Origin of the sequence: Asticcacaulis excentricus CB 48, from assembly GCF_000175215.2 — a bacterium.
Lineage (GTDB): Bacteria > Pseudomonadota > Alphaproteobacteria > Caulobacterales > Caulobacteraceae > Asticcacaulis > Asticcacaulis excentricus.
Window position 1 is genome coordinate 1 of record NC_014816.1, and the last position, 460,097, is coordinate 460,097.

The following is a 460,097-nucleotide window of genomic DNA, read 5'->3' on the forward strand; positions in this document are numbered from 1 at the left end:
AATTTCTCCTTACCGGGGAAGACGTTATCAGAGTCAACAGAAATATCAGCGCTGGTCAGCAAATATCCTCGTTGACCTGACCGCCGGGAAAGCTAAGGTGAACCCATCTCGCCTTTCCATCCCAATACGGATGAAACGGTGGCGCAGGGCAGGGCCTTGCGCCAGACGAGAGTCTGTTGCCAAAATTTCACAAAACCAATGACTTAGGTTTTGCCGGAACGCGGATCAGATCGGGGGTGGACACAGCCTGACACTGGTTAAGGTGTGAACGCCAAGGGTTTTTGTAACCGGAGGCGGCTCTCCCTCTTCGGGTGTCAGGGGCTCTCTCAGAGCCTGTGTCAACCCGTCTGAAGCCGCCACCGCATTGCGTAAGAGTTGGGGAAAAATGATCGGGGCTTTGATAACATGCCAGGCGTAAACAACTGGTCGCCGATCCAGCCTGAAATGGTATGGACTAAAGTCGCATCCGCGCTTCGTCATGAACTGGGTGAGGGGCCTTACAATTCCTATGTCGCGCCGTCGGCGCTGCGACAGAATCCCCTGGGCGACCCGGTGCTGGTGACGCCGACACTTTATGCCCGCGACTGGTTCGCTCGCAATGCCCTGCGCCGTGCCAACGAGCTGTGGGCGCAGCACGATCCGGACCACCGTTCGCTGGAACTGAAATCGCGGGCTGAATTCGACGATCAGTCGAAGAGCGCCCCCATGACACCGGTGACCCGCACAGATAGCGCCGAAAACGCACCGGCGGCTCCTGTCGTCAGTTTTCAGGACGCGGTGGCCCGTGTGGCCGGGCTCCAGGAACGCCTGACGTTTGAGACCTTTGTGCCTGGTCGCGGCAATGAATTCGCCTACACCATGTCGCGTCAGGTGGCCACCTGGGCGGATGGGCACTTTAACCCGGTCTTCTTCCACGGCCCTTACGGCTATGGAAAAACACACCTTCTGAACGCCATCGCCTGGGAAGCGAAGGCCCGTCGTCAGGACGCAAAAGTCGTCTATCTGACCGCGGAAAAGTTCACCTCGACCTTTGTGAAATCGCTTCAGGACCGCTCGACTGCGGCCTTTAAGGATGAACTGCGCAGTGCCGATTTGCTTCTGATCGACGATGTGCATTTTATCGGCGGCAAGACCTCGTCGCAGGAGGAGTTGTTTCACACCTTGACCGCGCTGTTGGAAAACAATAAGCGCGTGGTGTTCACGGCGGACCGTCCGCCGTCGCACCTCAACGAAATCGAAGCGCGTCTCAGATCGCACCTGTCTTCCGGACTGGTCTGCGCTCTGGATGTCGCCGATCAAAGCCTGAGAATGGGCATTATCGAGCGTAAGCTCGATCAACTCGCTAAGCGTCTGGGCGTCGCCCAGAAGCCGCAACATGATGTACTGCAATTTTTAGCAGACCGCGTACCGGGTTCTATCCGAGAGCTGGAAGGGGCCGTTAATACCCTGGCCGCTTCGGCCGGTGCGCGTCTGGGGAGTTTGACTTTGGACGAAGCTATGGCCTTGCTGCAACCCAACCTGAAGGTATCGGCTGAGCGCCGCGTGACGGTCGATGAAATCCAGAAGCTGACGGCGGATCACTTCGCCCTGAAGCAGGCGGATCTTCTGTCGGAGCGCCGGACGCGCTCGGTTGCCCGCCCGCGTCAGGTGGCGATGTGGCTGTGCAAGCAGCACACGACGCGTTCTTATCCGGATATCGGCCGCCGTTTCGGCGGGCGTGACCACACCACGGTTCTGCATGCCGTGAAGAAGGTCGAGGAGCTGCTGCAAAGCGATGAACAGATCGCCAAAGACGTGGAAGCCCTGACCCGCAAACTGCGCGGCTGATTAGCCGGTTTAACCGGTTGACGCCGCTTAATAAACATTTAAGGTCTTACGAAGCGCCGGGGCAACTGCCCCGGCCTTTTGCTCTCTACCTACACGGCCGCAAAGGCTGGTCAAAACTTCTGGCCAAAAATTCCGGCCAAAAATTCTGGGATGCCAAGATGCAGCTAATCATTGAACGTGGCGCACTCCTGAAGGCACTGGGCCACGTCCAGAACGTGGTGGAACGCCGCAACACCATCCCCATACTGTCGAACGTGCTTCTGTCGGCTGAAGGCTCACAGGTGTCCTTCTCAGCGACCGATCTCGATATGGAGATCGTCGATTCCGCAGAAGCCATCGTCGCCGTGCCGGGTCAGATCACTGCGCCGGCCCATACCCTCTACGAAATCGTCCGCAAACTTCCCGACGGAGCGGATGTCGAACTGCGCTATCAGGCCGGTGACGATCCGCGCCTCACCGTACAGGCCGGGCGCTCGCGCTTTGCCCTGCCCGTGCTGCCCGCCGGTGATTTCCCGGTCATGTCAGGCGACCATGACGGCACGACCTATGCGCTGCTGAAAGAAGACTTAAAGCGCCTGATCGACAAAACGCGCTTTGCCGTCTCGACCGAAGAGACGCGCTACTATCTCAACGGCCTTTTCCTTCACACCCTGACTGAGGACGGATCAGGCTATCTGCGTGCCGTGGCTACCGACGGCCACCGCCTGGCCCTTGCCGAAATGCCGGCTCCGGACGGTTCGATGGGCAGCGCCGGGGTTATCATCCCGCGCAAGACCATTGATCAGGCCCGCCGCCTGCTGGACGACGGCACGGGTTATGTCGAACTGACCGTTTCACCCGCCAAGATCCGCTTCAACTTCGGCACTGCGGCCCTGACGTCGAAAATCATCGATGGCTCCTTCCCGGATTATGGTCGCGTGATCCCGAAGAACAACGACAAGCTGATGCGTATCGACACGGGCATCCTGTCGCGCGCCGTCGATCGCGTTTCGACCATCTCAGCGGAAAAGAGCCGCTCGGTGAAGATGGCGATCGAGCCGGGGCGTCTGACGCTCACCGTGCGCAATATCGAAGCCGGTCAGGCCGTCGAAGAAGCGGAAATCGACTACGATTCCGACTCGCTCGAAATCGGCTTCAACGCCCGCTACATCCTCGATGTGATGGGGCAGATCGCCGGTGAACAGGTCGAACTGCGCCTCAATGATGCGGCCTCTCCGACCCTCGTGCTCGATACCGCAGATCAGGGCGTACAGTACGTGCTGATGCCGCTGCGGGTGTAGGCTCAATTTTTCGCCCTGCTCCACATTTTGGCAATGAGACAAATGGTCAGATCGAAACCCGGGGTTACCGTGTGTTTCGATCTGACTTTTTCGTTTAAAGGGCGCGCATGAAAACCCGCATTCACGCCCTGAGCCTGACCGATTTTCGCAGCTATGACCGGCTTGATGTCGATTTGTCCGGGCGGTCGCTATATCTGTTCGGCCCCAACGGCGCAGGTAAGACCAACTTTCTTGAAGCGATCAGCGTCCTCAATCCCGGTCGGGGTCTGCGCGGGGCGGCCGTCAGCGATCTGGGGCGTCGCCTTCCGCAGGAGGCCAAGGGTCGCGCCTGGGGCGTGTCGGTCGAGCTGAAAAGCGCCGAGGACGATATCCGCATCGGCACGGGGTCCGACCCGCGCAGCCTTGAAAAGCGTCTTGTGCGCATCGACCAGCAAACCGTCCCGGCGGGGCGTCTGCTCGATCATATTCGCCTGGTTTGGCTGACCCCGGCGCAGGACCGTATCTTCCTTGAGGCGCGCGCCGAGCGGCTGCGCTTTTTCGACCGCTTGGTCTTCGCCGCCACACCTTCACACGCCACGACAGTTAGCGCCTATGAAAAGGCCCTGCGTGAGCGGCTAAAACTGCTGGTGCAGGGTCCCGCCGACGCCGTCTGGCTCGACGCGCTGGAGGAGAGGCTCGCTGAGGCCGGAAGTGAGATGATTGGGGCCCGCCGCGCCGCCCTGAGCGATCTTCAGGCGGAAATCGAAGCGCACGAAAGCGCCTTCCCAAAGGCGGATCTGGGACTGATCAACGAAGCGTCAGACGCCCGGGAACGCGAGACCCTGAATACCGCCTTGCGCGAGGGATTTGCCCGGGCCCGTGCCCGTGATTCGGCGGCGGGGCGCTCGCTTTTCGGGCCCCATCGCACGGATCTCAGCGTCTTTCACCGCGAAAAAGATCGTCCGGCCGCGGACTGTTCCACGGGGGAGCAAAAAGCCCTCGTTCTGAACCTGATTTTGGCGCAGGGGTCGAGACTTTCGCGTGTCAAAAGCGCACCGAATCCTGTAGTATTACTTGACGAAGTCGCAGCGCACCTCGACCCGATTCGCCGGGCGGCGCTGTTTGATGAAACCGATCGTCTGGGCCTGCAAACCTTGTTTACAGGCACGGACGAAAGCCTCTTCGACGGATTGGCCGGGCGTGCGCTTGGGGTTCGTGTCGAAGGGGGCCAATGGGTAGAATTTAGGGACTAGGCATGGCCGAAAACGAAGAGCATCCGGAAGTCGTCGAAAACGCTTATGGCGCGGATTCGATCAAGGTTCTCAAAGGGCTGGATGCGGTGCGCAAGCGCCCTGGCATGTATATCGGCGACACGGATGACGGGTCGGGCCTGCACCACATGGTCTATGAAGTCGTCGATAACGCCATCGACGAAGCGCTGGCCGGTCACGCCACCCGGGTGGAAGTGATCCTCAATGCCGATGGGTCCTGTTCAGTCTCCGACGACGGGCGCGGGATGCCGGTCGATATCCACGCCGAAGAAGGCGTGTCGGCAGCCGAAGTCATCATGACGCAGCTCCATGCCGGCGGCAAGTTTGACCAGAACAGCTACAAGGTCTCCGGCGGCCTGCACGGCGTCGGCGTCTCGGTCGTCAATGCCCTCTCCGACTATGTTGAGCTGAAAATCTTCCGCAATGGCAAGACGCACGAGGCACGCTTTGAGCTTGGCGAAACCGTGCGTTCGGTCGAGGTTACCGGCGACGCGCCCCTGCGCGAAAATGGCAACCCCCTGACCGGTACCATCGTCACCTTCCTGCCGTCACTGAAGACCGGCCCGGACCAAGGCACCTTCACCTTCATCGATTTTGACCGCAAGACGCTTGAACACCGCCTGCGTGAACTGGCCTTCCTCAACTCAGGCGTCCACATCCGCTTCGCAGACCTGCGTGAGGCCGAGCCCTACGACATCATCCTGCATTACGAAGGCGGCATCGTCGAATTCGTCAAGCATCTGGACAAGTCAAAATCACCGATCATCAAGGAGCCGATCGACGCGCGGGGCCTGCGTGACAAGGTCGAGGTTGATCTCGCCCTGCAATGGAACGACAGCTATCACGAGACGATGCTGTGCTTTACCAACAACATCCCGCAACGCGACGGCGGCACCCACCTGGCGGCCTTCCGTGGCGCCCTCACGCGGGTGATGTCGGCCTATATGGAGTCTTCAGGCCTCGCCAAGAAGGAAAAGGTCTCGGTATCGGGTGAAGACGCGCGCGAAGGCCTGACCTGCGTTCTGTCGGTCAAGGTGCCGGACCCCAAATTCTCGTCGCAGACCAAGGACAAGCTGGTCTCCTCCGAAGTGCGTCCGGCCGTCGAAGGCATCGTCTTCGAAAAGCTGTCGCAGTGGTTTGAAGAAAACCCGGTCGAAGCCAAACAGATCGTCTCCAAGATCATCGAAGCTGCTGCCGCCCGTGAAGCGGCCCGCAAGGCCCGCGAACTGACCCGCCGCAAATCGGCGCTCGACATCAACTCGCTGCCAGGCAAGCTGGCCGACTGTCAGGAACGCGACCCGGCCAAGTCCGAACTCTTTATCGTCGAGGGTGACTCGGCCGGTGGCTCGGCCAAGCAGGGCCGTAACCGTGAAAATCAGGCCATCCTGCCCCTGCGCGGCAAGATCCTGAACGTCGAACGCGCACGTTTTGACAAAATGCTGTCGTCGGAAATGATCGGCACGCTGATCACGGCGCTAGGTACCGGTATTGGGCGAGATGATTTCAATATCGAGAAGCTGCGCTACCATAAGATCATCATCATGACCGATGCTGACGTGGACGGCGCGCACATCCGTACCCTGCTTCTGACCTTCTTCTACCGTCAGATGCCGCAGATCATCGAAAACGGCTATCTCTATATCGCTCAGCCGCCTCTGTATAAGGTCGCCAAAGGCAAGTCGTCGCGCTACCTGAAGGACAACACCGAAATGGACGCCTTCCTAATCGAGGAAGGCACGTCTGAGGCGGTTCTGGAACTGCGCTCAGGTGAGCGTATCACCGCTCAGGACCTTGAGGCTCAGGTACGTATCGCCAAGACCTTCAAGGGCAGCGTGGACCGTCTGGCCAGCCGCGCCCCGGCCTTTGCGATCGAACAGGCGGCACTGGGGGGCCTGTTCGGCGACAAGCCCGATCTGGCACTGGTCGCCAAGCGTCTTGATCGTCTCAAGGAAGACGGTGACGGTGACTGGAGCGTCGAAGCCAATACGACCAGCCACGGCGGCTATGTCTTTACCCGCGTGCGTCGTGGCGTATCGGAAAAGATCGTGCTGGATGACGGCCTGATCCATTCGCAGGACGCCCGCCGCCTCAATGAGCGGACGCTGGAACTGGGAGACCTGTTCAACGAAGTCTCGACCTTCCGTCGCAAGGACAAGGCCGCAGACATCCGCGGGCCTCTGGACCTCGTCGCCGCCGTTCTTGATGCCGGACGCAAAGGCCTGAGCATCCAGCGCTATAAGGGCCTGGGTGAAATGAACCCGGATCAGCTGTGGGAAACCACGCTGGATAAGGACGCCCGCACCCTGCTTCAGGTAAAGGTCAATCTGACCGACGAAGCCGACGACCTGTTTGTCAAACTGATGGGTGATCTGGTCGAACCACGCCGCGAGTTCATTCAGGACAATGCGCTCGATGCTGAAGTGGACGCCTAACGCCACCTACCACCCTCTTTTAAAACCGCCGGGTCAACACTCCGGCGGTTTTTTCTGCGGCAAGTGTCGATTTGCGATTCTTTATATAACGTCACGCGCCCCGCATCCCATCGGTGATGCATCCCCCTCAGCCCCACTTCTCACCTCCACGGTTAGCTAGAGCGTTTGCGCGGAGGCCCTCATTGCGCCTCGCGGCAATTGATGCTGGGGATGCATGACTTCCGACTTGCACGCGCTCATCGCTCTAAAGTGGCAAAAAGGGCGCCGCCTATCTCGGAAAACTTATGGCCTTGACCACCGATAGCCTAATTAAAGCGTGGCGCCGATGGCCCCAGGTAAAGGTCAACAGGGACCGCTCTGGCGGATAGTTGGAATTCGTAGGCTGGAAATTTGAAAATCAGTGCCTGCAAAACAAGCGGGACTGGAGAATGTTTAATGTTTCGAATCGAAAAGGTGATCGTAGGCGCGGGCGAGTAGCTTTCATGCATCAAGGGTAGGAGCACGGAACTCTGTTCAACCGAGCTTTATGATGCCGCTCCGCTGCTATGATCCGGTACCATCAAGGTCGATACGGACTGGGTATCGGTAGATTAGGCGATCAGATCACATTCCTGAACCAGGCGGTCGGCCGGAATATGCCAGGCCTTGTTTATTTTACGGATCATAGCGAGTGTCAGGGGGCGTTTGCGGCGAAGTATTTCTGTCGCGCGGTTTTTGCCGATCAGATTGGCTAGATCGGACTGGGTCCTGCCCTGCGCTTCCATGGCTGCCTGAATGGCTTGAACCGGATCGAGGTTCTTTGCGATAGGCCAGCGGCGCTCCTCGTAGTCATGAACGAGAGTGATCATGATGGCGAGCTGGTCATGTTCCGGCGTGCCTTCGGCTGCGCTCCAAAGGCCTTTCATTTCTTCCAGTGCGGAAGCGTGATCGTCATCGTTCTTGATAGGGCGAATGTCCATGATCAATACTTTCAGAATTGGTCGACGGTCGTTGCGTCGATCCGATCATATTCGGCATGAGTGCCAATATACAACCCTGGGAGATTTCTGCCCACGAAGTAGATTTATGACCATCCTGTCGGGTAGTTTTTTCAAATCCATTTCGACCTCAGCCAGAAAGGCGTGCCTAGAGGCTCTATTCTTCTGGCTTCTGATGCTATCCAGCCCGGTCATCGAAACGCCCGATGCCGAGCTGGACTAAAAATGGCTAACGGCGTTTCTTGACCGGCTTTAGGGGTGTAATCTGAATAACCCCACCGCCCGAGTTGGCCAATCGCAGTGTGAGACTTTGCTGGGCATCGACATCAATTTCGCTCTTCTTCACGCTCGAAGGGTGATCGCCATCTTCCCAGACAACCGCTTTATAGGCGCCTCTGCCAAGGAAGTTCAACGGCACGCTAATCGTCTTTGCACCGTCAGTCATCGCCCCCACATACCAGCTATCGCCTGAACGGCGTGCGATAACCACACATTCGTCAATGTCCCCAAGGATGAAGCGGGTCTCGTCCCAGGAGGCGGGAACGCGCTTTAAAAAGTCAACACCGTCCTCTGGACTTCCGTCCGGCTTCTTGTAGGCGGGCGGACTGTCAGAAACCATCTGAAAAGGGCTCTCGTAAACAACATACATCGCCAGTGCGGCCGCTCTGGTGGTCATGACATAAGGGTTCACGAAGCTTTGCTTTGCGGGAAAATCTGCCGGCGTCGTGTGTCTGAAACCACCCGGCGTATAGTCCATCGGCCCGAGCAGCCCACGGGTAAAGGCCAAGGTCACGTTGTGCTTGGCAGTTATGCGCTGGCTCCATTTGTTGTTTTCTGCGCCCAGCACCCCTTCTTGGGTCATGTAGTTTGGCCAGGTCCGGGTTAAACCTGCAGGCGGAAAGGCCCCATGGAGGTTGACCATGAGCTTGTGATCAGCGGCCTTCGACAGAAGTCGCCGATAAAACGCCATGATCTCCTGATCGTTGCGGTTCAGAAAATCGACCTTCACCCCCTTAACGCCCCACCGTTCATAGGTTGCCAGCGCCTCTTCAAGTTGGGCATCCAGTTGCTGCCATTGCAGCCAGACCCATACGCCGACACCCTTCGCTTTAGCGTAGCGTACGATCTCGGCAATATCGATTTCCGGCTTGGGTCGGGTCACATCGGCGTTCGCAGTGGGCTCAACGGACGATCCAACAGACCAGCCTTCGTCGATGAGAAGATATTCAAACCCCATTTCGGACGCGAAATCCGCATAAGCCTTATAGGTGGCCGTGTTCATGCCTGAGGTCTGACCATTGGCATTATGGGGGGACGGCAGAGGAAAGGCGTTGCCATTCCACCAGTCCCAGGCTGACAACCCGGGCTTAATCCAGCTTGTGTCTGCAATCATCGAGGCGGAAGCGAGTGTATTGATCAACTGGGACTCGATCAGCTGGCCATTCGTATCTCCCATCATCACGACGCGCCACGGCGTTTTAAAGTCGGTCGAAACGTCTAGCTGAGCCGCTCTGGTGCGGAACCGTGCGCCGGGGTCATTGTCTTTGCGAGGGGTCAAGACCACGCGTAAACCCGGTGTGCCGTCGTTAAGCCCCGTATAGTAGGCCCCCGGATAGTCTTGTGGATCCGATTCCGCGATAGCAAATGCGGCGGAACCCGTGCGGCAGACGACCGGCGCCTGGAACAGATGGAAGGGGCGAAACTGCGAGGCCTTAATCGCATCATGCTCGCCTTCAAAACTGTTCTCAAACCGTCCCTGGTTCAGACCGTGACAATCAAAGTCGTCGCTAAAGCGAAATGAAGTCGCCTCGTCTTGGATGTTTAGCGCCGAACGACCGGGCTGTTTAGGAACGACATAGCGAAACGCAATCCCGTCATTATAGGCCCGAACGATCAGATCCAGTCTCGCCAATTCAGACTGCCCGGTTTCAATACTTATATGACTTTCCTCGTACGAGGCGCGGACGTCTTTCGACTTCCCTACAGGCAAGGTGTAACGGTCTTCGCCCGTCACTGTTTTGGAGGCTGAAAGCTTTGCGCCCCTCTCCCCCAGTGTTGTGCCAAACGGGGAGCTGTTTTGCAAAATGAGCCCAAGCGGTGAGGCTTCAATCAGAGCCCTTTGATGCCGGCTTACACTGAAAGTAAGTGCCCCCTTATCGCTCACCACAACGTCCACACGATTACGCTTATCCGGAGACGTTGTTGAAACGGTTTGCGCCGCCGATGATGTCGCCGCAACCGCAAAAACGGTGATGGAAACGCATTTCAAACAAGACCGAAAATCGAACACCATGAAGTCCTCCCTATTTGTATGATATTGGGAGCTATCACGTGACCAAGGTCAAGATCTGAAAACGCGGCCTTTACGGTGAAGGGCCACTTTAAGGCAATGGCGTCACCTTTAGTGGCGGACAGCCAACTTTCCTAAGGACAGGAAACGGCATCGCCCTGCCCTTACAGGCCAAGGGCTGCCTTGCGGTAAAGGCGGATCTTTCACGAAGCGGCAATCCCAGGGCCACAAGGAATGGGCCCTGGAACATGTCCCGCTTCGAAAGCTTCACAGTTCGCAGTGTCTTACCAGATAGGACGCAAGAGCGCCTCGAAGACACTCAAATGCGGCGCGAGCTAGCCGCGAAGGTCGCGCTTTGCCGCGACCCGCAGACGCAAGGCGTTGAGCTTGATGAAGCCCGCCGCATCGCGGTGGTCATAAGCCACCTTGCCCTCTTCGAAGGTCACCAGATCCTGATCATAGAGGCTGTAGGGGCTTTCGCGGCCAATGACCGTGACATTGCCCTTATAGAGCTTCACCGTCACGCGACCGGTGACCTTGGCCTGCGAATAGTCGATCGCAGCCTGAAGCATTTCGCGCTCCGGCGAGAACCAGAAGCCGTTATAGACCAGCGAGGCGTATTTCGGCATCAGCTCGTCTTTCAGGTGCATGGCGCCGCGGTCGAGCGTGATCGACTCGATGCCGCGGTGCGCCGCCAGCAGGATGGTGCCGCCGGGGGTCTCATAAACGCCGCGCGACTTCATGCCGACGAAGCGGTTTTCGACGAGGTCCAGACGACCGACGCCGTTGTCGTGACCGAGCTGGTTCAGCTTGGTCAGAAGGGCTGCCGGCGACAGGGCTTCGCCATTGATAGCCACCGGATCGCCCTTTTCAAAGTCGATGGTGAAGACCTCGGCCTTGTCCGGCGCGGCTTCCGGGGCGATGGTGCGCTGATAGACGAACTCCGGGGCTTCGACCGCCGGGTCCTCCAGCACCTTGCCCTCGGACGAGGAGTGCAGCAGGTTGGCATCGACCGAGAAGGGCGCGTCGCCGCGCTTGTCCTTGGCAATGGGGATCTGGTGCTGTTCGGCAAAGGCCAGCAGAGATTCACGCGACGCGAAGTCCCACTCACGCCATGGCGCGATGACCCTGATATCGGGCTCAAGGCCGTAATAGCCCAGCTCGAAACGCACCTGATCGTTACCCTTACCCGTCGCACCATGACAGACGGCATCGGCGCCGACCTTGCGAGCGATTTCGATCTGCTTCTTGGCGATCAGCGGACGCGCGATCGAGGTGCCAAGCAGGTACTGGCCTTCATAGACGGTGTTGGCACGGAACATCGGGAAGACAAAGTCGCGCACGAACTCTTCGCGCAGGTCTTCAATATAGATGTTTTCCGGCTTGATGCCGAGAAGCTCGGCCTTCTTACGCGCAGGCTCCAGCTCCTCACCCTGACCAAGATCCGCGGTGAAGGTCACCACCTCGGCATTATACTCAGTCTGAAGCCACTTCAGGATGATCGAGGTGTCGAGGCCGCCCGAATAGGCGAGGACGACTTTCTTGACGGGCTTTTCAGTAGGGGAGGTCATGAGGCAACCACTCCGGTCAGGGGGTAAAACAGTTGCTCGCGCGTTTAAGACCCCTCCCCTCAAGATGCAAGGATTAATGCAGAAGCGAGAGGGCCATCTTATGCCATTGGGCTATGGTAATGCCGTTACTCTGGTCGATGGCCAGAGGGTGGTCTTTTTGTGTGACTGTAAATATCGGAACCAACCCAGGTTCACGGCATTGTACAGATAAAGGTAATTCAATAACCGAGCCGTAAGACCTTATCGGGCTACATAGCCAACCGAAATATGGAGTATCGTCTGCACGGTCCAAGGCATCCCAACGATCGCTCATGTGGCAAAAGCTGTCTTCGCTTAGTGAAGACCACACTGAAAATTCCAAATAATCCTGCTTTTTCAGTATGGGTATCCGAATATGCCCACGAATGAAAAAATGCCTATCATCGACAACGCATTGATCTTTATTCAAAAACACCCGGCGTTCAAATTCATCGTCAGCGGCAAAAGCACGCCAAGGGGCATCAATGCCGAAACACAGGGGCATATCATCATGCGCCTCGCCGCAATGACGGCACTTCCATGATGCCGAACAAATGATCCCCCTAAACGCAAACCCCGTCCGGTAAGCCGAACGGGGTTGAGTATCTATACACTGACCTGTGTCCCAAGCTCCACAACGCGCCCCGGCGGGATATGGAAGAATTCCGTCGGGTTGGTGGCGTTGCGCATCAGGAAGATGAACAGGCGATCCTGCCACAGCGGCATACCGGACGTCGCCGAGGCCACAACGCTGCGGCGACCGAGGAAGAAGCTGGTGGCCATGATGTCGAACTTCAGGCCCTGCTTGCGGCAGATACCCATGGCTTTGGGCAGGTTCGGGCTTTCCATGAAGCCATAGTGAACCGTGACACGCTTGAAGTCCTCATCGAGCTTCTCGATGGTGATGCGCTCAGATTCGTGGACACGCGGGATGTTGCGCGTATCGACCGTCAGGATGATGTTCTTCTCATGCAAAATCTTGTTGTGCTTGAGATTGTGCATCAGGGCGACGGGTGCGACTTCGGAATCGGAGGTGAGGAAGATGGCCGTGCCAGGTACGCGGTGCGGGGGGCGGGCCTTCAACATGTCGATCAGGTCCGTCAGAAGGACGCTGTCGCGGCGGGACTTTTCAAACAGGATGCCCGATCCGCGCACCCATGTCGCCATGATGGTGAACAGGCACGCCCCGATGAGCACGGGCAGCCAGCCACCGGAGAAAAAGCGCAGCATGTTGGCGCTGAGGAAGGACAGGTCGAGAATCATGAAGGGGACGATGAAGGCGAGAACACGCGGCCAGCCCCACTTCCACATCTGACGCATGACAATAGCCGCCATCATGGTTGTAACCACCATGGTCCCCGTCACAGCCAGACCGTAGGCGTGGGCCAGAGCCGATGAGGTCTGGAAGGTAACCATCACCACCAACACGCCGACCAGCAGCATGGTGTTGAGTTGCGGGACGAAAATCTGACCTTCCTGCGTTTCCGACGTACGCTTCACGTTCAGACGCGGCAGGAGGCCCAGTTGGATGGCCTGCTGTGTCAGGGAGAAGGCGCCGGTAATAACCGCCTGAGATGCCACGACCGTAGCCATACCGGCCAGCAGCACCAGAGGCAGACGCAGGGCCAGCGGGGCCATTTCAAAGAACCAGTTCATTTCCTCAAACGGACGCCCCGCCGCCTGAGACGCATCGAGAACCGTCAGCGCCAGTGCCCCCTGCCCCAGATAGTTGAGTGTCAGGCACGGCAGCACAAAGAACAACCAGGCCGCCTGAATGGGCCAGCGACCGAAATGGCCCATATCCGCCGTCAGGGCTTCAGCTCCGGTCACAGTCAGAAAGACCGCGCCCAGCACAATGAAGCCGGCCATCCCGTGTTCAGACAGGAATTTTACGGCGTAGTAGGGATTAATAGACGCCAGTATTTGCGGGTTGGCGATAAACTGACCAATGCCCAGCGCCGCCATCGAAGCAAACCAGACCGCACAGATGGGGCCAAACAGCAGACCGACCTTGGCCGTTCCGTGGCTTTGAAAGGCAAACAGGCCGATCAGCATGACGCCTGCAATCATCAGAACCAGTTCATTGGAGATGCTGTTTTCCAGCGCCGGAATGGTGCGCAGGCCCTCGACGGCCGACAGAACTGACATGGCCGGCGTAATCACCGCGTCACCATAAAACAGCGCTGCGCCTATGATGCCGAGCGTAAAGACGACCGCCGTGCGCTTGCCAATGGCTTGCTGTGCCAGCGCCATCAGCGACAAAACGCCGCCTTCGCCCTTGTTGTCGGCGCGCATGATGAAGCCGACATATTTGACCGTGACCACAAGGATCATCGCCCACAGGGCCAGCGATACGACGCCCAGAATTTCCGGACGCGTCACGCCGTCGCCTGCGGCCGCGTGCAAGGCTTCCTTGAACGCGTAGAGCGGCGAGGTGCCGATGTCACCAAAGACCACACCAATAGAACCCAGAGCCAGCGCCCAGAAACCCGCGTGCTTGGCGTGGCTTTCTGTGGACTGCGGTTGTGAGGGTTTGTGCGCGGACGCGACGTCCGCTCCGGTCTTTTCGCCGGTGGAGACCGAAGCGTCCGGGGAGGGACTGGCTTCGGGAGGGGTATCCCCGATCATGCAATATCTCCTGAGAGACCACACAATCGGGTCCTCGCTTGAACGGCGGGCCTCTTACGCCCATTTCTAGCCAGATTCAATCCACATTGCATCAGGCCTCCGCTTGGTCACGCGATTCCACTAGGAATGGCAGTCAAATTATCGTAATTACGGAGAGATCATGTCCGACAGTCAGAGATTTCCCGTCGCCGCACATACCCTGGCCTATCTGGCCCACAAAGGGGCCTATTCGCGTGAACAGGCGGTTTCTTCGTCGGTGCTGGCGGCCTCCATCCCGACCAACCCGGTGGTTATCCGTCGCATGACCACGCAACTGGCCAAGGCCGGCCTGGTCGATACCTGCTCGGGCGTCTCCGGCGGCACGTGGCTGCTCAAACCCGCTGAAACCATCCCGCTGGATCAGGTGCTGCATGCCGTGCACGGCTGCGCCCATCTGGGCTCGGCCCCACCCGGAGCCGATGGCTGCCCCGTCGGCCAGGCTATCCCTAAGGCGGTATCGGGCGCCATGAAAGCGGCCAATGCCGCCGCGACCGAAACCCTTTCGAAAATCACTGTCGCCGACCTCATCCGGAATATCTGATGCGCAGACTGGCCCTCATTACCGGCGCAACTTCGGGCATTGGCCTCGCCTTTGCCCGCGTCTATGCCAGCCACGGCTGGGACGTGGTGGTCACGGGCCGCCGTCAGGAGCGTTTGGAAAAGCTGGTTGAAGAAATTCGCCTGCGCTTCGGCGTCGAAGCCTCGTTCGTCGTGGCCGACCTGTCCGAAGTGGGCGCGCCGCAAAGGCTGATCGACTATGTAACGTCGCTTGGGCGCAAGGTCGATGGGCTGGTCAACAATGCCGGCTATGGCCTGCCAGAAGGCTTTATCGGCAATGCCTTTTCGTCGCATGAAGCGTTTCTGCGGGTGATGATGCACACCCCGACCGAACTGGCCTATCTGGTCCTGCCCGGCATGATCGAGCAGAAGTTCGGACGCATCGTGAATGTGTCGTCTCTGGCCTCTTATCTGCCCGCTTCACCGGGCGACACCCTCTATGCACCCGTCAAGGCGTATCTGACGCGCTTTTCACAAGGCCTGCACCTTGAGGCGCGTGACCACGGCGTTCATGTCAGTGCCCTTTGCCCTGGCTACACCTATTCAGAATTCCACGACGTCACCGGCTCGCGTGAGCGCATCAGTCAGACGACGCCGGAATGGATGTGGATGGGCGCTGATGAGGTGGCCCGCGAAGGCTATCAGGCCGCCGAAGCCAATCGCGCTATTTGCGTGCCGGGTGCCCCCAACAAGTTCCTGTCGGCGCTGCTGAAGATCATCCCCGACGACTGGGCGCTGGAGCTGATCTCCAACCATCTGCGCAAGATGGTGCGCTAGATCATTGTGATTTCTGGTAGAAACATAATGATCTAGATTGTGTTTGGCCCCTCGCCGGCTCCGGGCTCCGCCACCTTGGTCCTCGCCTCAATGGTGGCTTGAGCGGAAGGGTTCCATTAGAAATCAGTCTGCTCTTGAACTAGGACCCGCTGTAGGGGTGAGCTGCCGCCGGAACGATGATATCGTGCGTGACGGTCGAAATGGCCGAAATGATGATCTGCACGGACAGGGCACAGAGAATGAGCCCGAGCACGCGGATGACCACCACCATGCCGACGCGGCCCAGCATCTTGGAAATATGGCCCGTAAACAGGAAGGTCAGAAGGACTGCCAGCGAGGTGGTAACGATGGCTCCAAGGCCTACTGCCATACCCGTAATGCCGTATTTCTGAGCCTCACCCGCCTGAATGATGACGGTCGAAATCGCACCCGGCCCGATCAAAAGCGGGATGGCAAAAGGCACGACGAACTTTTCAAAAGTCTTCTTGGCGCGATCGCGGCCACGGATGGGCGCGCCGTGGGCATCGACGGTATCTTCGGTCAGGGATTCGGTCTCTTCAAACATGGCCAGAAAATCGCCACGCGTCATATCGAGCCCCAGTAGGAACAAGAGGATGCCGCCAGCAATACGGAAGGCGTCCATCGAAATGCCAAAGAACTGGAGTAGGGCCAGACCGGTGAAGAAGAAGAAGCTGAGGAACAGGGCGGCGAAGGCGGAAATATAGACCACCAGCCAGCGCCGCGCCGATTCCGACTGGGTGCGCGTGGCCGCCGCAAAGATCGGCACATTACCAATGGGATCGAGCAGGGCGAACAGTGTGATGAAGAAGTTCACATAAAGCTCAACCAGACCCAATGAGCCACCCGACATCACTTGCCCTCCTGCAACCGATTCATTTTGTAACAGACCCGCCTATCCGGTTACAGGAAAAACTTTCGCCGGAACTGAGGCCAAAGGGTGCGCTTTTTCCCCATTGTGCCCCGCAAAATCCAGTGTATGTGAAACCGACTGTTACCGGAGCGCCGTTATGACCCTGCCCGCCGACCCCCGCATTATCGTCGCCCTCGATGAGCCTGATCTCGCCTCTGCCCGCCATCTGGTTGAGGTGCTGGGTGATCACGTCAGCTATTACAAGATAGGCCTGACGCTTTTAGGACAGGGCGGTCTGTCTTTGACCGAGGAACTGGGCGCGCGTGGCAAAAAAGTGTTTCAGGACTGGAAGCTGCACGACATCGGCGCGCAGGTCGAAGGGGCCGCTGAGGCCATTTCACGCGGGGCTTGCGATATGCTGACCGTCCATGCAGAGCCGCAGGTGATGAAGGCCGCTGTGCGCGGCCGTCAGGGCCACACAAAACTTTTGGGCGTCACGGTTATGACGACGTTGAAGCAGGATGATCTCGATGAGATGGGCTATGGCATGGCGCTGGAAGATCTGGTCAAACGCCGGGTCGATCAGGCGGTTGAAGCCGGCATGGACGGCGTCGTCGCCAGCCCGCACGAAGCGGCCATGATCCGTGCCCGCGTTCCGGCAGACTTCCTGATTGTCACCCCCGGCGTTCGCCCCGCCTGGGCCGATGCCAATGACCAAAAGCGCATCGCCACGCCGGCCGATGCGATACATAATGGCGCCACGCATATGGTCATCGGTCGCCCGATCACCCGCGCCCCCGACCCCGTGGTCGCGGTGCAGGCAATATTGGCGGAGTTGCAGGGGTAAGCCCGTTATCAGGGGCGGACATTAAAAATCGCTGACGATGCCCTTACGTTCCCAGTCGCCAAAGCGTGTGGGTTCCAGCCCCGCCGGCCCGCCCTCTTCAAACGGACGCTCATCTGCGTTTTTTTCGGCCTCTGCGCGACGTTGAGCGGCTTCGGCCAGAGCGCGTTGCGCCGCCGGAGTCAAAACACGCTCAGGCATCTCCACTTTTTCAGCATCATCAATCGATTGCGAAGTCGTTTCGTCGTTTTTTTCAGATGACATTTTTGTAAGTGCCTTAAATTTGTCTGCGCTATCCTTATATGTATTTCCCAAGGGACGCTATCGCAACCCTAATACTTAACATTCAGGAGAGCTTCTTAACCATGAACCCGTTCAAGACCTTCATGCTTCTGGCGGGTATGACCGCACTGTTTGGCGCGATCGGTCTGGCGATTGGCGGGCCTACGGGCATGCTGATCGCGCTGGGCCTGGCCTTGGCCATGAACGCGTTTGCCTACTGGAACTCAGACAAGATGGTGTTGAAGGCCTACCGGGCCGAACCCGTCGATCCTGCCGCCGCTAGCGGCCTGATCCGCACCTATTACGACGATATCGCCGAAATGAGTCACCGCGCCGGCCTGCCAATGCCGGCCGTCTACATCATACATAATGATCAGCCCAATGCCTTTGCCACAGGGCGCAATCCGCAAAACGCTGCCGTGGCCGCCACGACCGGCCTTCTGCGCATGCTGGACCGTAGCGAAATCCGTGGCGTGATGGCGCACGAACTGGCGCACGTGAAAAACCGCGACACCCTGATCATGACGGTGACAGCAACCCTGGCCGGTGCCATTTCGTCGATCGCCAATTTCGCCATGTTCTTTGGCGGGAATAGCGAGGATGAAGATGGGATCAACCCGATTGCCGCCATCTTAATGGCCATTGTCGCACCTTTAGCCGCCATGCTGGTCCAAATGGCTATTTCGCGGGTCCGTGAGTACGAGGCCGACCGCGTGGGGGCCGAACTGTGCGGCGATCCGGAAAGCCTTGCGCGCGCCCTGCGCAAGATCGAACAATACGCCCACGGCATCCCCAACCACGAAGCCGAGCGCAATCCGGCATCGGCGCACATGTTCATCATCAACCCTTTGTCGGGCAAGCGGATGGATAACCTCTTCTCGACCCACCCGGCGACTGACAACCGTGTACGCGCCCTGATGGAGCTGGGCGTGCGCATGGGCAATCGGCGCGGCGGCATGACCAGCGTGCCGACGACATAAGCGGGTTGGGGCGCGGGACGATTGCTGATATAGCGGCGCCTCATCTGGTCTTTCAGGCCACTGTCTCCCCCTCAAAAAGGAAGACAGTCGTAACGCACAGCATCTTTTGAGAGTTTGCATGTCCCAAAATTCCGGTCGCCCCTCTGGTAAGCCTCCCCGCGCACCCGCGGCAAAGCCCCGTCCTTCCGCCCGCCAAAGCCGCCCGAAGACAGACGCTTCTGACGGCATGGAGAGCGATATCGGCATCGCGGCGCGCGTAGCCGCCATAACCCTCGTCGAAGCGGCGCTTGAAAAGCGCAGCGGTTTTGATGAAGCCGCGGCCAGCGCCGATTTCCTCAAGCTGTCAGAAACCGAACGGGCCTTCGCCGGTGCGCTCGCCCTGCTTGTTCTGCGTCGTTTGGGACAGCTTGATCACGTCATTCACAAAAAGACACAGAAGATGCCCCCCGAAGCGGTGCGTCAGCTTCTGCGTATTGGCATGGCGCAAATCTTTTTTATGCAGGTGCCCGACTTCGCCGCCGTTTCGACCACGGTGAAGATCGCCGAGCGTGAAAACAAGACCCGCCCGTTCAAGGGGCTGATCAATGCCATCCTGCGCGGCCTGATCCGCGACGGCAAGCTATCCGACGTCAATCCAAAGCGCCTTGTGCCCGACTGGTTGTGGCAAAGATGGGTTCAGACTTACGGCGAAGAGAATGCGGCGGGCATGGCCAGCGTCCTGACCGAAGAACCGGCAACCGACTTAAGCTTCCGAAATCCAACTGACCGCGACGGACTGGCCGAGGCCCTTCAGGGCGAAGCCGTCGGTCCGGTGAATCTGCGCTCAAGCCTGCGCGGTGATTTGCGTCAATGGGCAGATTATGACGCCGGTAAGTGGTGGGTGCAGGACATTGCCGCGGCCACCCCGGTCAATCTGCTGGGTGATCTTAACGGCAAGACCGCCCTTGATGTCTGTGCCGCGCCGGGCGGCAAGACGCTGCAACTGATTGCCAAAGGGGCGCAGACCGTTGCAATCGACCGCTCCAAAAACCGCCTCAAGCGCGTTGAGGACAACCTGAAACGCATAGGCATGAGCGCCGAAATCCACAATGCCGACGCCTCGACCTTTGATGATCCGCGCGCCTTCGACGTGGTACTGGTCGATGCGCCCTGTTCGGCCACCGGCACCTATCGGCGTCAGCCGGACGTGCTGTGGGCCACTCGCCCCGCCGATGTCGCCAAGCTGGCCGATGTTCAGCACCGCCTGCTCGATGCGCTGGCGCCGCGCGTCAAGCCCGGCGGCGACTTCCTCTACTGCACCTGCTCGCTGGAACGCGAGGAAGGCGAAACCCAGATTCTGGCCTTCCTGCGCCGGAACAAGGACTTCACTCTGGTCAAGCACACAGCCGATCAGCACCCGGACATACCCGCCGCCTCATTTGCGCCCGAAGGCTGGTTGAGATTGCTGCCGCATCAGCGTAAGGGAGGGCAGGACGGGTTCTTCGTCGCGCACCTGAAACGCAACCCCGCTTAAGAGTTCTGCATGACCACGCCGCTGATTTGCCCCTCGATTCTGGCCTCCGATTTTTCCAAACTTGGGGAGGAGGTGCGCGCCATCGACGCTGCCGGGGCCGACTGGATACATATTGATGTGATGGACGGGCATTTCGTGCCCAACCTGACCATCGGGCCGGATGTGGTGAAAAGCCTGCGCCCGCACACACAAAAGACCTTCGACGTGCATCTGATGGTGACGCCGGTCGATCCCTACCTTGAGGCCTTCCGCGCCGCCGGGGCTGACTATATGAGCGTCCATCCGGAATCGGGCCCGCACCTGCACCGCACACTGAAGCAGATCCGCCATCTGGGGGCCAAGGCCGGGGTGGTTCTCAACCCGGCCACGCCGCTCGACGGTCTGGAATGGATTATGGACGATCTCGACCTGATCTTGTTGATGAGCGTCAATCCGGGCTTTGGCGGCCAGAGCTTTATAGAAAGCCAGCTGCGCAAAATCGAAGCCGTACGCAAAAAGCTGGATGCACTGGGCCATCCCGCTGTGCTTCAGGTCGATGGAGGCGTGAACCTGCAAAACGCCGCCGCCTGCGTGGCTGCCGGGGCGACGGCTCTGGTCGCCGGCACCGCGGTCTTCAAGGGCGGGCCGGACGCCTACGCGGCCAATATCAAGTCGCTCAAGGGTCTCTGACCCGATGCAGGTCTATGAGCAACCCATTGCCATAGCCGGTCATGCCGCGGTGCGCACCCCGTGGGCCAAGGTCGTGCGGGCGTGGGCGCGACGTCAGGCCGCCGCCGAAATCTTCGGGATGCCGGGCTATCGCCTGACCTTACGCGGCCCCGCCATCGACGGCTTTATCGCCGCCCCCCACGAAATCCGCCCGCCCAATCCGCATCTGGGCAAGGCCATGATGTCTGGTCGCTATAGCCTCGGGGGCGCGCGTATGAGCGTGCAGGGCACAGGCGACCCGTGGAACCGTCCCTCGCCCACCCGTGCCTTTGCCATCGAACTGCACCGCTTCTGCTGGCTGCGCCATCTGTTCACCCAGGGCGAGGATGGTGTGAAGGAGGGCTTGCGCCTGTTCCTTCTGTGGGAAAAGACCTTCCGCAAGTGGACGCCGTTTGCTTGGGATCAGGGGGTGCTGGCGCGCCGCCTGATCAACTTAAGCATCGTTGCGCGTCGCCTGTCGGCCTATACCTCCGAAGCCGAAGCCCACTGTCTGGCGCAATCCATGGCCGAACAGGCGCGCCATCTGTGGCGGCTGCCGAACAATCCCGCCTGGTACGCACAAAAGGCGACTGCGCTGGTACTGGTCGGCTGCGTCCTGTCAGGACCTGCGGGCGACAAGCTGCGAGGCAAGGGGTTGCATATCCTGCCCAAGGCGCTGAAACGCACCATACTGCACGATGGCTCTCACGCCTCGCGCAGTGTGCAGGCCGGGCTGGAACTGCTCTACGACCTGCTGCTGATTGAAGACGCGCTGAACCAGCGCGGTCTGGCCATTCCGGAATATCTCGAAACCGCCATCGAACGCCTCAGCCGATTTGTGCGCACCCTGTCGCATCCGGACGGTTCTCTGTGCGCCTTTCAGGGATCGGAGGCCCTTCTGGCCGAACAGGTCGCCCCCGCCCTGCTGCACGAAGAAAAGCGCCCTCTGGCCCCGGCTTCGCTGCCCGTATCTTTAGAGCACGGCCGCTATCAGCGGCTGGTCGGGCGCTCTCTGACCGTCTTTGTCGATACAGGCGAACCGCGCTTTGGGGCGCTGGGTTACGCGGCTTGCGACCACCCGATGAATTTCGAAGTGTCGGGTGGACGCGACAAACTGTTTGTCACGCCGGGCTGGGCACCGGGACATTCCGACCACCACGAATTCCGCATTATCAATGCCGCCAACACCCTGACACTGGGCGATCTGCCCATCCTCAGCCCGATCACAGGCCGCTTTGGGGAACTGCTGCATTTCGCCCTTGAGGGGCTGCGATATCGCATCCGCAGCCGGCGCATCGAATCCGAAGACGCCGGCTCGCTGATTGAGATGGAACATGAAGGCTGGCGCCCCGTCTTCGGCATCAAGCATGAGCGCCGTCTCTATGTCGATCCGCGGCGCGACGAACTGCGCGGTGAGGAAAAGCTGATACCGGTAGAGCCAAAGAAGGAGCTGCCGGAACAGACCCCCTACGCCCTGCGCTTCGTTCTGCATCCCGAGGTTCAGGCCTCTCTGGCGCGCGACAAGCGCTCGATCCTGCTGCGCGGACCGGGTGGACGTGGCTGGTGGCTCAGGCACGACGCGCGCGAGGTCAGCATCGAAGACTCGAGCGTCTTTGAACGTGGCCAGCCGCGCAAGTCGACGACGCTTGTGCTGCGCGGCACGCTCCGGCTGGCCACGCCGCTACGCATTCGCTGGAAGCTGTCACCCGCAGAGGCCTAAGGTCTCGACTGACACAGAAACGGCTTAAACGTTTCATCTCGACACCTCACATTTTCCGTTACAAATGAAGGGGGATTGTGGGTTTTCTTTTGTGGCCCCCTTGTGTAAACCGCGCGCATCTTTCCCCTTCTTCTGTACGGATGCGCCCATGCCCGCCGCCCCTGATTTTCCGCCTGCCCCTGATCTGGTTACACCCAAACGCGCGCTTATCTCCTTGTCTGACAAGACCGGTCTGATCGAAGTGGCGCAGGCTCTGGTGGCAGCGGGTGTCGAAATCATCTCGACCGGCGGGACGCGCGCCGCCATCGATAAGGCCGGAATTACCGTCAAAGACGTGTCAGACCTTACCCAATTTCCGGAAATGATGGATGGCCGCGTCAAGACCCTGCACCCTAAGGTGCATGGCGGGCTTCTGGCCTATCGCGACGCGCCGGATCACGCCAAGGCGCTGAGCGATCATGATATCGCCCCTATCGACATCGTGTGGATCGACCTCTATCCCTTTGAAAACACAGTGGCTTCGGGCGGCGGTTTCGAAGCGGCCATTGAAAACATCGACATTGGCGGGCCGGCCATGATCCGGTCATCGGCTAAAAACCACCCCTATGTCGCCGTCTGCGTCGATAAGGCCGGGATAGACGAGGTGATCGCTGCTCTGCAGGACGCGGGTCAGACCTCTCTGTCTCTGCGTAAATCACTTGCCGCGCGAGCCTTTGCCCGCACCGCCGCATACGACAGCGCCGTCTCGACCTGGTTTGCCGCACAGTTGGGCGACAGCTATCCCCTGCGCAAGACCATTGCCGCAACGCGTCTGCAAACCATGCGTTATGGCGAAAACCCGCATCAGTCGGCCGCCTTCTACAAGACCGGCGAGGACCGTCCGGGCGTGGCCACCGCCAAACAGCTTCAGGGTAAAGAACTCAGCTACAATAACGTCGCCGACACCGATGCAGCGATCGAACTGGTGGCTGAGTTTGAGCAACCCGCCTGCGTCATCGTCAAGCACGCCAATCCCTGCGGCGTGGCCGTCGGGCCGGACCTGCTTACCGCCTATAAGCGCGCGCTGGAATGCGATGATGTCTCGGCCTTTGGCGGTATTGTGGCGCTCAACCGCAAGCTGGACGCCGCCACGGCGGAAAAGATCGTCGAGATCTTCACCGAGGTCATCGTCGCCCCCGAAGCCGACGACGAGGCCCTGGAGATTGTGAAGGCCAAGAAGAATCTGCGCCTGCTGGTTACCGGTTCCCTGCCCGATCCTCTGTCGGGTGGTCAGGTGTTCCGCAGCGTGGCGGGCGGGCTTCTGGTGCAGTCGCGCGACACAGCGCGCATCACCGCCGCCGACCTTAAGATCGTCACGAAGCGTCAGCCGACCCCGACCGAGATCCAGGACATGTTGTTTGCCTTCACTGTCGCCAAGCACGTCAAGTCGAACGCCATCGTCTATGCCAAGGACGGCCGCACGGCGGGCATCGGGGCCGGCCAGATGAACCGCCGCGACTCCGCGCGCATCGCGGCCCTACGCGCGCAGGAAGCGGCCGAGAAAATAGGTCTGAGCGAGTCTCTGGCTAAGGGCTCAGCCTGTGCGTCGGAAGCCTTCTTCCCCTTCCCGGACGGCCTGCTTGAAGCGGCTGCCGCCGGGGCAACAGCGGTGATCCAGCCGGGCGGTTCGATCAAGGATGCCGACGTCATTGCCGCCGCCGACGAGGCGGGCCTGACCATGGCGTTTACCGGTGTCCGCGTCTTCCGGCACTAGGAGGCGCTTCCTCCCCTCTCCGCAGGGGAGGATGTACAAAGTCATAACGCGTGGTATCTATCCCTCGGGGACGCATTTCCGAGGGATATTTCATGCCTGAGACCCTGGCTGAGCGATGGGCACGCCTGTCGCCGTGTACCGAGGCGTTTGGACCAGCCGATGCCTTACCACGCCCGGCCCTGATCCTGTTCCACGGCTGCGGCGGCGTGCGCCCGCACATCTATCACTATGCCGAAGCCGCTGCCGCCATCGGTGTGCGGGCCTATGTCGTCGATTCCCTCAAGGCGCGCGGCTGGGGGCGGTCGCACGGCGTGTCACTGGTATGTACAGGTCTGGCCCTGCAAGGCTATGAGCGTTCCGGCGACGTATTGGCCGCAATCAAGGGCATTTCGGCCCTGCCTGAAGTTATTTCGGATCACATCGTACTGTCGGGCTGGAGCCATGGTGGCTGGTCGATCATGGACCTGATGACGCAACCGCTCACAAGGCCCGGTGAAGCCAGGCTGGCCGATCCCGACCCCGCCCTGATCGAGCATGTGCGCGGCCTTTTCCTCGTCTATCCCTATATCAGCTTCCCGGCGCGCAGCCTGCGTCATCCGTGGCTCTACCGTCCCCGCACTCGCGTTGCGCTGGCGCGCAAGGACCATCTGACCCCCTATGCCCGCGCTGTTTCGGTGCTGGATCGGCTAAAGGCTGATGGCCTGCCGGTTGATGTTCTCAGCTTTGACGCCACCCACGCCTATGATGAGGAAAGCTTCGGCGGTCTAAACCCTATGCATCACGATCAAACGGCGGTGGACGGCACCACCGAAGGCCTGCTTGCCTTCCTGCGCGAGGTGTTTGAGATGGAGGTCCCCGCTCCGGCTCAGGCCGCTGCGGTTGGCTGATGGACAGCCTGCAACAGCGGTTTGAGCGCTTATGGCCGCACGTTACGGTGCACGGCGCGCCCGATTCTGTGCCGCGCCTGACCGTCGTGCTGTTTCATGGCTGCGGCGGCGTTGGGAGAAATATCACCCTGTTTGCCGACTACGCCGTCTCACTGGGCCTGAGAGCCGTGATCGTTGATTCCTACGCTCCGCGCGGCATGAAGCGGCGCCTGGCGGCCTTTCTGGCCTGCAATGGGCTGTGGCTGAGAGGCTATACACGCTCCGGCGACGTGCTGGCCATGCTATGGGGCCTGTCGCAACGGCCTGAGGTGAACGGCATTCTGCTCTGCGGCTGGAGTCACGGCGCATGGGCGATCATGGACCTGATGACCCAGTCCCTAAACCGCGCCGGTGAAGCGCGGCTCAGCGACCCCAGTGGGGAACCTCTGACACAGGTGCGCGGCTTGTTTCTGATGTACCCCTATGTCAACTTTCTGGCGCGCTCAAAGAGCCAGGCGTGGCGGCGGCAAATCCCGACCCTGATGGTCATTGCCCTCAAGGATCATCTGGCGCGCTTCAGTCTATCTTTGAAGGCCGTGCGTCGCCTGCGGTCTCAAGGCGTGCCGCTGGAGACAGTCGTCGTCGATTCCACCCACGCTTTTGATGAGTTGGGGGCCGACCGCTTCGGTTTCATGAAATACGACCCGCAATCGGTGTCCACCGTGCGGGCCGCTTTTGCCGAGTTTGTCTCTAAATTTAAATCTTAGTGCCCGCTGTGTTCCGTCGCCCCCGATAGAGGCGCGTTCGACACAGGGGCCTCGATCTTCACCGCCCCGGCCTTGGCGAAGTTGAGCGTCAGGCTGAGCGTTTCGCCATCGGCGGGACGGGTTTTAAGCCCCATCAGCATGATGTGATTGCCGCCAGGTTTCAACTCCAGCGTCTGACCCGCCTTGACCTCAAAGCCTTCCGGCACGGGCGACATCATCATCTTGTCGCCGTCCATCTTCATGGTGTGCAACTCGACCTTTTCGGCGCAGTCACAGGCCACCGAGACCAGACGGTCGTCGTCCTTGCCGATATTCTTAACGGTGACATAGCCGCCCGTATTGGGGTTTTGCCCGAGCGCCGCGCGCACCGCATAGTGCGACAGCTCAAGCCCACTTTCGGTCTTAACACCATCGACATCGGACTTGGTCTTTACCGTGGTGACGCCGTGGGATTCCGTTTCGGTCTTGACCTCCGCGGTCGAATGACCACCGTCACAGCCCGCCAGAGCGCCCAGAGACAGCGCCGCTAAAGACAGAATGAAAAACTTACGCATGATATCCTCCCGGTTTAGCCCCACAATCCCACGATCTTCTTGACGTCCCGGACGACCGGTTCCGCCGCCGCCTCGGCCGCTTCGGCCCCCAGTTTGAGCACGCGGTCGACCTCTGCCGGATCATTCAATAACCCACGAAGGCGCTCGGAGATAGGCGACATCTTGTCCACCACCACCTCCGCCAGCGCCGGCTTGAACGCGCCAAAGCCCTTGCCACCGAAGTCGTTGAGCACGTCCTGCACCGATACCCCAGCCAGAGCGGCATAGATACCGACCAGGTTCTTAGCTTCAGGGCGTTCCGCCAGACCGGCCTCCTCGGTTGGTAACACCTCGGCGTCAGACTTGGCCTTCTTGATCTTCGAAGCGATTGTGTCGGCGTCGTCAGTCAGATTGATGCGCGAATTGTCCGAGGGGTCGGACTTAGACATCTTGGCCAGTCCGTCACGCAAAGACATGATGCGCGCACCTGGGCCCTGATACAGCGTGTCCGGTAGCGGGAAGTACTCCACCTTATAGTCGTGGTTGAACTTCTTGGCCACATCGCGGGTCAGCTCAAGGTGCTGACGCTGATCCTCGCCCACCGGTACATGGGTCGCTTTATAGAGCAGAATGTCAGCGGCCTGAAGCACCGGATAGGTGTAAAGGCCGATCGAGGCGCGTTCCTTATCCTTGCCTGCCTTGTCCTTAAACTGCGTCATGCGGTCGAGCCAGCCCAGACGCGCGACGCAGTTGAAAATCCAAGCGAGCTCCGTATGCGCGCGCACCGCCGATTGCGGAAAGATAGCCGACTTTACCGGGTCCACACCCGCCGCCAGATAACAGGCGGCGATTTCGCGCGTCTGCGACAGCAGCTTTTCGGGGTCCTGCCAGACGGTGATCGCGTGCAGATCGGCAATCATGTAGAAGCGCGTGGCCTCAAGGGACTGCATATCGGCAAACTTTTTAAGCGCGCCGAGATAGTTGCCGAGATGAAGCGAACCGGATGCCTGAATACCGGACAAAATACGCATGTGTGGACCTTCTTACCCCTTACGCAGGGCTTTCTTGATGTCGGACGGGCGGACGGCCCGTGTTGCGAACAGAAGGGCGATATAAACGAAAAGTCCGACGAGACAAACGCCCACAATGGCGATTTCCTTGGTCAGATGATGCGTCAGGGGGTGCAGAACCCCTTCAATCAGGCCGCGGTAATGCGAGGCGAGCGCACAGAAGCCCCCCATCAGTACCCCCGCCATAATGACCTTAAGGAGGCCTGCCGCCGCCTTTGGGCCCAGCGACCACGTCTTGCGGCGGTTCAGCGTCCACCACATCAGGCCGACATTGACCCAAGACGCCGCCGAGGTACCGATGGCAAGACCCGCTACGCCGATCAGCGGGAACAGGGTCAGGCCACAGGCCAGATTGACCACAACCGACACCATGGCGAACTTCATCGGCCCATAGGTGTCTTTGCGCGCAAAAAAGGCCGGGGTGAGCACGCGCGCCAGCACGAAAGCCGGCACACCCCAGCCATAATGGAGCAAAGCACGAGCGGTTTCCTGCGCGTCGTGCAGAAGGAACTCACCGCGCGTATAGAGGCCATCGATCAGGAAGAAGGGCATGGCGATCAGCGCGGCCGCCGCGGGCAGGGTCAGGGCCATGGCAAACAAAACGGCATCATCCATCACGGTTTGCGAGCGCTCCGTATCGCCGGATTGCACCGCCCGTGACAGAGTAGGCAAAAGCGCGACACCGATGGCCACCCCAACCAGCCCCAGCGGCAACTGATAGAGCCGGTCGGCGACGCTCAGCCAGGTGCGCGCCCCGTTAACGCCCGAGGCCAGGAGCGAGGAGACGAAGACGTTAATCTGCGTGGCTGCAGCAGCCAGAGCACCGGGCACTGCCAGCAAAAGCAGACCGCGCATTTGCGGCGTCAGCTTCGGCCATACAAACCCGATGCGCGCACCCGTCTTGTGGCAGCCCCAGACAAGCAGCGCCGCCTGCGCCACACCGGCGGCCAAAACCCCGATGGCCGCCAGATAAGAGGCCTGCACCGGGTTTTTGCCAAACCAAACGAAGACCAGCATGAACAGATTGAGCAGGGTCGGCACAAAGGCCGATAGGGCAAAGCGCCCGCGTGCATTAAGGACCCCGGATAAAAGCGCTACCATGGTCATGCACGGCAGATAGGGCATGGTGATCTGTGTCAGGATGATAGTCAGGCGCATCTTCGCCGGATCGTCAGCATAACCATGCGAAAATACGGCCATCACCTGTGGCATGAAGATCATCGCAAGCGCGCTCAGCACAATCGCAATCATGGTCATTGTGGCCATGGCGTCACGCGCCAGCCGGTCAGCGGCTTCGGGGCCTTCCTTTTCCAGCGCCGCCGAATAGGCCGGAACAAAGGCGGCGGTAAAGGCGCCTTCGGCAAAAATGCGACGAAACAGGTTGGGGAAGGTCAGCGCCGTGGCATAGGCATCAGCGGCGATATTGCCGGAGGCCCCCATGACGGCGGTAATGACCAGGTCGCGGGCAAAGCCCATAACGCGACTGACCAGGGTCATACCGCCGAAGACAAGCGAGGAACGCACAACGCTGGTGGGTTTCGACCCGGTTTCCTGAGACACGCGGCATAGCCTTAAAGGAGAGCAATCGGTTTCGCTCTTACCCTAGCCGCAGGAATTAGCAAGCGTGGAGGGGTTAACAGGAGAAGAGGACCGGTTTTGACCCTGGAGGACGGCTTACAGACGGCTTGCCATCCCGTCGCTGGCGTCCAGTACTGTGCCCTGATCGCACCCGAGCGCAGTGCCTAATATGCCGGTCAAGGTGGAGTGTCCTCGCGTGCAAAAGTGTTGTGCTAAATTTAAATGGAGAAACTGCGCTTTGTTCATTCTGTGCGACGTTGCCCCCCAAACTAGTCCGGCGATTAGAAGTTAAAAGCCAAGCCCAGATGTCCGGTTTCGAGCGTTCCTTGCCATCAGCGCCCCAATGTCGCCTTTGGGCGCCTTGAGGCCCGTATTGTAAATTGCAGTACAACTTGATAAACTGCCTGAAAAGGAGCGAGCCATGACACGTGTGAATGAACGCAAAGACCAGCCGGTTTCAATGCGATTGCCGGAGGCAGACATTGCCATGATCGACCGCGCTGCGCTGCTGCGGGGTCGATCGCGAACGGATTTCGTTCGCGATGCAGCCGTTCGTGCCGCGGAAGAGACGTTGATGGACGTCATGCCTATTCGGATGAGTGCTGCTGGCTTTGAGGCCTTCACGGACGCTCTCTCCAGCCCTGCTGTGCCCGTCCAAGAGATGGTTGAGGTGTTTCGCCGCCCCGCACCTTGGGAAGCTGCCGCCAGTAAGGGCGAGGACTGAAGTTGGCATTGTCTAGCCCGGTGCTCTTAAACGCGTCGCACGATGTCTCACGATTTTCGTGCGGAAAGCCTGCTCTCGATAGATGGCTTAAAACCCGAGCGCTTTCAAATCAGGCCAAGGGCTTCACGGCTGTATTAATTGTTCACGACGCCGGCCGGGTTGTCGGGTTTTATGGTCTGGCGCCAACAGCCATCGTTCCGTCACGTCTACCCCGTGCTATCCGTACGGGTCAGCCCCCGGATCCCGTTCCGTGTTTGTTGCTTGGCCAGCTTGCGACAGATGAGAGCTGGTCGGGTCAAGGCATTGGTACGGGGCTTCTAAAACATGCCTTGGAGAGGTGTGTAGCTGCCGCAAACCTTATAGGGGGACGCGCGCTTATCGTGAACGCAATTGACAATGAGGCGGCCAGCTTCTGGGCTCGCCGTGGCTTTGTGCCCTCTTATGACGATCCGCTGACGTTATTCCGATCTATCGCTGACATCGCTACATCACTTCGAGCGGCTGGATCTTGAGATTTGGATTGTCGTTCGCGACGGAATGGGAGGTTAGGCAATTGAACTTTTCGCGACGTCGCCGATGGGAGATGATGGCCGAACCGTTGTGATATGACTGCATTGGGCCCATTGGAGCCTCAACAGGGGCAGTCCCGCTCACAACCGAGATCGTCGCTGATTTCATTGATTTCAATGAATGCGCTGTGGTATGGTCCTTGTAAGGAGATCCGAAATGGCGAGCATCACCGTCCGCAATATTGATGACACGCTGAAAGAACGCCTTCGCGTTCGCGCAGCAACGCACGGCCATTCTATGGAAGAGGAAGTCCGACAAATACTGAGCCAGGCGGTTGGTGGGCTCACGGGTGCTGGCTTACTTTCTCTGTCGAGGGATTTGTTCAGCGGCAATAGCGGCGTAGATCTCGATCTGCCTTCCCGACCGCAAGATCGGGCAGCGCCTGAATTTGGCGCTTAATACTGCCGTTGCAACGTGATCATTCTCGACACCAATGTTGTATCAGAGCTGATGAGACCGGAGCCGCATGAGCATGTCCGAGATTGGCTGCGACGATCGGGTGACGTAAGGCTTACGACAACGGCTATAACGGTTGCGGAAATAACTCATGGGTTGGAGCGGTTGCCGGATGGCAGGCGCAAGAGTGATTTGCAGGCTGCCTTCGTAAAGTTATTGGACGCCCTCGGCGCATTACCATTGGACGACGCGGCTGGATTCAAGGCTGGGAAGTTTCGAGCTTTGCGTGAAGCTGGAGGACACCCGTCTAGTCCATCGGATATGATGATTGCGGGGATCGCCGTTGCGTCGGGAGCCTCTCTTGCAACGCGCAACACTAAGGACTTCGAGGCGCTACCCTTAGCGCTGATAGATCCGTGGGCCGCCAATTGATCCTTTTGGCCGCGGGTGTTGGGATCCAAAGCTCTTGTTAATGTTCCGGCGTGTGAAAGTGACTTCATTCAATGTGCAACGTCGGCTATGGCCTCCGGTTGCTGAGCCATCGTCGGCGCCTGGTCGGTTTATGAGGCGGACTTTATCGCGACGCTGAGCGCAGAGGACCGGACCTGTGGTGCACGAGCGCGGTTCAAACCTATCTCGATCTTTGGATTTCGGGCGAGCGCGGTCACGAGGCAGCTGACTCTTTACGTAAGGAGTGCCTGTCATGGTGACGCAGGGCCCACAAGTGGACTTGTCCATCTCATCCGTGCTGTGAAGCTTGATGCGGTGCCCCGCGACCATTCAGGACATGATCGAGTTCGGCCGTGCGGCGATCGGAGAGCCCAGCCTGCGCGGCGAACTCCGGCCATTGGGCGATGGCGGCGCGGACGGCCTCCACGGCCTCTTCGGCATTGAGGCGCTTAATGCTTGAGGCCTTGGCTTCATCGAAGAGGTGGCCCAGGCCGGGGCTTCGGCCTTCGCCGGCGATGGTGAGATTGTGCTCGCCGCCAGGACCACTGGAATAGGTGATGTCGTATGCGGGTGTCGGGTGCCAGCTGCCGTCAGGGTCCATTCTGAAGGCGTGATTTTTCGCATGGTCGTCGCGATTGTGGGCGAGAACATTGAAGGCCATTCGACGAAACATCTGATTGACGTCTCGCTCATCGCGCGTGAGGAGACGGGTGACCTTGAGCAGATCGCCATAGGTCACGGACGGTACACGGTGATCGGCATCGAGAAGGCCACTCAGCGTGAGAACGTGGTGGCGGCCGCTCAGATTTCGATCGAAACGTTCGGCCGCGAAATAACCCAGTCCGCGATGACCTCTTATAAGCCGCGTCTCCGGCATAATGACGCCGGCGGCCCGAGCCATCAGCGAATAGGCATATTCCTCAGGTCCGATTTCGTCCGGGTCGGCATCCGCTTTGAATTTGACGATGTGCGGGATGTAGGCCGGATCGGCACCCGCGCCATTGTCCGTCACAAGCAGGCCCGTTTCGGGATTAAAGCCGACGACGACCTTTGGTCGGACGCCGCCCGAGCCCCCCTGGTTTGCCTGCAGACGATCAATATCGGCCTCCGGTGCCTCCTGCTGTACCAGATCAGCCTGATCAGCCAGCCAGTCCAGATCTAAGGTGGTCTCCTCAAGCGCATCTAACTGGCCTTGCGGTTTGTAGATCAGGGCGCCCATGCCCCTGTCGCCGACATAGCAGAGGCGATCAAGGGGGCTCAGGGTCTGGTGATCATAGCCGAGGCGCTGCAGACGCCGGTCGAGGAGCTTGCGGCCCCACTCGTCGGGCAGGCTGTCGTTAAAGAGGCCGTGCAGCCCCTCGAAGGGCGCATGCCCGGCCGCGACGGCCCCGGGCGATGCTGCCAGCTTAAAGGGGGAGAGCGGGAGGCTGTTACTGAGGAAATCACCGGCAAATTCGAAATAGCTGCGCCGTTCGCTGCGCTTCCACGCCAGATGGCCGATCAGACGCGGTTTTCTATTGAAGTCGAGAGACACCTCCACCCATTCGATGTTCTTGACGTCCCTGGCCATGCCCTTAGCTTCGCCTCCCGCGCTGTCGCGTCGGCTTTTCCAGTACATCCGCGACACTTAAAATGGGAGACGGTGGGAAGAGCTGATCGAACTCCGATGCCGCATCCAGAGCAAAGCCGATGCGCAGAACGGTTTCAAACGAAGCTTTGCCTGACTTTTCAAACTGCTTGAGAGTGCCCAAGCTTACATTGGCACGGACTGCCAGGCCCTCCTGAGTCAGGTTCAGCGCCAGACGCCGAGCGCGCGCCCTATGCGCCACATCCCGCAGGACGTCAGAGGGCGACTTAAGGTTAAGGGATATCATGACATCTGCAATGTACGAAAAATCGGGATAAAAGTCAATATTATATCCACTGTATAAATCGCAAAGCGCAATGGGAGTGGCCCGTGTCGAACCGAGTATGGCCAGACGGAACATATGGCCATAGCGCGCACATTCAGTACGGTGCCTTTCTCACTCTATCCGCGGGAATGCTATTCTACGGCGCCGGTGACGACAATGGGCGTCCAGTTCACTTCGGCACGAATAGGCGAGGTATCTGATAGCGACGTCTGTTTATCTGGATGAAAGTTTGCGGCGCAGATGGTGCAAAACGGCCGCTATATCAATACCAGCGGATTGGTGCGCGGAGGGCTGCGGATTATCGAGGCCTGTGAACGTCGTCTCGCTGGACTGGATCGGGCGTTGCACTCCGGCCGGTCCGAAGAGGCGGCCGGGGCGTTAACTCCTTACGACACTCTGATGAATAAATTAAAACAGCGCTACACCCGCATGGCGGCTGAGCGAGGCGAAGATTGAAGATACACGACACGCCCTTCGCGCAGGCTCAGCCTTCTGGCCGAGCCGCGCTTATCCCGAAATCTCAGGCGGCGCGGACGATGTTTTCGGCTTCTGACGAGGCGATCTGCATGTTGCGCGCCATGTCCTGCGAGGTGGCGCTTTGTTCTTCTACGGCGCCCGCCGTGAACAGGACCTGCTCCTGCACGTTGGAAACAGTCGTGCGAATGGCATCGAGCGCAGTGACCACGGCGGCAGAACTGGCGCGCACGCCGGCGATTTCCCCTACAATCTGTTCGGTGGCCCTGCGGGCCTGTGTGGCCAGATTTTTGACCTCGGTCGCCACCACAGCGAAACCGCGCCCGGCCTCGCCTGCGCGGGCAGATTCTATCGTGGCGTTCAGCGCCAGAAGATTGATCTGGCTAGTGATATTGCTGATCATCTCGACGATGCCGTCCATCTGCGCCGCCGCGACGGCCAGTTGCCGGGCGCTGTCGTCGGCTTCGTTGACGGACTGATTGGCCTGGTCCGCCGCTGCCTTCGTCTGTGACATGGTATCGGAAATCGATCGGCCCGTGGCCGCCATTTCCTCAACCGCCGCCGACAGGTCTTGTAGCGAGTGGGAAAGCTCCGTCGTCCGGTTGAGCGCTATGCGTCTGGCGGTAACGTCGGTGGCGTATTTCATGACCTTATAAGGCTTGCCATTGACATCGAGAATGGCGTTGTACGAGGCTTGAATATAGACGGTTTGCCCGCCCTTGGCCTGACGCTGAAACTCTGCAGAGACGAATTCGCCGTGCGCCAGTCTGGCCCAGAACTCGCTATAGGAGTCGCTGTTGGCGGTCGCCTCATCCACGAACATTCTGTGATGCTTACCGCGGATTTCGTCCAGCCCATAGCCCATGACCTTCAGGAAGTTGTCATTGGCGTTGAGGATGGTGCCGTCCAGATCAAATTCAATGACCGCCTGCGCACGCGAAATGGCTTCCACCTGGCTCAAAAGATCGGCGTCCTTCTGAGCCTGCCGGGTGATGTCAGAGGCGAACTTGACGACCTTCAGGGGCCGGCCGTCTATGCCCAGTACGGGGTTATAGGTCGCCTGGAGGATAACGTCACGTCCGTCCTTGTTGACGCGATTGAACTGCGAAGAGACGAACTCGCCCGCCAGTAGTCGCCGCCAGAAATCCGTATAGGCGGGACTTTTGGCGTCGCTATCGGTGACAAACATCCGGTGATGCCGCCCGACAATTTCATCCAGACGATAGCCCATCACCTTCAGGAAGGCGTCGTTGGCTGTAATCACCGTGCCATCAAGGGCAAACTCAATAACGGCCTGAGAGCGTGAAATGGCCGCGACCTTGCCTTCCAGATCGAGGTCGCGCAGCTTGCGAGCGGTCACGTCGGAGGCAATTTTGACAATCTTATAGGGCTGACCCGAACGGTCGAGAATGGGGTTATAAACCGCTTCCAGATACACGTTGCGGCCGTCTTTCGTCTGACGCCGGAACTCACCCTTTTGCGCGATCCCGTGTTTCAGGTCGGCCCAGAATTGCCGATAGGCTGGCTTTTGAACCTCGCCTGCATCGACGAAGGCCGAATGGTGCTTACCTACCAGTTCAGAAGCCGAGTAACCCATCAGGTTCAAAAAATTGGCGTTGGCGGAAAGCACGTGCCCGTCAAGGTCAAACTCTATAAGCCCATGACTGCGATCAATCGCCGTCAGCAGGTCCTGATTGAGGCCGTCCGCCTTACGTGACTTTTTTCCACCAAACACTGACCACATGGACAGTACTCCGCAACACAACAGATGACATTGTTACGGAAGGTTCTCAATAAGAGGTTAAGTGCGCTGGTTACCGCGCCATTGACGCCCTCGCCCGCGTAGGTGAGGCGCGGTTCGGGGCCGAGGGGGGGTCGAGCACCTCGGTCAGGGCCCGATGGACCTTGTCGCGCTGGGCTTTTGTCAGTTGCTTGCGCGTAAAGTGATCAACGACATAAAAGGCATCGACCGCGCGTTCGCCGTAACAGTCGATGTGGGCCGAGGCCGTATCGAGACGCGCACGCGCCAGCACGCTGGCCACATCGGCCAGAAGTCCCGGACGGTCTCGGCCGGACACCTCGATAATCGTCATTTGGGGGTTGGATTCATCGTCGAAGACCACGGTCGGTGCGATGGCAAAAGCCGCCGTGCGGTGGGCATTGATCGCCTTATGGATCAGGGGCGCCGCCGCTTCACCACCGACGGCCTTTTCCAACGCCTTTTCCATCTGGCGGATGCGGCCCGGATCGTCGTGGCCAAACGGCTTGCCCTGCGTGTCCTGCACGTAGAAGACGTCGAGCGCCTGAGCCGTGGTGGAGGTGAAGACCTGCGCCCCCACAACGTTGGCGCCCAGATTGGTAAAGCAGCGCGCCAGATCGGCAAACAGGCCCGGACGGTCCGGCCCCGTTATACAGAAGCAGGCAGCGTTGCGGGTCGTGTCGATAAAAGCCTGAGCCGAGGCCTTCCCTTCGGAAGCGCTCCACACCTGACGGGCGTGCTGGCGGATTTCGTCGGCGGAAAAGGCAAACAGATACGACTCTTCCATGGTCCCGAGCCAGGCGCGCATCTGGTCATCCCCAGTGCTCAAAGACTCGCGCAAGGCCGCGGCGCGCGCCTGAATCTCTTCGCGCACCTGGGTCACCGCGTCGCCTTCGCTGCCGCGACCACCACGGAAAGCGGCTTCGGTTGCGGCCTGAAGCTCACGCATCAACTGGCCTTTCCAACCGTTCCATACACCCGGCCCAACGGCGCGGATATCGGCGACGGTGAGTACCAGAAGCTGACGCAGACGTTCGGGCGTTTCGACGATGCGCGCAAAAGACGCCACAGTTTCCGGGTCCGACACATCGCGCTTTTGCGCGTAGTCGGACAAGACAAGGTGATGGCGCACCAGCCACGCCACCTGATCAATCTGCCACTTTTCAAGTCCCAGTCGCGCACAGGCGCGGCGCGCGGCAATTTCGCCCTCAATTTCCTGCCCCAGCTCGCCCCCCTTGCCCACATCGTGCAGCAGCATAGCGAGATAGAGGGTTTCCTTATTGGCCAGATTGGGGATCAGCGAGGTCGCCAGCGGGTGATCCTCACGGTGCTGCCCCAGTTCGATATCACGGATTATCCCAATGGCGCGCAGCGTGTGCTCATCAACTGTGTAGGTGTGGTACATGTTGAACTGGGTCTGGGCCACAATGTGCCCGAACTCAGGGATATAGCGTCCCAGAAGCCCCGTCTCGGTCATCAGAGACAAGGTGCGATAGGGGTTTTTACCGCGCACCAATATATCCAGAAAGACCTCGGCCACCGCCTTGTCGCGGCGAAGGGCGGCGTTGACCAGCTTGAGGTTACGCGCAACCGCCGTAAAGGCGTCCGGATGCAGGTCCATTTCCAGCCGGTCCGCCATGCGAAACAGCTTGAACATGGCGACCGGGGCCTTTTTGAAGACATCCGGGTTTTGCACACTCAGACGGCCTGAGTCGATAATCAAGCCCGGGTGTTCCGGCTTACTCAGCGACAAGAGCCCTGATTGAAAAAAGTGCGTCAGGCGTTGCAACGGCTTGGTCTGCTGCGCCTCCAGCTTGGTGCAGAAGATGCGGGTCAGCGCCCCAACCTCCTTGGCCACCAGGAAATAACGTCGCATGAAGCGCTCGACCGCCGGTTCACCATCGGCTTCCACATAGCCCATACGGCGGGCGATTTCCGGCTGAAGGTCAAAGCTCAGACGTTCTTCGGCCCGGCCCGCCGTCATGTGGATCAGAATGCGCACCTTCCACAGGAAGTCAAAGGCCTGCACAAACGCCGTGCGCTCTTTTTCAGTCAGCAGCGGGTCGAGGACGCCCCAGCCCCCCGCCGCCTGCGGTTTCTGGCTTTCGCGCAGCACCGGTGCGGGCGTGGCGCCCGCCAGGTATTTGGCGATCCAAAACAGCGTATGCAGGTCGCGTAAGCCGCCCTTACCCTCTTTGAGATTGGGCTCGACCACGTACCGCGTCGTTCCGGCCTTGGCGTGACGGAAATCGCGCTCCTCCAGCTTCGCCGTGACGAAATCAGACGCGCCGTGGCGCATGACATCGAGCGCCAGCTTTTCCTTCAGATACTGCACCAGCCCGCTATCACCGGCCAGCGGACGGTACTCGAGAAGCGCCGTCATGACCGTGTGGTCTTCGCGCGCCATCTTGAGGCTTTCATCGACCGTTCGCGAGGCGTGGCCAACCTTCAGGCCCAGATCCCACAGTGAATAGAGAATAAATTCGATAACGCTTTCGGAGTGCGGGGTTTCCTTCCACGCCCGCAAAAACAACAGGTCGAGATCCGAGTAGGGGGCCAGTTCGCCGCGGCCATAACCACCCACCGCCACCAGCGCCAGACGCTCACCTTCGGTCGGGTTGCGCGCGCGGTAAACGTGGGTCAGGGTGAAGTCCCAAAGGGCCGTGATGATTTCGTCGGCCAGTTTCGACAACTCACGCGCCGTCGATAGCCCCCCCCGGTGGTCCTCAACGCGTGACAACAGGCTTTCACGGGCCATATCCCACTCGCGCCTGAGGATGGCCACCGCCTTACGTCGCAGATCGGCCACGTCACCCGTCGAGTTCTCATAGGCCTCGGTCAGTTTGCGACGCAAAAGCGCGCCGTCAATGCTGTGGCTCAGCAGGGCGGGACTTGTCTTGGTCAGCATGAGAGCGGGTTCACCTGCGGGCGGCATTGACGTATCCCTGTATTACACCAGACCCCTTAAACGATAGATAACTTCAAGCGCCTCTCGGGGGCTGAGGTCATCCGGATTGATGCCTTTGACGGCCTTTTCCAATTCGGTTTCAGCAGGCTTTTGCACCGCAGCAACCGCGACCTGCGCCTGAACCGTGGCAAAGAGCGGCAGATCATCGAGTTTGAGCTGATGCGCCTTATCGGTCTCCAACCGCTCCAGTATGTCCTTGGCGCGAGCAACCACCACCGGCGGCATTCCGGCCAGGCGCGCCACCTGCACCCCGTAGGAGCGATCCGCCGCACCCCGTTTGGCCTCGTGCAGGAAGATCAGCTCACCGTTCCACTCACGCGCCGTCATGGAGATATTGTGGGTATGGGCGAGTAAGGATTCAAGCTGTGCCAACTCATGATAGTGGGTGGCGAAAAGCGCGCGCGCCTTGACCACCTCATGCAGGTTTTCGGCGCAGGCCCACGCAATAGCCAGACCGTCGAAGGTCGCCGTTCCACGCCCGATCTCATCCAGAATAACGAAGGAACGCTGTGTCGCCTGAGTGAGGATGGCGGCGGTCTCAACCATCTCCATCATGAAGGTCGAACGCCCCTGCGCCAGGTCATCACCGGCCCCGACGCGCGAGAAGAGGCGATCGACGACGCCCAGCCGGAACGAGGCCGCCGGAACGAACAGACCGGCCTGTGCCGTGATCACCAGCAGGGCATTCTGGCGCAGGAAGGTCGATTTACCGGCCATGTTCGGCCCCGTGACGAGGTCGAGCCGTGGCCCGCTCTGACCCGACGCGTCCAGACAGCAATCGTTGGGCGTGAACGGCTTGCCTTCGGTGCGCAAGGCCGCCACGACGACGGGGTGACGCGCGCCTTTGGCATCGAAGACGAGGCTGTCATCCACCACGGGGCGGGTCGCTTCAAGATCTTCCGCCCACTCGGCGGCCGCGGCAGCGACATCCAGCGCGCAGAAGGCATCGAACATATCCTGCAACGGATGCGCGTTGCGGCGAACCTCTTCGCGCAGATCCTCGAAAATGGCCAGTTCGAGATTTAGCGCATCGGACCCGGCGCGGGCGATGCGGGCATCAAGGTCGATCAGGTCCGGCGTTGAAAAACGCATCTGATTGGCGAGCGTCTGACGATGGATAAAGCGCTGACGGTGCGTGTCGCTCAAGGCCTCGGCCTGTTTGGCCGTCAGTTCGATGAAATAGCCCAGAACCGCATTGTACTTGATCTTCAGCGGCAGGCCGGTTTCCTGCTGAAGATCAGACTCCATACGCAGGATGATCTGACGTGAATCGTTGCGCAGGCTGATGGCGTCCTGAAGATTTGTGTCGTAGCCGGGCTTTATGAAGCCGCCATCGCGCGTCGAAAGGGGCGGTTCATCGACCAGCGCCGTGTCGAGCTTGAACAGAAGATCCAGCACGTTTTGTGACGCGGTCAGGGCCTCGACATGGGCATGAATTTCAGCAGGCCAGTCAGGGTCGAGCCGGGTTTCCGGATCATTGGGTTGTAACAGGCCAACTAAATCTTTGGCCAGATCGAGACAATCGCGGATAACTTTCAGATCACGCGGCCCCCCGCGCCCCAGACCCAGCCGTGACAGGGCGCGTGCCATATCGCTCATACCGCGCAAACGGCCGCGCACCTCTTGGCGCAGCGTCCGCTGCGCCAGAAACCACTGCACGCCATCCAGTCGGCGATTGATCTCGACCGGGTTGTTCAGCGGGCGCGACAGACGCGCCGCCAGGAGGCGCGAGCCGCCTGAGGTAATCGTGCGGTCAATGGCCGACATCAGCGAACCTTCGCGGCTGCCCTTTTGCGTGCGCTCGATCTCCAGACTGAGGCGGGTGGACGGATCAATGGCCAGATAGGCCAGAGAGGCGACCTTTCGGGGGGCCTTGAGTAGCGGGGCCTTACCCGCCTGAGTGAGGTCGATATAAGCCGCCAGCATCCCCAGCGCCGACAGTTCGGCCGGGCTGAAGGCCCCGAACCCATCCAGCGTTTCCACGCCATAGAGCCGCTTCAGCCGCGCCTCGCCCGCCGCCGGATCGGACAAAGACGCCGGTTGCGGCTGGATCGCGCCGCCGCAATATTTCAGCAGGGCATAAAGGTTTTCATCCTGAAGGATACGATCAGAAACAAGGCTCTCGGAGGGCCGCAGCGCCGACAGATGCGTGCCGAGCGTCTCTGGCGTCAGTTCCAGACATTCCACCTCCCCTGTGGACAGCTCCAGCGACGCCAGCGCCATCACCCCCGCCCGCTGGGACAAGGCCACCAGACGGTTGGCGCCGCGTTCCTCCAGGAGGCTCTCTTCGGTCAGGGTGCCCGGCGTGACGATGCGCGTAATCCCCCGCTTCACTACAGCCTTATAGCCTCGCTTTTTGGCTTCGGACGGGTCCTCGAGCTGGTCGCAGATGGCGACGCGAAACCCCATGCGGATCAGCTTGGCAATATAGGCTTCAGCGGCGTGGGCGGGCACGCCGGCCATGGGGATGTCTTCGCCTTGATGCTTGCCGCGTTTGGTGAGCGCCAGAGACAGGGCCCCAGCCGCCTGTTCGGCATCCTCAAAGAACAGCTCGTAAAAATCGCCCATGCGAAAGAACAGGAGCGAGCCTGGATTGGCGGCCTTCACCTCCAGATACTGGGCCATAACGGGTGTGGCACCGTCGAGTTGCGCTTTAAGGTCTTTTTCGGGGGAAGGGGTCGCGTTCATGGGATTGGTTTAGAGCGCATCCCCAAAAGTGTGAAGCGGTTTTCGGACAAGATGGGCGTTCATAAATCAGTGTTAACAAGGCTGACTTCGCCAAATGCGCGGTTGCGGGGATTTCCTTGGCCGTCCGCCTCCCCCAGTGCAACTTATGTGCGGAATTCCGCCCTCAGTTTCAGATATTGAAACGAAATAAAACCTTTTTTGACGGTTTTGACGGGAATAGGGTGTTTATCCCAGGGCTATACTGCCATACTAACACCCTAGGTAAACCTATAATTGTCAGACAAATAACCGCGAGACGGAACGCCGGAATGCCCATCGACAAGACCAAGGTCAGCGACGAAGAAGCCCTGAATTTCCACCAGTATCCCACCCCGGGGAAGATCGGACTTCAGCCGACCAAGCCTATGGCGACGCAGCGTGATCTGGCGCTGGCCTATTCACCGGGTGTCGCCGTTCCGGTGCGCAAGATCGCCGAAAATCCGGATGCCGCCTACGACTATACATCGAAGGGCAATACGGTCGCGGTGATTTCAAACGGCACCGCTATTCTCGGTCTCGGCAATCTGGGCGCGCTGGCCTCAAAGCCGGTCATGGAAGGTAAGGCCGTCCTGTTTAAGCGGTTTGCCGATATCGACTCCTTCGATATCGAAGTGGCGACGCAAGATCCGGACGAGTTTATCACCGTGGTCAAGAACATCACGGCGTCTTTTGGCGGCATCAATCTCGAAGACATCAAGTCGCCGGAATGCTTCATCATTGAATCGGCGCTTCAGGACCTCGCTGACATTCCTGTCTTCCATGACGACCAGCACGGCACCGCCATTATCGCCGCCGCCGGCCTGATCAACGCTCTGGAGATCACCGGTCGCCGGATCGAAGACACCAAGGTCGTGCTATGCGGCGCGGGCGCGGCGGGTCTGTCCTCCATCGGCCTGATCAAAGCCATGGGCGTGAAGCCGGAAAACACCACCGTCGTCGATATTCATGGGGTGGTCTACAAGGGCCGCACGGTAGAAATGGACCAGTGGAAGTCGGTCCACGCCACCGATACAGACAAGCGCACGCTTGCTGAGGCGATGGTTGGGGCCGATGTGGTGCTGGGTCTGTCGGCCAAGGGCGTTATCACGCCCGAAATGGTCGCCACCATGGCCCCCCAGCCGATCATCTTTGCCATGGCCAATCCTGATCCGGAAATCACCCCCGAGGACGTGGCCAAGGTGCGCGATGACGCCATCGTCGCTACGGGCCGTTCGGACTATCCCAATCAGGTCAACAATGTTCTGGGCTTCCCCTACATCTTCCGCGGTGCGCTCGACGTGCGCGCGCGCCGCGTTAATCACGAGATGAAGCTGGCCGCCGCAATGGCACTGGCGCAGCTGGCCCGTGAAGACGTGCCGGACGAGGTGGCCGCTGCCTATCAGGGCCGTCACCTGAAGTTTGGCAAGGACTACATCATCCCGACGCCGTTTGACCCGCGCCTGATCTGGTACATTCCGCCCTTCGTAGCGCAGGCCGCCATGGATACCGGCGTGGCGCGCAAGCCGATCGAGGATATGGATTCCTATCGCAAGACGCTGGAAAAACGCCTCGATCCCTCGGCAGGCTTCCTGCAAAACATCACCGCAACCGTGCGGTCTCGCCCCTCCAAGCGCATCGTCTTTGCCGAAGGCGAAGACATCTCGGTCATCCGCGCCGCCCACGCGTTCAAGGCGCAGGGTCTGGGCACGCCCATCCTTTGTGGCCGCGAAAACCTCGTCACCGCCAATATGCGCGCGGCAGGCCTCGACCCGGCGGAAGAGGATATCGAAATCGTCAATGCCCGCCTGAGCCACCGCAATTCGGCCTATTCGCAGCTTCTTTATAGCCGCCTGCAACGCAAAGGCTTCCTAAAGCGCGACGTGGACCGCCTGATCAATCAGGATCGCAACTCGTTTGCTGCCGCCATGGTGCTGTCCGGCCACGCCGACGGCATGGTCACTGGCGTAACCCGCTCCTTCGATCAGGCCTTTGAAGAGGTTCTGCGCGTCGTCGATCCGGCCCCCGGTGGGCGCGTGATGGGTATGTCTATTGTGCTGGCCCGCGGCAAGACCGTGTTTATCGCCGACACCACGGTGGCCGAGCTGCCCGATCCCGAGGAACTGGTCGAAATCGCGGTCGAAGCGGCCATGGCGGTGCGCGGCATGGGCCACACGCCGCGCGTGGCCTTCATGTCCTATTCGACCTTTGGCAATCCGGCTGGCGAGCGCTCCGACCGCGTGGCCAAGGCAGTTGAACTTCTCGAACAACGCGGCGTCGATTTCGAGTTCGAAGGCGAAATGCCGCCTGACGTGGCGCTTGACCCCACCTTGTGGGCCAACTACCCGTTCCAGCGCCTCACCGCTCCTGCCAATATTCTGGTCATGCCGGCCATCCACTCCGCGTCGATCTCGACCAAGCTGGTACAGGCTCTGGGCGGCGCCACCGTCGTGGGCCCGCTTCTGCTCGGCCTGTCTAAGCCCGTGCAGATCTGTCAGCTGTCGGACTCGGTCACAAAGATCCTGACCATGGCCACTTTTGCGGCCTACGATATCCGGGCAAATATCAATAACTGAACGTGAAAACGTAACGAGAGGTATCAGGGCGCAGCCGTCAGGCTTCGCCCTGTTCTTTTATGGCGCCCGCGCGTATCAGCCAGAAGGCCAGCCCCACCGCTACCAGGCCGACCAGAGCGGTAAAGGTGAAAAACAACATATAGCCGGCTCCCAGCGCTTCACGCGAGACGCCCAGGGCCGCCGCCGGTTTGGAAAAGCTGACGGCTGGCAGGGTGTTGAGATAGCTCATAAACGGCGTCGCCAGGTTGCCGCTGTCTGCACCCCGCGCGGCCCCTTCGACGATGCGGCCCGACTGTGAGGCGAGAAGTTTACCCGGCAAGGCGTAGACTGAGGACAGAAGCGCATATTGCGGGGCGGCGAAGCGTTCGGAAATCAGGGACGACATGAAAGCAATCAGCACGACGCCGGCATAGCCACCGGAGATGTTGTCGATAGCCAGAGCAATGGAAAAGGCCGGAATGCTGTTTCCCTGCGTCGCGAGCCACGCATAGGCGAGATTTGACAGGGCGCAGGCAAAGGCCCCGATCATCAGGCTCTTTTTCATGCCCAGTCGAGTCATCGAAAGTCCACCCGCCGTGACACCGATAATGGTCATGATGACGCCGAACACTTTACGCACTTCACCGATAACCGCCTTGTCGAAGCCCATATCAAGATAGAAGGCCCCGTTGATATTGAGCAGGAAGTCCGACAAACGGTAAACGCAAATGCCCGCCAGAATGAGCCAGGCCAGATTTTCGTAACGCGCCAGGAAGTCCGCCATCGGCTCGACAAACGTCTGGCGCAGATAAGCCCCAGGACGGGTCGGCATCTGCGGCAGTGGGAGGCAGGCGACGATCAACAGCCCGAGGCCGGCGATCACCGCCGGAAACTGCAAAAATATGCCGGTTTCGCGGCTCGTCCAGATAGCTTTGGCCGCCTCATAGGCCTCTGTGGTCGGGAACAGGAACTGAAACAAAGTGATATTGGCGGTCAGACCCGCTCCCATCAGTGAGGCGGCAATCAGCATAATTAGCACCCGCACCCCCCATTCCAGCGCTTCGGTGCCCGGGTGCGGCGGCAGACCGCGATAGTCTATGGGACGAATAATGTGTTCGCCTTCACGCGCCAGAAGCGTACCTGTAATGCCAATCAGCATCATGGCCGCCATCATCGCATAGGCGGGTCGCCAACCGTAATATTGGGCAATCACAAGCGGCAGAATACCCGCTACGAAGGTCGAAACCCGCGCCCCCCAGGTATAGGCGGTGGTGAGCACGGCCTGCCCGCCTGTACCCAGACTGTTGGCATTTTCGATCCGCCAGGCGTCCACTACGATGTCCTGCGTCGCGCCCATAAAGCCAAGCAGCACGGCGATCAGCGCCATCAGCATCAGGTGATCCTGAGGGTTCAGGCTCGAAATGGTCCATAACCCAATGAGGATCACCGCCTGCATGATCAGCATCCAGCTACGCCGATGCCCCAAAAGGGCCGTAAGGCCGGGCAAGCGCACCCTGTCAACCAGCGGGGCCCACATGAATTTCAGGCTGTAGGCAAAGGTGGCCAGCGAGAAGAAGGCGATAACCTCAAGCGACAACCCCTCTTCACGCAACCAGATGGACAAGGTGTCGAAAATCAAGGTCAGCGTCAGTCCGGACGAGAACCCCAGACAGATCATGGCCAGGGTCCGCCGCGTAAAAAAGGGCTTCACGGCCTGCCACAGTGTCTTGGTCTGAGGCTGCACGGGCGGCGTAGTGGTCATGAGTATCCCCGATAAGAATCCTGACGAGGATCATCGGGGGAAGCCATTGATTTGGCAAGCGTGCAAAAGGCGTCTTATAGCGCGGTGCGTTCAGGCCGCGTTGGCGCGCCCGCACCATTGGTTCAGACGGTGACGCAATGCCGGCAGCTCTATGGGCTTGGTCAGGAAGTCGTCCATACCCGCCGTCAAACAGGCGCGGCGATCTTCTTCATAGGCGTTTGCGGTCAGGGCGATGATCGGTAGCTTGACGCCGTTGGCCCGCATGGCCCTGGTAGTGCCTATACCGTCCAGGCCCGGCAAACCCAGGTCCATGAACACAATGTCGTAGGGCTTTCCCGCTTCGATAAGCTTTAGCGCCTCTTCACCGCTGGCGGCGCGCTCCACACGACAGCCCTCACGTTGCAGAAGAATTTGAGCCAGAAGCGCGTTGACGGGATTGTCTTCGACGAGCAGCACCTGCACGCCAGGCGCAACCACCGGCACGATACGATCATCTTCGGTCGCAACCACCCTTTCATCGTTGGGCAGCGGTTTGAGCGACAGGGCCTCAATGCGCTCCCTCAACGAACTGCGGCGCAAGGGCTTAATCAGATAACCGGCCCAGCCCTTATCACGCCACGCCGAAATTTCCTCACGTTCTTCGGGCGCCAGCAGGATCAGACTTCGGTTGTTGGGCGCGGGCACAGGTTCAGGCAAAAGCCGGCGATCCGCCAGCACTACGGCGCGTGACCGACGGCCAATACCTTTGAGTTGTGTCCCCTGACGTACCCGGATACCGCAACTTTGAAGATGCGATTGTGCCGCCTCGGCCAGCACGGGATTAGCCGTCAGGCAGATGACATCGGGGGTCGCACGCGGTTCAGGGGCGGTGCGCAAGGTACAGGGAACGGGGAAGGTGGCGGTGAATAGTGACCCCCTGCCCGGCTCTGACTGAAGGTCGAGTTCGGCGTTCATCGCCTCGATCAGCTTTTTGACGACCACCAGCCCCAGGCCGGCACCGCCGTATTGCGCCCCCGCGTGCGAGGGATCGACCTGCCCAAAAGCCTCAAAAATGCGCACCCGCGCCTCTTCGGGGATCCCGGCGCCTGTATCACGAACGCCGAAACGGATCGCCCCGCCTTCGGTCAGCGTCACCCCAATGAGAACGCCCCCGCTTTTCGTAAACTTAAGCGCATTACCGGCCAGATTAAACAGAATCTGACGCAGACGCCCTTCATCTATTTCGATGGCTTCAAGCCGTGGATCAAGTGACCACGCGATTTCGATTCCCCCCGCATAGGCGCGCGGTGACAACAGCTCCGCCACGCTTTGCAGAAGGGGTTCGAGTTCGATGAGATGGCTTTCAAGATGGATATGCCCGGCTTCAATGCGCGCATAGTCGAGCAGATCGTTGACCAGAGTGAGCAGATGTTCACCCGACTCACGCGCGGTTTGAAGGTAGGACTGCTGTTCAGCTGTCAAAGAGGTACGGTTAAGAAGTGACAGCATGCCCAGCACACCATTGAGCGGCGTGCGGATTTCATGGCTCATCAGCTTAAAGAAATCCTCACGCGCCTTAAGCTTCTGCGCCGCCTCCCGGGCTTCAGCTTCGGTCATCAGACGGCTGTCAGTTTGTTCCGGCGCGAGGGACATCTGGCGTCTGGACATGGGATTCGCGTGTCTCCGTACCTCGTTTTGAAGTCCCCTTCAGCCTAGCGGCAAATCCTTAACATCGGCTCAAGCCGTCGGTGTTTTACCCCATGAATATCCGATTTTCTGGTGTTCAGATGCCGCCCGACCCCAGATTGGCGCATCCGGGGATCCCGCGCGCAGTGGAGGTCTTTTCAATACGACCTCTCACGGCGATCCAAGTTTGATCATCGCGGATAGGTTTCGTCCTGTCGTAAAGTTGAAGACCTCAAGCCCTCTGCGAAATCCTCTGACGAGCAACCCGCGACACCTCACCCCGTTTTGCTTTTGGCGAGGCCGCGAGCCACGCGATAGGCTCATATGGGTCTGCAGGCTCGGATGCGGAGCGCGATGATGCCATCGCTGGCGTAAGGACTTGATAGCTCCCCTGCCGTCTGTGGCTACCGTTTCGCCGCCGTTCGATCAGCCAGGGACGTAGCTATAGGCCTCCCCCGTCCCTATGAGAGTCATGCGTGTGCCGGAGGTGGGGGGCAGGTCTCCGCACCGCGTTCGCTGCACAGAGAATACTGACAAAATGGCGAATACTCTCCATAAACAATATATTCGCTGCGCAAAGAATATCAGATGAATCGCACCTCTCAATTTGAGGCGGCTGTAATCGCCGATTTTACCGACGCTCTGGAGGCCATTCCAGGCGTGCGGAAGGTCGAGATGCGCCTCAATGGTCGTGATGGTGAAACCGAATATGACGGGCTGGCGGATGTGCGGGTACGACAAAAATCCTATACCCTACGACCATGGAACTCCAGTTTCAGGCGGCGGTCAAAACCCAGTCGCAAATCGGCTATCTGACCTTCACCCGCCGCTGCTTCCATCTCAGCCCACCCAAGAAGACCACATACCATTGATTCTATTATTAAATATCAACCAAAAGTCACGAGAAACGATGGCTATCTGAGAAATGTGGGCTCAGAAAGGTTAGGGCGCGGCATTGCACCCACGTTTCAAAAAGGCCTGGGACACTGGTATAGGTGGCTGTCGCGAGCCTTTTGCTTATGGTGCTTACCCACACCCTGTTTCCAGTCGTCATTAAAGGCGTTGGTGGGTTTACCGCTGGATCAAGGTGCATAGACCATTCGGCTTTGGCATCTGAAACAAACTCTGTCCGAGCAACGACCAGATAGCTCGAAATGGGTCATTCACCGATATGATCAGGTGATTACCGGTATAGGCATCGTACTGACTGCGATTGTGGCAGCCGTTGATTGCGCCCGTCTTTAAATGGCGGCAACTATATCTCGACGAAATGCGAAAACCGCCGCACTTAAGTGCTCTTAATTGACACATCGCGCCTCTAACGCACTTGGAGATGGCGTATCCGCATTGAGGTGAGCCAGCATATGGTCGGGTTCTTCAGCCACCTGGCGGGCGAAACCCATGACTGTGCGCAGGCCCCGGGCGGCAAGCCTGGAGAGGACGAAAAGACGGGTGCAGCTCCGGCCGAACCTGCACTCAAGGAAGTGGGAGCTTAAATCAAATCCCCACCTTCCGATTCGAAAAGAAGTGAGACGACCTAAAGCAATCTCAGGCGCCACCCAAGGCCTGATAGAGGGTCAGGCGGTTTTTGAACTGCGCCAGCCGAACATTATCGTAGCTCAGTTGAGCTGCGCGGGCAGATTGCCGGGCGTCAAGCCAAACCCGCAACGCCACTGCGCCTGTCTTATATTGCACGGCGTATAAAGCCTCCGCCCGTTGTGCGGCTTTTAGCGCTTGCGCCTCGGCCGCGGCCTTTTGTGCGAGCTGTGTATGGTTGGACAAAGCATTGTCCACATCCGCAAGGGCCTGAAGCCATGTCGTCTTAAACCTGGCAACGGCAATCTCGTAGCTCGTCTGAGACACCCTCACATTGGTGTGGATACGGGCGTAATCGAGAAAAGGCAGGGACAAGGTTGCAGCCACACTGCCTGAGGGATTTTTGAGAACCTCGGCAAGTTCGGAACTAATGCCACCTTCTGAACCGCTCAGAGTGAAGGTCGGATAAAAAGACTTCCGAGTGGCATCCACCGTCGCCAGAGCCTCCCGCAGCCGCATTTCTGCCGCGCGTAAATCTGGACGCTGACCAAGAAGGTCGGCCGGCAGGCCGGCCTGTACTTCGGGCAAAGGCGTCTGCGGTAGGATCTGTGGCTCGCGAGTGACGTCCCAACGGATTCCACCCAGCAATACGGCCAAAGACGCCCGGTATTCGACGAGGTTCTGCTGAAGCGCCGCGAGACTGGCCTCCTGCGCGCTGACGTTTTGCTGGGCCTCAGCGACGTCCACACCCGAGGCGGCCCCTGCATCATGCTGGGTCGTTACAAGATCAAGGACTTTCCGGGCGTGGGCCAGATCCTCCTGCCCCACGCTGATCTGACGATGCGTATAGCCAATCGTCCAATAAAGTTCGGCGGTCGTTCCAACCAGGGCAAGGCGCGTTGCCGCAAGATCTTCGGCCGTCGCCTGCGCTTCCCAGTTTGCGGCACGAAGCGTATCATTCAAACGGCCATAAAGATCAGCTTCGTAGGAGACGCTAAGACTGGCGCTGTAGCTTGTGTCACCCGCGTGGCTGGCCGATACACTTCCCGACAGGGAAGGCCATTTGTCCAGTCGGCTGAGACCAGCCGTCAGTCTCGCCTTTTTAAGGGTCAGGCCCGCGGCCGCCAGATCGTTGTTATGGGTCAGGACCGTGCTGACCAGGGCGTTGAGCTGCGCGTCGCCAAAGGATGTCCACCACGCCGACGGCGGCTTGTCTATTAGGGTTGCCGCCGTCTGGTGGAGGTAGGTCTCAGCGACAGGCACCTGTGGCGTCACATAGGGGGTCGATGTGCACGCCGTCAGGCCGATGGCCGATAGACAGGTCCCCAGTAAGCCGAACAAAGCTATGCGCATCAATCCCTCGCAAGTGCGGTGACCGGATCGAGACGCGCAGCGTTACGCGCAGGCAAGAAGCCGAAAACAACCCCGATAAGGGTCGAGCAGACGACCGCTGCGACAATCGAAACCGGTGAATAAACCAGAGTAAAGTCGGTGCTGAATAGCGAGAAAATCACGCCAAAGCCGAGAGCGGTGGAGATCCCCAGAACCCCCCCGAGCAAGCAGACCAGAATGGCCTCGATCAGGAATTGCTGAAGAATGTCTCGTTGCCTCGCGCCAACGGCCATGCGGACCCCGATCTCTGAGGTACGCTCGGTGACGGATACGAGCATGATGTTCATGACGCCAATCCCTCCGACAATGAGGGAAATGACCGCAATAGCCGAGATCAGAAGTGTCATGGTCGTCGTTGTGGCCGTGATCGTCTGCCGTATTTCATCTGTGTTGATGATAAAAAAGTCTTTTGTCCCGTGTCTCTCCTGAAGCAAGGTCGTTACCGCATCTTCTGCCGCTTTGCTGTCTGCGGTGTCTTTTACTCGTACCGTCACGCTGCGCAGCGTTTGGGTGCCAAGCATGCGCGCGTTAACAGCCGTATAGGGCATGTAGATGTTGAGACTGTCCGTGTTGCCGCCAAAGCTCGAACCGCTTTTTGCGGTTATACCAATTATGCGCGCAGGAACATCACCAAGGAGCAGCACTTCGCCAACGGCTTGGCCGTTTGGAAAGAAAGTTTTCAAGGAGTTCTGATCTATAACAATGACCTGATCCAGACGACTGACATCACCAGCGTCAAACAGCCGCCCTTGCGCGAGACTCAGGCCCTTGACCCTGAAATAATGATCACCCACGCCATTGACGGTAGCGGTTGCTGCGGTCGCACCGGCGCGTGCGGTAACCGAGGAAGACACGGTCGGCGTCACGCTATCCACATAGCTTTCTTTGGCCAAAGCCTCGGCATCGCCAACCACGAGGGTTCGGACCCGACCCGACCGGAGGTCGCCGAAGCCGCTACCGGGCATAATCTCAAGCGTGTTGGTGCCTATGGCCGAAATATTGGCCAGAACCTTCTGACGCGATCCCTCACCCAGCGCCACGACGCACACGACGGATGCGATGCCGATAATAATACCGAGCATGGTCAGGAAGGTGCGCAGACGATGGGACTTCATAGCCAGAATGGCCATGGTGAACGCCTCGCCCAGACTGTCCAGCACTGCCGCCATACCGCTTTGCCGCACGATTCTAGGCGACGGTAACGGGTCGTTCATGGTTTCACCACGACCGGCACCCGCACGGTCGTTGACTATGACACCGTCACGAATTTCGATAACGCGGTCACAGTGCTCGGCAACGTCAGGATCGTGGGTAACGATGATGACTGTGTGACCGGCGGCGTGCAGACCCTTCAGTATCCGCATGACCTCTGCGCCGGATGTGGTGTCGAGGGCGCCTGTGGGTTCATCGGCCAGAACAATCTCCCCACCATTCATAAGCGCACGGGCGATCGACACGCGCTGCTGCTGACCGCCTGACAATTGTCCGGGCCGGTGACCCGTGCGCAGCCCTAGGCCTAAACGATCCAGAAGATCTTGGGACCTTTTCCGCCGCTCATACGGCTTTAGGCCGGCATAGACCGCCGGCACTTCAACATTTGCGGCCGCCGAAAGATCGCCCAGCAGATGGTATCGCTGGAAGATGAAACCGAAATGCTCGCGACGCAGCTCAGCCAGTTCATCAGGGCCGAGTTCTGAGGTTTCCCTACCCCCGACACTATAAACTCCTGAGGTGGGCCGATCGAGACAACCAAGTATGTTCATCAGCGTCGATTTGCCCGAACCGGACTGCCCGACGATGGCGACCATTTCACCGGACCGGATCGTCAGATCGACGTCCTTTAGCGCGTGAATGGTTCCCTCACCCGCCGGAAACTCCCGGCACAGTTTGCGAACCTCTAGTACAGGAGGTGAGATCATGAGTTTAGCCCGGAGGCCCTCCGCCACCGGGAGGTCCGCCCATGCCCCCCAGCCCTCCGCCCGGAGGTCCCTGCCGGGAAGTGGCTGAGGACGAGGCCGCGTCGGTCTTGCCGCTTGCACCGGCCTGTCCCGTGACGATCTTGTCGCCCGCCTTAAGACCGGAAAGTATCTGAACCCTGGCCCCATCCGTGACACCGACCGTGATCGTTCGCGGCTCCGGGCGGTCCGAATTTTCCTTCACGACCATGACCATATAGCTACCATCGGGGTTCTTGGGACCGAGTGCTGTTGCGGGAATGGTCAGGACATTCTGCGCGCTTTCGAGAATGACATACACCTGTGCCGTCATTGACGTGCGAAGGGTTCCCTCGGGGTTATCCACGTCGAACAGTCCGTAGTAGTAGACGGCCGAAGAGGTCGAGGTGGTTGTGGTGCTGGCATCGGGTTCAAAAGCCGTATTTGCCGGCTCAATTGTGCGGAGCGTGGCGTAGTACTTTCGGGCGGGGTCTCCCAGTATGGTAAAGTACACTTTCATACCGGCCTTGACCTTGATCACGTCCGCCTCAGAGATTTCGGCCTTCACGGTCATCTTGTTGAGAGCCCCGAGCACGACGATCGTAGGGGCGGACTGGTTAGCGTTGACGGTCTGACCCTGCTTCGTGACGATGGAAATCACGGTGCCGTCCATGGGGGCCGTGATACGCGTGTACCCCAGATTAACGTTCGCCGTATTGACCGACACCTTAGCTGAAGCCACCTGCGCTTTGATGGCGCTTACGCTGCTTTGCGCACTGCGGTACTCCGCCAGAGCCGCGTCATAATCCGCCTTCGAGCCTGCATCCGCCATAAATAGCGTCTTTTGCCGCTCATACGCGGCCTGCTTCTGAATGAGTGTCGCTTCGGCGGAAGCCTGCTGGGCCGTTACATTATTAAGGTTGGCTTGTGCCGTGAGAAGATTGTTTTTTTGGCTGGCCGAATCGATCTCCGCTATGAGGTCGCCCTGTTTGACCTGTTGCCCCAGTTCGACATGAAGCTTGACGACCTGACCCGAAACCTGCGCACCTACGCTCACCTGACGAAAAGGCTCGAGCGTGCCGGACGCGAGGACTGTCTTCTCGACATTTCCGATCGCGACGGGCTCGGCCAGAAATTGCGGGGGTTTTTCCTTTTGCAGAAAAATGATCCAGATCAGGCTAAGCACAATCAACCCGACTGTGACACTACCTATGACGAGGGTGGCTTTGGAGTGCAGCTTCATATCTTCTGGCTTAGCCGACAATATGTACCTTTTTAGTTCAAAGATGACATATTCCTCATCGCACGCGGAAAATCAGGACAAGGCTTGCAACGGTCCTACGCCCTGACACCTATTATCCGCTCGCTTAACCTTTCGGATGGCGTCCGCCTGAAAGTAACCTGCTGGCCGCTCTGGATACCCCTCCAGCCACCTACCTTTTAAACTTTCCAACTGATGCATAGACAAGTACCGGCATCTTTCAACGCGGACCTGGTCCGCCTGGATGATCAAAAGGCCGGGTCGCTCAAAGCCCTCTGGATGATGGCATTTCGGCTTCACGCTGGCGCAAGGTGGTTACTCGACGTGTCTTGCAAACCCATCACCCTAGAGCCTGATTGTCGGGTGATTGCCCCTCCTCGCGACGCAACCCGCCTTCACCCCGCTGACGCGGTGATTGTCCTAGGCTTAGGCATCATGTCTTTCAAGTCGCAGTAAGGAAACGCCAAAGCCGTCACCTTACGCAAATCTTATCCACACCCCACGGAATGAATTTAGACAAATCATGAACAAAGATAGAACAGAATGGCACAAATGCACATAACTGTAATATAAGACCTGGCGTAACCACGAAATCTCGGATATTTTCCTTTAAATTCTACACCTTGGCTGTGGACAGCTTACGTTCCACCACGCTCCATAAAGCGTCCCCGGCATCGATGCCGTCAAAGGCTTTAAGCTGCACCGCACCCGTGGGCGAGGTCACGTTGATTTCGGTAAGATAATCGCCAATGACGTCAAGCCCCACAAAGATCAGACCCCGTTCACGCAGAGCCGGTCCCACCGCCGCACAGATTTCCAGATCACGGGGCGTCAGCGTCGTGGGGGCCGCCGTGCCGCCAACGCGCAGGTTGGAACGCACGGCATCCTTTTGAGGTACGCGATTGATGGCCCCGACCACCTCACCATCGACCAGAATGATACGCTTGTCGCCCGCCGAGACTGCCGGGATGAACTTTTGCAGCACCAGAGGCTCACGGCCAATCGCCGCATGCAGTTCGATCAGGGCGTCAAGATTGCGGTCATCCGCCTTGAGCTTGATGATGCCGCCACCGGCCGCCCCATGCAGGGGTTTCAGGATCACATCGCCGTGGCGTTGCTGAAAATCCCGCAGGGCCTCAGGATCGGCGCTGATCAAGGTCGGCGGTTGGAGGCCCTGAAAATGCTGAGCGAACAGCTTTTCCGGACAATCCCGCACGCTGCGTGGATCATTGACGACCAGGGTCTTCGGATGGATCATTTCCAAAAGATAGGTGGCGGTAATATAGGCCACGTCGAATGGCGGGTCCTGACGCATCAGCACCACATCGACATCGCTACCCAGATTAAGTTTCTGATGCGTCCCCGCCGTAACGTGGTCGCCCTTGACCGGCCTAAGCGTTACCTTACGCGCACGGGCAAAAATTTTGCCATCTTCCAACGAGAGGTGTTGCGGCTCGTAGACCCACAGTTCGTGTCCGCGCGCCTGCGCCGCCATCATCAGCAGGAAGGTCGTATCCCCGGCGATATTGATGTTTTCGATGGGGTCCATCTGGACGGCAACGCGCAGGGTCATAGGGCTATCTCTCGCTTCTTGCCCCCTATGTATAGAGCCTGAGCGGCAGCACAAGGGGACCGCAGTGAGATTCCATCGGCAAAAGCCTCGCGCAGCTGGCGCACTTGGCGTGGCGCCACGAAATAGAGATCACCCTATATAGGGAGTTGGGCCGGTCAGGGGCTTGCGCAACGGGGTAGCGCTGTTTGGCGTCAATGACGTCAAGGCGTTGGCCGCGCAAGCTAGAAGGGCGGTTTTCACCTTCCTAGGTTTAGACCAAACTCTAAAATGCAGTGGCCGGCCAAAAAGGAGATGGAGGGGCGCGCCATTGGCTCAGATGCCCGCGTTTGTGTAGCCTAGGGGCGGTGGTCAACCTCCTGGGCGCGGCGCTATGTCATTTCAAATCCAGCGCCCGCTTGTAGATAACCTTGCGCGGCAGGTCGAACTTCTGCGCCAGCAAAGCCGCAGCTTCGGACGGCGGCAGGGTTTTCAACGCGTCAATTATGGCCGCATCCAGATCGTCGGCAGAGGTTGCCTCGGCCTGACCCGGCCCGATCAGCACCACAATCTCGCCCTTCGGTTCTTGAAGTTCGCGACAGTCGATCAGTTCACCGAGCGTGCCGCGCACGCAGGTTTCATAAAGCTTAGTCAGTTCGCGGCACACGGCAGCCGGACGCTCGCCCAGAACGGCGCGCATATCGCTCAGAGACTCGTGAAGGCGGGGACCGGTTTCAAAGAAAACGACTGTCGATTCAAGGGCCTTAAAATCGGACAGAAAGGTCTTCCTAGCTGATGATTTGTTGGGCACAAACCCTGCAAACATAAAGCGGTCTGTCGGCAATCCGGCCAGACACAGAGCCGCCATCACCGCCGAGGGACCCGGGATAGGATGGACCCGTGCGCCCGCTTCCAACGCTATGTTGACCAGTCGGAACCCCGGATCAGACACCAGAGGCGTCCCGGCATCGGAGACCTGGGCCACGATCTCACCGGCGTGCAGGCGGGTCAGGATTTCCGGAATAACTTGCGGCCCCGAATGGTCATCGTAGCGGATCAGCTTTTTCTTGAGGTCATAGGCCGATAGCAGCTTGCCCGTCACCCGTGTGTCCTCGCACAACACCACGTCGGCAGCGCGCAGCACGTCAAGCGCGCGCAAGGTGATGTCGCGCAGATTACCGATCGGCGTGGCAATGATATAGAGCCCCCCTTCGACAGGGCGGGGCTGTGGGGCAAAGAAATCGCTCATGCCCCTATCTGGCGCATGGGCCGCCGTTTGGAAAGCCTAAATAATGCCCGCGCAGGTACGCGCCAGTGCCTTGCGCCGCGCCACACTCAGCTCCAGGCCCGTGACCTTCCAGTCGAGGCCGTTGCGCGACACCACCAGATAGTCGTCACCGCTGATACGGTACTGGCGCGCCGCAAAGCTGCCGTAACGGATGCGCGGATCGGGTTTCCAGTTAAGTTTGGCCGGTTGCGGTTTTAGGTATTTGAGCAGGGTAACAAACCCCTGCGCCTCGCCGGCCGTCTGGGCACACAGGTGCAGGTCGATGGTCTTTTCGGGTTCCGGCTCAGGGGCGGGTTTTTGTTTGCCACCAAGTAGCGACGCGCCCTTGTCCCACATCCGTTGCAGCAAGCCTCCCTTTTGTTCGGCAGGCTTTGGTGCCGCAACGGGGACCACCTCATAAGGGGCGATGTCGCTGTAGAGGCGGTTGGTGATAGACGTGCCGTCGATAAGGGGTTCGACACGGGACACCTTACCGGAACTCGCATAGGTCAGAGTGTCGATGGCCACGACCTGCGCCCGATAGACATCCCAACACACAAGACCGCCGATGACGACCACCAAAACCGTCAAAACGATCAGAATTCTGCGCCATTTGTGCATGGGAAGCCCCCTATCTACCTCTTGTTTACGCGGCAAAACGGCAAAAATTATGACAAAAGCTCCAGGAGCAGCCGGTCGAGTACAACCCGGCCCTTCGGCGTAGCGCGTAGACGCTCCCGCGTCGCTTCGAGAAAGCCCCCGGCAATCAGCTCATCGCTTTTGTTCAGCGGCAGCCCGGCAATGCGTTCAAGCCGCACACCTTCAATCAGACGCAACCCCAGCATCAGCGCCTCTTCGCTGGCCTCTTCGGGTGATAAGGGTTCGCGCGTCACGCTGTGGCCGGTTTCGCGGACACGCGCGATATAGGCTTTGAGATCAGGCTCAGCGACCGTGGCGTGACGCGCCTTGTCAAACGTCAGGCGACCATGCGCGCCTGGTCCTATGCCCACATAGTCCACGCCTTCCCAGACGTTTATATTGTGCTTCGAACGCGCCTCTTTACCACGTGCATGGTTGGACACCTCATAGGCCTCATAGCCCAGTTCGGTCAGAACAGACTGGGTTTGATCATAGAAGGCTTCACCCCGTTCCGGGTCGGGAATGCGTAACTGCCCTCGCCGGGCTGCCCGCCCGAAGGCGGTCTCGGATTCGATAGTCAGTTGATAGGGCGAGATATGTTCGACACCCAGATGGGCCGCCCGCCGCAGCTCATCTTCCCAGTTTTCAAGACTTTGGTCTGGCAGGGCGTAGATCAGGTCCAGCGACACCCGGTCAAACACAGACAGGGCTGTCTCTAATCCCATGAGCGCTTCGCGTGCCGAATGATTGCGCCCCAGAAAACGCAGCGCCGCGTCATTCAGCGACTGGATCCCGATCGACAGGCGGTTAATGCCCGCCGCCTGAAAGGCGCGATAACGGGCGATTTCGGCATCCGTCGGATTAGCCTCCAGCGTGATTTCGATATCATTAGTAACCGGAAACAGGGTTTTAGCCTCGTTGATCACAGCCGCCACCCAGTCGGGCTTCATCAGCGAAGGCGTACCACCGCCAAAAAAAACCGAGACCAGACGACGCGGCCCCAGCCACGACGCCTGCATCCTCAGATCGGCACGGATCGCCTCAAAGAGGGCATTTTGTGTGTCGGCCTGACCACGATCGCGCGTTACATTGAAATCACAATAGGGACAGATGCGCGAACAGTACGGCCAGTGGATATAGAGAGCGACGGGGGCGGATGTCAGAACAGCCATGCCTTCAACTGTTCGAAGGCCAGATGGCGGTGGCTGAGGCTGTCTTTCAGCACGTCATCCATCTCGGCATAGGTGATCTCATAGCCATCCGGCTGAAAGATGGGGTCGTAACCGAATCCCTTGTCGCCGCGCGGGGCGACAATATTGCCATGCACCACGCCTTCGAAGACGACCGCGTGGCCTTCGGGCCAGGCGACGGCCAGAGCCGAAGTAAACCACGCCCGCGTGGAATAGGTCTCGGGATTATGGACCTCCGCCTGAATCATCTTGTGGTGGATGATTTCCATGGCGCGCGGAAAATCCTTCTGCGGCCCGGCCCAGCGGGCGCTGTAAATACCCGGATCACCATTTAAGGCGGCGATGCTCAGGCCTGAATCGTCGGCCAGAGCCGGCAGACCCGCCGCCATTGCCGCATGGCGCGCCTTGAGGATGGCATTGCCGATAAAGCTGTTTTCCGTCTCATCCGGCTCCGGAAGACCCAGACTGCCCGCCGAGACAACCTCAAACCGGCCATTGAGTAGGCTGTCGATTTCGCGCGCCTTGCCCGGATTGTGGGTAGCGGCAATCAGCTTCTGACCGGCAACAAGCGAAATCGACATGAGAAGTCTCCGTTTGCGGACTGTGTAGCCTATGCTGCGCGCAATGAAAAAGCCGTAATTTGGCGATGACCATTTTTTGTGGCAGAGATCGTTTTCATTCCTCGGCATAGGATAGCTCATGCGTTTTCTGGGCCCGCGTTCGATTTCCAGCCTGCTCAAGACGGCCCTCGATGTCGTCTATTACGGCCTGTTCGCTATGATCGTAGCCGTGGGGATCGCCGCCTTGTGTTTGTTGTCAGTGCCAACGCTTGCCGCCGAAGTGATGGCGCGCATGAAGATGGTGGCGCAGATCAACGGCACGCAGCAGGCGATCCTTATGCTGGCCTTCGCGGTGTCACTCTCAGGCTATCTGCTGATCATGCGTTGGACACGACAGGTTTTTCGCACCCTGGCCGAAGGTGATGTCTTCCACCCGGACAATACGCTGCGCCTTCGCTGGATCGGCTTCGGACTGGCCGGAGTAGAGCTTTATTCCTATGCGTCGCGCGCTCTGGCTGAGGCCATACTTAAAATGCCGGTGGAGCCCGTCTATGGGATGCGGGCTGTGACGGCATGGTTTTCGGTGCTGGTCGTCTTCGTTTTGGCCGAAGTGTTCAAGGAAGGGGCGCGGCTGAGGGCCGAAGCCAATCTGACCATATGAGTGTAACCATCTGTCTGAGCGAGCAACTGGCGCGGCGGCGTTTGTCTCTGGTCGAACTGTCCGACCGGACAGGGATCGCTGTGCGGCATCTGGAATTGCTGCGCGATCAGAAGGCCGTGGCCGTACGGCTGCGCACTCTGGAATCGCTGTGCCGGGCGCTCAACTGCACGCCCGGCGATCTCTTGGTCATAAAGGACGAAGAATAGGTTTTACTTGCCCGCCGCCTCGCGTTGCAGGGCAAACAGTTCCGTCGCCCCTTGGGTCGCCAGGTCGAACAGGGTGTTGAACTCGTCGCGTGAGAAGCCGCGCTTTTCGCCGGTAGCCTGAATTTCAACGATGTGCCCTGAACCGGTCAGCACAAAGTTCGAATCCGTCTCTGCAGTCGAATCCTCGTCGTAGTCGAGGTCGAGCACCGGCACATTTTCAAAGACGCCGCAGGACACGGCCGCGACCTGATCAATAATCGGGCTTGCGGAAATCAGCTTCTGCTCCAAAAGCTTGTCGCACGCCAAAGATAAGGCCACCCAGGCCGCGGTGATTGAGGCGCAGCGTGTCCCACCATCGGCCTGAATCACATCGCAATCGAGCGTAATCTGGCGCTCACCCAGCGCCTTGAGATCGACGACAGCGCGTAACGAGCGCCCGATCAGGCGCTGGATTTCCTGCGTGCGGCCCGACTGCTTGCCGGCAGCGGCTTCTCGGCGCGAACGGGTGTGGGTCGAACGCGGCAACATGCCGTATTCCGCCGTCACCCAACCCTGCCCCTTGCCCTTCAGGAAGGGCGGTACGCCCTGTTCCACCGACGCCGTGGCCAGCACCTTGGTATGGCCCACCGTGATCAGACACGAGCCTTCGGCATAACGCGTCACACCGGTTTCCAGCGTCACCTTGCGTAACTGATCCGCCTGACGGTTGGACGGGCGAAAGGTTTTCAAGGCGTTCAGGGCGTCGAATTGCGACATGGCGTGGACCTCCATTAGATGCGGACGTGCCTACCAGCATAGGTTCGCTTCGGCAAAGGTTTTTGTCTCAGGCCCCCTAAACACGAATATAAACACAAGAGGCCGACTTAAATCCGCCCTCCAATGTCGCCAAACCCTATCGTTGACTCGTCGCTTGCCACAGCTATTGTGACAAAAAAAGGAGGGGTCATGTCGGGGGATATTGTCTCTTTAACCGTCGTACAGACTGACTATACGCCGTTCTTACTGAGCCTGTTTGCAGGCTGGATCGTTTTGTTTGTCGGGGTCTTAATCCGAGGTCGGCGCTTTGCGTTTTTTGCCCTTCCGCTGGGGATTGCAATCCCACTGGCCCACCTTGCTCTGGCAGGCTTATGGAAAAGTCTCCTCGTTTTCGAAATCGTGGCTTGGAATGCGACCTATTGGCTTATTCCCGGCCTGATGGTGAGCGGCCTTGGCCTGTTAATCCGACGGGTATCCGCGAACACCTAAAGCGCACTGCAGCCGTTATCTAATCCCGCTTTTCGTCGACCTTGCGCGAGACCTTGCAGTCTTTATCAACGCAGGCATAGGTGTTGCCGTCCTCATCGACCGGCTCCTTGCCCTTGTCTTTCAGCGACTTGGTGACGCGCCAAGGTCCTCTGAGGGGCTCAAAATCACTGGTTTTAGCTTTTGGTTTCGGCTTGTACGCACTGGGGATTTCGCTCGTCGCAGTGTCGGTACGCGTTTTGAACACGGGGGGCTTGGTCAGGGTCACTACGTCATTGGCCTGAGCGATACCGGCGCCCATCAGCGCCACCACCGCGACCGTCATAAAGACTTTTTTTTGCATCAAAACCTCCCCGTTCAGGTGTCCCTATGCAGCCCTGCAATCGTGGCAATTTGGCGGCAAATGCGACGCCTCATGCGAAGCCTCTTCACAAGCGCGCAAAGGCTTCTATATCCTTATGTCATGAAGACATCGCTCTCGACCCTGATGAGTGGCACGGCCTCGCTGACCGAACTGGACACGCGGGCGCGTGAGGTATTTCGTCAAGTCGTCGAGTCTTATCTAGAAACCGGGGAGCCGGTGGGGTCGCGCACCCTGTCGAAGGGTGGAATTGCCCTGTCCCCGGCGTCGATCCGCAACACCCTGTCCGATCTCGCCGAACTGGGCCTGCTCAGTGCGCCACATATTTCCGCCGGGCGTATGCCAACGCATCAGGGTCTGCGCCTGTTCGTAGATGGCCTGCTGGAGGTCGGCGACGTGGCCCAGGACGCCAAGCGCGAGATCGAAGCACGCCTGACAGCCAGAGGCATGACCTTTGACAGCGCCCTGCGCGAAGCCTCGAACCTGCTGTCGGGGCTGGCGGGTGGGGCGGGTGTGGTCATGACGCCTTCGTTTGAGGCCGGGGTGCGTTATGTCGAATTCATCAAGCTGGCCCCTGATCAGGCGCTGGCGGTGCTGGTTTTCGATGACGGGCGGGTCGAAAATCGACTGATGACGCTTGATCCGGGGGTAACGCCTGCCGACCTGATCGAAGCCTCCAACTATCTCAGTACGCGCCTTAGGGGGCGCACGCTCAGCGAGGCCGGGCACGACCTGCGCGCCGAGCTTGAGGCCGAGCGTCAACTCCTCAATGAGGCGGCAACCGGTCTTATCGCACGCGGACTGGCCGCCTGGGCGGGCGGCGAGACGGATAAGCGTGCCTTGATCGTGCGGGGGCAGGCCAATCTGCTGGAGGCTTCGGCACTTGAAGACCTGGAGCGGGTGCGCGCCCTGTTCGAGGACCTGGAAGAAAAGGAAGAGCTTATCAACCTGCTCGACAATGTGCGTTCGGCACAGGGGGTAAGAATTTTTATCGGATCAGAATCGAAACTGTTTTCTTTGTCCGGTTCGGCTGTTATTGCAGCGCCCTATATGATGGGCGGTCAGACCCAGAAGGTCGTCGGCGCCATCGGCGTCATCGGGCCCGCCCGGTTGAATTATGCGCGCATCATCCCACTTGTGGATTACACCGCGAAAATCCTCGGCCGCCTGCTGGAGCAGGAACGGCCCTAACCCACAGAGTCTAAAGAGTAATGAGCGAAGAACATACTGAACAAGACGCCCCGTTCGCCAATGACGCCATCGACACGCTGAACGCGGCGCTGGAGCAGCTTCAGGCCGAAAACGCCGCACTCAAGGAGCAGGCGCTGCGATATGCTGCCGAGGCCGAAAACGTCAAACGCCGCGCCGAGCGCGAAATGAATGACGCGCGCGCCTATGCCATCCAGCGCTTTTCGCGCGACCTTCTGGGCGTGGCCGACGTGCTGCAACGCGCGCTTCAGGCTGTCCCGGGGCAGGTCGAAGACCCGGCGTTCAAAAACTTCGTCTCCGGTATCGAGATGACGGAAAAGGAACTGGCCGGGGCCTTTGAAAAGAACGGTGTCAAGAAAATTGCACCGCTCAAGGGCGACAAGTTCGATCCCAACTTCCATCAAGCCGTGATGGAGCAACCTTCCACTGAGGTTGAGGGTGGCAGCGTCCTGATGGTCATGCAGGCGGGCTATGAACTGTTCGGCCGCACGATCCGCCCTGCCATGGTCGTGACAGCGGCCAAAACGGCCAGCGCCGCCAACGGGGCTTATAATGGCAGCGATACCGCCTCTGGCGGCACAGTCAATACGCAGGCGTAACAGACGAAATACCTCCCCGCTTGCGGGGAGGTAAACTGACCTGTCTGACGGGAATTTGGCTTACAAATATGTCCCGAACCACTTGAGCAATTCGGCCCAGCCTTCCTTTGCGGCTGTCTCGTTATAAAGGGCGCGGTAGTCGGCATGGAAGCCGTGCTTGGCGTCCTTATAGACCTTGATATAGCTGGGGGTCTTACCAGACGCTTTGAGCGCTGCGTTCATGCGCTCAACACTTTCCAATGAAATACCGCCGTCCTGACCGGCATAGAGACCCAGAACCGGGCGACGCAGCCCGGAGGCGCGGTCGATCGGCCACTGACGGTCTTCCTTGCCGAGGAAATCGGTCGCCGCCGGACGCTCCAGACGCCCGTACCATGCCACGCCCGCCTTGATGTCAGGGATGGAAGACGCCGCCATCCAAGTTACCGCGCCGCCCCAACAGAAACCGGTAATGCCGATGCGCGAGGTGTCGGCGAACTTTGTCTTGCCGAACACGCCCTTTGACTGTCCCACATCGGGGTTGGTTTTCAACCAGGCGATCAGGGTTTTCAGATCGCCCATCACCTGCTCATTGGTCGCGGTTTCGACCAGCTTGCGGATTTCGGCCGTGTCTTTCAAAGCTGCCGCATTGCCCTTGCGCGCGAAAGGATCAAACGTCAGGGCCACATAACCTTGATATGCCAGGCGGCGACAGACATCGCGCAGGTAGTCGTGCAGTCCGAAGATCTCCGGGACGACCAGCACCACTGGACGTCGCTTGGCGTCCTGGGGCAAGGCGATATAGGCGGGGATAGCGTAGTCGCTATCGGTCGGCACTGTCAGGTCTTTAGCGATCAGACCGGTCGAAGGCGTGGACACGGGTGATTGGGCCGCGGCGGTCCCGGCGCCCAGTGCATAGCCCGCAAAGAACAACCCGGCTATGCCGCGGCGACTGACGTGGAAATCCTGCGGTTCGCTCCCTTCGGGGCGCGTAAGGGGCAGAGTGTTCATGGTCATCGGCAAGTCTCCCGGCATCTGTCTTTGTATGGCCTACCTAACAACAGGAGTAGGGCCACTGCAATACGGACCGTTTTTATGACCGCGTTTTGAAAAACCCTAAAAATATTGCCAGCATTGCCGGGGCCCCTCTTGCAGGCCGCCATGCGCCCCTTATATCGGTTGCAGATTTGGGGGCGCCGAAATCAACGGTGGCTTCCAAAATTGGTAAAATTCATCTCACCGGGGATGGACAAGCGGGGTGCTTATCTTCAAAAGGCCTCAAAAGCCCATTGCCTTAAACGGAGTAAATCTGGACTCATGGCTAAAATCATCGGTATCGACCTTGGTACGACCAATTCGTGCGTCGCCGTTATGGACGGCAAGAACCCGAAGGTCATTGAAAACGCCGAAGGCGTTCGCACCACGCCGTCGGTGGTCGCCATCGTGGACGACTCGGAGCGCCTGATCGGGCAGCCCGCAAAGCGTCAGGCGGTCACTAACCCTTCCAATACCTTCTTCGCTATCAAGCGCCTGATCGGTCGTACCTATAACGATCCGATGGTCCAGAAGGACAAGGGCATGGTGCCCTATGAAATCTCCAAAGGCCCGAACGGCGACGCCTGGGTCAAGGCCCACGGCAAGGACTATTCGCCGCAACAGATCTCGGCTTTCATTCTGCAAAAGCTGAAGGAAGACGCCGAAGCCTATCTGGGCGAAACCGTCACCCAAGCCGTCATCACGGTTCCGGCCTACTTCAACGACGCTCAGCGTCAGGCCACCAAGGATGCCGGCAAGATCGCCGGCCTCGAAGTTCTGCGCATCATCAACGAGCCGACCGCCGCCGCTCTGGCCTATGGCCTCGACAAGAACGACGGTAAGAAGATCGCCGTCTATGACCTCGGTGGCGGTACGTTCGACGTCTCGGTCCTCGAAATCGGTGACGGCGTCTTCGAAGTGAAGTCGACCAATGGCGACACCTTCCTCGGTGGTGAAGACTTCGACATGCGCGTCGTCGATTACCTCGCTGACGAGTTCAAGAAGGAAAACGGCGTCGATCTGCGTTCCGACAAGCTGGCCCTGCAGCGCCTCAAGGAAGAGGCCGAAAAGGCCAAGAAGGAGCTTTCGACGGTCGCGCAATACGACCTGAACCTGCCCTTTATCTCGATGAACGCGTCCGGCCCGCTGCACCTGAACCTCAAGCTGACCCGCGCGAAGCTCGAAAGCCTCGTTGAGGACCTGATCCAGAAGACCATCGCTCCCTGCCAGCAGGCGCTGAAAGATGCCGGTCTGAAGGCTTCGGACATTGACGAAGTCGTCCTCGTCGGCGGCATGACGCGTATGCCCAAGGTCGTTGAAGCCGTGAAGGCCTTCTTTGGTCGCGAACCGCACAAGGGTGTGAACCCGGACGAAGTGGTGGCGCTCGGTGCCGCTATTCAGGCCGGCGTGTTGCAAGGCGACGTCAAGGACGTTCTGCTTCTCGACGTGACCCCGCTGACGCTGGGGATCGAAACGCTGGGTGGCGTGTTCACCCCGCTGATCGAGCGCAACACCACAATCCCGACCAAGAAGTCGCAGACCTTCTCAACCGCCGACGACAATCAGTCGGCCGTGACCATCCGCGTCTTCCAGGGCGAGCGTCCGATGGCTTCGGATAACAAGCTTCTGGGTCAGTTCGACCTCGTCGGTATTCCGCCCGCACCGCGTGGCGTGCCGCAGATCGAAGTCACGTTCGACATCGACGCCAACGGCATCGTCAACGTCAATGCCAAGGACAAGGCGACCAACAAGGAGCACTCGATCCGTATTCAGGCCAATGGTGGCCTGAGCGACTCGGATATCGAGGAGATGATCAAGCAGGCCGAGGCCAACAAGGCCGAAGACGAAAAGCGCAAGGCGCTGATCGAAGCCCGCAACCAGGCCGACGCTCTGGTTCACTCGACGGAAAAGGCCCTGAAGGACTTTGGTTCGAAGGTCGGCGCCGAAGACAAGACCGCCATCGAAACCGCCATCGCCGATCTTAAGACGGCCAAGGACGGCGAAGACGTCGAAGACATCAAGGCCAAGCATCAGGCGCTTCTGACCGCTTCGATGAAGCTCGGTGAAGCCATGTACGCCGCTCAAGGCGCGGGCGAAGCCGGTGACGAGGCTCAGGCCGATGACGGCGTCGTCGATGCCGAGTTCGAAGAAGTCGACGGCGACGGCAAGAAGAGCGCGTAAGCCAGCGCTTTGACAAGACAAAAGGGGGGAGTCTGATTTCGGTTGGGCTCCCCTTTTTTTGAGTTTTTTATAACATCGGATATGTTGCCGGTGTGAATGTTGCAGGCATCCCAGGCGGGGGCTTGGGTTATGTTTATCGCGCATCTGAGTCCGAAACCTGCAAGGCGGCTTTTCGGAATGCGCTTAAAGGACTGCTGAGTACAATGGCGCGTGATTATTACGAAATTCTGGGCGTGGCCCGCGATGCGGATGATGCGACGCTGAAATCGGCCTTCCGCAAGAAGGCGATGGAGCACCACCCTGACCGCAATCAGGGTGATGATCAGGCCGAGGCACGTTTCAAGGAAGTCAATGAAGCCTATTCGGTCCTGTCCGACGCCAACAAGCGCGCGGCCTATGACCGTTTCGGACACGCCGGCGTCAATGGTCAGGGCGGCGGCGGCTTCGGCGGTCAAGGTGGCTTTGGCGGACAGGGCTTCGGCAATGTCGAAGACATCTTCTCGGAGATGTTTGGCGACATTTTCGGTGGCGGGGGCGGTGGCCGCCGCTCGGGCCCGCAACGTGGCCCCGATGTACGCTATGATTACGAAATTACGCTGGAACAGGCCTATAAGGGTGCAGATGTCGAACTGAACGTGCCGACGACCCTGACCTGCGAAGTCTGTAAGGGCTCAGGGGCGAAGGCCGGAACCAAACCCGTCACCTGCCATACCTGCGGTGGCGCAGGCCGTGTGCGGACCTCCAACGGCTTCTTCGCCGTGGAACGCACCTGCCCGACCTGTAACGGTCAGGGTCAGGTGATCAAGGAGCCCTGCACCAACTGTCACGGCCATGGTCAGGTACGCGCCAATCGCAAGCTGAATGTGCGTATCCCTGCCGGCGTTGATGACGGCGCACGCATTCGCCTGTCCGGCGAAGGTCAGGCCGGCGCGGGTGGCGGGCCGCGTGGCGACCTTTACATCTTCCTGTCGGTGGCCGAGCACGAAATATTCGAGCGCGATGGCGCAGACCTGCACTGTCAGATCCCGGTTCCCATGCCGACTGCCGTTCTGGGCGGCGAGGTCGAGGTGCCATGCCTGATGGGCGGCGAAGGCTGCGACGGCACCTGCAAGCTCGAGGTCGCCATCCCCGAAGGCGCGCAGACCGGACACAAGGTCAAGATCAAGGGCAAGGGCATGCCGGTGCTCAATTCGAAACAGCGAGGTGACTTGCTGGTCGAACTGTTCGTCGAAACACCAAAGCACCTGAGCGCCCGTCAGAAGGAACTGATGAAGGAATTTGCCGAGATCGCCGAGGCACAGTCCTACGCGCAGTCACAGGGCTTCATGCATAAGGCCAAGCGGTTCTGGGACGACATCACCGGAACCGCATAAGGCCTCATGAAACGTCTTGCGCTGACCCGCAATACGTTTTTCAAGGATTTAAGTGGACAAATCCGGCGCGGGAACACCCGTCGCCGGATTTGACTTATTCGCGCCCGCTCCCTAGAGGAGCGGGCAGCTTATCAACGCCCGGAGTTATCATGACCCAGATTCGTTTTGCCGTTGCCGGGGCCAGGGGCCGCATGGGTCAGGCCGTCATCCGTGTACTCAATGAGCGCGAATTGATCGTCGCTACCACCTTCGACAAGGGCGACGCTATCGACCTGTCGCAGGCCGATGCGGTGATCGATTTCACCACTCCCGCAGCGACTCTGGCTCTGGCCGAAGCCTGCGCCGAGGAAGGGCAGAGGCGCGCCAAGCCCTTAGCGCACATCATCGGTTCGACCGGCTTCATGCCTGAACAGATTGCCGCCCTTGAAGCCTATGGTAGCCGCAATATCTTACTGCGTTCGGGGAACTTCTCTCTGGGTGTCAATATGCTGATGGGGCTGGTGAGGCAGGCGGCGGCAAAGCTCGGTCCGGACGCCTGGGACATCGAAGTCTTGGAGGCCCACCATAAGCGCAAGGTCGATGCGCCGTCAGGAACAGCCCTGATGCTGGGAGACGCCGCTGCCGACGGGCGTGGGGTAAATCTTAATGAGGTACGTGTGGCGGCGCGCGATGGCCTGACGGGACAGCGTGAACCCGGGACGATCGGTTTTTCGGTCATTCGCGGCGGCGGCATTATCGGCGAACACAGCGTGCTGTTTGCCGCCGAAGACGAAGTCATCACCCTGTCGCATTCGGCACGCGATCGCACCTTGTTCGCGCGGGGGGCTGTCGAGGCGGCGTTGTGGGCTGCGGCGCAATCGCCCGGCCTTTACGATATGCAGGACGTTCTGGGCTTTCGCTGAGTTAATCGCCTTAGACCCAGCACTTCAGTCAGCCAGACAGGCCCAATGGCCACCAGCGCCATAAGCGCAAACTGGATGCTGTATTCTGGTTCACCGAAGTCCGGTGCAAGGGCTGGCAGGCCGTGCAACAAGGGCCAGAGACTACTGAAAACGAGGGTCAGACACAGGGCGATCAGCGTGCGTGCCGCCACCGGGAACCAGATCAGGAGAGCTGAGATCAGGCCAGCCAGCAGCGCCGGCCACAGATTGAGGCCGTTCAGCGCCGCTTCGACCAGATCGCTCAGCAATCCGTACAGTTCGAGGGTTTCCGTCATGGCTCATCACTCAGATTCGCGTATGGAGCGAGTCTGCGATGCTTCGCTTGTCGGGTAAACCCAGCGACCCTGCACAATTTCGTGAAATAAAAGGATCAGCCTCGCCCTGTCGAGCCGAAGCCGCCCGCCCCGCGCGCTGTATCGTCAAGGCTTTCGACCACTTCCCATTCGATACGGGCGTGACGTGCCACCACCATCTGAGCGATACGGTCGCCACGACGAATTTCGAAATCTTCGGTCCCTAAATTGACCAGAATGACCCCAACCTCGCCACGATAATCGGAATCCACCGTCCCCGGCGAGTTGAGGCAGGTTATGCCAAACTTCAGTGCCAGCCCTGAACGCGGGCGCACCTGCACCTCAAACCCCAGCGGCACCGCGACCTTTAGCCCGGTAGGAACCAGCGCCCGCCCCAGCGGCTTGAGCGTCAGCACCTCACCGTCCGAAATGGCGGCACGCAGGTCGAGACCGGCCGAGCCCTCCGTTTCATAGGCGGGCAGTGCCAGACCAGCCGCGTGCGGCAACTGGATGATATGGGCGGTTGGGGTGTAGGTCATTTTAGCCTTGTCGTCAGATACTGGATGAGATCGGCGGCCACTTCGGCCTTGGTCAGGTGCTTGCCAGCCGTCGGGCCCGAAGCGTCTATAAGGATCATATTGGTGGTGTCACGGTCAAAGACGTCCTTCGAGACATCATTGGCCAGAATAGCGTCGGCCCCCTTAGTGCGCAGCTTGGTCTGGCCATACACTTCAACATTGCGCGTTTCCGCCGCAAAGCCGATGACGAGCGGCGGGCGCTGTGTCGGGTGGTGGCCGATACTGGCCAGAATGTCCGGATTTTTAACCAGTGTCACCGTCAACTCGCCGTCCACACCCTTCTTCTGCTTGTCGCGAGCGATTTCCTTAGCGCGCCAGTCGCCCACAGCCGCAACACCGACAAAGACGTCAGCAGGCAAGGCGGCGTGCACGGCATCGTGCATCTCAGCCGCCGTTTCCACGTCGATACGGGTGACCCCCGCAGGCGTCGGCAGGCTGACCGGGCCGGAGACCAGAGTGACGCGCGCGCCGGCATCAGCCGCCGCCGCCGCAATGGCATAGCCCTGCTTGCCGGAGGAGCGGTTGGTGATACCGCGCACGGGGTCGAGAGGCTCAAAGGTCGGCCCCGCTGTTATCAGCACGTGACGACCGTTCAGGGGTCGGGCCTTCGGCTTCAGGGCGGCCTGAATAGCCCCAAAAATAGCCTCGGGTTCGCTCATACGGCCCAGACCATGCTCGCCGCAGGCCATATCACCTTCGTCAGGCCCCGTGAACAGCACGCCATCGGCGCGCAAGGTCGCCAGATTGCGCTGGGTCGCCGGGTGATGCCACATACGGACATTCATGGCTGGCGCCATCAGAACGCGCTTGTCGGTGGCGAGCAAAAGCGTGGTTGCAAGATCATCGGCTTGCCCATTGGCCACAGAGGCCATCAGATTGGCCGTCGCCGGAGCCACCACCACCAGTTCGGCCTGACGCGACAGGCTGATGTGGCCCATTTCGGTCTCATCGGTGAGGTCAAAAAGGTCCGTATAGACCTTGTCTCCCGACAGGGCGGCGGCACTCAAGGGCGTGACGAACTGCTGGGCCGCCTTCGTCAGGACGACGCTTACCGCCAGTCCCGCCTTTTTGATGAGGCGGATCAGCTCCAAAGACTTATAGGCGGCAATGCCGCCGCCGACGATCAGGAGGATACGAGGTGGGCTTGCAACAGTCATGACAAGGTCTTTAATGGCCTTTGCGAGGGTCTGGCAAGACATATGGGGGACGTATGAGGATCGCACAACGCCTTCTGGTGGCATTGGGGCTTTTGTGGCTTGCGGCTTGCGATGCCGGGCCGTCGACCGTCCTGTCGGATGAAAAGGGCGAGGCACAGGCCGCACAGGTGGCCCCGGTCGAGGCCCCTGCGCGCCGCACCCGCCCGTCTGAGGCACCACCGCCGGTTCAGGCCGACGCCCCGGCAAAGCGCGAAGACAGCGACGCCATGCGTCTGCCCGTCGGCCCGAAGGTGGAAATTACCTCCACCCGCTATGGTGACTGGCCCCTGTGGTCATCAAACCGCAAATACAGCGCCTATCAAAACGCCACCCATCACTATGAAAAGCATGGAGCCGAGGTGGGGGCGCGGTCCTATGAGGAATGGCTCAGCATGGTCCACGGTTTTATCCATGCACCGCCTGAGGGTGTTGAAACCCTCACCCGTAACAATGGAGACACTTTGTTTTACGACTCCAGACGCAATGTCTTTGCCGTAATGACCAGAAACGGAGCGCCGCGCACCCTGTTCCGGCCCTCAGACGGGGCCCGCTACTGGCGCAAGCAGAAGCAGATCGAGGCGGAGCGCCGTACAATCAGACGTGATAATTTTGACCCCAGCGTCGATTAAATTCTTTTTAGATAAAATGATTTAAGGTGATCGCAAATAGCAACCTTCCGGTCAAAGCTGTGCGATCCTTAAGTAAAACCGTGCGTGCCCTTTTCAGCGTCTCTGCCAATGATCCCGAATTGGCGGTGGCGCAGTTTCGCGCCTTGTCACGCCAGGTGCCGCTGCTCTATTTCCTGCTGATCGTCAGCTCTCTGGCCGTCAGCTATACCTTTTCTCACCTCGCGCCCCTGTGGCTGTCGGTATGGCTGCCGGGCACCTTGTGCCTGATCGCGGCTGTGCGTGGGATTCACTGGTGGCGCAAGCGTCACCAGAACGTGACGCCTGACTTTGCCGTCGCTCAGCTTCGCCGCACTACCAAGATGGCGGCGTTTCTGGCTATTGGCTTTATGAGCTGGGGCTTGAGCCTGCACCCCTATGGGGATGCGCACGCGCAGGGCCATGTTATCTTCTACATGGGGATCACGGTCGTTGGCTGCATTTTCTGCCTTATGCACCTGAGATCGGCCGCCATCATGGTGACATTGATCGTCAATGTGCCGTTTATCCTGTTTTTCGGTCTGTGGGGTGATCAGACCGAACAAGCCATTGCCGTGAATATCGTGCTGGTCAGCATCGCCATTCTGACCATTCTGATGACGCATTATCGCGATTTTGCTGATCTGGTGCGTTCGCGTCGCGACCTGATGACTAAGCAGGCCGAAACGCAAGCCCTATCGGACGAAAACTTTCGCATAGCCAATCTCGACGCTCTGACCGAACTGCCCAACCGCCGCCGCTTCTTTCACGACCTGGAAAAAGCCTTTGCCGAGGCGCAGGCCGGACGATTGGCCCTGTCTGTTGGCGTGCTGGATCTCGATGGCTTCAAACCGATCAATGACACCTATGGACATGCCACCGGTGACCGGGTGTTGAGCGAAACCGCGCGTCGGCTTGAGAAGGCCTGCCTCGGCTTCATAGACGCCAAGGCGGACATCTACCGCCTGGGGGGCGATGAGTTCGGGCTGATCGTACGCGATGCGGCTTGCGAGGAAGCGTTAAGTGAGGTGGGCCGCCACCTGACGGATGTTGTACGCCTGCCCTTCTCCATCGGCAGCACACACGCCCACATGGCCTGTTCCATTGGCATGGCGACGTGGAGTAAGACCATACAGTCCGCGGAAATCCTGTTCGAAAATGCCGACTATGCGCTCTATTACGCCAAGCGCAATCTGCGTGGTCAGACCGTCCTGTTCAGCGACAAACACGCTGCGGAAATCCGTACCCAGACCCAGATAGAGCGCCATCTTCTGTCTGCAGATCTCGAACACGAGCTGATCCAGCTGTTCCAGCCCATCGTCGATCTGAAAACCGGTCGCGTGCTGTCTTTCGAGGCTCTGGCTCGCTGGTACAGCCCGCAGTTAGGGCTCGTCGCACCGGATGTGTTTATCCCTGTGGCCGAACGTGCCGGCCTGATTGGCGGCGTCACCCGAGTGCTTCTGGAAAAGGCACTGCGTGAGATGCGTAACTGGCCTGAAGAAATCGGTCTGTCGTTCAACCTGTCGGCCCATGACATCTGCGCGGCCGAAGGGGTGGTGCGACTTGTAGCCATCGTCAATGCGTCCGGTATTGACCCCCGACGCATCGACTTTGAAATCACTGAAACGGCGATGGCACACGATTTCGTCAAGGCCCGCCAGTCCATGCAGATGCTGAAAACCCTTGGCTGCCACCTGTCGCTGGACGATTTCGGCACCGGCTATTCGTCCCTGAGCTATGTCCACCGCCTGCCGCTTGACCGCATTAAGGTCGATCGCAGCTTCGTTACCGATATCGAAAACGACTGCGCCAGCAAGGTGGTGCGCTCCATGACGGGGCTGTGCAGCGATATGGGGCTGAAATCGATCATCGAAGGCGTCGAAACTCCGGAACAGCTGGGACGTTTGCGCGAAATGGGCTGCGACATGGCGCAAGGCTATCTATTCGCTAAGCCGATGCATCCCAGCATGATCGCCGGTTATCTGGCCGACACCAACCGACTTAAAGCCAACCACGCCGTTTAAACACCCAGTAGGGCACGAGCACGGCCACGCCCATCAGACCCAGCGCCAGTGGGTAGCCCAAGGCCCAGTGCAGTTCCGGCATGTGGTCGAAATTCATGCCGTAAATGCCAGCGACCAGCGCCGGCGGCAGAAAGAAGACCGCCGTGGTCGAAAAGATCTTGCCGATCTGGTTCTGTTCGACATTGATCATTCCAAGCGCGGCATCAAGCTGAAAGCTGATCTTGTTCGACAGGAAGGTCGTCTGCTCGGCTATGGACTGCGTATCCTTGAGCAGGGTGCCCAATGCGCGGCTATGATCAGACTGACCAGCGGGCGTATGGGTACGCAGAAAGCCCGCCACGCGCTGAAGGCTTGATATGCTTTCGTGGATGCGTGAGTTGAGGTCGGCCAGCAAGCCCAATGACTGCAGCACACCGTGCATGATGTCCGAGGGCGTCCCCTTCTCGCCTTCAAATCCGCGCGGCGAAAAAATGCGCCGCGACAGGCCGTCCAGACCGGAAATCACCTCATCGGAATGGACCACGGTACGCAGCACAATGGCTTCCAGCAATCCCGTCAGGACGTCTACACTCTCCGGAAAGGCCTTTGGCGTCAAAAGCAAGCGTTCCTGAAGCGCCAGAAAGGGCGGCGGATCGATATCACGCAGCGTAATCAGGAAGTCCGGCGTCAGGATGAAGGTCACCGTTCCGCAGGCGCGCGCATAGCGGTCGTCGCTGATGACGGCAGCGGTCATATAGGCGGTACCATCGCGCGTGTACATGCGGTTGAGCGCGTGATTGCGCCAGGTTTCTTCACGCGTCGGCAGGGCGATATTGAGGTTTTGCGGGAGATGCCGCAGTTCCTCCTCGGTGGGATTGAAAAGGTCGATCCACACCGGTTCGTCCGGGACGTTCTGGTCGGCCTTCTGCTGGGTTTCCGCGATACGTTCGCCAAGGCGGTGAAATATGGTGATCATGGAATACCCCTGTACTGTCGGCAGCTGCCTCAGGCGGCCCGGATTCCCGAAATGAACTCATGGACGTCTTTGCGTAGACTGTCGGCCTGACGCGACAATTCTCCTGAGGCACCCAGCACCTGTGTGGCGGCCGCCGTGGTTTCTTCGGTCGCTCGCGAAATGCCCGACATGTTTTGAGCCACCTCGACTGTACTTTGCGACGCCTGCTGCACATTGCGGGCAATCTCCTGTGTCGTGGCGTGCTGCTCATCGACCGCCGCTGAAATCGCCATAGAGGCTTCGGACATCTGATCCACCGTGCGGCGGATATGATCAATGGCCGCCACCGCCTCGCCGACGACGGACTGGATCTCCTGCACCTGGGCTTCGATATCCGCCGATGCTTTAGAGGTCTGCTGAGCCAGGGTCTTGACTTCACTGGCGACCACGGCAAAGCCCCGGCCCGCCTCGCCAGCACGCGCCGCCTCAATGGTGGCGTTCAGCGCCAGAAGATTGGTCTGGGACGCAACCTGCGTAATCAGGCTGACGAAGTCACCGATGCGCTGCGCTCCGTCTGACAACTTGTGAATAACCTCTGAGGAGCGCTGCGCTTCAGCGATAGCGCTTTGAGCAATATGCACCGATCCCTGAACCTGCCTGGCGATCTCCTGCACGGTCGCGGCCATTTCTTCGGTCGCTGCGGCAACGGTCTGCACGTTCATTGAAGCTTCTTCCGAGGCCGATGAGACGACGGTGCTCTGACGCGTCGTCTCCTCTGCACCGGACGTCAGGCTTTCAGCCGAGGCCTCCAGTTCCGTGGCAGCCACCGAGACAAACTGAATGCTTTCGCGGGTATGGGCATCAAAGCGCTGGACCAGGTCCTCGATCAGGCGCGCTCGTGCTTCGCGTTGCGCCAAACTGGCTTTTTCTGCCGCTTCAAGCCTTTGCCGCTCAAGACCATTGGATTTGAACACCTCAACCGCGCGGGCCATTTCCCCGATTTCGTTGCGCGCCTCACGGGCGGGCACTTCGGTCTGGTATTCGCCCCTGGCCAGACGAGTCATCACCGCCGTCAGGCTATTGATCGGCGCGATGACGCGATGACGCACGATCCAGATACCGGCGACACCCAGCGCAAAATTGACCAGAAACGCCGCCCCTAACGCCCATAGAAGAGTATTTTGTTTTTGCGAGGCCGCATCAAACGATTTTTTGGCCTCGGCAACCTGTAGCTTTACCAGAACATCAAAAGCCGCTGTGACCGGGTCGATGGAGGGATAAAGCTCGCTCGACACATAGGTTTCGAGCGCCGCCTGATCCTTGCGAAGCATAATATCCCGTAAGCGCGCAATGGAGGCCTTAGCCTTCTCTTTCTGAGCCTTTGCCGCCTGCGCGAGGGTTTTTTCGTTCGCGTCCATCCATGTCAGCATATAGGCGTCAAAAAGCTGATCCGAACGCGTCAGAGCTTCGTCCATATTGCGCACGCCGTCATCAAAGCTGACCGTTCCGGCGCGGACCTTGTGCGCATTATCGACAATGAGGACGGCGTAGTTGTCGCTGATACCCTTAAGCTGTTCCAGCGGGATAACCCGGTCAGCATAGACGGTCTGAAGCCCCTGCCGCCCGGCCTGAGCGATCAGAAACGCCAGTCCACAGCTCAATAGCGCGCCGATAATCAGCACAGAGATGACGCCCTGCAGGCGCGCACGAAGAGTACGCATGGTTTATTCTACCCCAAACACAACCCGCTCTATGGCGGATCATCCCTTGTAATGGATTTCAGCTATCCAAAGGTGGGGTAAGTTAGTTAATGGATCCCTAAGGCCAACCCTTTACGAGAGCGGCGTTATGGACTGAAACTCTTCGGCGAAAAAAGGAAGTAGAGGCCGTCTCAGGACTGCAAGACCGTGATCCACACCATAACACCCAGTGCCAGCACGGAGGCAATCAGGGCCAAGGTCGAGACGGTTCGGCTCTGACGCAGTTCGGATTGCAGGGAAATGAGCGCCCGCCGTTCACGTTCGCGGTCTGCCGTGTCGTCGTCATCCAGCTTCAGCTTATGTACCAGCTTGTCGATCAGACGTCGCGCTTCGGCCACGGGCGACAGTTCCGACTGGATAAAGTCACGCACCACCGGCCGAGCCGCTTCCCAGATGTCATGTTCCGGATAGATGCGCCGCGCCACGCCTTCGACACTGACCATGGTCTTTTGCAGCAGGACCAGTTCCGGTCGCAGGTGCATGTCGAACTGCGCCGTGATCTCAAACAGTTGCGTAAGAAGCCGTCCCATTGAGACCTCCGTCGCCGCCCGGCCCAGCACCGGCTCCCCTACGGCGCGCAGGGCCTGCGCGAAGGCCTGAACATCGTGGTGTTTTGGGACGTAGCCTGCCTCAAAGTGGACCTCGGCCACGCGCTTATAGTTACGGCGCAGGAAGCCCCACAGCATTTCAGCAAGATAGAGCCGTTCCTTGGGCTTCAATCGCCCGACAATGCCGAAATCGATCGCAGTAAGTTTATCGGGCGCCTGCGCAAACAAATTGCCCTCGTGCAGGTCGGCGTGGAACATGCCGTGGTTTAGGGCCTGAGACAGGAAGGCGCGGATCAGGTTATCGGCCATGGCCTGGGGCTGTAGTCCCGGCTGGGTCAGGGCTTCGGGACGGCTGAGCGGTATGCCTTTGGCCCATTCGATGACCAGAACACGCCTGGCAACGTGGTGCCAGACCACTTTGGGGGCCGACATGTAGGGTTCGGCATTGATAATCTGGCCCAGTTCGTCCGCCGCCGAGGCCTCAAGCCGCAGGTCCAGCTCAAGCAGGAGCGACTGCGCGACCGTGGCGACAAAGGCTTCGGGCTCCAGGCGGCGCGAGGCAGGTGACAGAAAGGCGATAATTTTGGCCGCCAGCGTCATCATGGCGATGTCATCGGCAATGATCTGCTCGATTCCAGGTCGCAGAATCTTGACCGCCACCTGCCGGCCATCTTTCAGTATGGCGCGATGGGCCTGCGCGATGGAGGCAGCCCCAATCACTTCGCCGAATTCAAAGAAGATATCATCGACCGGTTTTTCCAAGGCCTCTTCGACCAGACGCCGCGCCGTAGCCTTATCAAACGGCGGCAACTGATCCTTCAGGTGACTGAGGTCGCGGATAAAGGCGTCGCCGAAGATATCGCCGCGCGTGGAGAGCACCTGTCCCAACTTAATGAAGGCCGGGCCCAGCTTTTCAAAGGCACGGGCATAGCGCAGCCCCACGCGGTCTTGCGGTCCACGACGCGCAAAGAAGAAACGCAAGGCATTGGAAAAGAAACGCGACGGCGGATTGAGCTGATAGCTCAGCTCACGCGGGATCAGCACGTCCTCGCGCATCAGGACGAACCCGGCCTTGATCAGGCGGAAAAAAGAACCGAACACCGACGCCAAGGCTTACGCCCAGCCGTAATGCAGGGCGCACACCCCGCCGGTGAAGTTGGTGTAGCCTGTGCGACGGAAGCCCGCCTTATCCATCATGCCGCGGAAAGTCTCCTGATCGGGAAAGCGTTTGATGCTTTCGACCAGATATTGATAGGAGTCGCGGTCATTGGCGATCATTTGCCCCATGAAGGGGATGATTTTGAAAGCGTAAAACTCGTAGCTGCTTTCAACAACGCCGGTCGTCGGATGTGAAAACTCCAGACAGAAGAAGCGACCGCCGGGCTTTAGCACGCGTTTGGCCTCATTGAGTGCTACCTGCACATCAGCGACGTTACGGATACCAAACGAGATGATGTAGGCATCAACGCTGTTGTCGGGGATGGCGAGATTCATCGCATCGCCAACCGACCAGGTGATTTCCGGCTCAGAACCCTTCTGGATGCCTGCCTCTATCATCGCCTGATTATAATCGATGATGCGAATCTCCGCGTCCTTGCCGCCCCGGCGGGCCTTGGCAGCGCGCGCCAGCTTAGCCAGACGCCGCGCAATATCGCCCGTACCGCCGGCACAGTCGATGATCACTTCCCCCGGCTGCGGATTGAGCTTGGCACAGGCCGCATCCTTCCACAGGTGGTGGACGCCCACGGACATGACATCGTTCATGAGGTCATACTTAGCGGCGACGTTTTTGAAAACGCCGTGGACCAGATTGACCTTTTCCTTAGCCTCCACATCGCGGAAGCCGAAGGTGGACATTTTGGGGGATTCGGAGGGGGCCGTCTGTTCGCTCATGCAAGGGTTTTTAGACCAGCCGCGCCGCTTTGGCGATAAGGAAAGTCCTTATTTGGATGCCTGCGTCGTTTTTTCTCGGCCAATGAGAGCCAGAGCGGCCTTGGCACGGTATTCGTCGAACGACACCTTATGATCTTCATTGTCATCATAGAGCGAGATGAAGAACTTCGCATCGGCCTTTACCGCCTCGGGGTCATTGCCCGTATGCGGCAGACGTGGGGCCTCATCTTCGGTGATGGAGCCGTCGCGATTGCGGTCAAATTCGGCAAAGATGCGCTTGATTTCCGCCTCACGCTGCGCAGGCGTCATCTTGTCCGTGCGCTCGGTAAAGTTGGGCTTGTGGTTCGGGTCGATGACGTCCTGCGCGATCACCGCACCCGGCGCAGAAAGCAGCACCAGCGAAATCAGGGTCGCGCGCATGAAGGGTCTCCCGGATGGCGTCTCAGCAAACATATGAGTATTTATGCTGCCCGTTCAATGGGGCTTCAATACGGCAGGATGACGCCGAAGCGGGTTTCCTTCAAGACGAAGCAAATTTTCACTCACGACCCAAGGACCGCAACCACTAATGGGCCGGGAATAGACCTCGCATACAACGTGCTGCCAGACGCGCGGGAAAACCGCCGATGGATCTCCGACACGCTCAAAGCGCTAAGAGATGCCTGGCAACCCGCCCCGATCAACCCACATCTGAACAGCGATGGGCGCTTCGCCTTCCATATGCAGATCACCCTTATGGCTATTCGCACGGTAGCCCGGACGACGCGCGCGTTCGATATCTGCGTGATGTGTGTTGTGGCCTCCGCTCAGGCCGTTGTCATAAGTTTATCGAGCGAATAAGATTGGCGAGAGACGCCGCAATTTCGGGCAGCAAATCATGTCGGAAAGCCGCCGATTTTTGCACTAAGCCAGCGCCAGATCGGTCAGTTCAACCCTAGCTCGGACCTCAATGCCGGAGGTTATCGGCGCTATAAACCCCGCATGCTGGTCCCGATCCATGTCCGCCTCTATGTCCATTATTTATTTTCTATTTTCTGTCTAATATCATATATTTAATTCCAGAGATAAGAACATTCGTTACGCTCAATGTCCGATAAAAAGTCCGCTGCTTTCGCCATCTTTCGCGCCCCTTTGTAAAATCCGGACAACTTGGCATGTCTAAGTGAGGTGCGCTGAATTCAGCGACTCTTCGACAAAGATTCAACTACTACTGCTGCTGTCAGGCCCATTGGCTTTTTAGAAAAGAAGGCGGTAGTCAAAGTTGGCCCTCTTCGGGTTCCGCGAGAGCGCAAATAACCCTGTTTTTTCCGCCGCAGCCATCCCTAAGGTCGTGTCCCACCGGGTGGTGTAATTGGGTAAGAGCGAAGCGCTAGGCTCGCGGCCCCATTCAAGGGCCAGGCGAGCCTGAAGCGTCGCGGGTTGGCCATCAGTGATTTTCGGATATGGTTTGGGTTCCTACACTCATTCCAGAGACGAAAGAACCACCGATGACCAAAGAGATGATGGCCCTGAAAGGGCTTGTTGAAAAGACCTCCGACAGCGATTTGTTGCGTGAGATGATAGGTTTTGCCGCCGAGCGCCTGATGGCAATGGAGGTCGGCGCTGTGACCGGCGCGGCTTACCACGAGAAGAGCGGCGAACGTATGGTCCAGCGCAACGGCTATCGCGATCGGGATTGGGAAACACGCGCCGGCACGGTCGAACTGCGTATTCCGAAACTTCGCAAAGGCAGTTATTTCCCGAGCTTTCTGGAGCCACGGCGCATGGCCGAGAAGGCACTGACTGCCGTTATCCAGGAAGCTTACGTTCAGGGCATCTCGACGCGGTCTATCGACGACCTGGTCAAGGCCATGGGCATGAGCGGCATCTCGAAAAGCCAGGTCAGCCGCCTTTGTGAGGAAATCGATGAGCGCGTGAAGGCGTTTCTCGATCGTCCGATCGAGGGGGAATGGCCTTATATCTGGATCGATGCCACCTACCTGAAAGTTCGCCGTGGGGCCCGGACTGTCTCCGTCGCCGTCATCATCGCTGTGGGCGTCAATACCGACGGCCGCCGGGAGGTTCTTGGCATGGAGGTCGGCACGTCAGAAGCTGAACCGATCTGGGCAGAGTTCTTACGCAACCTGACCCGTCGTGGTCTGCGCGGCGTCAAGCTGGTCGTCTCCGATGCACATATCGGGATCAAAGGCGCGGTATCGAAGGTTTTGAACGCCACCTGGCAGCGGTGCCGCGTACACTTCATGCGCAATGTCTGCGCCCATGCAGGCAAGAGTGGCCGCCGGGTCGTCTCGGCCTTCATCGGTACCGCCTTCGCTCAGGAAACGCCTGAAGCCGCCAGCGCACAATGGCGAAACGTCGCCGATCAGCTCAGGCCCAAAATGCCAAAGCTGGCAACGATCATGGACGAGGCTGAGCATGACGTCCTGGCCTACATGACCTTCCCAAAGGAGCACCGCATCAAGCTTCACAGCACAAACCCGATTGAGCGTCTCAATGGCGAAATCAAGCGCCGTTGCGATGTCGTGGGCATCTTCCCGAACGATGATGCCATTATACGCCTCGTTGGGGCTATCCTGCTGGAGCAGAACGACGAGTGGACGGTTCAACGCGGCCGCTACATCACCCTTGAAACCATCGCACAACTCAGCGATGATCCCGTTCTCAGCATGCCAGCCGTGGCAAGCTGACGAAAATCCGGACCCGTCCGGAAACCACTGATGCCTAGCGCTCAGTTACACCACGTCACGGGACACGATCATCCCTAATGATCGTTTCGCACGCCTTCTCATGTATTTTCCGCACGAATTATATTGAGGTCGCACATTTCAATGAACCCTCTTAACCAACTTTGCATCGCTGATGCGGGTCAACTGGCCGGGCCAGCGACAATTGGCGCCGCGCTCGGAATGAACGGTGGGCCGCGCCTCGCCATCGACCACGGCAGGCTGCCCCACCCCCGACTTCGAGCTATCTCTTACTGGCTACGGTTGGCGGGCTAGGGGAAGGCTCAAAGACCTTAAATCTTGGACTTCAGTGCGGCCGTTTGCGCCCGAACGGCCGCGCGATCTTCCGCCGACAGCTCCGCCATCAGTTCATCGAGTCCGCGTCCCGCTTTTCCAACATTTGCGCCGCCATTTTGCTCTTCCGATATCTGCTTTTTCATGGGCCTGTAGTATTTACCGCGGGTCGCTTTTGACCAGTCTAGGGCCTCAGGTACGTCACTAAAGTCGATCGCGCTATCAGGCATGGCTTCGAGAGCCTGCACCTGCTCTAGCATCTCTGGAGGGATCGTATCCCCGTTGTGGAGTTTCATCACATTCCCCTTCATGTGAGAGCTTGGCTCGCCAATTGCTCTCCAGCCGTCACCGTCGCAAGGAGCGTACACGACAGAAGCAGATCACCGATGGATGCCAAGCACTTAAACTCAATTGAATAGCGTACCTTGAAGAAACAGATCCGAAACTGCGTCCGCTGGACCATTCAAATGACTTTGCTATCGCGAAATAAGATTCGTTAGACGTTGAACTAAAGACCTAAAACGCTCTAAAAATCTTTTTCTTCCCGCAGATCCCCTTGATACGGGCGGTTCTCAAGGCAAGTTCTGGCAAAAGGCAGGCGCGATCGAATTGGCGCATGGTTGTCTTGTCGATGCTACCCATCTCGTACAACCCGTGCATCATTTCGTGTAGGGCGGCATAGGCCTCGCTTTTGTACGCCTTAACCATGGCAATTCGCCTTCGCCCAATGCTTCAGTTGGGCAGACGTGCCACCTGCTTACGATAAAAGCTCAACTGAACGCGCCCATAGGAAATCAAGAACCAGTTGATGGAGTTCAAACCTTAGCCTAAACACCAAAGTTTCGGCGAAGCCATCCAATTAGAAATCCGTATCGCCGCATTTAACTTAAGGTTGTATATTTGTCAATAATACCTTTGACGAAAGATGCAAGACCCCATTAGTATTAGTCCATGACGATTGGAAGTCTCGACCATCTCCCCATTACGAAGCAGCGCGAGCTTCAATTCGCGCTGAAAGTTCTATTCGATACCTTCGACGACGCCGTGCGCACAAAGCTCTCTGCCAGGCGCAAGTCCGGTCAGATTCTGAAGGTCATCCTGTTCGGTTCCATGGCGCGCGGCGACTGGGTGGACGACAAGCACTCCGGCTATAAATCGGACTTCGATCTGCTCGTCATCGTTAACGGCCAAAGCTTCACCGACCTGCATGAGTACTGGTCCGCCGCCGACGAACGGTTCGTCCGTGACTTCACTATCACCCACAACATCGACACGCCGGTCAACTTCATCGTCCACGATCTGGCCGATGTGAACGACCAACTCGCCCGCGGCCGACCCTTCTTTACGGACATCGTCCGCGACGGCATTGTCCTCTACGAAGCCTCCGGCCATCCACTGGCCAAACCCAAGGCCCTGACCCCGGACGAGGTCATGGCCGAAGCTCAGGGCTACTATAAACAGTGGTTCAAGCGGGGCTCGGACTTCATCGCAGGCGCAGGGTTCCATCGAAGCCAAGACAGCTTGCCACTGGCAGCGTTCAACCTGCATCAGGCCGTGGAGGCGCTCTATCACTGCGTCCTGCTGGTGCTGACCCTGTACAGCCCCAAGAGCCACCGCATTACCATGCTGCGCTCCCAAGCCGAAGCACTGGACGACCGCCTCAAGGGCATCTGGCCCGCTGAGACCAAACTGCACCGTCAGGCCTTCGACCGCCTGCGCCGCGCCTATGTCGAGGCCCGATACTCGGCCGACTACACCGTCACCGACGAAGAACTCGACTGGCTCACAGACCGCGTAAAGCTCTTGCAGGACACTGTCGCCGCCCTCGCCACAGAGCGCTTAAATCCGGCAAACCTCACAAATTAGCGATAGATTACAGGCAGGTAGCGGCCTCACACCTCAACGGGAGCACCGCGCACCTCTCGCGCAACCCGCATAACACTCTGTAAAATATAGACTATCGCACAGGATTACGCCCCAGAGCCTCTCCGCCTTTTTATCCTGCCTGTGTAATCGGCGTGGTTGAGTCAATACAAAGATGTTGTTTTGGTCTTCGTTTTCGCATGTTGATCTCCTGGACATAAACGGGGCAAGTTCATTTCGACGATGCGAGAAGGTCGCCTGAGGGGGTTGATACGGGATGCGCCGTGCATGTGTCCGCGCTCGTTGACGGTTATGAGGGCCCCGGCCTCGGCGTTTATGGGGGCGGGGATGCGTCCGTCACGGCGCACCTTTAGGTCGGGTTCACGGGGTATCATTACGAGCATAAGAGCGTGGTCCGGGGATCTTACGATCGGGTTGGCCACAGGCAAGATAGCGTACGTTCCGTGTCCAGGGTCTGCATCCGTATCCTCCGCCAGGGCGGCGGATTTCTATGTCGAAAAGGGCTCCATAGGTAAGTGCGGTGGGAGTGAGTTGAGTTAAGCTAGGTTTCCAAGCAGGCGTTTACGTTTTCCGGAGGCTTTCGCGGCGCGATCGCTTTCGCTGGCGCTGGAATCTCCGACATAGCAGGTGCCATCGGTCCACATGGCATGCATGATGACAGCCAGCTTGCGGGCCACGGCGACGGCGGCTTTGTTGTGGCAACCGCGTTTGGCGATCTCCTGCCCCCAGGATTTGACTTTGTCCTTGCCTTTGAAGCGCGTGAGCATGGCGGAGGCGGCTTCGTAGAGGGCGCGCCGGACATCCGCGTCCCCGGCCTTGGAGATACGTCCCTGGATATCGATGGAGGAGCCGGATTGCCAGCGTTTCGAGGTCAGTCCGAAGTAGGCGGCGACATCGCGCGAGCGTTTGAAGCGCGAGGGATCGTCGATCGCGGTCATGAAGGTCATGGCGGCGACGGGGCCGACGCCGGGGATTTCCATGAAGCGTGAGCAGACTTCGTTCTGAGCGACGAAGCGCACGACCAGGGCATGGAGTTTGGTATATTGCAGCCACAGCGCGGCACGGGCCGTCAGCATGGCGTCCATCAGCGTGGCGGTCAGCTCATCATCGGCAACGGCGCGGCGCACGGCATTGTCGAAACCGGCCCGGCCAACGGCGCCGAGACGGATACCGAAGGCCTTGAGCGAGTGCCGAATGGTGTTTTCGATATCGAGGAACTTGCGTTTGAGGTTACGGCGCTGGGTCAGCAGTAACTTCAGACGATAGCCGTTTTCTGACTTGATGTGTGCGGACCTGTACCACCCGGTCCGGACGATATGGGCCAGACCCAGGGCATCGGTGGCGTCGGTTTTGTTGCGCTGCGCCTTCAGGGCGTTGCGCACATGATGCGTCTCCAGACACACCGCCGGCAGTCCCCTGGCCAGCAACTCCGGATGCAGCCAGGGTGACAACGATCCGGCTTCGTGCCCCACGCGTTTGAGTTTACGCAGGTAGGGTTTGAGGCACCGGTAAATGGCCTCAGGGTCTGTGGCTATCGAGGCCTGACAGATAACTGTACCTTCGGTGTCCACGACGCACAAAGCCGTCGTTTCCGTCGCGATATCCAGTCCGCAGAAATAGTCCATGGCGCGTCTCCTTCCGGGGTTGACGCTCCCTACCTTACTCGATTTCGCCATCTCGGGCTCCCGCGCGGTTCTCACCGCCGATTACCCCAGCACAATATTCAATCTAACAGTCACCCGATATAAAGCCTCCCAAACAATTCAAAAATTGTTCCAATAATAATTCATTCTACTTATAATACCGCACATAGTGCGGTGGTGCGTCAAATCCGAATACAACAATTGACGCAATTTAATATAAAATATACAATAATATTGTTATTTATTTAAATTGTCTTGAATTTTAATAAGAAAATACCTAAGCAGGCCGCCAATAATGACAAATAAAGGAACGGCGAAAAAAGGGTTAACCACATTATCAATTTGTGAATTATTGAACCTATAAACCATGTAGGAAAAAACTATCACAATAAGAAAGGCGTCGCCAATTTTTACTATATTCATAACTCATTTCTTTCTGAGGGCATCATCAAACATCTTCTTCAAATTATTAAACTGTTCGGTGATCATTTTTTTACCAGATACCGTTCCCCTAACTTCTAATGAGCCAGACAATCCTAATCCCACTTTAGGACCTCCCAGAACATTAAACTTCCCTGCAGCTTTGGCTTGCATTGTCTCATTAACAGCACTTTTTATGGCACCTGACAATTGGTCGGACCTACTCGGGACCCTCGACTTATCAGTTGATCCAATTAGCTTTGACGCTTGAACGCCCACGGGGCCGGCAGACCCTGAAACGGCCACTGAATTGTCGACCGCAGTCGGAATTCCGCCCTCTTGCATTCCCGCCGAAATGCCAACATCACCTTTAGCCCCAGCCGTTGCTCCGACGTTTACTGTGTAGCCCACATCATAATTGTTGGGATCACTCCAACTCTCGCCATTACTAGGCAATTGCAGAAGCCAACCTGCTGAACCCTTTATTCCAATTCCTGGGGTCAACTCGAAGCCAAGCTCTGCGGAAAAGGTGTTCGCTAGGCCCGTCGGATCACTTTTATTAACTGGGTCACCGCCTGTGTAGGCATACAGGTTGAGGTCATCTTTTGAGCCGATGGGGTCGGTTTGTAAAAACCTTCCATGTCATCGGTCATAAAACCGTGCGAGAACCTACCGGCTATCTGGTCCGTAATTGCCGGTGGCGCTGGCGCTATCGCTGGCCACTGTTTCAGCCGCGGCGGTGGCCTGGGCCTCGATTTTCAGGGCCGGAGCCTGTGCTCCTTCGAGCTTCGACGGCGCGTGTAGGTCGTCGCGCACATAGTGGTACATGCGTTCGTCCGAACAGGCGCAGACGCGGATGTGTTGCGTGCCATCGCGCCATATGATCAGCGGATAGCGAATCGGCACACCATTATCACCAAGGAGCGGCTCTAGCTTTGCAATGAAGTCACGGCTGGCTTGGACCACCGCCGAGCGCGCCAGATCACCGTCGGCAGCGCGGAAACCCGGTTGCCACGTCTCTTCATTCGCGGCACGCCACTGTTTATAGAGCGGATAGGAACGGTTGAGCCAGATCTCAGCAATGGTCGAACGTTCTGACGCAGTCGTCGTCACCTTGCCTTCGACGTCCATTGGGGCGAAGGGGACCATCCGAATGTCAGCAGCAATGGCTTCAAACTTCGGCAGTTCCTGATCTTCCCATACCTTGCACGTCGCGCAGTTGCGATAGGTAATGACCCAGATTTCAGGCCCCTCCTTGCCCGATGCTGCGTAGCCCGATGCATCAAGAAGCTCCTGAATATCCTTCTGCTTTTGGGTAATCGTCACCGGCTGCCAGCGGACGAAGTTGTCCCAGTATAGCCAGTAGCCGACGCTACCGAGTACAGCGGCCCCGATCAGGAACATTATCGCGTAAAGTATGTGCTTTCTGGTCATCCGGCGCTCAGCCCCTCTCGAACAGAGCGACTATACGCGCGTTATGCGGCATCTGTTAAGGGTTTGGTTAACAGATTCAGCCCCATGACAAGGCTACAAAGCCGAATATGATACCAGTGAGGGCCGCAAACCACAGCCAGAGATAAGGGCCCCTGGCCTTCAGGCGACGGGAATCCTGGCTTTTGGGGGCTGGGTTCGGCGTGTGCGAAGCAGGCATAGGATAGTCTTAGCAAGATTAACGGGCTAACGAAACCCGCAGAGATTGGGGAGGGGCAGGATGTCTTTACCGACGCCGCGTAACATTGTCGAAGAACTGATTATCGAACGTGCGCCGCGTCTGGCCTCATCCATCGTGTGGCCGGTGGCGCGACCACTGCTCTACAGCCTTCTAGGCTACGGTCGGGCTGTGCGCATGGCGCAAGCGATTGAGGACCTGTCCGGAGACGCGGCGCTTGAGTATATCTCACGCCTTCTGTCGCTTGAGGTCGTCCCGCGCGGGGTCGAGCGTCTCCCGGCCACAGGGCGCTGCGTCGTCATCTGCAATCACCCGACCGGCATAGCCGATGGTATAGCGGTCTATGATTGTCTGCGTCGGGTGCGATCCGACATCACGTTTTTTGCGAATGCCGACGCCTTGCGGGTCAATCCCCGCTTCGCAGACGTACTGATCCCGGTTGAATGGGTCGAGGCCAAGCGCACCCGCGAAAAGACCCGCACCACACTGAATGCGGCACGCGCGGCATTCGAAAGCGAAAAATGTGTGGTGTTGTTTCCAGCCGGGCGGCTGGCACGGCGCGGCGCAAACGGGCAACTCAGTGATCCGCCGTGGCAAACGACGGCCTTGTCGCTGGCGCAGAAATACAACGCGCCTTTGGTGCCTATGCACCTGTCTGGTCCCAATTCGGTATGGTTTCATGCCTTCAACCGCGTGTCGCAGGAGTTGCGCGACATCACCCTGTTCCATGAGTTTCTAAACAAAGCTGGCAAGCGGTTTGACCTGACCGTGGGACCGGTCATGGCGTCCCAACAGCTCGATGATGAGGCGGCCCTGTTGTGCGAGCGGTTGAAGACCTATATCGAACGGGAATTGCCGCTCGATCCGGACCGCCCTGCCCTATGACCTTTTCCGAATCCGACGATTGCTTTCTGGCTGACGATGGTGCCACGGCCGAGTGGGGTGCGTGGCTGGCGACCCAGCTTAAGGCCGGGGACGTGGTCTATCTGTTGGGCGATCTGGGAGCCGGAAAATCGACCCTGGCGCGCGGCCTGATTCGGGCACTGACGACGCCAGACGAAGACGTGCCGTCGCCGACCTTCACCATCGTCCAGACCTATGAAGGCCGTGATTTCGATATCGCGCATTTTGACCTCTATCGCCTGACCGACCCGGAGGAGGTGCACGAGATCGGCCTGTTTGAACTGGCCGACACGCATCTCTGCCTGATCGAGTGGCCACAAAGACTGGGTCATTTCGCCTTTGACGCCCCGTGGATCGTGCGCCTAAAAGAGGAGGCTGCGGGCCGTCGCGTGACGCTTGAGCGGCCCGTCGCATAAGAGTGCCAGATGACCGATCGTGAAGACCTCCGCGTCCGTTTTCTGCAAAATGCGGGCCTTGCCGAAGTACGGCGTGACCCTCTACCCGGTGATGCCTCAACGCGGCGCTACGAGCGCCTGACGCGCACGGATGGCTCGACCCTGATGCTCATGGATCAGCCGCCGACCGGGGCGCAGCCTTGCCCGCCGGATGCCAGCACCCAAGATCGCCAACACCTTGGCTATTTTGCACAGACTCGACTGTCTGCTGGTGATCTCAAAGCCTTTGTCGGGGCCGCCACGTATCTCAGCGGGCGGGGCTTTTCCGCGCCGACCATCTATGAGAGCGATCTGGACAACGGCCTGATCCTGCACGAAGACCTCGGCAGTGCCCTGTTTGCTCGCCTGATTGAAGAGGGCGAGCATGAAGCGCCGCTGTACCTTTCGGCCGTGTCCGTACTGGCCAAGCTGCACGAGGTGCCACCGCCAACCACAGTGGGCGACTGGCCGCTCCTGAGCTATGACGCGCTGGCGCTGAAAACCGGTGCGGACCTTTTCCTGGAATGGCTGCCCCAGTACGATCCCGCGCTAAGCGTCTCTGAGCAGGCGCGCGCCGATTGGGACGGCCTGTGGGCCCCCTTGTGCGGCGAGGCAGAAGCGCAAGCCAGCGTCTTCATCCACAGAGACTACCACGCCGAAAATCTCTTGTGGCTTGGAGGGCGCGAAGGCGTAGCGCGCGTCGGCCTGATCGATTTTCAGGACTGCCTGAAGGCGCATCCGGCCTGGGACCTGCATTCCCTTTTGCAGGACGCGCGGCGCGACGTATCGCCTGAGGTCGAGGCACTTTGTCTCGACCACTATTTCAGCCTGCGCCCCGAACAGGACCGCGAGGCCTTTATGCGGCTCTACACAGCCCTGGCAGCGCTTAATCAGGCGCGTATTCTGGGCGTCTTCGCCCGGTTGATCACCCGCGACCACAAACCGCGCTATGCAGCCTTCATGCCCCGCATGTGGCGGCATCTGGGGCGTAATCTAAATGCGCCGGCACTGGCCGGGGTGCGAAGCTGGTTTATGTCCAATGGTCTGGGGGACCTCATCAAATGACACAGATTAGAACGGCTATGGTGCTGGCGGCGGGGTTGGGAACGCGAATGCGACCACTGACCGATGACCGGCCGAAGGCTCTGGTCGAAGTCGGCGGGCGCACCCTAATCGACCATATGATCGACCGACTGAAAGGTGCAGGCGTCGAGCGCTTTGTGGTCAATGTCCACTATTTCGCCGACCGGCTGGAGGCGCACCTCAAAAGCCGTAACGACGTCGAGATTGTGATTTCGGATGAGCGCGAAAAGCTATTGGAAACCGGTGGCGGCCTGAAGAAAGCCCGGCCCCTTCTAGGCGATGATCCAATTTTCGTTGCCAATATCGACAGCGTATGGATCGAAGACGGCGGTGATGAGTGCGCCATTGCCGATATGCTCAGGCAGTGGCAGCCCGACCACATGGACGCCCTGTTGCTGCTGGCCGATATGACGCGCTCCAGCGGTTTTGATGGGGCGGGCGACTTCTTCCTGAATGAGGATCAGCGCCTCACCTTCCGAGGTCAGGCGGGGTCTGCGCCGTTCAACTATATGGGCGTGCACGTTACTCAACCGTCCATAGTGGCAGACGTGGCCGAAGACGCCTTTTCGCTGACGCCGATCTGGCGGCAAAAGGCGGCCGAAGGACGTTTGTTCGGGGCGCGCTTGCACGGCGACTGGATGCATGTTGGTGACCCCGCCGCGCGCGATGCCGCTGAGGCGCGGTTGCAACGGGCATGAAAAGCCGCGATCTCTTCGTCACGCCGGCCCCGCGCTGGTACTCTATTCCCTCCGGGCGGCCCTTCCTTGACGATCTGGCGCGCGGTCTGTGTGAGGCGCTGGGTGACGACCTGCCGCACGCCCTGATCCTTACCCCCACACGGCGTGGCGCGCGTCAGATGGCGCATGCCTTTACAGATCAGTGCCGGGCAAAGGCGCTGCTTTTGCCGCAGGTGCGCGCCCTGGGGGATCTCGAAGAAGGTGAACCGCCATTTGATCTTGAGCATCTGGGTCTAGACCTACCACCCGCCCTATCCTCGACGCGGCGGCGTTTCGAGCTGGCGAAGCTGATCAAGGCACATTACGAAAGCGATGTGCCGCTTAATGCGCGAACGGCGCTGGAACTGGCTGATTCTCTTGCCAAATTTTTCGATTCCTTAGCTCTGGAAGAAGTCGAAGCCTCGGATAGACTGGACCGTCTTGTCCACGACCCCGACCTTCTGCACGACGATATGGGCGCTATGGCCGAACACTGGCAGGTATCGGCACGTTTTCTGGCCATCGCCGTGGATCTGTGGCCAAAGCGGCTGGCCGAACTCGACCTGATGGACCCCAGCCAGAGGCTGGTGACGCTCATCCATCGCCTCGGAAAGCAGTGGGAAAAGACCCCGCCCACCCATCCGGTCATTATAGCCGGGACCACCGGCACCACACCCGCTACAGCACGACTGATGGGGCTGGCCTCGCGTTTTGAGCAAGGGGCCGTCGTCCTGCCCGGTCTTGACCTGTCGCTGGCTGAAGACGTCTGGGCGCAGGTCGGCGATTCGCACCCGCAAGGGGCCATGAAGGCCCTTCTTGATCGCCACCGCGTCAGCCGCGAGGTCGTTAACACCTGGCCCGTCTCCATCGAGGCGGATCGCGCGCGTCACGCCCGCCGGCGCGTCCTCAACGAAGCCCTGCGCCCCGCCGAAGCCACCAAGGACTGGCGAACCCAGATTGCGGCGCTGAAGGCCGGATCGGAAGCCGCTATAAAGGACGGCTTAAGCGGCCTCACCCATATCGAAGGCCGAAATGACGAGGAAGTCGCCGCCGTCATCGCTCTTTTGATGCGCGAAGCGCTGGAAACGCCGGGCAAGACGGCCGCCCTGGTTACGCCGGACATCACCCTGTCGCGACGCGTAACGGCCCGTCTGTCGCGCTGGGGCGTGCGCCCCGACTCGTCAGCAGGTGACGCCCTGATCCACAGCTTGGTCGGGCGCTTCCTGCATAGCCTTCTGGATCTGATTCTGGAGCCGTTCGATGCGGTGAAGCTTCTGGCTTTGCTGAAACATCCTCTGTCTCGCTTCGCTGACGATCGCCATGTAAATATATTAGAAATCATAGGCTTACGAGGTGCAAAGCCCCGCAATGCGGAGGAGGTTCTGAGCCGCCTGACGCAGAAAGAGGCCTTTGAAGCCGCTGACCTGTGGCAGGACTATATGGACACCTGCTTGATTTGGCAGAGGCAAAAGACAGACCTGTCCGATTACGTGCGTACCCTGACGGTCTGGGCCGAATCCGTGGCCGCACGTGACGGGCAGGCCCTGTGGAGCGGCGCGGCGGGAGCGACGGCTTCGGCGCTTCTGGCCGATCTAATCGCCGAAGGCCGGGATTTCCTCGTCGAGGACGATCAGGTGTTTGTCGATATTCTGCGTCGGGCGCTGCGCACGGCAACTGTGCGCACCGGCGGGCACACCCATCCGCGTCTGACCATATTGGGAGCTATCGAAGCACGCATGTTTTCGGCTGACCGTCTGATACTGGCCGGTCTGGAAGAAGGGGTGTGGCCGCAGGCTGCCGAAATCGACCCCTTCTTGTCGCGCCCTATGCGCAAGGTGCTGGGCCTGCCTTCGCCCGAACGCCGCACCGGTCTGTCGGCACACGATTTTGTGCAAGGCGCCAGTCAGCCGGAGGTGTGGATGGTGACGCGCCAGCGCCGCGAAGGCGAGCCTCAGGTGCAGTCGCGCTGGCTGTGGCGCCTTCAAACCCTGACCACCGGGGCAGGCGAACACCTGCCTACGAAAGCCCAATGGCTTGATTGGGCGCGGCGCATGGACGGCCCCTTGAGCGTCGTGCCTGACGCCCTTAAGCCCGCCTCAAGGCCCCAGCCTGCGCCTCCCGTCGAGGCGCGACCGCTACAACTACCGGTCACGCAGATCGAAACGCTGGAGCGCGATCCCTATGCCGTCTATGGGCGCTATGTGCTGGGCCTAAAACCCCTTGACCGGCCGAACGAGCCCTTCGAGGCCCTGCGTCGCGGGACGGCCATACATGCCGTCGCGGAAAAATTTGCGGCGGACGATATGCCAATGGGCGAGGCCGGGGTACGGGTCTTCTGCGATATGCTGGAGGCGCAGTTGCGTGCTGAAAACCTCAGCGAGGCGCAACTGGCCCTGCAACGCCCCCTGTTTCCACTGCTGGCGCGTGAATATGTAGCGTTTGAGGCCGAGCGTCGCGCTGACCACCCGCGCCTGCTGATCGAACAGTCCGGCAAGCTGACTATCGACCTGCCGCGCGGCACCTTCACTGTGACCGCCAAGGCGGATCGTGTGGAAATTCATGAGCGCGGCGTCGATGTGATCGACTTCAAGACCGGTCAGCCACCCTCGCCCAAGGCCGTGATCGCCGGCTTCTACCCGCAGCTCACGCTGACCGCTGCCATCCTCAAATACGGCAGCTTCAACGGGTTTGAGGACTTCCACCGCGCCAAAGGGCTTCATGAGCTGGTCTATGTGCGCCTGGGACAGGATGTCGTCAAACCGCGCGTGGTTTACGACAAAAAGAACCCGTTGAGCGCCGATGAGATGGCTGATCGCGCGCTGAGCCGCCTTAAAACACGCCTGATGCAGTACGAAAATCCCAAACAGGGCTACCTGTCCTGGCGCGCGCCGCAATACCGGATGGAGCGCGGTGGTGACTACGATCAGCTGGCGCGGCTTTATGAATGGCACGTTCTGGGTGACCGCGAGGCGGAAGCCGCAACGGAGGAGGGCGAATGAATCCGCAAAACGCCGCCGCCGATCCGGAGGTGTCATGCTTCCTGACCGCCAATGCCGGTTCGGGCAAGACCTCCACCCTGGTTAACCGCGTGGCCCGCCTGCTGCTGCGTGGGGCAAAGCCGGAGCACATTTTGTGCGTCACCTATACCAAGGCCGCCGCCGCCGAAATGCAGGGCCGTCTCTATGAGCGGCTGGGCGGCTGGGCCGTGGCCGAAGACGCCGCCCTGGCCGAAGAGTTACGTAAGATCGACGAAAACCCCGATGATCTGGCCACCGCCCGCGCCCTGTTTGCTAAGGCGCTGGAAACCCCGGGCGGCCTTAAGATTCAAACCATCCACGCCTTTTGCGAAAAGCTTCTGCGGCGGTTTCCGCTGGAAGCCGGTTTAAGCCCGTCCTTTCAGGTGCTGGACGATCTGGTTGCGCGTGATCTGGCGCAGAAGGCACTGGAAGGTCTGTTGACCCTGCCAGAAGGCGCTCACCGCGACCACCTGATCCGCACACTGAAAGCCCAGAAGTTTGAACAGCTTCTGACGCAGTTCATCTATCAGCACGACCGTATCCGCGAGGCACTGGACCACCTTCTGGCTGATGCCAAACGAAACGATCTGTCTTTTAGTGGCTATCTGTTCAAACGCCTTGATCTCGACCCGCCGATGACGCCGGAACAGGTTGTCGATGCCTTTGCCGAACAGTTGAACTGGGACATGATGCCGGAATTGGCCAGGTCTCTGGCCACCGTTAACACCAAAGGCAATCAAGGCCTGTCGGAAACCCTGCTGCGCCTTTCTGAAGCGCACAAAGGCGGCGAACCGTTTGATTTCGAAGCCCTCTACGCGGTGTTCTACACCGCCAAAGGCGAGCCGCGCAAAGAGCTGTGCTCGACCAAAAGCACTCAGGCTGACCGCGATACCCTGGAACGCTGGCGCGAACCGCTGGCCGAGGCGATTGAAAAGCGCAAGGCCGCCGAAACCGCCCTCAATACCCTCTATACGCTGCAACTGTTTGAAGATTTCAGCGCCATCTATCAGGACCTGAAACGCCGCACCGGCGCGCTCGATTTTCAGGACCTGATCAGCCGGGCCAAACGTCTCCTGTCCGGTGCCTCCATGTCGCAATGGGTGCTGTTTAAGATGGATGGCGGGCTTGAGCATGTGCTGGTCGATGAGGGACAAGACACGTCCGGCGATCAGTGGGATATCGTCAAGGCCCTGACCGGTGACTTCTTCGCAGGGGCAAGCGCCCCGGTGTTTCAGGCCCGGATTGAGCGCACCGTCTTTGCCGTGGGCGATGAAAAGCAGTCCATCTATGGCTTTCAGGGAGCCAAGCCTGACCTGTTTTTGGGAATGCGCACCTACTATCAGACCCTGGCCAAACAGGCTAAAAAGCCGTTCGTCGTACCCCAACTGGTGCAAAGCTGGCGCTCCCTGCCGCAGGTGCTGGGCTTTGTCGATAAAGCCTTTGACGGCCCGGACCTTTCCGAAGCGCTCAACTTCACCGCTGACCCCATCATCCACGATGCGGGCCGTTCTGAGCGCTCGGCCACGGTCGAGCTTTGGCCACCCATCTATCCGCTAGCGGTGCCTGATCTGGACGATAGCGATGACGAGAACGTCGCGCCCGTAGATGCCTCTGGCGTCGCACCGGCCAAGCGGCTGGCGCAACAACTGGCCTTTCATATCGCACAGGACATCAGGCAGGGCCGCAGCGTTATCTGCAAGAGTTCACGAAAAGCGCGTCCTATGCATGCCGGCGATGTCCTCATTCTGGTGCGCAAGCGTGACGCCCTGTTTGAACATATTATCCGTGAGCTGAAGCAGGCGGGCGTGCCCGTTTCCGGGGCCGACCGCCTCAAACTATCGGACCATATTGCCTTTCAGGACCTGCGCGCCCTGATGCGCGTTTGCCTGCAAGCGGGCGACAGCCTGTCTCTGGCCGCCGTCCTTCGCAGCCCCCTGTGCGACCTCAGCGAAGACGACCTCTTCACCCTGACGCGCGTTGAAAAGGCCAGCCTGTGGCAGGCGCTGAACCGTCTGGCTGAAGACAATCCGCGCTTTTCCGAAGCGCAAAACTTCATTGGCTGGGCCCTGTCCGAAGCGCCGCAGCGCACAGCGTTCGATTTTCTGGGACTGGTCCTTAATCGCCGAGACGGCGCGGGCCGCACCCAACGTCAGCGCTTCGTCACACGGTTAGGCGTCGAATGCGAGGACGTGCTGGATGAGACGCTAAACCTGGCGCTAAAAGGCGAAGGGGTGGGGGCGATCGGCCTGATCGACTTCCTGAACCTGTGTGAATTCAATGCCTCGGAGATCAAGCGTGAACAGGAAGAGGGTGGCGACCGCGTGCGGGTGATGACCGTGCACGGCTCCAAGGGCCTCGAAGCGCCGTGGGTGGTCCTGCCCATGGCCCCCGGGTTTAAATCGACGCGCAATGACGACCTGCTGCTGACGTCCGATGACGGCGATCTGCTATTGTCGGCGCGCGGCAGGGACGGCGACCCGCAAGCCGTCAGCGCGCTCAAAGCCGTCCGAAGTTTACGCGAAGCCAAGGAGGGCTTGCGGCTGTTCTATGTGGCCCTGACGCGGGCGCGCGACCGGCTGACCCTGTGCGGTTATCGCGGCAGCCGCGCGGCCAACGGCCCCTTCCCTGACTGGTACGATCTGGCGCAGGATGGCTTCGACCGCCTGCCGCGTGAGGCGGTCACGGCAGTTGAACTGGACACGGTGGTTGAATTTGGAGCCCCGAAAGATCAGGAGTCTTCTGAAAAAGCGGAACTGCTCTTGTTCGGCGAACGCGCGCCTTTAATGTCCGCCGAGGCGCAGGCCGCACAGACACAGACCGGTCTGCCTGCCTTTGTGACCGCTGCGCCCACCCCTGATCCGGAAGCTGATGTCGTCTGGCGCGCCGTGTCGCAGCTCAGTGACGAAGATCGCGCCGACGAAGACCGGGCGCCGTCGCCCCTGGCGGAACAAAGGGGACAGGGACGTTTCGGGCGTGGCCTGAAAATCCATAAGCTGTTTGAAATCCTGCCCGCCCTGCCCGTGGCCGACCGCGACAACGTGGCCGCACGCTGGCTCAAGCGGCAACCCGATCTGGACGACGCCCAGCGCGAGGAAATCCGTCAGGCGGTAATGGGGGTGCTGACCGATGCGCGCTTTGCCGACGCTTTTGGGCCCAACTCGCGCCCGGAAGTGGCTCTGGCCGGACAGGTTGGCGTCAATGCGCGCGGCGAAGCGGTTTTTATGTCCGGGCGTATCGACCGACTGGTGATCGGGCCTGAGCGCGTGTTGGTCATTGACTATAAATCGAACCGCCCCGCTCCGGACACTGCCGAAGAGGCCGCGGCTGACTACCAGCGGCAAATGGCCGGTTACGTCGCCCTATTACGTCAGATCTATCCGGACAAAAGCGTCGAAGCCGCGCTTTTGTGGACCGATGGACCGAAGCTAACGCCCTTAAGCGAGGCTTTAGTAAATCTCAGGCTCAGCGAAATCAGGGGCCATTGATTTCTGATGCAGGCTTACTTACCTTTGTGACAAGTTTGAATCTGTGCCCATTTCGGGCGAGATAGGAAGTGCACCCATGTCCACCGCCACCGTCAAGGTTACCGACGAGACCTTTGAAAACGACGTCCTCAAATCCGACAAGCCGGTTCTGGTCGATTTCTGGGCCGAATGGTGCGGCCCGTGTAAGCAAATCGCCCCGATCCTTGACGAAGTGGCCGAAGCCTACGGCGACAAGCTGACAGTCTCGAAGATCAATATCGACGACTCGCCCCTGACGCCGTCGAAGTTCGGCGTGCGCGGCATCCCGACCATGATGCTATTCAAAGACGGCAAGATGACCTCAATGAAGGTCGGCGCCATGCCGAAGTCAAAGCTGGTCGAATGGCTGACCGAAGCCGGTATCGCTTAGTCTTAAAGCGAAAAGCTGATAGGATGCGGGCGTGGAGCGCGAGCTTCACGCCCGCATTGTTTTTTTGCACTCCTCCCGGCACATCAACGACATGGCGGCTAAAGCGTACAATATTCTGATCAATGGCAAGGCGGGCACCGTCTTGAACCTGGGGCACGACTCCATAACGGCCGCCATTGAAGCCAGCGGCATGGCAGTGAATGAACTTTTGTTCGCCGAACCCGAAGAGATGGAAGCCGCCCTCAACCGCTTCGCTCAGTCCTCCGACCCCCTGCTGGTGGGTGGCGGGGACGGCACCTTGCGCTCGTGCGCTGAAACCCTGAGCCGCAAAAACAAGGCTTTTGGCATCCTGCCGTTCGGCACCATGAACCTGCTGGCGCATGATCTGGGGATGAACACGCTGGATGAAGCGCTGAAAGCCTATGCCAAAGGCGCGCTAGAAACCCGGGTCGACGCTGGTGAAATTAATGAAGAGCTGTTTTTATGCTGCGCCTCGATCGGGGTCATGCCCGAAGCGTCGGTGTTTCGCGAAGAGCACCGCACAAATAACTTCCTGCTGATGGTGCCCTACCTGTTCTGGTTTGTGGCCGATTATTTCGAACGGCGCAAAAATGCGCGCATTGTGCTTCAGAATGGCAAGCGGCTGCATCGCTTCCGTTCGCCTGCGGTCGTTATCTCCGCTAATCGCTACGCCGATACGACGCGTATCGACGAGAGCAATTTCAAACGCAATGACCTTCAGGGCGGCGAACTGGCCGCCTATATCGCCTCGACGCGCACCCGCGTTTCACATCTGCGCTTTCTGACAAGGCTTCTGGTCGGCAACTGGAAGTCGGACCCTGACCTGACCGAACTGACCGGCACGCAAATGACGCTGTGGACGCGTCATCGCAAGGAGAAGGTTTCCGTCGATGGTGAGGTGACAGACCTCAAGACACCGTTGGTGATCAAGCTCAAGGCACGCTATGTGCCCCTTCTGATCCCATTGCGCGAGGCCTGAATGCGCATAGCCCACATTTCCGACCTGCATTTCGGGGCACACGACCGGCGCGTGACCGAGACCCTGATCAGCACACTGATCGAGCTGGAGCCCGACCTCGTTGTGGCCAGCGGCGATATCACGCAGGATGCGACTGTAGCCGAATTTGTCGAAGCCTCTGAGTTTTTTAAGCTTTTGCCCATGCCAGCGTTTGTGATACCGGGCAATCACGACCTGCCTGGCCTTGACCTGCGCCGCTTCATCCAGCCGTGGAAGCGATACCGCGACCATATCGCCAGAGAGCTTGAGCCTGAACTGCAGGCAGATCTGGTCGATATCAAGGGCATCAATTCCGCGCGCATGATCCTGCCCTCGCTCAACTGGGCCTATGGTTCGATCAGCGCACGCCAAAGGCACGATATTGCCGACTTCTTTGCAGCCTCAACGACGCCCTGGCGTGTGCTGACCGTGCACCATCCCCCCCTTAATCCGCCAGAATTTCCGTTGGATGTGACTCTGTTCAACAAGGGGAAGTTTCTGGAGACATTGGGCGAACAGAAGGTCGATATCGTGCTGTCGGGGCATCAGCATCACGCCTATGTCGAAACACGCATCATGAACGGCCACACCACCTTGTTCGTGTGCGCCTCGACCGCCATGTCGGTGCGTATCCGTAAACAGCCGCAGGGCTTTAACCTCTTGGATTTCAAGGACAAAAGTGTGCGTATCGAGCTTCGCCAGCTCAGCGGCGACCGCTTTATGACCCAGTCGGCGGTGACCCACACCAAGGTGTAGCACCTCTGGACAAGTTGCGGCATTTGTCGTGGGTCCTAAGGGCTGATGAGGCTGACCGTATCGGGACGTTGAAGACACGAGGCGGTCTCATCTGCGTCCACCGCAAAAGACAGCCTCGGGCGCAATACCAAGTTTCATTTTCAATGACCCTTGATATAACGGCGCCATGTTGTCCGCACTTCCCGTAGATCCGTCCAAATACACTGCCTTCCTGGGGGCGATGTTCCTGATGGCCATTACCCCGGGACCAGCCAATCTGTTTTGCATCTCAACTGGACTGGGGCGTTCCGCGCCTAAGGTTTTGATGGGGGTGTTCGGTATCAATACGGCCACACTGATCTGGTTTGTGGCCGCCGCCTTTGGCCTGCACATTCTCATCACCACCCTGCCCATCGTCTTTCACGCGATGACGCTCGCGGGTGCCGTCTATCTTTTGTGGATTGCGGTTAAGACCATCCGGGCGCGCAAATCCCACAGCGCGCATGAGCTGGACCTGCCTGAAAATGCGCAGACCCTGGCCCGCGAAGGCCTTTGGGCAACGTGGAAGGACGGTTTTATGGTGCAGTTCCTAAACCCCAAGGTCACCCTCTTCTTCACCGCGGTCCTGCCGCCGTTTCTGGCGCTCGACCGACCTATGGTGACGCAGATGCCGGTCTTTGCCGCCACGGCGATCGGCATGGACGTCATCACCATGACCACCTATGGCCTCAGTGGGCTGGCCCTGACCCGCTTCCTCAGCCAAGGTCGCAACCGCGAATATTTCGAGGTTTGTGTCGGCGGGCTTCTGGGCCTGATTGCTGTGGTCATACTGTTGCATAGCGCCGCTGATCTTCTGGGCCAATAAGCCCAACTCCGCCACCCGGCCTAGGCCAGCAACAGTGCCACATGGCGTCTACTGTCTGGCTAACCGGCTGATTAGGTTTGGACTGACCGGAAAAGTGCCCCTCGAAGCGCTTGGAGCGTCAACCACAATCAGCAAAAAGGTGACGAGATGAAAAACAAAAACACACTGGCCATAGGCGGTCTTGGACTGGCTCTGGCCATGGGTTTGACGACCACAGCGTCCGCTCAGGATTTCAAACCTAAGGCCAAGGGACAGTTTATCGTCACAAGTCGTGTAACCAGCGTCGCTCCGGATGAAACGGGCGACATTCGAACCGCCGCCGGAGCCGATAGCGGTCTGGACGTTAAGGTGGGTGACGACACCATCCCCAGCCTCGGCTTCACCTATTTTCTTACGGACAATATCGCCGTTGAGGCCATTTTGGGGACATCAAGGCATGAGGTGCGTGCCGTAGGCGGCAACACCAATGTGCAGGTTCATTCGACCTGGGTTTTGCCGCCGGTTATTGCTGCCCAATACCACTTCAATCCCAAAGGCCGCGTCAGTCCCTACGTGGGGGCCGGGGTCAATGGCATGATCTTTTACAACAGCAAGGACTATAATGGCTTCAAGGTCGAGCTCGATAACGGTCTTGGCTATGCCCTCCAAGGCGGCGTCGATATCGCCCTGAAAGGTAACTGGTCGCTGAACGCCGACGTGAAAAAAGTGTGGTTTAGCACGGATGCCAAGATCAATAATGGCGCTTTGAAATCAGAGGTCGATCTCAATCCGGTCGTAGCCTCGGTGGGTCTGGCGTACCGGTTTTAGAGCGAAGTTCGCAAAAGTGTGATCGGTTTTCCGCAAAACACCGCGACAAACAAAGACTGAGGCCATGCCTTTTCGCTTGATTTCTATGCGGCCTGTGCGACCCTCGTAATCAGGTTTAACAGCGAAGGGAGGTGATCCGATGTCTAATCGTCATAGGCCGAAGATGGCAGATAAGGGGATCACGATCCAGCTTATGGGTTCGGATCGCCTTTGAGGCCATTACGGCTAAAGACAGGAGAGAGGACTGCGTGGCGACACGCAGTCCTCTTTTCATATTGAGACTTTCCCCCCCCCCTTTCGGGATTACATCCCCGTCGTCTTCTCGATGGTTTCGCTGACATCGTATTCGCGGTCATCATCCTGACCGCTCAGGGCATCGGCATCAAGATCGGCACCGGTATCCTTATCGAGCGGCGTGAGGTCGTCTTCATCTTCCTCAAGACCTTCCTCATCACTTTCTTCCCCTTCTGCGGGATCGTCTTCTGCGTCGATATCCGCCTCACCAGGCGTGATCTGCGCGGTTTCGCTAATGGCATTGGCCGGATCGGTATCCGCCGGGATTTGGGACTCTTCGGTCATAGTCAGGCTCCTTTGAAAAGCAGAGCCTGATCGTTTTGTCCTCAAGGAACGAGCCGGAGGATAGGGCTTCCTCATAAGGATTGGCCGCGTCACCGAGGCGATGACTTTTTTAGGTCTTCGTAAACAGGTCTTAACCCTTTGCATGCGATTAACCGGGCTTAACCATAAGCCTAGAGACTGCCCCGCATGAGCACGGTTACCGCCCTCGTCTGGAATCATCTGGAGTCCCGTTTCATCTTTGTCTGGCGTTCGGTGCCGATGGCGCGCTTGCGCGGGGCGCTGGTGTGCCTTCTGGGTCTGGCGTCGCTGATGGCCTATGCGTCCTATCGGGCGACCGACGCGAGCTGGAATACGGCCAGTGCGGAGCCCGTGCACAATTTTCTCGGCGGCTTTGGGGCGATTATTGCCGATATTGGCCTGCAGTCCCTTGGGCTGGCGGCGTGGCCAATGGCGGCGCTTATGACGTGGTTCGGTCTGGCGCGTCTGATGCAGCTTGATCCGGACGAGGGCCGGCGCACCCTGCGTATACATAGCCTTTATGGTGCCCTGTTCGTGCTGATGCTGGCGGCGGCGCTCGCGCCCTTGCATATGGCCGACGCCAATTCGCCCTCGATCGGCGGCTTCTGGGGTACAGGCACGCACCATCTGCTCAAAAGCCTGTTCGACTTCATGCGCCTGCCCGGCGGTGAGGTGATCGCCAGCCTGATCTTTGGCGCGGCCGCCTTGTGGGCGTTTAATCAGGCCCTGCGCCTGACGTCTGAGAGCTATGTCCGCGCCGCGGGTTTCGTTCTGGGCGGTTTCAAGGGTGCGCTGACCGCTTCCGGCCTGCCGGAAAAGGTCAATGCCGCCGTGATGCGCGAGCCCAAAGCGCCCAAGGCCAAACGCGGCCAAAAGGCTCCGCAGCCATTCATCGATGAGACCGATTACACGCCAGACGCCATGCCCGAACCGGTGGTCAACAGCCGCGTGCCCGCGACGCCGGTCTATGATGAAGACGCGCCGCCTTTCGATATAGACGACCTCGACCCAGACTCCGAACTGTCGGCCCCTGTTCCGCGTCAGACCGCTGCGGAACCGAAAATCCGCATGGAGGCCCCGCGCCCTAAGCCCTCAGCGCGCGAGCAGGATGAACGTCAGTCGAGCTTTGAGTTCCTCAAGCCGGGCAATTTCCGGCTGCCCGAGCTTTCCATTCTCGCCAAACCCAAACCTCGCGCGGCTGGCTATGACGAGGCGGCCCTGCGCCAAAACGCCCGTATGCTGGAAAGCGTGCTGGCCGAATTCGGCGTTAAGGGTGTCATCGACCAGATTCGCCCTGGCCCGGTCGTCACCCTCTATGAACTGGCCCCGGCGGCCGGGGTGAAAGGCGCACGCGTCGTGGCGCTGGCTGATGATATTGCCCGCAACATGTCGGCGCGCTCCTGCCGTGTCTCCATCGTGCAGGGCCGCAACGCCATAGGGATCGAACTGCCCAATGCCGTTCGCGAAACGGTTTACCTGCGTGATATGCTCGCTTCGGCCGAGTTCGAAAAATCGAGCCACATCCTGCCGATGGTACTGGGGGAAAATATCGGCGGTGAACCCTACGTCACCGACCTCGCCAAGATGCCGCACCTTTTGATCGCCGGGACCACGGGCTCGGGTAAGTCGGTCGGCGTCAACGCCATGATCCTGTCGATCCTCTACCGGCTTGACCCGGAACAGTGCAAGTTCATCATGATCGACCCTAAGATGCTGGAACTGTCGGTCTATGACGGCATCCCGCACCTGATCGCTCCTGTTGTGACCGACCCCAAAAAGGCCGTCGTCGCGCTGAAATGGGTCGTCAAGGAGATGGAAGACCGATATCGTCGCATGTCGAAGATCGGCGTGCGCAATGTGGCTTCTTTCAACGAACGCGCCAAGGCTACTGCCGCCGAAGGTAAGAACTTTATCCGCAAGGTCCAGACCGGCTTTGACGAAATGGGTCAGCCCATCTTCGAGATCGAGGAAATGGTGCCGGAGCCCATGCCCTATATCGTCGTGATCATCGACGAGGTCGCCGACCTGATGATGGTGGCGGGCAAGGACATCGAAGGCGCGGTTCAGCGTCTGGCGCAGATGGCGCGCGCGGCGGGTATCCACCTGATCATGGCCACGCAGCGCCCGTCGGTCGATGTCATCACCGGCACAATTAAGGCTAACTTCCCGACGCGCATCTCCTTCCAGGTGACGTCCAAGATCGACTCGCGCACCATCCTAGGCGAGCAAGGCGCCGAGCAACTGCTCGGTCAAGGCGACATGCTATACATGGCGGGCGGCGGGCGCATCACCCGCCTGCACGGGCCGTTCGTCGCCGACTCCGAGGTCGAGGCCGTGGCCGAATATCTGCGCTCGCAAGGCTCGCCCAACTACCTCGAAGACATCACCGCCGGTGGCGACGATGACGGCGACAGCGAGTCTGGCGGCTTTGGGGGTGAAGGCGGCGGCTCGGGCGACGATCTCTACGACAAGGCCGTCTATTACGTTACCATCGACCGTAAGGCGTCGACCTCCTACATCCAGCGGAAACTGCAAATCGGCTATAACCGTGCCGCTTCTCTGATGGAAAAGATGGAACAGGAGGGCGTCGTAGGCCCCGCTAACCACGTCGGCAAACGCGACATTCTGGTCGGCCCACCGCCGGGGATTTGATGGACTTCGCAGGGCAGAGGCAATGCCCCTGCACCTGCACGTCAAAACGAAGTCTTATCCTGAGATCGCGTCGATGATCTGATCGACCACGGTGCGGACCTGGGCGGCATCGTCGCCTTCGGCCATGACGCGGATCAGAGGTTCAGTGCCCGACGGCCGCACCAGCACACGGCCGGTGCCTTTCAGAGTCGCTTCACCATCGGCAATGGCCTGCTTGACGTCCGCACGGTTCAACGGGCTTTCGCCGGTAAAGCGTACATTCTTCAGCAATTGCGGCACTGGCTCAAACTGGCGCGCCAGCTCGCTCATCGGGCGACCGCCTTCGACCAGAACGGCCAGCACCTGAAGCGCAGCGATCAGACCATCACCCGTCGTCGCGTGGTCGAGCATAATGACGTGCCCTGACTGTTCGCCGCCCAGATTGAAGCCGCCTTCGCGCATTTTTTCCATCACATAGCGATCGCCGACCTTGGTGCGCTCAAGCTTCAGGCCCTTTGAGGTCATCAGACGCTCAAGCCCCAGATTCGACATCACCGTGGCCACCAGACCACCGCCCTTCAGCTGACCCTTGGCGGCCAGACTGGTAGCGATAATGGCCATTATCTGATCACCATCGACAAGGGTGCCCTTTTCATCGCAGATGACCAAACGGTCTGCGTCACCATCCAGCGCAATACCGATATCAGCACGCAGCTCCTTGACCTTTTCGGCCATGGCCTGCGGCTGGGTCGAGCCGCACTTCTCATTGATGTTCATGCCGTCAGGCGATACACCCAGGCAGAAGATTTCTGCACCCAGCTCATAAAGCGTGGTCGGGGCCACTTTGTAGGCCGCGCCGTTGGCGCAGTCGATAACGATGCGCAGCCCTTTGAGCAGCAGGTTCTTGGGGAAGGTCGCCTTGGCGATTTCCACATAGCGATACTGCGCATCATCGACGCGCTGCACACGACCGAGATGTTGTGGATCGGCAATGCCGTCGAGAATATTGCCGTCCATGCGCGCTTCGATGGCCAGCTCCACCTCGTCCGACAGCTTGTAGCCATCCGGCCCGAACAGCTTGATGCCGTTATCGTAGTAGGGGTTATGCGAGGCCGAGATCATCACACCCAGATCGGCGCGCATTGAGCGCGTCATCATGGCCACGCCCGGGGTTGGCAGCGGGCCGAACAGGCGCACATCCATACCGACCGAAGTAAAACCTGCCACCAGCGCCGGCTCGATCATATAGCCCGACAGACGCGTATCCTTGCCAATCACCGCCAGATGCCGGCGATTGTCCGAAGACATAAACATTTTGCCCGCAGCCATACCGACGCGATAGGCGACTTCGGCAGTCATGGGGAAGCTGTTGACACGGCCCCGGATGCCATCGGTGCCGAAATATTTGCGCGTACGGTTCAGTGTGCTCATGTGCGAAGCCATCAGGTCGTTAGGGTTTTTGATCGGGTTAAAGCCATAGAGGGCCAAAGTGTCACGAAAACTGGCCATGCGAGCGGTCGTCAGGGCGACAAACGCCGCCTCAAGCTTATCAACGGTTTCGGCGCGAGGGGCCTTCGTCTGACCACTCAGCGCGCGAAACAGCGAAGACGGCGCAATGCCCGCTGCCTCGGCTACATCCTTAATGGAAATGCCCGTCGCCCCCAGCGCCGCCTGTAGCTTTTCCCACTTGTTTTCACTCATTGGCGAGACTCTGTATCCGGATAGACGTTCGGTTACAGACCGAAACGCAATGTGTTAATAGCAAATTTACCGCATATTGGACGCGAATGTCTTGAAATACGGTTTTCGTGACCCTTTTAAGGCCAAGGGTTTAATGCCTTGTGAAATAATTTCATAGCATTTTAAAAATCTCTCTGCTACTCAAAACGCGCAAATAGCCCCTCCCCTTGTTATGGAGCCTTGTCCATGTGCGGCATTATCGGTGTTATCGGCCTGTCCGAAGCGGCCCCGCGCCTGATCGAAAGCCTGCGTCGCCTAGAGTATCGCGGCTATGATTCCGCTGGTATCGCCGTCGTTACTGAGACAGGGACGCAACGCCGACGCGCGGCAGGAAAGATCCGTCAGCTGGAGAGCGTGGTTGAAGAGGCTCCGCTGTCGGGTCGCGTCGGTATCGGCCATACGCGCTGGGCCACGCACGGTGCGCCGACGGTTGACAACGCGCACCCGCACACATCGGGTCCGGTTACCGTCGTCCACAATGGCATTATCGAGAATTTTGCTGAGCTGAAGGCCGAACTGATCGCCGGCGGGCACCTATTCAGCTCGGACACCGACACCGAAGTGATCGCGCACCTGTTCGATGCGACGTTGAAATCCGGCCTCAAGGCCAAAGACGCGTTCAAAGCCGTTCTTGATCGCCTGAACGGAGCCTATGCGCTGGCCATCATCGTAGAGGGCGAAAGCAACACCTTGTTCGGCGCACGTCGCGGCTCGCCTTTGGTCGTCGGCTGGGGCGAAGGCGAAATGTTCCTGGGCTCCGATGCGCTGGCGGTCGGCCCGTTCACCAACCGCGTCACTTATCTGGAAGAGGGCGACTGGGTCGTCCTCACCCAGGACGCCGCCGACATCCATGACGCCAAAGGTTTTCGCGTCAACCGCCCCATTACCACCGTCTCGGCTTCGGCAGCACTGGTGGAAAAAGGCGCCTACCGTCACTTCATGGAAAAGGAAGTGCACGAGCAGCCTGAAAGCGTGCAGCGCACCCTCTCCGCCTATCTCGATCCGGTGGCCAAGTCAGCGCGTGCCGACATCAAGGCCGCCATAGACTTCAACAGCGTCGCACGCATCCAGATCATCGCCTGCGGCACCGCCTATTATGCCGGCTGCATCGCCAAATACGCCTTTGAAAAGGTCGCAGGCCTGCCCGTAGATGTCGAAGTGGCCTCTGAATTCCGCTACCGCACACCCGCTATGACGCCCGGCACGCTGGGTCTGGCCGTGTCGCAATCGGGGGAAACCGCCGACACGCTGGCAGCGCTGCGTTGGTGCAAAGGCGAGGGTCTGAAAACCGCCGCTCTCGTCAATGTGCACACCTCGACCATGGCGCGAGAAGCGGATCTGATGTGGCCCACCCACGCCGGGCCGGAAATCGGCGTGGCTTCGACCAAGGCCTTCACCGCGCAACTGGCCGCCCTTCTGTCTCTGGCGGTCGCCGCCGCCGCGCAACGTGGTCGCATCGACGCCACCGAAGAGGCACGTCTGGTGCAATGCCTGCTGGAAACCTCCGGCCTGATCGCCGAGGCCCTTCTTATGGACCCGGATGTGCAGCGCATCACCTACGAACTGTCGAAGGCGCGCGACGTCATCTATCTGGGCCGCGGGGCCATGTATCCGCTGGCGCTGGAAGGCGCGCTAAAGCTCAAGGAAATCTCGTATATTCACGCCGAAGGCTACGCGGCGGGCGAACTCAAGCACGGCCCCATCGCCCTGATCGACGAGAACACGCCCGTAGTGGTGATTGCGCCGGACGATGAACTGTTTGAAAAGACGGCCTCCAACGTACAGGAAGTCGCCGCGCGCGGCGGCCGCGTGGTGATGATCACCGACGCCCCACAAAAGGTCCCGTCCCTGTCCGGCGACGCCGCCAAAACGCTGAAAATCGTCAAGGGCCCGACCTGCGATCCGTTTGTGGCGCCCCTGGTCTATGCGGTGCCGATCCAGCTTCTGGCCTACCATACCGCCGTGCATAAGGGCACAGACGTGGACCAGCCGCGTAACCTCGCTAAGTCCGTGACGGTGGAATAAGGCGGTAGTCTGTTGAGTTTCAACAGAAAATGACCCTATGAACGTTGAGATTTCGTTTCAGGTTGACCCTCATTTTGGTGATAAAGTCTTTACATGACCTGGGATGGTTGGGGTCAGTCAGCGGCAAGCCTGCAGGGTCAAGTTTTGGCGAAAATCAACAAGAGTACGTCAGGGATTAAATTAATGCCGCGCCACGAGCTAATCTATTCTCGATCGATGTGATTGGACTAAATTGGTTTTGAAGGGTAGGGTGAGGCGTTCGCAAGGATGGGTTCAATCAATGCCGCAGGAAAAACGTGTCGCCGAAGCAATGGAAGCTATGAACTGGTATTCTGAGAAGAAGCAAACCAGTCAAACCTCTGTGCGCGAAGCCCTTCGAGCAACCGGTGCGTACACAGCTAAAGGCACTGTTAAGCAGGCACCGAGCGCGAACTCGTAATTAAAGTGCGATCAACTTGAGTCGGCACGCTACTTCCTTTGTCCTCGGTTACCACGGCTGTCGGCGAGAAGTCGCCGCACGGATCATAGCTGGCGGCTTAGACCTTGATCATAGTGATAAAGATTACGATTGGTTGGGCTCAGGAGCCTATTTCTGGGAATCTGACTTCCACCGCGCCAGCGAGTGGGCGGAGTTTAAATTCAAAAGTGAAGCCGCCGTCATCGGTGCTGTAATTGATTTAGGCAATTGCCTAGACCTCGTGAACCGCCATGACCTGGAAGTGGTGAGGGCTGCGCATGGCAAATTTCTTGATTTTTGCACCAGCACCCAATCTCCTGTGCCCCAGAATTTGGATCTGCGGGCGGATCCTCATGGCGATAAACTTCTCAGGAAGCTGGATTGCGCGGTAATCAATTTCCTCAACAATTCTCTCGATGCCTACGATAAAACAACAGCCTATGACACGGTGCGAGGCATGTTTGTCGAAGGCGGCGCATTGTACGACGGGAGTGGATTTCGAGAGAAAAGCCATGTTCAAATCGCCGTTCGGAACAACAACGTCATTAAAGGCTATTTCGTACCGCGTATTGCTTGATTCATCGGCTAGTGTGTTCACTCACTGAGGAAAGCCTGTTGAGTTTCACCAGAAAATGACCCTTTGAAGTTTGAAATTTTCGTTTCAGATTGACCCTCATCTTGGTGATAAAGTCTTCACAGGACTTGGGATGGTTTGGGTCAGTCAGCGGCAAACCTGCAGTGTCAAGTTTTGGCGAAAATCAACAGTTTGCACCATCAGAAGGCCTCCCCGTTGTCATCACATGATGCAGTGGCCGATGGAACATCCGGCTTTGCCGCTTTCTTGGTAGCCAACCTTACCCGTTGTGGCAGGTTCTGGGTGTCGAGCATCAGGCCCACTTCATCCTTCGCCCCATCGAGTAGGCCCCCGAGGCGGGACGGCTCACCAAGCACAACCAGAACCATGGCAAGTACACCGAGCGAAATGCCATGGTCGCCGGACTCAAGCCTGCGAACCGTGGAAACATTGATCCCGGCGCCTTCGGCAAGCCGAGCCTGAGTGATGCTGCGACGCTTTCGGGCCGCGGCAATATCAGCGCCCAGCTTCTTGAGTTCGTTTTGAGCCCTGATCGACGGGAGATTTGTCTTTTTCATAATGATGCTTAAATACACGATTAAATCCAATAAAGCTATATTTATGCACTATTATTACCTCCACCCTTAGGCTTTTGGGGCCTTAGGCTGACGAAGCAGCTCAAAACGCGCCGCCATTCCGTTGAGAATGTCTCGGGAGTGCCACCCTGTAAATTCGCGCGCAATTCTGGCCCTCTAGAGGTGGATTTTCGCATCCAACTCGGCCCCGTAGACTACGCAATTCCGTTGTAAAGTCTGTGTCTTAGAAGATTAAACTGGACACGAAAAAGGTGTGTTTTGAATGCGATTTGACACGTTCCATCAAACCATCCAAATGTCTACCTGAACAACAAAATGTACCCTGTACAAAAAAAACAAACAAAATTTATCGCGACCGAAATAAAAAACATCAAACTACTTCCCTCAAGCTCACCGTAAAACCAAGGGGGTAACGTATATCTTTTTTTTAAATACTGCCGTATATGTATTGTAAATTGTTAAAAAAAAACAAGAACACAACAACGAATTTATTGGTAAAAAAATCGGAAATGCTCACTTGCATTCTCCTTCATCTCCGGAGGCAGAGTCGATTGCATACGAATATACGATTTTTAATATACCGCGGGTGCCTGAAGTATGAGGCAGAACTCCACCTACGAGTTTCGACGTAATTACACACGTCCCTGGCAGAATGGCTACGCGAGGCTGAAGTTTCCGTCGACGAGTCTGCGGATGGCGGCATAGGGGGTTTCGCCGCTCAGGCGCGCGGTTCCTGTGATGGACCTGTAGCCGGCATGGATGTCGGCTCCCCATTGGGATCGGAAGCCGTTGGTCACTTTGCGGAAGACGACGGAGGGTCTGATCTCGCGTTCCGAGATATTGTTGGTCGGCGGCACATTTCTATTGGTCATGAAGACGAAGAACTTTGTCCGCCAACCCTTGATCTGCTTTTTCAAATACGCGCCCGCGGGATGGGCCGCCGGCAATGCCAAAAGCTGATCAAGTTTGTCATCGGCCCTGGCGGCGTAAGCCCGCAGAGTGTTGTCTTTCAGATCCGGACGACGTTTGCCAACCCGGATGCACCATCGCAGGTGATCCCGGATCTTTGGAGCGAAGACACTGTCACCACTGTCGATGGCATATTGGATATCGCGCAAAACATGGGCGAGGCAGACCTGGTGGTCTTTCGCCAACTCTTGCTGGCCACCATACCGATCGCTCACCCAAACGTCCGGATAATGACCGGCCATGACGTCCTGCGGGACCGACTTCGCCCGGCTGGGGGCGATTTTATGTAAAACCGCCTTTTCCGAAGAGAAGCTCCATTGCCATTGGGTGACGCCGCTGACGCGGGTGGTGGTTTCGTCGGACGCGACGATGGAGGCGGTGCGCAGCCTGGCCGTGATCGCTTCACAGGCCGTTGCCATCTTGCCTTTGAGGCTTTTGAAAATATTGCCGATACCGCCTTCGGATATCTTCAGGCCGAACAATTCACTCATAATCCGCGAAAGTCGTTCGAAGCTGACGTGATGGGAATGATGCAGATACATGACCAGCGAACGGATGCCCGGGCCGAACGGCGAACCTGTTGGCATGGATTGCGGCGCAGGGGCTCGAAAGCGTTTCCCGCACCGGCAACGACCACCCATCAACTCGACCCGCGTCACCACGGGCTGGATGGGCGGCAGATCAATATGGTCGTAGCGACAACGGACATGTTGGGAAAGCCCGGAGACATCGGCGTGGCAGTGCCGACACTCCGACGCAAAAACCCGCTCCGTTCGGTTCGGTGTCTCGGCCAAGCGGCGCGAAACGCCCGGGCGCGACGGCCGCGGCTTCTTCCCGCCTCCACCAGAGCGGTTCCCTTTGCCGGGGCCGTCGCTCGATGGCGGTTGATGTGAATTTTTCGACGTCTTGCGCGGCTTGCCGCCACGTTGTTCAAGGTCTTTCAGGCGCCTGACCAAATCCTCGATCATCGCCCCTTGCTGGCGCAGAAGTTCGGCCTGTTCCGCAATTAGCGCGTCTTTTTCTTTATCTGAAAGAGGGCGAAGCGGAGGTCGAATCATGCCCCCATGGATTCAGAACTCGAGTCACCGCGCAAGCCCCATTCCGCCAACCACGTGTGCAGTTACGTTTCGACATGTAAGCCAAACTCAGTTCTTTTGCCACAGCGTTTATTGCCGAGTCTTTTCCGCCTTGTCCGTAGGCGCTCATAACATTACCCACTGACTCTGCGGCGCCACCAATTTCATGGCTATGCCGATATACTTCTCATCTCTTCAGTCGATCAAGATTAGATCCGTTTTACCTAGCTGGCCAAGGAGTCAATTGTCCCCCCCCTGTAATCGGAATGCTAACCCTTTTGTGTCAGGCTTAACGGACAAGGATGCAAAGCGTGGTGCGGGAGACGACATGAACGGGCTGAGCGTAGAGATAACGAGCCCCTCGCAGCTATCCGACTTGGAACGTCAACTGTGGGCCGATGCCGTCTCTAGCCATCCGGCCCTCGACAGCCCCTATTGCACGCTGGCCTATGTCGAGGCCCTGTTCCCGGTTGTGCCTCAGGCGCGCCTAATCCGCATCCGGCGAAACGACCGCACCGTGGGCTTCCTGGCGCTACAGATGCGCGGGCGGGTGGCGCAGCCGCTGGGCGCGCCTCTGACCGATTTCCATAGCCTGATCACATTGCCCAATGTTGACATTGACCTGCGCGCTGTCCTGCGAGCGCTGGACTTACACCGGTTCGAAGTCAGCGGCTGGTTAGGTGCTGACAGCGCCTTCACCGCAGGCGACGTACGTGAGCGGCTTTATGTCGATCTGACGGGCGGGTTTGAGACCTATTATACTGAACAACGCCACCAGCAGAAAAAGTTCTTTCGTAACGCGGAACGCTGCCGCCGTAATCTGGACGCCGCCTATCCGGAACTGGGGTTTTCGTGGGAAGCCGCGTCCGAGGCCATTATCGATTGGGTGATTGCCCGCAAACGCGATCAGTATGCCCGTACCGGCCTGCACGATGTGTTTGCCTGCGGCTGGACTCGTGAGGTGCTGTACGCCCTGGCTCAGAATAAGAACAGCGCCCTGCGGCTGATGGCGGGCGTTTATCGGAATGGCACGGAGGTTATCGCCGCCGAGATCGGCCTTTGCACCCCCGACGACCTGCACCTGTGGTTCCCGGCCTATGACCGCAGCGCCGCGCGCCACAGCCCCGGCATCCTCTTGTCGCTTGATATACTGAAGGCCGCCGCGTCGGAGGGTATCAAGCGCGTGGATTTCGGCTGTGCGGATGAACCCTACAAGCTGTCCATGACCACGCACAAAACGCCCTGCTATGCCGGCTATGTGGTTAGCAAAAAGTCCATCGAGCTTCCTGCGCGTTTTGACCCGTTCCTCAAACCGCGACTAATGATCATGCGCGCCTGCGAAGTTCACCTCGCAGGACAGGTCCGAGCCGGGTGGCAACTGGGCCGTCGCCTCGTGGCCCGGACGCGTGTGGGGTTTGTGACCTTCCTGAGCCTTCTGGGAGCCATGGCCGCAGCCATGCTCGTCGCTGAAGCCTGGTAATTTGTCGATTAAAGACTCCATTCACGACGCTCAGCGTCTAAAATAACAGTCGCGACTAACGTAGGTTTAGCGGATCTGAAGGCCGAAGGCGTCACGGCATAACGGCGAAATCATAGTCTCCCGGTCCGGCCTCGATAACCATTCGGCCGTTAACAATGCCCAACGACTGTAACGTTAGAGGCTTTGCGTTTTCGCGGATATCCGTCCGGTTCGTCGCAGGTAAATGAACTTCGGCGCGAGTGTTTGAGGGGACGCTGAGCTTAAGTTTGAATTGACCATCCGCCTTCAGGGTCCAGTCGGTTGAAATACGCCCGGACACGGCGTCATACTGCGCACCACCAGAACCTATGCGGCGATCGAGGATCGGATTGAACCGGAACCGGCGAAAGCCCGGTTCGATCGGATCAATTCCAGCTATGCGGCGATACACAAAGCCAATAACGGCCCCAAGTGCATAGTGGTTGAAAGAGTTCATTGAGATGTCGCCAGCGTCTCCATTCCAGCGCTCCCAGGTCGTCGTCGCCCCCTTCATAACCATATAGCCCCAAGATGGATATTCTGTGCGTAGCAAGAGGTCATACACCAGTGCCGCATAGCCATTGTCGGCCAGCACATCGAGGCTATGGGGTGTGCCGAGGAAGCCTGTAGTGAGTAACCGGCCCCGGTTTACAATACTATCATGCAGTTTTCTGGCCACCTCGGCACGCAATTGAGGCGGCACGAGATTGTAGCGCAGCGCCAGGATGTAACCCGTCTGAGAGCCATTGCCGACGGTCGCGTCGGGATGAATAAAGGCTTTGGCGAAGGCAGTGTCGATCTTTTCCGCCAGACGCGTATAGTCCTCGACAGCCTTTTGACGTTTTGTTGCCTTCGCCATATCCAACATGGCAAGTGTCGAGTGCTTCCACATAGCCGTCCCGACCAAGTCGGGTGGCGTCGTATGATCGCCGGGCCAGCGAGAATCTAGCGCCAGCCAGTCTCCGAAATCCCAGCCGTGCCCCTTACTCCAGATGCCATCCTCGCTAAGGGCAGCGACATAGCCAATATAGGCGGACATAGCCTCCCAGTTCTGGTTGATAACGTCTGTGTCCCCGTACCGTTGCCACGTGGTCCAAGGCAGGATGACACCGGCATCCGCCCACCCAGGCGAGGCCTGGTTAGGGGCCGTATCGCGCATGCTGTTAGGCGCGATAAATGCAAAAGCCCCGTTCGGCCACTGGGCATCACGTACGTCAGCCATCCACCGCTGCGTAAAGGCGCTGACATCCATATTGAAAGCCGCCGCATCCCAAAAGACGTGTGCATCCCCCATCCATCCCAAGCGTTCGTCGCGTTGAGGACAGTCCGTCGGAATGCCCATAAAATTAGATTTCTGACTCCAAAGGCTATTTTGCCATAGGGTCTGAATAATCGGATGGCCAATGCGCAAATGCCCGGTTCTTGATGTGTCGCTGTGGATGACGACGCCCATAACGTCATCAGGTGCCGGCGCGTTTGATAGGCCTGAGATTTCGACATATCGAAAGCCATGATAAGTGAAGCGCGGCTCCCAGACTTCACCCGCCGGATCGCCCTTCAGCACATAGGTATCTGTGGCAAGTGCGCCTCTCAGATTTGCCTGATCAATACTCCCATCGGGTTTCAGTATTTCGGCAAACTTCAAAGTTACCTTTTGCCCGGCGATGCCCTTGACCCTGATTTTCGCGAAGCCCGCAAAGTTTTGGCCAAAATCAACAATCCAGCTCCCGTTGATAAATTTAAGGGATTTAGCCTTCAATAGGCCCAAGCGTCGTATTGGCGGGCTTAAGGTCGCCTGAAGTTTTCCGGTCACCGGCGGGGCAATCGCCGCATGCGACCACCTCGCGTCCGCCTGAAACCGCGGCGTGGCCCAGCCAGGCTGCTCACGACGTGCGTCATAGTCTTCGCCGTCATATATGTCCGAACTGAGGACAGGAGAGGCGCTGATCATCCAGCTCTGATCTGTGACAACGCGCTCAACCCTACCGCCTGTGTAGGTTAGTTCCAGCTGAGCCATAAAGCGCAGGGGCGGATTGCCAAAAGCAAAGCGACCCTGTGGTGATGTATAGCTGCCATACCAGCCATCGGCGACCATGGCCCCGATAACATTTTCCCCGCGTCCGACCATCTTCGTCACGTCAAATACGCGGTAAAGAATGCGTTTGGAGAAATCCATGGATTCGGGGGCCAGCAGGGCATCGCCGACCCGCTTGCCATTGATATAGGCCTCGTAGGCGCCCAAGGCCGTCACATATAAACGCGCCTTCGCTACCGTTTCCGTGGCTGTAAAATCGCGGCGCATCAAAAAAGCGCCTTTACCGGGAAAGGGTTGATCTTCTCGCTCCGAACGTTTCACCATTGGCCATGCCGACGCATCAAAATCCGGCCGGGTCCAGCCTTCAGGTTTTTCGGAGGATGCACGGGCGTTAAGATCGTCAAAACGGACAACCCGACCGTCGCGCAATCGGGCACGCACCAACATGGCGCACTGGGGTTTTTCCCCTTTCAGACTTAGGGTCAAAGCATGAGTTCCAGCTTTAAGCGTGCATACCGTTTCGACCACACCTCGCGGCCCCCAGGCATTGGCAGGCCGAGGCGGTAGGTCAATAAGGCTGCCGTCAATTCTGACCTCGTAAGAGGTAGTGGATATCGTCAACACGGTGGTTTCGGCATCCGCCTCAAGATCAAAGACCAGCCTCACCTGACAGGACTTGTCTTTTGAAGGCGCATCAGCCGTAACCCAGAACAGACCGGCTTCGCGATCTCCCAGCATATCGGCATCTTCCGCGGCCAGCCACTCTGCCTGCCAATCATCCGGTGAAAGCAGTGCCATCTCCCAGAAGGCGGGTTTGCTTGTTGTGACCCGTCCGTGACAGTCCCACGCCGTAACCCGCCAGACCGCCTTCTCGCGCGAGGTGAGTGGCTTTCCCGAATAGATGACATCAAAGGTCTGATCGCTTTCAACACGGCCGCTGTCCCAGAGATCGGCAAGGCCGGCCCTCAGTTTTGCGTCACTTGACGCGACCTCAACCCGCCAAGCGGTCTGCATCGTTCCCCGCCGCGCAGAATCGCACTGCCACGAGAGGCGAACATCCTGATTTTCCACACCCAACGGGTTGTCACAGAGATTGGCCTTCAACCCCCTCAGGCGTAAACCATCTCGCTTTTCAGCCGCAGATGCCGGAACAGCGAGTGCAGCGGTGGCCAGACCCGCGCCCTTCACGGCACCTGAAAGTGCCCCCCTCCGAGTCAACATGGCGCGTTTCCTTTATTTTTCTATGTTCTTTTGTTTGAATACTGGGTTCTGTTGTCGTCAGGCAAGGTCCATTCACTCTGGAGCGGACGACTCGATCCTGTTCCAAAGTCCCCATAGGGTCTATGAACTTACCCCTGCGGAAGCAGATTGCAAAACACAGGCAACGCCGCCGCCCCGATGGCGGTTTGAAACGCACCCAGACGCGAGGCTTCGACCACCGGCGCGCCCTCGCCCAGTTGCATCGCCTCGGCCAGCGCTTTCAGGATTGAGGGACTGAGACGGCCAGTCAGGATGATGGCGTCGGGGCCGAGAAAGGGGCTGAGTTTGGCCAAACCCACAGACAGACGCGCTGCCGCGCTTTCCGTCCAACCGTCAATCACACTTTGCGCCGCTTCGGGCAGAACATCGAGATCACTAAGGTCACCTACCCCGAAGCCCGCGGTGGTCAGAGTTTTCATCAGGTCACAACCATCCGGAGACTGCGCATCGCTGAAGAACTGCCCGATCTGACCCGCCCCTGAGATACCCTGCCCTCCCCGGAACGGACGCCCTTCGATAAACAGCGCGCCTCCGATCTCAAGTCCGATATGCACGATCAGATAGGTTTGATAGCGTGCACCAATGCCAAAGACACGCTCGCCAATGCCGCAGGCCAAAGGTTCGGCTTCGATAAAGGCCGGGCCCTCCAGATTGTTGGCGAAATAACTGATCAGTTCCTCACGACGATAGGCCAGATTCCATGCCTGAGCCTGTTCGGGCGGCAGGTCAGAAGGAACCCCAATTCCGAAGCCCAGTTGCCGCCAGCGCACCACATGGCTCTTGCCATAGGCGCTTTCCAGTTGCTGCTGCACGGTCTTGAGCACAGCGCTCGGCGTCGGTTCAACCAGCGGCGTGCGCGTGCGGCCGGCCACACGGCCGCCTAAATCCATCGCCACCAGATCGAGTGCTCCCGCCGTAAAGCCGATACCAAAGGCATAGGCCGCCCCTGAACGCAGCGACACCGGCTTTTGCGGCTGGCCTCGACGCCCGGTGTGCACATAGGCCCCGTTATCTTCCTCGACCAGCCCCCAGTCCATCAGGTCGCGTACCAGATTGGTCACCGCCGGGCGCGTGTAGCCCGACGCCTCAGCCAGCTCGGCACGCGCCGCCGTCCCGTGGCGGACCAGCGCCTCAAGCACCTTGCGATGGCCGTGGGTCAGGTGGGGAAACATCTACACGTCCGAAAAGTCTATAACCCGGTAGTCGCGACGCAGCTTGTCCAGAAAGAGCCGGAAATCGCCCTGATCGAGCGCTGTGGTCGCCGTATTGATCAGCGGGTGGAAGTTGACAATCTCAGCTTCATAAAGCCGCTGATCAAGGATAAATTTGACGTTATGCTCAGGGTCGTTGATCAGGGCCAGCGCGGTCACCGAACCCGGTCGCACGCCGAGCGCCTGATACAAGCGCTCCTCAGACCCAAAACTCAGACGCCCGGAGCCGATGACTTTCGGCAGGGCTTTCAGATTGATCTGTGTCTGCTGTTCGGCGCTGATGAGCCACAATTGCCCCTTATCGTCCTTCAGGAACAGATTTTTGGTGTGGGCACCAGGGAGACTATCCTTAATCCCTTCGCCCTCACCGACGCGAAACACCGCCTCATGCTCAGTGGTCCGCGGCAACAGGCCCCAGCCGTTTAGGGCTTGAAGCAAGGTGCTTTGCGTATAAAAGCTGTTTTCGGTCATTCGTCGCGTTTACAGGAGCCCGAAGCGTAATGGAATTGGAATGTTTTGTCGTTCAGGCCGGCCCGCGTGAAATCATCCCCGGCCGCACCGACCGCGACTGGATGGATGCGTTTTCCAACCGCTTCCCCTATCGTTGCCTGCCGCTCACCATGGCCAATTCGACGGGGTGGGAGCTGCTGGTACCCGAAGATATCACCATCGAATGGAACGGCGGTAAGCTGGCCAGCGACATTATCATCACCGCCGACCGTCCCGGCGTACACGTCGAACACTTTGTGCAGAGCCATTTCAGCCAGGGCATCGTCACCTTCCATACGGGTTATCTCTTCCGCACGCCTCCGGGCTTTGCCCTGTGGGCTACAGGGGCACCCAACCACGTTAAGGACGGTATCGCGCCCCTTACCGGCCTGATCGAAACCGACTGGCTGCCGTTTCCATTCACGATGAACTGGCGATTTACGCGGCCGGGCATCGTGCATTTCCAGAAGGGCGAACCTTTTTGCTTCATCAATGTCATCGAGCATCGCAAGACCGATGAGGTCCAGCCGGTGGTCAAGTCGATCGAGGCGGATCCGGACCTCCTGGAACAGTTCAAGGCGTGGTCGGAAAGCCGCGCCAAGTTTAATGAGAGCCTCGTCAACCGCGACCCGGCGGCTATCAAACAGGCCTGGCAGAAATTTTATCACAAGGGTGAGTTGCCGGATCAGTCCGAAGCCCCGCTGGAGCATATGAACCGCCGCCGGGTGAACCCGGTACGCTACGAGGGCATCGAAGAACCGAAATGAAAAAGGGAGCCTTTCGGCTCCCTTTTTTAACGACGTTCCGTACCCGGACGAACGATGCGCGGGTCGAGATTCTGTTTCACCTCTCGCGCGTCATAAGCATTGGGATCGTTCGGTTTTTCACCCTTCCCGAAGATGACCTCGGCCGAGGTTTCATAGCGGTAGAAGGTCGTCTGATCCTCTTCCCAGGCACCCCACGAGCCCCACGCGCCGCGATAATAGCGGTAGTAGAAACCACCATAAAGTCGCGGGAACGGGTCGCGATAGGTGGTGCTGGTCGTGCGATCTTCCTTGGTGTTGCGGCCGACCAGGCTGAACCAATCATAACCGTTCTCCAGCGCCAGCTCCGCCGCTCGATAGAGCATATAGTCTTCGACCGTCTCACGCGAGGTCGAGGAATTGCCGGAAAATTTCAGTCGGTAGCGATTGGCTTCGATCCGCTGGTCGGAATAGCCACGCGCCAGAGACGAAGACGGGTCACCGGTCACGGGCTGATAAGGGGTGGGGGTCGCACACGCGGCCAGCGTTACCAGAGAGACGCCAAGCGCGGCCCCAATCATCATCTTACGCATGGTCTTAACACTCAACTCCCTGTGAAAAAGCCCCGATTGGCAAGGGAGTATTGAGCCTCCACTATCAAACGTCAATGTGGCTTTAATACGCCACACAGACCGTTGCAGATCGGCATGACACTCAATTGGTGTAGGTTTTCATCAGCGTAGCGACCCAGTCGATAAAAACCCGCACGCGTCGTGCCAGGTGTCGTCGCTGCGGGTAGATCAGCGATACAGGCAAGGCGTCGGCCACATAGGCGGGCAGTATTTCGATCAGTCGGCCCTGCGCCACATGCTCGGTCATGCCTACACGTGGCGCCTGAACGATACCCAGACCCGCCAGTGCCGCGTGACGATAGGCCTCAGAATTGTTGACCGTCACCACACCCTCCATAGCCATGGTTTGCCATTGGGTGCCGTCGGAATAATCAAAGCCGTCAGGGCGCGCACCCATCTGGGTCACATAATGGATCAGCCGGTGACCTTTCAGATCCTCAAGCGTTCGCGGCGTACCCCACCGCGCCAGATATTCCGGGCTGGCGAAGTTGCCCATGGACAGCTTGCCCAAAGCGCGGACGGTCAGGCCGGTATCGCTGAGGGTGCCCACTCTTATCACGCAGTCAAAGCCTTCGCGCACAATATCGACGATGCGATCCGTCGAAGAGAGTTCAACACGCAGGTCCGGATGACGCTCAAGCAGTAGCGGCAGATTGGGGATCACTAGGGATTGCGCCACCGGTATCGGCATATCGACCCGAATACGTCCGCTCACGCTACGCGTCTGAAAGAGACCGGACAGGTCATCTGCGTCGGCCAGAAGGTCTTTAGCCCGTTCGTAAAAAAGCTGACCATCGTGGGTGAGTTGCACACGTCGTGTGGTGCGATAGAGGAGCTGTGTCCCCAGATGCGCCTCTAACGTTTGCACCGCGGTTGATACCGTGGCCTTAGGCAAGCCAAGCGTTTCCGACGCCTGAGAGAAGGACGACAGTTCCGCTACGCGGGTGAAGATCCGCAGGGCATCTAATCGCAGCATAAGCCCTCTATTGTTCATTCAATTGAACAGCGTGGTCAGATTTCTCTGATTTATTCAACATCAACGTTCACCTAAGTGTCAGTCATTCGCTTTCACATAGGAGAGATTGTCATGACCATCGCACTCATCACCGGCGGCAGCCGGGGCCTCGGCCGCAACGCCGCCCTGCATCTGGCCCGCGACGGGGTGGACGTCATCTTCACCTTTCGCTCGAACCTCACAGAGGCTCAGAGCCTCGTGGCCGAAGTCGAAGCCTTGGGCCGCCGTGCCGTGGGCTTGCCTCTGGATGTCGGAGATACGTTAGGATTCGCCCCCTTCATGACACGGGTTCAGGAAACCCTGACCGCCTGGGGCGAAGACCGTTTCGATTATCTGGTCAACAATGCCGGCACTGGCGTTCATGCCAGCTTTGCCGATACCACCGAAGCGCAATTCGACGAATTGGTGAATGTGCACTTCAAGGGCCCGTTCTTCCTTACGCAGGCTCTGCTGCCCCTGATACGCGACGGTGGGCGCATCCTCAATGTCTCTTCCGGTCTGGCGCGCTTCGCCCTGCCGGGTTACGCCGCCTACGCGTCGATGAAGGGAGCGATGGAGGTGCTGACGCGTTACCAGGCTAAGGAATTGGGCGCCCGCGGCATTGCCGTCAATATCCTCGCTCCGGGGGCGATAGAAACGGATTTCGGCGGCGGGGCTGTGCGTGACAATGCGGGACTGAATGCCTTTGTGGCGGCAAATACGGCATTGGGTCGTGTGGGTCTGCCCGACGATATTGGAGGTGTCGTCGCGGCCATTCTGTCGCCCGGCAGCCGTTGGATCAATGCGCAGCGGATCGAGGCATCGGGCGGCATGTTCCTTTAATCAAGAGCCTGATGCGCACCCGGTTCGCCCTTAAGCCAGTAACCAGAGGCCTTGATCCCCTTCGGATTGAGGCCTTTGTCATGCAGATGGGACCGCACCATTTTGGCCCAATGCGCCTCTCCGGCGACCCAAACCAGAGCGTCTTCGGGCAGGGTCAGGGCGTTAATTGCAATGAGTACATCATCGGCTTGCGCGCGATAAAGCCAGCGAATGTCCGCCTTGGCCTGGGTGATCCAGGTCTGACGCTCAGCCGCATTTTCGACCACGGCCAGAACGGTTATAGGCTGACCCGCCGGGGCGGTTTCCAGGCGTCGCCCAATAGCGGGCAGGGCCGTTTCATCGCCGATCAGGAGATAGTGAGCGAACGCATCCGGCCACACCTGCGAGCCGCGCGGGCCGCCAATGTGGAGGATTTCGCCGATCTGCGCTTGTAACGCCCATTGGGTGGCCGGACCCGCCGGTTCATGCAGAGCAAAATCGAGGGTCAGAAGGCCCTTGCTCACATCAAAGGCGCGCGGCGTATAGTCGCGCATAACCGGCGTGTCCCCGCCTTGCGGGTCAGGGAACAAAAGCTTCACATGGTCATCAAAACCTAGCGACTGAAACCCCTCCAGATCGCCACTCAGAACCAGACGCAGCATATGCGGCGTCAGCCGGATGCGCTCAGCCACGCGCAGTTCGCGGCGGCGCAGGTCGAAGCGAACGCGCAAAGGTGTGCGGTTGTCTTCGGCCATCTCACGACCTCTCGATACGGCGGGCCAGATCGTCGATACCATCGACAATAGCGTGCAGTTCATCCTGCGTTAGCGGGCGGGCCGCTCGATTGCGCAGAGCCGCCTTGAGATTGTCCATCGCGCGAAAGATGGGCGCGAAGTCCGGACCCTCCGGGGCGCTTTGCGGGGCCTCGGTAAACAGACGCTCTACCTCTTCGGCGCGTTCAGCCAAAAAGGCCGTACCCGCTTCGGTAATGGTTGCGACCTTGCGGCCTTCGGTGTCGGGGGTGATGGTGATAAAGCCGCCGTCTTCCAGCCAGCTCAGAGCCGGATAGACAATGCCTGGCGACGGCGCATACTGACCGTTGAACCGGTCGTCGATGGCACGGATCAATTCATAGCCGTGACTGGGCTTCTCGCTGATCAGGCTGAGCAACACCAGCCGCAAGCCGCCATGCCCGAAACCGCGACCACCACGCCCGCCCCGGCCATGCCGACCGGGTCCGCGCTCACCAAACGGGCCGCCGCGGCCCTCTTCGGGCCAGCCGCGATGATGACCACCGCCTCGCCCGCGTCCAAAGGGAAAGTCCCTCATGATTCAGATACCTTTCTGAGTTTGCATACCTATCAGGATCACGATGAAGTTCGGGTGTCTCTGATACAATTTAGATATATCTGAATTATGTTTGAAATAAGGCTGATATTCTTCCTCCCTACACCGCCTGCGGCTTTAGGCTGTTCGTTATAGAAGAGCGTTCTGGATGATGAGTTTCAAGGTCACGCCGCAAGGGGCTTTCGCGGTATTTATTCTGACCAAGGAAACCATGGCCCACATGAGGGGCAAAAACGGCGACATCATCTCTCTGACGCAAACACCAAATGGCGGCTTGAGACTGACGCCCTATGATCCGGATTTTGAGCGCCAGATGCCGCTGACTTAGCTGCCGCCTATGAATTGGGCATCGCCAAAAATCGCGGCTTTAGCGATGGCAACCGGCGCACAGCATGGATGGTGGCACGTCTATTCTGGCCGACAATGGCTATCGGCTGAGCTTCGATAAAAGGGACGCTATCCGCACCGTCAAAGATGTAGCCGGCGGCAAAGTTTCGGAAACCGAACCGGCGAAGCGGTTTCGCGCGCGCTTGGCTTAATCCAATGCGTCTTGATCTGTCTCCAGCGGCTCATTTACCACCACCTCTTGCGGCGGGGAAATCACCACATAGCCCGCGCCGATATTCACCTCCGGCACGTTTTCGCGGGTGAACATCAGGTAGTAGCTGGCGCCGCCTTTGGGCTGGATGTCGAGCAGATCGCCGGCGCCGAAATCCTCAACGCCTTTAAGCCGTCCGATCACCGACCCGTCAGTGCTACGCACCTCAAGGCCGATCAGGTCGGTGATATAGAAATCGTCTTCGTCCTCGACTTCGGGCAGGTCTTCACGGCGCACATAGAGTTTCAGCCCCTTGAGCGCGTCGGCCTTATCCTTATCGCTGATGCCTTCGGCTTTAACGACCAGAGCGCCCTTATGGACACGCGCCGCCGTAATAACCAGCGCGGGTTCGCCGCGCGGGTTATACAGGGGATTATACTCCAGAACGCTTAGCGGATCATCCATATGACTGATCAGCTTGAATTCGCCACGCACGCCAAAGCTGGCGGCGACCTGGGCCACGAACACCAGTTCCGTCATCAGAGAATGCTTTGACCCGTGCTGGCCCAGTCGGCGAGGAAGGTTTCCAGACCCTTATCGGTCAGGTCATGCTGGAACATGGCCTTGATGACCGCCGGCGGCAGGGTGGCGCAATCGGCTCCGGCAATGGCGGCCTGAGCGACGTGAGTGGTGTTGCGCAAAGACGCTGCCAAAATGGCCGTTTCGAACTCATAATTGTCGAACACGGTGCGAATGTCGCGGATGAGCTGCATGCCGTCTTCGCCACGATCATCGAGGCGTCCGACGAAGGGCGACACGAAGGTGGCCCCGGCTTTTGCCGCCAAAAGCGCCTGCGTCACCGAGAAACACAAGGTGACATTGGTCATGAGACCCTGATCAGAAAAGACGCGCGTGGCTTTCAGGCCATCGACGGTCAGCGGCACCTTGATCACCACATTGTCGGCGATCTTGGCGAGCTTTTCGCCTTCAGCGACCATCTGATCGAATTCTGTGGCCGCGACCTCGGCCGAGACCGGGCCATCGATCATGGCGCAGATTTCCTTGGTGACCTCAAGGATATTGCGGCCCGATTTGGCGATGAGGGTCGGATTGGTGGTCACGCCGTCGATCAGGCCCGTATCATTGAGTTCGGCCAGAAGCGCGGTGTCGGCGGTGTCGGCAAAGATCAGCATGGTTTTTCCTTGGGCGTCTTTGTGTTTGGAGGCATTTGCGTGTATGAGGCCGCATTAATCCGTATAACAGAGCAAGTTCAAGTTTTTTTGCATGAGTAACGCCCCCGCCGCTTCTGACGCCCCCAAGGTTGGTTTTGTCTCGCTTGGCTGCCCCAAGGCGCTGGTCGATTCCGAACGCATACTGACGCGCCTAAAAGGCGAAGGCTATGCCACGGCCGCCGAATATGCCGGAGCCGATGTGGTGGTGGTGAATACCTGCGGCTTTCTGGATTCGGCACGCGACGAAAGTCTGAACGCCATCGGTGAAGCTCTGGCCGAAAACGGCAAGGTCGTGGTGACCGGCTGTCTGGGGGCCGAGGCTGACCTGATCCGCGAACGCTTTCCCAATGTCGCCGCCGTCACCGGGGCGCATCAGTACGAAGAGGTGATGGAGGCGGTGCGCCGCATCGTCCCGGCCAAACCCGACCCCTTCCGCCCGCTGGTGCCGGAGAATGATCCGGGCGTGCGACTGACACCAAAACATTATGCCTATCTGAAGATTTCCGAGGGCTGCGACCACCGCTGTTCTTTCTGTATCATTCCGTCTCTGCGTGGTGATCTGGCTTCGCGCCCGGTCGACGAGGTCTTACGCGAAGCGGAGGTTCTGGCGGCCAACGGCGTTAAGGAACTGTTGGTCGTGTCGCAGGACACCTCCGCCTATGGGCTCGATATCCGCTATGCCGAGGGCCGCTGGCGCAACGACTATTACAAGGCTTCGTTTGAAGACCTGTCGCGGGGTCTGGGTGAGCTGGGCATTTGGGTGCGGATGCACTATGTCTATCCCTACCCGCACGTGAACAGCGTCATCCCGCTGATGGCCGAAGGCAAGATCCTGCCCTATCTGGACATTCCCTTCCAGCACGCCAGCCCAAAAGTGCTGAAGGCCATGCGCCGCCCAGGTAATCAGGATAAGACGCTGGACCGCATCCTGAGCTGGCGCGAAATCTGCCCCGACCTGACCCTGCGTTCGACCTTCGTGGTCGGCTTCCCCGGTGAGACCGAAGCCGATTTCAATCTGTTGCTCGACTGGCTGGAAGCGGCGCAGATTGACCGCGTCGGGGCCTTTGCCTACGAAAACGTCGAGGGGGCCGCCGCGCGCGACTTGCCCGACCACGTGCCGGAAGAGGTCAAGCAGGACCGTCTGGCGCGTTTCATGGCGGTTGCCTCGCGCATCTCGGCGCAAAAGCTCCAAAATAAGGTCGGTCAGGTGGTCGATGTTCTGGTGGACGAAATCCGCTCAGACGGCGTCGCTGTGGCCCGCACAAAGGGCGACGCCCCGGAAATCGACGGCCATATTTACCTGAAAGGCTTTACCGGCTTGAGCGCCGGGGACTATGCGAAAGCTAAGGTGACGCGCGCCGATGCCTACGACCTGTGGGGTGAGCCGGAGGGGCTGATCAAGCTCAACCGCGTGCCGACCGCGCGTCCAGCAGGCCGCACGCACCGCCTGATTTCGCGAATTTAAACCCGAACGGCCCTAAGCGCATCTATGTCTGCACCCTCAATTGCTGGCAGATGTGCTTCGATTACCTCGACAGGCCAGTCCCACCACCGGATGGCCAGAAGGTCGCCGATCACCTCTTCGCTGAAACGCTTGCGCACTGTTTTTGCTGGATTCCCAGCGGCGATCGTGTAGGGCGGTACGTCTGAGCTCACCACAGCACCCGTGGCGATGATGGCACCGTCGCCGATGGTCACGCCAGGCATAATGATCGCCCCATAACCTATCCAGACGTCGTTACCGACAGTGGTGTCTCTTGCCGGCAGCTCACCATAGTCAGCCATGCGTTCAGGATTGAAGACGCGGAAGGGATAGGTCGAAAAGCCGCTCATCGGATGATTGGCTGACGAAGTAATGAAGGTGGTGCCGTGGGCGAACTGACAGAATTTCCCGATGGTCAGTCGTTCTTTGGAAAATGGAAACAGATAGGGCGCCAGCACGCTCAGCGGATCGTCAGGCATCTGAAAATGGCTGAAATAGCTGTAATCCCCGGCGCTGAATTGCGGGTGAGACACAGCCACGTTGAGATGTACGGTGTTGGTTACCGACTGACCATCGGGCAAGGTGATGGGGTTGCGCTTCGTCGCGTCCAAACCGATGAAACGAGCCATGGAACACCTCTTTGAGAGCTATGCCCGAAAACCGTCTCCAGCGTCAGGGCACCAGCCAGAAACCAAACCGCGAAATCGGATGCGCTATGTCCTTAAGCGGCCAGCCCTGCTGTGACGCCAGCGCCTTCAGCGTGCGACGCGGTGCCAGCACCCAGCAGCGTTGCGACAGGTGCCAGCCGTCCTGGCTATGAGACTTCGGGATGAAGTAAAGGTCGTGGGCGTCCATTTCGATGCTTTCGATCTGATCGAGCCGTAAAACCTTGCCGTCAGGCGCGGAAAACTCGCGGCGTTCGGGGTCGTAACTGAACAAGGGCTTATTCAGCACACTCAGACTGATCATCCCAAACAACAAAAGGCCCAGCAGGACCAGACCTATCTCCTTGCCCTGCGTCACCATCAGCGCCGCCCAGAAGGGCGCTATCAGCATCAGGGCGATGGTATAGGTGTTGAGCAGGGTAGCGCTCCAGCGCACCTCTATCACCGAGGTTTCAGGCGTGTCTTCAGAAGTCATGCACATGCCATATCCCGAAGTGACGCCGCATTCCACCCGCATTTTACGGTCGGTACTTGCAGGGGCGCGAACAAGCACGCATATCGGAGGCACGGAGAAAGCGATGTCCCGGTTTATAGTGTTCGACAGCCCGTTCTTGCTGGGGTTTGATGAGACCCGCAGCCTGATTGAACGCGTGAGCCGCGCCTCTGACAACTATCCGCCCTATAATGTCGAAGCGCTTTCGGTCAATCACCTGCGCCTGACCGTAGCCGTGGCAGGCTTTACCCCCGACACGCTGCGTCTGAGCCTGCAGGGGCCGCAACTGACGCTTCAGGCGTTTAAGGAACCGGGCAAGGAGCCCACAGAGACCAATCCGCGTGAATTTATCCATCGCGGCATCGCCCAGCGCGGCTTTACGCGAAGCTTCGTCGTCGGCGAAGGATTCGAGGTCGAAGGCGCGGTAATGGAATACGGCTTGTTGCATATCGACCTCAAACGACCCCAAGCGCCCGAGGACGTGCGCATCATTCCCATTAAAGCAAGATAATTTCACCTATGCGCATATAGTCGCACCAGCGAAAAACGCCTTGCACGGGTTAGAGCCACGGAGTCATTACTCCCGCACAACCCGGAGTGTGCGTTGATGACCAGCCCGACTGCCAGCCCAGCCCTCGCGCTGGATAGCGAAATCCTTGCGCGTATTCGTTGCCCAGACCTGCTGACACGCATCGCCACACCGGATCAGGCCGCCAGCTTGATCCACGACGGCATGACCATTGGTCTGAGCGGTTTCACCCGTGCCGGTGATGCCAAGGCCGTGCCTTTGGCCTTAGCCGAGCGCGCCAAAAGACACCCTATGAAGCTGACGGTCATTACCGGGGCCTCTCTGGGGCACAATACCGATAAACTCCTCTATGAGGCCGGGCTGCTCGCGCGGCGAATGCCGTTTCAAGTGGATGACACCCTGCGCGCCGCCATCAATCGCGGCGAAGTGATGTTCATTGATCAGCACCTGTCCGAGACCGTCGAGGCCCTTCGTTCGCGACAGGTCGGCCCTGTCGATATGGCAGTGATCGAGGCTGTGGCCATTACAGAAGATGGCGGCATAGTGCCGTCCACCTCGGTTGGCAACAGTGCCTCCTTCGCCATATTGGCCCCCAAGGTGATCATCGAACTGAACCTCACCTATTCGGCAGCCATGGAAGGCATGCACGACATCTACATACCGGCCAAACGCCCGTCGCGCACGCCCGTACCGGTCGTAACCTGTGACAGCCGCGTCGGCACGCCATATATCCCCATCGACCCGGCAAAGATCGCCGCAATTGTCATCACCCGTGAGGCCGACAGCCCGGCGCGCGTTGCGACGCCCGATCCGGCGACCACCGCCATCAGTGCGCATCTGGTCGATTTTCTGCAAAACGAAGTCAAGAAGGGCCGTTTGCCGCCGTCGCTTAACCCCATTCAGGCCGGCATCGGCGTTATCGCCAATGCGGTCTTAAGCGAGCTGAACCGGTCGGACTTTCAGAATTTGCGTATGTATTCCGAAGTCTTGCAGGACTCAACCTTTGAGCTGATCGATTCCGGCAAGCTGCTCTATGCTTCCGGCTGCTCGGTGACGCTCAGCGCGCCTTGGGCGGAGCGCGTGTTCAATAACATCGAGGCCTATCGCGACCGCATCATCCTGCGACCCCAAGAAATTTCCAACCACCCGGAAGTCATCCGTAGACTTGGTATAATCGCCATCAACACGGCTTTGGAATTCGACCTCTACGGCAATGTTAACTCGACACATGTGGGCGGTACACACATGATGAACGGCATCGGCGGTTCCGGCGACTTTGCCCGCAATGCCTATCTGTCGATCTTTGTCGCTAAGTCGCAGGCCAAGAGTGGCGCCATCTCCGCCGTCGTGCCGATGGCCAGCCATGTCGACCATACGGAACACGATGTCGATATACTGATAACAGATAATGGACTTGCCGACCTGCGCGGTCTGGCCCCGCGCGAACGGGCGCGTCAGGTCATCGCCCACTGCGCCCATGCCGATTACCGCGACCTCTTGAGCGACTATTTCGAGCGAGCCTGCCGCGAGCGCGGCGGGCAGACCCCGCACCTGTTGTCTGAGGCCTTTAGCTGGCACGAACGCTACACCCGCACCGGTCAGATGAAACCCTAAGTGCTTGTTGCGCCCCTCTATTTCGGCCCTATCCTGGCTAAATGTATCTCGGCCAACACGACGTCGCGATCCGGGCAGGGGCTGGGGCGCGTTTTTGTCCTGCGTCCTGTTCGGATTCACGCACACCTTTGACCCTTCGCACGGCCATTACTCTTTTGATGCCATCATGATGGCTTTAACGAAGATCCCTTCGTTTCTTGCTGCGTGGATTCGTTTGAGGGCACGCAACCTTCTCTTGCCGGCGTTGTTTCACAACTTCGGCAATTCTATCTCGCCGTTGATTTAGATCAGGCCGCGTGGCTGGCTTCGGTGCGGTTGAGCAGAGCATAAAGCGCATCCGCCGTATCGACCTGACGCAGTTGCTCGCGCAGTTCCTTCTGACGCAGGATGCGCGACACCTTGGCCAAAGCCCGCAGGTGTTCAGAACCTGCCTCCTGGGGCGCAAACAGGGCGAAAATCAGATCGACGGGCACATCGTCGATGGCCTCATAGCTGACCGGTGTTTCCAGACGGATAAAGACGCCGTGCATACGGGTCAGACCTGGCAAGGCCGCATGGGGCACGGCCACGCCCTGACCCACGCCGGTCGAGCTGAGTTTTTCGCGCTCCAGCAGGCCCTGAAGGATGGAATCGGCCTCGAGGCCATAGGTCCCAAGCGTCCGCTCCGCCACGTCGGCGACAATCTGCAAGGCATTGCGCTTGGAATTGGCGCTTACCGGTCCGGCGACGCTGTTCCGGTCAAGCACTTCAGTGAGGAACATACCATATCCATCAGGTTTGCGGGCACAGGACCGATAGGGTCATGCGCGGCCATCCGCCGCTCAAACAGCGGTACGCGACCGCGCCAGCCCTTACAGACAGCGCCCACTCAAGTCAACTTCGGCTCTTTGACCTGTTTATGAAATTTTAGTGGCGACACACCGCTTTAGGACAGGCTCTCGATCTAATCGAGCGAGAGCCTACTCTAACCCTTCCGCTTTGACGCGACCTTTATCCTAAAAGGGCGTGCGCCGTTTCGGAATGCGCCTTAATGCGCCTTTCCGTTGAGTTTCGGCTTAGTACGTTCCGGGTCGATCCAGCCGATATTACCATCGGGGCGACGGTAAAGCACCGACAGACCCCCATGGCCCGCATTGCGGAACATGATGACCGGGTAGTTCGAAAGCTCCAGTTCGGCCACCGCCTGCGAGACACTCAGCGTGCGAATGGCGGCTTCGGTTTCGGCAATGATCATCGGTTGGGGCGGGCTGTCGTGGTCCATACCGTCGTCCAGCTCAGGCTCATCGTCGATCAGGTCGCTGCCCTGAATGACAGTCAGCGGGGCCATTTCGTGCTTGGTCGGCGTATTGGTCGGATAATGATCCTTCAGACGGCGCTTATAGCGGCGGATACGCTTTTCCATGTGGTCAAGTGTACCATCAAAGGCCGCGTGGGCGTCGCCGCCAAAGGCATGGGCGACAAGAGTTTGACCGGAGGCAAGGCGCACCCAGCAGTCGGCCTTGAACTGATGGCCCTGCTTTGAAATCGTCACTTCGGCAGACGCGCCGCCGCGATCGAAGTATTTGGTAATCCCCGCATTGAGTTCGGTTTCAATGCGCTCCTGAAGCGCAGCACCCAATTCAACTTTTTTCCCGGTAACCTGTATTTGCATGGCGATAACTCGCTCCTTTAATCTGCAAAGACGTCGCCACACTGGAGGGCGGGCGACCTTGAGCCCCAGCCGTGTTTACGGACCGTGGGTCCGTCTTCGACTGTACGCTTCTGGGTTCAGATGAAAAATCAAGAAATTGTGTAGGGACTGCGACCGTAAATCGCAGCCTTCGCCTTGAATTTTAACGGTTAATTACCCACAACCTGCGCCAACGATTGCGCAGTAGAACCGGACTTAACGGATCATCCGCTTGCGCTCGACCGAAGACGGTATGCGCAGGGCTTCGCGGTACTTGGCCACGGTGCGGCGGGCAATATCGACGCCGGCCTCTTTGAGAATTTCGACAATGCGGTCGTCAGACAGCACTTCGCCAGAGGACTTTTCACCCTCAATCAGGTGCTTGATCTTGTGACGCACCGACTCCGCCGAATGGGCCTCAGAGCCATCGGCCGCGGCAATGGCCGAGGTGAAAAAGAATTTCAGTTCGAAAACGCCGCGCGGCGTCGAGATATACTTATTGGTTGTGACGCGAGAAATGGTGGATTCGTGCATCCCCACAGCCTCCGCCACCGTCTTCAGGTTCAACGGACGCAGATGTTCGATACCATAGACGAAGAAGCCGTCCTGCTGACGCACGATTTCCGCCGACACCTTGAGGATAGTGCGAGCACGCTGGTCAAGGCTCTTGATCAGCCAGTTGGCCTGGGACAGGCATTCGCTGAGATAGGTCTTTTCCTGATCCGAGCGCGCGGAGGTCACGACCTTGGCGTGGTAGGTTTGATCGACCAGGACACGCGGCAGAGTGTCGCTGTTAAGATCGACGCGCCAGCCGCCCGAAGGATCTTGACGCACGAACACATCCGGTACCACACCCGCCTGGGGTTCCGCCCCGAAGGCGGCGCCCGGACGCGGTGTCAGAGCCTTCAGTTCACGGATCATCTCAGCCAGGTCTTCGTCGTCGACGCCACAGGCTCCGCGAAGCGCACTCAAGTCACGGCGCGCGAGAAGCTCCAGATTGTCGATCAGCGCCGCCATGGCCGGGTCGAAGCGATTGCGTTCGATCAGTTGCAGTTTCAGGCATTCCGGCACCGAGCGCGCCATGACGCCCGTCGGTTCAAAGCCCTGACAGACAGTCAGAACCTTTTCGATCAGATCCATAGCGCAGCCGAGGCGTTCAGCGATTTCCGTCAGATCCGCGCGAAGGTAACCGCCCTCGTCTACAGCATCGATCAGGATTTGCGCCACTGCCATTTCAGGTGCGCTAAAGCCCGCGATCAGGGCCTGATCCATCAGGTGTTCAGCCAGCGTCTTCTCGCGGCTCATGGCTCGGTCGAGCGTATCGCCGTCACCATCGAACCCGCCGCCCTTACCGGCACGGGTCCAGTCAATCATAGGCCCGTCGCCTATGTCGGAAGACGCCACAGGTTCGCGCACCGTCGGCTCATCGTCGCCATACACATCGCCTTCAGAGGCGTCGAGATCAGAATTGGCCTGCTGCGTATCGCGGTCAGAAAGTTCCAGCTCACCCCGTTCGTCGCGAGGCAGGTCTGACTCGGTGTCAGGGCTATCGGGTTCGTTATCTTCGCGCAGCAGTAGCGGGTTACGCTCCAGCTCGGCCTCGACCACAGCCTCGAGTTCAAGGTTGGACAATTGCAGAAGCTTGATCGCTTGCTGCAACTGGGGCGTGATGACCAGCCCCTGCCCTTGTCTAATTTCCAGCCTTTGCCCTAATGACATAAGCCGGAGCTTAGACGTGAAGACCTTAAATAAGGTTAACCCCTCTTCTCAGGCCGAAATAACCCGTGGACAGCCTCTAAGAGTGGGTTAGCCGTCGAAATTTTCGCCCAGATAGACGCGGCGTACTTCCGGGTTATGACGAATCTCGTCCGGCGTCCCTTCGAATAGCACTTCACCGGAGTGGATGATCGACGCGCGGTCGATAATGTCGAGCGTTTCGCGCACATTGTGGTCGGTGATCAGGATGCCGATACCACGGTGTTTGAGATAACCCACCACATCCCGGATATCCGAAATCGCGAGCGGGTCGATACCCGCAAAGGGCTCATCCAGCAGGATAAAGGACGGATTTCCGGCCAGGGCGCGGGCGATCTCGACACGTCGACGTTCGCCCCCTGACAGAGCGGTCGCCGGCGATTTGCGAATATGGGCGATGTGCAGTTCTTCGAGCAGACGCGTGACTTCGGCGTCAATCTGCGAACGATTGGTCAGGCGCAGTTCCAGCACGGACTCAAGGTTCTGTTCAACAGACAGCCCACGGAAGATAGAAGATTCCTGCGGCAGATAACCAAGGCCCATGCGTGCGCGCTGGTACATGGGTTGGGAGGTGATATCGTGTCCATCAAGACTGATAGTGCCATAGTCAGGCTGCACGAGGCCCGTGATCATATAGAAACACGTCGTCTTACCAGCACCGTTGGGGCCAAGCAGACCCACGGCCTCTCCGCGCCGCAGGGACAGCGACACGGTTTTAACCACCGCGCGCTCCTTGTATGACTTGCCTATGCCTTCGACGCGTAGCCCGTTGGTTGCATCGGGTATCTCGGCGCTTCGCACATCCGCGGCGTTGCGCACATCGAGTAAAGGGGCTGTGGTCATGTCACTGGGGCTTCTTTTGGGTCGAACCCTGATCCGGGTAGAAGACACCGCGCACGCGGCTCTTGCTGCCTGACGTAGGCACCCCGTCCATGCTCGATTTTTTGGCGCCGACATTATAGACAAGACGGCTGCCTTCCATGACGTTCTGTCCCTGCTTAAGGACCACGTTGCCCGTCATGACTAAAGTGTCTGTACTCTTGGTATAGACCGCGCGGCTACCGGTCATCACCTGGTCGTCAACGACGTAATAGACATTACCCGTGGCTTCGGCCGTGGACAAGACGTCCCACTTACCGGTTGCCTGGTTCTGCCCATAGGTGACGGTCACCTTATCCGCCCGCAGACGCGACGTCTCCTGGAGGAATTCAACGCTGCCGGTAAAGGTGGCTGTGTGGTTGCCTTCGTCGGCTTCGAATGTATCCGCGGCGTAGCCGATGGGGCTTTCCTTGGTCGGCACAAACTGCGCCCAAGCTACCGGTGCCGTGAGGCACAAAGCGACCCCCATCACCCATACTTTTGTTCTGATCGTCATAGCCGGATAAATCCTTCAAAAATTCAGTCTTCGCCGCCGGAAAGCGTGCCGGTGACCTGCTTGCCCGGCTTACCGTAGAACGCAACCTTGCGCCCGTTCTGCTCCACACGAAACGCCTGCGCATTTACCGTACCGGTCTGCCAACGACCCTCAACCGGCTTATCACCTGTGATTACGGCATTCTGGAGATCAACTTCAGCGGCGTGTGTGCGCAGCGATAATCCATTTCCGGAACTCAGCGTCACATCCTTGTTCACCGTGAACCGACGTTTGGTGTCGTCATAAATCCCGGCTGCGCCTTCCAGAGCCGACGGGCGACTGTTCTCCGATCGGATTTCCAGACGCGGTGCCGTCAGGCTAACCACCGACGCGTTACGACCCTTACGCACAGCCTCCAGGCCCCGCATCTCATAGCGCTCACCATTGCGGCTGCGATCGGTGTAAAACGGATTGGTCATGCGGATGTCTTCACCCGTTGCCGAGTAAACGTTCATCGAATTGATGACGCTCTGCACAATGATCCACACGATCATAACGACGATCAGTCCGATGATCAGGCCTGGGAAGATAATGCGCAGACGAGAGATCTTGCGCGAACGCTTTTTCCAAGCCAGCGCTTGAGTAGTCAGGCGCTGGCGGGCATCAGCAAGGTCGTGCGTCGCGGTTTCAATGGCCGGCATGACGGCAGAAATCCTCGTCTGCGAAGCGTTTTCAGCTCCATGAGTGGGCGAATATATCCGTATCTTCCCAACCTGCCAAATCCAGTTTGACGCGGTGCGGTAAAAAATCGAAACACCCCTGCGCCAGTTCGGTGCGGCCTTCGCGGGCCAGCATGGTATCGAGTTTTTCACGCAAGGTATGTAGATGCAGCACATCCGACGCGGCATAGGCCAGTTGTTCCGGCGTCAGGGTCTGAGCCCCCCAGTCCGAGCTCTGCTGCGCCTTGGAGATATCGACGGACAAAAGCTCACGCACTAGGTCTTTTAGACCATGGCGATCGGTATAGGTGCGCGCCAGCTTTGAAGCGATTTTGGTGCAGTAGACGGGTGCCGTCACCACGCCCAGATGCAGAAGGAACATGCCGATATCAAAACGCCCGAAATGGAACAGCTTTAACACCTTCTCATCGGTGAGGAGGGCCTTCAGATTGGGGCAGTCGTAGGCCGGGCGGTTGAGCCGCACCACGTGAGCGTCACCATCGCCCGCCGACAACTGCACAACGCACAGGTCGTCACGCCCAAAGCGCAGGCCCATGGTTTCGGAGTCGATAGCGACGACGGCGCCCAGATTAAGGCCGTTGGGCAGATCGCCTTCATGATAATGGATGGTCACGCTTAGAAAACCTCTGACTTTGTATTTGGTTCTGGCCTAAGCCATAGGTGTTGCGCCGTCAATTCCTGTCGGCAAAGGCGTGGCGAAACCGATTGTTTGCTGTTCTTTGCGTAACACCCCCCTTGTCAGGCCGCGCGGCTTCGATCAAATGCGCAGTCGATCGCATAACAGAGTTAATCATAACAGGGTCAATCCATGTCATCACACCCGCAGGCAGACAGCGTGCAGAAGGAAGGCGGTCTGCGTACCATTGTGGCAGCCTCCGCCGCCGGTACGACCTTTGAGTGGTACGACTTCTTCATATTCGGGGCCCTGACCTCGATCATCACGAAGAACTTCTTTACCGGTCTTGATGACACCACCGGCATGATCCTGGCGTTGCTGACCTTCGCGCTGGGCTTCCTCTCACGGCCCTTCGGCGCGTTGTTGTTTGGTCATATCGGTGATCGAAAAGGTCGCAAGGGCACCTTTCTCTACACCATACTCTTAATGGGGGTGGCCACAGTGCTGATCGGCTTTCTGCCCACCTATGAACAGGCAGGGATATGGTCGCCCTTGCTGCTTGTGGGTTTGCGCATCCTTCAGGGCATCGCGATGGGCGGTGAATATGGCGGGGCTGTGATTTACGTTGCGGAACATGCCCCAGCGGATAAGCGCGGGGCCTATACGGCGTGGATTCAGGCCTCGGCATCGCTGGGACTGGTGATCGCCTTGCTGGTCGTCTTTCTGACCCGCACCATCGTTAAGGAAGAGGCCTTTGGTGACTGGGGCTGGCGCATTCCATTCATCGTCTCCGCCGTACTTCTGGCGATTTCAGTTTATATCCGCGCCAAAACCGCTGAAAGCCCCGCCTTCCGCGCTCTGCACGACAGCGGCAATATCTCCAAGGCCCCGTTCAAGGAAGCCTTTGGCCAGTGGTCGAACTTGCGTCAGGTGCTGATCGCCCTGTTCGGTTTCATGACCGCGCAGGGCGTGGTGTGGTACACCACCTTCTTCTACACGCAAGTGTTTCTCGAAAGGAGCGTCAAGCTGGCGCCCACCACCGTCAACCTGCTTGTAATGAGCATTTCGATCGTCAGCGCGGTACTTTACGTCGTCTGGGGTCAGTTGTCGGACCGCGTGGGACGCAAGCCGGTGATGATCCTTGGCATCGCCATTGCGGTGCTGAGCTTCGTGCCGGGCTTCCACCTGATGGCGCGCTTTGCCAATCCGGCGCTGGATGATGCCGTCAACCGCACGCCGGTCGTCATCTTTGCAGACCCGCGCAAGTGTTCGGTACAGTTCGACCCGGTGGGAAAAGCGCAGTTCACCTCGTCCTGCGACCTCGCCAAGTCGCTGGTAACGGGGCTCGGTGTGCCCTATATCAACAAGCCGACTGAGCCTGGCGCGACGTTTGCTACCGTACAAATCGGAGATCGCACCATTGCCGTGCAGTCGGGCGACAAACTGTCGAAGGCCGAACTGGCGACGCTAAAGACCAATGCTGTAACCGATCTCAAGGCGGCGCTGAAGGCCGCTGGCTATCCCGAAGCCGCCGATCCGAAGCGCGTCAACGTACTGGGCATCTTTGGCGTGCTGTTTGTCTTCACGGTAGGGGCCACAGCGCTCTATGGCCCGATGGCGTCAGCCCTTGTTGAAATGTTCCCGACGCGCATTCGCTATACGGCCCTATCTCTGCCCTATAACATCGGCACCGGCTGGTTCGGCGGCCTTTTGCCCGCCATCTCCTTCGCCATGGTCGCCGGCTCAGGTAACCTATTCTTCGGTCTGTGGTATCCGGTAATTGTCGGGGCTACCGCCATCGCAGTCGCCCTCATCTTCATGAAGGAAACGCGCGGCCGTGACCTGCACACTATGGAGGATCAGCCCGGCGTGTAACGGCGGGATTAATTCGCCTGAAAAACGAAAAAACACGGAAATGTGCATTGAGTTTTTCCACAACCGTGTCATTATTCCCACAGCTCCCGACGGAGTGTATGTGGCGGCTTTGACGTCCCGTGAGTGCGTTTTTCCCTTTGTCTCTTCGTGTTATGTGCCAAACATCTGACCCGGTCAGTCTCACTGACCGGGTTTTTTATGCGTCAGGAAGCCGTTATGCGTTTGTCGATTGCCTCATGGAACATCAACTCGGTGCGGCTGAGGATTGATCAGGTCATACGTTTTCTCGATATGGCGCGCCCGGACATCCTGTGCCTTCAGGAAATCAAGTGCCAGAACGGTGAGTTCCCACGCAAGGCCTTCGAAGACGCCGGCTATCCGCATATCCTCGTCACCGGGCAAAAGGGTTGGCACGGCGTGGCGCTGGTGTCGAAGCTGCCATTTGAAATCAACGAGATTTTGCCCTTTTGTCGCCGCGGCGAAGCGCGCGTTCAGGGCATACAGGTCGCGGGCATCGACCTTTGGAACTTCTATATACCGGCAGGCGGTGACGTTCCCGACCGCCAAGCCAATGACAAGTTTGATCACAAGCTGGAATTCTATGAGCGCCTGACCGCGCACCTGAAAACGCGCAATCCCGATGCCCCCCTTCTGATTGCCGGTGACCTCAATATCGCGCCCGGCGAAAACGACGTGTGGAGCCATCGTCAGATGCTGAAAGTCGTAAGCCATACCCCGCCGGAGCTGGAGGCGTTTGCTGACCTGATGGCGGCCGGCGGCTTTCATGACGCCTTCCGCGAACTATGGCCCGAACCGCAGAAGCTGTTTACGTGGTGGAGCTATCGCGCCGCCGATTTTCGCAAGTCCAACCGCGGGCTGAGGCTCGATCACCTGCTGATCAATCCCGCCTTGAAGGCGCGCATCACCTCGCCTATAGCCGCCGTCATCCACGACTCCGTTCGCGAATGGGACCGGCCGTCGGATCACGCCCCTATTCAGATCGAGTTCGACCTATGACCGAAGACACCTTGCCCGCAGAAGCTGGGCTACCCGCCGACATTCTGGCCAAGGCCGATTTTCGCTTCAATGAATATGCGTGGAGGATCAGGGATATCCCCGAGGTAATCCGCGCCGCCACGAAGGCCGGATTTATGAGCCTCGGCGGCCAGCTTCAGATCCGTATCCCTGATGCCATCGGCGAATGTCACTGGGTCGAAACCGACCCGGCGGGCCTCGCCCCCACTGACCTGCCGTGGGACGTGCGCATCCGCATGATCGAACAGGTGGCCCTCGAAGACTGGGAAGACCTCAAAAAGCACTTCGACTTCGCCGAGCAGGTCAAGCTCGCCTTTCCGGCCGTGCTGGAACCCTATCTGGCCAAGGGCGGCAAGCTGGACGATGCCCTGTGGTTCACCTGGTACGTCATCGACGAGGACAGCGAGCGCCAGCACCGCGAAGCGGAGGGGGCGGAGGGTTAGCGCAGCTCTTTACGCACCACCAGCTTCAAACCCGACCAAACGTTGCTGACGGCGCAGACCTTCACATCGACAAAGCCCAGCGGCAGGCAGACCTCGCGGATAACGTCTTCGGTAATATCGGTCGGCACTTTTGAGGCCTTCTTGGGCCACGATACCCAGACCATGCCGTCCGATCTCAAGGCCCCGCGCCAGTGCGTCATCGCCGTTTCCAGCACCGCACGCTCGGTGGCAAAAATGTGCACCAGCTCCGGATCATCGACGCCGAATTCCACGCCGTCGGGCAAGGGTTCAAGCCAATTTTTATAGTCGTTGGGTGCGCCGAGCACAGCCGCCCGCATCGCCGGTTTGTAACCGAGCTTCTTGGCCAATGGTGTGCCGGAATAGCCGGACGTCATTAATAAATCTCTTCTAAATATAGAACGACCTTAAAAGTCCCTTCGCATGTGTTCAATATATTCAATGTCTCATTAAAAATTTCAAACATTTTGAGAATTTTTTGAGTTGGTTTAAGTTCTAAGGTTTCATTTTCATAAGTTGGATATGTAATACCAAAATCTATGTGGGGTTGCTCAATATCTCCTATAATTTCATACGTCTCCAAAATTACGGGAGCGCAATTCTTGCTCTTAGCGTAATTAATGACTTGTTGAGCTAGTTCTATAGACATGAGCGGGGTTCCAATCGCCGTCAGTCCAGCTTCATATAATTTGTCAAAAACATCGCTCATCACTACATCCAAAGAAAAAGCCGAAGTTCCAAGAACTCCGGCTCACTCCAACTAACGGGTGCAGGGTCGAGAGCCTGCTAAAATTGCAACCTGTACCCACCGGCATCGGTCATCAGCAGACGGGCATTGGCCGGATCGGGCTCTATCTTCTGGCGCAGGCGATAGACGTGGGTTTCCAGCGTGTGTGTGGTCACCCCGGCATTGTATCCCCATACCTCGGTCAAAAGTTCTTCGCGTGAAATCGGCTTACCGCCAGCGCGATATAGGTATTTGAGGATGTTGGTTTCTTTTTCGGTCAGGCGAATCTTCTTTTGAACCTGATCAATCAGCAGCTTGAGCGCTGGTTTGAATTCATAAGGCCCGATGCGGAAGGTCGCGTCTTCGGAGGTTTCGTGGCTGCGGACCTGAGCACGGATACGCGCCAGCAGGACGGCAAAGCGAAACGGCTTGGTGACATAGTCATTGGCACCCGCATCCAGCCCCAGAATCTGATCAGAGTCAGAGGCGGCCCCGGTCAGCATGATCACCGGCGTGGTCAGGCCGGATTTGCGCAACAGGCGGCAGGCTTCGCGCCCGTCCATATCCGGCAAATCGACATCCAGCAGGATCAGATCGGCATTAATGGTCTTCCCAAGGCGGATGCCTTCGGTGCCATTCGATGCCTGAGTGACCTTGAACTCTTCGTGCAGTTCAAGTTGTTCGGCCAGCGCCTCGCGCAGTTCGTCATCGTCATCAACGATCAGCAGGGTTTTTTGTTGCACCTTAATCCTGTAGCGTTGTGGGTGTTTTTATCAGTTCAGGGTGTAAACCGGCCTATGGTCAAGATTTTTACCGCATACGCCGAAGGTTTTCTAGTCTTAAACTCAGATAGGGTGCGTTGCGCTCTGGGTAAAGGGGGCGTTATATCCGCCGCCGATAAAAGGGAAGGCGATCTGCGCTCGCCGCTGGGCCTGTGGCCGGTGCGTTATGTCTGGTATCGCCCCGATCGTTTGCCGGTGCCGCAGACCGTCCTGCCCGTGAAGGCCTTGTCACCCGATGACGGGTGGTGCGATGATATAGACAGTGATCTTTATAACCTGCCCGTCAAACTGCCCTTTGGGAAGTCGCATGAAAAACTGTGGCGCGACGACCATGTCTATGACCTGATCGTGGTGCTGGGGCACAATGACGACCCGCCGGTCAAGGGGCTGGGATCGGCCATCTTCCTCCATCTTGCGCGTGAGGACTATTCCGGCACCGAAGGCTGCGTAGCGCTCAGTCTGGAGCACTTGCGTGAGTTACTGAAAACCGCCGACGCCGAAACCTATGTGGAGATAAGCCATTAGCGCGAGCCGAAAATGGCCGTGCCGACACGGATTTCGTTCGATCCGAAACGCAGCGCCGTTTCGAAATCGTCGCTCATGCCCATGCTGAGATGTCCGATGCCATTGCGCTCGGCCATCTTGCGCAACAGGGCGAAATAGGGACCGCGCGGGCCTTCGACCGGTGGAATACACATCAGACCGCACGGCTCCAGCCCATAGCCTCGCACCGTCGCGATAAACCTATCTGTCTCAGCGGGCAAAATCCCGGCCTTTTGCGGCTCTTCGCCAATATTAACCTGTACATAGACGCGTGGAGCGCGGCCCTGCTTTTGTGCCTCATCGGCAATGGCGCGGGCGATTTTTTCCCGATCAACGCTTTCGACAACATCGAAAAAAGCCACGGCATCAGCGGCCTTATTGCTCTGAAGCGGGCCGATCAGGCACAGAGTCAGGTCGGGATATTGATCTTTTACCGGCCCCCAGCGTTCCATGGCCTCCTGCACGCGGTTCTCACCAAATCGTCGGTGGCCAGCCTCCAGCACCGGGCGTATAACCTCCCAGGGCTGATTTTTGGATACAGCGGTCAAACAGGCGGAACCGTCCGCTCGCCCGGTCAGTTTCAGCGTTTTGTGCAGGCCTTTGACAATACGCGCATAATTTTCCGCCGAAGGTGAAGATGACATACCGAACTCGCTACGCCTTTCTGATGAACCGGGCCAGAGACATAGCCCGCCACGCGCATATGTCCAGCGCAAACGGACGTGAACTGCCCGCCCTGTTTTACGTCACCGATCCCAAACGCACACCGCATCCGGAAGAGATTGTCGCGCACCTGCCGGCGGGGGCAGGTGTCATCTACCGCCACTTCGGCGATCCCCATGCCACGGCACATGCCCGCGTCTTGCGCACCCTGTGCGATGATAATGGGTTGAAGCTATTGATCGGGCAGGATGTGGCATTGGCTGAAGACGTGGCCGCCGATGGCGTGCATCTGCCCGAACGCGCGCTGTCAAATGCACCAGATGTGCGCGAAAGGCATCGCGAATGGCTGATTACCGGGGCCTGTCACGGTTGCGAGACGCTCGATCTGGCGGAGGTGACGGCGCTTGATGGTCTCTTCATCTCACCGGTTTTCGCCAGCCACAGTCCCTCAGCAAAGGGTGTCGCACCTCTGGGCCTCAAAGGTATTCAGATGTTTTGCGATCTGAGCCCCGTGCCGGTTCTGGGGTTGGGCGGTATTGGGGCTGACAATGCCGAACAGCTGACACACTCCGGCCTGGCCGGATTTGGCGCGGTCGAGGCGTTTCAGCTTAACTGATTAAAACTTAAAGGTGGTTTCCAGACGCACGCGCGGCTGGTCCTTTTCGGCCGCCGGATCACGCGGCTGCAGCGACTTGGTCTTTTCACCGAAACCGACCGTACCGCCCACACGTACCGAGGGCGAGATCTTGTAAAACGCACCGGCATCGACGTCGTTCCAACCAGACGGGCGAGCCTCGTCCTGATTGAGGTCCAGCTTCAAACCCCAGCGGCCCTTGACCGACCACTGATAGATTTTCGACTGCTGGCGCGTAGCGGCATTGCTTTCGGTAGAAACGGTGCTGAGGCTTAGCGGTGCAGTGGCTTCGCTGGTTTTGGCCTTGGCGGTCTGGTTATTGAGCGCATAGGCCGGCGCAGACGCGATAAGCGCCACGGCCATAACCGATACCCCTGCTGCCATAACCCGCTTCATAACTCTACCACTTCCGATAACCAGCCCGTGGACCGGTCACGTTCAAATCTCACTTGGGCATCGCCATATATGGGAAGTGTGACGGATTTATGTAACCGTCTGACATACCCGCAATCGCTTGCCCTGCCCTATCCCTCACCCTGATTAAGGCGTGGATACGTTACAAATCGCTTAAAAGCCCCCACGAGTGAAATCAATAGTGATCGTCGTTATTTGGCTAAGTCGTCAAATTCGCTCAGAAGATGTGATCAAATAGACACGCCCTTACCGCCCGCAGATTTCCAGCGTTACGCGCCTTTGCCGCACAACTGCCGCGATTGGGTGCCAGCTTGGCTTGGATTTTGGCCGTAAATGCCCCTCAACGGGTCTGACGGCCCAGAAACGGCCGGGGCCGGGGGACAAGGAAAGGCTTGTCATACCCCCGTTTGCTCATGCTATAGAGCGGTTAACAGGACAGATGCCCCTCTCCTCATTTGGGGATGGCGCTTCGGGACAGAATGCGGAGTGGACGACACACTATGAAGACGATCAAGAAGGCGGCTCTGATTACGCTGGCCGCAGCCCTGTCTCTGAGCCTGACGGGCTGCCTGAGCTTAGGCAAAAAAGAAGAGACCACCATTGACGCCAAGGCCGAGAAGCGTGGCTTCCTGGGTCTGGGAGGTGCTAAGCCGACCAGCGAGCAGGCCAATGCAACGATTGGCGTCAATGCCTATCTTTGGCGCGCGTCGCTCGACACCATCTCCTTCATGCCTTTGGCTTCGGCCGATCCGTGGGGCGGCATCATCGTCACCGACTGGTACGCCAACCCGGAGAAGCCCGACGAGCGTTTCAAGGCTACGGTCTATATTCTTGATACCCGTCTGCGCGCCGATGCCCTGAACGTCTCGCTCTACAAGCAGGTCAATACGGGCGGTCAGTGGGTGGACGCCAGTGTCTCGGCGCAAACCCAGATCGACATAGAAAACGCCATCCTGACGCGCGCGCGTCAGCTGCGTCTGTCGAACGTGAAATAAGCTGCTTCTTCGGCTGCAAAATTAAGGGCGTTCGGGCTTTGACCCGGACGCTCTTTTTGTTTATGCCGAACGCCTGTTTTTCGCGTCGTTTGCGCTAAAGGTCCGTTGATGTCCCGCTACAATCCCAAAGAATCCGAACCGAAACAACGCGCCCGCTGGGACGCCTCCCAGACCTTCCTGACAAAGTCGAAGGATCAGGCCGGCGACAAGCCGAAATACTATGTCCTTGAGATGTTCCCCTACCCGTCCGGTCGCATCCATATGGGCCATGTGCGCAACTACGCCATGGGTGATCTGGTGGCGCGGTTCAAGCGAGCGCGCGGCTTCAACGTGCTGCACCCGATGGGCTGGGACGCCTTCGGTATGCCGGCGGAAAACGCCGCCATGGAACGCGGCATCCACCCCAAAGGCTGGACGTACGACAATATCGCCAGCATGAAGGCGCAGCTTCAGCGTCTGGGTCTGTCGATCGACTGGACGCGCGAATTCGCCACCTGCGATCCCAGCTATTACGGCAAGCAGCAGAAGTGGTTCCTCGATCTCTTGAAGCACGGCCTCGTCTATCGCAAGGAGTCTCAGGTTAACTGGGATCCGGTGGACAATACGGTTCTGGCCAATGAACAGGTCATCGACGGCAAAGGCTGGCGATCAGGCGCCGTGGTCGAAAAGCGCAACCTGACCCAGTGGTTCCTCAAGATCACCCAGTATGCCGATGAACTGGTCGAAGGTCTCTCGACGCTTGACCGCTGGCCCGACAAGGTGCGCCTGATGCAGGCTAACTGGATCGGCCGCTCCAAGGGTCTGAAGTTCAAATTCAACTTCGCTGGCGAAGTCGCGCACGAACCTCTGGAAGTCTACACCACCCGTCCGGACACCCTGTTCGGTGCGGGCTTCGTCGCGGTGGCCGCTGATCACCCGCTGGTCAAGGCTTTGCCCGTGACCCCGGAACTGGAGGCTTTCCTTGATCAGGTAAAGAAGGGCGGCACGACGCAGGAAGAGATCGACACCGGTGAAAAGCTCGGTTTCAACACCGGCTTGAAGGTTCTGCATCCGTTCAAGCCCGGTGAGACACTGGACGTTTGGATCGCCAACTTCGTACTTATGGGCTACGGCACCGGGGCCATTTTCGGCTGCCCCGCCCATGACCAGCGCGACCTCGACTTTGCCCGCAAATACGATTTGCCGGTACGCGAGGTGGTTCTGCCAACCGATGCCGATGCGGCCAGCTTTAAGGTCGATACCGAGGCCTATACGGGGCCCGGCACGATCTTCAATTCCGAATTCCTCGACGGTTTGGATATCGAAACCGCCAAGGCAACGGCGATTGAAAAGATCGAGTCCTTAGGTCTTGGCGAAGGCGCCATCATCTATCGGCTGCGTGACTGGGGCGTGTCGCGTCAGCGCTACTGGGGTTGCCCCATCCCGGTCATCCATTGCAACGACTGCGGCGTGGTGCCAGTGCCCGAGGACCAACTGCCGGTTACCCTGCCCGAGGACGTCACCTTCGACGTGCCGGGCAACCCGCTGGACCGCCACCCGACCTGGAAGCACGTCAACTGTCCACACTGTGGCAAGGCGGCACGCCGCGAAACCGATACGCTCGACACCTTCGTGGATTCGTCGTGGTATTTTGCACGCTTTACGGCCCCCGATGCGTCTGAGGCCATTCGCAAAGCCGATGCCGACTACTGGCTGCCGGTCGATCAGTATATCGGCGGCATCGAGCACGCCATCTTACACCTGCTCTATTCGCGCTTCATCACCCGTGCGCTCAACACCTGCGGCTATCTGGATGTGAAGGAGCCGTTCGCTGGCCTGTTCACGCAAGGCATGCTGACGCATGAAACCTATAAGACCGCAGCCGGAGAATGGGTCGATCCCTCCGACGTCGAAGTCACGAGCGAAGGCAGTAAGCGCAGCGCTATCAAGCTGTCCACTGGCGAAGCGCTGAAAATCGGCGACGTCGAAAAGATGTCGAAGTCGAAAAAGAACGTCGTGGCCCCCGAAGACATTTTCGACACCTACGGCGTCGATGCGGCGCGCCTGTTCGTGCTGTCTGACTCCCCGCCGGAGCGCGACGTGCAGTGGACGGCATCGGGCGTTGAAGGCTCCTGGCGCTTTACGTCGCGCGTGTGGGCCGAATTCGACAGCCTGCCCGACGATGATGTTGCAGCTACCGATGACGCTTCAGCGCTGGAGCTGCGCAAGGTGGCGCACAAGGCCGCCAAGGCCGTTACCGAAGGCTTCGAAGGCTTCCGCTTTAACGGCGCGATTGCCAAGCTTTATGAATTCGTCAACGCGCTTCGCGCCTCCGATGTGCAAAAAACCGGTACAGCGGCACGCCGTGAGGCCCTGACCATCCTCGCCGGGCTGATCGCCCCGGTGACGCCGCATCTGGCCGAAGAAGGCTGGGCACGTCTGGGGCATAAAGGCCTGATCGCCGATGCCGCCTGGCCGCAATACGACCCGGCTCTGGCAACCGATGACGTCTATACCCTGCCCGTTCAGGTCAATGGCAAGAAGCGCGGTGAGCTTCAGGTGCCCCTGAACGCCTCAGAGGCGGAAATCCGCGAAATGGCGCTTGCCGACGAGGGCGTGAAGCGTCATCTTGAAGGCGTAACGGTGCGCAAGGTGATCGTCGTTCCCAACCGCATTCTCAACTTTGTCGTAGGCTGATCATGATCCGCAGAGCCCTTCTGGCCTTCGCCTTGCTGAGTGCGCCTCTGACCTTGAGTGGTTGCGGGTTCACACCAGTCTATGCGCAGAAGGGCTTGCCCGGTGAACTGGCCAATATTGACGTCATCACTACGGATTCGCGCACCGGCTACTTCCTGCGGCAAAACCTGGTGTCGGGCTTCAATACCCTTGAAGGCCAGAAGCGTTACCGTCTGAGCGTCAAACTTGAAGAAAAGCGTTACGATGTGGGTGTCGGCATCAATGATATCGCCGTGCGCACGGAAATTTCGACGAAGGTGCAATATAGCCTGATCGAAGCGGCGACGCGCAAGGTTCTCATCACGGGAACTTTCGTAGATTCAACTACTTACGATGCAAATGCCCAGTCACCGTACGCAGGCGTCGCCGCCCAGAAAGACGGTCAGCAACGCGCCGCCACCGCCATCGGCGAACGCATCCGCAGTGAGCTGGTGTTGTTCTTCCACGACAAGAAAGCGGCTCCGGCCAGCTAAAGCCCATGAAGCTGGTTAAACGCCCCGAAATCGAGGGCTTCCTCAAAGCGCCGCCGCGCGACGTCATCGCCTGTCTAATCTATGGCAAGGACCGCGGGCAGGTGCTGGAGCGTGGGCAAGCGCTGGCCCAGAAAATCGTTCCGGACATCAAGGACCCGTTCAACGTCTCGCTGCTTACCGATACCGATATCGACGCCGATCCTGCGCGTCTTGAGGATGAGCTTCAGGCGCAGTCTCTGATGGGCGGCCGACGCTTGGTGCGGCTCAAATTCTTTTCAGAAAAGGCGGCTCTCGACAAACAGGTGGCCGCTGCGCTCAAGGCCCATGTCGCTGGTGATCTGAACCGCGACGCCTTCTTCCTGATCGAAGCCGGTGGTCTAGGGGGCGACTCCGCCGTGCGCAAGCTGGCCGATGCCGACAAGGCCATCGCTTCCATCGCCTGCTATGAAGACGAAACCGGCGACGTTGTGCGCATGGCACGTGAGACCCTGGCGCAGAACGAGGTCGCCCTGACGCCCGACGCCATGGACATCTTCGCTGCCCGCCTGCCCAAGGAACGCGGCGTGGCGCGTCAGGAGATCGAGCGGCTATGCCTGTTTATCGGGCCGGGATCGCGCCGAACCATCGACGACAAGGAACTACAGGAGTTCTTGGGCGTCGAGCCCGATGCCTCACTGTTCGATGCCGCGCTACAGGCCTTTGGCGCCAAGATGGCCCTGGCCCAGGCGGGTTTGCGCCGGGCCTTTGCCGAGGGCGAAGACGGCTCTGCGGCCTTGCGCGCCCTAAATGGCCATCTGGTCAAGCTGCGGCTCATTCAGGCACAGATTGCCAAAGGCATCGACGCCAAACAGGCCGCCCGTGCAGCAGGTGTCTTCTGGAAGCAGGAAGCGGAGTTTCTGCGTCAGGCGCGCGCCTGGTCAGACTTTTATCTCGACCCGCTGTCCAAAGAACTGATCGAGACGGACAAGCAGTGCAAATCCACCGGTATGCCGGACCTGCTGCTGGCCGAACGCCTCTATATGAGCATTGCCGGACGGGCCAGACGGCTGGGATTATAAGCCGCTCGCGCGCCTAAGGCTTAGCGAATTACCTCAGCGAGGAGAACCCGCCATCAGGCGCCGGCACACATCATCCAACTGTTCAAGACTGGCATAGGCGATACGCACCTCACCCTTGCCGCCCTTGTCGTCCAGCTTAACGTTGAGGCCCAGCAGTTCCTGAAGGTCTTGTTCCAGCGACAGTACATCGGCATTGGTTTGCGCCTTGGGACGCGCCGGTTTGGTCTCGCCGCTGAGCGCGGTGCGCGCCAGCATTTCCGCCTGACGAACAGACAGACCTTTCTGAATAATCACCTCAGCCAGCGCTTCGGGGTTGCTCGCCGTCGCAATGGCTCGGGCATGGCCGGCGCTCAGGCGGCCGTGAATGACGTGATCCTGAATACCCTCCGGCAGGCCCAGCAGGCGCATCATATTGGCGATATGGCTGCGTGACTTCGAGACGACCTGCGCCACAGCATCCTGTGTGCGGCCAAAGCGCTCCATCAGCACCTTATAGGCGCGCGCCTCCTCGATGGGGTTGAGGTCTTCGCGCTGCACGTTTTCGATGATGCCGATTTCCAGGACCTCAAGATCGTCCAGTTCGCGCACGATCACCGGAACGGTCTTCAGACCCGCCTTTTGCGCGGCGCGCCAGCGGCGTTCACCGGCGATGATCTGAAACTGCCCGGCTTGACCAGGTAACGGCCGCACCAGAATGGGCGACAGGACGCCCTTCTCTTTGATAGAGGCGCTGAGGTCGTCGATCTCCGCTTCTGAGAAGAACCGCCGCGGCTGATCCGGGTTGGGTTGCAAAAGCTCAATCGGCTTTTCCAGCGTCGCGGCAGGCTTACCATCATTGGTGGCGATAGGCACGGACCCCTGGTTGTCACTCAGCAGCGCCGACAGACCGCGACCCAGACCTCTTTGTTTCTCAGACATGTGTATCCTTCAGTCTTAGTCAGGCAGCCGCGCGGCGCACTTTTTCACGTTGAACGACTTCACGGGCCAGTTTCAGATAGGCCTGTGAGCCGGTGCATTTCAGATCGTAGATCAAAGCCGGCTTGCCAAAAGACGGGGCCTCCGACACCCGCACATTGCGCGGAATGACCGTGTCATAGACCTTCTCGCCAAAGTGCGAGCGCACGTCCTTGGCGACATGGCCGGACAAGGCGTTGCGGCGGTCGAACATGGTCAGTACAATCCCCTGAAGCTCCAGCTTCGGGTTCAGCGAGCCCTTGACCAGGTCGATGGTCCGCATCAGTTGCGATAGACCTTCCAGAGCAAAAAACTCACATTGCAGCGGCACTAGCACCGCATCGGCAGCACTCATGGCGTTGATGGTCAGCAGATTCAGCGACGGCGGGCAGTCGATCAGTACATACGAATAGGCCAGTTCACCGACCTGTGCTTGATGCTCCAAAGCGTCGCGCAGGCGATAGGAACGCCGGTCGGCCTGACCCAGCTCGATCTCAACGCCCGACAGATCAGGGTCCGACGGGATGATATAAAGGCCAGGCACTGAGGTTCTGACCGCGCATTCGCCAATCGGCTGCTGATCGACAATCACATCATAGATGGTGGTGGTACGCGCCGAGCGCGGCACGCCCAGACCGGTAGAGGCATTGCCCTGCGGATCCATGTCAATAATCAGCACCGTCTCCCCGACGGCGGCAAGAGCGGTTCCGAGATTGATCGCCGTCGTCGTCTTACCCACCCCACCCTTCTGGTTAGACACCGCCAGAACGCGGGGCATGGGGTGCGGGGGGAAACTATCTGGCACGGCGAACGCTCCGAATATGCAGGACGCGACCGCGAGGGTCGCTCAAGGACGTAAACAGTTCAGACTGAAAAGCCCAGTTTTTGCGCGCCTCGACGATTTCCGCCTCGACGTTTTCGCCTTTCAGCAACCAGCCCTCGGCCCCTTTGCGGAAGAAGCTTTCGGCAAACCCAATAAGCTTCGGCAAAGGCGCCATGGCGCGGGCGGTGACCACATCAACCTTCAGCGAGACATTCTCCGCCCGGTCGTTAATCACCGTCGCCGGCAGATCCAAGTCTCGCACAACTTCGCCTAAAAAGCGACAGCGCTTGGCCAGGGAGTCGATGAGAAACACGCGCCGGTCTGTGGGTGTTTCGCCTGAATCTGTGGACAGGTGCTTAAGGAGTATGGCCAGTACGACCCCGGGGAAACCCGCCCCCGCGCCCAGGTCTGCCCAGGTTCTGGCGTCCGGCGCATGGTTCAGCAGTTGCGCGGAATCGAGCACGTGCCGCGACCAGTAATGCGGAAGGGTCGCAGGCCCGACGAGGTTCATCACCTCATTGCGCTCAGCCAACACCTTTGCGAAACGCGTGAGGTCATCAAGGGCCGCCTGTTTCACGTGAAACACCAGATGCGCTGCCATTTCCTCTGGCGTCATAAACAACTCTGTCATGCGATTATGCCGCGCCCTTTTTCAGGTTGCGCACATGGAACAACAGGGCCGTCAATGCGCCTGGAGTCATGCCTTCGATGCGACGCGCCTGACCAAGCGTCAGCGGTCTGACGCGGCCCAGCTTTTCCCTGGCTTCGTTAGACAGGCCACCCACTCGCGCATAGTCAAGGTCTTCGGGCAGGGCCAGGTTCTCGTCCTTGCGGAAGGCGTCGATCTCCGCCGCCTGACGCCCGAGATAGCCCGAATAGAGGGCGTCAATTTCGACCTGCTCAAACACGCTGTCGGACCAGTCTTTAAGCTCTGGCCATACCGTTTCCAGCTTATCCCGCGAGCAGGTGTCGTAGGACAGGAGTTGCAGCAGGTTGCGCTTTTGACCATCGGCATTGACGCGGATACCCAGCGCATTGGCCTCGTTCGGGGTCAGCTTGAGGTCTTCGGCGCGTTGGCGTGCCTCGGCCAGAGCCTGCTTCTTCTCCAGCCAGTGGGTTTTGCGCCGTTCGCCCATCAGGCCCGTTTTCAGCGCGATATCCGACAGGCGCTGATCGGCATTGTCGGCGCGCAGCTTCAGACGGAATTCGGCGCGGCTGGTGAACATGCGATAAGGTTCGGTAACCCCCTTGGTCACCAGATCGTCTATCATCACGCCGATATAGGCTTCGTCACGCCCCAGCACCAGCGGGCTCAGACCGCCGGCACGCGCCGCAGCGTTCAGTCCCGCCATCAGGCCCTGCGCCCCCGCCTCTTCATAACCCGTCGTGCCATTGATCTGCCCCGCTAGGAACAGGCCCGGCAGGCGCTTCAGTTCCAGCGTCGGATAAAGCTCGCGCGGATCGACATAGTCGTATTCAATGGCGTAGGCGTAGCGCTTGATGACCACATTCTCGAGGCCGCGAATGGTGCGTAGAAAGGCCTCCTGCGTCGCCTCGGAAACGCTGGTCGAGATGCCGTTCGGATAGACGGTGTCATCGTCATAGCCTTCGGGTTCCAGAAACACCTGATGGCTGTCCTTGTCCGAAAAGCGCACCACCTTGTCCTCGATGGAGGGACAATAGCGCGGACCACGCCCGGACAGATGGCCACCATAGACCGCCGATTCCGTGATCCGCTCCTGAATGATGCGGTGGGTGTCGGCATTGGTATAGGTGATGCCGCAGGTGATCTGCGGCCGGTTGATGGCAGCGTTCAGGGTCGAAAACGGCGTCGGGATCGCGTCGCCTTCCTGCTTTTCCAGAACATCCCAGTTGATCGTCTTGCCATCCAGCCGCGCCGGCGTCCCGGTCTTAAGGCGGCCCATATCGAGCTTGAGATCGTAAAGACGCTGCCCCAGACCATTGGCCGGCTCATCGCCAAACCGCCCGGCGGCCATGCGCTTCTCGCCGATATGGATGATGCCACGCAAAAAAGTGCCGGTTGTCAGGACCACGGCTTTCGAGCGGTATTCGACGCCTTGCGCATCCACCGTTCCAACGACCGTATCGCCCTCAAGGATGAGGTCTTCGACAGCGGCAGCGATAATCGTCAGATTTTCCGTGCTTTGCAGTTCGGCCTGCATCGCTTCCCGATAGAGTTTACGGTCGATCTGAGCGCGTGGGCCGCGCACGGCCGGGCCCTTAGAGCGATTTAGCATCTTGAACTGGATGCCGCCAATATCAGCCATGCGACCCATTACGCCATCCAGGGCGTCGATTTCGCGCACCAGATGACCCTTACCCAGGCCGCCAATAGCAGGGTTGCACGACATCTCGCCCAGGGTTTCGATCTTGTGTGTCAAAAGGAGGGTCTTAGCACCCATGCGTGCCGCAGCCGTCGCGGCTTCAGCGCCCGCATGTCCTCCACCGACGACAATGACGTCCCAAAACTGGGTCATAAAGCTCCAACCTGTCAGGAAAACGAAAGAGGGCTCGCTATAGCAGATCAGGCGGGAGGGGTCGAATCGAGAAGTGTTAATTTCGGCGTTTTGCGTGTTTCACGTGAAACACTGCCTTTGCCCTCCATCAGCTCCCCTGATACCCAGCAAGGCGATCAGTAAATGAGAAGATTACTTTCCAATGCAAAAGCTGGAGAAGATATGATCCAGCACTTGCTCGACATCTGTGCGGCCAAATAAAGCGTCAAAGGCTGACAGCGCCTGGCGGATATCTTCAGCCATCAATTCAGGTGTCGCGAACCCGATACCCAGGGCTCGATCCAGAGCCGCATCCACCTCGCGCAAACGCTCGCTATGCCGTTCCCGCGTGGCTGCTGGGAAGGTGCTAAGAGACAAGGCCGCTTCAAGATCAACCTCAAGGGCGCGTCGAACGGCGTCAATGCCCTCACCCTTGGTCAGGCTCGTCTCAAAAAGACGGACCTTTTTGTCCTCATACTGAGAACGAAGCGCTGCCAGGGCTTGGGAAGATACCTGATCTGACTTATTGAGAATTAGATAGTCGCCAGACTGCATCGCGGATAGGTCTTCCGGAGCATCCGACGCATCCAGGACCCACAAGCGTAAATCCGCCGATTGCCCCCGCGCTTTCGCTCGGCGGATACCTTCGGATTCCACCACATCCTCAGTTTCGCGCAGACCCGCCGTGTCATAGATCAATGCCGCATAAGGTCCGATGCGAATGGGAGATTCGATCACATCCCGCGTTGTTCCAGCAATAGGAGTGACGATGGCCGCATCGGTTTGCAGAAGCGCGTTAAACAGGCTCGACTTACCCGCATTGGGTTTGCCCATAATGGCGATGCGATAGCCCTCGCGGATTTGCTGGCCACGCCGCGCGTCCGATATCGCCGCGCCGACTTCCGTTTTCAGCGTAATGATATCCGCAACAATGCGTTCACTGAGGTGCTCCGGAATATCCTCATCCGGGAAATCGACGATGGCTTCGATGTGCGCCAGAATACGGATCAGTGCGTCACGCCATTGGGCATAGCGATCGCGAAACCCGCCTTCAAGCTGCATAAGCGCTTGGCGCCGCTGCGCCTCGGACTCGGCCTCTACCAGGTCGGAAATGGCCTCAGCCTGGGTCAGGTCAAGCTTGCCATTTTCAAAGGCTCTGCGTGAAAACTCCCCCGGCTCCGCGTGACGAAGTCCTAGAGCGCGAAACACGCCGTAGAGCCGCTCCAGCACGGCGCGTGAGCCATGGATATGGAACTCAGCGCAGTCTTCGCCGGTAAAACTGCTCGGCCCCTTGAACCACAAGACCAGAGCCTGATCTATCAGCTCGCCGTCATAGCGCAGATGACCGAGTGTCGCGTAGCGCGGACGCGGCAAACGCCCCAGTAAAGCCTCAACCACCTGCGCAGCCTGAGGCCCACTGATGCGGATAACCGAGACCCCTGCCCGGCCTTGCGCCGAGGCCAAAGCAAAAATCGTCTGTTTCACGTGAAACACGAGAGCCTACTTACCGCCCTTAAAGCCGCCCATGCTCGCTGTGGCAGCTGACTGCATCATTTTGAGGAAATGATCCTGCGCCTGCACGCCGAAGCTCGACCAGGTCTTGATGATCTCCTCGGGTTGCATCGACTGGATGTTCTGCTCAACACGGGCCTTCATCTGCTCGACCATATAGTCGTTCAACGTCTCGACATTGGGCAGGCCCAAAAACGCGCGAGCTTCCTGCGGTGTGCATTCGATATCGAAGGTGACTTTCATAGCGGGTCTCCGCAAGCTCGCATCAACAAATGAGAGCGGATAAAGAAAGGGCCGGATTGCTCCGGCCCGGATAGATTAACAATGATCCCGTGTCGCCTGATTTGGCAAGGATCAGGTATTCATGCTTTGGAAGAATTCGCCATTGTTTTTGGTCTGGCGCAGCTTGTCGATTAGGAACTCGATCGCATCTTGTGCACCCATCGGGTTGAGGATACGGCGCAGCACATAGGTCTTTTGCAGATCCGACTTGTCGACCAGCAGGTCTTCCTTACGCGTGCCGGACTTAAGAATGTCCATGGCCGGGAAGACGCGCTTGTCAGCGACCTTACGGTCGAGGACGATTTCTGAGTTGCCCGTGCCCTTGAACTCTTCGAAAATCACTTCGTCCATACGCGAACCGGTGTCGATCAGCGCGGTGGCAATAATGGTCAGAGAGCCACCCTCTTCGATATTACGTGCCGCACCGAAGAAGCGCTTGGGGCGTTGCAGGGCGTTGGCATCGACGCCGCCGGTCAATACCTTACCCGATGACGGCACAACCGTGTTGTAGGCGCGACCAAGACGCGTGATCGAGTCAAGCAGGATGACCACATCGCGCTTGTGTTCCACCAGACGCTTGGCCTTTTCGATGACCATTTCGGCCACCTGCACGTGGCGCGTCGCCGGCTCATCAAAGGTAGAGGAAATAACTTCGCCGCGCACGGTGCGCTGCATGTCCGTCACTTCTTCCGGGCGCTCATCGATCAGCAGCACCATCAGGTAGCATTCCGGATGGTTGGCCGCGATCGACTTGGCGATGTTTTGCAGCATCACCGTCTTACCGACACGCGGCGGAGCAACAATCAGGCAACGCTGACCCTTACCCAGAGGGGCGACGATGTCGATGATGCGGCCCGAACGGTCCTTGATCGTCGGGTCTTCGATTTCCATTTTCAGGCGCTCTTCGGGATAGAGCGGCGTCAGGTTATCGAAATGCACCTTGTGGCGGATAGCCTCAGGGTCTTCAAAATTGATCGTCTTGATCTTTGACAGGGCGAAGTAACGCTCGCCTTCACGCGGGCTGCGGATCGGTCCTTCGACCGTGTCGCCGGTGCGCAGCGCGTGGCGACGGATCTGCTGGGGCGATACATAGATGTCGTCAGGACCGGGCAGATAGTTGGCTTCAGGTGAACGCAGGAAGCCAAACCCGTCCTGGAGCACTTCGATAACGCCGGAGCCGGTGATTTCGACGCCTTCTTCGGCCAGCGTTTTCAGAACCGCAAACATCAGGTCCTGCATCCGCATGGAGGCGGCGTTCTCCACGCCGATCTGTTCGGCAAACGCCAGAAGATCCGCCGGCGACTTATCCTTCAGTTCCTGAAGCGACAGTTTTTCCTGATTGGGGTTTTCCGACTCGTCATCGCCATTGTCGCTGCCGTTTTCGTCTTCGGCGGCGTCTTCCAGCGTGGTGTCGTATTCGATTTCGTTGTCTTCGGACATGGGAGGGGTCTCTGATACGGCACGCGGTCACGTGGACTTTATAAACAAAGTCAACGTCTTAGGCTGTGCCTGTCTGATAAGCCAGCGCGTGAACGCTGTATGGAAACTGGGGAAGGCCTTTAGACCACGAGAACCGTGGGGCCGTGAAATGCGCGACTTAGAAACCGTCCGGCGCGCGCAATAGTTTGAGCAATACACCCAAACGCCGAAAGGTCAAGGGCGGACCTCTCCCGACCTTCCCGGCCAAGAGAGGTGATTTCAGATCGTGAACATTTCGCTCGTCACGGCAATGACCATGACAATGGCAATCACAGCCGGAATCTCATTGGCGATGCGCCAGAACTTTTCCGAACCAATGTCTTCGCCGCGCTGCAGTTTCTTGAAACGCACGGCCAGAAAATGGTGATACCCGGTAATCAGCACAATACCGATCATCTTCACCACAAACCAAGGTTCGTAAAAGAACTTCCAGCCAAAGCGATCGTGCACATTGCTGTAGATGAGCCCCACCCCGAACAGCCAGGCGGCGATCATGGCCGGGTTCATGATAAAGCGCAGCAGCCGCCGCTCCATACCACTTAAAACCTCCACGACCTGCGGCTTGTCGCGATTAGCGATATGATTGATGAACAGACGCGGCAGATAGAGCAGCCCCGCCATCCACGCAATTATGGCCAGTATGTGCAGGCCACGCAGCAGGTCGTAATGGTTCATGCTCAAAAGCCCTTTCGTTTGGGGCATTGCCCGTGACAGGCTTCACAGGCGTAATCCGCCATAATGGTGGCCTCTGACCCGATGGCCCGCAGCACTTCATCGCCCAGCGCTCGGATAAACAACGGTTCGATACCGACCACCGGCACACGGACATAGTCCTTCGCCCCGTGCTCGTCGGCCAGATGTTTATACTCCAAATCGAGCTCGACAAGCGTTTCGATATGTTCGGAAACAAAGGCCACCGGCACAACCACGGGCGATTTACCGCTTTTGACCGTGTCGATAATCGTCTGATCGGTAGACGGTCCGATCCATTTCAGCGGCCCCACCCGACTCTGATAACAGACGACATGGTCAATTTGCATCCCCACCTGTTCCATAATGGCGGCGACACTGGCTTCGACCTGCGCCTGATACGGGTCACCTTTTTTGATGATCTTTTCAGGCAGACCATGCGCCGAAAAGAGCAGACGATAATCCTTGAGGTTTGCCAGGCCCGATAACTTCTGGCGGATCAGATCAGCATAGGATTTGGCGAAGGCCGGATTTTGCGGATAGCAGCACAGATACTTGACCGGGGCCGTCCCCTTATAGGCTTTTTTGAAGGTCACAAACGACGACAAGGTGGTCGTGGTCGAAAACTGCGGATAGAGCGGCAGGGCCACCACCTGATCCGGCGCCCACGCCTCAACGGCTTTTACCGTATCTTCGATAAACGGGTGCCAATAGCGCATGCCGATAAAGACCTTGAATTCCAGATCCTTTACGGTTTTGGACAGATGGCCGCTTAAGGCGGCCGCCTGGGCCTCGGTTTCTTTGACGATGGGGGACCCGCCACCCATAAGGCGGTAATTGGCCTGAGCGGAAGTTTCGCGCCGTGACGAAATCAGGCGCGCCACCATCTGCCGTAAAGGGGACGGCAGGCCAATGATGTATTTGTCGCTGAACAGGTTATAGAGAAACGGTTTGACGTCGGCCTGGGTCAGGGGCCCGCCGAGATTGAACAAAACAACAGCGACTTTTTTCATCAGCTTCTTATGAGATGCAAGGTACGCTCGACATGAGCGATAGGGGTGTCGGGGAAGATGCCATGCCCGAGATTAAAAATATACGGCCCCTGCCCCCAGGCGGATTTCATTTTCAGCACCATATCGTCGAGCGCCGCACCACCTGAGCGCAGGACGACCGGATCGAGCGCGCCCTGTATCGGCCGTTTTTTCTGGATCGCCTGCCCCAGTTTCAAAGGTGTAGCGGTCCCCAACGCCATGCCCTGTACGTCGACCTGTTCCACATAGTCCAGACAGCGCGCCTCGGCCCCCCGCGGAAAGCCTATAATTGGAAGCGTGACACCGAGCTCGCGCACACGCTGCACCAGCCGTTGATGTGGCTCTATAACCAGTTGATCAAATAGAGGATCGGGGAAGCCTTCGGCCCAGCTTTCGAAGATTTTGAGGACCTGCGCACCGCAATCGGCTTGCATCTTGAGGTACTGCGCCGAAGCCTCGATGACGACGTCCATCACCTGCGCCACCAGTTGCGGCTTCTCATAAACAAAGGCACGGATCAGTGAACGGTCATGGGCTTTGCGTCCATTGAGCATGTAGGTCATCACTGTCCAGGGCCCGCCGCAAAACCCCAGAAGCGTTACCTCCCGGGGCAGTTCCGAACGCAGGATTTTCAGGGTCTCACCGACCGCCTTCAAGGCTTCCCCCGCAGAGCCAGCCAGATCAGCCATCTGCGCGACAAGCGGTAATTCCCCGAGAACTGGCCCCTCGCCCGCCTCAAAGCGAACATCCTGGCCCAAGGCCATGGGAATGACCAGAATATCGGAAAACAGGATGGCCCCGTCCATGCCATAACGGCGTACCGGTTGCAGCGTCGCTTCGGCGGCTTTTTCGGGGTTTAGGCAAAAGCTCAGAAAATCTGGCGTCGTTGCGCGAAGCTCACGGTACTCCGGGAGATGGCGACCAGCCTGACGCATGAACCAGACAGGTGGGGTTTTCAGCGTTTGTCCCTGAAGGACCGAGACTATGGATGGCGTGTGCGAGGTCATGAGTCAATCCATAGGCTTGAGACGGTATTCCCTCAATCCCTCTAAAAGATTTTTAGAAAGATAGAAGGGGTAGTTAGGCCGTGGATCCTGCGCAAAAATGTCGCATTTGGGGAAAGTGAAGGTCGTTTTCCCGGCCTTTGCACAGATCATCGTTAATGAATTTTTAATTTTTCACAGCCTGTGGGAATCCGGGATAATTAACCAAATCCTAACACTGATTAAGAAAATCCTAACGTCTGCCTACCGCGTCCATACACGGTTAATTTTTTGTTAAGATTTACACACAAAGCCGTCGCAAAAGAGTCACCGATGCCCGCGATTGGGGAAAACCGGTGACCGAATCCGCCCGGTTTTTCACCTTTTCCCCGCTTTGGCAGCTTGGCACAACGAAGGTGAAGGTTTATCCCGATACAGACACAAAACATCCCCCGTTTTTCCCCAGAAAGCGTACACAGATAAATTTCATGACCACATCCGGCGCGAAAATCGGTATCCACTTTCACGTTCATCTGGTGTCCGACTCCACCGGTGAAACCCTCAATGCTCTGGCAAAGGCGGCTGCGGCGCGCTTCGAAGGCATTTTCCCCATCGAACACATCTACGTGCTGATCCGCTCGGACAAGCAGATGGATCGCGCCCTGACCGAAATCGAATCCTATCCGGGCATTGTTCTGCACACGCTCGTCGATGCCGAACTGCGCCAAAAGCTCGAAACCTTCTGCCGCGAGCGCGACATCCCCACCATCGGCGTACTCGATTCGGCTGTTTTGGCCTATTCGCGCTATCTGGGGGCCGCCGAGTTCTCCAAAAAGTCTGGCGCGCAGCACAATCTCGACAGCGACTACTTCGACCGCATTGAAGCGCTCAACTACGCCATTGCCCACGATGACGGCGCTCTGGCCGACAAGCTGCGTCAGGCGGAAATCATCCTGATCGGTGTCTCGCGCACCTCGAAGACGCCCACCTGCATTTATCTGGCTCACCGTGGCTATAAGGCCGCCAATATCCCACTCGTCCCCGGTCGAGACCTGCCACCGGAACTGGACGAACTGAACGAGCCGCTGATCGTCGGCCTGATCGCCTCACCCGATCGCCTGATTCAGATCCGCAAGGCCCGTGTTCTGGCCTATACCACCGCCGGCGATGAGCGCCCTAGCGCCTATACCGACGCCGAAGCCGTGCGCGAGGAAATCATTGCCGCCCGTCGTCTGTTTGAGCGCAAGGGCTGGCCCGTGATCGACGTCACGCGCCGTTCTGTCGAAGAAACCTCGGCTTCGATCATCAGCCTGCTCAATGAAAAACGCACCGGCCGCCTCGGTGGGATTTAAGGTTTAAGACGCAAGCGTCGCAGACCCTTGCATTTCGGAAAAACATCAACCCGATGCCGCAGCGCCTGGGAGGTGCGTTGCGGCAAGTCGCTCATTCAACTGCATATACTCAAGACAGAATTTTGAGAATTTTCCCGTAACCCACAATCTTACAACCCTCTTGGATACGCCACTCTCGACCGGGAAAAGGCTCAGGCAATAGTCTTGGCCATAAGAAGAAAATCATTTCAGTCTCAGGAGACTGGCCCAAACGAAGGCTCGTCTTCGGCTTGAGGTTTATAATCCCTGCAGCCATTTCTTGGTGCATCTCATCTGGCCAGAAATTATGTAGGGGTTTCTAACGGCTACCAGGTGGAACTGGATTTAAGCGGCTTGCCTCAGATGCAGGGATGAGGCGGGTTTCAGCTCAAGCCGTAAGTTCCTTTGGCTCCATCTATAGCCCTCTCCAATGCCGGACTTGACATTATCGGGTCAAAAGCAAAAGAAAAGCACATGACAACCCCTCCCCTGATCCTGGCCTCCGGCTCCAAGATTCGCGCCACCCTGCTCACCAATTGCGGTTTGAGTTTCACGAAAATTCCCGCCGATATCGATGAAGACGTTATCAAGGACGATTGCCTGTTTCGCGGCTTTACACCGAAAGCGGTCGCTCTGAAATTGGCGCAGGAAAAAGCCCTGCATGTGTCGCGCGCGCAGGCCGGTCTGGTTATTGGGGCAGACTCGGTGCTGCAACTCGACAAAGACCTCATTTCCAAGCAGAAAACATTGGCCGACGCAGCCGACCTATTGCGTCGGTTTTCGGGTAAAACCCATTACCTGCACTCTGCCGTCGCGGTGGCGCAAAACGGTCAGCTTCTGTGGTCGCACGCCGATACGGCCGACTTGACCGTGCGCCGCCTTAGCGAGGATTTTATCGCCCACTATATAAAGACGGCGGGTGAGGAAATCCTGTCCAGCGTCGGCTGCTACATGCTCGAAGCGCATGGCGTCCATTTGTTTGACTCGATCAAGGGCGACTACTTCACCGTTCTGGGCCTGCCCTTGCTGCCCCTACTGGCGCAACTCAGACATTACGAGATTATACCGGCATGAAACACCTCCCCACAGGCGCGGCCCTGGTCGCCGGCGTTGTCGGTCAGCCGATCCGCCAGTCCCTTTCTCCCTTTCTGCACACGGCCTGGCTAAGGCATATGGGCCTCAACGGCGTCTATGCGCCCTTCGCGCCTGCCGATGATCATGCGTTTGAACGTCTTATTTTGTCGTGCCGCACCAATGGCATCAAAGGCTTGAACATCACCGCTCCGTTCAAGGAACTGGCGTTGAAGCTCGCTGACACATCGACCGATCTGGCCCGTCGCTGCGGCTCGGCCAATCTTCTGACCTTTGACGAAGACGGCAGCGTACACGCCCACTCCACCGACGGTCACGGGCTTATTCAGGCCTTTCATCTACAGGCGCCCGAGTGTGACCTAACGGCAGGCGCCGTGACGCTTCTTGGTGCCGGTGGGGCGTCGCGCGCCGTGGTGGCCGCCCTTCTGGATAAGGGCTGCCGCGATGTGCGCATCGTCAACCGCACAGTGGCCCGCGCCGAAGAGATCGTCTTTGCCTTCAAAGAGGGCGTCAGTGCCTATGCGCTGAGCGATATCGACCGCGCCTTTGCCGGTTCGGTGGCGGTGATCAATGCCGCGTCGGGCGGTCCCCTGCCCTTGTTTGACGCGCTCGATGCGTCAGCAACGGCTATGGACATGACCTACAGGCCGTTGAAAACCAACTGGTTGCAGGCGGCTGAAGCGCGCGGTCTCACAACGGTCGATGGCCTGATGATGCTGATTGAACAGGCGCGCCCGTCCTTTGCCGCCTTCTATGGTCAGGCCCCGGATGCGGATTTCGACGTGCGCGGTCTGGCGCTGGAATTTCTGGGTGAGACGAAGTGATCCGTCTGGGTCTCACCGGCTCCATAGGTATGGGCAAATCGACCATAGCGCGCATGTTCGCCGACGAAGGCTTGCCGGTCTGGGATGCCGACGAGACGGTTCATCGGCTATACGCGACCTCCGAACCGCTGAAAGCTGCCCTGGTCGAAGCCTTTGGTGAGGTTTTGACAGACGGCTCAGTTGATCGCGCGAAGCTATCTCTCAACCTGAAGGCAAAACCGGACGGTTTTGCACGGCTGAATGCTCTGGTCCATCCGGCGACGGTCGCCGATCGTGAGGCGTTTCTGGTCCACCATGCCGCCGCAGGCACGCGCCTCACCTTATGCGATATTCCGCTATTGTTTGAAACCGGCGCGCAAACAAGCTTCGACAAGGTGGTCGTCGTATCCGCCCCACCGGAGGTTCAGGCCGCCCGCGTCCTAGCCCGCCCCGGCATGACAGCGGAAAAGTTTGCGGACATATTGGCGCGTCAGATGCCAGACGCGGAAAAGCGCCGCCGTGCGGATTTCGTTATCGACACGTCGCAAACGCTTCAGGCCAATCGTCAACAGGTGCGTGAGATTATCCGCGATCTGCACGAAGCCTGACTCTGGACAAGCCCGACAAACGGAAGTCAAATCACCTTCATGCGTCAGATCGTCCTCGATACCGAAACCACCGGCATTGACCCGAAAAAAGGCCACCGCCTGATCGAAGTCGGCTGCATCGAAATCGAAGATCTGCTGCCGACGGGCAAGACCTTTCACCATTATTTCAACCCCGAACGGCTGATAGAGCCGGACGCCATCCGCGTTCATGGCATCACCGATGAGATGGTGGCGGACAAGCCGAAATTTGCGGATCTGGCTCAGGCCTTTATCGACTTCGTCGGCGATGCGCCGATTATCGCGCACAATGCCTCGTTTGACCGGGGCTTTATCAATATGGAGCTAGAGCGACTGGGTCTGGATCCCACCGACCCGGACCGTTGGGTCGATACACTGGAACTGGCACGCTACAAGTTTCCGGGCATGGCCAATTCGCTTGATGCCCTGTGTAAGCGCTATAATATCTCACTGGCCGAACGCGACAAACACGGGGCCTTGCTCGATGCGCGTCTGCTGGCCGGCGTTTATCTGGAGCTGTCTGGCGGTAAGGAACGCGGCCTTGACCTCAAGATGCACGGAATGGTGTCCGAAGACGGCACGGAGATCCGCGTGATGAACCACGGCCAGCGTCCCCGCCCTCTGCCCTCGCACATCCATCCGGAAGAAGCCGAAGCGCATAAGGCCTTCTGCCTCAAATATCTTAAAGACCAGAATATGTGGGGCTACACGGCCTCATAGAAATGAAAAGACCCGCAGCCACAGACTGCGGGTCTTTTTTCGCAAAACAGATTTTGGCTTATGCCTGGCCAGCGGTTTCGCCGATCTGACCCTTTTGCTGCATATAGAGCGCGGCAAAGTCGATGGGTTCGACGAAGAAGGGCGGGAAGAAGCCGCCGTCGGAGGTCGCATCGGCGATGATGCGGCGGGCGAATGGGAAGAGGTAACGCGGGCATTCGACCAAAAGGGTCGGCTCGATCGCCGCTTGCGGCACGTTGGCCAGCTGGAACAGGCCGCCATAGACCAGTTCGATCGCAAACATCGGACCTTCGGGGTTTGATGCCTTGACCGACAGCTTCAGATCGACTTCGAACAGGCCGTCCGGACGGCCCTTGGCGTTCATTTCTACGCCCATATCGATTTCCGGACGCTGATCCATGCGCAGCGAGTTGGGCGCGCGCGGGTTTTCAAACGAGAAATCGCGAATAAACTGGGCCAGAACCTGCATATTGGCAGGCAGAGGGCCGCCCTGGGCGTCGGTGGCCGGGGCGGTGCCGTTTTCGGCGGGGATCGAATCGTCAGCCATTAAACTCAAAAACTCCGTTGGGCGTATAAAGCGCATTCCGAAAGGGCTTAGCGGTTTTCGGAATCAAATGCGCGACCAAACAAAAAATTAGAGCCGGGTTTTGTCCAGGTTTGAACGAAATCCGATCTAATATCCGGTTGAAAACGGCCCTAGCACGCACAAAATCGATTGGCAATCAAACGAATGGTTCCGTTTACCTCAACTTTGCCTATATAGGGAAGATTAGACCTTGCTGTACCCCTGTTCGGAGACGTCTTGATGCCCTGGGACCTGCTGATTCTGGCCTTGATCGCCGTGGTCGTGCTGTTTCAGCTCTACAACGTGTTGGGCCGCCGCGTCGGATTCAAGGCCGAAGACAAACCCGTTGTCCCCAAGACCGAGGACTCGGAGGGCCCATTCAACAGGCCGGGTCAGGAGCCAAAGGCGCAGCCCGAACGCCTGCGTATGCCCAATCTGGACGCCTTAAAGTCGCGCGATGCCCATTTCAACGAGATCAATTTCGTTGAAAAGGCGCGTGAAGCCTATGAACAGATCGTGTTGGCTTTCAATCGCGGGGAAATCGAGGGTCTCAAGGATCGTTTGTCGGAAAGCGTTTATGGCGTCTTCGCCAAGGCCATCGAGGCGCGCGGTGAACAGAAGGCTATGACTGTGTCATTTGTCGAATCGCCGAAGACAGATCTCGATCAGATCGACCTGAAAGATGACCGGGCCTCGGTGCGTGTGCGCTTCCTGTCGGAACTCCTTTATGAGATGGCCGACCCGGACGGTGGCGAACCGAAAAAGGCGCATCGCCGCACGGCTGAATTCTGGACCTTCCAGAAAAACCTGAAATCGCCGACCAATCCGTGGATTCTGTCCCGTGTCGAGGCCGCCAAGGCATGAGCCTGAGGGGGAGGGCAGGGGTGCTGACCGTCGCACGGCGTCTGCTCGCCTATGGATGCGTGTCCATGGCGGCGCTGAGTCTGGTGGCGTGCGTCGAAACACCCAAGCCTCCGGTGGGCCCGTCACCCCTACCGTCACCGCCCGTCCCCGAGACAGACCCACAGCCGGTGCCGACGCCTCCTCCGTCTGAGCCTCTCGCGTCGCGGCCGTCACAAAGTCTTTCGGCTTTGCCAGGCTGGGGGGAGACGGACCCCTTTATTGCCCTTGAAGCCGTGCGCGGGGCCTGTGCCTATCGTCAGGGGCGCCAATACGCCCGGGCCTGCGATGCGCTTAAGACACAGGCGTTTGAACAGCCGGAAGAAATCAAGCAATGGCTTGAGGCCCGCTTTCGTGTCGAACGCATCGAAGGCGAGGGGCTTTTAACGGCCTATTTCGTGCCGGAATACCCGGCGACCACCACCCCTTCGCGCGAGTTTTCGCAACCCGTCCGTACCAAACCCGCCGACCTGGTATTGGTCGATGGGGCGCAAATGACCCCTCCACAGCCGGCAGGCAAACGCTTTGCGGCGCGCCGGGCCGGCGAGCTTTATGTGCCTTATTACACGCGCGCTGAAATCGAGGCCCAACCGGTCACGGGCCAGGCCTATTATATGCGGCCCGAAGACTATTTCTTTATGCAGATTCAGGGCTCTGGCTATCTGACGCTCGAAGACGGGACGCGCTTCATGGCGGCCTATGCCGCTGATAATGGCCTGCCGTTTGTAGGGATTGCCAAGACCCTGACCGAACGCGGTCTGATGAAGAAGGAACAAACTTCCGGCGAGGCTATTCGCCAATGGCTGGCCGATAATCGCGGCCCGGTGGCGCAGGAGGTCATGAACCAGAACCCGCGCTATGCCTTCTTTTCAATGGATATGACTAAGATGGAGCCGTTGGGCGCCGCGGCGATCCCGCTGCCCGCTGGCGCGGCCATTGCCATTGATCCGTCTTTCCACCCTTATGGTGATCTGTACTGGGTCGATGCGGATGCGGGTTCGCTCAGCGGCGCCTTCCCCGCCTACCGCCGCCTGGTGGCGGCCCTCGACACGGGTGGGGCCATTCGCGGAAAGATTCGCGCCGACCTCTATATGGGTCACGGCGACCGCGCGGGCCGCGAAGCCGGGCGCGTCAAGCACAAGCTGCGCCTGTGGCGTATCGTTCCGGCGGAATGATCTGCTATTTTTCTGAACGCTTCTGCTTATGCCTTCGGTACATGTCGCGCCAGTTATCGAAGCTGATGAATATGACAATCGCTACAATTGGTGCAGCAAAAAACACATAGATGCTTTGGATCAACGCGCCCGCAATGCTTAACCCAAAGAACGCGAGATACATGTAAAATATGCGGCCGCGTTTCATTGGACCCCTTTAAAAGTCAAACACCAGCCGGATGGCGCGCAGCGTCATATAGGCCAGTATGCCGGTGCTGGCGGCAAACACGCAAAAGCGCAGGATGACGTGGTTGCCGATGCCCTGCACCAGACTGTGGACAATGCGCAAAAGCACGTAGATCCACGCCAGAACCACGAACAACTGATCGGCTAAACCGGACACCTGAATCCCCAGACTGAGGGCGTAAAACAGCGTCGGCTGTTCGGTAAGGTGGGTATAGTTGTCCGCCACGGCGCGTACATCGGCGGGCAGGCGGAACAGGTGGCGCTTATCGGCAAACAACTGAAAGTCCTGCCCCAGTTGCAGCATGGCGGGTATGCGCCGGACATAGAGCCAGACGAGGACAATCAGTGACCAGGCAATAAGGGCAAGGAGCGGGGCAACCATGACCCCACTCTTGACGCGGCAACCGGTAAAAAAGCGTTAACCATATCCTCTTCCCTGAAAGACAAGCGATGCGGCGGGAGGCGGCGGCCGGCACTCAGAGCAGACGTAAGGGGTGTTTGCTTACATCTTCTGCCAGAGATCTATCTGCGTCGCGTGGTGCGCGTGGGCTTTTTCATCGACCCCAGAAGCCCGCGAACCAGTTCACGACCCAGCGTCACGCCGATGGTGCGGATAACGGAGACGGCGACCGAGGTGACGGCTTTTTCCGTGGCTGAAGGTTTATGCACTTCCGGCTTTTCGGTCTTTTCGGCGCGGGTAGTTTCGACCTCAACCGCTTCGCTCTCTTCGGTCTTGGCACGTGCCGTCAACAGCTCAAACGCGGATTCACGATCGCGCAAAGTGTCGTACATGCCCGATACCGGTGATTTGGCGATGATAGAGGCACGCTCAGCTTCGGTAGCGGGCCCCAGACGCGACGCCGGCGGGCGGATTTTTGATCTGGCCGTGACCGTGGGCGAGGCCTTTTCGTCGAGCACCGAGATCAGCGCCTCTCCGACACCCAGACCCTGAATGGCCTCGATGGTGTCAAAGGCCGGGTTGGGACGGAAGGACTGTGCCGCGGCTTTCAGCCCTTTTTGTTCGGCAGGCGTATAGGCACGCAGGGCGTGCTGGATGCGGTTACCGAGTTGCGCCAATACCGAATCCGGCACGTCCGCCGGGTTTTGCGTGACGAAATAGATGCCGACACCCTTGGACCGGATCAGGCGCACCACCTGCTCGATCTTTTCCAGCAACGGCTTGGGCGCTTCATCAAACAGAAGATGCGCCTCGTCAAAGAAGAAGACCATGCGCGGCTTTTCGGGGTCGCCGACTTCGGGCATCACCTCGAACAGTTCGGACAGCAGCCATAAAAGAAAGGTCGAATAGAGGCGGGGGCTGCCGATCAGCTTGTCGGCGGCCAGCACATTGACATAGCCCTTGCCGGAAATATCGGTACGCATAAGGTCTTCCAGACGCAGGGCCGGTTCACCAAAAAACTGCTCGCCGCCCTGACTTTCGAGCGCCAGTACCTGACGCTGAATGGCACCGATAGAGGCGGGGGACACCTGACCGTACTGGGCGCTGATCGCCTTGGCATTATCGGCCACGTGGTTGAGCATGGCGCGCAGGTCCTTAAGGTCAAGCAGCAGCAGCCCTTCCTTGTCGGCGACATGGAAGACGATGTTCAGCACGCCCTCTTGCACCTCATTGAGCTGGAACAGGCGCGCCAAAAGCAGCGGACCCATATCCGAAATCGTGGTGCGTATCGGGTGGCCCTTTTGGCCGAACAGGTCCCAGAAGACGACGGGGGCTGCGGCGGGCTTAAGCTCGATCCCCATTTCCTGTGCGCGCGCCAGAAGCTTTTCATTTGGATTGCCCGGCAAGCTGATCCCCGACAAGTCACCCTTCACATCGGCGGCAAAGACGGGCACGCCAGCGTCAGAAAAAGCCTGCGCCAGCACCTGAAGCGTCACCGTTTTACCCGTACCCGTCGCGCCAGCCACTATGCCGTGACGGTTGGCGCGGTTGAGCAGAAGCGTCTGATGGCTGTCGGCGGAAAAGCCGATATCGATTCCCTGGGTCATGTCGTTATCCTGTGTCGTAAACCCATGAATAAAGCGTCGCGAACGCCTTTGGCAAAAGGTATTTCAATTGCGCCGCACCAACACCAAAGAACACAGTTCTCTCACACAGAAGTGATAACCGCGCGATCAGGCCTGATTAGTGTCATCGGGCCTGCGTGCTACTATCGAGACAGCTCAGCGATGAGTCGTGGTTTGCGCCGCTTCCCCCCATAGGCCGCGCAGCCATTCCCGGGGTGGCCCTTCCCCCCATAAAGGGTGGCTCCGAAGAAGCCGCTCACCCGCCAGACCGGGTGAGCGGCTTATCCTTTCAGGCGGACGATGAACGCATGACCCCATTCCGTTTCGTCAGAAACTTTATTTTCCCCAAGCCGTTGTCTTCGCCTGTGCTTTTGGCGGATAATTCACCTATTATATAGGTGTGACGCTTAGCCTCGCGCCATAAAGCGCATTCCGAAAGTGTGAAACGGTATTCGGGTCCAAATGCGCAACGAACAAGGGTTAGAGCGGTGTTTGGCTTCAATCTGAGCCAAGCCACGCCCTAAAGTGCAGTGGATGGAATTCATGGACGACCTCAGCCTTTCGACCGAACTTGACGCCCTTGTCGCGGATGCGCGGGCAGGCATAGAGGCGGCCTTCACCGCAGCGCTCACGGGTCCGGCGGATGATGCGGCGCGCAGCTTTCTCGCCCAGTGCCTGGAAGACTATGATCCGGAAGAGATGCCCGAACTGAGCCTCGAAGAGGTGGGCCGCCTGTTTGCCCAATCCTGGGGCCGCGCCGCGGTGCGCGACGGGGCCGGGGCCCTGAAGACCATTACCCCTGTCAACAGCGCCCTTGACGTCGTTGAGATTGTTCAGCCCGACGCGCCGTTCATCGTTGAAAGCGTCATGGGCGAACTGATTGACCAGGGCCTGATCATCCGCTCCATGTTCCACCCGGTCGTCACCGTTAACCGCGACGACAAGGGCCAGCGCGGCAGTGGCAAGGCGGTCACCGAATCCCTGATGCTGGTCTTTGTCGGTCGCCAGCCCGCTGAAAAACACGCCGCTATCTTGTCGGGCGTGGAGAGGACGCTGAATGACCTGCGCGCCGCCGTGCACGACTTCCCCCGCATGCAGGCCTTGCTGGCTGAGGAGATGACGGCGCTGGAAGCCCTGAGCCTGCACCCGGTGGTGCAGATCGATCCGGCCGTGCTGCAGGAAGAACTGGCCTTCCTGCGCTGGGTGTCAGAAAACCACTTCGTCCTTCTGGGGGCGCGCACCTATGTCTATCCGCGCAGCCCCGACGGCAATTACGTCGCCGAAGAGCCGCTGAACCTGTTACAGGAAGAATACGGCGTCCTGCGCGACAAACGTGCCATCCTGCGTCGCGGGTCGGAACCGGCCATCCTCAGCCGTGAGCTTCTCAGCCATCTGGCCAGCTCCGAGCCCGTCACCGTGGCCAAGGGCAATCTGAAGTCGCGCGTGCATCGCCGCGTCTATATGGACTATATATCTATCAAGCATTATGGCGCCGATGGCAAACCGTCGGGCGAAACGCGCTTTGTCGGTCTGTTCACCTCGGACGCCTATGACCGTCCCGCCTTCGAAGTCCCCCTGATCCGCAAGAAGTGCGATCACGTCTTAAACGAATCGCGCCGGTTGGGCTTCAACAACGGTGGCTATGCCGAAAAGCGCCTGAAGAATATCCTTGAAACCTATCCGCGCGATGAGCTGTTCCAGATTCAGGAAAGCGACCTCTTACGCATCACGCGCGGCGTACTGCACATTTCCGACCGACCGCGCGTGCGTCTGTTTGCGCGGCGTGATCCGTTTGACCGCTTCATTTCGGTGCTCCTCTATCTGCCGCGCGATACCTATAGCGTTTCGGTGCAGGAACGCGCAGGGCAACTGCTTGCCGAAGGCTTCGGTGGCCGCGTCAGCGCCCTTTATCCGTTTGTTACGGGCGGTGCGCTCTCGAGCATCCACTACATTATCGGTGTGACGCCGGGCGGCCATCCCGACCCCAATCTCGCCGATATCGAAGACCGAGTGACCGATCTGACGCTCGACTGGGCGCAGCGTGTTGAGGACGCCGCTCTGGAGGCCGGCCAGACGCAGACCGATTATGTGAAATGGGCGCGCGCCATCCCCGTTGCCTATCAGGAACGCTATGGCATTGCTGAGGCCGTCACCGATATCGCCATTCTGGCAGGCCTGGATGAGGCGCACCCGCTCACCGTGCGCGCCTGGCAGCCGCAGGGGGCGAGCGACCGCTTCTCCCTGAAACTGTATGACCGCGCCGAAACCGCTATTCCGCTGTCCGACATCTTGCCGGTGCTGGAGCGCATGGGTTTGAAAACGCTGGAAGAGTTCGGTCACCGCATCGAATCCACCGACGTACCGCGCCACTTTATCCACGAATTTATCGTGCAGTTACCTGCCGCGCACCCGACAGCCTTTGCCGATTTCCGCGAGGATTTCGAAGGGGCATTGATGGCGCTGTGGCGTGGCGAAACAGAGATTGACGGCTTCAATGCCCTGACGCTTCTGGGCCTGAGCTGGCGCGAGGCCGCCCTTTTGCGCGCTCTGTGTAAATATCGCGGTCAGTCCGGCTTAGACCCCAGCGCCATTGTGCAACAGCAGGCTCTTCGCGCGTATCCGGATGTGGCGGCGGCGCTGGTCTATCTGTTTGATCTGAAATTCGCCGTCAATGACACGCCCATCGATACGCGCAAGGTCGAGGTCGAGGCGGCGCTTAACCGCATCAACACCCTGCTTCAGGGTGTGACGTCTCTGGAGCACGACCGCGTCCTGCGGCGTCTTGCGGCCCTGATCGGGGCCATCCAGCGCACCAACTATTACCAGAACAGGGGCTACATCTCGTTCAAGATCGCCTCGCGCGAACTGGCCGACCTGCCTGATCCCAAGCCCTATCGCGAAATTTTCGTCTGGTCGCCGGTGGTCGAAGGCGTGCACCTGCGCTTTGGGCCCGTGGCGCGCGGGGGTCTGCGCTGGTCCGACCGTAAGGAGGATTTCCGCACCGAGGTGCTGGGCCTCGTCAAGGCGCAGCAGGTGAAGAACGCCGTCATCGTGCCCGTCGGATCCAAGGGCGGCTTCTATCCCAAGCAGCTCCCGGCCGGGGGCGCGCCGGACGCGATCCGCGCCGAGGCGGTGCGGGCGTACAAAATGTATTTGTCGGGTCTGCTTGATATCACTGACAATCTCGATGCCCAGGGCGGCATTATCGCGCCAAAGAACGTGGTGTGCTGGGACGCGCCAGACCCTTATCTGGTCGTCGCGGCGGACAAGGGCACGGCAACCTTCTCCGACATCGCCAATGGCGTCGCGCGCGATTACGGCTTCTGGCTGGACGACGCCTTCGCGTCGGGCGGCAGCGTTGGCTACGACCACAAGGTCATGGGAATAACGGCGCGCGGCGCGTGGGAAGCGGTCAAGCGCCACTTCCGCGAACGCGGCAAGGACATCCAGAGCGAGACCTTCACCACGGTCGGCGTCGGTGACATGTCGGGCGATGTCTTCGGCAACGGCATGTTGCTGTCAAAGCAGACAAAGCTGATCGCGGCCTTTGATCACCGTGACATCTTCATCGACCCGAACCCCGATCCGGCCGTGTCCTTTGCCGAGCGTGAGCGTCTGTTCGCCCTGCCGCGCTCAAGCTGGCAGGACTATGACAAGGCGAAGATTTCGGCGGGCGGCGGCGTCTTTTCGCGCGGCCTGAAGTCGATTGAGCTGACGCCGGAAATCCGCGCGGCGCTCGATATTCAGGCCACGAGCCTGACGCCGTTTGAGCTGATGCAGGCCATTTTGCGTGCCCCGGCGGAGTTGCTCTATTTCGGGGGCATCGGCACCTATATCAAGGCGGCGTCGCAGTCGCACCTTGAGGTCGGCGACAAGGCCAATGACGCCATCCGCGTCGATGCCGGCGATATCCGTGCCGCCGTAATCGGGGAGGGGGCCAATCTCGGTATCACTCAGGCCGGTCGGATCGCGCTGGCGGCGCAGGGCGTGAAGCTCAATACCGACGCCATCGACAATTCGGCGGGCGTCGATTGTTCGGACCACGAGGTCAATATCAAGATCCTGCTGGGGCGCCTCGTGCAGTCCGGTCGCATGACACTTGAAGCGCGCGATGTTCTGCTGGCCGAAATGACCGATGAGGTCGGGCATCTGGTCTTGAAGGATAACTATGCCCAGACACTGGCCCTGACCCTTCTGGAATCGACGGCCCTCAGCGACAATGCCTCGATGCAGGCTTTCATGACGGCGCTCGAAAAGCGCGGCAAGCTCGACCGCAAGGTCGAAGGGCTGCCCACCAATGCGCAACTGGAGGCGCGTAAGGCGCAAAATGCCGGGCTCTATCGTCCGGAACTGGCGGTCGTACTGGCCTATGGCAAGATCGTGCTGTTCGACGATCTCATTGAGACGACCGCTATCGACGATCCGGTCTTCGAAGAGGCCCTGATCGACTATTTCCCCAAGCCACTGCACGGCTTTATTGACGACATCCGCGCCCACCGTCTGCACCGCGAAATCGTGGCCACGGTTCTGTGCAATGAGATGATCAATATTCTGGGCCCCAGCTTCCCGCTGCGTTTGCAAAAGGCGGCGGCGGTGGACGCCGGGGCGCTGGCCCTGTCGTTTGAAGGCGCGCGGCGTCTGTTCGAGACCGATGCTCTGTGGGCTGAGGTGTCGGCGCTGGATGCACAGATTCCCGCAGCGGCTCAGACGGCGCTTTATAACGCCATCGCCACGTTCCTTCGCCGTCAGGTCTATTTCATTGCCCGTCGTTTCGCCGGTCGCCCGGAGACCCTGACTGAAGTGATCAACGCCTATCAGACGGGCATTGCCACTTTGATGTCCGCACAAGGCGTGCTCAGTCCAAACGAAGCGGCGCGCGTTGAGGCACGGGCGCAAAAACTGATTAGCGCCGGTGCGCCTGAAGACCTGTCGCGCCGGGTGTCGGCTCTGTTGTCGTGGACAAGCGCCATCGATATGGTGGACCTGGCCGACGGGGGGGATGTCGTCGACGCGGCGCGCCTCTATTTAGCGACGGGGGAACGCTTTGGCTTTGACCGTCTGCGCGCCGGAGCGGGAGAGCTTTATTCGGCTGATCCGTGGGACCGCATGGCCATCCGCCGGCTTATTGAAGACATCTACGCCGAACAGAAGTCGGTCGTGGCCGCTGTGCGTCGTGACGCTCAGGGTCTTAAGGCCTGGGCTGAGGCACAGGCCGCACAGGTGGCACCGTTGCAGTCTCTTCTGAGTGAAATCGAAAGTACGGGTGCCGGCTGGAGCTTCGCCAAGTTGAGCATTGTCAATGCCGCCTTGCGTCAGTGGGTACAGAAACTATGAGAAAGTTTCTGGTCATCGCCGATGACAGCGCCGAATTCCGGGCAGCGCTCAGCTATGCTTCGGTGCGCGCACGCGTGACGCAGGGCATGGTCACCCTGCTGCGCGTGCTACCGCCCACCGACTATAGCCAGTGGGCGGGGGTGCGTGATGAAATCGAGCGCGAACAGCGCGAAGAGGCGGAGACGCTTTTGTCCACCCTTTCCGACGAAGCGGCGGTCAAGTCCGGGCGTCCGGCGGAAATCATCATCAAGACGGGGCAGATGAAGGATGCCATCCGCGAAGTCCTGATCGCCGACCGTGATATCAAGATCATCGTCATCGGTGCGTCGGGCGGCAATCCTGGTCCGCTGGTTAATCTGCTGGTCCGCGAAGGGGTAGGGACGCTGGGTGGCACGCGGCCTGTGCCGGTAACCGTGGTGCCGGGTGACATCAGCGACGAAGCGATCGAAGAGTTGATGTAGGCGCAAGCCCTTCCATTCAAATCAGGGGAGGGGCTCATTCAAAGCCCTCTTGCCATCGTCTGCGTTTACCCCCATTTGAGCGTGAGATTTACCCGGAAAGTCGCTCATGTTTATCCAGACCGAAGCCACGCCTAATCCCGATGTCCTGAAATTCATCCCCGGCCGCGAGGTTCTGGGCAAAGGGTCTATGGAATTTCGTACCGAGACCGATGCAGAGAAATCTCCGCTGGCCCTGTCGCTGTTTCAGATTGACGGCGTTTCGGGCGTCTATTTCGGCTCTGACTTTCTCACGGTGAAGCGCGACGCAGAAGCGGGTCTGATCTGGGCGCAGATCAAGGCACCCATTTTAGCCGCCATTATGGACTTCTATGCATCCGGTCGCGCTATCCTTAATGAGGAGGGCGCCGTCAATGAGCGCACCTATGAGGGGGAGGTTGCGCAAATCGTTCTGGAGATCAAAGACTTACTCGATACGCGCGTGCGTCCCGCCGTGGCGCAGGATGGCGGCGATATCGAATTTGAACATTTCGACATCGAGTCCGGAACGCTTTATCTGCACATGCGCGGGGCCTGCTCGGGCTGCCCGTCCTCATCGGCCACGCTGCGCCAGGGTGTGGAATCTCTGATGAAGCACTACGTACCGGAAGTTAAAACCATCGAACAGGTCCTGTAAGTTGGCACTCGCCTTTGTCATTGATACGGCTATTAACGCCTGTCAGGTGGGTCTTTTCGCGTATAAAGACGGGTCCGTCTCTGACGTGGCAACGCTCTCGGAGCGCATGACGCGTGGACATCAGGAATTTATCGGTTCCGCTGCTCTAAAATGTTTCGAAAAAGCTGGAATAAATCCGCGTGATGTCGATATTCTGGGTGTTACATTAGGGCCCGGGTCGTTTACCGGCTTGCGTGTCGGGCTGTCTTTTGCCAAAGGGATGGCGTCCGGACTAGGCATCGGTCTACGCGGGTTTTCGACCCTGGAGTTGATGGGACGGGCGGCGGATTTTGACCATCAACGCAGACTGATCGCACACGATGCCGGGCGCGGGCAGGTCTATTGCCAGTGCCTTGAGGCCGATAACTCGGTTTCATCGATTAAATCGTATGATATTGTAAAATTAGATGAAATCGACGCGGGTGGCGACTGGAACTGGCTGATTGGTTCGGCGGCGCCTCTCTTAGCAGAACGCTACCCGCAGGCACAGATCGCCGCGGATGTCTTGCCGGACTTAAAGGCTATGGCGAGACTGTGCTTTGCGCCAACGACCGCCTATGACGATCTGACACCGCTCTATATGCGCGACGCGGATGCCAAGGTTTCGGACAAGTCGGTGGTCAATTTCGGCTGAGAAAAGAAACTTCCGGAAAGCATGAACAAAATTCTCCATATCGAAGAATTCGACCCGCGACTGGTACAAATCCACGCGCAGACCTTCGATTTCGGCTGGAAAGATTCCGATTTTTCAGAATATTTAAAGCGTGCAGATCATACCTGCTTTGGCCTCTATGACGGCGACGCACTTCAGGCTTTTGTGCTGATTTCGGCCGTCGTGGATGAGGCAGAGATCCTGACCATAGCCACCGATCCGCGGGTCCAAAGACGCGGCCATGCGCGTGCCCTATTGCAGCACCTGATAGCGCATCTGGCGCATAAACAGATCCGAAGTCTGTTTCTAGAAGTGGCCGTCGACAACCCCGCTGCCATCGCCCTTTATGAGGGTCTGGGCTTTCGCCAGGTCGGCCGTCGCCCTCTCTATTACAGCCGCCGCGGCGGTGCGCTGGTGGACGCCCTTATTCTCAGTCTTGCGGTTTGAGACGATTGCCCTTAATTCCATAGGGGTGCGGCGCAACGCCGCAATGTGTAAACAATAAATCCGGGAGGGCCGCATGGACCGTATCGAACAGCAATGCGTCGAAAAAGGTATGCGCATGACCGATCAGCGCCGGGTGGTTGCCCGTGTGCTATCTCAGGCCACCGACCATCCGGATGTTGAAGAACTATACCGCCGCGCGGCTGCGGTTGATCCGCATATTTCGCTCGCCACCGTCTACCGCACTGTGCGCTTGTTCGAAGAGGCGGGCGTCGTCGAACGCCACGATTTTGGTGATGGCCGTTCGCGCTATGAACAGGCGGGTGAAGACCATCATGACCACCTGATCAATATCAAATCGGGCGAAGTGATCGAATTTTTCGACGAAGAGATCGAGAAGCTGAAAACCGCGCTCGCCGAAAAGTTAGGCTACAAGCTGGTTGGTCATAAGCTGGAACTGTACGGCGTGCCGCTCGACGACAAGTGATCAGGCGCGGTTGACCAGCCCCTGAACATTCTGCGTCTTGATCGCCGTGTCTGTCAGGGTGTTAGCGCGTAGCCGACGCAGGGACACGGTTTTTACCGGCATGTCGGTTTCGGCCTTAATCAGGCAAAGGTGTTTCGCCTCTTCCACGCGCACGTCAGACAGATAAAGTCCCTCGATAGGCGTGAGTTTACGCACATAGGTCGGCAGCAAGGTGCGCCATTGATAAAGCACATCGGTTTCCACGGCTAAAAGACTGCCCTGAATCTTCGTTGCACTTACATTGCGCATGTGGATGTTTTTGACGTAACCCCCACGACGTTCGTTGGTTTTGACATAGAGCAGGTTGTTGATGGGTACTGCCCAGCCGTCGTCGCCTTTGCCATCACCCACAAAGTGGCAGTTATCGACAAAGATGTTTTCAATGCCGCCGGATAGTTCGCTGCCGACGGCCATTAGCTGATGGCCGTTCTTGATGCGGCAATTGCGCATCACGACATTCTTTGTCGGTGTGTTCAGTCGCCAAGCGTCCATGTCGCGGCCAGACTTGACGGATACGGCGTCGTCACCCTGGTCGAACACGCAGTCCTCAATAAGCACGTTCTGGCTCATTTCCGGATCAACGCCATCATTATTATGGCCGTGCGCGCGAACCTTAACGCGGCGGATTACCACGTCACGGCATAGCAGGGGGTGAATCGTCCAGAAGGGACTGTCTTCGATCGAAATGTCTTCGATAAGCACATGGCGGCAGCGGTTAAACTGCACAAAATGCGGCCGCAAATGGTTTTCACCTTCAACCATCTGACGCGCTTCGACAGGCACACCCTTATAGGCCAGATCGTAAAGCCTCACGAGCGCATCCATATGTGGCTTCGGGCGCTTGTACCAAACCTGCCAGACATCGAGCTTTGCCTTCAGCTTACCTTCGCCACTAAGCCCTACATTTTCGCAGTCAAACGCATAGACCAGTGGTGAGTAGTTGAAACACTCAATCCCTTCCCATGAGGTCTGGACCGGCGGTAGGTAATCTTCCGGCTTTTCGGAAAAGAGCAGCGTTGCGCCCTTAGATAGATGCAGGTTGACATGGCTCTTCAGGTTTATCTTGCCGGTGGGCCATATACCTTGCGGAACGATGACATTCCCTGAACCGGCCCTATGGGCGGCATCAATGGCCTTTGCGATGGCGGCTGTTGTGGCCGCCTGATCGTCAGTAGAGGCACCAAAATCGGTGATGGGGAAACGTTGGGCTCGCGAAAAATCGGGTACGCGAAGAGACGGCATATCAAAAGGTGCGCTGACCGACAGATGTTTGTGGCTCAGGCCCGATGCGGCCTGGGCGGCGCCGGTGACTAGGGGCACAGCGAAACCTGCGTATAGAACCGACCGGCGTGAAAGGCTCATCTCTCTCTCCCGTAGGGGTCCGCTGACGGTTGGAGCGCGCGACTTGCAAAGCTCCGCACGTGGCGATCTTCTGCTTTTTATTCGATCAAATTATCATATAAATCGATCAATAACAATCAAAAAGCGTCATTGTCAGAGTTTGGATCGTGCGACACCATGTGGATAAAATCCGGTGTTTGGCCTTGAAAAAGGACGCCTGAAACCTCATAAGCACCGCATGAGTGAAACCGCATCCGCCGCATCCAAAAAGCTGCACATCAAAACCTACGGCTGTCAGATGAACGTCTATGACAGTGAGCGCATGGCTGATCTTTTGCGTCCACTGGGCTATGCCGTGTCCGATCAGGCCGAAGGCGCTGATCTCGTGCTGCTGAACACCTGCCACATCCGCGAAAAGGCGGCCGAGAAGGTCTATTCCGAGATCGGTCGTCTGAAGGTGATGCGTCAGGAAAAGGAAGCGCGCGGCGAAGGACGCATGACGATTGCGGTCGCAGGCTGCGTGGCGCAGGCTGAGGGCGAAGAGATCATGAACCGCGCGCCGGCCGTCGATCTGGTCGTGGGTCCGCAGGCCTATCACCAGTTGCCTGAGCTGATTGCCCGCACCACCCGCGCCAAGGGTGAGCGCCTGAAAGCCGACTTCGCACCGGAAGACAAGTTTGATGCCCTTTCGACTGAGCGTCAGGCGAGCGGCCCGACGGCCTTTCTGACCGTTCAGGAGGGTTGCGACAAGTTCTGCACCTTCTGCGTGGTGCCCTATACCCGCGGGGCCGAATGGTCGCGCCCGGTCGCCTCGATCCTTGAAGAAGCGCGTTCGCTGGCCTCGAAAGGCGTACGCGAAATCACGCTTCTGGGGCAAAACGTCAATGCCTACAACGGCCGTGAGGCGGATGGTGAGGAATCCACCCTGCCGCGCCTGATGCAGGCTCTGTCGGAGATTGAGGGGCTGGACCGTATCCGCTACACCACCTCGCACCCCAACGATATGACCGATGAGCTGATCCGCGCCCATGCGGAAAACCCCGCGGTCATGCCTTATCTGCACCTGCCTGTGCAGTCGGGATCGGACAAAATTCTGCGAGCCATGAACCGCAAGCACGGGCGTCAGGCCTATATCGACCTGATTGCGCGCCTGAAAGCCGCTGTGCCAAACATCGCCCTGTCCGGCGACTTCATCGTCGGCTTCCCCGGCGAGACGGAAAAAGATTTCGAAGACACGATGGACCTGATCCGCACCGTCGGTTACGCCTCGGCCTTCTCGTTCAAATACTCGAAGCGTCCAGGCACCCCAGCCGCCGCCATGCCAGGGCAGGTCGATGAGGCGGTGGCCGATGGCCGTCTTCAGGCGCTTCAGGCCCTGATCAATGAGCAGGCGCAGGCCTTTAAGGCTTCGCTTGTTGGGCAAACCATCGACGTGCTGTTTGAAAAGCCGGGTCGCTATGGTCAACAGGCCGTCGGGCGTTCGCCCTGGCTGCACGCGGTGTTTGCCGAAGACGCGGCGCACCTGATCGGTCAGATCGTGCCGGTGAAGATAGTGGGCGTGGGGAATAATTCTCTGATCGGGGAATTGGAAAAGGTACACGCTTGACCCTTGCCACCGAAGATTTCATCGAACTGAGCGAAGACAAGGTCCTGGCCCTGTCTGGACCGGCGCAGCGCTATCTGGCTTTGATCGAAGGCGCCTATCATGTGCTGATCGAAACGCCTGGCGGCGGGTTTCAGGTGACGGGGAAGGTGCGCGATCGTCAACGCGCCCACGTCATCCTCAACGCCCTGTCCGAGCTTTATGACGAAGGGGTAGAGATCAGCGAAGTCGATGTCCGCACCCTGATTCAGAATCCGACGGGTAAGTCACCGGTCTGGGCCGACCACCATGGTCAGTCGCATGTGATCGTGATGGGCCGCAAAGGCGCCATTGCGCCCAAGACGGAGGGACAGGCGAAATACTATCAGCAACTGCTGCGCAACGACCTGACTTTCGGGTTGGGGCCGGCAGGGTCTGGCAAGACCTTTATGGCCGTGGCGCACGGCACGTCACTGCTGCTTAAGGGGGCGGTGGATCGTCTGGTCATCACCCGTCCGGCGGTTGAAGCTGGCGAAAAGCTGGGTTTCCTGCCAGGTGATCTTAATGAGAAGGTCGATCCCTACCTGATGCCGATCTGGCAGGCGCTCGACGACATCCTGGGCGCGGAAGGCCTGCGTCGCCGCCGCGAGCGTAACGAGATCGAGGTTGCACCACTGGCCTATATGCGCGGACGCACCCTGTCCAATGCCTATGTGATCGTCGATGAGGCGCAGAACACCACCAAACAGCAGATGAAGATGGTGCTGACGCGTCTGGGCGAAGGCTCGAAAATGGTCGTCACCGGCGATCCGTCGCAGGTTGATCTGCCGCGCACTTCGGATTCTGGACTGGTGCACGCGGTGGGCCTTCTGAACGACGTGAAGGGGGTAGGGGTATCGCGCCTCACCGCCGAAGACGTCGTGCGCCACGAACTCGTCGCGCGCATCGTGCGTGCCTATGACAGCGAAAAGCATGACTGAATTTGCCCCTCTGATCGACATTGAGGTCGAACACGACAACTGGACTGAAGCCCTGCCGGAGGTGTCGGCGGTGGTGACGGGCGCTATCGAGGCGACCTTTGCCTATCTGGGTGCGAAGGAACAGCTTGACCTGGTGGTGCTGTTGACCGACGACGCCGAAATGAAGGCGCTCAACAAAGAATTCCGTCAGAAGAACGCCCCTACCAATGTGCTGTCCTTTCCCGCGCCCGATATGATGCACCCGCATCTCGGCGATATCGCTTTCGGGTTCGAAACCTGCGTGCGCGAGGCCAAAGAGCAGAAAAAAACGCTAAAGGCCCATGTGGCCCACCTCAGCGTCCATGGCGCTTTGCATCTTTTGGGGTATGATCACATCAATGATCCCGAAGCCGAGGAGATGGAAGACCTTGAGCGCAAGATCCTGCACGGGCTCGGCATTGCCGATCCTTACTTAGAGAAATAGGCCACTCACCATGCCGGAGCCTGACAGTCGTAGCGCCCAGCGCCCGACCGGACCCAGAAAGACCCTGTTGAACCTCTTTGGCCTTCTGGGGCCGGATGAGGCGGAAAAGCCGCTCAGGCTGAGCGACCGTCCCGAGGCTACCAACGACCTGATCGAACACGCCCGCGCCTTTCAGAACCTGCGCGTATCCGACGTGATGACGCCGCGGGTCGATATTATCGGCATCGAAGACACCGCTACCCTGTCCGAACTGGTGCGGGTCTGCGTTGAAAGCGAACATTCGCGTCTGCCGGTCTATAGCGACAATCTCGATCATCCAGTGGGCGTCATCCATGTAAAAGACGTGTTCAAGCTTTTGGCCCCCTCCGACGACCGACGCATTCCTGACTGGGACGCCCTCGTGACTGATCGGCTGAAGCGTGAGCTGATCTATGTACCGGGGGCGATGTCGGCGACGGACCTGCTGCTTAAGATGCAGACCGAGCGCTCGCACATGGCGCTGGTCATCGACGAACACGGCGGCACGGACGGACTGGTGACGCTCGAAGACCTGCTCGAAGCTGTGGTGGGTGACATTGCTGACGAATATGACGATGACGAAGTGGACGAACTGGTCGAAACCGCCGAGGGGCAGATCGAGGTCAGCGGCCGCGTTGAGCTGGAAACACTAGAGGAGCGGCTGGGTCTGCGCCTGTTCCCTGAAAACAGTGAGGAAGAGGTCGATACACTTGGTGGGCTGGTCGCTGTTCTGGCCGGGCGCGTGCCGCAGCCGGGCGAAATCATCCCTTACGCGGCGGCGGGGATAGATATAGAAGTGCTGGACGCCGATCAGCGCCGCATCAAACGCCTGCGTCTGCATCGTCACGAACGCAAACCCGACCTCATTCCGGAAGACGTATGACCCTGACCGATCTCGGTGCCCATCTCGCGCCCGCCTTCGCCCTGTACCGTCGCTATGTGGGGCCAAAGCGGCAGGCAGCGCTGATGGGGGTGCTGCTGGGGCTGGCGCAGCCGCCGTTCGGGTTTCTGCCGGGGCTTTTGGCCTACGCGGTCCTTCTGTGGAGCCTTGATCAAAACCTCGGCCCCAAACCGTTACGCAAGGCCTTTGCCATTGGCTGGTGGGCCGGGTTTCTCTATTTCCTCATCAGCTGTTTCTGGGTGGCGGAGGCCTTTCTGGTCGACGCCAGCAATCAGGGCTGGATGGCTCCGTTCGCCGTCTGCCTGCTGCCGGGGGGCATTGCCCTGTTCTGGGGAGCAGCGTTTGCAGTCTATTGCAAACTGGCGAGTGGGCGACTTGCGGGACACTGGTCACGATGGCTGGTTTTTGCCGGTCTGTTCTGTCTGTTTGAGTGGCTCCGCGGCACGATCTTAACCGGATTTCCGTGGAATCCCGCTGGCGCGACGTGGAAGGCGGGCTCGGCGATGTCGCAACTGGCGGCGTTGTTTGGTGTCTATGGCCTCAGTCTATTTACCGTAACCCTGTTCTCAAGCCCGGCGATCTGTCGTCGCCGACCAGGCCTTAAAGGGCTGTGGCCGGTGGCCGTGTCGGCGGCCACGCTGGTCGCAGCCTTCACTTTCGGGGCTGTGCGTCTGTCTACGACCGAGGTTGCGACCACGGGCACATGGATACGCCTTGTACAGCCGAACATCGGTCAGCGCGCAAAGTGGACAGAAGGGGCGCTGCTTAAGGTCATGCGCGGCTATGTTACCTACAGTCAGGCACACGCGAAGCGAGAATTTTTACAGCCTGTTACAAAACGTGATAATAAAGGTTATCCCGACGTTATCCTGTGGCCGGAAGGGGCGCTTCCAGACGCCGCTGAGAACCTGCTCGATCCACAATCGGAGACTGCAAACCTGTTTGCGGCGCTCCTCAAGCCCGATCAGGTTTTACTGTGGGGCGCCTATCACCGTGCGGTAGATGCCGATAACGCTCTTGTCTGGCGTAACTCCATGCTGGCGCTATACCGCGATGAGAGCGGTACGAACTATCAGGTGGTCTATTCCAAGTTCAAACTGGTGCCGTTTGGTGAGTTTCTGCCCTTCGAAAGCGTGCTGGAAAGCCTTGGTGTAAAGGAGCTGGCGCATGTCGGTGACGGTTTCAGTCCCGGTCCGCGCACGCATCCCGTCGAGGTCGCGGGATTGCCATCGTTTCTGCCGCTGATCTGTTATGAAGGCTTGTTCCCCGCCTTGGCCACGGGTGAAGCCAAATCGCCGCCCGCCCGATCAGGGCCATCATGGATTGTTAATATTTCCAACGATGCTTGGTTTGGCCCGACAACCGGACCTGTCCAGCACCTCAATCTTTCGAGCTATCGCGCTATCGAGGAAGGTATGCCCATGGTCCGGTCAACCCCTACGGGTGTGTCTGCGGTGATCGACCCTCTGGGGCGCATCGTGCCGGGCTCGGAAATCGGCATCGGTCAATCAGGCTTTCGTGATGTGATGTTACCTTCTGCGGTATCATTTGCCCCCTACACGCGGTGGCGGCACCTGCACCTCATGCTTGTGGCGCTTTTTTGCTTGATTCCATTGGTATTTGTGACTTTTGTAAACGTTAGCAAAAACAACCAAGAAAGTTGACCGCCTCCCAAATCCGGATGGGAGGGGGTGTTACGACAAAAAGCGGCTCGGCGAAAACGCCGGCTATATAAAGTAAAGAGGCAAAGTTGGACGAAAATTCTAAGACGGACCGCAGTCCGAATCCGGTTGATTTGCATGTCGGTGCGCGCGTGCGTATGCGTCGCAAGTTTTTGGGAATGTCGCAGGAGGCGTTGGCAGAAACCATCTCCCTGACCTTCCAGCAGGTGCAGAAGTATGAGCGCGGTTCCAACCGCATCAGCGCGTCGAAGCTGCACGAAATATCGCGGGCGCTTAAGGCCCCGGTAGCCTATTTCTTTGAAGGCTATGGTGAGTCAGAAGCCGTCGAGGGCTTTTCGGAGTCACAGTCCGAGCAGTTCGTGCACGGCTTCCTCATGACGACCGAAGGCATCGAATTGGCTGAAGCGTTCCCGCGCATTAAAAATGCCAAACACCGTCGCCGTATTCTGGAGCTGGTGCGCGCACTGGCTGAAGACAGCGAAGATTAAAAATTAAAGGTAGACCGACCTCCCCGCAAACCCCGCCTAACCGGCGGGGTTTTTATCGTTTGGGCACTCATAACAGCGGCCCTCCCACAAACGACTTGATCATATAAAGATATGTTTATATGAGTGTGCAACCACTTAGTTGAACAGCGGAGTTCCGCCATGCGCCCGTCCTACATCTTCACTTCCGAAAGCGTCTCCGAAGGCCATCCGGACAAGGTCGCCGACCGGATTTCCGATGTCGTAGTCGATGCCTTCTTGCGCGAAGACCCCGAAGCCCGGGTGGCGTGCGAGACTCTGGTGACGACCGAACGTGTCATTCTGGCCGGTGAAGTACGTGCCGCGGACGACAAGATGCGCGAAATCGTCGCGGGCCTGGAAGACAAGGTGCGCGCCGCCATCAAGGATATCGGCTACGCGCAAAAGGGCTTCCATTGGGCCACGGCACACTATGCCTGTCACCTGCACGCCCAGTCGGCCGACATCGCCATGGGTGTCGATTCCAGTGAGAACAAGGACGAAGGTGCCGGCGATCAGGGCATCATGTTTGGGTATGCCTCGGACGAAACGGCCGAACTGACCTCGGCCCCGCTGCAATGGTCGCACAACATTCTGCGTCGTCTCGCCGAAGCGCGTCACGGTGGTGATCACCGCCTTGAGCCGGACGCTAAGTCGCAGGTCACGGTTCAGTACGAAGACGGCGTACCCTCGCGCATCCTCAAGGTGCTGATCTCGCACCAGCATAAGGAAGGCCTGACGCCGAAAGACGTTGAAGCCATCGTCAAGCCCTATGCACTCGAAGTCCTGCCGCAGGGCATGGTGACCGCGGATACCGAATGGCTGGTCAATCCGACCGGTAACTTCGTCATTGGCGGCCCGGATGGCGACGCGGGTCTAACTGGCCGTAAGATCATCGTCGATACCTATGGCGGTGCCGCACCGCACGGTGGCGGGGCCTTCTCGGGTAAAGACCCGACCAAAGTGGACCGCTCGGCCGCCTACGCCCTGCGTTACCTGGCCAAAAACGTGGTAGCGGCGGGTCTGGCCAAGCGCTGCACGCTCCAGGTCTCCTATGCCATCGGCGTGTCACGTCCTTTAAGCTTCTACGTCAACACCCATGGTACGGGTCAGGTGGACGAGGCGAAGCTCGAAGCCTTGCTGCCGGAACTGATCGGCGGTTTGACGCCGCGTGGCATCCGCCTGCATCTGGGTCTGAACAAGCCGATCTATGAGCGCACGGCGGCCTATGGTCACTTCGGCCGCACGCCGGAAGACGACGGAGGCTTCTCGTGGGAGCGCACCGATCTGGTTGACGCGCTCAAGCGCGAGTTTTAAGAGAGCGGCTTTCCCGGCACCTCCTCTGATATCAGGGGAGGTGCTTTTGCAAAAGGCGCTCTATGTCAGACGAAACACCGCCCGCTATTTCGCCGTCGTGGGGACCCATGCGCTCATTCGGGCGCATCAAGTCGCGCACGTTGAAGCCGCGTCAGGCGGATCTGTTCGACACGCTGTTGCCGACCATCGAAGTCAATGACGCCCTGATCGCACAACTCACTTCCGGCGACATTGGCGGTTACAGCGAACTGTGGCTTGAGATCGGCTTCGGCGGCGGTGAGCATCTGGCGGCGCAGGCCGAGCGTAATCCTCAGGCGCTCATTCTGGGCTTCGAGCCCTTCCTAAACGGCGTTGGCTCGCTGTTGCGCCATGTCGATGAGCGCGGTCTGAAGAATGTGCGCATCATGCCCGGCGATGCGCGCCCGGTGATCGACCGCCTGAACGCGGCCTCGATCGATAAGGTGTTCATCCTCTTTCCTGATCCGTGGCCGAAAGCCCGCCACCACAAGCGCCGCCTCATCCAGAGCGAGACGCTTGACGCTCTGGCACGCGTTATGAAAGACGGGGCGCGACTGCGCTTTGCCACCGACTGGGCCGACTATGCCGATTGGACGCTGGAGCGCGCTGTGGCGCACGCGGCATTTGACTGGCCTGCACAGTCGCAAACCGAATGGAACACGCCGCCCGCAGATCACGTCACGACACGCTATGAAGAGAAGAAACTGGGTGATTGCGCGCCGGTCTTCCTCGACTTTTATCGTCACGCGCGAAATTGACGCCAAAAGGCCGCATTTCACCCCGGTTTGACGCAAAACTGTAGCCATGCGTTCCGTTTTGCTCTGTATTAACTATGGTTAATATTTGGGTGACGGGGTTGTTCATGGAAAGCCTGCATAAGGTTTCGGCGGGTTTTGTATTTGCCTTTCTGTGCCTGCACATGGCCAACCATTTCGTCGGATTGCAGGGGCTCGATACCCACATCGCCTTTATGGCCGTGGCGCGCATGGTTTATCGCCACCCGGTGGTCGAGATGGTCGTGCTGCTGGCCTTTCTGTTGCAGATGCTGACGGGCTGGGCGCTGGCGCGGGAAATCTGGATGAAGAAGAAGGATTTCGTGCATCAGCTTCAGGCGGCTTCGGGCGCCTACATAGCCGTTTTCGCCATCACCCACGTCGCCTTTATCTTCTATGTGCGTCAGTTGGTGGCTGTGGACAGCAATATCTATGTCATCGTCGCAGGCCTGATGCAGAGTGGCTGGATGTACGCACTTATCCCCTACTACGGGTTGGCAATCTTTGCCCTGTTTGTGCATATGGGCTGCATATTGTTCGACATTTTCAAGAAGAGCTTGCGGCCGGTGTCATGGGGGCTTCTGGTCACAACGGTCGGCATTGGCGGATACGCCACGTGGTTGCTGATGATGTTCTATACTGGCCATACGGCGGCCCTTCACGTGCCGCAGGATTATTTTGACCTCTATCCATTAATCCGTATGAAGTGAGGACGGCGGCCGCCCGTTTATTGGGCTTGGCAAACCGGCGGCAAGGGTCTATAAGCACCTCAACATCGTCCGAACGGCCTTGCGGCCCCGGCGGCGGCCCTTAAGAAGGCCGGCCGCTTTTTTGTTGCCCGAAACGTTGCTGACGACACATCTGAGGATTTATTTTTGCGCGCCAAGACCACCGAAGACCGCAAGCTGATCGAAGCCTTTGACCCAATTGCTGAAGCGTTGGGGCTAGACATTGTGCGCGTGCGCCTGATGGGCTCGAATAAGCCGGGCGGACCGCGCCGTTTGCAAATCATGGCTGAGCGCAAGACCGACGGTGACATCACCGTCAATCAGTGCGCCCGCCTGTCGCGTGCCTTGTCGGCGTGGCTGGAAGAGTCTGATCCGATCGTCGGCGAATACATTCTCGAAGTCTCTTCGCCCGGTATCGACCGTCCGCTGACCCGACTAAAGGATTTCGACACCTATTCGGGGCTGGAGGCGCGTCTGGAACTGGATCGTCTGGCCGAAGGGCGCAAGCGCTTTCGCGGTATCCTGACGGGCACCGAAGACGGCGAATACGTCGCTATCGACCTCGAAGGCGAGGAAGACACCGCCATGATCCCGTTTGACTGGATCATCGACGCCAAGTTGGTGCTCAATGATGAGTTGCTCAAGATCGGGGCCGAAAAGGCTGCCCTTCGCCGCGAACAGGGCGAGGATGATGAGGAAGAGGACGAGGACCTCGATTTCGGCGATGATGCGGACGCCGAATTTGACGACGAAGATTTCGACGACGCCGATGACGATTTCGGCGATGACGACGACGATAAACTGACAAAAAATTAAACTGGGAACAGTGACATGAGCTTTACCGGAATCAGCGCCAACCGTCAGGAACTGCTGCAAATCGCCGACGCTGTGGCGCGCGAAAAGCAGATCGACAAGTCGGTCGTGCTCGCCTCCATCGAAGAAGCGGTACAAAAGGCCGCCCGTTCGCGCTATGGGGCCGACCACGACATCCGCGTGCGCGTCGATCCGCGCACCGGCGAAATGACCATCACCCGTTACGTGACGGTGGTGCCGGACGAAGAGCTTGAGAACGAATACGCGCAGCGCGGCCTGACCGAGGCTTTGCGCGAGGACAAGGACGCCTTTGTCGGCAAGACCTACGACGAAGTCCTGCCGCCGTTCGAACTCGGCCGCGTGCAATCGCAGATGGCGCGTCAGGTCGTGACGCACAAGGTGCGCGAAGCCGAGCGTGAGCGCCAGTATGATGAGTTCAAGGACCGTGTCGGCGAAATCGTCAACGGGACGGTCAAGCGCGTCGAATACGGCAATGTCATTGTCGATCTGGGCCGTGGCGAAGGCATCATGCGCCGCGATCAGTCGATCCCGCGCGAGGCGTTTCAGGTCAATGACCGGATCCGCGCCTATATCTATGACGTGCGCCGCGAAACCAAGGGCCCGCAGATCATGCTGTCGCGCGCCCACGGCGGCTTTATGGCTAAGCTGTTCGCGCAGGAAGTGCCGGAAGTCTATGACGGCGTGATCGAAATCAAGTCGGTCGCCCGTGACCCGGGTTCGCGCGCCAAGATGGCCGTTTTGTCCAACGACAACTCGATCGATCCGGTCGGGGCCTGCGTTGGTATGCGTGGGTCACGCGTGCAGGCCGTGGTCGGTGAACTGCAAGGCGAAAAGATCGACATCATCCAGTGGTCGCCGGACGAAGCCACCTTCATCGTTAACGCGCTGGCGCCCGCCGAAGTGTCGAAGGTCGTTCTGGACGAAGAAGAAGATCGCGTCGAGGTCGTGGTGCCGGATGAGCAACTGTCGCTCGCCATCGGTCGTCGCGGGCAGAATGTGCGTCTGGCCTCGCAACTGACGGGCTGGCAGGTCGATATCATCACTGAGTCGCAGGATTCTGAGCGTCGCCAAAAGGAATTTGCCGAGCGTACCGCCCTGTTCCAGGAAGCGCTGGATGCCGATGAGGTTATCGCGCAGCTTCTGGTTACCGAAGGCTTCTCGACGGTCGAAGACCTCGCCTATGTCGATCAAATGGAAATCGCCGCCATCGAAGGCTTCGATGAAGACACGGCGGCCGAGCTTCAGGCCCGCGCCCGTGACTATCTGGAGCGTTTCGAGGCCGAGCAGAACGCCAAGCGCGTTGAGCTGGGCGTCGAGGACGAGGTGCTGAACGTGCCAGGTATCACCCTGGCCATGGCCGTCGCTCTCGGCGAAGCCGGTGTGAAGACAGTCGAAGATCTGGCTGATCTGGCCACCGACGAAGTGCGCGGCGGCTTTGAGCAGCGTGGCGCTGAAAAGGTTCGTGTGCCGGGCGCTCTGGAAAGCTTCTCCCTGTCCGTGGCCGATGCCGAGGCCCTGATCCTCAATGCCCGTATTGCTGCGGGCTGGATCGAAGCGCCGGAGCCGGAAGAGGCTTATGAAGAATCCGAAGAGTCTTATGAAGAGGAGGGCGCGAATGACGCCATCCCTGAACAATGAGACTCTTATCGATCTGAATGACGATCTGGCTGAGGCGGGGGAAATCTCGTCTCAGACCGTTTCCGTGCGCGTGGCAAACCGCAGGGACGTCGCTTCACACCAGTCGGTTTCCCGTGACGGCCTGATCCGCTTTGTGGTCGGGCCCGACGGCTTTGTGGTGCCCGATCTGAAGGAAACTCTGCCTGGACGTGGGCTGTGGCTGAAGGCCGATGCCGACAGTCTGGCTCTGGCCATCAAAAAGAATCTGTTCTCGCGTGCGGCCAAACGTGCGGTCAAAACCCCGGAAGGCCTTGATACCCTTGTGCCGGCCCTGATCCGCAGACGTCTGCTGGAGCAACTGGGGCTGGCGCGACGCGAAGGAAATCTGGTGACGGGGTTTGAAAAAGTCGCCACAGCGCTTAAATTAGGCAAAACGGCGCCTCATGCGGCCGGACGTGCCGCGTGGCTGATCGAAGCCTCAGACGGGGCCGAAGATGGTCGCAGCAAGCTACTGAACCTTAGTAATGGCCAGACGCCGTCCGTTGGACTGTGCGGCCTGTTTTCCAATGATGAGCTGAGCCTCGCCCTGGGGCTCGAAAATGTGATCCATGCCGCCCTGATCGAAGGTCGGCGGGCGGCGGCGTTTTCGCGTGAAGCGGAACGCCTTTGCGGGTTTGAGGCGTTGTTTCCTGCCCAATGGCGCGAAAGGCCCTTTAACTCAAACTGAAAAGCGACTATCAGGGCGTGATCTTTTCACGGTCTGATCGTGGCCAGAGCGATGTGCCGAGACTGTATGTGGCGTTTTTGACGGCCCCATCGCTTAAACCGAATAACGATTGTCCGAAACGAAGCCGGAATGCCGGTTTCATCATGTGTATGTTGCGAGCTGAATGAGCGATCCGAAAGACGATAAACCCGAAGCCCCCAAAGGCGATAATACCCGCGCTCCTTTGAGCCTGAAGCCGCGCGTCGGTGGCAATGTGTCCACCGGCACCGTGAAGCAGAGCTTCAGCCATGGGCGTTCCAAGACGGTGGTGGTCGAAACCAAGCGCCGCATCGGCACGCCTCCGCAAGGCGCGCCTTCGGGTGGGGCTCAGGGCGCCGGTGGCGCGCCTCGCTCCGGTGGTGAAAATCTGGCGCGTCCGCGTCCGGCTGCCCCGCAGGGGGCACCGTCTGCGCCCCGTCCGGCACCATCGGGTGGAAATTCGGGTGGTCTGCGTCAGGATGAGCTGGAGCGTCGCGCTCGGGTGCTTGAGCAGGCGCGCATTGATCAGGAACGCCGCGAAGCCGAAGCGCGCCGTCAGGCCGAGCAACGCGCCCGCGAAGAGGCGGCCCGCCGTGCGGCGGCTGCCGAAGCGGCACCGAAGTCCGAAGCACCCGCCCCCGCACCCGCGCCGTCCGAACCCGCGCCACAAGCGCCTGCTCCGGTTCAGGCCGAAGCTCCGCGTCGCAGCCCCATCGAAGAGGCTCTGTCGCGACCGGCCCAGCGTGCGCCGCGTGAAGACCGCCGTGATGGCTTCCGCGATGATCGCGCGCCTCGCTCCGATCGTCCGCAAGGCGATCGTCCGCAGGGTCAGTATGGTGACCGTCCCCGCGGTGACCGGCCGCAAGGTGACCGTCCTCAGGGAGATCGCCCGCCGTTCAACCGTGATGGTAACCGTCCGCAGGGCGACCGCCCGCAAGGGCAGTATGGCGATCGCCCGCGCGGTGACCGTCCGCAAGGTGACCGGCCTCAGGGTCAGTACGGAGATCGTCCGCGCGGTGACCGCCCGCAAGGGGATCGTCCGCCGTTTAACCGTGATGGCAACCGTCCGCAGGGCGATCGTCCCAACTATGGCGAACGCACGCCGCGTGGTGACCGTCCGCAAGGGGATCGCCCGCCGTTTAACCGCGATGGCAATCGTCCGCAGGGCGATCGTGGCCCCAGAGATCCGAACCGTCCGCAGGGCGACCGAGGTCCGCGTCCGGCCGGTGAAACCGTCCGCTATTCGGCCAATTCGCCGCGTCCGCCGCGTGGTCCGGCCGGTGTGGCCCCGAACGCTCCGGCTGTGTCGGAAGTCGATCGTATCCGTTCGTCGCGCGGTTCGCCGGTCGGCAAGCCAGGTGATGTGCGTGCGCGTACCGGAGACGACGATGATCGTGGCCGTCGCGGCGGCAAGGCCGGTGCACCGACCAAGGCCGTCTCGCAGACCCGTGGTGAGCCTAAGCGTCGCGAAGGCCGCCTGACCCTGCAAGCCGTTGTGGGTGACGACGAAGGTGCCGCCGACCGTATGCGTTCGCTGGCTTCGGTACGCCGGGCCCGTGAGCGTGAACGCGAAAAGCGCAAGGGTGTCACCACCGAACAGGCGCGTGTGTCGCGTGACGTGGTCATCCCTGACGTTATCACGGTTCAGGAACTGTCGAACCGTATGGCTGTGCGTGCCGTGGACATCATCAAGATGCTGATGAAGCAAGGGATGATGCTTAAGATCAACGACGTGATTGACTCCGATACGGCTGAACTGGTGGCCACGGAATTTGGTCACAACGTGAAGCGCGTCTCCGAAGCTGACGTTCTCGAAGGCTTTATCGACGCCGCCGACCATGACGACGATACCATTGTGCGTCCGCCGGTCGTGGCTGTCATGGGTCACGTTGACCACGGCAAGACCTCGCTGCTCGATGCACTTCGTAAGGAAGATGTGGCGGCCGGTGAAGCCGGTGGCATCACCCAGCACATCGGTGCCTATCAGATTAAGGTGCCGTCGGGTGAACGTATCACCTTCCTCGACACGCCGGGCCACGCCGCCTTCTCGGCCATGCGTGCGCGCGGGGCCAATGTGACGGATATTGTGGTGCTGGTCGTGGCGGCGGATGACGGTGTCATGCCGCAGACCATCGAAGCCATCAACCACGCCCGCGCGGCCAAGACGCCGATCATCGTGGCCGTCAACAAGATGGACAAGCACGAAGCCAATCCGCAGCGCGTCATCAACGAACTTCTGCAACACGAAGTCGTCGTCGAAGCGCTGGGCGGTGAAACCCAGATCGTCGAAGTGTCGGCCAAAACCGGCCTGGGCCTCGATAATCTGGTCGAAGCCATCCTGCTTCAGGCCGAAGTGCTGGACCTGCGGGCCAATCCGGACCGTACCGCCGAAGGCGTGGTGATTGAGGCCAAGCTCGACAAGGGTCGCGGTCCTGTGGCCACGGTTCTGGTCAAGCGCGGTACGCTGAAGCGCGGTGACATCATCGTGGCCGGGGGTGCTTGGGGCCGCGTACGTGCGCTCATCGACGAACGCAATGCGCAACTGCCCGAAGCGGGTCCGTCGCAGCCGGTGGAAATCCTCGGCCTCGATCAGGCCCCCGATCCCGGCGAAGCCTTCGCCGTGGTGGAAAACGACGCCCGTGCCCGCGAAATCACCGAGTACCGTCAGCGCGTGAAGCGTGAAAAGATGGTGGCTCCGGTGGGCGTGTCGCTGTCGGACATGATGTCGAAGCTCAAGGACAACAAGGTCAAGGAGCTTCAGCTTATCGTAAAGGCGGACGTGCAGGGTTCTGCCGAAGCCATTATCGGATCGCTGGAAAAGGTCGGCAACGAAGAGGTCCGCGCGCGGATCATCCATTCGGGTGCCGGCGGTATCACCGAGTCCGATGTGCAGCTGGCCAAGGGGTCCAACTCGCCCATCATCGGCTTCAACGTCCGTGCCTCCAAGCAGGCGCGTGATCTGGCCGAACGCGAAGGCGTCGAGATCCGCTATTACGCGATCATTTACGACCTGATCGACGACATTAAGGGCGTGCTGTCGGGCATGCTGGCCCCGATCCAGCGCGAAACCTTCCTCGGCAACGCGGAAGTGCTCGAAGTGTTCGACATCACCAAGGTCGGTAAGGTCGCGGGTTGTCGCGTCACCGAAGGCCGCGTCGAAAAAGGGGCGCGTGTGCGTATCCTTCGCGACGACGTCGTCATTCAGGAAATGGGCGTGCTCACCACGCTCAAGCGCTTCAAGGACGAGGTCAACTCGGTCGTGGTCGGTCAGGAATGCGGTATGTCCTTCGGTCCGTTCCAGGACATCAAGAAAGGCGACTTCATCGAATGCTTCACGGTCGAAGAGATCAAGCGAACCTTGTAATCGTCTTTCAGAATTGAGCGAGCGCGGGGCGAAAGCCCCGCGTTTTTTTGTGGCTGAAATTGTACGACTTGTAAAAGCGGCTATACTACAACCATACAAAGAGATGTATTGCCATGCCTAACATTGAAATCGCTAAGCGCAAGAAGTCGCAAGCTCGACCCAAGACGGTAGGCGTTAAAACAATTACCACCGATCAGGGTGAAAAAAGCCGCGTCTACACCGTTAGCAATAACAGCCTCAATTTAGGACAGGATTTGCTGTACGCGTTCCGTAAGAGCGTTGAAAAAGCGCGGGACGAAAATCTAAAACTGTTTGGAACGCGCTCTGGAAAATAAGCCGACAGCACCAAGGTTAAATAAACCCGTTCTGTGGATAATTGCTGGGCCAAACGGTTCTGGCAAAGTTCAGCCTACGGAATGTTGGCTGTAGAGTTGCCCAAAGATTCAGTATGGATCATAAACCCTGATCTTTTTGCGAAACGTATCCATGAACATGAGGGGTGCGTGCTAACAGAAACCAATTTACAGGCCCTCAAACTATCGAGACCTGGCTTTATGCTTCTGTTGATGCCTATCAAACAGTGGGCGTTGAAACTGTTCTTTCGAGTCCGAAATATCAGAAGCTCGTCACTCAGGCGAAATCTAAAGGATTTGAAATTAATCTCATTTTTGTCTATTTGGGCTCTGTTGAACTGAACATCGAACGTGTAAGGCTAAGGGTCAAGAGGGGTGGTCATGATGTGCCCGAAGACAAGATCAGAGAGCGACGTGTCCGCTCTTTCGATCAGTTGTCCTGGTTCTTTAAGGCCTCTGACCGAGCTTTTATCTTTGACAATTCGGATGCAGAGCCCAAACTTATATTTGGCAAGGAAGCTGAGGACAGGATGGTTTCGTACGGTTCGGCTTCATTCGAAATTAAGCAAAGCCTGACAAGGGCTTATCCTGAACTGTCTTCCTTCTGGAAACCCGCCCGCTAAAATGCCCGACACGACCTTTTTCGACCCGTCCCATTACGTTCTGATCATCAAATGCCCGGACACGCGCGGTATCGTCGCGGCGGTCTCCGGCTATTTGAACGACAATGATATCTCCATCGTCGAGTCGAACCAGTTCAACGACAGTCAGGGCGACATGTTCTACGTGCGCGTGGTCTTCAAACAGGCCGGTGCGCGGATGCCGCCTATGTCGATCCTGCGCGAAGGGTTCAAGCCGATTGCTCACCGATTCAGCATGGAATGGGACATCCATAATCTGAGCGTTCGCCCACGCGTTGTTATCGCGGTGTCGAAGTTTGGTCACTGCCTGTACGAATTGCTGCACCGCTGGCGCTCAGGCTTGTTGCCCGTGGAAATTGCTGCCGTTGTATCAAACCACGAAGACATGCGCTCGTTTGTCGAATGGAACGGCCTGCCCTATGTGCATCTGCCGATCACTAAGGACACGAAGGCCGAGCAGGAGGCGCAGTTCCTTAGCCTGATCGAGACGCATCAGGCTGATCTGGTCGTGCTGGCGCGTTACATGCAGATTCTCTCGGATGAGTTTTCGCGCCGGCTGGAAGGCCGCTGCATCAATATTCACCACTCCTTCCTGCCGTCGTTCAAGGGCGCCAAGCCCTATCATCAGGCACATCAGCGCGGGGTGAAGATCATCGGAGCGACGGCGCACTATGTGACGTCTGATCTGGATGAAGGGCCGATCATCGAGCAGGACGTGCAGCGCGTGCACCACGGCCTGACGCCGGAGCAACTGGTGGCCATCGGTCAGGATATCGAGGCCCGCGTGCTGGCGCGCGCCGTAACCTGGCACGCCGAACGCCGCGTCATCATCAATGGCGGCAAGACGATCGTATTTAGCTGATTTCGCACTTGCGAAACCCCTGACGCCGTTGCACAGTCAGACAACGGATTGGGGAAAACATTATGTCAGCGGCCAAGCGGAAACGGACGAAAGCGCCGGTTTCGAACCTTTATATCGTGCAATATGCCGAAGTAACGGGCGTCGGTATGGGCCGACTGAGCAACGGCGCACTGTACCTGACTCAACGCGGGCTGGCGCGCCTGTGCGGCGTGCAAAATGCCCATATCGGCACGATTAGCCGCGACTGGGACAGCGACAAACCGCGCATCCGGGCGATCAAGGCCCGCCTGTCCGAGATGAACGAAGAACGCGCCGCTGCGCATTCGGTCCTGACCTATCAGGGGCGGCGTCAATATTGCTATGATGTGGCGGTGTGTCAGGCCATCCTCAGCTATTACGCCCACTATGCCGGACGCCATGTACAGGACGAGGCGGCGGCGCATGTCTATGACGGGGCGGGGCTGAACGCCTATATCGCCCACGCTCTCGACGGGTTTGTCGCGCCGGTAGAAACGCCGCCGATCCGCTTTCAGCCGGTCGCTGAGACCCCCGCAGACGAGGCCGATATCGTCGTCGGCTATGAGGTCAATGACGCGATTTCGCGCATGGTCATGGCCTATTACCAGTTGTCATTTGCCATGGCGCAGGCCTATGTCAACTGGCTGCGCACCCTGATGCAGGCGGCATCCTGGAACCGTCTGGGCCTCTATGTGCCCCTGAACGCCTTTATTTCGCGCGGCTGAACGGGACCTTAAGCGTTAAATAGGTTGCCGCCCGCCACAGCCATTCCAGCGGGCCATAGTGGAAATGGCGGAACCACAGATGCGCCAGACCCAACTGCGCCGCAAAGGCAACGAGGCCGAGCATGACCGCCTCCGACTGGCTCATAGTGGCGTGCAGCCCCAGACCGAAGCTGTAGAAGACCGGCACGAAGACCAGAGACTGACCCACATAGAGGCTGAGCGTCATACGGCCGGGGGCGGCAAAGGCGTTCAGCCCGCGATGCAATGGGCCGTAATAGAGGCTCACGAACCCGAACATCAGGGTCAGCATGATGCTGAGATCGGTCAGGCTGGACCAGATACCTGACCACAGGGCATTGGGCATGCGCGATGCCTCAGTCGCCGGGATCAGGCCGCTGATCAGGCCCTGACTATGCCACAGGATAAGGGCGGCGATCAGCGACAGGACAAGACCGATCAGGCGCGCCCGCCCGAAGCGTTCCGGCTGACTGAAAAAGCCGATACGTCCCAGACAAAGCCCGATGAGCGACAGGCCCAGTATCTGGCTCAGGCGGCCGGACTCGTACATGAACATCCATTTCAGCGGGTGCCCGACCACCCAGTTCATGCGAATGGTCTCGATCAGACTCTTGCCCGTCAGATGCGCCTCGGGGACCGTGCCGCTCCAGTACCCGAACGGACGATTGGCCCAGTCAGCCCCGTTCAGGGCGGCCCCCAGTTGAATCCACATCAAGGGCTGAAGCAGAAAGAAGACGCCGATGGTGGCGATCAGGGTGGTGGATTTCAGGCGATAGAAGGGCAGCAGAAAAACGCCCATGACCGCCAGCACCTCCAGTATCTCGCCGCGATACCACAGGCCGTGCAGCAGGCCGATGATCAGCAGCACCGTCAGCCGCCATAGAAAGCGTCCGGTGAAATCGACGCCCTTACGCGCCGAATTGTCCATGATGATGAAGAAGGAGACGCCAAAGCACAAGGCCATCAGCGCAAAGGCCTTGCCACCAAAAAGGGTGAAGATGACGTTGTGCCATAAAAGCTGGGCCGGGTCAGTGACCGGATGCGCCCAGTACAGCTCAAACAATTCCGGCATGTGCACCATGAACAGGCCAAACAGAGCAAAACCGCGCAGGGCATCCAACCCCTCCAGACGCTGCGGCGTCGAAGGGACACTTTTGGGGGTGGCCATACTATCTCTCCCTGACTGGCCCGCTCTCTGATCAGGCCTTATCGCTCGACTATAGACAACGTTATCAGGGGCTGGCAAGCGCGCTATGGACGTGCAGAATCTCGTGGAAAATCTGTCAAAAAGGCTTATAGGGGGCGGATGAAAAGACACTCTGATAAAACCCGAGGTCATAAGGCCGAGGCTCAGGGACCAAGCCAGCGCCAGTTGCGTGCCGGCGAACTGGTCCGTCACGCGCTGGTCGAAATCCTGCGTGAAGAAGAACTGCATGACGAAGCCCTGCAGGGGGTTTCGATCACCATTACCGAAGTCCGCTGTTCGCCGGACCTGCGCCACGCCACTGTGTTTGTGGAGCCGCTGGGGGCTGGCCTAGGGGGCGTGACCATCTCAAAGGACAAAATCGCCCCGGCGATTGAGGCGCTCAATCGTCACGCCAAGTTCCTGCGCGGGATACTGGGGCGCATGATCGATATGAAGTTCACGCCGGACCTGCGATTTCTTCACGATGAAAGCTTCAATGAGGCGGCGCGAATTGACGCCCTGTTTATGCGTCCGGACGTGGCCAGAGACCTCAGAAATGATCCTCGTGATGAGGAAGATGGCGAGGACTAGGCCTTGGCACGTAAGAAAAAAGGTGATCTGGTCAATGGCTGGGTCTGTCTGGACAAGCCCGTAGGGCTGGGCTCGACGCAGGCCGTGAGCTTAGTGCGGCGTCTGTTCAACGCGCAAAAGGCCGGACACGCCGGTACGCTGGACCCGATGGCGTCGGGTATCTTGCCCATCGCGCTGGGTGAGGCGACCAAGACCGTCCCTTATCTGATGGAAGCGGACAAGGTCTATCGCTTCACCATCCGCTGGGGGCAGCGCACGGCTAGCTACGACCTCGAGGGCGAGATCCTCGAACAGGATGGTCTGCGCCCAAGCGAAGCGGAAATCCGCGAAGTCCTGCCGCAGTTCATAGGTGAGATCGAACAGGCTCCGCCCGCCTTTTCGGCGATCAAGGTCGATGGGCAACGCGCCTATGATCTGGCACGCGAAGGCGTTGAAATTGAGCTGGAAGCGCGACCGGTGGTCGTGCATGGCTTGACGCTGGAGCGTATTCTCTCCGCCGATGAAGCCGAGTTCCTACTCCACTGTGGCAAGGGCACTTACGTGCGGGCCATTGCACGCGACATCGCACTGGAGTTGGGCGTGCTGGGCGTCGTTAGCGCGCTGCGCCGTGAGCGCGTCGGCGGCTTCGACATTAATTTGTCCGCAGGGGTGGAAAAGTTAGAGGATTTGAGGCATAGAGACGCCGCTTTGGACGCTTTGCTTCCCGTAGAGACGGCGCTGGACGACATCCCGGCCCTGCCTGTGACGGAAGACGAGGCCACAAGGCTCAAACAGGGTCGCGAAATCCCCCTGTCCTTCTCCCGCACACAAACGGCGGAAGACGCTCTGAAAATCCGGTCAACATCGGGAAAATCGGAGCACGGGCGTACCCTTTGGGCGCACCGGGACGGAGACATCGTTGCCTTGGGCGAATTGCGTCTGGGGCAATTTTACCCCACACGCCTTATCAACCTGTAACCCTGCGGACCTTGTCCGTGAAAGGAGACCCCGATGTCGATCACGCTTGAGCGTAAAGCTGAACTGATCAAGACCCACGCCCGTTCGGAAAACGATACGGGTGGGTCCGAAGTGCAAATCGCTATCCTGTCGGAGCGCATTGCCAACCTGACCGAGCACTTCAAGACGCACAAGAAGGACAACCACTCCCGTCGTGGCCTTCTGAAGCTGGTGTCGCAACGCCGCCGCCTGCTGGACTATCTCAAGGCCACCGACACCGCCCGTTACACGGCGATCGTCGAGACCCTGGGTCTGCGTCGCTAAGACTATCTCTCAGGGCCTGACACTCCGTCAGGCCCTGATTACATTCAAGCGCGTGCCGAAAAATGTGGAGCGGTTTTCCGATTCCAATGCGCGACACGCTAAAAGCTTGGAGCCGGGTTTTGCTTCAATCCAACTGAACCGGCTCTATGGATACCCGGGACGCGATCCGGGCATACAATTCGCGTGACGGTCCCATCAAATCGGGACAGACATAGGTTTGCCGGATGATACGGCAGACGTTTTCGGGAAGGGATTCGCCCTTCCTTACACCGGGTCGCCGCCCAGTCAGGCCGCCACCCTTCAGCCACCCCGTCAGGAATGGGCCTGCCGGGTGACAGAAAGACACACATGTTTGACATCAAAAGAAAAACCATCGAGTGGGCCGGGCGCAAACTGACGCTCGAAACCGGCCGTATCGCCCGTCAGGCGGACGCCGCCGTGCTGGCCACCTACGGTGAAACCACCGTGCTGGCGACCGTGGTTTATGCCCGCGCACCGAAGCCGGGTCAGGACTTCTTCCCCCTGACGGTCAACTATCAGGAAAAGACCTTCGCCGCCGGCAAGATCCCGGGCGGCTACTTCAAGCGTGAAGGTCGCCCCAGTGAAAAAGAAACGCTCGTTTCGCGCCTGATCGACCGTCCGATCCGCCCCCTGTTCGTCAAGGGTTTCAAGAACGAGGTTCAGGTCGTCGTTACGGTGTTGTCGCATGACATGGAAAACGATCCGGACATCCTCGGCATGGTCGCCGCCTCTGCGGCCCTGACCCTGTCGGGCGTGCCGTTCATGGGCCCCATCGGCGGCGCCCGCGTCGGTGTCATCAATGACGAATATGTCCTGAACCCTTCACTGGATCAGATGAAGGAAAGCGCGCTCGATCTCGTGGTCGCTGGTACGCAGGACGCCCTGATGATGGTCGAGTCCGAAGCGCAGGAACTGTCCGAAGACAAGATGCTGGGCGCGCTGATGTTCGCCCATGCCGGTATGCAACCGGTCATCGACGCCATCATTGAGCTGGCTGAACACGCCGCCAAGGAGCCCTTCGAATTCGAAGCCGAAGATTTCTCGGACGTCGTGGCCAAGATCAAGGACCTCGTCGGCCCGGACATCATCGCGGCCTATGCCCATAAGGGCAAGCACGAGCGTCACGCCGCCGTTGGCGAAGCCAAGAAGAAGGCCGCGGCTGTTCTGGTGAAGTCTGAAGAGAACCCGGAAGGCTATGAGCCTGCCATCTTCGGTTCGGCCTTCAAGGAATGCGAAGCCGACGTCCTGCGTCGTGACATCATCGACCACGGCAAGCGCGTTGACGGTCGTGCCGTTGATAAGGTTCGTCAGATCGTGTCGGAAGTCGGCGTTCTGCCGCGCACCCACGGTTCGGCCCTGTTTACCCGCGGTGAAACTCAGGCTCTGGTCGTGGCCACGCTGGGCACCGGCGAAGACGAGCAGTTCATCGACGCGCTCGAAGGCACCTATAAGGAGCGCTTCCTGCTGCACTACAACTTCCCTCCGTACTCGGTGGGTGAAGCGGGCCGCATGGGTTCGCCGGGCCGCCGCGAAATCGGCCACGGCAAGCTGGCGTGGCGCGCCATCCGTCCGATGCTGCCGTCGGCGGAAGAATTCCCGTACACCCTGCGCGTTGTCTCCGAGATCACGGAGTCGAACGGCTCGTCCTCGATGGCCACGGTTTGCGGGACCTCGCTGTCGCTGATGGACGCCGGCGTGCCGCTGAAGCGTCCGGTGTCGGGTATCGCCATGGGCCTGATCCTCGAAAAGGACGGCTACGCGGTTCTGTCGGACATTCTGGGTGATGAAGATCACCTGGGCGACATGGACTTCAAGGTGGCCGGTACAGAGCTCGGTATCACCTCGCTGCAAATGGACATCAAAGTTCCGGGCATCACCGAAGAGATCATGACCAAGGCGTTGCGTCAGGCCAATGAAGGTCGTCTGCATATCCTTGGCGAGATGAACAAGGCCATTTCGGGTGCCCGCGAAGAGCTGGGTGAATTTGCGCCGAAGATCGAGACGATCAAGATCGCGACCGACAAGATCCGCGAAGTCATCGGGTCGGGCGGCAAGGTCATCCGCGAAATCGTGGAAAAGACCGGTGCCAAGATCGACATCGGCGAAGACGGCACCATCAAGATCGCCGCTTCCGAACAGTCGAAGATCGACGCGGCCCGCGACTGGATCAAGTCCATCGCTTCAGAGCCTGAAATCGGTGCCATATATAAGGGCAAGGTCGTGAAGGTTGTCGATTTCGGTGCCTTCGTGAACTTCTTCGGTGCCAAGGACGGCCTTGTCCACATCTCGCAGATCAAGAACGAAAAGGTCGCCAAGACCTCGGACGTCCTCAGCGAAGGCGACGAAGTGAAGGTGAAGTTCCTTGGCTTTGACGATCGCGGCAAGACCAAGCTGTCGATGAAGGTCGTTGATCAGGAAACCGGCGAAGACCTCACCGAAAAGCTGGCCGCCGAAAAGGCCGCCCGTGACGAGGCCCGTGCGGCTTCGGGCGAAGCACCGGAAGCCGACGGTGATGAAGGTGGCGAGGAACGTTCGGGCGGTGACCGTCCGCGCCGCTCGCGTCGCCCGCGTCGTGACTAACGCTTGTGTTCTTGGATGAAGGGGTCCATGACCTCTTCATCTTTAGGCCTATAAAGAAGGCGGTCCCTTTTGGGGTCGCCTTTTTTATTTGCGCGATGTGAGGGGCCCTCGACCCCACCACCGCAAAGCATTAAAGCTATCCTATGCAAACACTCACCGACCAGATCCTTGACCGCGGCGCGATCCTGCTTCTGGCCAACAGGGGTGAGCCTGTGCGGTTGGTCGGCTGTGAGGCCGAGGGGCTTGACCTCAGTGATTTTATTCTGAACGGCTGGGTGTTCGAAGACTGTATCCTGCGCAAGACGAAGTTTCGGGGCACAAAGCTGGAGCAGGCGCAATTTGTTTCCTGCAAGGGTGGGCAGGCCGATTTTACGTCCGCCGATCTGACCGAGGCGCAGTTCACGGCTTGCGATTTCAATAACACCCCGTTCAAGGGGTCGGGTCTCGCGCAGGTGCGCTTTTTGCGCTGCAAGCTGACCGGTGCCGATTTCAGCCATAGCCGCAATATGGACGTCAGCTTTGAGGACTGCCGACTTAATGATGCGCGACTGAAGAATTTTGCCTTTGTCAAACAAACGCTGAAATCGCTCGATCTGACCAATGCCGACCTTCAGGGCTGCGATTTCCGGCAGGCGGTGTTCGAAGAATGCAGCCTGCGCGATGCCCTGCTAGATCACGCCCGTTTTGAGGGGGCGGACCTGCGCGGAACCGATATCGGCGGGGTCCGTCTTGAGGATGCGCGCCGTTTCAAAGGGGCGACCATTTCGCGCTCTCAAGCCGCAGAACTCCTTTCAGAACTGGGACTTAAGGTGCGATAACATTTCGCACGCGCAACAAAGGCCGCAAAATTACCCAAAATTACAAACGTTTAACGGGTCATATCTGCAAAATAATGTATGGAGAAGGCAACGGGGGTGCGCCATCGCGTCGTATAAGGACGGCGGACCTGCCCGCCCATACATTTTTCAGAGCACCCACATGTCCTCTTCCAAACGCCTCGCCGGCACCAGCCTGTCCGTCCTAGCCTCACTTTTGCTGGTGTCCGCCGCGGCGGCACAGACCGCTGCCCCTGCTGAAAAGCCTGCCGAACCGAAGACCACGGAAAAGACGACGGAAAAGGCTGACGAGCCGACCACCATCACCGTCACTGGCGCCAAATCGCAGAACCGTATCGACCGTCAGGTCTATGACAATAGCAAGAATGCTGACGCGGCCATCGGTACGGCAGCAGATACCCTGAACAAGGTTCCAGGCGTCACGGTCGATGCCAACGGCAATGTCGCCCTGCGCGGCAATACGAATGTTCAGGTCTATATCGATGGTAAACCGTCGGCCATGATGCAGGGTGACAATCGTGCCGGGGCCATTCAGGCTATGTCAGGCGGCGATATTTCTTCTGTCGAAGTGATGAACAATCCCGGTGCACAGTTTTCTTCAGAAGGCACAGGGGGCATCATCAACCTCGTCATGCGTAAAAACCGCCGTCCGGGAGGCTTCGGCTCGGCGAACGTTGCTGTGGGGGATGGCCGATACAATGGCGGCGTCAATGGTAGCTATACGGTCGGCAAGATTTCGCTGAATGGCGGCATCAACTACCGCGATGAAAGCGGTACCGGCCGCACGACGCGCCGCCTGATCAATCGCGATGCCAATGGCAATGTCGTTTCGCGCACCGACACCAATGGTGAAGGCACCGGTGGTTTCACCAACTTCGCCCTCAATGGCGGCATCGACTATAATCTCGACGACGCCAATACGCTGAGCGCTCAGGTCACCTATAACAAGCGTGAGTTCACGAGCGAAGGTACAAGCCTTTCGGCGACGTATGATGCGCTTGGGGCCACTACGCAGCGTTACACCAACCAGTCGCGCTCTAAGAACCCGGGCTCGGATCAGAGCTTGGCTCTGACCTGGAGCCATACGGGTAATCTGCCAGGTGAAACCCTTAAGGCCGATTTGCGCATAAGCCGTTCGACCGGCGGCAGCGAGTTCGTCAATATCAACAATTTCACTCTGCCGACCGTATCGACCACCAGCGATACAAAGGTTTCGTCGCGCGCGCTCAGCAATGCGGTTTTCAGCATCGACTATAACCGTCCCGTAGGTACCGATCAGCTCACCACCGGTATTCAGATCACGCGTGATGACAATACGGTTCGCAATGAATCGACCGGTATCGGTGCGGATGGCCTGAACAATGCACTCCTGTCCAGCAGCTTCCAGTACAAGCAAACCATCAGCGCAGCCTATGCGACCTATCAGAAGCCGTTCGGCGAAAAATGGGTGGTTTTGGGCGGCCTGCGCGTCGAAAACCTTGATCTCGACACCTTGCTGGTCAACACGGGTACGCGCACCAGCATCAACTACACCAAGGTTAGCCCCAGCGTCTTTGCCACCTATCTGCTATCGGACACGGCCAAGCTGCGCTTCTCCTATGCGCGCCGTCTGCAACGTCCGAACCCGCAAGCGCTCAACGCGGCGATCACCTATGTCGATGCGCAAAACGTAAGTCAGGGGAACCCGGACCTAAAGCCGCAGGAAACAGACTCGTTCGAAGTCGGCTATGAGGTCACAAAGCCCAAGATCAACTACCAGATCCGGGGTTACTACCGTGAAAACAACGACGTTATCACACAGACGAGCCGCTTCCTGACGGGCAATGTCTTGTTGACGACCCAAGAAAATGGCGGGTCGAGCACCGCTGGCGGTGTCGAAGTCAACGTCAATGGTCAGGTGACGCCGAAGCTGAATCTGTCTTTGGGGGGCGATGTTGCGCGCACCGAACTGACCACACCCGCCAATGGCACGCAGGAAGCAGACTCGGTCAATGGCCGCATGAACTTCACCTATACCCTGACACCGAAGGACACGCTTCAAGCCTTCTTCTTCGCGCGCGGCAAAACCCTGACCGGGCAAGGCTATACCGAGCCTTTCGGTATGGGGAACATTACCTATGCGCGTAAGCTGACGCCGAAGGCGACGCTGACGGTAACGGTCCGCGATCCGCTCAATACCGGCAAGTCAGTAACCTATACCGACACCAAGACCGTCTATTCGGAATCAAGCCGCAGCCAGCAGGCTAGCGTGTTCTATGTCGGTCTGCGTTACACCTTTGGCGGTCCGGCTCCGGCCAATGCCCAGCAAAACCAGATGCGCATGATGGGTGGCCCCGGCATGGGCCCGCGTCCGGGTGGGATGTAATTCGAAGGGTTTTGGGATGAAGGGGTCTATGCCCTTTCATCTTTCAGGACAAAAAGAAAGGGCGCCGCGATAACGGGGCGCCCTTTCTTGTTCTTAAGGCGAGGGGCCTTGCAGCCCTTTCCATGGCTTCGGGCGTTCGGTGCGAAAATCGAGACATTCAGTCGCGATTTCATCCGATTTGTGCACGCACAAATCTGCGCTTCTCACGCCTCGACCCCATAAGTCTCGGTGTTACTTCGGCACCACGCGCACAATTCGGCCTTCCGCATTGTCAAACGCCGCATAAAGCGCGCCGTCCGGCCCCTGCACCACGTCGCGGATACGTTCCTTGAAGTTGGTGAGAAGCTTTTCCTCCTTGACCACCTTGCCATTTTCCAGCGTAACCATACCGAGGTATTTGAACTTCAAAGATGCGACGAACACCTTCCCCTGCCACTGTTTATAAGGCCCGTTGTAGAAGACCATATTGCCGGGGGCCATCGAGGGCACCCAGTAATAGAGCGGCTGTTCCAGCCCCTCCTTTGCCGTCTGACCAATCTTGCCGCCGCCATATTCTTCGCCATAGGTGATCAGCGGCCAGCCGTAATTCTTGCCCGGCTTGACGATGTTAATTTCGTCCCCGCCCTGCGGACCATGCTCATTGGTCCACAGATCACCCGTTTCCGGGTGCACAAAGGCCCCCTGCTGATTACGATGCCCGAGGCTCCAGATTTCCGGTTTAGCTCCGGCGACGTTTACAAACGGATTGTCGTCGGGGATAGAACCGTCCGGGCGGATGCGCAGTGTCTTGCCGATCGTGGTATCGAGCCGCTGCACCAGGGGCCGCTGATTGGCGCGGTCACCGACGGTGATAAACAGGTACTGCCCGTCCTTCGAAAAGACGATGCGGGAGCCCCAGTGGTTTGGGCTTTCGACCTTGGGCGCCTGTCGCCAGATAACCTGAAGACCCGTAATAGCAGAGCCGTCGAGCTTGCCGCGCGCAACGGCCGTTCCTGCCGTATCGTTTTCACCCTCCTCGGAGAAACTGAAATAGACGAGGCCGTTTTCGCTGAATTTCGGATCGACCGCGACGCCCAGAAGACCGCCCTGACCATAATCGACCACGGTGGGGCCACCGGAAATCGACTGAAGCGTCTTGCCATCGCGGCTGATCAGCTTGATCCCACCCGCCTTTTCCGTAACCAGCAAACGTCCGTCGGGCAGGAAGGCCATGCCCCACGGCTGTTCAATCCCTTCGGCGAACACCCGGGCTGCAAAGGCGTCCGATTCAGGCGCAGGGCTGCTGGCTGTCTGGGCACAGGCAGAGGTGGTCAGGAGCAGGCTCAGGCTCAGACCGGTAAGCAACAGATCGCGGCGTTTCATCAGGGCCTCTTTTCGCAAGGGTTTGCGCCAGAGTAGCACTCCCTCATACGGCCGCCACTTAAAAACCGATTGCACAATAGCCTGATAGCGCAAGAAAAAACCCCGCCGGACGAACCAGCGGGGTTTTCAATTTCGAAAAGCGGTAGACGCTTAACCCTCGGTGGACTCGCTGGCCGCCATCTGGGCGCGCAGTTCGTCGCCCTTCGAGCCGCGAGTCGAGTTCTGCGAACGCTCGACGATACGGGCCGACTTGCCGCGACGGTCACGCAGATAGTACAGCTTGGCGCGACGCACGACGCCGCGGCGCTTGACTTCGATCGAGTCGATGTTCGGCGACAGCAGCGGGAACTTACGCTCCACGCCTTCGCCGAAGGAAATTTTGCGGACGGTGAAGGTTTCGTTGATGCCCGTGCCGGCGCGGGCGATCACGACGCCCTCATAGGCCTGAACGCGCTCACGGTCGCCTTCCTTGATCTTCACGTTGACGCGGACGGTGTCGCCCGGTTGGAAAGCCGGAACGGTCTTGCCAGCCTTCAGCTTGGCCACTTCTTCGGCTTCGATCTTTTGAAGCAGGTTCATAATGTAACTCCAATTTTGGGCTTACTCCGCTTTGGGAGCGCCTTTTGCCTGTGATTTGGAAAGATACGCCGCCCAGAGGTCTGGTCTGCGTTCCTTCGTGGTTGCCTCTCTTTGTTTCTGCTTCCACGCGGCCATCTTCTTGTGATCGCCGGACAAAAGCACTTCGGGGATGTCGAGGCCTTCAAACGTCCGCGGTCGCGTGTACTGCGGGTGTTCGAGGAGACCATCCTCAAAACTCTCGGTATCGAGGCTTTCGGCGGCCCCCAGAACACCGGGGATGAGCCGCACGACCGCCTCTATGGTGACCATCGCCGCGGACTCTCCGCCCGCAAGGACGGCGTCGCCGACGCTGATCTCTTCAAAGCCGCGTGCATCCAGCACGCGCTGATCGACGCCTTCGAAACGACCGCACAGCACGATCAGACCCGAAGCCTTCGACCATTCCCTGACCTTGTCCTGAGTAAGCCGCCGTCCACGGGCGCTCATATAGACTTTCGGCCGGTCATCGGCCCCCAGACTGTCCAGCGCCTTGGCAATGACATCTGCCTTCAGCACCTGTCCTGGACCGCCCCCGGCAGGGGTGTCGTCAAGAAAGCCGCGCTTATCGCTCGAAAAAGTCCGAATGTCCACAGGCTCAAGCGTCCAAAGACCAGATTCTTTTTGGGCATTCCCTAGAACCGATACGCCTAGCGGGCCGGGAAAGGCTTCGGGGAACATGGTCAGCACAGATACACGGTAGGGTGCGGCCACGGTCTCAGGGGGATGTTGAGGCAGGTCAGTCATTGGGTTGGCTCGGCAAGTCCCCAAATCTCAAGCCGGAAAAGGATGAGGCGGGACGATTTCAAACTTCCCCGGCGTGCCGGAGGAAGTGGCAGTCTGCCTTAGCACACTGACGGAGGGGGCTTACCACAGAAGTCCTGAAATACAAATCTTACTGCCGCAAACGCAGCGTCAGGCCAATGGTGCGCGGTTGGCCCACAAAGGCGTTGAAGGTCCCCGACTGCAGAGGCGCACCGAAGACCACCTGATAATAGGTCTCATTGGTCAGATTCGTCCCCCACAGGTCGAGCGCCACCGTCTCAGCGCGGTTCGCCACACTCAGTCGACCATTCATCAACGTATAGGCACCCTGAATCTTGATGGGAGCGAGATCAGAACCGGTATTGTAGTCGGCATTATAGCGCGCATCGAGCGCCGCCCCCCAGTTCAGTCCGCGCCATTCGCGGTGGTAATCGGCCTGAAGCGTCGCGGACCATTTGGGGGCAAACGAGGCGCGGGCATTGGTCAGGCGCGGCAGGCCAGGTACGGGCTGCGATCCGAACTGGCTCTCAGACCAGGTAACGCCGCTGACCAGACGCAGACCGTTTTTAAGCGTCACGCGCGTTTCCGTTTCAATGCCGTGCGACGTCAGTTCCGGCACCGAAGTGACGAGGAAGGTCGCCCCCAGAAAAGTGTTGAGCTGAAAATCGCGGAACTCCTGACGGAAGGCGGCGGCATCGAAGGCCAAACGCCCGCGCCACCAGCGGCCTTTTAGCCCGACCTCATAGGCGGTGACGGTTTCCGCACGGAAGGACGTGTCGCGATCGGCCGCATAGGTCGTCGTCTGTTCGCGGTCAAGATTGAAACCGCCACCCTTCCAGCCGCGTGCGACTGACGCATAGCTCATGAGAGAAGGCGTGGTCCGCCAGCTCAGCTTGAAAGTGCCGGTTAAGGCATCGTCTGACATCTTTTGGGTCAGGTCGAGACGGTTGAAGGCCGGGTTGGAAAAGGACTGACACAGCGTACCGAGGCCTGACGAACCCAAACTCTGTGCCGCCGCGCAGCCAACGCCGCCATCCGTATTGCGATAGGCGGAGTTCAGCGTCTTAGTCTGACGGTTGAGGCGCAGACCCAGTACCGCTGACACATCTGTCGTCAGGGCCCAGTCGAGATTGGCGAACAGAGCGGCATTATGTTCCGTCTGGCGGTGAATGTCGCGAGCGCCACCACCGATGGGATAGGCGCTGCCTGCTGTCAGACCCGTCAGGCTGGCGACGCGGTTGGTCGAAGCGCCGCTGGACAGCAGCAGACTGAGATAGGGCTCATAGTCTTCGCCATAGACGTAGGAGTCGCGTCTCGTCACCTTTTCCGACGACAGATAGACGCCGGTCAGCCAGTCGAGCGGGCCGTTTTTCCCGGACAGCCGCCATTCCTGACTGAGTGTATCAAAGCGCGTGCCGAAATCATCCGGGACGCGGTAATATATGTCGGCTCCGGAAAAGTCGGCATCATAGCCCTGTCGGTGATCAAAGCGACGTGATGCTGTGAGACTGGTCAGGGTCGGGCCGCTGTCGAGCCGCCAGTTGACCTCCGCCGACAAGCCGCCATCCTTGATATGCTGAGCGGTTGAGCGGTTGCTGAAGGCGCGGCGGCCTTCGACATCGGCGGTGGTGGGCACGCCGTTGCCCGATGCCAGACTGTTGATCCACGGCGCGGTTGCCCCAACCTGAACCACCGTGCCGGTGCAGCAGTTTTCGTCGCGCGCCGTGTAATCGGCAATCAGCCGCACTCTGAGGCGGTCGGAATCCATGTATAGGAGTTGACCACGCAATGAGTCATAGTTCTGATCGCCGTCTCGGGTTTCGCTTCGCGGCCCCTGACCCGCATTGATCCGGTACTGGCCGTCGCGTTGCCGGTGAACCAAAGACAGCGAACCCGCCCATTTGTCGGCCAAGGGTCCCGACACATAGGCGGTAGCCGCCAAGGTGCCGCGTTCGCCCGCCGTCACCTCATAGACCTGTTCCGGCGTAAAGCGCGGTGCCTCGGTAACGGCCTGAATAATGCCTGCCGACGCGCCCTTGCCGAACAGGCTGGTCTGGGGCCCTTTGAGGATTTCGATGCGCTCAACAACCCCCAGATCGCTCATGGCTGTAGCGGTGCGGGCGCGCACCACGCCGTCAATGACCACGCTGACGGATGACTCCAGTCCCGGATTGTCGCCAACCGTGCCGACGCCGCGCAAACGCGCTGTGGTCTGTGCCTCGTTGGCCGTGGAGGTGATCAGAAGCGACGGCGTTAACACCTGCGCATCGCGCAAATCATAGGCGCCACCTCTGCGCAATTGTTCGCCGGTAATCACGGCCACAGATATCGGCGCGCGCGCCAGCGACTCAGGCTTTTTGCGCGCTGTCACCACCACTTCGGTCACCTCCTGTGCCCACACAGGTCCCGCCGCAACGCTGACCAAAGCGCTGGCGCTCAGCAGACGGACGGCGAGGGGGAGTGCGTGACAGCGGGAGGACAAACGCATGCGGGAACCTTTGAGACACTCTGCTTTTTTGAACGTGACCCAATAAAACGTTCAAAAAATATGCGCAAGGTCAAAATGCCATCTGAGGGTTCTTAGGACTTTTGTAAGAAGGGCTAACTGTTTTCAGCCTTGTCTGAGGCCCGACGGAACGGACCCCGGTAATCCGGGCTTTTGCGGCGGCGGCGGTCGGGGCCGGTATAGCTGGCCGATTTAACCCACGCCCGTTCGTTATCGATCACGCTTTTCATGCGGTCGATCAGGGCGCGCGCCGTTAGCGGCTTGGCCACAAACTCATTTACCCCCGCATCGCGCGCTGCCAGCACATGCGAGCGGTCCGTGTGGCCGGTCATCATTATGATGGGTACGTAAGGGTGGGGGCTGTCGGAACCGGTACGGATCAGGCGCGTCATTTCTATGCCATCCAACGTTTCCATAACGAGGTCGCAAATAATGACGTCGGGCCGCCAGTCACGCACAATTTCCAGTGCTTCGGCGCCATCGGACGCTTCGCGGATATGTGTGATCCCCATGGCGCGCAACATAGTGCAGACAATAACCCGCATGTAGTGGTTATCGTCAACGACCAGCGCCAGAACACGCGAAAAGCTACTCACTCAGTCCTCACAGTCCAAAATTAGACCGGTTGTGACTCCGGGGGCACTCACCCTTTACGAAATCAGTAATCTTAGCGATAGGTTAATAGACGCTTTCAATTGGCGCCACCGCCAAAAAAAATTCATGCCCTACCGAAGACAGGGGTTTTGACGTCTCCGCGGAACCGGCCCATACTCCGGCCCAAATAGATGGGGGTCCCCAATGATCGACTGGCGTAACCGTACCGTCCTCAGCGCCGCCGCAGCGGTCCTGATTTCCGGATTTTGTGTAGGGTTTCTGACGGCCAAGGCGACCGAGGGTGGTTTTCGCAAGGCGGCCCCAGAAGGTCAGATCCCTATAACCGAAACCATGGGTAAGCTGTTCGGCAAGGTGCGTGACAAAAACGCCCCGCGCTCTGGCGGCATGAAGCCAACCGGTTTTGCCGTCTGGAAACAGAGGCTCGATACATCGGGGTCATCGCCGCAGGCCTGTATCGAATTCTCTAAACCGTTGGATGCCTCCAAATCCTATGGCGACTATGTGCTAGTGTCGCCTGAACTGCCATCGGCTCCGGCGGTGACGGTGAAGGGTTCGGAGCTGTGCGTCGGAGGCTTCGGCTTTACCGACCGCCGGGTGACCCTGCTTAAAGGTTTGCCCTCGGCCGGCAAGGACACTTTGAAACAGAATGCCGATGTCGATTTCGCCTTCGGGGAAAAGCCGCCCTATGTCGGTTTCGCCGGCAATGGTGTCATTTTGCCACGTGAGGAATCCGACGGGGTAGCGGTTGAAAGCCTGAACGTCTCGACCCTGGCCTTTGAGGTCTGGCGTGTCGGTGACCGCAATTTGGTGCGCAAGACGATCAGCGCGCCAGACGCTACTGCCGAAGGCGATTACGACTACGAATGGGGTGAGGACAGCCCTAAGGGCGAAGGCTACAAGATTTGGTCCGGCAAGGTGGCGGTGAAGGGCGGCGCGGGAGAGCGCGTCACTACCGTCTTCCCGCTGGGGGCGGTGTTGAAAGACCTTAAGGCCGGGGCCTATGTGGTTAAGGTGCGCGACGCTTCGGGCGGCCGTGATAAGACGGAAGGCGATCAGCCGGCGCAGGCCCGTCGCTGGATATTGTTCACCGATATGGCGCTGACCACCTATACTGGCACAACCGGGGTGGATGTGGTGGTGCGCTCGCTCAAAACGGCCCGCCCGATGGGGTCGGTGCGCGTGGCGTTGGTGGCCCAGAATGGCGAAGAACTGGCCTCGGCCAATTCAACTAGCGATGGTCGCGTGCATTTTGACAAGGCCCTGCTGAAGGGCGAAGACGCCCTGTCGCCCAAGATGATCATGGCCTATGGCCCGGCGGAAGACTTCACCGCCATGGACATCCACGCCTCGCCGATGGACTTCTCGTCGCAGGGCGTGGGTGGGCGTTCGGATGAGAAGCTGACCGATGGCCGCACGGCCAATGCGCTGGTGGACGGTTATCTCTATACTGACCGTGGCATCTATCGTCCCGGTGAAATGGTGCGTCTGGTGGCGCTGGTGCGTGATCCGGACGGCAAGGCGATCAAGGATCGCAAGGGCGCGCTCGTCGTCTATCGCCCGTCTGGCGTCGAAGCCTTCCGCTTTCCGTTCGCCCAGACACCGCAAGGCTTTGCCTATGCCAATATCGCCCTGCCGAAGTCGGCCCCGCGCGGGCAATGGCGCGCCAAATTGCTGATCGAGGGCATTGACGAAGAACAGGGTAGCGCCGGGTTCGCCGTAGAAGACTTTGCGCCGCAACGCCTTGGCGTCGATATGAAAGCCGATGTTGAGCGGCCGCTGACCGCTGTCAGTGAGACGCGTGCTGTGCAGGTGGCTGCCCGCTTCCTTTATGGCGCTTCGGGGTCTGGCCTGACGGTTTCGGGTTCGGCGCGTATACGTGTCGATCGCAACCCGTTCCCAAAGTATAAAGATTACCGCTTCGGCAATGAGCAAGCGCCCTTTGATGAGCAGTACGCCGATCTGCCTCAAACGGCGACCGATGCCGAGGGCAAGGCGGTGCTGCCCTTTGCCTCCAACTACGACACGGATCAACCTTTGACAGCGCTGGTTACAGCGTCGGTGTTTGAGCCCGGTGGCCGACCGGTCAGCGAGGTTGAGACGCTGCGCATCCGCACCAAGCCCGTCTATGTCGGGGTCAGGCTCGACACCAAGGATGCCAAGGGCGGTGAAAACCCGGTGACGGCTTTTAGCCTGATCGCGCTGAATGCGCAGGGCGCCCCGGTGACGGCGCGCGGCGTGAAGGTCAAGCTGATTTCAGAAAACTGGAACTACGACTGGTATCAGCAGGATGGGCGCTGGCAGTGGCGGCGGACTTCCAAGGATGTGGTCATTTCCGATAAGGATTATGAGATCGGGGCGGCATCGCCGCTGAATTTCGAAAACCGTCTGGGTTGGGGCGATTATCGTCTGGAGATCACCCAGGCATCGACGGGCGCCAGGACGGTGATCCGCTTCGCCGCCGGTTGGGGTGCGCCCTCCGATGGCACTGAGGCCCCGGATTTTGTGCGCCTGACCGCCGGGTCGCAGAGCTATGCCCAGGGCGATACCATCTCGCTGACGCTGAAATCACCGTATAAGGGCGAGGCACAGGTCGCGGTGGCCAATGACCGCCTGATCGACCTGAAAACCGTCAGTGTGGGCGATAATGGCACCACGGTGCGCCTCAAGACCGATGCGCGCTGGGGCGGAGGGGCCTATGTGATGGTCAGCGTGGTGCAGCCGCGCGACCCGGTCGATGCCTCCAAGCCGCGCCGGGCCATGGGCCTGATTTATGTGCCGCTTGACCCCAAGAACCGCAAACTGAACGTCACACTGGACCTTAAAGATAAGGTGTTCCGTCCCGACTTTTCCAAGTCCGGTCAGGCCCTTATCGACGTGCCGGTCAAGGTCGAAGGTGCGGGCCTCGGCAAGACGGCGCGCGTATCGCTTGCGGTCGTGGATCAGGGCATTATCAACCTGACCAAGTTCAAGACCCCTGATCCCGCCGGATTCTATTTCGGTAAGCGGGCGCTGGGGCTCGAATATCGTGACGACTACGGCCGACTGCTCGATCCCAATATGGGCGCGGCAGCCGACGTCTTCGGTGGCGATCAAATCGGTGGCGATGGACTGACCACCACGCCGATCAAGACGGTCGCCCTGTGGTCGGGGGTCGTCAATACGGGCATTGATGGCAAAGCACATATCAAATTGCCGGTTGGCAAGTTCAATGGCGAGCTAAAAATCATGGCCGTGGCCTGGACCGACGATGCAGTCGGTTCGGCCGAGGACAAGCTCACTGTGCGTCAGCCGGTGGTCGCCGAACTGGCCCTCCCGCGCTTCCTCGCTCCGGGCGATAAGGCCTATGCCACGCTGGAACTGAATAATGTCGAAGGCAAGCCGGGCCTCTATGAGAGCCTCGTGAAGGGCTTCAACGGTATCGTCACGGCCTTCAAAAAGGCCTTTAATATCGGTCAGGGGCAAAGGGTGCAGGAGGGCATCCTCATTCAGGCTCCCTCAACGGTGGGTGTGTCGAAGATTAATCTGGCGCTGTCGGGTCAGGGCTATGGCTTCGACGAGGATTATCAGATCCAGACCCGCATGGGCTGGGGCGCACAGACACGCACGATGATTGATCAGCAGGCACCGGGGGCAGTCTTCACCTTACCGCCGGATCTGCTCAGTGGCTTGCAGCCGGGGTCGGCGACGGTTCAGGTTTCTTATTCACCCTTCCGCGGCATTGATCCGGGGCCGCTGGCGGCGGCGCTCAACCGCTATCCCTATGGCTGTACCGAACAGATCATCTCGGCGGCCTATCCGTGGCTATATGTGAGTGGCGCGGATGCGGCGCGGGCCCAGACCATCCTCAAGGGGGCGGTCAACCGCCTGCTGGATCGTCAGTCGGCGGATGGAGCCTTTGGTCTGTGGCGCGCAGGTGACGGTGAAGCCGAAGGCTGGATTGGGGCCTATGCCACCGACTTCCTCCTCGAGGCGCGCAAACGTGGCGTCTATGTGCCGCAGGAGGTCATCGACAAGGCGATGAATGCCATGCGCGACATGTCTAAGCCGGAAGGTTTCACCTCGGTGTCTTATCGCCTCAAGATCGAGGAAGGTCCGTGGTGGAACGCCATGGCCGCCAAGACTGTCTCTGAAGAGATGCGTTCGCGCGCCTCAGCCTACGCTCTTTACGTGATGGCCAAGGCGGGTTCGGGCGATCTGGCGCGCCTGCGCTGGTATCACGATGTGCAGTTCAAGGCCGAGAGGTCACCGGTGTCGAAAGCGCAGGTCGGTGCGGCTCTGGCCCTGATGGGTGATAAGGCGCGGGCCAGATCGGCCTTCCGTCAGGCGGCGCAGGGTATGGGCTATAAAGCGACCTATGACTGGTATCAATCGCCTCTGCGGGACGTGGCTGCGGTAATCGCCCTGGCCTATGAGGCCGGGGAGCTGGATACGGCGAAAACGCTCATCCCGCTTCTGGAACGCCATGTCAAAGGCCCGGACGAGATGAATACGCAGGAGCAGGCGCAGGTGCTGAAAGCCGCGTCCTTGATGCTGGCTCAGGCCGGACCCCTCAGCATTAAGGGCGAGAATGTCAAGGCGCTGGACGGCAAGTCGAGCTTGCAACGCTTCCAGATCGCTGCGGTCAAGGACGCGAAGTTCACCAATCAGGGCAAGGGCGCGGTCTGGCGCACCATCACCGTCACGGGTGTGCCTGTGGCCCCGCCGCCGGCGCAAGCCAAGGGCTATACTATCGACAAGGCCTACTACACGCTTCAGGGTCAGCGTATCGACCCATCGCAAGTTGTGCAGGGTCAGAAGGTGCTGGTGGTTATCAGTGGACGGACGAACTATGCTGAAACCCGGCCGGTTGTGGTCGATGACGCTCTGCCCGCGGGCTTCGAAATCGAGATGACCCTGTCGCGCGATGACGCGCAGAATGGCCCTTTCCGTTTTGTCGGCGACCTTAGCCAGACCGATGTGCAGGAAGCTCGCGACGACCGCTATGTGGCAGCGCTGGACGTGTCGGCCAACAGTGGTTTTGCCATGGCCTATGTGGCGCGCGCCGTAACGCCTGGTGATTACTACCTGCCGGGCGTCGAGGTGAAGGACCTCTATCGGCACGACCTCTTTGCGCGCACAGCGGGCGGGCGACTGACGGTGGCCCCGCGATGAGAAAGAAGCCCCTCCCCTGATGTTCAGGGGAGGGGCCGGCTTAAGGCCGGGGGGTTAATGACGCTTTTGACCCCCCTCCGTTGTGAACAGCGCTGCCCCCCTTCAATCAGGGGGATGCTTTGTAGGTAATCCATGCGCTTTAAGCCCGACGCTTATGTCCCCCGCCTCATCAAACCCCTGATCGGCTTTGTGGCCTTTCAGGTGGCGGTGTGTGTGGCCGATCTGGTCCTGCCGCCCGACCTAACGCGTGCCGAAGCCGCCTCGGCCGTGGCGCTTGATCACAACGGTGCATGGCTGCGGGCACTGCCCGTCCAAGGAGGGACGTGGCGTATCCGTGCCGACCTCGACCGCACCGACCCCGGCTTTATCAAACACCTCCTCAAGGTCGAGGACGAACGTTTCTGGTGGCATCAGGGGGTCGATGCTGTGGCGATTGCGCGCGCGTTTGGCTCCAACCTGAGCGCGGGTGGCATAGTTTCCGGCGGCTCGACTTTGTCCATGCAGACGGCGCGACTGCTGGAGCCCAAACCCCGTAACTACCTCTCGAAGCTGATTGAGGTCTTTCGGGCATGGCAACTGGAGGCGCGGTTCTCCAAGCGTGATATCCTGTCGCTCTATCTGACACTGGCTCCCTATGGTGGCAATCTGGAAGGGGTCCGCGCGGCTTCGCTGTCTTACTTCGGACATGAGCCGGAAAGCCTTACCTTGGGCGAACAAGCCTTGCTGATCGCCTTGCCGCAGGCCCCTGAAGCGCGCCGTCCGGACCGCCACCCCGAACGCGCCTTGCGGGCGCGCAATCTTGTGCTGGAGCGTATGGCGGCCAAAGGCGTGCTAAGTGCCACGCAGGCTGGCGAAGCCAAGACCGAGCCTATGGTCGTTAAGCGCTTTGCCTTCCCTGCGCTGGGCTGGCATGCGGCGGGCCGGCTGGCATCGGAGGCCAGAGGCCTCCAGGCAACCGTGGTGACGACGCTTGACGCGCAATTGCAGGCGCGGCTGGAAGCTTTGGCGCGGCAAACGGCGGTAGCGCAGGGGCCAAACTCATCGACGGCCATCCTCGTCATCGAAATCCGTTCGCGGGCCGTGAGGGCCAGCGTCGGTTCGGCGGGCCTTGACCGCACGGGCGGGTGGATCGATATGGTGCAAGCCATCCGCTCGCCCGGCTCGACGCTCAAACCGTTTATCTACGGCTTTGGGTTTGAAGAGGGGATCGTGGCTCCCGAGACGCGTCTTATGGACGCGCCAACGCGCTTTGGTGACTACCAGCCGGAAAACTTCGACAAGGTGTTTCATGGGGAGGTGTCGGCCAAGGAAGCCCTGACGCACTCGCTCAATGTGCCCGCCGTGGCGGTGCTCAATCGTATCGGGGCCGGGGCTTTTGAGTCGCGTTTGCAAGGGGTGGGGGTGCACCTGATCCGCCCCAAGACCGGCCTGCGCGATGCCGGTTTGGCGCTGGCACTGGGTGGGGCGGGCATCGAGTTGCAGGATCTGGGGGCGCTCTATGCAGCTTTGGGTGATAAGGGCCTGATGAAGCCGCTGGCTTGGACGGAAGCCGAGGCTAAGGCCAATCTCAGCCGTCCCGGTCAGCGACTGATGGCTGCTGACGCGGCTTCGCGCGTCATTAGTATCTTACGTGAAACCCCGCCGCCCGCCGGCCGCCTGCCTGCGCATCTCATGAAAACGGCTAACCGTCCAGCCTATAAGACCGGTACCTCCTACGGTTTCCGCGATGCGCTGGCGGTCGGGGTCGCGGGCGGATATGCGGTATTGGTGTGGACGGGTCGCCCCGATGGCGGTTCGCGCGCCGATCAGACGGGCCGTGAAGCCTCTGCACCCTTGCTGTTCGACGTCTTCGATCAGATCAATGCCCCGTCTCAGGCCCCGCAAAGCCTGACCCCGGCGGCGGCTCCTGAAGCGTTGAAGGCGCTCAAACCCGCTGCGCGCGGGCCGTCCATCCTCTTCCCACCGGATCAGGCGACCGTGTATGTTGAGGGTCAGGTGACGGGGGGCAAGTTGAGCGTTACGCGCGGGCTAAAACCGTCGGCGCGGGGCAAGGCGCCGCTGAATTGGTACGTCAATGGTCAGCCTATGATGGCCGATACGGAAGGTCGCGTGGAATGGCGGCCTGACGCCGAAGGGTTTTACGAGGTCAGCGTCGTCGATGCCGATGGCGTCACCAACCGCTCCCGCGTACGGGTCAAGGCGATTGCTCAGCGAAAGCCTTAATTCGCGCCCTTTGGCTTTTTCAGCACAAACAAGTCCGGTCGCACGGCTGTGTTTCGGTCAAAGGTGACAAGCCTGACGCGCGTGCCCTTACCCTGCTGATCCGTCACTGTCCATTCGCCCAGTTGCAGGGCATTGCCACGCTCGATGAAGGTCATCAGAATCGAGCCTTCGACGTCGCGACGGCGATCGCGCGCCTTCAGGCGGAAGCCGTCCGTGGTCGGTGTGACCTCTGTGACGATGACGCCCTGATCAAGACGAATTTGTTTCGAAAGGAACAGCGACAGCGGTGTGGCGTTGAGGGGGTACTGGTTAAAGGCCTTCAGGCGCGGGTCCCAGGTATTCACCGTTTTGCCGTCCGATACGACCAGCAGCGAATAGGGGGCATCGTATTCAAAGCGGATCTTGCCGGGCCGTTGCAGCCACCACTTACCAGCGGTGGTGCGCCCCTTGTAATCCGTCTGTTCAAAGCGACCACCCCCTGTGCCTAAAGACTGCAGATAGGCGACGGCGCGGTCGATGCGGCCTTGATCCTGCGCGCTGAACTTGGGCGGAGTGACGAATTGCTGGATAGTGTTACGCCCCTGCGCCCACGCAGGCGCGGTGGTCAGCAGGCTGGCGGCGGTCAGGCCCGTGAGCAGGGCGCGTTTGGTAAGCTCGGTCATGATCTCTCTCATACGTTGATACGATCCGTTGAGAAAGACCTTAACCGGCTATGATGACGGGTTGAGGGCGTCAAAATGACATAAGGACCGCACAAGATGGCGGTAAACTAAATCGCGGGTGAATGGGGTCTACAGCCGCGCGACACACTCAATCTCAATCGCCGCATTCAGCGCCAATTGCGTCACGCCAAAGGCTGAGCAGACGGGCAGCGGCTTGTCGCTAAAACAGGCCGCAAAAAGTCTATTGAAACACTCAAGCTGCCCCATATCAGTGAGCATGACCCGCACTGAGATCAGCGCGTCCAGCCCCAGATCAAAGCGGGCCAGCGACGCCGCCACGTTGGCTATCATCTGCGCCACCTCGGCCTCAAAACCATCGGCAAGATTGCCGTTGTCATCATCTCCGATATGACCCGACAGGTAGAGGGTGTTGCCGATACGCACGGCCTCGGAAAAGGCCGCATCGAAAGGGTACGCATAGAAGGTGGGTTCGGGGCTCATAGGCCATATATGCGGCTTCGGCGCGGTGCCTGTCCAGTGTATGTCGAAACAAAAAAGCCGGAGCGTAGGGCCCCGGCTTTTCCAATTGCATCGCTCAGAAAGCGATTAGCCTTCAGAAGCTTCCTCAGCAGGGGCTTCTTCAGCGGCCGGAGCGGCAGCAGCCGCTTCGGCTTCGGCCTTGGCAGCGGCTTCGGCGTCCAGACGGTCCTGCTCGCGTTGAGCGCGTTCGGCTGCGCGTTCCTGAGCCTTCTTGCCCGGCGTACCCTTTTGCGGGTTGTTGCCGTGTTCCCACTTCACAAGGCCTTCCTTCGACAGGAAGCGCGCGACGCGGTCGGTCGGCTGAGCGCCTTTCTTGAGCCAGTCGGCGATGACTTCGGTCTTCAGGGTGACGCGGTTGGCGTCGTCCTTTGACAGCATCGGGTTATACGAGCCCACCTTGGCGATGAACTTACCGTCGCGCGGAGCGGCGGCATCAGCGATAACGATATGGTAGTACGGGCGCTTCTTGGAGCCACCGCGGGCCAGACGAATTTTCAGCATGATAAGATCCTTTGATAGGCTGAGTTTCGAGTGAGGGGGTTATTTCTTTTTGGGGTCGAACGGGTTAGCCCCGCCTAGCCCCGGAAGGGAGTTGCCGAGCCCCGGCAAACCGGAAAGCCCGCCAGGTATATTGGGCAGTTTGCCGGCGCCGAGCTGTTTCAGGCGCTCGAAATCGGCGCCCATATTGTCGCCAATGGCGGGGTTGTTTTCGAGCTTTTTGCCCATCTGCTGCATCTGGGCCATGTTGGGCATGTTCCCCAGGCCCAGCATCTTGGCCATATTGCCCATGCCCTTACCACCATTACGGGCCATCATCTTGAAGACGTCGGCCATCTGACGGTGCTGTTTCAGAAGGCGATTGATTTCCGCGACATCGACGCCGGCCCCGGCAGCGATGCGGCGCTTGCGTGAAGCGTTGAGCAGATCGGGCTTTTTGCGCTCGGCCTTGGTCATAGAGGAGATGATAGCGATCTGACGGTCAAACATCTTGTCCGAGATGTTCATCTCGTCCATCTGCTTCTTGACCTTCTGCACACCCGGGAGCAGACCCATAATGCCGCCCATGCCGCCCATGCGCTTCATCTGACCCAGCTGATCGGCAAGGTCATTGAGGTCGAACTGCCCCTTGGACAGCTTCTTGGCCATCTGCTCGGCCTTGGCCGCGTCCAGCTCCTGCGCCGCCTTTTCGACCAGCGCCACCACGTCGCCCTGGCCCAGAATACGGCCGGCGATACGGCGGGCATCAAAGACATCCAGCGCATCGACCTTCTCACCCGAACCGGTGAACTTGATCGGCAAGCCGGTGACAGCGCGCATGCTAAGCATGGCCCCGCCGCGACCGTCGCCGTCCACGCGGGTGAGGATCAGTCCGGTTAGCGGCAGGCGGGCATGGAAGGCTTCGGCGGTGCGCACCGCGTCCTGACCTGTCAGCGAGTCGGCTACCAGGAAGGTCTCGACCGGCTTCGAGAGGCTGGCGATCTCAGCCGCCTCAGCCATCAGGGCCTCGTCCAGCGTCGTGCGACCGGCGGTGTCGAGGATCAGAACGTCGTAGCCCTGAAGTTTGGCCGATTGCAGAGCACGGCGGGTGATTTCCACCGCGCTCTGACCCGCGATGATCGGCAGCACATCGACACCCACCTGTTCGCCGAGCAGTTTTAACTGCTCCATAGCGGCGGGACGGCGTGTATCGAGCGAGGCCATCATGACCTTCTTGCGCTCGAACTTCGACAGGCGCAGCGCCAGCTTCGCCGAGGTGGTGGTCTTACCCGACCCTTGGAGACCAGCCATCAGGATGACGGCGGGCGGCACGGCCGCGAGGTCGATCGGGGTCGGCTCCTCGCCCCCCAGCATGTCGATCAGGCCGTCATAGACGATTTTCACCACCTGATCGGCGGGCTTGACCGCCTTGATGATGGCTTCCCCGGCGGCCAGCTCGCGCGCCTTGGTCATGAACTGACGCACGACCGGCAGAGCGACGTCGGCGTCGAGCAGGGCGACGCGGACCTCGCGCAGGGCTTCGTCAACGTCCTTTTCCGAAAGGACGCCGCGGCCACCCAGACGGTCGAAAAGACCGGATAAGCGCTCGTTCAGCGAGTCGAACATGCTTCTAATGCCTTATGTGTCGGTATCGGAACCGTACCTTTCGCAAAACAAAAAGACCCCGAGAACGCAACGCGTCGTCGGGGAGCCTCCGGTCCCCGTCCGATAGCTGTGATCGGGGTTGTGACCTGAGAGGTTTGGTGTGCAAAAGGCGTGGGTCGCCTGAATGTTGCGTTCCTATGACGGCTCAGCCCCTAAGAGTCAAGCCACCTGTTGAAATCATAGGCTTTCAGCGCCTCTGCGGACCACCGGGCGTTCAGCCGTGCAGGCGTGGCGCGAGCGGCCGCCATTTTTGAAGCGCGGGCGACGGGGTCGGACACCAGACGGCGTAGACTGTCCGCCGCCGCATGGATATCGGGTTCGGCCCACACCTGCGCCGGGTTATGCGGCAAGGCGCTGTAGGGACCGTCCGGATCCTGCAGCGGTACCGGACTAGCCGGAACCGGGTAACCGTTGTCTGCGGTGAGAAAATCATTGCCTGTGCCCTCGGTGGCGACGACGACAACCCCAGCATTCATGGCCTCCAGCAGGCCAAGTCCGAACCCTTCGGCCCGATGCAGGGACAGAAAGATATCGACCGAGGCCATCAACCGGTCCATGTCTTCGTTGCTCAGGTGTTCGGATAACAGTCTAATATCCGGGCGACTAGCGATCTGTTCGGCCAGTCTGGTTTGTGTGATGGTATCCAGAGACGATGCTTTCAGCGTCAGGGCCGCATGAGGGGTTGGTTCAGGAAACGCCGTCAACCACGCTTCAATCGACGCCCAAGGATTTTTGCGCGCAGGCGACGAGTTGACGTCGAACAGACTTAAGACCTTGCAATGGTCGGGGCAAAGGCCAAAGCGGGCGGGATCAGGTTGCGGCGGGGCTGAGATAAGCGGGTGCGGCATGACGCGTAGTCGCCCGCATAGATCATCGAGCCCCTCAACGCGCAGAGCCTCCGCCAGCGCGTTGGCGACATAGGCACTGGGCGTCCATACCTCGTGCAGCCAGCGCACCATTCGCGCCCATTGTGGCGGGGCCAGCGGTGTCTCCCACGCCCAGTAGCCGATCCGGTAGCGGTCACGCCATTGATCGGGTCTGTGCGCCATCAGCGCGACCATAGCTTCGGGGGCATTCGCATGGATGAGCCACACGCCGCCCCTACCGGGCAAAACCGCCTTCCCATCCAGAATATGACGGAAGCAGGGGCGCAGATCATGGCGCACGACTGCGTATCCGGCGGCTTCAAGTGCCTCGGCACTCAGTCTGCCTGCACGACCTATACCCTGATTTTCATTGAAAAAGCCGGAAATAATCAGAGGGCCTGGTGACAGCCTGTCTGCCCGCGGCCATTGGCCCATGCGCGTGAAAGCGATGGCTTCAAGGACGCCGTGGATCAGGGGAAGACGGTATTTGAGAGGTAGGCGGCGCAACAGGGACATGCGCTGTGCTTAAACCAAGGCGGCTAAACCTTAAAGCCCCAGCCAGCGGCGGCGTTGTTGCCAGTACGTTTCGAACTGATCCGCAAGGCCTTGGTCGGCAAAGTTCACCACTTTGACCATACCGGTTTCTTTGGTGTCGGAATGGATAGAGATGGAGTCGGCATCTTGCAGTGAGGCGGCTTCGACAAACTTGAAGAACGCACCGAAAAAGGCGTCTTGCTCAGAAGCATTGGCGATGTCGAATTGCAAGCTGACCACGACTAAACCCTCTTTCGCAAACCATATGTAAAAGCTCAGGCCTTGTCCCCGACCCGTATAAAATATGTGCGGTGCACAATACGTAAATAAAAACCTAAATCGATGGGGGAGTCAAATAAGGCTGCGGTAAAAACCCTACGTGTGGCGTCAGGGTGTCATGTGCCTGAAAATTGTGCCGATATGGCCCACAAGGGGAAGCCGTAACCCGCTTCCCCAAGGAGACGAAAACTCACATCTGCGTGAACGGACAGCCTACGGCAATTACTCTGCCGCCTGAACTCGTGTCCCCGGTTGCAGCAGCTTTTTAATATTGCGCGCGGCTTGACGAATGCGATGTTCGTTTTCGACCAGTCCGATGCGGACATAGCCTTCGCCATATTCCCCGAAGCCGAGGCCCGGAGCGACGGCGACGTGGGCTTCTTCGATCAGCAGCTTGGCGAATTCGATCGAGCCCAGATGTTTGAACTTATCGGGAATTTCGGCCCAGGCGAACATCGACGCCGGGGGCGGCGGGATATCCCACCCGGCGCGCTTCATGGATTCGACCAGCACGTCGCGGCGCGACTTATAGATGTTGCGGATTTCCTCAACATTGTCCTGTGGGCCGTTGAGCGCGGCGGCAGCCGCCACCTGCATCGGCGTGAAGCCGCCGTAATCGAGATAGGACTTCACGCGGGCCAGTGCGGCGCAGATGTCCGAATTCCCGACGACCATGCCGACGCGCCAGCCGGCCATGGCATAGGTCTTCGACAGCGAATTGATCTCCACGGAGCGTTTGATGGCGCCTTCGACCTGAAGGATGGAGGGCGGAGGGTTGTTCTCGAAATAGATTTCCGAATAGGCGATGTCGGACAGCACGATCAGGTCATGCTTTTCGGCAATTCGGATGACTTCCTTGTAGAAATCCAGATCGACCCACTGTGCCGTCGGGTTGGACGGATAGGAGACGATCAGCACCGACGGCGTCGGCACGGAGTGCTTTACCGCGCGCTCGATGCCCGACAGATACTGTTCCGGCGACAGGGCTGGGACGTGGCGTATGACACCACCAGCCATCAGGAAGCCGAAGGCGTGGATCGGGTAGGCCGGATTGGGGCAGATGACCGTATCGCCGGGTCCGGTAATAGCCATGGCGAGGTTGGCAAAGCCTTCCTTGGAGCCGAGCGTCGCCACGACTTCGGTATCGGGATTGAGCTTCACGCCGTAGCGGCGCTCATAGTAGCCCGCCATGGCCTTGCGCAGGCCCTGCACGCCCTTGGATACCGAATATCCGTGTGTTTTGGGCTTTTTGACCGTCTCAACCAGCTTATCCACAATATGCGGGGCTGTATCCATGTCGGGATTGCCCATCCCAAAGTCGATCACATCGGTGCCTGCTGCGCGCAGACGGGCCTTCACCTTGTTGACTTCTTCGAAGACATAAGGCGGCAGACGCCGGATACGGTAAAAATCGCGCATTATTGCACCTGAGAAAAGAACGTGACCGGATGCGGTCTGAGAGGGGTTGATCGGGAGTGAAAGACAAAAAGCCCGCAAGGTCGCAACGGACCTGCGGGCCAGACCATATGACTCATCAAACGTCGATTGTCATCCCATGAGAGGCGCTTTTTTCGGAAATTTTTGCGTTATATGAAAAATAATCTTCTAAATCGCCATCCGTCAACCGCATGAACATCAAGCAGGTAGCTGGAACCGCTTGCGGTTTTCGGCCCATTCCGCGGGGGTCTGCCCCCAGATATCGACCGCCACATCAACATATGGGGGTGGCAGGCGCCCCGGTCCGCGGTCGGACGACCCCAGAGCCTGTGCCACGCGCTGAGAGCCGATATTGTTGGGCGCTATGGTATGGATCACGTCGTCCCAGCCCAGAACGTCAAACACATAGTCGATGCAGGCGGCCGCCGCTTCGGTGGCGTAGCCCTTGCCCTGCGCCGAAGACAACAGGCCCCAGCCGACTTCGCGGGCGGGCCACTGATAGGGATAGAGCGGCCCGATGCGGCCTACCCAGGCGCCGGTCGCCTTTTCCAGCACGCTGAACATATGAAAGCCGTCGAGTGCCCATGCCCCGGCTATGGCCCGCGTCACGCGCCAGGTTACGGCGTCCGGCGTTACCCCGCCCAAATGCGTCATGACCTTTTCATCGGACTGAAAACGACAGAAGGCCGGAAAATCTTCGGTCACCGGCGGGCGCAGTATCAGACGCGGCGTCTCAAGAGTGGGACCAAGGGGCGAGGTCGTGGGCAAACGAGTCATGGTGCCGGCTTAGCCTCAGCGTCCGGCCCTTGCCAGTGACAAATCGGTTATCCGAAAGGCAGGTAACAAAAAAGAGCCTCCGAAGAGGCCCTTTCTGCATCTGGCAACCCTTTGATTATCCGGCTTTGCGCCGAACCCTTGCGGGCGGGGGAAACTGTCTCAGCCAGTCTGTTTTCCGTGGATTAGGCCAGAGACGGGTCGATCGCCTTACAGGCTTCGATCAGGCCCTGAACGCTTTCGACCGACTTGGCGAACATGGCCTTTTCTTCGTCGTTCGTGGTGAACTCGATGACCTTTTCCGCGCCGTCCTTACCGATCAGAACCGGCACGCCGACATAGAGGTCGTTGAGGCCGTACTGACCCGTCAGATAGGCGGCGCACGGCAGGACGCGCTTCTTGTCCTTCAGGTAGGAGGTGGCCATGGCGATGGCCGATTCCGCCGGGGCGTAGAAGGCCGAACCGGTCTTCAGCAAGGCGACGATTTCGCCGCCACCGCCACGGGTGCGCTTTACGATAGCGTCCAGTTCGTCCTGCGACAGGAAGCCGGCCTTCACAGCGTCCGGCAGAGGCAGGCCGCCAACGGTCGAGTGACGCACCATCGGCACCATGTCGTCACCGTGGCCGCCAAGCGTCCAGGCGTGGATGTCTTCGACCGAGATGCCGGTCTTTTCGGCCAGGAAATAGGCAAAGCGCGCCGAGTCGAGCACGCCGGCCATGCCGATGACCTTCGAGGTCGGCAGGCCCGAGAACTTTTGCAGCGCCCACACCATGGCGTCGAGCGGGTTGGTGATACAGATGACAAAGGCGTTCGGTGCGTATTGCTTGATACCTTCGCCAACGGCCTTCATGACTTTCAGGTTGATACCCAGTAGGTCGTCGCGGCTCATGCCCGGCTTGCGCGGCACGCCAGCGGTGACGATACACACGTCGGCACCGGCAATATCGGCATAGTCGTTGGCGCCCTTAAGTGCGACGTCCTTGCCGAAGACGGCCGAGGCTTCGGCGATGTCCAGGGCCTTACCCTGCGGCACACCTTCGGTGATATCGAACAGGACGACATCGCCCAGTTCCTCACGCGCGGCGATATGGGCCAGCGTGCCCCCGATCATACCCGAACCGATCAAAGCAATTTTGGCGCGTGCCATAAGCATTCCCTTTTCCATCTGAACCCGCAAGGGGTGACAAAGATTAACGGCCCTCTAAACCCGTTAACGAGGCTTCGCAAGACCGTGCGCTGCAACATTATGAAATGTGATGCGCAAATCCCGCAGGGGCTATACACAGGAGGCCTTAATATTTTGCCTTATTTCCCTGCGAAAGACCGACCAATGGCTGAGTTTACCGTTGATCCGCGCATCGAAGCTGCCTCCGTCTGGATTGGCGAACTGAGCTTGTGTCAGGTGCGCCTGCAAAAGGACGCGCGCTTCCCGTGGCTGGTGCTTCTGCCACGGCGGGCAGGCCTGACGGAGCTTACCGAACTCAGTGAGGCCGAACACGCCGAACTGCGCCGCGATCTGCATGTGGCCGAACAGATGGCGCGGCGCGCAGCGGAGGTGATGGGGCAGCCTGTCACTAAGCTCAATATCGCCAATCTTGGCAACATCGTCGCGCAACTGCATATCCACGTGATCGCCCGCCACCCGCAGGATGCGGCCTGGCCCGGCCCGGTCTGGGGCCACGGCACACCTGAAGCCTTTGCTTCAGCTCAGAAGACAGAGGTGGTAGGAGCGCTCAAATCCCTTATTGCGCCTGCATGACCACCGGGGTGGCTGTTCCGGCGGGGTCGATCATCTGACCGCGCCAGAGACCGTCGGGCTCGCGGCGCAGATCGAGGCGATAGCGCCCTCTGGAGGAGCCCGACTGATAGTCGAGCGTCAGGCGGTCATCGGTTTGCATGGCGCTTTCGATCAGGCCGGAGCGATTAAGGCCTACGCCGCCTTGCAGGGAGCGCCATGCCCCGTCCACCTGCGCGCCGCCACCACGCAGGGCCAGCGACACCAGCTTGTCGCCTGTGAGCGAAGACACCAGCCAGTTGCCTTCCAGATTACCCGACCGGCTCTGGCGCGCCAGCAGCCCCGAACGGATACTGGAATCATAGCGCATCTCAGCACCGGTCTTCTGGCCTTCGTAATCGCGCGCATAGGCATCGACCGTCACCGCGGCCAGATTGCGCGGCGCGGCGGGCGTATCGACGGGTTTTAGCGCCACTTCGGGCACGCTCAGTGTCGGGACATCGGTGGGGGTTGGCGGGGGCGTGACCGGCAGTGTCGCCACCACGTCTGCCGCCTTGTCCGGCGTCGGCGGGCTGACTGTGACGGGTTCGACATTTTGCGCTGTCAGGGCCGCGGTGAGATCCGCCTTGGGGGCGGGCGCGGTTTCTGGCCTTACAGCCGCCTGATAGGGGATGGGGGACGTCGGAAGGTCCAGCTTTTCTTCGGGCTTCGGCGCAGGCTTAACGGTTTCCGATGAAGCCAGAGGCGTTGGCGTGGGGTTATGGGGAACGGGTTGACCGTCCACCTTGATCTTGGCGCCAAACAGATCATCGACCGCTTTCCCCGCGTCGGTGCTGAGGGTGCCAAGCGTCCCCGAAGTTGGGGTCCCTGAAGTTGGGGTCCCCGAAGTTGGGAGCTCGGAATTGGGGGTCGCGGGTTTGAGCTTCGGGGCCTGCGTCGTCTGCGCCACTGCCTTATCCGCCGGCTTGGGAGCGGGGGTCTTGGCAGCCGTTTTCACAGGAGCGCTCAGGGTGCCACTCTTACGGCTGGCGTACTTATCGCCTCTGTCTGGTATGACATAGGGCGTGCCTTTGGCTGAAGCTGTAGCGGTAACCTTTTCCTCGTCTTTGATCTTGTCCGGCTTTTTGGCGGCTTTCGAAGTCGCCGATTTTTTCGTTTCGGCGTCGGCAGTCTCTTTTGACTTCGATTTGCTACTCTGCTTTCCGCTTTTGGCCGCGTTTCCCTTTTTCGATTCCGTCTCGTCTTTTTCAGCGGTCTTTGTTTTCGCCGAGGCCTTCGACTTTGCCAACGGCTTCTCGTTCTCGCTGGACTTGGCAGTACCCGTCTTGTTCTTGGCGCTGGCCTGATTCTTGGCGCTCGCCTGAGTTTTGGACGCATCCGCGGATTTGGCCGATTTCGGCGTTGCCTTCGCCTCGGTCTTTGTCTTCGTCTCCCCCTTGGCGGCAGCGGCGGCCTCATCGGCGCGAGCCGTGACGCGCGCGGCGGCGGCGGCCGTACCGGCCTGAGCGGACGCCACCGGCAGAGTCAGGGCCGAAGACAGGAGCAGAACCTTGAGAAGGGGATGGTGCATAGGTAAAAGGGTCACGCTGAAAAACACCTGAACTACACTCTCTAACGCAGGGGAGGCGGAAGTCTGTTCGCCCAAAAGGCGAAATCACCCTCACTTACCGAATTCTAAGCGACCAACCGAGGCCGAAATGCGGCAATATGTCACGATGGCGCGTTTGTGAACCCGCCCCGATATCGCTAACGCACGATCTGTTTTTCTGTTTTCCGGGTAACATACGTGTCTGAAAAGCCTTCGCGGACGCAAAAAACACCCCCCTGACCATGCGCTATGTTGACACAGGGACGTCAGGGTCTAAAAAGCCCCCAAAGACGCGGAAACTTAACCTTTTCCGTGCATCCAGAAGCGGGGCCTGCGCGTACAAGCCTCGCATTGCACACACCGGGTATTTCAGGGCCACGCAAGCACATGTCAAAGCCTCCGTCTACAGAAGCGGCCTATCGTCCGCTCTCTCCGCACCTTCAGGTGTGGAAATTCCACATCACCATGTTCACCTCGATCCTGCACCGGGCAACCGGTATCGCCTCGGTCGTGGGCGCGGTCATGGTCGCGGCTTGGCTTCTGGCTATTGGCCTGACGGCATCGGGCCACTGTCCTGAGGCCTACACATTGTTCTTGTCGTTTGCGGCGTCGCCCTTTGGCCTGTTCGTGTGGTTCGGGCTGACGCTGGCGGGCTTTATCCACCTGACGGGCGGTTTGCGCCACCTGATCTGGGACATGGGTCTGGGGTTCAAGATTTCCTCGGCCAATGCACTGGCCTGGTGGTCGCTGTTGGGCGGTATCGCCCTGACGCTGGCCTTCTGGGCCGTTCTGTTCGCTACTGGCAAGGTGGTGCTGTAATGGTTGACTCCTATCTGAAACAACGCTCGGCGAAGGACTGGAAAAAGTCCGAAAAGCACGGGGCTGGTGAGTGGCTGGCCGAACGCTGGACCTCAGTCGCCCTGTTTTTCCTGACCCTTTGGGCCGCCTGGAGCGCTTTCGGTCTGGCCAATCAGGGCTATGAAGCCGCGCTGTCTTTCGTAAAGGTGCCGCTTAATGCCGGGCTTCTGGCTGCGACCTTCGTGATCACCATGTGGCATACCTATATGGGCCTGAACGCCAATGTTCTGGACTACTTCCCGAACTCACGCGCGCTGCGCCTTCTCAACCTCCTCTTTTGTCTGGCCGTTCTCGCTGTGGCGCTGGGCGGCATCTATCTGGCTTTCAAGGCGTAACCCATGACCTACAAGATCATTGAACACGAATATGACGTGGTGGTCGTAGGGGCCGGTGGCGCAGGCCTTCGCGCCGCTCTGGGCTGCGGTCAGTCGGGTCTCAAGACGGCCTGTATCACCAAGGTTTTCCCGACCCGCTCGCACACAGTTGCCGCGCAAGGGGGTGTGGCCGCTTCGCTTGGCAATATGGGCGAGGACAAATGGCAGTGGCACATGTACGACACCGTGAAGGGGTCGGACTGGCTGGGCGATCAGGACGCCATCGAATACCTCGTTCGCAATGCGCCTGACGCGGTCTATGAACTTGAACACTGGGGTGTGCCCTTCTCGCGCACCGAGGACGGCAAGATCTATCAGCGTCCGTTCGGCGGGATGACCAAGAACTTCGGCGAGGGCCCGGTACAGCGCACCTGCGCCGCCGCCGACCGTACCGGTCACGCCATGCTGCACACGCTCTATGGTCAGTCGCTGAAGGAAGATGTTGAATTCTTCATCGAGTATTTCGCGCTCGACCTGATCATGGATGACGGCGTTTGCCGCGGCGTCACCTGCTGGAAGCTGGACGATGGCACCATCCATGTTTTCCGCGCCCACCTCGTCATCCTCGCCACCGGCGGTTATGGCCGCGCCTATTTTTCGGCCACCTCGGCCCATACCTGCACCGGCGACGGTGGTGGCATGGTGCTGCGCGCTGGCCTGCCGCTGCAAGACCTGGAATTCGTGCAGTTCCACCCGACAGGCATCTACGGTTCAGGCTGCCTGATCACCGAAGGCGCGCGCGGCGAAGGCGGTTACCTAACCAATTCGGCCGGCGAACGCTTCATGGAACGCTACGCTCCCTCGGCCAAGGATCTTGCTTCGCGCGACGTTGTCTCGCGCTCCATGACCATGGAAATTCGCGAAGGTCGCGGCGTCGGTCCGCATAAGGATCACATTTTCCTGCACCTTGACCACCTGCCACCCGACCTGCTGCACAAGCGCCTTCCGGGTATCTCGGAGTCGGCGAAAATCTTTGCCGGTGTCGATGTGACCAAGGAGCCGATCCCGGTCATCCCGACCGTCCACTACAATATGGGCGGCATTCCAACCAACTATCACGGCGAAGTCGTGACGCTGAAGGACGGCAATCCGGATGCCGTGGTGCCCGGCCTGATGGCCGTCGGCGAAGCGGCTTGCGTCTCGGTGCATGGTGCTAACCGTCTAGGCTCCAACTCTCTGATCGACCTTGTGGTGTTTGGCCGCGCAGCGGGCAAGCGCGCACCGGAGCTGGTCAAGGCTGGGACGCCTCACAAGGACATCGGCAAATCGGCGGTCGAAGCGCATCTGTCGCGCCTTGACAAGTTCCGCAATGCCAACGGTCAGGCCCCGACCGCCGATCTGCGCCTTAAGATGCAGCGCGCCATGCAAGAAGACGCTGCCGTCTTCCGCACCGGTGAAACGCTGGAACAGGGCGTGCGCCGTCTGGACGAAATCTTCAAGGCATCCAAGGACATCGGCATCAAGGATCGCGGCATGATCTGGAACACGGATCTGCTTGAAGCGCTTGAGTATGATAACCTGATCGCTCAGGCCGTCATCACGGTCAATTCGGCGCTGAACCGTAAGGAATCGCGCGGTGCCCACGCCCGTGAGGACTATCCAAACCGTGACGACGAAAACTGGATGAAGCACACCCTGATGTGGCTCGACACCGAAACGGGTCAGGTCACGACGGATTATCGTCCGGTCCACACCTACACGATGACCAACGAAATCGCCTATATCGCGCCTAAGGCGCGGGTCTACTAAGGGGAGAATGGAACATGGTTGAACTGGCTCTCCCCAAGCGCTCTCAGATCAAGAACGGCAAGCGCTACAAGGCACCGTCGGGGTCGAAGAATGTGCGCGTGTATAAGATCTATCGCTACGATCCGGATTCGGGCGAAAACCCGCGCTGGGACAAGTACGAGGTTGATGCCAAGGCCCACGGGCCGATGGTGCTCGATGCGCTGATCCACATCAAAAACAATGTCGATTCGACGCTGAGCTTCCGCCGCTCGTGCCGCGAAGGTATCTGCGGGTCGTGCGCCATGAATATCGGCGGCCGTAACACTCTGGCCTGCACCAAGGGTCATGAGGAATATAACGGCGAAATCACCATTTCGCCGCTGCCGCACATGCCGGTGGTCAAAGACCTCGTTCCGGACCTGTCGGGCTTCTATGCGCAATACGCCTCGATCGAGCCGTATCTGCAATCGACGACGCCTGATCCGGACAAGGAGCGACTGCAAAGCCCGGCCAACCGCGACAAGCTGGATGGGCTTTACGAATGTATCCTGTGCGCCTGTTGTTCGACGTCCTGCCCCAGCTACTGGTGGAACCAGGACAAGTACCTTGGCCCGGCGGCTCTGCTTCAGGCCTATCGCTGGATCGCTGACTCGCGCGACGACCACACCAAGAAGCGTCTGGAATCGCTTGAAGACCCCTTCAAGCTGTACCGTTGCCACACCATCATGAACTGTGCGCAGGTCTGCCCCAAGGGGCTCAATCCGGCCAAGGCTATTGCTGAAATCAAGAAGATGATGCCTGCGAAGGGCTAATCTCCTCATGGGGGAAACAGCGTTTCCCCCATGAGCCCCCTTCCTATATCGAAAAAATTTGCTAGAGACGGCTCGTCGCAAATTTTTGCTTTCTATTCGAGAGCCGGAGCTTTTGCTTCGGCTCTGTGCATTTGAAATGGCCCCCTATGCCCAAGATCACCTACATCGAATCCAATGGTAAAACCCACGAGATCGAGGTCAAGACTGGCAACTCGGTCATGGAGGGGGCGATCAAGCACAATATCCCCGGCATCGACGCCGACTGCGGTGGGGCCTGTGCCTGTGCCACTTGCCACGTCTATGTCGACGCGGAGTGGTTTGACAAAACCGGCGGCCCGTCGGTGATGGAAGAATCCATGCTCGACTTCGCTCAAGATGTTGAGCCGACCTCGCGCCTGTCGTGCCAGATCCGTGTCACCGAGGCGCTGGATGGCCTGATCGTACGCCTGCCCGAAAGCCAGCACTAGTTTGCCTCACCCGCTGTGATCCGCTATGCGTGAGAAAAAAGCAGGCGGAACAGATGGCTATTTCCATAGAACCCTGGCTTAACGCCCTTAAGCCCAAGCCACTGCCGGTGTCGGGGCTGGAGCGGATGCGCAGCGGTCTGGGGGCGTGTCTTGGCATCGGTTTCACCGCCCTGATCAGTCTTCTGATCGCCAGGCCGCTCGGCCTGTCCCCGTGGCTGGTGGCCCCACTGGGGGCTTCGGCGGTGCTGGTCTTTGCGGTGCCGGCCTCCCCTCTGGCGCAGCCGTGGTCGGTGATTGGCGGCAACACGGTGTCGGCGATCATAGGTCTGATCTGCGCCCATATGATACCCGATCCGGTGATTGCGGCCTCATTGGCTGTGTCTTTGGCCATTCTCGCCATGTTTGCCACGCGCAGCCTGCACCCGCCCGGCGGGGCCATGGCCTTGCTGGTCGTACTCACCCATACGACCAACCCGTGGTTCGCGCTGTTCCCGGCCTTCAGCAATTCGCTGCTGCTGGTCAGTGCCGGGATTGTCTTCAACACCATCACCCGCCGCAACTATCCGCACATCGCCACACCCGCTGCGACGACCGAGGACAACAGCCTCAAGCGCGTCAGCGCCGAAGACATCGCTGCCGCCCTAAGCCAGATGGAAACGCTTATCGACATCGCGCCCGATGATCTGGAAAAGCTGCTGACCCTGGCCGAACGCCATGCCTATCAGCGACTGATGGACCATATCCGGGCCAGAGACATCATGACACCGAATCCCACTCATGTGGAATTTGGCACGCCGCTGGCCGACACCTGGGCCCTGATTCAGAAACACAGGCTAAAACTGCTGCCGGTGACGGACAAGGCGGGGCGGGTCATCGGTGTCATCACCGCGGAGGATATGCTGCGTCAGGCAGGTGGCGCACCTGCCGACATGCGTGAAAATCTCAAGGCCCTCGTCAAACGCACCCCGTCGCCCTATTCCTCAAAACCGGAGGTGGCCGGGCAACTGATGTCCGTCGATTTCAAGAGCGCCGACCACGGGGCGGACGTCGCCACTCTGGTGCCTCTGTTTGCCGATACGGGCCTGCATCATCTGCTGGTGCTGGATGACACCCGGCGGCTGTGCGGCATCATCAGTGCGTCAGACCTGATGCGCGCCGTTTATCACGTCCAGAAAGACGCCGCCTGAAAAACGCCGTAATTTCCGCAGATATGAACATTGTTCAAGTTTGACGGAGCGCCATTATGGACGACTTTCCCACCCCGCCCCCCCGGCTGCAGAAGGGCCGATCGAAAGGCACAAAATTCCTTGTCGTCTGCGCGCTAGCGGTGCTGATGGCTATTCCGGCCCTGCTGGTCTTTGCTCTGTTGATGGAGCGTACCAATCGCGCCGAAGGTGTGGCGCGCGAAATCGGCGACCAGATGGGCGGCGAACAGGTCTTTCTGGGCCCGGTGATCCAGGTTCCCTATGTCATCCCGACGCGCACCTCTACCGATGAGAAAGGCAATCGCGTTGTGCTGGCGCAGGAAAGCGGCAACCTGATCGTCTTTCCGCAGACGGGTAAGGCCAGCGCCGCTACCAAGAGCGACGTGCGTTCGCGCTCCATTTTCCGTGTGCCGGTCTATACGGCAGACCTGAACTTCGACGCGGCTTTCGACCTGAAAGACGTGCAGGCTTCAAGACCCGGCGCGGTGCTGATGTGGGATAAGGCGCAACTGGTCACCGGGGCCACGGATTCCCGAGGCGCGCGCAAGGACATCGTGGCGCAGATCAACGGCGCATCGGTCATGATGGCCCCCTCCGGACCCGGTGTGACGGGGTTCAGCCCCGACGGCACCGATTTCGATCTGTTTGCCGCCCCCCTGGCCCTGAGCGATACCGCAACACCGCTCGAGATCAAGGTGGGCATGACCTTCACCGGCACGCGCAAGCTGGGCGTCCTCGCCTATGGCAAGTCGTCTGAAGCCACCATTACCGGCGACTGGAAATACCCCTCCTTTGGCGGCGGCTTTCTGCCCGCGACGCGCCAAACCGATGAGACGGCGCGCAAGGGTGGTTTCAGCGCCCAATGGTCGGTGCCGTTTATCGCGCGAGGCCTGCCCGCGGTCATTGACCAGAACCAGATGATGACGCTTGGCAAATCGGAACTGTCGGTGACCTTTGTTGAGCCAACCAACCCGTATCAGAGCGTCGGCCGCTCGCTGAAATACGCCTTGCTGTTCGTGGGCCTCGTCTTCCTGACCTACTTCCTGTTTGAGAGCACCTCGAAGAAGGAACTGCACCCGGCGCAGTATATTCTCGTTGGGTTGGCGCAGATAACCTTCTACCTGTTGCTGCTGTCCTTTGCTGAGCGCATCGGCTTTGATGCGGCCTTTGTGGTGGCAGCCGGAGCGACCGTGACGCTGATTGCCGGCTATGCGGGGCTGATATTCCACTCACGCTGGCGCTTTATGGCGGCGTTTGCCGTGTTCGGCGCGCTTTATGCTCTGATCTACGTGCTGATGCGCATGGAAGACTATGCGCTTTTGGTCGGGGCCTGCTCGGCCTTCCTCGTCATCGCCGCAGTGATGGTGCTCACTCGCAATATCAACTGGTACGGCAACCGGATTGAGGAGGCGTAAGATTCATGGTGCCTCCCTGATTTAAGGGGAGGCACTTTTCAATCACGCCATGCCCAAGATGCGACGGGCCTGTGCCAACGTCTCAGCCGTTAGGTTCAAAGGATTTGGCTCTTCGACTGGGGTCTCCGGCGCAATTTCCGGCTCCGCGTCTACCGCAGTAATGACCGGGGTCGCAGGGATTTCAGACAAGGGTGCTGGGGTGGCCACAGCCACCGGGGCGATGTCAGAGGCAGGTGAGGGCGTCTGTATTATCGGTGCCTTCAGCTCGCTGCTCTCAAAACCGACGCCCATCTGGTGTGGCAGGTGCAGGGCGAAGGTGGCACCGCTTTGTGGCTCGGACTCCAGCGTGATCCAGCCGTCGTGCAGCTCGACCAACGCCTTGACCAGCGCCAGCCCCAGACCCGGCCCGCCGCGTTCGCGCCCGACAAAGCGGTCGAAGATGTGCGCCTGCGTATGGTAGGGGATGCCGCGGCCCGTGTAGCCGATCTCCAGCGTGAGCGTGTCGCCTTCCTTTCGGCTGCGAATGGTGATCTGGCCTTCCTGTGCGGCGTTGCGCAGAGCGTAGTCCAGCAGATGATCCAGCACCTGCCCCAGACGTTGCTGATCGGCGCGGATCAGGGCGCGGGTGTCGAGCCCCACATAGTCGAAGCGGATGCCCTTGGCGCTGAGCGTGTCGGCCTGACGGCCCAGTGCGGCGGCCACGGTCCGCGACAGATTGAAATCCGACGGCGACAACGACATTTCACCGGCGTCGATCTGTGCCATGTCAAGCACGTCGTCGATGGAGCGCGCCAGTTCCTGCGACGCGGCCTGAATGGCATTGAGGAAGCCCCGGCGCCGGATTTCGGCGGGGTCGGCCTCGGCGGCATTGGCCTGCCGTTGCAAAAGGTCAGCATAGCCGACAATGGTGGTCAGGGGCGTGCGCAGCTCATAGGAGACATTGGCGACGAAATCGCGCTTCAGGCGCACCGACTCGGTCAGGGCCACATCGCGTTGTTCGATGGCTTCTTCCAACGCGCGGCGGTCGGTAATGTCGCTGAATGCCACCAAAGTCGCCCCGTCGGGCAGGGGCTGGGTCCGCCATTGCGCCAGACGCCCGTCGGAGGTGCGCACTTCACCCAGCTGCGGCGCACGGGCCAAGGGATCGATATCGGTGACGCGCGCTTTCAGTTCGGCCCAGAAGCCGCGATCGTGCACCAGCGGCAGGCACAGGGCCGTCAACTGCCCGAAGTCGGAATTGACCGCCAAGTCGTCGGGCGACAGGTTCCAGAAAGCATCAAACGCAGCATTGCGCAGCCGCAGGCGACCATCGGAGCCAAACACCGACACGGCATCGGTGAGCTGATCGAGAGTGGCACGCTGCACCTGAATCAACGAATTGAATTGCGCCTTGAGCGTCAGTTCGCCGGTCTTGTCCGAGAACAGCAGCAACAATCCGCCCAACGGGTGCGGCTGACGCACGACACGCAGAGATCGACCATTAGGCAGCGACCACATCTCGTCCGGCGCGGCCTCGCTCAGGCCATAGAATTCAAGCTCCTGTGCCTTCCACGTCACAAAGTCCGAGGTCTCGGGCAGCTTGCGCTTTTGCCGCAGACGGTCGAGCAGTTCGCCGTGCGTTGGGCGCTCGGCCAGCCAGGCCGGCTCCAGATCCCACAGGATTTCAAAAGCGCGGTTATGGAAGGTCAGACGCTTTTCCGGGCCGAATATGGCCACCGCGTCTTCGAGGTGATCCAGCGTATCGTCGTGCGCCTTGGCGTGGCGTTTGAGCGCCTCACGGCTTTCCTCGGATTCGGTGACATCCAACGCGTAGGCGCAGACATAGGCGTCGCCCAGAGGCTCGGCCACCACCTGAAAAGCACGGCGCTGGCCGTGGATAGTCAGCCAGCGGAAACCCTCGCGTCGCACGTGCTGCTCGGCGGCTTCGACTACCAGCGCCTCGGCAGAACGGTCGAGCCCCAGCTGTTCGCTTCGCGCCTGCTCGACATTTTGGGCATCGACCGCCTTCAGCCAGGCGGCATTGGCCCACACCAGTTGCCCGTCACGCACCACCCAACAGGGGGCGGGGATCAGGTCGGCCATGCGGGCGAACGGGCCGGACGACAAGGAGGTGTGCTCGCTGGCAATCGCCAGTCGCACCCACGCCGTCGCGCCTGTGGCCCGCCCTTCGACCAGCAGGGTCAGCCCGGACGTCTTGCTCCCCATCAGGCTGCGCGGGGCTTCGGTAAACACTTCAAACCGGCAGGGCTGACCTTCGGCGATCAGACGTTTCAACGCCTCGGCGGCTTCCTTGGATGACCCGGCCAGTCCTTCGATGACGCGCGGCGCGACCTCTTCGGAAAAGGGAATCCGGAAAGCGTCGGCGATGGTTTTCAGCGTTTCATCGCCCCATACAAGGCGCACTGTCTCGCCTTCGATGGCGACAAAGGCTTCATCAAAGGCCAGCGTGGCGGCGTCCAGTTCCCCTAGAACCGTATGCTGTACGTCAAGGCGGGATTTGTAGCCTTCGCTGAGCTTCGTCAGCCGTGCTCGAAGGCGCCAGGCCAGAACCGTGGTCGAAAAGGCCAGCGCAGTCGCGCCGGCAGCGGCGGCAAAGGCAATGGTGGCAACGGTCATGCGGCGGCCCGGATCGAATCACTTAAAGGCCCATACTAATGCAAAGCGATTCGCCTCCCAAATGAATATGGCAACTCGGAGTCAAGTAAGGTTTAGAGTCCGCGCATAGATATAGGAGGCAATGACCACGATCAGAGCCGAGCCGATCCCAGCGCTCAGAAACACCCAATGCAGATAAAGGGTTGGCACCATCAGCGCCGCGCCCAGCATGATCACGCCTGCCATCATCATCACCGGTCCGGCCAGTCGATGCGTCTTGTGCCACACCCGCTCGTCTGAAAGGGTCCACGGCGTGCGCACCCCCACCAGATAGTTATGCTGCGCCTTCGGCATGAAATTGCCAATCAGGATGAACAGCAGGCCCGGTCCCAGCAGCAGGGGTTGCACGGACAAGGCCCAGCCGAGCGCGTGGCCGACGACGAACAGATGTCCAAACGCCAGAAACACCACGGTGCCGATCCAGCTTACGGCATAGACCGAAGCCGATCGTTCCAGCTTGCCCGTTTTGGGCTGCATATAGGGCAAAGCCCACATGAGCAGCGTAATAGCGGCCAGTATCAGGGGCATGACCATCAGAGCCTGATCGCGCGGCATAAAACCGTTAGCGGTCCCCGAAAGGTCGAAATGTGTGCCCACTAGACCCTCCGGAATCTGCGGCCGCGCCCACAGGCTCAGGCCCGTTGTGACGGCGATCATCAGCAGGCTGAACAGTTTGGAAACCGGCCATTTTGCGTCTTTTGTCATGCCCTGTCTTCCGCGGCGCGCGGGCGAGGCGCCGGCGCGTCTTGCCCTATGCGAAAGGCGCTCATCAGCGACATCACCGCCTCTTCGAGCACCGACAGGTTGAGACGGTAGATCAGGGTCGTGCCTTGCCGTGTTACATCGACCAGCCCCGCGGCTTTCAGCGTTGCCAGATGCCCCGACAGGGTGGGTTTGGACACGCTTACCCGCTCGGCAATCTCGCCGGCGCTCATCTCGCGTTCGCGCAGCATTTCAAGAATGTGCCGCCGCGTCGGGTCGCTCAGGGATTTATAGACTTCCGACATAGACGCCTCTTGTTTGGCTATTTTGTTAAATGCCAAATTACAAGGGCGCTGTCAAATACACCCTAATCTCATCGCTGTGTATTCTTTTTGTTCCGGTCAGGCTTTTGTTAAGGGGCGCGAACCTATAGAATGGCCTCATGCCCGCTACTGCCTATCCCATCGCGCACAACGCGCTCGACGTCGTCCTCAACTGGAGTGGGGGCGGGCTGGCTTTCGCCGAGCGCGAACGGGCGGCGAGGGAGGGCTGCGGCAAAGACGTGACCTTTGTGCGCGAAACGCTCGATCCGGGCTTTCCCAGCGAGGAGGCGGCTAGGGCGCAGTATGAAACCCTGCTGACGCAGCCGTTTGCGACCCTGATCTGCACCTTTGAACGGGTACAAAAGCCGCGCCGGGTTGAGCCACTGATGCGCGATGGCCGTCGCTGGCCCAAGCCCGAAGCGGCTCCCGTGGCGCAATGGAAGCTGTGCGTCAGCTACTGGAAAATCGGGACGGTGCGCCCTGCGCCCAAACCCTCATCGGCCATTACCCCGCACCTTCAGGCGCGCGCGGTGCGCAAAAAGGCGCTGGATGTGCCGCTGACGCCGGAAGAGGTTCAGGCTCTGGCCCATGCGCCGCTGATGGCCTATCGCCCGCAAAAGGCGCTGGACATGGGCCTGTTCGAATTCGTGCTGCCGGAAAACCCCGATATCATTATCGCGGACGAGTAGCCCAACCCCGAGGCGGTAGTCTTTGCCCCTCCGTGCGCCTCGTCTACTTCGGCGCCTTTTTGGCCAGAATGCGCTGTAACGTCCGCCGGTGCATGTTCAGGCGGCGCGCCGTTTCCGAGACATTCTGATTACATAGCGCATAGACGCGCTGAATATGCTCCCAGCGCACGCGGTCGGCCGACATGGGGTTTTCGGGCGGGGCCGGGGCGTGGTCTTCGACCGCCAGCAGCGCTTTGACAACGTCATCGGCATCGGCGGGTTTCGACAGGTAATCCACCGCGCCAGACTTCACCGCGGCGACCGCAGTGGCGATATTGCCGTAACCGGTCAGCATAATGGCGCGGGCATCGGGGCGTTTGGCGTGAAGCGCTTCAACGGCCTTAAGTCCATTGCCGTCTTCCAGGCGCATATCCATCACGCCGAAAGCCGGCGGACTGGCCTCAATAACTTTCAAGGCTTCGGCCACGCTTTCGACCGCGGTGACGCTGAAGCCTCGCGACTCCAGGGCGCGCGCCAGACGCTGACGAAACGGCGCATCGTCGTCAAGCAGCAGCAGGGTGCGGTCGGTCAGTGTGGCAATCTTCTGCTCGATGGCGGTTTTCACATCATCCATGACAAGCTCCTTATTCTACGGGTTAATCTCTGGATAGCGGTGCGATGTCACCGCCAAAATCTCTGGATACGATCACATCTATCTGTTCGCGCCGCCAAAGGGCGCGCACATAAGCGCCGCCGGTATCGCGATTGCCGTAGGTGACGCTGGCCCCCGTATGCTCCAGCAGGGTCTTGGCAATAAAGAAGCCCAGACCCATGCCGCCGTGCATAGATGTCTCCGGCCGCGCGTCGTGGCCGCGCGTCGAAATATAGGGGTCACCGACGCGCGACAGGATTTCCGGCGCAAAGCCAGGCCCATCATCTTCGATCGACAGGGTGACATAGGCCTTGCGGATACGCACACGGACCCAGACAGCGGTGCGCGCAAAATCCACGGCGTTCTCGACAAAGGCCCCCAAAGCGTGCAGCCATTCCGGGCGGCGCTTGATCGACACATACTGGCCGGGGTCTTCGCCATCGGGCACTTCGTCCATACTGATTTCGATATGGATGGCCTTGCCCTCGTTGCGGAAGGGCTGCACCGCCTCTTCGAAAAACACACGCAGCGGCATCTGGTCGTGGACCTGATCGCGGGTTTCCGGCCGGCGGGCGAGGTTTTTGAGGATGTCACGGCAGCGCTGGCTTTGTGAGACCAGCAGTTCAGCGTCTTCGTAGAGCGCCGTGCCGGGTTTCAGGCTGCGCAGCATTTCGCGCGCCACCACCTGAATGGTGCCTAACGGTGTGCCCAGTTCATGCGCCGCCGCCGCCGCCAGTCCGCCCAACGCCGACAGGCGATGTTCCTTTTCCAGAACGGCCTGCGTGGCCGCCAGGGCCTGCGCCATGCGTTTAGACTCCAGCGCCGCCTGCCACGTATAGCCCGCCGTGAAGACGATACCGATGATAACGGCCGCCAGAAAGCCCAGACGGTAGATTTGCGGCAGGTGAAACGCCTGTCCTTCGGGCCACGGCAGGGGCAGCGACCAAAAAGCCATGGCGCAGGTGGCCAGCACGGCCACCGCCACTACGCCGAAGCCGTAGCGTGTCGGTAGGTTGGCCGCGGCCACGGTCGCCGGGGCAATCAGCATCAGGCAGAAGGGGTTCTCGAGCCCGCCCGTTACGGCCAGAAGCGCTGCCAGTTGCACGCAGTCAAAGCTCAGTTGCAGGGCCGCGTCCCAGTCGTCGAGACGCTGCCGACGGTCATTGAACGTCAAAAGCAGGTTGAGCCATAGGCTGGCGGCGATCATGGCCAGACAGGGCCACAGGTTCAGTTCATGACCAAAGCCCAGCGACACCACGCCAATCATCACGCTCTGGCCCAATATGGCCAGCCAGCGCAGACCGACCAGCGTGCGCAGCCTCAAGCCATCGGCCCCGTGCGACAAGGGTACAGGTGAAAAGTCGGCCCAGGAAAAGGGCGTGCGATCTTTTGCCGCAGCCGGGGGCGCGGTGAAGGACGACAGGAAGCTGATAATCCGTTGGCGCACGTTGCGGGTTCGCCTATAGAACTTGCGGGTGTGGCCCCTTTATGCGCCTTTGTGCCGCATGACCATGTGACACATTTGCGCATCTGAGACTAAGGATAGGCATAGGATGAATCGCACACGTCTGACAATCATTGCGGTATTGGTGATCGGCCTCGGCGCGCTGGCGGTCGCCATGTGGAGTTCGATGCTGGGGCAAAAGCCGGTGGCGAGCCGCAGTATCGACTCGGCCTACAGCATCGGCGGGCCGTTCGCTCTGACGGATCAGTATGGCAAGCCGCAGACGGAAGCGATTTTGAAAGGCAAATGGACGGCGGTCTTTTTTGGCTTCACCTACTGCCCCGACATCTGCCCGCTGACCCTGCAATCACTCGATCAGACGCGCAAACAGCTGGGTAAGGACGGTGACAACCTGCAATTCGTCTTCATCACGGTCGATCCGGAACGCGACACCCCCGGCGTGATGAAGGCCTATCTGGACTCCGGCGGCTTCCCCAAAGGCGTCATAGGTCTGACCGGCACGCCGGAACAGATTGCGGCGGCCGCCCGCGCTTATCGTGCCACCTACAAAAAGGAGGGTGAAGGCAAGGACTACACGATGAGCCATACCTCGGTGGTCTATCTGATGAATCCGCGCGGTGAATTCGCCGAGCCTCTGGCGCATGGCCTGCCGCCCGAAAAGGCCGCCGAGGTGGTCCGTCAGGCGATGAAGGCATACTGAAAAGCCTTTAGTCATCCAGACCCAGACCATCCATTATCTGCGGGAGGCACTTTTCGATGCGCGCTTCCCGCGTTTTCGACTGCTTGGCTGAGGAAAAATGCAGCAGATAAGCGCGCTGACGTCCCGGCGTCAGGCGCACGAACGCCTCTTTGAGTGCTCTATCGCCGTCAAGACGCGCGCGAAACTCGTCTGGCATCGCAAAGGCCTCGGTCTTTTTAAAATCGACCTTCAATCCGGCCCGTTCCACCGTAATTGCGGCATCGATATAGGCCTTCAACGTCGCCGCCTTGTCCGTGATCTGATCAAGGCAGGTAAAGCGAATCTGGCGCGCCGACTGCACATTCTCGGTCTGCTGGATCAAAAGACCTTGTGGATCGGGCATCAGCGCGCCCTTCATAAATAACAGGGCGCAATAGTCCTTAAAGCCGTGCATCAGCACCACATTGGCCTTGCCCAGCGTATAGCAGGGCTGCCCCCATTTCAGGTCTTCGTCTAACGGGGCCTGACGCAGGAGGGCGCGCAAGGCGTCAAACTCAGCGCGCCAGCGCTCGGCGCGCTGCATAAAGGCGTCCACGTTGGGGTTGGGTGCGTTGTCCATCCTGTTGCCTCCCGGTTTCAATACAGATAGCATCACCGCAAATCGGGCCCAAGGGTGGACCTCTGTGCACTTTCACGGCTTTTTGTTTCGCATCTGCGAAGAGAAGACTCGTAACCTCTTGGCAGCATCCTTATGTTAGCCTTGTCATCACGACAGACGACACGAGTTTTTTGCAATGCTGTACCTGCTGCATGAGATGGCCTACTACTCCGCCGGTCCCTGGCGCGCCGTGGCGCAGGCCAGCCGCGACTTCTGGGGTAATAAGGCCAACCCGATTTCCGATACTGAATTCGGGCGCAAGATGTACGCGTCGGCGGAGCTGTTTAGCACGGTGACCCGTCGCTATGGCAAACCCGACTGGCGTCTCGACAATGTCGAAATCAACGGCACGTCGGTGCGGGTTCAGGTGGTTGAGGACTGGGCCTCGCCGTGGTGCAAGCTGATCCGTTTTCAGCGCGACCCCACTGATCTGCGGCGTGCCGGGGTCAAAAAGCCCGCCCCCGCCGTGCTGGTCGTGGCCCCCCTGTCGGGCCACTACGCCACCTTGCTGCGAGGTACGGTGCAGGAATTCCTGCTGGATCACGACGTCTATGTCACCGATTGGGTCAATGCACGCCAGGTGCCGGTGCTGGAAGGGCGTTTCGACTTCTATAGCTTCATAGACCATGTGCGCGACATGTTGCGGGCCATCGGCGCGCGGGCGCACGTCGTGGCCGTCTGTCAGCCGGGGCCCCCAGTGCTGGCCGCCGCCTGCCTGATGTCAGAAGACAAGGACCCGCTGCGTCCAGCCTCCATGACCTTTATGGGCTCGCCGATTGACGCCCGCTACAATCCGACCGTGACCAATGATCTGGCGCAGGAAAAGCCGTTCACCTGGTTCAAATCGAACATGGTCCACACCGTGCCGCCACCCTATCCGGGCGTAGGCCGTCGCGTCTATCCGGGCTTTGTGCAGCTCTATTCTTTCATGAGCATGAACGAAGAACGGCATAAGGACGCCCACTGGGCCTATTTCAACTCGCTGGTCGATGATGATGGCGACGGCATCGAAAAGCACCTCGAATTCTACGATGAGTACCTGTCGGTGCTAGACCTGACTGAGGAATTCTATCTTCAAACCATCGATCTGGTGTTTCAGAAGTTCGCCCTGCCCAAGGGGGAGCTGATCCATCATGGCCGCCCGGTCCGCCTTGAGGCCGTGACGGATATCGCCCTGATGACCGTCGAAGGTGAGAAGGATGACATTTCGGGTGTGGGTCAGACTCAGGCCGCCCATGAGATGTGCAAGAACATCCCGCAGGAGATGCGCGAGCTTTATGTGCAGCCCGGCGCCGGCCACTATGGCGTGTTCAATGGTCGCCGTTTCCGTCAGGAAATCTATCCCCGTATCCGCGACTTCATCGCCCGCAGCGAGGCCGCACTTTAAGTGCTGGGACTGAAAAGGGCAAAACCAGCCTATGAGGCGGGTCAGGTCATTGACTGCGGTGACTTCCGCCTGCGCCTGAAAGTCAATGCCCGCGCCCGCCGTATCTCTTTGCGCATAGACAATAAGACGGGTGAGGCGGTGGTGACCGCGCCACGTGCGCGGGATCTGGCGCAGGCCGTCGACTTCGCCCTTAGCCGCGCTCAGTGGATTAGCGAGCATCAGGCGGCGCGGCCCGACAGGCTGTTATTCACCCCCGACAGTGATATTCCCTATCTTGGGGCGCAGCTGCGTCTGGTCCACTCAGGCAATGCGGCCGCCGCGCGCATGGTAGGCGGGGTCCTGACCGCAGGTGGTGAGGGCGAGGCATTCCACCGCCGTATTGAGCGCTTTTTGCGCAAAGAGGCGCTGGAATTTGCCCAGACCCATACGGAGATCTATGCGCAAAGGCTCGGCTATGCGGATGTGAAGGTGTCGCTGTTCGACGCCAAGGGCCGGTGGGGCTCCTGCACGCCTGGCCGCAAGGCCATCCGCCTGAGCTGGCGGCTTATCCTCGCGCCGGAGCCTGTCTTTGCCTATGTCTGCGCCCATGAAGCGGCGCATTTGCGTCATCCCGACCATTCCGACCGCTTCTGGGCTGAGGTCGTAGGGCTTTATGGCGATTATCGCACCGCCCGACGCTGGCTTAAGACCGAGGGCGTTCAGCTCTTCGCCTATGGGGCTTGACTTCGGATTATAACACGCGTACTTAACCAACAAGTTATTTAACAGTTCGGTTAAGTTTATGCACGCGTCTCCCGACCACCTGTCTGTGACCCTCAATGCCCTGGCCGATCCGACGCGCCGGGCTATTCTGGCGCGGCTGTCACTGGGCGAAACGACGGTCAATGATCTGGCGGAACCTTTCGACATGAGCCTGCCGGCGGTGTCCAAGCATCTGAAAGTGCTGGAAAAGGCCGGGCTGATCAGCCGGGGCCGTGAAAAACAATGGCGGCCGTGCCGACTAGAACCGGAACCGCTAAAGGAGGTCGATATGTGGCTCGCCAAGTATCGCGCCATGTGGGAGGCGCGGCTTGACCGGCTGGAGGCCTATCTGACCCAGCTTCAGGCCGCCGTCGATACGCCTGCGCCGCCGGTGGCCCAAGACAAACCCGATGATACCCAGAAGGATGACCGCACATGATCACCCTGGCCCCCCGCCGCTCGGCCATGCTTTCGGATTTCGAGGTGACCTTCCCCAGCGAAATCGACATCGTGATGTTTCGCACGTTCAAGGCCCCTCGCGCTCTGGTCTGGGAGATGTGGACGAATCCGGAGCACGTGCGCCAATGGTGGGGCCCGCACGGTTTCCACAACGACACCTGTGAGATGGATGTGCGTCCCGGTGGCCGGTTTCGCCTTGGCATGGCGGCCCCGGATGGCACGCCCTGCCCCTGCGAAGGCACCTTTGTCGAAGTCGTTGCGCCGGAACGGCTGGTCTATGAGGGGATGCCGCACGTGCATCCATGCGGTTCCGGCCTGCCGCCGGAATCGCGCGTCACCCTAACCTTCAAGGAAGAGGGGGAGGGGACACGCCTGACCCTGCACGCGCGCCTTCTGTCGCCGGAACGCAAGGACGCGGCCATTGAACAGGGTTTTGCCATCGGCTGGGCCGATGCCTTTGAACGCATGGAGACTTTGATGTCGGAACAACCCGCCGGGTTTGAGATCGTCACTTCGCACCGTTATGCCGCGTCCCCTGAAGCCCTGTTTGCGTTGTTTGCCGATCCGCAGCACCTTAAGCAGTGGTGGGGACCGGACGGCTTTACCAACTCCATCCCGGTGTTTGAATTCCGCGAAGGCGGCGAATTCCGCATCATCATGCACGGCCCGGACGGTCGCGATCACGACAATCACAAGCGCTTTGTCGAAATTGTCGAGAATGAACGCATCGTCTTCGACCACCTTCAGCCGACCCATCAGTTTCGTATGTCGGTCGAATTCATCCCACACGGCGAACATACTGACATGATCTGGCGCATGGATTTTGCACCCTCCGAACAGGAGGAGCTGCTCAAGACCTTCATTCCGCAGGCCAATGAACAGAACTTCGTGCGTCTGGATACCTATCTGAAAACCGGGACACTCTGAGGGGGCCTATGCTAACGTTTATTCTGGGTATGGTCGGCCTTGCTATTGCCGGGGTGTTGCTGGTCGCAGCCTTGCGGCCCAACCACTTCCGAATTCAGCGCACGACGACTATCGCGGCGTCGCCGGAGGCTATCCATGCCGAACTGGAGGATCTGCGTCGCTGGCAGACGTGGTCGCCGTGGGAAGATATCGACCCGGCGTTGCGTCGTACCTATAGCGGTCCTGCCACCGGCACGGGGTCTGTCTATGAATGGGCGTCGGATAATGCCAAGGCTGGTGAAGGCCGCATGACGATCATCGAAGCCCGTATGCCGAGCAAGCTGGTCATCCAGCTTGACTTTATCAAACCCATCCGCGCCACCAACACCGCCGAATTCACCTTGCATGCGCAAGAGGGCGCTACTGTTGTGACCTGGGCCATGTATGGGCCATCCCCCTTTGTCTCGCGTCTGTTCGGCCTGATCTTCAACATGGACAAGATGATCGGGGCCGATTTCGAAAAAGGCCTGTCACGCCTCAAAGCCATGACAGAAAACCGATAAACCCCACAGAGGAGAACGTGCCGTGCGTATTGATGTCTATCTGAGTTTCAATGGCCAATGCGCCGAAGCCTTCGCCTTTTATCAGTCCGTGCTGGGCGGTGAACTGATGACCTTCCCGTTTGCGGCGGCACCCGACATGCCCGTTGATCCGGCTTTAAAGGATTGGGTCATGCACGCCACGCTGAACACGGGTGACGGGATCATTCAGGGCGCGGACTGCCCGCCGGAATACGGGCCAGCCAACCCGTCCGGCTTCTGCGTGTCCATTCAGCCGCCGACCGTCGAAGAGACGCAGCGCATCTGGGACGGCCTGACGCAGGATGCCAGGGCGGTCAATATGCCGCTTGCGCCCACCTTCTGGTCGCCCCTGTTCGGCATGTTTATCGACAAATATGGCCAGCCGTGGATGATCAATACGGTGGCCGATGAAGCCTTCGTGGCGGCCAACACCCCACAATAAGAACACTCACAAAACAAGAATCCCTGCCGCCCTTCCCTGACCCGGAAGGGAAGGGCGGCGCTGTGCCTGAATCTCAAAGGAAACGAATAATGACCCCGCAACCCGCTGCCCCGATGGCCGAACGTGAACTGGTGCTTGAGCGCCTGTTGAAGGCCCCCCGCGAGCTTGTCTGGCGCTGCTGGACCGACCCGCAGCTGCTGGCCGAATGGTTCTGCCCCAAGCCATGGTATATTGATCAGGTCGAACTGGACGTGCGCACCGGTGGCAGCAATGCCTTCGTCATGCATGGACCCAATGGCGAGATCGTCCCCAATCGCGGCGTCTATCTCGAAGTGATCGAAAACGAAAAGTTGGTCCTAACCGACGCCTATGTGAAAGCTTGGGAGCCTTCGGAAGCCCCCTTCATGACCGCTGTCATCACGCTGGAAGACACACCCGAAGGTCACACACGCTATCTCGCTAAGGCCCTGCACTGGTCAGTCGAAACGCGCAAACAGCACGAACAGATGGGCTTTCATGAAGGTTGGGGCATCGCCACTGATCAGCTCGAAGCCCTCGCCCAGTCCTTAAATTCATAGGTGACCCATGCGCCTTTTGCCCTTTACCTTCGGCCTTCTGGTGATGAGCGCCGGACTGGCGGCCTGTTCGCAGCCGCCGGCGGAGACAACGCACGACGCTTCGGCTCCCAAACCCGCCCCCGCTACGCCAGTGTCCAAGGATTTTCCAGCTGGCACCTATACACTCGATGCCTCGCACGCCAGCCTGACCTTCACGGTCAGCCATCTCGGCTTTTCGACATATACGGCGGGCTTCGACCGTTTCGATGCGACGCTGGAGATCGACCCGGCTCACCCGGAGGCGGCCAAACTCCACGCCACGGTTGATGTCAAGTCTCTCGATCTACCCACCCCGCCCAAGGGCTTCCACGACAGCCTGATGTCGGCGCAGTGGTTCGATGCGGCGGCGCATCCGCAAATGACCTTTGTGTCTACGAAGATCGAAAAAACCGGCGACTTTTCGGCCAAGATTTACGGTGACCTGACCCTGCGCGGTGTCACCAAGCCCGTGGTGCTCGATGCCGTACTCAATGGTGGCTATCCAGGGTTTGCCCCCTATGACCCCAATGCCCGTATCGGTTTTTCGGTCAAGGGCGAGATCAAGCGTTCGGACTTCGGCATGGCCTTTGGCATTCCGGAACCCGGCAGCAACATGGGCGTAGGCGACACGGTGGGCGTCGTCATTGACGCCGAATTTTCCGGCCCGCCGCTCAAGGCCAAATAGGAGGACGCACCATGACCCGTTCAATGACGCCGCACACCATGTACCTGAAGCGCGACCTGGCCTTTCCCGTCGAGACCGTCTTCAAGGCGTGGTCGGACCCGGTGGCCAAGGCCCAGTGGTTTACGGGTCCGCCCGACTGGGAAAGCGACCCGCATGAACTTGATTTCCGCGTCGGTGGGTTTGAGCGCAGTAGTGGCGGGCCCAAGGGCCAGCCGCGTCACATCATGTCGGCCGTTTTTCATGATATTGTGCCGCCCGAAGACGGGTCTCAAGGCAAGGCAGCGCGCATCATCTCCAGCTTCACCATGCATGTGGGGGACACCCTGCTCACGGCTTCATTGCTGACGCTGGAATTCTGCACTACCGCGACCGGTTCACGGCTCAGCCTGACCGAGCAGTTGGCCTTCCTCGACGGCTGCGACCACATTGCGGGTCGCGAGGCCGGAACCAATGCCCTGCTCGATATGCTGGAAGCGTGGCTGAACAGACAATAACAGCCTAAATCCACCCGTCGGCCTTTAGCACCTTCTGATAGGAGCGGCTGACCGGGGCTTCGATATCGCCGCGCAGGGTGAGGCTGACGCGCCCATCCTGCCGGCGGATATCTTCGATGGCGTCGCGGGCCACCCACCATGAACGGTGCGTCTGCGAGCCTTCGATCCCTTCGAGTTCGCGGATTGCGTCGTAAAGCCTCATCAGGATCAGCGTGCTTCCCGCGCTGGTATGCACGCGCAGATAATGGTCCTCGGCCGATAGGGCATAGATCTCGGCCTTCTGATGCTTAAACGGTAAGCGCTCACGAAAGGCGACGCGCGCCGGGTCAGCCTGGCTTACGGACTCGGTGGGCGGGGGTGCCGCAAAGGCATGGCTTTGCTGCGGTTCACGGTTGCTCAGCACATTCAGCGTCGTCATGGCGGCAGAGATCACGCCAACCGGAACGAAGAAGCGCGGGTAGAGCGCGATGTCCCAGCGCATATGGCCGAACAGGGGGGTGATGGCCCACACAGCCAGCGAGATGGACGGCGTCAGGAGTACGGTCAGCACGATGCCGTACAGCCACGGGCGCCCTTCCAGGTGCAGACGGTGGCGGATGACCTGCATCCCGAAGCGATCAACGCCTACCGCCACCAGTGACCCGGCCAGCATCAATGCGGACCAATAGACGAAGCGCATGACGAAGGGAATCTGGCCTGTGTTGAAGGCGTTAATCAGGCTGAGGAACAGCGCCATGCCCAGTGAAGCGATCAGGATGCGCCCGACGCCTGACATCGTTTCCGACCAGCCGGGTTTTGCATTTGGCGAAGCGTGAACGGTCGATCCCGTCCTTTCGCGCAGTAACGCCTTCTGTTCGCGCATCCGTCTCCCCATAGCCGATAAGCGCTATCTAATTGCCGTGAAGCGGTCACCCCGCACAAGTCAATTTTCACGGAAACCCCCGATGTCTGCCCCTCAAGCCGCCTCAAAGCCGCGTTCGGCCTATTCTTTTGTTTGGAAATTCATCAGCGCCCTGATTCTGACGGGTGGACTCATCCTGATAAGCACCCTTGCTTCCGGCGGTGATTTCACCGCCTTTGTCCAGGTTATCGAGGGGGCCCATCTGCATGCTCCGAACCTGCGCGCCATTGCCGAGTCGTCATTGGCGACGCAAATCCATCTGAGCGCGGCGTTTACGGCCTTTGTTATTGGTCTTTATCAGCTTCTGGGACCTAAAGGGCGCACGCCGCACCGTTTGCTGGGCTATATCTGGCTGGCGCTCATGCTGACGGCGGCCATATCGAGCTTCTGGCTGCGCGGGCTCAACCATGGCATGTTCAGTTTTATCCATATCCTGTCGGGTTGGACGGTGGTGGTCGCGCCGATGATCCTCTATGCGGCGCGCACCAAGAACATCATACGGCACCGCAATATGGCTTCAGGCCTGTTCATGGGTGGACTGGTTGTTGCGGGCCTGTTTGCCTTCATGCCCGGCCGCCTGCTTTGGCACGTCTTTTTCGGATAACCGGAAAAACCCGCCATAAGCGTTTGGATTTTCAAAACGGCGTGCTAGGTTTGGTTTCGTAATTTGGCGGGACCCACACTATGACCGATCAGACCCAACCGGCCCATCCGGGATGGAAAACCCACATCTGTCTGGTTCTACTGCTGATCGTTTATGTTTTTAATTTTGTCGACCGCCAGATCCTCTCCATCCTCGCTCAGCCGATCAAGGCCGAACTGAATCTGAGTGATGCGCAACTGGGCTGGCTGGGCGGTTTTGCCTTTGCTTTTGTCTATACCCTTCTCGGTATTCCGGCGGCAATGATCGCGCAGAGGGTCGGGCGGGTGCGGCTGATCACGGCGGCCCTGATTGTGTGGAGTGCAGCAACGGCGGCCTGTGGTCTGGCCAATTCCTGGATTACGCTGGCGCTGGGACGGTTCGGCGTCGGCGTCGGCGAAGCGGGCGGCGTCGCCCCGTCGCAAAGTTTAATCAGCGATCTCTATCCGCCTGCCCAACGCGCCAGAGCCATGGCCGTCTTTTCTCTGGGCGTGCCACTGGGGTCAGGTCTGGGCATCATGTTTGGCGGGCTTTTGGCGGCGACCTTCGACTGGCGGCACGCCTTCGTCACCATTGGATTGGCGGGTGTCGTGTTTGCGCCGCTGTTTTTCTTCGGCACGCGCCGTCATGATGGTCAGACGCAAACAGATACCGTCCCGGCGGTGGACCGACTGCGCCGCCTGATACGCAATCGCTCGCTATGGCTGATTTCACTTGGCGCTTCGCTGTCCTCCGTGATTGGCTATGGCCTGATGTTTTGGCTGCCCTCGGTGTTTATGCGCTCGTTCAAGGCGACCTTGATGTCCGCCTCTTTCAGCTTTGGCCTGATCGTGCTGATTGGGGGCGCGGTGGGTATTCTGGGCGGCGGCTTTGTCGCGGATCGTTTAGGCGCAAAGTCGCCGCGTGCTTTCGCGCTGGTGCCCGCAGTAGCCTATCTTCTGTGCATCCCGGCCTACGGCTTGGTTCTGCTGATGCCGGGCCTCGCCTTCGATACGGCGGCAGGGTTTGCTTTGCTGATCCTGGCTCAGGCGCTGGGTCTGGTGTGGATGGGGCCGGTGATCGCCAGCCTGCACCACGTGGTCGAACCACAGGACCGCGCCTTGGCTTCGGCTCTATTTCTGTTCGTCACCAATATCATCGGCCTTGGCTTCGGCTCGTGGACTATGGGCGCGATTTCGGATTATTTATCATATAATTATGCGGCAAATGCGTTGAAAATGGCTGTGACCGGCGGCCTTGTTTTTTACGCGCTGGGGGCCGGGTGCTTTCTTATGACAGCGCTTACCCTTAAGCGAGACTGGAAAACGGCCCCGATTTCCGTCTGAGCCGGTCCCGACCACGGCAAAAATCAGCGATCTTGCGGTTGCACAACGCCGGACGGGTCTTTATAACCCCACCCCGTCGGCGCGGGCAAAGACGTCCGTGCCCCCAAGGTCGCCGAGCTGTGCGCCGCACGGCTTGTATTTCCTCGCTGGTACCGCTAACACGGGCCGGCATCCCATTTGATAAGACCGGTTCCATGAACATTCACGAGCATCAAGCCAAGGCCGTACTCAAGGAGTTCGGCGTCGCCGTTCCGCGCGGCTATCCCGCCTTTTCGCCCAAGGAAGCCCTTGAGGCCGCCAAGAACCTGAAGGACGATTCCACCAAGGTGTGGGTCGTTAAGTCGCAAATCCACGCCGGTGGCCGTGGTAAAGGCCGTTTCGAAGGCCTGGGGCCGGACGCCAAGGGCGGCGTGCGCGTCGTCAAGTCGCCGGCTGACGTCGAAGCCAATGCCGACGAAATGCTGGGCCGCGTGCTCGTGACCCATCAAACGGGTCCGGCGGGCAAGCAGGTCAATCGCCTGTACATCGAAGAAGGTGCGGACATCAAAAAGGAGCTGTATCTGTCGCTCCTCGTTGACCGCGTCTCGTCACGTATCTCGGTCGTCGCCTCGACCGAAGGCGGTATGGACATCGAAGAAGTCGCCCATTCGACTCCGGAAAAGATCCACTCCTTCACCATCGATCCGGCCACCGGTGTCTTCCCCGTGCACGGCCGTACTCTGGCGCATGCTCTGGGTCTGAAGGGTGATCTGGCCAAGCAGGGCTTCAAGCTGCTTCAGCAACTGTATGCGGCGTTCAATGCCAAAGACATGGACATGCTGGAAATCAACCCGCTGATCATCACGGGCGACGACCAGCTTCTGGTGCTCGACGCCAAGGTGTCGTTCGATTCCAACTCGCTGTTCCGTCATCCGGATATTCAGGCCCTGCGCGACCTGAGCGAAGAAGACGCCAAGGAAATTGAAGCCTCGAAGTTCGACCTCTCCTATATCGCCCTTGACGGCGAAATCGGCTGCATGGTCAACGGCGCGGGTCTGGCCATGGCCACGCTCGACATCATCAAGCTCTATGGTTCAGAGCCCGCCAACTTCCTCGACGTTGGCGGCGGCGCGACCACTGAAAAGGTGACGGCGGCCTTCAAGATCATCACCTCGGACCCCAAGGTGAAGGGCATTCTGGTCAACATCTTCGGTGGCATCATGAAGTGCGACATCATCGCCACGGGCGTTATCGCCGCGGTGAAGGAAGTCGGCCTGAAGGTGCCTCTGGTGGTGCGCCTCGAAGGCACCAATGTCGAACTCGGCAAGAAAATCATCAACGAAAGCGGCCTGAACGTGATCGCCGCCGACGATCTGGCCGATGCGGCCGCCAAGATCGTCAAGGCTGTGAAGGGCTAAGGTTAGAGCAATGTCTGTACTGATCAATTCGCAAACCAAGGTCATCACGCAGGGCTTCACCGGCGCGCAGGGCACCTTCCATTCCGAACAGGCTATCGCCTACGGCACCAAGGTCGTTGGCGGCGTGACCCCCGGCAAGGGCGGCACCACCCATATCGGCCTGCCGGTGTTCGATTCCGTGGCTGAAGCCAAGGAGCGCACGGGTGCCGACGCCTCGGCCATCTACGTGCCGCCGCCCTTCGCGGCTGACGCCATCCTGGAAGCCATCGAAGCCGAAATCCCGCTGATCGTCTGCATCACCGAGGGCATTCCGGTTCTGGACATGGTGAAGGTGAAGCGCGCCCTGTCGGGTTCCAAGTCGCGCCTGATCGGGCCGAACTGCCCCGGCGTCCTGACCCCGAACGAGTGCAAGATCGGCATCATGCCGGGCAACATCTTCTCCAAGGGTTCGGTCGGCGTGGTCTCGCGTTCGGGCACGCTCACCTATGAGGCCGTGTTCCAGACGACCAATGCCGGTCTGGGCCAAACGACTGCCGTCGGTATCGGTGGTGACCCGGTCAAGGGCACCGAGTTCATCGACGTGCTGGAAATGTTCCTGGCGGATGACGAAACCAAGTCGATCATCATGATCGGTGAAATCGGCGGCTCTGCGGAAGAAGACGCTGCTCAGTTCCTGATCGACGAAGCCAAGCGCGGCCGTAAAAAGCCAATGGCCGGCTTCATCGCTGGCCGCACGGCACCTCCGGGCCGCCGGATGGGCCACGCCGGTGCCATCATCTCCGGCGGCAAAGGCGGCGCGGAAGACAAGATCGCGGCCATGGAAGCGGCGGGCATCAAGGTGTCGCCGTCTCCGGCGGCGCTCGGCGAAACCCTGCTCAGCGTTCTGAAGGGTTAATCGTCTAATCCTCTTCCTGAAATTAGGAGGAGGGCTGACCGCCATATACTCGTCACGAAAAGCGCGTAGCCTCCAGGCTGCGCGCTTTTTTGTTGCCGCCGAGGCGTGACGGACGCATAATGTGAGCGCTAACATTTTGTCTGATAAATCGTATACGATTTTTCCGGCTTAAGAGGTTCTCAATACCTCTCAAAGAGAGTATAGACCTTCCTGTCAGGCGGTGTCGTTATTGGCCGCCTCAACCCAAGTACGAAAGGGAGACGGTGTCGTAGTTGGCCGTCTCGCAAGGTATAGAATGGCGGACGATTCCGGTCGGCTGAACCAGGTTTTCGCGGAAACCTCGTTCCTTTATGGCGGCAACGCCCTGTTCATCGAACAGATTCAGGAGCAGTGGGCAAAGGACCCGAGCTCTGTCACTCCGGCCTGGCGGGCCTTCTTCGATCAGCTTATGGACAACCCGACCAACGTGGCGCAGAACGCCTCGGTGGGCGGCTGGGCGCGCCCCGTCGTGGAGAAGCGCGATGAGCTGACCTCGGCGCTGGACGGGTTCTGGCCTGCCGTCGAAGCCAAGGCTGCCAAGGGTATCGCCGAAAAGAACGCCAAGGATAGTGCCGCCGGTAAGGCCGCACCTGCCTCTGCCGCAGATCTGCAAAACGCGGCGCGTGATTCCGTACGCGCCCTGATGCTTATCCGTGCCTACCGCATCCGTGGTCACCTTCAGGCCAATCTCGACCCGCTGGGTCTGGAGCCGAAGGGTGAGAATCCGGAACTGCTGCCGGAACACTGGGGCTTTAGCGCCGCCGACATGGACCGCCCGATCTTCATCGACGGCGTTCTGGGTCTCGAAACCGCGACGCTGAAAGAAATCATCCAGATCCTGCGCCGCACCTACTGCGCCAATGTCGGCGTGCAGTACATGCACATCTACGACACAGCGGAAAAGGCGTGGATTCAGGAGCGCATCGAAGGCCGCGACAAGGAAATCACCTTCACCAAGGAAGGCAAGATCGCCATCCTCAAGAAGCTGATCGAGACCGAAGGCCTCGAACGCTTCCTGCACCGTCGCTTCCCCGGCACCAAGCGCTTCGGCCTCGACGGCGGTGAAGCCCTGATCCCGGCCATGGAGCAGATCATCAAGCGCGGCGGCAACCTGGGCGTGAAGGACCTCATTCTGGGGATGCCGCACCGCGGCCGCCTCAATGTGCTGACGGCCGTGATGGGCAAGCCCTATCGCGCCTTGTTCCACGAATTCCAGGGCGGTTCGACCGTGCCGCTCGACATCGACTCGACCGGCGACGTGAAATACCACATGGGGGCGTCTTCTGACCGCGCCTTTGACGGCAACAATGTTCACCTGTCTTTGACGGCCAACCCGTCGCACCTTGAAATCGTCAACCCGGTGGTCCTGGGCAAGGCCCGCGCCAAGCAGGCGGCGCACATCAAGGCCAAGGGCGACGGTCAGCTCGACCGCAGTCAGACCATCCCGCTTATCCTGCACGGCGATGCCGCCTTTGCGGGTCAGGGCGTGGTGGCCGAATGCTTCGCCCTGATGGGGCTGAAGGGGTACAAGACCGGCGGCACGTTGCACATCATCGTCAACAACCAAATCGGCTTCACGACGGCGCCCAGATTCTCGCGCTCCTCGCCCTATCCGTCGGATCAGGCGCTGGGCGCGCAGGCCCCGATCCTGCACTGTAACGGCGACGATCCCGAAGCCGTGGTCTATTGCGCCAAGGTTGCCACCGAGTTCCGGCAGAAGTTTGCCAAGGACGTGGTGATTGACATGTTCTGTTATCGCCGCTTCGGTCACAACGAAGGCGATGATCCGACGTTCACGCAGCCGATCATGTACGCCAAGATCAAGGACCATCCGTCCACGCGCGAACTGTACGGTCAGCGGCTGATCGCCGAAGGCGTGGCCACGCAGGCCGAAATCGACGGCTGGATCGCCGAATTTGACGCTTTCCTAAACGCTGAGTTTGAGGCGGGCAAGGAATACAAGGCGACCAAGGCGGACTGGCTCGACGGCAAGTGGTCGGGCCTCGGCCTGCCTGAAGATGATGAGCGCCGCGGTTTCACCTCGGTGCCGCGCGCCAAGCTGGAAGAAATCGGTCGCAAGATCACCACCATCCCCAACGCGATCGAGGCGCACAAGACGCTGCGCCGCGTCATCGAAGGTCGCCGTCAGGCGATCGACAGTGGCGAAAATATCGACTGGGCGCTGGCTGAGCATCTGGCCTTCGGCTCTTTGCTCGACGAAGGTTTTGACGTGCGCCTGTCGGGTCAGGATTCAATCCGCGGTACTTTCTCGCAACGGCACTCAGCCTTTATCGATCAGCGCACGGAAGAGCGTTACTTCCCGCTCAACCATCTGCGCGAAGGTCAGGCTCATTACGAAGTGATCGACTCGGCCCTGTCGGAAGAAGCGGTGCTGGGCTTCGAATACGGCTATTCGCTGGCCGATCCCAACACGCTTGTCATGTGGGAAGGTCAGTTCGGCGACTTCGTCAACGGGGCTCAGGTCGTTATTGACCAGTTCATCTCGTCGGGCGAACGCAAGTGGCTGCGTATGTCGGGCCTCGTCATGCTGCTGCCGCACGGTTACGAAGGTCAGGGCCCCGAACACTCCTCGGCGCGTCTCGAACGCTTCCTGCAACTGTGTGCCGAAGACAATATGCAGGTCGCCAACTGCACGACGCCGGCCAACTACTTCCACATCCTGCGCCGTCAGATCCACCGTCCGTTCCGCAAACCGCTGATCATCATGACGCCGAAGTCGCTTCTGCGTCACAAGAAAGCGGTTTCGACCCTGACCGACATCTCGGAAGGCTCGTCCTTCCACCGCGTGCTGCACGACGACGCCGAGCGCCGTCCAGATGTGGCCGGCGTCAAGCTGGTGGCCGATGACAAGATCCGTCGTGTCGTGCTCTGCTCCGGTAAGGTCTATTACGACCTGCTGGATGAGCGCGAAAAGAAGGGCATCAAGGACGTCTATCTGATGCGTCTGGAGCAGTTCTATCCGTGGCCGATGAAGTCCCTGCTCACCGAACTGGGTCGCTTCAAAAACGCCGAACTGGTGTGGTGTCAGGAAGAACCGAAGAATATGGGCGGCTGGTCGTTCGTCGATCCGTGGCTTGAACTGACGCTCGACAAGCTGAAGATCAAGGCTAAGCGCGCCCGCTATGTCGGTCGCCCGGCCTCGGCCTCGACCGCTGCCGGTGTCATGAGCCGCCACTTGAAAGAGCTGGAAACCTTCCTGAACGAGGCCTTCGCGTAACCGCGCAGGCCGTCTGAACGAAGTTTCCTTAAACCCGTCCCAATGAAGGGCGCTGCCATTGAACGCTGAGCGCGCCCTTCACCCCCTGAATTAAAGATAAAATCGGAGCCTATATCCATGGCCGACATCCTTACCCCCGTCCTCGGCGAGTCCGTTTCCGAGGCCACCATTGCCAAGTGGACCAAGAAGCCCGGCGACGCCGTGAAGAAGGACGAAATCCTCGTCGAGTTGGAAACCGATAAGGTCTCGCTCGAAGTGGCCGCCCCCGCTGACGGCACCCTGACCGAAATACTCGCCGGTGAAGGCGATACCGTCACCCCCGGTGCCGTGCTGGGCCGTATCGGCGCTGCCGGTGCTGCGGTCGCTTCCGCCCCGGCGGCTGCGCCTGCCGCGACCCCGGCGCCCGCAGCTACTCCGGCTGCCGCTCCGGCTGCGGCGGGTGGTGCCCTGCTCGACGTCAAGACCCCGGTGATGGGCGAGTCGGTGGCCGAAGGCGCCATCTCGCGCTGGGCCAAAAAGGTCGGCGAAGTGGTGAAGAAGGACGAAATTCTCGTCGAAATCGAAACCGATAAGGTTGCTGTCGAAGTGGCCTCGCCGGCCGATGGCGTGATCGCCGAAATCGTCGCCGCAGACGGCGCGACTGTCACGCCGGGTCAGGTCATTGCCCGTATCGCCGCCGGCGCTTCGGCGGGTTCGGTGGCCGCTGCCCCCGCCGCCGCTCCGGCTCCGGTGGCTGCTCCCGCTTCGGCCCCGCAAAAGGCCTCTGAGCACCTGTCGCCTGCCGTTCAGCGTATCGTTTCCGAAACCGGCCTGAGCACTGCCGGTATCGCCGGCACCGGCAAAGACGGCCGCATCACCAAGGGCGACGCCCTCGCCGCCTTGTCCACGCCCTCGGCGGTCGCTGTCGCCCCGGTGGCCGCTGCGCCTTCGGCTCCGGTCGCCCCGCGCGAAGTCGGCCCGCGTGAAGAGCGCGTGAAGATGACCCGCCTGCGTCAGACCATTGCCCGCCGCCTGAAGGAGTCGCAAAACACCGCGGCTCAGCTCACCACCTTCAACGAAGTGGACATGTCCACCGTGATGAGCCTGCGCAACGCCTATAAGGACGTCTTTGAAAAGCGTCACGGTGTGAAGCTGGGCTTTATGTCCTTCTTCGCCAAGGCCGTCGTCGCCGCCCTGAAGGACATTCCGGCGCTCAACGCCGAAATCGAAGGCACGGACATCATCTATAAGAACCACTACGACCTCGGCGTCGCCGTGGGCACGGAAAAGGGTCTGGTCGTGCCGGTCTTGCGTAATGTCGATGACCTGTCGCTGGCGGGTATCGAAAAGGGCATCGCCGCGCTGGGCAAGCAGGCACGTGACGGCACCCTGTCGCTGGATCAGCTTCAAGGCGGCACCTTCACCATCACCAATGGCGGCATCTATGGCTCGCTGATGTCTACGCCTATCCTCAACATGCCGCAGGTCGGTATTCTTGGAATGCACGCCATCAAGGAACGCCCGATGGTCGTCAACGGTCAGATCGTCGCCCGTCCGATGATGTACCTGGCCCTGTCTTACGATCACCGCATCGTGGACGGCAAGGAAGCCGTGACCTTCCTCGTCCGCGTCAAGGAAGGTTTGGAAGACCCGCAACGTTTCGTCCTCGATGTGTAATTTCGCATCGTGACCTGACCTATTGGAAAGCCGTTCCGTTCCACGGGACGGCTTTTTTTTACTTAGAGCCGCGATTTATCCACAGGGAAGTCCCATGCTGAAACGTCTTGTCCTGATCGTTATGGCCTTTAGCCTGAGCGGCTGTCTGACGCTCCAGCGCACCGAGACGGAGTACCCGCGCGCCGCGGACTATCAGCCGGTGGGGTTTCGCAATGTGCGCTTTTCGGCTACCGATCCCAATATTCCCGCTCGTCTCGAAGCCGATGCCCGCAAGGACATGCAACTGAATGGGATGCAGCGCTTCGACGTGCTGGCCCTGTCCGGCGGCGGCGCAGACGGTGCCTTCGGGGCCGGAGTTCTGGCCGGATGGAGCAAGCGCGGCGACCGCCCGCAGTTTCGCATGGTCACCGGGGTTTCAACGGGGGCTCTGATCGCGCCCTTCGCCTATCTGGGTCCCGCCTATGACGAGAAGCTGAAAGACGCTTATACCAGCGGCGTGGCCGACAGTCTGACCAAATCGCGTGGCCTGTTGTCGCTGTTCACGCCGGGCGTGCTGGATTCCAAAGCCCTGTACGCGCTGGTCAGCACCTATGTAGATGAGACTATGGTGCGCGATATTGCCCGCGAACACCTCAAAGGGCGGCGCTTGCTGGTCGGCACGACCAATCTAGATGCCCAAACGGGCGTGCTGTGGGATCTGGGGGAAATCTCGGCCATTGCCGCTCGCGACGGCTCAGCCGGCAAGATGCGCGAGGCCATCGACCTGATCCGTCAGGTGCTGGTCGCCTCGTCTTCGGTACCGGCCGCCTTCGCACCGGTGATGATCACGGTCGAACCGGTGTCAGGCGGGCACGGCGTGCCCACCGGTCCGCGCCCGTTTCAGGAAATGCACGTCGATGGCGGCGTGACCTTGCCCTTCTTTATCCTGCCCGAGTCGATGATGAACTGGACCGTACCCAAAGGTCTGATCAGCGGCGGCCACATCTACGTCATCATTAATGGCAAGATTACGCCGCAGCCCGACATCACTCCTTACAACGCGCTGGAAATCATGGGCCGCTCGCTCGACACCCTGACCAAGGCGCAGGCGCGCGGCACCCTGATCAGCCTCTATGCCTTCGCCCAACGCAGCCAGATGGAGGTGTCCGAAGTGTCCCTGCCGGACGAGTTTATCGAAGGGGGACTTCTGGCCTTTGAAAAGGACTCTATGCGCCGCGTCTTCTATTACGGCTATCAGTTGGGGGCGTCGGAGAAGCTGTGGAAGTCAGACGCACCAGCGAATTGAACCGGGCATGCAATCTTGTTTTAGAGCGGATTTCGTTCAGGTCGAATCGAAATCCAGCTCTGGTATTTTGTTGTGGCGCGCATTTAATTCCGAAAACCGTTGCACACTTTCCAGAATGCGCTTTAATAAAAACAAATATAATTATTCCTGTCAGGGGGAGTCTTCATGTCTGTACTGTTCCGCGCGGCTGTGACCGCAACTGCCGCTTTTTGTCTGCTGTTGTCCCCGGTCGCGCAGGCCGCCACCAACAGCAAGTCGGGGACCTTTAACTCCGCCGCGTCGCGCAAGGCCTGGCCGCACATTCAGCGCGCCATGACCGGAGATATGGCCGACATGGCCGATAAGGCGACGGAGCTGAAAGCGGAATACGTGCTGTCTTACGGGCTGGCGCTGGAGATGGGGCGCGAACCGGTCAGCCTCACCAGCTTGCAAAAATCGCGCATCCAGAATGTGTTTCAGGACTTCCTGAACATGTACATCCGTAAGTCCGACAACATCAAGCTGGATGGCCGTGAAGAGGTCCTTCTGGGGCAGCCGGATTTCTGGATCATGGTGGCGCGTGAGCTGGGACGGCCGCAAACCCTGGCCATGATGCGTGAAATCCCGCTGCCGGGAATGGATGGTATGTCGGGCAGCGGGGGCTCAGCCTTCTTCACCGGCGGCGGCGGCGTGGATAACCAGTTCAGCAAGGAAGATTATACGCTGAAAGGTGACAAGGTGCTGAACCGCTACATGGTCTATGCGTCGCAGTCCTGCGTCATCTATGCCCGCACGGCGCAACGCATGAAGCGCGTTCTCGCCATTCCAGCCTCGGAGACACCGCACCTGACGGCCGCGGCCTATAAGCAAACCTATGATACGGCGCTGATGCTCTACAAGGACGCCAACCGTCAGGGACCGCAGGCCTGTGGCTCGCGCGATTTCTATAACCAAGTCCTGACCTACGCCGATCGTAATATGGGGGGGCTGGAAAAGCTGAAGGCGGATTCGACATTGGCCGCCGCGGCGATCGGCGAAGAGGACACCCCCTCTCCGGCGAATAAGCCGTAGGCAAGACCCGCCACATGGGTTAAAACAGCGTTAACCCTGTTATGCGGAGCGCCTGTCTATGAAGTACGTGCGTTGGTTTATCGCCCTGATTGTCGTTGCCTATGTTGGCTGGATCGCTTTTCCGGTCATCAAATCGGCTTTGAGCCCCAGCTATGAACCGCAGGTCTCTATGAGGCAGGCTGATGCCGAAACGCATGTCGGCGGCGCTAGTATTCTGAACGCCGATGACTCCTACGGAGCCGATGTGACGGCCGTGCCTGCTGACTCTATTCAAGGCGAAACCGCCGTGGCGGCCATCGAGACGGATAACAAACCTGTCATCTGGCTGTGGGGCGGGGTGATCGTCTTTTATCTGATCGCGGCGTTTCTATTTGCCAAGGGCAATGTGCGTGCGGCCCTTGCCTATGGAGCGGCTTTTGTCGCCGATGTGGTGCTAACCTTTCTGACCAAAGGCGAGGCGGGATCGGGCCTGTTTGACCGTATCCTCGAAATCCTCTCTGGCTGGGACCCGCGCTATACGCTGACTCTGGTCGCCATGGTGCTGGGCTTCATTATCCTGATGGCGCGCGGCCGTCCGTTGCCAAAGCGCCATCTCGCTTACGAAAACTAGCGTTTCACCTCAAAATACCCACATAGGGCTTGACCCCCGCCGCGTGGAATTTTACGGCAGGGCAGGAAGTCTTATGCGCTAAATTAAGGGCCATCGCCATGTCTCAGGACCAAAGCTTCGACGTCGTCATCATTGGGGGCGGCCCCGGCGGCTACAATGCCGCTATCCGCGCCGGTCAACTGGGTCTTAAGACCGCCATCGTTGAATCGCGCGGCGTTCTAGGCGGGACCTGCCTGAACGTCGGCTGTATGCCCTCTAAGGCTTTGCTGCACGCTTCTGAACTCTTCGAAGCCGCTCAGCACGAATTCAAGACCATAGGTATCGAAGTCCCTGCGCCGACGCTCAACCTCGTTCAGATGATGAAGGCAAAGCAGGACAGCGTGACCGCCCTGACCAAGGGCATCGAATTCCTGATGAAGAAGAACAAGGTCACCTACTTCGTCGGCTTCGGCAAGATCGAAGGTCAGGGCAAGGTGTCGGTCACGGCGCAGGACGGTTCAGTCCAGCAGCTGACGACCAAAAACATCGTCATCGCCACGGGCTCTGAGCCGACTCCGCTGCCGGGTGTTAGCGTTGATCAAAAGCAGATTGTAGACTCGACCGGTGCACTGTCGCTGCCGGCAGTGCCGAAGCACCTCGTCGTTGTAGGTGCAGGCATAATCGGCCTCGAACTCGGTTCGGTGTGGCGTCGCCTCGGTGCCAAGGTGACGGTGGTGGAATTCCTCGACCGCATCACGCCGGGCATGGATACCGAAGTCGCCACCGGCTTCCAGAAAATTCTTAGCAAGCAGGGCTTTACCTTCAAGCTGGGCACCAAGGTCACCGCCGCCAAGACGGGCGCGAACGGCGTCACCCTGTCGCTGGAAGCCGCCAAGGGGGGTAATCCTGAAACCCTCGAAGCCGATGTGGTGCTGGTCGCCATTGGTCGCCGTCCGTTCACGCAGGGCCTGGGCCTCGAAAGCGTGGGCATCACTACCGACCAGCGCGGCTTCATCCCGACCAACCATTTCAAGACTGCGGCACCGGGCGTATGGGCTATCGGTGACGTGATCACCGGCCCGATGCTGGCGCACAAGGCCGAAGAAGACGCTGTGGCGGCCATCGAGCTGATCGCCGGTAAGGCCGGTCACGTCGATTACGATCTGGTCCCCTCGGTCGTCTATACTTTCCCGGAAGTGGCCTGGGTCGGCAAAACCGAAGATCAGCTCAAGGCGGCCGGGGTGCAGTACAAGGTCGGCAAGTTCCCGTTCATGGCCAACAGCCGCGCCAAGATCAATCATGAGACCGATGGTTTCGTGAAGTTCCTGGCGGATGCCAAGACCGACCGCGTCTATGGCGTGCACATCATGGGTCCGCAAGCTGGTGAAATGATTGGCGAAGCCTGTGTATTGATGGCTTTCGGTGGCGCTTCGGAAGACCTCGCGCGCATCTGTCACCCGCACCCGACCCGTTCGGAAGCGGTGCGTCAGGCGGCGATGGGCGTCGAAGGCTGGACGATGCAGGCGTAAACGCTCAGCGGGATCCGGGTCAGTAATCCCAGAAAAGCGCTCTTAAAAGGAAAACCCTTTCGGCATGGCTGAAGGGGTTTTTCTTTGAAAGAGACGACTTCGGCGAGCGTGCCTGTCTATTTCTAGAGGCTGCTGTCAATGAAGCCCAGCATAGGCCCCGCGATGAAAAAGGCATCGACGAAGGTTCTGATGGTTTTTCTCGCATCTCGTCGCGATGGTTTGAAATTTTCGAGTGTTAGGTAGAAATTTTCGACGAGGCGGCATGGTTTTTAGAGCTCCTCATCATAGAGGCATTGCTGTTTCCGGCTTGATTTGGAGCGATAGCGGCCTTGATCCCATTGCTGTGAAGTGCCTTCAAGACGCAGTCGCTGGCATCGTGTATCAGCTGGCTGCTTCCTCGAAAAACTCCGGCAAGGCCGTTTCATGTGAAGGCATAGATAGGATCTGTCGGAAGAACCGAATGGTTTTTTCAAGACCCTGCGACAAAGGCGTTGTGGGCTCCCAACCTGTAAGAGCGGTGGCCCTTTTGATATCGGGCCGGCGTCGACCAGGGTCATCCACTGGTGCAGGCAGCATAACAACCTGGCTGTCTGAACCCGTAAGTCGTTTTACCTCTTGTGCGAGCTCACGCATGGAAAACTCCTGCGGATTGCCGAAGTTCACAGGCTCAGTGACGGTGCCTTTGATGTCCATGAATGAAATCATGGCGCTGATTAAGTCGTCGACAAAGCAAAAGCTGCGGGTTTGTTCGCCCGTGCCATAGAGGGTCAGGGGCTCCCCTCTCAGGGCCTGCACAATAAAATTCGATACAACTCGCCCATCGTTCGGGTGCATGCGGGGGCCATAGGTATTGAAAATCCGCATAACGCGGACATCCACTCCATGCTGACGTTGATAGTCAAAAAATAGGGTCTCCGCGCATCGCTTGCCTTCGTCGTAACATGCGCGTGGACCGGCAGGATTGACACGCCCGAAATAGGACTCTGCTTGTGGATGGACCTCGGGATCACCATAAACTTCGCTGGTCGATGCCTGTAGGATTTTGGCGCGGGTGCGCTTTGCCAGGCCCAGCAGGTTGATGGCGCCGATGACCGAAGTCTTGGTCGTCTGCACGGGATCCATTTGATAATGGATGGGAGACGCTGGACAGGCCAAGTTATAGATTTCATCTACCTCCAGATATAGCGGAAACGTCACGTCATGGCGTATGAACTCGAACCGCTTGAGGTCCGTAAGGTGGTGAATGTTGCGCTTTTGTCCGGTGTGTATGTTGTCAACGCATAGCACTTCGTCGCCACGTGCAATGAGGCGTTCGCAAAGGTGGGAGCCAAGAAATCCGGCGCCGCCGGCTACGAGAATGCGTTTCATAAAGGTGCCCTCCACACGCGCTGGTCGAAAGGTAGTGGGCGGTGCGAATCATAGAGGGCGAAACGTTCGCGCCAGATCGCTTCGTAATCATCATCATAGGCTGTGTCGGTCATCTCTTGATCAAGGGACGAAACCATGTCGAGACACGCTTCCAGATTGGTGAGGTCCGGACGGGGTAATTGGCCGTCAAGATAAGCGCCCCACATGCGGGCAAAAAGCGTCTCGAGGCCTTTTACAAGCCCTTCCATGTTGAACAGCGTGCACCTGTCGCGCTCCTCGGTCAGTCTTTGGCGCAAGGAAATCAGCCTGTCGCTGTCGCGGCCCAAAGAGACGGCCATGTCGACAAAATCCTCCGGCCGCGTCGTTACGAGTTCTGGCAGACCCGCCGCCCGTAGTAGTGAACCGCACACTCTTGAGGCAAAAGAGCGGCCGCTCAGGGTCAGGACCGGCACCCCCATCCATAGGGCGTCCGAGCAGGTGGTATGTGCGCCATAGGGGCTGGTGTCGAGGAACAGATCGGCCAGAGGATAGCGTGCCAGATGGGCTGGGTTGGCCAGTTTTTCGGCAAAGATCAGCCGGGACGGATCAATGCCTCGGGCCTGCGCGTAGGCTTTGAGGCGCAGATGTGATGAGTTTGATCCACTCAGAAGCCACAATACGCTCCCCGCAACCCGGTCAAGTACCGCAAGCCAGCGATCAAACGTCCGACGTGTGATCTTATGCGTGCCGTTGAAGCAGCAAAAGACGAAGGCCTTGTCGGGTAGGCCTGCTTCGGCGCGGGTCGGAGGGGGCTCGGCGACGAGGCGTAGGCGATTGTTCGGCTGGTAGCAGGGCAGACGCTGCACAGTCTCAGAGTAATAGAGCTCGTGATCGTCGGGGATGATCCACTCATCGGCAATGATGTAGTGGTGATAGGGGCTGCCCATGGAACCGGGGAAGCCTAGCCAGTTGACGATGACCGGTGCAGGGCGCATGGCCAAAAGCTTCAGTCGAGCATCGCGTGTGTATCCATTGACGTCTATCAGGATCTGAATGCCGTCATCGCTTATGCGCTGAGCTGCCGCAGCGTCATCCAGGTCACTTATGTTGGTGAAGTGGTCAAACTTCGCCCGGTAATGCTGGTGTACGGGGTCGGATTCGGCTGGAATGCCGCAGTAATAGGCGAAGACTTCGACCTTGGTGCGGTCATGCAGGCCTGGTACCTCGAAAAGCAAGTGACCTATGGCGTGCTCGCGGAAGTCTGATGAGAGATAGCCTATGCGCAGCCGTCCGTCTCGGCGAGGCTGACGCGCCATGAAATGCCGGGTTAGGGGGCCATGTTCAGGTCGACCAACATCGAGTCGGTTATAATGACAATTGAGCGCCAACTGCAGCAGGGGGTCATCGACGAAAGCGGTCATAGAGAGGGGGGACATGCCCTTTAGAAGCCCCTCGCGGCTCATGCGCTCAAAGGGTTCAACGATTGGCCAGGCGCATTGTCGTTGACGTGCGGCAATCAGGTGCTGGGTGGCTTCACGCTGGGTGGGATCAAGCTCAAGACTCTGCCGCAGGCTCGATTCGCAGGCCTCGTCCTGGTGGGCAGCCTCCAGAACACGCGCAGTCTGGTTTAGCGCCATTACCTTGTGGCTAAGATTTTGCCCGGTAACACTGGCAAGCCGTCCGGTTAAATCCGCCCAGTTGCCTACCGCCAGGTCGGCGCGGCCCAGCCGTTCATTGACGCGGCCCAGATTGATGTAACTCGGCATGAAGTCAGGGTTGAAGGCTATGGCCTGGAGAAAGACGTCACGCGCTCGATCAAAAGCCCCTGTATCAGTCAGGAGCACTCCCAGGTTGAACAGAACGGCATATAGCAATGACTCGCCACAGCTATGGCTGATGAAATCCTCGTAAAGGGCGATGGCACCATTGAGGTCGCCGCGGATTTTCAGATTCTCAGATCTGTTTATCAGCTCGATCACGCTGAGCTTATTCGTCGAGGCGGCAGCGGATGAATCGCCGCAGATCGAAGGGGAGGTATCTGGCATCGGGAACTCGTCGATACAGGTCAGGGTCAGGTGAGGGCAGTGCGGATGGCAGACAGTTGGACCGCCGAAAGGCTGGCGAGCTGCGTATCTGTCAAATAGCTAATTTGCGTGGGGCTAAGGGCTTCAAGCTGATAGGTATTGAGCGACGACAGGAAGGTCGTTCCCAGGACGCTCATTGTGGTGGTGGTTAACTGACTGAGCTGGACCGGGCTTAAGGCTGCAAATTCGCTGGCGCTGAGATTGTCCAGTTGGGTGACCGTGAAGGCTGCCATCTGGGTGGGGGTTATGGCGGCGAACTGCGTGGCCGAGAACGCCGCGATCTCAGTAGTGGTCAAGTTGCTGATCTGCGTCGGGGTGAGCGACCCGATCTGCGTTGTGGACAGGGCAGAAATCTGGGCCGCAGACAGGCCGCGCAGTTGCATGCGTACGAGCGAGGTCAGTTGTTCGGTCGTCAGATTCGCGATCTGTGTGGTAGTCAGTGAGGCGACGTCTTCTGCAGCCCATGCGCCGATCTGATCGGTGGTCAGGCCTGAAATCTGAGTAAGGGTCAGGGTCTCGATTTGGGTTTCGGTCAGGCCGGAGATCGCCACCGTCGACAAGGCCCCCATTTGCGTTGAGCTGAGGGCCGACAACTGGGTAAGGGTCAGTGCCGATACCTCGGTTGGGGTCAGGCCATTGATGCCGCTGACCGACAGGGCAGCCAGTTGCGTCGTGGTGATGGAACTGATGTGCGCTTCCAAAAGATTGGACACGCCCGTGGCCGACAGAGAGCCAAACTGCACCATGCTGAGAGCTGAAATCTGGGTGTCGGTCAGGGCATTGATTGAGGTGGCGCTTAAGACCCCCATCTGGGTTTGGGTTAGCCCGGCGATCTGCGTTGTCGACAAGGCGGACGTCTGCTCGGCAGTCAGGCCTATGATGGCCGAAGTTGATAGGCCGCTGACCTGAGTCGAACTGAGGACGGACAATTGGGTAAGATTGAGAGCGCTAATTGCCGTTATCGCCAATTCCGTCATCTGGGTTGCGGTTAGGCTGGCAATCTGGGTGGTGTTGAGGCTCTGAAGCTCTGTTGAGGTTAGAGCCCCCATCTGAGCGGCAGTCAATCCGCGCAACTGAGTCGTGGAGAGCGCAGTCATCTGAGTTGCGCTCAGCCCGTTAATGGCGCCTGTCGAAAGGCCCGATAATTGTGTTGAACTCAAACCGCGCAACTGGGTGGTCGTCAGGCTCGCAAGCTGCGCGTCGGTAAGTCCAGAGAGGCCGGTGGCGCTGAGGCCAGACAATTGGGTAGAGGTAAGGCCCGAGAGCTGGGTCAGGCTCAGAGCAAGAACGCTGCTAGAGGTGAGGCCCACCAACTGCGTCGATGTTAGAACGCCCAACTGAGTTGAGGTCAGGACAGCCACATCGTCGGCGGTCAGCGCGCCTAACTGAGTGGCACTAAACGCTCGGGTCTGGGTTGTGGTGAGTGAGGCGACCTGAGTGGCGGTGAGCCCTTTCATGCCTGTGGTGGAAAGGGACGCAATCTGTGTTGAGGTGAGAGTTTGGATCTGGGCCGTTGTCAGCGTGGCAAGGCCAGTAGAACTGAAGGCGGCGACCTGAGTGGTGGACAGGGCGGCAATCTGGGCGGTCGAAAGGCCTAAAAGCTGGGTCGTTGTCAGCACACCCACCTGCGTCGACTTCAGCGCTTTGATCTGGGTGGTGGTGAGCGCCGTGATCTGAGTGGCGGACAGGTCTTCCACATCCTCGGTGCTTAGAGCCGTGATCTGAGTTGTGGTCAGGGCCGCAAGCTGCGAGCCGCTGAGGCCCTGCAGCTGTGTTTCGCTCAGGCCTGAAATCGCTGCGGCGGCGATAGCGGAGAACTGCGTCGTCGTCAGAGCCGCCAACTGCGTATGGGTCAGCGCCTCGATCTCTGTATAGGTTAGTCCCTGAATCTGGGTGGTGTAGAGGCTGGCAAGCACAGTTGATGTGAGGCCTGCAATCTCGTCCGGATTGATGGCGGCGATTTGGGTGGCGCTAAGGCCGCGCATCTGGGTCAGGGTTAGTCTGGCCAATTGCGTCGACGACAGAGCAGCGAGCTGGGTTTCTGTGAAGCCAGATAATTGGGTCGACGTGAGGGCCGCCAACTGCGTTTGAGTCAAGCCGGTCAGTTGATCGTCACTAAGGCCTGCAAGGCCGGTGGTGGACAGAGCCGCCAGTTGTGTGTTCGATAAGGCCGCGAGTTGGGTCTGACTGAGGCTTTCAACCTCCGTCGCCGTCAGACTCTTGATCTGAGTGGTGCTCAATGCGGCAATCTGAGTATCACTCAAACCCTTGATGGCGGTTTCGCCTAGCGACCCTAACTGGGTGGCACTCAAGCCTTTAACCTGCGTGGTGGTAAGGGCGGCTGCGAGGGTGGAGGTTAGACCAGAAAGAGCCGTACCCGTCAGGCTGTTGAGCTGGGTTGTGCTCAGGGCCTGAAGCTGACTGGAATTTAAGACTTCCATCTGGGCTGAGGTTAGGCCCTTGACCTGAGTGGTTGTCAGGGCCGCCAAGGCGGTGAGGCTCATGGCCATCAACTGGGCGGTTGTCAGCGCGGCAATTTGGGTGCTGCCGACCCCCTTCATCTGGGTGAGGCTGAGACTGGTGATATCGCTGGCCGATAGACCGCTGAAGCCGCTGGCCGACAGGCTGGCGATCTGAGTTGAAGTCAGGGCTGAAATCTGGGCGTCACTAAGGTCACTGATCTGGGTAGCGCTCAACCCCGCGAGTGCTGTGGCGCTAAAGGCGGCCAGTTGGGTTGTTGAAAAGGCGGACAGTTGTGTAGCGTTCAGCGCCGAAAGACTTGTGGCAGTCAGTCCGGAAATCTGGGTAGTGGTCAGACCCGTCAGGGCGCTGGTGCTCAGGGACTCAAGCTGGGTCGTGGTGAGCGCGCCGACCTGCGTCGCGCTTAGGCTGGCCAACCCCGTGCTGGACAATGTCGCGATCTGGGTTTGGCTCAGGCCGCTAAGACTTGTGGCGGTGAGGGCCGAAATCTGGGTGGTACTCAGCGCCTCGATCTGGGACGTCGTGAGGGCTCCTACACCTGCGCTACTCAAAGCCTTAAGCTGTGTTGTAGTCAGGCTGGCGATCTGGGTAACGGTTAGACCGGCAATCTGGGTTGTGTCCAGGGCGGCTATTTGTGTGGCCGTCAGAGCGCGGACTTGGGTGGTTGCCAGGATTGTCAGGTCTTCTGTCGATAGACCTGACAAGGCGGTGGATGTCAGTGCCGCGATCTGAGTGGTAGCCAAGGCGCCCAATTGCGCAGCGCTGAGGTTGCCGGCCTGAGCTTCGGTCATTCCCGACAAGGCCGTGGCGGTCAAACTCTGCAACTGCGTTGTGGTAAGTGCCGCTATCTGGGTTTCCGACAGTGCCGCCAGACCGGTAACGCTCAGGGCGCGCACTTGGGTTGTCGTCAGGCCTGCTAGGGTCGTGGCATTCAGTTGAGACACTTCGTCTTCGGTCAGGGCGGCGATTTGAACTGTGGCCAGACCGTTCATCTGGGTCGTTGTGAGCGCGGCCATCTGATCTGCACTTAGTCCCCGAAAGGCAGTAACGGTTAGGGCGGCCAGTTGAGAGGTGGACAGCGCCCTAAGCTGGGCTGAGGTCAGTGCCCCGGCTTCCGTACCCGTGAGGACACCAAACTGGGTTGTCGTCAGATCAGCAATTGTCGTCCCTAGACTGGCGATCTGGCTTTCATTCAGGCTGGCAATCTGGGTTGTAGTGAGCGCACGCGCCTGGGTCGAACTCAGGCTCAACAACTGCACACCCGACAGGCTAGAAATGCCGGAGGTCGTGAGGGCGGCGACCTGCTTTGTGCTCAGGACGCCAATCTGAGTGATGGTGAGGGCTGCGGTCTGAGTTTCAGTCAGGCCGCTGATACCGGTCACCGAAAAAGCCGAGATCTGGGTGGTGGTCAGACCTGCGATCTGGGTGGCCGTGAGCGCCGTCATTTGTGTTGCGGTGAGCGCCCCTAGTTGTGTCGTCGAAAGGGCCGACAGCGAGGTGGCGCTCAGGCCTGACACCTGCGTCGCGGTCAGTCCGGCAATCTGAGTTGTGCTCAAGGTGCCGAGCTGCGTCGCGGTTAGTCCGGCGATTTGCGTAGCGCTAAGCCCGGTCAGGCCGGTCTTGGAAAGGGCGGCCATCTGAGTGTCGCTCAAAGCCGCAATCTGGGTGGCGTTAAGGGCAGCTACGGCAGTCGAGGACAGGGCTGCGATCTGCGTGGTGTAAAGGCCGGCCAAAATCGTCCCGCTCAGGGCTGCGATCTGAGTTTCAGTGACGGCTCCTATTTCGGCGGCGGTTAAGCTGCGTAACTGTGTGGAAGATAAGGAGACAAGATCATCTGTCCTCAGTTCAGCCACCTGTGTGAGCGTAAGGCTTCGCAACTGGGTCGTCGTCAGGGACTGGAAGGCGGTTGTGTCCAGTGCATCGAGGTGTGACGCGCTGAGGCCTGTAATCGCGGTCGCCGAAAGACTACGTAACTGCGTGGTGGAAAGGGTTGTAAGTTGTTCCGTTGTCAGGGCGGCGACGCCAGTAGCCGAGAGAGCTTTAATCTGCGTGTCGTTGAGGACACCGACCTGAGTGACGCTTAGACCGGTTAGAGTCGTTGCGCTGAGACCTGACACAGAGGCAGCAGACAGGCTAGCCACCTGGGTTACTGAAAGGGTCGCGACCCGGTCCCCCCCCAGACTGTTGAGCTGGGTCGCGCTCATGACTGCAATCTGCGTGGCACTGAGGCTCTGAAGCTGCGTCTCGGTTAGGGCACCGGTCTGCGTGGCGGACAGGGCTTTGATCTGGGTGGCGCTAAGCGCACTGGCCTGAAGCGTGGTGAGGCTTGCCACCTGATCCGTGGTGAGCGCAGCAATCTGGGTCACGCTCAGAGCCTTGAGCAGTGAAGTGGATAGGCTTGCCACCTGTTCGTCGCTCATGCCGGCGACGGCGGTGGCCGACAGGGCGGACACCTGACGGGTGCCCAGCACATTGAGCTGGGTCGAAGTGAGCGCTGCAACCTGAGTGTCGGTCAGACCGTTCGCCCCAGTGGTCGATAGAGCGGCAATTTGGGTTGAGGTCAAGCCTGCGACCTGATCGACGGTCAGGGCCTTGATCTGGATGGCTGTCAGGTTGTTGAGCTGTGTGGTTGACAGGCGCCCCAATTCAGTCGGCGACAGGGCGGAAATCTGATCGGCGGTCAGGGCCTTGATCTGGGTAGCCGTGAGGCTGTTGATTTGGGTCGAGGTCAGCGCCGATAACTGCGACATGGCCAGACCGGCGATTTGGGTTGCTGCCAGGTTCGAGATCTGCCGCTCGCTGAGACCGGTCAGTTGCGTCGCGGTCAGTTCGCTCAGATCCGTTATCGTCAGGCCTTGAATTTGGGTGGTGCTGAGGTTGCGCAGCTGGGTTGTGCTCAGCGACTGCATCTGTCTCTCGCTCAGGGCACTAACCTGGGTGGCCGTCAAGGCGCCCCACTGGCTGCTTTGCAGGGCATTGATCTGCGAAGTGGACAGGCTGGTGATTTCTGTGGCCGTCAGAGCGGCAATCAGCGTTTGCGGCAAGGCACGCAACTGTGTGGTGTCCAGAGAGGCAATCTGCCCTTCATTGAACCCTTTGATGGCGGTGGCTGTCAGTCCCGATAACTGCGTAGAGGTCAACACGGAGATCTGCGTGTTGGACAAGGCGGAGATATCTGATGCGGCCAGCCCCTTCATCTGTGTTGCCGTCAGGTAGCTGAGTTGAGCCAAGTCTAGCGAGGCCACCTGATCCTCAGACAGGTAGCCGATTTGCGTTAGGGTCAGGGCGCGAAGTTGCGTTACTCTCAAGGCGTTGAGTTGGGTCGCCGAGAGGCCTGAGATCGCACTTAAGCTCAAGGCGGCGATTTGCGTGGCGCTGAGGCTCGTCAGTTGTGTGTCGTTGAGCGCAGACGCCAGGTCGGTACCAAGGCTCCCGATCTGCGATAGGCTGAACATTCCTATCTGGGTGGCAGACAGCGCCGAAAGCTGAGCGGTCGAAAGGGCATTGACGGCTGTGGCGGTGAGCCCCTTGACCTGCGTGGTGGTCAGGGCGGACATCAGGGTGGGGCTGATTGATCCGATCTGAACCGTGCTGAGCGCTGCGATCTGTGTCGAGGTCAGCGCCGAAAGCTGGCTGGTGTTAAGCACCGTCAGGTCGTCCTGTGTCAGGGCGCGGACTTGAGTTACCGTCAAGGCTCTCAGCTGACTGCTCTCTAGGGCGGAAAACTGCGTGGTGTTGAGCGCTGCGATTGCCGTCGCACTGAGACCTGAAATCTGATCGGTCCGCAGATAGTTGAGGCTGGTGGCGCTGAGGCTGTAAATTTGCACCTCGCCCAGTGCGCTGAGCTGGGTGGAGGTGAGTGCGCTGAGTTGTGTGGCGGTAAGCCCGGTGAGAGCGGTGGAGGTCAGACCGCGGACCTGTGTCGTCGTCAGCGCCGCAATTTGGGTCTCCGTTAGAGCCGCCATCTGCGTCGCAGTCAGTGTGTTGAGTTGGGTGTCTGCGAGCCCTTTGATCTGCGTTGAACTGATTGCCGCGACCCGGGTACTGCTCAGGCTTCGCAAATGCTCGGTATTGAGACCGCCGACAGCTGTCACCGTCAGTCCCAGAAATTGCGTGTCGTTCAGGGTGTTGAGAAAGTTCGCACTGACGGCATTGATCTGAGTGGAAGTCAGGTAGCTGAGCTGAGTCGCGGTATAGCCGGAAAGCTGGGTGGCGGTCAGTGCACTTAGTTCGTCGGCGGTCAGCGCACGCATCTGTGTCGCTGTGAGGGCGGCAAGCTGGGTAGGGGTTAGTGCTGACAGCTGGGTCGCGCTCAGCCCCTGAAGCTCGGTCGTGGTTAGGCCGGTAATCTGGCTAGGGCTGAGGCTTGCAAGATCGGATTCGGACAGGGCCGCCAGCGCCGAAATCCCCATACCACCGATCTGGGCGGCGGTCAGCCCAGCCAGTTGAGTCGTTGAGAGCGCGTCTATAAGTGTGGTGCTGAGGCCTTGCAACTGAGTTGGCGTCAAAGCACCAATCTGAGTTGAGTTAAAGACGGCCAGTTGCGTCTGACTCAGAATATCAAGTTGGTCGCTGTCGATACCCTTCATCTGGGTGGTGGTCAGAACCGATAACTGAGCCGGGGACAGAACCGAGAACTGTTCCGGCGTCAATTCACCTATATCGGTCGCCGTCAGGCCCAGTATCTGTTGGGTGGTTAGCGCCGCAATTTCATCGACGCCAAAGGCCTCCATTTGGGCCTCTATTAGCGCCGACAACTGCCTGCCGGTGAAGACCATCTGCTCGACGCTGAATGCGGCGATCTGCTCGGTCGAAAGCGCGCGCATCAGCGTTGTGGACAGGCCGGTTATTCCGGTGGTCGACAGAGCGCCGATCTGAGAGGTCGTGAACGCTGCGACCTGCGTAGTGGTCAGGGCGTTGACTTCGGTGGCGGTCAGACTGCGCACCGTCGTTGTTGACAGGGACGCGATCTGGCTGACCGAGTAGCTGGTGTAGATTGATGAGACCACGGCTTTGATGTTTTTCGTTTCGGGCGGGCAAATCCCTCAGGCGTCCCGAATCGGAAAAGAACATTCAGAGTGTGTTTTACACGGGCCGAATTTGCGGGCTCACCTGTCGACTTAGTCTCGCAGGAATGGGACAAAATCGTGACGTATTTGTGTATTCAATTATGCAATTCGACAATACGTGTGATTATATGTATGCTCAGACTAAATATGTACAGAATGAAATATAATCATTACATGTATTTCCACCTTGAAACAATATAAACACTTTTATGAGCTTGTTGTTATATTTTAAAATTAATTAATGATTAACCAGATTGGGTTCAGGTTTTAAAGTATTGGCGAACAACGGTTTGCTTTTTAACTTGTGATGTTTGGCCCGACAGAATGAGGGCCCGCGTGATGTCTATCCTGAATCGCATCCGCTTTACGGCGCTACCTTAAACCTTCCGGGTACCTGGAGTGGCTGTTTACCGGCGCATGCGACCTGTTGGAGGTGTTATGTCCATATCGAGCGCCATGTTGTCCGGGGTGTCTGCGCTGAGTGCCAATTCGACGGCGCTAGCGGCCATTTCTAACAATATCGCCAATGTCAATACGACAGCCTATAAGTCCGTCTCAACAAGCTTTGCAGCCAACGTAAGCAGTTCGGGGAGCAGTACCTATTCGAGCGGCGGGGTGAGCGCTTCGACCGCTTTATCCATCACGGAGGCCGGGGCTTTGCAGACGACGACCTCATCGCTGGATCTGGCTATCGACGGATCCGGGTTTTTTGTAGTCAGTGAAGGGGCAGACGGATCGGGCGGTAGTTATTACACCCGCGATGGATCCTTCTCGGTCAATGACGAAGGGTACCTTGTCAATAGTTCCGGTTATTACCTCCAAGGCTGGCAGGCTGACAGTTCAGGAAACGTGACCGCCGCCTCTTCGGTGAGCGACCTGTCTGCCATCAAAATCCCGACCAGCAGCGACACGCCAACGGCGACCACCAGCATCAGCCTGGCGGCGAATCTCAATAGTGCAACCGAGGCCTATGCGGGCGAATATGATATTTCCACCGGGCTTTCGATGGCCAACTATGATGAGGATGAAGAGACGGGCGTTGAGCCAGACTTTGAGATCGGCATATCCGTCTCGGATAGCCTAGGCAAGGAACATACCCTCACCTTGTCCGTTCTCAAAAGCGAAACCACGAATGAATGGACGGCCGAGTTGTGGTCAGACGATGTCACCGGAGGTTACGGTTCCGAGGGAAACATCATTAAGAGCGGGACGATCACCTTTAACGAAGACGGCACCCTCAATGAAGACAGTCTGGCGGCTTTTTTTGGTGCAGAAGACCTGTCGCAGATCAAGATAGACATTGCCGCCTCGAGTGATGAAACGGGCGCTCTACGCTGGACATCGGAAACCGGCGCGGCCGCCCAAAGCCTAAGCCTCTCATTTGACGATACCCAGGGCGGTCTGACCCAGTACGCCACGACGTCGGAAGTAAAAAGCATTAAGGCCGACGGCACAGTTTTCAGCGACCTTAGCGACGTGACAATTGCAGACGACGGAACGGTCAATGCCATCTACGAAGACGGCACATCCCGCGTTCTGGCTCAAATTCCGGTTGCGACTTTCGTCAACGCCAATGGCCTGACGGCAAAGTCGGGGAATGTCTATGCCTTATCCAGTGAGTCCGGCAGCTATACGTTACGCACGCCCGGTTCAGGTGGCGCCGGTCTTCTGGCGTCTTCGTCTCTGGAAGCCTCGACAGTCGATTTGTCGTCTGAATTCACCAGTCTGATCACTATTCAACGCGCCTATTCGGCGGCTTCAAAAATCATAACAACGTCTGACGAAATGATGCAGACTGTTATCGAGTCAAAGAGATAGTAAATTTTATTTCTAATAAGAAAGATTATATAAAAAACTTTTCAAATAAGAATTAAAATCGCCAAAAGTGGAACAAGTAATTCATTTATAATTCAAAGAAAGGAGATTATAAATGGATTACAATGAGGTTGTATACAAAATTCAAAATGCTTTGCCCGGCCCGGAAGGAAAATTTCAGTCCGAAGTCAAAGAAATAGTTAAAATTCTGTCTACGGATAACGTACAGTGTCTGATGGCATTCCCTCCGAAAGTGGCGGGCACTTTCCTAAGAACTGTCGTGACAAATTTATTATCCATAAACTATAATAGTTTTCTCAGCCGCGGAGCGTTTGCCAACGAATGCTTGCTGCACGATTTATATTTCCCGTCTATTTTGAAGCAGCATATCGTACGTGAAGAGCGGCCGCTGGCTGCGGTAATGCATCTGCACCTCTACCCGAGCAGCCACACTGTCGAAATCGCTGAAATGTTCGAGATTCCGATCGTGATCGGTACACGGAACATTTACGACACCCTCTTAAGTGCCAAAAACATGTGTGATGCAAGGCATCCGGATGAAGTTGATGGCGCAAGTGAGCTGGGTACGCCCTGGCACGAACTTTCCGAAGAGACGCGTCGTTACATGCTGGTCCACGTCATGCCTGCGCGTTACGCGCGCTTTTACGGAGCGTGGTTGCGTTATGCGCATAGCTGCGTCGAACGGGGCGCGCCCGCACCTTTGTGGCTCCGCTATCGGGATCTCATTGATCAGCCCGTGTCGTTGATTTCGGAGCTCATGCGTCATATTGATCCAGGCCACACCTACCCGGAGGCCCTTATTTCTGAGGTTAACGAAAGGGTAAAGGCCCTCAAATCATCCGTCCGTATCAATGTGGGTATTGAAGGGCGCGGTGAGGCCTTTTTTACGTCTGAGGAAAAGCGGGTCATATACAGCGTAATGAAGACCGCCGGCGAGGAGACGCTCCTGTCGCTTGGCGTGCTAAGCCCGCTCAATCGAAATCTACAACCCGTTTATTCTGACAGGGAAGAACCTTGTCAGGCTGTGAGTTGCTGAGGACATCATGGTCACTTCAGTCAGTAGCTCAACCGCCTCAACCACCAGCTCCGCTTCATCCGCAGCGACAAGTTCACTTGGCACGACCTATGAAACCTTTCTCAGTCTTCTGACGGCGCAGTTAAAGAATCAGGACCCGTTAAGCCCAATGGACTCCACCGAATGGACGAGCCAGTTGGTGCAGTACTCGAGCGTAGAGCAACAGATAAAAACCAACGACTATCTGTCCACTCTGGTCGCCCAGTCAGGGGGAAGCCTGTCGAGTGCCGTAAACTATATCGGAAAATCCATTACGGCCGACACTAACACAACCACGCTTTCCGGCGGAGTTGCCACTTGGGACTACACACTTGGCTCGGACGCTTCGTCAGTCACTGTTACGGTGACTGACTCAGATGGCAATATTGTGTACAAGGACTCGTCGGCCGGGACGTCTGCTGGCAAGCACGAGTTTGGATGGGATGGCACGACATCGACGGGTGCCACAGCGGATGAAGGGCTGTATAATCTCACCATCGAGGCACTCGACGGTTCTGGCAACGCCATTAGCCACTCCGTCACGGTGACTGGGACAGTCACCTCTGTTTCGGAAGAAGAGGGGGAGGTTGTTCTTGGGGTTGGAACCAATAAGGTCGCTTTGTCCGATGTGACGTCGGTCGCGAGTTGACTGTGTGCAGATCCTGGCCAGTATATTGCGAAACAGCCGCGAAATGATGTGAGTGAAGCGACGTTCTGGGCACTTATGCGGTGGCGCGCCTTGAGGCCGTCGCGCGTGTTTCGACGACTTGCGCGTATTGAACGAAAAGCAAGCCATCACCGCCGCGTCGTCAGAGGTGGGCAGCCACATCTGTCGGCATAGACCGCGCCCAGCGTCGTCTCCAGAAACGACCACCCCATTTTCGTGGCCAGGTTCACCAGCGCATGCGCAGGTTTAACGATCTGATCAAGAGTAAGCGTTCGGCGAACTGATTTTACGGCTTCTCTTGGCTTTGGGCTTCGATTCGCGCCTGCTCTTTGGCCATTATGCGCTCGATAGCCTCTGGCTCTGAGTGATTTGCCACGAGGAAGCCGCGTAGCCCGCCGTCCCAGTTTCGGGCCTCCTCAAGCATTTCTTCGATGCACTGGATGCCTCGGTCCGTAAAGCCGGTCGCACCATGTTCGGACCCGTCGTAAATATGGAGCATCTCGCCGTAGTCGATGTTGTCGGGATTGCACGCGATCTCTTCAATGAGTTCGATGTCCTCGTCGAGGAGGTCCGCGACGGCTTTGGTCGTAAAGACGCGAGTCGCGCGCGCCATTAAGCGGCCACCCCTGATGCTGGTTTTGCCGGTGCCATGACCCACGGCAGCAGTTCATGCAGCCGCTCTTCCGGATAGTTTCGGATCACCGTCAGAACGTGGGTGAAGTAGGTCTCGGGATTGTGGCCGTGCATTTTGGCGGTCTCGATCAACGTCAGCACATTGGCGATACGCTCGCCCCCCTTGTCGGAGCCGGCGAAGAGCCAGTTCTTTTTTCCGATTCCAATCGGGCGGATGGCCCTCTCAGCTATATTGTTATCGATCTCGACACGCCCATCGTCGATGTAGACACTCAACGCCTCCCATCGCGATAAGGCATAGCGCATGGCCTCCGCCAGCTTCTGCTTCTGCGGGACGGTCGGCAGCATCGCCCTCGATCCAGGCCTTGAGACTATCCAGCAACGGCCGGGCATGCTGCTGGCGTAAGGCGCGCCGTTCGTCGGCTGTCATGCCATGGATGCGCGCCTCGACTGTCCGTAAAGCGCGCCGATACGGCTCAGGGCTTCCTCGGGCCACAGGCGAGGCTTTGAGCTTGATGACGTCATGGAACTTGCGCCGCACGTGCGCCATACACGCTGCCTCGGTAATCTTGTTGCCATAGAGCTTTTTATAGCCGCCATAGCCGTCGGCATGCATCACGCCGCTGAAGTCGGCCAGATGCGCCTCAGGGTGGATACCCTTGCGATCGGCACTGTAATAGTAGGCAACAGCCTTTGGCCGGTCGTCCTTGTAGCCGCTGCCGTCGAAGACATAGGCCCAGAGCCTCCCGGTTGCTGTCGTTCCTCGCCCAGGATCAAGAACATCCACTGGGGTGTCGTCTGTGTGGATCCGGTCGGTTCCGACGACATAGGCTTTTACCAACATCACTAACGGCTCGATCAGAAGCGATACTCGCCCCACCCAGTCGGCCATGACGGATCGGGATATATCAATACCCATCCGCTCGTACATTTCCGACAGGCGGTAGAGCGGGATATGATCATCGAACTTCGCGACCATGATGTGGGCCAGCAGGCTTGGACCGGGCTTACCCCTGGTGATCGGAAGCTTAGGCATCTCGCCCGCCACCGTGGTGTCGCAGTCCTTGCAGATCAGGCGCTTTTCGATATGACGCACGACCTTCACCGAGGCCGGAACATGCTCCATGACCTCGACGACCTTATCCGCCGCCTTAAGGAATGACGTGCTGCCACGAGGTCGGACAGTCGCACGGCGCCTCATAGACCTTGTCTTCACGCGGAAGATTGTCGGGCAACGGTTTGCGCTTCGGGTGCGCCTTTTCATCTTCCGCCTCCGGCAACGCGTCCTTGCCCGAACGCGCCTCAGCCTCGGCACGCGTCGCCTCGATCTCCTCGAGCATCAGCTCGTATTGCTCGATTTTACGCTCGACCTTTTCGGACGATGCCCCGTGATCGCGATGACGCAGCAGCTCTAATTGTCCGCGAAGCAGGGTGATGATGGCGTCCGCTTGGCAACCTCGGCTTCGAGCGCAATGCGATTTTTGTCCAGTTGCAGGGCCTGCTCAGCCACGAGCGCGCGCAGGGCGGCAAGCTCATCAGAGGCGTTGGCAGACATGATTTCCATGCCCGTAACACTAGCCGATTTACGAGCTAAACGCTAATGATTTCCGGCCAAACTCCCTTATAAAATAAGCGTTTCAGCCGCTTCGCAAAGGCGCTGACGTCCACGCTGGGCGACGCCAGTCTATGGCCTCAACGAGCATCGCCAACTGACCCGCCGTCAGATGCGCAACACCGTCCTTCGCCGTCGGCCAGGGAAAATATCCGCGCTCCAGGACCTTGTAATAAAGGCAAAAGCCCTGGGTATCCCACCACAGCAATTTAATCCGGTCAGCCCGCTTTCCCCGGAAGCCAAAGATCGCGCCCGATCCCGGATCCTGTTTGATCACGTCACGCGCCAACGTCGCCAAGCCGTCGATCCCGCGGCGCATATCCGTCACCCCACAAGCCAGGTAGACCTTCACATTCCCCGACGGCCCGATCATGACGCTTCCACGCACGCGATCAATGACGACAAAAGCCCTCGATCCAGATCCGCCGGCACCTTCAGGCTGCGACCGCCGCGCACCAAGATCTCAACGATCACCGCAAATCCAGAACCAGGACCTTCAGCCCCAGGTAACGACGCGCTAACAGACACCGGCACAAACACCGGCCCCTCTGCCGCCTGCAGCTGGCGACGCCACTGATAGATCTGCTGGGGACGCACATCGTGGCGACGTGCAACGTGCGAGACTATCGCTCCCGGCACTGACGCCTCTCGCAAAATCAACGCTTTCTCTTCGCGAGACCGGCGCCGATAGCGCTCAACCCCGCTGATAACCTCATACCGACCCATGCCGAATGTTCCGTCACAAATGAATAACTTCTGACGGAAGTTTCGCTCACTCAGCCCCTTCAGCAAAACGCGGTGCCCGGACGCTTACGATCAAGACGAGACTGAAAGCTGGCCTTTTGTCACGTCTGACGACGTTTCCCAGGTGCAAAAGCCACTCTCCAGAGCGGTTGCAAAGACGAGGGACTCGCGTCTGAAGATTCGCGTCAATTGTAAGAATTCCAGATAAATGACCGCCCCTTCTAACAGAGGCCTTCACTAAACTCCTGGAAGTACAGCCCCAGTATCAATCACTTTGGCGGGTTTCGCGGTCGACGAATTGGGCATCCACTGACTGAGGAGGCCATTTGCTGTGAAAGCCATAACCCGATGGCTTCGCAATTGCGCTTCTCTGCAGAGAAGAACGTGCATTTTGTGTATAGAAAGATGTATCAATTTGAAATAAATTGAATATAAATGCGCCATAAAATTAGTGGCGTGTATATAAAAATGTCTTTATTTGTAATTTTCATTTCATCAATTACGCAAACCGTAGCAATTTTAACTCAGGAACTTTGGTAAAAAAGTTCAGAAGTCTATTTATTGTATCAAATAGAATGATGGCGCGCTTATAGTTCGGAACAAAGACGACCTGTTCTCATCGCCGCCGCCAGCAGTCCGAGTTTACTCGCATCCCTGATCAATGTGGCCGACCTGAGAACGAACATCGGCTTGGACGCAAGACAGTGCCACGCGTTTGCGTAGCGAGAAAAAAGAAATGGGAGTTAAGATGAAAGCTTTTCAACACAGAGCCCCTCTGTATCTGAAATCGGCCGTATCTACGGTAGCGCTCGCCAGCTTGGTCTGGGGGACTTGCCATTCCGCAATGGCTCAAGAAGCCGCAACGGGCTCGGACACCGGTGCGAGCAGCGAAGCCAAGGAGATTGTTGTTGTTGGTGTCAGAAAATCGCTTCAGTCTGCCCAACAGATCAAAAAAAATGCGGATACGGTTGTCGATTCAATTACCGCCAATGATATCGGTTCTTTTCCTGATAAATCCGTCGCTGAGGCGTTGCAGCGTGTGGCCGGAATTACTGTAAATCGGTTTGCGGCTACAGGTGATACCGCTCACTTTTCGGCGGAACCCTCGGGCGTCATAGTCCGTGGCCTCCAACAGGTTCGCTCAGAATTCAACGGTCGCGATATCTTCTCTGCAGACTCAAACCGCGGCCTGAGTTGGTCGGACGTCTCCCCAGAGCTTATGGGGGGCATTGATGTCTATAAGAACCAGACCGCTGATCTGATCGAGGGGGGTATCGCAGGTACAGTTTCGCTGCGTACCCGGCTGCCCTTTGATCAGAAGGGGCGCCTCCTCGCGGCTACGGCCGAGTACACCTACGGCGATCTGGCGAAGACGGGCACTGAGGGAGTTTCCGGTATTTTCTCTGACCGCTGGGATGTTGGTTCAGGTGAATTCGGCATTATGCTGAATGTCGCCCATTCAGAGGTGGTCACAAACTCCCAAGGCATCAAATACGGTCGGATTGGCAAGGTGTCTAATGCCTCAAATTGGGGCAGCTCTGATACCTTGTATATCCCCTCATCGATTGCCGTTAGCGACAATACATATAATCGGGTGCGCGATGGAGGTTCATTTGCTGTTCAATGGCAGAACAATGAACACACAATGCTGGCCACCTTCCAGTATAATCTTTCGCGAAAGCACGAGACCTGGGAAGAGTATGTGATGACCGCCTCGTCGGGCGTCAGCACGTATGGTAAAGACTACGACTACGTCTCGACGGATGCCAGTGAGGTTCAGTGTCTGCAAGGAACCACCTGCACGTTTGACGACAGCGGATTTCTGTCGTCTGGAACTCTTGTCTCAGGGACGGTCTGGAAGGGCTCCGTGTCCAAAGCGGACGGTAGCGACCTTTTTAGCTACGACTGGAGCGGCGCTGGACAACTTGGCACCGACTTCACCACAACCTCGCGGTATAGTGATAGTGTCAACGAGACGCAGGATGCATCGTTCAACTTCAAATGGGAACCCACAAGTCAGTTAAAGCTCAATTTTGACCTCCAGTACATCAAGGCTACGCAGACCAATTACGACATTACGGCAGACCTGGCGACCTATGCCAACGCAACCTGGGACCTGACGGGGGATATTCCGCACTTTAATGTAAGCAGTCCCACAAACATCAACGTAACCTCAGGGGGTATAACCGATCCATCCAACTATCGTCTCAACGATCTGATGGACCACATCACAGACAGTGACGGTAAAGAATTAGCCGTGCGCGCCGATGCGGAATACGTTTTTGACTCGCCCTGGCTGCGTAGCCTGAAATTCGGCGCCCGCTACGCGGATCGTGAGCAAACCGTCCGGTGGACCACCTACAACTGGAAAAGCGTTGTGAATTCCTGGAGCAGCTACAGCGCGGATGACTATTTCATCACGGGTAGCACCTTCCCGGATTCCAAGGCCTACGCGACCAAGGCCTTTGATAGCGAGTTTTTTGGCGGCGGTATCACGAACGCGTCCTCTGCGGTTTTCTTCAACATGGATTATCTGAAGAACCAATCGCTTATGGCGGAGATGTTCGGCAAGGACAGTTATAACCCAGGGGGATCAAATGCCTGGGAATCGGTATGTGATCGGGATGATCTGGTAGAGGGCTGCTTTAAAGCTGCAGAAATCGCCCGTGTCTCGGAGACGACGAAAGCCCTTTACGCCGTCGTGAAGTTTGGCGGAAATGATGCGACCATTTTCAACGGCATCACCGTCAGTGGCAATCTGGGCTTGCGCTACGTTGAGACCCATAACCGCAGTTCGGGTGGCGTAAACTATAGCAGTGGTGTGTCATATTCCACTTCGGCGACCGAAACACTGGCAGATGGCACAGTGATACCGAGCGTGACCTATTATATCAGTTCGGACGACCGGCTGTTTATGACTTCAAGTGATGAGATTTACACCGCCTCTACAACTCATCACAATCTCCTTCCAAGCTTCAATGTTCGTTTTGGCCTGACAGATGAATGGTTTGTGCGCTTTGCGGCCTCTAAGGCTTTGTCGCGCCCGGATATCGGCAACCTAAAATACTACAAAACCGTCAGTGTAACGACTCCCACGTCGAGCGAGCTTAGCTGTGGATCGGGTTTCACCTGCGACGCCAACGGTCAAATTGTCAGTACGAATCTTACCTACACAGCTCAGGCAAACAATCCATTCCTGAAACCGATGACAGCGGATCAGTTAGATTTGACAATGGAGAATTATTTTTCAAGCACAGGATCGTTTACATTTAATCTATTCTATAAGAAATTTAATGATTACATACAGTATGGAAAGTGGTATCAAAACTTCACAAATAATGGCGTTACGCGATCGGTGGAGGTAAGCGGCCCTGTCAACGGCGATGGTGCCTCGATTAAAGGTTTCGAAGTCGCTTACCAGCGCTTCTTTGACTTCCTTCCGGCGCCCTTCAATGGCCTTGGCATCCAGGCCAACTACACGCACATCAAGAATTCCGGAATAACCAGCACGGGCGTTGCTGTAAACTCCGGCGACGGGTCGTCGGGCCAGTCTGGTGGTGGCACGACAAAAAGCGCCAATACCTTCAATGACCTCCCTCTTGAGGGCATGTCTGATGACACCGTCAATCTTGTCGGTATGTACGAAAGGGGAAAATGGTCGGCCCGTGTCGCCTATAACTGGCGCTCGAAATACCTTGTGACGGCGCAAGACTGCTGCGTTGCCTATCCGGTCTGGCAGCGCGCAGCAGGTTACCTCGATGCGAGATTGGCCTACCGCATCAATGCGAATGTCGAACTGTCAGTTGAGGGCACAAACCTGCTCAATACCCGAACCGAACTTATGCAACAGGTCGAAGGCGCCACCGATTCCAACCCAGACACGGAACGCAAACTGGTTGATTATGCCTGGTACCAAAATGACCGGCGACTGCAAGCGACCATTCGTATGAAGTTCTAGATGGAGTAAGAATTGGTTCGCCACTGGGCGGCGAATGTGAGAGCGTTCAGACGCGATCAGGAAACCAGTAAGTGCCACCTATCTCGATGGCACTTACTGGGTTTTTTGCTTCAGGAGGCGCATTCAGTTTGCTGAAACCGCCTTAAGTCGTCATCGAGGTGCTCCTGAAGGTCTGATCAGAAATTTGTGCCAACTTCAAATCGATCCAGTGCACAGTCGCGGAAAATCGCTGCGGTATTCCGCACGAAGAAACGGCCCATTTTGGTATCACTTCAGGGAAGGATTAAGATTCGCCTGTTGCAAAACCCTTTCAAAGCGACGGGGGCCAAGGGCATCGCCTAAAAACTTTTGCCTTGGAGCGATGCCATCGGTTCCGGAGACTTTATTGATCCCCCAGAACAGGTTTCAGCCCTTTGGATGCGCCGCCGCATAGGCACTGAGCAGGCGTTCGGCATCGACCTGCGTATATTTTTGCGTCGTCGATAGAGACGCATGGCCCAGCAGTTCCTGAATCGAGCGCAGGTCCGCGCCTGATCCCAAGAGGTGTGTGGCAAACGAATGTCTGAGGGCGTGTGGTGTCGCGCGATCGGATAAGCCCAGCCGAGAGCGCAGATGCTGTACGCTCAGTTGCACATGACGCGGGCTGAGCGGTCCGCCGCGCGGCGCTCGAAACAGCGCGTCTTCCTCCGTAAGCGTAAAGGGCTGGAGGCGTCTATAGGTATCCACGGCCTCGCGCACGGCCTCAAGCACGGGCACCAGCCGGGTCTTGTTGCCCTTACCCACAATGCGCAGCGTCTCGGCCAGGGGCGTGTCCTTTGCCGTCAGCGACAGGGCTTCGGAAATGCGCAGACCGCAGCCATAGAGCAGCAGTAGCACGGCCCGGTCGCGCGCGGCCTCCCATTCGGACTTGTCGCCATCCAGCTCAATCTCGGTCAGCAGACCCTGCGCCTGATCTTCATTCAGCGGGCGGGGGAGACTGGTCTTCAGGCGCGGCCCCTGAGTGAGCACCACCTGCGCATTGGCATAGCCCATATGCAGATCAAGATAGCTGTGAAACGACTTAATGGCCGACAGGTGCTGCGCCAGAGACCGCGCCGACAGGGGCTCATCCTTACCGCGCAAATACGCCATCCAGCCGCGAATATCGGCTGAAGTCAGATGCGAGAGATCGTTGAGGTCGATATCAGCGCCCAAGGCCTTGCGCAGATGGCCGATGTAGAGGGAAAAGGCGTGGCCATAGGCTTCTAGCGTGCGCGGCGACACGCGCTTTTGCGCCTTGAGATACTGGAGCCATTGCAAACGGGCATCGTCGATGGTCATGCCCGTGAGTTTAGGGTTAATCTCTGACCAAGGGCTTAAGACAACACGGGCCAGCGTTCGGCGACGCGCTCAACCACACGGGTGATAAAGGCGACCAGTTCGGCCCCCATGTCTGGGCTGAAACCTTCCCAGTCGGCTGAGCCGAAAGCAACCGCGCCGGGGCGGCCTTCGCGCCACATGGCGGTGCGGATGACAGCAGCGGATTTGATGCGGCGAACCTCATCCCCGAACAGGGCGCGACACACCCCATCTGGCCCTAGAAGGGACAGGCTGGTTTCGCCAATAATGTAGTCGACGCCGCCGTAATCGAGCGTCATCCATCCCAACGGAATGGGGGCCGTGTCTTCTAGCGCGATGGTAGCGCAAACGAGGCCGAAACGGTTGCGCACTTCTTCATTGAGACGGCGGGCCAGATCGGAATGGTTGCGCGCCTCCAGCAGCGACAGGGCCATGGCGTGCGCCTGCCCCTGAGCATCGAAATTGGCGCGGGCCGTCGCCTCGATCTGGCGGCGGATGTCGAAATCGCGTATGGCCTTGGCCTCCAGTCGCGACAGGGCGGCCGGGCCGAAATCGATCAGGTTGCGCGTCTTGGGCTGAAGCCCCAGCTTGTCCAGCAGTTCACGATCCTGCTTCAGTTCCTGCACAAACTCCGGCAGGAGACCGCGCAGGGTCTGGTAATCCATCAGGGCGGCGAGGCGCTCGGTCGTCGTCGGGTCGCGGAAATCTGAGGACATGTGGGCTATCGGGTGTGGTAAACGGCCGGTTAAACTTGGCGTTGACACAAGTGATGGCATAAAAAAGGCCTGGGGATGAGTCAAATCTATGGTTAACGCTTAAAATCTTATGGACAGTCCCGCCGACAGCCTCATCGAAGCCCCCGCCGTGGCGACCCGGCGGGCAAAGGTCGTGGTGCTCGCTCCCATGGAAACGGCGCTCGACTACCTGGTTCCCAACGATCTTGACCTCAGTGCGGGTGATCACGTTTGGGTGCCGTTAGGGCACGCAAAAGTGCGCGGCTTGGTAGTCGAGCTATACGACAGCGCTGAAACCGTGAAGCTGAAACCCGTTGCGGCGCGCATCGACGACCCGCGCGTGCCGGAGGCGAGTTTGCGCTTCTGGCTGTGGGCAGCAGGGTGGACCCTGACGGCGCCGGGCACCTTCCTCAAAGGCTGCCTGCAGGCACTTAAGACCCCGAGGGCGCAGGCGCGTCACGGCTATGTGCGGCATGAGGTCGAAGCGCTCAAACCGACCGCCAAACAAGCGCGCGTACTGGAACTGGCCGTCCTGCCGTTGACGGCGGCGGAACTGGCGCAGGCGGCGGGGGTGACGCCGGGCGTTGTGCAGACGCTTGAAAAGAAGGGCTGGCTCGAAAAGGTCGAACTGAGCCGCGAAGGCTTCGCCGCACCAGATCCCGATTTTAAGATGCCGAGCCTCAATGGCGATCAGGCCGCCGCCGATCAACTGCTGCGCAACGAATGGGCCCGTCAGGGCTTTGCGCCGGTCTTGCTCGATGGGGTTACTGGTTCGGGCAAGACCGAGGTCTATCTCGAAACTGTGGCGCGGGCCCTGCGCGATGATCCTACCGCTCAGGTGCTGGTGCTTTTGCCCGAAATCGCCCTGACCACGGCGGTGATGGGGCGGCTCCAGAGTCGCTTTGGCGTGCCGCCGGTGCAGTGGCATTCGGCGGTTTCGGCCTCGCAGCGTCGGCGCATCTGGGACGGCGTGGCGACAGGGGAGGCGCGTCTGATCGTCGGGGCGCGCTCGGCCTTGTTCCTGCCCTATACCAATCTCAAACTCATCGTCATCGATGAAGAACACGACGGCTCATACAAACAGGAAGAGGGTGTACGCTATCAGGCCCGTGACCTGGCGGTGATGCGTGCGCATCGTGACGGCTTTATGGTGGTGCTGGCCTCCGCCACCCCGTCTCTGGAAACCCTGACTAATGCCCAGAAGGGCCGCTATCAGTGGGTGCGGCTGGAAAACCGCCACGGCACGGCGCAACTGCCGGACATTGCGCTGATCGACATGAAGGCCCACCCCCCGGAAAAGGGCTTCTGGCTGTCCGACCCATTGGTGGGTGAGATACTGGCCACCCTGCAACGGCGTGAACAGGTCCTGTTGTTCCTCAACCGCCGTGGTTACGCGCCGCTGGTCCTGTGCCGGGCGTGCGGAGAGCGCATGACCTCACCCAAGACCGATTCGTGGTTGGTCGAACATCGCGCCACGGGACGGCTGGTTTGCCACCTGACCGGTTTTTCGATGAAAAAGCCCGACCGCTGCCCGCATTGCGGCGCGCTCGACGGCCTGACCTCTATCGGGCCGGGGGTGGAGCGCATCCTTGAGGAGGTGCAGGAACGCTTCCCGCAGGCGCGCGCTGAAATCTTCTCCTCGGACACCACGCCCGATGCCGACTCGTCGGCGGCCCTGATCAGGCGGGTGGAAAATCATGAGATCGACATTCTGATCGCCACGCAGGCCGCCGCCAAGGGGCACAACTTCCTTAACCTCACCCTGGTCGGCATTGTGGATGCCGATTTAGGCCTCAAGGGCGGTGATCTGCGCGCGGCGGAACGGACGTTTCAGCTTTTGGCGCAGGCTACCGGTCGTGCGGGTCGCGCCACCAAGCCGGGCCGTGCCCTGCTGCAAACCTACACACCGGAGCACCCGGTGATGCAGGCCTTACAGGCGCAGGACCGCGAGGCCTTCTATGCCTATGAGCAGATGAGCCGCGACATCGCGCAGTTTCCGCCCTTTGGGCGGCTTGGGGCGGTGATCCTGTCGGCAAAGGACAATGGCCTGCTCAATCGCTATGTGCGCGAACTGGCGCTGGCCATACCCAATACCGAGGGCATCGATGTCTATGGTCCTGCAGATGCGCCCTTAAGCCTTGTGCGCGGCATGTGGCGCAAACGCTTCCTCGTCCGGGCCGACCGCAACCGCGACCTTCAGGGCTTTATGAGCGCCTGGCTGAAAAGTCTGAAAGCGCCCAATGCCGTTCGCGTGGTGACGGATATCGAGCCGTACAGCTTCCTCTGATCACGCATATATAGCGGCGCGAGGGCCATAGACGACGCGTTCGTCGTCCAGACCCTTGTTGAGGTCCTGAAGCACCTTGTCGATCTCTTCCATATCCTTACCAGAGGATTTGAAGGCTTCGACCGTGTCCTTGTCCACCTTCTGAAAGGCCAGCTTAATTTTTGCTGTTTCAAACAAGTCCTTCACCACCTTCACCAGGCCGCGCACCTGTTTCATGAAATCATTGACCTCCATCAGCTCGCCCTCGGCGCGCTGACGTTCGGTTTTCACGTAGGCTTCGGCAGCGCTCTTTATATCAGCGGGGGTTGGGATGTAGGTGACGGTCGCTTCGCTTGGGGCGTCCGTCTCAGCGGAGGGTGTAGCTTCCGCAGCTCTATCCTCCACCACAAAGGCTTCGTCGTCGCTGACGGCGGTCTCTTCGGCAGCTTCTGTCGCTTGTGTTTCTGCGTCTGAGTCGGGTACGGGCTGGCTGGCCGCGCTCTGGGCAGCGCTGAAGCCGCTCATGTCCATGTCGTTGCCGCCGGCCTTGGCATAGTCTTTCACCGCAGCCTTTAGCTCCTTCATCAGATTGGCCAGCATCTTGGCCATGATCTTCGGATCGCTCTTACCCAATTCCTTGATGATCTTCAGCCGTTCGACCAATTGCATCACCTTGGCCTTGGCGCGGGCGCGCGCATCGTCGCGCGTCTTTTTGGGCATCTCACTCAGGGTTTCGGCCGCGGTTTTCTGTGCCTCAGTCTTCTGTGCCCTGGCCAGTTTCAGCCGGTCGTTCAGGTCGCTCACTGTCGCGGTGGCGGAGTTCTGACCGCTGATGCCGGAGGTGCCGATATTCATCTGTTGAGCCTTCTGCTAACGCGGTTAGCTTAACGGAACAGGCTTAACCGAGTGTTGAAGACGCAAAACGCCCCCGGCGGCGGGCCGGGGGCGTCATTCGCTCTGCTTGCTTTGGCAATCAGATCTGCGGGTCGGGAGATTGCGCGGCTTTTTTCTTGTGCGCGTTGCGCGACAGCATGTTGAGGCCTTCGACCATAGCTGAGAAGGCCATGGCGGCATAGATATAGCCTTTCGGCACATGGACGCCGAAGCCTTCGGCGATAAGCACGGTCCCAATCATCAGCAGGAAGCCGAGCGCCAGCATGACTACGGTCGGATTCTTCTCAATAAAGTGGGCCAACGGGTCCGAGGCCAGCAGCATGACCATAACCGCGACCACAACCGCAATCATCATCACAGGTACATGCTCGGTCATGCCGACGGCGGTGAGGATGGAATCGACCGAGAAGACCAGATCGAGCAGGATGATCTGCACGATCGCGGCACCGGCATTGTTGATGGTGGCGTTTTTGGCGTCCATTACGTCGTGGGTGGGGGCCGGATCTACCGTGTGGTGGATTTCCTTAGTTGCCTTCCACACTAGGAACAGGCCCCCGGCGATCAGGATCATGTCCTTCCACGAGAAGGACGTCTCAAACATGGGCTCACCGTGTTCACCCACGGGCCCGACCAGCCCCAGATTGAACACCTCAGCCTTCAGGCCGATGATCCAGCCGATGGTCAAAAGCAGACCCAGGCGCATGATGAGCGCCAGCCCGATACCGAGCCGGCGGGTTTTCTGACGGTCCTGCTCCGGCAGCTTGTTGGACAGGATGGAGATAAAGACGAGGTTGTCGATGCCGAGCACGACCTCCATCACGATGAGGGTGACAAGGGCCGCCCAGACGGCTGGGTCAGAAAAAAGGGCCATAAGGTCCATGAGAGCTTTCTCGGTATAGGCTGAAAAACGATTGCTCTTGATAAACGCTGCGACGTAAAGCGGCAATGTTTCGCATAACCGGGAAATCGATTGCGAACGATAGTAACCGTATCTTTTTGTGCTCCGCAGGCTTGTGGCTGAAAAAAGGCGACACGACCTGTGAACGGCGCATGGTCACAGAAAAGTGAAAAATGCTTTTTGGTTGGTTGCGGTGGGTCATACCCCATGCTAAGAGGCGCGCGGCTTGAAAGGCCGGTTGTTTTTGCGCGCCTGTTGTTTTTAGTGCGCCCCGCCGGCTCCCGGAAAAGCCCATTCCACTTATTTCTTTGGCTGGAAGTTATCGTGAGCGATATTTTTAGAGAAACAGAGGTCGGTGAGCGTTACGCCAAGGCCGTGTTCGAACTGGCGGATGCCGCCGGTCAACTCGATGCGGTGCAAGCGGACCTCAAGACCCTGAAGGCGCTGCTGATCGAAAGCAAGGATCTGCGCCGTCTCGTTACCTCCCATGCCTTCAAGTCCGAAGACAAGCTGAAGGGCCTGACCGCCGTTCTTAACACGGCCGCGCCGAACGCCCTGACGCTGAAGGCGCTGGGTCTGATGGCGCACAATGGTCGTCTGGATCAAGTCTTTGGCCTCATCACTGCCTTCACCCGCCTCTACGATGCCAAGAAGGGTATCGTCTCGGCAGTGGTCACCTCCGCCACGGCCCTGACCGACGAGCAGGTGACCGGTCTTCAGGCCGCGCTGCGCACCGCGCTCGGTCAGGATCCTGTCCTCAGCCAGACGGTCGATCCGTCGCTGCTGGGCGGCCTCAAGGTTCGCGTCGGCTCGCGCCTGTTCGACGCTTCGCTTAAAACCAAACTCGACTCCCTTAAATTTGCCCTCAAGCGGGCGTAAGACGCCAAAAAGAGCATGCCAATGGACATTCGTGCTGCCGAGATTTCGGCCATCCTCAAAGCTCAGATTGCCGGTTTCGGCGAAGAAGCCGACGTATCAGACGTCGGTTCGGTTCTGTCGGTCGGTGACGGTATCGCCCGTGTGCACGGCCTAGATCAGGTTCAGGCCGGTGAAATGGTCTCCTTCCCCAAGGCGGGTGTGAAGGGCATGGCCCTGAACCTCGAAAAGGACAATGTCGGCGTCGTTATCTTCGGCGAAGACCGCGAAGTGCGCGAAGGCGACGAAGTCCGCCGCCTCGGCGAAATCGTGCAGGTGCCGGTCGGCAAGGGCCTTCTCGGCCGCGTCGTCAACCCGCTGGGTGAGCCGATCGACGGTAAGGGCCCGATCGAAGCGACCGAATTCCGCCGCGTGGACGTCAAGGCCCCCGGCATCATCCCGCGCAAGTCGGTGCACGAACCTGTGCAGACCGGCATCAAGGCCATCGACACCCTGATCCCCGTCGGCCGTGGCCAGCGCGAGCTGATCATCGGTGACCGTCAGACCGGTAAGACCGCTGTCGCCATCGACGCGATCCTGAACCAGAAGGCCGCCAACGCCGGCACCGACGAGTCGGCTAAGCTGTACTGCATCTACGTCGTTATCGGCCAGAAGCGCTCGACTGTCGCCCAGATCGTCAAGTCGCTGGAAGAAAACGGCGCGCTCGACTACACGATCATCGTCGCCGCTACGGCGTCGGAACCCGCCCCGCTGCAATATCTCGCGCCGTTCGCCGGTTGCGCCATGGGCGAGTTCTTCCGCGACAACGGCATGCATGGCCTGATCATCTATGACGATCTGTCGAAGCAGGCCGTTGCCTATCGTCAGATGTCGCTGCTGCTGCGCCGTCCGCCGGGCCGCGAAGCCTATCCGGGCGACGTCTTCTATCTGCACTCGCGCCTGCTGGAACGCGCCGCGAAGCTGAACGACGAAAACGGCGCCGGTTCACTGACCGCTCTGCCGATCATCGAAACCCAGGCCAACGACGTGTCGGCCTACATCCCGACCAACGTGATCTCGATCACCGACGGTCAGATCTTCCTCGAAACCGACCTCTTCTATCAGGGCATCCGTCCGGCCGTGAACGTCGGTCTGTCGGTGTCGCGCGTTGGTTCGGCCGCTCAGATCAAGGCGATGAAGCAGGTTGCCGGCTCGATCAAGGGCGATCTGGCCCAGTATCGCGAAATGGCCGCCTTCGCTAAGTTCGGTTCGGACCTCGACGCCGCCACGCAGCGTCTGCTGGCTCGCGGCGCGCGCCTGACCGAGCTTCTGAAGCAGCCGCAATATTCGCCGCTGAAAGTCGAAGAGCAGGTGGCGGTGATCTATGCCGGTACCCGCGGTTACCTCGACAAAGTCGCGGTGAGCGATGTCGGTCGCTTTGAGCGTGAGTTCCTGTCGCTTCTGCGCGGCAAGCATGTCGACCTTCTGACCGCCATCCGCGAGAAGAAGGCCCTGACGCCGGAGCTGGAAGAGCAGCTGAAGGCCATCGTGGCCGACTACGCCGCTAACTTCGCATAATAAACCTCCTCCCCTGCGTGAGCGGGGGAGCGGGGCGGCTCGTGCTGTGGCCAGCTTATCTGGCCGCAGGGGCTCCCCCCGAAAGATAGGGACTTTTCATGGCAAGTCTTAAGGACATGCGCAATCAGATCGGCAGCGTGAAAGCCACGCAGAAGATCACCAAGGCCATGCAAATGGTCGCCGCCGCCAAGCTCAAGCGGGCTCAGGACGCGGCGGAAAACGCGCGCCCCTATGCCAAACGCATGGCCTCGGTCATCGCCAACCTGGCCAAGGGTGTGTCGGGCGATGCCGCGCCGCTGCTGCTGGCCGGTACGGGCTCGACGCAAAAGCACCTCGTGGTCGTAGCCACCGCTGACCGCGGTCTGGCCGGTGGCTTCAACTCCGCCATCGCCCGCGCCGCGCGTGACCACATCCGTGCGCTGCTGGCCGAAGGCAAGACGGTGCGCGTGATCACCGTGGGCCGTAAGGGCCGTGATCAGCTGAAGCGTCTGTTCGGCGAGCTGTTTGTCGAAAGCTTTGAGCTGGGCAAGGCACTCGACCTCACGACGGTTCAGCCCATCGCCGAAGCTATCTTTAAGGAATTCGACGAAGGTCGTGCCGATGTCGTGACCCTTTTCTACAGCCAGTTCAAGTCGGTGATCTCTCAGGTCCCGGCGGCGAAGCAACTGATCCCGGCTCAGATCGAAGCCTCTGCCGAAGATGCTTCCGGTGGAGCGGTCTATAGCTATGAGCCGTCGGAAGAAGAGATCCTCGAAACCCTCCTGCCGCGCAATCTGACGGTTCAGATCCTGTCGTCGCTTCTGGAAAACAATGCGGGCTTCTATGCCTCCCAGATGAGCGCCATGGACAATGCGACGCGCAATGCGGGCGAGATGATCAACGCGCTCAATCTTCAATACAACCGTAAACGTCAGGCCCAGATCACGACCGAACTGATCGAGATCATCGCCGGTGCCGAAGCTCTCTAAGGACACTCCCATGACCGCTCATCAGCAAATTACGGCCGGTAAGGGCCGCATCTCTCAGGTCATCGGCGCCGTCGTCGATGTCGAGTTCGACGGCAACCTGCCGGCCATCCTGAACGCGCTTGAAACCACCAACACCGCCTCTGGCGCGCGTCTGGTGCTTGAAGTTGCCCAGCACCTCGGCGAAAACGCCGTGCGCACCATCGCCATGGACGCCACCGAAGGTCTGGTCCGCGGTCAGGAAGTCACCGACCTCGGTGCCCCGATCACCGTGCCGGTCGGCCCGGCAACGCTTGGCCGTATCATGAACGTCATCGGTGAGCCGATCGACGAAGCCGGTCCGATCGAAACCACCTATTTCAACCCGATCCACGCCGACGCCCCGGCCTTCGAAGATCAGGCCACTTCGGCGGAAATCCTCGTCACCGGTATCAAGGTCATCGACCTGATCTGCCCGTACGCCAAGGGCGGCAAGATCGGCCTGTTCGGCGGTGCCGGCGTCGGCAAGACCGTGACTATTCAGGAACTGATCAACAACATCGCCAAGGCCTACGGTGGTTATTCGGTGTTCGCCGGCGTCGGTGAGCGTACCCGCGAAGGCAACGACCTCTATCACGAAATGATCGAGTCGAAGGTGAACGAACACGGCGGTGGCGGCAACTCGCGCTGCACCCTCGTCTATGGTCAGATGAACGAGCCTCCCGGCGCGCGTGCCCGCGTCGCCCTGACCGGTCTGGCTCAGGCCGAATACTTCCGCGATCAAGAAGGCAAGGATGTGTTGTTCTTTGTGGACAACATCTTCCGCTTCACCCAGGCCGGTTCGGAAGTGTCGGCTCTGCTGGGTCGTATTCCGTCGGCCGTGGGTTATCAGCCGACGCTGGCCACCGAAATGGGCAAGCTGCAAGAGCGCATCACCTCGACCAAGAAGGGCTCGATCACCTCGGTTCAGGCCGTCTACGTGCCCGCCGACGACCTGACCGACCCGGCGCCCGCCACCTCGTTCGCCCACCTCGACGCCACGACCGTTCTGTCGCGTTCGATTGCCGAACAGGGCATCTATCCGGCCGTTGACCCGCTCGACTCGACCTCGCGTATCCTCGATCCGCGCATCGTCGGCGAAGAGCACTATCAGGTTGCCACGCGCGTTCAGGAAATCCTGCAACAGTACAAGGCCCTGAAGGATATCATCGCCATCCTCGGCATGGACGAACTGTCGGAAGAAGACAAGCTGATCGTCGCCCGCGCCCGTAAGATCCAGCGCTTCCTGTCGCAGCCCTTCCACGTGGCTGAAATCTTCACCGGCACGCCGGGCGTGCTCATGAAGATCGAAGACACCATCAAGGGCTTCAAGGGGCTGTGCAATGGTGACTACGACCACCTGCCGGAAGCGGCCTTCTACATGGTCGGCGGCATCGAAGAAGCCATCGCCAAGGCCGAACGTCTGGCGGCGGAAGCTTAATTTAAACACCTGCCTGGGCGCCGCAGGGCGCTTGGGCAGGGTAGTGTGAAAGGCAGCGATTATGGCTGACAAACTTCACGTTTCGCTGGTGACCCCGGAAAAGGAACTCTTTGCCGGTGACGTCGATCAGGTCATCGCGCCGGGCTCCGAAGGTGAATTCGGCGTCCTGGCTGGCCACGCGCCGCTGATGACGACCCTGACCGAGGGCACGGTGACCATCCTCAACGGTGACCAGAAACGCATGTTTCAGGTCATCGGCGGCTTCGCGGATGTCAATGCCGAAGGCATCACCATCCTGGCCGAGCGCGCCGAGGAATACGTCGAAACGGTCCACTAAACCGTTCTGACAAGCCACTCTAAAAAACCCCGTCGGATCACTCCGGCGGGGTTTTGGTTTCTCACGCTCTGGCGCGCTGATCGAGATTGCGCAGGAAGTCGATGGAGCGGCTGACCTCGGACATGCCTTCGTGGTGTTCCTCAACCACGTGGTTGAGCCCGCCTAGGGTGCGTTCGATATGGCCGCTCTGGGCGAAGATGTCCTCGATATGGGCGACTGTATCGCGATAGCGCTGGCTTTCCTCGCCAAACTGCGTGCGCGTCGCTTCGATGATGCCGCCCAGTTGCTGAAGCGAAGCCTCGATACCGCCGATGGCCGACTGGGTGTGGGTCAGGGCCGACTTGGTATCGCTGGCCAGTTTTTTCACCTCACCCGCCACCACCGAAAAGCCGCGTCCGGCCTCTCCGGCGCGCGCCGCCTCGATCGTGGCGTTAAGTGCCAGCAGATTGGTTTGCGAGGTGATGGAATCGATGACCGACAGGACCTGCCGCAGGTTCGACAGGGCGGTATTCAGCGTACTGAACTCCTGCGACAACTGTTCGGTGTGGTTGTCCTGACCGGCCACGGCGCGGCGGTCGCTGTCCATAGCGTGCTTGATGCCGTCCATCACCTTGCCCACGTCCCCGATCTCGGTCAGGGCGGACTCGATCTTGCCGGTTAGCCCGACGTGCTGGGCGATGGTGTCGATAACCCCGGTGCGCAACTGATTGAGGATTTCGGCGCGATTGAGCTTGCAGCGGGCGAAATAGTTGACGAAACGCGCATAGTGAATCGGGAAGTTGTCGATAAACTCATCCTGATAGGCGCCTTGCCCCACATCGAAAAAGACGATGGCGCTGAGGGTCTGGTTGATATTGATCCCGAACAGCTCGCCAAAGGTCGAGAATCCGGCCACGGGTGCAGGCCAGATGCCGCCCGTCTGGCTAAGGCGGTTGTCATTGGTCACACGACGCAAGATGCAGTCATTGAGAAGGGCTCCGACGGGCTTGGGCTTGTCGCGCAGAAACTGCGCTACATCCTTGCGCGTTTGCTCCACAAAATCCGTGGTCTCGAGCAGGATCAGCTCGTCGCCCGATCCGACGTCGCAGTAGAAGGTCACGCTGCCGCTGTCGAAGTCGATCTGCGCCACCGAGCGCACGAACAGCTCGCCGTCGATTTCAATTCCAAAGGCGCGGCCTTCCAACGCCTTTTGCAATTCTGACGGCTTGATGCGCAGAGATTGGCACAGGGCCTCGACAAAGGGCACCACCTGATTGCGCTGCGAATCATAGATTGCGCTGACCGTACGCTTGTTGGGGTCGGCATCGACCACCACGAAAGCTGGTCCGATCTTGCGGAAATTCTGGCTTTTTAGCACGCCATAGCGCTTGCCCGGGGCCATGCGGACCAAAGCGAAGACCGCATGGTTTTCCAGCACGCGTTGTCCGTCAAACAGGCATGTCTTCTGAAAGTCCATGTTACCGCCGGCGGACCCGCCGACAAACAGGCACGGGAAGCGCCCGCTCTTATAGACGGCTTCCATGAAATAGCTTTCGGACAGTGAGGCGCCGTCAACAAAGGTCAGGGCGAAGGTTTCCTGCGCACTGATCGGTGCGGCGGATGGCAAACGGTTCAGGGCCTCGGCAATCTTGTCCACCCGTTCGGTTCGCGACAGTGTGGCGTGCCCTTTGCGTATGTCGTCGCAGTATAACGGCACGCTGTGGAGGCTGACCCCGGCAATCAGGTCCGGTGAAAAGGCCTGAATCACCACATTGTCCCAGCCGTTGCCCGCCGGGCAGTAGGGGGCTTCTCCGTTCTGGGCGCACAGTTCACCGGCGGAGGTGGAAACGATCAGTGGGGCGTCACCGGCAAGGCTTTTGAGGCGCCGGCAGACCTCATCGAAGGCGATATGGGGCGATACAAAGGCCAGCACCAGTGCCGCTGGTCGTGCCCCGAAGCGCATCTGCTCGGGCGTGATCTGGCTAAGACGGCTGTCGCTGCGCAGGATGCGGAGGGCTTCGGAGGGCAGGTTGGGCAGGGGTGGCGGGGCCGTCTCAAGGATTGGCTCCGGCGCGCGCTGCGCCGCGGTGACATTTTTTTTGAAAAACATGAGGCACTTCCCCGGTTAGAACGCTTTTGGGCGTATCCTGTGCCTCAGATTATAAACAAAAGTTAACGGCGTTATGCGCAGCGGTACGCCCACACCTGTTTGCAGGGTTGGTGGACCGCCGTACATACAAATCATTGATTTTAAGAGACTATTTATCGTGTCGCATTTTGCGACAGAGCGTCGCAGAGGGTCTACTCCACGCCCTCGACCACAACCATATTGAATTCGGCCGCGTTCAGGCGGTGTTCGCGGGCGGCCTGATATTCCGGCGAGTTATAATAGCCGAGTGCCGCCTCATAGGAGGGAAATTCCAGCACCACGACGCGGGGAAAGCCTTCGCCTTCCAGCACCTGCGAGCGGCCCCCGCGGGCCAGCGGCGTCATGTGGAATTTTTCAGCCGCTGGCTTGGTGCCAGCACCGTATTTGGCGTAGGATTCCGGGTCGGTGACCTTGGCCTGAGCGATGATGTAGGCTTTGGGCATGGGGAGGCTCCTCGATTTTTGGGTTGGATGCGTCCCGGTTAGCAAGAATTTCCACAAAAGCCTACATTTTAACGGGCTTTGGGACTATATAGCCCGTTATGACGCGCCCCTTCCTCAAGATGAATGGTCTCGGCAACGATTTCGTGGTCGTCGATGCCCGCCAGACTCCTTTTCGCCCCTCCGCCGCTCAGGTGAAGGCGTGGGGCGATCGTGCGTCCGGCATTGGCTTCGATCAGCTCATTGCAATTGAGGGCGCTGCGTCGGGTGACGCGTTCATGCGCGTGTGGAATTCAGACGGCGGCCCGGTGGAAACCTGCGGCAATGCTCTGCGCTGCGTCGGTTGGTACCTCGACCGCGACGCCCCCGGCAACGACCTTCACATCGACACACTGGGTGGAGCGACTGCGGCAAAGGTGCTGGAACGCGACGCTAAAACCGGCATGGTCAGCGTCGATATGGGCGCACCACGCCTTGCTTGGACGCAAATCCCCTTGTCCGAAGAGATGAATACCGAGCGGCTAGAGCTTCAGGTCGGGCCGATCGACGCGCCGCTCTATCACACGCCGTGCGCCGTCTCGATGGGCAATCCGCACGTGGTCTTTTTCGTTGAGGACGTCGCCGCGGTCGATGTCGAACGCACGGGCAGCCTGATTGAAAACCATCCGTTGTTTCCGGAAGGGGTGAATGTTGAATTTGCACAGGTCATCGACCGCAACACCATCCGTATGCGGGTGTGGGAACGCGGGGCCGGTATCACCAAGGCCTGCGGTACCGGTGCGTGCGCTACACTCGTCGCCTGTGCGCGACGCGGCCTGAGCGACCGCCACGCCACCGTTATCATGGATGGCGGCCCGCTGCACATCCTGTGGCGGCAAGCGGACGACCACGTCATTATGACCGGACCAGTCGAGGTCGAATTCGAAGGCCAGCTCAATGGCTGACGGTCACGCACATCCCCACGAAGAGGTTCCCGCCGAACCGCCTGCCACGCCCACCGGCGTGACATCGGGAGTCGAAGTGGTGACCTTTGGGTGCCGCCTCAATTCCTATGAGTCCGAGCAGATTCGCAAGGTCGCCGCCGAAGACGGGCTTGATGGGGCAATCATTTTCAATACCTGCGCCGTGACCGGTGAGGCTGTGCGTCAGGCGCGGCAGGCTATCCGTCGTGCGCGCAAGGAAAACCCGGACGCGCGCCTGATCGTTACGGGCTGCGCGGCGCAGACCGATCCTGACACCTTCGCCACTATGGGCGAGGTCGATTTCATCATCGGCAATGGCGATAAGGCTAAGGCCGGAGCCTATGCGTTGACGCCCGACTCGGCGCGCATTGCCGTCAACGACATCTTTTCGGTGCGCGAAACCGCTGGTCACTTGATTGACGGCCTGAAGGATCGTGCCCGCGCCTATGTCGAGGTGCAAAACGGTTGCGATCACCGCTGCACCTTCTGCATCATCCCCTATGGGCGCGGCAACTCGCGCTCTGCGGCGGCCGGTGATGTAGTGGGGCAGATTTCACGACTGGTAGCCGAAGGCTATAATGAGGTGGTGCTAACGGGCGTGGATCTGACCTCCTGGGGCAATGATTTGCCGGGTCAGCCGCAACTGGGGCATTTGGTGGCGCGTATCCTTAAGCACGTGCCAAACCTTAAGCGTCTGCGTTTGTCATCCATAGATGCGGCGGAAATCGACGACACCCTGCTGCGCCTGTTTGCCGAAGAGGAGCGGCTGGCCCCTTATCTGCACCTGTCCTTGCAACACGGCGACGACCTGATCCTCAAGCGGATGAAGCGCCGGCATCTGCGAGCTGATGCCATCCGTCTGGTTCAGAAGGTGCGCGTATTGCGCCCGGATGTGGCCTTCGGTGCCGACATGATTGCGGGGTTCCCTACCGAGACCGAAGAGCATTTCGCCAATTCGCTAGCGCTGGTCGATGAGTGCGATCTGGCGTTCCTTCACGTCTTCCCCTACAGCCCCCGTCCGCAGACCCCGGCGGCGAAAATTCCGCAGTTGCCGCGCGCTCTGATCAAGGACCGCGCTGCCCGCCTTCGTGGCAAGGCGGTTGAGGCCCTGACGCGACACCTCGATAAGCAGGTCGGGCGCGATGTGTCTGCGGTCGTCGAAAAGCCCGGCTTTGCCCGCGCGGCGGACTTCACCGAGGTGCTCTTTGAGGGGGGCGCGGCCCCCGAAAAAGTAAACGTTGGGGGTATTGCCTCTTTGCAGATTACCGGCCATGACGGAAAACGCGCACGGGCTGTGCTGATATAGCCCCTCACCCCGACCCTTTCCCGTTATCGGGCGAGGGGGAGATACTGATGACCGAGAAAAAACCCGGCTGGTTTTCGCGCCTGACGCAGGGCCTGTCGAAAACCTCTCAGCAACTGACCGAGCAGGTGACGAGCGTCTTCGTCGCCAACAAGACGCTGGACGCCGCCGCCGTTGAGGCCTTGGAGGACATGCTGATCGAAAGCGATTTCGGCCCGCATATCGCCGCGTCTATCGCCGGGAAGATGGCCGCCAAAAAATTCGCTTCGACCGATGATTACGCAGTCAAGGAGGCTTTGGCCGAAGCCATTGCCGAGGAACTGAAAGGCCGCGAAGACCGCTTCGATCCGTTGTCCGGCCCCAAGCCCTATATCGTGCTGTTTGTCGGGGTGAACGGGTCTGGTAAGACGACAACCTTGGGCAAGATCGCCGCCGCTCTGACGACGAAGGGCGCTAAGGTCCTGATCGTGGCGGGGGACACCTTCCGCGCGGCTGCGGTTGAGCAGCTGAAGGTCTGGGCCGAACGCGCCAAAGCCGACTTCATGGGCCGCAAGACCGGGGCCGATGCGGCCGGTCTGGCCTATGATGCCACCGTGCGCGCCAAGGAAGAGGGCTACGATGTCGTGCTGATCGACACCGCGGGCCGCCTTCAAAACAAGCAGCAACTGATGGACGAGCTTTTGAAGATCGTCCGCGTCATCAAGAAGGTCGATCCGGATGCCCCGCACGAGACGCTTCTGGTCCTCGATGCTACGGTGGGACGCAATGCGCTTAGTCAGGAACAGATTTTCGGGCGTCAGGCCTTTGTGTCGGGCCTCGTCATGACCAAGCTGGACGGCACGGCGCGCGGCGGCATACTGGTCCCCATTGCCAAGGCTTCGGATGCGCCCATCAAGCTGATCGGGGTGGGTGAAGATATAGATGACCTTCAACCCTTCCGCGCCAGTGCCTTCGCCCGCTCCATGGTCGGGCTTGAACCCCTCGGAGACTAGAGCCGAAAATTCCATAAGGAATGAGTCCGCTCTAAACTCTGGTTTAACGCACTTTTTATCCGAAAGGTGCGTCACATTTTTCGGAAAGCCCATCGAAGATGACCGCCCCCAAAGAAGACCCGCGCATCGAGATTACCGAGGCTCAGGCAGAAGCCCTGCCCGAAGCGATCGTGCCCGACGCCCCGGAACCGGCGGCCACCAACTGGACCAAGACGGCGATCGACTTCGGGCCTGTGATCGGGTTCGGCATCAGTTTCTTTATCTTCCGTGCACTCAAGGTTGGTGGCACGGACGCCACGGCGCCGATGATCTGGGCGACGGGGGTGTTGATCGTCATTTCCATCGTCGCTCTGATCGCGGCCTATATTATCGAAAAGCGGGTGGCGTGGATTCCGCTGGTGGCGACCTTGTTCGCCATTCCAATGGGTCTGATGACGATTTTCTTCCACGATCCCGTCTTCATCAAGGTCAAGGTAACGGTGATCAACCTGCTGATTGGCGGGATTTTGGCCATCGCAGCGCTTATGAAAAAGTACCCGCTTAAGAGCTTGATCAGCGAAACGCTCAAGCTCAAGGAAGAGGCGTGGCCCAAGCTGACCTGGCTCTATGTAGGCTTTTATGCCGTCATGGCCGTGGCGAATGAGATCGTCTGGCGCACCCAGTCCGATAGTGTATGGGTGACCTGGAAGATGGCGTCGCTGTTTGGCGGGCCGATTGTCTTTACACTGATCCTGACCCCCTTCCTGATGAAGAACATGCTTCCGGAAACGAACTCCTCCGCCTCCTGACGACACTCCATCAGTATGCGGATGGATTTGTCGTAATTCTGTTGTATAGTAATGCTTAGATAGCGTCGTTCAGCATGGGGACGGCGCATGAAGAAGCACAAGCGTAATCATTTCGAGGGTTCGGACTTGCTGGAAAATTCGCCGTCGCATCTTCTGCATCGGGTGCTGCAAATTGCCCTTGATATCTATACCGAAGAAACCGGCGACAGCGCCCTGACTCAGCGGCAATATGCTCTGTTGCTCGCAGCAGACACGGCGGAAGGGCTGACCCAGACTGACCTGGTCAAGGCCACTGGTATCGACCGCTCAACGCTTGCCGACATGGTGGCGCGCCTGATCGCCAAGGGGCTTCTGGCACGTGAACGCTCAGTCACCGATGCGCGCGCCAATCTGGTCCGCCTGTCCGACGAAGGGCGTGCGGCGCTCAACGAGATACGACCCAAGGTTGACGCTGCGGATGAGCGCATTCTGTCGCTTTTGTCGCCGCCAAAGCGCGACAGCTTCCTCAAGCTATTGCGGCGTATCGCCGCTGTGCGCGAAGAGGATGTTGAAGAAGTACCGCGCAAGGTGAAGGGCGAGAAGAAGGCTGACAAGAAAAAGAAGGGCAAAAAGGCCGGCAAAAAGCACAAGGAGCCTGTGCCCTTCCCCGCGCTGAACGAAGGCATTGCCGCGGAAAAGAGAGACGCTTGATCGCGTCACTCTGGCGTGCCCCAGAGGGGCCTCACGCGCCGCAAGTGAGATGCGCTCGTTTGAGGTTTCACAACCCCCGAAGTTAAAATTCGGACTAAATGCGGATGTTGAGCAGGCTGCCCGGGCGCAGCATGCGCAAGTCTTCGGGCTTGGTGCCCTGAGCGATCTCGGCGGCCTTGAAGGTTGCCGGGGTAACCCCGGCCGGTTTCGGTGCCGGCTGATCGACGGATGCCGTCTGGCCCGTGGCCTGACGGAAGAAGGCCTTCTGTGCCGACAGGGCGTCATTGAAACGCGCGGCCGTATCGGCGGCCGGTTTCTGGGCTGCGGCTGGGGTGGCCGCGCGACCGAGAAGCATCTGGGACAGGGAAGGCGGAATCGTGCTCATACCGCCTTTATTCTGTGATTCAGGTGTTTAAATGGTTAACGCGGGTTAAACTCTTACACTTTCAGCTTGGGGCGCACGCGGCTTAAGCCGCCATCCACGCCCAGCACTTGCCCGGTGATCCAGTCGTTTTGCGGGTCGAGCAGGAAGGCAATGGCGCGGGCCACGTCTTCGGGCTTCCCCAGCCGCCCCAGAGCGTGCATCGACTCAGACACTCTTCGCCCGGCATCCGATCCGACCAGCCCCGCCGTCAGCGGCGTTTCAACGAGACCGGGCGCAATGGCATTGACCCGCAGATTTTGTCCCGCATAGGAGGCCGCGGCTGAGCGCGTTAGGCCGATAACTCCGGCTTTGGCCGCGGCAATGGCTTCGTGATTGGCCAGCCCTTCCAAAGCCGCGGCGGACGACAGCAGCACCACCGATCCGCCTTCGGTCATGTGCCGGGCGGCGGCACGCACAGTGGCAAAGGCTGTGGTGAGTGAAGCCGTGATGGTGGCATCATACTGACTGCGGCTGGTCAGGCCTGCGGATTTAAGGAGCAGTGACCCGGCCAGATTGACCACGCCGTCCAGCTTGCCCAGTTTTGCAAACACCGCGTCCACAGCGTCGAAATCCGCAGCGTCCAAGACATGATCCGGGGTGATCGTGCGGTCGCTGCGGGCGGTGGTCATCACTTCGTGCCCGCCTTGCCGCAGATGCTGCACAAGGCTTTGTCCGATGCCGGACCCTGCTGCAATGATCAGATAACGCGCCATAGCCGAACTCCTGTTTCCGCCTTCTACGGCGGACAGGCGACCTCAGACCAGTCGCTTGCGCAGCGTTGCAGAGGTCAGGTCTATAAGGACCACGGCGGCAACGATAATCAGGGCGATGGCCGACACGCGGGCGTAGTTGAAACTGTTGATATTGTCGAACAGCACCTGCCCGATCCCGCCAGCCCCGATCAGTCCCAGCACCGTGGCCGAGCGGGCACTCGATTCAAAGCGATAGAGGGCAAATGACGTCCATAGCGGCCCGACCTGTGGCAGGATGCCCCAGACGATTTCCTGAAGCCGCGTGCCGCCGGTGGCGCGTACCCCTTCGATGGGTGGCTGATCGACGGCCTCAACCGCCTCGGAAAACAGCTTGGCCAGTACGCCGGTGTTGTGCAGGGCCAGAGCCAGTACCCCGGCCAGAGGCCCCGGCCCGACGGCCACCAGAAAGGCCGTGCCGATCACCAGTTCATTGACCGCCCGCAGCGTATCCATCAAGCGCCGCACCGGAAAGCTGATCCACGAGGGAGCGATGTTGGTGGCGCACAAAAGCGAGAAGGGTATCGCGAGGATGATCGACAGGACTGTGCCCCAGATGGCGACCTGCACAGTGACCCACATTTCGCGCATATAGTAGGCAACGGTCGAAAGGTCGGACAAATCCGGATGTAGATAGTCGCGCAGATAGGTGCTGGTATTGTCCCAGTTGCGCCCCAGCAAGGGCAGGTTACCTATCTGCGCGCCCTTGAAACTGAGCGCCAGCAACAGGCCAAAGCCAAGCCACAACCCCCAACTCAAAAGCTTTTCGGGCAGGGAGGCGCGCGGCGGCTGAAGCGCTTCGGGCGAAGAGGGATGAACCATTATTGTGCGTCGGGTCGTGCGCCGGGCGCAGAGTCGGGCAGGGCCTGCGGGGCGGCCTGACGGGCGGCCGCTTCCCGCGATATCGCTTTCAGTTCGGCCTCTGCTTTGCGGATGGCGGCCGCGTCACCGGCATTTTGCGCCTTGATCAACGCTTCGGCGGCTTCCATTTCGCGCACGGGCAGAAGGTGGGTATCGTCCGCCGGCTTGAATACACCAAAGATCAGATTGTTCAGTATCTTGAGCTGACGCTGGCCTTCGGCGTCAGTACCGGTGCCGTAGGACAGGAAGAACGAGCGTATCTTCTCCTTTGTCGCCGGGTCGAGGTCCTTGCGATAGATGATCGGGTCTTCCGGCAGGGTGGGGGACGTCCAGATAATCTTGATCTGCTTCAGCTTTTCCGGAGAGACCTGCGCCATTCGTTCCAGAGAGGCATTATTGTTAGTGGCCGCGTCAATCATGCCATTGGCCACCGCCTGGAAATTGGCCTCGTGGCTACCAGAGCGCACAGTCTTGAAGCACTTGGCTGGATCGACCTTGTGCGGCAGAAAAAAGTAGGTCATCGGCGCCAGCGTGCCGGAGGTCGATTTGACATCGCCGAGGCCAAAGGTGCGTTTACCATCGCATTTCAGCAGGTCTTCGGCGGTCAGCGGGGAATCGGCGCGCGCAATGATGACGCTTTGATAGCCATCGACGCCGGACGGATCAGACGAGCGCGCAAACACTTCGCCATCGGCGCGGCGCACCGCCTCAAGACCGGAGGCGTTGGAGAACCAGCCGACCTGCACCTGATTAAAGCGCATGGCCTCGATCAGCGCTGTGTAGTTAGAGCCGAAGAAGGGCTTCACCTTAAGCCCGGTCTGCTTTTCCATGTCGGCCAGAAAGGGCCGCCACAGGGGCTCCTGATTCTGCGCGTTTTCGGTGGACAGGATGGAGAAGCTGATTTCCGTCCGCGGACCTTTGGTCTGATCGACCTTACCGCAGCCCGACGTCAGGAAGGGCAGGGCAAGGGCCGAAGCCGACAAACCTTTCAGCATAGCCTTGCGCGACAGGGTCATGACGGGTCTCTCCAATAGGCCTGCTCTATCTCAGGGCCATAGATTTCGGTCAGGCGATCCGCACTTAGGCCGTCGCTTGGACCGTCATATACGATCTTGCCGTCCTTGAGGGCCAGAATACGGTCGCAATACTTCATAGCATAGTCCACCTGATGCAGAGTGACGATGACGCCGACGCCACGCTCTTCGTTGAGATGCACCAGAAGTTCCATCACCTTGCGCGCCGTCACCGGGTCCAGAGAGGCAACCGGTTCATCGGCCAGCAGGAGCCGCGCATCCTGCACAATGGCTCGCGCAATCGCGCCGCGTTGCTGCTGACCGCCGGACAGTGTCTTGGCGCGCTGCGACGCCTTGTCGGCTATGCCCACCGTATCGAGTGCCTGCATGACGCGCTGCTTTTCTTCGGCGGTCCATAGACCGAAAAGGCCGCGCACGGGCGGAATACGCCCCAGAAGCCCCAGCGCCACATTGGTAAACAGGCTGAGTCGTCCGACCAGATTGAACTGCTGCGCAATCATGCCGAGATCGGCGCGCGCTGACCGCACCTCAGCCCCTAAGCGGCCATCCGCCTGCACCGTGCGGCCCATCACCGTGATGGGACCGGAGCCTTCGTCTGCGACGATCAGGCCGGACAGGCTGCGCAATAGGGTGGACTTGCCCGACCCCGATGGGCCGATCAGGCCGACGCGCTGCGGGCGGTTCAGCGTAAAAGAGACATCATCCAACGCCTTGAAGTGACGCGTCGGTGCCTCGCCTGGCGCCTTGAGCGCAAAGCTTTTCGACAACGACTGAACGTCAACAAGGCTAGGCATATGCGCTCACGGGGCAACCCCGTCCCCCCCTGCACCGGCACCTGAACGCAGTGCGGCGTTAACAAAGATGAACGCCGGAATCTTGCCGAAGTTTGAGCACTTTGGCAACCATCGCCTTTGCCGCACGCAAAAGGTCGCAGCGCTTACGCCGCCAGTTGCATCACCTGATGCTGGGTGAAGCGGAAGTCGTTGAGCATATGAACCCCGAAGGAGTCTTCTCCGACCCAGATCACGCGCGCATCGACCTCAGCATCGACCAGACGTATGACCACTATGTCGCCCGGCTTAAGCCCTGGAGCGACACCGATGCGCGCCCCGGTTTCGCTGATGTCATAGAGGCGCAGATTGCGCACAGTCCGGCCCGCCACCTCTATATCCACCGTCTCGGTCGAGGCGTAGCGCGCCGCCACCCGCTTATCGACCAGTTCATCCAGAAGGGCCGACAGTTCCATCTGCATGTCGCGCGAAGCGACCGCCATGTCCTGAGAAATAGCCTGCATGTCGCCGGCGGTGCGTTCAGTCCGGCGCGTGGTTTCAGGCAGGAGGTTGATGATGCGTTCGGCCTCGCGATTGCCCAGCGCGGCGCGTTCCAGATTGTGACGGATGCCTTCAGCGGCCTGGCTCTGAGTCTTTACGGCATCAGCAACCGTGCGCGATGACTGGGCCACCGAAGCGATAATGCCGGTGACTTCCGACACCGAGCTGACCATGCTTTCGGCGGCCAGACGCACATCATTGATCTGGGCTTCGATTTCAGCGGTGGCGCGACCGGTTTGACTGGCCAGCGATTTGACCTCACCGGCTACGACAGCAAAGCCTTTGCCCGCATCGCCGGCGCGTGCCGCCTCGATGGTGGCGTTGAGCGCCAAAAGGTTGGTCTGGGCGGCGATGTCCTGAATGAGGCGCGACACCTCGCCGATGCGTTCGACAGCATGCGTCAGGGCCTGCGCCATATCGCGCGAACGCTCCAGTTCTGTGGCCACGCGATCGGTCATTTCCGCGCTCTCTCCGGTGCGATGCGCGATCTCGCCAAAGCTCTGCGCGACCTCGGCCATACTGGCCGACACGCCGTCCACATCGCGCGCCGACGCGCTTAGCCGATCGATGGCGGCGGTCAGTTCTTCGCGCGTCGTCTTGGCGGTCTGGCTGAATTCACCGGTGGAATCTCCAACCGATGAGGACAGGGTCTGTACGGCATCCATGACATCGGTGATGGCATTACGGATACGTCCCGAAAGCGTATTGATACGGTCTTTTTCCTTGATGATCAGTTCATTGCGTTTCACATCATTAGCCGCGTCGGCGATTTTCTCGATGGTTCGTCGACGGAAAAACTCCAGTGCGCGCCCGACCTGACCGATTTCGTCTTTTCGTGTCGCTTCGGGCAGGTTCGCATTCAGGTCCCTGTCCGCCAGATGGCGGATATTCTGATCCAGCCCATTGATGGCTTTCAAAATCGAATGGGCTAGGCCCAGCGCCATGAAAACCGCCAGTAGGGCCGCCACGACCGTTACGGACAGCAGGGTGTAAAGGGTCGTAGAGAAGCCGCTGATCCGCTTTTGCAAAAGCCGGTTCAACTCGCTGGCTGAGGCTTGCCATAGGGCGTCGCTCGCCTTGGCGTAGGCCACTTTGGCGCGGGTGAGTGGCGTCAGATCGAGGCCTGCGGCATGGCCCTGGGTCTGGATCTGATGTGCGAGCGCCAAGGCTTCGGCTTCCAAAGCCTGCGCAGAAGCGTGATAGGCGTCGCGCTCGGCCTTGAGGGCGGACACCAGACTGCCGTTGGCGACACTTGCCTTATCGAGCGAGGTGATCTGTCCCTGCCAGGCTGCACTGAACTGCCCCACACCAACGACAAGGCTGGTCGTTTCCTCCGAGTTCAGGCTGGTCTTAGCCTGATAGGCCGCCATGTCATGCAAGACAGTGGAGATACGATCTAAGGCATCCGGCGCTTTGAAAGCCAAGGAGTCCATCACGTAATAGCTGTCGATATCCGGATCGAGGGTCAAGTTGGAACGATCGCTTAGGACGGTGAGCAGCGCCAGTGCCCCTTTGGCGTCCGGTGCTCCAGACAGGGCCTCAGCTTCGCTGGCCGCCAAAGCCTTCAAAGCAGGGGCCTGTGGGTCAAGGGCCGGAACAGGCTCCGAGCCGCCGGAAAGCTGCGCGGTCGTGGCGTTCAGAACGGGCCACACGGCGCGCATGGCTTCGACACCCTGAATTTCCTTGCGCCCGAAATTGATGTCCTTCAGCGATTGCTGCACGAACAGATAACTCATCAGTACGATCGGAACCAGGAACACGCCGGTCATGATGATGAGCTTGCTTCGAATGCTAAGGGCGGTGAAAGACATGGCTTAATCCGGGCAGGGCAACTCATAAAAAAGAACAGCGTTTTGGTTTCGGTTTCCTTAATGCCGGCATCGACTTTCAAATTTAAAAATGGGAGTCGTTGTCACAAAAAACGCCTTTACAGTCAGGCGAAAATACCCGATATAGCCCGCTTCCGGCGGACCCCGACACACAGGTCGGCGCCCTGGGGCCCCAAGAGGTCGTTTCTCAAAGGGCTGGGCGTCGTTGAAACGCTGCTAACGCCGGTCTGGGTTTAACTTAACTTTACGGGGTATTGGCAGTGGCACACTTCCAATCGGCCCTGGACCTGGTCCGCGAGCAGTCACCGGAAAAGCCCGTCGCCCTTGTGCGACGTGAGCCTGTTTCCGTCGCAGCGCAATGGTTCCAGCGGCACTTCAATGGCGATGTCTTCTACGCCGTCAAGGCGAACCCCTCGTCGTGGGTGATTGAAACCCTGCTCGATGGCGGGATCTCCTCGTTTGACGTGGCCTCGATCAATGAAGTCAAGCTGGTCCGCGGCCTCGCGCCTGAGGCGCGTCTGGCCTTCATGCACCCGGTCAAATCGCGCCGCGCTATAGCCGAAGCCTATTCAGATTTCGGCGTAAAGACTTTCAGTCTTGATACCCACGAAGAATTGCAGAAGATCCTAGACGCCACGGGTGGCGCGAAGGACCTCAATCTGATCGTGCGTTTGGCGACGTCGGGCGAGGGCTCGAACCTTCCCCTGACCAACAAGTTCGGCGCTCAACCCTATGAGGCGCCGGCGCTGTTGCTGGCCGCCCGTCAGGCGACGCAGGACCGCATGGGCGTCTCCTTCCATGTGGGCTCGCAATGTATGCGCCCGACGGCCTATGCGGCGGCCATGTCGGCGGCCTCGCGCGCGCTTGTCCGCGCCGGCGTGCTGGCGGATATTGTCGATGTCGGTGGGGGCTTCCCCTCGGTCTACCCAGGCATGGTGCCGCCTTCCCTACCCGAGTATATGGACGTCATCCATCGCGCCTTCGACGAAATGAAAGTCCATGAGGCGACCGAACTGTGGGCCGAACCGGGCCGTTCTCTGGTGGCAGAATCGACCTCGATCCTGGCCCGCGTTGAGCTACGCAAGGGCGACGCCCTCTATCTTAACGACGGGGCCTACGGTAATTTGTTCGACGCCACTCACGCCAAGTGGCCTTTCCCGGTGCGCCTACATCGCGCCGAAGACGGGGATGAACAACCGGAATTGAAGCCCTTCCGCTTCTACGGCCCCACCTGCGACTCTATCGACCACATGCCGGGGCCGTTTTGGCTACCTGCAGACGTCGAAGAAGGCGATTATGTGGAGATTGGTATGCTGGGTGCCTATGGCGTCGCCATGACCACCGAGTTCAATGGCTACGGTCAGACCGAAACCGTTTTCCTTGATGATGCGCCGATGGCCTCGTTGTTCGGGCTGGGACCGCGCTCGCTGAACGTGCCGCGCAGTCTTTTCGATAGCGTTGAAGAAAACAAGGTCGTGCGTCTCAACCGCCCAAAGGGTGGCAAGCGCGGTAAGAAGCGCAGCAAGTAAAACAGGCAAGGGTTGGTTTTTTCAGAACCGACCCTTGTTTTTTGTCCAATCATGTAACATATAAAGTTACATGAAAAGGGATGGCAAACTTTCCGGCATGCTGCACGTTCTTCTGCACTTGGCGGACACGGATAAGGCTGTGACGTCGGAACGGCTCGCGCAGATGATGAGCACCAATCCCGTGGTCATTCGCCGCGTCATGGCGGGCTTGCGCGCACAGGGGCTTGTGCAATCCGAGAAAGGACATGGCGGCGGCTGGCGTTTGGGGCGACCGCTGAAAGAGGTGACCCTGGCCGAGGTCTACAGGGCCGTTGGTGAACCAGAGTTGTTCGCCATGGGCAATCGCACCGAAAACCCTGAGTGTCTGGTGGAGCAGGCTGTCAATGCGGCCATCGACAATGCCCTGTCTGAGGCTGAGGCCCTGTTGATGCAGCGTTTTGGCGAAGTGACCCTGGCCATGCTGGCCGCGGATTTTCAGCGCCGCGCTGAAGCCCGCGGCTACACACCACTCAAAGGTCACCCCCACCCGGAGAATAGTCATGAGCCCAGCCACGATCTATGACGCGCTGATCGTCGGCGGCAGTTTTGCCGGCCTCTCTGCCGCCATGCCTCTGGCGCGCGCTGCCAAAAAGGTCTGCGTACTCGACAGCGGTCAGCCGCGAAACCGATTTGCCGAGGCTTCACATGGCTTTTTTGCTCAGGATGGCGTGGCCCCCCTGACGCTGAAGGCCGCCGGGCGCGAGAAACTCGCCGCCTATCCCACTGTCGATTTTGTCAATGATGAAGCTGTAATGGCGCGTCATACGCAGGACGGCTTCCTCATCGAAACTCTGCGGGGTGAGGTTCTTCGAGCCCGCAAGCTGGTGCTGGCCTTTGGTGTTCGTGATCACCTGCCCGACGTGCCGGGCCTTGCCGAACGCTGGGGAGGGACCGTGCTGCACTGCCCCTATTGTCACGGCTATGAGTTCTTGAACCAGGCGCTGGGCGTGCTGTGTATTACCCCAATGTCGGTACATCAGGCGCTTCTGATCAGTGAATGGGGTCCAACGACCTTCTTCCTCAACGGCAAGGACATGCCTGACGCCGAAACCCTCAGTCACCTCAAGGCGCGGGGCGTGCAGATCGAGTCTGCGCCGATTGCGACGCTGGAAGGCGAGGCGGAGACCCTGGACGGCGTGCGCCTGATGGATGGACGTCTTTTGCCGCTTGCAGCGCTCTATGTTGCCACCCGCACCGAAATGACCAGCCTCTTAGCCGAGCAACTGGGTTGCGCCATGCAGGGCGGTATGCACGGGCCGGTAATCGTGGTCGATCAAATCGGTCAGACCAGCGTGCCGGGGGTCTTTGCCGCCGGTGATATCACCCGGTCGATGCACAATGCCAGTTTCGCCGCGGCAGACGGCATGTTGGCCGGTGTGGCGGCGCATCGTTCGCTGGTCTTCGGGCCCCTGGGGATGTAGGTCCGAACCCTTTGCTGCCCTTTGCAAAACCTTGATTTGCAAAGTGCTGGCTAATGGGCTATAGGCCGCTCCCTGTAAAATCCCGCCCCATCGCACCGTCTGGGGGGTACCGGGCACATGACGGGCGTCCACCTTTCTCCTCTTTACCAAAAAGGACCAAGCGATGAACGCTAACACCCCCCAATCGAACCAAAAAGCCGCCCTGCTCCAGAACACCGTAGAGCACGTCGACATCACCTCTTACGACGCGCGCCCGATCATCGACTCGATGCGTAAGATGAGCTTCTCAAGCCGCGACACCGCCCGTGCCGCCGACATCTTCAACATGGCTCTGGAAGACAAGGACTGCTCGCCGTGGCTGATCCTCGCCGGTTCGACCTCGGCCGGCGGCTGTATGCACGTTTATCGGGACATGGTGAAGTTCGGCATGATCGACGCCGTGGTCGCCACCGGTGCTTCGATTGTGGATATGGACTTCTTTGAAGCGCTCGGCTTCAAGCACTATCAGGCCGCCGGTCAGGTAGACGATAACGTCCTGCGCGACAACTATATCGATCGCATCTACGACACCTATATCGACGAAGAAGAGCTTCAGGCCTGCGACCACACCATCCTTGAGATCGCCAACCGCCTTGAGCCGCGCGGCTATTCCTCGCGCGAATTCATCTGGGAAATGGGTAAGTGGCTGTCGGAAGGCAATGCCAAGAAAGAAGGCTCGCTGATCCAGACCGCCTATGAGCAGGGCGTGCCGATCTTCTGCCCGGCCTTTGTGGACTCATCGGCCGGTTTCGGCCTCGTCAAACATCAGAAAGAACGCGCTGCCGCTGGTAAGCCCTATCTGATGCTCGACGCCATTGCCGACTTCCGCGAACTGACCGACATCAAGATCGCGGCCGGCACCACCGGCCTGTTCATGGTCGGCGGCGGTGTGCCGAAAAACTTTGCGCAGGACACCGTCGTCTGTGCCGAAATCCTCGGTGTCGAAGCCGACATGCACAAGTACGCAGTGCAGATCACCGTCGCCGATGTGCGTGACGGCGCCTGCTCGTCCTCGACACTGAAGGAAGCCGCCTCGTGGGGCAAGGTCTCGACCACCTATGAACAAATGGTCTTTGCCGAAGCAACGACAGTTGTGCCGCTTATCGGTTCAGATGCCTACCACCGTGGCGCGTGGAAGTCTCGTGAGAAGCGCAACTGGGCGAAGCTGTTTGCGTAACCCCTGAGTAAATGACGCCGATTTTTGAGAATAAGGCTTGATAATCGTTTGCTTAACGGTATCAAAATGCCATTAACCAAAGATCGGCGTCAAAGATCGCGATTTTTTTTTACTCAGCCTCTTCCCTTTTTCAAAATAATAGCTATCTAGGCTCTAACGACGGTGACCCACGTAATTGAGTCGCTGTCATAAGTTCGTCGCCGGGATCATCCCCCCCCCCTCGAATCCGGCGGCATGCGCGGCCCTCTCTGCCCCCCAGAGAGGGCCGTTGTTATTTCGGCGCCCGTGATGGGGTTACTTTAGTCTTCCGTTTTCACAACACCAATTTTCCGTAGCCATGTCTCGACACGCTGAGGCCACTCGGAAATCGGCAGGCCGGTGGGGCGTAAGCCGAACGCATGGCCGCCCCTGGCATAGAGGTGCATTTCGACGGGCACGCCCGCTTTTCTAAGCGCGGCTTCATAGACGAGGGAATGGCGTACATCGTCCACAGGATCGTCCTTGGCGTGCAGGAGGAAGGTCGGCGGTGTGCCGCTTGTGATTTTGATGTCCGGCTCAAGAGTAAGATCGGGTTCCCGCCACAGATGTCCGGGATAAAGAACCACCGCAAAATCTGGCCGGAATGCTTGCGAATCCGCCGCATCTACTGGTGTATAAGCCGCCTCCGGTCGCGTACTGACTGCGGCTGCCAGATGACCGCCTGCGGAAAAGCCTAGAACCCCGATACGCTTTGGGTCAATGCCATAGGTTTTTGCCTCCTGACGCAACAGACGCAGCGCCCGCTGCGCATCCTGAAGTCCCAACCACACTTTCGGGTGTTCACGGCAATTGCAGTCTGGATTCCACCACGGACCTGAGGCCGGAACCCGGTATTTCAGCACAACGCAGGTAATGCCCTTGGGTGTCAGCCAGTCGCAGACCTCGGTCCCTTCAAGGTCCATAGCCAGCACGCGATACCCGCCGCCCGGCAGGACCATAATGGTCGCGCCAGTGTTGTCGCCCTGCGCGGGATAGATCGTCAGGGTGGGCTGAGAGACGTTGCTGATCTGCGTCCAGGCTTGCCCGGCAACCAAAGACTTGCCCTTGCCCGTCTGTTCGGGGCCCTTGACTCTGGGGTTGCCCATATGGGCGGCTTCAGGCCACAGGGTAACTGTCACAGGCGCCGCCGAAGCCGATGAAGCCATGAGGGAAACGCAGAACATCGCAGCGGCTGTTCTGCGGGTCATCCTTTTACGCCGCCCGACGCAGGCGGCGCGGCAGCGCCCTCAGCCGTGCCCACAGCTTTTTCTTTTCCGCTTCGGGATAGGGTTCCAGATTGCGGATGAACTCCTCCGCGCAGGCCCGCCACGAGAATTTTTCAGCATGACGGCGCACATGGGCGCGATCAAGCTTCAGCGCTTCGGTAATGGCGACACTAAGATCGTCGTCGATGACACCCGCCCCGGTGCCGGGGATCAGGTCAATGGGGCCGTGCGCCGGGAAGGCCGCCACCGGCGTCCCACAGGCCATAGCCTCCAGAATGACGAGGCCGAAGGTATCGGTCAGGGAAGGAAAAACAAATACATCGGAATCGGCGTAGGAGCGCGCCAGTTCCTCACCGAACCGCGCGCCGGTAAACACCGCGTCCGGATATTTTTCCTTAAGTTCCTCTAGCTGCGGCCCCTTGCCCACCACCACCTTGGTCCCGGGCAGGTCGAGCGACAGGAAAGCTTCGAGGTTCTTCTCGATGGCCACGCGGCCGATGTAGGTCATGATTGGGCGCGGCAGGTCGCCAAAGATCGGCTCAAGGCCCGGGCGGAACATTTCCGTATCGACGCCTCGCGTCCACGGTGAGATGTTCTTGAAACCGCGCGCCTCAAGGTCTTTTTGGAGGGTGGGCGTCGCCACCATCACGCGGCCTGACGGCTTGTGGAACCAGCGCATATAGCCATAGCCCCAACTGAGCGGAATGGGCAGGCGCGCCGACACATATTCGGGAAATTTGGTATGATAGGACGTGGTGAAAGGCATCTTCCATTCCATGCACACCCGCCGTGCCGCAAGGCCCACAAAGGCTTCGGTGGCGATATGCACGGCATCCGGCTCATAGTCCTGGATAATTTCGCGCACTTCTTCGTAACAGCCCAGCGCCAGCTTAACTTCAGGGTAATCGGGCCATGACACCGACTTGAACTGGGTATAGTCCACGATCTTGAATTCATGGCCGAGCTTTTCGCATTCGGCGATGACCCGTTTCATCGTCGTGACCACGCCATTGACCTGAGGGTCCCACGCATCGGTCGCCAGTAAGATACGCACAATCGTTTCCGTCTGTTGTCCTGGCCCTCTTGTCTAAAGGGCATCGGGCGGTCTGTGAAGCATGATTTTATTTCACGCCTGCGACACTGGCCACAGCTGAGTGGGAAAACCAGTGGCATTTACGCAGATGCGAACGGTAAAGCGGGGATTTTTCAGGGCTTGCCGCCGCTTTTGTGGGAAGCGGGTTGTTGCGATGCACAAAAAGGCGCGTATAATCGGCGCCATGGTACAAAGTCGCGTCAAACCCTCCAGCCCCTTGTCAACCGCGACGAATGACCGGAATGTGAGTAGCGTCCGCGCCCGTAAAGAACACACCACGGGAGGCCAGCGCGCGGAGGCTGGAAGGCAGCTTATGAGCGATCGACCTAAAGACACGCCCAAGTCCCGCCGCACGCGGGTTCAGATTCTCGACACCGCCATGCGGCTGTTCGCAGAACTGGGCTATGACCGTGCGGGCAATGCCGCGATTGCCGAGGCCTGTGGCCTGACGCGCGGCGCCATGCTCTATCACTTTCCGACGCGTGAAGCGCTGGTCGAAGCCGCCGCCTGGCACATCCACGCCGCGCGCGAAGCCGCTTTTGAGGCCGAAGCCGGCAAGCTGAAACCCGGTCAGGACGCGCTGGACGGGGCCATTGATGCCTACTGGCGATTGCTCAGTTCGGTGCCGTTTGCCGCGTTTCTGGCGCTTGAACGTGCCGCGCGCCAGGATGAGGATGTGGCCAAGGCCATCCGCCCGGCGCAGGAAGCCTTTGACCGCGGGGCCATGGGCCGTGCAACGCCGGGCTTCATCACTGCGGGTGTTGATGCACGTTTTCAGGCGAGCCGTGACCTCGCCCGCTTTGCGCTGGACGGCCTGCACCGGGCCGCCCTGACCTATGATCAGCCCGAACGCATCGAAAACCTACTCAATGTCATCAAGCGCGCCGTGCATATGCTGAATCGCAAGGGCGATGTGACGGACCTCTGGCTCGATTGAGATGGCTGACGCCTCGGTAACCCTGCGTCTGACCATTACCGATCCCGTGCCGGGGGTAGCCTACAGTCTTCAGGATAAGGACAATCACCCGGTTGAACCGCAAACGGCGGGAGACGGACCGCTGTCCTTCGATGTGGCGCTGCGCCTCAGCGAAGACGGCCGCTGGCTGGGGTCGTTCGTGCGCCGCGAAGGCGCTCAGCGCCGTTTTGTCTATATCGCGATTGGCACCTCGGCAGGGGACCACACCAGTGAATGGACGCGCCGCGCTAAGATCGACATCCACGATATGCCTGACACCCTGAAAGCTGCGGCCCGCATGGGCGGAGTGCCCGAAGCCGTGCTGCCTGGTCGCAGCAAGGACGGGTCGCCGGCTTGCGCGACCGTGCGCGTGCGCGAATGGCGTCTGGTATGACAAGCCAGAAAACGGCTGACTTTCGGGCACGTAGAAGATATTAGCCACGACAAACACGAAAAGACACGAACGCCATAGCGTTCACCGGGCGCGAAGCGCCTGCTCTTACATTTGCGCAAAACGCTCAGACGTCCCCTGGGCGAAGGCGGGGTAAGGGCTCGAAGTTCGTGTCATTTCGTGTTTGTCGTGGCCCATTCTTTTCGAAAGCTCACCATGCGTCAGTTGCTGCGCTCCAAAATTCATAATGCCTACGTCACCGAAGCCAATCTGGCCTATATCGGGTCGATCACCATAGACGAGGACCTGATGGACGCCGTAGGCCTATGGGAAGGCGAGCGCGTGCTTGTGGTGTCCAACACATCAGGTGCTCGTTTGGAAACCTATGTCATCACCGGGGAGCGCGGCTCAGGCAAGATCGCTATGAACGGCGCCGCGGCGCATCTCATCAGCGAATCCGAGCAGATCATCATCATGGGATTTGAGCTGACCGACGTCCCGATTATCCCCAGAGTCGTGCTTGTCGATCGTCAGAATCGGGTTGACCGCTACCTAAGCGAAACCCCCTCGACGATTCTCTAACAGGACTCTTTTTTAGGGGTATTATTGCCTTTCGCGCCCAAACCCTTGTGCCACTTGGCATAATGTTTTTTTTAGGATTTTGTTAACGAAAAACTTCGCCTCTGCGGCGACTTGGCCGTTGACGATACGATCCGATTATGGCCCCATATAGGGGCTGGCGGCGGTCTTCGACACTATATCTAGTTGTCTTGGGTCCGGCCTTCGGTGCTCCGGGGGCGGAGCGGTTTTCTCAGGCATACCAGGTGAGTGTGACGATGTCGGCAAATGATGCGGCGGCGAAAGTTCAGGGTGCGACGTCTGTTAAGGGTACGCTCAAGGTGCGTCCCAAGGAGCGTCCGGAGTTCAAGCTGATCAAAACGGTCGTGACCGATCCGTCCAAGGACGACAAGCTTACCGAATTCGGCAAGAAGACATTGGACGACCGTTATCTGCTGGCCGGCGAAACCTACCAGGATATGTTCGCCCGCGTTGCCACGGCCTATGCCGACGACTCCGAGCACGCCCAGCGCATCTATAACTACATTTCGAACCTGTGGTTCATGCCGGCGACGCCGGTGCTTTCGAACGGGGGCGCCAAGCGCGGCCTGCCTATCTCCTGCTTCCTCAACGCTGTGCCCGATTCGCTCGAAGGCATTGTCAGCGTATGGAACGAAAACGTAGCGCTGGCCTCTAACGGCGGCGGCATTGGCACCTACTGGGGCGGCGTGCGCTCCATCGGTGAAAAGGTTAAGGGCGCGGGGCAAACCTCAGGCATCATCCCCTTCATCCGCGTGATGGACTCCCTGACGCTCGCCATTTCGCAGGGGTCCCTGCGCCGTGGTTCGGCAGCCGTCTATATCGACATCTTCCATCCGGAAATCGAAGAATTTCTCGAAATCCGCAAGCCGTCGGGCGATTTCAACCGTAAGGCGCTCAACCTGCACCACGGCATCTCGATCACTGATGAGTTCATGGAGGCCGTCCGCGACGGTGCGCAGTTCGGCCTGCGCTCGCCCAAGAACAACGAGATCATTCGTTATGTGGACGCGCGCGCCCTGTGGCAGAAGATCCTTGAAATCCGCATGCAGACGGGTGAGCCCTATCTGATCTTCGCCGACACGGTGAACCGTTCGATGGCGCCGCACCAGCGCGAGCTCGGCCTGAAGGTCAAGCAATCGAACCTGTGCGCCGAAATCATGCTGCATACAGGTAAGGACCACCTGGGCCATGAGCGTACGGCCGTGTGCTGCCTGTCCTCAGTCAATGCTGAAACCTTCCTCGAATGGCGCGACGAGCCGCGCTTCATCGAAGACATCATGCGCTTCCTCGACAACGTGCTGGAAGACTTCATCCAGTCGGCCCCGGACGCCATGTCGGCCGCCATCTATTCAGCGCAGCGTGAACGTTCGGTCGGTCTGGGCCTGATGGGCTTCCACTCCTTCCTGCAATCGCAAGGCGTGGCCTTCGAATCGGCCATGGCCAAGTCGTGGAATATGCGTCTGTTCAAGCATCTGCGTCGTGAAGCCGACAAGGCCTCGGTGAAGCTGGCTCAAGAGCGTGGGCCCTGCCTCGATGCTGAAGAGCGCGGCGTGATGGAACGCTTCTCGCACAAGCTGGCGATCGCCCCCACGGCATCGATTTCGATCATTTGTGGCGGCACCTCGGCGGGTATCGAGCCGATCCCGGCTAACATCTACACGCACAAGACGCTGTCTGGCTCGTTTGCGGTGAAAAACCCCTTCCTGCGCGCCCTCTTGGCCGAGAAGGGTATCGACACCCCGGAAACCTGGGACTCCATCGTCGAACATGAAGGCTCGGTCCAGCACATCGACGCCCTCAGCGAAGATGAAAAAGCCATCTTTAAGACCGCCTTCGAAATCGACCAGCGCTGGGTGGTTGAACTGGCCGCTGACCGTGCGCCGGAAATCTGCCAGTCGCAATCGCTCAACATCTTCCTTCCGGGCGATGTCGATAAGTGGGACCTGCACATGCTGCATTGGACGGCGTGGGAACAGGGCGTCAAGTCGCTCTACTATCTGCGCTCCAAATCCGTGCAGCGCGCCGCCTTCGCGGGTTCAGAAGGCAAGGCCGCCGCTGTGTCTATGGCCGCTTCGGGTAAGACCGACTACGAAGAGTGTCTGGCTTGCCAGTAAGCTCGTAGGGTCATGGACCCTAAGCGCCATTACGATACGTCTCAAAGGCCGGAGCGCGCGCTTCGGCCTTTTGCTATGGAACAGAAATGACCGATATCCTTCGCGCTGATTATCTCAATCCGACGCACGCGCAGGCCATCCTTACCCTGATGCAGGTATATGCCAAAGATCCGATGGGCGGCGGGACGCCGCTGTCGGATGACGTAGCTGAAGCTCTGGTCGAGCGGTTGGCGGCATTTCCGACGGCCTTTGCCGTACTGGCTTTCGTCGAAGGGCAACCCGCGGGACTTGCCAACTGTTTCGAAGGCTTTTCGACCTTTGCCGCCAAGCCGTTGATCAATGTCCACGATCTGATCGTCGCACCGGCGTTTCGCGGCCAGGGCATCGCCCGCGCCCTATTCGCGGAAATCGAAGTCATTGCCCGCGAACGCCACGCCTGCAAGGTGACCCTCGAAGTGCTGGAAGGCAACGCAACGGCGCGGCGTCTTTATGAGGCGCTGGGTTTCGGCGACTACGTGCTCGACCCGGCCATGGGCCGCGCCCTGTTCTGGCAAAAGATGCTTTAGCGGATCTTGTGTACGTCGCGGAACAGAAGCATATCCTTGATGCGCGCCGCGCGCTTGTCGTCGAAACCGCAGCGTTCTGGTCCGGTCTGCGGATTGGCGAAGGTGCCGAACAGAGTATCCCACAAGGGCAGGCCATAATTTTGTTTGTGATGGCCATGCTGGTGATGCACACGGTGCATCTCTGGGCGCTGGATGATGTAGCCCAGCCACTGGGGCGTTCGTTGATCGGCGTGGGCGACGAGATCGAACACACTGACCAGTATCAGCGAAATGGCGAGCGACAAGCCGCTAACGCCCAATAGACCATAGGCAATCCCTGCATTAAGCAGGGCAGCCAGTAAAGCGTCGACGGGATGGACATAGAAGGCTGTCAAGGCTTCGATGCGGCGAGGCGCGTGGTGTAGTTGATGCACGAAGCGCCACAGCGTGTCCGAAGCGTGAATTAGTCGATGCCACCAGTAGGCGACGAAGCTGGACGCCAGAAACGCCAGAGCGCCGCCACTGAACGGATCAATCTGGCCTTTCAGATCGAGAAGTGAGACCTGTGACAACGTCCGGTCGAAAAGAAAGCCTGCCAGCACTATGGCGCCGAGGCTGGCTGCGTTGATACTTCCGGCCAGAATTTGCCAACGCTTGTCGCAGGTTGCGCCTGATGCAGGCGCGATGACTTCCCGGGTGAAGATCAGGACGAACAGTCCAAAAGTCACCAGATAGGTGGCGAGCAGCATCCCTTATCCCTCTGTCTGCCTGATACTAAACACAGTATCACGACATCGAACAGGAGGTTACGCGACCTTCTGCACCGGGCGTTCAGTGGCATCGAAGCTGACCGTACCCGCCTTTGCATCGGTTTCGATACGATCAATGGCTTGTTTCAACGCTTCAAAACAGGTCGGGTCGATGGCATCGCCGACGCTTTGCCCGATTATCTCCAGCGCCTTCCAGATCGGCAGGGCCGGGCGGTAGGGGCGGTCGGCGGTTAGGGCGTCGAAGAAGTCCGCCGTCGAAATGATACGCGTTTCCAGACTGATTTCCTCGGCGCTAAGGCCGTGCGGATAACCTTTGCCGTCTAACCGCTCATGGTGCGCCCCCGCAATGCGGGCTAGCTCCGAGAAGGCCCCGATGCGCGACAGTATGGTTTCCGTATAAAGGGCATGGGCCTGCATCTGCGCCCACTCTTCGCCGTCAAGCCGCCCAGGCTTGTCGAGAATGGTGTTCGATACTCCCAGCTTGCCGACATCGTGCAGCAGGGCGGCGCGTTTCAGCCAGCGCCGCGCGCCGGCGTCGAGCCCCATGACCTCGGCCATCATATCAGTATAAAGGGCAACCCGTGACGAATGACCCGCCGTATATGGGCTTTTGGAATCGACAACCTGACCAAAGGCGATGGCGATATCGTCGAGATAGTCTTCGTCAAGCGCGACTTCTTGGTGCGCTGGTTCCATGGACTGAATGCACTGGACCAGATCGGGCGCACACAACCCCTCCCAGAACCCGTTGCGCGACGCCACTTCAAAGAAGGCATCGGCGGTTTCCGGCTCGAACCATGTCCCGGCGCGATTGAGGATTTCACGCAAGGCGGCCTCCTTGCCGCGGCTTTTGAAAAACACATCGACACACTGACACAGAAGCGCGATGCGGGCATAGGGGGATATGGCCTGACGCCGCAGGCCTTGCGGCTGACCGCGTCCGTCCCAGTGCTCGTCCAGATCGCGGATACCGATGGCGACGGGCTCCGGGAAGCGCAGTTGGCGCGCAATATCGGCGCCGCGCGTGCACCGCGTCTCGATCAGTTCGCGCGAAATCTCGCCGCCATTCCGAAAAATATTGACCACGGCACGGAAGCGTTCAGCCAGATCGGCCTTCAGCCCCGTATGCGCCATGACAAAGCCAAGCACGTCCGACAGGCCGGTGTCGATGTCCTTGAAGTCACGTTTAAAGCTCAGATCATCGGTCAGATAAAGCTGACAGATGCGCGCCGCATTGGATGAACAGCCCAGATCCTTGAGCAGCAGGACATAATAAAGTTCCCACTTCTGAGCCGCTGAAAAGCCGAGTTCCTCGGCGATGTGCATACCGATATAGCAGCAGCGCACGCAGTGCCCTTCCGGTTGCCCTTCGGTAATGTCGAGCGCATAGGAAAAGGCGCTGATCAATTCAGACAGTTTCAGCCGGTCAGGTGAGATTTCGGGGAGTTTCGGCGCAGGCATTGGGCCCTCGTTCTGAAGGAAGGCCGATCATGGCATGCTACGCTTAAGACCGCGTTGACGCGGGACGTGTGGAAGGCTAGTCCTGCGGCATCCTAAAATTACAATAAAGCGATTTTCTAATGCCAGTGACATTGACCGCCTTCCTCGAAGGCCATAGCGACCTACCGCAAAGCCTCAAAACCCTGATCGCCGCCATGGCAGAGACCTGCGCCGTGATCGGCCGCACGGTAAACCTCAGCGCCGTCAACGATCTGCAAGGCGCGCTGGAACAGGAAAACGTGCAGGGCGAGGTGCAAAAGCAGCTCGATGTCATTGCCAACGACATTATGCTCGAAGAAGCGCGCTGGAAGGGCATGGTGCGCGGTCTGGCGTCCGAAGAGATGGACGATTACGTCGCCTTCGATAAGGGTGACTATCTGTTATTCTTCGATCCCATCGACGGGTCGAGCAATGTTGATGTCAACGGCGTGGTTGGCACCATTTTTTCCGTCCTGCCCGCGCCGCAGGGTGATTTAAGCCTGAGCGACTTCCTGCGACCGGGCCGCGAGCAGGTCGCCGCTGGATATGCGGCCTATGGTCCGCAAACCATCCTCGTACTCACCGTAGGCAAGGGCGTCGTGGCCTTCACCCCGGATGCCGACGGCGTGTGGATACAGACCAAAACCGCCATGACGGTTCCGTCGACGACGCGCGAATTTGCCATCAACATGTCCAATCACCGCCACTGGTTCCCTGGCATTCAGCGCTATATCGATGAGTGCGTGGCCGGTAAGGACGGCCCGCGCGGCGCCGACTTCAACATGCGGTGGCTGGCATCTATGGTCGGCGACGTTCATCGCATTCTCACGCGCGGCGGCATCTTCATGTACCCAGGCGATACGAAGCGCGCCGAGGGCAAGCTGCGTCTGATGTACGAAGCCAATCCTATCGGCTTCCTGATCGAGCAGGCGGGCGGCAAGGCCACCAACGGCACCACGCGAATCCTCGACCTTCAGCCGACGGGCCTGCACCAGCGCACAGGCGTGGTGCTGGGCTCCGCCGAAGAGGTCGCGCGCGTGGCGGAATATCTTAGCGCCTGATCAAGCCGTAAAGATCGTCTGAAAGCCGCCATAGATCAGGCGCTTGCCGTCAAAGGGCATGTCCATCTCGGCCATGCGCGGATCGGCCTGCGCCTTCTCCCAGGCAGTATTGCGCACCTCTTTTGAGGGCCAGACGACCCATGAAAAGACTACGACCTCGCCCGCTTCGAGCTTTACGGCCATGGGCAGCGAGGTCAATTTGCCTTCTGGCACGTCATCGCCCCAGTTTTCGACCACGGCCAGCGCACCCAGTTCCTTAAAGAGGGTGGCGGTGACCTGCGCGGATTTCAGATAAGCATCGCGGTTTTCGGCTTTGACCGGACAGACAAAGCCATCGACATAGGTGGTGGGGGTTTCAGAGATAGTGACATCAGACATGGGGGTGTCTCCTATGGATGGAGGCACCAGCCTACGGCCGGGTGGGTAAAATACCAATGGGTCTATTTTTCGACCAGCACCTGAAACCCGCCATAGACCAGCTTGGCCCCGTCAAAGGGCATGTCTTCACTGGGCTGCATCCGCGGGTCGTCCATGATCTTTTCATTGGCTTCGTCGCGCGCGTCTTTAGACGGCCACATCACCCACGAAAAGACCACGCTGTCCGACAGCTTGCCGCGCGCCGCATTGCGGAAGGAGACGCCTTCATCCCCTTCGGGCAGGTCGTCACCCCAGCACTCAACCACCTGAAGCGCGCCATATTCCTTAAACACTTCGGCGGCGGTTTCGGCCATCTTCTTGTAGGCGGCGCGGTTTTCTTTAGGTACCGGGATCAGAAATCCATCGACATAGGACATGCTCAGCCCTTTCCCAGAAGGGTTTTCAGTTCACCAATCACGCTGCGGTAAGAGTCGCGTTTGAAATGCACCACGCGCTCGATCACCTGATCGAGGTCGCACCATTCCCAGCGGTCAAACTCCTGCTCGCCGTGCGCCTGAAGGTTCACTTCGCTGTCGGGGCCACTAAATCGCACAAAGTACCAGATCTGCTTCTGGCCCTTGAAATTGCGACCGATCTTCTTCTGCGCCAGAACTTCGGGGGGGAAGTCGTAGACGATCCAGTCGGAGGTGCAGCCGAGAATGTCGATGGTACTCAGGCCGGTTTCCTCAAAAAGCTCACGCCGGGCGGCGGATTCAAGGTCTTCGCCGGCATCAACGCCGCCTTGCGGAAACTGCCAGGCGTAGTCGCCACTCATGCCGAAACGGTGGCCGATCCATACCTTGTCCTGCGCGTTGAGGACGACGATGCCCACATTGGGGCGGTACTCAGATAAATCCTTGGTCATCGCCTCATAATAGCGGAAGCGGGGGCCAGTTGAAGCCCTTTTTGTTCCAGGCTCTGCGTCCATTTGATCGCAACGGCCAGTGTCACTGGATAGGCAAAGCCCGACCCCAGGGCGCGGCCGCGCGCCTTTGCCTGCGCTTCGATGGCCGCGAGCTGCGCATTGATACTCTGCGAATTGATCTGGGCATCTATCACACGGTCGGCCGAGGCGCGCGTCCAGCCGCCACCGACATCGCGCGCCTGACCGTCGTCAATAAACGCCAAGCCGCGCGCCTTCATCACATTGAGAAATGCCGTCATAGAGCCTTTGTCGCGCAAGTAAGCGCTGCCCTGATAGTTCATGACGCCGAAATAGCCAGTGGCGCGCGCCATGAGCCAGTTGAGGCTGGCGTTCATATCATCCGGACGCTGACCGACCAAAAGCGTGCGCGGGCCGGGATCGGTGTCGGGATAGTTTGTCGGCTCCATCGGGATTTCGATCAGCACTTCATGGCCCTGCGCGCGGGCGGCGTCGATCCAGCCTTGCAGCCCTTCCGCGTGCGGCACAAAGGACAGGGTGACTTCGGCGGGCAGTTGCTCGATGGCGGCCTTTGTAGTGGTCGGGTTCAGCCCCAGCCCACCGACGATCAGCGACACCATGGGCTTGCCATTCGACTTGAACGGGCGCGCGTAGGCCGAGGCCGGTACGCGCCCGTCCGTGGCGATCGCGGGCAGCGGACCGTTGGGGCCATTTTGCGACAGGCCGGCAATCGGGGCGGGGGCCAGAGGCGAGGCGGGCAGTTTGCTGGCGCTGCCGACCGTTACAGGCGCGCCGTCGCTGGGCAGGGTGATGATCGCTGTGCCGTCGGCAGGACCGGCCTCGCCATTCGCGTTGAACTGATCGGCGGAGGCGTCCTTGAACAGGCCCAGAGAATCGAGCGTGAAGGCCTGAAGCCCTGAGGCCGCGTCATCGGCGGTGGCTATGTCGGGCGCGTGGGCGTCGGCTTTTGGGGCTGCGGTGGTCGCCGCCGCGATCTGAATAGTCGGGTTTCCGGCTTCCGGATCGGACAGGCTCAAAAACAGCGCGCCGCCGCCGATAAACAGCCCCAGCGCCATCAACGGCGCGGTGTAGGGCTTTTTCAGAATGTCGAGCGTGGCGGGGCCTATGTTTTTGACGCGGCTCATTAGCCCGCCGCTCTTGCGGAACAGCGGGGAATTGGACAGGGACGGGAGCTTTGGTTTGGCGAACATGGAGCGTGTGTGACCCAAATTTTGTCGTGCTTCTTAGGTCCGAAGGCCGGTGCCCACTCTTTGGGAAGCGCGAAAAACCCTGCCCGCACCAATAGCGGACAGGGTTAATATGATCTAACGGCGGTTAACAAAGCCTAACGTTCTCTAAAGAGTTTTTTAAGTTTTTGAATTGAATGGATAAAATGTGGAAATTGCCTAACCGATTTTCAAGGTTAGGCAATTTTCGTTCTCCAAACGTGCCAATCACTCTGAAGCCTTTGTGCGAGCGGGGCCATGACGTGCACCGTTAAAAATGCCCGAGACGATCATTGCGACCAGCCCCAATACTGTCGTTGCAGTGGACCCCACCAATATGCTCATGACGGTATCGCTAATACGCCAATCGAATTTTCCACACGAATTGAGGAACAGCATTGCGCCAACAAAAATACAGTACCAGCACATGAAGCGGAAAATGTTGTTTGCGTACGGCGTTATAAGACCGTTCAGAATCTGGGACGCCTCGCTGCTGTTTCTGCGAAGCGTGTCATACTCTTCCTTGAGCTCTTCATGCCGTTCGCTCAGGTCCAAGAACTTCTGACGCCACTGTTCCTCTTCGGGACCGGTGAGTTCGATCTGAGAGGCAGCGGTGGACGTGGGGGCCGAGTCAATTACGGTAGTGTCAATGGGTGGCTTGCTCACGTCCAAGCCTTGCTAGTTCTAGGTAATGATCCCTGATCGCCTCATCGGAAATAGCTGTATTTCTTCCGCTGAGATAGGAGTTGTACCAAGGCGTCCCACGCTGGTGGGTCATCTCTGAAAGCATATGGCCAGTGTAGGGCTTGTACTTCTTCCACACGTGATCGATCACCGCGCGCTCATTTGGTGTGAGGGCGTTTGTCGTTATGGGGTTTCGCGCAAACGGATCCACAAGGAACCCAGAGCCGCTGATACCGAAGAACTTAATGTGGTCCCAGATGGCTCGGAACACGGGGCCGCCATCCCAAGCTTCAATTCTATCCTTCACCAGTGGCTCTTGGTTCAGGGCAAGGTTCCAACCGTGAGCCATATACACGAGCTTTTGCAACTTCATTTGGTCAAGGGGACCGCCATTTAACCGCACAAACTCATTCGCAATAGCAGTAGCTGAATGACCGGGCATCGTATCCTCCTTTCGCTTCAAATTGCCGGAACGTTCTCCTTGGACGGGTCCTATAGGTAGTGAGCCTGTCCCCTGCCGCAAGTGATTTGTTCTTCTATTGTTCCAATTATATATCCAAAGGTTGACAAAAGACTATCACTTTTCGGTTGCTAACTCAGGTGGGATAAGCCTCAGGCTGCATAGTCGATTGATATCGATTCCTTTTTCGGCGATTACGCTACGTAATTTTTTTTTACGTTTGGCAGGTTTTTGCCTCGAATAGCTCCATAGCGCCGTCGCTGAGCGTCTCTAAGTCGGCCGCTTGCGTGTAACAAGCCGCTCGACGTGCCGCTGGTACCGACTTGTAATTCGCATAGTCCGTAGCGTTGTAAAAAGGTGGGTTGAAAGGCTCCAAAACTCTACGTAGAAAAGTTGGGCGGAGGGCGGAAAATGCGGAACCTGATCAACTTTGCCCATCTTTTTGAGGCGCAATCGAAGGCCGATCTTTCGCGGTCGGATGTGCTGCGTGTTTTGTTGTGGCCAATCGCTATTTTAGGCGCGGCCCTCTCCGGCGCGTTATATGTTAGATCCGATTTGGCTGTTCTACTCGTGATTTTAGTGTTTCTAGGCCTTTTCTTAATGTCGTATCTTTGCGCTTTCGCATACTTGCTTCTAACCGATAAGGATGCACTCCGGTCCGAGAAATACAGCCTACATAAGCTCGCAATACAACAAGGACTATATGGCGACAGTGATATCGGGCTTGTGGAAGATACGGCGAACAAGTCTCAGCCCATCGAAGCATTGCCTCCCGCACGAACGGTAAGCGAGTCAGACAATGGCTAAATTTTTCGTGCTATCTACAGATCAACTGACCGCTCAACAGATCACGCAGTTAAAGAACAAACTTGGAAAGGTGATCGGTTGGTGGCACTGGTTACCTAATTTTTGGCTCATCAAGGATCCTAAAGACGAAATGCAAGTTGGTCAGCTGACCCAGTACATTTCTGAAATCAATCCTATGGCGCGCTGCATTGCGATGGAAGTAGACCCTGTGAATTGGGCTGCTCGCGCAAGAAACGACTCGAATGGTAAATCAATGACAGCGTGGATAGAGGGCGAGTGGCGTCAGCCTTAGCTGAAGGTGTTACCGAATAATTTCAAGTTCTGGTTTTTGCCTCAAATAGCTCCATAGCGCCGTCCCCTAGCTTTTCCTGATCGGCCGTCCGTGTGTATCGTTCGGCCTCCGTCATGCTCTGGTGGCCAAGGATTGCCATGATCTGTTTGGCAGTGCAGCCCGCCTCGGCGAGCATTCGTCCGGCCGCCTTCCTGAGGCCGTGAGCGCTGCGGTCTTGAACTCCAGCGTCCTCAGCCTGCTTTTTAAACCAGATGCTGAACCCGGCCAGTGAGAAGGGCTTGCCCCACTCGGTCAGCATGAAGGTCATTTGTCCAGGCGGGACAAGATCCAGTTCCTTTTGCAGCTCGGAGTGAATGCGGATAGCAAGGCGGGCGTCCGTCTTCATCTGTCTGACGTGGATCCGGCCCTCACGAACGTGCTGTCGGCCCATGCGGGCGACATCACTGCGACGTTGACCGGTATATAGCAGCAGCGCCAGTGCCAGACGTTGCTTTGTTCCGGATGGCCAGTGTTTGCAGAAGGCCTCAATGTCCGCATCCGACCAAGCGGGTATGCCGTCTTTGCTCTTTGCCTTGGGGGTCTCCACCTCGCGCGCAGGGTTGGAGTCAATCATTTCGTTCCTGATCGCGCATTTGAACACGCCGCGCAGGCACTTGATCATGTTCTTGGCTTGGCCCGGTCTGTCGGCAAGACCGTCAATCACCAGTTTGTTTAAGTGCGCAGGTCTGAAGTCTTTCACAAGACAGTCGCCGGCCTTGACCCCCGGAGTCACTTCCAGCTCTCGGAACTGCTCTAGCAGAATGCGGTAAGCCTTCTGGCTCTGCGGCTTCAGTTCGTTCCTGAATTTGGCCGAGTCATAGTAAACAGACAGGAGTGCGCCGAAGCTGCCCGGCTTCTCTTTGCTTGCCCCAATCCTCGGCTTGCCTTCCGAACCGCTCAACGCAGCCTGATACGCCGCCATAAACTCTTTGGATCCGGGCTTCCCCGGAAGCGCGACCTGCTTATGGCCGGGCCTTCTGAAGTAGTGGCGCGTGTTCCCATGCCGATCCGTGTATCGGTTGATATAGGCGAGGGTCAATTTCGTGCCGCGCATAGCATTATGTCCAACGGGTTCTCCGGGAGATCCATTGGAAGGTTTTCAAAGGCATCGTCAAGGGCATAGCGGTCCCAGACGTTTCTGGCGTCTATCTTCTTCGGTCCCGGCATGCGCCCATCCCTGACCATTTCATCAAACTTTGACAGGCCCACGCCGATGTACGCGGCCGCCTCTTCGCGATGCAGACCGCGCGGCTCGATCCTGATTTTCGGGTGCTTGGCGGCGGTCATTTGGCCCTCCGTTTGACGACGACGGCACTAAAGAGGTGGGGAGTTTTCTGGATCACGACTTCCGGAGGCGAGTAAGACGCTCGGCCGTTGCGCTCGGCTTCGTCTTCGGCATGCCAATGTGCGACCGCGCGGCAGATCAGCGACCAGAGGCCGATCTTCTTGGCAAGCTTGCGATCGTAGCGCAGCGTCATGAACAGGTGATAGAGGATGACGCCCCGCGCTTTGATGCGGTTGTCGAAGGCTGAGCGACAAGCGCGGCCGCAGAATTTGGCCGCTTCCACAGACGACGCGTAGGGGCCTCCGCACACCTGACAGGTGCGCGTGTACCCGGAAACGACGCTTGTGGGCCGTACGGCGATTTCTGAGGGTCCGCGTACGCGCGTCATTTGCTCCCCCCTGTGCCCGCCCAAGCCTCAAAGGCTTCACGGTCACCACTGCAGCAAGTGTAGCCCGCATATGGCGGACCGATGCGGTGCGGGCTGTCCATGCGAAACGCCGCTGACCCGATCTTCATTCCGGGGAAGCCAAAATTGATAATGACCTGCTCGCGTTGCCAGTGGCCCGTGCCGTGGTGGTGAGACACATAGGCGTGGTGCTGATATGGTTTGCCATCAGCATCTTCAAACTGGGCGTCAGGGAAGCGCGTCACGACAATCTGTTTAAAGTCAGCAATGGCAGCGGCCTTTTTAGCCTCTTCCCGGCTGCGGCGCTTCATGTCCCGCCACTTGCAGCGCGGGCAGCAATAGACCCGTCCGCTCACAAAGCCGCACACATCACGGGTGGGAAGTCCATGTTCCTCTTCCAAGTCACTATCGATCCGCACTCCGCAGCCGAAGCACTCGAAATTCCAGCCATGTTCTACCGCCGCGCGGGCCGGGACGCCCGTTTCGGCGTACTGGTCGGCCCAAGCCTCGCGACGGCATTGGACATAGCTCAACTCGCCGTCGCCGTGGTCGTTGGCTCCAGCCTTGTGCGCGGCGATGCGGCGGGTGGCGAAATAGATATCGCCGGTGCATTCGTCCAACTCTAAGACGGCATAAGCTTTTAGGGGCCTGCACATCAGAGAGGCCCCCCATAGCTCGCCGGGCGCATAGTTTCCGGCAGCACATCGTAAGGATGGCTGTTGCGAATGATGCCGTCGCCGGGTCGCACGAATTGCACATACTGACGATTGCAGCCCACAAAGAATGCGGGTTTGCCGCTCACCGTGATGGCCGTGCCGAAATGAGCAGGAGGCGCATCCTGCGTGGCTGTGGCCAACTTCAGAAAGTCCTTAAAGCTGTAGCGGTATCCGCAGGTCTGGATGTCGCGCCACGCGGTCGCAATCGCCTTCTGACGGCTGGTCACCATGTAGGTCGCCTCTGGAAAACCTGACACGGACACCTTGAACGGACGGACGATCACGCCCGCGTCAAGCTGTAAGCCATTGTTCGCACGATTGTTCCAGCTCTTTACTGCCTGACGGAGCGACCACTCTCCGGGGCCAAGCACCTCGCACCGCAGGCATTCGACGTGCCATACGTTGTTGTCGTATTTGAAGGCCGCAATACGCGCATCATCGCGGCAGGTCAGGCAAGGGATGGGTCTAATCGGGAAAGGCCTATCGATCATTGCGGTTCTCCAAGGCTTTATGCGGCGTTACGTTCGCCATCCCCTCCATCATCGCGGCGAGTCGGGCGCGCTCTGCCGGATCCATCGGCTTTGCCGGGATCGAGCTGGGGCGCGGCGACGGCGCGAACAGGGCGTGCTTATTGATGAAGGCGATGTAGAGGCGTTCGCTTTCAACCTTCAGGGCGCGACGATACAGGGCGAACAAGAACTTAATCTCGGCCGCTTGAGGTTCTGTCGCCTCAAACTTCACGGGTGAGAGCTTGCCTCGCGTATAATACACCGTAGCTTCGCGGTTATCGGTGACCTTTGCGATCACCTGAAGCAGTAGTTCGCGCTCCATGGCCGTGGCGATGGATACCGGGTGGCGGGAAACCCTTTCATCAGCGCCTATGAAGTCCTCGCGGCGCAGGCCACTTTCCTTCAGCAGGCGTTCAAAGATTGCCTCGGCGTTCTCGCGTTCGCCACCCATGCCGCCCGTTACCAAGGCGGCAAGTTTGCGCAGGCGTTCGGTAGTCGCGTGCGTCATAGCGCGCCTCCATTCGACGCGTTCATCTCGGCGTCGATTGCCCTATCAAGGTCTTCGAGGTTCAGCACCACGTTCTCAGGTGTGCGCCCGGCGAACACGCCGCCCCTATCGATGGCGTCCAGATCCCGGCTACGAAGCCAGCGATATCGAAGGCAATCTGCCATCACTTCATCAAAGATGGCTGATAGAGCTTCGGGGATGGCCTCCGGGCTCGACAAGTCAAAGACCTTCAGGTCGCGGGCTTCCAGCCACGCGAGCACAGCGTTCATGTGTTGAGCTGCCGTCGCGGCCGTGGTCGAAGCTGCTTCGCCAACGCTCAGGAAAACAACGGGATGTTTTAGCGCTGAAACGCCGAGGAAGACGTTGGCTCCGCTTTTCAGGCGCTCCAGCTCATCCGGCAAAGGCTCCCAAGCCGACACCATGAACGGTACTTTGTCGATAACGAAGTCGGCCGTAGGTAGCGTTCCGCAATGGCCGTGTTCGGCCTCGCTCCAGTTCGTCGGTGCGCCGTGGAACCTATTAGCGCCTTGGATACGCTTGATTTCCATGTCAGACAGACTCCGCACGTGGGGGCGTCCCCGCGACCATGCGGCCATCGAAGACGGCGCGCGCGTCGTCTACGCGTCTGATTAGTGGCGTGAGGCTGGATTGCACTTCGCCGAGGAAACTGGCGACATGTTCCTTGCGGCCCCGGGGGATAAATCCTTGGTCTTCGAGAGCCAAGGCAATGCGTCCGTGATCAAACTTGGCTAGCTCGGTGAGTGCGCGCGCTTGGGCCTCAGTGAGTGTCATCGCCAAGGTAATCGACATGTCGCTTTTAAGTTCGGTTTTCATGGCTAGATCGCCTGCTGCTGAAAGGTGAGGGGTGCGGGGTTGCAGGTCGGGCAGGGTATGGCCTCCGACCAAAAGGGTCCGGTTTCATAGGCCACGCGCGATCCGCCGCATGCTCCGCATGGGGAGAGACTGAGGTCAGCGAGGACGCGCAAGACCGGTAAGAATTCCACACGCTTGATCCAGCTGCCGTCAGTCACATGCCTAACCCGGGGGACGGGCGAGCTGGGATACTAGAGCGCAAGTGTAGGGTCTGAGACGTATCCAATGCCATTGAAGGCTGGGTACACGCCTCGACCATCCAATGTTCCGCGCAGGACATAGTGGGGGTAATGCGTGCTCATGAGGCCGACCTCAAAACGGAATTTCATCATCGAAGGGGGAGGGCTCAACGCTGCGTCCGGTGGCGTCCACGCCACGGGTTGCCGGGCGATCGAAGCCGTATTCGTCCTGGCTCTGAGCGGCGGGTGGGCCTTTGCCCTCGCCACGGCCCCCAAGCAGGGTCAGAGTGCCATTGAACCGCTGCAGTACGATCTCAGTCGTGTACTTCTCGACGCCCTGCTGATCGGTCCACTTCCGCGTTGCGAGTGAGCCTTCGAGATATACCTGTGAGCCCTTGCGCAGGTACTCCTCGGCAATCTTCGCAAGGGCGTCATTGAAGATGACCACGCGATGCCATTCGGTCTTTTCCTTGCGGTCGCCAGACAACTTGTCCCGCCATGTCTCAGACGTGGCGACGGTCATGTTGGCGATGCGATCGCCCGAGTTCGTGGTGCGGATCTCGGGATCTTTCCCAAGGTGGCCGATGATGATGACCTTGTTGACGGATCCCGCCATTAGTGTCTCCCAATGTTGAAGATGATGAGCCATATGGCGGCCGGAACGACGATCCAGAGCGTGAGGCGCAGCCAGCCGGGGTATTTGTCAGGCCGTCGCATCAGTGAGGCTCCGCCTGTTCGATCGACCACCCCTGAAGCCGCAGGTCTTGCTTGATCTGGTTGGCCTCCTCGATCGTCAGGCCAAGGAAAATCAAGGCAAACGGGACGGGCTGAGCATTGCCTGCGGCGCGGGCGTACACTGAGACGTTGCCTGCCTCCTCACGAAAACCCACCTGATGGGGTTCACGGCCGATGCGGCGAAGTACGGTTTTTAGGTTAGCCGAAGGCTCGTGGCCCCACAGGTATTCCCATGAGTGAGGCACGCCCGATACGGGGGCGAAATCGACGCCAAATGTCGGATCTGGGATCATAATTACAGCCCCCCGATCGCTGATAGGTACAGGTCGAGTAGGGCCTCTTCTTCCTCAAGCTTGGCCTTGTCCTTCTTGCGCAGGGCTACGACCTTACGCATCACCTTGGTGTCGAAGCCGTCGCCTTTTGCCTCGGCATAAACGTCTTTGAGATCGCCAGAGATGGCTGCCTTGTCCTCTTCGAGGCGCTCAATCCGCTCAATGAATGATTTCAACCGGCTCTGTGCAGCGGCGGTGATGACGACTGGATTTTCGCTGCCGTCATCTGCGGTGCTGCCTAAAACCACATGGCGGCCCTCGCCATTTGCTTTGGCGATGATCTTCTCTTCCTCCATGCGGACGAGGTACGCCTTGGCCACTGAGGTCGCGATGTTGCAATCGCGCGCCAACTCGGCGGCCTTAACGTGTTGCCGCTCGCGGACTGCAGCCACGGCGCGGTCGTACGCTGAGGGAAGGTCAAGGGAGGTCGCAAGCGACATGGAAATGGCACCGTAGGCAGATGATTTGAAAAAAGGGGATTGCCCCGGCTGACCGGGCGGGGAGGAAGGTCAGCCGGGGCGCTTGCGCCGGAGGCAGGGCGGGGGGATGTCCCGACGCAAAGGGGGATTAGGCGGCCTTTAAGGTCTCGCCTGCGATCGGCTCAAAACCGCCCGCGGGGAAGTGCATGGCGTGGTCTGGATTGATCGGGGTGAACATCGAGCGTGGATACCGTTTGACCAGAGTTTCCTTCTTGGTCTGGATCTGCACGAGGAGTGTACCGGAGGTCTCTTGACCCACTGGCGGGTGTTCGAATGTCGCCGAATAGACCTTTCCGGCCTTCAGCAGGTGCGAAGCCGACGCTTGCGTGCAGCGCACGGCAATGATTTGGCGGCGGGGCTTCATTGAAAAGCCTTTCCTACCGCGACGGCGAGTGCGCTCATGCCAGCGACGAACGCCAGCGAAAACACAAGGTTCAATGCCTCATATGCGTGTTTCATGTCGAAGCCTCCAAGGGTGACTTCGACAGGAATAGCAAAATTGCTACCTATTGCAATAGCAATTTTGCAATTAGGAGCAAAAATGCTATTTAAGGGTGGCTGCTCGCGCTGTTACACCCTTTTATTCAATGGCTGCCTGCTAGATCAGTACACCATGGACCGGAGCGTCGTGACTCCAGTTTTTTGATCGACTTCGACCCGCGCAATGTAATTGGTTCGAACCATTGCCCCAAGTAGGTTTTCGGACTCCACATAGGAAACCACAGAATACTCGCATTGGGCGATCTTAATCACCCGAACCTGTGCATCGCCTTGGGAGGGGAACCGAGCGGTGCTTGGAGACTTGAGGTCACGCTCAACGAATGTGCGGCTGCCATACAATGCCGTGGTCGGGCCGTTCATGTCGTCGCAATAATCCACTGACTTGAATCCGCACGACCCCACCATTGGACATATCGTCACCAACGCAGCCAGAGCTCTCGCATTCCAACTAGTCATCTCACCCCCATCGCAAGCTAGTGCGCTAACTTAACGGAGCGCTTCATCAAAACTTTCTAAGTACAGCAACAAGTCGCCCAATAATCACCATCGATCCGTCGGTCGCTTTATCCGACGGAACCTGCGGGTTGTCGGACAAAATCTGAAATCCGTCAGCCGTGGCTCTGAGTCGCTTTATTTGGCCAAGGTTATATTGCGTGATAGCCCAGAACTGATCGTTTTTCTGTGGTTTCTTCTGGCTCATATCAATCAGCAGAATGTCGCCGTCAGCAATGGTTGGATAGTTGCTGTCGCCGTTCCCTGTTGTCCAGAAGAGGTCTTTGGGGTTCGCATTGCTGATCTGACGCAGCCAACTTCTTGAAAACTTGCGCGGCTCAACTTCAACATGATCGCCAATGTCGCTACCCCCGCCCATGCCGTAGTAGAGGTCAACCTGATTAATCAGTACGCTATCTTCATCGTCGTCAACGCGTCGTCGTTCTGATCTAGCGGCGAGATAAGGTGCTCCAAGAACCGGCGGGGAAACTCCTGCGGCCTTCGCAAGCGCCAAAAGTGTTTCGCGTTTGAGAAGCGATTCGCCACCGTGCCCGTCTTCTCTGGGGTTCACCCGACGGGTGACGGTCGTGGCGGCGAGACCTGCCTTTTTTGCGAGGGCTGTTGCGGTAAGTCCGGATTCACTTATGGCTTGAAGTAACCATTTGCGCTGTTCTTCGCGCTGGATGTCGTCGCTATCGGTCATGAGTAGCATATTTGCAAATACCGAATAGCAATGATAATTGCAAAAATGCTATTGCAATGTGTAGCAAAATTGCTATTCCTTTGCGACATGACCGATTTGCTCCTTGAATTTGAACGGCAGTGCGGTGCGGCTAAGGTCGCGCCTCAAGATGCTTTGTCGCGTGGCGGACTGCACGCAACCAACTGGTGGCGTTGGCGGTCTGGCAAGATATCGCCGACCCTGAAAAATTTTGAGAAGGCGCAAGCTGGCTTAGCCGCTTTGATCCAAGAGAGTTCATCGCAGTGCGACGCTCCGGCCACCACCCAAATAAATTCTGAAAACTTGGAACCGGGGAGCGCGCAATGACACGCGGCACATTTAACCGGCGCGCGTACGTGCGCGAATTCAACAGAAACCGCGCCATGCTGAAGGCTCTTTCGACGGTGCGGGCTGAAGTTGCAGGGATCCGGGCGACGATTGCTGAGCGAAAGGCCCTACTCAAATCCCGTTCGAGCGAGAAGCGCCTCCATGGCTCGCCGGTCGTCGCTCCCCTCTCTGAGACCGTTGAGGCAAGTGTCTCTAAAAAGGCCTTTCCCGTTGTGAAAGGGGCTACTTTCGCTGAACAGGATACCGGCAAGCGCAGCGATCAAACGTTCTTGCATGCGATTAGCCTCTTCCGCGCGCGCGAGGTCGGCTTTGACCTGCCAGTCGAGATCCTTGGTCTCAATGTCGCTTCTGAGTTCGGACACAACTTTGCTCAATTGCCAGATTTCGGCCTCAAGCTCAGCTTGGCTGGTCATTCTAATTCTCCTGAGTGTTGCGACTCGGACCGTATCACACGGTCCACGGGAGAAGAAACTCGCTCCGGTGGCAACGCCGGGGCGGGTGATTTCGCCACCACCCAAATAGATTCTGAAAACTTGGAAGCGGGGAGCGCGCAATGACACGCGGCACATTTAACCGGCGCGCGTACGTGCGCGAATTCAACGGAAGCCGGGCCGCACTTGGCGCTCCTTTAGCGAAGCGTGCGGAAGTTACTGGGAGCAATGGGGCCACTAGTGCGAAAGCGGCGAAGCAGGAGATTGACACTTACTTCGCCGAATTGCGGGCCTTACGGGCGAAGCGGCAGATTGATGCCTACTTCGCCGAATTGAGGGCTTTACGCAGGCCTCGCGGAACGGAGGACTTCAAAGGCACTATCCAGAAGCGCGATCTTCTTGGGGTCTGTCACTCCATCCTTGGCGATAAGCTCAAGGACGCTGGCATTCTTATCGGGATGGGCCGAGTTTTCAATGAAAAGGGCATAGAGCGCGCGCACGATGTTTTCCTGCGCTTCGAGACGAAGCTCAACGTCTATCAAACGAAGTTTGACTGGATCCGTCTCGTCCCCGTGCATGCCGGACGTTACGTGACTGTATCGGCTCATAGTGATTCTCCTGTGTTTGGCGACTCGGACCGTATCACACGGTCTACGGGAGAAGAAACCCGCTCCGGTGGCAACGCCGGGGCGGGCGATCGGGGTGCGCAGTGACCAAACTCCGCAATCCTCTGCTGCTCGAGGGCGTCCTGCAAAGCGCGGTCAACGACTGCGGTGGGCCTGCCGTCGTTGCCGACGAACTTGAACTTCCGGAACAGACCGTCCGCGACTGGCTGCGCACCGACGATAAGCGGGTGCGTTTGTCGTACGACCACGCCCGGCGTCTGAGCCGCCTCACACCTGTACTGGCCGCCGACCTGGCCGAACGTTCGGGCATGCGTTTGGTGCCGATCGATAACGGCGATGCCTCCGCTGCTGAGCTGATGGGGCCAGTGTCGGACCTCGCCCGGGAGTTCGGCGAGGTCATGGCCGAGGTCGGCGCGGCGTTCGCCGATGGCCGCGTCGAGGGGCGTGAAAAGGCCCGCATCCTGAAAGAACTGCAGCACCTGAGTGAAGCGGGGCTGCGTCTCATGAAAAGCGTCAATGGAGGTGCCGCATGATGAAGGCAGGGGAACCACGTGCCGGTTGGTCTGATGAGCGCCGGGAACGAGCAGCTGCACTTTGGAAGGAAGGTTACAGCGCCCGTGAGATTGCCGGGATGATCAAGGGCCCGGGTTTCACGCCTTCGCGGAATTCAGTTATCGGCATCATGCATCGTGCCGGGCTAAGCGGGTCTAAGGGTGAACCCAAATCAACTCGCCAGCCGTCCAAGCCGAAACTGCCCAAACGGGTCTTGGCTAAATCCACGGTCTGGTCTGACGATGAAAAGAACATCCTCAGCCGTGGTTTTGACCACGGCCACAGCGCGGCGCAGATCGCTAAGACGCTCAAAGTTGCGGGCTATGATCGTCAGGCTGACGCGATTGCCTCAAAGCTGAGGCATATGGGCCTGACACGCTCGTCCGTTGAGAGGAATGAAACCGCCCGCCTTGCGATCAGCTTGCTGCGAGGCCCGATTATTCCGGCAACCCCACCGCCGCCACCTGCGCAACTGAGTGCCGGGGAGGGTGTGAGCCTTCTCGCGCTTGATAAGGGCATGTGCAAGTCGCCGATGGGTGAGCGAGATGGGGAAGCTGTCTTCTGCGGTCTGCCAGTGGCCGGATTCCGCAAGCCCTACTGCTCGGGGTGTTCCAATACGTCAAAGGTGCCCCGTACGCTTGGGCGCATCAGCGAGCCTTATGACATTCACAATGTGCGTCGTTCTTACCTGCCAAAGGTGGGGTTTCAGAATGTCGCGTGATCACCAGTTCCATGAACCTACCACCTATGAGGCTGGCCAGTGGCGCGAACTGGCCCAGTTGGCGCGCGCCTGTGCTACCGGCGAGCGCAAGAGCTGGCGTGAGCTGCAACGGGCTGCCATAGGCGTCGGTCGTTGTCGGGTCTTCGGTATCAATGATCGTGGCAATGTCTGCAACCTGCTGATCCAGTGCGCGCTTGACGCTGCACAGTCGGTGGCCCCGTCGCGCTATTTCGATGAGCTGCACCGTCTGGCCGATGAGGTCCTGAAGCGCTGCGAAGCATGGGCCGAAGTGCGGCAAGCGCAGGTGTCCCGTGGTTAGAGGGACCGCGTCCGTACATGTCATGGAAGGCGTTGGTCGCCATGCCGATGCCCGCAGTCAGCGGGACTTCTTCGTTAGCGAGGAAGATGAGGCTCTGTGGCTGAAGCTCGAGTATTTCCCAACTCCGCCTTGGGCCGTTCGGGCGATGGCCGAGCAGATGCCGTCCGTCTTTCAAGATCCCAAGCTCCAGCGTGTGTTTGAGCCTGCGGCCGGTCGCGGCCACATCTATGAGCCGCTCCGCCAGATCGGCCTTGAGCGCGGCTTTGAGGTGCGCGGGCAGGATATCTACGCGCATGATCCGGCTAAGGGTTTTGCGGTCGGCGACTTCCTGTTTCCGGGCGTCACTTATCCCGGCGTCGATGTCGTCGTCACTAATCCCCCGTTTAAGCTGGCTGCCGACTTCGTGCAGCGCGGATTAGAGATTGCGGCTGACGTGATTCTGCTGTGCCGTCTGTCATTTCTGAACACCGCCGCGCGCCACGACCTCCATTTCAACAATTCGGTCGGGAACCTGACAACTCTCCTTCCGTGCATTGAGCGGGTACCTATGGTGCTCGGCCGGTATGATCCGCAAGCGTCTACGGCGACGGAATACGCATGGTTCCACTACCGGCGTGGCTACACAGGCGCGCCCGTGGTGAAGCCTATACCGCCGGGGTCTCGCACCCGCCATCAGAGGCCGGAGGATGTCCGGATATGATGGTGGAAGGGCGGGATCTGTTTGCGTTCGCTAAGGAATTGGCCTCGATCGAAGAGGTGGCGGGCGTCAAGTTGGTTGGTGGCGGCGTCAAACGCCGGGGGCCTTGTCCGCTGTGTGGTCAGGGCCAAAAGAAGAAATCGAGCTATGCCTTTGAGGTGAATGTCCGAAAGAAGACGTTCAACTGCTACGTCTGCAACGCGCATGGCGATGTGATTGAACTCGAGCGCCTGATAAACGGAGTAGCGGGCGAGCCGACTATCGCGGCAGCTAAGCGTCTGGTCGGCGATGTGCCTGCCGACTACAAGCCGAAGCCCAAGGTCTTTACTGTCATTCCGGATGAGCCGTCATCGGCGGCTATCTACGCGCGTGAGCTGCGTGGCGATCTGAGGACGGCGGCCGGCACACTGGTGCAGCGCTATTTGATGTCGCGCGGGCTCTCCGGCCGCGTCCTGCTCACGGCCGTCAAACACCTGTATTTTCACCCGGCCGTCTACTTCTCCGGGCCGAAGCACAACCCGGTCACCTTTCCGGCGATGATAGCGCTTGTCGTGGTACCTGCCGATGACGGCAAGCCCAAATGGACCGGCGGCATTCACGTCACCTATCTAAGCCGCGACGGGTACGGAAAGGCGATCGTGCCGGAGGGCAAGAGCGCCAAACGCATGATGGGGCCGCAGTCTCTCAACGGCCGCCCCGGCGGGGCTTGGCTGATACCGCCTTCCGAAATGCCGGAGGCTTCGGATCTTGTTGTCGCTGAAGGTATCGAGTCCGCCCTGTCCATGGCCGTGCTCCATGGCGGCATGACCCTTGTGGTGGCGGCCCTGAGCCTCAACCGGCTTCAGGGTCAGCTTCAGCCCGACAAATACGGTCGCGTCAATCCGGACATGCCTGAGGGCGTACCGGGATCAGCGTTCACATGGCCGTCTCAGGGTTGGACGCGGGTTTTCATCGGTTGCGATGCGGACATGTCGCCTATGCCGGTGAAGATCCGCAACCCTCTAAAGGGCGGCACAACCACACGAATTTTGACCGGTATCGAGCGGGCGCGCGTTTGCGGTTCGCTGGCAGCGGCGGCTTGGCGTCAAACCGGCGTCCAGGCGGATCCTGTAGCTCCGTCTGCGGGAATGGATTTCAACGACTTGTTGCGTGAAAGGCAGGGGATATGAGTTTGGAAGATCACGCCCTTTCGGCTGAACCTTCAGCGAAGGAATTGGCGGCTTACGACCTGAATGATTTCGGTAACGCTCTGCGGCTCATACGGATCATGGGCGGCCATATCGATAAGGATACGGTGAAGCCCGACATTAAGCGGTGCCGTCTGTTGAACCTTGTCGGCCAAGGCTGGATCGCCTTTAACGGCAAGCACTGGGATATCACATTTGGCGATCAGCTCGCCCGACAGTCCGCGCACATGGTCAGCCAGCGCATGCGCGACCCTGAGGTCATGACGGCGATCATGGATAAGCATGGTCGGGCTCCGGCGGACATTCAGCGGTATTTAGACAGCCTCGGTCAGGCCGGTTCGACAGCTGCGATGCTGAAACAAGCCGAGCCTTATCTCTCGATCGAGATTGAAGAGTTTGACCGCGCGCCGATGGCCTTCAACGTGCGCAATGGCACCGTCTGGCTCCGGCAGACCGAAAAGGGCCTGAAGGCCGACCTCCGGCCGCACGATCCCGGCGATCGCATCACGCGGATTGCCAATACTGAGTACGATCCAAAAGCTAAAGCTCCGCAGTTTGAGCAGCTGGTGGCGACCTCGCTCCGTAACCCAGAAGTGCGTGCATTCATGCAACGCGCCTGCGGTTACGCGTTTACAGGCGAAATCTTCGAGCAAGGGTTCTTCATTCTTCAGGGGAAAGGTGCCGATGGCAAGTCTACCATCATGAACGCGCTGCGTGACATGGCGGGTGGCTATGGTGCCTCGGCCAAGGTCGAAACCTTCCTTGACACGGGGCAGGCATCGCCTAACGGCCCGCAGCCTGAGTTGGTGCGGCTGGCTGGCGAAACCCGGCTCGTGTTGCTTGCTGAGCCACCGCGTGGTGCCAAGCTCAATGAAGGCCTGATAAAGGGTTGGACGGGTGGCGATCCGTATTCGGCGCGACAGATCCAAGGCAAAAACTTTGAGTTTGTGCCCAAGGGCCGCCTGTGGATGATGTGTAACGCTCTCCCTGTTGTGAAAGGTGATGACGACGGCATCTGGCGGCGCATGAACGTCATCATGTTTGAACATCAGGTGCCAGAGGATCAGCGTGATAAGCGCCTTCCGGAGAAGCTTAAGGCCGAATTCCCCGGCATACTCAACTGGATCATTGCGGGCGTCGGCGACTGGTTGGAACAAGGGCTTAAGCCGCCGGAAAAGGTGAGGGCGGTTCTTGAAAACTATCGCAAGACCTCGTCCCCATTCGGCGACTGGCTTGATGAATCTTGCGTTTACGGTGAAGCCGCTGGCGACGCCGTGACGGGCGCTACCGTGCTGTACAACAGCTACAAGGCTTGGGCGGAAGAGAACGGGCATGATCGACCGATGTCAGTCCGCGCCTTTGGCGACGCCCTCATGCAACGTCAGATACTGCTCGGGCCGCGCCTGTCTGACGGGAAGAAGACCCGGAAGCCAATACGCCTCAAAACGCTTGCCGAAACCGGCCCTCGCCCGACCGCTAATAGTTTCTCTCAGGCCCCGGCGGGCGCTCAGTCGGACCCGTTTTCAATGGATGGTTTCGAGTGAGAGGACTGAACAGTAACGAACAGTCTGAACATTTCAGCCCTACCCGTGAGGGGTGAGAAGAGGGGCTGCCTCTGGAAAACGAACAATGATTGTTCAGAATGGCGTGGATTGTTCAGAAGCTAAACGGCTGTAAACATTGTGGAAATGAACAGTCTGAACAGTCCGAACAATCCCGGCGAGGAATGGAAGAGGTGTGCGGATGCGCGACACCACGACCCGTAACTGTTCGGTCTGTTCAGTCTAGTTTTTGATTTTAGTTTTGATTTTAAAAAAAGAAGGGTTCCCAGAATGAAAAAGCAAGCCGCCGCCACCTACCGGGAAGAAGCCCTCCGCGCCGCCGGAGAGAGCCGGGCGTGGCTCATCGTAACCACCTATGCCAAAAAAGAGGCCGTAGTGTTGTCGCAACTGAAGGGTATCGGATACGAAGGCTACCGACCGATGATCGCCAAGCGCCGGAAGATCGCGGGGCAGGAAGCGCCGGTGCTGGTGCCGCTCGCCCTATATCCGAACTATGTGTTTGTCCGTGCGCTGGAAGGCCGCTCGCCTCTTTCGCTCTTCGGTCTTCAGGGGCTGGCTTGCGTCCACGAGCGGGCCGTTCTCGACGCCGTAGTCCAGGCGCACCGTGCCAAAGAGGCTGATGGCTTCCTCCCATTCAAAAACGAAGGGAAAGCTTTCCGCCGTGGTGATCGCATCAAGACGCTAGGCGGGCTGTTAGAGGTGGTTCTATCAGACCCTATTGACACGAATCGGTGCGCTGCCTTATCCAGCTTCATGAACGGCTCCTCTCGATTGATTGTAGGGCTGGATCGGGCGGCTGGTCTGTGAGGGACATATCCTCACGTGACGCCTCGGTTGCGGTGCGTTCCGGGCGAACTACGGCCTTGTTCCAGACCGCTACATCATGAACCTCACACTTTGGCGATCGCCATGTGCTTGAGGGCTCCTGCGGATGCTATTGTCAAAAATCAGAAGGCCTCGCCCAACCGGCGGGGCCTTCTGCATTTCTACCCATGGTCAAGGCGTTGCAATCCTCACTGAGACCGACCGGTGCTCGGGACGGGCGAGGGTGATCGTATCAACTGTCGGGCAGCGCCGCCCTAGTTCTTGGGGTACGAGAACCGACAAACCCTCGCAAGCCGGTCAACCATACATGTCACGTCCACGCGGCGGCCCTTGGCGCAAGTGGTACAACACAGCCAAATGGGCTGATCTGAAACAAGAGGCGCACACCCGGGACCTTTACACCTGCCAGATGTGCGGCCGCATATGCGGCGGCAAATACCCCGCGCCTGACAGCCCAACGGCTGACCACAAAGAGCCGCATAGAGGCAGTGAAGCCCTGTTCTTTGACATCAACAACATCCAGACGCTGTGCAAGTCGCCCTGCCACGACAAGGTAAAGCAGGCTGACGAACAGGCCAGCGTGAATGAGAGAGGCATCTGGTACTGACCATGAACCTGTTCAACAAAAGCGCTGATCAGCTGAACGCTGAGGCAAAGGCGGCGGGCGATCCGCGCGCGGACTAGTCGGGGGCCGGGCGGCGCGGGCCGAGGGGGGGGTAAAAGTCCCAGAGCCCCTCGGCCTCCAGACCCGCATCCCCCCCATTCAGAGGTTTTTTTTCTGATGACTGAAAATTTCGACCTGTTTGGCGACCCAATCCCCGAGGGGTATGGGAAGGCTGGGCGGCCGGAACATATCCCGACTAACCAAAACCGTAATAAAGTCATGATGTTACTGGCGCTTGGGTGGTCGAATGATCGCATCGCCAGTGCCATGCACATCACGCCGCCGACTTTGCGTAAGCATTATTTTCGCGAACTGAAATTCAGAGACGAGGCCCGCGACCGGATGGAGGCGACCGTCTCGATGCAGCTTTGGACCGGCGTCATGGAAGGCAGCGTGTCTGCCATCAAAGAGTTCCGTAAACTGGTCGAGAAGAACGACCTCATGCTCTACGGGCAGACTGCGCCGGTGAAACAGCCGAAGGCGAGCGCCAGTACCAAGGCCACGGCCAAGCCGAAGCTTGGCAAAAAGGAACAGGCGCTACTCGATGCGGCTGCGCCGGATACAGGTTCGCTTCTCGGCCAGCTCATGGCGCAGCGGCAACAGCAGATGAATTGAGCCCATGTGGGATTTGAGTTGTCCAGATTGGGAAGACCGAATTCGCAATGGTCGGTCGCTCATTCCCGATCTACCGCTGAATGCAGCTGAAGCTGAGATGGCCGTAGCGATCTTCGGGCAGCTCCAGTTGCCGGACGTACCGGACCAGCCGAAAATGGTCGATGCCTGCGGGCCTTGGTTCATCGAACTGGTGAGGGTCGTATTCGGGTCGTGGTTCCCCGATGTTCGAAAGCGGATGATCCGCGACTTCTTTGCCATGCTCCCTAAGGGGCAATCCAAAACGACCTATTCAGCCGGTTTGATGATCACAGGTATGATCATGAACCGCCGACCCAACGCCGAAGCGCTGTTCGTGGCCCCGACTCAGCGCATCGCTGACACCGCGTATGAAAAAGCGGCGGGGATGATCGAGGCCTCGAGCGACCTGAAGCGCCGGTTCCGGACACGGGACCACCAGAAGAAAATTGAGGATCTGTCCAACGGCTCCGAGCTGTGCGTGAAGACCTTCGATGTCAACATTCTCACCGGTGCCATCCTGTTCATGGCGATGGTCGATGAGCTTCACCTGCTCGGCAAAAACCAACACACCACAAAGGTGCTGCGCCAAATCCGGGGGGGGCTCGAAAAAACCCCTGAAGGGCTGCTGCTTTTTACGACGACGCAAAGCGATGAGCAGCCGGTTGGTGCGTTCAAATCGGAGCTGAAGCTGGCCAAGCGGATCCGCGATGGCCACATGCGCGACCGAATCATCCGGCCGATGTTGCCGATTCTGTATGAGTTTCCACCGGATATCGCAGCTGAAGAGCAGCTGTGGTCAAACCCGGAAAACTGGTCGATGGTTATGCCGAACCTTGGCCGATCGGTGCACCTCGACAGTCTTGTCGAGGACTGGCACTCGGAAAAAGAAAAGGGCATTGCCGAGGTCAAAATCTGGGCCTCTCAGCACCTCAATATCGAAATCGGTGTCGGTATTTCTGATGATGGTTGGCGTGGCGCTGATTATTGGGAAGAGCAGGCCGATCCGACCCTTACCCTGCAAGAGGTCATACGGCGTTCCGAGGTCTGCACGATCGGTATCGACGGTGGCGGTCTGGATGATTTGCTCGGTATTTCCGTCATGGGCCGAGAGCGTGAAACCCGGAAGTGGCTTATGTGGAACCACGCCTTCGCCAACCCGAGTGTAAAGGAGATCCGCAAGGATATCGTCGCCAATCTCGAAGATTTCGAGGAAGAGGGTTCTCTGACGTTCGCCAAGGTCCCTAATGATGTTGAGCTGCTCGTTGATATCGTGGTGCAGGTCTACGAGGCCGGGCTTCTGCCGAAAGAAAAAGGTATCGGCATCGACCCCAACAACATCGCAGCTATCATTGAAGAGCTGCTGCGTCGGGGCATACCGGATGAGCTGATATTTCGGCTGCGGCAAGGTGTGGCGCTGGCACCGGCTTTGTTCGGTCTCGAGCGCAAGCTGAGTGATGGTACGCTGATCCACAGTGGCCTGACCCTAATGAATTGGTGCGTCGGTAATGCCAAGGTGATCATCACCGGCAACTCGCCGATGATCACGAAGCAGATTTCTGGCCGGGCAAAGATCGACCCGCTGGTCGCCTCTTTCTGCGCCACCATCCTCCTGAGTTGGAACCCTGAAGCCTTTGGCCGGTCGGTCTATGAAGACGACGACGATATCTTTATTTAAGGACACACTGTGAACTTACTCAGCTTCTTCGGCCTAGAAGGGATGTTCGGGGCCGATCTGGGCTCGGGCCTCCAGCCACAGGCGGCGTATGATGATGGCGGCCGGGTGTTTCGCGGTCTGGATGATCCAGACCTGGAAGAATACATCCGCGCGGACCAGAATGGCTCTGGCTCGAAGCAGGCGCTGTTCAACACAGCTGTTTTCCGCGCAGTTGATGTCACTTCAGCTGTGATTGCCGCATTGCCGTTCCGGCCCATGCAAACCCGGCCCGACGGCGAAATCATTGAGGCTATCGACCACCCGCTATTCGAGATCCTCAATGATCAGCCCAATCATTTTCAGACCGCGCCTGAGTTCAAGCAATGGATGCAGATGCGGGCGCTGGTGGATGGCGACGGTTTGGCCCGAATCGTCAAGACCGGAAGTGGCCGGATCAGCGGCTTGCTTCCGCTAGATGATGTAACGGCGACCCTCGAAGGGGGCTCGCCAGTGTACCGAGGGCCGCGTAGCACTATCCCAGCAGATGAAATCTTCCATCTTCGGGGCCTGTCGTGGAATGGGTTGAACGGTCTGAGCCGCATCCGGCAGGCGGCGAGAGCGATCAATCTTGCCAAGGACGCCGAAGACGCGGCGGTGAACATCTTCCGCAACAACATGGCGGCGGGGGGCGTTCTATCACATCCCGGTAAGCTGTCCGATGACGCGCGAGGCAAGCTCCGTAAGCGCATGGAGAACCGAACCGGCATCGCTAACGCCGGGAAATGGCTGGTCCTACAGGAAGGCATGACGGCCACGCCGTGGCAGCAGTCGGGGCGCGAAAGCCAGCAAATCGAGCGCTCCAAGCATCAGGTCGAAGAGGTTTCGCGCGTTTTTGGCGTGCCCCGGCCGCTGATGATGATGGATGACACCTCGTGGGGCTCGGGTATCGAGCAGCTCGGGATATTCTTCGTCACATACGCCCTCATGCCGTGGTTCACGGCTTGGGAAAAGCGTGGTCGGATGTCTCTGCTCACGCCGAAAGACCGCAAAACCATCCATCTCGATTTTGACGAAAGCGAGCTGCTGCGCGGCTCGATGAAGGATCAGGCCGAGTTCTTCTCAAAAGCCATCGGTGGCCCCGGCACAAAGGGCTGGAAGACGGCCAACGAAATCCGCCGCCTGACCGGCGACGGCCGACACAAAGACGGCGACACCCTCGCAACCGGACAAGGAAACCTGAATGTCCCTCCGAAAACTCCCTCAAGTTAAGGCGTTCAATCGCCCTGACCACTATGATTGGGATGTCCCTAGCGATGTTCTCGCCAAGTGGACACCTCAGGCCGCCGAGAACGAAGGCGACGCCACCATCTCGATCTATGACTATATCGGTTATGATTATTGGGATGGTGGCGGCTTCACGGCCGCCCGCGCAGCAGCTGCTCTGCGGTCGATCGGCCCTAACCCCGTCGAAGTCCGCATTAATTCGGGCGGCGGCGATATGTTCGAAGGCCTCGCGATCTATAACTTGTTCCGCGAGCATCCAGCCAAGGTCACCGTTAAGGTTATGGGCATGGCGGCGTCCGCTGCCTCGATCATCGCTATGTCGGCCGACGAACTGGTCATGGCCACCGGCTCGTTTCTCATGATCCACAATGCGTGGGGCGTCGTCGTCGGCAACCGCAACGAAATGCGGGCGGCGGCTGAAACGTTTGACGAATTCGACCTGGCTATGGCCGAGATCTACCAGCACCGCTCCAACATCGATCTCGCCGACATACAGGCGATGATGGACAAGGAGACGTGGTTGAGAGCGTCCGAAGCCGTGAAGCAGGGCTTCGCGGACGGCACAACCGACGATCCGGCTCCCTCCGAAGCGAACGCCCGCGCGCAGCTCAATGCGCGCCAGCGTCTCGACCACATCCTTTCCGATGCGAAGATGCCGCGTTCCGAGCGTCGTCGTCTGCTGAGGGAGGCAACCGGCACGCAAGACGCTGCCGCTGCGACCACGCGTAACGCTGGCGACGACTTAGATGCCGCAATGTCCGCATTGCTGGCGTCGATCTAACCCCACCCCATTCAGAAAGTTAAACTGATGCACAAAACCAAGTCGCTCATCGCGGCCAGCGCGGCCGTGTGCGCTCTCTCCGCTGCCCGTTCTTCGGAAGTCACCCCGCCGCGCGTACGTGGCATTTTGGCGGTTCGCGCCGACACCCCGGCCGATAAGGTCGCGCAAATTCAGGCCGCGTGGGCTGAATTCAAGGCCACCGCCGAGGCCGACGCCAAGGCCAAAGATGCCCTTCACGCCGAGAAGATGGCCAAGCTCGAAGACGTTCTGGCCACCACGCAGAAGGATCTCGATGCACTAAACCTCAAGATGGCCGCCGCTTCTGGCGCGGGTGGCGTCTCGTCCGTAGACGCGAACGCTCACCGCGAAGCGTTCAACACCTATTTCCGCGAAGGCACAGGCGAGCATGCGCTTGGTGACCTGTCCGTCAAGGCTGGCCTGACCACGCAGTCGAAGCCGGACGGCGGTTATCTGGTCCCGACCGAAATGGAAAACACCATCGATCGCGTTCTCGGTACGGTCTCGGTTATGCGCCAGCTCGCGACGGTCCGCCCGATCGGCACGTCAACCTATTCTAAGCTGGTCGGCCAAGGCGGAACCACTTCGGGCTGGGTTGGCGAGGAAGACACCCGAACCGAGACCAATACGCCGAACCTCCGCGAGCTGGAGTTCACCGTCATGGAAATCTACGCAGAGCCCTATGCTACGCAAACCATGCTGGACGATGGTCGCATCAACATCGAGCAGTGGCTTGCCGATGAGGTCCAGATTGAATTTGCCGAAAAAGAAGGCGCTGCGTACGTCAAAGGTAGCGGCGTCAAGCGTCCTCGTGGGTTCACCACATATGAAAACGTCCCTAACGATAGCTATTCGTGGGGCAAGATCGGCTACGTGAAGACGGGCGCGGCCGATAAGTTCGCCACTTCGGCACCGGCCGACGTTTTCGTGGATGCCTACTACGCCCTGAAGGCGGGTTACCGCAATGCGGCCAACTGGCTGATCTCGGACGGCGTCATGGGTGCTGTTCGCAAGATGAAGGATGGGCAGGGCAATTACCTGTGGGCTCCGCCAACAGGCGCGGGCAAGCCCGCGACCATTCTGGAAAAGGCGGTCTACACCGACGACAACATGGATCCGTTGGGCGCAAACAAGTTTCCGATTGCCTTCGGTGATTTCAAGCGCGGATACCTGATCCTTGATCGGGTCGGCATCCGCGTCCTGCGCAACCCCTACAAGGTCAACGGCAAGGTGGCGTTCTATACCACCAAGCGTGTCGGTGGCGGCGTCCAAAACTTTGAGGCCATCAAACTGGTTAAGTGCGAGGCCTAAGGGCGGCTCCAGCCGTCATCATGGGCCGCCCCGCGTAACTGGCGCGGCCCGCTCCTTTTCCTTCTTTCTCAAGGGCAATCCCATGAAAGACATCCACTCGGGCATGAATATCGCCTTGGCTCTTGCCGCCGCCGTTCTGGCCGCCGATACAACCTCCGCCGCCATCGACCTTCAGGGTTATGACGCGGCCGAAATTGTCCTAAGCGTTGGCGCTGGCGGGATCACCTTCTCCGGCACGAACAAAGTCGAATTCGTTCTGACCCATTCCGACGACGACGTGACCTACACGCCGGTGACCCTGACTGACATCATTGGTGCGCCTGCGGTTACCAACGGCATCATCAAGGCCCTCACCGCCGCTCATGCCGAGGGCAAGGCCTATCGCTTCGGCTACAAAGGTGGCAAGCGCTACCTGAAGCTCATGGCGGATTTCTCCGGCACGCACGGCACGGGCACGCCGATCTCGGCCATCGTGATCCGCGCGCGCGGCTACGACAATCCGCAGGCCAATCAGGCCTAACGGCGGCGATCTCATCGACTGAAAAGGCGGGGCTTTGGCTCCGCCTTTTTCGTAGCTGCCATTGGGAAAGTCCATGCTCAACGTCGTCGTACTTACAACCGGTCCGCTTTTCACGCTGTCGGAAGCCAAACAGCATCTGCGCAAGGATAGTTCAGAGGAGGATGTGATCATCACCGGCTATGCCATGGCAGCCGCTCAACGGGTGCTTGATTACTGCGACCTCGACCTTGTGCCGGTGGGTGAGGGGCCGGTGGCGGTATTTAAAACGGCAGCGCTCTTAGTGCTGGGCGACCTCTACCACAATCGCGAGGCGTCGCCGTCCGAATTGCCGACCAGCGCGACGAACCTGCTCGACCCTTACAGAAACCTCGGCGTCTAAGGAGGCCATTATGCGAGTCAGATTCCTGCGCGATCGCGACTTCACGCCCCCGGAAAACCGGATGGTCACCTATGCCTATAAGAAAGGCACCGAAGAGACCGTCAAGCGGGCTTGGGGTGAGGAAATGAAAACAGACGGCGACTGCGAGGAAATCGACCCGCCGCGTCGTGCCACCTCTGAAAAGGCTGCCGACTGATGGCGGGTTCGGGCGATCTGTCTTACCGCCTTCGGTTTGAACAGAGGGGCCTAAACGACAACGGCGATCGCCGTGGCGCTTGGGCCGAACAATTCACCGTCTGGGCTGATATCGATTATCAGCGCGGATCCGAAACGGCGGTCGGGCAGCGGATCGAAGGCAAACAGCCCGCGTCGATCACGGTCATGCAAAGCCCTGACAGCAAACGCATCGCGGCCTCTTGGCGAGCGGTACGGGTCGATACCGGCGAGACCTTCAATATCACCTCCCCGGCGGTACCGGGCCGAAAAGCCGGGTTCCTCAACTGCATGGGCGTATCGGGAGGGGCTTCAGGGTGAAGACAGGGTTTCGCAATAAGGGCAAAGTCCTGGCTCGCTTCGACAAGGTGCCGCTGGTCTATCGCAATGCGGCGCGTACGCAGGGCACGATCGAAGTCGAAAAAATCGTCTCGACCATGAAGCGGTTCGCTCCGGAAGATCATGGTGTTCTCAAATCCACGATCAAATTCGATGAGCGGCACCGCGCAGACAAGCTTCTGTGGGTCATCAAGGCGGGCGGCCCGGCGACTACGAAGGTGGTTCGTAAGTCTGCGAAGGGGAACGCGCCGGAATTCGATTATGCGGTCGGTGTCGAGCACGGAACGACTGAGAACCCAGCCCAGCCCTACTTTTATCCCGCCTACCGGCTGCATAAGAAAAAGGCCAAGCGCCGCATCAAGGCAGCGGCGCGCAAGGCTCTGCGAGAGGTTTAATCCATGGCGGATATCGGTACCGAGGTCCAGAAGGCCGTTGAGGCCGAGCTGCGCACCAATACGGCGGTCAGCTCGCTATTCGGCGGCACCACGCGGATCTTCACAAACAAAGCGCTGCCTGACAGCGTCTATCCCCACATCATTATCGGCGAAGACCAGATCGTCGGCGATGATACGGAGTGCTCCGAGGAAGACGATGTCACTGTCAACGTCCACGTCTGGGCGCGTGAGGAGACGCCTGAAGAGGGTGTCCTGAAGGCCAAGGCGATCGCGGGGGCTATCCGCCGGGCGTTGCGCAAGCAGCTTATGCTTACTGGCTTCACCGTTGACGATTGGACTTATGAGGGCACGCGCCATCTGGGAGATCCCGACGGCGAAACCGCGCACAGCATCGTCACTTTCACCTATCTAACGACCGCAGACTAAGCCACTCGGATCGTTGATCGAGCGCCACCCTCTTCAGGGTGGCTTTTTTCATGTCTCAAAGGAGGCTCCTGCATGGCTCCCCCCTCACTCACGCGTGGCGTGAAACTGCTGATCAAGATCGGCAATGGCGCATCGCCAACTGAAGTGTTTACCGCCCTGTGCTCGATCAATGCGCAGCGCGGCATCACCTTCAACTCACAGACCAATGACGAAACGGTGCCGGACTGTACCGACCTAGAAAAGATCGCTTGGATTGTCCGCGAGGTCGAATCCCTAAGCGTCGAGGTCAGCGGTGGCGGCAAGGCTAACAAGCCGGACGTACCGAAGCTGTTCAACTGGTGGAAATCCGGCGAGAGCAAAAACATCCAGATCATTCTTGATGATGCGACGGCCGCGAACGTCATCACTTTTGCCGGTGCTTTCAAGCTCACCAGCTTTGAGGTTACGGGTGACAGGGGTGGCAAAGCCGAACTGACCATGTCGCTGGCATCGGACGGTGAAGTTACCGGCACCTTCGGCGCGAATGTGACGCCAAGCTAATGAGTCGCGCAGCAGAAGTTGAGCTGTCGTTTGGCGGGGCGGACCGTTTGTTCCGCCTCCCCATCGGCCGCATCCGTGCCATTCAGGAAAAGTGTGACGCTGGCCTGATGGAACTCTTAAACCGATATGCGCTCGGACACGACCGCATTGACGACACGCGCGAGGTCATCCTTCAGGGCCTTATAGGCGGAGGAATGGTCATTACAGAGGCTCAAAAGCTGATTGAAGCCTTCTTTGATCCGCCTGAGATCCCGAAGCGCCAGTTTACTCATCTGGCACAGGCTATCGTCTCGGTTGCCCTGTTCGGAGTCCCAGACGAACCGCCGGGGGAGACCGAGGCGGTGACGGCGTAACCGAAGAACCGTTGCCGCGCGAAAAAATGCGCTTCGGCCCCTTTTATCGCACCGGCATCGCCATGGGCCTCGGTCCGCGTGAAATCGATGACCTGTCCCTATGGGAGTTCGGACAGGTCGTTGATGGCTGGATGACCGCAAATGGCATTGAGCCAAAGGCTAAGCCACTTAGCGACGACGAGCATGACGCGTTGGTCGCCAAATACTCATAAGGGAAAACCTATGGCCGTCAAAGACACTGAGGCGTTGCTGCTCCAGCTGGCCGTCGATATGCGCCAATCTCAGCGCGAATTGACGAAGTTGCGCGATATGACCGACCGTCGCCTTAATGAAATGGAAAAGTCCGCGCTAAAGTCCACTGCCGCGCTGGCCAATATCATGGAGCGTGGCGGTCGTGATGTAACAGAAGCATTCAGACGCGGGCTTGGTGGTATCGCGGGCGTGCTGGCCAGCACCTTCTCGGCCCAACAGGTGATCGCCTACGCTGATAGCTACACCGGCCTGCAGAACCGATTGCGGGCTGCCGGTCTGGAAGGCGAGCGCATGAAGGCGGTTGAAGACGCGCTTTATGACAGCGCCAACCGTAACGGCCTGCAGGTCAACGCTACGGCCGAGCTTTATCAGCGAGCCTCGCTGTCGCGCCAGCGTCTCGGTGCTTCTGAAGATGAGTTGCTGCAGCTGGTTTCCGGCACTGCCGCTGCGCTGAAAGTGCAAGGCACGTCGGCCGAAGCGGCGTCGGGTCCATTACTACAGCTCGGTCAAGTCCTCAGCGGCACTAAGGTGCAGGCCGAAGAATACAACTCGCTAATCGACGGTTTGCCGGTCGTTCTTCAGGCAGCGGCGAAAGGCTCAGAGCGCTTTGGTGGAGACGTCGCGAAGCTGACCGGGCTCGTTAAGGACGGCAAGGTCACCTCGCAAGAGTTTTTCCGGGCCTTGCTCAACGGATTTCCGGCAATCGAAAAGCAGGCGGATAGTGCGGTCGTGACTGTCGCGGGCTCACTGCAAACCCTCAACAACCAACTCGGCCGATACGTTGGCCAGACAGACCAAGGTCTGTCCGCAACGCAACGGATGGCGCAGGTCATCACACTGCTGGCCAATAATCTCGACGTTGTTGTCCAGGCGGGAATGGTTGCTGTTGCGATCGTCGGCACGCGATGGGTTGTGGCGACCACGGCAGCTACGGCTTCAAACCTCCGCTATCAGTTCTCTCTGCTCAGCATGGCTGCAGCGCAGCAGGGCGTCACGCGATCGTCAATCCTTGCCACAACGGCCGTTGCTGGTCTCAATAGCGCTCTGTCATTCTTTGGTGGTCCGATAGGTGTGGCGATATTGGCGGTTGCTGCGGCCATTTCCTACGGTGCTGTCGAGACCGCCAAGTACGAACAAGCTGTCAACAAGGCCGAAAATGCGGTTCGTGGTTACAGGATCGAGCAGGAAAATGCTGCAAAAGCTGCGAAAGAGGCCGGCAAAGAGAAATCAGAATTTGTCTCCAGCATTCCGTCTGACATCGCCAATCTGGCGGCGCTCACTGGTCAAGTGGATAAGCTGGGAGAGGCATGGTTTCAGGTCGCCGCGCAGGCTCGAATTGCGGCTATTGAACAAGCCAAGACGCGAGCAAATGATGCCCGAAACAATGCGAAGGTGCTAAAGGAAGCCGCCGCAAAATCCGAGGGAAGCGATCGGATAACCGGTGCACCGCTCTCACTTGGCGGCGTAGCGCCTGCTGCCGCGATGGGCCAGTTCAATAGCAGCAAATATGTTTCGCAGCGAACTAAGCAATTGCGAGATGCTGCCAATGTGGCGCAGCAAGCGGCCGATACGGCTGAGGCCGAGGTCGCCCGGCTGCAAACCGAAAAAGTGACCCCGGTTTCTAGCCCAAAGACTTACGCCCCTACCGGCGGAACGAACAAGGCGGATGATGCAAAGGCCGCTGCAGCCGAGGCCAAGCGCATTGAACTGGCTCAGGAGGATCTCCGACTCGAGGAGGCTATCGCGAAGGCCAAGGCTGGCGCTGATGCAAAAGCCATCAAGACGGCCGAGGATGCGCAGCGCCTCGTGCAGTTGCGCCGCCAATATGAGGCGGCCGGTTATGCCGATGCTGAGAAACGGGCCGAAACCCATCTTGGCTATGAGCGTCAGGCTCTGGCGTTGATCGAGTCGCGCGAGAAAACTGAAAAGTGGATCGCCGACATTATCGACGCCAGCCAGCGCGCGGGCGAAGAGTACCGGCAAAAGCAGGCTCAGGCGGCGGCACTGGTGGCCGATGAACTGAACCTGCGGATCCGCATCGCGCAGCTGTCCGGTGATGACAAGGCCCTCAAGCTGGCCGAGCGTGAGCTTTATATCCATCAGCGCATCGCTGAGCTGAAAGACCTGAAGCCGAACGCGACCGAGGCGCAGAACACTGCGCAGGCCACACGCGAGGCCGATCAGATGGAGACGGCCCGTAAGTATGGCGAGGCGCGCCAGATGTTCGGGCAAGCCTTTTCGGAAGGGATCCGCGCGGCCGCGACCGGCGACCTCGCGGGCTTCCTCGAAAACATGGTCGGGTCGGCTGCTGAGCGCGCACTGCAGAAAGCTGGCGAGCAGCTCTATGACCTCGTCTTCGGGGCTGGCCAAGAACTGGCCATGGCCACCACGACAGGGACGGCTCAGGGTGCGGCACAAGGTGCGGCGGCCGCTACGGCGATCGTCACCGCTTCGGCCACCGGGGCGGCCACGATGTCCGCCGCAATCATCAGCGCCGGTCAGATAGCCGGTACCGCTATGGCGGCGCAGATCGCTACGGCGTCGGCAGCAAGCGGCGGCGGCGATGCGGTTTCCAAGCTCCTGAGCAGCCTCACGAGCTTTGAGGGCGGTGGCTACACCGGCAGCGGCGTGCGTGCGGGCGGTCTCGACGGCAAGGGTGGGCGTCTTACGATGATTCACCCTAAGGAAATCGTCCACGACCTGACCAAGCCGCCGCCGCCTGCCAGCGCCTTCCGGCGTGCCCAGATCCCGACCGTCCAGAATTTCAACATCAACGCGGCCGGAGCCATCATGGCATCTGACATCGTTGAAGACATTCAGCGCACGGGCGCGAAGGCGGCGCTTACCGGGGCGCAGGGTGGCGCGCAACTGGCCCAAACGAACCAAATGCAACGTACCCGGAGACAATTGGGCAAACGATGAGTGTGCAGCTTCCAAACGGCCCCTACCGCATTCTGGCGCAGGTGGATGACATCAGCTTCAGCAGTGATCTGGAGTCGCCCCTCGGCGGAGCCACCCAGCGTCTCAACCGGCTGGGAGACCGCTTCGCTCTGAGCTTCGGCTTGCCAACGGTGCGGGTAGGGGCTTGTGGGGCCTTGTGGGCGACGCGGCTCAGTCAGGCAAAACGGCAGGGCGCTATCATGGCGCTCCCAGCGTCCGTCCTTAAATTCGGTCAAACCGGCTCTGTTGGCACCCCGCGTGTCAATGGGGCTGGTCAGGCCGGTATGACACTCAACGCCGATGGCTTTAACAACGGCGCTCTTTTGGTCGAAGGCCAGTACTTCTCGTTCAAAGTCAATGGCGTCAACTATCTGCACCGCTTGACGGCCGACAAGGCGGCGTCCGTCGTTGGACAGGTGGCGTTGAATATTGAGCCCATGCTTCGGGTGCAGATCCCCGACAATACCGAACTAAACTTCGCGGCCCCTGAGATCGAGGGCTTAATCGCGCTCGATACGCGAGGGCTTGCCGCCAACCGGTGGGGCCTTGGCAGCTTCGAGACGATCACTATCACTGAAAACAGATAAGTCTCATGGCGATAGATCCCGTCTTGCGCACCGCCCTGTCCGGGCCGGTGGCGCACCCCTTTAAGGCGGTGGAGGTCATCCACCCCTATAAGACGTTCCGCCTTCTGGACGGCCTCGGCTTTCTCAACATCGGCGGCAACGTCTATGTCGGCCATGACCCCGATATCGGCGGTCTGTCCTCTCTCCGGTTCTCTGAAGAGGGGGCCGGGGAGGAAGCGCCGGATTTCCAGTTCGGCATTGCGGCCATCAACGAAACGGTTGCGATCGCGCTTTGCCAGCCATCGGCGCAGGGCAGCATTGTCAAAGCCATGTGGGGCGCGTTTGACCCGGCGACCGGCTTGGTGGTCGGCGCGCCCTACGTCCAGTTCGTCGGCCGGATCGATGTCCCGACGCGCGGCGTTCTGATGGGCGATGCCGTCTCCTTTGAATGTGTGTCCGGCTTCGACGCCTTCTTCGAGATCGATCAGGGCCGCCGCCTGTCGTTCGCCTTCCATAACTCGATCTTCCCCGGTGATGTGTTTCTTCAGTACGTGGTCGACGTCGGGATCTCGACGCCGTGGGGCCGGGCGGGGACGCGTCCGGCACTGACAAAGGCGGTGCTTCCATGAGCCTCGAACTTCTGGCCAGAGCGCAGGCCTGCGACATTACCATCGCCACCTATCTGCCTTTGGCCTTCGAGCTGGGCCGCTTCGACTGTGCGCGCATGGCGGCGAGGCACCTGAAGCACATGGGACACAAGGTCGCCGTCTCGAAGTTCGGCACCTATTCGACGGTAGCCGGCGCATTGCGCGCCCTCAAAAATCGCAACTTCGACAGCCTCGAAGCGGCGTTCGACAGCCTGCAATTCGACCGGATTCCGCCAGCCATGGCGATCATGGGCGATATCGTCGCATTCCCGAATGACTATCCGATCCCCGCCATGGCCGTGCGGCTCGATGCTCAAAACTACCTCCATGCCTGGCAGGGAGGCTTTGCAATCTCTGAATTGACGGGCGCTCTGACGGCGTGGCGGGTGCCATGCCTTCGCCCCATGAAAGGCTAATCATGGATCCGGCAAGTTGGGCCGTGCTGGCGACAAAGGCCGTTAGCGTGGTGAAGGGCGCGGCTGCGGCGTGGAAAACATTCGCGGCCGCCAAACCGTTGCTCGCGGGCGCGATCAAGATTGCGGCCTATGCGACAGTTTCGGCGGCGGTTGCCTCAGCGGCAGTTAAGACCCCAACTGGCGGTGGGCAGCAGCTTGAATTCAAGGCTGATCCGCAGGCCGGTTATGACACGATCGTCGGGCGTACGGCCGTGGGGGGCTTCAACATCCTCGGCTATCCGTCTGGATCCGGGCGAAAGAAGTTCGACAACGCCATCACGAACCTGTTCCCAGTTATATCCGGCTGTGGTCCGATCGCAGGCCCGATCGATGTCGAGATGAACACGTTCGCCTGCCCCTATAACAATTCGACTGGGCAGGTTACGTCTGGCGAGTACAAAGACAAAATGTGGGTGAAGACGGCGCTCGGGGCGGTCGGTGCTTCGGCCACTGCTTTGACCGCACCCGCATGGCCCTCAGGTTGGGACATTAGCTTTCCGGAATGGACAGCCGCTCACAAGGGGCAGGGCTTCGCCCATGCATGGGTGAGCCTCTGGCAGGAAGAGGGCGACAAGTCGTGGTCGAGCGGCATTCAACCGCGGTTTATCGCCCGCGGTGCGCTCTGCTATGATCCGCGGTTTGACAGCACCTATCCCGGCGGCTCGGGCCCGCAGCGGGTCAACGACCAGACTACATGGGCATATAGTGAAAACGGCCCGATCGTCGCCCTGACCCACTATATCGGCTGGCGTCACAATGGCGTGCTGGTCGGTGGCGCAGGTCTGAACCCGGCCTTCATCGATATCCCGGCCTTCGTCGCTGCGGCCAATGTGGCGCAGGTCAACGGCTGGACGATCGGCGGCACGTTTAATTCGCTCGAAGATCCGTGGGTGGTCGGCAAGCGGATGCTGGCGGCGGTCGGTTGTGAGCCGATCGCTTCAGGCGCGCTTCTGTCCTGCATCATCCATACGCCCCGTACCTCTGTGGGTACGGTGACGATCGATGATGTCTGCGGACCGTTCTCGATCCCCTCAGTCAAGCCGATGCGGGACCGAATCAACTCGGTCATCCCGCGTTGCCGTCTGGAAACCCATAATTGGGAGGTTGTGTCCCTTAAGCCTGTCACGGTGCCGCAGTATGTCACCGATGACGGCCGCCTGCGCCAGCGCGAGTTGGAATATGAGATGTGCCAGAATGCGCAGCAGGCGGCGCAGCTGGCGGCATACGATATCGTCAACGCGCGGGAGTTCGGCCCGATCGCCCTTACACTCAAGCCGAAGTGGCTGGGTGTTCAGGTCGGCGATGCCATCACGCTTCACCTGCCAGAGGCTGGCCTCAACAATCAACTTGTGATCGTCAAGAGCCGCCAGCCCAATGCTGATACGGCAGAAGTTATCCTGACGGTTGAAAGCGAGACCACTTCCAAGCACGCCTTCGCGCTGGGGCAGACTCCAAATCCGCCGCCGACCCCCGGCCTGACCAAGCCTGACTACACGACGCCACCGGTTCCTGAGGTCGGCGTGTGGGCGGCCGAGGTCGGCTATGCTGGCTCAGGATCTGGGACGCTTCCGGCAATCACGATTTCCGGCGGTCTGACCGAGACCGCAGACGTGAAGGACATTCTGGTCGAATACCGCGAAGTAGGGACCGAAGAATGGATCGTCTGGGCGACGGTCGCCAAAGAGCTGAAAACCATCACGATCACGGGCCTGAAGCCCCTGAAGCAGTACGAAATCGCCATCCGGTACCGGACAGCCTATGGTCTCGGCGACCGGCTGATCATCGCCACGCTGACAACTGGCGATCTGAAGGTTGGGGATCGCGACGCACAACAGGTGCTTACCGATATCGACCTCAATGCCGAAACGCTGCTGGCGTATCTCTACGATGTGCAGGTGCTTACCGATTGGGTGAACGCCCGCTTGTTTGTGGATGGCCAGCCGGTAAATGCCGTCGTAGCCGAAGAGATCCAGACGCGCATAGACGCAATATCTGCGTTGGCGCAGAAGCTGGCACTGGTCGGTGTGGCGATAAATGGCAACACCGCGTGGAAGCTAAACGCGGATATTGTCTATGGCGACGACGATAAGTTGCTGGTCCAATCTCTGACCCAGCTTCGCGCCGACATGGACGATTTCAATGGTCAGTATGCTGAGATCATTTCTCAGCTGGCAGTCGTTGTAACGCCTGACGCCGGGGCAGTAGCCACCGCCGTACTGCAGTTGGACGTGAACGGCAGGATTGCCAGCGTCAAGGCCATCAATACCGGCGAGGCCAGTGCGCTACGCGCTCGTTTCGATGTCTTCCAGCTGGAAGATACCGCTGGAAACCCGCTGTTCACGGCGGCGGGGGGTAAGGTCACTATGCCGAACGTCACGGTGACCGGTGAGCTTCAGGTCGATACCATCCAGCCCGTCCAATCGGGTTACGACGATGTGAAATTGATCAGCCAAGCGCAGGCCTTTGCGACCGTTGAATACATCAACGATACCAATGGCAACTACTGCGCCCCGTACACCGGTTACCCTTCTGGCCGTCAGCGCTTCGTCCAGATGTGTGAGCTGGGCAATTCGGCGGCGCTTGATCCGGGCAAGCGCATCCGCAACGGCACGCGCACCTTCGTGGTGTCTGGATCGGCCTCAGTCGATGCCTACTGCTCAGTCTGGTATCAGACCTATGACCCGGCGACCTCCTCATGGGGCGCACCGGTTTACGTGGCGCGCGGGGTCGATAACGCCTCTGGCGTGGGCAACGTCACTGTGCCGGGTGGCGTCGATATCGTCATACCGCCCAACGGTTCGGTCAGGTTCTATCTGAGCGTCAACCGTGGCGGGCTGGGGTCCGACGCATGGGACGCAGCGACCGGTAACCGGTCGATGGAAAACCTCAACCTTCTTGTTACCTCTGTAAACTTCTAAGGACTGTCGATGCCGACAACACCTGCGGAAGCTGCTGCCACCATACAGCAGTATTTCAATGAGCTGCGCGCGGATCGTGAGGAATACGCCGAATGGGCCACCGGTACAGTCACCGGTGGCCCTAATGGTGACGGCCTTTATCCGCTGCGCACCTTCACGGGCGAAGTGGTGAAGATCCCCTGCCCCGCGAAGGCCATGGCGACCGCCCAGCCTCGCACCCCGTTCGAATACGGCGCTGTCGGGGCGAAGGGCTGGGGTAATCAGGTCAGTACGCCAGCCAAGACCCGGTTTGCGACCTTGGCTGAGTGTCAGGCCGTCTACCCCTTTGCCGTGTCTCTGGAGCAAGAGATTGATTTCCTCGCCCTTCAAGCGTGGTCCGATGCCGGTGGCATTGGGCAGCTCTTCGAAGAGTGGGAATTCAAGATGTGCAACACCCACCCGGATTCATGGACGCCTTGGGTGCATGTGGCGGGCAATTCGGACCTGTACTGTGGCTATTCCGGGTTTCACTGGGAAGACCTTGGCACGCTGACCGATGACACTCAGTTCGTGCCAAACGCTGATTTTACGACGGGTGCCGGGTGGGTGAATGCCACGCAGTATGCCGCAGATGAAATCATCCCGGTCACGTTCCCGGGTGGCGAGGCGGTGGCCTTTGATCCTGCGACGCCCGTCGCTGATCAGGGCCGCTTCTACCAGTTCGGTAAACAGGTCACTCTGCAGCCGGGCTACTACACGGCGGAAATTGAGTTTGAAGCGGAGCTTGGCCAGTCCTACGGCTTCCCCCCGCCGCTGAATAACAATCAGCCTGCATACGCTGGCATCGGCTTCAACTCTGCCGGGCCGGGTAGCGGCGAAAGCGTGATCAAGGGCGGGGCCAACTTCCAAGCCCAGATCATGTCCAAGCTTTTTACGCCCGGGCGTCACACCTTCAAGGGGTCGTTTGACTTCATCGTCACGGCGGAAACCTCGGATTGGCTGACGTTCGGCGGCGGCGGCTATGTCAGCTTCTATATCAAGCACTTTGGGATTAAGCGCTGGCTTCCCAACTGCGCGATCTTCAATACCCGCGATGGTGATGAATTCCGTGACGATTCAAAGCACCATTACCCGGTGTCAATGGGCATCAATCAGGCTTACCTCTGGGGACCGCCTGCGGTAGCGGGCGCTCCGGCATGCTTCCGCTGGAAGTCGTTCAAAAACATAGACGGCAATCTGGTTATTCCCCGCGATGTCTACATCGACGGCTTCGACAATCAGATTATGATGGGCGATGGCGCTTATCTGCTGCAGTTCTACAACGTCAACGGCAACTTTGGTCATACGGCCATCTACTTCGAAGGTGGCCAGAACGCCGGGGAGAATAACCGCTTCTATGGCGGCGGGTTCGGTAACTGCAAGGTCCTGATCCGCAACCCCCGTACGTCGCAACTGAGCTTTTACGGGACGAGTCTGGACTATGCGATTCAGACATGTGTGGAACAAGCCGGGCGGATTGAAACCTTTGGCGTGCACATTGAACAGAAGGTTCCGGAGGATGAAGATAAGCCGCTGTTCGATCTGATCGACGGCGGGTCATTCATCATGCACGGCGGCAGCTTCCTCGGGGCCGGACCGGTGTTTAGCTCACCCTGTGCACCGGTCAGGACAAACAACAGCAAGTGCACATTCCAGATGTACGGCACCGAGGTCTACCACCTCGGGTCTGATCCTGACGGCCCCGGCAAGGGTATGGTGATGTCTGGCCCCGGTCAGATCATCATGAACCTGATGACGAACAAGGGTAACCCGAACATCGGGCCACGCGGCTTGTCTGAGGCGCGCGGCATGGACGTTTTGGGCGGCGCTGGGCATTTTGAACCCATCGCCGGTACGCCCTTTATCGCTGGCATGGGTCGCAACGAAACCGGCATTGACCTCATTGGAGGGTCGTACTTCGCGGACGCGGATATTCTGCCGACCGACGAATACCTAGACCAGTGGGATAACTCTCGGATCACGGCCACAGTCGTCCTGGCTGGTGATGGCAAGCGCAGCTTGAAGATCGAAAAGAAGGCCCCTTATGGGCGCGGCAACGGGGGGCGGATACAAATCCTGATCCCTGTCCAGCCCGGCCATGGCCTGCTTGGCGGCTTCTATGTGAAGCTTCCGCCGATCTTTGATGCGACAGCTGCGCCCGGTGAGACGGTCACGCTGTACTACCGCCGCTTCTGGTGTGTGGTGGACGGCTATGATCTCCTTAACCGGCCTATCTTCAAACAGACGTGGGATTTTGGGGGCGAAGAGAACTTCACCCTCCCACTCGACGGAACGGGCGGCGGTCAGTTCCTTTGGCGATCAATCTCGACTGCCTACAAGGGCGACGGCTCAACCGACCCAACCAAATGGACGGCGGCGGCATCGCCTGCCGGTGCCACGCACCTCGCCATCCTCCTCGACCATGAGGCGCTTCCAGCTCTGTCCTATGAGCTGCGGGGCCTCTTCGCCAATCAGTTCTAAGGTGACGACATGGATTTGATCTCGCTCCGGAAGGCCCATACCTTTCGGAGGTTCCGGGAGGCCTTGGAGGCCAACTTTGAACAGATACTGGCGGCGCTGGATGCATCGGACGGATACCTGCCAGCGTCTTACCTTGGCGCGGTTTCAAACCTTGGGCGCGCGGCAGACAGTCTGGCCACTGATCACACTGTGTCCATGGCGGTCACAACGCGCATCGCACAGGATGACATCAGCGCTGCGCAGGTCTTGCACCATAACTGGTACAGCAATGCCTCAAATACGTCTGAGCGCTTGCCGGGCGGTGCCTGCACTTACACGGACTGGCTAGAGTATCCAATCGGTGTAGCCTACTACGGCGGCGCGTCGGTTACCGCTCCGAACGGTGAGAAGGCCGTCAATGATCTGGGCATGCTTGGCGTCACTATCCCTGCAGGTGCCAAGTTCCGCGTCTGGACCAAGCGCGTCGGGGCGCAAGTCTTCACAGGCGGGCGGGGTTCGTGGCATCTGGGCGCGGGGTATCTGGCTAATCCGGCTTCTGGCGAACAGGTGCCCCGGCTCAACCACGTCTTCTACCCCGGGGCAGCGTGGGTAAACACCTATTGGCCCACCGTCCTCGGTCAGACGCAGCGCCGGTCAGTCCTGTTCATTGATGATAGCCATGGGATGGGTGAAGGAGAGCGTGGGGAGCCGGACCTTGGCGGCTTCTATGGTATGCTTGAGCGGTATTTCTCTGACCGCTGCGGCTGGACGAATATGTCCACGCGAGGCATGTCATTGCAGTCATTCATCAGCAGCCATTCGCAGCGCCAGCTGATCGGGCAGTATTATTCCGACATATATATCGGACTTGGCGGCAATGATGTCAGCGCCGGGCGTACCTCCGGACAGATGCTGGCCGATCTGGATACAATCATCGGCTATTACCCCGGTAAGAGCTACCTGTCTGGCACTGAGCTGCCAAAAACCACCAGCACCGACAGCTGGGCCACAACGGCCAATCAGACGCCAATCTCTCAGGAAGGCGTCTCCCGGGATTTCAGCCGGGCCAAGATGTACGGCACGCGTTTTAAGCGGGTCTATGATTGGACTAAGGGCGCGTCGTGTTTCCGAACTGACGGCACCATTGTGCACAAGCCCGGCATCACTGCTGATGGCAATCACCTGACCGCTGATGGCTATGCAATGGCCGCTGCCGGTGAGCGGCAATCGCCCCTCTTTTACTGAATTCACTACGATTTGAATCTACGCCGCTCCATCCCGGGGCGGCTTTTTCATGGGAGCTTTCCATGTCGAATGCTTACGCATTGGACGCGACCGGCAGCACGTTCGCGCTCGCCGCTTGCTCAAAGACCTACGGGTATGATGCTCAAGGCCGTGTCACGTCAATTTCCGCAACTGTCGACGGCGTCACGCGGGTCAAGACCTACACCTACAACGCAGCTGGGGACGTGGCGACCGAAACGCCATGGGTGGTGCAATAATGGGTGCGCGAGTAAATCCATTCACCGGTGATTTGTCCCCAGCTGTAACCAGTGCAGAGGTGCAGGACGCGGGCGCCGCTATGGCGTCTGTCGTCTTTGATAAATCGGGTACGCTGTATTCACCAATCGTCGGCAAGGTTCGGGTCGTACCTTCAACCGCAAACCTGTTCTACGTTGTAATGAAGAGCGTTGAAGGTGCGAAGGTCGCGCGCTTTCAACGTGGCATTTATGTGAGCACCTCCGCCGATTTGGGGGGGGAAGGGCCTGAGTTTCGGTTGACGGGATACGGGGTGATGTCGAGTTACGACCTCCCTCCCTCTGTTTTTACTAGATGGGTAGCCGACGAGGCTGGTGCCTTTGATATGGTTGGCAGAAATGCGGCCAATGTGCGCTTTGGGAGCTATCACGGTTTGGGGCCTTCCGGCACATTGAATTCTGAGTCAATCATGGTCGATGGGATCGAAGTCAGCCATACCCTCGCGCGTGAGGGATCTGTGTTTGAGCTTAGAAATGTGACCACGGCAACAAATGGTACTGATGTTTTGTCCCGCGATCTATCAGTGAGTACTGACGCTGGAAAACTAAAGCTTACGGTCAATGCGATAACTGCGACCGGGATGTCACTGGTTTATTTCGGGATGCCAATTGCTAGTGGTAGTCACTTTAATGAGATTCATGTTCGAACCGGGCTTGGTTTCACTGGGATACCATTAGGGGTCGGAGAGGCTGACTGTGAGTTTCTGGCGGCCAAAGGCATGACGATGAGGAGTCCGTCAACAGGTCTGTATATGGCTGCCTATGGCGAATTGCCTAGTATAACTGGGTTTGCCAACGCGTGGTCGGTGAAACAGATCCAAGCGTTAAGTTTTACGGACCGTCAGAAGTCGTATTGGTATTTCACGTCAAACTACGGAAACCTAGTCGGAGCTTCGATAAATTATGAGTGGGGCGAAGGTTTGGTGGGGGAAGCGGCTTACAGCGTCAATAAACTCACAAATACGGTTTTCTCGGCCCCTGAATGGACCTATCAACAAGGTGGCGGCAACGTGTCTGTGAACAATGGTATCCTGACGATGACCCGTACAACTGGGGCACCTTCAAACCTGCGAGCCTACGCATCCATCCCGGGAGTGGCGGTCGGTCAGAAGTATCTAATGGCGGTAGACTTCCTAGGCCGCTCTAATTCTGCAGGGACAATTGAAGCGTATGCTGGGTCAAATACAAACGGATCAAGCACTTCACCGCTACCTGCCCTAACAATTGGTAATTCGGTGTTCGATTTACCGAAGAGGGTGGTCCGTTTGTTTACTGCGACGCAGGGCAGTCCAAATCAAGCCTTCCTAGTGCGGAACGCCTCAACGGAAAATTTAGTCACTCAGTGGGCTAACCCGGCTGTCTACGCCGTCGCGCCTTAGTTTCAAAAGGGCCACGACCCTTGGGCATTTTTGAAGTGTCTTACTTATCGCTCACCTTAAAACGTCTCTTGCATGCCAATGCTAGACAGAACAATGCTAATGCGGACAGAGTAGTTTGCCCAAGCGAGGTCAGATGAACAATGAGGCCAAGTGACCCATCCATTAGCCGCATGCTGACCTCTAGGCTCTTTGGGGGATAATCGACGCGGTTATCCCACGGAATAAAGGGGGCAATTCTGCCCGCGCTGTAGGAAAGTCCATCGGCGATGCCCTTTGGCCATGTGGCATCGTGAATCTGCAGTCGGCTCCCGCGCGCAAAATTGAAGGCGGTTGTGTAGACCGCCGCGCACAGGCCCCACAGCGAAAGCAGCAACATCAGCGGCCTGCCTATGCTGTTCCCATAACCGGAAAATAGACGATAGCCGCACGAAACGGTTCGCTCCAGACTAGAGTAACGATCGTTCTTTTCCCTACACCGGAGTTCGTAGTTATGCATTCTGGAAGAAAGGTAATCTAGGGACTCACGGTCGAAACGTGATCGTAATTTCGAGAAAGCATACTCAATCTTCGCATGGTGGTGACGTTTTTCGTTGTCGGGGTCGTCTTTTTCTTTGAGGTAGATAGCGCAGAATGCGTCCACCGTCTTAATGAGGTTGTTAAACTGCTTATCAAACTTCCCAGACTTGACGAAGTCATCCAATGAAAGGTCGTGAAGAAGGCTAAATAAGCCGCTCAATGGAATTGTGCTAAGTCCCGCGCCAACAGCATTAAACCGCACAATAGACGAAGCTTCGGCAGTCACGGCAGTGGGATAGATGATTTTTCCGCCGAAGGTGAACTGATCGATAACGACACCCCTTAGTGATAATGTGCGGGCTACGCAGTCGGAAGCCTCAAATATATTGCCTTGGGTGGCACCGCCGGTAACTGTTAGACCACCCACGAAAACGCACTTATTAAATTTAGCATTCGGTGCGGCTTTCACTGGTGAGATGAACAGACAGTCTTCGGAGCTACTGTGGTGTATCTCGTCGTCGCCATACACGGCGTAATCTGCGCCGCGAGTATTGGACATCAAGCCAGGTAGCCACATTCCGTTCGGCCAAACATCATGCGGCCAACTGAAAGCATCTCGCCCAGTCTTTGAAATGTACCTCTGCCTTGCTTCATGAAATGGGTCTCTCCAATCCTCAAGTGGGGTGATCATCTTAAAATTTGGAACGAGCTTCAATGCCGCGCTATCGCCTTCACGAATTAAATCGAATGGAGGAAGATATGGATAAAAGTATTCTTTCCCTCGCCATGTGTAAGTTTGTTGCCCTTCCCAAGGTTGATCTAAGCGTATGGCGTGTTGTTCTGGAGCCGACATAAATTTGCTTTTCAGCCCCTCGCAGCTGTAGTCCTTGGCGATCCAGTTATTTAGCCAAACTTCAATCTCAGCTATCACTAATGGGTCTTTAAGTGCGTCACTGATCATTACCGCCCCTAATGCGTGCATCAGAATCCGAATCGATTCGTCGCCGATCTTGACTGAGTTTCGCATGGGTAGCAACCTTGCTATTTTGCTCCTTTTAGGGGAGTATTGTCTCCATCCCAATCGGAGGCAATTTTGAAAGATAAGCTAGATGCGCCAATTGAGGTGCTTAAACTTTGCCGAAGAACCTATTGCGCCCTAAAGCGGCGTGAAGCTCAGGGAATGCACCCGGAGATCACTTATGACCCTGTGCTAACGGTTCGGCAGGCGGTGCAGCTCACTGATAGAGATCTTCGAAACATGCCCAACCTCGGGCGAGTGTCCATTAAAGAGTTGAAGGACAAGCTGGCGGCATTCCGTGGTGGCGCGCCGCTCAGTCTCAACGAGACAGTAAAAACCCAGCGCGGTTATGGCGAGGTCGTCGCCATCTCGAAGGGACAGGCCTGCCTCCGGTTTGCCGATGGGAGGTTGGCAGTTTACTTAATTACCAGCCTCCAGCGGCCAGACGGTATTCCCGTAATCGACTGACTTAAACTTGTATCCCCCTATTCAGCCGCCTCAACCCGGGGCGGCTTTTTCGTGCCCTAAAGGAGGGCAAATTCATGAAAGACCAGATCATTAGCTACATCAAAGCCAACCCCAAAAAGGTGCTCACCCTCGCTCTTGGGGTTGCGGCTGCGCTCGGCTGGAAAGCTCCTCAGGCTGTTCAAGACCTGATCGCCATCCTGCCCTACTAACTCACGTCGGACAGAGCCGGGGGAAACTTTGTTGCATACACTTATCGACTACCTGACCACGCGTGGCGCGTGGGTCATGGCTTTCTTTTTCGCCGTCTCGGGTCGCATCCTCTATCACACCGAGATGGTGAAAAAGGGTCGGCGGCGCTTCTGGTCGTGGCGGCTCTTACTCGAGCTGCCAACGGCGGTAGGCATGGGTGTGATCGCATATGGCGGCTGCGCTCTGGTCAACATCACGGGCGATGGTCAAGCGGCCATCATAGCCGTCGCTTCATATCTAGGCCCCCACGGCGTCAATGAGCTTTGGGCGCTCTGGCTAGAGCGAAAGCGCTCTGAGCCGTCCAAGTCTGAATAATCCATCATCTGGCCCGCCCTCACCGGCGGGCCTTTTACGTCCGGGGCGACACGCCCAATCTCGGAGTGAGTAAAATGACGCTACCCGCCCGCTATTCGTACCTTGCCAATGAGCCCGGCCCTAAGATGGTGCTCGAGGCCCTCAAAGTGTTTGGACTGACCGAGGGCAAAGGCCAAGCCAATAACCCCACAATCCTTATGTGGGCTGGCGAAGTCGCCCAGGCTAACCCTACTGCCTATAATAAGTGGGCGACGACATTCTATTCGGAAGACTCTATCGCGTGGTGCGGCTTGTTCATGGCCCTTTGCGCCGTCCGCAGTGCTGGTGGGAAGCCTGAGCGTCTGCCGCCCGATAAGTACCTCAGCGCCCTGTCGTGGGCGAAATGGGGGAAGCCTGTGCCGAAGACAGGCGCAATGCTCGGGGATGTGCTGACCTTCCAGCGTGAGGGGGGCGGTCACGTCGGTCTTTACGTCGGCGAGGACGCCGATTGCTTCCATGTCCTCGGCGGCAATCAATCGGATGCGGTCACGATCACCCGCATTCTGAAGGCCCGACTGTTCGCGGTCAGCCGTCCGGCCTATACAGTGCAACCGGATAATGTTCGGAAGATCAAGCTAACGGTCAGCGGCCCGGTCAGCGTGAATGAGGCATAAAAAAGGCGGTCCGGTGGACCGCCCAGTTCAAGTTACCGTCGAGGGAAGACGCCAGATAAGCCGGCTAAAGCATTGAACCCGGTCGAGGGGTTATGCGCTGGCCGAGAAAGCCCGGAGAGAGCGTTAAGCCCCTGAAGAACAGAGGGCGCTGATCGACGGGGTGGGGAGGAAGCGCTCAAGCCACTGAGAAAGGATGCCGCCCCTCGGTCGGTGCACAGGCTTTCTGTTTGCTTCGGAGTAAGTCCGCTCAACTTCCTGATACGCGGTGGCTGGCCGATAGACGCGGTGTGCACTGAAATGTGGCCCAGATTATTCCACGGTACCCCGTCCGCCTCCGTCGTCAGATAGTAGCGACCCGACCGATAATGCCTACGGATGTAAACGGGCGCTGAATAGCCATCGTGCTCGGTGCGCATCGGCACGCCCATCTCCGCAAGATAGATGGCTTCATCAAGCGTGTACTTATGAATGCTGTTACCCACCATGTCGATACGAAAGTCGTCGTCAGGCCCGTCAGCCCAAACATCTGTGATGATGATAGTCTTATTGAGATAGTTGAGCATCATGCTCTCCTATAATGTGGCTTGACGGCTAGTGAAATTTCACCATAAATATCCGCCCGGCCTACGTTGCAAACAATGCCCGCCATGGATCCACCACGATTCACTTTTGGCGTGCATGTAATATGATGACCGGAAATACGCTTTAAGCAAGCATTAACCTCGCCCAAAGATTGATTTGGCGGGGTTTTTGTGTTGCGCTTGTGGACAAATGCGATAACCTGAACCATCAGATGCTTGCCGTAGTGTCCGGACTATGTTTTTGGCTGGATAAATAGGTCAATCTGCTGAAGTGTTTTACCTCCCCAGTCCTTGACTAGCGTGTGCCGGACTCGCTCGACCAAATAGCGTGCTTCTCCCGGCGCGCCATCCGCCACCGCGACAAACTCATCGCCGACATGCGGGCACACAGCCAACATCAGGCCGTCCAGCTCCCCCACGGCCATCTCGTCAGAAACCCAGAAGAATGAATAGCGGTGTTCGATCATGCACTAATGACGCATGACCAGGCGTAAAGCGTCAAGCCGTCTGATCGCTTGAGGCTAGTAGCTTTCTTAGGCGGTCTACCTCTTCGGCCTCAGTCAACAGCATCTTCTGAAGGCGACTTCTGGAAGCCGCTTGATTGGCGACAAGGGCATCGTAACGGGCTTTAAGCAGATCATAGTCCTTGATCTGCTCGGCGAGCACTCCGACGACGGCCTGCATGATCCAGCCGCCCTTCCCTTCGGCGACACGACGGGCTGTGTTGTCCCATTTTCTTTCCAGCGCTTTCGATAGCAGTGCGCGCGCCTTCGCTTCTGGATCCATTTCAAACTCCATTCCCGCCTAAATGGGCGGGTTTAGCGCGCGCCAACGCGCTAAACAGCGAGTAGCCCCTCGCTCGAAGTCCATCCGTTCACGTCTGAACCTATAAACGGTCGCCGCCCAACCTGTACAGGCGCGCGATTGTTAGGTCGGGCGAGGGGTAATTGTCAATGAAATGTTCTTTAAATGTTCTCATTCCCGTTGAGGGCACCGAGCCCGTTGCGCCGTGGTTAGGCGGCAAACGTCATCTTTCAAAGCGGATCTGCGCGGTACTCGCCGGAACTGACCATCAGGCCTATGTCGAACCGTTTGTTGGAATGGGCGGGGTGTTCCTGCGGCGGAGGCTTCGGCCATCTGTCGAGGTGGTCAACGACATCAACTCGGACCTTGTCAACCTCTACAGGGTAATCCAGCGCCACCCTCAAGCATTGTTCCGCGAGCTACGGTGGAGGCCCGCAATGCGAACTGAATTTGAACGGTTAAAGGAAACGAGGGACGAGGATCTAACTGATATCGAGCGCGCGGCTCGGTTCCTTTATTTGCAGACCCTAGCCTTTAGCGGGAAAGTCTCAGGCCAAAGCTATGGTGTGTCGCTTACCAGCCCTCATAATTTTGACCTCAGCCGGATAGAGCCGCGAATCGAGCGCTTGCGCGTCCGACTTCAATCGGTGGTTATCGAGAACCTTGACTGGCTCGAATGCATTACACGCTATGACCGGCCGGGGACACTCTTTTACCTAGACCCGCCATATTGGGGAGGTGAAGGCGATTACGGACCTGGCATCTTCCTTCGGGGGGATTTTCAGCGAATGGCTGATAAGCTGCGGTCGATAGAGGGCCGCTTCATATTTTCTATCAACGATAGGCCAGAGATTCGAGCGATGTTCGATTGGGCGGAAATAGAAGCGGTCAACACAAAATACAGCGTCGGCAGCGTCGATCGGAAAGAGCCGGTGCGCGAGCTGCTGATTGGACGGGGGGTGAACCTCTCTCCGGCGGCACCAGAACCTACGCTTTTTTAGGTTAGGCACTCGCGCCAAAAAGCCAAATAAAACAACAGGCGGAGAAATACCGGTTAGGTAGTCCACCCGCCTGTTTTTTTTCGGAATATTCAGTCCCTAACGAGCGGTAAGAATTATTACCGCATCAACCTTACCTAAATGGGGGCTCGTCGAAGGCGCGGAGCTTGCGAGAGTGCAGTTTTGCGCCCGCCTGACGCAGCAGGTTGATCGTCTCAAAACCAATGTCGATATGTTCCGCGATGGCGCGTTCATAGAAGTGGTTGGCCTGGCCCGGCAGCTTCAGTTCGCCGTGCAGTGGCTTGTCCGACACGCATAGCAGCGTCCCGTAGGGCACCCGGAAGCGATAGCCTTGCGCGGCCAGCGTCGCCGACTCCATGTCGATAGCCACCGCGCGGCTTTGGGAGAACAAAAGCGCCGAAGACGAATAGCGAAGCTCCCAGTTTCGGTCGTCGGTGGTGACCACCGTGCCGGTGCGCAGGCGCTTTTTCAGGGCGTCGCCGTCCTGACCGGTGATGTTGACCGCAGCCTGTTGCAGGGCGACCTGGACTTCGGCGATCGGCGGGATGGGGATTTCGCGCGGCAGCACGTTATCCATCACGTGATCGTCGCGTAAGTAAGCGTGAGCCAGCACATAGTCGCCGATGCTTTGCGAGGGGCGTAGACCGCCGCAGTGACCGATCATAAGCCACACATGTGGGCGCATAACGGCCAGATGGTCGGTGATGTTCTTGGCATTGGCAGGGCCGACGCCAATATTCACCAGAGAGATGCCCTGACGGTCGGGTGACAGCAGGTGATAGGACGGCATCTGGAATTTGCGCCAGGGTGAGTTGGCGATCAGTTCAAGGGGGTTGGGCGTGTCCTTGGTGATGACGATGCCGCCGCAGCAGGACAGCGCCGTATAGGGGCTGTCAGGGCGCTTGAGCTGCTCCAGCGCGTAGGCGACGAATACATCGACATAGCGATGATAGTTGGTCATCAGTATGTAGGACTGGATATGCTCGGCCGGGGTGCCTGTATAGTGTTTCAGGCGAGCCAGCGAGAAATCGGTGCGCAAGCCGTCGAACAGAGCAAGCGGGCGGTGTCCTTCGGCGTCGAGAAGCTCCATCCCATCGGCGACTTCATTTCCGATGAGGGCCAGTTCGGTGGTCGGGAAGTGCCGCGCCAGATCGAACGCCGAGACGCTGTTGAGGTCAAGGCCTGCGCCATCCAGAACGTAGGGATAGGGGATTTCCTGATCCGAGACGCCGACGCTGATTTCGGCATTGTAGTCGGTTTGCAGCAGTTCAAGCTGCGTCCTGATCTCTTCGCCGAACAGGTCAGGGCGGGTGATCGAGGAGGAATAGGTGCCGGGCCGTGAGAAGCGGGCGAAAGCGCGGTTGACGACGGGGTGGCGCAGATGCAGCGGTGCGTCGTCATCTTCTTCATCGACGCCCCTCCACACCACGATCAGGCGCGGATAGCAGTACCGGCCCTGTTCACGGGCGGTTTTCGACGGTTTGCTGCGGTCGGTTAGATAAGCCTGAAGATCGGTTTGTAGCGCCTTGACGGCGGCGACGTAGATGTCTCTCAGGCGGGCGACGGCCTCGGCGGCGGTCAGATTGTCGAAACGGTGGCTTTCGGCGCCACGAGCCGCTTTTCTTTGCTTTTCCATATTCCATTGTGTCACGCCTTTTTCCTTGTGAAAAGGCCATGGCCCACACATTTTGTAACCCGGTTACAGGCGGTGTGAGGAATATCGATCAGAGGTTCGCGTTCAAAAACGCGGCGCAGTCGGCGCGCAGGGGGCCTTTGCCGCGAAACGGAATGGAATAGGCCGCCGCACAGTCCGAATGGCTTAAGCCCTCATAGACGATCAGTTGTGACGCGGTGCCGGCCTTAGTTAGCGCCGTATCGAGATTGACCGAATTGCTCAGGCGGCACACCGTGTCGGCGCGACTGTGCTGAAGCAGGAAACGCGTCGTGCTTTTGGTGGCATGCTGAACCGGCTGCGTCTCTAACGGACGCGGAAAGCGGCCAAAACTATTGCGGGTCGCGTCCACATCGAACGGATAGAAGTCGTAGGGGCCGGAGACGCCGATGGCCACCCGTATCGGATTAGAGGCCAGGGGATCGAACCTGAGAAACTGCTCATCGAGCGCCAGCATAATGGCGATATAGGCCCCGGCGGAATGGCCCATGACGCCCAGACGCGCCGCATCGCCGCCCCAGTTCACGGCTTGCTTTTGCACATGGCGCACGCAGGATGCAGCGTCGTGCATGAAGTCCGGAAAGACGACCTCTGGATAGAGGCGATAATCGGCGACGATCACCAGGTAGCCGAGGGAGGCCAGCGAGCGGCCCATCCACGCATAATCAGTCTTGCTGCCCGAATCCCAGTTGCCGCCGTAGAAGAAGACCAGAACGGGCCAACCCTTTGCGGGCTTTACCCCGGACGTCGGTGTATAGACGTCGTAACGCTGACGCGCCTGATCACCATAGGCCACGTCCTGTGCCACGCGGCGTGACCCGCCATCCTTGGGCGTCAGGGTGTTGAATGCCGACAGGGTCGAGCAGCCCGATAGTAGCAGGCCTAAACCACTGCCGATCACAAGGCCGCCCAGCAGCCGACGTTTGTTGAGGATCATGTGGAGCCCTTGCGACGGATTTTGCGCACAGTTGCGTGAAGATGCTAAATTCTGACATTGAGTTCGGCCGTGACTATCCTAGTATGGCCCTAAACAGACGATACGGATTTCAGGGAGCTTTGGACGTGCATAAGCGAGACTTTCTTCTGGGCGCGGCAGCCGCGGCCTTTACGGCTCCTGCGCTGGCGCAAACCGCTGTGACCACAGCGGCGAAAGCCGATATCCCGCGTGAGTGGGTAGATGCCGATACCGGACATCGCCTTTTGCGACTGTCAGACGAGGACAATTCAAAATCCCTGTACTTCCATGACAATGCCTTCACGGCGGATGGCAAGTGGATGATTTTCGACAGTCCATCCGGCATACAGATGGTTGAACTGGCGACACGCAAACTGCGCCAACTCACGCCGAAAGGTTATGGCAGCCTGATGGTGTCGCGCACCAAGAACATCTGCTACGCGCGCAAATTCCCCGGCGGTGAGAGGAAGAGTTCCGACGATAAAGGCCGTGCCGGTATCGAGATTGTCGCCATCGACATGGATACAGGCAAGATCCGCACTATCGCCAAGGACATCAAGGGCTATGTGACCACGGTCAACGCCGACGACACCCTGCTTGCCGGCACCTGGGCCGAGCGCGAATATCAGCTCCAGCCGGGGCCCAAGGTCGCTAATACGGACGGCGGTTATAATGCTATCGGCCCCGACGGCAAGCCGCTGAGCTTTCAGGCTGCCAAGGAAGTGCGCATGGCTGAGCGTCTGGCGCAGAACATTCCGATGGAAATTTTCACGTTGGATATCCAGACCGGCGAACGCAAGGTCGTCACTGCCTCGACCGACTGGCTAAACCACGTGCAGTTTTCGCCGACCGATCCGCACCGGCTAATGTATTGCCATGAAGGGCCTTGGCATAGCGTTGATCGCATCTGGACGATCAGGACCGACGGCACGGGCAAGGAAAACGTCCATAAGCGCAGTATGAACATGGAGATCGCCGGGCACGAATTCTTCTCGTTTGACGGCGAGCGCATTCTTTATGATCTGCAAACGCCGCGCGGTGAGGACTTCTGGCTGGCCAGTTATGACCTCAAAACGCACAAGCGCATCTGGTACCACATGGAGCGAAACGAATGGTCGGTTCACTTTCAGATCAGCCGCGACGGAAAGCTGTTCGCCGGTGATGGTGGCGATGCGGATATGGTGGCGCGTGCGCCGGACGGCAAATGGCTCTACCTGTTCCAGCCAGAGATTATCGACGACTTGGGTGTCTCTGCCCCCAATGCCGCGGAGCTGGTGCGGCCGGGCGTGCTGCGCGCTACTAAGCTGGTGAACCTCAAGACGCATAACTATAACACCGAGCCGAACCTGCAATTTACGCCGGACGGCAAATGGATCGTCTTCCGTTCAAATATGCACGGCCCCATCCATGTCTATGCGGTGCAGGTGGCGAAGGGGTGAGCGATATTCGATGGATCAGAAGTAAAAAGGGCGAATGGGTAGTGAAATAATCTCGCCATACTTCAAAATAGAGGCCTGGACATCTGCGCGATTGAGAGTTTTCTTCCAGATGTCCTGACGTGCCAATGGTTCTGGTGTTGACCACTTTCTTTGCAGATAGTTCTGAACATCCATAAGTGCATATGTGCGTGTGTCGGGGTCTTCGAGTTTATCTATAATGACTTTGGCCAGAGTGTCGCTATCTTCTGCACAGAGTAAAGCGGATTGAAGGGGGGGATAAGCGGCCTTGGCATTTTGCAGCATCACGGCCAGAGAGGCTTTCATCTTGTCGGTTTCGCCGGTTTGCGCATACGCGCAAACTTTGACCCCTTCCATGGACATCAGGCCGTAAAGGTTCGCTTGATGGACTTTGACGTTTCCGACTTCTTTCAACGCTTCATTCGGACGCGAAAGGGACGTGTAGAGGCCTGCGAGATTTATTTTTTGGCTAACCATATCTCGGCCATTAGCAACCGCTACATCACGCGCCATCCTTAAAACCCGTTCGGCTTCGGCGTAACGTTCTAACTCCCACAAAATACGTGATTTTGTGTCTAATGTCCAATTGAGTCGGGTGGCTAGATCGTCATAAGGCTTACGATTTACAGGGGCGCGGTCGTGTTTGGAAAGGGCCTCATCAATTACCTTTAATGCCTCTTCCGATCGATCAAGTTGGTTCAGGTCATACGCGACAAGTTCGGGCCCGGCCAAAAGAGTCGGATTGCGGTTGGCAAAATCGCGATGTCGTGCCAGTTGGGCTTCGTAGGCCGCTGCGATCTGAGCTTCTGTCATCTGCCGATAACCGATGTAACGCTTATCTATGCGCAGTTTGATGAGACTTTCGGGTTCAACGAAAGCGGCGGCAATAGTAGCGGCTTTGTTGATGTCGCCTTCTGATGTGTAAATTTCAAAAAGCTCGAAAGAAAGCGATTCCACCGAATAACCAGTCTCCTGGGGAGTGTAGGGGGCCGATAGTAATGCCTCAAGAAGTCTACGCTTGCTGGCCCTCCGATCTTGAATCTCATTGCTTAAATTAACAATTGAATAAACAATATTGCGGTCAATCTCCTGAATTCTCCGAGGAAAGCGCGATGCCAGAACCGTCAGGGCCTCCACAGCATCTTGGTGCTTTTTGAGTCTGGGTGCGATGGCCAGACGTAATCGCCAGTACTCATAGTTTGTTGCGTCACCAGGGACGCGACGCGCCCTTTCTAAGGCGTCATAGGCCTCTTCGGGTTTATCCGAGTTGAGAAGCGCGATAGAAAGCAGACGGTAGCAAGAAACCTGAGTGTCTGAAGGCAGAGAGCCGAATTGTGGATTATCGATAAGGGTCCGGAGGGATTTGATTGCCTTATAGAAGTCTTCGGATTGTATATGCGCGCCGGCTTGTGAAAGCAACTTTTGCAGATATTGCGATTGATCAGATGCCGGCGCGGCTATGTCCAACGCCTTAGCACTGACCGGTATAAGCGCGGTCGCGCCGACGAAGGCAGACAGCAAAAGAAACTGACGCATGAAGTCCCCCTGGATTTTTCTCAAATCCTAAACCCTGTTGCCGCCTCTGTCATCCCCGGACCAGCGAGCATCCAGCAGAATAGACCAGCAGCAGCGACGGCGCCGGGGGCGTTGAGGGAAGTGGCGTTCCGTTTTCCCGATAGAGAAAGCCGCCTACGCGATAGATGCCGGCCTGAGTCTCATCGCGCCGCGCGGTTTGCGGGCGCACCTGCCCGACGATTTCAACCAGCGCGCGGTCATAGAGCCTGAGGCCAGAAAACTTCGATCTACGCATGCACGCACTCCCTGCACAAACCGTGAACGATCAGGGTTAACGCGAGGTTAATTGACGCGCAGAGGCAAGGCTTTCGGTCCACGCAGCGACAGGCTGGGTTTGAACTGTGGTTCGGCGGTAAGCGCGATGCTCTGAAACCGCGACAGAAGCGTCATAAAGGTCGCTTCCATATTCATGCGCGACAGGTGATTACCGAGGCAAAAGTGTGGCCCGGCGGCAAAAGCCAGGTGGCGGTTGGGCGTGCGTCCGATCTCGAAGCGGTCGGCGTTGTCAAACGCCTCCGGGTCGCGGTTGGCCGAGGCGTAGAGCAGGCCGATCTTCGTGCCCTTTGGTATCTCCCAGCCGTTGACGTCCATGTCCTCTGAGGCAAGGCGATGGAAGAAGGGCAGCGGGGCGTCGTAGCGGAACATCTCCTGAATAGCCGTCGGCATCAGGCCGGGATCGGCGCGTAGACGCTGAAGCTGCTCCGGGTGGTTCAACAGTGCCGTCAGGCCGTTTCCCATGGCGTCGATGGTCGAGCCGTGCCCGGCCATCAGGATCAGCATGCAGGTCGAGATATATTCGTCCTCGCTCAGCTCGCCCGCGTCCCAGCGCCGCAGTAGCCTCGAAATCAGATCGTCTTGCGGGCGTTTACGTCGCTCATTGGAAAGGTCGATCAAGTAGTCGTAGAAGGTTCTTGTGGTGCGTTCGGCCAGGGCCTTGCGCGCATCGGTGCGGTCGATATCAAAATACTGCACGATGTCCTCTGACCAGATGCGCAACTGCGCACAGTCTGCATCCGGCACGCCCAAAAAGCGTCCGATGACGCGCCCCGGTACGTGCACGGCCAGATCGTTGATAAAGTCAAACTCTGAGCCCACCGCATCGAACAGGTCAGACACATAGGCCTCGACCCCGGATTTTAGGCGTTCGACCTGAGGTGGGGTGAATTCGCCAAACACAAGTCGACGCAGGCGCTGATGCATAGCGCCATCAGAATTGAGCAGGGAAAACTGCACAAAGCGCGCATGGTACGGCATGTCGTGCCAGTTCTGGGCGCGACGGTCAGCTTCGATCTCTTCGGGGGTCAGACGATCATCCAGCGAACGCAGCGACAGGGGGTTAAGCGCGGCCGCCTGCACATCGGCAAAGCGCGCAAACAGCCAGATATCAAACGGCGCAAAGTAATAGGGCGTGTTCAGCGCCCGCAGGCGCGCATAGGCCGGATAGGGATTGCGGGTGAATTCGGGCCCCAACGGATCGAAGAGGGCGGGATCGGCGGCAGACGGATCGGGCAGGCGCATCGAACGAACTTGTCCGGGTGGCTAAGCCGTGTCAAGCGGCCGGGGTATCAAATGAAATAGATTTGCTAAAACGTCCGAATAACAGCATATTGCGAAGCCTTAATATACCCTCAGGGCCCCGCCGGATGACACCGCCTGAGCTGCACATTCTAATTGTCGATGACAATCGCGGCGACGCGGTGCTGCTCACCCGCGCCTTGAGATCGGTGTTGAGCGAAGCGGTCATTGAAACCTCGCCATCGGGAGAGCAGGCCTTGCAACGCCTGCTGGGTGAAGGGGAATATAGCGGAAGACCTGTACCTGTGCTCGTTCTGCTCGATTGCCGCCTGCCGCGCCTCAGTGGGTTTCAGGTGCTGGAGAAGATCCGTACAGATCTGGCTCTGAAAGAGGTGCGTATTTTGCTGATGTCCGGTCTGGTCACGCCGGAGCATGTGGCCGAAGGTGAGCGCTGCGGTTCGGACGGCCATATCGAGAAGCCAGATAGCCCGCATGCCTTTGATGATCTCGCTCAGGCTTTACACGGGTTCACGATGGACGCCTCCGGTCGTGGCGGTCCTTTTCGCTTTCCCGACGGCTTGCTAAACAGGCTCTAAACTCAGGCCTTGGGCAGGCTGAACGAGATGGCCGTGCCGTCATCCGATGAACCGATACCGATCTGGCCACCATGCATCAGGACAATCTTGCGCGCTAGGGTCAGGCCCATGCCGGCGCCGTCATAGACGTCGTCATTGTGGAGTTTGCGCAAGGGACGGAACACGTCATCGTGGAACATCGGGTCGATGCCGATGCCGTTGTCGGTGATCGAAATCCAGTAGGCCTGTTCGGTCTCTTCGCAAGTGATGTCGATGATTAGAGGCTGATTTCGACGGCGGAATTTAATGGCATTGTCGATCAGCATGTAGAACAGTTGATACAGGCGATTGGGGTCGCCAGTGACCTCCGGCAGGGTTCCTGCGTTCAGCGTCCCGCGGATCATGTCGAGGTCGGTCTGGCGATTCATGTGCACGCGCGCGACGATTTCTTCCAGATCGACCTTTTGATCCAGGCGCGGAACGGTGTTGAGGCGCGAGAACTGCAACAGGCCGTGCAGGATTTCTTGTAGCTTTTCACCGCTTTCCAGAACCATGGACAGATTGGTGCGCGCATCGTCCGTTTCGGGCACCGGCGCCTGTTCGACCAGCAGTCGCGAAAACTCGACCAGGGACCTTACGGGGCCGGCCAGATCGTGCGACACGATGTAGGCGAAGTCCTTGAATTCCTCCGCCGGGTCCATCTCGGTCATGCTCCTTATCTGATACTTTTGCATGTCGGGTTCCGTGCCTGTGTGGAAAATTATACCGCTTACTCTGCGCTACCTATTGTGGCCCTTCAATACGCCTCAGCTAGGCTAATGGGCGGCTTTTGCAATCCCATGAACCGGTTACATATACGCTCCCACAACCTTACAGAGATTTAAACGCAAACTGAAAGCACATAAATTTGATTGTTTTTGTTGCGGTTATTGCCTTTCATTCGCGATTTTAAGCGAAAAGCCCCGCCTGTGACGACGGGGCTCATAGCCTGCACCAGAGAGTAATAGAAATTCTATTGGGCTTTTGTCACGCTAAGCTGTGGCTTCGGCGGGGCCTTCATGCCTTCGCCTATAAAAAACGACGGCCAGGGCGGTTGGTTGTAAGCGGTGTTCTGCCAGGCGATGGCGGCGCGGTATTGCGGGTCCTGCATCAGGGTGGTGAATTTGTAGGTCGTCGGAAGGTTGGTCGAATAGATGCGCAGCGATGTGTTGTCTTCGCTACGCAGCATCACCTCTTCACGCCAGTCGCCAAACAGGTCCGCCGACAGTGCCGGTGTCGATTTGGTGCCGTTGTTCGACGTCGCCCCTTGGGCGTCCAGTATCTCTTTCGACTCAGATGTCTTCCAGTCCCACTTGAAGACCTTGTTGCCGTCCAGGAGTTCACGCAGCAGATCACCGTCCCACCACACCATGAAGTTCATCTGGCGGGGGCGTTTGTCCGTTATGACATTGCCCTTCACATCGTACAGATTGCCGCTGTTTGAGGCCCAGAATTCTGCCCCCGGATGGCGCGGGTCGATATCACCCGCGGCCCCCCGGCCGGTGTCCTTCTCCGCAGGCACCTTGAAGATCACTTCACCGGTTCGCGCATCGAGCAACGCCGCGCCGGTATTGCCGGACATCTTCATATTCTCGTGCACGCCCCACTTTTCGAGACCCGGACGGTTGGGGTCGAGGTCAGAGACGTGCATGGCGTCGCCGTGGCCCATGCCGGTGGTCCACAGCGGCTTACCTGTGCCATCCAGTGCCATGGCGCCGTAGAGGATTTCCTGTTTGCCGTCGCCATCGACATCGGCGACGCTGAACTGGTGATTGCCCTGCCCGGAATAGCCGGACGGCACCCCGGCGGCTTCGGAGTCGAAGTACCAGCGATTGGTCAGCTTACCGTTTTTGTAATCAACGGCGGCAATAGTGGTGCGAGCATAATAACCGCGCGCGAAGATGGCGCTGGGGTGTTGTCCGTCTAGCCAGGCTGTCCCGGCCAGAAAGCGGTCGCTGCGGTTGCCATAGGCATCGCCCCAGCGCGCCGTTGCTTCGGCATCGGTGGGATTGTCGCCGTTGGGGCCACGCGGTGACGGATAGGGGATGGTATCCATCACCTTGCCCGTCGCGCCTTCGAAGACGCTCAGATATTCCGGCCCCTTGAGCACGCGCCCGGTCAGGCGCGCCATCAGCTTGCCGTCCTCAGTCTGACGCGAGCCGGTGCGGTCTTTGTTCTCAATCTCACCCGAAGGGGTGACCCAATCCGCAGTGGCGTCACCAATCATCTTGCCCTGCGCATCGGTGGTGCCATCCGCCGTTTTGACGATCAGTTCCGCCTTGCCATCGCCGTCATAGTCGGCCACCTGAAACTGTGTATAGTGCGCCCCAGCGCGGATATTGCCCCCCAGATTGATGCGCCACAGTTGCTTGCCGTCCAGCGTATAGGCATCGAGCAGCACCGGCCCTGTGTAGCCGCCCTGGCTGTTGTCCTTGGCGTTGGTCGGCTCCCACTTGAGAACCACCTCATAACGCCCATCGCCATCCAGATCACCGACCGAGGCATCATTGGCGGTATAGCCATAGGTCTGCCCGTCCGGTGTCGTTCCGTCGGCAGGCTTATTGAGCGGAATGGATAAAAAACCGTCGATCCGCAGGGCCTTGGCAGTCGTCCCCTCCTTGCCGCCCATGACTTCGAGCACTTCATAGGACGCGGTGTTGGACCCGGACTCGTCCTTGAAGCTCGTGGTCGCCGTGATCGGTTTCGCATTTAGCTTTCGGCCGTCGCGATAGACATTGAAGCCGAGTTTGGCCTCATCCGTCACCAACACGCGCCAACTAATCAGCACACCCTTTTCGGCTGTCACCGCGACCGCCCCGCGGTCCAGATATTCGACCTTGGCTTTCAGCGCGTCTACTGCCATCGCGGGCGCCGCGCCAAGCATCAGAGCGACGCCAGCCAGGAGAGATGCCTTGAGTGTCGGGATTGTCATATATTCCTCCGATGCGTGGCCTTGTTGACGCGTGCCGCCGCTTTCCGGGAGGTTTTACGCGCCAGTCGGGCTGACCTGTCGCTAGGGATAGCACAAATTTGTGCCATTCCAATCGAAAGTGATTGAAAGTGATTTTTTGAGTGGCGTTAACGAGCATCCAAAAGTGGCGTGCTCAGCGCGGCAGGGCAGAATGCGGCAGTCACCTTGTCGCTGATGCAGAACGTTGAAACAAAACAACTAAATATGAAAACCGCAACTGTTTGAACGGGGTTCGCAACTCTCGCGTGAGCAGTATAAATGATTGTAAGATTTGAAAAATTTGTCCATTCGGCTACATTTGTGTGACATTTGTGTTACTTTTGGGCGGCAATGCGACTCTATTGTCGGACTTAAGGCCAATTATGATCATATTGTGGCTTGACTTATCACCTTCGATCAATGAGGATCAGCGCTATCCAACAGGTTGTTGCGTCAGAGGCCCGCACAAAAACAAAGGGCCCTGGCAGGGGAGTGAAAAGCCGGAAGGCGTTTCCGAACTGACGGATATGTGTGTGTGCCTGCGCCTTACCATAAAGGCGGGGTCTGCTCTGTCGTTTGGGGCCGTTTTTCTGTAACGCGGCGCGTTGTCGTGTGCGTTCGCGCGTTTGTTCCCCGTGCAGTCTAGGAACCAACACAGTTCTTAAGGGGCATGTCGTTTCGGCGGCATATCGGAGGAATAAATGCAGAAACCACCCTCAAAGTCACCCGCGTCGTCTTTCACGAAATACCTGATGGCCGGTTCGGGTCTTGCCATGCTGGTCGTCTCTGGCGCTGCCAGTGCGCAGGAAGCCGCGTCGAAAAAAGATGAAGAGGTCGAAACCGTTATCGTTGTCGGCTCACGTGCCTCTCAGCAGTCGGCAATCGACCGCAAGAAGAAGGCGAGAACCGCTCAGGACTCTATCGTCGCTGATGACGTCGGCTCTTTCCCGGATCGTAATCTGAACGAAGCCCTCTCGCGCATCCCCGGCATGGCGATCACGCGTAACGGTGCCGGTGAAGGTGATGGTGTGTCCCTGCGCGGCAATGGTCCGGACCTGACTAGGGTCGAGATGGACGGCATGGGTGTTATGTCGTCGGGCTTTGATGTCGCGGTGAGCGGCGCTAGCGGCGGCGGCCGCTCGGCGGATTTGCGGGAACTGCCTGCGGATCTGATCAAGAGTGTTGACGTTGTGAAAGGCAACACTCCGGACATGACCGAAGGTGGCCTGGGGGGGAGCGTTCTGATCAAGACGCGTTCCGGTCTGGATTTTAAAAAGCCTTACTTTCAGATGCGTGTCGCGGGTGATCGCAACTCGCTGAGCCAAAAGTGGTCTCCAGACATCAACATCGTCGCGTCACGCAAATTCTTCGATAACCGTCTTGGCGTGATATTCAATATGAATAAATCACGTCGTCTGAACGATAGCCATGCCCTCAATAATGCGGGCACAAACAATCGTGCGGGTTATACTCGGTTTGCTGATTTCGACAATTCACCAGACAAAACCTTCACGTTTAATCCGTCGTTGGTTTCGGGGAGCACGGCCAATGTTCCGGTTTTGCAGTCTCCGTTGGCCGCTGCGCCAACCACATTCTTTAACTCAGCAACGCCAGTTGAGATCCTAACGAAATCGGCGGCCGCCAAAACAAAGGCGGAATGTTTATCTGCGTTCCCCACCTTGACGGACGCTCAGCTGAATACCATCCAAGCAGGCAGCAATAACGCGACACGTCAAGCTGCCCAAGCGCAGCGTATTAACGAGCAGATCACCTGCCTTAATCAGTGGAATGACTACGCGCCAAACCTTGTGCGTGACCAGCGTCTTACGCAATACGAAGACCGCTTGGCTTGGGATTTTCGTGTTGACTACCGTGTCACTGACCACCTGTCGGTTTACGCCAAGTATCAGGTCACAGATCGGACACAGCGCGAAGATAATCGGCAGCGCACGCGTGGGGGCGTGACCTCCATTTCTACTCCGACTGTTGGTTTTGTTACCCAAAGCCTGACGACAAACACGAACATCCCCACAAGTTCGATGAACGTGCTGACCCCTGTCGCGGGCTCAGGGTACTACATCTATAATTCAGGGATGCCAACGACATCAGCTGTTTTTGACCAAACGCTTGGTGGCTCCACCGTAAACATGTCCTTCCCGACCTCAGGTGTTGCCGTTAACGTCGTTCCGGGGTCGATCGTGATGGATAAGAACCATCACCTGACCCAGTTCGACATTACGAATGGTACTGTTGGGATTGACCATATTCGCAATGACCAGGTTTGGAAAAACAATTACCTCCTAACCGGCGGTGAATACAAAAATGGACCGTTGCTTATTGAATTCCAAGCCAGCCAAGCGGACGCCTCGTACTCGCGGTATGACAAGCGTGTGTCGCGCTCGTACAATTACGGCAACGCGACTATGCGTGTATTGCCAGGCAGTGGCATCTGGACTTTCGATCTCCCGGCCACGTTCGACCAGGATAATATGAGCAACTTTGTGCAGTTGGCCGCCCCCACCGCGGTTGGTCAACCGGCATATGCAACCTATGGCATACAGTACAATCCTCGTCGAACGGAGAGCGAGGAACTTCAGGCCAAGTTTGACCTGACCTATCGTATCGACGACCAGTTGCCGTTTTTCAAACGCTTCAAAACCGGGGCAAGCTACCGTGAACTGACGACGGATTACTGGGGTGCGGGCGGCTATATTCCTAAACCCGGCGTGTCTGTGCCCACGAACACGCTGCGTGGCGTTGTCCGTGCGTGCGAAAACGTAGCCACTACGACGGCGGCCAATGCCTGTGCCTATGGGTACACGCCTAACGCTGTCACCGGGACCACGACAAACTGGTTGTTTGGTACCGAAACCCTGACTCGCGATCAGATGATTGCGATCTGGAACAACAGCCTTGAGAAAAACGCCGATACCTTCATGAATGGCTATGAAGGTGTTGAAGGTTTGACAAACTGGTCGAGCATTGATGTTGACAAGTTTTATGCTCAGCTTGCCAGCACGGGTAACTACAATTTTGACTGCCTGAAAATATGTAAAGGCTCGGACGGTAATCTCTACGAGCAACCGAAAAGCAATTCAGTCGAAACGATCACGGCTGCCTACTACATGATCGATTTCGAACAAAAGCTGCCATTTAACATGGAGTTCGGTGGCAACTTCGGTATGCGCATGGTCAAATCCGAAGTCACGGGGTCTGGTTACGTCGGCCTGTCTTCGATCCGCAAGACCGCAGCCTTCAACCCGGCCAACCCGAACCTGGCGGCCGGTATCACGACCACGACCATCACCAAACCGGTATATATCGATAAGTCCTACACAGATTGGCTGCCGAGCTATAATGCTTATCTTTGGGTCATCCCGGATCAGGTCGTGATGCGTTACTCGTGGTCTAAGACGGTGGCTCGCCCGCCGGTAGGCCGTCTGTGGCCAGCAGGTACCTGTACCAATGATGAGCGCAATGAGGGCGTGTTCGATGCCGATGGGTCGGTTAGGGATATGACCTGTACGACCTTCGGCAACCCGGACCTGAAGCCTTATCAGGCGACCAAAAACAACACGTCGCTTGAATGGTATCCGAACAAAGACACCTCGATATCTCTGGCCTATTATCGTCAGAAGGTGCGCGTTGGGGCTCCCATTACTGTGCAACGCACGAATATTTCTGTCTTTGCGGGCACCGACGAAGTGGACCCGGTTACCGGAGCGCCATTGTCTGCCCTTGATTTCACATACAATACTTATGTGAACGGTCCTGGCTACGTGCAAAGCGGGTGGGAGTTCGCTACGAAGACGGCGTTTACGTTCCTGCCTTGGAAGTTGAAGTACACGGGTTCCGACTTTAACGTCTCGACGACCAAAGCGGGTAACGCTGTGACCTATATCGACCCGATTACGGGTGAAGGTATGGATCCGCAAAATCAGGCTAAGTATTTTGTTAACTTTACGCTCTGGTACGATGATGGAAAAACGAACGCCCGTTTGGCCTATCAGGCCCGCGATCAAGTGTTCCTCTGTGTATCAGGTTGTGGGGACACCTCCGTCAACAACTTCCCGAACCTGAACCCGGCGAACCTCGTGAGACTGCCGTATAATCCAGGTGAGCCCTATTTCACGAAGGCCTATAAGTATCTAGATGCAAAGGTTACCCACAAGCTGACCCCAAACATCGAGTTCTACTTTGAAGGTCGTAACTTGCTGAAAGAGGCTAATGTCACCGTTGGTTCGACCAACCGCGGCTTCTCTGACATCAGTGAAAACCCTTGGTCTGTGGCGTATGGTGGCCGTCGCTTCACCGTGGGCATGATCTACAAGATGAACTAAGCCCGTTGACTTATTGTTATACAGCCGCCGCTCGGAACTCCGAGCGGCGGTTTTTTATTGACGGACAGAGCTGTGTGATCAATTTTGGAAAAAATTGATCGATTGTGCGCCGGAAACATTTTTAATCGGCGTTTAAATCGCTGACTTCACAAAAGGGCTGGGAACCATGACCTCTTTGTCGCGCCGCCATCTTCTCCAATCCGCCACTGCCTTGGTAGCGCTTAGCGCTGTGCCGATGGCCGTCGAGGCGGCAGCGCCCGTTAAGGTCAAACCGGTGGCTTCGACCGATCTCAGATGGCTGGATGGGACGCCGGCGGCTTTTGAAGGGGCGACGCTGGGGGTGCCGTGGCCACGCGGCACAGTGAAACCTGCCAAGGGCAAGGTGGCGGACTTCAAACTGGGTGATGTGCCGGTGCAGTCGTGGCCGCTCGCTTATTGGCCCGACGGTTCGCTGAAATGGACGGCGCACGCGGTGCCGGCGGGCACCAAACCTGCAGGCTTACCGCTCACACAGGGCAAGGCTTCCGCGCCTGCCAAGGCCGTCAGCATCAAACAGGAGGCCACGGCGGTCACTGTGACGTGCGGCGAGCTGGTGTGGGTGGTGCCAACCTCGGGTGAGCATCTGATCGCCACAGCCACCCGTGCAGGCCGCCTGACTCTCAAAGAGATGAAGCTGGTCGCCCTGTGGCAAAATGAGCCTGATCTCGACGCCACGGGCAGCGTCAGCCAGCAGAGTTTCGCCAGCAAGGTCACCAAGGTCACGGTTGAGCAGACCGGTCCCGTGCGCGCAGTGATCAAGATCGAGGGCGTGCATTCTGGGAACGGCCGCGACTGGCTGCCTTTCTCGGTGCGGCTCTATTTTTACGCCGGGTCCGAAAGCGTGCGTATCGTGCACTCCTTCATCTATGACGGCGACCCATTTAAGGACTTTATCCGTGGTCTGGGCGTTACCGCGAAGACGCCGATGACGGAAGAGACGCACAACCGCCATGTTCGCCTGACCGGCGATGGTGTGGGTGTATGGGGTGAGGCGGTGCGTCCGTTGACCGGTTTGCGTCGCCCGGTGGGCAAGGGGCTGGGCCTCGCTCAGGTCGAAGGCAAGGCCGTGGCTGTGGCCGACATGGCCAAGCCGGTGCAGGACGGACTGAAATGGATACCGGAATGGGGCGATTTCACGCTGTCGCAACTGACGCCTGATGGCTACACCATCAAAAAGCGCACGCGCTCTGGTCACGCTTGGATCGACTCCAATGCCGGAACGCGCACCAAAGGGCTGGCCTATGTCGGTGGGGCGAGCGGCGGCGTGGCGCTGGGCTTCAAGGATTTCTGGCAGCGCTCGCCTACGCAGCTTGATGTGCGCAATGCCCATACAGAGATGGCCGAGATTACAGCGTGGCTGTGGTCGCCGGACGCCCCGGCCATGGATGTGCGACCTTATCGCTCAGCCGACGGCATGGACACCCATCCGGAAGAGATCGAAGGTCTCAACATCACCTATGAGGATTACGAAAAGGGCTGGGACATCGCGACCGGCGTGGCGCGCACCTCGGAGCTTAACCTGTGGGTGCTCGGGGCAACGCCCTCGCATCAGGCCTTCTCGGATATGGCGGAGCAGGTTGCCAATCCGGCGCGTTTGGTCCTGTCGCCGGAACGCATTCACCAATGCGGCGTCTTTGGTGACTGGGACGTGGCCAATTCGTCGACGCCGGCGCGCAAGATCCTCGAAGACCGCCTGACCTATCAGATCGACTATTACATGAAGGAAGTCGATCAGCGCCGCTGGTACGGCTTCTGGACCTACGGCGATGTCATGCACACATACGATCATGAGCGTCACATGTGGCGCTATGACATCGGTGGCTATGCCTGGGACAATTCCGAACTCTCAACCGACCTGTGGATTTGGTACACCTATCTGCGAACGGGCCGTGCCGACGTGTTCAAATTCGCCGAGGCCATGACGCGGCAGACGGGTGAGGTTGATGTCTATCACCTCGGCCGCTTCAAGGGCTTCGGTACGCGTCACGGCGTGCAGCCGTGGTCGGACTCGTCTAAGCAACCGCGCGTTTCGAATGCCGCCTATCGTCGCATCTTCTATTATCTGACCGCCGATGAGCGCGTGGGTGATCTGATGCGTGATCTCAATGAGTCGGACTTCTCACTGAAAAATGTGGACATTTCGCGTAAGCTGCCGCCGTCACCAGAACGCGAAACGCCCGAAGGCGTGGTCAACTCCTCCTTCGGCACGTCATGGGGGTCGTTCATTTCGGCATGGCTGACGGAGTGGGAGCGCACGGGGGATACCAAATGGCGCGACCGGATCGTCAACGGAATGACGACAATCGGCAAGCTCAAGCGACGCTGGTTCGCCTCTTCGGCCCCTTATGATCTTAAGACGGGTAAGTTCCTGGGTGAAGGTGATTATGTGGCCATCTCGCACCTAAATGGCGTGTTTGGCGTGGTTGAGATGAGTTCGGAGCTGCTGAGCCTGATCGACGAACCGCTGTACCGAAAGGCGTGGCTCGAATACTGCCGATACTATAATGCGCCCAACGATGAGCTCAAAGCCCTCCTGGGGCGGGTACCGAGCGGGCGTAACCTGCGTGATGCCCATTCGCGTCTGACGGCCTATGCCGCCTTCCATGAGAAGGACAAGGCACTGGCGCTTCGGGCGTGGAGCGAATTCTTTGGTAGCGAAGGACGCGAATCCGATGGTGGGCTCAAACGCCGCACCCAGCGTATAGACGGCCCGGCGGTACTGCGTCCGCTGGACGAAGACCCGAGTCTTTCGACCAACGGCACGGCGCAGTGGGGCTTGGCGGCCATCCAGAATCTGGCCCTGATCGGCGACAGTCTGGATGAGGCGGCAAAGTCCGCGGGTATCCTGTAAAGCACCCAATAAAAAACGCACCGGCCGGGGAGGGGGCGGTGCGTTTTTGCCTCGTCTTCAGGGGGGACAAAGAGGGCATGTCGGCCGGAGGGGAACTGCCATTGACTGGCGGTCAGGTCCTGGGCTGGGGGGCTGTTCAGGGGGTGGACCTGACGAACCGATCCGGCCGACACTCATTTTGTATAGACCAATATGGGCGTCTAAACGGCTGAAATGAGGTCATTTTTGGGTGGGTTCATTTCTTTTGGAAACGTGATCGTGATGCCACCGTTTGCATGGGTTGGTCGTCAAACCTCTTGTCTTTTTACAGGATCGGGGAACTATAAACCGGGATTGACGAAAGGTTCGCCGCATGAGCTTTCAGGATCAGGGCACAGGGTTTGTCGCCGCGCCGAGAGGGCCGGTTTTCTTTGAACGACGCGAATTGGAGCTGATCCTCAGACTGTATGGGCGTAAGGTGGCATCGGGCGACTGGCGCGACTATGGCATAGACAGCCTGGCCGAGGTTGTGGCCTTCAACATTTTCCGTCGTAGCGGCGAGGCCCCCGTGTATCGCATCGAAAAGCGCCCATCACTGGCGCGTAAGCAGGGAGCGTTTGCGGTGTTCAATCAGAACGGCATGGTGCTCAAACGTGGGCGTGAGCTGGAGCCGGTTTTGAGCGTGCTCGACAAGACGAAGCTGGATGTGATCGGGTAAAGAGGTTTCGCCACGAAAAATGACGAAACGGCAAAAGCGCTGCGCGCTTGAGCCGTGCTTACCCTTTCGATTTGGATAAATAAAAACCCCGCCGGAATGAACTGAACCCCAAAAGTTGGACACCAACTTTTGGGGTTTTCCATGTCTAAATATTCCGAGGCTTTTAAGCTGTCGGTTATCAACGAGTATCTCGCTGGTTCGTCGAGTTTAGAAACGATCTGTCGGCCCTTGGGCATCGACTGCACGACGGTGCGCAGTTGGGTAGCTCTTTATCGGCTTCATGGCAGGGCGGGCATCATCAAAAAGTTCAGTCATTACAGCGGTGCTTTCAAGCTTTCCGTGCTGAAGCACATGTGGGAGAATAAGCTGGCTTGCCGGGAGACAGCCGCCTTCTTCAACATCCGCAATCCGGCTTGCCTTCGAGAATGGGAAAGGCGTTACCGTGCTGGCGGCATCGATGCTCTGAACCCACGCCGCAAGGGAAGGCCCAAATCCATGTCAGGTCAAGGACGCACCGAGCCCGAGCCATCTTCAGGTGATGATAAGCGCACACGTGAAGAGTTGCTTTCCGAGCTGAATTATCTACGCATGGAGAATGCGTACCTAAAAAAACTGGATGCCTTAGTTCAAGCAAAGCGAACGCCGAAAAAGCGCAAATAGTGCTTGAGCTAAGGCGCCAATACCCGATTGCAGGCCTACTGAAACTAGCAGGGTTGGCTCGTAGTACCTTCTATTATCAGCAGAAAGCGCTTCTTGCCGGCGATAAACACGAAAAGACAAGAGTGAGCATCCAGACGGTCTACGACCGCCACAAAGGCCGGTATGGCTATCGTCGGATTACCGCTGCGCTCAAGCTTCTGGGCACGATCGTCAACCACAAGACGGTTCAACGTTTGATGAGGCAAATGGGCCTGAAGTCGTTGGTAAGATCCAAGAAATACAAGTCCTACAAAGGGGCTGTCGGACGAACGGTGCCCGATCTTCTTCAGCGCCAGTTCGATGCGCCAGGCATCAACCAAAAATGGGTGACGGATGTGACCGAGTTCAAAGTAGCTGGTGAAAAACTCTATCTTTCACCCGTCATGGATCTATACAATCGAGAAATCATCGCCTTTGAAACTGCCAGGCATCCTGTTTTTAAGCTCGTCGGAAACATGCTCGAGAAGGCCTTGAACAAACTGGGAAAGGACGAGAAACCCACAATCCATTCCGACCAGGGCTGGCACTATCAGATGCCAGAATATCAACGAAAACTCGAGGAAAGCCACGTCCTCCAGAGCATGTCACGAAAAGGGAACTGTCTAGACAACGCCCCCATTGAAAGCTTCTTCGCCGTCCTGAAATCTGAGTTCTTCTATCTCGAAAAGTTTGACAGCTTCGAAGCCCTTCAAGAAGGCATCGAAACCTACATCCACTATTACAATAATGACCGTATCAAGCTAAAATTAAATGGGCTGAGCCCTGTGCAATACAGAACTCAGCCCTTAACCGCCTAGCCAGACCATAAACCGTCCAACTTTATGGGGTCAGTTCAGAATGTTCCGGCGGGGTTTCGTGTTCAGGCTTGCACCAGACTTAGTCGCGACGCACGCCCATAAAGGCCAGCAGAAACTGGAACAGGTTGATGAAGCTGATGTAAAGGCTCAGCGCACCATAGTTGGTGGCCATGGCCATACCCGCTTCATTGCCACCCAGTTGGTAGTAGGTGTGCTTGAGGTTCTGCGTCTCGAAGGCAATCAGGGCCGAAAAGATCAGCACGCCCAGACCGCTGACGATGAAGTAGAGCATCGAGCTTTGCAGGAACAGGTTGACCACACTGGCAATAATGAGGCCGATCACCGCCATGAATAAAAACTTGCCCCAGCCGCTCATGTCGCGCTTGGTGGTGTAGCCGTAAAGGCTCAGCGCACCGAAGGCGGCGGCGGTGACGAAGAAGGTCGAGGCCAGAGAGCCGCCCGTATAAACGAGGAAGTTAGCCCCGGTGGACAGCCCAATCAGAGCCACAACCAGCCAGTACAGGATGCTGGTAGAGGCGACCGTCGGCTGACGCATCACAAAGCCCGATCCCAGCAGGATGACCACCGGCGCGAAGGAGATGACATAACCCATAATCGTATAGCCGGCCAGACGACCATCCGCCGTCACCCGGAACATCAGGTTGGTGATTTCCGGGACGTTGGCTGCAGCCCAGGCGAGCGCGCCGGTCAGCAGAAGGCCCAGAGCCATCTTGTTATAGACGCCCAGCATGAAGCTGCGCAGGCCCGCATCGACCGACATGTCCTGTACGGTCGCGTTGGCCGGATTGTGACTGCGAAAGTCGTTCATTGTAAATCCCTGTGGGTTGGGCCGGTATGGCCTGTTGAGGCCTAATATGAGGCTAAACCCCCATTAAGACAAGGGTGTGGCCATGGCTGGAGGCAATTCGACAATCGATTTAATTCATGCAAAAGATTGCATATTCTGAGGTTTCGGACGACGCTCACCGGATTGAGGTTTTAGGCTTGGCCAAAGCGGCGTAAAATGCGCTCATGATGCATTTACCACTCCGTTCTGTCCTGTTTGTCCCCGCCGCCAATGACAAGGCCATGTCTAAGGCGGCGACGCTGGCGGCCGACGCCCTCATCCTCGATCTGGAGGACTCTGCGGGTGAGGCAGAGAAGGTCGAAGCCCTGAAGCGCGTCGTTCGCGCCCTTGAGGCCGGTGGGTTTGCCGCGCCGGTGGTCCTCGTGCGGGTCGATCCGGCGCTGAAGACGCCGATTTTGCAGGCCCTGACACGCTTTGTCGGGCATGGGCTGCACGGCTATGTCGTGCCCAAGGTGGGTTTGCCGGTGCACCTGCACGGCTACGAAGCGCCCGTCTGGGCGATGATCGAGACGGCGAAGGGCGTGTTGAACCTGCGCGAGATCTGTACGGCCCCTGGGCTTCAGGGCCTGATCGCCGGGCCCAACGATTTGCGCGCCGATCTGCGAGTCTCACCGACACCGGAGCGCACGGAGTTGCAACTGGCCCTATCCCACATCGTGCTGCATGGCCGTGCCTTCGGTCTCAGCGTCATCGACGGCGTCTATAATGCCTTCCGCGATGAGGAGGGGCTGCGGCGCGAATGCGAAAATGGCCGAGCGCTGGGGTTTGACGGCAAGACGCTAATTCACCCGGCCCAAATCGCTGTAGCCAATAGGGTATTTGCGGCGACGGCGGCGCAGCTCGACTGGGCCCGCGCGGTGGTTGCGGCCTTTGAGCAGCCTGAAAACGCCGATCGAGGCGTGGTGTCGGTCAATGGCGAGATGGTCGAGCGCATGCACCTCGCCACGGCGCGACGTTGGTTGACGGCTACGGCTTTGTCTTAGGCGTCTCCGCCCCGAACAGAGCGCGGGCCATGACCTGGTAGAGATAGGTTGAGTCCACGGTCGAGCGCACCAGATAGGCCTGAGGGCCACGCGCATAGACCGGCACGTCCTCGCCGCCATGAGCCGCGCTCGACATGCCGAAAAGGGCCGGATTGGTGAAGCCCAGCGCCTCGGTTTCCTCCGGCTTATAGCTGCCCGTTTGCGGGTGTTCTCCGCCGGGGCCGGTGGCGTAGCTGAGCAGCGGATAGGCTTCATCACCCTGACCTGACACGCCGTCGATACGGCTGTTGCGCGGCGCGTAACCGGACAGGGTCAGGCCGTGGCTGTGGTCAGCGGTAATCAGGATCAGCGTGTTCCTAGGGTCGGTCTTGGCCAGGGCAACGCTCACCGCCTTGGCCAGCTCATCGACATCGTGCAGGGCGCGGTGGGCATTATTCTTATGGTGCCACTTGTCAATCGAGGCGGATTCGACCAGCAGGAAGTAGCCCTTTTCATTTCGTGACAGGAGGTCGATCGCCTTTGCGGTCATCTCATCGAGACCCGGCACGTCTTGCGGATTGTCGAGGGGCGAGGGCAGGTCGCCCTTGCTAAACAGACCGAGCACTGGACCTGATGTTTTTGTATTGAGGGTTTCCAGCTGCGCCTTACCTGTCAGGACGGCGGCGTTTTTTTGCGACTTCCACTCGGCGGTCAGGTCGCGCCCATCTTTGCGCACGCCACCGGCGGTCACGGGCAGGAAATCTTCGAGATCGCCACCCATGGCGACGTCAAGGCGCAGCGCCGCCGGAGCCTGTACCAATTGCCGGGCCAGATCGGTGCACCCTGCGGCCACAGCTTCGGGCGGCAGGTCGGCGTCCGAGCGCCAGCTGCGCGTCGAGGTGTGGCCATAGGTGCCCGCCGGGGTCGCGTCTGTGATGCCGGAGGTGGTGACGGCGCCGGCTGAGCGGCCCGATAGCTTAGCCTGTTCGGCGATGGTCAGCACACGGGCGGCCGCGACACCGTCGCAGCTCTTGCTGTTCACATCGCGATGCACGCCGATAGCGCCGTTGATCGTCTTAACGCCGGTGGTGATAGCCGAGATACCGTTGGCGGAATCGGTGACCAGATTATTGGCCGAGAAGGTCTTGGAAAAGGCCGTATAGGGCAGGGCTTCGAACGACAGTACGTAGCTGGCTCCGTCCTGACCACGTAGCTGCCCGGCCAGTATGCGCCCGGCGGTGACCGAATTGATGCCCATGCCGTCGCCGATAAACAGGATGACGTTCTTCGCACGACCCGTATTGGGGGTCTGGGCAGCGGCGGCCTTGATGGCTGCTTGCTGCGCTTTAAAACCGGCGTCCTGCGTCAGGTCGCGCGTGGCGGGGAGGATTGCGGGTGCGGTTTGCGCGACTGCAGAAAGCGGCAGGCTGAGCGCGACGAAAAGCAGGCTGAAGACGCGGACGGACATAGCAGGGGCCCCTGAAAGCGACGGCCCTTGAAGGCAGGTGGACCGACAATGGCGGTGCCTGTAACGGGTGCCTATGACAGTCAGGTTACAGAAAAAAGGTCAGTCGGTGACTTTTTCGAGATAGGTTTGGGAGCGCATCTCTTCAAGGCGCGATACGGTGCGCTCAAACTCGAACGCGCCATCGCCCGCCGGATAAAGGGCGGCCGGTTCGGCGGCGGCCAGCACCACCAGCTTAGTGTTGGCCTCATAAAGCGCGTCGATCAGGGTGACGAAGCGTTTGGCTTCGTTGCGTTTTTCCGGTCCCAATTGCGGGATATGGTCGATGAAAACGGTTGTGAAGCGCTCGGCGATGGCCAGATAGTCCGCCGGCCCATTGTTTTCGGCGCACAATTCGGCAAAGCTGGCGCGCAAGAGCGGTCCGCAGGTGCGTTTCAGCGTGAGCTTGCGCTCATTGACACTCAGCGTCGTGGCGACCGCCTTGCCCGGCCCAACCATGTCGCGCCATAGAACGTCATAGGCGGCCTTGGACGCCGCATCGTCCGGCGTGAAATAGACGCGCGCGCCTCTCAGGCGATCCAGACGAAAATCCTTCGGCCCCCTGACTTCGTGCACCGTCATTTGGCTGCGGATCATGTCGATGAACGGTACGAACAGATCGCGGTTGAGGCCATTTTTATAAAGGTCTTCGGGCGCGCGATTGGAGGTAATGACGATGGTCACCTTTTGCGCAAACAGAGCCTCGAACAGCCGCCCCAGGATCATGGCATCGGCGATATCGGTCACCTGAAGCTCATCGAAGCAAAGCAGTTTTGACTCTCTGGCGATCAGTCGCGCGACCGGGGCAACCGGATCATCGCCCTTTGACGTGCCGAAGACCGACTGACGTTCCTTCGCATCGCCCTGACGCCACATCTGCACCAGCTCATGCACTTTGGCCATAAAGGCGTGAAAGTGGATGCGGCGCTTCGGCTCAAAGGCGACGTGATCGTAAAAGAGATCCATCAGCATGGACTTGCCGCGCCCCGGCTGCCCCCACAGGTAGAGGCCGTAACAGTGCGCGCCGCCAAATAGGCCCTGCCAGAAGCCGGCACTGTCGCGCAAAGTCCGCTCCAGCTTCGACAACACGTCCACGGCCTCGGCCTGCCCCGGGTCGGCGGCGATCTGACGCGATTTGATCAGCTGTTTGTAGGCGGATTTAACGGAACCGGACATCAGGCGAGAGTGTCACAAAATTGTGATAAATGGGCGTAGAGCGCAAACTAGCAGACAAGTGTGGGTTTGCGGTTAAAAAAATGCTGCATAAGCGTAAATGATGCCACGCCCCTTTACCGTCCAAGGCGCAGCGAAATCTGTTTGGCCACCTGAATGCCATGCGCCGCCGAGGTGGTCACGCACGGGTGCCAGTAGTCGGTCACTTCCCCACAAGCCCACAACCCGGAAAGGACAGTCTCGCCTTGCCGGTTCACTGCGATGAAACCGTTTTCATTTTTTAACTCAAGGTCTTGATCCAGGCCGTCGGGTAGTTGCGCCTCAAAGCCGTACATGACCCCAAAGGCATCAAAGACCTCTTCATTGACGATCATGCTTGCCTGATCGGCAGTGTAAGGACCAATGCACACCCTGGCCTGCGGGATCATTGCCTGGAGCACTGTCTGAGCGCGGGGGGGCGTGCGCGAATAAATCGTCACTGATTTTGCGCCGCGTTGCAGCACAAAACGTGCCTGATCGAAGGCGTTGTCACCGCCGCCCAGTATGGCGATTTTACGATTGCCTACCTCTAGGTTTTCCATAGGATAACCGGGGCCGATGGCGACGTTGTGCGCCTGACGAAAGTGCCCTGTCACCGGTTGCGTCCCCGTAGCTATTACCAGATGTTGTGTCCTGTAGTGTCCGCGTTCAGTACCGCCCTCGACCCGAACCCTGAACCCGCCATCGGCGGCTTCGATGCGGCTTACGCGGCTGTTGAGGTGACAGGGGACGCCGATCACATGGATATGGTGATGCAGGGCACGGGCCACCTCTTCCCCGGAGTGGCCCATAACACCGGGAATCCACAAATTTTCGTAGGGGCTGCGTCTTTGCAGACCACCCAAGGCGTCGCTGGCCTCAACCAGCCATGCACGCACCCCCAGCTTGTGCAGCCACAGTGCGCACGCGCAACCCGCCGGACCGCCGCCAATGACGATGGTTTCGAAGGCATCGTCATCAGGAAAATTCGTGAAGAGCGGGAATGCGGTGTTCATGCGGCTATAAAGCGGGGAAATCACTTATATGGCAAGGAACTTGCAGGATTATTATCAGACCCGATTAGGGGTTTGATTGGACTTGTATGAAATAAACTGTAACATTGGAGCACGTTTCGTGAAAAGAGACGGTTCCGGAGGAGCGTTCGCAGATGAAACTGTTATGCGTTGAAAACAATGCCACACTGCGCAAGATGATGGACGGCGTCCTGTCCCCTGAAGGTATGGATGTGGACTTCGCGGCCAATGGGCGCGAAGCCGTCGAAGCCTACGAGATCTCCGAATATGACGCCATTCTGATGGACGTTGAGATGCCCGTTATGTCCGGTATCGAGGCGGCGCGTGAAATCCGTCAAATCGAGCAGGGGCATAATCTGGGCCACACCCCCATCCTCTTTCTGACGGGCAAGGAACAGGCACGCCTGCGCGAAGTAAGCCAGACCGTTGGGGGCGATGGCTTGTTGCCAAAGCCCTTCACACGTGAAGCCCTCTTGTCGGCGCTGGATCGTATCCGCCACATTCCGGCCACGCCCTCTTATCCGGGCGGCATGGCAGCCCATGCCTGAAATAATCTCATAAGAAACCAGAGGCGACGTCAGGCTTCACATAAGTCTGGCTGAGTTGAAGGCAGAGAAAAAAGACGTTTTCCCCTCTGGTTTTCTCTGATAAGGCACGCGCCACCGGCGCGATGCCTTTTTGTTCGTTTGCGCCAGCCTCACTCAGTTTTGGAGTTTTCCGATGACCTATCGTGTCGCCGTTGTCGGCGCCACCGGCGCTGTTGGCCGTGAGATGCTTTCGACGCTCGAAGAGGTGGATTTTCCGATCAAGGACATCTACGCTGTGGCGTCGCGCAAATCGCTGGGCGTTGAGGTGAGCTTTGCCAACCGCACCCTGCGTTGCGAAGACCTTGAGCAGTTCGATTTCTCCAAGGTCGATATCGTGCTGATGTCGGCGGGTGGCGACGTGTCGAAGGCATGGTCGGAAAAGATCGGCAAACAAGGCCCGATCGTTATCGATAATTCGTCGGCCTGGCGTATGGACCCGGATGTGCCGCTGATTGTGCCGGAAGTGAATCCAGACGCCGTCTGGGATTGCAAAAAAAAGAACATCATCGCCAACCCCAACTGCTCGACCATCCAGATGGTGGTCGCGCTCAAGCCGCTGCACGATGCAGCGCGCATCAAGCGCGTCGTTGTGTCTACCTATCAGTCGGTGGCCGGAGCCGGTAAGGCCGGTATGGACGAGCTGTGGGATCAAACCAAGGCCGTCTATGGCCTCGGTGAAACCGAGCCCAAGAAATTCACAAAGCCCATCGCCTTCAACGTCATTCCGCACATCGACGTCTTCATGGATGACGGTCAGACCAAGGAAGAGTGGAAGATGAAGGTCGAGACGAAAAAGATCCTCGACCCCGATATCGAAGTCTTCGCCACCTGCGTGCGCGTGCCGGTGTTTGTCGGTCACTCTGAATCGATCAATGTCGAGTTCGAAAACCCGCTGGATGAGGCCGAAGCCCGCGAAATCCTGCGTGAAGCACCTGGCATTGCCGTCGTCGATAAGCGCGAAAACGGTGGTTACGTGACGCCGAAGGAGTGTGTTGGGGAATTCGACACCTTTATTTCGCGCCTGCGCAACGATCCGTCCGTGCCGAACGGTCTGGCCTTCTGGTGCGTATCGGACAATCTGCGCAAAGGCGCGGCGCTCAACGCCGTGCAGATCGCACAGCTTCTCGACGAACGCGGGGTTATCACGCCAGTCACAGCCTAAAGATCGCTAACGCAAAGTGATCCTTTAGACCGGCGGACCCCCAGGGTTCCGCCGGTTTTTTCGTTGCTGACACGCCCTGTCGCCTCTATCTCCTTCCCTGTTTCGCATGAAACATCTTTTTGATTGGATATGTCATGTCCACCGCTCAACCCGCGGCCCCGTCACCTTCGTTTTTCGCTTCGCCCATCGGTCTGGCCATATTGTGCTATGCCGTTTGGGGCTTTGCGCCGCTCGTCTATCTGCCGATGAAAGACTTTGGCGCGGGCGCGTTGGAGATCATGGCGCACCGATCGGTCTGGGCGCTCATCTGGTCGGGCGGGCTGGTGCTCATCACCCGGCAGTTTCCGGAAGTGCTGACCATCTTCCGCACACCGAAAGTGGCCCTGACCCTTCTGGTAGCGGCGGTGATGATCGCCATAAACTGGGGCGTCTTCGTGTGGGCCGTGACCAACCATCATACAATCGAGTCGGCGCTGGGCTATTATCTGAATCCGCTTTTGAACATGGCGGCGGGCGCTATCTTGTTCAAGGAACGCCTTGATAACTGGGGCAAGGCCGCCATCGGACTGGCCATTGTCGGCGTAGGTATTCAGGCGCTGGCTTTGGGCCATGTGCCGTTTATCGCCCTGACTCTGGCCCTGTCCTTTGCCACCTATGGCATTATTCGCAAGCAACTGGCTGTGTCGGCTCTGGCGGGGCTGTTTGTCGAGTGCGTCTTTTTGTTTGTGCCCTCAATCATCTATCTGGTGTGGTTCGAAGGAACAGGGCAGGGGCACTTCTTCGGCGGCCTGTCGCACGCCTTCTGGTTCGCTCTGACCGGGCCGGTGACGGTTCTGCCGCTGTTTCTGTTTTCTTACGTGGCGCGTCGCCTGCCGCTTTCGACCATGGGCTTTATTCAGTTCATGGCCCCGACCATCGCCTTCATGATCGGCCTGTTTCAGGGCGAGTTGTTCACACCCCTGCGGGCGCTGTCGTTCGCCTTTATCTGGTTCGGCGCGGGCGTGTTTGCCTTTGGGGCGTGGCGTCGCGCCAAGCAGATGCGGGTGGGGTAGTGAGCGCCTCCTTGTCGCTACACGACAGGGAGGCGGATTACAGCGCCGCATACACCTCGTTAATCAGCCCAACCGGACGGGGATCGCCGATCAGGTAGTGCGACTGACGGTTCATCACATAGGCGATGCTGAGGCGCTTGTCCGGGTCGGCCATCACGCAGGAGCCGCCCCAGCCCGAATGGCCGACGGCGCGGGCATTCGGGCCATAGATGCCGATGCCGCGGTTGCGCAGGAAGCCCGCCCCCCAAGACAGGTCGAATGGCAGGACGCGGTCGCGCCCGAATACGCGCTCCTTGGTGGCGTCGTTCAGTGTCTTTTCCGATAGCAGCGGCTGCCCCATCAGCTTGCCTCCATTGGCCACGACCTGCATCAGCAATGCCAGAGCTTCGGCTGTGGCGTGCCCGTTGGCCGATGGGATTTCCATGCGCCGCCAGTCGGCTGACCCGCGCCCGGCGGGCGATGAGCCCTTGTCGAGGAAGGCGGCCTGTTTGATCGGATCAAGAGGGCCCAAATCCGGGGCGCGCGTTGGTTTCCACATTTCCGAGATGCGAGAAAATTCGCTGTCTGGCGTGCCGATCATCAGGTCGAGCCCGAACGGCGTAGCGATGTCTTCGCGCAGCGCTGTCCCGAGCGTACGACCGTCGGCGCGACGGAAGATTTCCCCCAGCAGATAGCCGATGGTGATGGGGTGATAACCAGAGCCTTCGCCAGGCGTCCACAGGGGCGCCTGGTCGCACAGGGCTTCCAGCAGGGCCGGAATATCGAACCAGGTGGTCGGATCAATCGGCGGGCTAAACCCCGACAGTCCCCCCTGATGGGAGATCAGTTGCCCAAGCGTGATGTTCTCCTTACCCTTGCGGCCGAATTCCGGCCACAGAACCGAGACCTTGTAGGCGTAGTCAAGCTTCCCCTGATCGACCAGCCGCGCGATCATCAGGGCGGTCACAGCCTTGGTCGAGGAAAAGACCGGCGTCAGGGTGGTCTCGCTGAAGGCTTCGGTGCCTTCGCGGTTTTTCACACCGCCCCACAGGTCGAGAATGACCTCATCGGCCTGCACCACAGTGAAGCGCGCGCCCTTTTCGCTCAGACCATCCGGGCCGTCGGCGAAATGCCGGGCAAAGCGGTCCTTGACGGCGGCGAAGCGGGCGGGGACGGTGCCGTGGATTTCGGTCATGGGGCAGTACTCCGGAGCATAGCCTTACGGTTATAGGGGGGCGGCTAGCCAAGGGCAATGGCCGTCATAGTCGGTGCGCAGCGGTACCATGACGCCATGACACGGGCGAGTTTTGCCCGTGCTCGGGCGTTGATTAATAATCGGGTACGGGCTTTGCCCCTGGCATCTCGTCTGGAGTTCCCATACGTCAGCCTTGGTCTTTTCCGCCACCGCCTTGCACGACCCACTGGTCGGCGCGCGCCGTCGGGCGCTTTTCGGCGTAGGACAGGTTCCGTAACCGGACGATGTCTCCGATGGCGACGAACGGACCCCTAGGTGATCAGCGGTCAGTTACGCCACTGGACTGCGTGTTGTCAGCGCAATTCGACGACGTCATTCAGCCTCAGCGGCGCGGGCGGTGAGGGCACATTTCCGCATCGGGTTGTCGCCCAAGCTGCCTATCGCCCGTTACAGCCTCATTGTGGACTAACTTTGTGCCGTCATCCTGGAGACTTAAAGCGCCACCCTTAGGGCCGCCGAAGCGCAAGGCCGTGACCATTCTGATCCGGCATCTGACACGGTTGGTGATCTATGATCTTGAGTGCGCCATGAGCGCCTATGCCGATCAGTCGTCGGGCATTCTTATCTGAGTGCGTGCAAACGATAGCCAAAAGTTACCGCCGCAAAAAGGCCATAATTCGCCGCACCTTGGTCAACATTCATAGGAGGACTTTCATGCGCCCTGCCCGCACCCTTACCGCCCTAATCGCCGCAACCAGCGCGCTAAGCCTGGTAGCCGTCGCGCCCGTTCTGGCCCACGAAGGCCACGACCATCACGAAGCCCATGCCAAGGCTGCGGATGTAGCGCTGAAAGCCGCTATTGACGGTGCGTGGCGGACACCGGAAAACAAGGCCCGCGATGAGTACCGTCACCCGGCGGAGGCGCTGGCCTTCTGGGGTCTCAAGCCCGGTGCCAATATTGTCGAATTCTATCCTGGTGCTAAAGGTTGGTGGACGGAAATCCTGGCTCCCTACGCCCATAAGACCAAGGGGCGCTACACGGGCGTGATGAACAACACCAATGATGCCGCTTTCTGGGCTGAGGTGGCGGACAAGTCGATCTACGGCGAGGTTAGTGCCTCCACGCTCGACGCTCTGCCGGCGGGCAAGTCCGACCTGGTGCTGATCGCGCGTGCCTTCCACAACTGGGCGCGTCAGGACGGCGTGACGGAGCGCCATCTGGACGCGGCGTTCAAGGCGTTGAAACCCGGGGGCATTCTGGCGGTGGAGCAGCATCGCGCGCCGGAAGGCTCAGATCCTAAGGCCGGGACGGGATATGTGCCGGAAAGCTACGTCGTTGAGGCCGCGAAGAAGGCGGGCTTTGTTCTGGTCGGCAAGAGCGAGATCAATGCCAATCCGAAGGACGATCACGACCACCCGTTTGGTGTGTGGACGCTGAAACCCATCCGCAGCAGCGGCAAGGGTGACGCCGCCCTGACACCCGAACAGCGTGCCGAGTTTGATGCGATCGGCGAATCGGACCGCATGACGCTGAAGTTTAAAAAGCCGTAAGACTAAGTCTTCATCTCGGCTATGCTCACGAAGCCGTTAGCACGGTTAGGTACGGCGCGCAGAAATGAACCCCCTGCGCGCCAATTCCAGCCTTCAGCAACACGTGTGGCCACTATACCCCGCCTGCCTGAGGGGATAGACTGCGGGCATGAACAAACCAAGCAAACCCGTCGTCGGTGGTGGCGCCAAAAAGGTGCTGTACGCCTTGAAAACCGCCACCCGCATTGGTCTCGACAATACGGCCAAGGCGCTGACAGCGAAAAATGCCTGTAAAGCCTGCGCGCTGGGTATGGGCGGGCAGAAGGGCGGCATGACCAATGAGGCGGGCGAATTCCCCTCGGTTTGCAACAAGTCGATTCAGGCGCAGTCGACTGATATTCAGCCAGGCATTCCACCGGAGGTGATCGACCACAGACTGTCGGAGCTGCGCGAGCTGGACGGGCATGAGCTGGAGCATCTGGGGCGGCTGGCTTTCCCCATTCATAAGGCAGCGGGCTCAGACCGCTATGTGCCAGTCGACTGGGACGTCGCGCTTGATCTGGCGGCGCAGAGGTTTGCCGTGACCAAGCCTGAGCGCAGTTTCTTCTACTCCTCGGGTCGCTCGTCAAACGAGGCGGGTTTTGTGCTGCAACTGCTGGCGCGGCTCTATGGCACCAACAATGTCAACAACTGTTCCTACTACTGTCATCAGGCGACGGGGGTCGGGCTTAACAGCACCATCGGCACCGGCACGGCGACGGTGGAGATGGAAGATCTCGACCGCTGCGATTTCATTCTGGTTATCGGGGCCAACCCGTCGTCAAACCACCCGCGCTTTATCCATAAGCTGAAAGGGGTGAGGGATCGCGGCGGTGAGGTGGTGATCATCAATCCGGCTAAGGAGCCGGGGCTCGTGCGCTTTGCCCTGCCCAAAAGTGTCAAGTCCATGGTGTCGGGCGGCGACTTTATCGCCTCTGACTATCTGCAGCCGCGCATCGGTTCAGACCTCGCCGTGCTGAAGGGGCTGATCAAGGCGGTGCTGGACAGCCGTGCCGAGGACACGCGCTTTATAGCCGATCACACCGAGGGGTTTGAGGCTCTGCGCGCCGACATCGCGGCGACCAACTGGGCGGAGATCGAGGCGCGCACGGGTTTGGCCCAGGCCGATATTGAGCGGGTCGCGGGTCTTTATGCGCGGGCAAAGTCGGCTGTGATCGCCTGGGGCATGGGGATTACGCACCATCTGAATGGCGTCGATAATGTCGAATATATCGCCAATCTGTGCCTCGTACGCGGTCAGATTGGGCGACAGGGGGCGGGGCTGTTGCCCCTGCGCGGGCACTCCAATGTGCAGGGCATCGGCACCATTGGCGTCAAGCCGGTACTCGCGGCCGAAGTCATGGCGCGCATGGAGGCGACTTTGGGTGTTACTCTGCCACGCGAAAAGGGTCTCGACACCATGCGCGGCATGGAGGCGGCGCATCGCGGGGAGATCGACGCGGCCCTGATTATGGGCGGCAACCTGTACGAGGCTAATCCCAATAGCGCCTTTGCCGAAGCCGCCTTTGCACGTATCGGGTTTAAACTGTTCCTGACCACTACGCTCAATCGCGGCCACATTCACGGCCACGACGACAGCGAAGCCCTGATCCTGCCGGTGACCGCGCGCGACGAGGAGTGGCAGCCAACGACGCAGGAGTCCATGTTCAATTTCGTGCGCCTGAGCGATGGCGGCATTTGCCGCCTGAAGTCAGTGCGGCCGGAAACGGAAATCCTGTGCGAGCTGGCGCGGCGGCTCCTGCCCAACAGTCCGGTCGATTTTGAAGCTTTCAAACAGCACCGAACCATCCGCGAAGCCATCGCGCGCATCGTGCCGGGTTTGGAGGATCTGGCCGATATAGACATCGCCAAACGCGAATTTCATATCCGTGGCCGCATCCTGCACGCACCAGAGTTCAAAACCGCGTCGGGGCGTGGGCGCTTTATCGTGCGCAACCTGCCGCCGGCAAAGGAAGAGCTACTCCTGACCACGGTGCGCTCAGAAGGGCAGTTCAATTCGATCATCTACGAGCGCACGGACAGCTATCGCGGCATGGACCGCATGGATGTGATGATGAACGCCGAAGACATGGCGGGGCTGGGCCTCAGTGAGGGCGACGCCGTGGTTGTGGAATCAGAACACGGCGCAATGGAGGGCGCGCGAGTGCGGGTCTTCGATCTCGCGCGCGGTTCGGTCATGGCCTACTATCCCGAAGCCAATGTGCTGACCGGTACGGCGGTCGATCCGCGCAGCCGCACCCCGTCCTTTAAGGCAACGCCTGTGCAGGTGCGAAAAAACGCCTGACCATCCCTTGTAATCCGGCTGTCACCATCCCTAATGATATGAGGCGCGGACAGACGAATGGGGCATGGATGAAAACGCTGATGACATGGGTCGGGCGGCTGGTGATGGCGCTGATCCTCATGGCGGGTCTGGCCTATGGCGGGGCCTGCGGCTACCTCTTTGTGGTGCAGCGCGACAAGCTCTATAGCCTGCCCCCCGGCGTGCCGCCTCTACCTGTCGCGCAGGTGCCGGGGATAAAGGACGTGCATCTTAAAACCCCCGATGGGGCGGTTTTGCGCGCCTGGTATCTGCCGCCGCGCGGACAGGCCCCGGTGTTTCTGTTTCTGGGCGGCAAGGGGGCGAGCCTCGGCGATCATATGGGGCGTTACAAGCGCATGGCTCAGAAGGGGGAGGGCTTCCTGGCTCTGGCCTATCGCGGCTTCTCCGGCTCTACGGGCAAGCCGACCGAAGACGGATTGTTCATGGACGGACTGGTTGCCTATGACTGGCTGAAAAAGGCGGGCTATGCGCCGCAACAGATCGTCATTCACGGCCATTCGCTGGGCTCAGGCGTGGCAACCTATGTGGCGACCCAGCGCCCGGCCAAGGGCCTGATCCTGGAAGCCCCTTTTACCGCGGCGTCTGACGTGGCGCAGGACATCTATCCCTATGTACCCGTCCAATGGCTGATGCTGGATAAGTTTGCCAACCGCGACCGCATCGGCTTTGTGCATATGCCGATTCTGATTGTGCATGGCGACCGAGACACGATCGTACCCTTCGCTCAAGGCGAACGCCTTTATGCCCTGGCCCCTCAACCCAAGACCTTCAAACGCATGGCGGGTGAGGACCATTCGACCCTCACCCGCGCCGGCGTTTATGATGTCTATGACACGTGGCTTAAGTCACTTGACTAGGGCCAGAGCCTGCCCTTCGTTGATGGCGGCCACGGCGGCCTTCAGGGTGGCCATATCGGCCTTGCCGCTGGCTTCGACCACCAGCCGCTCACCGATGACTACTGAATAGCTGCCCGTCTGAGTATCGCCGTCCCACTTCTCGCTGATGATTTTGCCCTTTTCCGAGTGAACCTTTTCGTAGCTGTTGCCGCTCTGGCTAGACGATGACACATTCATCGCCGTGCCAAAGGCCGCCAGAGCGCCCATGGCCCCGATGTCAGACACCTTAAGCTCGACCCGCTTGTCGCCCTGCGTATAGACGGCATGCGCCTCAGAGGCCGAATAGCTGCCCGTGCCGCCGCCCGAGGCGCCTGCGTCGCTTTTGGCTGCGCCGATGAAAGTGACGGGCAGCAAGGCGTCGAGCTTAGCAGGCTCTACCGCCGGGGTTGCCTTGCCCTCTTCCATTGCCTTGGCCGCGGCTTCCATCTTCTTCGCCGCCGCTTCGAGGTCGTGGCCATTGACCTGTACCGAGCCGTTGGGTGTATCGACCTTCATGGCACCGGTCAGGTTTGGCGCCCCGCCTGCCATCATCCCCGCTGTCATGATGGCGCCGGTAATGCCGCCGATGATCAGTTGAATGACGACCATGACCACCACGACGACCGCCGTATAGCCGAGGCTCTTGTCCTTGGGCGACTGCATCAGGCGCGGTAGGCCAGTATAGAGCAGGTAGAGACCATAAAGCCCCAAAAGACCCAGAATTCCCAGAAGTGGCAGCAGGGCGAAAATCCCCGCCAGCCAGCCGGCTGTCATCGCATAGGCTGCAACCTTGAAAGCCTGTACATCGTTCTTGACGCCGCCAAAATTGGGCGCCAACGCGTTGATGACAAAAGCGGCGATATAGACCGAAACGATTGACAACACATAGCCCAGCACGGCGATGATCAGGCCGCTGACCACCGGCAACTTGCTGCTGATGCCCATAAAGGACATGCCGACCAGACTGTTGCCGACAAAACCCGCAATGGCCGGGATGGCCGCCAGTATCATAACATAGCCGGTGGTTAGGGCCGCCTTAGGGGTTGGCTCGGAGGCGATCCTTTCCCACTCTAACGACGGGCGCAGCAATATACCCTTAATGCGCTCCAGCAGAGGCGGACGGGTGGTGGCTTCGACGGTGGACATGACAGCTCCCCTGAACAGTGAAAAGTGCCGCATAGTCGGTCAGCCCGCGTCAGGGGTCAATCGCGTGTTTTCAGTATCTGTCTAAGGCCACATAGCTCAGCAGATCCCCGGCATGGATCGCTGGCGCATGGGGCAGGCGACGGATCAGCACGTCACTTTGGGCAAATACGGCGATCAGCGACGAATCTTGATCGGCAAAGGGCCGCAGGGCCGGGCAGCCCTTATCATCCGGGACGATGCGCCCCCTCAACCAGGTTTCGCGCGGGCCATTGGCGGCGATGTCGACGGCTGCGGGCAGGCTTAAAAGTGTATCGCGCCCGCCTTGGCCCAACGCCGCCTTAATCCAAGGCTTGAGGAACAGTTGCGCACACACCATGCTGGAGGCTGGATTGCCAGGCAGGCCCAGTACGCGACGGCCGTCGGTAAGCAGGCCCGTCCAGGTCGGCTTGCCGGGCCGGATGTTCACGCTGCCGAAGTCGATACGCAGACCCAGCCGCTCTAATGCCGGTTTCACCAGATCGTAATCGCCGACACTGGCCCCGCCGATGGTGACGATCAGGTCGGCCTCGCTGTCTTTCAGCGCGTCGTGAATACCGTCCAGATCGTCGCTTTCGACGCCAATAAAGCTGGCTTTCGCGCCCCACTGACGGCACATGGCCAACAGCGCAAAGGAGCCGGACTCAAAAATCTGATCGTCGCGCGGCTCGCTTCCCGGCGCGACCAGTTCGTCGCCGGTCGAAAGGATGCAGATGCGCGGCCGACGCGCCACTTTCAGCATCTTCTGACCCGCGGCCGCCGCCAGTGACAGCCGCCAGGCATCGAGCCGCACCCCAGCAGACAGCAGCTCGTGCCCGGCCTTGAAGTCCTGACCTCTGGGGCGAATATGCGTCTTGGGGTCGTTCCAGCCGTCGGGCTCGATAAACACGCCCATCTCGGTGACGCGGACGTTTTCCTGAATGACCACGGCCCTGGCCCCGTCAGGGACCGGTGCACCGGTATAGATGCGCACGCATTCGCCCCATTCAATGCGACCTTCGAAGCGCCGCCCGGCTGCGCTTTCGCCGATCAGGCGTAAAGGCGAGCCCTGCGCCACCGGGTCGGTCAGCGACTTGCAGATGGCATAGCCGTCCATGGCTGAGGCATCAAAAGGCGGCTGATCGCGCGTGGCGATGACCGGCTCGGTCAATACACGGCCCAACGCCTTCGACAGGGCGGCCTTGCGCGTTTGCGGTGCCGGAGCTGTCTGGCGCATGAAGGCTACGGCCTCGTCGACGGGGATGCCTCTTCTCATTTTTCCAGAAGCCTCGGCATCAGTTCGACCATGTTACACGGTCCGTGGCGCGAATCGAGCTGCCAGCGGATGACCTTGTCCCAGCCATCCTTGCACGCGCCGTTGGAGCCCGGCAGGCAGAATACGAAGACGCCGCGAATGATCCCTGCCAGCGCGCGCGATTGTAGGGTGGACAGGCCCACGCTCTGAAAACTGACCATATGGAAGATGGTGGAAAAACCTTCGATGCGCTTGTCAAACAAAGGCTCGACCGCTTCGGGGGTCACATCGCGCCCGGTAATGCCGGTGCCGCCGGTTGTGATGATGACATCGACGAGCTCAGAGTCAATCCAGTTGGTGATGACTGTGCGGATATGGTCCTTATCGTCGCGCACCAGCTCGCGCGCCGCCACGTGATGCCCCGTCGCGGTGATGCGCGCGTCTAACAGATCACCGGAGGTGTCGGTGTCGCGCGTGCGACTGTCTGACACGGTGAGGACAGCGATATTGACCGGCTTGAAAGGGCGCTCAAGGTCGATACGTCCGGCGCCGATGTACGATTTTTCTTTATCCGTTAGTTCCATTCTATCCTCCGGTGACGGACATGGTCCGGCGCGGCGTGTAGGCGGTTTGCGGAGCCTGCGCCCCGATGAAAAAGTCGTGCGCCTTCGGTTTGTGGCGCAGGGCCTCGGACAGGGCGGCGGCGAGCGCGGCATTGCTGGCGTCCGCGCGTAGCGCGGCGCGCAGATCGACGTGGTCCTCCTGACCCAGACACATATAGAGTTGCCCCGTGCAGGTGATGCGCACGCGGTTGCAGGTGTCGCAGAAATTATGGCTCAGCGGCGTGATCAGGCCCAGCCGGCCGCCGGTTTCCGCAACGTGGTAATAGCGCGACGGCCCGCCCGTAGTATCGCTCAAAGGTGTGATGTCCCAGAAACTTTGCAAATCGGCCATGACGTCGTGCAGGGACACAAACTGGTCTTCGCGCCCGACGATCTCTTCGCCCATCGGCATGGTCTCGATCAGGGAAATGTCCATGCCGTGGGCATGCGCAAAGCGGATCATCTCCGGTAGGTGGCCGCGATTGTCCTGTTGCAGGGCGACTGTATTCAGCTTGACCTTCAGGCCCACTTTTTGCGCTGCGTCGATGCCATCCAGCACTTTTTTGAGGTCGCCGCCGCGGGTAATGCGCCGGAATGTACCGGCGTCGAGACTGTCTAGAGACACATTGATGCGACGAATGCCGGCCTGCGCGAGATGCGGCGCGGCCTCGGCCAGAAGTGTGCCGTTGGTGGTCAGGGTCAGCTCTTTCAAACGCCCCTCATGCACCTGCGCACCCAGACGTTTCAGGAAATCCAGAATTCCCCGCCGAACCAGAGGCTCTCCGCCGGTGATGCGTAACCGCGTCACCCCCTGATCGATGAGAAATAGGGAAAGACGCTCAAGTTCTTCAAAACTCAACAGATTTTCACGAGGCAGAAAAGTCTGTCTCTCTGACATGCAGTAGGTGCAGCGCAGGTCACAACGGTCCGTCACCGAAATCCGCACATAGGAGATGCGGCGATGATAGGCGTCGATCAGGGCGGGTTCGGAGCGCATGGTCTTGCATAGCCGGAAAATTGCGGTCAGGACAAGGGTTTAGCCTTCTCGATGCCTTTACATTTGCGTGTGGCAGGGCCACCCTGTGTCAAAATCAATCTACAGGAAATGCCCGCATGAAACGCCGTGATGCCCTCAAAGGCTTGTCCGCCCTGACCCTGTCAGCGGCCGTGACACCGGTATCAGCCGCGACCCTCAAGCCCAAATCCGTCACGGTCAAGACCTCAAACGGGCCAGTGATCGGGCAGGTCCGGGCGGGCACGGCGGTGTTTCTCGGCCTGCGCTATGGCGAGACGACCGCGCCACCCTACCGTTTCCTGCCGCCGCGCCAGCCACAACCGTGGAGCAAACCGGTTAAGGCTGACCGATATGGCCCAGCCTGCCCGCAACAATCGACACCCGACGCTTACGGCAAGAGCGAGGACTGCCTGTTTCTCAATGTGTGGACGCCGGAGGCCTCACCGAAACACAAGCGCCCGGTAATGGTCTATTTTCACGGCGGGGCCTATGCCAATGGGTCGGGCTCCGATCCGCTCTACGACGGTACGAATCTTTCGCAGCGCGGTGATGTGGTGGTGGTAACGGTCAATCACCGGCTCAATGTCTTCGGTTATCTCTATCTGGCGCGGCTGGAGCGGTTGATTTTGGGTCAGCCGGGCCCTCTGGCTTTTTCGGGGAATTGTGGGCAACTTGACCTCATTCTGGCGCTGGAATGGGTGCGCGACAATATCGCGGCCTTTGGCGGCGATCCCGGCAATGTTATGGTCTTCGGGCAATCCGGCGGCGGAGCCAAGATCGCCACCTTGATGGCTACGCCGAAAGCCGAGGGCCTCTTCCACAAGGCGGCGACCATGAGCGGTCAGCAGGTGACCGCCTCCGGCCCCGGCAATGCTACGGCGCGGGCGAAGGCGTTTCTGGGCGCACTGGGGCTGAAGACCGATGCCGAAGGGCTGAAGGCCGCGCAGACCCTGCCTTGGGAGACACTGGTCGCGGCGCTGAAGGTCACCGATCCGGTATTGGGCTCCGGCGGAGTCTATATGGGCCCCGTGCTCGATGAGACGATCCTGGTGCGTCACCCCTTCTATCCGGACGCCGCGCCGCAATCGCGGCACATGCCCATGATAATCGGCAATACACGCGACGAGACGCGCGGCTTTCAGGGCAATAATCCGGCGTTTCAGAACCTGACGTGGGAAGACCTGCCGGAAAAACTGCCGCCCAATTATCGCGTCGATATCGACCCGTGGCGGGTCATCGACACCTATCGCAAACTCTATCCGCAGATGACGCCAACCGATGTCTATTTCGCGGCGACGACGGCGGGGCGGTCCTGGCGCGGGGCGATTATCGAGGCTGAAGAACGCGCCAAAGTGGGAGCGAAAACCTTTGTCTATCAGGTCGATTGGAAGACGCCCAAAGACGACGGGCGGCTGGGCGCGCCCCACACCATCGACATTCCGCTCGTCTTCCGCACCACCGCAGTGCCAGAGGCCATCTCGACCGACAGCCCGCAGGCCCGACGCATGGCCGACCTGTTCTGTGACGCCTTTATCGCTTTTGCGCGCAACGGATCGCCACAGACCCCCGCCCTGCCTGATTGGACGCCCTACAGCTTACCGGAGCGCCAGACGATGCTGATGGATTTGACACCGCAAATGGCCAATGACCCTCGCGGTGAAGAACGCAAGCTGTTTGAAAAGGTGCCATTTATCCAGTCTGGCACATAGGTCACTGCGCCATAAACACAATCGGGTAGGGATTGCCCGCGGCATCGGTGTCGGAACGACCGGTTACCGCAAATCCGCACTTTTGATAGAAGGTGACGTTGCCCGTCACCTGTTCGTTGACCTCTACGATCAGTGGGCCTCTCAGCGCGCAGGCATGGGCGATCAGGGCGCGACCCACACCGCGCCGCTGGTGCACCGGATCGATAAACAGCATGGCCAGCGTGTTGTCACCCGCCAGCACGCAAAACCCTGCGTGGGCACCGTCGTCTTCGGCGACCCAGACCTCGCCGTCCATCAGCCCGGCCAGCAGGTAGGGGCGGTAAAAGTTGATATCGCTCTCAGAAAGGAAGTCATAGGCGGCGCGCACCGACTCTTCCCAGATGCGCGTAAGGGCGGCGATATCGGCGGTGGTCGCCGGACGGATCAACGCAGTACCTTGTCGATCCAGCGGGCGGCCAGCGAGGACCACTGATCGTGCGTACCGTCAAGCTCACGCAGCGCAAAGCCGTGCGGGGCCTGCGCGAAGATGTGGGCATCGACGTCGCCACCCGTCTGCTGCATGGCCTTGATCAAGTTCAGCGCATGATCGACCGGCACGATTTGATCGTGCAGGGCATAGGCCAGAAACACAGGCATTTGTGGGATACCGTGGGGTTCCCCGGCAATGCCGATGGGCCAGGCATCGTAAAAGGCCTGCTTTTGGGCGGGCGGGTAGTCGGGCTTGCCCGCCGGTGCCTTATATTCGCGGTGATTGGCATTGATGGGCGCATAGGCGATCAGCACGCCCCTGGCCTTTTGAGCGTGAACTTGACACGCCATGACGCCGGCCAGATGCCCGCCCGACGACAGCCCCACGTGCAGCAGCGGCAGGTCCGTCAGGCTTTCCAGATAATCGAGCGCCTTGAGGCCGTCGCTTAGGGCGATATCGTAGGGCCACACGCCGCCATCTGCATCCGCCTGCCCGGGCATTCGGTGCGTCAGCACATAGGCATCGATACCTTGCGCGTTGAGCCACAGAGCGACCTCCACCCCCTCCTTGTCATGGACAAGGTTGATATAGCCGCCACCCCCATAGACGAGGGCGCGCGCGCGCGCCGGAGACGGTGATTTAAACTCGCTAAGTTCGGCGCGCGTGACCTGCTTGTGGATGCGGTCCGGCCATTGCCCTTCCGGTGCATTGACTGCCCCCTCGGAAATCGCAATTACGCGGTCGGGTATGGGGGCTTCGGCAGGCAACGCAGGGCGGGCGGTTGGCATGGGCTTGTCCTTCTTGTCCGGGGCAAGCGGTAATGCCGGGGCGCAGAGGCGTCAACCCTTATACGTCCCCGGCGTACCGGGGAGGTATAAGGCTCTTATAAGCGCATCACTTTCGCTGTGCTGGCCAGAGGCTCGGTGGTTTTGAGCGGGTTTCTGAGCGGGTGGACGAAGGGGCGGGCATCGATTTCGAACACGTCGCCTGTTTGCGTCTTCACACCGTCGGCAAAGCTCGCTGTGGCCGTGCCGAAGCAGTGCACGTGCACATCGCCCGGCACGCGGAACAGCTCGTACTTGAAGTGGTGGTGTTCCAGATTCTCAAACGTGTGGGACATATTGTCCTCACCGGAGATGAACGGCTTTTCCCAGATCACTTCGTTGCCGCGCACGATCTTCGACGTGCCTTCCACGTGGCTCGGCAGGTCGCCGGTCAGAATCTCGACACCCAGAGACGCCGGGCGCAGCTTGGAGTGGGCCAGCCACAGATAGTTCTGCTTCTCGGTCACGTGGTCGGAGAACTCATTGGCCAGCGCAAAGCCAATGCGATAGGGCTGTGCATCCTCACCGATGACGTAGATACCGGCCATTTCCGGCTCCTCACCGCCGTCTTCGGCAAAGCCCGGCGACACCAGCTCCGCGCCCGGCCCGACCAGTGCGTAACCATTGCCCTTATAGAACCATTCCGGCTGAGCTCCGGCGGTGCCCGATGCCGGCTTGCCACCCTTCACGCCCATCAGGAACATGCGCATCGAGTCGGTCAGATTTTCTTCGCCACCTGCGTCTTTGGCCTTGGCGTGCATCTTGTCGCGGCCCTCAGCGGAGCCCAGGTGCGTCAGACCCGTCCCGGTCAGGTGCAGGTGCGCCGGGTCCGGATGGTCAATCGGGGCCAGCACACGCCCTTCGGACAGGGCCAGCGCGATATCGACCGCCTCGCCGAGGCCCTGCTGCGCCACCTGATCAGCAATAGAGCGTTTGGCCGCAATGGCGGCCTTGGCCAGCTCATAGGTCGTGGTCACGCCCACAATAACCTTAGCCGAACCGTCATCCTCGGCAGCGGCCACGCCGCGCGTCCCGTGGGCATCGACAAACTGGATCAGGCGAAGGGTCATGGATCACTCCCAACAAATATTGCTCTTAAAACTCAGACAATTGATTGTGACTTAGGCCCGCCTTTGCGGTTTGTCAAATCGTGTTTATGATCATACGAAGATTCTCGTACACTCGTCTCTGCGCGAGCAGGGAAACGGAGGATTGGAGCGCAATCCGAAAAAGTGCCATAAAAGCGTCTTGGCACTTTTCGCAAAAATTGCGCTACCCAACAGAAACTTAGAGCATTCGGCGGCTCAACTGAACCGATGAATGCTCTAGACAGGGACCTGCATGACCGATACCCGACCTGCCGCGACGTTTGACCGCTCTGCGGCTACCGAAAGTTCCGCTTACGGCGTGCATTTCCAAGGCCGCCTGCACGGGGCGCTGGCCCACCGGCTGGGGGTGGACATCCTCAAGGGCGTCTATAAGCCTGGCGAGGTCCTGCCCAATGAGATCGACTCGTCCTCCACCCTAGACATCTCGCGCTCGGCCTATCGTGAGGCCATCCGCATTTTGGCGGCCAAGGGCATGGTCGAAAGCCGCCCCAAGGCCGGGACGCGCGTCACGGCGCGTCGTCGCTGGAACGTGCTCGATCCGGAAGTGCTGGGCTGGATGTTCGAGACCGAGCCGTCGGAGGACTTCATTAAGGGCCTGTTTGAGCTGCGTCTGATCACCGAACCGGCGGCGGCCGAGCTGGCGGCGCTGCGCCGCACGGACGAGCACCTGCGCCTGATGGACAGGGCACTCGACCTGATGGAGGCCGAGACCCTGGCCACCGAAGCCGGGCGCAAGGCCGATCTCGACTTCCACGACGCGCTGATGCACGCCACGCATAACGAAGCCCTCGCCTCACTCAGTCATTCGATCGGGGCGGCGGTCGCCTGGTCCACGCGCTTCAAACAGCGCCATCAGGCCCTGACCCGCGACCCCATCCCCGACCACCGCCGCGTGTTTGACGCCATCAAACGTCAGGACTCAGGGGCGGCCAGATGGTGCATGGAATCGCTCATCCGCATGGCCCTCGACGACACCCAGCGCTCCATGCAGACCCAGTACCTCGAACCGAGGGGGTAAGGGATTTGCGCTTAGGGTAAACAGGTGTTAACGCCCCGCTAAGACAGAGGCGGTAAACATCGCTCCACCATCGGTATAGGGCCCCATGAGCGACACTACTCCCATCACGGCACGCGTCGAAATCGTCAACGACAAGGGGCTGCATGCCCGCGCCTCTGCCAAGTTCGTCAAGACTGCCGCACAGTTCGATGCGCAGATTTACGTGCTGAAAGACGAGTCGCGCGTCGATGCGCAGTCGATCATGGGCTTGCTGATGCTGGCCGCGTCCAAAGGCACCTTTATCGACATCGAGGCCGAGGGCGAACAGGCGCAAGCCGCCGTCGAGGCGCTGGTGGCGCTAGTGTCCGACCGTTTCGGGGAAGAGTCCTGACATGAAACGCCTTGCTCTCCTCCTCGCCTGCGCGCTGTTGAGCGGTGCCGCCTATGCCGAGCCGCCCGATAGCGAGGGCGCATCGGGAGCGGTGGGAGAGGAGGGCGCGCCGGTACCTAAGCCCAAGCCACGCCCTAAGCCAAAACCAAAACCAAAACCCAAAACTGTCGTGCCTGCGCTCAAACTGCCGGAGGGGCCGATCCCCTATACGCAGTTAAAAAACACTTCTGCCGCAAAGACCGACGCCCAAACGGTGCCTGTGGCGATGCCGGTCGCCCCGATGACGCACGCCGTGCCCCCACCGCCGCCCCCACCGCCGCCGACAATCGCAGTTGCCCCTGCGCCTGAACCCAAAGGGCAGCCCGAGGCCCTGCCGCTGAGCCCCAGCGTCACCCATGATTTGAGGTGTGAAACCCAGGTCGTCGGACCAAAGGGGCTAATCTCCAGGGGGCAATTTTATCTGGAGGTCGCGTTGTCTGACGTCTTCCCGGAAAACACGGCGCGCTTCAAAATGGTAATGGCCGATCCACGTCATCAGAGTTTGCTGAAAGACACGGCCTGCGAAACGCTCGATTGCCGCGTGACGATCAGCGCCAACTATTACGACCTCTACAATGCGCGCACCAAACGCGGCGCACAGTTGCGGGTGACGCTGGATCGTTATACGGGGGCCTATCTGGCGCGACGCACGGACGGCAAGCTGCCGCTGGGCGGTTCGACACTAATCAAGGAAGGGCCGGGGGCGTACGAAGAAGGCTATTGCACGCTTCAGAAGCGGCCGGAAAAGCTGTTTTAATCTCTATGGTACGGCGATCCGCCGAGGATCGTCGTCGCCCGGTACATTTGCTCCGCCAGCATCAGCCGTACCAGGGCGTGCGGCCAGGTCTGCGGCCCAAAGGCCAGTGAAAAGCGCGCCGATTTAACCAGTTCGGCATCGAGCCCATCCGCCCCGCCGATCAGGAACGCTAGCTTGCGCTCGCCGGAGTCTTTCATCTTATCGACACGCTGAGCGATCTGGCGTGAGGTCAGAAGCTCGCCGCGCTCGTCGCAGGTGATCAGGCACACGCCTTCGCCCAGCGCCGCGCGAATGGCCTCGGCTTCCCGCGCCTTGTTGAGGGTGGAGTCCTGAGACTTTGCGGTCTTCTTCGGCTCGATCTCCATTAACTCCGCCGGACCCAGCCCCAGCGGGCGGCCGCTTAAAGTCGCGCGACTGAGATAGTCGCGCGTGAGGGTGTTTTCCGGGGTGTTGCCGAGCTTGCCGACGGCGGCGAGGATAAGTTTCATAAAGCGCTAAATGAAAAGGGAGCCATAAAGGCCCCCGAAATCGCACACGATTAGGCGCCTCCCCGGCGAACCGGGGAGATACAAGGCCATTAGTGACTATCGACCGTGTGGTTCGACGATACCGACCAAATTTTTTCGATATTGTAGAAGCTGCGCACTTCCGGGCGGAACAGGTGCACCACGACGTCGCCGGCATCGAGCAGCACCCAGTCGCAGGCCGGGAGCCCTTCTACGCGTGCCTTGCCAAAGCCCGCGTCTTTCAGCGCACGCATGACGTGATCGGCCAGAGCGCCGACATGGCGGTGTGAACGGCCCGAAGCGATGATCAGGGTGTCGGCCACCGAGCTTTTGCCGCGCAGATCGATGCACACGATATCCTGCGCCTTGTCATCATCCAGCTTGTTCAGGATGAGGGTTTCGAGAGAGGTTTCCTCGAAATCGGCGGTACTTTGGTCGATGTCCGCCGGGGGGGCGGCGGGTTCCGAATGCGCGTCTTGCGCAAGCTGACGAGACAGGGTTTTACTCCATATGTGGATAAGTTGGCCTCACCCTAGCACAGACAGGGGCCGAGGTCACGGTTAGTAATGCAGCCACCGCCAATTTTATAACGAGGGTGGGGTTTCGCCTTCGGCTTTTTTGCGTTGAGCGCGCAGGGCCGTCGAAGAGATATTGTGCAGGGGCCCCTTCAGATAGGCCCAGGCTGGGGCCTGGAGTCCGCTGAAGATACGGCCTTCACGTTCCTTGCGCCTGTAGTGGGCAAAGCGCCGCGCGGTGGGGGACAGCCGGCTTTTCATCAGGACACCGGGACGCGAGACGATGGCAATGGGGATCATACGCGCGATCTGCACCCAGCCGCGCCAGCGGTGGAAGCTGGCCAGCGAATCCCCACCCATTATCCACACGAACTGCACCCCCGGATAGCGCGCTTTCAAGGCGCGCAGGGTATCGAGCGTATAGGTGGCGTTGATGCGGGTCTCAAAATCAGAAATTATGTCCTTGGGTCCGACAAACGGACGAATGGCGGCGATGCGCTCGCTCAGTGGGGCCGTATCGCGCTTTGATTTCAACGGGTTCTGCGGCGACACGAGCCAGATGATGCGATCTAGTCCCAGACGCATCCGCGCGGTTTCGGCCACATGGGCGTGGCCTTCGTGCGCCGGATTGAACGACCCGCCAAACAGGCCGATTTTCATGCCGCGTTCGAGATGGAACCCCGACCGCAAGGCACCATGGCTCAGCGTATGGAAGATCGGGGCGGGGCCGGCGAACCACATGCTTAGGCTCTCCTCCCCTGTACAGCGGAGGAAGAATAAGAAAGACCGATCACGCAGACGCCCAACACCACCCTTTATCTATCCCACGGATCGTAGGTGGAGGGGGCCGGCGAGTCCCCGGCCTTTTCGGCCTTCTCGCTTTCAATGATCTTCGCATGGGCCGCGAATAAAAGGTCTCGCACGCCTTCGCCGGTGACGCCGGAAATGAGGTAGGGCGTCTGCCCCGACGCTTTTTTCAGCTTCTTGCTCAGGTCCTTACGTGCCTCGGGATCGAGCGAGTCCACCTTGTTGATCGCGACGATTTCCGGGCGTTTGGCCAGGTCTTCGGCATAGGCGGCCAGTTCGTTACGGATGACCTTATAGGCCTTCACCGGGTCTTCCTGTGTCCCATCGACCAGATGTATCAGCACCTTGGTGCGCTCAACATGCCCCAGAAAGCGCGTGCCGAGCCCCGCCCCTTCCGAGGCCCCTTCAATCAGGCCGGGGATATCGGCGATGACAAAGCGCTGCTCGGCCCCCAGATCAATGACGCCCAGATTGGGGGTGAGGGTGGTAAAGGGATAGTCGGCGATCTTCGGGCGCGCAGCGGAGGAGGCTGCGAGGAAGGTGGATTTCCCGGCATTGGGCAGGCCCAGAAGTCCGGCATCGGCGATCAGTTTCAGTCGCAGCCAGATCCACTTTTCTTCGCCGTCCTGACCAGGCAGGGCGAAGTCGGGTGCCTGATTGACCGGGCCTTTGAAGCGTGTATTGCCCCAGCCGCCGTTGCCGCCTTTAAGCAGCATGACTTTTTGCCCCGGCGTGTCGAGATCGACAATCAGGGTTTCGTGGTCTTCCTCGAACACCTGAGTGCCGACGGGCACGCGCAGGACGAGGTCTTCGGCATTGGCACCGTGCATCTGGCGGCCCATGCCGTGGGTGCCGGTGCTGGCCTTGAAATGCTGCTGATAGCGATAGTCAATAAGGGTGTTCAGCCCTTCGACCGCCTCAACCCATACCGAACCGCCCTTGCCGCCGTCACCACCGTCCGGCCCACCGTTCGGAATGAATTTTTCGCGGCGGAACGACACGGAGCCCGCGCCGCCATTGCCTGAGCGGATGAAGATTTTGCACTGGTCCAAGAATTTCATGAGGGGGGCATCAGGGGCGAGAGGTGATCAAAAGGCGAAGCGGCTACCGCCGGGGAGCGGAAGCCGCCTTTGTGAACCAAGTTGAAGGGAAGATCAAATTTTTGCGAAAGGGCTTATGCTCAATTTGATCACATGGCTGAATTTAAAGCAGACGGATCATGTGCAGGGCCTCGTACGAGTCCTGACGGGCCAGTGAGATTTCCGGCGTACGCCGACCGGTGTACAAGAAACCGGCCCGAGCCAGCATGCGGGCTGACGCCGCATTGTCGCCAAAGTGCGCTGCGTGCAGCACCCGGTGACCGCCAAAGCGTTCGGCATAGCCGATCAAACCCTCCAGCGCTTCGACGCCAAAGCCGTGGCCCTGATGTTCTGGCGCTATGCAGATGCCGACGGACGGCCCGAACTGATGCAGGCCCGACGCCTGACCACAGGTCGTGCGCTCCAGACCAACCACGCCGATCAGGGTTTCGTCGGTGTCACGGATGCCAAACACCGGCAGACGCGGCGAGGAATTGTGCCGTGCCTTTTCGACGTAGGCCCGCGCATCGGCATCACTGAACGGATGGGCGATGGCATGGGTCATTCGTGCCACCGACTTGTGACCAAAGATTGCTTTTACATCGTCCACATCATCTAGGCACAGCGGGCTGAGATAAAGGCGCTTGGTCTGCACGGCGTAGCCGCTGCGGCCTGCGCGCAGGTCTTCGCGCTTGAGGCCAGCCACAGCTGGGTGAGAGCCAGTGAATCCGTGGGCTTCGGGTGTTCTGATGATCATGATGATACCCCGTTCCTTTAATGACTAAGACGAAGGACGGCTTTCGCTTTGTGAAAGACGCCGGCGTGCGACGGGTCTGATAGTCTTCAGACCCAGTTTAGGATGTCGGGAGGTTTCGGTTTTTATGTGGTCCTAAGGTGACACAGACCGCATAAAATTTCCGCCGCCCGTGCCCCTGCGAAAATAAGCTTTTCGCAAGTACCTGTGACGCTTCGGCACTCAGCGAGGCCGCTGCGCCCCAGATGGGGCCTGACGAACGGGGAACAAGAGAAGGGCCTCTTTTGGGTGGTCGCAAGCGTGGTCCGGAAAACCGGCACTGACGTTTTCGACACATGCTCCAAAAGAAAAGGGAGCCCGGAAACTGATCCGGACTCCCCGTTCGAAGGCAATGTCCAGATCGGCTTAGTGACTAAGCGCGACCTGAAGCATCTTTATCAGGTCGCTTATTCGGCAGCTTCGGCGAGCGGCACGATCGACACGTAACAACGGTTGTCACGCTTGGTGGTGAACTTCACATTGCCGTTCGCGGTAGCGAACAGGGTGTGGTCGCGGCCAAGGCCGACATTGTCACCGGGGAAGAACTTGGTGCCGCGCTGACGGACGATGATGTTGCCCGCGAGGACGTTTTCACCGCCAAAACGCTTTACGCCAAGGCGCTTCGATTCTGAATCGCGGCCGTTACGCGACGAGCCGCCGGACTTTTTGTGAGCCATGAGGTAACTCCTCTAAAACGGTTGCGATTACGCTTCTTCGGAAGAGGCTTCGGCAGCCTTCTTCTTCGGAGCGGCTTTTTTCTTGGGGGCCGAAGCCTCTTCAGCCACCGGCGCGTCAACGACCGGAGCTTCGACGGCTGCGGCAAGCGACTTCGGGGCCAGACCGCGAGCGCGGGCATCCAGCTCAGCCTTGGTCACCAGCGAGACGGTGCCTTCCCAGGCGGCCGACTTGCCCGCGCCGTTCAGCGCGGTGATGCGGATAACCGATTCCGGCTGACGGTGGCCGGTGGTGCGGCGATAGCCCTGACGGCGGATCTTCTTGAAGATCTTCACCTTCTTGCCCTTGCGGGTTTCGATCAGCGTGCCTTCTACCACAGCGCCTTCAACGAGCGGCGCGCCAACCACGGCACCAGCCTCGTCACCGACGAGGAGCACTTCTTCGAAACGGATGGCAGCGCCCGCGTCGCCTTCCAGCTTTTCAACGACGAGCAGATCGCCCGCCGCAACGCGGTACTGCTTACCGCCGGTCTTGATTACCGCATACATCGGTTTAGCCTCTAAGCTTTAGTGACTGGCAAACCCGACCGGTATAAAAACCAATGGTTCGCGCAAAATTTCAGGTTTTCCGCAGGGCAGGACCCTCGGAAGAGAGGGGCGCTTTATATAGTTTTTGCTCGGTGAGTCAACGCCTGTTTATGCCCGTGCCGCAGGAATCTGACACCCGGTCCGCGCGAGGCTTGATTTCCCCCAGCAAAAGCCTACTTACACCTCACATTATATAGCCCATTCTACAGATTGTCAGGTAATCCCAATGGCCGATACCGCCGCTTCCATTGCCAAAACGCCCGTTACCGTCCTTACCGGCTATCTGGGGGCCGGTAAGACGACTTTGTTGAACCGCATTCTGTCCGAAAACCACGGGCAAAAATACGCGGTCATCGTCAATGAGTTTGGTGAAATCGGCATTGACAACGACCTGATCGTCGGTGCCGACGAAGAAGTGTTCGAAATGAACAATGGCTGCGTTTGCTGCACGGTGCGTGGCGACCTGATCCGCATTCTGTCGGGTCTTATGAAGCGCAAAGGCCGCTTTGACGCCATCATCGTCGAAACCACGGGCCTGGCGGATCCCGGCCCGGTGGCCCAGACCTTCTTTGTCGATGAAGAGGTCAAAGCGCGCACCTATCTCGACTCTGTGACGGCGCTGGTCGATGCCAAACACTTCCGCTCCGCGCTGGAGGCTGACCGCGTGGTCAAGGAACAGATTGCCTTTGCCGACCACGTGATCCTCAACAAGACCGATCTGGCAACGCCCGAAGAACTCAATGAGGTGGAAGCCCGCGTCCGTGGCCTCAACCCGCTGGCCACCATTGAGCGCGCCGAACGTTCAGGCGTGGAGATCAAAGGCCTGCTGAACCAGCACCGCTTCGATCTCGATAAGATGGAATCGGTCGCTAACCATCATGAGCACGGTCCCGATTGCGGCGACCATTGCGACCATGACCACGGGCATGATCACCACCATCATGGCCATGATCACGGGCACAATCACCACGGCCATAACCCCGCGCATGGCGAGCCCGGTCACGTGCATGATGAACACTGCGGCCACGACCATCACGATCATCATCACAATCCTACGCATGGTCATCTGAACCCCATTCACGACAATGAAATCCGCTCGGTCTCTCTGTCGTCGGAAGCGCCGGTTGATGGGGTGAAGTTCACCCGCTGGCTCGACAAGCTGCTGGCCGAAAAGGGGCAGGACATTTTGCGCGCCAAGGGGATCCTCAGTATCAAGGGCGAGGATAAGCGTCTGGTGTTCCAAGCCGTTCACATGATCCTCGAAGGCGAATTGCAACAACCGTGGAAAGAGGGCGAACACCGCCTGAGCCGCGCCGTGTTCATCGGTCGCCACCTCGATGAGGCCGCTCTGCGCGCCGGTTTTGAGGCGTGTATCGCCGCGTAGGCCCGGCAAGGGTATTACGCTCTGGCCTTTGCACGGACTTCCGTGTAAGCCCCCCAGCGTCTTTTGCCTTAGGCAACACCCACCTCCCCCGGCACGCCGGAGGAGTATGAGGACCCAACATGCCCTTCGCTTTTGAAAAACATTTCGACGAATATGTCGTTGCCGCCCTGTTCGATTCCGCCGATGACCCTGTGGCCGCGCTCGGTGACGGGCGCGTCGTGTTTCCGGACGCCGATGCCATCTTCGAAGCCCACCCTAACGGCGGCATATTAAGCGCCGCCATCCACCCGTCGGGTGTCGGTATCGTCACCGGTGGTGATGATGGCCGCGTGGTGTGGACGACGAAGGAGTCCGGTCCGGTCGAGCTGTTTGCTGCCAAAGGGGCTTGGTTCGATGCTCTGGCCGTCAGCGAGGCCGCTCTGCTGATTGCCGCGGCCGCAGGTAAAAAAGTGCACGTCTATGACGCGCAGAAGAAGACGGCAGTGATCTTCGAACACACCTCCAGCCTTTCGGACATCGCTTTTGATTCCAAGGGACGTAAGCTTTATGCGGCGACCTATAATGGCGTGGCCGTGTGGTTTTCTCGCATTGCCCAGCAAAAGCCGACCCTGCTCAAATGGGCCGGTTCGCATACCAAAGTCGCGATTTCGTCTGACGACAAGTTTGTCATGACCGCCATGCAGGAAAATGCCTTGCACGGCTGGCGCATCAGCGATGCCAAGGATATGCGCATGGGCGGCTATCCGGCGAAGATCAAGTCGATGGGTTTTTTCGCCAAGGGCAAGCTTTTGGCCACCTCCGGGGCCAATGGCGCGGTGGTGTGGCCGTTTTTGAAGGCCAACGGGCCGATGGGTGAAGAGGCGTCGGAAATCAACGCTGAGGAATCGACCATGGTGTCGGTTATCGCCGGGGCGCCCGAAGACACGCTTCTGGCGGCCGGGCTTGAAGACGGGCGCGTGTGGCTGGCGGAGCTGACCTCAACCGGGATCGACTGGATTCGTCGCGAAAAGGGCGCTCCCATCACGGCGCTTGCCATTGCCAATGAAGGCAATCGCTTGATCTTTGGCGACGAAGACGGCAACCTGTGGGTATTTGAAGCTGAATAGAGCGGCTTCAGACGGAGTTTAGGGGCGTTTTTTGGCGGGGATAGCGAAAAAGTTTGGCATCGGGCAACTGCTCGTCTTCGTCATGGTGGGCAGTTTTGCCTTCAGCGTGGCGTCGGTCGCCGTGCACCGTTTTCTGCCCGTGCCAATCACCTTCCTGATGGTGCAGCGGATCTTTGAGGGCAAGGGATACCATCACGAGTGGGTGCCCGCCTCGCGTATTTCGGACAATCTCAAGGTCGCGGTCATTGCCGCCGAAGACGCTAAGTTCTGCTCGCACTACGGCTTCGACATGAACGCTATTGAGAAGGCGCAACGCAGCAATGCGCGCGGGCGCAAGGTGCGCGGCGGTTCCACTATCTCTCAGCAGACAGCCAAGAACGCCTTCCTGTGGCCGCAGCGCTCCTATGTGCGCAAAGGGGTTGAGGCCTATTATACGCTGCTGATTGAGACGATGTGGCCGAAGTCGCGCATCATGGAAGTCTATCTCAATAGCGCTGAATGGGGGCCCGGAATCTATGGTGCCGAAGCCGCCTCGCAATACTGGTTCGGTAAATCGGCTGATGATCTCACTCAGGCCGAGGCCTCGCGTTTGGCGGCCATCCTGCCCAGCCCGCTGAAATGGAAGGCCGCCAAGTCGGGGAAGTACGTCAAGGGCCGCTCCGGGAAGATCCGCGCCAATGCAGGTGTGGTTCGCCGAAACGGCATCGGGACGTGTGTTCTGGAGTAAAGGAAAGAGGGGCGCTCTGTGAAGCCTTACGTGGAAGTTCTGGCAGGAGGCGGTTATCGCGTTGGCTTTGATGACGCTCCCGGCCTCACGGCCTCAGGGGCAACCGTAATGGAAGCGCTTCGGGCACTTTCGGCAGAGATTTCACGCCAGTACGATACCGAAAAAGGCGATGAAAGCGCCGCTGCGGAAACAGCGAGGCGTCAGACCGATATTCTGGCTAATGACCGGTTCATTCGTGGCAATCAGATGCAGGACTCGGTCATGAAGGCTATGGCTTTAGGGTTTATCTGAGTGCCCGTCACCCTCTATATCGACGCCGATGCCTGTCCGGTAAAAGAGGAGACCTATAAGGTCGCCTCTCGCTATGGCCTTCGCACCGTCGTGGTGTCAAACAGCTATATCCAGATCCCCAAATCACCCCTGATCGCGCGCATGATCGTCGATGCGGGACCGGACATTGCGGACGACTGGATCGCCGAACAGGCGACTGCGCATGACGTTGTGATCACCAACGATATTCCGCTAGCCGGGCGGGTTCTGGCGAAGGGGGCCTATGCCATTGCCCCTAACGGTCGCGCCTTTACGCCCGATTCCATCGGCGCGGCCCTGTCGCAGCGGGCCCTGATGGAACATATCCGCTCGACCGGCGAAATCACCGGTGGCCCGCCGCCCTTCTCCGCTGCCAATCGTTCGCAGTTTCTGCAAACCCTCGATCAGGTGGTGGTAAAGGCGCGCCGTCTGAGCCTCTGAGCTGGGCGCAAACACCACCGGTTTCATCCTCAACGGCTCTTGACGAATAGTTAAAACAGGCGTCACCCTCCGTCCGGTTTTCCTTCAGGAGGGTATGGATGATGCGGCGTCTTCTGGTTTCCGTAGCAGGTCCGGCGCTTGTGGCCGGTGTGTTGTTATCAGGCTGCGCGACGGTGCCTGCCGCGGCCCCCATTGCTGATGTCCCCACAACCGAAGCGCCACAGGCCCCGGCCCTGACCGAGACTCCCGCCCCGGCCCCCGCTGCCGCTCCGACAGCTGCCGACGCCAAGGCCTATGTGGAAGAGGCGGAAAAGAAGCTCGGCGACCTTGGCGAATACGCTGCCCGCGTGCAGTGGGTGCGCGCGACCTACATCACCCACGACACTATGTGGCTGGAATCGAAGGCCAATGCGCAGCTGACCGAAGAAGGCGTCAAATACGCCATGGGGGCCGCGAAGTTCAACGACGTGGCCGTCGATGAGGTAACGCGGCGCAAGCTGAACCTGCTGCGCCTGTCTCTGGTCTTGCCCGCCGCCGACCGTCCGGGGGCTGCCGATGAGATGGCCAAGCTCTCCACTTCGCTAGATTCCACCTACGCCACAGGTAAGTTCAGCTATAAGGGCAAGGTCTATACTCTGGACGACGCCTCAAATGTGATGGCCGAATCCCGCGACCCGGCCCTGCTTCGCGCCATGTTCGAAGGCTGGCGAACCATTTCGGTGCCGATGAAAGGTGACTACACGCGGCTGGCCGAATTGGCCAATGAAGGCGCTAAGGGTCTGGGCTTTGCCGATACGGGGGCCCTGTGGCGCTCCGGCTACGACATGCCGCCTGATGGGTTTGCGGCCGATACGGACCGCCTCTGGGGGCAGGTTGAGCCCTTCTACAAGAACTTGCACTGCTATGTGCGCAGCCGTCTCAATGAGAAGTATGGCGACGCGGTTCAGCCGAAGTCCGGTCCTATCCGCGCCGACCTGCTGGGCAATATGTGGGCGCAGGACTGGGCCAACATTTATGACATCGTGGCCCCTAAGGGCATGAAGGGCTCGTCCTATTCGCTAGACAAGCTGCTGGTGCAAAAGAAGTATACGCCGGAAAAGATGGTCAGGACCGGCGAAGGCTTCTACACTTCCATTGGTCTGCCGCCTCTGCCCCAGACCTTCTGGGAGCGCTCGATGATTACCCGCCCGCGCGATCGCGAGGTTCTGTGCCACGCATCGGCCTGGGACCTCGATAACCGCGACGATATCCGTATTAAGATGTGTACGCAGGTCAATGGCGAGGACTTTTATACGGTCCACCACGAACTGGGGCATAACTATTATCAGCGCGCCTATAAGGATCAGCCCTTCCTGTTCAAGAACGGCGCCAATGATGGCTTCCACGAAGCCATCGGTGACTTTATCGGCCTGTCGTCGGTGACGCCGGTCTATCTCAACCAGATCGGTCTTCTGGACAAGGTGCCAGGCGAGGAAGAGGACATCCCCTACCTGCTGAAAATGGCCCTGCAAAAGGTTGCCTTCCTGCCGTTTGGCCTGATGGTCGATCGCTGGCGCTGGGAAGTCTATTCCGGCAAGATCACCCCGGCACAGTACAATACGCGCTGGTGGGAGTTGGTGCAGCAGTATCAGGGCCTTGTGCCACCGGGCGTGCGTCCGACCGACGCCTTTGATCCGGGGGCCAAGTATCACGTGCCGGGTAATGTACCCTATACGCGCTACTTCCTGGCCCATATCTATCAGTTTCAGTTCCAGCAGGCCGCCTGCGATCAGATCGGTTGGAAAGGTCCGCTCCACCGCTGCTCGATCTATGGCCATAAGGAGGTCGGCCAGAAGCTAAACGCCATGCTGGAGATGGGTCAGTCGAAGCCGTGGCCGGAAGCCATGGCGGCCTTTACGGGCCAGCGCGAAGGCGATGCCTCAGCGGTGGCGGCCTATTTCAAGCCGCTCAATGAGTGGTTGGTCAAGCAAAACGCCGGGCAAAACTGCGGGTGGTGATCGAGCCTCCTCCCTGTGCCGAAAGCATGGGGAGGAGTCGTCCGGCTACGCCAGCTTGATCTCTCGCAGGCGTTGCTGGAGGAAGTCGTGGGCCGTGATCGACTGACCGGCATACTGGTCCGGGCGGTCTTCGGAGATGCAGCCTGGCAGGGTCTCGATCAGGTAGGGACTCTCAAAGTGCAGGAAGAACGGCATCGAATAGCGTGAGAAGCCCTTGCGCGCTTCGGCCGGATTGACCACGCGATGGATGGTCGACGGCAGGACGTGGTTGGTCAGGCGCGACAGCATATCGCCAATATTGATGACAATGGCCCCCGGTGGGGGCGTAATGGGCAGCCACGAGCCGTCACGATCCAGCAGTTGCAGACCGGGTTCTTCGGCCCCCATTAGAAGCGTGATGGCGTTGATGTCGCCGTGCGCCCCTGCGCGTACCGATGCGCCCGCCTCGGTCACCGGCGGATAGTGCAGCATACGCAGGATGGAATTACCGTACTTCACCTTGTCATCGAAGAAATCCGGCGCGAGTTTGAGGTGGATGGCGATGGCCTTCAGCACCTTTTTGCCGAGCCCGTCCATCTCGGCATAAAGCGTCTGGAATGTCGGCTTGAAGTCCGCCACTTCGACGGGCCACACATTATCGGCCATATGGTCGCGATAGGGGTGATCGGCCGGCAGGTCACGTCCGACATGCCAGAATTCCTTCAGATCATGCGCCTTATAGCCCTTGGCTGTTTCGATACCAAAGGCGGTATAGCCACGCTGACCGCCGCCGCTGCGGCCATCATACTGCAACTTGGATTCGACCGGCAGATCAAAGAAGTCTTTGGTCAGGGCGTACGCCTTATCGACCAGCCCCTTGTCAAGACCGGCGCCGTTCGGCTCAAACAGGCCCGACAGCACCGCAAACCCGTAGCGCTCAAACGACGCGCCCAGCTTCTGCGCAAAGGCGTCCACATCGCTGTCGTATAGCGACAGCGGCACGGGCTCGATGGACGGGGCGGTGGATAGAGGGGCGGAATCGTAAAGCGCGGTGGGCGACGACATCATGCGGGGGGCCTTTGGTCTTTGCAGATGAAACGTTTAATATCAGCCCTTATGACGTTTGCGTGTCACCGACGCAAGCGGCCTGATGCCGCATCGACGGGCAGGGACGCGGCGGCCATAACAAAGGTGTGCCCTCGTTATGCGAATAACTTTATCACAGTCGGCGCTTCATATACACTCTCAGGCGATTTTTCGATTGCGCCGGTCGCTCAGGTGTCGTTTTGATGCCGTGAAGCGATTCTATGCTTAATCGTGGTGTTTAAATCGGGTCCGGCGGCAAGGTGGGCAGGTCCATTCAGAGTCTAGGTCGTATGCTGGCGGCGGGGATAGTAGCCCTGACGATGCTTTGGTGCGCGCCGTTGTCCGCTCAGATTGTGCCGCCGCCTCCGGCCGATGCCGAGCCGCTCTCCGCAATCGATCCGGCCCTGCAACCCGTCAATTCGACCAAGGCCCTGAGTGCCTCGGAACAGTCGGTGGTGCGGGTTCTTGTCGTCTATCGCGGCTATGGCGGCGTGCCGCTCGATTCCGTCGGCATGGGGTCGGGCTTTGTGGTGGCACCGGGCTATATCGTCACCAATTACCACGTCATTGAAACGCCGCCCGAAGCGACCTCGGCCGAGATCTATATCGTGCCCCATAAGGGCACAGGGGCCGCCTATCAGCAGGTGACGCTGGTTAAGCCGTGGCTGGAAGGCGATCTGGCGCTTTTGCGCGCTGAAGGGCTGAAAATCCCACCGCTCAAACTGTCCCTGGTGCCGCAAAAAAACCAGCGCATCGTGACCATGGGCTATCCGGGCATCACCGACCGCCTACTGAAACGGGGCGGCACTGAGCTACTGGAGCCCGCCGACGCCTATGTGACGCAAGGCTCCATAGCCCTGTTTGCCTCAACCAATCCGGACGGCTCGCGCGTCGACACCTTGTTCCACACGGCGCCCATCAATCCCGGCAATTCCGGTGGGCCTTTAATGGACGAATGCGGGCAGGTGGTCGGTGTTAACACCTGGTCGGCAGTGTCCACCCTGTCGGAAACCGGCGACATGGACGTCCCGGCGGGGCAATATGTGGCGACTCACGTGTCGGCGCTTTACACCTTCCTGCAATCGACCGGTGTGGCAGTGCAGACCACCTCTGAACCCTGCTTCGCCAAGTCGGAAGACGAGATCATAAAGGACGATGGTCTGTCGCGCGCGCTGGCCGCCTATCGTGATGCGCAGGCCAAGCGTCTGGAAGAGCAGCGCAAAGCCGAGCAGATGAACGCCCTCATGGACCAGCTACAACTGGGCGTCTTGGTTCTTCTGTCGTTGCTGGTTGTAGTGCTGATCGCGCTGATCATCCGCCGCCGCCATCCGCCAAAGCCGAAAACACCGCATACCGAGGCGGAGTTACCGCACGCCGAGGCGCATCCGCACAAGGCCAAAGCCGAAAAGGTACATCATAAGCATCCCTTCCCGTGGGGCTGGATCGCGTTGGCCGTGTTTGTGGTGCTTATCGCTGCCGCCTTCGTCCTGCGCGAAAGTCCGGTCGTACAGAAGATGTCGCAAAAGGCCGAAGTCGCTGCCGCCAAGGTCGGTCCGGTACGCCTAACCTGCGATGTTGACCTAAAGGCCTCGCCCAAGCCGCTGGCGGGCGTGGGGCCCACGGATTTTGAATTTGATGCGGCCCATGCCTGCGTCAATGGCCGAACACCTTACGAAGTGCAGTCCAATAGCACTCTGCTACGATTTACCGTGTCTGACTCTGAACCCACGGCAGCAAGGCTTGAGTTGTCACGGGACGGCTTAACGTTCAAACGCAGCGACTATCGCCTGACGCCCGAACAGCACCGAGACTATGTCGCTCAACGGGCGGCGCTGGGGTCGCTGCGCTGCGCTTCGGATAAGGATACGGGGCAAGCCGAGGCGCTGAAAGACAACATGCGCAAGGTGCGGCAACTGGCGCAATCCTTTCTCACCTTCGCGCCCGAGACCGAAACCGTGTGGAAGTGCCGCAAGGTCCCCGAACCAGCCGCACCAAAGCCTTGATCCGGGCTACCTTTACGGAATTCTTATAAGCTCGCGCCGGAAATTAATCCGATTTGTGGCCAATCCTTATTTCCCGAATATTGGCTGTTTATGGGCTTCATCCTAGGTTCATGCGAAAGCGGCTAATTGAACACAACGGCGTTCGTCGCCGCAACGCACAGCATACTGGAGAGACAACTATGCGGAATAAGGCTCTGATCGCCCTGGCTGGGGTCGCATTGATGACCGCCGCCTGCACCACCACCGACCCGGTCACCGGTGAAGTCGTCCGCGACAACACCAAGACCAACGCAATTATCGGGGCCGCCGTCGGCGCAGGCCTGGGTTACGCCACCAACACCAACAAGGGTGAGCAGGGCCGCAAGAACGCCGTCATCGGGGCCGGTATCGGCGCTCTGGCTGGCGCGGCTGTCGGGCAATATATGGACAAGCAGCAGGCCGAGCTGCGCCGCGAGCTGGCCGGGACGAATGTCACGGTGACGCGCAACGGCGACAACATCATCCTCAATATGCCGTCGGATGTGACCTTTGGCTCTGGCAGCGCCTCGATCGATGCCAGCTTCTACCCGGTGCTGAACGACGTGGCGTCGATCCTGAATAAGTACCCGTCCACGTATGTCGATATTGTCGGTCACGCCGACTCGACCGGCTCGGACGCTATCAATGAACCACTGTCGGAAGACCGCGCCAATTCAACGGCGGCCTACCTGACCAGCCGTGGCGTCGTCAACCAGCGCCTGTTCGTCGCTGGCATGGGCTCGCGCCAGCCGATTGCCTCGAACGCTACGCCGGAGGGGCGCGCCAAGAACCGCCGTGTGGAGATTACGTTACGCCCGGTGCAAGAATAGAATTCGTTAACGCTTTTTAGTAGCGGTATCGCAACCGCTCTGAAATAAGCTGGCGGCATGAAACCCTCGTGCCGCCTTTTACCTGTCACTCGTGTCGCCCTGATGGGCGCGCAGATGGACGTGGTAACACCTGATACGGTCATGGACTTTATCGCGGGCACGCGCGGGCGGCAGACCATCATCGCCAATCACAATTTGCATAGCCTCTATCTCTTCCAGAAATGTGCCGATATGCGCCGCTTCTATGCGCAGGCCGACTTGATCGAGATGGATTCAACGCCACTGATCCTGTGGGGGAAGCTGGTGGGGCATGAGATGAGCCGCGCCAATCGCTGCACTTATCTCGACTTCCGCGAAGACTTCTGGTCGCGCGCCGCCGAAGAAGGCTGGCGCGTGTTCCACGTCGGTGGGGCGCCCGAACATAACCAGCTCTCAAAAGACGCTATTTTACGCCGTCACCCCCGCGTGAAACTTGAGGTGCGAAGCGGCTATTTCGACGTCAATGGTCCAGAGAACGACGTCCTGCTTAAGGACATCGCCGCCCATAGGCCGGACGTGCTTCTTGTGGGTATGGGAATGCCGCGTCAGGAGCTCTGGATTCTCAATGCACTCGACCGTCTGCCCCCGTGCGCCATCCTTCCGGTAGGCGCGGCATTCGACTATGAAGCCGGTGTGATGAATACGCCGCCACGCTGGGCCGGGCAATGGGGCATTGAGTGGCTGGTGCGCTTCCTCTACGAACCGAAACGCCTGTTCACCCGCTATTTCATCGAACCGTGGACGCTGATCCCCTTCGTCATGGCCGACCTGCTCGCTCGTCGCCGTGCGCCCGTTAACCAATATGAAAGCGGCGCGCGCCAAAATCTCTGACTGACGCTGCAATAGCGTGAGGGTGTGTCATGAGTGACCTTTTGCGAGAGTTTTCCCCGATCGGGGACCCGGTTCAGGGTAAGGTGGTGCTGATTACTGGCGGGACGGGCAGTTTCGGGCGAAAGCTCGTAGACACGCTACTTGGCCGCTACGACCCTCGCAAAGTGATCATCTTCTCGCGAGACGAATTGAAGCAGTATGAGATGCGTCAGGCGCTGGAAGAACGCTATGACGCGGACAAGCTGTCAAAGCTGCGCTTTTTCCTCGGCGATGTGCGCGACCGGCAGCGGCTGGAGCTGGCCTTCCGAGGCGTCGACGTGGTTGTGCACGCCGCTGCGCTGAAGCAGGTGCCGGCGGCCGAGTATAACCCTTCCGAATGCATCGCGACCAATGTCAACGGCGCGGAAAACGTCGTCTGGGCGTGCTTACAACAGCGCGTGCAGCGGGTGGTGGCGCTTTCCACCGATAAGGCGTGTTCGCCGATCAACCTCTATGGTGCGACCAAGCTGGCGTCGGACAAGATTTTCGTCGCTGCCAACAACCTGTCCGGTGACATCGGCACGCGCTTCTGCGTGGTGCGATACGGCAATGTCGTTGGCTCACGCGGGTCGGTGGTGCCCTACTTCAACCGCCTTCTGGCGCAGGGCGCGACCGAACTGCCCATTACCGATATGCGCATGACACGCTTCTGGATTTCGCTGCATCAGGGCGTCGATTTCGTCCTGTCGTGCCTTGAGACCACGCGCGGCGGCGAAATCTTCGTGCCTAAGATTCCGGCCACCACGGTGTGTGACCTGGCCACTGCCATGGCCCCGCAGGCCGGCCATAAGGTGATCGGTATCCGTCCGGGTGAAAAGCTGCACGAGATCATGATTTCCGCTGACGATTCGCGCTCGACCTGGGAATTGCCGGACCGTTACTTCATTGAGCCGGAATTCGTCGAATACGCCCGCACGCCCACCAGCACCACCGGTGCAACCAAGGTCGACGAGGGCTTTGCCTATTCCAGCGATATCAACCCCGAACGCCTTGATGTCGAGGGTATTCGCGACCTGATGAAGGCCTATCTCGCGTGACGGCCACCCCGTTCCTACCCTACGGACGGCAGTCCATCGCCGACAGTGATATAGAGGCGGTGGTTGAGGCCCTGCGTTCGGATTACCTGACCACTGGGCCAATGGTCGAACGCTTCGAACGCGAACTGGCGGCCACCGTTGGGGCGAAAGAGGCTGTGGTCGTCGCCAACGGTACGGCGGCTCTGCACCTGTGTATGCTGGCGCAGGATCTGACGCCCAGCGATGTCGTCATCGTGCCGTCGATTACCTTTGCCGCCTCTGCCAACTGTGTGGCCTATTGCGGGGCACAGGTCGTCTTTGCCGACGTTGATCCGCTAACGGGTCTGATCACCGACGAGACCTTTGAGGATGCCCTGTCCCTGATCGGTCCGCAAAAGCGCTTTGCCGGGGTCATCCCCGTGCACTATGCCGGGCGTCCGGTCGATATCAGCCGTATCTCCGCTGTGGCGCGTGCGCGCGGGGCCTTTGTCATCGAAGACGCCTGCCATGCGCTGGGCAGCACAGGGCCTCAAGGCCCTATCGGGGCCTGCGCGGCATCGGACATGGCCAACTTCTCCTTTCATCCGGTCAAGACCCTGACCACCGGCGAAGGCGGAGCCATCAGCACCAATGACCTTGAACGGGCGCGCCGTCTGCGCCTGTTGCGTAGCCACGGGATTGAGCGCGACCCGGCCCGCTTTGTAGGTCTCGGCTATGGCGACGGCGACGAAAATGGCGCGTGGGTTTATGAGATGCAGGTGTTGGGGTTCAACTACCGTCTGCCTGACATCAATTGCGCGCTTGGCGTGGCACAACTCAAGCGGTTGCCGGAGTTTATTAAGCGGCGAAAGGCGCTGGTAGCGGCCTATCAAGCTGAGTTGGCACAAAGCAACCTGCCCGTGTCGTGGATGGCTCCGGCCGCGGGCGATGATCCGGTGTTTCACCTGTTTGCCCCCGGCATCGACTTTGCGGCCGTGGGCAAGACCCGCGCCGAGGTGATGGCAGGCTTACGCGAACGCGGTATTGGCACACAGGTCCACTATATCCCCGTGCACCGTCAGCCTTACTGGCAAACACGGCAACTGAGCCCGCGCGCCCTGCCGGGTGCCGATGCTTTCTACCGCTCGACCCTGTCGCTGCCACTTTATCCCGACATGGCCGATGGCGACCCGGCGCGCGTCGTCGAGGCGTTGAAAGAGGTGCTGGCATGACCCCCGAAATCCGCATTTCCGGCCGCAAGATCGGTACGGCTCACAGCCCCTATATCATTTGCGAACTGTCGGGGAACCATAATGGCTCGCTCGAACGCGCGCTGGCGCTGGTCGATGCCGCCGCCGATACGGGCTGCGACGCCATCAAGCTCCAGACCTATACCGCCGACACCATCACGCTGAAATCCGACCGTCCGGAGTTTCAGTTGAAGGGCGGCCTGTGGGACGGTTATTCGCTCTATGACCTCTATGAGGAAGCGCATACGCCCTGGGACTGGCACCCGGCTTTGTTTGAGCGGGCGGCCAAACGCGGCGTGACGATGTTTTCGTCGCCCTTTGACGATACGGCGGTCGATTTTCTCAATGATCTGGGTGCACCGGCCTTCAAGATCGCCTCGTTTGAGTTGATCGACCTGCCGCTGGTCGCCTATGCCGCCTCAAAGGGCAAGCCGCTGATTATGTCTACGGGAATGGCCAATCTGTCCGAAATCGAAGCGGCAGTGGCTACGGCGCGCCAGTACGGCACCGGCGAGATCGTGCTTTTGCATTGCGTCAGTGAATACCCAGCCGACATCCGCGATGCCAATGTGCGCGTCGTCCCGGATCTGGGGGCGAAGTTCGGCTGCCCGTCGGGCCTCAGCGACCATACGTTCGGCACGGCGGCTTCGGTGGCCGCGATTGCGGTCGGCGGCTGCGTCATCGAAAAGCACTTCACGCTGGCGCGCGCCGATGGCGGGCCAGATTCGGGCTTTTCGCTTGAACCGGCGGAATTTACCGCACTGGTGAAGGACTGCAAGGACGCCTGGGCGGCACTGGGGCACATCCATTACGACACTTTGGGCTCTGAGCGCGGCTCCAAGACCTTCCGTCGCTCTCTCTATGTCGTTGAGGACGTCAAGGCGGGCGATATATTCACCAAAGCCAGTGTGCGCTCGGTACGTCCTGGGCTGGGGCTGCCGCCCGCGCGCCTGTGGGACGTGCTGGGCAAAAAGGCGATCCGGGACATTGCACGCGGCGAACCGCTCAGCGACGATATGGTGGGCTAATCGGTCTATCGGGCGTCCCAGTCGCGAATAGGGCTCAGTCGGCGCTCATTGATCAGTTTCAGCAACTCCGCTGCTGCCATCGCGTCCGACAGGGCGCGGTGGTGATTTTTCAACTCAATGCCAAATTCACGCGACAACGGCCCTAGTCCGTAGGCCGCCAGCCCCGGAAAGTGCCGGCGCATCGACGCCACGGTACACATTTTGGGATAACGGAAGGGCCGTTCTAGCCGCCGGTACTCTGCCGACAGGAAACCGTAGTCGAAATTGACATTGTGGGCGACGAAGACCGTCCCTTTCAGAAATGCATCGAAATCGTCGGCGATGTCGGCAAAGCGGGGGGCGTCCCTGACCATTGCGTTGCTGATGCCGGTCAGTTCGGTGATAAAGGGCGGAATGCGGCGTTCGGGATTGATCAAGCTTTGCCAGGTGTCGATGATCTCGCCATTGCGGATCTTCACTGCGCCGATCTCGGTCACGCGCTCATTGGCCGACTGCCCGCCGGTGGTCTCGATATCGACCACCGTATAGACCTGATCCGGGTCGGGGTGGAAGGTAACGCGCAATATGCCCGCCTCAAATCCCGCCTGTCGCAGTAGGTTGAGCCGTGCCAGCTGGTGCCTGCGAACCTGATCGCCTTCGCCTTTGACCTCGATGAATCTGACGCCACACGGACCGATGAGCAGCAGGTCTGGAAAGCCGTCGCGCAAGCCTTGAAAATCGGCGCACAGGGCCGCCACTGTGTCGCGCACGGCCTTCGGCGGGGCGGCGCATAGAAAGTCATGCAGCAGCTTCTCTAAACCCGGCCACCAGCCGAAGATACCGTTCTCACGACCTTCGCGGCGGTTGAGGGTGTCGGCGATCAGGGGCCAGCCGACGCCCGTTTCCAATGCGGCCAGACGCTCTTCAACGACCAACGGGAACAAGGTGGCGAAGCGATTGTCTTTCAGCGCCTGCGGCATCCAGTCGAATTCCGAGGCCAGCGACCCCGGCTGCTCAAACAGTTCGTTCCAGAATAGCAGGCCAAACAGGGCTGGCCACAGGCCGTTTTCAACGTGGTGTGCCGTCCAGCCCTTTGTCTCGTAATGGCGGATGGCCGCCAGTTCCGGCAGGCTGCGATAGAGGTCATCGGCGCCGATCTCTTCGCCCTCGCGCAGCAGGTCGGTAAACGCACTCGTGCGTTTCTTGCCGAACTTGCGACGGTAGAAGTCGTCGGCGAACAGAAAGGCCTCATCGTGCGCCGGGGAGTCGAGCATGGACTCCAGCAGGCCCAGCACGCGCTCTGTCTCGCCCCGCCCGTGCAACAGTCGGATGGTGCGTTCCTGACTCTCGAACAGGCCCGATTGTGCGTAAAAACCGATGGCCTGATCCGTGTCCTTCTGCCGCTCGAAAAAGCGCCCCAGATCGTGCATCAGCCGGTCGCGCAGACCGTCAACAAACGGCGTGGCGGGGGCGGGAAGAGTGTCGGCACGCTCCGCCAGTCGCTGATAGTCCTCTGGCGCCGCCCCCTTCAAGGACCGTAGCGCCTGCGTATAGGCATGGCCGCCCAATGCCTCCTCGCGGCTGACGAAGCGCGCCTGATAGGCCGTCTGACCGCGCACCGAGACGACGCCCAGATCCCGTAGGGTAAAGGCCGTCAGATTGTCGCTCAGCTTGCCAAAATAGAGGTAGAGCAGGAAGCCCACTGTCTCCCGATGCCCCGGCACCCAGGTGGTGTGCGAAAAACTGGCGGCGAAATCCTCGAACGGCAGGTTCGCTTCGACTGCCCGCGCCACCTGCGCCTTCGACCACTGGCGCGCTAGGGCGATGTCGTTTTCGCGCGCCATCTGCTCCAGCACGGGCCGTGTCAGGGTATCGAGCCATGACCTGTAATCTTCGGCAGAGGCGCGGCGCGCGAACCCGGCTTCGGCCAGTTCCTCCAGCCGCCACTCGATCTCGCCGATCTCGGTATAGACGAGATCAGCGGCCGTAAACACCGGACGTTTGCGGTTCGACATGCGAATAAACAGGCACTGGGCTTCAAGGCTCAGACCCGCAAAGTCTGTAATGAAGGTATGCTCGGTCTCACCCAGTACGCTGGCATAGACCTCGCGCACAAAGGCCAGCATCTCGCTGAAGTGTGCGTGGTAATAGGTCGGCGGCAGGGCAGGAAAACGCGACATAATCGACCTCTGGCGTGTCGATATGTTCTTTATATGTTCTCTGCGCGCGATGCAAGTTCGACCGACGCTACTTCTTGCCCATCATATCCATGATGTTGAGGATGGCCGGACCGAGGATCACGACGAAAAGAACCGGCAGGAAGAACACGATCATCGGCACGGTCAGCTGAGCGGGCAGGGCGGCCGCCTTCTTTTCCGCTGCGGACAGACGCAGTTCGCGGTTTTCCTTGGCCATGACGCGCAGGGCCGTGCCGAGCGGTGTGCCGTATTTTTCGGCCTGAATCATCGCCGTACAGACCGACTTGATCCCTGGATAGTTTGTGCGGCGCGCCAGGCCCTCATAGGCCATGCGGCGCTCAGGCAGATAGGAAAGTTCGGCCACCAGCAGTGACAGTTCTTCAGCCAGTTCGATGGAGGCCGAGCCGATTTCCTGCGACACCTTTTGCAGGGCGGCTTCGATCGACATACCCGCTTCCACACAAATCAGCAGCAGGTCTAGCGCATCAGGAAAGGCGGTAACGATGGAGGCGCGGCGCTTGGATGCGGCGTTACTGATGTAGATGTTCGGGGCGTAGTAGCCGGCGACAAACATGGCGACGCAGATCAGGATCTTGATGTTCGGCGGCTGTCCGAAATCGTTGACCACATAGATGTAGAAGGTCGAAAGCGCTCCCATGACGAAGGGCATCAGGAAGCGGAAGAAATAGAAGGTGGTAATGGGTTTGGGCCCGCGGAAACCAGCCATGGCCAGCTTGTCCACCACCTTGGGGTCTTCGAGCAGGGTCTTCAGATTCAGGCGATCGACGATCCGCTTGTAAAGGCTCTCGTCGGTCTGGCGCAGACCGCTGTTGCTGGCTTGAACCATGGATTGACGTGACTGACGACGCAGTTCTTCGCGTCGTTGCGCTACGGCCTTCATCCGCTTGTCCAACTGCTCCCCCGACAGGGATGAGCGCAGCAGGGTCAGAACCGCCAAAAAGGCCAGTATGGCGACCACAAGGGCAATCAGATTGGCCGGCTGCATCAGGGTGAAGGCCAGCTCTTTCATGCCTTTGCTTCCCAGTTACATTCGGTTTTTGCAAAGCGGGGCGGCGTTTTCATCGGAAATCATCCCGCTCTAAAATTTGAAGTTGATCATTTTGCGCATCATGAAGATGCCGCACAACATCCAAACCGCTCCGCCCAGCAGCATGAAATTGCCGCGCGGGTCGGTTAGCAACGGCCCCATATAGCCAGGGTTGGTGATATAGATCATGATGCCCACCCCTGGCGGCAGGACCCCGATGATGGAGGCCGAAGCGATGGCTTCGGACGACAGGGCCTTAATCTTCTCGCGCATCATACGCCGTGAGCGCAGCACGTGCGAGAGGTTGCCAAGCGCTTCGGCAAGGTTTCCCCCGGTCTTTTGCTGGATGGCAATGACAATGGTGAAAAAACGCAGTTCCGGTGTCGGCATCCGCTCGCACATCTTTTCGAGCGACATATCGAGTCCCATGCCGATGGAGATGTTTTCGTTCAGACGTTGAAACTCCGGGCCCAGAGGTGCCGGCAGTTCCTTTGCGATGATCTTCAGGCCGTCATGTACGGGCAGGCCGGACTTGATGCCGCGCACCAGAATGTCGATCGCATCGGCGAAATTGGCGGTGAATTTGGTCGTGCGGCGCTTAGCCAGGAACGATAGCCACCAGCGCGGCGCGCCGTAGCCAAAGGCAAAACCCGCACCCAGAGCCGCCAGAGGGATGCGGCTGACGACAAGGACGATCACCGCGGCGGCTATGCCCAGGGCCACTGACCATATCCAGAAGGTTTTTACATTGGGGGTAAGGCCCGCGTGCTGCAAACGTGCCGTCAGTGACAGGCGCGCCTTGCGTTCGCGTTGCTCTGACTCTTTGAGTTGCAGCAAAATCTGCTTGCGACGCTCCTCAGGTGTGCGGTTTGCAGCGGTGCGCTGGCTCTTGCGCTTGGCAGCCGTGGTGGCACCCATCCCAATGGCCTGAGCGCGTTTCGCCGCGACCTCAGAGGCCCCGCCACTGGTCAGGACGAAACCGACCGAAGCGAGGATGACGAAGCTCAGAAAAGCGATGAGGATGATCATCATGGTCGGTCACCCGCGCAGGCCGGAAGAACCGTATTATTCGGCTGCATCGAGCGCCTCCGCTAGTTCGCGCTCCAGACCGTAATAACGTGCACGGTCCCAGAAGCGCGGACGACCAATGCCGGTCGAGCGGTGGCGGCCTATGATCTTGCCTTCCTTATTCTCGCCCTCGATCTCATAAAGGAAGAGGTCCTGCGTGATGATGACGTCGCCTTCAAGGCCGAGAACTTCGGTGATGTGGGTGATGCGGCGCGAACCGTCGCGTAGACGGGCCGCCTGAACGATGATGTCCACCGACCCCACGATCATTTCGCGGATCGTGCGCGACGGCAAACCATAACCGCCCATTGTGATCATCGATTCCAGACGCGAGATGGCTTCGCGAGGGCTGTTGGCGTGCAGAGTGCCCATCGAGCCGTCGTGGCCAGTGTTCATGGCCTGTAGGAGGTCGAAGGCCTCCGGGCCGCGCACTTCGCCGACGATGATGCGCTCGGGTCGCATCCGCAGACAGTTCTTGACCAGATCACGCATGGTGATCGCGCCTTGACCTTCGAGGTTGGGCGGGCGGGTTTCCAGACGCACCACGTGTGGCTGCTGAAGTTGCAGTTCGGCGGCGTCCTCGCAGGTGATGACGCGCTCGGTCGGGTCGATAAAGGCCGTCATCGTGTTGAGCAGCGTCGTCTTGCCCGAGCCCGTACCGCCGGAGATCAGCACGTTACAGCGCGACGCCCCGATGACACCCAGTACACGTGCCCCTTCCGGACTGATGGAGCCGAACTCCACCAGATTGCGCATGGTTAGCTTGTCTTTCTTGAACTTCCGGATGGTAAGCGTCGGGCCATCGAGCGCCAAAGGCGGCGCGATGACGTTAACGCGCGAACCGTCCGGTAGACGGGCGTCACAGATGGGTGAACTTTCATCGACGCGACGCCCGACCTGTGACACGATGCGCTGACAGATATTCATGAGCTGCGCATTGTCGCGGAAGCGCACATTGGTCAGTTGTACCTTGCCCGAGACTTCTATGAAGACGCGGCCCGCACCATTGACCATGATGTCGGCAATGTCGTCGCGCGCCAACAGCGGCTCCAGTGGCCCGTAACCCAGAACGTCGTTGATAATGTCCTGAACGAGCGCATCCTGCTCGGCGTTGGACATGGAGACATTCTTGATCGTCACCAGTTCCGAGACGATGTCGCGGATTTCTTCTGCAGCCGCTTTCTGATCCAGTTGCGCCAGCTGCGACAGGTCGATGGTGTTTAAAAGCGCGTTGAAGATCGCTGTCTTGGTGGCGTGGTAGTAGTCCGACTGCTCGCGCACGATCTCGGTGACCGTCTGCGCCTTGTGCATCTGGTCGAGACCGGCCGCCATCTTGCCCGCCTTGGGGGCTGGCTTGTCTGTAGTACGGCGATCTTCGGCCGAGGGCGACGTCTCAGCGACGCCCTGCGGACGCGTAGCGATATCCCCGCCAGGCTTGGTCGGAGGCGGTGCACCCTTTATATCCTTGGGTTTTTCGGCAGACGCATTAGCTCCGCTCAGCGCCTGCGGGCGCATCTGCGCGGCGGCCTGAGCGCCCGGTGACGGTGCGGCCGCGCGCGCGGCGCCGAAACCGGCGGGCTTACCCGATGTATCGGTGGGGCGCTTTCCGAACACCTATGGGCCTCACTTCTTCTTCGGGAAGAATTTCCCGATCAGAGACGTTGATGCCGGCTTTTTCTTCGTTTCCGGCGTCCGGCCCGTAATGGTAGCGGTAAGCGCCAGAAGCGCTTCGTGCGCCTTGGAGGCGGGCGCGCATTCGGCGATCATCTGACCGTTATTGGCGGCCTGGCCGAAGGTCTTGGCATCGAAGCTGATGGTGCAGGCCGGGGCAACCCCTAGGGCTGCCGTGAAATCCTTGACCGGGATTTCCGGACGCCCCGGCATATCGATCTGATTGAGGACGATGTGCGGCGGATTGTCGTTCGGGCGGAAAGATTTCAGCAGTTCAATCAGGTTCTTGGCATTGCGTAGGCTGGCAAGGTCCGGCGTGGCGACGATCACCACCTCATCGGCAGCGATAAGACATTTTTTCAACCACGGCGTCCAAATGTGCGGGAGATCCATGACAATGAATGGCGCGACCGAGCGCACCTTGCGCGTTACTTCCTCAAAGGCGTGCTCATCGGCCAGATAGTCCTGATCGAGCGAGGCCGGGGCCGAAAACAGCGACAGACGCTCGGTGCAGCGCGTAAGCATCCGGTCCAGCAGTACCTGATCGAGACGTTCAGGCTCATTCAGCGCATCCGCCATGCCTTGGAGCGGGTCCTGATTGAAGTCGAGACCGGCGGTTCCGAACGGCAGATCATAGTCGGCAATGACCGTATTGGCCTGCATGACTTCTGACAGGCTGTGGGCAAAATTATGCGCCAGCACGGACGAGCCTGCGCCGCCGCGTGCGCCCATAAAGGCAATGGCCCGACCGACGAATGGCGTTTCCGGATCGTTGAACAGGGTGGCGATTGACTTGATCAGTTGCAGCGGCTTAACGGGTGCCACCATGTATTCTGACACGCCCTGACGGATCAGTTCGCGATACAGCGAAATGTCGTTGTGCGCTCCGATCACCACCACCTTGGTATTGGTATCACACACCTCGGCCAGACGGCCAAGCTGATCCAGCAGGCCATGCGCGGCCTCGCTCGATTCCACGATCAGCAGCGACGGGGTCGGTTCTTGCTGGTAGACCGCGATGGCCTCGTCTATGCCGCCGCGGCGGACCAGCGACTGGGCGCGCGCCATGCGGCGATCGAGAGCCGCCGTGTCGCAGGCCTGAAGCGTGGTGTCGTTTTTCGGGAAGAAGTGGATGCCTATGCGTGGAATGGACACTGCGCCCAGATCATCCGTGGGTTCGATAGCCGTAAAGCTAGCCGCCGTCAGGGCCTGACGGGGCAGGCCGGGCTCAGGCGTCAGCGGTTGCAGATCCGCGTCAGGCAGGTCGTCGAACGGATCACCCAGATCAAGAGGGTGTGCCGCTTCGTAGTTTTGTGTGAAGCTATCGTCAGCATCGTCGAAGCTGTCGAATGGATCGTTATGTCTGGCGGGGGATGACATAGGTGGGCTCACTTGATGACCTGGGAGACATTCCCCTTGGCAGCATCATCTCTGGCCGCCGAGGTAACCTCGCCCTTGCGATATTTGTCGATGATAACGGTTCGTCGGCCGGCGTCGCCGGGTGTCGCAGGCTGCGGCGCGGCGATATCGCGCGGATCGTCGATCTGCGCCGCCAGATTGGCGTTTATGGCGCAGCCCAGATTTTGCGGGGCTGCGTTGTGGCGCGTGGCCGCTAGGTTTTCCCATTCGAGATTACAGTCGTTGACCACAGCGCGGTATTCGCGCGTGATCAGGCTGACCACGTCTGCGGGCTGGCCTTCGGCGGTCGTTTGCGACACCGCGTGAACACTGACCTGATGGTCATTTAGGTAGGCGCGAATGGCGGCCCCAGCGCGCAGAGCGTCGGGTGTATTGGCGGTCAGGATGGTCATGTCCAATGCCTCACCACCGTTCCAGCTGGCCTTGCGGGCCACCTGGTCGAGGGCGCGGCGTTGATTGTCGGACAGGCCGCTCTTGGGGTGGATCTTGAAATGCAGCGCATCGGTACGCGACTCGGCCTGAAGGGGATATTGGTCGAGCGGTGTCGGCGCATGAGCCTGAAGCTTGGGCGGTGCGTCAGTGGCGCAGGCCGACAACAGGGATGCGCCCAGAAGCAGCGCGGTGAATTCGAAGGGGGCCGGGCGGTTCATGGTCATGTCGCAGGTTCCTATTCGATCACATAGCCGATGGGGGCCTGATAGCTGCCGGCCAGAGGCGGCGCTTCGGCGACTTCGCCACGCTTGGCGCGCACGGATTTGTTCAGGCGTCCGAGGAAGACGGACTCGAGGTCGGAGGCGACCTGGAAGTTGTCGGCCGGGGTTTGGAAGGCGTCTGGCGACTTGGCCGAAATGATATAGGGGGTGACGATGACCACCATTTCTGTTTGCTCATCAAGGAAGTCACGAGAGCGGAACAGAGCCCCCAGAACCGGGATGGTCGTCATCCCGGGCAGGGCGTCGATGCTCTGCTTGTACTTAGATTGCAGCAGCCCGGCGATCATAAGCGAACCTCCCGACGGCAGTTCGACCGTGGTTTCGGCGCGACGCACCGACAAGCCAGGAATGGTGAAGGTATCATCGAGCGAGAAGGAACCGGTATTTACGATTTCAGAAACCTCGGTCGAAAGCTTCAGCGAGATGGTGCCGTTGGACAGTACCACCGGCGTAAAGCCGAGCCCGACGCCATAGGTCTTGAATTCGACGGTGACACGGCCCTGCGTATCCTTGGCTACCGGAACAGGGAATTCACCGCCCGCAAGGAACTTGGCCGACTCACCCGATACGGCGGCCAGATTGGGCTCAGCTAGAGTACGCACCAGCCCAACACGTTCAAAAGCCTGAAGCGAGGCCGACAGAAGTTTGTCGGCATAACCGATTTTCATGCCACCCAGAGCCTTGCCATTGGTGCCGTAGGTGGGCGCGTTCTGAAGGGCGTACTGGACCTCTCCGGTCTGACCGGACAGGCCGTTGAAGTTAAAGCCCATCTGCTTAATCGAGGATTTCTGAACCTCGACGATCCGCACCTTGAGGCTGACCTGATCCTTTCCTGCAACGGATAGCATGTTGATGATGTTTTCCGGCTTTTCGGCGAAGGCCACCGACAGGCGCTGGATGGCTTCGGACTCGCTGGCGTTCGCTACCACACCCGATAGGATGACATAGCCATTGACGCTCTGCACCTGCACATCCGATTGCGGATAGAGCTTTTGTACCGTATCGGACAGCTGATCGGTGGAGACGCCCACGCGAATCTGCAGGTTCAGGATCTGACGGCCGGTCGCATCAAAGAAGATGGCATCCGACTGACCGGCCGCGACGCCGAGGACGAAGATGCGGCGCGGCGTGCGCAGTACGGCGTCAGCCACAGCCGGGTTTGAGACGAAGACATCAGCGGCATCCACTGGCAGGTCAACCACGGCCGAGCGCCCCTTGGCCAGATTGAGCACCTGCGTGCGGGCACCGGAGGTCTGGGTCTGCACAGTCATGGGGCTGACCGGCGCGCTATAGGGTTTGGGGGCGGCCTCAACGCCGCTGACCGCCATACTACTCAACAGCAGGCCAGCGGCAAAAGCTGCAAGAAGGGGATAGGGCCGTGCCATATCAAAATGTCTCTTCATCGAAACTCTCATCGGGATACAGGCACGTCCGTGCCCTGACCGTTACGATAGACGACCACCTTGTTGCCGGTGCCAGTTGCGGAAGGACCGACGCGACCTGAGGGGCCGCCGACATCGGCATAGGAACGCAGCATCAGTGACAAAGGCCCCTGGGCCTTAGCCTGCGCTAGGGCTTCACCCTCCTCGGGACGAACCTCCAACGTGGCGGTGGCACCGATGACCGAGGGCTGATCGGATTTGGCCTCGACGGTTTGATCAACGGCCAAAACCTTGACGTTACGGAGGACCGGCTTAGCCACGTGCGTGGTCTGACCATTGGATTGAAGTTCTGTCGAAACCACGATATCGACCCGGTCGCCGGGGAGGATAAAACCACCCGCCGTGCTTTCGACCGTCACCGGCACGGCCATGGCGCGCATACCGGGGGCAAGCATGACGGCCATGAAACCACCTGCATCGGCGCGCACGACCTTGCGCGCCACGATCGGCTCATTGGCTAGCATTTCTTCGCGCACTACACCGCCGAGCACGGCGTCCATGCCGCGAGTCGGGTTCAGCGTCTTGTCAGCTACGTCGGCGACCTGAGCCGCACCGTTTTTTACCTTTTCCTCCAGGGCCTTATCTTCGGCAGACTTGGCTTCAGCCGGGGCAACGGGGGTCACCGGCTTGTCGGTAAAATAGGATTCGGTGATGCCGTCTTCTGGCCAGGCCTTCCAGGCCAGATCCGCCTCGGCGATGCGTTCGCCGACCTTCAGGTGACGCGCCGCAACCAGCACCTTGACCGTCGGCGCTTCGACCGCAACCTTTTGCGAGGCGTTGGCGTTGGACGCGCCATTGCCGCCGATCATCCCGCGCACGACCAGCGCCAGCAAAAGCGCTGCGACTGCGGCGATGCCGACTACGACAAAACGTGACGCCTTCATGGAGGTTCCCCTTCAAAGCCCCGGCGGCGTTCTGGCGCGCGCGGATAGCCAGTCAATTGGCAGTTACTTTGAATCTTGGCTTAACGGTGGTTAACGGGAGCCTAAGGAATGCTTATAGACGGGAGAATTTGTAAAAAACAAAGGGCTGAAGTGCCGTTGTTCTGTTTCACGCCCTACGCGGCGAGCGTGTTCAGAAGTGGCCAAAGGTCACTGTAAGGTATGGCCAGCAGCCCCCCCGCGCAAATGGCCACACCATAAGGTATGTCACCCTTGGGTTTAAGCAGGGTTTGCAACCATTGTGGAAGGGTCGGAAGATAAATTTGCAAGGTCTGGCGCGCTAACAGGAGCAGGAGGGTGAAGCCTCCGCCAACAAGTGCGGTATATACCAAGAAGGCGAGCACACCATCCGTATGAAACCACAGTGCCGTAGCTGCCAACAGTTTTGCATCGCCCCCACCTAGAACCTTAAAGGCAAAAGCCGCAAACCCTATAACGAGAATGCCGAGTCCAATTCCTACGTGAATGGCGAAGCCTACCGGCGTCAGGCCCATCAGCACGGCCGCAGGAAAAAACACTCCGGCTAAAATTAAACTTAGACGGTTCGGGATGGTCATTGAGCGTAGGTCGCTAACCGCCGCCCAGACTAGACAAGCCGGGTAGACGAGGCAGAAAAGGGCAGGGATCAACATAGTTCGGCACTTAATGACGGGTTGTGAGCTACCTAAATCTCAATTGAGTTAAGAAATGCTTTTAGAGGGTCGTGCACTGATTATTGGCGTAAAATGGTCAAGAGTGTGAACGTATCTAGCCGATAGCGGGCGTAAGTTTCGCCGAGATGAAGCTATACATGTTTTTGAAACTTTCCCCGTATGCCAGTATGGCTCCAGAGGCAGCTAGAAAAACCAAGGACGCTATGAGAGCATACTCGATGGCTGTTGCCCCAGATTTATCACTCAAAAATTCTCGAACGATCTGCATCGAAGGGCTCCTCTAAGGCAAAAAGGCCGCAGATTGTTATCTGCGGCCTCGGTCAGCAACAGCTAACGTGTTTTAGACTTAGCTTGCTTGAACAAGCTTGTCCGAAACGCCCTTGAAGGTGGCGTCGAGATTTTTGCCGAGGGCGCCGAGAGTCGTGATCAGCGCGACGGCGATCAGGGCGGCGATAAGGCCGTATTCGATAGCGGTAGCGCCCGATTCGTCGTTCGCAAAGTTCTTGATCAGGTTGGTCATGAGAGTCTCCATTAGAGTAGTATGCTAAGCAAGTGAGTTTAAGAATTCGGACCGGGGTGGTGAGTTGCTTGCCTCACTTGCTCCCGAACACGAATGCAGACTATCCGGTCACAATTAATATGAAGTAAATGATCCGAATTTTGAGAAAAAAAATCTATAGTTAATAAGTATTTACTGTAAATTTTTGTTAAGGTTAATTCTTGTACACGATATTAAATATTGAATTTTGGCCATAATTTTTTCCATTAATATTGTGTTTAGCATTTTTAAACATATCTTGTTTACTGGTGTTCGTAACCTGAAGCTCATATTCGTAAGGCAGGCTGGGGTTGCGCCAGGGGCACAACGGGTCCGGCTCTCTTGCAGACGGAGATAAAAAATGACGAAGCAGATAATTATGGCCGGATGTCTGGCCCTGACGGCTCTTCTGTCGGCCGGTGCGGCCGAGGCCGCAAGCAAGATCGTGGTCGAAAAAAACCACAGCACACGGGTGGTTTTGCCCGCCTCGGCCGGTTCGGTGATCGTCGGCAATCCCGAAGTGGCTGATGTGACCGTCGTCGATTCTCGCACTATATATATAATGGGGCGGGGTTTTGGCCGGTCCTCGGTGTCGGTCACCGATAGCGCCGGGCGCAATATCTTCGATGCCGACGTGATGGTTGGCACCCCGGTTGAGGGGGGCGTTACGGTTTATAAGGGTCTTAAACCTAGCACGATGATCTGTAGCCGCACCTGTATTGAGCAGACGGATGGGATGCAGTCAGCTAGTCCGACACCGGCCGCGCCGCCTTCCCCGGCGAGTTAATTCCCTCAGCTTAACCGCCTGTTGACTCACCCTCGTCTAGGATGAGGGGGATTTTACGTGGATGGGATCATCAGGGTGCGTATACGGCTGAAAAAACTCGGAAAGACCCCCCCCTGTCCGATGACGGGGTTGTGGCGCGATCGCAGGGGTGCAACGGCGGTGGAATTCGCCCTTATCGCCTTTCCTTTCTTTGGTTTGATCATGGGCTGTATCGAGCTGGCCATCGTGTTGTTTGCCGGCGTCTCCCTTGATCTGGCGACCGCTAAGGTGTCACGGGAGCTTCGCACGGGAACCTCCGGAAAGGCCACTACGTCTGCGATCTTCATCACCAAGGTGTGCAATGAAATGGCATGGATAGGCTCGGACTGTAAATCTAAGCTTCGCGTCGATGTCCGCACTTTCACCAATTTTCAGATGGTGAGCCAGGCCCCTGATGTCATAGTCGACGGTAAGTTTGTCAGCATGCAATATACGGTGGGCGGTAGCAGTCAGATACAACTGGTGCGAGCGTATTACCCCTGGCCGGTATTCTCGCCATTTCTGAAACCCGGTCTCGGTTCTCTGAGCAGCGGGGAGACCGTGCTCTCTTCAATCATCGTGTTCAAGAACGAGCCCTTCTGATGCTAAGACGTCTGCGCCAAACTCTTCATATCGGGCTCAGAGCCCGCAATGGCACGGCGGCGGTGGAATTTGCCCTGATCGCTCCCATCCTTATTGTCATCTACTGGGGTCTGGCGGATCTTAGCCTGGGCATTATGGCCAACCGTAAGACGGCGCATCTCGCGGCCACTATGGGGGATCTGGTCGCGCAATCGGAAAGCCTGACCCAAGCCAATGTAAGCGATATATTTGAGATCGGGACTAGTATTCTTGAGCCCTTTCCCGCGGGGACCAGTTTACAGATGCGGATTTCGAGCGTGACGCGCAATAAGACCACAGGTGTCATTGCCGCTGACTGGACGCCGGCGCCGAGCAAAAACTGGAAAGGGACGACAACCGTTGATACCAAAGGCCTGACTACCGATCAGCTGCCGGCCGGTGAAACCCTAATCATTACCGAAGTCATTTATGACTTTACGCCCCCGATCGGTAAATTTTTGCCCGTACAAACAACCTTCAAAAGCACAACCTACCATCATCCTCGCTCTGGCGCGGTCATTCCCCTGAAACCTTGATTAGAGTTCACGTTCCAGCACTCTTCGGAACAGGGACAGCTTGGTTTCGGTTTCTCGGCGTTCATCGGCGGGATTGGAGTCGGCGACAATACCGCCACCCGCACTGACCCTTAAGTGCCACTGGCCCAGAGTATCGCGTTCGCAGGCGGCCGTGCGGATCAGTACATTCGAGTCCATGGCGCCCGACGCATCGACCCAGAACAGCGAGCCGCAATAGGGGCCGCGCGGGGCCTCCAGCGCCTGAATGACCTTCATCGCCTGCACCTTGGGCGCTCCAGAAATAGAGCCGGGTGGGAAGGTGGCCAGCAGCACATCCGCCGCCATATATCCCGCTTTCAGTTGCGCCGTTACCACGGACACAAGATGGTGCACGTTCGGATAGGATTCTAGCGCGTTCAGTGCTTCGACGCGCACCGAGCCGACCTCTGCGACTTTCGACAAGTCGTGGCGCATCAGATCGACGATCATCAGATTTTCAGCGCGATCCTTGGCACTGTTGAGCAGCTCCCGACCCAGCGCCGAGTCAGCCTGCGGCGTGTGTCCGCGTGGGCGCGTGCCCTTGATAGGGCGAGTTTCCATCCGGCCGTCGGCCCCAAGGCGGATAAAGCGTTCGGGGCTGTTCGATACCACGGCGCGATTCCCAAAGCGCACAAAGGCCCCGAAAGGACTGGCCCCCGCTTCGGCCAGCGCCTGTAAAATGTGATCGGGCGTGAGGCCGGGTTTTAGAGCGCCGCGCCAGCCGCGCGCCAGATTGGCCTGAAACAGGTCTCCGGCATGGATTTGCGCCACCAGCGTCGCAACCTTCGCCTCAAACTCTGCGTCCGGCGTTTCGCTCATCAGTGGGCCATCCATCAGGGTGGAGGGCGGGGGCATGGACACCACGGTTTCGACCTGCGCCGCCAGGGCCTCGGCCCGTTCACGCGCCGCGTCCGCCGTTGCGCCGCGCCCCAGTACCAGGCGCCTCTTATGATGCAGGTCGAACGCCAGAACTGCCGAAAAGCGAATTAAGACCAGTTCGGGCCACGGTTCAGCCCCCAACTCAAACGCACGCAGGGGCAGGTTTTCCAGCCTTGGGCCAAGCTCAAACCCGGCCAGCCCGATCAGCCCGCCGGTAAAGGGTGGCAAATCCGTACTAGCGTCGCCGTGAACATGGGTGTCACCCAACACCTGCGCGCAGGCCGCGCGCAACACCTCTTCCGGGCGGCGCGCGTCATCAAAAGCAAAAATCTCTGTCTCATCGGGTGCCACACACAGCCACGACCAGCGCCCCAGCGCGCCGCCATCGGACAGGAAACCGGCGCAGTGTTCCGACCTCAGCACGCTGCCGAAAAAGGCTTCGGGCGGTCGGTAGGGCAGCGACAATATGTACAGATGCTCAGGCAGTGCGCGGGTCATTCGTGTTCACGGCGGGTGGCTTAAACTCTCACGGCAACTTGATTCGCTCGTTAAGCCATTGAGGATCATTATGATTGCAGGTTTCGCCACACAAGCCGGTCTGTCCCATATTCTTTGGTCAGACACTCTCTGGCATGTATGACGAGTGGCCTATGGATGGAGGTCCATGAGATGTATCCTGACGCCCGGTGCGACGCATCGGGCGTTTTTTTACAGAGCTTATTTCGTTAGGGTTGAAGCGAAATCACGCTCTGAATGTTTGGTTTGACGCGCTTTTAATCCGAAAAGTGCGTCACGCTTCTCAGGAAGCGCTGGGCCTTGTACGCGCTCGGCCCGTGTGCGGATTTTAAAACCCCCACTAAAACACATTATACAAACGGCCGGGAATGCTCATCGCATCTGGCCGTTGAAGACATGAGACTGTCTCATATGTGTCCGTGGCATGAGACAGTCTCGAATGGAATATCAAGGGCCATTTTCAATGACACTTGGTGCGAGGCGGCGGGTTAGGACTTACTTCGGTTGCGCCGAGCTTGAGGACGACGAAGAAGACGAAGAGGTCGCTGTACCCGGTGCCGCCGCTGGAGCCGGTTTGGCGGGGCCCGCCTTGGTTTTGCCGGCAAAGCGTTCGCTTGGCGTATCGACCAGATCGGACATAGCCAGCTTGAGGCCGCGCGGGTGCGCCGCCGCCATCTTCACATCGCCACCATAGTTCAGAACGTCGATAGCGCGCGCCAGTTGGAAATCACCGGTTTTGACATCGTAGGAATCCGGCGGCACTTCGGACACCACGTGCGCTTCCTGACGCTTCTTGCCTTCATCAGCATCCAGCGCGTTCTTGTAGTCGGCTTCCGAGAACGAAAAGGCACGATTGGCAATCACTTTGGCCTGATCGCGCGATTGCGCCACTTCCAGATCGGGCTCGATCCCCGTCTTCTGGATCGAGCGACCCGACGGGGTGTAGTAGCGTGCAATGGTCATCTTCACCGCGCGGTTTTCACCTAGATTGATGACGCTCTGAACCGAGCCCTTGCCAAAGGTGGTCAGGCCGACGGTTGAGGCCCGCTTGTGATCCTGAAGCGCGCCTGCGACGATTTCTGCAGCCGAGGCTGTGCCTGGATTGGTTAGCACCACGATTGGCTTGCCGTTCATGATGTCGCCTTTATGGGCCTGATAGCGGGTGATGTCGTCCGCCTTGCGGCCGCGCTGTGACACCACTTCGCCGCCTTCGAGGAACAGGTCAGCGACGCCCACCGACTGATCGAGCAGACCGCCGGGATTGTTGCGCAGATCGAGGATCAGCCCCTTCATCTGCGGGTTCTTCGTGCGCAGATCGCTCAGCGCCTCATAGGATTCGCGTGCTGTATTCTCGTTGAAGTTCGAGATGCGCAGATAGCCGTACGCGCCTTCCATGCGCGCCTTCACCGACTTCACATTGATGATTTCGCGCTTCAGCTTAACGTCGAACGGCTCGTCCTTGCCTTCACGGTAGATGGTCAGCGTCAGGTCCGTCTCCGGCGTCCCCTTCATCTTGGACACAGCCTCGTTCAGGCGCATCCCCAGAATCGAGGTGCCGTCGATGGCGGTGATAAAGTCGCCCGACTGGATGCCGGCCTTCATGGCGGGGGTGTCGTCCATCGGGGTGACCACTTTCACCGCGCCGTCTTCGGATTGCACCTCGAGGCCGATGCCGCCATAGGCGCCCTTGGTACGTTCCTGAAGGTCGGTGAAATCATCCGCCGACAGGTAGTTCGAATGTGGATCGAGAGAGGACAGCATGCCCTGAAGTGCGGCTTCGATCAGCTTCTTGTCGTCCACCTCGACCACATAGTTCTGCTTGACCAGCGCCACGACGTCGCCAAACAGTTCAAGCATTTCATAGGTGTCGGACTTGGGCGAAAAGGCGGGCTGATTGGCGTAGGCCACCGCACCGATGCTCAGGGCCAGAGCGGCGACGCCGCCCAGGAAGTAATTTCTCATATAGTCCTCGTTAGGGTCAAAGACCCTGTAATCGCCACCCGCAAACCTGCGGTGGCATAGACGCTCACTACCCATACTACAGGCTTTTAATGTGGCGTAAACAGGGCCTTCACTTTACACCTAAAGCTTGCTCAGATCGAAGCCGGTGGCCGGATTGACGGGGTTTTCGCCCTTGCGCAGCTCCATATAAAAGACCGTCGGCTTATCGGTCAGATTGGGCGTACGCCCTAGTGGCTCCCCCCTGGCCACGGTGTGGTTGGGATCGACATAGACCCGCCCCAGCCCCGTCATGACCACGTGGTAGTCACTGCCGATATCGAGAATAACCACCTGACCATAGCCGTCCAGCGGCCCGGCATATTCGACGCGCCCGTTGCCGGGGCTGCGCACCTGCGCTCCCGGCGTGGTCTTTAGCCGCAGACCGCGGCTCGTCTGACCGTCCACCGTCTCGCCATAGCTGGCGGTCTTTTCGCCCACCACAGGCAGTTGTAGGTCCAGCGTGCGGCTTTGCGCCGGGCGCAGCGGTGAGGGCAGACCCAACAAGGTCCGTTGTCGCGCCTCAAGCTCCAGATTGCGCGCCTCGATAGCGTCGGCCTCACGCAAAAGCTGGTCCTCCAGCGCCGCCCGGTCGGCCATCAGTGTCTCTAACTGCTTTTGCTGCTCCGACACGTCGCTTTCCGAAATAAACAGCGCCTCGTTCTGTAAAGCCGCCTCGCGCCGCACGCGGATCAGGTTGCGGTTTTCTTCTGACAGCACGGCCGCGCGCTTCTTCAGCTCCGGGGTAATCTCTTTCAGCAATATGGCCGCGATCACCGCATCATTGGCCTTGCGCGTCGAAACGAAAATGGTCGGCGGCGGGTTGCGCGAGTAGATCTGCAAGGCGCTCAGCAACCGCGCCTGCTTATTGCGCAACGTCCCCAGCCGCCGCGTCATATCGGCTTCAAGCAGGCTCAGCGTTTCCAGCCGCGCGCGGTAAACCGCCGCCCGCTGTTCCGATGCCCCCTGCGTGCGCGCTATCTCGATCATCTGCGCCCGTAGTCGCTCGATTTCCTGCGCGATCTCCCGGGCCGACTGATGCTTCTGCTCGCGCTTGCGGGCATTGGCGCGCAACTCCGCCCCCAACGTGTCCAGCTCGGTTTGGGCCTGCCTGCTTAAGGGTTTCTGCACAGGCTGCGCCCCCACCGTGCCCGTGCACAATAGCACGAGCAGTGTCAGCGCAGCCGGCTTTGCGGCGCGCAGCAGGGCAGAATGATGGGTCATCTGCTCAGGCTAAGAGGAGAAGGTTAATGCGCCGTTAGGGGAGGTTAATTGTTTTGAATCGGGTAAGACGCGGGGGGGGGCGCTAAAGCAGCGAAGCGGTAGCGCACAAAAAATATCCCATATCCCGATAAAAAAGCGCTCCATCGCAAACCAATGGAGCGCTTTAAACAGCCGGGGGCTGGGGCCATGGGCCCCAAATCTTACCCCTTACACATTCACGCCACGGGTGGCTTCCGAGCGTTTTTTGAGCAGGGTATCGAAAGCGTCCCACACGCCTTCGCCACCGGTCCACGAGCCCTTGGTTGCGGCCTTGGAGTATTCGGTGGCGCGGGCTTCGAAGAAGTTGGCGTGTTCGACACCCGACAGCAGGACCTGAAGCCAGGGCAGCGGGTTTTCCTGCACGCCAAACACTTCGGGCAGTTCCAGTTGACGCAGGCGCCAGTCGGCGATGTAGCGGATATACTGTTTTATGTCGTCCGGCGTCATGCCTTCGACCGGACCCATTTCGAAAGACAGGTCAATGAACTTGTCTTCGAGGCTGACCACGGTCTTGCAGCAGTCGACGATATCATCGGCTACGGCCTTCGTCACCGCGCCAGTTTCCTTGTTGAAAGCGTGGTAGAGCTTGATGATGCCTTCGCAGTGCAGGCTTTCGTCGCGCACCGACCACGAGACAATCTGCCCCATGCCCTTCATTTTGTTGAAGCGTGGGAAGTTCATCAGCATGGCGAAGGAGGCAAACAGCTGCAGGCCTTCGGTAAAGCCGCCGAACATGGCGAGCGTGCGACAGATATCCGCATCGGTATCGACGCCGAACTTCTGCATGAAGTTGTGCTTGTCGCGCATGGCCTCGTATTCCATGAACGCGCCAAACTCGGCTTCGGGCATACCGATGGTTTCGAGCAGCAGGGCGTAGGCGGCGATGTGCACGGTCTCCATATTGGCGAAGGCCGACAGCATCATCTTGATTTCGGTCGGCTTGAACACCCGACCGTATTTTTCCATGTAGTTGTCCTGAACCTCGATGTCCGACTGAGTGAAGAAGCGGAAGATCTGGGTTAGCAGGTTGCGTTCATTGTCGTTTAGCTTGGATGCCCAATCCTTGACGTCCTCACCCAACGGCACCTCTTCGGGTAGCCAGTGCACCTGCTGCTGCTTTTGCCAGAAGTCGAAGGCCCACGGATAGCGGAACGGCTTATAGGCAATCGAGGGAGTAAGCAGGCCCGCCTTGGGCTGGGCACCGGGGATGATGAGGCTCATGGCATGACTTCCGAATCGACACTGAACTGAGGCCCCATATCACCACACTTTGTAGTTAACACCAGATGAATATCTACATCTTGTGTGGGCACAATGTCGCGTCTGGGGATAATTAATCGCGCGGGTGAGTCGCCCATCGCGCGTGCATCATAGCACGGGCGAGAGGGCAGACAGGAGTCCCATTCTTAGGCTTGACCCACGTTTCATCTTACGGGCGGCGCGGTTTTGCAGATCACCCGCCCTTGAGGCTGTTCCAGTCGCGAGCCGGGGCGGCCGAACCGGCCGGTTTCAGAGTGGCCTGAAGCCAGGCGAGGTTTTTATCCGCTACATCCGGCGGCAGATCCTGCCGTAGCAGTTTTTCCGCTTCGGCCAGCTTGCCTTGCATCCCCAACACCAGGGCCAGATTCTGACGCACCTGAATAGTGGCACCGGGCAGGGTAACGGCGTGGCGCAGGATGGTTTCGGCCTGGGCCAGATCGCCATTGCCGGCCTTGTACATGGCTTGATTGGTGAGGACGGCGGGGTTGTCGGGCGACAGGCTGAGCGCCTTGTCCCACATGCTCAGCGCCTCTTCACTGCGCTTGGTCTGATCATAGGCTACGCCAAGAAGCGACCAGGCGCGCCAGTCATTGGGCTTTAGCGTCGTGGCGGTTTGCAGCGGGTCGATCGCGTAGAAGGCATCGTTATTGGCGATGTGGCCACGCGCCGCCGCCAGCAGTGCCTCATAGTTTTGCGGCGCGAACAACAGGACGCGGTGCGCCGTATCGGCGGCTTCCTTCGGGTTACCTAGCGCGCGCTGCGCCTCTGACAGGGCCAGCCCGGCCTCAACATCAGTAGGGTCGTTGACAAATTCGCGGTTAAAGAAGGCGGCGCGCCCAAGCGGGTCGAGGCGCGTCGCCGCTTCACGCTCCGACTTGGTCGCCTTAACCGGCTTCGGAGGGGCCGGCGTCTCGACCAGCTTGACCGACTTCAGGCCTGATTTCTCAGCCGGTTTGACGGCTTCGGAGGCCAGAGCGGGAAAAGCCAGCAAACCACCAGCGAGCAACAGAACGGCAAGACGGGTCATGCGACACCCTGAGACGGCCGGAGGCGTTCTGGCCTCGCAAAAACGAATACGGCTTTAAGCTTTGATTTAGACACCTAAATATATGGTTAAACCCTCTGCTATTCCTGAGAAGACTGCCATGCCCAAGCCTTTGCCCAACCCGCCCGCCAAAACGCCCGAAAACATCATCTTCGGCCTGTTTGAGGATGAGGTGGAGGCGGCGCTGTCTGCCCTGGAGGTGACGCAGGCGACGTTTTTGCGGGCAAAGGGCTTTACGGGTAAGGCGGGGGCGCTGGTCGCGCTGCCGCTCAATGGTGGTCTGGCGGCGTGGTTCGGTCTGGGGGTGCGTAGGGCCTATAATCCCCTGTGTTTCCGCGCCCTGGCTGGGCAGTTGCCGTCTGGCGTGTGGCAGTTGAAGATCGATGAGGGGCTGGATCGCAAGGCCATCCATGTGGCGTTTCAACTGGGTGCTTACGTCTTTGACCGCTACAAGGCGGGCAAGGTCTTACGCGAAGAAGTGCGGTTAGACGCCAGCGACCTTGATGCGAAGACGCGGGAGGCCGTGGCGCTGGAGGTTTCAGCGCACGATCTGGTGCGCGATCTCGTCAATACACCCGCCAATGATATGGGGCCGGCGGAGATCGAAGCCGCGGCGAGGACTCTCGCCTCAGAGTTCAACGCACAGATCAGCGTCATTACTGGCGATGAGCTGCTGCGCGAAAACTTCCCGGCGGTGCACGCTGTGGGCCGCGCGGCGGTCGAGGCCCGCGCCCCGCGCTTTATCGAAATCGACTGGACCCCGCAGGTTGAGGATATTTCCGATGTCCGCAAGCCGGTGATCGTGCTGGTCGGCAAGGGTGTGGTGTTTGACACCGGCGGCCTGAACCTAAAGGGCGGGGCCGGTATGGCCCTTATGAAAAAGGATATGGGCGGAGCGGCGCACGTGCTCGGGCTGGCGCGCCTGATCATGGGGGCCAATCTGCGCGTGCGGCTGCACGTACTGATCAGCGCCGTGGAAAACGCCATTTCCGGCGACGCCTTCCGGCCAGGCGACATCATCGCCTCACGCGCGGGGCGCTCGATTGAAGTCGGCAACACCGATGCCGAAGGGCGGTTGATCTTGGCCGATGCCCTGACGCGGGCGGCGGAGCTGGAGCCCGATCTAACGCTCGATTTTGCTACCTTGACCGGCGCTGCGCGCGTGGCGCTGGGGCCAGAGGTGATCCCGTTCTATACGGACGACGAAGAGATGGCGCGGCGGCTGGAGGTAGCGGCCATTGCCGAACACGACCCGCTGTGGCGGATGCCGCTGTGGGCCGGGTATCGCGACGCTTTGGAGTCCGATATCGCCGATCTGCGCAATGATCCGCAGGGCTGGGCGCAGGCCGGATCGGTGACGGCGGCCCTCTTCCTGCAAAAGTTTGCGCCGCAGACGGGGGCGTGGGTGCATTTCGACCTCTATGCCTGGAACCCCCGCGGCCGTCCGGGCTTCCCCGTAGGGGCTGAGGCCCAGACCCTGCGCGCCGTCTTTCGCCTGATCCGGGGACTGTGACAAACTACGTCCTGACGGTCGTGCCATTAACTCCAAATTCGCATCTTTGCGCTATGGTCTTCCTCTAAGCCTTTCTCTGTTAAGACTTTTTTACGAAGGTTAAGCAGGTGAAGAAGGCGTGATGGTGAGTTAGAGGCAGCAGAATGGCCCACGACGATTTCGACCCGCGCATGACGCCGTTTAAGGACGGCAAGGCCGATCAGCGCCTTCAGGGGTTGATGCGCGCTGAAACCTTTGTCGTTGGCGAAACCCTCGCCTGCGCCGCACCGGTCAGCGCCATCCGCGCCGCCCCCAGCGACAGCGCCGAGCAACTGGATCAGATTCTGTTCGGAGAACGCTTTCGCGTTATCGAACGTTCCCGCGACTATGTGTGGGGTCAGGCTCTGCGTGACGGCTACTGTGGCTATGTGCGCGAAGCCGACCTGTCGCGCGACTGGTACGTGCCCACCCATTATGTTTCGACCCTGCGCAGCTACGTCTTCTCAGAGCCGAACCTGAAATCGCAGATCGTCTGCGCGCTCAGCCGCAATGCGCTGGTCAGTGTCACCAGCACTGACGGCAACTATGCGCAGCTGAATGATCTGGGTTGGATCTACCGAGCGCATCTGTCGGATTTTACAGATTTCGACCACGACTATGTCAGCGTCGCCGAAACCTATCTCAACGCCCCCTATCAGTGGGGTGGTCGAGAGAGCGAAGGGCTTGATTGTTCGGGTCTGGTGCAGCAGGCGCTCTATGCCGTCGGTCAGGCCTGCCCGCGCGATTCGGATATGCAGTCGAATATGGGAGAAGCGCTGGATATCGGTGCGGACCTGAAAGGTCTGTATCGTGGCGATCTGGTGTTCTGGAAAGGCCACGTCGCCATCATGCGCGACGAAGACCACATCATCCACGCCAATGGCCACCACATGAAGACGGTGATCGAGCCGCTGCGTGAGGCCGTGGATCGTATAGAAGCGGCGGGTGTTGGCCGACCGATCGCCTTCCGCCGACTGTAAGGCACAAAGAGCCTGATGCAAAAAACCCGCCGTCTCCGGCGGGTTTTTCTATGTCTGGGTTATTGTGCAGCCGCCGGCGCCTCAGCCGCTGCGGCCTGAGCTGGCGCAGGACTTCCGGTCACTGCCGGGACGGCCTTAGCGGGTGCGGAGCTTACGGCCGGTGCGGCCGCCGCTTCAGCGGGCTGGGCCGGAGCAGCACCCGCGGCCGGGGCAGCGCCCGGTTGACGCGAAGGATCGGGGGCCGGGATCGGATAGCCGGTCGAACCCTTGGAATGCAAATAGGCGATTAGGGCAATGCGTTCTTCGGGCTTCTTTATACCCGCAAAGCCCATCTTCGTGCCCTTCACCCATTTTGCCGGGTTGCCGAGGAAGTGATAGAGCTGATCATAGGTCCAGGTCGGCGCTTCGGCGGCGTGCGCTTTCATGCCGTCAGAATAGGCAAAGCCCGCATGGCCGGCTGTCGCGCGACCCACCACGCCCCACAGGCCCGGACCGGTCATATTGGCATTGGCCGGATCGACATTGTGGCACGAGACGCACTTGCCGAAGACCTTTTCACCGGCGGCCAGATCGGCAGTCGGCAATACCGTACCCCAATCCGGATCAAGCTCAACGGCAGCCGCGCCGCCACCCGCTTCGGCTTCGGCCACTTCGACGGCGTAGCCCGGCTTAGCCGGCGGTTCGGTGTGGTAAAGGGCATCGACACCGACACGCGCCACCACAATAACCAGCGCCGCCGTGAGGCCCGCCGCCATGATCTTGTTAAACTGAAGATTACCGCTCATGCCGCCTCTGACGTCCCGACTCTATATCCCAGCGTTCAGCCGCCTATTTGACCGGACGATCCCCTCGGGGTCAATGCCGGGTAGCGGCTCTTTATCTCTGTTCTCTGACACGAAAAGGCCTCATTGCGCAAGCCGCCTTTCGCGCGGCAAAGCGTCCTCAGGGCTTCTGTGTCAAATCGTCGCATAGCAGCGAAAGCCGCCTGCGCACCTGTTTGCCTCTAAGCCAAATCGCGGCCTATTTCCAGCGCTAGATCGAATTCTTTGTTTCCGCCTGATCTTTTCCAAAAAGGGGCGTCCATTTTTTACCTGAAGCTTTGAGCGCGACCCAAACCGAAACCCTTGAAAAACGGCGGAAAGACAGGCACAGACGGCGCTTTCTGTTGTTCAGGGTCTCTCTGCCATGACCGCTTCCCAAAAGATCGCCTATCAGGGTGAACCCGGCGCCTTCAGCCATCAGGCCTGCCGCCGCTGGTTCCCCGATTATGAGCCGACCGCCTTCCCGTCCTTTGAGGCGGCCTTTGCGGCGGTGGAGGCGGGTGAATGCGCTCTGGGCATGATTCCAGTCGAAAACGCGTTGGCCGGGCGGGTGGCCGACGTGCACCACCTTTTGCCGCATTCGGGTCTGAAGATCATCGGTGAGCGCTTCTTACCTATCGAAATGACTTTGATGGGTACGCCAGACGCCGAACTGTCGGACATCAAGGTGGCCTTTTCGCACACCATGGCCCTGATGCAGTGCCGCAACTCCCTGAACGCCTTGGGCATCCGCCCGGAAATCTATCACGATACCGCCGGTGCGGCCCGCCGCCTCAGCGAAACGAAAGAGCGTGACCGCGCCGCCATCGCGCCGGAAATCGCAGCGGAACTTTATGGCCTGAAAATCCTGCGTCGCAATCTGGAAGACGCGCACAACAACACCACGCGCTTTCTGGTTCTTAGCGCGCAGGCAGAAGTCTCCGACCCCGTGGACGCCGAACGTGTCCTGACCAGCTTTGTCTTCGGAGTGCGCA

Annotated in this window: 431 protein-coding genes and 2 pseudogenes (1 of these 433 running past the window's edge); 234 read left to right on the forward strand and 199 right to left on the reverse strand. The window is 59.0% G+C overall.

What is annotated here, in order from left to right:
• Positions 1–405: 405 nt before the first annotated feature.
• The 4 genes from dnaA (at position 406) to gyrB (ending at position 6,789) form a co-directional block, all read left to right on the forward strand.
• Complete coding sequence (gene dnaA / locus ASTEX_RS00005) at positions 406–1,827, forward strand: chromosomal replication initiator protein DnaA (protein ID WP_013477539.1); 1,422 nt, start codon at positions 406–408, stop codon at positions 1,825–1,827.
• Between the two features lie 158 nt (positions 1,828–1,985).
• The gene (gene dnaN, locus ASTEX_RS00010; RefSeq protein ID WP_013477540.1) at positions 1,986–3,107 is read left to right on the forward strand and encodes a DNA polymerase III subunit beta; all 1,122 of its coding nucleotides are present in this window, start codon (positions 1,986–1,988) and stop codon (positions 3,105–3,107) included.
• A 107-nt stretch (positions 3,108–3,214) separates the two neighbouring features.
• On the forward strand, positions 3,215–4,339 hold the full coding sequence (recF, locus tag ASTEX_RS00015) for a DNA replication/repair protein RecF (RefSeq protein ID WP_013477541.1): 1,125 nt from the start codon (positions 3,215–3,217) through the stop codon (positions 4,337–4,339).
• 2 nt (positions 4,340–4,341) lie between these two features.
• The gene (gene gyrB, locus ASTEX_RS00020; RefSeq protein WP_013477542.1) at positions 4,342–6,789 is read left to right on the forward strand and encodes a DNA topoisomerase (ATP-hydrolyzing) subunit B; all 2,448 of its coding nucleotides are present in this window, start codon (positions 4,342–4,344) and stop codon (positions 6,787–6,789) included.
• Between the two features lie 590 nt (positions 6,790–7,379).
• Here the strand turns inward: gyrB and ASTEX_RS00025 are convergent.
• Positions 7,380–7,748, reverse strand: coding sequence for a helix-turn-helix domain-containing protein (locus tag ASTEX_RS00025; RefSeq protein ID WP_013477543.1), 369 nt, complete (start codon positions 7,746–7,748; stop codon positions 7,380–7,382).
• A gap of 106 nt (positions 7,749–7,854) precedes the next feature.
• Between ASTEX_RS00025 and ASTEX_RS20925 the strand changes: the two genes are divergently transcribed.
• Positions 7,855–7,989: a hypothetical protein gene (locus tag ASTEX_RS20925; protein WP_280959864.1), complete on the forward strand. Its 135-nt coding sequence runs from the start codon at positions 7,855–7,857 to the stop codon at positions 7,987–7,989.
• A gap of 6 nt (positions 7,990–7,995) precedes the next feature.
• On the opposite strand, the gene ASTEX_RS00030 is transcribed toward ASTEX_RS20925, so the two are convergent.
• The 4 genes from ASTEX_RS00030 to ASTEX_RS00040 form a co-directional block, all read right to left on the reverse strand.
• Positions 7,996–10,059, reverse strand: coding sequence for a glycoside hydrolase family 97 protein (locus ASTEX_RS00030; protein WP_013477544.1), 2,064 nt, complete (start codon positions 10,057–10,059; stop codon positions 7,996–7,998).
• Between the two features lie 332 nt (positions 10,060–10,391).
• Positions 10,392–11,627, reverse strand: coding sequence for an argininosuccinate synthase (locus ASTEX_RS00035; RefSeq protein ID WP_013477545.1), 1,236 nt, complete (start codon positions 11,625–11,627; stop codon positions 10,392–10,394).
• A 73-nt stretch (positions 11,628–11,700) separates the two neighbouring features.
• Positions 11,701–12,150, reverse strand: a complete 450-nt coding sequence (locus tag ASTEX_RS21025; protein WP_083805523.1) for a DUF2199 domain-containing protein — start codon at positions 12,148–12,150, stop codon at positions 11,701–11,703.
• A gap of 101 nt (positions 12,151–12,251) precedes the next feature.
• Complete coding sequence (locus ASTEX_RS00040; protein WP_013477547.1) at positions 12,252–14,273, reverse strand: potassium transporter Kup; 2,022 nt, start codon at positions 14,271–14,273, stop codon at positions 12,252–12,254.
• 160 nt (positions 14,274–14,433) lie between these two features.
• Here ASTEX_RS00040 and ASTEX_RS00045 point away from each other — a divergent pair, with 160 nt between their 5' ends.
• Complete coding sequence (locus tag ASTEX_RS00045) at positions 14,434–14,853, forward strand: Rrf2 family transcriptional regulator (RefSeq protein ID WP_013477548.1); 420 nt, start codon at positions 14,434–14,436, stop codon at positions 14,851–14,853.
• Positions 14,850–15,647, forward strand: coding sequence for an SDR family NAD(P)-dependent oxidoreductase (locus ASTEX_RS00050; protein WP_041658356.1), 798 nt, complete (start codon positions 14,850–14,852; stop codon positions 15,645–15,647). Before ASTEX_RS00045 ends, ASTEX_RS00050 begins: the two co-directional genes overlap by 4 nt.
• A 139-nt stretch (positions 15,648–15,786) precedes the next feature.
• Here the strand turns inward: ASTEX_RS00050 and ASTEX_RS00055 are convergent, their stop codons facing one another.
• Positions 15,787–16,518: a MarC family protein gene (locus tag ASTEX_RS00055; RefSeq protein WP_013477550.1), complete on the reverse strand. Its 732-nt coding sequence runs from the start codon at positions 16,516–16,518 to the stop codon at positions 15,787–15,789.
• Positions 16,519–16,681: 163 nt separating this feature from the next.
• On the opposite strand from ASTEX_RS00055, the gene pyrF reads away from it, so the two are divergent.
• Entirely contained in the window at positions 16,682–17,365 is a 684-nt protein-coding gene (gene pyrF / locus ASTEX_RS00060; protein ID WP_041658653.1) for an orotidine-5'-phosphate decarboxylase, read from the forward strand.
• Positions 17,366–17,386: 21 nt separating this feature from the next.
• Here the strand turns inward: pyrF and ASTEX_RS00065 are convergent, their stop codons facing one another.
• Positions 17,387–17,626, reverse strand: a complete 240-nt coding sequence (locus tag ASTEX_RS00065; RefSeq protein WP_013477552.1) for a DUF1674 domain-containing protein — start codon at positions 17,624–17,626, stop codon at positions 17,387–17,389.
• Positions 17,627–17,727: 101 nt separating this feature from the next.
• On the opposite strand from ASTEX_RS00065, the gene htpX reads away from it, so the two are divergent.
• From htpX to ASTEX_RS00100, 7 genes are all read left to right on the forward strand, one after another.
• Positions 17,728–18,624 (forward strand): zinc metalloprotease HtpX, encoded by an 897-nt coding sequence (htpX, locus tag ASTEX_RS00070; protein WP_041658362.1) that lies wholly within the window; start codon positions 17,728–17,730, stop codon positions 18,622–18,624.
• A 118-nt stretch (positions 18,625–18,742) separates the two neighbouring features.
• A complete protein-coding gene (locus tag ASTEX_RS00075) occupies positions 18,743–20,137 on the forward strand; it encodes an RsmB/NOP family class I SAM-dependent RNA methyltransferase (protein WP_013477554.1) in 1,395 nt (464 codons plus the stop codon).
• A 9-nt stretch (positions 20,138–20,146) separates the two neighbouring features.
• Complete coding sequence (gene rpe / locus ASTEX_RS00080) at positions 20,147–20,806, forward strand: ribulose-phosphate 3-epimerase (protein ID WP_013477555.1); 660 nt, start codon at positions 20,147–20,149, stop codon at positions 20,804–20,806.
• Between the two features lie 4 nt (positions 20,807–20,810).
• The gene (locus tag ASTEX_RS00085) at positions 20,811–22,544 is read left to right on the forward strand and encodes a heparinase II/III family protein (RefSeq protein ID WP_013477556.1); all 1,734 of its coding nucleotides are present in this window, start codon (positions 20,811–20,813) and stop codon (positions 22,542–22,544) included.
• Positions 22,545–22,692: 148 nt separating this feature from the next.
• Positions 22,693–24,297 (forward strand): bifunctional phosphoribosylaminoimidazolecarboxamide formyltransferase/IMP cyclohydrolase, encoded by a 1,605-nt coding sequence (gene purH / locus ASTEX_RS00090; RefSeq protein ID WP_013477557.1) that lies wholly within the window; start codon positions 22,693–22,695, stop codon positions 24,295–24,297.
• Positions 24,298–24,389: 92 nt separating this feature from the next.
• Positions 24,390–25,184 carry a dienelactone hydrolase family protein gene (locus ASTEX_RS00095; RefSeq protein ID WP_013477558.1) on the forward strand — a complete coding sequence of 265 codons (795 nt, stop codon included), beginning with the start codon at positions 24,390–24,392 and terminating at the stop codon, positions 25,182–25,184.
• A complete protein-coding gene (locus tag ASTEX_RS00100) occupies positions 25,184–25,930 on the forward strand; it encodes a dienelactone hydrolase family protein (RefSeq protein ID WP_013477559.1) in 747 nt (248 codons plus the stop codon). Before ASTEX_RS00095 ends, ASTEX_RS00100 begins: the two co-directional genes overlap by 1 nt.
• Here ASTEX_RS00100 and ASTEX_RS00105 read toward each other — a convergent pair.
• The 3 genes from ASTEX_RS00105 to murJ are packed head-to-tail and all read right to left on the reverse strand — an operon-like array spanning position 25,927 to position 29,093.
• Positions 25,927–26,484, reverse strand: coding sequence for a copper chaperone PCu(A)C (locus tag ASTEX_RS00105; protein WP_013477560.1), 558 nt, complete (start codon positions 26,482–26,484; stop codon positions 25,927–25,929). The genes ASTEX_RS00100 and ASTEX_RS00105 overlap by 4 nt on opposite strands.
• 14 nt (positions 26,485–26,498) lie before the next feature.
• Positions 26,499–27,494: a tryptophan--tRNA ligase gene (gene trpS / locus ASTEX_RS00110; protein ID WP_013477561.1), complete on the reverse strand. Its 996-nt coding sequence runs from the start codon at positions 27,492–27,494 to the stop codon at positions 26,499–26,501.
• Positions 27,495–27,506: 12 nt separating this feature from the next.
• The gene (gene murJ / locus ASTEX_RS00115; RefSeq protein ID WP_013477562.1) at positions 27,507–29,093 is read right to left on the reverse strand and encodes a murein biosynthesis integral membrane protein MurJ; all 1,587 of its coding nucleotides are present in this window, start codon (positions 29,091–29,093) and stop codon (positions 27,507–27,509) included.
• 439 nt (positions 29,094–29,532) lie between these two features.
• Here murJ and ASTEX_RS00120 point away from each other — a divergent pair, with 439 nt between their 5' ends.
• The 4 genes from ASTEX_RS00120 (at position 29,533) to ASTEX_RS21030 (ending at position 31,233) form a co-directional block, all read left to right on the forward strand.
• Positions 29,533–29,835 (forward strand): type II toxin-antitoxin system TacA family antitoxin, encoded by a 303-nt coding sequence (locus ASTEX_RS00120; RefSeq protein WP_013477563.1) that lies wholly within the window; start codon positions 29,533–29,535, stop codon positions 29,833–29,835.
• A 20-nt stretch (positions 29,836–29,855) separates the two neighbouring features.
• Positions 29,856–30,347 (forward strand): GNAT family N-acetyltransferase, encoded by a 492-nt coding sequence (locus tag ASTEX_RS19720; protein WP_245532545.1) that lies wholly within the window; start codon positions 29,856–29,858, stop codon positions 30,345–30,347.
• A gap of 214 nt (positions 30,348–30,561) precedes the next feature.
• Positions 30,562–30,804, forward strand: a complete 243-nt coding sequence (locus ASTEX_RS00125; RefSeq protein ID WP_013477566.1) for a FitA-like ribbon-helix-helix domain-containing protein — start codon at positions 30,562–30,564, stop codon at positions 30,802–30,804.
• A gap of 15 nt (positions 30,805–30,819) precedes the next feature.
• On the forward strand, positions 30,820–31,233 hold the full coding sequence (locus ASTEX_RS21030) for a type II toxin-antitoxin system VapC family toxin (RefSeq protein ID WP_013477567.1): 414 nt from the start codon (positions 30,820–30,822) through the stop codon (positions 31,231–31,233).
• Positions 31,234–31,540: 307 nt separating this feature from the next.
• Here the strand turns inward: ASTEX_RS21030 and ASTEX_RS00135 are convergent, their stop codons facing one another.
• Complete coding sequence (locus tag ASTEX_RS00135) at positions 31,541–32,869, reverse strand: type II toxin-antitoxin system HipA family toxin (protein ID WP_245532507.1); 1,329 nt, start codon at positions 32,867–32,869, stop codon at positions 31,541–31,543.
• On the reverse strand, positions 32,826–33,125 hold the full coding sequence (locus tag ASTEX_RS00140) for a helix-turn-helix domain-containing protein (protein ID WP_041658656.1): 300 nt from the start codon (positions 33,123–33,125) through the stop codon (positions 32,826–32,828). The genes ASTEX_RS00135 and ASTEX_RS00140 overlap by 44 nt, the downstream gene beginning before the upstream one ends.
• A gap of 279 nt (positions 33,126–33,404) precedes the next feature.
• Here ASTEX_RS00140 and ASTEX_RS00145 point away from each other — a divergent pair, with 279 nt between their 5' ends.
• Positions 33,405–33,620 (forward strand): type II toxin-antitoxin system ParD family antitoxin, encoded by a 216-nt coding sequence (locus ASTEX_RS00145; protein ID WP_013477570.1) that lies wholly within the window; start codon positions 33,405–33,407, stop codon positions 33,618–33,620.
• Between the two features lie 64 nt (positions 33,621–33,684).
• On the opposite strand, the gene ASTEX_RS00150 is transcribed toward ASTEX_RS00145, so the two are convergent.
• The 3 genes from ASTEX_RS00150 to mutS all read right to left on the reverse strand — a co-directional run bounded on the left by ASTEX_RS00150 (position 33,685) and on the right by mutS (position 41,053).
• On the reverse strand, positions 33,685–35,382 hold the full coding sequence (locus tag ASTEX_RS00150; RefSeq protein WP_013477571.1) for a methyl-accepting chemotaxis protein: 1,698 nt from the start codon (positions 35,380–35,382) through the stop codon (positions 33,685–33,687).
• Between the two features lie 70 nt (positions 35,383–35,452).
• The gene (locus ASTEX_RS00155) at positions 35,453–38,332 is read right to left on the reverse strand and encodes a [protein-PII] uridylyltransferase (protein ID WP_013477572.1); all 2,880 of its coding nucleotides are present in this window, start codon (positions 38,330–38,332) and stop codon (positions 35,453–35,455) included.
• 15 nt (positions 38,333–38,347) lie between these two features.
• Positions 38,348–41,053 carry a DNA mismatch repair protein MutS gene (mutS, locus tag ASTEX_RS00160; protein WP_013477573.1) on the reverse strand — a complete coding sequence of 902 codons (2,706 nt, stop codon included), beginning with the start codon at positions 41,051–41,053 and terminating at the stop codon, positions 38,348–38,350.
• A 308-nt stretch (positions 41,054–41,361) separates the two neighbouring features.
• On the opposite strand from mutS, the gene ASTEX_RS00165 reads away from it, so the two are divergent.
• Positions 41,362–43,644, forward strand: coding sequence for an NADP-dependent malic enzyme (locus ASTEX_RS00165; protein WP_013477574.1), 2,283 nt, complete (start codon positions 41,362–41,364; stop codon positions 43,642–43,644).
• A 37-nt stretch (positions 43,645–43,681) separates the two neighbouring features.
• On the opposite strand, the gene ASTEX_RS00170 is transcribed toward ASTEX_RS00165, so the two are convergent.
• A complete protein-coding gene (locus tag ASTEX_RS00170; RefSeq protein ID WP_013477575.1) occupies positions 43,682–45,385 on the reverse strand; it encodes an AmpG family muropeptide MFS transporter in 1,704 nt (567 codons plus the stop codon).
• 90 nt (positions 45,386–45,475) lie between these two features.
• A complete protein-coding gene (locus tag ASTEX_RS00175; protein ID WP_245532508.1) occupies positions 45,476–47,017 on the reverse strand; it encodes a response regulator in 1,542 nt (513 codons plus the stop codon).
• A gap of 621 nt (positions 47,018–47,638) precedes the next feature.
• On the opposite strand from ASTEX_RS00175, the gene ASTEX_RS20450 reads away from it, so the two are divergent.
• Positions 47,639–47,866 carry a hypothetical protein gene (locus ASTEX_RS20450; RefSeq protein WP_168148049.1) on the forward strand — a complete coding sequence of 76 codons (228 nt, stop codon included), beginning with the start codon at positions 47,639–47,641 and terminating at the stop codon, positions 47,864–47,866.
• A gap of 732 nt (positions 47,867–48,598) precedes the next feature.
• Here the strand turns inward: ASTEX_RS20450 and ASTEX_RS00185 are convergent.
• From ASTEX_RS00185 to ASTEX_RS00225, 8 genes are all read right to left on the reverse strand, one after another.
• The gene (locus ASTEX_RS00185; RefSeq protein ID WP_013477578.1) at positions 48,599–49,939 is read right to left on the reverse strand and encodes an efflux transporter outer membrane subunit; all 1,341 of its coding nucleotides are present in this window, start codon (positions 49,937–49,939) and stop codon (positions 48,599–48,601) included.
• Positions 49,939–51,897 carry a MacB family efflux pump subunit gene (locus ASTEX_RS00190; RefSeq protein ID WP_013477579.1) on the reverse strand — a complete coding sequence of 653 codons (1,959 nt, stop codon included), beginning with the start codon at positions 51,895–51,897 and terminating at the stop codon, positions 49,939–49,941. The genes ASTEX_RS00185 and ASTEX_RS00190 overlap by 1 nt, the downstream gene beginning before the upstream one ends.
• Before the next feature lie 4 nt (positions 51,898–51,901).
• Positions 51,902–53,155, reverse strand: coding sequence for an efflux RND transporter periplasmic adaptor subunit (locus ASTEX_RS00195; protein WP_041658369.1), 1,254 nt, complete (start codon positions 53,153–53,155; stop codon positions 51,902–51,904).
• A gap of 634 nt (positions 53,156–53,789) precedes the next feature.
• Positions 53,790–54,746, reverse strand: a complete 957-nt coding sequence (gene gshB, locus ASTEX_RS00205) for a glutathione synthase (protein ID WP_013477581.1) — start codon at positions 54,744–54,746, stop codon at positions 53,790–53,792.
• 373 nt (positions 54,747–55,119) lie between these two features.
• A complete protein-coding gene (rsmI, locus tag ASTEX_RS00210; RefSeq protein ID WP_013477582.1) occupies positions 55,120–55,971 on the reverse strand; it encodes a 16S rRNA (cytidine(1402)-2'-O)-methyltransferase in 852 nt (283 codons plus the stop codon).
• Between the two features lie 36 nt (positions 55,972–56,007).
• Positions 56,008–56,610, reverse strand: a complete 603-nt coding sequence (locus ASTEX_RS00215) for a hypothetical protein (protein ID WP_013477583.1) — start codon at positions 56,608–56,610, stop codon at positions 56,008–56,010.
• Between the two features lie 47 nt (positions 56,611–56,657).
• Positions 56,658–57,800: a radical SAM family heme chaperone HemW gene (gene hemW, locus ASTEX_RS00220; protein WP_013477584.1), complete on the reverse strand. Its 1,143-nt coding sequence runs from the start codon at positions 57,798–57,800 to the stop codon at positions 56,658–56,660.
• A complete protein-coding gene (locus ASTEX_RS00225) occupies positions 57,788–58,399 on the reverse strand; it encodes a non-canonical purine NTP pyrophosphatase (RefSeq protein WP_013477585.1) in 612 nt (203 codons plus the stop codon). Before ASTEX_RS00225 ends, hemW begins: the two co-directional genes overlap by 13 nt.
• Before the next feature lie 118 nt (positions 58,400–58,517).
• Here ASTEX_RS00225 and ASTEX_RS00230 point away from each other — a divergent pair, with 118 nt between their 5' ends.
• Both ASTEX_RS00230 and ASTEX_RS00235 read left to right on the forward strand, forming a co-directional pair.
• Positions 58,518–59,039, forward strand: a complete 522-nt coding sequence (locus ASTEX_RS00230; RefSeq protein WP_013477586.1) for a DUF2975 domain-containing protein — start codon at positions 58,518–58,520, stop codon at positions 59,037–59,039.
• Positions 59,036–59,245 carry a helix-turn-helix domain-containing protein gene (locus ASTEX_RS00235; protein WP_013477587.1) on the forward strand — a complete coding sequence of 70 codons (210 nt, stop codon included), beginning with the start codon at positions 59,036–59,038 and terminating at the stop codon, positions 59,243–59,245. Before ASTEX_RS00230 ends, ASTEX_RS00235 begins: the two co-directional genes overlap by 4 nt.
• Before the next feature lie 3 nt (positions 59,246–59,248).
• On the opposite strand, the gene rph is transcribed toward ASTEX_RS00235, so the two are convergent.
• A complete protein-coding gene (gene rph / locus ASTEX_RS00240) occupies positions 59,249–60,001 on the reverse strand; it encodes a ribonuclease PH (protein WP_013477588.1) in 753 nt (250 codons plus the stop codon).
• Positions 60,002–60,190: 189 nt separating this feature from the next.
• Between rph and ASTEX_RS00245 the strand changes: the two genes are divergently transcribed.
• Positions 60,191–60,490, forward strand: coding sequence for a hypothetical protein (locus ASTEX_RS00245; protein WP_013477589.1), 300 nt, complete (start codon positions 60,191–60,193; stop codon positions 60,488–60,490).
• A 19-nt stretch (positions 60,491–60,509) separates the two neighbouring features.
• On the opposite strand, the gene ASTEX_RS00250 is transcribed toward ASTEX_RS00245, so the two are convergent.
• Positions 60,510–60,830 (reverse strand): hypothetical protein, encoded by a 321-nt coding sequence (locus ASTEX_RS00250; protein WP_013477590.1) that lies wholly within the window; start codon positions 60,828–60,830, stop codon positions 60,510–60,512.
• A 120-nt stretch (positions 60,831–60,950) separates the two neighbouring features.
• Here ASTEX_RS00250 and hrcA point away from each other — a divergent pair, with 120 nt between their 5' ends.
• Together hrcA and grpE are read left to right on the forward strand one after the other, a co-directional pair.
• On the forward strand, positions 60,951–62,039 hold the full coding sequence (gene hrcA, locus ASTEX_RS00255) for a heat-inducible transcriptional repressor HrcA (protein WP_013477591.1): 1,089 nt from the start codon (positions 60,951–60,953) through the stop codon (positions 62,037–62,039).
• 20 nt (positions 62,040–62,059) lie between these two features.
• Positions 62,060–62,656, forward strand: a complete 597-nt coding sequence (gene grpE, locus ASTEX_RS00260) for a nucleotide exchange factor GrpE (RefSeq protein WP_013477592.1) — start codon at positions 62,060–62,062, stop codon at positions 62,654–62,656.
• Between the two features lie 60 nt (positions 62,657–62,716).
• On the opposite strand, the gene ASTEX_RS00265 is transcribed toward grpE, so the two are convergent.
• The gene (locus ASTEX_RS00265; protein WP_013477593.1) at positions 62,717–63,652 is read right to left on the reverse strand and encodes a dienelactone hydrolase family protein; all 936 of its coding nucleotides are present in this window, start codon (positions 63,650–63,652) and stop codon (positions 62,717–62,719) included.
• Positions 63,653–63,952: 300 nt separating this feature from the next.
• Between ASTEX_RS00265 and dnaK the strand changes: the two genes are divergently transcribed.
• The 3 genes from dnaK to dapB all read left to right on the forward strand — a co-directional run bounded on the left by dnaK (position 63,953) and on the right by dapB (position 68,126).
• A complete protein-coding gene (gene dnaK, locus ASTEX_RS00270; RefSeq protein ID WP_013477594.1) occupies positions 63,953–65,851 on the forward strand; it encodes a molecular chaperone DnaK in 1,899 nt (632 codons plus the stop codon).
• A 203-nt stretch (positions 65,852–66,054) separates the two neighbouring features.
• Positions 66,055–67,224 (forward strand): molecular chaperone DnaJ, encoded by a 1,170-nt coding sequence (gene dnaJ / locus ASTEX_RS00275; RefSeq protein WP_013477595.1) that lies wholly within the window; start codon positions 66,055–66,057, stop codon positions 67,222–67,224.
• Between the two features lie 149 nt (positions 67,225–67,373).
• Positions 67,374–68,126 carry a 4-hydroxy-tetrahydrodipicolinate reductase gene (gene dapB / locus ASTEX_RS00280; protein WP_013477596.1) on the forward strand — a complete coding sequence of 251 codons (753 nt, stop codon included), beginning with the start codon at positions 67,374–67,376 and terminating at the stop codon, positions 68,124–68,126.
• Here the strand turns inward: dapB and ASTEX_RS00285 are convergent.
• The 3 genes from ASTEX_RS00285 to coaBC all read right to left on the reverse strand — a co-directional run bounded on the left by ASTEX_RS00285 (position 68,093) and on the right by coaBC (position 70,193).
• A complete protein-coding gene (locus tag ASTEX_RS00285; RefSeq protein WP_013477597.1) occupies positions 68,093–68,440 on the reverse strand; it encodes a hypothetical protein in 348 nt (115 codons plus the stop codon). The two genes, dapB and ASTEX_RS00285, sit on opposite strands and share 34 nt — an antisense overlap.
• Positions 68,441–68,535: 95 nt before the next feature.
• Positions 68,536–68,997, reverse strand: coding sequence for a dUTP diphosphatase (gene dut, locus ASTEX_RS00290; RefSeq protein ID WP_013477598.1), 462 nt, complete (start codon positions 68,995–68,997; stop codon positions 68,536–68,538).
• On the reverse strand, positions 68,994–70,193 hold the full coding sequence (gene coaBC, locus ASTEX_RS00295; protein WP_041658374.1) for a bifunctional phosphopantothenoylcysteine decarboxylase/phosphopantothenate--cysteine ligase CoaBC: 1,200 nt from the start codon (positions 70,191–70,193) through the stop codon (positions 68,994–68,996). Before coaBC ends, dut begins: the two co-directional genes overlap by 4 nt.
• Positions 70,194–70,246: 53 nt before the next feature.
• On the opposite strand from coaBC, the gene ASTEX_RS00300 reads away from it, so the two are divergent.
• Both ASTEX_RS00300 and ASTEX_RS00305 read left to right on the forward strand, forming a co-directional pair.
• Positions 70,247–70,861, forward strand: coding sequence for a hypothetical protein (locus ASTEX_RS00300; RefSeq protein ID WP_013477600.1), 615 nt, complete (start codon positions 70,247–70,249; stop codon positions 70,859–70,861).
• Between the two features lie 80 nt (positions 70,862–70,941).
• Positions 70,942–72,900, forward strand: a complete 1,959-nt coding sequence (locus ASTEX_RS00305) for a putative bifunctional diguanylate cyclase/phosphodiesterase (RefSeq protein WP_245532510.1) — start codon at positions 70,942–70,944, stop codon at positions 72,898–72,900.
• Here the strand turns inward: ASTEX_RS00305 and ASTEX_RS00310 are convergent.
• The 5 genes from ASTEX_RS00310 to ASTEX_RS00330 all read right to left on the reverse strand — a co-directional run bounded on the left by ASTEX_RS00310 (position 72,878) and on the right by ASTEX_RS00330 (position 78,455).
• Entirely contained in the window at positions 72,878–73,855 is a 978-nt protein-coding gene (locus ASTEX_RS00310) for a magnesium transporter CorA family protein (RefSeq protein WP_013477602.1), read from the reverse strand. The genes ASTEX_RS00305 and ASTEX_RS00310 overlap by 23 nt on opposite strands.
• 29 nt (positions 73,856–73,884) lie before the next feature.
• Positions 73,885–75,555, reverse strand: coding sequence for a methyl-accepting chemotaxis protein (locus ASTEX_RS00315; RefSeq protein WP_013477603.1), 1,671 nt, complete (start codon positions 75,553–75,555; stop codon positions 73,885–73,887).
• 170 nt (positions 75,556–75,725) lie between these two features.
• Positions 75,726–77,243: a 2-polyprenylphenol 6-hydroxylase gene (gene ubiB, locus ASTEX_RS00320; protein WP_245532546.1), complete on the reverse strand. Its 1,518-nt coding sequence runs from the start codon at positions 77,241–77,243 to the stop codon at positions 75,726–75,728.
• A 12-nt stretch (positions 77,244–77,255) separates the two neighbouring features.
• Complete coding sequence (locus tag ASTEX_RS00325) at positions 77,256–77,999, reverse strand: class I SAM-dependent methyltransferase (RefSeq protein WP_041658661.1); 744 nt, start codon at positions 77,997–77,999, stop codon at positions 77,256–77,258.
• 84 nt (positions 78,000–78,083) lie between these two features.
• Entirely contained in the window at positions 78,084–78,455 is a 372-nt protein-coding gene (locus ASTEX_RS00330) for an EF-hand domain-containing protein (RefSeq protein ID WP_013477606.1), read from the reverse strand.
• 33 nt (positions 78,456–78,488) lie between these two features.
• Between ASTEX_RS00330 and ASTEX_RS00335 the strand changes: the two genes are divergently transcribed.
• A complete protein-coding gene (locus ASTEX_RS00335; protein ID WP_041658376.1) occupies positions 78,489–78,875 on the forward strand; it encodes a hypothetical protein in 387 nt (128 codons plus the stop codon).
• Positions 78,876–79,522: 647 nt separating this feature from the next.
• Positions 79,523–80,722, forward strand: coding sequence for an IS256 family transposase (locus tag ASTEX_RS00340; RefSeq protein ID WP_013477608.1), 1,200 nt, complete (start codon positions 79,523–79,525; stop codon positions 80,720–80,722).
• 329 nt (positions 80,723–81,051) lie between these two features.
• Here the strand turns inward: ASTEX_RS00340 and ASTEX_RS00345 are convergent, their stop codons facing one another.
• Together ASTEX_RS00345 and ASTEX_RS20625 are read right to left on the reverse strand one after the other, a co-directional pair.
• A complete protein-coding gene (locus tag ASTEX_RS00345) occupies positions 81,052–81,348 on the reverse strand; it encodes a hypothetical protein (RefSeq protein WP_013477609.1) in 297 nt (98 codons plus the stop codon).
• Positions 81,349–81,568: 220 nt separating this feature from the next.
• Positions 81,569–81,760 carry a hypothetical protein gene (locus ASTEX_RS20625; protein ID WP_013477610.1) on the reverse strand — a complete coding sequence of 64 codons (192 nt, stop codon included), beginning with the start codon at positions 81,758–81,760 and terminating at the stop codon, positions 81,569–81,571.
• Positions 81,761–82,003: 243 nt separating this feature from the next.
• Between ASTEX_RS20625 and ASTEX_RS00355 the strand changes: the two genes are divergently transcribed.
• Positions 82,004–82,918, forward strand: coding sequence for a nucleotidyltransferase and HEPN domain-containing protein (locus ASTEX_RS00355; protein ID WP_013477611.1), 915 nt, complete (start codon positions 82,004–82,006; stop codon positions 82,916–82,918).
• A gap of 554 nt (positions 82,919–83,472) precedes the next feature.
• Here ASTEX_RS00355 and ASTEX_RS00360 read toward each other — a convergent pair.
• From ASTEX_RS00360 to ASTEX_RS00370, 4 genes and pseudogenes are all read right to left on the reverse strand, one after another.
• A complete protein-coding gene (locus tag ASTEX_RS00360) occupies positions 83,473–84,561 on the reverse strand; it encodes an IS110 family RNA-guided transposase (RefSeq protein WP_013477612.1) in 1,089 nt (362 codons plus the stop codon).
• Between the two features lie 444 nt (positions 84,562–85,005).
• Positions 85,006–85,503, reverse strand: a complete 498-nt coding sequence (locus ASTEX_RS19730) for a hypothetical protein (protein ID WP_245532511.1) — start codon at positions 85,501–85,503, stop codon at positions 85,006–85,008.
• A 45-nt stretch (positions 85,504–85,548) separates the two neighbouring features.
• Positions 85,549–85,626 (reverse strand): annotated as a pseudogene (locus tag ASTEX_RS20930) (hypothetical protein); the annotation flags it as partial.
• A 42-nt stretch (positions 85,627–85,668) separates the two neighbouring features.
• A complete protein-coding gene (locus tag ASTEX_RS00370; protein WP_013477613.1) occupies positions 85,669–86,433 on the reverse strand; it encodes a hypothetical protein in 765 nt (254 codons plus the stop codon).
• Between the two features lie 277 nt (positions 86,434–86,710).
• Between ASTEX_RS00370 and ASTEX_RS00375 the strand changes: the two genes are divergently transcribed.
• The 11 genes from ASTEX_RS00375 to ASTEX_RS00425 all read left to right on the forward strand — a co-directional run bounded on the left by ASTEX_RS00375 (position 86,711) and on the right by ASTEX_RS00425 (position 100,140).
• The gene (locus ASTEX_RS00375; protein ID WP_013477614.1) at positions 86,711–87,553 is read left to right on the forward strand and encodes a GNAT family N-acetyltransferase; all 843 of its coding nucleotides are present in this window, start codon (positions 86,711–86,713) and stop codon (positions 87,551–87,553) included.
• Positions 87,550–87,987, forward strand: a complete 438-nt coding sequence (gene tsaE / locus ASTEX_RS00380; protein ID WP_013477615.1) for a tRNA (adenosine(37)-N6)-threonylcarbamoyltransferase complex ATPase subunit type 1 TsaE — start codon at positions 87,550–87,552, stop codon at positions 87,985–87,987. Before ASTEX_RS00375 ends, tsaE begins: the two co-directional genes overlap by 4 nt.
• A gap of 9 nt (positions 87,988–87,996) precedes the next feature.
• The gene (gene amgK, locus ASTEX_RS00385) at positions 87,997–89,070 is read left to right on the forward strand and encodes an N-acetylmuramate/N-acetylglucosamine kinase AmgK (RefSeq protein WP_013477616.1); all 1,074 of its coding nucleotides are present in this window, start codon (positions 87,997–87,999) and stop codon (positions 89,068–89,070) included.
• A complete protein-coding gene (gene murU / locus ASTEX_RS00390) occupies positions 89,067–89,786 on the forward strand; it encodes an N-acetylmuramate alpha-1-phosphate uridylyltransferase MurU (RefSeq protein ID WP_013477617.1) in 720 nt (239 codons plus the stop codon). Before amgK ends, murU begins: the two co-directional genes overlap by 4 nt.
• Positions 89,783–92,803 (forward strand): double-strand break repair protein AddB, encoded by a 3,021-nt coding sequence (gene addB, locus ASTEX_RS00395; protein WP_013477618.1) that lies wholly within the window; start codon positions 89,783–89,785, stop codon positions 92,801–92,803. Before murU ends, addB begins: the two co-directional genes overlap by 4 nt.
• Complete coding sequence (gene addA / locus ASTEX_RS00400; RefSeq protein WP_013477619.1) at positions 92,800–96,306, forward strand: double-strand break repair helicase AddA; 3,507 nt, start codon at positions 92,800–92,802, stop codon at positions 96,304–96,306. The genes addB and addA overlap by 4 nt, the downstream gene beginning before the upstream one ends.
• 76 nt (positions 96,307–96,382) lie before the next feature.
• Complete coding sequence (trxA, locus tag ASTEX_RS00405; protein ID WP_013477620.1) at positions 96,383–96,715, forward strand: thioredoxin TrxA; 333 nt, start codon at positions 96,383–96,385, stop codon at positions 96,713–96,715.
• A 91-nt stretch (positions 96,716–96,806) separates the two neighbouring features.
• Complete coding sequence (locus ASTEX_RS00410; RefSeq protein WP_041658663.1) at positions 96,807–97,715, forward strand: diacylglycerol/lipid kinase family protein; 909 nt, start codon at positions 96,807–96,809, stop codon at positions 97,713–97,715.
• Entirely contained in the window at positions 97,716–98,489 is a 774-nt protein-coding gene (locus tag ASTEX_RS00415; RefSeq protein WP_013477622.1) for a metallophosphoesterase family protein, read from the forward strand.
• 166 nt (positions 98,490–98,655) lie between these two features.
• The gene (locus ASTEX_RS00420; protein ID WP_013477623.1) at positions 98,656–99,333 is read left to right on the forward strand and encodes a LysE family translocator; all 678 of its coding nucleotides are present in this window, start codon (positions 98,656–98,658) and stop codon (positions 99,331–99,333) included.
• Positions 99,334–99,480: 147 nt separating this feature from the next.
• A complete protein-coding gene (locus ASTEX_RS00425; RefSeq protein ID WP_013477624.1) occupies positions 99,481–100,140 on the forward strand; it encodes an OmpW/AlkL family protein in 660 nt (219 codons plus the stop codon).
• Between the two features lie 303 nt (positions 100,141–100,443).
• Here ASTEX_RS00425 and ASTEX_RS00430 read toward each other — a convergent pair whose 3' ends face one another.
• Positions 100,444–100,719, reverse strand: a complete 276-nt coding sequence (locus tag ASTEX_RS00430) for a hypothetical protein (protein WP_013477625.1) — start codon at positions 100,717–100,719, stop codon at positions 100,444–100,446.
• 186 nt (positions 100,720–100,905) lie between these two features.
• On the opposite strand from ASTEX_RS00430, the gene ASTEX_RS00435 reads away from it, so the two are divergent.
• Complete coding sequence (locus ASTEX_RS00435) at positions 100,906–103,389, forward strand: FtsK/SpoIIIE family DNA translocase (protein ID WP_013477626.1); 2,484 nt, start codon at positions 100,906–100,908, stop codon at positions 103,387–103,389.
• A gap of 54 nt (positions 103,390–103,443) precedes the next feature.
• Here the strand turns inward: ASTEX_RS00435 and glmM are convergent, their stop codons facing one another.
• The gene (gene glmM / locus ASTEX_RS00440; protein WP_013477627.1) at positions 103,444–105,069 is read right to left on the reverse strand and encodes a phosphoglucosamine mutase; all 1,626 of its coding nucleotides are present in this window, start codon (positions 105,067–105,069) and stop codon (positions 103,444–103,446) included.
• Between the two features lie 225 nt (positions 105,070–105,294).
• Here glmM and glmS point away from each other — a divergent pair, with 225 nt between their 5' ends.
• Together glmS and ASTEX_RS00450 are read left to right on the forward strand one after the other, a co-directional pair.
• Positions 105,295–107,133: a glutamine--fructose-6-phosphate transaminase (isomerizing) gene (glmS, locus tag ASTEX_RS00445; protein WP_013477628.1), complete on the forward strand. Its 1,839-nt coding sequence runs from the start codon at positions 105,295–105,297 to the stop codon at positions 107,131–107,133.
• A gap of 455 nt (positions 107,134–107,588) precedes the next feature.
• Positions 107,589–108,167 carry a hypothetical protein gene (locus tag ASTEX_RS00450; RefSeq protein ID WP_013477629.1) on the forward strand — a complete coding sequence of 193 codons (579 nt, stop codon included), beginning with the start codon at positions 107,589–107,591 and terminating at the stop codon, positions 108,165–108,167.
• 197 nt (positions 108,168–108,364) lie between these two features.
• Here ASTEX_RS00450 and ASTEX_RS00455 read toward each other — a convergent pair whose 3' ends face one another.
• Positions 108,365–108,760: a helix-turn-helix domain-containing protein gene (locus ASTEX_RS00455; RefSeq protein WP_013477630.1), complete on the reverse strand. Its 396-nt coding sequence runs from the start codon at positions 108,758–108,760 to the stop codon at positions 108,365–108,367.
• Between the two features lie 656 nt (positions 108,761–109,416).
• The gene (gene tnpC, locus ASTEX_RS00460) at positions 109,417–110,787 is read right to left on the reverse strand and encodes an IS66 family transposase (RefSeq protein ID WP_013477632.1); all 1,371 of its coding nucleotides are present in this window, start codon (positions 110,785–110,787) and stop codon (positions 109,417–109,419) included.
• Between the two features lie 346 nt (positions 110,788–111,133).
• Between tnpC (ASTEX_RS00460) and ASTEX_RS00465 the strand changes: the two genes are divergently transcribed.
• Positions 111,134–112,285 (forward strand): GNAT family N-acetyltransferase, encoded by a 1,152-nt coding sequence (locus ASTEX_RS00465; RefSeq protein WP_013477633.1) that lies wholly within the window; start codon positions 111,134–111,136, stop codon positions 112,283–112,285.
• A gap of 91 nt (positions 112,286–112,376) precedes the next feature.
• On the opposite strand, the gene ASTEX_RS00470 is transcribed toward ASTEX_RS00465, so the two are convergent.
• From ASTEX_RS00470 to ASTEX_RS00480, 3 genes are all read right to left on the reverse strand, one after another.
• A complete protein-coding gene (locus ASTEX_RS00470; RefSeq protein ID WP_013477634.1) occupies positions 112,377–115,559 on the reverse strand; it encodes an alpha-L-rhamnosidase in 3,183 nt (1,060 codons plus the stop codon).
• Between the two features lie 128 nt (positions 115,560–115,687).
• Complete coding sequence (locus tag ASTEX_RS00475) at positions 115,688–116,770, reverse strand: ROK family transcriptional regulator (protein ID WP_013477635.1); 1,083 nt, start codon at positions 116,768–116,770, stop codon at positions 115,688–115,690.
• Positions 116,771–117,280, reverse strand: coding sequence for a prolyl-tRNA synthetase associated domain-containing protein (locus ASTEX_RS00480; RefSeq protein ID WP_013477636.1), 510 nt, complete (start codon positions 117,278–117,280; stop codon positions 116,771–116,773). It abuts the gene before it with no gap.
• Between the two features lie 29 nt (positions 117,281–117,309).
• On the opposite strand from ASTEX_RS00480, the gene ASTEX_RS00485 reads away from it, so the two are divergent.
• Positions 117,310–118,065 (forward strand): DUF6065 family protein, encoded by a 756-nt coding sequence (locus ASTEX_RS00485; protein ID WP_013477637.1) that lies wholly within the window; start codon positions 117,310–117,312, stop codon positions 118,063–118,065.
• A 26-nt stretch (positions 118,066–118,091) separates the two neighbouring features.
• On the opposite strand, the gene ASTEX_RS00490 is transcribed toward ASTEX_RS00485, so the two are convergent.
• The gene (locus ASTEX_RS00490) at positions 118,092–118,634 is read right to left on the reverse strand and encodes a CC0125/CC1285 family lipoprotein (RefSeq protein ID WP_013477638.1); all 543 of its coding nucleotides are present in this window, start codon (positions 118,632–118,634) and stop codon (positions 118,092–118,094) included.
• 121 nt (positions 118,635–118,755) lie between these two features.
• On the reverse strand, positions 118,756–119,649 hold the full coding sequence (locus ASTEX_RS00495) for a LysR family transcriptional regulator (protein ID WP_013477639.1): 894 nt from the start codon (positions 119,647–119,649) through the stop codon (positions 118,756–118,758).
• A gap of 111 nt (positions 119,650–119,760) precedes the next feature.
• On the opposite strand from ASTEX_RS00495, the gene ASTEX_RS00500 reads away from it, so the two are divergent.
• On the forward strand, positions 119,761–120,510 hold the full coding sequence (locus ASTEX_RS00500; protein ID WP_013477640.1) for an SDR family NAD(P)-dependent oxidoreductase: 750 nt from the start codon (positions 119,761–119,763) through the stop codon (positions 120,508–120,510).
• On the opposite strand, the gene ASTEX_RS00505 is transcribed toward ASTEX_RS00500, so the two are convergent.
• Positions 120,507–121,244, reverse strand: coding sequence for a siderophore-interacting protein (locus ASTEX_RS00505; RefSeq protein ID WP_013477641.1), 738 nt, complete (start codon positions 121,242–121,244; stop codon positions 120,507–120,509). The two genes, ASTEX_RS00500 and ASTEX_RS00505, sit on opposite strands and share 4 nt — an antisense overlap.
• Position 121,245: 1 nt before the next feature.
• Positions 121,246–121,818, reverse strand: a complete 573-nt coding sequence (locus ASTEX_RS00510) for a PadR family transcriptional regulator (RefSeq protein WP_013477642.1) — start codon at positions 121,816–121,818, stop codon at positions 121,246–121,248.
• A 166-nt stretch (positions 121,819–121,984) separates the two neighbouring features.
• On the opposite strand from ASTEX_RS00510, the gene ASTEX_RS00515 reads away from it, so the two are divergent.
• Positions 121,985–122,164 (forward strand): VOC family protein, encoded by a 180-nt coding sequence (locus tag ASTEX_RS00515; protein WP_013477643.1) that lies wholly within the window; start codon positions 121,985–121,987, stop codon positions 122,162–122,164.
• 64 nt (positions 122,165–122,228) lie between these two features.
• Positions 122,229–122,375 (forward strand): hypothetical protein, encoded by a 147-nt coding sequence (locus tag ASTEX_RS20205; protein ID WP_218918628.1) that lies wholly within the window; start codon positions 122,229–122,231, stop codon positions 122,373–122,375.
• On the opposite strand, the gene rimM is transcribed toward ASTEX_RS20205, so the two are convergent.
• Entirely contained in the window at positions 122,372–122,914 is a 543-nt protein-coding gene (gene rimM / locus ASTEX_RS00525) for a ribosome maturation factor RimM (protein ID WP_013477644.1), read from the reverse strand. The genes ASTEX_RS20205 and rimM overlap by 4 nt on opposite strands.
• Complete coding sequence (gene fsa, locus ASTEX_RS00530) at positions 122,914–123,567, reverse strand: fructose-6-phosphate aldolase (RefSeq protein WP_013477645.1); 654 nt, start codon at positions 123,565–123,567, stop codon at positions 122,914–122,916. The genes rimM and fsa overlap by 1 nt, the downstream gene beginning before the upstream one ends.
• Before the next feature lie 91 nt (positions 123,568–123,658).
• On the opposite strand from fsa, the gene rimO reads away from it, so the two are divergent.
• Entirely contained in the window at positions 123,659–125,071 is a 1,413-nt protein-coding gene (gene rimO / locus ASTEX_RS00535; RefSeq protein ID WP_013477646.1) for a 30S ribosomal protein S12 methylthiotransferase RimO, read from the forward strand.
• On the opposite strand, the gene ASTEX_RS00540 is transcribed toward rimO, so the two are convergent.
• Entirely contained in the window at positions 125,068–125,718 is a 651-nt protein-coding gene (locus tag ASTEX_RS00540) for a CatB-related O-acetyltransferase (RefSeq protein ID WP_013477647.1), read from the reverse strand. The two genes, rimO and ASTEX_RS00540, sit on opposite strands and share 4 nt — an antisense overlap.
• A 43-nt stretch (positions 125,719–125,761) precedes the next feature.
• Positions 125,762–126,229 (reverse strand): hypothetical protein, encoded by a 468-nt coding sequence (locus ASTEX_RS00545; protein ID WP_144004579.1) that lies wholly within the window; start codon positions 126,227–126,229, stop codon positions 125,762–125,764.
• Between the two features lie 103 nt (positions 126,230–126,332).
• Here ASTEX_RS00545 and ASTEX_RS00550 point away from each other — a divergent pair, with 103 nt between their 5' ends.
• The 3 genes from ASTEX_RS00550 to ASTEX_RS21035 all read left to right on the forward strand — a co-directional run bounded on the left by ASTEX_RS00550 (position 126,333) and on the right by ASTEX_RS21035 (position 128,676).
• On the forward strand, positions 126,333–126,758 hold the full coding sequence (locus tag ASTEX_RS00550; protein WP_013477649.1) for an Hsp20 family protein: 426 nt from the start codon (positions 126,333–126,335) through the stop codon (positions 126,756–126,758).
• Between the two features lie 96 nt (positions 126,759–126,854).
• The gene (gene scpC, locus ASTEX_RS00555; RefSeq protein ID WP_013477650.1) at positions 126,855–128,390 is read left to right on the forward strand and encodes a succinyl-CoA:acetate CoA-transferase ScpC; all 1,536 of its coding nucleotides are present in this window, start codon (positions 126,855–126,857) and stop codon (positions 128,388–128,390) included.
• A 7-nt stretch (positions 128,391–128,397) separates the two neighbouring features.
• Positions 128,398–128,676 carry a CPBP family glutamic-type intramembrane protease gene (locus tag ASTEX_RS21035; RefSeq protein WP_425358992.1) on the forward strand — a complete coding sequence of 93 codons (279 nt, stop codon included), beginning with the start codon at positions 128,398–128,400 and terminating at the stop codon, positions 128,674–128,676.
• A 1-nt stretch (position 128,677) separates the two neighbouring features.
• On the opposite strand, the gene ASTEX_RS00560 is transcribed toward ASTEX_RS21035, so the two are convergent.
• The 7 genes from ASTEX_RS00560 to ASTEX_RS00590 form a co-directional block, all read right to left on the reverse strand.
• Entirely contained in the window at positions 128,678–129,151 is a 474-nt protein-coding gene (locus tag ASTEX_RS00560) for a PTS sugar transporter subunit IIA (RefSeq protein ID WP_013477651.1), read from the reverse strand.
• Between the two features lie 266 nt (positions 129,152–129,417).
• The gene (gene hpf / locus ASTEX_RS00565; protein ID WP_013477652.1) at positions 129,418–130,041 is read right to left on the reverse strand and encodes a ribosome hibernation-promoting factor, HPF/YfiA family; all 624 of its coding nucleotides are present in this window, start codon (positions 130,039–130,041) and stop codon (positions 129,418–129,420) included.
• A gap of 234 nt (positions 130,042–130,275) precedes the next feature.
• Positions 130,276–131,778, reverse strand: coding sequence for an RNA polymerase factor sigma-54 (rpoN, locus tag ASTEX_RS00570; protein WP_013477653.1), 1,503 nt, complete (start codon positions 131,776–131,778; stop codon positions 130,276–130,278).
• A gap of 87 nt (positions 131,779–131,865) precedes the next feature.
• Positions 131,866–132,657, reverse strand: a complete 792-nt coding sequence (lptB, locus tag ASTEX_RS00575; protein WP_013477654.1) for an LPS export ABC transporter ATP-binding protein — start codon at positions 132,655–132,657, stop codon at positions 131,866–131,868.
• 1 nt (position 132,658) lies between these two features.
• Entirely contained in the window at positions 132,659–133,189 is a 531-nt protein-coding gene (gene lptA / locus ASTEX_RS00580; protein WP_013477655.1) for a lipopolysaccharide transport periplasmic protein LptA, read from the reverse strand.
• 23 nt (positions 133,190–133,212) lie between these two features.
• The gene (lptC, locus tag ASTEX_RS00585; protein ID WP_013477656.1) at positions 133,213–133,869 is read right to left on the reverse strand and encodes an LPS export ABC transporter periplasmic protein LptC; all 657 of its coding nucleotides are present in this window, start codon (positions 133,867–133,869) and stop codon (positions 133,213–133,215) included.
• 31 nt (positions 133,870–133,900) lie between these two features.
• On the reverse strand, positions 133,901–134,521 hold the full coding sequence (locus ASTEX_RS00590; RefSeq protein WP_013477657.1) for a ribonuclease D: 621 nt from the start codon (positions 134,519–134,521) through the stop codon (positions 133,901–133,903).
• A 195-nt stretch (positions 134,522–134,716) separates the two neighbouring features.
• Here ASTEX_RS00590 and ASTEX_RS00595 point away from each other — a divergent pair, with 195 nt between their 5' ends.
• From ASTEX_RS00595 to ASTEX_RS00605, 3 genes are all read left to right on the forward strand, one after another.
• On the forward strand, positions 134,717–136,399 hold the full coding sequence (locus ASTEX_RS00595) for an MFS transporter (protein ID WP_013477658.1): 1,683 nt from the start codon (positions 134,717–134,719) through the stop codon (positions 136,397–136,399).
• A gap of 216 nt (positions 136,400–136,615) precedes the next feature.
• Entirely contained in the window at positions 136,616–137,416 is an 801-nt protein-coding gene (gene xth, locus ASTEX_RS00600) for an exodeoxyribonuclease III (protein WP_013477659.1), read from the forward strand.
• The gene (locus tag ASTEX_RS00605) at positions 137,413–137,877 is read left to right on the forward strand and encodes a hypothetical protein (protein WP_013477660.1); all 465 of its coding nucleotides are present in this window, start codon (positions 137,413–137,415) and stop codon (positions 137,875–137,877) included. Before xth ends, ASTEX_RS00605 begins: the two co-directional genes overlap by 4 nt.
• Here the strand turns inward: ASTEX_RS00605 and ASTEX_RS00610 are convergent.
• From ASTEX_RS00610 to ASTEX_RS00620, 3 genes are all read right to left on the reverse strand, one after another.
• Positions 137,874–138,272 (reverse strand): DUF3052 family protein, encoded by a 399-nt coding sequence (locus ASTEX_RS00610; RefSeq protein WP_013477661.1) that lies wholly within the window; start codon positions 138,270–138,272, stop codon positions 137,874–137,876. The two genes, ASTEX_RS00605 and ASTEX_RS00610, sit on opposite strands and share 4 nt — an antisense overlap.
• The gene (locus ASTEX_RS00615; RefSeq protein WP_013477662.1) at positions 138,272–138,604 is read right to left on the reverse strand and encodes a hypothetical protein; all 333 of its coding nucleotides are present in this window, start codon (positions 138,602–138,604) and stop codon (positions 138,272–138,274) included. Before ASTEX_RS00615 ends, ASTEX_RS00610 begins: the two co-directional genes overlap by 1 nt.
• Positions 138,605–138,681: 77 nt before the next feature.
• The gene (locus tag ASTEX_RS00620; protein ID WP_013477663.1) at positions 138,682–139,365 is read right to left on the reverse strand and encodes a response regulator transcription factor; all 684 of its coding nucleotides are present in this window, start codon (positions 139,363–139,365) and stop codon (positions 138,682–138,684) included.
• A 54-nt stretch (positions 139,366–139,419) separates the two neighbouring features.
• Between ASTEX_RS00620 and ASTEX_RS00625 the strand changes: the two genes are divergently transcribed.
• Positions 139,420–139,929 (forward strand): L,D-transpeptidase family protein, encoded by a 510-nt coding sequence (locus ASTEX_RS00625; RefSeq protein ID WP_013477664.1) that lies wholly within the window; start codon positions 139,420–139,422, stop codon positions 139,927–139,929.
• Here ASTEX_RS00625 and ASTEX_RS00630 read toward each other — a convergent pair.
• A complete protein-coding gene (locus ASTEX_RS00630; protein ID WP_013477665.1) occupies positions 139,926–140,591 on the reverse strand; it encodes a YggS family pyridoxal phosphate-dependent enzyme in 666 nt (221 codons plus the stop codon). The genes ASTEX_RS00625 and ASTEX_RS00630 overlap by 4 nt on opposite strands.
• Here ASTEX_RS00630 and ASTEX_RS00635 point away from each other — a divergent pair.
• Entirely contained in the window at positions 140,585–141,226 is a 642-nt protein-coding gene (locus ASTEX_RS00635) for a thiamine phosphate synthase (protein WP_049781579.1), read from the forward strand. The two genes, ASTEX_RS00630 and ASTEX_RS00635, sit on opposite strands and share 7 nt — an antisense overlap.
• Here the strand turns inward: ASTEX_RS00635 and ASTEX_RS00640 are convergent, their stop codons facing one another.
• Positions 141,227–141,628, reverse strand: a complete 402-nt coding sequence (locus tag ASTEX_RS00640; protein WP_245532512.1) for an NtrZ family periplasmic regulatory protein — start codon at positions 141,626–141,628, stop codon at positions 141,227–141,229.
• 530 nt (positions 141,629–142,158) lie between these two features.
• Here ASTEX_RS00640 and ASTEX_RS00645 point away from each other — a divergent pair.
• The 4 genes from ASTEX_RS00645 (at position 142,159) to holA (ending at position 146,899) form a co-directional block, all read left to right on the forward strand.
• Complete coding sequence (locus tag ASTEX_RS00645; protein ID WP_013477668.1) at positions 142,159–142,653, forward strand: DUF3576 domain-containing protein; 495 nt, start codon at positions 142,159–142,161, stop codon at positions 142,651–142,653.
• Positions 142,654–142,761: 108 nt separating this feature from the next.
• Complete coding sequence (gene leuS / locus ASTEX_RS00650) at positions 142,762–145,329, forward strand: leucine--tRNA ligase (RefSeq protein ID WP_013477669.1); 2,568 nt, start codon at positions 142,762–142,764, stop codon at positions 145,327–145,329.
• Positions 145,330–145,331: 2 nt separating this feature from the next.
• Complete coding sequence (locus ASTEX_RS00655) at positions 145,332–145,841, forward strand: hypothetical protein (protein ID WP_013477670.1); 510 nt, start codon at positions 145,332–145,334, stop codon at positions 145,839–145,841.
• 5 nt (positions 145,842–145,846) lie between these two features.
• Positions 145,847–146,899, forward strand: a complete 1,053-nt coding sequence (gene holA, locus ASTEX_RS00660) for a DNA polymerase III subunit delta (protein ID WP_013477671.1) — start codon at positions 145,847–145,849, stop codon at positions 146,897–146,899.
• Positions 146,900–146,932: 33 nt separating this feature from the next.
• Here holA and ASTEX_RS00665 read toward each other — a convergent pair whose 3' ends face one another.
• From ASTEX_RS00665 to hemE, 10 genes are all read right to left on the reverse strand, one after another.
• Positions 146,933–147,817, reverse strand: a complete 885-nt coding sequence (locus ASTEX_RS00665) for a ParB/RepB/Spo0J family partition protein (protein ID WP_013477672.1) — start codon at positions 147,815–147,817, stop codon at positions 146,933–146,935.
• A gap of 19 nt (positions 147,818–147,836) precedes the next feature.
• Positions 147,837–148,631, reverse strand: a complete 795-nt coding sequence (locus tag ASTEX_RS00670; protein WP_041658387.1) for a ParA family protein — start codon at positions 148,629–148,631, stop codon at positions 147,837–147,839.
• A 16-nt stretch (positions 148,632–148,647) separates the two neighbouring features.
• Positions 148,648–149,292: a 16S rRNA (guanine(527)-N(7))-methyltransferase RsmG gene (gene rsmG, locus ASTEX_RS00675; RefSeq protein WP_013477674.1), complete on the reverse strand. Its 645-nt coding sequence runs from the start codon at positions 149,290–149,292 to the stop codon at positions 148,648–148,650.
• 19 nt (positions 149,293–149,311) lie between these two features.
• A complete protein-coding gene (mnmG, locus tag ASTEX_RS00680) occupies positions 149,312–151,174 on the reverse strand; it encodes a tRNA uridine-5-carboxymethylaminomethyl(34) synthesis enzyme MnmG (protein ID WP_013477675.1) in 1,863 nt (620 codons plus the stop codon).
• A 171-nt stretch (positions 151,175–151,345) separates the two neighbouring features.
• On the reverse strand, positions 151,346–152,686 hold the full coding sequence (gene mnmE / locus ASTEX_RS00685) for a tRNA uridine-5-carboxymethylaminomethyl(34) synthesis GTPase MnmE (RefSeq protein WP_013477676.1): 1,341 nt from the start codon (positions 152,684–152,686) through the stop codon (positions 151,346–151,348).
• Positions 152,687–152,692: 6 nt separating this feature from the next.
• Positions 152,693–152,947 carry a DUF6489 family protein gene (locus ASTEX_RS00690; protein WP_013477677.1) on the reverse strand — a complete coding sequence of 85 codons (255 nt, stop codon included), beginning with the start codon at positions 152,945–152,947 and terminating at the stop codon, positions 152,693–152,695.
• 111 nt (positions 152,948–153,058) lie between these two features.
• Entirely contained in the window at positions 153,059–154,426 is a 1,368-nt protein-coding gene (gene rho / locus ASTEX_RS00695) for a transcription termination factor Rho (RefSeq protein ID WP_013477678.1), read from the reverse strand.
• A 258-nt stretch (positions 154,427–154,684) separates the two neighbouring features.
• Positions 154,685–155,140, reverse strand: a complete 456-nt coding sequence (locus ASTEX_RS00700; RefSeq protein ID WP_013477679.1) for a CopD family protein — start codon at positions 155,138–155,140, stop codon at positions 154,685–154,687.
• Between the two features lie 2 nt (positions 155,141–155,142).
• Entirely contained in the window at positions 155,143–156,171 is a 1,029-nt protein-coding gene (gene hemH, locus ASTEX_RS00705; protein WP_041658391.1) for a ferrochelatase, read from the reverse strand.
• A complete protein-coding gene (gene hemE, locus ASTEX_RS00710; protein WP_013477681.1) occupies positions 156,168–157,193 on the reverse strand; it encodes a uroporphyrinogen decarboxylase in 1,026 nt (341 codons plus the stop codon). Before hemE ends, hemH begins: the two co-directional genes overlap by 4 nt.
• A gap of 464 nt (positions 157,194–157,657) precedes the next feature.
• Here hemE and ASTEX_RS00715 point away from each other — a divergent pair, with 464 nt between their 5' ends.
• From ASTEX_RS00715 to dnaQ, 5 genes are all read left to right on the forward strand, one after another.
• Positions 157,658–158,521, forward strand: coding sequence for a pyruvate, water dikinase regulatory protein (locus ASTEX_RS00715; protein WP_041658677.1), 864 nt, complete (start codon positions 157,658–157,660; stop codon positions 158,519–158,521).
• Positions 158,522–159,013: 492 nt separating this feature from the next.
• The gene (locus ASTEX_RS00720; RefSeq protein WP_013477684.1) at positions 159,014–159,613 is read left to right on the forward strand and encodes a Maf family protein; all 600 of its coding nucleotides are present in this window, start codon (positions 159,014–159,016) and stop codon (positions 159,611–159,613) included.
• Positions 159,610–160,455, forward strand: coding sequence for a shikimate dehydrogenase family protein (locus ASTEX_RS00725; protein ID WP_013477685.1), 846 nt, complete (start codon positions 159,610–159,612; stop codon positions 160,453–160,455). The genes ASTEX_RS00720 and ASTEX_RS00725 overlap by 4 nt, the downstream gene beginning before the upstream one ends.
• A complete protein-coding gene (gene coaE, locus ASTEX_RS00730; RefSeq protein WP_013477686.1) occupies positions 160,452–161,042 on the forward strand; it encodes a dephospho-CoA kinase in 591 nt (196 codons plus the stop codon). Before ASTEX_RS00725 ends, coaE begins: the two co-directional genes overlap by 4 nt.
• Before the next feature lie 39 nt (positions 161,043–161,081).
• Positions 161,082–161,780, forward strand: a complete 699-nt coding sequence (dnaQ, locus tag ASTEX_RS00735) for a DNA polymerase III subunit epsilon (RefSeq protein ID WP_013477687.1) — start codon at positions 161,082–161,084, stop codon at positions 161,778–161,780.
• A gap of 58 nt (positions 161,781–161,838) precedes the next feature.
• Here dnaQ and secB read toward each other — a convergent pair whose 3' ends face one another.
• Positions 161,839–162,345, reverse strand: coding sequence for a protein-export chaperone SecB (gene secB / locus ASTEX_RS00740; protein WP_013477688.1), 507 nt, complete (start codon positions 162,343–162,345; stop codon positions 161,839–161,841).
• 258 nt (positions 162,346–162,603) lie between these two features.
• Between secB and ASTEX_RS00745 the strand changes: the two genes are divergently transcribed.
• Together ASTEX_RS00745 and ASTEX_RS00750 are read left to right on the forward strand one after the other, a co-directional pair.
• Positions 162,604–163,227, forward strand: a complete 624-nt coding sequence (locus ASTEX_RS00745) for a Tim44/TimA family putative adaptor protein (protein ID WP_013477689.1) — start codon at positions 162,604–162,606, stop codon at positions 163,225–163,227.
• A 20-nt stretch (positions 163,228–163,247) separates the two neighbouring features.
• The gene (locus tag ASTEX_RS00750) at positions 163,248–164,438 is read left to right on the forward strand and encodes an MltA domain-containing protein (protein WP_245532513.1); all 1,191 of its coding nucleotides are present in this window, start codon (positions 163,248–163,250) and stop codon (positions 164,436–164,438) included.
• Positions 164,439–164,634: 196 nt separating this feature from the next.
• On the opposite strand, the gene ASTEX_RS00760 is transcribed toward ASTEX_RS00750, so the two are convergent.
• Positions 164,635–165,045, reverse strand: coding sequence for an MAPEG family protein (locus ASTEX_RS00760; protein ID WP_013477692.1), 411 nt, complete (start codon positions 165,043–165,045; stop codon positions 164,635–164,637).
• 140 nt (positions 165,046–165,185) lie between these two features.
• Complete coding sequence (locus tag ASTEX_RS00765) at positions 165,186–166,670, reverse strand: helicase HerA-like domain-containing protein (protein WP_013477693.1); 1,485 nt, start codon at positions 166,668–166,670, stop codon at positions 165,186–165,188.
• A gap of 561 nt (positions 166,671–167,231) precedes the next feature.
• Between ASTEX_RS00765 and ASTEX_RS00770 the strand changes: the two genes are divergently transcribed.
• From ASTEX_RS00770 to ASTEX_RS00795, 6 genes are all read left to right on the forward strand, one after another.
• A complete protein-coding gene (locus ASTEX_RS00770; protein ID WP_013477694.1) occupies positions 167,232–172,022 on the forward strand; it encodes an NAD-glutamate dehydrogenase in 4,791 nt (1,596 codons plus the stop codon).
• Positions 172,019–172,483 (forward strand): universal stress protein, encoded by a 465-nt coding sequence (locus tag ASTEX_RS00775; protein WP_013477695.1) that lies wholly within the window; start codon positions 172,019–172,021, stop codon positions 172,481–172,483. Before ASTEX_RS00770 ends, ASTEX_RS00775 begins: the two co-directional genes overlap by 4 nt.
• A 106-nt stretch (positions 172,484–172,589) precedes the next feature.
• Positions 172,590–173,156, forward strand: coding sequence for a NifU family protein (locus tag ASTEX_RS00780; RefSeq protein WP_013477696.1), 567 nt, complete (start codon positions 172,590–172,592; stop codon positions 173,154–173,156).
• A gap of 1 nt (position 173,157) precedes the next feature.
• Positions 173,158–173,829: a tRNA (adenosine(37)-N6)-threonylcarbamoyltransferase complex dimerization subunit type 1 TsaB gene (gene tsaB, locus ASTEX_RS00785; RefSeq protein ID WP_013477697.1), complete on the forward strand. Its 672-nt coding sequence runs from the start codon at positions 173,158–173,160 to the stop codon at positions 173,827–173,829.
• A 21-nt stretch (positions 173,830–173,850) separates the two neighbouring features.
• A complete protein-coding gene (rimI, locus tag ASTEX_RS00790) occupies positions 173,851–174,294 on the forward strand; it encodes a ribosomal protein S18-alanine N-acetyltransferase (RefSeq protein WP_013477698.1) in 444 nt (147 codons plus the stop codon).
• A 73-nt stretch (positions 174,295–174,367) separates the two neighbouring features.
• Positions 174,368–174,778: a Fur family transcriptional regulator gene (locus ASTEX_RS00795; RefSeq protein WP_013477699.1), complete on the forward strand. Its 411-nt coding sequence runs from the start codon at positions 174,368–174,370 to the stop codon at positions 174,776–174,778.
• Here ASTEX_RS00795 and ASTEX_RS00800 read toward each other — a convergent pair whose 3' ends face one another.
• Entirely contained in the window at positions 174,779–176,179 is a 1,401-nt protein-coding gene (locus tag ASTEX_RS00800; protein ID WP_013477700.1) for a glycoside hydrolase family 28 protein, read from the reverse strand.
• Positions 176,180–176,396: 217 nt separating this feature from the next.
• Between ASTEX_RS00800 and miaB the strand changes: the two genes are divergently transcribed.
• The 17 genes and pseudogenes from miaB to ASTEX_RS00885 all read left to right on the forward strand — a co-directional run bounded on the left by miaB (position 176,397) and on the right by ASTEX_RS00885 (position 194,282).
• Positions 176,397–177,764, forward strand: a complete 1,368-nt coding sequence (miaB, locus tag ASTEX_RS00805; RefSeq protein WP_041658393.1) for a tRNA (N6-isopentenyl adenosine(37)-C2)-methylthiotransferase MiaB — start codon at positions 176,397–176,399, stop codon at positions 177,762–177,764.
• Complete coding sequence (locus tag ASTEX_RS00810; RefSeq protein WP_013477702.1) at positions 177,761–178,720, forward strand: PhoH family protein; 960 nt, start codon at positions 177,761–177,763, stop codon at positions 178,718–178,720. Before miaB ends, ASTEX_RS00810 begins: the two co-directional genes overlap by 4 nt.
• Positions 178,713–179,183, forward strand: a complete 471-nt coding sequence (gene ybeY, locus ASTEX_RS00815; protein WP_013477703.1) for an rRNA maturation RNase YbeY — start codon at positions 178,713–178,715, stop codon at positions 179,181–179,183. The genes ASTEX_RS00810 and ybeY overlap by 8 nt, the downstream gene beginning before the upstream one ends.
• A gap of 10 nt (positions 179,184–179,193) precedes the next feature.
• Complete coding sequence (locus tag ASTEX_RS00820) at positions 179,194–180,084, forward strand: hemolysin family protein (protein WP_013477704.1); 891 nt, start codon at positions 179,194–179,196, stop codon at positions 180,082–180,084.
• Entirely contained in the window at positions 180,081–181,766 is a 1,686-nt protein-coding gene (lnt, locus tag ASTEX_RS00825) for an apolipoprotein N-acyltransferase (protein WP_013477705.1), read from the forward strand. Before ASTEX_RS00820 ends, lnt begins: the two co-directional genes overlap by 4 nt.
• Positions 181,767–181,852: 86 nt before the next feature.
• On the forward strand, positions 181,853–182,272 hold the full coding sequence (locus tag ASTEX_RS00830; RefSeq protein WP_013477706.1) for a helix-turn-helix domain-containing protein: 420 nt from the start codon (positions 181,853–181,855) through the stop codon (positions 182,270–182,272).
• A gap of 159 nt (positions 182,273–182,431) precedes the next feature.
• Positions 182,432–183,604, forward strand: a complete 1,173-nt coding sequence (metK, locus tag ASTEX_RS00835) for a methionine adenosyltransferase (protein ID WP_013477707.1) — start codon at positions 182,432–182,434, stop codon at positions 183,602–183,604.
• A gap of 62 nt (positions 183,605–183,666) precedes the next feature.
• The gene (trmB, locus tag ASTEX_RS00840; protein WP_013477708.1) at positions 183,667–184,380 is read left to right on the forward strand and encodes a tRNA (guanosine(46)-N7)-methyltransferase TrmB; all 714 of its coding nucleotides are present in this window, start codon (positions 183,667–183,669) and stop codon (positions 184,378–184,380) included.
• A 104-nt stretch (positions 184,381–184,484) separates the two neighbouring features.
• Entirely contained in the window at positions 184,485–185,105 is a 621-nt protein-coding gene (locus tag ASTEX_RS00845; protein WP_144004581.1) for a hypothetical protein, read from the forward strand.
• 162 nt (positions 185,106–185,267) lie between these two features.
• Positions 185,268–185,939, forward strand: a pseudogene (gene rimP / locus ASTEX_RS00850) (ribosome maturation factor RimP); the annotation flags it as partial.
• Between the two features lie 15 nt (positions 185,940–185,954).
• On the forward strand, positions 185,955–187,595 hold the full coding sequence (gene nusA / locus ASTEX_RS00855) for a transcription termination factor NusA (RefSeq protein ID WP_013477711.1): 1,641 nt from the start codon (positions 185,955–185,957) through the stop codon (positions 187,593–187,595).
• Positions 187,573–188,301 (forward strand): RNA-binding protein, encoded by a 729-nt coding sequence (locus ASTEX_RS00860; protein WP_013477712.1) that lies wholly within the window; start codon positions 187,573–187,575, stop codon positions 188,299–188,301. Before nusA ends, ASTEX_RS00860 begins: the two co-directional genes overlap by 23 nt.
• Positions 188,302–188,464: 163 nt before the next feature.
• Complete coding sequence (infB, locus tag ASTEX_RS00865) at positions 188,465–191,683, forward strand: translation initiation factor IF-2 (protein WP_013477713.1); 3,219 nt, start codon at positions 188,465–188,467, stop codon at positions 191,681–191,683.
• Between the two features lie 113 nt (positions 191,684–191,796).
• Entirely contained in the window at positions 191,797–192,018 is a 222-nt protein-coding gene (locus tag ASTEX_RS00870) for a hypothetical protein (protein WP_013477714.1), read from the forward strand.
• A gap of 164 nt (positions 192,019–192,182) precedes the next feature.
• Positions 192,183–192,659, forward strand: coding sequence for an ATPase (locus ASTEX_RS00875; RefSeq protein WP_218918605.1), 477 nt, complete (start codon positions 192,183–192,185; stop codon positions 192,657–192,659).
• Position 192,660: 1 nt separating this feature from the next.
• On the forward strand, positions 192,661–193,539 hold the full coding sequence (gene purU / locus ASTEX_RS00880; RefSeq protein WP_013477715.1) for a formyltetrahydrofolate deformylase: 879 nt from the start codon (positions 192,661–192,663) through the stop codon (positions 193,537–193,539).
• Between the two features lie 62 nt (positions 193,540–193,601).
• Positions 193,602–194,282, forward strand: a complete 681-nt coding sequence (locus tag ASTEX_RS00885; protein ID WP_013477716.1) for a hypothetical protein — start codon at positions 193,602–193,604, stop codon at positions 194,280–194,282.
• On the opposite strand, the gene ASTEX_RS00890 is transcribed toward ASTEX_RS00885, so the two are convergent.
• Positions 194,266–195,468, reverse strand: a complete 1,203-nt coding sequence (locus ASTEX_RS00890; RefSeq protein ID WP_013477717.1) for a DUF418 domain-containing protein — start codon at positions 195,466–195,468, stop codon at positions 194,266–194,268. The genes ASTEX_RS00885 and ASTEX_RS00890 overlap by 17 nt on opposite strands.
• Before the next feature lie 138 nt (positions 195,469–195,606).
• On the opposite strand from ASTEX_RS00890, the gene rbfA reads away from it, so the two are divergent.
• From rbfA to ASTEX_RS00920, 6 genes are all read left to right on the forward strand, one after another.
• Positions 195,607–196,077: a 30S ribosome-binding factor RbfA gene (gene rbfA / locus ASTEX_RS00895; RefSeq protein WP_013477718.1), complete on the forward strand. Its 471-nt coding sequence runs from the start codon at positions 195,607–195,609 to the stop codon at positions 196,075–196,077.
• Positions 196,078–196,080: 3 nt separating this feature from the next.
• The gene (truB, locus tag ASTEX_RS00900) at positions 196,081–197,034 is read left to right on the forward strand and encodes a tRNA pseudouridine(55) synthase TruB (RefSeq protein WP_013477719.1); all 954 of its coding nucleotides are present in this window, start codon (positions 196,081–196,083) and stop codon (positions 197,032–197,034) included.
• Positions 197,035–197,067: 33 nt separating this feature from the next.
• Positions 197,068–197,337 carry a 30S ribosomal protein S15 gene (gene rpsO, locus ASTEX_RS00905; protein ID WP_013477720.1) on the forward strand — a complete coding sequence of 90 codons (270 nt, stop codon included), beginning with the start codon at positions 197,068–197,070 and terminating at the stop codon, positions 197,335–197,337.
• 348 nt (positions 197,338–197,685) lie between these two features.
• Positions 197,686–199,938: a polyribonucleotide nucleotidyltransferase gene (gene pnp, locus ASTEX_RS00910; RefSeq protein WP_041658395.1), complete on the forward strand. Its 2,253-nt coding sequence runs from the start codon at positions 197,686–197,688 to the stop codon at positions 199,936–199,938.
• 143 nt (positions 199,939–200,081) lie between these two features.
• Entirely contained in the window at positions 200,082–200,756 is a 675-nt protein-coding gene (locus ASTEX_RS00915) for a pentapeptide repeat-containing protein (protein ID WP_013477722.1), read from the forward strand.
• Between the two features lie 160 nt (positions 200,757–200,916).
• Entirely contained in the window at positions 200,917–203,139 is a 2,223-nt protein-coding gene (locus tag ASTEX_RS00920; protein WP_013477723.1) for a TonB-dependent receptor domain-containing protein, read from the forward strand.
• A 231-nt stretch (positions 203,140–203,370) separates the two neighbouring features.
• Here ASTEX_RS00920 and ASTEX_RS00925 read toward each other — a convergent pair whose 3' ends face one another.
• The 5 genes from ASTEX_RS00925 to ASTEX_RS00945 all read right to left on the reverse strand — a co-directional run bounded on the left by ASTEX_RS00925 (position 203,371) and on the right by ASTEX_RS00945 (position 208,983).
• Positions 203,371–204,501, reverse strand: a complete 1,131-nt coding sequence (locus ASTEX_RS00925; RefSeq protein ID WP_013477724.1) for a PQQ-dependent sugar dehydrogenase — start codon at positions 204,499–204,501, stop codon at positions 203,371–203,373.
• 150 nt (positions 204,502–204,651) lie between these two features.
• Positions 204,652–205,080, reverse strand: a complete 429-nt coding sequence (gene rplS, locus ASTEX_RS00930) for a 50S ribosomal protein L19 (protein WP_013477725.1) — start codon at positions 205,078–205,080, stop codon at positions 204,652–204,654.
• Between the two features lie 21 nt (positions 205,081–205,101).
• A complete protein-coding gene (trmD, locus tag ASTEX_RS00935) occupies positions 205,102–205,863 on the reverse strand; it encodes a tRNA (guanosine(37)-N1)-methyltransferase TrmD (RefSeq protein ID WP_013477726.1) in 762 nt (253 codons plus the stop codon).
• A gap of 148 nt (positions 205,864–206,011) precedes the next feature.
• Positions 206,012–208,369: a TonB-dependent receptor gene (locus ASTEX_RS00940; protein ID WP_013477727.1), complete on the reverse strand. Its 2,358-nt coding sequence runs from the start codon at positions 208,367–208,369 to the stop codon at positions 206,012–206,014.
• Between the two features lie 113 nt (positions 208,370–208,482).
• Positions 208,483–208,983, reverse strand: coding sequence for a response regulator (locus ASTEX_RS00945; protein ID WP_013477728.1), 501 nt, complete (start codon positions 208,981–208,983; stop codon positions 208,483–208,485).
• 202 nt (positions 208,984–209,185) lie between these two features.
• On the opposite strand from ASTEX_RS00945, the gene ASTEX_RS00950 reads away from it, so the two are divergent.
• Both ASTEX_RS00950 and pbpC read left to right on the forward strand, forming a co-directional pair.
• Positions 209,186–214,153, forward strand: a complete 4,968-nt coding sequence (locus tag ASTEX_RS00950; protein WP_013477729.1) for an alpha-2-macroglobulin family protein — start codon at positions 209,186–209,188, stop codon at positions 214,151–214,153.
• Between the two features lie 132 nt (positions 214,154–214,285).
• Positions 214,286–216,376, forward strand: a complete 2,091-nt coding sequence (gene pbpC, locus ASTEX_RS00955) for a penicillin-binding protein 1C (protein WP_013477730.1) — start codon at positions 214,286–214,288, stop codon at positions 216,374–216,376.
• On the opposite strand, the gene ASTEX_RS00960 is transcribed toward pbpC, so the two are convergent.
• From ASTEX_RS00960 to mdh, 9 genes are all read right to left on the reverse strand, one after another.
• The gene (locus tag ASTEX_RS00960; RefSeq protein WP_013477731.1) at positions 216,373–217,038 is read right to left on the reverse strand and encodes a LolA family protein; all 666 of its coding nucleotides are present in this window, start codon (positions 217,036–217,038) and stop codon (positions 216,373–216,375) included. The two genes, pbpC and ASTEX_RS00960, sit on opposite strands and share 4 nt — an antisense overlap.
• Positions 217,039–217,167: 129 nt before the next feature.
• Positions 217,168–217,539: a RidA family protein gene (locus tag ASTEX_RS00965; protein WP_013477732.1), complete on the reverse strand. Its 372-nt coding sequence runs from the start codon at positions 217,537–217,539 to the stop codon at positions 217,168–217,170.
• A gap of 105 nt (positions 217,540–217,644) precedes the next feature.
• The gene (rpsP, locus tag ASTEX_RS00970) at positions 217,645–218,079 is read right to left on the reverse strand and encodes a 30S ribosomal protein S16 (RefSeq protein ID WP_013477733.1); all 435 of its coding nucleotides are present in this window, start codon (positions 218,077–218,079) and stop codon (positions 217,645–217,647) included.
• A gap of 39 nt (positions 218,080–218,118) precedes the next feature.
• Positions 218,119–219,681, reverse strand: coding sequence for a signal recognition particle protein (ffh, locus tag ASTEX_RS00975; protein ID WP_013477734.1), 1,563 nt, complete (start codon positions 219,679–219,681; stop codon positions 218,119–218,121).
• Between the two features lie 191 nt (positions 219,682–219,872).
• Entirely contained in the window at positions 219,873–221,102 is a 1,230-nt protein-coding gene (locus ASTEX_RS00980; protein ID WP_013477735.1) for a glycosyltransferase, read from the reverse strand.
• Between the two features lie 30 nt (positions 221,103–221,132).
• A complete protein-coding gene (locus ASTEX_RS00985) occupies positions 221,133–221,360 on the reverse strand; it encodes a hypothetical protein (protein ID WP_013477736.1) in 228 nt (75 codons plus the stop codon).
• A gap of 261 nt (positions 221,361–221,621) precedes the next feature.
• The gene (locus tag ASTEX_RS00990) at positions 221,622–222,821 is read right to left on the reverse strand and encodes an LL-diaminopimelate aminotransferase (RefSeq protein ID WP_085930452.1); all 1,200 of its coding nucleotides are present in this window, start codon (positions 222,819–222,821) and stop codon (positions 221,622–221,624) included.
• A 213-nt stretch (positions 222,822–223,034) separates the two neighbouring features.
• Positions 223,035–223,613, reverse strand: a complete 579-nt coding sequence (locus ASTEX_RS00995; RefSeq protein WP_013477738.1) for a GNAT family N-acetyltransferase — start codon at positions 223,611–223,613, stop codon at positions 223,035–223,037.
• 182 nt (positions 223,614–223,795) lie between these two features.
• Positions 223,796–224,758, reverse strand: a complete 963-nt coding sequence (gene mdh, locus ASTEX_RS01000; RefSeq protein WP_013477739.1) for a malate dehydrogenase — start codon at positions 224,756–224,758, stop codon at positions 223,796–223,798.
• A 183-nt stretch (positions 224,759–224,941) separates the two neighbouring features.
• On the opposite strand from mdh, the gene ASTEX_RS01005 reads away from it, so the two are divergent.
• Positions 224,942–225,370, forward strand: coding sequence for an HIT domain-containing protein (locus ASTEX_RS01005; RefSeq protein ID WP_013477740.1), 429 nt, complete (start codon positions 224,942–224,944; stop codon positions 225,368–225,370).
• On the opposite strand, the gene ASTEX_RS01010 is transcribed toward ASTEX_RS01005, so the two are convergent.
• Positions 225,354–226,931 (reverse strand): hypothetical protein, encoded by a 1,578-nt coding sequence (locus tag ASTEX_RS01010; RefSeq protein WP_144004582.1) that lies wholly within the window; start codon positions 226,929–226,931, stop codon positions 225,354–225,356. The genes ASTEX_RS01005 and ASTEX_RS01010 overlap by 17 nt on opposite strands.
• A gap of 390 nt (positions 226,932–227,321) precedes the next feature.
• Here ASTEX_RS01010 and sdhC point away from each other — a divergent pair, with 390 nt between their 5' ends.
• The 7 genes from sdhC to creD all read left to right on the forward strand — a co-directional run bounded on the left by sdhC (position 227,322) and on the right by creD (position 233,793).
• Complete coding sequence (gene sdhC / locus ASTEX_RS01015) at positions 227,322–227,753, forward strand: succinate dehydrogenase, cytochrome b556 subunit (protein ID WP_013477742.1); 432 nt, start codon at positions 227,322–227,324, stop codon at positions 227,751–227,753.
• Complete coding sequence (gene sdhD / locus ASTEX_RS19120) at positions 227,753–228,127, forward strand: succinate dehydrogenase, hydrophobic membrane anchor protein (RefSeq protein ID WP_013477743.1); 375 nt, start codon at positions 227,753–227,755, stop codon at positions 228,125–228,127. Before sdhC ends, sdhD begins: the two co-directional genes overlap by 1 nt.
• Before the next feature lie 3 nt (positions 228,128–228,130).
• Complete coding sequence (sdhA, locus tag ASTEX_RS01025) at positions 228,131–229,915, forward strand: succinate dehydrogenase flavoprotein subunit (RefSeq protein ID WP_013477744.1); 1,785 nt, start codon at positions 228,131–228,133, stop codon at positions 229,913–229,915.
• Between the two features lie 14 nt (positions 229,916–229,929).
• On the forward strand, positions 229,930–230,706 hold the full coding sequence (locus tag ASTEX_RS01030; RefSeq protein WP_013477745.1) for a succinate dehydrogenase iron-sulfur subunit: 777 nt from the start codon (positions 229,930–229,932) through the stop codon (positions 230,704–230,706).
• A gap of 146 nt (positions 230,707–230,852) precedes the next feature.
• Positions 230,853–231,173: a 2Fe-2S iron-sulfur cluster-binding protein gene (locus ASTEX_RS01035; protein WP_013477746.1), complete on the forward strand. Its 321-nt coding sequence runs from the start codon at positions 230,853–230,855 to the stop codon at positions 231,171–231,173.
• Positions 231,174–231,226: 53 nt separating this feature from the next.
• Complete coding sequence (locus tag ASTEX_RS01040) at positions 231,227–232,360, forward strand: HPP family protein (RefSeq protein WP_013477747.1); 1,134 nt, start codon at positions 231,227–231,229, stop codon at positions 232,358–232,360.
• Positions 232,361–232,416: 56 nt separating this feature from the next.
• Positions 232,417–233,793, forward strand: coding sequence for a cell envelope integrity protein CreD (gene creD / locus ASTEX_RS01045; RefSeq protein ID WP_013477748.1), 1,377 nt, complete (start codon positions 232,417–232,419; stop codon positions 233,791–233,793).
• A 42-nt stretch (positions 233,794–233,835) separates the two neighbouring features.
• On the opposite strand, the gene ASTEX_RS01050 is transcribed toward creD, so the two are convergent.
• The 3 genes from ASTEX_RS01050 to ASTEX_RS01060 all read right to left on the reverse strand — a co-directional run bounded on the left by ASTEX_RS01050 (position 233,836) and on the right by ASTEX_RS01060 (position 237,455).
• Entirely contained in the window at positions 233,836–236,409 is a 2,574-nt protein-coding gene (locus ASTEX_RS01050; protein ID WP_013477749.1) for a PAS domain-containing sensor histidine kinase, read from the reverse strand.
• A gap of 81 nt (positions 236,410–236,490) precedes the next feature.
• On the reverse strand, positions 236,491–237,153 hold the full coding sequence (locus tag ASTEX_RS01055) for an SdpI family protein (RefSeq protein ID WP_013477750.1): 663 nt from the start codon (positions 237,151–237,153) through the stop codon (positions 236,491–236,493).
• Complete coding sequence (locus ASTEX_RS01060) at positions 237,150–237,455, reverse strand: autorepressor SdpR family transcription factor (protein WP_013477751.1); 306 nt, start codon at positions 237,453–237,455, stop codon at positions 237,150–237,152. Before ASTEX_RS01060 ends, ASTEX_RS01055 begins: the two co-directional genes overlap by 4 nt.
• 137 nt (positions 237,456–237,592) lie before the next feature.
• Between ASTEX_RS01060 and ASTEX_RS19125 the strand changes: the two genes are divergently transcribed.
• Entirely contained in the window at positions 237,593–238,162 is a 570-nt protein-coding gene (locus ASTEX_RS19125) for a hypothetical protein (protein WP_013477752.1), read from the forward strand.
• A gap of 43 nt (positions 238,163–238,205) precedes the next feature.
• Here ASTEX_RS19125 and ASTEX_RS01070 read toward each other — a convergent pair whose 3' ends face one another.
• Positions 238,206–238,775 (reverse strand): ActR/PrrA/RegA family redox response regulator transcription factor, encoded by a 570-nt coding sequence (locus ASTEX_RS01070; protein WP_013477753.1) that lies wholly within the window; start codon positions 238,773–238,775, stop codon positions 238,206–238,208.
• A 22-nt stretch (positions 238,776–238,797) separates the two neighbouring features.
• Positions 238,798–240,240, reverse strand: a complete 1,443-nt coding sequence (locus ASTEX_RS01075; protein WP_013477754.1) for an ActS/PrrB/RegB family redox-sensitive histidine kinase — start codon at positions 240,238–240,240, stop codon at positions 238,798–238,800.
• 106 nt (positions 240,241–240,346) lie between these two features.
• On the opposite strand from ASTEX_RS01075, the gene ASTEX_RS01080 reads away from it, so the two are divergent.
• Positions 240,347–240,958, forward strand: coding sequence for an SCO family protein (locus ASTEX_RS01080; protein ID WP_013477755.1), 612 nt, complete (start codon positions 240,347–240,349; stop codon positions 240,956–240,958).
• Between the two features lie 7 nt (positions 240,959–240,965).
• Here the strand turns inward: ASTEX_RS01080 and ASTEX_RS01085 are convergent, their stop codons facing one another.
• Positions 240,966–241,556 (reverse strand): YdeI/OmpD-associated family protein, encoded by a 591-nt coding sequence (locus tag ASTEX_RS01085; protein WP_013477756.1) that lies wholly within the window; start codon positions 241,554–241,556, stop codon positions 240,966–240,968.
• 175 nt (positions 241,557–241,731) lie between these two features.
• Between ASTEX_RS01085 and ASTEX_RS01090 the strand changes: the two genes are divergently transcribed.
• The 9 genes from ASTEX_RS01090 to ASTEX_RS01130 all read left to right on the forward strand — a co-directional run bounded on the left by ASTEX_RS01090 (position 241,732) and on the right by ASTEX_RS01130 (position 247,886).
• Positions 241,732–242,982, forward strand: coding sequence for a polyhydroxyalkanoate depolymerase (locus tag ASTEX_RS01090; protein WP_013477757.1), 1,251 nt, complete (start codon positions 241,732–241,734; stop codon positions 242,980–242,982).
• Entirely contained in the window at positions 242,983–243,705 is a 723-nt protein-coding gene (locus ASTEX_RS01095; RefSeq protein WP_013477758.1) for a M48 family metallopeptidase, read from the forward strand.
• A gap of 58 nt (positions 243,706–243,763) precedes the next feature.
• Positions 243,764–244,162, forward strand: a complete 399-nt coding sequence (locus ASTEX_RS01100; protein ID WP_013477759.1) for an ArsR/SmtB family transcription factor — start codon at positions 243,764–243,766, stop codon at positions 244,160–244,162.
• The gene (locus tag ASTEX_RS19130; RefSeq protein WP_013477760.1) at positions 244,159–245,109 is read left to right on the forward strand and encodes an SRPBCC family protein; all 951 of its coding nucleotides are present in this window, start codon (positions 244,159–244,161) and stop codon (positions 245,107–245,109) included. The genes ASTEX_RS01100 and ASTEX_RS19130 overlap by 4 nt, the downstream gene beginning before the upstream one ends.
• Positions 245,110–245,117: 8 nt before the next feature.
• Positions 245,118–245,651, forward strand: coding sequence for an SRPBCC family protein (locus tag ASTEX_RS01110; RefSeq protein ID WP_013477761.1), 534 nt, complete (start codon positions 245,118–245,120; stop codon positions 245,649–245,651).
• A gap of 22 nt (positions 245,652–245,673) precedes the next feature.
• Positions 245,674–246,111, forward strand: a complete 438-nt coding sequence (locus ASTEX_RS01115; RefSeq protein ID WP_013477762.1) for a VOC family protein — start codon at positions 245,674–245,676, stop codon at positions 246,109–246,111.
• Positions 246,112–246,200: 89 nt separating this feature from the next.
• Positions 246,201–246,689: an SRPBCC family protein gene (locus ASTEX_RS01120; protein ID WP_013477763.1), complete on the forward strand. Its 489-nt coding sequence runs from the start codon at positions 246,201–246,203 to the stop codon at positions 246,687–246,689.
• Between the two features lie 7 nt (positions 246,690–246,696).
• Entirely contained in the window at positions 246,697–247,392 is a 696-nt protein-coding gene (locus tag ASTEX_RS01125; RefSeq protein ID WP_013477764.1) for a YceI family protein, read from the forward strand.
• An 11-nt stretch (positions 247,393–247,403) separates the two neighbouring features.
• Positions 247,404–247,886 (forward strand): SRPBCC family protein, encoded by a 483-nt coding sequence (locus ASTEX_RS01130; protein WP_013477765.1) that lies wholly within the window; start codon positions 247,404–247,406, stop codon positions 247,884–247,886.
• A 4-nt stretch (positions 247,887–247,890) separates the two neighbouring features.
• Here ASTEX_RS01130 and ASTEX_RS01135 read toward each other — a convergent pair whose 3' ends face one another.
• Positions 247,891–248,748, reverse strand: a complete 858-nt coding sequence (locus ASTEX_RS01135) for a LytTR family DNA-binding domain-containing protein (RefSeq protein ID WP_013477766.1) — start codon at positions 248,746–248,748, stop codon at positions 247,891–247,893.
• An 82-nt stretch (positions 248,749–248,830) separates the two neighbouring features.
• Here ASTEX_RS01135 and ASTEX_RS01140 point away from each other — a divergent pair, with 82 nt between their 5' ends.
• The 10 genes from ASTEX_RS01140 to lpdA all read left to right on the forward strand — a co-directional run bounded on the left by ASTEX_RS01140 (position 248,831) and on the right by lpdA (position 262,430).
• Positions 248,831–249,391 carry a DUF2306 domain-containing protein gene (locus ASTEX_RS01140; RefSeq protein ID WP_013477767.1) on the forward strand — a complete coding sequence of 187 codons (561 nt, stop codon included), beginning with the start codon at positions 248,831–248,833 and terminating at the stop codon, positions 249,389–249,391.
• 80 nt (positions 249,392–249,471) lie between these two features.
• Positions 249,472–250,752, forward strand: a complete 1,281-nt coding sequence (locus ASTEX_RS01145; RefSeq protein ID WP_013477768.1) for a spinster family MFS transporter — start codon at positions 249,472–249,474, stop codon at positions 250,750–250,752.
• A gap of 194 nt (positions 250,753–250,946) precedes the next feature.
• Positions 250,947–252,149, forward strand: coding sequence for an ADP-forming succinate--CoA ligase subunit beta (gene sucC / locus ASTEX_RS01150; protein WP_041658401.1), 1,203 nt, complete (start codon positions 250,947–250,949; stop codon positions 252,147–252,149).
• A gap of 10 nt (positions 252,150–252,159) precedes the next feature.
• Entirely contained in the window at positions 252,160–253,044 is an 885-nt protein-coding gene (sucD, locus tag ASTEX_RS01155; RefSeq protein WP_013477770.1) for a succinate--CoA ligase subunit alpha, read from the forward strand.
• 295 nt (positions 253,045–253,339) lie between these two features.
• Positions 253,340–256,321, forward strand: coding sequence for a 2-oxoglutarate dehydrogenase E1 component (locus ASTEX_RS01160; RefSeq protein WP_013477771.1), 2,982 nt, complete (start codon positions 253,340–253,342; stop codon positions 256,319–256,321).
• Positions 256,322–256,438: 117 nt separating this feature from the next.
• On the forward strand, positions 256,439–257,977 hold the full coding sequence (gene odhB, locus ASTEX_RS01165; RefSeq protein ID WP_013477772.1) for a 2-oxoglutarate dehydrogenase complex dihydrolipoyllysine-residue succinyltransferase: 1,539 nt from the start codon (positions 256,439–256,441) through the stop codon (positions 257,975–257,977).
• 94 nt (positions 257,978–258,071) lie between these two features.
• A complete protein-coding gene (locus ASTEX_RS01170) occupies positions 258,072–259,262 on the forward strand; it encodes a patatin-like phospholipase family protein (RefSeq protein ID WP_013477773.1) in 1,191 nt (396 codons plus the stop codon).
• Between the two features lie 165 nt (positions 259,263–259,427).
• Positions 259,428–260,312, forward strand: a complete 885-nt coding sequence (locus ASTEX_RS01175) for a hypothetical protein (protein ID WP_013477774.1) — start codon at positions 259,428–259,430, stop codon at positions 260,310–260,312.
• A gap of 58 nt (positions 260,313–260,370) precedes the next feature.
• On the forward strand, positions 260,371–260,922 hold the full coding sequence (locus tag ASTEX_RS01180) for a hypothetical protein (RefSeq protein WP_013477775.1): 552 nt from the start codon (positions 260,371–260,373) through the stop codon (positions 260,920–260,922).
• Positions 260,923–261,020: 98 nt separating this feature from the next.
• Positions 261,021–262,430, forward strand: a complete 1,410-nt coding sequence (gene lpdA / locus ASTEX_RS01185; protein ID WP_013477776.1) for a dihydrolipoyl dehydrogenase — start codon at positions 261,021–261,023, stop codon at positions 262,428–262,430.
• 381 nt (positions 262,431–262,811) lie between these two features.
• Here lpdA and ASTEX_RS01190 read toward each other — a convergent pair whose 3' ends face one another.
• Genes ASTEX_RS01190 through ASTEX_RS01200 form a run of 3 tightly spaced genes read right to left on the reverse strand, consistent with a single transcriptional unit; the run spans position 262,812 to position 273,351 of the window.
• Positions 262,812–263,798 carry a UDP-glucuronic acid decarboxylase family protein gene (locus ASTEX_RS01190; protein WP_013477777.1) on the reverse strand — a complete coding sequence of 329 codons (987 nt, stop codon included), beginning with the start codon at positions 263,796–263,798 and terminating at the stop codon, positions 262,812–262,814.
• Positions 263,795–265,822, reverse strand: coding sequence for an O-linked N-acetylglucosamine transferase, SPINDLY family protein (locus ASTEX_RS01195; RefSeq protein WP_013477778.1), 2,028 nt, complete (start codon positions 265,820–265,822; stop codon positions 263,795–263,797). Before ASTEX_RS01195 ends, ASTEX_RS01190 begins: the two co-directional genes overlap by 4 nt.
• Before the next feature lie 26 nt (positions 265,823–265,848).
• Positions 265,849–273,351 carry a beta strand repeat-containing protein gene (locus ASTEX_RS01200; protein ID WP_013477779.1) on the reverse strand — a complete coding sequence of 2,501 codons (7,503 nt, stop codon included), beginning with the start codon at positions 273,349–273,351 and terminating at the stop codon, positions 265,849–265,851.
• A 498-nt stretch (positions 273,352–273,849) separates the two neighbouring features.
• Here ASTEX_RS01200 and ASTEX_RS01205 point away from each other — a divergent pair, with 498 nt between their 5' ends.
• The 3 genes from ASTEX_RS01205 to ASTEX_RS01215 all read left to right on the forward strand — a co-directional run bounded on the left by ASTEX_RS01205 (position 273,850) and on the right by ASTEX_RS01215 (position 276,950).
• Positions 273,850–275,229 (forward strand): flagellar hook protein FlgE, encoded by a 1,380-nt coding sequence (locus tag ASTEX_RS01205; protein WP_013477780.1) that lies wholly within the window; start codon positions 273,850–273,852, stop codon positions 275,227–275,229.
• A gap of 112 nt (positions 275,230–275,341) precedes the next feature.
• The gene (locus ASTEX_RS01210) at positions 275,342–276,283 is read left to right on the forward strand and encodes a hypothetical protein (protein WP_013477781.1); all 942 of its coding nucleotides are present in this window, start codon (positions 275,342–275,344) and stop codon (positions 276,281–276,283) included.
• A gap of 7 nt (positions 276,284–276,290) precedes the next feature.
• A complete protein-coding gene (locus ASTEX_RS01215) occupies positions 276,291–276,950 on the forward strand; it encodes a flagellar hook assembly protein FlgD (RefSeq protein WP_013477782.1) in 660 nt (219 codons plus the stop codon).
• 304 nt (positions 276,951–277,254) lie between these two features.
• Here the strand turns inward: ASTEX_RS01215 and ASTEX_RS01220 are convergent, their stop codons facing one another.
• The 7 genes from ASTEX_RS01220 to tnpA form a co-directional block, all read right to left on the reverse strand.
• Entirely contained in the window at positions 277,255–277,581 is a 327-nt protein-coding gene (locus ASTEX_RS01220; protein WP_013477783.1) for a hypothetical protein, read from the reverse strand.
• Positions 277,581–277,877, reverse strand: a complete 297-nt coding sequence (locus tag ASTEX_RS20750) for a transposase domain-containing protein (protein WP_425358993.1) — start codon at positions 277,875–277,877, stop codon at positions 277,581–277,583. Before ASTEX_RS20750 ends, ASTEX_RS01220 begins: the two co-directional genes overlap by 1 nt.
• The gene (gene tnpC, locus ASTEX_RS20755) at positions 277,837–278,865 is read right to left on the reverse strand and encodes an IS66 family transposase (RefSeq protein WP_342626490.1); all 1,029 of its coding nucleotides are present in this window, start codon (positions 278,863–278,865) and stop codon (positions 277,837–277,839) included. The genes ASTEX_RS20750 and tnpC (ASTEX_RS20755) overlap by 41 nt, the downstream gene beginning before the upstream one ends.
• Positions 278,753–279,040, reverse strand: a complete 288-nt coding sequence (locus tag ASTEX_RS20760) for an IS66 family transposase (protein ID WP_342626496.1) — start codon at positions 279,038–279,040, stop codon at positions 278,753–278,755. The genes tnpC (ASTEX_RS20755) and ASTEX_RS20760 overlap by 113 nt, the downstream gene beginning before the upstream one ends.
• Complete coding sequence (locus ASTEX_RS20765; RefSeq protein ID WP_245532515.1) at positions 279,013–279,156, reverse strand: hypothetical protein; 144 nt, start codon at positions 279,154–279,156, stop codon at positions 279,013–279,015. Before ASTEX_RS20765 ends, ASTEX_RS20760 begins: the two co-directional genes overlap by 28 nt.
• A gap of 82 nt (positions 279,157–279,238) precedes the next feature.
• Positions 279,239–279,586 (reverse strand): IS66 family insertion sequence element accessory protein TnpB, encoded by a 348-nt coding sequence (gene tnpB, locus ASTEX_RS01230; RefSeq protein ID WP_013477784.1) that lies wholly within the window; start codon positions 279,584–279,586, stop codon positions 279,239–279,241.
• Positions 279,583–280,005 carry an IS66-like element accessory protein TnpA gene (tnpA, locus tag ASTEX_RS01235; protein WP_083805527.1) on the reverse strand — a complete coding sequence of 141 codons (423 nt, stop codon included), beginning with the start codon at positions 280,003–280,005 and terminating at the stop codon, positions 279,583–279,585. The genes tnpB and tnpA overlap by 4 nt, the downstream gene beginning before the upstream one ends.
• Before the next feature lie 700 nt (positions 280,006–280,705).
• On the opposite strand from tnpA, the gene ASTEX_RS01240 reads away from it, so the two are divergent.
• Entirely contained in the window at positions 280,706–283,915 is a 3,210-nt protein-coding gene (locus ASTEX_RS01240; protein ID WP_013477786.1) for a TonB-dependent receptor, read from the forward strand.
• A gap of 405 nt (positions 283,916–284,320) precedes the next feature.
• Here the strand turns inward: ASTEX_RS01240 and ASTEX_RS01245 are convergent, their stop codons facing one another.
• Positions 284,321–285,235, reverse strand: coding sequence for a tyrosine recombinase XerC (locus tag ASTEX_RS01245; RefSeq protein ID WP_013477787.1), 915 nt, complete (start codon positions 285,233–285,235; stop codon positions 284,321–284,323).
• A 35-nt stretch (positions 285,236–285,270) separates the two neighbouring features.
• Positions 285,271–285,969, reverse strand: coding sequence for a DUF484 family protein (locus tag ASTEX_RS01250; protein ID WP_049781582.1), 699 nt, complete (start codon positions 285,967–285,969; stop codon positions 285,271–285,273).
• 109 nt (positions 285,970–286,078) lie between these two features.
• On the opposite strand from ASTEX_RS01250, the gene ASTEX_RS01255 reads away from it, so the two are divergent.
• Positions 286,079–288,274, forward strand: a complete 2,196-nt coding sequence (locus ASTEX_RS01255) for a primosomal protein N' (protein ID WP_013477789.1) — start codon at positions 286,079–286,081, stop codon at positions 288,272–288,274.
• Here ASTEX_RS01255 and ASTEX_RS19135 read toward each other — a convergent pair whose 3' ends face one another.
• Together ASTEX_RS19135 and ASTEX_RS01265 are read right to left on the reverse strand one after the other, a co-directional pair.
• On the reverse strand, positions 288,275–289,108 hold the full coding sequence (locus tag ASTEX_RS19135; RefSeq protein ID WP_013477790.1) for a hypothetical protein: 834 nt from the start codon (positions 289,106–289,108) through the stop codon (positions 288,275–288,277).
• A 118-nt stretch (positions 289,109–289,226) separates the two neighbouring features.
• On the reverse strand, positions 289,227–290,027 hold the full coding sequence (locus tag ASTEX_RS01265; RefSeq protein ID WP_013477791.1) for a TerC family protein: 801 nt from the start codon (positions 290,025–290,027) through the stop codon (positions 289,227–289,229).
• A 342-nt stretch (positions 290,028–290,369) separates the two neighbouring features.
• On the opposite strand from ASTEX_RS01265, the gene ASTEX_RS01270 reads away from it, so the two are divergent.
• The 5 genes from ASTEX_RS01270 to ASTEX_RS01290 all read left to right on the forward strand — a co-directional run bounded on the left by ASTEX_RS01270 (position 290,370) and on the right by ASTEX_RS01290 (position 295,239).
• On the forward strand, positions 290,370–290,924 hold the full coding sequence (locus tag ASTEX_RS01270; RefSeq protein ID WP_049781670.1) for a F0F1 ATP synthase subunit delta: 555 nt from the start codon (positions 290,370–290,372) through the stop codon (positions 290,922–290,924).
• Positions 290,925–290,945: 21 nt separating this feature from the next.
• Positions 290,946–292,478, forward strand: coding sequence for a F0F1 ATP synthase subunit alpha (gene atpA, locus ASTEX_RS01275; RefSeq protein ID WP_013477793.1), 1,533 nt, complete (start codon positions 290,946–290,948; stop codon positions 292,476–292,478).
• A 98-nt stretch (positions 292,479–292,576) separates the two neighbouring features.
• Positions 292,577–293,446, forward strand: a complete 870-nt coding sequence (locus ASTEX_RS01280; protein WP_013477794.1) for a F0F1 ATP synthase subunit gamma — start codon at positions 292,577–292,579, stop codon at positions 293,444–293,446.
• A 10-nt stretch (positions 293,447–293,456) separates the two neighbouring features.
• On the forward strand, positions 293,457–294,902 hold the full coding sequence (gene atpD, locus ASTEX_RS01285) for a F0F1 ATP synthase subunit beta (protein ID WP_013477795.1): 1,446 nt from the start codon (positions 293,457–293,459) through the stop codon (positions 294,900–294,902).
• Positions 294,903–294,963: 61 nt separating this feature from the next.
• The gene (locus ASTEX_RS01290) at positions 294,964–295,239 is read left to right on the forward strand and encodes an ATP synthase F1 subunit epsilon (protein ID WP_013477796.1); all 276 of its coding nucleotides are present in this window, start codon (positions 294,964–294,966) and stop codon (positions 295,237–295,239) included.
• A 61-nt stretch (positions 295,240–295,300) separates the two neighbouring features.
• Here ASTEX_RS01290 and ASTEX_RS20935 read toward each other — a convergent pair whose 3' ends face one another.
• Together ASTEX_RS20935 and ASTEX_RS01300 are read right to left on the reverse strand one after the other, a co-directional pair.
• Positions 295,301–297,328, reverse strand: a complete 2,028-nt coding sequence (locus tag ASTEX_RS20935; RefSeq protein ID WP_013477797.1) for a methyl-accepting chemotaxis protein — start codon at positions 297,326–297,328, stop codon at positions 295,301–295,303.
• Positions 297,329–297,519: 191 nt separating this feature from the next.
• Positions 297,520–297,810 (reverse strand): DUF1330 domain-containing protein, encoded by a 291-nt coding sequence (locus ASTEX_RS01300; RefSeq protein ID WP_013477798.1) that lies wholly within the window; start codon positions 297,808–297,810, stop codon positions 297,520–297,522.
• Between the two features lie 98 nt (positions 297,811–297,908).
• Between ASTEX_RS01300 and dapF the strand changes: the two genes are divergently transcribed.
• From dapF to ASTEX_RS01325, 5 genes are all read left to right on the forward strand, one after another.
• Entirely contained in the window at positions 297,909–298,751 is an 843-nt protein-coding gene (gene dapF, locus ASTEX_RS01305; RefSeq protein ID WP_013477799.1) for a diaminopimelate epimerase, read from the forward strand.
• Positions 298,744–300,075 (forward strand): tRNA (N(6)-L-threonylcarbamoyladenosine(37)-C(2))-methylthiotransferase MtaB, encoded by a 1,332-nt coding sequence (gene mtaB, locus ASTEX_RS01310; protein ID WP_013477800.1) that lies wholly within the window; start codon positions 298,744–298,746, stop codon positions 300,073–300,075. The genes dapF and mtaB overlap by 8 nt, the downstream gene beginning before the upstream one ends.
• Positions 300,076–300,122: 47 nt before the next feature.
• Positions 300,123–301,064 (forward strand): signal recognition particle-docking protein FtsY, encoded by a 942-nt coding sequence (ftsY, locus tag ASTEX_RS01315; RefSeq protein ID WP_013477801.1) that lies wholly within the window; start codon positions 300,123–300,125, stop codon positions 301,062–301,064.
• Between the two features lie 98 nt (positions 301,065–301,162).
• Positions 301,163–301,852 (forward strand): inner membrane-spanning protein YciB, encoded by a 690-nt coding sequence (locus ASTEX_RS01320; RefSeq protein ID WP_013477802.1) that lies wholly within the window; start codon positions 301,163–301,165, stop codon positions 301,850–301,852.
• An 87-nt stretch (positions 301,853–301,939) separates the two neighbouring features.
• On the forward strand, positions 301,940–302,542 hold the full coding sequence (locus ASTEX_RS01325) for a MarR family winged helix-turn-helix transcriptional regulator (RefSeq protein ID WP_013477803.1): 603 nt from the start codon (positions 301,940–301,942) through the stop codon (positions 302,540–302,542).
• 94 nt (positions 302,543–302,636) lie between these two features.
• On the opposite strand, the gene ASTEX_RS01330 is transcribed toward ASTEX_RS01325, so the two are convergent.
• The 6 genes from ASTEX_RS01330 to ASTEX_RS01355 all read right to left on the reverse strand — a co-directional run bounded on the left by ASTEX_RS01330 (position 302,637) and on the right by ASTEX_RS01355 (position 308,752).
• Positions 302,637–302,927, reverse strand: a complete 291-nt coding sequence (locus ASTEX_RS01330) for a hypothetical protein (RefSeq protein ID WP_013477804.1) — start codon at positions 302,925–302,927, stop codon at positions 302,637–302,639.
• A gap of 53 nt (positions 302,928–302,980) precedes the next feature.
• Entirely contained in the window at positions 302,981–303,679 is a 699-nt protein-coding gene (locus ASTEX_RS01335) for an SDR family oxidoreductase (RefSeq protein ID WP_013477805.1), read from the reverse strand.
• A gap of 42 nt (positions 303,680–303,721) precedes the next feature.
• On the reverse strand, positions 303,722–304,537 hold the full coding sequence (gene phnE, locus ASTEX_RS01340; RefSeq protein ID WP_013477806.1) for a phosphonate ABC transporter, permease protein PhnE: 816 nt from the start codon (positions 304,535–304,537) through the stop codon (positions 303,722–303,724).
• Positions 304,537–305,592, reverse strand: coding sequence for a phosphate/phosphite/phosphonate ABC transporter substrate-binding protein (gene phnD / locus ASTEX_RS01345; protein ID WP_013477807.1), 1,056 nt, complete (start codon positions 305,590–305,592; stop codon positions 304,537–304,539). Before phnD ends, phnE begins: the two co-directional genes overlap by 1 nt.
• Entirely contained in the window at positions 305,589–306,404 is an 816-nt protein-coding gene (locus tag ASTEX_RS01350) for a phosphonate ABC transporter ATP-binding protein (protein WP_013477808.1), read from the reverse strand. The genes phnD and ASTEX_RS01350 overlap by 4 nt, the downstream gene beginning before the upstream one ends.
• 143 nt (positions 306,405–306,547) lie before the next feature.
• A complete protein-coding gene (locus tag ASTEX_RS01355) occupies positions 306,548–308,752 on the reverse strand; it encodes a methyl-accepting chemotaxis protein (RefSeq protein ID WP_013477809.1) in 2,205 nt (734 codons plus the stop codon).
• Positions 308,753–309,030: 278 nt separating this feature from the next.
• Here ASTEX_RS01355 and ASTEX_RS01360 point away from each other — a divergent pair, with 278 nt between their 5' ends.
• The 4 genes from ASTEX_RS01360 to ASTEX_RS01375 all read left to right on the forward strand — a co-directional run bounded on the left by ASTEX_RS01360 (position 309,031) and on the right by ASTEX_RS01375 (position 312,975).
• On the forward strand, positions 309,031–310,299 hold the full coding sequence (locus ASTEX_RS01360) for a type III PLP-dependent enzyme (protein ID WP_013477810.1): 1,269 nt from the start codon (positions 309,031–309,033) through the stop codon (positions 310,297–310,299).
• Positions 310,300–310,369: 70 nt separating this feature from the next.
• The gene (locus tag ASTEX_RS01365) at positions 310,370–310,861 is read left to right on the forward strand and encodes an Rrf2 family transcriptional regulator (protein WP_013477811.1); all 492 of its coding nucleotides are present in this window, start codon (positions 310,370–310,372) and stop codon (positions 310,859–310,861) included.
• Positions 310,839–311,759: an NAD(P)/FAD-dependent oxidoreductase gene (locus tag ASTEX_RS01370; protein ID WP_013477812.1), complete on the forward strand. Its 921-nt coding sequence runs from the start codon at positions 310,839–310,841 to the stop codon at positions 311,757–311,759. The genes ASTEX_RS01365 and ASTEX_RS01370 overlap by 23 nt, the downstream gene beginning before the upstream one ends.
• Positions 311,760–311,922: 163 nt before the next feature.
• Entirely contained in the window at positions 311,923–312,975 is a 1,053-nt protein-coding gene (locus ASTEX_RS01375; RefSeq protein ID WP_013477813.1) for a 1,9-bis(guanidino)-5-aza-nonane synthase, read from the forward strand.
• Positions 312,976–313,274: 299 nt separating this feature from the next.
• Here the strand turns inward: ASTEX_RS01375 and ASTEX_RS01380 are convergent, their stop codons facing one another.
• Positions 313,275–314,201 (reverse strand): alpha/beta hydrolase, encoded by a 927-nt coding sequence (locus ASTEX_RS01380; RefSeq protein ID WP_013477814.1) that lies wholly within the window; start codon positions 314,199–314,201, stop codon positions 313,275–313,277.
• 4 nt (positions 314,202–314,205) lie between these two features.
• On the reverse strand, positions 314,206–315,273 hold the full coding sequence (locus tag ASTEX_RS01385) for a glycosyltransferase family 4 protein (RefSeq protein ID WP_013477815.1): 1,068 nt from the start codon (positions 315,271–315,273) through the stop codon (positions 314,206–314,208).
• Positions 315,274–315,625: 352 nt separating this feature from the next.
• On the opposite strand from ASTEX_RS01385, the gene ASTEX_RS01390 reads away from it, so the two are divergent.
• The 5 genes from ASTEX_RS01390 (at position 315,626) to ASTEX_RS01410 (ending at position 319,938) form a co-directional block, all read left to right on the forward strand.
• Positions 315,626–316,249, forward strand: coding sequence for a TetR/AcrR family transcriptional regulator (locus tag ASTEX_RS01390; RefSeq protein ID WP_013477816.1), 624 nt, complete (start codon positions 315,626–315,628; stop codon positions 316,247–316,249).
• A 1-nt stretch (position 316,250) separates the two neighbouring features.
• Complete coding sequence (locus ASTEX_RS01395; protein ID WP_013477817.1) at positions 316,251–316,661, forward strand: DUF5990 family protein; 411 nt, start codon at positions 316,251–316,253, stop codon at positions 316,659–316,661.
• A gap of 213 nt (positions 316,662–316,874) precedes the next feature.
• Positions 316,875–317,240, forward strand: a complete 366-nt coding sequence (gene panD, locus ASTEX_RS01400) for an aspartate 1-decarboxylase (RefSeq protein ID WP_013477818.1) — start codon at positions 316,875–316,877, stop codon at positions 317,238–317,240.
• Between the two features lie 254 nt (positions 317,241–317,494).
• Positions 317,495–319,372: a ribonucleoside-diphosphate reductase subunit alpha gene (locus ASTEX_RS01405; protein WP_013477819.1), complete on the forward strand. Its 1,878-nt coding sequence runs from the start codon at positions 317,495–317,497 to the stop codon at positions 319,370–319,372.
• Positions 319,373–319,458: 86 nt separating this feature from the next.
• The gene (locus ASTEX_RS01410; protein ID WP_013477820.1) at positions 319,459–319,938 is read left to right on the forward strand and encodes a GNAT family N-acetyltransferase; all 480 of its coding nucleotides are present in this window, start codon (positions 319,459–319,461) and stop codon (positions 319,936–319,938) included.
• On the opposite strand, the gene ASTEX_RS01415 is transcribed toward ASTEX_RS01410, so the two are convergent.
• Together ASTEX_RS01415 and ASTEX_RS01420 are read right to left on the reverse strand one after the other, a co-directional pair.
• A complete protein-coding gene (locus ASTEX_RS01415) occupies positions 319,935–320,666 on the reverse strand; it encodes a sterol desaturase family protein (protein ID WP_013477821.1) in 732 nt (243 codons plus the stop codon). The two genes, ASTEX_RS01410 and ASTEX_RS01415, sit on opposite strands and share 4 nt — an antisense overlap.
• A gap of 57 nt (positions 320,667–320,723) precedes the next feature.
• Positions 320,724–322,148, reverse strand: a complete 1,425-nt coding sequence (locus ASTEX_RS01420; protein WP_013477822.1) for an HD-GYP domain-containing protein — start codon at positions 322,146–322,148, stop codon at positions 320,724–320,726.
• Between the two features lie 119 nt (positions 322,149–322,267).
• Here ASTEX_RS01420 and ASTEX_RS01425 point away from each other — a divergent pair, with 119 nt between their 5' ends.
• Positions 322,268–323,227, forward strand: a complete 960-nt coding sequence (locus ASTEX_RS01425) for a class 1 fructose-bisphosphatase (RefSeq protein ID WP_013477823.1) — start codon at positions 322,268–322,270, stop codon at positions 323,225–323,227.
• Here ASTEX_RS01425 and ASTEX_RS01430 read toward each other — a convergent pair whose 3' ends face one another.
• From ASTEX_RS01430 to ASTEX_RS01455, 6 genes are all read right to left on the reverse strand, one after another.
• Positions 323,228–323,605, reverse strand: a complete 378-nt coding sequence (locus ASTEX_RS01430; RefSeq protein WP_013477824.1) for a DUF1428 domain-containing protein — start codon at positions 323,603–323,605, stop codon at positions 323,228–323,230. It lies immediately after the preceding gene.
• A gap of 62 nt (positions 323,606–323,667) precedes the next feature.
• A complete protein-coding gene (locus ASTEX_RS01435; protein WP_013477825.1) occupies positions 323,668–324,021 on the reverse strand; it encodes a DUF1428 domain-containing protein in 354 nt (117 codons plus the stop codon).
• Between the two features lie 2 nt (positions 324,022–324,023).
• Positions 324,024–324,509, reverse strand: coding sequence for an RNA pyrophosphohydrolase (locus ASTEX_RS01440; protein WP_013477826.1), 486 nt, complete (start codon positions 324,507–324,509; stop codon positions 324,024–324,026).
• On the reverse strand, positions 324,506–325,738 hold the full coding sequence (locus ASTEX_RS01445) for a divergent polysaccharide deacetylase family protein (protein WP_013477827.1): 1,233 nt from the start codon (positions 325,736–325,738) through the stop codon (positions 324,506–324,508). Before ASTEX_RS01445 ends, ASTEX_RS01440 begins: the two co-directional genes overlap by 4 nt.
• Positions 325,739–325,981: 243 nt before the next feature.
• Positions 325,982–326,419: a hypothetical protein gene (locus ASTEX_RS01450; protein ID WP_013477828.1), complete on the reverse strand. Its 438-nt coding sequence runs from the start codon at positions 326,417–326,419 to the stop codon at positions 325,982–325,984.
• Entirely contained in the window at positions 326,400–326,879 is a 480-nt protein-coding gene (locus tag ASTEX_RS01455; RefSeq protein ID WP_013477829.1) for a Panacea domain-containing protein, read from the reverse strand. The genes ASTEX_RS01450 and ASTEX_RS01455 overlap by 20 nt, the downstream gene beginning before the upstream one ends.
• 429 nt (positions 326,880–327,308) lie before the next feature.
• Between ASTEX_RS01455 and ASTEX_RS01460 the strand changes: the two genes are divergently transcribed.
• Together ASTEX_RS01460 and ASTEX_RS01465 are read left to right on the forward strand one after the other, a co-directional pair.
• A complete protein-coding gene (locus ASTEX_RS01460) occupies positions 327,309–327,704 on the forward strand; it encodes a hypothetical protein (RefSeq protein ID WP_013477830.1) in 396 nt (131 codons plus the stop codon).
• Positions 327,697–327,996, forward strand: a complete 300-nt coding sequence (locus ASTEX_RS01465; protein ID WP_013477831.1) for a hypothetical protein — start codon at positions 327,697–327,699, stop codon at positions 327,994–327,996. Before ASTEX_RS01460 ends, ASTEX_RS01465 begins: the two co-directional genes overlap by 8 nt.
• Positions 327,997–328,018: 22 nt before the next feature.
• Here the strand turns inward: ASTEX_RS01465 and ASTEX_RS01470 are convergent, their stop codons facing one another.
• The 13 genes from ASTEX_RS01470 to ASTEX_RS19735 all read right to left on the reverse strand — a co-directional run bounded on the left by ASTEX_RS01470 (position 328,019) and on the right by ASTEX_RS19735 (position 335,753).
• Complete coding sequence (locus ASTEX_RS01470; RefSeq protein ID WP_013477832.1) at positions 328,019–329,089, reverse strand: tyrosine-type recombinase/integrase; 1,071 nt, start codon at positions 329,087–329,089, stop codon at positions 328,019–328,021.
• Positions 329,071–329,322, reverse strand: coding sequence for a MerR family transcriptional regulator (locus ASTEX_RS01475; protein ID WP_013477833.1), 252 nt, complete (start codon positions 329,320–329,322; stop codon positions 329,071–329,073). The genes ASTEX_RS01470 and ASTEX_RS01475 overlap by 19 nt, the downstream gene beginning before the upstream one ends.
• The gene (locus ASTEX_RS01480; protein WP_013477834.1) at positions 329,319–329,708 is read right to left on the reverse strand and encodes a hypothetical protein; all 390 of its coding nucleotides are present in this window, start codon (positions 329,706–329,708) and stop codon (positions 329,319–329,321) included. Before ASTEX_RS01480 ends, ASTEX_RS01475 begins: the two co-directional genes overlap by 4 nt.
• Entirely contained in the window at positions 329,705–330,382 is a 678-nt protein-coding gene (locus ASTEX_RS01485) for a hypothetical protein (protein ID WP_013477835.1), read from the reverse strand. The genes ASTEX_RS01480 and ASTEX_RS01485 overlap by 4 nt, the downstream gene beginning before the upstream one ends.
• Positions 330,382–330,933 (reverse strand): hypothetical protein, encoded by a 552-nt coding sequence (locus ASTEX_RS01490; RefSeq protein ID WP_013477836.1) that lies wholly within the window; start codon positions 330,931–330,933, stop codon positions 330,382–330,384. The genes ASTEX_RS01485 and ASTEX_RS01490 overlap by 1 nt, the downstream gene beginning before the upstream one ends.
• Entirely contained in the window at positions 330,923–331,459 is a 537-nt protein-coding gene (locus ASTEX_RS01495) for a hypothetical protein (RefSeq protein WP_013477837.1), read from the reverse strand. The genes ASTEX_RS01490 and ASTEX_RS01495 overlap by 11 nt, the downstream gene beginning before the upstream one ends.
• On the reverse strand, positions 331,456–332,007 hold the full coding sequence (locus tag ASTEX_RS19140) for a hypothetical protein (RefSeq protein WP_013477838.1): 552 nt from the start codon (positions 332,005–332,007) through the stop codon (positions 331,456–331,458). The genes ASTEX_RS01495 and ASTEX_RS19140 overlap by 4 nt, the downstream gene beginning before the upstream one ends.
• A 1-nt stretch (position 332,008) precedes the next feature.
• Complete coding sequence (locus tag ASTEX_RS01510) at positions 332,009–332,293, reverse strand: hypothetical protein (protein WP_013477839.1); 285 nt, start codon at positions 332,291–332,293, stop codon at positions 332,009–332,011.
• Between the two features lie 351 nt (positions 332,294–332,644).
• Positions 332,645–333,127 (reverse strand): single-stranded DNA-binding protein, encoded by a 483-nt coding sequence (ssb, locus tag ASTEX_RS01515; RefSeq protein ID WP_013477840.1) that lies wholly within the window; start codon positions 333,125–333,127, stop codon positions 332,645–332,647.
• Positions 333,128–333,227: 100 nt separating this feature from the next.
• Positions 333,228–333,539 (reverse strand): hypothetical protein, encoded by a 312-nt coding sequence (locus ASTEX_RS01520; protein WP_013477842.1) that lies wholly within the window; start codon positions 333,537–333,539, stop codon positions 333,228–333,230.
• Positions 333,540–333,541: 2 nt separating this feature from the next.
• Positions 333,542–333,874 (reverse strand): DUF2312 domain-containing protein, encoded by a 333-nt coding sequence (locus ASTEX_RS19145; RefSeq protein ID WP_083805599.1) that lies wholly within the window; start codon positions 333,872–333,874, stop codon positions 333,542–333,544.
• Between the two features lie 271 nt (positions 333,875–334,145).
• Positions 334,146–334,421: a hypothetical protein gene (locus ASTEX_RS01530; protein ID WP_013477844.1), complete on the reverse strand. Its 276-nt coding sequence runs from the start codon at positions 334,419–334,421 to the stop codon at positions 334,146–334,148.
• 639 nt (positions 334,422–335,060) lie between these two features.
• On the reverse strand, positions 335,061–335,753 hold the full coding sequence (locus tag ASTEX_RS19735) for a S24 family peptidase (protein WP_144004583.1): 693 nt from the start codon (positions 335,751–335,753) through the stop codon (positions 335,061–335,063).
• 341 nt (positions 335,754–336,094) lie between these two features.
• Here ASTEX_RS19735 and ASTEX_RS20215 point away from each other — a divergent pair, with 341 nt between their 5' ends.
• From ASTEX_RS20215 to ASTEX_RS01710, 33 genes are all read left to right on the forward strand, one after another.
• Positions 336,095–336,676, forward strand: coding sequence for a hypothetical protein (locus tag ASTEX_RS20215; RefSeq protein ID WP_013477849.1), 582 nt, complete (start codon positions 336,095–336,097; stop codon positions 336,674–336,676).
• Positions 336,673–337,263 (forward strand): hypothetical protein, encoded by a 591-nt coding sequence (locus ASTEX_RS01555; protein WP_013477850.1) that lies wholly within the window; start codon positions 336,673–336,675, stop codon positions 337,261–337,263. Before ASTEX_RS20215 ends, ASTEX_RS01555 begins: the two co-directional genes overlap by 4 nt.
• The gene (locus ASTEX_RS01560) at positions 337,260–337,709 is read left to right on the forward strand and encodes a phage regulatory CII family protein (protein WP_013477851.1); all 450 of its coding nucleotides are present in this window, start codon (positions 337,260–337,262) and stop codon (positions 337,707–337,709) included. Before ASTEX_RS01555 ends, ASTEX_RS01560 begins: the two co-directional genes overlap by 4 nt.
• Positions 337,706–338,449, forward strand: a complete 744-nt coding sequence (locus tag ASTEX_RS01565; protein WP_013477852.1) for a GcrA family cell cycle regulator — start codon at positions 337,706–337,708, stop codon at positions 338,447–338,449. Before ASTEX_RS01560 ends, ASTEX_RS01565 begins: the two co-directional genes overlap by 4 nt.
• Complete coding sequence (locus ASTEX_RS01570; protein WP_013477853.1) at positions 338,439–338,768, forward strand: hypothetical protein; 330 nt, start codon at positions 338,439–338,441, stop codon at positions 338,766–338,768. The genes ASTEX_RS01565 and ASTEX_RS01570 overlap by 11 nt, the downstream gene beginning before the upstream one ends.
• Positions 338,761–339,468: a DNA methyltransferase family protein gene (locus ASTEX_RS01575; RefSeq protein ID WP_144004584.1), complete on the forward strand. Its 708-nt coding sequence runs from the start codon at positions 338,761–338,763 to the stop codon at positions 339,466–339,468. Before ASTEX_RS01570 ends, ASTEX_RS01575 begins: the two co-directional genes overlap by 8 nt.
• Positions 339,465–340,634, forward strand: a complete 1,170-nt coding sequence (locus ASTEX_RS01580) for a DUF7146 domain-containing protein (protein ID WP_013477855.1) — start codon at positions 339,465–339,467, stop codon at positions 340,632–340,634. The genes ASTEX_RS01575 and ASTEX_RS01580 overlap by 4 nt, the downstream gene beginning before the upstream one ends.
• Positions 340,631–342,196 carry a DNA primase family protein gene (locus ASTEX_RS01585; protein WP_013477856.1) on the forward strand — a complete coding sequence of 522 codons (1,566 nt, stop codon included), beginning with the start codon at positions 340,631–340,633 and terminating at the stop codon, positions 342,194–342,196. Before ASTEX_RS01580 ends, ASTEX_RS01585 begins: the two co-directional genes overlap by 4 nt.
• Positions 342,197–342,484: 288 nt before the next feature.
• Complete coding sequence (locus ASTEX_RS01590; protein ID WP_013477857.1) at positions 342,485–343,021, forward strand: transcription termination/antitermination NusG family protein; 537 nt, start codon at positions 342,485–342,487, stop codon at positions 343,019–343,021.
• A 325-nt stretch (positions 343,022–343,346) separates the two neighbouring features.
• Positions 343,347–343,646, forward strand: a complete 300-nt coding sequence (locus tag ASTEX_RS01595; protein ID WP_013477858.1) for an HNH endonuclease — start codon at positions 343,347–343,349, stop codon at positions 343,644–343,646.
• A gap of 174 nt (positions 343,647–343,820) precedes the next feature.
• On the forward strand, positions 343,821–344,318 hold the full coding sequence (locus ASTEX_RS01600; RefSeq protein ID WP_013477859.1) for a helix-turn-helix domain-containing protein: 498 nt from the start codon (positions 343,821–343,823) through the stop codon (positions 344,316–344,318).
• A gap of 4 nt (positions 344,319–344,322) precedes the next feature.
• Positions 344,323–346,011 carry a terminase TerL endonuclease subunit gene (locus tag ASTEX_RS01605; RefSeq protein WP_013477860.1) on the forward strand — a complete coding sequence of 563 codons (1,689 nt, stop codon included), beginning with the start codon at positions 344,323–344,325 and terminating at the stop codon, positions 346,009–346,011.
• Between the two features lie 9 nt (positions 346,012–346,020).
• Positions 346,021–347,259 (forward strand): phage portal protein, encoded by a 1,239-nt coding sequence (locus ASTEX_RS01610; RefSeq protein ID WP_013477861.1) that lies wholly within the window; start codon positions 346,021–346,023, stop codon positions 347,257–347,259.
• Positions 347,231–348,055, forward strand: a complete 825-nt coding sequence (locus tag ASTEX_RS01615; protein WP_013477862.1) for a head maturation protease, ClpP-related — start codon at positions 347,231–347,233, stop codon at positions 348,053–348,055. The genes ASTEX_RS01610 and ASTEX_RS01615 overlap by 29 nt, the downstream gene beginning before the upstream one ends.
• A gap of 27 nt (positions 348,056–348,082) precedes the next feature.
• On the forward strand, positions 348,083–349,384 hold the full coding sequence (locus ASTEX_RS01620) for a phage major capsid protein (protein WP_013477863.1): 1,302 nt from the start codon (positions 348,083–348,085) through the stop codon (positions 349,382–349,384).
• An 82-nt stretch (positions 349,385–349,466) separates the two neighbouring features.
• Positions 349,467–349,904, forward strand: a complete 438-nt coding sequence (locus ASTEX_RS01625) for a hypothetical protein (protein ID WP_013477864.1) — start codon at positions 349,467–349,469, stop codon at positions 349,902–349,904.
• Between the two features lie 73 nt (positions 349,905–349,977).
• Positions 349,978–350,283 (forward strand): head-tail connector protein, encoded by a 306-nt coding sequence (locus tag ASTEX_RS01630; RefSeq protein WP_013477865.1) that lies wholly within the window; start codon positions 349,978–349,980, stop codon positions 350,281–350,283.
• Positions 350,284–350,293: 10 nt separating this feature from the next.
• Entirely contained in the window at positions 350,294–350,479 is a 186-nt protein-coding gene (locus ASTEX_RS01635; protein ID WP_013477866.1) for a hypothetical protein, read from the forward strand.
• The gene (locus ASTEX_RS01640) at positions 350,479–350,817 is read left to right on the forward strand and encodes a head-tail adaptor protein (protein WP_013477867.1); all 339 of its coding nucleotides are present in this window, start codon (positions 350,479–350,481) and stop codon (positions 350,815–350,817) included. The genes ASTEX_RS01635 and ASTEX_RS01640 overlap by 1 nt, the downstream gene beginning before the upstream one ends.
• Entirely contained in the window at positions 350,814–351,230 is a 417-nt protein-coding gene (locus ASTEX_RS01645; protein WP_013477868.1) for a hypothetical protein, read from the forward strand. The genes ASTEX_RS01640 and ASTEX_RS01645 overlap by 4 nt, the downstream gene beginning before the upstream one ends.
• 3 nt (positions 351,231–351,233) lie before the next feature.
• A complete protein-coding gene (locus ASTEX_RS19155) occupies positions 351,234–351,656 on the forward strand; it encodes a DUF3168 domain-containing protein (RefSeq protein ID WP_013477869.1) in 423 nt (140 codons plus the stop codon).
• 72 nt (positions 351,657–351,728) lie between these two features.
• Positions 351,729–352,196: a phage tail tube protein gene (locus tag ASTEX_RS01655; protein ID WP_013477870.1), complete on the forward strand. Its 468-nt coding sequence runs from the start codon at positions 351,729–351,731 to the stop codon at positions 352,194–352,196.
• Entirely contained in the window at positions 352,196–352,549 is a 354-nt protein-coding gene (locus ASTEX_RS01660; RefSeq protein ID WP_013477871.1) for a gene transfer agent family protein, read from the forward strand. The genes ASTEX_RS01655 and ASTEX_RS01660 overlap by 1 nt, the downstream gene beginning before the upstream one ends.
• Before the next feature lie 11 nt (positions 352,550–352,560).
• Positions 352,561–352,761: a hypothetical protein gene (locus ASTEX_RS20220; RefSeq protein ID WP_041658415.1), complete on the forward strand. Its 201-nt coding sequence runs from the start codon at positions 352,561–352,563 to the stop codon at positions 352,759–352,761.
• A 10-nt stretch (positions 352,762–352,771) separates the two neighbouring features.
• Entirely contained in the window at positions 352,772–355,723 is a 2,952-nt protein-coding gene (locus ASTEX_RS01670) for a tape measure protein (RefSeq protein ID WP_013477873.1), read from the forward strand.
• Entirely contained in the window at positions 355,720–356,328 is a 609-nt protein-coding gene (locus ASTEX_RS01675) for a hypothetical protein (protein WP_013477874.1), read from the forward strand. The genes ASTEX_RS01670 and ASTEX_RS01675 overlap by 4 nt, the downstream gene beginning before the upstream one ends.
• A 5-nt stretch (positions 356,329–356,333) precedes the next feature.
• The gene (locus ASTEX_RS01680; protein WP_013477875.1) at positions 356,334–356,936 is read left to right on the forward strand and encodes a hypothetical protein; all 603 of its coding nucleotides are present in this window, start codon (positions 356,334–356,336) and stop codon (positions 356,934–356,936) included.
• Positions 356,933–357,370: a DUF6950 family protein gene (locus ASTEX_RS01685; protein WP_013477876.1), complete on the forward strand. Its 438-nt coding sequence runs from the start codon at positions 356,933–356,935 to the stop codon at positions 357,368–357,370. The genes ASTEX_RS01680 and ASTEX_RS01685 overlap by 4 nt, the downstream gene beginning before the upstream one ends.
• Before the next feature lie 2 nt (positions 357,371–357,372).
• Complete coding sequence (locus tag ASTEX_RS01690; RefSeq protein WP_013477877.1) at positions 357,373–360,327, forward strand: fibronectin type III domain-containing protein; 2,955 nt, start codon at positions 357,373–357,375, stop codon at positions 360,325–360,327.
• 9 nt (positions 360,328–360,336) lie between these two features.
• Positions 360,337–362,826, forward strand: a complete 2,490-nt coding sequence (locus ASTEX_RS01695) for a hypothetical protein (protein WP_013477878.1) — start codon at positions 360,337–360,339, stop codon at positions 362,824–362,826.
• A gap of 63 nt (positions 362,827–362,889) precedes the next feature.
• Complete coding sequence (locus ASTEX_RS01700; protein WP_168148052.1) at positions 362,890–364,050, forward strand: hypothetical protein; 1,161 nt, start codon at positions 362,890–362,892, stop codon at positions 364,048–364,050.
• Between the two features lie 62 nt (positions 364,051–364,112).
• Complete coding sequence (locus ASTEX_RS01705; protein WP_041658418.1) at positions 364,113–364,307, forward strand: hypothetical protein; 195 nt, start codon at positions 364,113–364,115, stop codon at positions 364,305–364,307.
• An 80-nt stretch (positions 364,308–364,387) separates the two neighbouring features.
• Positions 364,388–365,722, forward strand: coding sequence for a hypothetical protein (locus tag ASTEX_RS01710; RefSeq protein WP_144004585.1), 1,335 nt, complete (start codon positions 364,388–364,390; stop codon positions 365,720–365,722).
• A gap of 40 nt (positions 365,723–365,762) precedes the next feature.
• Here ASTEX_RS01710 and ASTEX_RS01715 read toward each other — a convergent pair whose 3' ends face one another.
• Positions 365,763–367,265, reverse strand: a complete 1,503-nt coding sequence (locus ASTEX_RS01715) for a hypothetical protein (protein WP_013477881.1) — start codon at positions 367,263–367,265, stop codon at positions 365,763–365,765.
• Positions 367,266–367,331: 66 nt separating this feature from the next.
• On the opposite strand from ASTEX_RS01715, the gene ASTEX_RS01720 reads away from it, so the two are divergent.
• From ASTEX_RS01720 to ASTEX_RS01730, 4 genes are all read left to right on the forward strand, one after another.
• A complete protein-coding gene (locus tag ASTEX_RS01720; protein ID WP_144004586.1) occupies positions 367,332–367,724 on the forward strand; it encodes a DNA-directed RNA polymerase subunit alpha C-terminal domain-containing protein in 393 nt (130 codons plus the stop codon).
• A 74-nt stretch (positions 367,725–367,798) separates the two neighbouring features.
• On the forward strand, positions 367,799–367,933 hold the full coding sequence (locus ASTEX_RS20940) for a hypothetical protein (RefSeq protein WP_013477882.1): 135 nt from the start codon (positions 367,799–367,801) through the stop codon (positions 367,931–367,933).
• 28 nt (positions 367,934–367,961) lie between these two features.
• Positions 367,962–368,288, forward strand: a complete 327-nt coding sequence (locus tag ASTEX_RS01725; protein WP_049781583.1) for a phage holin family protein — start codon at positions 367,962–367,964, stop codon at positions 368,286–368,288.
• A 74-nt stretch (positions 368,289–368,362) separates the two neighbouring features.
• Positions 368,363–368,941 carry a TIGR02594 family protein gene (locus tag ASTEX_RS01730; protein WP_013477884.1) on the forward strand — a complete coding sequence of 193 codons (579 nt, stop codon included), beginning with the start codon at positions 368,363–368,365 and terminating at the stop codon, positions 368,939–368,941.
• 32 nt (positions 368,942–368,973) lie between these two features.
• Here the strand turns inward: ASTEX_RS01730 and ASTEX_RS01735 are convergent, their stop codons facing one another.
• The 3 genes from ASTEX_RS01735 to ASTEX_RS01745 form a co-directional block, all read right to left on the reverse strand.
• Positions 368,974–369,507 carry a DUF3892 domain-containing protein gene (locus tag ASTEX_RS01735; protein ID WP_083805529.1) on the reverse strand — a complete coding sequence of 178 codons (534 nt, stop codon included), beginning with the start codon at positions 369,505–369,507 and terminating at the stop codon, positions 368,974–368,976.
• 248 nt (positions 369,508–369,755) lie between these two features.
• Positions 369,756–369,989, reverse strand: coding sequence for a hypothetical protein (locus ASTEX_RS01740; RefSeq protein WP_013477886.1), 234 nt, complete (start codon positions 369,987–369,989; stop codon positions 369,756–369,758).
• A gap of 31 nt (positions 369,990–370,020) precedes the next feature.
• A complete protein-coding gene (locus ASTEX_RS01745; RefSeq protein ID WP_013477887.1) occupies positions 370,021–370,308 on the reverse strand; it encodes an MreC domain-containing protein in 288 nt (95 codons plus the stop codon).
• A 167-nt stretch (positions 370,309–370,475) separates the two neighbouring features.
• On the opposite strand from ASTEX_RS01745, the gene ASTEX_RS01750 reads away from it, so the two are divergent.
• On the forward strand, positions 370,476–371,327 hold the full coding sequence (locus ASTEX_RS01750) for a DNA adenine methylase (RefSeq protein ID WP_013477888.1): 852 nt from the start codon (positions 370,476–370,478) through the stop codon (positions 371,325–371,327).
• Between the two features lie 130 nt (positions 371,328–371,457).
• Here the strand turns inward: ASTEX_RS01750 and ASTEX_RS01755 are convergent, their stop codons facing one another.
• A complete protein-coding gene (locus tag ASTEX_RS01755; RefSeq protein ID WP_083805530.1) occupies positions 371,458–372,981 on the reverse strand; it encodes an AMP nucleosidase in 1,524 nt (507 codons plus the stop codon).
• Positions 372,982–373,069: 88 nt separating this feature from the next.
• Complete coding sequence (locus ASTEX_RS01760; protein ID WP_013477890.1) at positions 373,070–373,954, reverse strand: alpha/beta hydrolase; 885 nt, start codon at positions 373,952–373,954, stop codon at positions 373,070–373,072.
• A gap of 125 nt (positions 373,955–374,079) precedes the next feature.
• Between ASTEX_RS01760 and ASTEX_RS01765 the strand changes: the two genes are divergently transcribed.
• Positions 374,080–375,411, forward strand: coding sequence for an oligogalacturonate lyase family protein (locus ASTEX_RS01765; RefSeq protein WP_013477891.1), 1,332 nt, complete (start codon positions 374,080–374,082; stop codon positions 375,409–375,411).
• Positions 375,412–375,426: 15 nt separating this feature from the next.
• Here the strand turns inward: ASTEX_RS01765 and ASTEX_RS01770 are convergent, their stop codons facing one another.
• Genes ASTEX_RS01770 through ASTEX_RS01780 form a run of 3 tightly spaced genes read right to left on the reverse strand, consistent with a single transcriptional unit; the run spans position 375,427 to position 378,522 of the window.
• Complete coding sequence (locus ASTEX_RS01770) at positions 375,427–376,965, reverse strand: hypothetical protein (protein WP_013477892.1); 1,539 nt, start codon at positions 376,963–376,965, stop codon at positions 375,427–375,429.
• Positions 376,966–377,014: 49 nt separating this feature from the next.
• A complete protein-coding gene (locus tag ASTEX_RS01775; protein WP_013477893.1) occupies positions 377,015–377,239 on the reverse strand; it encodes a hypothetical protein in 225 nt (74 codons plus the stop codon).
• Positions 377,240–377,286: 47 nt separating this feature from the next.
• Complete coding sequence (locus tag ASTEX_RS01780; protein WP_013477894.1) at positions 377,287–378,522, reverse strand: cytochrome P450; 1,236 nt, start codon at positions 378,520–378,522, stop codon at positions 377,287–377,289.
• A gap of 125 nt (positions 378,523–378,647) precedes the next feature.
• On the opposite strand from ASTEX_RS01780, the gene ASTEX_RS01785 reads away from it, so the two are divergent.
• Positions 378,648–379,115 (forward strand): response regulator, encoded by a 468-nt coding sequence (locus ASTEX_RS01785; RefSeq protein ID WP_013477895.1) that lies wholly within the window; start codon positions 378,648–378,650, stop codon positions 379,113–379,115.
• Between the two features lie 2 nt (positions 379,116–379,117).
• Here ASTEX_RS01785 and ASTEX_RS01790 read toward each other — a convergent pair whose 3' ends face one another.
• Both ASTEX_RS01790 and ASTEX_RS01795 read right to left on the reverse strand, forming a co-directional pair.
• Entirely contained in the window at positions 379,118–379,804 is a 687-nt protein-coding gene (locus ASTEX_RS01790; RefSeq protein WP_245532517.1) for a sensor histidine kinase, read from the reverse strand.
• 302 nt (positions 379,805–380,106) lie between these two features.
• Positions 380,107–382,065, reverse strand: a complete 1,959-nt coding sequence (locus ASTEX_RS01795) for a rhamnogalacturonan lyase (RefSeq protein ID WP_013477897.1) — start codon at positions 382,063–382,065, stop codon at positions 380,107–380,109.
• Between the two features lie 719 nt (positions 382,066–382,784).
• Here ASTEX_RS01795 and ASTEX_RS01805 point away from each other — a divergent pair.
• From ASTEX_RS01805 to ASTEX_RS19740, 4 genes are all read left to right on the forward strand, one after another.
• Complete coding sequence (locus ASTEX_RS01805) at positions 382,785–386,423, forward strand: TonB-dependent receptor (protein WP_013477899.1); 3,639 nt, start codon at positions 382,785–382,787, stop codon at positions 386,421–386,423.
• A gap of 166 nt (positions 386,424–386,589) precedes the next feature.
• Positions 386,590–389,313 carry an exo-rhamnogalacturonan lyase family protein gene (locus ASTEX_RS01810; RefSeq protein WP_013477900.1) on the forward strand — a complete coding sequence of 908 codons (2,724 nt, stop codon included), beginning with the start codon at positions 386,590–386,592 and terminating at the stop codon, positions 389,311–389,313.
• A gap of 352 nt (positions 389,314–389,665) precedes the next feature.
• Complete coding sequence (locus ASTEX_RS01815; protein WP_013477901.1) at positions 389,666–390,010, forward strand: DUF2794 domain-containing protein; 345 nt, start codon at positions 389,666–389,668, stop codon at positions 390,008–390,010.
• Between the two features lie 141 nt (positions 390,011–390,151).
• Positions 390,152–391,506 (forward strand): IS3 family transposase gene (locus ASTEX_RS19740; RefSeq protein ID WP_085930436.1). Its coding sequence is split into 2 segments (ribosomal slippage): positions 390,152–390,623 and positions 390,623–391,506, totalling 1,356 coding nucleotides; the frame shifts between segments, so codons are not numbered across the junction.
• Between the two features lie 79 nt (positions 391,507–391,585).
• On the opposite strand, the gene ASTEX_RS01830 is transcribed toward ASTEX_RS19740, so the two are convergent.
• A complete protein-coding gene (locus tag ASTEX_RS01830; RefSeq protein WP_013477904.1) occupies positions 391,586–392,335 on the reverse strand; it encodes a Bax inhibitor-1/YccA family protein in 750 nt (249 codons plus the stop codon).
• A 203-nt stretch (positions 392,336–392,538) separates the two neighbouring features.
• Here ASTEX_RS01830 and ASTEX_RS01835 point away from each other — a divergent pair, with 203 nt between their 5' ends.
• Positions 392,539–393,357 (forward strand): HpcH/HpaI aldolase/citrate lyase family protein, encoded by an 819-nt coding sequence (locus tag ASTEX_RS01835; protein ID WP_013477905.1) that lies wholly within the window; start codon positions 392,539–392,541, stop codon positions 393,355–393,357.
• On the opposite strand, the gene ASTEX_RS01840 is transcribed toward ASTEX_RS01835, so the two are convergent.
• From ASTEX_RS01840 to ASTEX_RS01850, 3 genes are all read right to left on the reverse strand, one after another.
• Positions 393,341–394,804, reverse strand: a complete 1,464-nt coding sequence (locus ASTEX_RS01840; RefSeq protein WP_013477906.1) for an alkaline phosphatase — start codon at positions 394,802–394,804, stop codon at positions 393,341–393,343. The two genes, ASTEX_RS01835 and ASTEX_RS01840, sit on opposite strands and share 17 nt — an antisense overlap.
• 99 nt (positions 394,805–394,903) lie before the next feature.
• Positions 394,904–396,016 carry a cell division protein ZapE gene (gene zapE, locus ASTEX_RS01845; protein WP_013477907.1) on the reverse strand — a complete coding sequence of 371 codons (1,113 nt, stop codon included), beginning with the start codon at positions 396,014–396,016 and terminating at the stop codon, positions 394,904–394,906.
• Positions 396,017–396,129: 113 nt separating this feature from the next.
• Positions 396,130–397,047 carry an NAD(P)/FAD-dependent oxidoreductase gene (locus ASTEX_RS01850; RefSeq protein ID WP_013477908.1) on the reverse strand — a complete coding sequence of 306 codons (918 nt, stop codon included), beginning with the start codon at positions 397,045–397,047 and terminating at the stop codon, positions 396,130–396,132.
• A gap of 152 nt (positions 397,048–397,199) precedes the next feature.
• On the opposite strand from ASTEX_RS01850, the gene ASTEX_RS01855 reads away from it, so the two are divergent.
• From ASTEX_RS01855 to rarD, 3 genes are all read left to right on the forward strand, one after another.
• A complete protein-coding gene (locus tag ASTEX_RS01855; RefSeq protein ID WP_013477909.1) occupies positions 397,200–397,613 on the forward strand; it encodes a response regulator in 414 nt (137 codons plus the stop codon).
• A 172-nt stretch (positions 397,614–397,785) separates the two neighbouring features.
• Positions 397,786–398,814, forward strand: a complete 1,029-nt coding sequence (locus ASTEX_RS01860; protein WP_013477910.1) for an aspartate-semialdehyde dehydrogenase — start codon at positions 397,786–397,788, stop codon at positions 398,812–398,814.
• A gap of 134 nt (positions 398,815–398,948) precedes the next feature.
• A complete protein-coding gene (gene rarD, locus ASTEX_RS01865; RefSeq protein ID WP_013477911.1) occupies positions 398,949–399,866 on the forward strand; it encodes an EamA family transporter RarD in 918 nt (305 codons plus the stop codon).
• 37 nt (positions 399,867–399,903) lie between these two features.
• Here the strand turns inward: rarD and ASTEX_RS01870 are convergent, their stop codons facing one another.
• On the reverse strand, positions 399,904–401,040 hold the full coding sequence (locus ASTEX_RS01870) for a serine hydrolase domain-containing protein (RefSeq protein WP_013477912.1): 1,137 nt from the start codon (positions 401,038–401,040) through the stop codon (positions 399,904–399,906).
• A 714-nt stretch (positions 401,041–401,754) separates the two neighbouring features.
• Between ASTEX_RS01870 and ASTEX_RS01875 the strand changes: the two genes are divergently transcribed.
• The 3 genes from ASTEX_RS01875 to ASTEX_RS01885 all read left to right on the forward strand — a co-directional run bounded on the left by ASTEX_RS01875 (position 401,755) and on the right by ASTEX_RS01885 (position 405,810).
• Positions 401,755–402,591, forward strand: coding sequence for a class I SAM-dependent methyltransferase (locus ASTEX_RS01875; protein ID WP_013477913.1), 837 nt, complete (start codon positions 401,755–401,757; stop codon positions 402,589–402,591).
• Positions 402,592–402,739: 148 nt separating this feature from the next.
• Complete coding sequence (locus ASTEX_RS01880; RefSeq protein WP_013477914.1) at positions 402,740–404,914, forward strand: FdhF/YdeP family oxidoreductase; 2,175 nt, start codon at positions 402,740–402,742, stop codon at positions 404,912–404,914.
• A gap of 68 nt (positions 404,915–404,982) precedes the next feature.
• Complete coding sequence (locus tag ASTEX_RS01885) at positions 404,983–405,810, forward strand: alpha/beta hydrolase (RefSeq protein WP_041658427.1); 828 nt, start codon at positions 404,983–404,985, stop codon at positions 405,808–405,810.
• On the opposite strand, the gene ASTEX_RS01890 is transcribed toward ASTEX_RS01885, so the two are convergent.
• From ASTEX_RS01890 to moaA, 4 genes are all read right to left on the reverse strand, one after another.
• Positions 405,799–406,974: a Yip1 family protein gene (locus tag ASTEX_RS01890; RefSeq protein WP_013477916.1), complete on the reverse strand. Its 1,176-nt coding sequence runs from the start codon at positions 406,972–406,974 to the stop codon at positions 405,799–405,801. The genes ASTEX_RS01885 and ASTEX_RS01890 overlap by 12 nt on opposite strands.
• A gap of 70 nt (positions 406,975–407,044) precedes the next feature.
• Positions 407,045–408,265 carry a molybdopterin molybdotransferase MoeA gene (locus tag ASTEX_RS01895; RefSeq protein WP_013477917.1) on the reverse strand — a complete coding sequence of 407 codons (1,221 nt, stop codon included), beginning with the start codon at positions 408,263–408,265 and terminating at the stop codon, positions 407,045–407,047.
• Positions 408,262–408,828: a molybdenum cofactor biosynthesis protein B gene (moaB, locus tag ASTEX_RS01900; RefSeq protein ID WP_013477918.1), complete on the reverse strand. Its 567-nt coding sequence runs from the start codon at positions 408,826–408,828 to the stop codon at positions 408,262–408,264. Before moaB ends, ASTEX_RS01895 begins: the two co-directional genes overlap by 4 nt.
• 1 nt (position 408,829) lies before the next feature.
• The gene (moaA, locus tag ASTEX_RS01905) at positions 408,830–409,843 is read right to left on the reverse strand and encodes a GTP 3',8-cyclase MoaA (RefSeq protein WP_013477919.1); all 1,014 of its coding nucleotides are present in this window, start codon (positions 409,841–409,843) and stop codon (positions 408,830–408,832) included.
• Between the two features lie 116 nt (positions 409,844–409,959).
• Here moaA and ASTEX_RS01910 point away from each other — a divergent pair, with 116 nt between their 5' ends.
• Positions 409,960–411,570 (forward strand): carboxylesterase/lipase family protein, encoded by a 1,611-nt coding sequence (locus tag ASTEX_RS01910; RefSeq protein ID WP_013477920.1) that lies wholly within the window; start codon positions 409,960–409,962, stop codon positions 411,568–411,570.
• 1 nt (position 411,571) lies between these two features.
• Here the strand turns inward: ASTEX_RS01910 and ASTEX_RS01915 are convergent, their stop codons facing one another.
• From ASTEX_RS01915 to araD1, 3 genes are all read right to left on the reverse strand, one after another.
• Positions 411,572–411,997: a GNAT family N-acetyltransferase gene (locus ASTEX_RS01915; protein ID WP_013477921.1), complete on the reverse strand. Its 426-nt coding sequence runs from the start codon at positions 411,995–411,997 to the stop codon at positions 411,572–411,574.
• Positions 411,994–412,827, reverse strand: coding sequence for an alpha/beta hydrolase family protein (locus ASTEX_RS01920; RefSeq protein ID WP_013477922.1), 834 nt, complete (start codon positions 412,825–412,827; stop codon positions 411,994–411,996). The genes ASTEX_RS01915 and ASTEX_RS01920 overlap by 4 nt, the downstream gene beginning before the upstream one ends.
• Before the next feature lie 95 nt (positions 412,828–412,922).
• A complete protein-coding gene (araD1, locus tag ASTEX_RS01925) occupies positions 412,923–413,933 on the reverse strand; it encodes an AraD1 family protein (protein ID WP_013477923.1) in 1,011 nt (336 codons plus the stop codon).
• A 271-nt stretch (positions 413,934–414,204) separates the two neighbouring features.
• Between araD1 and ASTEX_RS01930 the strand changes: the two genes are divergently transcribed.
• The 3 genes from ASTEX_RS01930 (at position 414,205) to ASTEX_RS01940 (ending at position 416,156) form a co-directional block, all read left to right on the forward strand.
• Entirely contained in the window at positions 414,205–414,990 is a 786-nt protein-coding gene (locus ASTEX_RS01930) for a FadR/GntR family transcriptional regulator (protein ID WP_013477924.1), read from the forward strand.
• A gap of 85 nt (positions 414,991–415,075) precedes the next feature.
• A complete protein-coding gene (locus tag ASTEX_RS01935) occupies positions 415,076–415,360 on the forward strand; it encodes an HPr family phosphocarrier protein (protein WP_013477925.1) in 285 nt (94 codons plus the stop codon).
• 1 nt (position 415,361) lies between these two features.
• Complete coding sequence (locus tag ASTEX_RS01940; protein WP_013477926.1) at positions 415,362–416,156, forward strand: hypothetical protein; 795 nt, start codon at positions 415,362–415,364, stop codon at positions 416,154–416,156.
• Here ASTEX_RS01940 and rlmH read toward each other — a convergent pair.
• The 7 genes from rlmH to rplU form a co-directional block, all read right to left on the reverse strand.
• Positions 416,153–416,644: a 23S rRNA (pseudouridine(1915)-N(3))-methyltransferase RlmH gene (gene rlmH, locus ASTEX_RS01945; RefSeq protein ID WP_013477927.1), complete on the reverse strand. Its 492-nt coding sequence runs from the start codon at positions 416,642–416,644 to the stop codon at positions 416,153–416,155. The genes ASTEX_RS01940 and rlmH overlap by 4 nt on opposite strands.
• Positions 416,645–416,733: 89 nt before the next feature.
• A complete protein-coding gene (gene rsfS / locus ASTEX_RS01950; RefSeq protein WP_041658436.1) occupies positions 416,734–417,102 on the reverse strand; it encodes a ribosome silencing factor in 369 nt (122 codons plus the stop codon).
• A 144-nt stretch (positions 417,103–417,246) separates the two neighbouring features.
• Positions 417,247–417,918: a nicotinate-nucleotide adenylyltransferase gene (locus ASTEX_RS01955; RefSeq protein ID WP_013477928.1), complete on the reverse strand. Its 672-nt coding sequence runs from the start codon at positions 417,916–417,918 to the stop codon at positions 417,247–417,249.
• A 74-nt stretch (positions 417,919–417,992) separates the two neighbouring features.
• Positions 417,993–419,045, reverse strand: coding sequence for a GTPase ObgE (gene obgE / locus ASTEX_RS01960; protein WP_013477929.1), 1,053 nt, complete (start codon positions 419,043–419,045; stop codon positions 417,993–417,995).
• 142 nt (positions 419,046–419,187) lie between these two features.
• Positions 419,188–419,820, reverse strand: a complete 633-nt coding sequence (locus ASTEX_RS01965; RefSeq protein WP_013477930.1) for a GNAT family N-acetyltransferase — start codon at positions 419,818–419,820, stop codon at positions 419,188–419,190.
• A gap of 443 nt (positions 419,821–420,263) precedes the next feature.
• Positions 420,264–420,533 carry a 50S ribosomal protein L27 gene (rpmA, locus tag ASTEX_RS01970; protein WP_013477931.1) on the reverse strand — a complete coding sequence of 90 codons (270 nt, stop codon included), beginning with the start codon at positions 420,531–420,533 and terminating at the stop codon, positions 420,264–420,266.
• 27 nt (positions 420,534–420,560) lie between these two features.
• Entirely contained in the window at positions 420,561–421,079 is a 519-nt protein-coding gene (gene rplU / locus ASTEX_RS01975) for a 50S ribosomal protein L21 (protein ID WP_013477932.1), read from the reverse strand.
• Positions 421,080–421,344: 265 nt separating this feature from the next.
• On the opposite strand from rplU, the gene ASTEX_RS01980 reads away from it, so the two are divergent.
• The 6 genes from ASTEX_RS01980 (at position 421,345) to ASTEX_RS02005 (ending at position 427,082) form a co-directional block, all read left to right on the forward strand.
• Positions 421,345–422,502, forward strand: coding sequence for a CobW family GTP-binding protein (locus ASTEX_RS01980; protein WP_013477933.1), 1,158 nt, complete (start codon positions 421,345–421,347; stop codon positions 422,500–422,502).
• Between the two features lie 119 nt (positions 422,503–422,621).
• The gene (locus tag ASTEX_RS01985; RefSeq protein ID WP_013477934.1) at positions 422,622–423,608 is read left to right on the forward strand and encodes a WD40 repeat domain-containing protein; all 987 of its coding nucleotides are present in this window, start codon (positions 422,622–422,624) and stop codon (positions 423,606–423,608) included.
• Between the two features lie 31 nt (positions 423,609–423,639).
• Complete coding sequence (gene mtgA, locus ASTEX_RS01990) at positions 423,640–424,335, forward strand: monofunctional biosynthetic peptidoglycan transglycosylase (RefSeq protein ID WP_013477935.1); 696 nt, start codon at positions 423,640–423,642, stop codon at positions 424,333–424,335.
• A gap of 18 nt (positions 424,336–424,353) precedes the next feature.
• A complete protein-coding gene (locus ASTEX_RS01995) occupies positions 424,354–424,626 on the forward strand; it encodes a hypothetical protein (RefSeq protein WP_013477936.1) in 273 nt (90 codons plus the stop codon).
• A complete protein-coding gene (locus ASTEX_RS02000; protein WP_013477937.1) occupies positions 424,627–425,085 on the forward strand; it encodes a YaiI/YqxD family protein in 459 nt (152 codons plus the stop codon). It begins immediately after the preceding gene.
• A 101-nt stretch (positions 425,086–425,186) separates the two neighbouring features.
• Positions 425,187–427,082, forward strand: a complete 1,896-nt coding sequence (locus tag ASTEX_RS02005; protein ID WP_013477938.1) for a M2 family metallopeptidase — start codon at positions 425,187–425,189, stop codon at positions 427,080–427,082.
• A 45-nt stretch (positions 427,083–427,127) separates the two neighbouring features.
• Here ASTEX_RS02005 and ASTEX_RS02010 read toward each other — a convergent pair whose 3' ends face one another.
• Entirely contained in the window at positions 427,128–428,129 is a 1,002-nt protein-coding gene (locus ASTEX_RS02010) for an isopenicillin N synthase family dioxygenase (RefSeq protein ID WP_013477939.1), read from the reverse strand.
• Positions 428,130–428,485: 356 nt separating this feature from the next.
• Here ASTEX_RS02010 and ASTEX_RS02015 point away from each other — a divergent pair, with 356 nt between their 5' ends.
• The 6 genes from ASTEX_RS02015 (at position 428,486) to pseI (ending at position 435,180) form a co-directional block, all read left to right on the forward strand.
• A complete protein-coding gene (locus ASTEX_RS02015; RefSeq protein WP_245532518.1) occupies positions 428,486–430,150 on the forward strand; it encodes a S1C family serine protease in 1,665 nt (554 codons plus the stop codon).
• 179 nt (positions 430,151–430,329) lie between these two features.
• Positions 430,330–430,998, forward strand: coding sequence for a YiaD family glycine zipper/OmpA-like lipoprotein (locus tag ASTEX_RS02020; RefSeq protein ID WP_013477941.1), 669 nt, complete (start codon positions 430,330–430,332; stop codon positions 430,996–430,998).
• A 57-nt stretch (positions 430,999–431,055) separates the two neighbouring features.
• On the forward strand, positions 431,056–431,868 hold the full coding sequence (locus ASTEX_RS02025; RefSeq protein ID WP_013477942.1) for a WecB/TagA/CpsF family glycosyltransferase: 813 nt from the start codon (positions 431,056–431,058) through the stop codon (positions 431,866–431,868).
• 29 nt (positions 431,869–431,897) lie between these two features.
• Positions 431,898–432,944 (forward strand): UDP-N-acetylglucosamine 4,6-dehydratase (inverting), encoded by a 1,047-nt coding sequence (gene pseB / locus ASTEX_RS02030; protein WP_013477943.1) that lies wholly within the window; start codon positions 431,898–431,900, stop codon positions 432,942–432,944.
• Complete coding sequence (pseC, locus tag ASTEX_RS02035) at positions 432,941–434,134, forward strand: UDP-4-amino-4,6-dideoxy-N-acetyl-beta-L-altrosamine transaminase (protein WP_013477944.1); 1,194 nt, start codon at positions 432,941–432,943, stop codon at positions 434,132–434,134. Before pseB ends, pseC begins: the two co-directional genes overlap by 4 nt.
• Positions 434,131–435,180 (forward strand): pseudaminic acid synthase, encoded by a 1,050-nt coding sequence (gene pseI, locus ASTEX_RS02040; protein WP_013477945.1) that lies wholly within the window; start codon positions 434,131–434,133, stop codon positions 435,178–435,180. The genes pseC and pseI overlap by 4 nt, the downstream gene beginning before the upstream one ends.
• A 5-nt stretch (positions 435,181–435,185) precedes the next feature.
• On the opposite strand, the gene ASTEX_RS02045 is transcribed toward pseI, so the two are convergent.
• The 11 genes from ASTEX_RS02045 to ASTEX_RS02095 all read right to left on the reverse strand — a co-directional run bounded on the left by ASTEX_RS02045 (position 435,186) and on the right by ASTEX_RS02095 (position 446,832).
• Entirely contained in the window at positions 435,186–437,339 is a 2,154-nt protein-coding gene (locus ASTEX_RS02045; RefSeq protein ID WP_013477946.1) for an exonuclease domain-containing protein, read from the reverse strand.
• A gap of 67 nt (positions 437,340–437,406) precedes the next feature.
• Positions 437,407–438,387 carry a type II secretion system F family protein gene (locus ASTEX_RS02050; protein WP_013477947.1) on the reverse strand — a complete coding sequence of 327 codons (981 nt, stop codon included), beginning with the start codon at positions 438,385–438,387 and terminating at the stop codon, positions 437,407–437,409.
• A gap of 69 nt (positions 438,388–438,456) precedes the next feature.
• Positions 438,457–439,437: a type II secretion system F family protein gene (locus tag ASTEX_RS02055; RefSeq protein WP_013477948.1), complete on the reverse strand. Its 981-nt coding sequence runs from the start codon at positions 439,435–439,437 to the stop codon at positions 438,457–438,459.
• A gap of 33 nt (positions 439,438–439,470) precedes the next feature.
• Positions 439,471–441,087 (reverse strand): ATPase, T2SS/T4P/T4SS family, encoded by a 1,617-nt coding sequence (locus tag ASTEX_RS02060; protein WP_013477949.1) that lies wholly within the window; start codon positions 441,085–441,087, stop codon positions 439,471–439,473.
• A 9-nt stretch (positions 441,088–441,096) separates the two neighbouring features.
• Positions 441,097–442,524: a CpaE/TadZ family protein gene (locus ASTEX_RS02065; RefSeq protein ID WP_013477950.1), complete on the reverse strand. Its 1,428-nt coding sequence runs from the start codon at positions 442,522–442,524 to the stop codon at positions 441,097–441,099.
• Positions 442,525–442,532: 8 nt separating this feature from the next.
• Positions 442,533–443,219 (reverse strand): CpaD family pilus assembly protein, encoded by a 687-nt coding sequence (locus ASTEX_RS02070; protein WP_013477951.1) that lies wholly within the window; start codon positions 443,217–443,219, stop codon positions 442,533–442,535.
• An 11-nt stretch (positions 443,220–443,230) separates the two neighbouring features.
• Positions 443,231–444,679, reverse strand: a complete 1,449-nt coding sequence (locus ASTEX_RS02075) for a type II and III secretion system protein family protein (protein WP_245532519.1) — start codon at positions 444,677–444,679, stop codon at positions 443,231–443,233.
• A gap of 8 nt (positions 444,680–444,687) precedes the next feature.
• Positions 444,688–445,602: a Flp pilus assembly protein CpaB gene (cpaB, locus tag ASTEX_RS02080; protein WP_013477953.1), complete on the reverse strand. Its 915-nt coding sequence runs from the start codon at positions 445,600–445,602 to the stop codon at positions 444,688–444,690.
• 173 nt (positions 445,603–445,775) lie between these two features.
• The gene (locus ASTEX_RS02085) at positions 445,776–446,291 is read right to left on the reverse strand and encodes an A24 family peptidase (protein WP_013477954.1); all 516 of its coding nucleotides are present in this window, start codon (positions 446,289–446,291) and stop codon (positions 445,776–445,778) included.
• Between the two features lie 115 nt (positions 446,292–446,406).
• A complete protein-coding gene (locus ASTEX_RS19745; protein WP_013477955.1) occupies positions 446,407–446,580 on the reverse strand; it encodes a Flp family type IVb pilin in 174 nt (57 codons plus the stop codon).
• Positions 446,581–446,658: 78 nt separating this feature from the next.
• Entirely contained in the window at positions 446,659–446,832 is a 174-nt protein-coding gene (locus ASTEX_RS02095) for a Flp family type IVb pilin (RefSeq protein ID WP_013477956.1), read from the reverse strand.
• A 379-nt stretch (positions 446,833–447,211) separates the two neighbouring features.
• Here ASTEX_RS02095 and ASTEX_RS02100 point away from each other — a divergent pair, with 379 nt between their 5' ends.
• Genes ASTEX_RS02100 through ASTEX_RS02110 form a run of 3 tightly spaced genes read left to right on the forward strand, consistent with a single transcriptional unit; the run spans position 447,212 to position 448,812 of the window.
• Positions 447,212–447,637, forward strand: coding sequence for a pilus assembly protein N-terminal domain-containing protein (locus ASTEX_RS02100; RefSeq protein WP_013477957.1), 426 nt, complete (start codon positions 447,212–447,214; stop codon positions 447,635–447,637).
• Positions 447,638–447,694: 57 nt separating this feature from the next.
• Positions 447,695–448,258: a TadE/TadG family type IV pilus assembly protein gene (locus ASTEX_RS02105; protein ID WP_013477958.1), complete on the forward strand. Its 564-nt coding sequence runs from the start codon at positions 447,695–447,697 to the stop codon at positions 448,256–448,258.
• The gene (locus ASTEX_RS02110; RefSeq protein ID WP_013477959.1) at positions 448,258–448,812 is read left to right on the forward strand and encodes a TadE/TadG family type IV pilus assembly protein; all 555 of its coding nucleotides are present in this window, start codon (positions 448,258–448,260) and stop codon (positions 448,810–448,812) included. The genes ASTEX_RS02105 and ASTEX_RS02110 overlap by 1 nt, the downstream gene beginning before the upstream one ends.
• On the opposite strand, the gene ASTEX_RS02115 is transcribed toward ASTEX_RS02110, so the two are convergent.
• The 5 genes from ASTEX_RS02115 to ASTEX_RS02135 form a co-directional block, all read right to left on the reverse strand.
• Positions 448,813–450,207 carry an anthranilate synthase component I family protein gene (locus ASTEX_RS02115; protein ID WP_013477960.1) on the reverse strand — a complete coding sequence of 465 codons (1,395 nt, stop codon included), beginning with the start codon at positions 450,205–450,207 and terminating at the stop codon, positions 448,813–448,815. It lies immediately after the preceding gene.
• A 513-nt stretch (positions 450,208–450,720) separates the two neighbouring features.
• A complete protein-coding gene (locus tag ASTEX_RS02120; RefSeq protein WP_013477961.1) occupies positions 450,721–452,187 on the reverse strand; it encodes a S41 family peptidase in 1,467 nt (488 codons plus the stop codon).
• Positions 452,188–452,307: 120 nt separating this feature from the next.
• Positions 452,308–453,447: a murein hydrolase activator EnvC family protein gene (locus ASTEX_RS02125; protein ID WP_013477962.1), complete on the reverse strand. Its 1,140-nt coding sequence runs from the start codon at positions 453,445–453,447 to the stop codon at positions 452,308–452,310.
• 207 nt (positions 453,448–453,654) lie between these two features.
• Positions 453,655–454,707: a ribonucleotide-diphosphate reductase subunit beta gene (locus tag ASTEX_RS02130; RefSeq protein ID WP_013477963.1), complete on the reverse strand. Its 1,053-nt coding sequence runs from the start codon at positions 454,705–454,707 to the stop codon at positions 453,655–453,657.
• A 232-nt stretch (positions 454,708–454,939) separates the two neighbouring features.
• Complete coding sequence (locus ASTEX_RS02135; protein WP_013477964.1) at positions 454,940–455,773, reverse strand: tetratricopeptide repeat protein; 834 nt, start codon at positions 455,771–455,773, stop codon at positions 454,940–454,942.
• Positions 455,774–455,891: 118 nt separating this feature from the next.
• On the opposite strand from ASTEX_RS02135, the gene ASTEX_RS02140 reads away from it, so the two are divergent.
• Together ASTEX_RS02140 and ASTEX_RS02145 are read left to right on the forward strand one after the other, a co-directional pair.
• Positions 455,892–457,304, forward strand: coding sequence for a leucyl aminopeptidase family protein (locus ASTEX_RS02140; RefSeq protein WP_013477965.1), 1,413 nt, complete (start codon positions 455,892–455,894; stop codon positions 457,302–457,304).
• A 143-nt stretch (positions 457,305–457,447) separates the two neighbouring features.
• On the forward strand, positions 457,448–458,302 hold the full coding sequence (locus ASTEX_RS02145; RefSeq protein ID WP_013477966.1) for a C40 family peptidase: 855 nt from the start codon (positions 457,448–457,450) through the stop codon (positions 458,300–458,302).
• A gap of 59 nt (positions 458,303–458,361) precedes the next feature.
• Here ASTEX_RS02145 and ASTEX_RS02150 read toward each other — a convergent pair whose 3' ends face one another.
• A complete protein-coding gene (locus ASTEX_RS02150; RefSeq protein ID WP_013477967.1) occupies positions 458,362–459,087 on the reverse strand; it encodes a c-type cytochrome in 726 nt (241 codons plus the stop codon).
• A gap of 400 nt (positions 459,088–459,487) precedes the next feature.
• On the opposite strand from ASTEX_RS02150, the gene ASTEX_RS02155 reads away from it, so the two are divergent.
• Positions 459,488–460,097: the 5' portion of a prephenate dehydratase gene (locus tag ASTEX_RS02155; RefSeq protein WP_013477968.1), read on the forward strand. Its footprint extends 245 nt past the window's final position; 610 of the gene's 855 nt are visible here — the first part of the coding sequence; it begins with the start codon at positions 459,488–459,490; its stop codon lies off the right edge, out of view.

Coding starts and splice junctions, on each gene's coding strand:
- dnaA (WP_013477539.1), top strand. CDS start 406: ATGCCAGGCGTAAACAACTGGTCGCCGATCCAGCCTGAAATGGTATGG.
- dnaN (WP_013477540.1), top strand. CDS start 1,986: ATGCAGCTAATCATTGAACGTGGCGCACTCCTGAAGGCACTGGGCCAC.
- recF (WP_013477541.1), top strand. CDS start 3,215: ATGAAAACCCGCATTCACGCCCTGAGCCTGACCGATTTTCGCAGCTAT.
- gyrB (WP_013477542.1), top strand. CDS start 4,342: ATGGCCGAAAACGAAGAGCATCCGGAAGTCGTCGAAAACGCTTATGGC.
- ASTEX_RS00025 (WP_013477543.1), bottom strand. CDS start 7,748: ATGGACATTCGCCCTATCAAGAACGATGACGATCACGCTTCCGCACTG.
- ASTEX_RS20925 (WP_280959864.1), top strand. CDS start 7,855: ATGACCATCCTGTCGGGTAGTTTTTTCAAATCCATTTCGACCTCAGCC.
- ASTEX_RS00030 (WP_013477544.1), bottom strand. CDS start 10,059: ATGGTGTTCGATTTTCGGTCTTGTTTGAAATGCGTTTCCATCACCGTT.
- ASTEX_RS00035 (WP_013477545.1), bottom strand. CDS start 11,627: ATGACCTCCCCTACTGAAAAGCCCGTCAAGAAAGTCGTCCTCGCCTAT.
- ASTEX_RS21025 (WP_083805523.1), bottom strand. CDS start 12,150: ATGCCCCTGTGTTTCGGCATTGATGCCCCTTGGCGTGCTTTTGCCGCT.
- ASTEX_RS00040 (WP_013477547.1), bottom strand. CDS start 14,273: ATGATCGGGGATACCCCTCCCGAAGCCAGTCCCTCCCCGGACGCTTCG.
- ASTEX_RS00045 (WP_013477548.1), top strand. CDS start 14,434: ATGTCCGACAGTCAGAGATTTCCCGTCGCCGCACATACCCTGGCCTAT.
- ASTEX_RS00055 (WP_013477550.1), bottom strand. CDS start 16,518: ATGTCGGGTGGCTCATTGGGTCTGGTTGAGCTTTATGTGAACTTCTTC.
- ASTEX_RS00065 (WP_013477552.1), bottom strand. CDS start 17,626: ATGTCATCTGAAAAAAACGACGAAACGACTTCGCAATCGATTGATGAT.
- htpX (WP_041658362.1), top strand. CDS start 17,728: ATGAACCCGTTCAAGACCTTCATGCTTCTGGCGGGTATGACCGCACTG.
- ASTEX_RS00075 (WP_013477554.1), top strand. CDS start 18,743: ATGTCCCAAAATTCCGGTCGCCCCTCTGGTAAGCCTCCCCGCGCACCC.
- rpe (WP_013477555.1), top strand. CDS start 20,147: ATGACCACGCCGCTGATTTGCCCCTCGATTCTGGCCTCCGATTTTTCC.
- ASTEX_RS00085 (WP_013477556.1), top strand. CDS start 20,811: ATGCAGGTCTATGAGCAACCCATTGCCATAGCCGGTCATGCCGCGGTG.
- purH (WP_013477557.1), top strand. CDS start 22,693: ATGCCCGCCGCCCCTGATTTTCCGCCTGCCCCTGATCTGGTTACACCC.
- ASTEX_RS00095 (WP_013477558.1), top strand. CDS start 24,390: ATGCCTGAGACCCTGGCTGAGCGATGGGCACGCCTGTCGCCGTGTACC.
- ASTEX_RS00100 (WP_013477559.1), top strand. CDS start 25,184: ATGGACAGCCTGCAACAGCGGTTTGAGCGCTTATGGCCGCACGTTACG.
- ASTEX_RS00105 (WP_013477560.1), bottom strand. CDS start 26,484: ATGCGTAAGTTTTTCATTCTGTCTTTAGCGGCGCTGTCTCTGGGCGCT.
- trpS (WP_013477561.1), bottom strand. CDS start 27,494: ATGCGTATTTTGTCCGGTATTCAGGCATCCGGTTCGCTTCATCTCGGC.
- ASTEX_RS00120 (WP_013477563.1), top strand. CDS start 29,533: ATGACACGTGTGAATGAACGCAAAGACCAGCCGGTTTCAATGCGATTG.
- ASTEX_RS00125 (WP_013477566.1), top strand. CDS start 30,562: ATGGCGAGCATCACCGTCCGCAATATTGATGACACGCTGAAAGAACGC.
- ASTEX_RS00135 (WP_245532507.1), bottom strand. CDS start 32,869: ATGTACTGGAAAAGCCGACGCGACAGCGCGGGAGGCGAAGCTAAGGGC.
- ASTEX_RS00140 (WP_041658656.1), bottom strand. CDS start 33,125: ATGATATCCCTTAACCTTAAGTCGCCCTCTGACGTCCTGCGGGATGTG.
- ASTEX_RS00145 (WP_013477570.1), top strand. CDS start 33,405: ATGGTGCAAAACGGCCGCTATATCAATACCAGCGGATTGGTGCGCGGA.
- ASTEX_RS00150 (WP_013477571.1), bottom strand. CDS start 35,382: ATGTGGTCAGTGTTTGGTGGAAAAAAGTCACGTAAGGCGGACGGCCTC.
- ASTEX_RS00155 (WP_013477572.1), bottom strand. CDS start 38,332: ATGCCGCCCGCAGGTGAACCCGCTCTCATGCTGACCAAGACAAGTCCC.
- mutS (WP_013477573.1), bottom strand. CDS start 41,053: ATGAACGCGACCCCTTCCCCCGAAAAAGACCTTAAAGCGCAACTCGAC.
- ASTEX_RS00165 (WP_013477574.1), top strand. CDS start 41,362: ATGCCCATCGACAAGACCAAGGTCAGCGACGAAGAAGCCCTGAATTTC.
- ASTEX_RS00170 (WP_013477575.1), bottom strand. CDS start 45,385: ATGACCACTACGCCGCCCGTGCAGCCTCAGACCAAGACACTGTGGCAG.
- ASTEX_RS00175 (WP_245532508.1), bottom strand. CDS start 47,017: ATGTCCCTCGCGCCGGAACAAACTGACAGCCGTCTGATGACCGAAGCT.
- ASTEX_RS20450 (WP_168148049.1), top strand. CDS start 47,639: ATGAATCGCACCTCTCAATTTGAGGCGGCTGTAATCGCCGATTTTACC.
- ASTEX_RS00185 (WP_013477578.1), bottom strand. CDS start 49,939: ATGCGCATAGCTTTGTTCGGCTTACTGGGGACCTGTCTATCGGCCATC.
- ASTEX_RS00190 (WP_013477579.1), bottom strand. CDS start 51,897: ATGATCTCACCTCCTGTACTAGAGGTTCGCAAACTGTGCCGGGAGTTT.
- ASTEX_RS00195 (WP_041658369.1), bottom strand. CDS start 53,155: ATGAAGCTGCACTCCAAAGCCACCCTCGTCATAGGTAGTGTCACAGTC.
- gshB (WP_013477581.1), bottom strand. CDS start 54,746: ATGACCCTGCGCGTTGCCGTCCAGATGGACCCCATCGAAAACATCAAT.
- rsmI (WP_013477582.1), bottom strand. CDS start 55,971: ATGAGCGATTTCTTTGCCCCACAGCCCCGCCCTGTCGAAGGGGGGCTC.
- ASTEX_RS00215 (WP_013477583.1), bottom strand. CDS start 56,610: ATGCACAAATGGCGCAGAATTCTGATCGTTTTGACGGTTTTGGTGGTC.
- hemW (WP_013477584.1), bottom strand. CDS start 57,800: ATGGCTGTTCTGACATCCGCCCCCGTCGCTCTCTATATCCACTGGCCG.
- ASTEX_RS00225 (WP_013477585.1), bottom strand. CDS start 58,399: ATGTCGATTTCGCTTGTTGCCGGTCAGAAGCTGATTGCCGCTACCCAC.
- ASTEX_RS00230 (WP_013477586.1), top strand. CDS start 58,518: ATGCGTTTTCTGGGCCCGCGTTCGATTTCCAGCCTGCTCAAGACGGCC.
- ASTEX_RS00235 (WP_013477587.1), top strand. CDS start 59,036: ATGAGTGTAACCATCTGTCTGAGCGAGCAACTGGCGCGGCGGCGTTTG.
- rph (WP_013477588.1), bottom strand. CDS start 60,001: ATGTCGCAATTCGACGCCCTGAACGCCTTGAAAACCTTTCGCCCGTCC.
- ASTEX_RS00245 (WP_013477589.1), top strand. CDS start 60,191: ATGTCGGGGGATATTGTCTCTTTAACCGTCGTACAGACTGACTATACG.
- ASTEX_RS00250 (WP_013477590.1), bottom strand. CDS start 60,830: ATGCAAAAAAAAGTCTTTATGACGGTCGCGGTGGTGGCGCTGATGGGC.
- hrcA (WP_013477591.1), top strand. CDS start 60,951: ATGAAGACATCGCTCTCGACCCTGATGAGTGGCACGGCCTCGCTGACC.
- grpE (WP_013477592.1), top strand. CDS start 62,060: ATGAGCGAAGAACATACTGAACAAGACGCCCCGTTCGCCAATGACGCC.
- ASTEX_RS00265 (WP_013477593.1), bottom strand. CDS start 63,652: ATGACCATGAACACTCTGCCCCTTACGCGCCCCGAAGGGAGCGAACCG.
- dnaK (WP_013477594.1), top strand. CDS start 63,953: ATGGCTAAAATCATCGGTATCGACCTTGGTACGACCAATTCGTGCGTC.
- dnaJ (WP_013477595.1), top strand. CDS start 66,055: ATGGCGCGTGATTATTACGAAATTCTGGGCGTGGCCCGCGATGCGGAT.
- dapB (WP_013477596.1), top strand. CDS start 67,374: ATGACCCAGATTCGTTTTGCCGTTGCCGGGGCCAGGGGCCGCATGGGT.
- ASTEX_RS00285 (WP_013477597.1), bottom strand. CDS start 68,440: ATGACGGAAACCCTCGAACTGTACGGATTGCTGAGCGATCTGGTCGAA.
- dut (WP_013477598.1), bottom strand. CDS start 68,997: ATGACCTACACCCCAACCGCCCATATCATCCAGTTGCCGCACGCGGCT.
- coaBC (WP_041658374.1), bottom strand. CDS start 70,193: ATGACTGTTGCAAGCCCACCTCGTATCCTCCTGATCGTCGGCGGCGGC.
- ASTEX_RS00300 (WP_013477600.1), top strand. CDS start 70,247: ATGAGGATCGCACAACGCCTTCTGGTGGCATTGGGGCTTTTGTGGCTT.
- ASTEX_RS00310 (WP_013477602.1), bottom strand. CDS start 73,855: ATGATCACCATATTTCACCGCCTTGGCGAACGTATCGCGGAAACCCAG.
- ASTEX_RS00315 (WP_013477603.1), bottom strand. CDS start 75,555: ATGCGTACTCTTCGTGCGCGCCTGCAGGGCGTCATCTCTGTGCTGATT.
- ASTEX_RS00325 (WP_041658661.1), bottom strand. CDS start 77,999: ATGTCCACCTTCGGCTTCCGCGATGTGGAGGCTAAGGAAAAGGTCAAT.
- ASTEX_RS00330 (WP_013477606.1), bottom strand. CDS start 78,455: ATGCGCGCGACCCTGATTTCGCTGGTGCTGCTTTCTGCGCCGGGTGCG.
- ASTEX_RS00335 (WP_041658376.1), top strand. CDS start 78,489: ATGAGTATTTATGCTGCCCGTTCAATGGGGCTTCAATACGGCAGGATG.
- ASTEX_RS00340 (WP_013477608.1), top strand. CDS start 79,523: ATGACCAAAGAGATGATGGCCCTGAAAGGGCTTGTTGAAAAGACCTCC.
- ASTEX_RS00345 (WP_013477609.1), bottom strand. CDS start 81,348: ATGAAACTCCACAACGGGGATACGATCCCTCCAGAGATGCTAGAGCAG.
- ASTEX_RS20625 (WP_013477610.1), bottom strand. CDS start 81,760: ATGGTTAAGGCGTACAAAAGCGAGGCCTATGCCGCCCTACACGAAATG.
- ASTEX_RS00355 (WP_013477611.1), top strand. CDS start 82,004: ATGACGATTGGAAGTCTCGACCATCTCCCCATTACGAAGCAGCGCGAG.
- ASTEX_RS00360 (WP_013477612.1), bottom strand. CDS start 84,561: ATGGACTATTTCTGCGGACTGGATATCGCGACGGAAACGACGGCTTTG.
- ASTEX_RS00370 (WP_013477613.1), bottom strand. CDS start 86,433: ATGACCAGAAAGCACATACTTTACGCGATAATGTTCCTGATCGGGGCC.
- ASTEX_RS00375 (WP_013477614.1), top strand. CDS start 86,711: ATGTCTTTACCGACGCCGCGTAACATTGTCGAAGAACTGATTATCGAA.
- tsaE (WP_013477615.1), top strand. CDS start 87,550: ATGACCTTTTCCGAATCCGACGATTGCTTTCTGGCTGACGATGGTGCC.
- amgK (WP_013477616.1), top strand. CDS start 87,997: ATGACCGATCGTGAAGACCTCCGCGTCCGTTTTCTGCAAAATGCGGGC.
- murU (WP_013477617.1), top strand. CDS start 89,067: ATGACACAGATTAGAACGGCTATGGTGCTGGCGGCGGGGTTGGGAACG.
- addB (WP_013477618.1), top strand. CDS start 89,783: ATGAAAAGCCGCGATCTCTTCGTCACGCCGGCCCCGCGCTGGTACTCT.
- addA (WP_013477619.1), top strand. CDS start 92,800: ATGAATCCGCAAAACGCCGCCGCCGATCCGGAGGTGTCATGCTTCCTG.
- trxA (WP_013477620.1), top strand. CDS start 96,383: ATGTCCACCGCCACCGTCAAGGTTACCGACGAGACCTTTGAAAACGAC.
- ASTEX_RS00410 (WP_041658663.1), top strand. CDS start 96,807: ATGGCGGCTAAAGCGTACAATATTCTGATCAATGGCAAGGCGGGCACC.
- ASTEX_RS00415 (WP_013477622.1), top strand. CDS start 97,716: ATGCGCATAGCCCACATTTCCGACCTGCATTTCGGGGCACACGACCGG.
- ASTEX_RS00420 (WP_013477623.1), top strand. CDS start 98,656: ATGTTGTCCGCACTTCCCGTAGATCCGTCCAAATACACTGCCTTCCTG.
- ASTEX_RS00425 (WP_013477624.1), top strand. CDS start 99,481: ATGAAAAACAAAAACACACTGGCCATAGGCGGTCTTGGACTGGCTCTG.
- ASTEX_RS00430 (WP_013477625.1), bottom strand. CDS start 100,719: ATGACCGAAGAGTCCCAAATCCCGGCGGATACCGATCCGGCCAATGCC.
- ASTEX_RS00435 (WP_013477626.1), top strand. CDS start 100,906: ATGAGCACGGTTACCGCCCTCGTCTGGAATCATCTGGAGTCCCGTTTC.
- glmM (WP_013477627.1), bottom strand. CDS start 105,069: ATGAGTGAAAACAAGTGGGAAAAGCTACAGGCGGCGCTGGGGGCGACG.
- glmS (WP_013477628.1), top strand. CDS start 105,295: ATGTGCGGCATTATCGGTGTTATCGGCCTGTCCGAAGCGGCCCCGCGC.
- tnpC (WP_013477632.1), bottom strand. CDS start 110,787: ATGATTCGACCTCCGCTTCGCCCTCTTTCAGATAAAGAAAAAGACGCG.
- ASTEX_RS00465 (WP_013477633.1), top strand. CDS start 111,134: ATGAACGGGCTGAGCGTAGAGATAACGAGCCCCTCGCAGCTATCCGAC.
- ASTEX_RS00470 (WP_013477634.1), bottom strand. CDS start 115,559: ATGTTGACTCGGAGGGGGGCACTTTCAGGTGCCGTGAAGGGCGCGGGT.
- ASTEX_RS00475 (WP_013477635.1), bottom strand. CDS start 116,770: ATGTTTCCCCACCTGACCCACGGCCATCGCAAGGTGCTTGAGGCGCTG.
- ASTEX_RS00480 (WP_013477636.1), bottom strand. CDS start 117,280: ATGACCGAAAACAGCTTTTATACGCAAAGCACCTTGCTTCAAGCCCTA.
- ASTEX_RS00485 (WP_013477637.1), top strand. CDS start 117,310: ATGGAATTGGAATGTTTTGTCGTTCAGGCCGGCCCGCGTGAAATCATC.
- ASTEX_RS00490 (WP_013477638.1), bottom strand. CDS start 118,634: ATGCGTAAGATGATGATTGGGGCCGCGCTTGGCGTCTCTCTGGTAACG.
- ASTEX_RS00495 (WP_013477639.1), bottom strand. CDS start 119,649: ATGCTGCGATTAGATGCCCTGCGGATCTTCACCCGCGTAGCGGAACTG.
- ASTEX_RS00500 (WP_013477640.1), top strand. CDS start 119,761: ATGACCATCGCACTCATCACCGGCGGCAGCCGGGGCCTCGGCCGCAAC.
- ASTEX_RS00505 (WP_013477641.1), bottom strand. CDS start 121,244: ATGGCCGAAGACAACCGCACACCTTTGCGCGTTCGCTTCGACCTGCGC.
- ASTEX_RS00510 (WP_013477642.1), bottom strand. CDS start 121,818: ATGAGGGACTTTCCCTTTGGACGCGGGCGAGGCGGTGGTCATCATCGC.
- ASTEX_RS00515 (WP_013477643.1), top strand. CDS start 121,985: ATGATGAGTTTCAAGGTCACGCCGCAAGGGGCTTTCGCGGTATTTATT.
- ASTEX_RS20205 (WP_218918628.1), top strand. CDS start 122,229: ATGGATGGTGGCACGTCTATTCTGGCCGACAATGGCTATCGGCTGAGC.
- rimM (WP_013477644.1), bottom strand. CDS start 122,914: ATGACGGAACTGGTGTTCGTGGCCCAGGTCGCCGCCAGCTTTGGCGTG.
- fsa (WP_013477645.1), bottom strand. CDS start 123,567: ATGCTGATCTTTGCCGACACCGCCGACACCGCGCTTCTGGCCGAACTC.
- rimO (WP_013477646.1), top strand. CDS start 123,659: ATGAGTAACGCCCCCGCCGCTTCTGACGCCCCCAAGGTTGGTTTTGTC.
- ASTEX_RS00540 (WP_013477647.1), bottom strand. CDS start 125,718: ATGGCTCGTTTCATCGGTTTGGACGCGACGAAGCGCAACCCCATCACC.
- ASTEX_RS00545 (WP_144004579.1), bottom strand. CDS start 126,229: ATGACTTCTGAAGACACGCCTGAAACCTCGGTGATAGAGGTGCGCTGG.
- ASTEX_RS00550 (WP_013477649.1), top strand. CDS start 126,333: ATGTCCCGGTTTATAGTGTTCGACAGCCCGTTCTTGCTGGGGTTTGAT.
- scpC (WP_013477650.1), top strand. CDS start 126,855: ATGACCAGCCCGACTGCCAGCCCAGCCCTCGCGCTGGATAGCGAAATC.
- ASTEX_RS00560 (WP_013477651.1), bottom strand. CDS start 129,151: ATGTTCCTCACTGAAGTGCTTGACCGGAACAGCGTCGCCGGACCGGTA.
- hpf (WP_013477652.1), bottom strand. CDS start 130,041: ATGCAAATACAGGTTACCGGGAAAAAAGTTGAATTGGGTGCTGCGCTT.
- rpoN (WP_013477653.1), bottom strand. CDS start 131,778: ATGTCATTAGGGCAAAGGCTGGAAATTAGACAAGGGCAGGGGCTGGTC.
- lptB (WP_013477654.1), bottom strand. CDS start 132,657: ATGACCACAGCCCCTTTACTCGATGTGCGCAACGCCGCGGATGTGCGA.
- lptA (WP_013477655.1), bottom strand. CDS start 133,189: ATGACGATCAGAACAAAAGTATGGGTGATGGGGGTCGCTTTGTGCCTC.
- lptC (WP_013477656.1), bottom strand. CDS start 133,869: ATGCCGGCCATTGAAACCGCGACGCACGACCTTGCTGATGCCCGCCAG.
- ASTEX_RS00595 (WP_013477658.1), top strand. CDS start 134,717: ATGTCATCACACCCGCAGGCAGACAGCGTGCAGAAGGAAGGCGGTCTG.
- xth (WP_013477659.1), top strand. CDS start 136,616: ATGCGTTTGTCGATTGCCTCATGGAACATCAACTCGGTGCGGCTGAGG.
- ASTEX_RS00605 (WP_013477660.1), top strand. CDS start 137,413: ATGACCGAAGACACCTTGCCCGCAGAAGCTGGGCTACCCGCCGACATT.
- ASTEX_RS00610 (WP_013477661.1), bottom strand. CDS start 138,272: ATGACGTCCGGCTATTCCGGCACACCATTGGCCAAGAAGCTCGGTTAC.
- ASTEX_RS00615 (WP_013477662.1), bottom strand. CDS start 138,604: ATGAGCGATGTTTTTGACAAATTATATGAAGCTGGACTGACGGCGATT.
- ASTEX_RS00625 (WP_013477664.1), top strand. CDS start 139,420: ATGGTCAAGATTTTTACCGCATACGCCGAAGGTTTTCTAGTCTTAAAC.
- ASTEX_RS00635 (WP_049781579.1), top strand. CDS start 140,585: ATGACATACCGAACTCGCTACGCCTTTCTGATGAACCGGGCCAGAGAC.
- ASTEX_RS00630 (WP_013477665.1), bottom strand. CDS start 140,591: ATGTCATCTTCACCTTCGGCGGAAAATTATGCGCGTATTGTCAAAGGC.
- ASTEX_RS00640 (WP_245532512.1), bottom strand. CDS start 141,628: ATGGCAGCAGGGGTATCGGTTATGGCCGTGGCGCTTATCGCGTCTGCG.
- ASTEX_RS00645 (WP_013477668.1), top strand. CDS start 142,159: ATGAAGACGATCAAGAAGGCGGCTCTGATTACGCTGGCCGCAGCCCTG.
- leuS (WP_013477669.1), top strand. CDS start 142,762: ATGTCCCGCTACAATCCCAAAGAATCCGAACCGAAACAACGCGCCCGC.
- ASTEX_RS00655 (WP_013477670.1), top strand. CDS start 145,332: ATGATCCGCAGAGCCCTTCTGGCCTTCGCCTTGCTGAGTGCGCCTCTG.
- holA (WP_013477671.1), top strand. CDS start 145,847: ATGAAGCTGGTTAAACGCCCCGAAATCGAGGGCTTCCTCAAAGCGCCG.
- ASTEX_RS00665 (WP_013477672.1), bottom strand. CDS start 147,817: ATGTCTGAGAAACAAAGAGGTCTGGGTCGCGGTCTGTCGGCGCTGCTG.
- ASTEX_RS00670 (WP_041658387.1), bottom strand. CDS start 148,631: ATGCCCCGCGTTCTGGCGGTGTCTAACCAGAAGGGTGGGGTGGGTAAG.
- rsmG (WP_013477674.1), bottom strand. CDS start 149,292: ATGACGCCAGAGGAAATGGCAGCGCATCTGGTGTTTCACGTGAAACAG.
- mnmG (WP_013477675.1), bottom strand. CDS start 151,174: ATGACCCAGTTTTGGGACGTCATTGTCGTCGGTGGAGGACATGCGGGC.
- ASTEX_RS00690 (WP_013477677.1), bottom strand. CDS start 152,947: ATGAAAGTCACCTTCGATATCGAATGCACACCGCAGGAAGCTCGCGCG.
- rho (WP_013477678.1), bottom strand. CDS start 154,426: ATGTCCGAAGACAACGAAATCGAATACGACACCACGCTGGAAGACGCC.
- ASTEX_RS00700 (WP_013477679.1), bottom strand. CDS start 155,140: ATGAACCATTACGACCTGCTGCGTGGCCTGCACATACTGGCCATAATT.
- hemE (WP_013477681.1), bottom strand. CDS start 157,193: ATGACCTCGCACACGCCATCCATAGTCTCGGTCCTTCAGGGACAAACG.
- ASTEX_RS00715 (WP_041658677.1), top strand. CDS start 157,658: ATGACCACATCCGGCGCGAAAATCGGTATCCACTTTCACGTTCATCTG.
- ASTEX_RS00720 (WP_013477684.1), top strand. CDS start 159,014: ATGACAACCCCTCCCCTGATCCTGGCCTCCGGCTCCAAGATTCGCGCC.
- ASTEX_RS00725 (WP_013477685.1), top strand. CDS start 159,610: ATGAAACACCTCCCCACAGGCGCGGCCCTGGTCGCCGGCGTTGTCGGT.
- dnaQ (WP_013477687.1), top strand. CDS start 161,082: ATGCGTCAGATCGTCCTCGATACCGAAACCACCGGCATTGACCCGAAA.
- secB (WP_013477688.1), bottom strand. CDS start 162,345: ATGGCTGACGATTCGATCCCCGCCGAAAACGGCACCGCCCCGGCCACC.
- ASTEX_RS00745 (WP_013477689.1), top strand. CDS start 162,604: ATGCCCTGGGACCTGCTGATTCTGGCCTTGATCGCCGTGGTCGTGCTG.
- ASTEX_RS00760 (WP_013477692.1), bottom strand. CDS start 165,045: ATGGTTGCCCCGCTCCTTGCCCTTATTGCCTGGTCACTGATTGTCCTC.
- ASTEX_RS00765 (WP_013477693.1), bottom strand. CDS start 166,670: ATGACCCAGGGAATCGATATCGGCTTTTCCGCCGACAGCCATCAGACG.
- ASTEX_RS00770 (WP_013477694.1), top strand. CDS start 167,232: ATGGACGACCTCAGCCTTTCGACCGAACTTGACGCCCTTGTCGCGGAT.
- ASTEX_RS00775 (WP_013477695.1), top strand. CDS start 172,019: ATGAGAAAGTTTCTGGTCATCGCCGATGACAGCGCCGAATTCCGGGCA.
- ASTEX_RS00780 (WP_013477696.1), top strand. CDS start 172,590: ATGTTTATCCAGACCGAAGCCACGCCTAATCCCGATGTCCTGAAATTC.
- rimI (WP_013477698.1), top strand. CDS start 173,851: ATGAACAAAATTCTCCATATCGAAGAATTCGACCCGCGACTGGTACAA.
- ASTEX_RS00795 (WP_013477699.1), top strand. CDS start 174,368: ATGGACCGTATCGAACAGCAATGCGTCGAAAAAGGTATGCGCATGACC.
- ASTEX_RS00800 (WP_013477700.1), bottom strand. CDS start 176,179: ATGAGCCTTTCACGCCGGTCGGTTCTATACGCAGGTTTCGCTGTGCCC.
- miaB (WP_041658393.1), top strand. CDS start 176,397: ATGAGTGAAACCGCATCCGCCGCATCCAAAAAGCTGCACATCAAAACC.
- ybeY (WP_013477703.1), top strand. CDS start 178,713: ATGACTGAATTTGCCCCTCTGATCGACATTGAGGTCGAACACGACAAC.
- ASTEX_RS00820 (WP_013477704.1), top strand. CDS start 179,194: ATGCCGGAGCCTGACAGTCGTAGCGCCCAGCGCCCGACCGGACCCAGA.
- lnt (WP_013477705.1), top strand. CDS start 180,081: ATGACCCTGACCGATCTCGGTGCCCATCTCGCGCCCGCCTTCGCCCTG.
- metK (WP_013477707.1), top strand. CDS start 182,432: ATGCGCCCGTCCTACATCTTCACTTCCGAAAGCGTCTCCGAAGGCCAT.
- trmB (WP_013477708.1), top strand. CDS start 183,667: ATGTCAGACGAAACACCGCCCGCTATTTCGCCGTCGTGGGGACCCATG.
- ASTEX_RS00845 (WP_144004581.1), top strand. CDS start 184,485: ATGGAAAGCCTGCATAAGGTTTCGGCGGGTTTTGTATTTGCCTTTCTG.
- nusA (WP_013477711.1), top strand. CDS start 185,955: ATGAGCTTTACCGGAATCAGCGCCAACCGTCAGGAACTGCTGCAAATC.
- ASTEX_RS00860 (WP_013477712.1), top strand. CDS start 187,573: ATGACGCCATCCCTGAACAATGAGACTCTTATCGATCTGAATGACGAT.
- infB (WP_013477713.1), top strand. CDS start 188,465: ATGAGCGATCCGAAAGACGATAAACCCGAAGCCCCCAAAGGCGATAAT.
- ASTEX_RS00870 (WP_013477714.1), top strand. CDS start 191,797: ATGCCTAACATTGAAATCGCTAAGCGCAAGAAGTCGCAAGCTCGACCC.
- purU (WP_013477715.1), top strand. CDS start 192,661: ATGCCCGACACGACCTTTTTCGACCCGTCCCATTACGTTCTGATCATC.
- ASTEX_RS00885 (WP_013477716.1), top strand. CDS start 193,602: ATGTCAGCGGCCAAGCGGAAACGGACGAAAGCGCCGGTTTCGAACCTT.
- ASTEX_RS00890 (WP_013477717.1), bottom strand. CDS start 195,468: ATGGCCACCCCCAAAAGTGTCCCTTCGACGCCGCAGCGTCTGGAGGGG.
- rbfA (WP_013477718.1), top strand. CDS start 195,607: ATGAAAAGACACTCTGATAAAACCCGAGGTCATAAGGCCGAGGCTCAG.
- rpsO (WP_013477720.1), top strand. CDS start 197,068: ATGTCGATCACGCTTGAGCGTAAAGCTGAACTGATCAAGACCCACGCC.
- pnp (WP_041658395.1), top strand. CDS start 197,686: ATGTTTGACATCAAAAGAAAAACCATCGAGTGGGCCGGGCGCAAACTG.
- ASTEX_RS00915 (WP_013477722.1), top strand. CDS start 200,082: ATGCAAACACTCACCGACCAGATCCTTGACCGCGGCGCGATCCTGCTT.
- ASTEX_RS00920 (WP_013477723.1), top strand. CDS start 200,917: ATGTCCTCTTCCAAACGCCTCGCCGGCACCAGCCTGTCCGTCCTAGCC.
- ASTEX_RS00925 (WP_013477724.1), bottom strand. CDS start 204,501: ATGAAACGCCGCGATCTGTTGCTTACCGGTCTGAGCCTGAGCCTGCTC.
- rplS (WP_013477725.1), bottom strand. CDS start 205,080: ATGAACCTGCTTCAAAAGATCGAAGCCGAAGAAGTGGCCAAGCTGAAG.
- trmD (WP_013477726.1), bottom strand. CDS start 205,863: ATGACTGACCTGCCTCAACATCCCCCTGAGACCGTGGCCGCACCCTAC.
- ASTEX_RS00940 (WP_013477727.1), bottom strand. CDS start 208,369: ATGCGTTTGTCCTCCCGCTGTCACGCACTCCCCCTCGCCGTCCGTCTG.
- ASTEX_RS00950 (WP_013477729.1), top strand. CDS start 209,186: ATGATCGACTGGCGTAACCGTACCGTCCTCAGCGCCGCCGCAGCGGTC.
- pbpC (WP_013477730.1), top strand. CDS start 214,286: ATGCGCTTTAAGCCCGACGCTTATGTCCCCCGCCTCATCAAACCCCTG.
- ASTEX_RS00960 (WP_013477731.1), bottom strand. CDS start 217,038: ATGACCGAGCTTACCAAACGCGCCCTGCTCACGGGCCTGACCGCCGCC.
- ASTEX_RS00965 (WP_013477732.1), bottom strand. CDS start 217,539: ATGAGCCCCGAACCCACCTTCTATGCGTACCCTTTCGATGCGGCCTTT.
- rpsP (WP_013477733.1), bottom strand. CDS start 218,079: ATGCTGAAAATTCGTCTGGCCCGCGGTGGCTCCAAGAAGCGCCCGTAC.
- ffh (WP_013477734.1), bottom strand. CDS start 219,681: ATGTTCGACTCGCTGAACGAGCGCTTATCCGGTCTTTTCGACCGTCTG.
- ASTEX_RS00980 (WP_013477735.1), bottom strand. CDS start 221,102: ATGTCCCTGTTGCGCCGCCTACCTCTCAAATACCGTCTTCCCCTGATC.
- ASTEX_RS00995 (WP_013477738.1), bottom strand. CDS start 223,613: ATGACTCGTTTGCCCACGACCTCGCCCCTTGGTCCCACTCTTGAGACG.
- mdh (WP_013477739.1), bottom strand. CDS start 224,758: ATGGCACGCGCCAAAATTGCTTTGATCGGTTCGGGTATGATCGGGGGC.
- ASTEX_RS01005 (WP_013477740.1), top strand. CDS start 224,942: ATGGCTGAGTTTACCGTTGATCCGCGCATCGAAGCTGCCTCCGTCTGG.
- sdhC (WP_013477742.1), top strand. CDS start 227,322: ATGTCAAAGCCTCCGTCTACAGAAGCGGCCTATCGTCCGCTCTCTCCG.
- sdhD (WP_013477743.1), top strand. CDS start 227,753: ATGGTTGACTCCTATCTGAAACAACGCTCGGCGAAGGACTGGAAAAAG.
- sdhA (WP_013477744.1), top strand. CDS start 228,131: ATGACCTACAAGATCATTGAACACGAATATGACGTGGTGGTCGTAGGG.
- ASTEX_RS01030 (WP_013477745.1), top strand. CDS start 229,930: ATGGTTGAACTGGCTCTCCCCAAGCGCTCTCAGATCAAGAACGGCAAG.
- ASTEX_RS01035 (WP_013477746.1), top strand. CDS start 230,853: ATGCCCAAGATCACCTACATCGAATCCAATGGTAAAACCCACGAGATC.
- ASTEX_RS01040 (WP_013477747.1), top strand. CDS start 231,227: ATGGCTATTTCCATAGAACCCTGGCTTAACGCCCTTAAGCCCAAGCCA.
- creD (WP_013477748.1), top strand. CDS start 232,417: ATGGACGACTTTCCCACCCCGCCCCCCCGGCTGCAGAAGGGCCGATCG.
- ASTEX_RS01050 (WP_013477749.1), bottom strand. CDS start 236,409: ATGACCGTTGCCACCATTGCCTTTGCCGCCGCTGCCGGCGCGACTGCG.
- ASTEX_RS01055 (WP_013477750.1), bottom strand. CDS start 237,153: ATGACAAAAGACGCAAAATGGCCGGTTTCCAAACTGTTCAGCCTGCTG.
- ASTEX_RS01060 (WP_013477751.1), bottom strand. CDS start 237,455: ATGTCGGAAGTCTATAAATCCCTGAGCGACCCGACGCGGCGGCACATT.
- ASTEX_RS19125 (WP_013477752.1), top strand. CDS start 237,593: ATGCCCGCTACTGCCTATCCCATCGCGCACAACGCGCTCGACGTCGTC.
- ASTEX_RS01070 (WP_013477753.1), bottom strand. CDS start 238,775: ATGGATGATGTGAAAACCGCCATCGAGCAGAAGATTGCCACACTGACC.
- ASTEX_RS01080 (WP_013477755.1), top strand. CDS start 240,347: ATGAATCGCACACGTCTGACAATCATTGCGGTATTGGTGATCGGCCTC.
- ASTEX_RS01085 (WP_013477756.1), bottom strand. CDS start 241,556: ATGGACAACGCACCCAACCCCAACGTGGACGCCTTTATGCAGCGCGCC.
- ASTEX_RS01090 (WP_013477757.1), top strand. CDS start 241,732: ATGCTGTACCTGCTGCATGAGATGGCCTACTACTCCGCCGGTCCCTGG.
- ASTEX_RS01100 (WP_013477759.1), top strand. CDS start 243,764: ATGCACGCGTCTCCCGACCACCTGTCTGTGACCCTCAATGCCCTGGCC.
- ASTEX_RS19130 (WP_013477760.1), top strand. CDS start 244,159: ATGATCACCCTGGCCCCCCGCCGCTCGGCCATGCTTTCGGATTTCGAG.
- ASTEX_RS01110 (WP_013477761.1), top strand. CDS start 245,118: ATGCTAACGTTTATTCTGGGTATGGTCGGCCTTGCTATTGCCGGGGTG.
- ASTEX_RS01120 (WP_013477763.1), top strand. CDS start 246,201: ATGACCCCGCAACCCGCTGCCCCGATGGCCGAACGTGAACTGGTGCTT.
- ASTEX_RS01125 (WP_013477764.1), top strand. CDS start 246,697: ATGCGCCTTTTGCCCTTTACCTTCGGCCTTCTGGTGATGAGCGCCGGA.
- ASTEX_RS01130 (WP_013477765.1), top strand. CDS start 247,404: ATGACCCGTTCAATGACGCCGCACACCATGTACCTGAAGCGCGACCTG.
- ASTEX_RS01135 (WP_013477766.1), bottom strand. CDS start 248,748: ATGCGCGAACAGAAGGCGTTACTGCGCGAAAGGACGGGATCGACCGTT.
- ASTEX_RS01140 (WP_013477767.1), top strand. CDS start 248,831: ATGTCTGCCCCTCAAGCCGCCTCAAAGCCGCGTTCGGCCTATTCTTTT.
- ASTEX_RS01145 (WP_013477768.1), top strand. CDS start 249,472: ATGACCGATCAGACCCAACCGGCCCATCCGGGATGGAAAACCCACATC.
- sucC (WP_041658401.1), top strand. CDS start 250,947: ATGAACATTCACGAGCATCAAGCCAAGGCCGTACTCAAGGAGTTCGGC.
- sucD (WP_013477770.1), top strand. CDS start 252,160: ATGTCTGTACTGATCAATTCGCAAACCAAGGTCATCACGCAGGGCTTC.
- ASTEX_RS01160 (WP_013477771.1), top strand. CDS start 253,340: ATGGCGGACGATTCCGGTCGGCTGAACCAGGTTTTCGCGGAAACCTCG.
- odhB (WP_013477772.1), top strand. CDS start 256,439: ATGGCCGACATCCTTACCCCCGTCCTCGGCGAGTCCGTTTCCGAGGCC.
- ASTEX_RS01170 (WP_013477773.1), top strand. CDS start 258,072: ATGCTGAAACGTCTTGTCCTGATCGTTATGGCCTTTAGCCTGAGCGGC.
- ASTEX_RS01175 (WP_013477774.1), top strand. CDS start 259,428: ATGTCTGTACTGTTCCGCGCGGCTGTGACCGCAACTGCCGCTTTTTGT.
- ASTEX_RS01180 (WP_013477775.1), top strand. CDS start 260,371: ATGAAGTACGTGCGTTGGTTTATCGCCCTGATTGTCGTTGCCTATGTT.
- lpdA (WP_013477776.1), top strand. CDS start 261,021: ATGTCTCAGGACCAAAGCTTCGACGTCGTCATCATTGGGGGCGGCCCC.
- ASTEX_RS01190 (WP_013477777.1), bottom strand. CDS start 263,798: ATGAAACGCATTCTCGTAGCCGGCGGCGCCGGATTTCTTGGCTCCCAC.
- ASTEX_RS01195 (WP_013477778.1), bottom strand. CDS start 265,822: ATGCCAGATACCTCCCCTTCGATCTGCGGCGATTCATCCGCTGCCGCC.
- ASTEX_RS01205 (WP_013477780.1), top strand. CDS start 273,850: ATGTCCATATCGAGCGCCATGTTGTCCGGGGTGTCTGCGCTGAGTGCC.
- ASTEX_RS01210 (WP_013477781.1), top strand. CDS start 275,342: ATGGATTACAATGAGGTTGTATACAAAATTCAAAATGCTTTGCCCGGC.
- ASTEX_RS01215 (WP_013477782.1), top strand. CDS start 276,291: ATGGTCACTTCAGTCAGTAGCTCAACCGCCTCAACCACCAGCTCCGCT.
- ASTEX_RS01220 (WP_013477783.1), bottom strand. CDS start 277,581: ATGGCGCGCGCGACTCGCGTCTTTACGACCAAAGCCGTCGCGGACCTC.
- tnpC (WP_342626490.1), bottom strand. CDS start 278,865: ATGAAAAGGCGCACCCGAAGCGCAAACCGTTGCCCGACAATCTTCCGC.
- ASTEX_RS20765 (WP_245532515.1), bottom strand. CDS start 279,156: ATGTCTGCCAACGCCTCTGATGAGCTTGCCGCCCTGCGCGCGCTCGTG.
- tnpB (WP_013477784.1), bottom strand. CDS start 279,586: ATGATCGGGCCGTCGGGGAATGTGAAGGTCTACCTGGCTTGTGGGGTG.
- ASTEX_RS01240 (WP_013477786.1), top strand. CDS start 280,706: ATGAAAGCTTTTCAACACAGAGCCCCTCTGTATCTGAAATCGGCCGTA.
- ASTEX_RS01245 (WP_013477787.1), bottom strand. CDS start 285,235: ATGACCATCGACGATGCCCGTTTGCAATGGCTCCAGTATCTCAAGGCG.
- ASTEX_RS01250 (WP_049781582.1), bottom strand. CDS start 285,969: ATGTCCTCAGATTTCCGCGACCCGACGACGACCGAGCGCCTCGCCGCC.
- ASTEX_RS01255 (WP_013477789.1), top strand. CDS start 286,079: ATGGACAGTCCCGCCGACAGCCTCATCGAAGCCCCCGCCGTGGCGACC.
- ASTEX_RS19135 (WP_013477790.1), bottom strand. CDS start 289,108: ATGAATATCGGCACCTCCGGCATCAGCGGTCAGAACTCCGCCACCGCG.
- ASTEX_RS01265 (WP_013477791.1), bottom strand. CDS start 290,027: ATGGACCTTATGGCCCTTTTTTCTGACCCAGCCGTCTGGGCGGCCCTT.
- atpA (WP_013477793.1), top strand. CDS start 290,946: ATGGACATTCGTGCTGCCGAGATTTCGGCCATCCTCAAAGCTCAGATT.
- ASTEX_RS01280 (WP_013477794.1), top strand. CDS start 292,577: ATGGCAAGTCTTAAGGACATGCGCAATCAGATCGGCAGCGTGAAAGCC.
- atpD (WP_013477795.1), top strand. CDS start 293,457: ATGACCGCTCATCAGCAAATTACGGCCGGTAAGGGCCGCATCTCTCAG.
- ASTEX_RS01290 (WP_013477796.1), top strand. CDS start 294,964: ATGGCTGACAAACTTCACGTTTCGCTGGTGACCCCGGAAAAGGAACTC.
- ASTEX_RS20935 (WP_013477797.1), bottom strand. CDS start 297,328: ATGTTTTTCAAAAAAAATGTCACCGCGGCGCAGCGCGCGCCGGAGCCA.
- ASTEX_RS01300 (WP_013477798.1), bottom strand. CDS start 297,810: ATGCCCAAAGCCTACATCATCGCTCAGGCCAAGGTCACCGACCCGGAA.
- dapF (WP_013477799.1), top strand. CDS start 297,909: ATGACGCGCCCCTTCCTCAAGATGAATGGTCTCGGCAACGATTTCGTG.
- mtaB (WP_013477800.1), top strand. CDS start 298,744: ATGGCTGACGGTCACGCACATCCCCACGAAGAGGTTCCCGCCGAACCG.
- ftsY (WP_013477801.1), top strand. CDS start 300,123: ATGACCGAGAAAAAACCCGGCTGGTTTTCGCGCCTGACGCAGGGCCTG.
- ASTEX_RS01320 (WP_013477802.1), top strand. CDS start 301,163: ATGACCGCCCCCAAAGAAGACCCGCGCATCGAGATTACCGAGGCTCAG.
- ASTEX_RS01325 (WP_013477803.1), top strand. CDS start 301,940: ATGAAGAAGCACAAGCGTAATCATTTCGAGGGTTCGGACTTGCTGGAA.
- ASTEX_RS01330 (WP_013477804.1), bottom strand. CDS start 302,927: ATGAGCACGATTCCGCCTTCCCTGTCCCAGATGCTTCTCGGTCGCGCG.
- ASTEX_RS01335 (WP_013477805.1), bottom strand. CDS start 303,679: ATGGCGCGTTATCTGATCATTGCAGCAGGGTCCGGCATCGGACAAAGC.
- phnE (WP_013477806.1), bottom strand. CDS start 304,537: ATGGTTCATCCCTCTTCGCCCGAAGCGCTTCAGCCGCCGCGCGCCTCC.
- phnD (WP_013477807.1), bottom strand. CDS start 305,592: ATGACCCTGTCGCGCAAGGCTATGCTGAAAGGTTTGTCGGCTTCGGCC.
- ASTEX_RS01350 (WP_013477808.1), bottom strand. CDS start 306,404: ATGCCTAGCCTTGTTGACGTTCAGTCGTTGTCGAAAAGCTTTGCGCTC.
- ASTEX_RS01355 (WP_013477809.1), bottom strand. CDS start 308,752: ATGTCTTTCACCGCCCTTAGCATTCGAAGCAAGCTCATCATCATGACC.
- ASTEX_RS01365 (WP_013477811.1), top strand. CDS start 310,370: ATGAAAAGGGATGGCAAACTTTCCGGCATGCTGCACGTTCTTCTGCAC.
- ASTEX_RS01370 (WP_013477812.1), top strand. CDS start 310,839: ATGAGCCCAGCCACGATCTATGACGCGCTGATCGTCGGCGGCAGTTTT.
- ASTEX_RS01375 (WP_013477813.1), top strand. CDS start 311,923: ATGAACGCTAACACCCCCCAATCGAACCAAAAAGCCGCCCTGCTCCAG.
- ASTEX_RS01380 (WP_013477814.1), bottom strand. CDS start 314,201: ATGACCCGCAGAACAGCCGCTGCGATGTTCTGCGTTTCCCTCATGGCT.
- ASTEX_RS01390 (WP_013477816.1), top strand. CDS start 315,626: ATGAGCGATCGACCTAAAGACACGCCCAAGTCCCGCCGCACGCGGGTT.
- ASTEX_RS01395 (WP_013477817.1), top strand. CDS start 316,251: ATGGCTGACGCCTCGGTAACCCTGCGTCTGACCATTACCGATCCCGTG.
- panD (WP_013477818.1), top strand. CDS start 316,875: ATGCGTCAGTTGCTGCGCTCCAAAATTCATAATGCCTACGTCACCGAA.
- ASTEX_RS01405 (WP_013477819.1), top strand. CDS start 317,495: ATGTCGGCAAATGATGCGGCGGCGAAAGTTCAGGGTGCGACGTCTGTT.
- ASTEX_RS01410 (WP_013477820.1), top strand. CDS start 319,459: ATGACCGATATCCTTCGCGCTGATTATCTCAATCCGACGCACGCGCAG.
- ASTEX_RS01415 (WP_013477821.1), bottom strand. CDS start 320,666: ATGCTGCTCGCCACCTATCTGGTGACTTTTGGACTGTTCGTCCTGATC.
- ASTEX_RS01420 (WP_013477822.1), bottom strand. CDS start 322,148: ATGCCTGCGCCGAAACTCCCCGAAATCTCACCTGACCGGCTGAAACTG.
- ASTEX_RS01425 (WP_013477823.1), top strand. CDS start 322,268: ATGCCAGTGACATTGACCGCCTTCCTCGAAGGCCATAGCGACCTACCG.
- ASTEX_RS01430 (WP_013477824.1), bottom strand. CDS start 323,605: ATGTCTGATGTCACTATCTCTGAAACCCCCACCACCTATGTCGATGGC.
- ASTEX_RS01435 (WP_013477825.1), bottom strand. CDS start 324,021: ATGTCCTATGTCGATGGATTTCTGATCCCGGTACCTAAAGAAAACCGC.
- ASTEX_RS01440 (WP_013477826.1), bottom strand. CDS start 324,509: ATGACCAAGGATTTATCTGAGTACCGCCCCAATGTGGGCATCGTCGTC.
- ASTEX_RS01445 (WP_013477827.1), bottom strand. CDS start 325,738: ATGTTCGCCAAACCAAAGCTCCCGTCCCTGTCCAATTCCCCGCTGTTC.
- ASTEX_RS01455 (WP_013477829.1), bottom strand. CDS start 326,879: ATGCCCGGTCATTCAGCTACTGCTATTGCGAATGAGTTTGTGCGGTTA.
- ASTEX_RS01460 (WP_013477830.1), top strand. CDS start 327,309: ATGCGGAACCTGATCAACTTTGCCCATCTTTTTGAGGCGCAATCGAAG.
- ASTEX_RS01465 (WP_013477831.1), top strand. CDS start 327,697: ATGGCTAAATTTTTCGTGCTATCTACAGATCAACTGACCGCTCAACAG.
- ASTEX_RS01470 (WP_013477832.1), bottom strand. CDS start 329,089: ATGCGCGGCACGAAATTGACCCTCGCCTATATCAACCGATACACGGAT.
- ASTEX_RS01475 (WP_013477833.1), bottom strand. CDS start 329,322: ATGACCGCCGCCAAGCACCCGAAAATCAGGATCGAGCCGCGCGGTCTG.
- ASTEX_RS01480 (WP_013477834.1), bottom strand. CDS start 329,708: ATGACGCGCGTACGCGGACCCTCAGAAATCGCCGTACGGCCCACAAGC.
- ASTEX_RS01485 (WP_013477835.1), bottom strand. CDS start 330,382: ATGTGCAGGCCCCTAAAAGCTTATGCCGTCTTAGAGTTGGACGAATGC.
- ASTEX_RS01490 (WP_013477836.1), bottom strand. CDS start 330,933: ATGATCGATAGGCCTTTCCCGATTAGACCCATCCCTTGCCTGACCTGC.
- ASTEX_RS01495 (WP_013477837.1), bottom strand. CDS start 331,459: ATGACGCACGCGACTACCGAACGCCTGCGCAAACTTGCCGCCTTGGTA.
- ASTEX_RS19140 (WP_013477838.1), bottom strand. CDS start 332,007: ATGGAAATCAAGCGTATCCAAGGCGCTAATAGGTTCCACGGCGCACCG.
- ASTEX_RS01510 (WP_013477839.1), bottom strand. CDS start 332,293: ATGAAAACCGAACTTAAAAGCGACATGTCGATTACCTTGGCGATGACA.
- ssb (WP_013477840.1), bottom strand. CDS start 333,127: ATGGCGGGATCCGTCAACAAGGTCATCATCATCGGCCACCTTGGGAAA.
- ASTEX_RS01520 (WP_013477842.1), bottom strand. CDS start 333,539: ATGATCCCAGATCCGACATTTGGCGTCGATTTCGCCCCCGTATCGGGC.
- ASTEX_RS19145 (WP_083805599.1), bottom strand. CDS start 333,874: ATGGAGGAAGAGAAGATCATCGCCAAAGCAAATGGCGAGGGCCGCCAT.
- ASTEX_RS01530 (WP_013477844.1), bottom strand. CDS start 334,421: ATGAAGCCCCGCCGCCAAATCATTGCCGTGCGCTGCACGCAAGCGTCG.
- ASTEX_RS19735 (WP_144004583.1), bottom strand. CDS start 335,753: ATGACCGATAGCGACGACATCCAGCGCGAAGAACAGCGCAAATGGTTA.
- ASTEX_RS20215 (WP_013477849.1), top strand. CDS start 336,095: ATGACACGCGGCACATTTAACCGGCGCGCGTACGTGCGCGAATTCAAC.
- ASTEX_RS01555 (WP_013477850.1), top strand. CDS start 336,673: ATGACACGCGGCACATTTAACCGGCGCGCGTACGTGCGCGAATTCAAC.
- ASTEX_RS01565 (WP_013477852.1), top strand. CDS start 337,706: ATGATGAAGGCAGGGGAACCACGTGCCGGTTGGTCTGATGAGCGCCGG.
- ASTEX_RS01570 (WP_013477853.1), top strand. CDS start 338,439: ATGTCGCGTGATCACCAGTTCCATGAACCTACCACCTATGAGGCTGGC.
- ASTEX_RS01580 (WP_013477855.1), top strand. CDS start 339,465: ATGATGGTGGAAGGGCGGGATCTGTTTGCGTTCGCTAAGGAATTGGCC.
- ASTEX_RS01585 (WP_013477856.1), top strand. CDS start 340,631: ATGAGTTTGGAAGATCACGCCCTTTCGGCTGAACCTTCAGCGAAGGAA.
- ASTEX_RS01590 (WP_013477857.1), top strand. CDS start 342,485: ATGAAAAAGCAAGCCGCCGCCACCTACCGGGAAGAAGCCCTCCGCGCC.
- ASTEX_RS01595 (WP_013477858.1), top strand. CDS start 343,347: ATGTCACGTCCACGCGGCGGCCCTTGGCGCAAGTGGTACAACACAGCC.
- ASTEX_RS01600 (WP_013477859.1), top strand. CDS start 343,821: ATGACTGAAAATTTCGACCTGTTTGGCGACCCAATCCCCGAGGGGTAT.
- ASTEX_RS01605 (WP_013477860.1), top strand. CDS start 344,323: ATGTGGGATTTGAGTTGTCCAGATTGGGAAGACCGAATTCGCAATGGT.
- ASTEX_RS01615 (WP_013477862.1), top strand. CDS start 347,231: ATGTCCCTCCGAAAACTCCCTCAAGTTAAGGCGTTCAATCGCCCTGAC.
- ASTEX_RS01620 (WP_013477863.1), top strand. CDS start 348,083: ATGCACAAAACCAAGTCGCTCATCGCGGCCAGCGCGGCCGTGTGCGCT.
- ASTEX_RS01625 (WP_013477864.1), top strand. CDS start 349,467: ATGAAAGACATCCACTCGGGCATGAATATCGCCTTGGCTCTTGCCGCC.
- ASTEX_RS01630 (WP_013477865.1), top strand. CDS start 349,978: ATGCTCAACGTCGTCGTACTTACAACCGGTCCGCTTTTCACGCTGTCG.
- ASTEX_RS01635 (WP_013477866.1), top strand. CDS start 350,294: ATGCGAGTCAGATTCCTGCGCGATCGCGACTTCACGCCCCCGGAAAAC.
- ASTEX_RS01640 (WP_013477867.1), top strand. CDS start 350,479: ATGGCGGGTTCGGGCGATCTGTCTTACCGCCTTCGGTTTGAACAGAGG.
- ASTEX_RS19155 (WP_013477869.1), top strand. CDS start 351,234: ATGGCGGATATCGGTACCGAGGTCCAGAAGGCCGTTGAGGCCGAGCTG.
- ASTEX_RS01655 (WP_013477870.1), top strand. CDS start 351,729: ATGGCTCCCCCCTCACTCACGCGTGGCGTGAAACTGCTGATCAAGATC.
- ASTEX_RS01660 (WP_013477871.1), top strand. CDS start 352,196: ATGAGTCGCGCAGCAGAAGTTGAGCTGTCGTTTGGCGGGGCGGACCGT.
- ASTEX_RS01670 (WP_013477873.1), top strand. CDS start 352,772: ATGGCCGTCAAAGACACTGAGGCGTTGCTGCTCCAGCTGGCCGTCGAT.
- ASTEX_RS01675 (WP_013477874.1), top strand. CDS start 355,720: ATGAGTGTGCAGCTTCCAAACGGCCCCTACCGCATTCTGGCGCAGGTG.
- ASTEX_RS01680 (WP_013477875.1), top strand. CDS start 356,334: ATGGCGATAGATCCCGTCTTGCGCACCGCCCTGTCCGGGCCGGTGGCG.
- ASTEX_RS01685 (WP_013477876.1), top strand. CDS start 356,933: ATGAGCCTCGAACTTCTGGCCAGAGCGCAGGCCTGCGACATTACCATC.
- ASTEX_RS01690 (WP_013477877.1), top strand. CDS start 357,373: ATGGATCCGGCAAGTTGGGCCGTGCTGGCGACAAAGGCCGTTAGCGTG.
- ASTEX_RS01695 (WP_013477878.1), top strand. CDS start 360,337: ATGCCGACAACACCTGCGGAAGCTGCTGCCACCATACAGCAGTATTTC.
- ASTEX_RS01705 (WP_041658418.1), top strand. CDS start 364,113: ATGTCGAATGCTTACGCATTGGACGCGACCGGCAGCACGTTCGCGCTC.
- ASTEX_RS01710 (WP_144004585.1), top strand. CDS start 364,388: ATGGCGTCTGTCGTCTTTGATAAATCGGGTACGCTGTATTCACCAATC.
- ASTEX_RS01715 (WP_013477881.1), bottom strand. CDS start 367,265: ATGCGAAACTCAGTCAAGATCGGCGACGAATCGATTCGGATTCTGATG.
- ASTEX_RS20940 (WP_013477882.1), top strand. CDS start 367,799: ATGAAAGACCAGATCATTAGCTACATCAAAGCCAACCCCAAAAAGGTG.
- ASTEX_RS01730 (WP_013477884.1), top strand. CDS start 368,363: ATGACGCTACCCGCCCGCTATTCGTACCTTGCCAATGAGCCCGGCCCT.
- ASTEX_RS01735 (WP_083805529.1), bottom strand. CDS start 369,507: ATGATGCTCAACTATCTCAATAAGACTATCATCATCACAGATGTTTGG.
- ASTEX_RS01740 (WP_013477886.1), bottom strand. CDS start 369,989: ATGATCGAACACCGCTATTCATTCTTCTGGGTTTCTGACGAGATGGCC.
- ASTEX_RS01745 (WP_013477887.1), bottom strand. CDS start 370,308: ATGGATCCAGAAGCGAAGGCGCGCGCACTGCTATCGAAAGCGCTGGAA.
- ASTEX_RS01750 (WP_013477888.1), top strand. CDS start 370,476: ATGAAATGTTCTTTAAATGTTCTCATTCCCGTTGAGGGCACCGAGCCC.
- ASTEX_RS01755 (WP_083805530.1), bottom strand. CDS start 372,981: ATGGAAAAGCAAAGAAAAGCGGCTCGTGGCGCCGAAAGCCACCGTTTC.
- ASTEX_RS01760 (WP_013477890.1), bottom strand. CDS start 373,954: ATGATCCTCAACAAACGTCGGCTGCTGGGCGGCCTTGTGATCGGCAGT.
- ASTEX_RS01770 (WP_013477892.1), bottom strand. CDS start 376,965: ATGCGTCAGTTTCTTTTGCTGTCTGCCTTCGTCGGCGCGACCGCGCTT.
- ASTEX_RS01775 (WP_013477893.1), bottom strand. CDS start 377,239: ATGCGTAGATCGAAGTTTTCTGGCCTCAGGCTCTATGACCGCGCGCTG.
- ASTEX_RS01780 (WP_013477894.1), bottom strand. CDS start 378,522: ATGCGCCTGCCCGATCCGTCTGCCGCCGATCCCGCCCTCTTCGATCCG.
- ASTEX_RS01785 (WP_013477895.1), top strand. CDS start 378,648: ATGACACCGCCTGAGCTGCACATTCTAATTGTCGATGACAATCGCGGC.
- ASTEX_RS01790 (WP_245532517.1), bottom strand. CDS start 379,804: ATGACCGAGATGGACCCGGCGGAGGAATTCAAGGACTTCGCCTACATC.
- ASTEX_RS01795 (WP_013477897.1), bottom strand. CDS start 382,065: ATGACAATCCCGACACTCAAGGCATCTCTCCTGGCTGGCGTCGCTCTG.
- ASTEX_RS01805 (WP_013477899.1), top strand. CDS start 382,785: ATGCAGAAACCACCCTCAAAGTCACCCGCGTCGTCTTTCACGAAATAC.
- ASTEX_RS01810 (WP_013477900.1), top strand. CDS start 386,590: ATGACCTCTTTGTCGCGCCGCCATCTTCTCCAATCCGCCACTGCCTTG.
- ASTEX_RS01815 (WP_013477901.1), top strand. CDS start 389,666: ATGAGCTTTCAGGATCAGGGCACAGGGTTTGTCGCCGCGCCGAGAGGG.
- ASTEX_RS01830 (WP_013477904.1), bottom strand. CDS start 392,335: ATGAACGACTTTCGCAGTCACAATCCGGCCAACGCGACCGTACAGGAC.
- ASTEX_RS01835 (WP_013477905.1), top strand. CDS start 392,539: ATGATGCATTTACCACTCCGTTCTGTCCTGTTTGTCCCCGCCGCCAAT.
- ASTEX_RS01840 (WP_013477906.1), bottom strand. CDS start 394,804: ATGTCCGTCCGCGTCTTCAGCCTGCTTTTCGTCGCGCTCAGCCTGCCG.
- zapE (WP_013477907.1), bottom strand. CDS start 396,016: ATGTCCGGTTCCGTTAAATCCGCCTACAAACAGCTGATCAAATCGCGT.
- ASTEX_RS01850 (WP_013477908.1), bottom strand. CDS start 397,047: ATGAACACCGCATTCCCGCTCTTCACGAATTTTCCTGATGACGATGCC.
- ASTEX_RS01855 (WP_013477909.1), top strand. CDS start 397,200: ATGAAACTGTTATGCGTTGAAAACAATGCCACACTGCGCAAGATGATG.
- ASTEX_RS01860 (WP_013477910.1), top strand. CDS start 397,786: ATGACCTATCGTGTCGCCGTTGTCGGCGCCACCGGCGCTGTTGGCCGT.
- rarD (WP_013477911.1), top strand. CDS start 398,949: ATGTCCACCGCTCAACCCGCGGCCCCGTCACCTTCGTTTTTCGCTTCG.
- ASTEX_RS01870 (WP_013477912.1), bottom strand. CDS start 401,040: ATGACCGAAATCCACGGCACCGTCCCCGCCCGCTTCGCCGCCGTCAAG.
- ASTEX_RS01875 (WP_013477913.1), top strand. CDS start 401,755: ATGCGCCCTGCCCGCACCCTTACCGCCCTAATCGCCGCAACCAGCGCG.
- ASTEX_RS01880 (WP_013477914.1), top strand. CDS start 402,740: ATGAACAAACCAAGCAAACCCGTCGTCGGTGGTGGCGCCAAAAAGGTG.
- ASTEX_RS01885 (WP_041658427.1), top strand. CDS start 404,983: ATGAAAACGCTGATGACATGGGTCGGGCGGCTGGTGATGGCGCTGATC.
- ASTEX_RS01890 (WP_013477916.1), bottom strand. CDS start 406,974: ATGTCCACCGTCGAAGCCACCACCCGTCCGCCTCTGCTGGAGCGCATT.
- ASTEX_RS01895 (WP_013477917.1), bottom strand. CDS start 408,265: ATGAGAAGAGGCATCCCCGTCGACGAGGCCGTAGCCTTCATGCGCCAG.
- moaB (WP_013477918.1), bottom strand. CDS start 408,828: ATGGAACTAACGGATAAAGAAAAATCGTACATCGGCGCCGGACGTATC.
- moaA (WP_013477919.1), bottom strand. CDS start 409,843: ATGCGCTCCGAACCCGCCCTGATCGACGCCTATCATCGCCGCATCTCC.
- ASTEX_RS01910 (WP_013477920.1), top strand. CDS start 409,960: ATGAAACGCCGTGATGCCCTCAAAGGCTTGTCCGCCCTGACCCTGTCA.
- ASTEX_RS01920 (WP_013477922.1), bottom strand. CDS start 412,827: ATGCCAACCGCCCGCCCTGCGTTGCCTGCCGAAGCCCCCATACCCGAC.
- araD1 (WP_013477923.1), bottom strand. CDS start 413,933: ATGACCCTTCGCCTGATCCAGTTTGTCGATGCCCACGGGACGCGCGGC.
- ASTEX_RS01930 (WP_013477924.1), top strand. CDS start 414,205: ATGACCGATACCCGACCTGCCGCGACGTTTGACCGCTCTGCGGCTACC.
- ASTEX_RS01935 (WP_013477925.1), top strand. CDS start 415,076: ATGAGCGACACTACTCCCATCACGGCACGCGTCGAAATCGTCAACGAC.
- ASTEX_RS01940 (WP_013477926.1), top strand. CDS start 415,362: ATGAAACGCCTTGCTCTCCTCCTCGCCTGCGCGCTGTTGAGCGGTGCC.
- rlmH (WP_013477927.1), bottom strand. CDS start 416,644: ATGAAACTTATCCTCGCCGCCGTCGGCAAGCTCGGCAACACCCCGGAA.
- ASTEX_RS01955 (WP_013477928.1), bottom strand. CDS start 417,918: ATGTGGTTCGCCGGCCCCGCCCCGATCTTCCATACGCTGAGCCATGGT.
- obgE (WP_013477929.1), bottom strand. CDS start 419,045: ATGAAATTCTTGGACCAGTGCAAAATCTTCATCCGCTCAGGCAATGGC.
- ASTEX_RS01965 (WP_013477930.1), bottom strand. CDS start 419,820: ATGATCATCAGAACACCCGAAGCCCACGGATTCACTGGCTCTCACCCA.
- rpmA (WP_013477931.1), bottom strand. CDS start 420,533: ATGGCTCACAAAAAGTCCGGCGGCTCGTCGCGTAACGGCCGCGATTCA.
- rplU (WP_013477932.1), bottom strand. CDS start 421,079: ATGTATGCGGTAATCAAGACCGGCGGTAAGCAGTACCGCGTTGCGGCG.
- ASTEX_RS01980 (WP_013477933.1), top strand. CDS start 421,345: ATGGCCGATACCGCCGCTTCCATTGCCAAAACGCCCGTTACCGTCCTT.
- ASTEX_RS01985 (WP_013477934.1), top strand. CDS start 422,622: ATGCCCTTCGCTTTTGAAAAACATTTCGACGAATATGTCGTTGCCGCC.
- ASTEX_RS02005 (WP_013477938.1), top strand. CDS start 425,187: ATGCGGCGTCTTCTGGTTTCCGTAGCAGGTCCGGCGCTTGTGGCCGGT.
- ASTEX_RS02010 (WP_013477939.1), bottom strand. CDS start 428,129: ATGATGTCGTCGCCCACCGCGCTTTACGATTCCGCCCCTCTATCCACC.
- ASTEX_RS02020 (WP_013477941.1), top strand. CDS start 430,330: ATGCGGAATAAGGCTCTGATCGCCCTGGCTGGGGTCGCATTGATGACC.
- ASTEX_RS02025 (WP_013477942.1), top strand. CDS start 431,056: ATGAAACCCTCGTGCCGCCTTTTACCTGTCACTCGTGTCGCCCTGATG.
- pseB (WP_013477943.1), top strand. CDS start 431,898: ATGAGTGACCTTTTGCGAGAGTTTTCCCCGATCGGGGACCCGGTTCAG.
- pseI (WP_013477945.1), top strand. CDS start 434,131: ATGACCCCCGAAATCCGCATTTCCGGCCGCAAGATCGGTACGGCTCAC.
- ASTEX_RS02045 (WP_013477946.1), bottom strand. CDS start 437,339: ATGTCGCGTTTTCCTGCCCTGCCGCCGACCTATTACCACGCACACTTC.
- ASTEX_RS02050 (WP_013477947.1), bottom strand. CDS start 438,387: ATGAAAGAGCTGGCCTTCACCCTGATGCAGCCGGCCAATCTGATTGCC.
- ASTEX_RS02055 (WP_013477948.1), bottom strand. CDS start 439,437: ATGATGATCATCCTCATCGCTTTTCTGAGCTTCGTCATCCTCGCTTCG.
- ASTEX_RS02065 (WP_013477950.1), bottom strand. CDS start 442,524: ATGTCATCCCCCGCCAGACATAACGATCCATTCGACAGCTTCGACGAT.
- ASTEX_RS02070 (WP_013477951.1), bottom strand. CDS start 443,219: ATGACCATGAACCGCCCGGCCCCCTTCGAATTCACCGCGCTGCTTCTG.
- ASTEX_RS02075 (WP_245532519.1), bottom strand. CDS start 444,679: ATGAAGAGACATTTTGATATGGCACGGCCCTATCCCCTTCTTGCAGCT.
- cpaB (WP_013477953.1), bottom strand. CDS start 445,602: ATGAAGGCGTCACGTTTTGTCGTAGTCGGCATCGCCGCAGTCGCAGCG.
- ASTEX_RS02085 (WP_013477954.1), bottom strand. CDS start 446,291: ATGTTGATCCCTGCCCTTTTCTGCCTCGTCTACCCGGCTTGTCTAGTC.
- ASTEX_RS19745 (WP_013477955.1), bottom strand. CDS start 446,580: ATGCAGATCGTTCGAGAATTTTTGAGTGATAAATCTGGGGCAACAGCC.
- ASTEX_RS02095 (WP_013477956.1), bottom strand. CDS start 446,832: ATGACCAACCTGATCAAGAACTTTGCGAACGACGAATCGGGCGCTACC.
- ASTEX_RS02100 (WP_013477957.1), top strand. CDS start 447,212: ATGACGAAGCAGATAATTATGGCCGGATGTCTGGCCCTGACGGCTCTT.
- ASTEX_RS02110 (WP_013477959.1), top strand. CDS start 448,258: ATGCTAAGACGTCTGCGCCAAACTCTTCATATCGGGCTCAGAGCCCGC.
- ASTEX_RS02115 (WP_013477960.1), bottom strand. CDS start 450,207: ATGACCCGCGCACTGCCTGAGCATCTGTACATATTGTCGCTGCCCTAC.
- ASTEX_RS02120 (WP_013477961.1), bottom strand. CDS start 452,187: ATGAGAAATTACTTCCTGGGCGGCGTCGCCGCTCTGGCCCTGAGCATC.
- ASTEX_RS02125 (WP_013477962.1), bottom strand. CDS start 453,447: ATGACCCATCATTCTGCCCTGCTGCGCGCCGCAAAGCCGGCTGCGCTG.
- ASTEX_RS02130 (WP_013477963.1), bottom strand. CDS start 454,707: ATGAGCCTCATCATCCCCGGTGCCCAGCCCAAGGCGGGCCTGCTTACT.
- ASTEX_RS02135 (WP_013477964.1), bottom strand. CDS start 455,773: ATGACCCGTCTTGCCGTTCTGTTGCTCGCTGGTGGTTTGCTGGCTTTT.
- ASTEX_RS02140 (WP_013477965.1), top strand. CDS start 455,892: ATGCCCAAGCCTTTGCCCAACCCGCCCGCCAAAACGCCCGAAAACATC.
- ASTEX_RS02145 (WP_013477966.1), top strand. CDS start 457,448: ATGGCCCACGACGATTTCGACCCGCGCATGACGCCGTTTAAGGACGGC.
- ASTEX_RS02150 (WP_013477967.1), bottom strand. CDS start 459,087: ATGAGCGGTAATCTTCAGTTTAACAAGATCATGGCGGCGGGCCTCACG.